Origin of the sequence: Pseudanabaena yagii GIHE-NHR1 (assembly GCF_012863495.1) — a bacterium.
Lineage (GTDB): Bacteria > Cyanobacteriota > Cyanobacteriia > Pseudanabaenales > Pseudanabaenaceae > Pseudanabaena > Pseudanabaena yagii.
In genome coordinates this window covers 3,193,060-3,654,432 of sequence record NZ_JAAVJL010000001.1, presented here as the reverse complement: position 1 = coordinate 3,654,432, position 461,373 = coordinate 3,193,060, and the positions used below count along the sequence as shown (strand labels likewise).

The following is a 461,373-nucleotide window of genomic DNA, read 5'->3' as shown; positions in this document are numbered from 1 at the left end:
TAAAAATAATAGTTTCTATTTTATAGTCAATGTGGGTAAAGAAGCTCACGCTAATGACAAAGTTATTGAAAAATAGGATCGGTGATGCCATCGATAATGAAGTCGGTAATTAGCTTTGCTGTAATCGGTGCAAAGAGAATGCCATTGCGATAATGTCCTGTTGCCAAAACTAAGTTTTCATAATTACTAGCTCCTAAAATAGGAATCTCATTGGGGACATGGGGACGGAATCCCCACCATGTTTCAGTGATGGGCATATTGGCGATCGCAGGATAGACAGCGATCGCTCTATTTAATAACTGTGCAATACCTGCGGCAGTAATACCCTGCTCAAAGCCATTATCTTCGACCGTTGCACCGATCACGATCTTGCCATCTTGTCGCGGCACGATATAGCAACTGGGTGCATAGATAACGCGCTGCAATTGCCGATCGCGATCAAATACCGATAGCATCTGTCCCTTGATGGGCTTAACTGGTAAAGGCAAAAGCGATCGCGTCCATGCACCCGTTGCCAAAACATAGCGATCGCTTTGCAAGTTACCAACACTGGTATCAAGATGGGTAACTCTTTGCTGATCGCGGACAATTTGATATACGGTGACACCTTCGAGGATTTTGATCGATAGCGATCGCGCCGCAGTTAATAGAGCCTGTGTGAGTTTGCGATTATTCACCTGCCCATCCTCTGGTAGCCAGAGAGAACCTAAAACCGCTTCACCTAATCCTGATTGACGTTTATGGGATTCCTCTCGGCTGATGTATTGAGGGTGTTTAGCAATTATTTGGTGATCGCTTTCTTCAAGGCTGGGGGCAATCATGCCACAGCACCAATAGCCACAATCTAGCCCTGATAAGCGCATCAGATTAGCAATCCATTGCGGATACATATCGCGGCTACGAATCCCAAATTCTAAGAGTGCTCCTTCAAGGCGCTCGGCTTCAGGAGCGAGCATTCCCGCCGCCGCCCATGTTGCGCCCTGCCCACAAATATCGCGCTCAACAACAGTGACACTGGCTCCCTTTTGTGAAAGGGCGATCGCTGTTGCCAAGCCAATAATGCCACCACCAATTATTAAAACGTCAGTCATTCCATTCATCCTTTTAAACCAATTCACGAAGGTGTGACCACACTTTTGTGAATTAAAAACCAAACCCAGTAAGCGGTTTCAAGACTAAAAATGGTTTAGCCATTTTTAGTCTTTACCTAGATATACAGGGCATACGAAGCTTGCGATATATATCAACTACAACGAGTTGCTACTACAGCATAAAACGGATCGCTGCTTGCCATCCCTAGCATTGCTAAAAACGGTGAACTAGGCGGTACGTTTGCTACTAATTCAGGCTTGGCAAAACCCTTGGGAACTGAGGCAAAGTATTTGTAGACCAGCTTGGTGCGATCGCTTTCAGAGCCATCACGCCATGCCTGAATTGCTTTTTGATAAAACATCCGATTCGAGAAACTAATAATCGCAATTCCACCGACTTTCAGAATGCGATAAATCTCAGCAAATACGGCTTCAGGATATTGCAAATATTGCACCGAGACAGTGTTTAATACGGCATCAAAGGACTGATCCGCAAAGGGCAATAGTTGTTGCTTGTTCAAATCTTGGACAAAGTAGTGATTTAAACGCGGGTTACGGGCTAACTCCTCCGCATTTAAGCCATGACCTTCTACATGGGCAAATTCTATTTCTGTCGGCAAATGCGATACCCAGCTACTCATCAGGTCAAGAATGCGCGTATTTGGCTGTAACCTCTGACGATATAGATCGGTAAGATGATCGATAAAGCGATCATCTACATGGGTGACAAAACGTGGATATTCATAAAACAATGCGTCATCGGAGTTGTCAAGCTTAGTACGTTGGGTAGAAGCAAGTTGCATGGTTATTTAGCGCAAAAGATACCAACTTCATAATACTTAACGATATTGTGGTCATGGTGACGATTTTTCGCTAGTTGCAATCTCGCTCTATTGTCGGTAGCATAGGTGATAATAAAATCTGTAATAAAACGCAACAATAAAATATATTTTTTGAATATATTTGAGTTTGGGCTCTAGCAAAACCAAACCGCATACATACTAAATAAAGATAGGAAATTGAGGAAGGAGTGACACCAATGCAGCAGCAGGGCAACGCCCTAACTGTTCCAATCGGTCTGATGGGTGCAGCGCAGGGATTTAATCCAACAGTACTACTGCTACTCGGTTCGATTGTTTTAGCAACCGCATCGACTACAGGGTATTGGGTATGGGGCTGGGATCACTGGCTCGTATTTGTTTGTAATTTTTCGTCGCTCTATGTACTGGGAACCGTAATCCATGATGCTTGTCATGGTGTGGCTCATCCCAATCGGATTGTTAATGCAGCGATCGGACATATTTCGGCAATCTTACAAGGCTTTGTGTTTCCTGTATTTACCCGAGTTCACATGCAACACCATGCCCATGTGAATGATGAAGAGGATGATCCTGACCATTTCGTATCTACAGGTGGTCCCCTATGGTTGATTGCTGCCCGCTTTTTCTATCATGAAATTTTCTTTTTCCAACGTCGTCTCTGGCGTAATTACGAATTGTTGGAATGGGCAATCAGTCGCGCAATCGTTGTGGCAATGATCATCTTTGGCTATTACCACGGATTCTTGGGCTATATGATGAACTTCTGGTTTGTACCCGCCGCAGTGATGGGACTCTTGTTAGGCTTATTTTTTGATTATCTGCCCCATCGTCCTTTCGTTGAGCGATCGCGCTGGAAGAATGCCAGAGTTTACCCTGGTAGATTTCTAAATATCCTCTTGCTGGGTCAAAACTATCACCTCGTACATCACCTCTGGCCAAATGTACCTTGGTATTACTACGAGAGTGCCTATTACCAAATGAAGCCACTACTCGATGCCAATGGTTCTCCGCAAACTCTCGGACTGTTCAAGATGCCTGATTTAGCTGGTTTTATCTACGACATCTTCCTAGGCATCCGTTTTCACCACAAGCATAAATAAAAAAGCGGCGCATAGCGCCGCTTTTTTATTCGATAGATGCTAGTGATTGATCTAGCTGCATTCTTGTTTCCATTTGGCGGATGAAGTAACCTGTCATCATCGCTGAACCAATTAAGCCTGCTAGGTTTTCGCGATCGGTAGTAATGCTGACATTGAAATTTGATGGTGGCAGGATACCTAGCAAATTTTGAATGTTTTGGCTAATAATTTGTTGAGCTTCAGGACTGACAGACTGGGCAACTGTGGCTAATGTTTCGGGCGATTGATTTTTGAGGTAATCAAGCAAAAGGTTGTTGCTGGAGTTGAGTTCACCAATGTTAAACATAATCGGATTCCTTGCATCTGTAATTCTCTAAATATATTTTTACTGATGTGCTCAAAGATTTTCGAGTAGGAAAACCGTATTTAACCGTATAAAAACCAAATACAGCCTGTAGTACATAGAAAACTTTGAAAGCGTGGCTAAGCCGAGTTTTCAAAGTTTTCTATGGGTTTCAAAGCAGCGCAAAGCAATGTAACTTGTTATGCAAAGTCTTTAGATTTAAAAGTCATCATCGTAGCCACTGCCACCACCACTTGCCGCTTCATTATCTTTGCGGGAACCCAGTAGCTCAAGGCGATCGACGCGAATAACGGGCTTTTGGCGTTCGTCCCCTGTGTTGCGATCTGTCCAGCGATCGAACTTCAATGCTCCTGATACGCCAATTAAGCTACCTTTTTTGACATAGTTAGCTGCAATTTCAGCGGTTTTGTCCCATACCTCTAAGTCAAACCAATCAGGTGGTTCATCACGGTTACTGGTGTTGCGATTGACAGCTAGTGTAAAGTTGCAAACCACTTTACCAGATTCAAAATATTTGACTTCAGGATCGCGTCCTGCACGTCCCACTAGATGAACTTTGTTTAGGGTCATAGGACAAGTATCAAAAGAAGTTTATAAATGTATAAGCCTTTATCAGGCTAGTGAAGTAAGGTTTTGTTTTCCCATCAAAGATGGGAAAACAAAACCTTACTTCACTTGATTGAAAAGCATATGTATTTTATCTGGTTTTCCTTATTTACAACATATCATCAGTATAAATTCGTATTAAGTAACGTCAGTTTGGGTTAAGCTATGCAAACCATCTCTCAAAGCTCATTTCAAATTATCCCGAACTCACGTTAAGTAGTTAAACTTAAAACCCAGACTACTGTGCGGCACAGTAGTCTGGGTTTGTTTTTTTATCATGTCTGAAAAGGAAGGGCGAGAATACCTAAAATCAAATCGAGTTGATTGATAAAATATTCGGTTAAATCTATGTGAACAGTTTGCTGATCGAGTTTCAGGAATCGCCAATAGGAATGATTAGCAACTCAGAACGTGCTTTTTCAGTGCTCGTAGCGATCGCAAGATCTAGCCCTTCATCAATAATTTCTTTAAGGCGATCGCTGGGCGTAATTGGTGGTGTCTGACTAAACAGGTGAGCAGTATATTCAACATTAAGGTCAAAGCTAGAGACAACTGATTCCAAGGTTTTGAACTGAATGTATGGCATAACAATTTCAGTTTAAAGTCAATAGATTTGCTACGAAGTGGCAAATCTATTGGTTAAGTCTATTTGTTTAGGTTACTACGCGGATTACTCTTTCCGATCGCACTAGGTCACTTTCACCCGCAAATATTGAGCGTCCTTGACTATTGGGCACTTCTAGAGGAATTGCACCTAAAGGCATTTGCACGGTGCGTAAACCAAGGTCATTATCTTGACCAATCAAGAATGTTACAGGTAAATCTAATCGAGGCTTCGCGATCGCTACCATACTGACTAATTTATCGGTGCGCGATTGGAATTTAAAACATTGAGCACCGATCGCACCACGCACGGCAGCCCTGATATTTGCTGCTGCAATACGTTTAGCGAAACCTTCGGCAGTGATGAGGATAAGTTCTGAACTGGGGTTATTGGCTAGGTCTAATACAGATACCCCAATTTGGGTTTCCGTACTACCTAAGCGTAAAGCAATGTTCCCTGCGGCGGCGCGTCCGACCGTGGGGATTTGGGTTTCATCGGCTTTGAGTCGGAGGATACGACCTGCGGAAGTAGCGATCGCCAGTTCCTGTTCTAAACTCACCACATCAGCCCAGAATAGAGAATCATCTTCTTTGAATTTAGCGGCAATTAATCCGCGAGCGGTCATATCAGCAAACTCCGCAAGAGGCGATCGCTTGATTTTGCCTTGGCTAGATAGGAGAACTAAACCTTCCGTTGATTCAGGATTCTTTTCCCAGACAAATTGCGAAACAAGGCTCTCACTACTATCAGGCAAGAGTGTAATTAGTGGTGTGCCCCTTCCTTTGCCTTTGACAATGGGAATGTTGGCTAGGTTTAGGGGGAAGGCTTTGCCCGAATTGGTTAATACCACCATTTCGCGATCGCTACGGGTGTCGTAGGATGCGATCGTTACATCATCATTCAAATCCACCAATTGAGCAGCTTTGCTATTATTCTCAAAGCTCTTGATATAGCCCTTGTGGGTGAGTTGGACAGTGATATCTTGCGGCTCAGCAATGGGAATATTTAGTTCCGTAGTTAAGGAGATGAGCGGAACTTCAACGGGTTGAGGTTGTTTGGTATTAGTGACGCGAGATTTTTTCTCAGGAGCTTTTTCAGTAACTTGCTCAGTTTCTATGGTTTGCTGAATAGCGCGATCGCCTTTTTTGCCTTTGGGCTTAGAAGAAGGTTCGGTTGTTTCAACAGTCACCTCAAGCTCAACTGCATTTTGAGTTGCATTGTGATGATTTTCTAATAGTTGCCATGCTAGATGGGTTCTGCGGGGATCGCTATGGCGTTTTTTATGATCGCGCAATTCTTTTTTGAGGAATTTCATTAACTCGCGGCGATCGCTTAGCAATTTCTCTAACTTAGCAATCTGCTGCTGCAATGCGTCTAAATCTTCGCGGATCTTTTGTTGCTCAATGGCAGTGATACGACGCAAAGGCATCGAGAGAATAGCTTCTGCTTGGGTTTCAGAAAGGGCAAATTCCGTTTGCAGATCCGTTTTAGCTAGGGCGCTATTATTGGCAAATCGGAGAATTCTAATTAGGCGATCGAGATCTTGCAGAACTAGCACTAATCCTTCGAGTAAATGGGACTTTTCCTGAGCCTTCTTGAGTTCATAACGAAACCGTTTCGATAAAGTCTCTTCGCGAAATTCCAGAAATTCCTGCAATAATTCCCGCAAAGTCATTTGCTTTGGTTGAGAACCTTTCAATGCCAGCAGAATCACGCCAAAGTTAGATTGCAGAGCCGTTTGGCGATAAAGCTGATCGATGATTACGGCGGGAACAATATCCTTTTTAAGTTCAATAACAACCCGCATTCCACGGCGATCGCTTTCATCGCGAATATCAGAAATGCCATCAATTTTATTGTTATTCACCAATTCGGCAATTTTCTCGATCCATGCCGATTTATTCACTTGATAGGGCAACTCGGTGACGATAATCGCTTGTTTTTGGCGCTTGCCTGTACCTTTACCTCCTAGCTGCTCCACAGATGCGACACCGCGAATGGTCACACTACCTTTGCCTGTCAGATATGCCTCACGTACACCATCCGCATTCATAATGATTCCGCCTGTGGGAAAGTCAGGAGCAGGAATGAGTTTGAGTAAATCATCATCGGGCAAATTGGGATTGTCGATCAGAGCGATCGCGCCATCGACAATTTCATTCAAATTATGGGGTGGGATATTCGTTGCCATGCCCACAGCGATTCCCGTAGCACCATTAAGCAATAGCATCGGTAACTGGGCAGGTAATACCGCAGGTTCCTGCTCGGAGCCATCAAAGTTATCGACAAAATCAACAACTTCTTCCTCAATTTCCCCTAGCAGAGCCTCGTTACCGATCGCGGCTAAGCGACATTCGGTATAACGCATCGCCGCCGCAGGGTCATTGTCCACCGAGCCGAAGTTGCCATGTCCCGCTAGCAAGGGGTAACGGCTAGAAAAGTCCTGTACTAAACGCACAAGGGCATCGTAAACCGATTGATCGCCATGGGGATGATATTTACCTAATACATCCCCAACTACACGGGCGCACTTCCGAAAAGGGCGATCGGGCAAGAGTCCTAGCTCATGCATTGCATAGATAATGCGACGATGCACAGGCTTGAGTCCATCACGGGCATCAGGTAAAGCACGACCGACGATCACACTCATGGCGTACTCTAGGTAAGATCGCTGCATTTCCGTGTGTAATGAAGTCGGAATGATCTTCCCCCCATCCGACTCCGACCAAAAATCTAGCTGTTGCTGCCCTTGCTTTGCCATAAAATCTACGAACGCTGTACATGAAAACCACGATAACAAAAACAATGTAACAGCAAAATCAAGCTATAAGTAGCTCTGCATAGTTATAAATTGCCATGCTGCCCACTACGTGGGCAGCATGGCAATCTGGTTTTTAAGTTTACTTATGCTTAACTACTTAGCAATTTTCAAATGAGTAAGTAGCTGGATGCGATTAAACATTAAAAACCAAAACCTTTGGCGCACGCGCAGCGTGCACCAAAGGTTTTGGTTCTAGCTACTTATCGCTAGAATACATACAGCTATCTCTCCAAATAAAACCATGATCCTTTCAGTCCTAAAATCCTTATAGCGCTTAGGTCGGTTGATATTTCCTGTAACTACTGTGACTTCTGCTAAGTTTTTTGCAATTATTTTCTCTGCGGTCGTCAGCGCGATCGCGGTGGCGATCCTCATTTATCCATTGTGGGTGCAATGGCAACGCGATCGCATCAGGACAAAGCCTTGCCCTAGACAGTGGTTACATATTATCGAAAGCAATTTAGCAATTTATCGCGATCTCGATCTTGCCCAGCAAAAACAACTGCAAGGCTACATTCAAGTATTTCTAAGGGAAAAGCAGTTCATCGGTTGTTTGGGCTTGCAAGTCACTGAAGAAATGAGGGTCACAATTGCGGCGATCGCTTGTTTGTTACTATTTGGCGATCACAAAACCTATTTCCCAAATCTACGTTCTATTCTGATTTATCCTCATGCCTATATTGTTAATGAGATGGTCATGAGCGATCGCTATATTGTCGAAGAAAGGCGAGTCGCAAGGTTGGGAGAGTCATGGACGCAGGATCAACTAATTCTGTCATGGGAACAGATCCAACAGGATTTACGCAATTGGCAAGATGGACATAACGTCATATTGCACGAATTTGCTCACCAACTTGATCAAGAAGATGGACGTGCGGAAGGTGTGCCGATTTTGCCAAGGACATTAGATTATGCATTATGGGCAAAGGTCATGTCCTCTGATTATCTGCAACTATGCGATCAAGTGGAACATCAGCAAAAGACTATAATTGATAGTTATGGGGCAACAAATCCTGCGGAATTTTTTGCCGTCGCCACGGAAACTTTTTTTGAGAAGCCAAGACAGCTATATCAAAAGCATTCTTGCCTTTACGAACTCTTACAAAGATACTATCGACTTGATCCTCGACAATGGCATCAATTCAAGGAATAAAAATTTTGAAAGCGCTGCCTTGCAGCGCTTTCAAAATTTTTATTTAAAAAGATCTATCAGCAGTTTTCGATCAAAAGAACCACGAGAAATTTTTTAAAAGCGTTGCAAAGCAACGCTTTTAAAAAATTTCTTGGTGCGGGATTGAATGCAAAGCGCTGTATGTAGTGCTTTGCATTCAATCGAGATAAAAAATAATGAATCTTGGCAAAAATTTTAAGTTTTCATTTTGTCTTTGGCAAAATGAAAACCTCTATAGACTGGGAAACGCTATATTGTAAAATTGTGAGGGTGATCGCCGCCTTTATCGAAATTCTCATCAAATTTAGCAGATTAACTAGTTAAATAGATTGGCTCTACCGAATTCTCGACTGAAAGCATTTTTCTTAATCATGGCTACGATTGCGACATTTGCGGCGATCGCAGCCATGTATTTCGAGCAGAATGAACTGGTATATATCAGTCTTGGCGCGATTTTTGCGATCGTTTTACCAATTCTCTTACCGCCATTACTGAATACGATCGCTAATTCACCCTTGGGAAAGCATTGGGACATCACTGTATCTAGTGTCATCGCAGGAGTTGCAGTACTAGTTTTTGCCCATGTCACCCAGTTTGATATCGCTTTTATTCGATGGTTTGATAGCCTCAAATGGGAAGCTTTAGGAGCCGTAGGACAAATTTTAATTGCGATTTTGGCAGTGTGGGTGGCATGGAGACAAAATCAAATCTCCGAAGAACTCACAGGGCAGCAAAATGTCATTACCCAACAGCAAACCATTGATGCTTATTTTCAAGGCATTTCCGATCTAGTTCTCGACCCACAAGGACAATTGGAGGACTGGCCCTTAGAAAGAGCGATCGCTCAAGCAAGGACAGCAGCTCTACTTGGTGGCTGTGATGCCGATGGACGTGCCAAAATTGTCCGTTTTCTATCCAGTGCCAATTTACTCACTCCACTCAAACGTGATGGATTGCTAGGTCGTCCGATTCTAGATGGAACTGGTGGCTATGTAGTTGATCTAGCTAATGGAGTGCGCGTAGTCAATTTAGGAATGATGTTGGCAGGTCGTGATATTGGTAATACCGATTTACGCAATGCTGATTTAAGTGGAGCGAATTTAATCAAGACAAATTTCAACAATTGCGACCTCACGGGTGCAAACTTTGGTGGAGCTATTTTGGTTAAGGCAAATCTGCGCGGTACAGATCTCAGCCGTGTCAAAATGTTTTACGGCAAGCTAGAGACTGCGACACCTCGCGATCGCCTCCATTTACCAAATTTTGAGACAGGAGAATATACAGGTGCAGTTGTAGAAGATGCTGATTTTAGCAAAGCGATCGATCTTTCCGAAGAAACTCGCCAATATCTATGCGCTTGGTGTGGCAAAAAATCTCGTAAAACTATCCCTGGAGGCTGCGAAGATGTACCAAATCGATTGGGACGTTAAAGATATTTATAGTTCACGGAATCAACTACTTCCTATTAGAATTCCTATCAGGAAGAGAAACTTAGCGATCGCTACTGTTATCAGTTTCCAGATGGTAAACCTATCATTTCCCAATCAAATATTTGCAGAGAACAAGCCATATTCTCTCCAAGAAGATACTCCCGAAGAAGTTTTACGCGCAGAAATCTATACCGATGCGCGATCGCCAATTGATGGAAAACAACTATCCGCCGCCGAATATACCGAACTCATGGAAAAAATGCGATCGCTAGACAGTATCCCCCCCGAAGATTTAGTTTCACCCAAAGTGAGAGAAGTAATAGATTTATTAAAACTTCGCAAATTCCTCCGTCAGTTTATTCCCTTTATTCCTTAATCATTGCTGAAATTATTGCTGAAAATTAAAGGCGAATACGGAACAATTTATGGTTAATTTTGTCCATTGTTTTTGTCAAACAAGTGTAAGAGATAAAATATGAAAACTAAAGTTGCTTTGATTGGCTTAATTTCTGCGATCGCCGCATTAGGAATCTCACTCCCCGCCCAAGCTGATAGTCGTAGAGCATATTGTAAATACTTTGAAAATGGGGTAAGCCAAGCTAAAGTATCAATGCCTTGCACCTTCTCAATGCGTCAAGGATTTGTCACAATTACATGGGAAGACGGTGTAAGTGATTATTTTCGACCAATTCCTAATCGTCCATTTGTCTATACTGATGAACGTGGTGGGCTTGTCTATCAACAACGGGGCGAAGAAGATGCTAATGGAGAAAGTGCCAGAATTTTTAAAATGGAAAATGGCTCTATTTATATTTGGGGCAGCTAAACATCTTAATGCAACAGGTTGAAAAATCTCTCTGGTTTTTCTGATACTGAAAAGTGATGCAAATAAATTTTTGAGTCCTTTCCAATTATTAATGAAAACTAAGTTTATACCCTCATAGGGTATATCTTTTTTTATTTGACATATGAATTTTTTAAGTTATTATATAAATAATTAAGCGATAACATCAAAATTTAAGAACGTTTAGCACAGTTATTTGTGTAATGGGGGGCGTTCTCAGATATATGTTTTCAGCCGAAAATCGGGGTTAAACCATTACACCAATAGGGAATAAATATTATGTCTGTCAACCAGAATGCAGGCTCGACCTTTGGTTTGGGCAGTGGGGGCGATGCTTCAATTTTTGCAAATCAAATTCCAGATATCTTGGGCATAGTCAGGGAAAGACTTCAACAAGCCGCCTCTAATCCCGATCTATTTGTTGAAGTTTTTGGTAACAAGGCTAATACATCTGAATTACAAACCGTGCGATCGCAGTGGTCTGTAGGTGACTTTAGCCAGTTGCCATCCGTACAAATTCTTTCAGCAGCCAACACTAATGGCGCTTTTGGCGCATATGCCAGTTCTACACAAACAATGTATCTTTCGGATGCACTATTTCAAGCTAGTGCTGCACCAACTAACTCAGTACTAGGCGCAGCAGGCGTTTTAGTTGAAGAAACTTTTCATTGGCTCGATGATCGTGTAGGGACTGACACTCAAGGCGATGAGGGAGAACTAGCAAAAGATTTGATATTTGGGGTATCCCTAAGTGCATCTGAATTGACGCGGATTAGAGCAGAAGACGATCGCGGCTTCATTAACTTAAACGGTCATTTGACTGCAGTAGAAATGGCTGCTGACTATGCAGGTAATACAATAGGAACAGCACGTAATATTACCGTCGGTTCATCTAATAGCACTTTCCAAGATTGGGTAGGTAGCACAGATACAAATGACTACTATCGCTTTACCATTGGCAATACTAGCAACTTCAATTTGAGCCTCAACGGATTAACATCTGATGCTGATGTACAACTACTAAATAGTAGTGGCAGTTTAATTCAAAGTTCTGCAAACGGTGGAACTAATGCAGAAAGTATTGTGCGCCAGTTAAATGCTGGAACCTATTACATTCGTGTATCGCCCTACAGTGGTTCCACTTACTATAACCTTAACTTATCTGCAACTGTTATACCACCTGATTATGCAGGCAATACTCTCGGAACAGCACGTAACGTCACTTTAAGTTCATCTACTACTACTTTCCAAGATTGGGTAGGTAGTGCAGATACCAATGATTACTATCGTTTCACAGTTGCTAATACTAGTAACTTGAACTTGAATCTGAATGGAATGACATCTGATGCCGATGTGCAACTTCTAGATACCAGTGGCAACACAATTCAAAGCTCTACAAATGCTGGCACTAGTGCTGAAAGTATTGTGCGACAAGTCAATGCTGGAACCTATTACATTCGCGTATTACCCTACAGTGGTTCCACTTATTACAACCTCAATGCCTCTGCCACAACAGTTATACCACCTGCTCCAGTTGATTGGTTTGGACAAAATCTACGCGATGCAGGCATTATTGCTTTAACCCGTTCTCTAGCATCTGACGGCAATTTAAGTCGTAATGACATGATATCCATTTTCCGCAATGCAGAAGATGGTGGCACTATTGATGCTAGTGAATTAATGGATTTTCGGACTATTCTGACTAATGCTAGCCGTTTTGGTATGGCTGACTACGTCAGGGTGCTATCCAACAAGATTGCTAACAGTGATCCTGCTAACGCGCGTTCTGGTTTCGGTAACTTGTTTGCGGGTAGTAGTTCCACCCAAATGGAAAATCTGATTGGCAAATGGTTCTTAGGAACTGACCGTCCTGATACTACAAGCTCAGCCTATACCTATCGTTATATCAGTGGTTCCCTATTCCAAAATGGCATTAGCGCTGATGATATTAAACAGCAAGCATTAGGCGATTGCTACTATTTAGCGACCTTATCTTCTATTGCCCAAGAGAAACCCTCTTCTATCCAAAATATGTTCATTGACAATGGTGACAATACCTTCACTGTTCGTTTTTATAACAATGGCGTAGCTGATTATGTAACTGTAGATCGCTATTTACCAACCACATCATGGGGAACTGCTGTTTATGCAGGTTGGGGTGGAGGCTCCTATACTTCTTCTAATAATGAGCTTTGGGTCGCTTTAGCCGAAAAAGCCTATGCTCAACTTGCGGAATCTGGTTGGAGTCGCTCTAGCACTTCCAATAATGCCTATGCTGACATTGCAGGTGGATGGATGGATGTGGTAACTCGTCAGGTGACAGGACTAAGTACTTCATCCCAAATTTCTACCAATATGACACAGACTCAATTAATTAATATGGTCAATTCTAATCAGGTCTTAACGGTTGGCTTTGTGTATGGTGCAGGCTATAGCGTAGTCAATGGTCATGCCTATACGATTACTTCCTATAATCCTGCAAATGGAACTTTCCACTTGCGTAATCCTTGGGGAACTAGCCATGCTGATGTAACTTGGGCACAACTATTGTCATTGCGTGGCATTGTGCAATGGTCTAATACTTAACAAAAAGAATTTCTGAGGTGCTCCGTAGAGCACCTCAGGACACCGACATATTCTTCTTTCAATCAGGTATATGAATGAAAATCCTTTTACCTTTTTTAGGGTTCTTAAGTTGGCAAATTAATATAGCAGACTGTAGCTTTGTACCTATGTATGTTAATAGTCAACCTTTACTTCAACGGGAAAATAAACTTCCCGTTATCAAAATTATGCTCAAAACCTCTTTAATGGCTAGAGAAGAAAATCTCCCTTCTATCGGTGTTCGTCCTGATACTAATCGAGATATTGGATTTGCCACTGTGTTGCTAACTTTGGAAAATCATCAAGAAAAAAATCAAAAGATAATTATTCAAAATATTGAGATTTACAGTGTTGCTGATAATCAGTTACAACCTTTTGCATTTACATCAAAGCAAATTGAACTGAGACCCTTAGAGAATGCCATGATTGATATGCACTTGACCAATAAAACTGGCTATTTGGGACAAGGGCGAGTTAAAGCAGTTGTTACTTATCAAATTGACGATCAGCTTGATAAGGTTGAATCAGAATCTGTTAATGTTGAGCGGCATTAGTTCTGTCCTCATATACTAAGTACAGGGCATGTAGTAAAAAATGGACATCGATATGGTAAACAGTGCTATTGATGTAAGCAATGCAATCGTCAGTTTGCCGAATTCTACAGTAAACGAGGATATTCTGAGAATACCCGACAAAGACAATGTGAAGAGGTTATTTGAGTTTGTCACTCATCTTCAAGTCTTTAGTTTTGAGAAGATTTTTAATTATGGCTTTTTTCCACAAATCATTTAGGATTGCTATAGAGATTTAGAGAAGACTGCTTATGTAGTGGAATTATTGATGGTTGAGGCGATCGCTTTAGCAAAAAAATGGAGTGATATTGCGATCGCAATTTCTCAATCTATCACTACACTTCCTTCGGATATAGCTTCATCAAGGCTTGTACCTGCTCAGCATGATAGGAACTGCGCGTAAGCGGCGAAGAAACCACTTGCAAAAATCCCATTTCTTCACCAGCAATCCGCCATGCCTCAAACTGCTCAGGTGTGACAAACTCATGCAAAGTCAAATGTTTAGCAGAAGGTTGGAGATATTGCCCAATGGTAATGATGTCACAATCTACAGCTCGTAAATCACGCATGACGGCTCTAACTTCCTCATCAGTCTCACTCATCCCCACCATAATTCCCGACTTGGTATAGACCCAAGGCGCAATTTCACGGGCGCGACGCAATAGTTCCAGACTACGCTGATAGTCTCCCTGTGGACGAACACGGCGATAAAGTCTTGGTACAGTTTCCGTATTATGATTCAGCACATGGGGACGGGCAGAGAGAATTGTTTCTAAAGCTTCCCAATTAGCGCAGAGGTCAGGAATGAGCAGTTCGATTGTGGTCTGAGGCATCAATTTGCGAATCTCTTCGATACAGCACACAAATTGTGAAGCACCACCATCTGGCAAGTCATCACGATTAACGGAAGTCACCACGACATGCTTCAGATTCATCCGCCGTACTGCTTCACCGAGGTTAATCGGTTCCATCGGATCGAGGGCTTGCGGCTTCTTTTCAAAATCAATATCGCAGTAAGGACAAGCACGGGTGCAAGCAGGTCCCATAATTAAAAATGTGGCAGTACCTTGGTTGAAGCATTCGCCAATATTTGGGCAAGAGGCTTCTTCGCACACAGTATTTAACCCCAAGTCGCGCAGGACTTCTTTGACATTGCCAACGCGCTCCCACTGTGGGGCTTTTACTCGCAACCAATCTGGTTTGACTGCCATATTTGTAACTACCTAGATCTAGCTAATGCTATTCATATACTTTTGTAACATCTTATATATTACCACTGGGCGCTTATCAAGCTGATATTGCTGCCTCTATTTGCTCGTATCATGAAATGAAAGCGATCGCATTTTTATTCAGTGGCAGACATAGGATGATTAGCCGCAATTTCATGAGCCAGCATTTCTTCTAAACGTTGAATAGTCTGATTCTGTATACTGAGCATTTGTCGGAGTTCAGCAATTTCTCTATCCCTTAAACTATCGATTTTTTGATGGAGAGATTCAATTTCTTGCTCAGCTCTTGTGTCCACATCGAGATCTTGCTTTGCTTTACTGCGATCAATATCAGACTGACGATTTTGGCTCATCAAAATGAATGGAGTAGCATAGGCAGCTTGGAAACTTAGGGCAAGATTGAGGAGAATGAAAGGATATTCGTCCCAATGTTTAACCCAGCTAATAATATTTAAGACAATCCATATACCCAGTAAACAGCTCTGAATCAGGATAAATCGCCAAGAACCAACAGTTGCTGTCACCCGATCAGCAATGCGTTCTCCCCTTGAAGATTGAGAATTTTTGGGCTTAGCTGACTTGTCCATAGATGAAAGCGCGATCCTGTGCAAAATCGCACTGAAGTTAGATATAGCTTAACACCTCAAAATTTGGTAGTGCCAAATAGTTAAGGATGGACGGCACGAAGCGCTTTCCCACCTTAGGAGGAATTTATTTGTTCAAAAAGATCTAGACTCTTGGCGCAGCAATTCTCATTATGACTTTTGATTAGCCTAAGCCGTCAAATTTTCAACGAAGACATCGGCTTTTCAAGGACAGCTATTACGACTATTCTCAATAGCTAACGCTGGATCAAGGTAATTTTTCCATAATGAGAATTGCTGCTCTTGGCGGGCTTAGCCCCTAGATTTAATTGATAATGCTAAAGTTGATACGGTCAGCCGAAAGCGCCGCCTGTTCCAGAGCAGTTGGTATTTTGCCATAGGCAAAACTCAAAGCTCTTACTGGAATTGATTTTCGTTTGTAAATGAGTACATACTTGTTTGCAAACCGCTATATGTAGATCTAAGGTTTGTAGGGTTTATCAAAGGTTTATTAACAATGTTGCAAGAGATTCAGTTACCTGTCGTTGCCGATGCCAAAAAGTGGACGATTCAAGATAGTGAAACCCTTTATCGCATCAATGGCTGGGGTGAACCTTATTTTAGTATTAACGAGGCTGGTCACGTAACTGTCTCTCCCAAAGGCGATCGCGGTGGCTGTATTGACCTGTTTGAACTGGTGAATGATCTCAAGCAGAGGGGATTGCGATCGCCGATCCTAGTCAGATTTTCGGATATTCTCGCTGATCGCATTGAGCGCTTAAACTCCACCTTTGCCAAGGCGATCGCCCGTTATAACTACAATGGCGTTTATCGTGGCGTTTTTCCTGTCAAAGTCAATCAGCAACGACAACTGGTAGAAGAAATTGCTAAATATGGGAAACCCTTCCAATTTGGTTTGGAAGCAGGTTCTAAACCTGAATTACTGATTGCCCTTGCCACCCTCCGCACCCCTGGTTCACTGCTGATTTGTAATGGTTACAAGGATGCGGAATATATTGAGACTGCCCTGCTAGCGCGGAAACTGGGACAAAATACGATCATTGTGATCGAACAGCTAGAAGAAGTAGAGATGATCATCCGTGCGGCTACGAAATTAGGCATTGCGCCTGTGGTCGGTGTCCGCGCTAAACTCAGCACCAAAGGTCTAGGGCATTGGGAAGACTCAACAGGCGATCGCGCTAAGTTTGGATTGCGGATGTGGGAAATCCTCGAAACCGTCGAACAGTTGGAAGCCGCAAATATGCTAGATTCCCTCAAATTACTGCACTTCCACATTGGTTCGCAAATCAGTAATATCAGCGCGATTAAAGACGCATTGCGGGAAGCAGGACAAATCTATGTACAACTGACGACCCTAGGCGCACCAATGGGACATCTCGATGTCGGTGGTGGTTTGGGCGTAGATTACGACGGTTCTAAAACCAATTTCTATGCTTCCAAAAACTACAGTATGCAGAACTATGCCTATGACATCGTCGCGGCAATTAAGGATGCCTGTACGGAAAAGGGAATTCCTGTTCCCACTTTAACGAGCGAAAGTGGTCGGGCGATCGCTTCTCATCAATCGGTCTTAATCTTTGACGTAGTGGGCATTAGCGGCACACCTTCTCAAGCGATCGAGCCATTAAAGGAAGATGAGCATCTCATTGTCCGTAATCTCTTTGAAGCATTGGAAAATATCAATGAGAACAACTATCAAGAGATTTATCACGATGCGGTGCAGTTCAATCAAGAAGCCATTAGCCTATTTGCCTTTGGTTATCTCAGCCTAAAACAACGCGCCAGAGTTGAGCGACTGTTCTGGGAATGTTGCGATCGCATTCGGAAGGTGACGCGCAAATTAAACTATGTGCCTGACGATCTCGAAGACTTGGAACGCTCGATGGCACTGACTTACTATTGCAATTTTTCCGTCTTCCAGTCTGCTCCCGATAGTTGGGCGATCGATCAACTCTTCCCGATCATGCCGATCCATCGCCTCAATGAAGAACCCACCTGTCGCGGCACGATCGCCGATCTCACCTGTGATAGCGACGGCAAAATCGATCGCTTTATCGATCTGCGTGATGTGAAATCCGTTCTCGAATTACATCCCTTTATTCCCGAAGAACCTTACTTCCTCGCCCTATTCCTTGGCGGAGCCTACCAAGAAATCCTTGGCGATTTGCATAACCTCTTTGGTGATACCGATGCGGTGCATATTCACGCAACTCCTACGGGTTATAAGGTTGAGCATGTAATTAAGGGCGACTCCATGACTGAAGTTCTTGAATATGTGCAGTACAATCGTGATGCGATGCTAGAGAATATTCGCCAAGAAACGGAACGCGCTCTTCAAGAGAAGCAAATTACCCTTGATGAAGCTAGATTATTCTTACAAAAATATGAGCATTGCTTAAACGGATATACTTATCTCAGTTAATCGATAAAAGAGAAGACGCACAAAGTGCATCTTCTCTTTTAGGACTTACGCAAAGCGACGCATCGTAAGGGCAATTCATGAATTGCCCTTACGATGAAATGCGGGTTTAAAGTTATTTTTGCGTAAGTCCTATCTTTTATGAATCGTGATGAGAATTCATTGCTTGATTCATCGTCTTTAATTCTTGCAAAATTTCTCGCAAAAGCCGATTAGTCTCATTCTGAGTTGGCTCCTGCACCTGAATCGTTACCTGCTTCATTTTCAAGACATCCCTTGCAAATCTGGAAACTTCGGTAGGGTGAAATAACAAGGGTTCGCGATCGCTTTGGCGCAACTCTGGATTAAGTTTTTGAGGATCATAGGGTAGATTTAGCTCATTTTGATTTGGGTCAGTGTTAGCATATCGATATACCGAAGCCCGCGATCGCCCCAAAGCCTTTTGAATTGCTTCCACATCCATTAGTTCATAATTATTATCAGATTTCAGGTCAAACGCAGGTAAAGGAAGACTCATAACTAATTTCTGATTGATTTCTGATTGAGCAAATTGCTATCACTAGTATAGTCGCATTTAGAGTCTAGTAATCTCATTCCAAAACGAGAACCCACTTTTTTGTGAAGTGGCAAAGACTCACTACAAAAAAGCGGGTTCATATTTTCTTTTGCTTTCCTACAGCAATTACCAATCAAATAAACCCCAAGAAGAATTTTGAAAGCTTTGCTTAGCGACATTTTCAAAATTCTTCTTGGTTTTGGTTTGGGCGCAAAGTGCTGTAAGTGACAGTTAAGCCTGAATTTCTCAAGATACTACCGTCGATAATTTTTCAGCAATAAATGCCTCAACAGATTGTATGTGGAGAAACATCTCCTCAATCAGATCCGCAGCTTTCATACCATCTTGCTCTAGATTTAGCTCTTCAAGCTTCACAGCTAAATCACGTATTTGTAAAGCCCCCACATTACTACTCGACCCCTTGATGTGATGAGCCTCCTTCATAACCTGCAAGTGATCACTACTAGCGATCGCCCCACGCATTATTTCTAGTCTTTGATGAACATCTTCTACATAGACCTGCAAAACCTCAATCTCAAACTCGATATCTCCCTCCGATATTTGATTAAGTTGCTCTAAATCTATAGGAGAGCTTGGTGTCTGATTCATATAGGTTAACGCCTTACAGCACTTAACTAATCAATATACATAACTACTACACGTCGCTAAGCTAACACATATATAGCCATAAAAGCTAGAAAACTAAAGAATAGTCTTCATAATCCCTTAAGTTTTTCGCATTGGTGATCTCCAGATCGATGTTAGAATGAATAGCAAATGTAAAGATTTGCAAAGCCATCTATTTATTCAAAATTTACTAGGACTAGTCACGCTAAGCGAGGCTAATTCTGGATTCTAAGATAATTAAAAATTAAACAAGACGAGTCATATCGACCATGCGTATCATTTTAATGACAGGAAAAGGCGGAGTTGGTAAAACTTCCGTAGCAGCAGCCACAGGTTTACGCTGTGCTGAATTGGGTTATAAAACGCTAGTTTTGAGTACCGATCCTGCTCACTCCCTTGCTGATAGCTTTATGGTCGAGTTAGGTCATGATCCTAAAGAAGTACGTCCAAACCTCTGGGGAGCAGAACTAGATGCCTTAAGGGAACTAGAAGGCAACTGGGGTGCAGTTAAGCGTTACATTAGCGAAGTTTTACAGGCAAGAGGTCTAGAAGGCGTACAGGCTGAAGAGTTGGCAATCCTCCCGGGGATGGATGAAATTTTTGGCTTGGTGCGAGTCAAACGCCACTATGACGAAAAGGATTTTGATGTATTGGTAATTGACTCTGCACCAACAGGAACAGCCTTGCGCTTACTATCTCTTCCAGAAGTCGCAGGCTGGTATATGCGGAAGTTTTATAAGCCCTTGCAAGGCATGGCTCAAGTCTTGAGTCCTGTTTTTGAGCCAATTTTTAAGCGTGTCACAGGTTTCTCTTTACCTAATAAAGAAGTGATGGATGCTCCCTACGAGTTCTATGAAGAACTGGAAGCCCTTGAAAAAATCCTCACCGATAACACAATTACTACCGTTCGATTGGTGACAAATCCCGAAAAGATGGTCATCAATGAATCACTCAGGGCACATTCCTATCTCAGTCTCTACAATGTGGCGACGGATTTGGTAATTGCTAATCGGATCATTCCAGAGGAAGTCCAAGATCCCTTCTTTAAGGCATGGAAAGAAAATCAAAAACAATACTGCGAACAGATTTATCGTGACTTCCATCCACTCCCAATCAAACAGATTCCTCTGTATGCGGAGGAAATGTGCGGTATTGAAGCCTTAGAGAGACTCAAGGTGACTTTATTTGGGGAAGAAGATCCTGCACAGGTCTATTACAAAGAGAATACGATGCGTGTGGTCGAAGAGAACAAGCAGTATCGTTTGGAATTATATTTACCTGGTGTGGCGAAGGAGAAGATTGAGTTAACAAAAACTGGTGATGAGCTAAATATCCGTATTGGTAATCATCGTCGTAATCTAGTATTACCTCAAGCTCTATCAGTTCTCCAAACATCTGGCGCAAAAATGGAAGATGATTATCTAAAAATCCGCTTCTCTACCCCTGTTTAAAGCCTAAACTTTAGGCGATCGCCCCCAATGTAATCTCTAAAATCAGCGATCGCCTAAAATAAAACCCATCAAAGCCAAAAACATAATTATCTTTTAACTGATATTATGTGGAAGGAACAGTCTAATTTTAAAGAAGGGAGAAACTAGCCCTAATAGCCTTGAAGTAGAGTCTAGCCTTGAGAGCAAAATGATTGAGTTTGGTTTTAAGATGGAGACACTTAGACAAAAGCACAAAAGCAAGCAAAGTTATGATTTTGCTGAGTATGAGCAATCCCAGTTGGAGACTTAGCAAGAGCGAGATTAGATTTCAAAGACCTGTGAAATTCTTCAACTTTCCAAAGTTTTTGATAAATTGTGTGGATGTCAGCTGCGTTTAAGTCGAGATTACTGCAAGCTAAATACAAGATTCCTGTAGATTGATTTTTGTTTCTAAAAACTTGCGCGGCAATGTTTCAGATTTGTTGGAAAGTATGATGGGATGGGATAGAAAATTCGTATCTATTGATGAATAGTCCAATGACAATATCGTGCATCAAAATAGATTTAGAAAAGCAAATCGTCTTTCTGGCTAAACGCTATAATCCGATTTCGCAAAGTTAAATGCTTACGTTCAATTTTTTGAGTATTTTTCTTGCCGATAAGATGAGTGTCAGGGTCAAGAATTCTCTCGTATGCGCCCCAAGCATCCGTAAAGAATCGCTTGATGCCAAATGGTTTTAGGAGATTAACCAGTTTAACTAAAGCTTGATCTTGATGTGGCGCTAATACATATGCTAAAACGACTCCACTTGCATGATCAATTGCGTGCCATAACTATCTTTGCTGTTTTTTACTGCCAACAAAACTCCACATTTCATCCATCTCTGCGGATTCAACTTGATAAAGATCCACATCTATTGTCTCTACATCCAGTTGCTCTAGTAATGGATAGTTCACAGTTTCTATATCTTCCTGCTTTTTTTTAATTCGTTAATCACTGTGGTGGGGCTAATACCTAACACTCTGCTTGTATCTCTGATACCACTGCCATTGATTGCCATCTCTGTGATTTGTTGTTTGACTGTTGCTAGATGCCCTTTGTAGATACTGTCTTGAGCAACAAAAAGTCAAGAGGGAATTTGAACAAAATTGGGATCGAAAGAACGCTGAGACTTGAGAACGCCAAAGACCTGTCGTAACAGCTTGTGCATGACCGCGCCAATGACAGACATTTTGGACTTACCCTTAGCCGTAAGGCGATCGCAGAAAGTAGTAATCGGTGAATTATAACGACGAGCAACAATCGCAGGCATAAACAGAGCTTTACGCAAACGCGCATTACCAATTTTAGATAAACGAGGCTTACCATGAATTGAAGAACCAGAAGAAAACTCGCGGGGAGTTAAACCCGCAAAAGCGGCTAATTGATCAGCAGTATCAAAAGCCGAAATATCCCGAATTTCCGCCAGTAATACAGTTGCAGTTAGTTCAGCAATACCTGGAATAGAAGTCAACAGATCCCGTTGAGATTTTAAATGAGGATGTTGATCAAAGTGCTGACGAATCAATTTCTTGGTCATCTCAATTTGCTCTTTGAGAAAATCAATGTGAGCAATAATTGCCTCCACCAAAATTGGATCAGCCGTAGCAAGCCGATTCAGCTCTTGCTGCTGCATGGCAGTTAAGCTATCTAAACGATGCACCAATGCTTGGAGTTGTTCAATTTCTAATGGTGGTGGTGTCCATGGTGCAGGCTTTAAAGCCGCACAAAATCTAGCAATCACTTTGGCATCAGCACGGTCTGTTTTTGTACGACTTAATTCACTCTTACCAAAGGCTTTGGGACGTGATGGATTAACGATACTTACTTTGTATCCTGCCTCTACTAAGAATCTAGCTAACCCATTGCCGTAAGTGCTGGTGGCTTCCATACAGCTATGTAAATTTGTGACACCTTGAGTATTTAGCCATTCTTGTAATTCAGCAAATCCTTCAGGATTGTTGCCAAATACTTTGCTCTTGATTTTGGCGTTGCCTTGGATGAGTGCAACATCAAATTTGGCTTTGCTGATATCTATTCCTAAAACATCACATACTTCATTGCTATTGTTCATAGTGTTTTCCTTGCTTCTTGCTAGAGTTTCGAGTAAAGCAATTAGTGGAGTTTAACTATCCTTGTGAATGCAGGTTTACCCATGGGGCGACCTCTGATACTGTCCAGTCTTTACTGTTTCCACTGTTTAAGCAGAGACGACTCTATCTACAAAACGGGCTTAGTGTCCCTAGGGGCTGTTCGAGTTTATCTCTGCTTTTGCTTTTTCGGATTTGAGTAAAGATTTTATCCTTTAACTTTCCTCCTAGATACAAGGTGTAATCGAGGATAAATGTCTTGCGAGTACAGTCTTCGTTACAACAAATGTATCTTTTCTTGCCTGTGGCACTTTGTCCATGTCTATGGATATCTATTCCTCCACAGGTTGGACATTCGACTGCTTCTAATACCATGCTTTTTCCTTAGCCTATTGCGTATTTCAGTCAGATACTTTACAACAAATCTGACACACTACCTTATTTCCCACTCTTCATTGGATAAATCGGTATTATAGGGCTGGCGCATTTTGGCTGGCTGATACTAGACTTCATCAGTATTCATACCTGTTTTGGTGCGCTCTTGCTTTCTTAAATGCTTTCTAAAACACCAACCTTTCACTATTTGGGGGTTAAAGTACTTTGCCGATTAGCGATCGCCCGATGTAACTACTATTTTTTGATGGCGAGGCGATCGCTTTTGCATCAACTAGCCATTCCAAGTTTGGATCGAATAGAGTTGCGAGTTGAGGTTGAGTGAGTCCAAGAATTTTGGCAGGATTAATACTTAGAGCTTTCCATAATTCGCTTGCCGTTAATAATCCTGTAGTCACTAGGTTTTGCCAAAGTACAGGAATCGCAAATTCCAAGCCGATCGCACCGACGGGAGCTACCTCAAAGGGAACCACTTTTTCCTCATAGGCGCAGGGGGTATGATCGATCGCGATCGCATCGATGGCTCCAGAACGAATGCCTGCAATGAGCGCAAGGCGATCGCCTTCGCTACCAAGGGGAGGCATCAAGCGCAAATTTGGGTCGTAACTTTCTAAATCGCGATCGCAGTGGCAGAGATGTAGCCAAGTTGTACTAGCGGTTACGGGTAATCCACTGTTTTTGGCTTGGGCGATTAGTTCTACGCTCTGTGCTGTAGAAATTCGCATGAAATGAGTCGGGGCTTTAGTGAGTCGGACTAGTTCGATGAGTGCCGCAAGGGATGAGGTTTCGGCGGCGGCGGGATAGCCTGTCATCCCATATTGCAAAGACCATTTGCCCTCGCGGATTACCCCACTACCAGCAAGATCAGGATTTTGCGGAAAGAGGGCGATTGGCTTGCCCAATGGTTTGAGATATTCCATCGCTCGGCGCACTAACAGGAGATTAGCGATCGGTTTGCTATCGGTAAAGCCAATCACGGATTCTGCAAGTTCCGCCATGTCCGTCAGTTGTTTGCCCTCTAAACCTTTGGTAATTGCCCCCCAAGGTTGCAGGCGATCGCCATATTTCTGCTGCACATTGCGCCAAAATTCGAGTGCTGCAATATCATCGATCGCTGGTTGGGTATTGGGCAAAATTCCTACAGTGCTAAACCCACCATTTTGGGCGGCTTGGACTAATTCGGCAATGGTTTCTCGCGATTCATGCCCCGGTTCACCACTAGTACTGTACAGATCGATCACCCCAGTTCCTAAAATTAGCCCCGATCGCTCATCAACATTGGTATTTTCAGGAATTTGGTTAGCATCAACGTTTAGATGAATTTGGCGATCGCCATCTATGAATACATCAGCAAATTTCTCAGTGGTTACGGAAGCTGCATCAAGAATGCGTACCTGTTTGAAGAGGGTGGGGTACGCAAGGGAATTTTCTAAAGGCATAACAAAACGATTTTCTTTTTACTGTATAGCGCGATGGGCTTAACTCAATAAGAAAAACAGCACAAAGTGCTGTTTTTCTTATTGCACAATATTTAGTGATTTTTGATTTTGGTAATAACTACGCCATTGCCATTTACCCTGTGCATCAATATTAGGTGTGAGTACGCGCACATCAAGGGAATTTAAGCCAATTTCTTGGACAACAAGCTCAGGATAGCGATCGCCATTAATTTCCTGAATACCATAGAGCGCATAACTACTCACACTGTCATTAATATAGGAGAGCGCCCGCGTATGGGTCAAAATTGGTTCCGCATTCCAATCATTGCCTGATTTTCGGAGCATCACTAACATGCTGTACTCTTGGCGCTCAAGGGCAGGGCGCGATAAAAAATCTTTCCAAACTTGGGGATCAAAGCCTGTTGGACGTTGTGAGTTATCGAGGCGCAAACCTGCAATGATTTCAGGTTGATTATCGCCGTCAATATCCACACATACGAGGGAAGCGATCGCCACCTGCGAAGTTGCCGCTTGATTTGCTCCCAGTTTTAAAAATAAATTGCGAGACTTATCTAATACAAGGGGTTGAATTTTGCTGGGGCAGTTAAAGAAATAAGTGCGATCTTCTTTCGTAACGAGGCGATCGCTTGCCACAATCGTTAAATTTGACTGCTTTAATACAGTGGGATCAAAGCCCTTAGCTGGTTGATTTTTATCATTAGGATTCGGCTCCTGCACTTTAAAACTAGCGATCGCGCCAAAGGCATCGGAACCACGCACCGCACTAACTTGAAACATCCCTAGAGGCTTACCAAACTGCACCAAAGAAAACTTGCTACCGACTGGGATCGATTGAATTACCCGATCTAAACTGCCTAGCTGTTCTACGAGATCCGACGGTACAATTCCCTCAATTGTCTTGCCATCAGGAGAAGCCTGAATGAACAAAAACATCGGTACGGGGGACTTAGTTTCTTCAGGCTTTTTGTCGTTATTCGGACTCACGCAAGCATTAATACCAATCGCAATTCCTAAAGTAATCAGAGATCCAAGTGCCGCATGGCGAAATTTATACGTGAATTGTCTAAATGGCATAATGGGCGATCAGTCTAGAAAGATATTTCCAAATAGAATGTAGGTGATTGCTGAGCAACCACCTAACATTCTATTTGGATTCCATCACTTCCGCTAAGCGTTCAACCGCTAAAGTCAAACGTTCTTGGGGATCAGGCTTGATTTCAGGTGCAGCAGCCTCTTCTCGTTGTTCTTTACGCTTTGCGGCTTCAAAGGAGCGGATGATCAAGAAGATCACAAAGGCAATGACGAGAAAATTGATCACAGCGGCAATAAATACACCATATTTGATGCCATTGATTTGCAACTTGGCTAAATCCTGAACATTGGCAGCTTTGAGGGCTGGATTTAAAAGCAGAGGGGTGATGATGTCCTCAATTAAAGAGGTAACAATTTTGCCAAAAGCACCACCGATAATCACGGCAACTGCCAAGTCAATCACATTACCTTTCAAAATAAATGCTTGAAAGTCTTTAATAAAGCCACCAGCAGCTCGTTTCCCATTTTGCAAAGCCATAGCATGTTTCTCCTAAATTTGATGTAATCAGCAATCTCCAAAGTTGACTTTGCCAACTTTGGAGATTGCGTCAAGGACGATGAAAACAGGTTTTAATTATCATGCTTTTGAGCACGTTTTGCTGATCGCACTTCATTACTCTTATTCCAAGGTAAGGCGATTACTTGATGCCGATATAGCCGATACATCAAATACATACAAGCCGCAAAATATCCTGAGCTTAAGGTTGCTTTGAGTAATTCCGTTGTCACTTGAATTGACTGCCCATCACTGGGTACACCACCCATCGCACTATAGGCGATCGCCCAAGTTACCATCAAAGCGATCGCTACTTGGCTGACATCACGCACCTTGCGACTAGTCCTCTGCCGCACCAAAGCGATCGCTGAGGGGATCAGCCCAAATACAGGCATCAAGCAAAAAAACATCTCAATTCTTTCCTTAGTAGAATCACGAGATATTTGCTCTGGAGTTTCAATTTGGCGATCGCGCTTAGGATAACGACTCATAGATGTACCCTTACTCAGATTGTTTGTAGAGTGGCAAAGCCACTCTACAAACTTATTTTACTGCGCGTTCTTAACATCTCTCTGATGGGTATTTTAAGGCTAAAAAATATGGCACACGCTGCACGTGTGCCATATTTTTTAGCCTAGCTACTTGATAGATATTAATAAACTCATAAACTCTGTATCATTTTTCCAAGCATCGTTCAAAATCTATAGATGTCGATGTCAGTGAATATTGACATCTATGTTTCTCATTAGTTTTATTAAGCTACCTTGGCAGTTTGAATTTGATTTTAAGGTTAGGCTGAGCAGTCCCAAGTGATGCTTAGCCTAACCTTTAAAATCATGCCATCGTTAGTAATGCTAATACCAAAGCAAAAAACAGCTTAGCTGTTTTTTGCTTTATAACCCTTGCTGGGTCTGATTTCTGATTCACAAAAGAGTGATCACTCTTTTGTGAATCGGTATAACTATCTCAATCAACAGGAGTATTTCTTTACCGTAATGGATCCAACGACACTTCAAAATGTTCTCTCCACAAATTTAAACCTGCTGGCTGGTGCAGCATTTAAAGTCATTGCCGCGATCATCCTCTGGTTTATTGGGCGCAAACTCATTGATATTTCGATCAACATCACCTCACGCACCCTTAAAACTCAGAGGATCGATCCCACATTGATCAGCTACCTCAACTCCAGTCTTGCGGTGCTGTTAAATATCATTTTAGTAGTTGCCATTCTTGGTTACTTCGGTGTTGAAACCACCTCCTTTGCCGCACTGTTAGCGGCAGCTGGTGTAGCGATCGGAGCCGCATGGAGTGGATTGCTCGCTAATTTTGCCGCAGGTGCATTCCTGATTATCCTTCGCCCCTTCCAAGTTGGCGATTTCATTTCCGCCGCAGGTATCACAGGCACTGTTGTCGAGATTGGTCTATTTGTTACTATCATCAACACTTCCGATAATGTCCGCACGATCATCGGCAACAACAAACTTTTCTCTGAAAATATTCAAAACTTTTCGGCTAATGACTACCGCCGCGTCGATATCAAGGTACAGCTAGATCACTCAGTTAATCCTAGTGAAGCGATACGTGTTATCCAAGAAAGAATTGTCAATATTCCTAACGTAATTAGCAATCCTGCCCCTGTAATTGAGATCCTCAACTTCACTGCGATGGGTCCCGAATTAGCAGTACGTCCATTCTGCAACAACACCCACTATTGGCAAGTTTACTATGACACCAATCGTGTCATCCGCGAAAGCTTTAGTGAGTCAGGCTTCCCCACTCCTAAACAACATTTCCAAATCCGCCAATCTTAAGAAACCTCAGTTCGGGTTAAGCTGTCAAATTTTAAAAGCCCAAAAGTAAAAGCCTTGCTACGCAAGGCTTTTACTTTTGGGCTTTGAGAGAGGATTTGCAACGCAAATCCTCTCTCAAAGCCCATTTCAAATTATCCCGAACTCGCGTTAAGAACCAAAAAGCCCCGCAATGCGGGGCTTTTTTAGCAGCGATCCTAAAGGAAAACATACGATATCTCTCGAACACTAGATGTATTGGCTAGAATCTAGCTAGCGTTCAACAACCGAGCCTGTGGTACAAATACTCGAAAATCCCTTACGGGTTGGTTTACAGCAAGAAAGAACCCCTGAACCATTGATCCTTGTGATCTTCGGCGCGTCAGGCGATTTAACCATCCGAAAGCTTGTTCCAGCAATCTACCATCTCAAACAGCAGCGTCGGCTGCCACCTGAACTGACCATCGTTGGCGTGGCACGAAGACCTTGGAGTCATGATTATTTTCGTGAGCAAATGCGCGAGGGTATAGAAAAGTTCTCAGTAGGCGTTGGGGCAGAAGCCATTTGGCAAGATTTTGCTGAAGGCTTGTACTATCAATCGCTGGATATGAGCAATCTTGATGATTATCGTAAGCTCGATGAATTGTTGGGAGAGATTGATAAAGAAAGAGGCACTCGCGGTAATCGAGTCTTTTATTTAGCAGTTTCGCCTAATTACTTCACCGATGCGATCGAGAAGTTAGGGCAAGCGGGAATGATCAAAAATGCCCAGAAAACTCGCGTGGTCATTGAGAAGCCTTTTGGCAGAGATTTATCTTCCTGTCAAGATCTCAACCGCGTTGTGCAGAAAGCTTGTGATGAAAAGCAGATCTATCGAATTGACCATTATCTAGGCAAAGAAACGGTTCAGAATCTTTTGGTTTTGCGCTTTGCCAATGCCATTTTTGAGCCATTGTGGAATCGACAATTTATCGATCATGTGCAAATTACAGTTGCCGAGACTGTTGGTGTGGAAGATCGGGCGGGCTATTACGAAAACTCTGGGGCACTCAGAGATATGCTGCAAAACCATTTAATGCAGCTTTTCTGTTTAACTGCGATGGAGCCGCCTAACTCGATGGATGCCGATTCATTGCGAAATGAAAAGGTAAAGGTGATTCAAGCAACTCGTCTCGCCGATACTCGCAAATTAGAGCGATCGTGTGTACGCGCCCAATATAGTGCAGGCTGGATGAAAGGAAAGCAGGTACAGGGCTATCGCGATGAACCGAATGTTAATCCTGAATCCCTTGTGCCCACCTATGTTGCCATGAAATTTGAAGTCAATAATTGGCGCTGGCAAGGTGTGCCTTTCTATTTGCGAACTGGTAAACGGATGCCGAAAAAAGTCAGTGAAATTGCGATTCAGTTTCGTGATGTCCCCTATTTACTATTTCAGTCAGCAGCTAAGCAGGTTTCTCCCAATGTACTAACGCTGAGGATTCAACCTAATGAGGGGATCGCCTTAAAATTTGAGGCTAAGATGCCGGGGGCTGATCTGCGATCGCGTTCCGTAGAAATGGACTTCGGCTATGGCAAGACCTTTGGTATCGAAGGCTCCGATGCTTACGATCGCCTGTTGCTAGACTGTATGTTAGGCGATCAAACCCTATTTACACGCGGCGACGAAGTTGAAGCTGCTTGGAAAGTAGTAACACCTGCGCTTACCGCTTGGGAGCAACCTAGTGATCCCAGCTTAGTTCCCCAATATGAGGCAGGTACTTGGGGACCAACAGAATCGGAACAGCTAATCGAGCGTGATGGGCGACAGTGGCGACGGCTATAAAACATTAAATAAATTGGCTGAGCCAATTTATTTAATGACAAATAAAGTTTTAGAGATTTGGAATACGCCCGAATCTCTAAAACTCAAGGTAAACGGTGTTGATTTAGATTTAACTTTTCCCTATGAATACTCAAGCAACTCCCGTCGTATCTTTGCAAGCTCCCAAAGATGTCTCGGTATCCCAAGTCGAAGCAGAGCTAAGCAAAATCTGGCAGTCCTATGGTGAGAACTCTGCGGCTCGTGCCACCACCTTTAACCTATTGGTATATGAACCAGAAACTATTGGTGCAGCATCACGGATTGCTTCGGTAGAATCGATCGCTTCTCAAAGTCCCTGTCGAGTCATTGATCTGGTCACCCTTGAGGGTGAGGATCAAGGTATATCTGCACAGGTAGCAGCTTACTGCCCAATTCAAAAAAGCCGTAGCTCCTTAATTTGTGGAGAATACATCACACTCTCTGGAGCAAAGACTTCCTTTGAGCGGGTACATAGTATTCTTCCAGAATTGCTGATCCCCGATTTGCCTGTATTTCTCTGGTGGAAAGATAGCCCTGCTCCCAATACCAGAATGTTTGAGAAGCTGGTCAATTTAAGCGATCGCTTAATTATGGACTCGGCAACTTTTAGTAATTCTGAAGCAGACTTGCTAAAGGTCAAAGCAATGATCCAAGCTAGCACCCAAATTGCCGATCTCAACTGGCAAAGGCTAGCTCCTTGGCAAGAACTCACGGCTCAGGCCTTTGACCAACCCGATCGCCGTGCTGCCGTTTGGGAAATCGATGGAATTACCATTGACTATGAACGCGGTAATAGTACCCAAGCCCTGATGTTTTTAGGCTGGATCGCTAGCCGTTTGGAATGGGAACCAGTCGAACGCACCAGTGAAGGTGGCGATTATGACATTCAGCATATTATTTTTGAGGGACGACACGATCTCCGAATCAAAGCTGAACTCGCAGCGATCCCCGTTGGTGATCCCGGAGAAGTAATTGGTGATTTGATTGGTTTGCGCTTAACTGCTTCTAATCAAAATACTGATGCTTGTAATGTTTTCTGCTCTGAGTCCACAGGCTGTATGCGGATGGAAGCTGGTGGTGGCGCACAGAACTATCGTGTGCATCAGGTATCACCTTTATCCGATCAAAGTGCTGATACCCTGCTCGGTCAACAGTTACAGCGCTGGGGGCGAGAGGTGCTTTTTGAGGAAAGTCTGGCACTGGTAGCCAAAATATTGGCTCTATAAAGAAAGGCTCGCTAAGCGAGCCTTTCTTGTCTAAATCAAAAGGGGATGCATTGCATCCCCTTTTGATTAACAAGAGTTCGGGATAATTTGAAACGGTCTTTGAGAGAGGATTTGCGTTGCAAACCCTCTCTCAAAGACTAAAAGTAAAAGCCTTGCTTAGCAAGGCTTTTACTTTTAGTCTTTTAAAATTTGCCAGCTTAACCTGAACTGACGTTTTGGTTAAAATTCTTCGATTTCTAGCTGTCCGACGATAAAGGCGACACAGCCAAATGCACAGGTAATGGGTAGGGGATTTTTAAAGATAAAACTAAATATTGATGCAATACAGGAAATTGCGATCGCGGCTAATGTCCAAAACTTTTCATCATCACTCATCCCCTTAGCAGCTTTGATCTCTCGAAGGGTATCGTTAGGGATTGGCAAGGGCATGACAGAGCTGGGCGGAAATGCCCAATAATTACAGCATCGCTCTACGAATAGGTCAGTCCAACCATTTTCTTGACACCATTCGTCAATCCATTCATCCCGAAAACGCTTCATATGCACAAGTTGTCAGTTGGTCTATAAAAAGAGAAACATGAGTAGCATTTGCGCTGCTCATGTTTATTTTATTTAGATTAACAGAGTATCTATTGATTGGGTTATAAGTTACAAAAACTTAAAGTAATCCAAGGGGTTTGCCCATAGCTCTCTTTACTTTAGTAACACTTCAGTATTTGCGTCGGCTATTACCTCAACCTCCTTAGTTATTGGTGGCTTAACACCACGAATTGTGTCAAAAGTGCCTTTGATAAAACCTGCGATCGGTACGGCAACTAACAAACCTAAAACCCCATTGAGCTTAAAGCCAATATCTAGGGAAATTAACATCCAAACAGGGTTCAGTCCTGTTAATTCACCGACAATGCGAGGGCCTAATACATTTTCTACGACCTGAATAACAGCTACAGCTACCAATAAAACCTTTACTCCTAACCAAAAGTTTTGTAGGGCAAGCAATAGACTGATCGTAATAATTGATGTGGAGCCACCAAGGGGAATCAGACTCGCAATCCCAATACCAAATCCAAACAGTTGAGCCAAGGGGACACCTAAAATCAACAGGGCTGTGGTTTGGCATACGCCGAGGATAGTTGCTAAAGTTACTTGCCCGACAATAAAGCGTTCAAAATTGCGGGGTAGCAAATTCCGCACTTGATCATTCCATTTTTGGGGCAACCAACTAAGTAAGCCATTCCAAAGATCTTGCCCACGCAGAACTAGAAAAATAGAAAATACTAAAGTTAAAAAGACATTGACAATACTACCGATCGCTCCAAAAACGATGCTAAAAAGTTGACTGGTTAGCGATCGCAGCACACCTGTCAATTTTTCAATTAGTTGATTAAAGGTACTACTAATATCAATCGGTAATTGCTGCGCGAGCGCCCAAGTCTCAATGGTTTGTAGTTGCTGCTGACCTGACTTAATCCAATCAGGCAGACGCACAAGTAATTCATTTGCCTGTGCCAAAATTAGCGGCACGAGAAAAATAGCTAAAGTGCCAAGCAGCATGAAAAAGATGAGGATCACTAATCCTGCGGCAATACCACGCTTCACTTTCAATTTAATTAGAAAGCGAATGGGATAATCTAGCAAAAAGGAAATCACTGTTGCCGTAATGAGAATGCTGACTAATGGTTGTAATTCTCGGCATAGCAATAGCAATAACCAACCATTGAGAAAAATCAACGGAAAAGTTAAGCCAAGCGAAAACCAACGAGGCAGCTTATTCAGGGTCTCAATCATACGAAACAATATGGTGCGCTAGGTATCTACTTAAAATTGTGCGTTAAAAGTGTTGGTTAAAACAGAAAATCCGAAAAAGTTTTTGACTAAGAGCGAGTATTGCCCCACTATCCTAAGTACGCTTGACGCACTCTTTCGTCAATTAATAAATCAGAAGCTTGTCCTTCAATTGTAATTATTCCTGATTCCATCACGTAGCCACGGTTTGCATTTTGTAGAGCCAAGGTGGCATTTTGCTCAACTAAGAGAATAGTTACACCAGATTTATTCAGTTCCACAATCGTTTTAAAAATTTCCCTTACAATTTGCGGTGCTAAGCCTAAGCTCGGTTCATCGAGCAGTAATAACTTCGGGCGACTCATCACCGCACGGGCGATCGCTAACATTTGTTGTTCACCACCACTTAGGGTTCCAGCGAGTTGATCGCGCCGCTCACCGAGGCGTGGAAATATCTGAAATTGCTTTTCGATATCGGCTTTAATCCCCCAGCGATCGCTCCGCAAAAAAGCACCGAGTTCCAAATTATCTAATACTGTTTGTCGAGCCAATACTCTGCGACCTTCGGGACTATGGGCAATGCCAGCTTGCACCACTTGATCGGGTCTTAAGCTCGTAATATTTTTGCCGTTGTAGAGGATCTGTCCCGATCGCGGTGATACCAAGCGCGAAATAGTGCGTAAAGTTGTTGTTTTACCCGCACCATTTGCCCCGATTAAAGTGACAACTTCGCCCTCATTGACAGTCAAGCTCACATCTTGCAAAGCCTGAATTCCGCCATAGTTAACACTAAGGTTGTTGATTTCTAACATTGGATCATTTTATCTTGCCATCTAAAATTATCACTCTAAAAATGAGACTTAGAGATTTAGATAGACTAATCTCATAAATAGGTAAAGATGGGCGGCGCTTCGCGCCGCCCATCTTTACCTATTTAGCACTACCAATCTCATAATTTTGTTAATGGCTCAATTGGAAGATCTTGATCAATTTCAAGCACTGTGATTATGGCATTTTCAACTACAGTGTTTCCTATAATTGTGTTATGCAATGCTTCAAACTTTGACTCTACTTCAATAATGTCTTCGTAGTGAAGAATTACATGGTAAAAACTATCAATAACTTCTCCCGTTTCTGATTTTTTTGTTTCTTCCCAAGCGATGTTTTGTTGTTGATCCTCAGCAATCTGTCGATAGCTTGCTGCTAGCTTTTCCAGCGCATTAGCGATCGCATGTTCTCTTGTCTGCAATAGCAGCGAATAGTATTAGTGGAGAGGTCTAACAGTTCGCAGATATACCACCCATTATTTTGTGGATACACATTAATTGCAAAATTTTCAGTGATGGAATTGCTGATTTCTGTCATAAGCCTGAACATTGAAATCTTTTGGACATTATATTTTTCTAATATAGCAATGTAAGTTTTGCTTAGAACATAAAACCCAAATATAGTGAAGGCGGCACGAAGTGCCGCCTTCACTATATTTGGGTTTTGATTTGTTTTCTTACATTGCTATAAAAAAGCACCTCTTACGAGGTGCTTTTTTATTAACCTTGCCAGTTAACCCAGTCTTGGGGTTTTAGGAAGGTTGTGTGCAATTCCGCTTCAGGGGTATTGGGTTCAGGATGATAATCATAATCCCAACGTACTAGAGGAGGAAGTGACATCAAAATTGACTCGGTGCGTCCATTGGTTTGCAGACCGAAAATTGTGCCGCGATCATAGACAAGGTTGAATTCAACATAACGTCCACGACGGTAGAGTTGCCATTGCTTTTCGCGATCGCCAAATTCCATATTGCGACGACGATTGGCGATCGGGGTATAGGCAGGCAAGAACGCATTACCACAATCCTGAACAAAGGCGAAAATTTCTTCCCAAGTACGAGGTACATCACCGATCTCGTCACTCATGACCTGAGCAGTTGTCGAGTCATTACTGTTTTTATAAAGTCCTTCTTCACCATTTTGGTAGTCAAAGAAAATACCACCGACCCCACGAGTCTCACCACGGTGCTTGAGGAAAAAGTAATCATCACACCATTGCTTGAAAACAGGATAGTAATTGGGATTGTGGCGATCGCAAGCAGCTTTGAGTGTAGTGTGCAAATGCTTAGCATCTTCGCCAAAGCCATAGTAAGGGGTGAGGTCGAGTCCGCCACCAAACCACCAGATTGGACCTGCTTCAAAATAACGATAGTTTAGGTGAACTGTTGGTGCGTAAGGATTTTTAGGATGCAGCACCATCGAAGTCCCCGTTGCATAAAATGTTTCGCCTGCAACTTCTGGATGATGGCGCAAAATGGTTGGGGGCAATTGGGAGCCAAAGACCTCAGAGAAATTTACGCCACCCTTATCAAAATAGTCACCATCGGTAATTACACGAGATCTGCCGCCGCCGCCTTCAGGTCGTTCCCACTGATCTTGTTTAAATTTAGCTTTGCCGTCTAATTCCTCTAAACCTTGGCAAATGCTGTCTTGTAAGTTCTGCATGAATTGTTTCACGCGAGTCTTAGAATCAACAGGAACTTTTGGTAAAACCTTACTAGGAGCAACAGGAGCGATAGTCATAATCGTTTCTTTGTAATTACTAAATATTTCAGGGATTGGACTTAGGATTTGTTATAAGCGTTTATCACTAAATAAATACTTTACATTTAGTCTGTGATGCTAGGTGAAATGTAAAGCATTGTGTAGAAAATTTATAGACCTATCACCATGCGAGATCTGCCAGAACAATTTCTAACTTTACAAACACCAAGACTGATTCTTCGTAAAATAACCATTGAAGATGCCGAGGATATCTTTGCCTATGCTAGCGATCCTCAAGTCACAACTTACACATTATGGGATGCACATCAGTCAATAAAGGATACCTACGAATATTTAAATAACGTTGCCTTTGCGATCTATCGTTCTGGGAAAGGAATGAAGTGGGGAATCGTTGAGAAAGAAAGTGGCAAATTAATTGGGACTTGCAGTTTGCACAACACGCCAATCCATCGCCGTGCGGAATTGGGCTATGTCATCGCAAGGGAATATTGGGGACAGGGATTAATGACAGAAGCCGCACAAGCGGCGATCACTTTCGGTTTTCATGTGATGCATTTGCTCAGGATTCAGGCATATTGCGCTGTTGATAATATTGGCTCAGCCAGAGTTTTAGAAAAATCTGGAATGCAGTTTGAAGGAATTCTACATAATTATGTATTCACAAAAAATCGTCCTTGGGATGTCAAGATGTATGCAATTACGCGATCGCCTGATTTTTTACTCTAATCAAAAAGAGAGAACTGCGAAGCAGTTCTCTCTTTTTTAACTAACTTTAGGAGCAGCCATGAGCAAGATCTTTTCCATTAGGAATGGAAAGAGCCGATGACACCAAACTGCGAGATGACTCTGCCAGCCGACCAGAATTTCGGGTGCTTCGCGCTCTAATCCAGAGATGAGAGCCTTAGCAACTTGCTTAGGAGTCATTAGGGAAACCCAACGAAACCACTCTAAATCCTGCGCCATATCTGTATCTGTGAGAGAGGGAAGTAAAGCCGATACTTTGATGTTGTAAGCAGCTAACTCTCCACGCAGAGCTTGAGTAAAACCAACGATCGCAAACTTAGTCGCCGAATAGGTTGCCATCGTTGGTGCAGCAACTTTACCCATCAGGCTAGACACATTGACGATGCTGCCTCGACGCTGCACCGCCATTCGTCGTGCCACCATGCGGGTGATTGCATACATACCCAGTAGATTAATTTCGATTTCCGACTGCACATCTTGAAAGCGCGATCGCAAAAATGAGGATTGATGCGCCACACCCGCACAGTTAATCAAAATATCAATAGGACCAACATCTCTCCATACTTGGGCGATCGCAATGTTCACTTCAATCGTTTGTGATAGGTCTAAAGGTAGACTTACAGCTTCTATCCCTAAATCTTCTATTTCAGAAGCTAGAGAATTTAAACGGTCTTGATCGCGGGCAACCAGAATCAAGCACTTTACACCGTGGTGAGCTAATTCTAAGGCGATCGCTCGACCAATACCCCTCGAAGCTCCTGTAATCAGAGCCGTTTTTCCGCGTACATTCATAAAACCTCCGATGTTGAGGTCTCACTATTTTTTACTGTTTGGGGTTGATATGGATTCTCTAACCTATGCCGTTAGCACGAAACCATACAACGTAAATTTTGTGAGACAAAAAGTAATCCCGTTGCGAGTTTTGTTGCCAGCAGATGACCAAACTTTTATATATGTTGACTTCTAAAAGGTTTGTTTAGTCATTTGTGACAACAAAGTGCTTCGTAAAAGCACGATGAAGCCTTCATCAGTCTTGCAATTGCATACCTAGTTCTGTCATGACATTACCTCCATTAGTAATCATGATCTGTACAGTAGCCAAAAGGAAATTTATACCAACTTTTAACATGGCGCTAACATTACAACTATTTTACAATTATGTAAAGTATTGTTAAATACATTTGCAATGTGCTTCGTTTATAGCGATTAAAAAATGATACTAAAGAATTATTTCTAAAGATATATAGCGATCGCCACGATCACAATAGTATTTTGCCTTCTATAAAATGATTATTTTATAAAATCTTGATATTCAATGAATCGCGAAGCTCCGTTAGAGGCTTCTCCCACAGAAGTTTCCAATCTATCCCAAATAGAGGTTGAGCATGTTTTGCCAAAAGCCATCCCTGTGCGATCGCATCCATATACTCTGTAGAACGTTCAATATCATAGACCACAGTTTTTAAGAGATTTTTGGTAATTAAAGCTAACCAGAATCGGCTGAAACGCATTTGGGATACATAGAAAGCTTCTAACTGAATCTCGCCAATAATATTGGTCTCAAATCCCGTAATCACATGCCAAATATCATGGGTTTCGGTAATATGTGCACCTAAAAACTCATAGTCATTGTTACTAGGCTTCATTTGCAATGGCTTGAGGTTGTTTTTGATCATATGCTGAGCATAGGTATAACCAAGAGTATGACTTGGCAAAAGGGCAAGCTGTTCTAAATCAACTACACCAACACGGGGATAGGTCGCAAAAGCAAGTTTCCCTTGAGGATGGCGAGATAAAGACTGAATCATTAATTGTAAGCTTTCTAAATCTGCACTCGCCGCCGCAAGGCGATCAATTACACCAAAATCTCCATCAGGCGATCGCACCATTTCTAGAAATGCCGATAACAGAGCTTCTTCTCTTTTTTGTTTAGCATCCAATGACTCAGTCATAGTTTTCAGTAATAACAAGTAAATTGATGAATCCGTAGGATGGGTTAGCGACAGCGTAACCCATATTTACTAGTTATTAAATGCGTTACGTTTAACTAGCACATCCTACGGTTTGGTATATGTAGGACTTACTTTGTATCAGTAGTAGTTAACTCGGCAATGGGGGCGATCGCTTTTAATCTCAACTTAGGGTGATCAGCTTCCACTTGATTTAAGTTCCATTGGTTTTTAAATAACAAAACAGGACGATTCCAGCTATCTTTGACCACCATTGTATTAAATAGTCTACCCACAGCTTCGAGCGCTTCCCAGCCATCCTCAACCCATCTCGCTACGGAATAAGGCATCGATTCGAGAATGGTTTCGACACTGTATTCGCTTTGGAGTCGATACTGAGCGACTTCAAACTGTAACTGTCCGACGGCAGCTAGAATTGGATCGCGCTTCGATTCATCAACGGAATACATAATTTGAATTGCACCTTCCTCCTGTAGTTCAGAAATCCCTTTACGGAATTGCTTGAACTTAGAAGGATTAGGATTACGGAGTGTACAGAATAGTTCTGGAGAAAAGCAGGGAATTCCCGCATATTGACGCTTTTTACCAAGATAAATCGTGTCACCGATCGCAAACATTCCGGGATTATTCAAGCCGATGACATCACCTGCATAGGCAACATCGATCGCCTCACGATCCTGACCAAATAATTTTTGGGCATGGGACAGCCGAATGCTCTTACCACTGCGTAAATGTGTCACACTCATGTCTTTCTCAAACTTGCCAGAGCAAACCCGCACAAAGGCAATGCGATCGCGATGGCGTGGATCCATATTCGCTTGCAGCTTGAAGACAAAGGCGGAGAAATCTTCATCCGTTGGCGAGACTTCACCACTTGAGCTTTCGTGGACAGTGGGAGTCATGCCAAATTCTAGAAAAGATTTCAAGAATAGTTCCACACCAAAATTGGTCATGGCACTACCAAAGAAAATTGGGGTGAGTTTACCCCGATGTAAATCCTGCGTATTCCATTCTGCACCGAGGGAATCGAGAACTTCTAAGTCTTCGAGCAGTTGGTTATAGAGATTATTGCCAATAAATTTAATGGCTTGGGGATCATCATAGGGATAGATATCAACGGTTGCTTCGCGTTGTCCGTGAGCGCTTCGTTGAAACAAATGCACGGTTTTCGTAGCGCGATCGTACACACCTTTAAACTGATCGCCCGTACCAATCGCCCAATTCATCACATAGGGAGTGATCCCTAACTCTTTTTCGATTTCATCTAACAGTTCCAATGGCTCACGGGTGGGGCGATCCATTTTATTGATGAAGGTAAAAATTGGCAGCGATCGCATCCGACAAACTTCAAATAACTTCCGAGTTTGTGGCTCTAAGCCCTTTGCCCCATCAACCAGCATCACCGCATTGTCCGCCGCCGCGAGGGTGCGATAGGTGTCTTCACTAAAATCTTTGTGGCCGGGGGTATCGAGCAAATTAATGCAATAGCCCATATAGTCAAATTGCAACACCGTCGAGGTAATCGAAATCCCGCGTTGTTTCTCTAATTCCATCCAGTCTGATGTAGCATGACGCTGAGCGGCTCTAGCTTTGACCGCACCCGCAAGGTGGATCGCACCTCCGTACAGCAATAGTTTTTCAGTAAGGGTAGTTTTCCCCGCATCGGGGTGGGAAATAATTGCAAAGGTGCGCCGCCTTTCGACTTCGCGCTCTAACTCTTGCCACAGTTGACTCATGGAAATTTTAACGAACTAATTTTTAGGGTGGTGCTCAATAAAGATGGCAGTATGCATGAGCAGAGCTAAGCTCTAATCATTAAACTATTTTTAGCCGAATCGAGATTTCGCGATACTGCATCTATTATGCTTACTTTTTAGCGCAAATTAACTTAATAAAAACACAATGCAAGAAAATTTTCAGGAAACCTTTGAACTAGCAGGTGAATATATTACTTTGTGCAATTTATTAAAGGTTTGTGGGGTTGCGGATACGGGTGGTGCTGCCAAGTTAATGATTATTGACGGTGAGGTGGAGGTAGATGGTCAGACTGAATTACGCAAAGGTTGTAAAGTCCGCGCTGGACAAAGAGTAAGTGGCTATGGCTTTACAATTCATGTAGTTACTCCTCAATAAATTTTAAGTACAGCTTAGAGAAATTTTTAAAGCGTCGCTTTACCACGCTTTAAAAATTCCTCTAAGGGACTTGCTATTAATTAAAGTACCTATGGCTTCGACTTCGCTCAGCCAAAGTTAGCTGAGCGAAGTCGAAGCTAGATAACTTTAATGGAACATTTTTTATCCGCAAGAGCCTAAGCTGCCTCATACAACCACTCATATTTATAGAAGTTAAATACTGCAAAAATTTGAGGTCAGCAATTGTGCGAATTGACCATCATGAGCGATCGAGCTAGCATAATCCTAGTTATTTGTCAGTATTTGTATTTTGCAAGTCTAGAACTCTGATTACTCCTCACCTTACCAATCTGTTTAGCAATGTTCCCCCTGTTGGCAATACTGCCGAGTCGATATTGTTTACGTTATTGGGTTGGGGAATACTTGCGACTGCGCTGATAAGCATGGTTGCCACTAGGCGATCGCTCAACTTAAAGCTCCAAAATTTACAAAAAGCAAATCAGGATCTAGATCTTCTAGTCAAGCAAAGAACTAACGAACTCGAAGCCGCAAAATCTTCACTACAACGCACTAATTTTTTGTTAGATCGGCGCGAGCAGCAACTTAGAAAACAGCAAAATGTTTTATTTGCCTTAACTAAAGACAAAGCAATTAATCAGGGTGACTTTATTATTGCTGTACAAAATATTACGCGGACAGGTAGCTATGCACTCAACGTCGAGCGGGTTAGTATTTGGCTATTCAATAAAAATAAGACCGTTTTACATTGCCTTGATCTCTATCAAAAAAGCCTCAAGTCACATACTGAAGCTGATATTTTAACCGCCGAGAAATATCCTAGTTTATTTAAGGCTATCCTCAAAGATCGGGCGATCGCGGTTGAAGATATCCAAGAAGATGAAATTTTTCAGGAATTGTTCCTATCCTATTACCTCCCTCTAGATATTGTCTCTGCATTAATATCTAGGTTTGAAGTCGGTGGCGAAATCATGGGGATCCTTGCTTTTGAGCATACTGATATTCAACACCTATGGCTAGAAGAAGAGATCAGCTTCGCAAATTCTCTATCTGATTTACTAGCACTAGGAATGGAAGCTCAGGAGCGGAGAAGAGTTGAAGAGAGTTTGCGAGTTGAGCAGAAAAAATCAGAACGGCTCTTGCTGAATGTATTACCACCAGAGATTGCAGAACGTTTGAAGTCTCTGCAATTTAAGACCCATAAGAATCCATTACATTTAAAAACTAGTGGCACAATTGTTGCGGATTCCTTTGATGAAGTGACTGTTCTATTTGCAGATATTGTCAACTTTACAGAATATGCAGCAGCGATTTCGGCGAGCGCGTTGGTGAATATCTTGAATGAGATATTTTCAGAGTTTGATTACTTCGTCGAGCAATATGATCTCGAAAAGATCAAGACGGTTGGTGATTCCTATATGGTGGTTGGAGGTTTGCCTGTGCCTAGTAACGATCATGCGGAAGCGATCGCCGAAATGGCTTTGCAAATGCAATCTTCAATCAAAAAATTTAAGCGAGAAGATGGTAGTCAGTTCTCCCTTCGTATTGGCATCCACACGGGACAGGCGATCGCAGGGGTAATCGGCACCAAAAAATTCATCTATGACCTATGGGGAGATACAGTTAATGTCGCAAGTCGTATGGAATCCTATGGCATCGCTGATTGTATCCAAGTAACTGAAGCAACTTATCAACTTTTAAAAGATAAATATCACTTTGAACAGCGCGGCATGATCAATATCAAAGGCAAAGGAGAAATGACGACTTATCTACTAAAAGGACGTGTTTAGGTACGGGTCACTAGGGAGAGACAATAATTCTTCCGTTAGTAGCTCTCTTAAAATAATGAGTATTTAGTATGTAGTCTAGCAACAAATTTTAATCGCTGTAATATTGTCTCATCAAGAAAAATCAAACAGCGATCGCTCCTCTCAACACCTCAACATCACGATCGCCTCTCGCAAAAATCAAACAGCGATCGCCCCATCACTCCCAAAACATCACGATCGCCTCTCCACTAAAAAACAAACAGCGATCGCCCCCTCAACATCACGATCGCCACTCCCAAAAAATCAAACAGCGATCGCCCCCCCAACACCTCAAAACCACGGTCGCCTCTCCAAAAAAACAAGCAGCGATCGCCCCCTCAACATACAAAATCAAGATCGCCTCAACCCCAAAAACAAACAGCGATCGCCCCCTCAATACCCAAACACCACGATCGCCTCCCCAAAAAAATCAAACAGCAATGCCAACTAGTTTTTTAGATCGAATTGAGAATATTTTTTTGGATCTAGGGAGCCAAGTGGAGAACGGTTTGTATTATTAATATATCTTTCTAAATCTTGTTTTAAATTTTTATTGCTCACCAAGTTAGACATGGCATTCTCTACAGATTCACGCAAGTTTGTATCAGGATTTTTAAAAACAACACCTATTATGATAATACTTCTTTGATCCCGTGTTTCATTTGGAGATTTCTGAGGACATTCATCATCTTTATGTTGTCCTAGTAGCAATAATAAAGTTTCACCTTTTGTAGTTTTAGCAATTTGTTTCACATATTTGCGTATTGATTTAGCTCGCATGAAAGATCTATCTTCTTCTTGTTTTGTATTAGAGCCTTCACAGGAAGCAGTTCCTACAGATATAACATCCAAAGCGTTTGTGATTCTTTCCCTGATTCCTTCTTGCCTAAATTTTTCATTGAAGAAACGATCTACTCTTATTTTTTGGTTCGTAGATATGTCCTCAATCCAATCCCAACTTCCATATTCCCATACATAATCATCATTAACACCAAATAAAGTATAGAAATCAAAAATTGCCTCATTACCTTTCTTGTCTTTTCCTTGTACCGATTGAATGATAATCCAATCATTACTCTTATTAGGTAAAACTATTGGCGGTGAAGGATCTCCAGTAATTCCAATTCTCATACCATAGGGTAAAATTACATCAAGTGTTTTAGGGTTCATTTTAAAAAAAGCAAATATAAAACTTGCAAAAGTCAAGAAAACCATAAATGTCAACACATATGAAATCTCTCTATTTGTCATTTCTTTACTTAAGTTTTTAAATGGCTAATGTTTTATAAATCATCTCAATAGAAACAAATTTACAAGTTTTCCCTAACTAGAATAAGCGACAATCATCAGATTTCTACCAAAGGCTCATCAAATTCATCTGACATCACAATCAGCCCTGCCATCGTTCCCGCTTGTCTATATTTTTTCTTGGGTATGCCATCACTTGAGATCGCCGCACTAGAAGATTTTTCAGTTCCCTTATTCAATAAATATTCAGCATAATGTAGAACCTCAATCTTAAGGGCATCTGGCATTTTCGCAAAAATTTTCAGCACCTCATCATCTAAGGAAATATTGGTGCTAGATTCTTGATTTTTGGTAATAGTTTGTTGCATTGACTTTCACTCTGGCGCGATCGCAGATAGAAATATTGACAATTATACAACTTAATATACTCGCTAAATTTCTGGATAAAACCGATACGAATCAGTTTAACTAACCCATGTATCATCTAAGCTATATATTGATCCGCAAGAAATCCGCCCAATCGCTATGAGCAATCAAACCTCAAAAATCACCTATACCTTTACCGATGAAGCTCCAGCCCTAGCCACATACTCCCTACTACCCATAGTCCAAGCTTTTACAAAAGCTGCTGACATCGAGGTTGAACTCAAAGATATTTCTCTGGCTGGGCGGATTATTGCGAATTTCCCTGAATACTTAACCGAATCGCAGCGTCAACCCGATGACCTTACGGAACTGGGCGCATTGGCGCAAACTCCTGAAGCCTATATCATCAAGCTCCCGAATATTAGCGCCTCTCTGCCACAGTTAACGGCAGCGATCGCTGAGTTACAAGCCAAGGGTTACAACATCCCCAACTATCCTGCTGATCCGCAAACTGAAGAAGAGAAGGTGATTAAGGCAAAATATTCTAAGGTGCTGGGCAGTGCAGTTAATCCTGTGTTGCGTGAAGGCAATAGCGATCGCCGTGTGGCTTTAGCGGTTAAAGAATTTGCTCAAAAGCATCCTCACTCCGTTGGCGCATGGTCAAAGGATTCTAAATCCCATGTGGCGCATATGACTGAGGGGGATTTCTACGGTAGCGAGAAATCGGTGGTAATTCCCAAGGCAGGCGTAGTTAAGATTGAATTAATCACAGCCGATGGTTCCACTCAAGTTCTCAAGGAGAAAACCTCTGTATTAGAAGGCGAAGTAATTGATGCTTCGGTGATGAGTGTCAAGGCTTTGCGGGAGTTTTATGCTCAGGAAATTGCGAAGGCGAAGGCAGAAGATATTTTGCTGTCTCTCCATGTCAAGGCGACAATGATGAAGATCTCTGATCCGATTCTTTTTGGTCATGCTGTGACGGTCTATTATCAAGATGTATTTGAGAAGTATGCTGACACCTTCAAGCAATTGGGTATCAATCCGAATAATGGATTGGGGGATGTTTACGCGAAGATTCAATCTTTACCTGATGAACAAAAAGAAGCGGAAGCGATCGCCGCAGATTTGCAAGCGGTTTACGAGAAGCAACCACGTCTAGCGATGGTTAATTCCGATAAGGGAATTACTAATCTGCATGTTCCTAGCGATGTGATTATAGACGCATCAATGGCGGCGACCATCCGCACCTCTGGCAAGATGTGGGGCGCGGATGGCAAGGCTTACGACACTAAAGCGATGATTCCCGATCGCTGTTATGCCACCATTTATCAAGCCTGTATTGAATTCTGTCAGGAAAACGGAGCCTTTGATGTCACCACAATGGGGAATGTTGCCAATGTGGGCTTGATGGCACAGAAGGCGGAGGAATACGGCTCCCATGATAAAACCTTTGAGATTCCTGCGGATGGAATTGTGCGCGTCAGTGATGAAACGGGGACAGTTCTAATTGAGCATTCTGTTGCTAAGGGGGACATCTGGCGGATGTGTCAAACTAAGGATTTACCCATCCAAGATTGGGTCAAGCTTGCCGTCAATCGGGCGAGAGCAACAGGAAATCCTACTATCTTTTGGCTAGATGAGCATCGCGCCCATGATGCGAATTTGATTACGAAGGTCAAGACCTATTTGCAAGACCATGACACTACGGGGCTAGATATTCAGATCATGTCACCTGTGGCGGCGATGAAATTTACCTGCGAACAGATTAAAGTGGGTAAAAATGTGATTTCTGTAACGGGTAACGTTTTGCGGGACTATCTCACGGATCTATTCCCCATCCTTGAACTTGGTACTAGTGCCAAAATGCTCTCGATTGTGCCATTGCTGGCAGGTGGTGGACTATTTGAAACGGGTGCAGGTGGTTCTGCTCCTAAGCACGTTCAGCAGTTTCTCGAAGAGGGGCATTTGCGTTGGGATTCCCTCGGAGAATTTTTAGCGATCGCGGTTACGCTCGAAGACCTCGGACGCAAAACTAATAACGAGAACGCGATGATTTTGGCAAAGGCTCTCGATCAAGCGAACAGTCTCTATCTCAATAACGACAAATCTCCCTCTCGCAAGATTGGTGGGATTGATAATCGTGGTAGTCATTTCTATATCGCGCTTTACTGGGCACAGGCTCTAGCAGAACAGAATCTGAATTTGGAACTGAAGTCAAAATTTGCTGAGTTGGCGCAGATCTTGGCGAATAAGGAAAGCCAAATTATTCAAGAATTGAGTGCTGTCCAAGGTCAATCTGTCGATATTGGCGGGTATTATTTCGCTAATCCTGATAAGGCTAGTCAAGCGATGCGTCCTAGTCAAACTCTAAATGAGGCAATTAATTCACTCCATTAATATCAAGTTCTATCTCCCAATTAGAAAGAACAAAGGTACGACTCTGTGAAAAACAACTTTTGATTAATAGGGTTGCAGATGCTTTGTGTCAGCAACCCTATTAATTTGTATGGGATGGACATAAATGGCACAGTGATTAGTCTGTTTGAAGATGGGTTTAGTCATGAGGAAATAGACTTTTTTGTTAAAAGTTTTGGGAAACGCGATCGCGACGGTAAATTTCAGCCTTTTTGCTTTGCGATTACATATTTTTTAAAAAGTTACATTTAGTGGCTTCTAAAATTTAAACCCATAAATTAGAGAAGGAAATTACTACCATTTCTAATTTATGAGTTTAAGCAAGATACTAATACTAGTAATTGAAGCGCTACACAACTACAAAATTCACCAACTTGCTGGGAACTGCAATCACCTTCTTAATCTCCTTACCTTCGAGATACTTCTGGGCAGCACTTGAACTGCGAGCATATTCTTCCAATGCTTGCTTATCATTGCTGGCGCTAGATGGCACTTGGAGACTGCCGCGCACTTTACCATTGATTTGAATGACGAGCGTAATCTCATCAACGGTAAGTGCATCAGGATCATGGGTGAGCCAAGGCTGTAAATGGATTGAGTCAGTATGCCCAATCAATGACCAAAGTTCCTCAGCAAGGTGGGGCGTAAAGGGAGCAAGCAAATTAAGTAATGTATTAATACCGTCACTGTAAGTATTAGAAATTTTAATTGACAAGCTGCCAGATATTGCATTACTCAACTTCATCATCTCAGAGATAGCTGTGTTTAGCAGATAACCGCATTCCATATCTTCCGTTATATCTTTAATTGCAGTATGAATTGGTCGACGCAATTCTCTCTCTGCTTTATCAAAAGATTCAGTGGTTTCATTGAAATGCTGTGAAGCTACAATTGTTCTCTCTTCTTTCAAAACAAACCGAACATCCAATTTTCTGCCTTGAAGAATATTATTAAAACGACTTTCATCTTGTGCCTTAAAACCTTGCCACTCCTCTTGTGTTACTAATGGTAAAAAGAGTAAAAAGCATAGTCTCAGTTGTTGAGAATTGCGTTCTTCTAAGTGTTGTTCTAATGAATCTCCAGTCAGTCTAAAGTATTCATCTCTAATTTTGCGTTCTTTCTCTATAATTTGTGAACACCAATTTTCTAAGAGATCAAAACTTACACTGTCAATTGTTACATCTTTTCTAAGAAGATTTGTTGCAGCGCCCTTAAATTGACCAGTATTAGATTGGTCAGCAAGCCATTTGTCATTATTGATTTCACACCATGGTTCTAAAATCCTGTTTTCATAGTCAACATTTCGGATTGCTTGCCACAAAATTGATTGTATTACCAAACGCCACACACGATTTAAGAAGCGTTGCTGACCTTCGACATCGGCATCTTCCCATTCCAAATCTTTTTCAGGAGGAGCTTTGAAGAGCGTGAACATCCGCAAAGTATCAGCTCCATATTTAGCGATCGCATCTACAGGCGATACCCCATTACCCTTAGATTTAGACATCGTGGCAAAGAGCGCTTGCAACGGTTCACCAGTTTTCGGATCTTTAGGATCTTTGGGATCGACTAAAGCCGAAGGAACCCATTTGTCCTTTCCACCTTTGTTGGGGTTCATGTAGGTCAAGCCCTGTACCATGCCCTGAGTGAGCAATCTCGTAAAGGGTTCATCAAAATTGAGTAAGCCGCGATCGCGCAAAACCTTAGTCACAAAGCGGGAATAGAGTAAGTGCAAAATCGCATGTTCGACACCGCCCACATATTGATCGACGGGTAGCCAATTATTTACCGCAGTGCGATCGCAAATTTCCTGATCATTCCGCGCATCACTGAAACGGAGGAAATACCAAGAAGAATCAATAAAGGTGTCCATCGTGTCTGTTTCGCGCTTGGCTGCTGTACCACATTTAGGACAGGGAACATTGATCCAAGAATCTTTTTGGGCGAGAGGCGATGCGCCGCGTCCTGTAAGTTCCACATCTTCAGGCAAAATTACGGGCAAATCTGCATGGGGAACGGGAACGATGCCACAACTTGGACAATGAATTACGGGAATCGGACAGCCCCAATATCTTTGGCGAGAAATCAACCAATCACGCAAGCGATAGGTGGTTTTGGCTGTTCCCCATTGGTTCTTCTCTGCAAGTTCAACAATCTTAGTTTTCGCAGTTACGGAATCCAATCCGTCAAACTCGCCCGAATTGACCATAATCCCTGCTTCGGTATAAGCAGCTTTCAGTGCTTCATCAGTTGCATTAGAGGTATTAATTACCGTCTGAATGGGAAGATTATACTGCTTCGCAAAGGCGAAATCGCGGACATCGTGGGCAGGAACGCCCATGACTGCGCCTGTTCCATATTCAAAGAGAACATAATCGGCAATCCAAATGGGAACTTCTTTCCCTGTGAAGGGATTAACCACACTTGTGCCGATCGCTACTCCACGTTTGGGGCGATCGTCAGAAGTGCGATCAATTTCGCTAAGATTTTTGACTTCTTCGATGAATTTGCAGACAGCTTCTTTTTGAGCAGCAGTAGTCAAAGTCTCGACTAGAGGATGCTCAGGGGCAAGCACGACATAGCTCACACCGTAAACGGTATCAGGACGGGTGGTGAAAACTGTGATTTTTTCGTCACTGCCAACAATTGGGAAACTTAGCTCTGCGCCTGTGGACTTGCCAATCCAGTTGGCTTGCATGATCTTGACGCTAGAGGGCCAGTCGTTGAGCTTATCCAAATCTTGCAAAAGCTGCTCGGCATAATCAGTGATTTTCAAGAACCATTGACGCAATTTGCGCTTTTCCACCAATGCCCCTGATCGCCAAGATCTCCCTTCACTATCCACCTGTTCATTGGCAATTACGGTTTGGTCAATCGGATCCCAGTTAACCTTGGCTTCCTTTTGGTAAGCCAAACCTGCTTCCAAAAATTGCAAAAAGATCCATTGCGTCCATTTGTAATAGTCAGGCGAACAGGTTGCTAACTCGCGATCCCAGTCGTAGGACAAGCCCACTTGCTGAAGCTGCAATCGCATATTGTCGATATTGGCGTAAGTCCATTTGGCGGGGTGAGTATTGCGATCGATCGCCGCATTCTCCGCAGGCAATCCAAAGGCATCCCAGCCCATCGGGTGCAACACTTGATAACCCTGCATTCTTTTGTATCGTGCAATTACATCAGTGATTGTGTAGTTACGGACATGCCCCATATGCAGATCTCCCGATGGATAGGGAAACATTGACAGTGCGTAAAATTTCTTGTTGTCTGCACTAATTGCATCGTTGCTTACTTTGTCAAGTTGTTTCTCTGCCCAAACTTGTTGCCACTTGGGTTCGATCTGCTGGGGATTATATCTAGTGTCCATTACTTATCAATCAATATGCGAATAAGAAAGCAAGCGATCTTTTGGATCGCTAGTCTTGAATCTTAATAATACTAAACATTTAGCATGAAAGCTCTAACCTACCTGAATTGAGGTGAAATACGATCCAACTAGTTACAACCAGTTTTACGAGCAATATTCATAGGTTTACGGTGCAGCAATACCATCTCATGCACGAGGCGGGGGTGTTTGCGGAAGGCGATCGCTATGAGTTAATTAATGGAGAAATCAGAGAAATGTCCCCAATCGGCATTAAGCACACGCTTTGTGTGGCGAAAACAGCAAGATTGTTGCAAATCAAATTAGGAGATCAGGTATTTGTCTGGGTACAAAATCCCATTATTCTTAGAAATCATTCAGAGCCTCAGCCTGATCTTGCAATCCTCAAATGGCGTGATGATTTTTATGCTAGTGCTTTGCCAACACCTGATTATCAGTATATTAAACAGATAAAAATGGCTAAAAAATCCCTACTATTCAGAGAATTACTCGATCAACTAGCTATTATTCAGCAATCAAATCCTATTGAACTCGAAGAAATAAAACGTAGCGATCGCCATAATCCATTTTTTGAACCAGTAAACTTAAATATGCAACTACAGCAACTCCAAGCAAGCAGAGAAAATATCTTAGCGATCGCTGCCAAACATGGAGCGTTTAATGTACGAGTTTTTGGCTCAGTCGCTCGTGGTGAAGCGGATACAAAACCCGCCGCCAAAGAACCTTGGACAAAGGAAGTCTGGATTTATGACTACCGTACCAATGTCCAACATACCCTCAAGAAAAATCCCCTCAAACTTGAAGATCTCCAGCCTTTTATCGATTGTTACAAATCAGGCGATCGCTACCACCACACAGAAACATGGTCAGAAGCAACACCTGAAGGACGCTGGCGCAAATTTAGCTATGACGAAATCATGGCGCGAGACAAAACCAACCTCGATATTTTCTGGCTCAAGGACAAAAGCCTCGCCGATCTCGATAATCTCCCCGATCCCGACATTCTGGCTAATGAAATCATCGAAAATATCGAAGCAGGCTTAGACAGCTTCCGCGAAATTATGGAAAATCTCAATGTGATCGCAATATAGCGCTTTTCAAGTAAGCGAAGTAAAGAGGGTTGTGTCCCCGCCTTCGGCGGGGACACAACCCTCTTTACTAGATTGAAATAAAAGAGAGAGACACGAAGTGAAGTGCCTCTCTCTTTTAATAGAAAGGTCTTAGTGCTTGTAAGATCACTGCCGAGGCGCGTTTCGCATCCTCTGGCTGATCAAGGGTTTGACTGACTTGAGTAAGTTGTTGTTCTAAAGCATCAAAAGTCTCATAGGTTTGAAAGACAAGCTGCATCAAATCATCGAGGTCATAGGTATAGAGTGCAGACCAATCCCGTTCCTGTGGACTAAATCGATAATGCAGACTAGAAAATAGCAGGATCTTGGCGTGGAGGGGACTAATATTGCGTGAAATATCAGCCCGTAGATCAAATAAGTTAGTTAAGTATTTAAGATTATGCCGATGGGGAATAGTTGACTGGCTATCAAATCCACTATTGTCATTTACAGGCTCAGAAGTATTTTCAGCAACTTCTTCCGCATTTAAAAATTTATGGGGCAGTTTCCCTTCATCGCGCAAAGTATAGAGAAACCCGATCGCATCGATAATATTATCGGCTGCAAGGAGATAGTCTGACTGTTTGCTAAGTTGCTTGACGTGACTATTTAACTTTTGCTTGAGCACATTGATATCAGGAAACCTGAGCATCAAGCCCCGCACAAGCTGGTACATCTGCAACGCTTTGACTTCGTTGACATCATTTGACCAAGTGTCATTACAAGTAAAGAGGATAAGTCGTTTGATGCGAAGTACATTGCTGTCTTGCTCCAAGCTATCTATAACTTCCTCTAGAAGATTGAAATCTTCCATAGATTTTTAGGTGATATGGCTAGAGATAGTATGAGTTACGCGATGTTCAGTTGTCATCTTGGTTGATGAAGGCTATCTGCGTCAAGGAGAGAAGGCATAAATTTTAGGAATGGATTTTACCATCGGGCATAGTTGCGTCATGGAAAATTGTACCGACAGTACTTGCGCCACTTAGCTCTGCTCTCGTGAGGACAGCACTGGTCAGATCCGCACCATCAAGATTTGCTCTTACTAAATAAGCATCTACGAGACTCGCTTGGCTAAGGTTGGCTTTGTCCAGTAGCGATCGCGAAAAATCGGTTCCTGTGAGAATTGCCTGAATTAATGAGGCACTGCTAAGGGTCGCCATACTGACATTAGCCTTGCTCAAATTCGCACCAAATAAATTTGCCAGACGGAGATTGGCATTTTTGAGATCTGTCTTGATAAAGTTAGCATTTTTGAGATTAGCTTCAGTCAAATTGGCATTACTGAGATTGGCTTCGGCAAAATTAGTACCATTAGCAATTACACCACTCAGATTTGCACCATGTAAGTTAACCCTCGCAAGGGTAGCTTCACTCAGGTTTGCTTCGGATAAATCGACACTAGTCAGATCAGCTCCGCTCAGATTTGCCCCGCGTAAATCAGCCTTGCGTAAATTTGCCCCATTCATGGTAGTTGGTGGATAGCCGCGCTCCTCTCGCATCAGCGTTGCACTTAAGATCGCACAACGTAAATTTGCCCCCCGCAAATTTGCACTGCGTAAGTCCGCTTCCCCTAGATTTGCATCCATCAAGTTGGCGAGCGATAAATTAGCCCCAAAGAGGTTGACCCGTTGCAACATTGCTCCATGCAGGTCTGCCTCAGCAAGATTAGCGCTCATCATGATTGCTTGGTTCAGGGTAGCCCCACCTAATCTTGCTCCAGTTAAGTTGGCATGGTTAAAAGTAACTTTATTCAGATAAGCAAAGACTAAATTAGTCCGTCGAAGATCGGCTTTGGTTAAGTTTGCGCCGATCAAATCACTGTTAAAGAGATTGGCATTAGCTAGATTGATACTGGCAAAGTCACGCCGACCAGCAGCATATTCTTTCAGAAGTTTTTCTGCACTCATGATACCTGTTTATTTACAAAGCTTTATTTACGAAGCGGCTGAGAGGTTTGCAAGTTTTCTGATGTCGTAGGGTTCTGATATGGTAGCGCGATTGTAATCCATGCTCCCCCTGTCTCAGGATGATTTCTGGCTGTAATTGTACCTTTATGCAATAGGACGATTTGATAGGCGATCGCTAATCCGAGACCACTACCGCCATGATCTAGCCCCGATCTAGTGCGTGACGACTCAACCCGATAAAATCGCTCAAAAATATGTGATAGGGCATCTTCAGGAAATCCATCACCAGCATCAATGGTTTCAATATGGACTTTGCTATCCACAATGCTCGCCTTGATCGTAATGCACTGAAGTGCGGGGCTATGCTTGATGCTATTGTCCAATAAATTTAGCAACAGTCGATAAATACGAGATTCATCAATTCGTAAAGTAATTGTTTCGTCACCAATATATTGCAGGCTAACTTTTTTGCGGTTGGCTAATGGCTCTAGGGTCGTCCATACCGATCGCACGAGGTCTGCTAAATTTACTTCACTAATTTGCAAATGCGGTTCAATCCCCACATCCATCTGCCCTAAATCGAGCAGATCCTTGACGAGATTAGTGAGGCGCTCAATTTCACTGAGCAGTCGCTCTACCCAAATTCTGGCGGATGGCTCGACACGAGGCTCAAGGGTTTCGGCGACTAGTCGAATTGAAGTTAAGGGGGTTTTTAGCTCATGGGCGACATCGGATGTCCAGCGATCGCGCTGCTGGGCAATGGCGATCGCTTCTTGGCGATCTTCCAAAAAAATGCCTACCTGACCATGCTCTAAATAAATGCTGTAAGCCCGAATTGGCCTACCTTGCTGCGGTACAGGATCAACAGGATCGGGAATAGCAGGATGAAATACCCAATCAACTTGAAATCCCATACTTTGCGATCGGGTTTGCTCGATTAAATGATCCAACTCATAGGAGCGGATTACTTGCAACAAAAAGGGTTTGCGAAGTAGTCCCTGCTGAGGATTCATAATCCCCAGCATCGTTGCGGCTCTTTGATTAAAGATATTTAAGTGGTTATCTTGATCGACTTGAATGTAACCAATGGGAGCAGATTCAATGATGTTTTCCCACAATAGTCGCTCAGAGTCATGCTCAATGAAACCATTACCATTTTGATCGCGATACTTGGGTTGCAGATCTTGTTGTAGGTTTTGTTGAATATTTTTTGCCCAAGACTTCAGGCTATGGATTGACCTAACTTTAAACACATGTTGCGATCGCTTCCGCAATTTGCGATTCCATTTTTTCTTGGCATAGTGCCAACTCAGCCAGCAAGAACTAGTAGCGATCGCTCCAATTACAATTCCTACAAGCAGCCAGAGTAATTCCAGTTTCATGCCGCAACAGGTATAGTTACCTAAATTATATACAAATCAATTTGTCTAAACATAAAAAGAGAGGGGTGCAAAGCACCCCTCTCTTTTTATGAGAACTTAGTAAGTCTCAACGTGCCAGCGACCGTCTTTCTTCAGTTGCTTCTCGAAATCTTTCCAAACCACACCACTCTTTTCTGCGGTTGCAGTCATGAATTCGGCGATACCATCTTCCATACCACGCAAACCACACATATAAGTATGGGTGCTAGGCTTTTGGAGTAGTTCCCAGAACTCATCGGCATATTCAGCCATGCGGTTTTGGATATACATCTTTTCGCCTTTGTCGTTTTTCTGCTCACGGCTAATGGCAACATCGTAACGGAAGTTACGCTTGTTTCTATAGGCAAGCCATTCCAGATCAGGCTTGTACAAAACTGCACTGTCAGTAGGGACACCAAAGAAGAGCCAAGCTAAGCCATTGAATTTATAATCGGGGTGCTTTTCTTTGAACATCCGCCACAAGAACGCACGGAAAGGTGCAATACCAGTACCTGTCGCAATCATAATAATCGTGGCATTAGGATCGTCAGGCAAGAGCATTTCTTTACCGACAGGACCTGTTAGCTTGACATCATCACCGGGTTTGAGGTCGGTCAAGAAGTTAGAGCATACACCTTTAACAGTTTCGCCTGCTTCGTTTTTGTACTCAAGGCGTTTGACACTCAAGGATAGAGTTTTGCCATCAAGGTCATCACCAAGGCGGGTAGAAGCGATCGAATAAAGGCGAAGTTTATGGGGTTTGCCGTTTTTGTCTTCTCCAGGAGGGACAACACCAATACTTTGACCTTCTAAGTAGCGAAGATCGCCTCCCGAAATATCAAATTTGACATGGCGGGTATCACCAGCAGCACCGGGTCTAACCAGTACTTCATTGGAGATACATTTTGCCGTAAATGGATTAGCGGGGCGGTAGATATTAACGGGAATATCTTTGTCTGAATTTGCACTCATGAGACGTTATGTGGACGATATATGACAGAAGAACACGCAGTTATTATATTTTCAAATGCGACTTGTCGGTATTCTGTAGCAGAAAGATCTCTTTGATGGGGCAAAGATTACATGTTTATTAATATTTTGACGCTATTTGTATTGAGTTTATGACACCCCTTAAAAACGTTATTTCTAAAGATAAATAGCAGTTTTTACACTTTAGCTTGAGTTTAACTCTGTAATGCGCTCGATGTTTGCATGAAATACCATGGAAACGTCACATAAATTAAAAATGCAATCACATATCTTATTTTAAAATTATATTTTAGCCTCGATATATAGCACCAAGTTACAGAGTTTTGTTTACCCGCCTTCGGCGGGGCAATAAAACCGTAATCCACTGAAAGCTATATACAGCAATAACTGAACGTTAGGTCTTAGAGGGGTCTTGAATCATGCAAATGGGCATCACGTTACGGAAAGCGATCGCTAATGGCACTCTCGGTTTGGGACTCAGTCTAGTAGTACCTGCTGCGAGCTATGCCTTTACATTCCAGTTTGACTACACCTACGACACCAATAGCTTTTTCTCCAATCAAACAAGAAAAGATCGCCTTGCTGAGGCTGCTTCCTACTACAACAGTTTCACAGATAACTTAGCTGCTATATGTGTTCCTGATTGTGGAGGTACAAATACTTGGACTCCTAATTTTTTAAATCCTGCAACAGGACTAGCAATTGATGGCACAACGAATCTAGCCATTAGTGCAAATACTCTATTAATTTATGTTGGTGCAAGAGATATAGGCTCAGGAACTCTCGGAGTGGGTGGCTTTGGCGCTATTTCCTCTGGTAGCGGAACACAGTCGTTTGTCAATAATTTACAATCCCGAGGGCAAGATGGTGCGATTGCTACTACTCCAACAGACTATTCTCCTTGGGGTGGCTCGATCTCTTTTACGACTAATTCATCTGTTGTTTGGAATTTTGGTGATGTATCTTCACCCCCATTAACTGGTCAAAGTGACTTTCTCTCAGTTGCTATCCATGAACTTGGTCACATTATGGGGATTATCTCAGGAAACCCATCTTGGGATAATAAAATTTCTAGTGGATCATTTACAGGTTCAAACTCGGTTGCGTTATATGGCAGCAATATTCCTCTATCAAGTGGTAATTCACACTGGGCTGACGGAACGATGAGTACTTTACCAGTGACTAATACAGCCCAAGAAGCCGCAATGGATCCCACTCTTACTCAAGGTACAAGAAAGCTATTAACTAAGCTGGATTATGCGGGTTTTAAAGATGTTGGCTGGGAAGTACCCGATAGTTTGACCTCAATTCCCTTTGAGTTTAAACCTGATATAGCGATCGCAATGTTAGCAACTTGTGTATTTGGAAACAAAATTTGGCGACTTGTACGTAAAACTAGCAAATAGTCACGCAATCCCAAGAATAACTATTTAAGTAGCTGGGTGCAATTAAATATAAACCCCAAAAACCTGTGGCGCACGCGTAGCGTGCGCCACAGGTTTTCTAGCTATTTACTAATTATTATTTGAATTATTGGATTAAAATTGCCTTTTTAGCTTGTTACCTAGCAGCTTTGTGTCAGCTTGTCTATGTTATTATCGATACAATTGCTACAAATTATAAACTTAAGGTACTTGCTACAAACTACTTGTTCGTAGTATGGAGCGCCAAGGGTATCTGCCGAGGCTTCAGCAGTAGGTTGATTGGATCGCGAACAATTTTAAGTATAAGAGTCTAGAGGAGGCTACTTTGCGAACAACGGGTGCATTTGCTCTCATCGACAGTGTGAGAAGACAGGGTGTAAAACATATTTTCGGCTACCCCGGTGGAGCAATTCTGCCAGTGTATGACGAAATTTATAAGGCAGAGGCAAGAGGTGAAATTAAACATTATCTTGTGCGTCATGAGCAGGGAGCCGTCCATGCTGCCGATGGATATGCCCGCGCAACTGGACAGGTGGGAGTATGTGTGGCAACTTCAGGACCTGGAGCAACCAACCTCGTAACAGGTATCGCCACCGCGCAAATGGACTCCATCCCCATGGTAGTAATTACGGGGCAAGTCCCTTCCTATGCGATCGGTACAGATGCTTTCCAAGAGACTGATATTTGGGGCATTACTTTGCCAATCGTTAAGCATTCCTACGTGATTCGCCGACCTGAAGATATTGCTCGCATCGTTGCTGAAGCTTTTCATATTGCAGGTACTGGTCGCCCCGGTCCTGTATTGGTGGATATTCCTAAGGACATTGGTCAGCAAGAGTTTGACTACAATCCTGAAGAAGTCAAAATTGATCTCCCCGGATACCAAGCTAGAGTTAAGGGCTATCTACATCAAATTGCCGCTGCGATCGCTTTAATTCGTCAATCTAAACGCCCATTACTCTACGCAGGTGGTGGAGCTGTAATTTCCGATGCCCATACCGAAATTGCAGAACTGGCGAAGAGATTCCAATTGCCTGTGACCACAACCCTCATGGGTAAAGGTGCTTACAATGAAAATAACGATCTTTCCCTTGGTATGTTGGGAATGCATGGTACTGCCTATGCAAACTTTGCGGTACAGGGTTGTGATTTGTTGATTGCGGTTGGGGCAAGATTTGACGATCGCGTTACAGGTCGTTTGGACAAATTTGCTCCCGATGCGAAAGTCATTCACATTGATATCGATCCTGCGGAAGTTGGCAAAAATCGCAAGCCTGATGTTCCCATAGTTGGGGATGTTAAGGAAGTATTACAAGCGATCCTCGAAGCTACCAGCTATGAGGAAACCATTCAAACTAAGGATTGGTTGAAACAGCTTGATGAGTGGAAAGCAGATTATCCCCTTGAAGTACCTGCTTATGAGGGTGTGCTCTCACCGCAGCAGGTAATTCACGAGTTTGGCAAACAGGCTCCTGACGCTTATTTTGCAACTGATGTGGGACAACACCAAATGTGGGCAGCACAGTTAATCAAGACTGGTCCCCGTAAATGGATTTCTAGTGCAGGGCTTGGCACGATGGGCTATGGAATGCCTGCGGCAATGGGCGCAAAAGTTGCTCTACCAAATGATCCCGTCATTTGTATTAGTGGTGATGCCAGTATTCAGATGAATATTCAGGAGCTTGGCACATTGGCGCAGTATGGCATCAACATCAAGGTGATTGTTGTTAACAATGGCTGGCAAGGCATGGTGCGTCAGTGGCAAGAGAGCTTCTACAATGAGCGCTACTCTTCTTCCAATATGGAAGTAGGGATGCCTGATTTCGTCAAACTTGCTGAAGCCTTTGGTATTAAAGGTGTCAAGGTAATTGATCCCAGTGACTTGCAATCCGCAGTTGCCGAAATTCTGGCTTATGATGGTCCCGTTTTTGCAGACTTCCGCGTTAAGCGTGATGAAAACTGTTATCCGATGGTTCCTCCTGGGGCAAGTAATGATCAGATGGTCGGTTTGCAAACACCTCAGCGATCGCAGTTAAGCAAAGAAGCCCAAGACATTGCCTCTGAATTAGAACGTACCGCTCAACTTGTTTAAAAAAACAAAAACTGTGGCGCACGCGCAGCGTGCGCCACAGTTTTTAGCTCAATTGAGGGTGTTGTTTTAAAATGCTCTTAACAAGATATTAAAGAATGCTGTACGTTATGCGTGCAGCATTCTTTTTTGATGATAATTAGCGACGGTGCTATGCTTTGGATTTGTTAAATTAAAAAGTATGAAACCTGAAAAATCTTACCGCCCAAATGTCGGGCTGATCGTTTTTAATCGCAAGGGAGAAGTGCTAGTTGGTGAGCGTCTGGGCGTACCTGATTCATGGCAATTCCCACAAGGCGGCATTGATGAGGGAGAAGATCCACAGGTAGCAGCTCTACGGGAGCTTTATGAAGAAGTTGGCATTGATAATGCTGAGCTTGCATATGTCCATCCTGAATGGCTGTACTATGACTTTCCACCTTCGCTAAAGTTGACAGGCAAATGGGCAAATTATTGCGGACAAAGACAGCGTTGGTATGCTTTTTATTGGGATCATCCTGCCTCTGATTGCAAGCTAGATATCCACGATCGCGAGTTTCGGGTAGTGCAGTTTATGGCGATCGAGCAAACTCTTGACTCGATTGTCAGGTTTAAAAGAGAAGTTTATCAACAGGTAGTCAAGATTTTTACACCCGTTATTCGTGATTATATTGGTAAATTACAATGAGATTTACGTTAAATCAAGCTTACATAAAACATTAATTCATTTTATGTAATTCTGCTTGTCCCTTGGTACAAATTGCTTAATTATTGGTTTAAGAATTAAGAAATTTAAAGTTCCAAGATTAACTAGCTCGACATTCCTATAGGCTTACGATATTGCTAAAAGCATCGCGCCCTATCTTGAAAATGTCTTAGGAGTGTCATCAGTGAATTTGTTGAAATATTTACCTTTGCAGTATCTGAGTGTAACTTGGCGTAGAGTTGCTCTATTTTTGATTACTTTATTTGCGGTTGTGAGTTTACAGCATCTCATAGCTGCTCCTACCCCTGCGGCGAGTTCGCTATCTAACAACTCCACATCTAGTGCGATCGCTGTAGCTTCTGTTCAAAATGGCGATCAACTTATCGCTCAAAGTTCTGATTCAACTACTGTTAATCTTGATTCGCTAACCGAAGAGCAAAAAGCCCAGCTTAATCAAATCATACTTTTTGCAGGGACATTTGGTCTTCTTGCCTATGTTTTCACCAGTTTCTGCTTGATGAAAATAGCCGACAAGCTGGATATTCCTAATAGTTGGCTATCATGGGTTCCCATCGCTCAAATTTGGGTTATGGTACGTGCTGCGGGTAAACCCGGTTGGTGGCTAATTTTATTCTTTATTCCGCTTGTTAACTTTGTGATTGGCTTAATTGTCTTCTTTTCAATACCAACGAGCCTGAATAAATCATCTCTCTATGGTCTATTACTTTTTGTGCCGATATTAGGTGTATTTCTCTACTTTGGTTTGTTAGCCTTTACCTAAAAAGAAAGGGACGCGATGCGTCCCTTTCTTTTTAGGGGCTAGTAAAGATTTCAGGCATTGCCGACCAATTGCCAGAGGGGATAAAGGCTGCCCAATAGTAGGGAAACTGATATTTTTTGAGGAGATCTAGCTGAATCGTTTTTAGGGATTGACTACGCCCTTGATTTGCCTTGAGGTTTTGGTAATAGCTCTCGACTAACTCTCTTGTGGTTTGGTCGTTGACTTTCCAGAGGCTCATCACTTGGCTTTCGGCTCCTGCGAGGGTAAAGGCGCGACGCAAGCCATATACGCCTTCGCCATTGGTGACTTTGCCTAGCCCAGTTTCACAGGCGGAGAGAAATACGAGTTTGGTTCCGCGTAGGTCGATGGTGGTGACATCTTGGGCGGTGAGTAAGCCATTGCAATTGGAGTCTGAGTCGCTGCAAGATTGACGCTGATTGAAGTTAGCGAGAACTAGGGCGGATCGCGAGAGGGGATTTTGACGGATCGGTGTGTCGGGATTGGTGTTGGGTGGATCGGGTAGGAAGAATCCGTGGGTGGCAAAGTGGAGAATGCTAGGGTTGCGAAGCTTTTTGGCGGCGGATTTGGTGGCTTGGGATTGGCTCAATAATTGCGATCGTGGCAAGAGATTCTGAATGGCGCTGGTTTCGGCGGCGACGTTGGGGAGTTGACAGAATATTTGGTTAGCAAGGGAGTTTATTTCTTCACCTCTAGCAGCTATTTGGGTTGAACAAGGGTTGCGACCGTTGCTGGCGATTAATTTGTCTGAGGGTTTGCCATAGTCAGGATCGGAGAAGAGAACGGGATTTGTGAGATTGATGCCCTTGCGGTTTGGGCGGAGCAAGTCGCGTCCTGATGAGAGATAGGTGATGTCGTAGGTTTCGAGAAGGAAGCGTTTTTGCTGGTCAACGAGGGCGGCGAAGGGGATAAGGTTGAGATCGCTATCGGGGGAAATCAATAAATGACGGGCGTTGCCTAGCAATGGGCGGATCGGTTGCATCAGCTTTTGGTCAAGGTCACGGGCAGTTTGTTTGACTTCGGCTACGGTTAATTGCGGATCGACTTCGCGATCGGGGTTTGTGGGTGGGCGACTGATGGCTTGGCGAAATGTTTGAATTGCTGGCTCTAGGGTTGCGGCTTCGCCGAGGTCTACCCATTTGGGTTCGCCTTGGTTCTGGAGGATATAGGCAACGTAGCGAGGTTTGCCCCATCTATCTTTTTGGGATGCTTTGGGATTCAAAGTATCGTAGCGAAAGAATTCAATTAGGACTGCCTCGGTAGGGATTTGTTTTTGGACTGCTGCGATCGTGACGGCTTCGTTGATTGCTTGCAGTTCGGCACTGCGGCGATTGAGGTTGGATTCTATTTCTTCAACTTGTTGCTGGAGGGTGCGATATTGATCGATGGGGGTATTTTTGAGGGCAAGGTTGGCGAGTTGGCTTTTGAGGGTGATCCATTGATCAAATTGTGGCTGGATGTCGGGGGTGAGGTATTGGCGGAGGGTTTGGAGGTTGGTTGATAGGATATCAAGGAGACGACCTTTGCGTTGTAAAATTGCGGTTAGGGCTAGGCGTGTGGCGGCGTTGTTTGTGGGGGCGGCTTGGACGTGCAGGGAAATAGTACCATCTGTTGTTCCAGAAACGGTTTGCATATAAGCCTGTTTTTGGGTTTCAGTGCCAGATGCCAGATTAAGCTTTAAGTTATGTTCTTGAACTTCAAGTCCCTTTTGTCGAAATGTAATTGCGCGATCGATATCCCCCTGTGCCTGATACAACAATGAAAGATTATTGAGGCTAGTGGCGACATTGGGATGCTCAGATCCTAATGCTCTGTCAGCGATCGCGAGGGAACGCTTATAAAGTGGCTCGGCTGCTGAGGCGTTCCCCAGTGACTGATACAACACTGCGAGATTATTGAGGCTCGTGCCGACATCGGGATGCTCAGATCCTAATACTTTTTCTCGAATTGCGAGGGAACGTTTATAAAGTGTTTCAGCGGCAGAGTAGTTCCCCTGTGACTGATACAACATTGAGAGATTATTGAGGCTAGAGGCGACATCGGGATGATTGTATCCTAATGCTTTCTCTCGAATCGCGAGGGAACGTTTATAGAGTGGTTCGGCGGTTGGATAGTTCCCCTGTGAATCATACAACAATGCTAGATTATTGAGGCTAGAGGCGACATCGGGATGATTGGCTCCTAATGCTTTTTCTCGAATCGCGAGGGAACGTTTATAGAGTGGTTCAGCGGCTAGGTAGTTCCCCTGTGAATCATACGATGCTGCGAGATTATTGAGGATAGTAGCGACATCGGGATGCTCGGCTCCTAATACTTTTTCTAGAATCGCGAGGGAACGTTTAAGGAGTGGCTCGGCGGCGGGGTAGTTCCCCTGTGCAACATACAACCCTGCGAGATTATTGAGACTAGTGGCGACAAGGGGATGCTCGGCTCCTAATGCTTTTTCTCGAATTGCGAGGGAATGTTTATAAAGTGATTCGGCGGCGGGGTAGTTCCCCTGTGAATCATACAACCTTGCGAGACCATTGAGGCTGGAGGCGACATCGGGATGATTAGCTCCTGATGCTTTTTCTCGAATCGAGAGGGAACGTTTATAAAGTGGTTCGGCTGCTGCGTAGTTCCCCTGTGAATTATATAATGCTGCAAGATTATTGAGGCTGGAGGCGACATCGGGATGCTCGGCTCCTAATGCTTTTTCTAGAATCGCGAGAGAACGTTTAAGGAGTGGCTCGGCGGCGGGGTAGTTCCCCTGTGACTTATACAACTCTGCGAGATTATTGAGGCTAGAGGCGACATCGGGATGCTCGGCTCCTAATGCTTTTTCTAGAATCGCGAGGGAACGTTTAAGGAGTGGCTCGGCGGCTGTATAGTTCCCCTGTGACTTATACAACTGGGCAAGATTATTGAGGCTGGCGGCGACATCAGGATGCTCGGCTCCTAATGTTTTTTCTCGAATCGCGAGGGAAAGTTGTGCTATGGCAATTGCCTCTCGATATTTCCCCTGTTTGTAGAGTTGAATCACCTGCCGATTGAGTTCCTCTGCTTCCTTCAAAGCTGCTGATCGCGCTGAAGCAGAATTTGATTGACTAAAACTCGGCGCAACAAAAGGAACTCCAAACATTCCCAACATCAAAATCAATCCAACCCGACTCACCACCACACCAACCTTACGCATCATTTCATCATCTCCTTTACATTCGGGTGTTTCTAATAAAAACTTTCTCACATTTCTGAGTATACATATCCCCGATTTTTTGCTTCGCTATCAAATTTTAGCTAGAATGTCTGTACGCAATAGTTCATTAGCGATCGCGCAATTTGCCCATAGAAAACACTATGCTACAGACAATTCAAGGAATATATAAAAACGGCAAAATCGAATTAGCTGAAGTCCCTCAAGATATTTCTGAGAGTCAGGTTTTTGTAACTTTTTTTAAACCGCAGTTAGCTACTATATCCAGCCAAATTATGTCCTTTGGGATGTTTTTAGGCTCTCAGCAATCTACTGAATCTGATTTTAAAGATGCTGAATTTAACGGCGATCCTGATGATGGTCTTAGTTGGTCATAGTTATAGGGCTATGAAATATATCATTGATACCCATGCCCTAATTTGGTTCTTAGAAGGAAATTCTCGTTTAGGTGCGATCGCCAAAGAAATCCTTTCTGATGCGAGTAGTGAATTAATTTTACCTGCGATCGCTTTAGCCGAATCAGCATGGATAGTTAGTCGTGGTAAAACTTCGATTCCTTCTGTCGAGGCATTATTAAAGGTAGTCAAGGATGATGAACGGGTCTCTATCTATCCACTAGATTTTGATGTAATTGAGAGAAGTATCAAGCTGATTTCTATCAACGAAATGCATGATCGGCAAATTGTATCAACAGCTTTAGTCATAGAGAGTCAAGGAAACCAAGTGGCTATTTTGACTTGTGATCAGAATATTTGTGAGGCAAAGGCGATCGCAACTGTTTGGTAGAGCGATCGCTTAAAACTCAACCTCCCGACCCTCAGAGCGATCGCGTAGATCGGCAAAATCTTCGTCGGCGAACACAATATTTTCCTGCTGCATCCTCTGTCTAAACCTTAAAGTCTTATACCAAAAACCATCTTGACCATTATCTAAGGCAGAAAAAGTCCTCTATTCTTGTGGCAAAGGCGTAACAGCATTTTCTAAAATTAAAACAATCTGCTCCTCCAAAGTTCGCTGATACTTTTGGGCAAGACTTCTCAGCTTTTCAATGACCACAGGCTGACCAATTTCTAAAATAATTTGCGTCATAATTAACTCCTCTAAAATACACAGATGATCTATATAGGAGCAAAGCATTCCCACAGAAATCTATAATTTTTCAGATAACTTTAATTGGGGAATGCTTTGCCCTAACCTCTCAACGCAGGGACAAGCGATCGGTGAAAGCATGGAGGGTTTAGCATTTGCGCCAAGATTTTTATACTCCCCACCACAATCTTGAAACGCAAATGCTAAACCCCTACGAATTTGTGTTTATAGGGACAACGCGAATAATTTATGTTTTTAACGCGGCGATTTCTTTGGGGACTTTGAGGCTTTTGGTGGTTTAGTGCTAGTTTTTTGCAACTTTTGCACTTGTTTGAGGCTTAGCCCAGTAATTTGCACAACCAAATCTACAGCTATATTAGAGCGCAACATATTTAAGGCAAGCTGCTTAGTAGTTTCAGCCTTGCCTTCAGCAATACCTTCAGCCATGCCTTCCTGCAAGATGGCTTGATAGATAACAGATTCTTTCATGATTTCGCTCCTTAGTAATCTTTGGATGATTTCTTGACTCAGGGCTATACCCGATATTATAGCGGTCGAGGCAGCTACGTTACTTTTGCGATTTTAATACGATCGCTGGCAATCCTTTCAAATCGCCGAACTTGTGACGCACTAACCACGACTCCCACTCAGACTGAATTAATTGATCTCTAGGATTAGTTCGGCGCAACAAATCTAAGACCATCAAAGCATCGTACTCAAACGCTCTATATCGCTCCCATAAAGTCAACTGAGATGGAGACTTAGCATCAGGCAGAGTAACCTTTTGCAACTCACCCACCACAAAATCATCAATGCCGCGATTATCAGGATCGCAAATGATATTAAATTCCCATTTATAGATTTGTCCCCCATCAAGCTTTTTGATGTTAGCTTCATTCGGTAACACCACCCGCAAAATTCCCGACTGACCTGACAAACTAAAGGTCTGTCGATAAATTGACTTGCGATCGCGATCGCGAATTGAAAACTTTGCCTGACGAGCTGTTGTGGTTGGCACAACTAACAAAAATGTTGGATAGTCAGCCGTGGTGAACACCTTCTTCGACACAGGAGACAATAATTCAGGCGTAACTGTAGAGCAATTATTGCCGCGTATCGTTGGATCGGTTGGTGGTGGTGGATCGTAAATGGGAATAGTTTGTGCTGTGAGTAACTGGCTTGGCATTGCACCAATTACAAAAGCCATTAGTGCCATTGTCCTAAGAAACCTATTCTGACGAAGAATTTTCATGAATTTATGGGGTGGCATCCAGCACAAACAAACGATGTAAATTTGATGTCATCAAATTTACATGATCTGATGATGAAATATAATTTTCTTGCCACAAATTCTACCGATGTCCAATTAAGCGATAAACCTGCACTGCCTGCACCCTACCCTTTAAAAATACTGCTCCCCAACTTTCCACATCATAGAGATCTTCTAAATAATCCAGTGTTTCCTGTGCAATTAAAATGCGACAGTCTTCCTCTTGACGCTCCTTCTCACAGGACTCTAGCCGTGACGCAATATTTACCGTATCGCCAATAACCCCATATTCCAAACGACTCTTACCGCCCAAACTGCCCACCATCACCGCTCCCGTAAAAATTCCCACCCGCATCTCAATTTTGGACAATCCCTGCTGCTCAAAACGCTGATTTAATTCCATTAGCGCCGATCGCATTGCCAAGGCACAAGCCACCGATCGCCGCGCATCCGTGGCAATTTCCGCCTGTTGTTGAAGGGCGATCGGCACACCAAACACCGCCATCACACTATCGCCAATAAACTTATTCACCACGCCCTGATGCGACTGCACCACATCCGCCATCACTGTCAGATATTCATTGAGCCAGCCCATCACCCGTTCTGGCGATTCTCCTTCCACGATCGTACTGAAGCTCTTAATATCCGTAAACAGAACTGTTGCGGTCACATTTTGCCAAGGTAATCGACCAGACTGCAACAGGCGATCGCGTCCTTCCCAAAGTGCATTGGCAATCGCTGGTGAAGTCTGTTGACCCAATAGCCGCATCATCATTTGTTGCTGTTGTTGAAGCTGATATTGGCGATCAATCAAGGTGGTAAGGCTCGCTAGCCCAAACGCCAATGCAGGAGCAACCACAGGAATCCAACCCTGTTGCAAAAATAGAACATAGCTAAATCCCAATAAGATTAATAGAAATAGAAGTTCGCTGAGGATTAAAATAAGCGGTTTGCGAATACTCCAAGTTAAGCTAATCCCTGCGATCGCCCAAATCAACATCCATAAAAGCTCTTGCCACTCCGCCCAAAACCAAAACAGGCGATCGCCATCTAGCACTGCACCAAGCAAATGACTGGTAATATGCGCTTGAACTTCCACTCCTGCCATTCTCACAGTTCCCTCAGTTGCGGAACTATAAGGAGTTAAAAAAATATCCTTGAGACTAGGCGCACTTACACCAATCAGCACGATTTTTCCTTTAATCAAATCAGGATTTACTTCTTTTTGCAGGACTTGGGAGAGCGTGACGCGCTGCAAAGATTGGGATGAACCGCGATAGTTAATCAGAATTTGATAACCGCCACTATTAATCGTTTGATAAGCTCCAGAATCTGACTTTAAAAGAGGAAATACCACTCCTCCCAATTCATATTCTTTTTTGGAATTAAACGAGGGCTTGAGATTTTGACAAACTAAATCCTGACGCTGTGGGCGATCGCGGGGACAGTCTGCTCGCAAATAAGCATTGAGCAATTGAATCGATAAAGAAGCGCGATTGGTAAATAGCAACACCCGCCGCATAAAACCATCAGGATCGGCAGGCAGATCAACTAGACCAACCTGTTCTTTGGGTAGCTCAATGGGCGGATCGATGCGATCATTTTGATTATTGCCATTGCTAACTGCGGCAATCACATTGGGGCGACGCAATTGGGCAATTAGTTCACTGCGATCTGGCTCAATGGGAATATTACGCTGAAGATTGAGATCTACGGCAATCGCGGCGGGTTGATACCGATTTAGTTCTGTTAAGGTCTGCGCGACAAGGCGATCGGTTAGGGGCCATTTGTATTGTTTGATGTCGCTTTCGGTGATCGTGACCAGTAACAATCGCGGATCGGTTACTTTGTCTGGACGCGATCGTATCATCTGATCAAAAACCACTAGCTCTAATTGTTGCAGTCCCCCTAGCTGCCTGACTCCGTAGAGCATCCCCAAAATAATTGCGCTACTGACAAATGTAGATCGGAATCTTGGCAATTTTAATTCTGTCAATTGCTGCAAGAGATATTTAGGAAATAGCGGTTTTAGCCATTGAAAATTTTTTAGCATTAGTTATTGGTAACAGGCTCAATTTCAATTAGAGTCAGGATTCGTTAAGCCTAACTCTAATAGTTTTATCGTATCTATAGCGATCACCATGATGCTGAGAGTAAATTAAACCCATAAACTCATAGAACAAAAATCTGTAAATACTAAACAATCATGTCTTTGGCTAATTTATTAGCGATCGCTTCACCTTGCAAAATCTCTACTAATTTGAGGGCAAATGCCATAGCTGTTCCTGCACCACGACTAGTGACCACATTGCCATCAACTACCACAGGTACTTCCAGATATTCGCCTACTTCTAGTTGTTCTTTGACTGCGGGGAAGGATGTTGCTTGTTTACCGCGCAGTAATCCCGCATTAGAGAGGACAGTGGGAGCCGCACAAATTGCTGCAACGAGTTTATTTGCTGATGCTTGTGTTTTAAGTATTGATGCAATGCGATGGTCTTCGCGCAAGCGGAAAGTGCCTGCACCACCAGCAAGGACGATCGCATCAAATTGGCTAGCATCAACTTCATCGAGAAGTTTGTCGGCAATAATAGCGATCGCATGAGCGCCCATCACTATCTGCTCGGAGAGGCTGGCTGTCACTACTTCAATATTGCCGCGTCGCAATACATCAATAATCGTAATCGCCTCGATTTCTTCAAAGCCTTCAAATAGGGGAACAAGTACAGTTTTCATAGTTTAGTTTCCTAACCCAGTAAAGTGGGCAGTTTCGCTGACCATTTTATAGCTGCCGTCACTTATGTTAGGACAAAATCAAAACCCAAGAAGAGAAAGGCGGCGCTTCGCGCCGCCTTTCTCTTCTTGGGTTTTATGTCCTGATACACTTGGCGACAGCTATATTGAGATTCCTCCTGACATTGACTACACATACCGAAAAATTCCTCATCTAATAAAGTGGGCAGTTTCGCTGACCACTTTATTGAGATTCCTCCTGACATTGACTACACATACCGAAAAATTCGAGGGTGTGATAATAAATCTGAAAGCTATGTTTTTTGGCGAGTTGATTGCCTAGATCGTGAATGGGACAGCTATCAATCGGCAGGGATTTACCACAGTTTAGGCAATTAAGATGATGGCGATCGGCACGGGTGACACTGTAAACCGTTTCGCCATTGGGTAAGGTGAGAGCTTTGATTAAGCCTTGCAATTTGAGCGTTTCTAGCGATCGATAAACCGTCGCCAACCCCACACTTTTTTCACTATTGCGTAATTCCGAATGAAGATCTTGCGCGGATACCGCGTGATCGTGATGTTGGAGGAGATGTAGCACTCGTTCTTGACTGCGAGTGAGTTTTTCTTTCATGCTTTTATAAGGGACTTGCTATTAATTAAAGTACCTGTGGCTTCGACTCCGCTCAGCCAACGTTAGCTGAGCGAAGTCGAAGCTAGATAACTTTGGTGGGACATTTTTTATCCGCAAGAGCCTTAAGGTGTTGCAGCAACTGAGCCACATGCTCATGCAACGAAGGTCAGAACTTAAAAGGATTATAAATCACGCATGGGGTAAAGGCATTTTCTAATAACTCGTAAGTAACTGGATTTAGATTAGTAATCCATTGTTTATGAACGAGTTCAGCGATCGCACAAGTGCCATAGATCAGAGCAGATATACCTGCAATTGTGGCGTGAAAGTCGATCGCCATATTTTGCACATCACCGTTATAGCGTTTGACTGTGAGACTACCGCAATCGCCATCTACTCTAAAAATACTCTCATTCCAACTGCATTGAGGATCGCTAAGGGCAAAGGTAAATGGCTCACAGGCGATCGGCAAACCATTCAAAGCCCCAACAATATCTACAATCCTTACCATCCAAGGCTCTGTTATTGATGATTGCAACTTTCCTGCATCGCTGAGCCATGAATTTACATTTGCATTGATTGGGATTGGCATTTTCAGGCTATGGGTTTGATCTCGATGGCTAGCAAAAAATGAGAATAGGCGATCGCGGGATTCTAAATCTGTCCAAAATATTGATGAAATTTCGATCTGGCGATCGCTCATGGGTAAATTGCCACTGCTATCAATTCCATAAATGGCTAGGGCTACGGGCTGGCGATCGCGCTTTATCACCACACAGAGCTTTTGCCGATGTAAATGCCACCATTGGTCATAGGTGAAATTTGTAATTGCTAAGCCGTGACTATGGGGCATTATTGTGTGCGATCGCAGATTTTCGTAGAGGAAATTGGACAAAATATCTCTGACTTCAGTCGCAGGAAAGCGATCACATGACCCGTGATTCTGATTTGGTAATTTTAAATAATTAGTTAAAGACGCGATCGGAATCGTAATTTCATTGGTAGCATTGGCGATCGCATAGCCCAGTGATTCATAAAAACTCTCTTTAAAAGGCGTAAGCATACTCACACAAATCCCCTGCATCCGCATTTCTAAAAAAGCACTTTTCATTAATGCCTTCACACAGCCACGATTGCGATATTCAGGATATGTCCAGACTCCACCAATTCCCCCCATCGACTTAATTACGCCCCGTACAGACTGCTGAAATCGAAAACATTGCAGCGCCGCCACAATTTTGCCATCGATTTCGGCTGCCAATACATCATCAGGATTGATGGCTGTTAGGTGCGATCGCGGTAAATCCTGATTAGTCCAGCGCGAATAGGCATACAAATCTCCCTTGAGTATTTCAATACGTTCATTCTTATCAATCTTGCGGATTTTCATGATCAACTTACGGCATACTCCGTAAATTTACGCATGAAAGGAGAATGAAAACCGATGACAATATCCTGTTTGGGTACACCTTGCTTCACTAACTCTTCGGCAAAATCTATTTCTGTACCGTTGTATTGCAACCAGATTTTACCTTGTTTAATATCGAAGTGCAGGATGCAACCATAAATACGGTGATCATTCTCCCAGCCCACATTAATAATTTGGTAATGATCATTCTCTAAATCAAACACTAGTTCGCGGTCTACACCATTTCTTCTATAGTCATCATGGGCATATTCTTTGATTAATCGTTTCACAATTTCTCGATATTGGTTTAATTTATCCATTGTGCTATCTCCTCTCTGTTTGGGTTGTAAATAATCAATTTTATGTTTTGAATTTTAATGATTATTTGGATTAATTCCAGTTTAAAAAATGTTTCATAAATAGTGTTGGGAACAGCTAAATACATTATGCGATCTGGCTCTTTTTGGCTCAGTGCTGTGCGATAGTTAATAAATTGCCCTAGTGCTTTGTGAAATTCAGAAATTGCTGAGCCACTAATAAAGCTCTTAACTTCAACTGCAATTTTTTCCCCTTTTCTTTCTGCTGCAATTAATTTTTCTGCCCCTAAGTCAATATATATTTCAACTCCACCAAAGTCTAAATACATGGGATCGTGGGTAATTTCCCAACCTTCTTTCTCTAACCCTATTTTGACCGTATTATGAAAAATATCTTTGGCTGGCATATAGATAGAGAAACAGTAATTTTTTCTGGAAATGGCTAGAGGTTTTCTCGCGGTTCAACGACTAATACTGAATTATTTGTGATTTCAGCCTGTGGGCAGGGTATTGTTTTAGCTCTGCGATCGCAACTTGGTACAATAGTAAATTATTATTTAAAATAAAGATTTTAGACATTACACATTTAGAGGACTGTTATGGCAGGTACTACTGGAGAGCGCCCATTTTCCGACATTATTACCAGCGTTCGTTATTGGCTAATCCATAGCCTCACCATTCCTGCACTGTTTTTGGCAGGTTGGTTGTTTGTAAGCACAGGCTTAGCCTATGACGTATTTGGCACACCACGCCCTAACGAGTACTACTCTCAAGATCGCCAAACTGCGCCCATTGTAATCGAGCGCTACAATGTTGACGCTGAGATTTCCGCAACTGGGAAATAACTCCGAACTATTTCTCTGCTAAATATTGCAAGACTCAGTTCATTCTGTTTATCGCGTTAAACCACTGCAAAACTTTACTCATTCACTATGGCAAGCAACAATCCTAACCAACCCGTTCAATATCCTGTATTTACCTTCCGTTGGCTAGCAGTTCACGGCTTAGGCGTTCCTACCGTGTTTTTTATTGGCGCGATCGCAGCAATGCAATTCATTAGCCGCTAGTTCTTATTCATTCCAGACGTAATCTAGAAACAAAATACAAGAAAACTATTTACTTATGGCTCCTAAAAATCCAAATAGCCAACCTGTAGAGTTGAATCGTACTTCTCTCTTCTTGGGACTATTACTCATTTTCGTAACTGTTTTGCTATTTTCCAGCTACTTCTTCAACTAAGTACTAAATTTTTGTAGATGGAGAAAGCTCTTGCTTAGACAGATGCTCAGCATCCACGCAATTTTTTAATTCTTTTCATAAAATTATTTTCTTTGGAGGTCTCAATTCATGTTTAAAGATGGACGCATTCCACTTTGGTTAGTAGCCACTGTTGCTGGTACTGGTGTACTAGTTGTTGTTGGTCTATTCTTTTATGGTTCCTACGTTGGTCTAGGTTCTGCAACCTAAATTTCCATAAAAAAAGAGGGGGCGCGATGCGCCCCCTCTTTTTTATTTGTGTTGCAATTGTGTAAGTAACCATGATGTTACATAGCCATGATCATTTTCTCTAGACAAGCGCAACACTTCTTGCAAAAGTGCAGTTTCTAAACCTGTAATTACTTGCGATCGCGTAATGCGATAACTACCTTTAACCCCTTCTAAATCGGTAATTGCAAAGGCTAAAATCTCTACATTTTTAACATCAATTACCCAATATTCTTTAACACCCAAATCTTCATACATCAAGCGTTTTTTACCGATATCGTCAGCCCAAGAGCTATTGGCGATCTCGATCGCCAAATCAGGTGCAGGATAAGTCTCAAGATCAATAACTCCTGTCCCCCAAGGAATTAACTGAGCGCGCTCGCCCACGTAATAGGAAATATCAGGCTGTACTTCTTTATTGCCAACTTTGCGATAAGAGCAATTGTCTTTGCTATTTAGGGCTAATCCATTAACAGCAACAAATAAGCCAATCGCCATGACGATTAGGGCATGATCAGCCGAATGATCGGAGCCTGTGGACATAGGTTCGACCCTTGCTTCCCCATTGAAATAATAAAACTTGTTTTTTTGATATTGAGGATTATCGGCAACTTGGATAAATTCAGCCCAAGAGACTTTTACCCAAGTATTTAGGTACTGGTCTATGAAGTTTTTAAATGGGTGCTCAGGAGTTTTATTGATGCCTAATACCGCAACCATAGCTACACCTCATTAGCCTAATAATAAGGAGATTAGCGCTTTGCGCTATCTCCGATTTTAATACAACCGATCTAAAACGTAGTTAGTTAAGCCAATGAGGGACTGTTTGGGGGCAGAGGATGGCAGCCATTCGATCGCAGTTAAAGCAGACTTCACATGACTCTTGGCTAATTCACGCGATCGCGAAATGCCTTCACTGCTATAGACAAGCTCTAAAGCTTTATCGAGATCGCCCACTTCGCTAAACTCACGCTCGATCAAGCCACGCAATTGCGGATACTCCTCTAGGGCAAATAGGACTGGTGCGGTCAAATTACCCTGCTTGAGATCGGAGCCTGCGGGTTTGCCCAAAGTCTCAGTGGAACTGGTGAAATCGAGGATGTCATCGACCACTTGGAAGGCGATGCCAAAATGCTTACCAAAGTTAAATAATTGCTCAGCCTGTACTTGACTAACACCACTTAAGACACCTGCCGCCTTAGCGCTACCTGCCATGAGTGAAGCAGTCTTATAAAAACTCTTTTCTAAATAATCCTCAAGGGTCAAACTGCTATCAAAAGCTGTCAGGCTCTGACGAATTTCACCTTCGGCAAAATCGGTGATCACTTTGGACAAGAGCTTAACGACTTCGAGGTGATCTAAATTTGCTAAGTACCAAGATGCTTGGGCGAAGAGAAAATCCCCTGCGAGTACGGCAATGCGATTGCCGAAGCTATTGTTTACCGTTGGCATCCCGCGTCTGAGTTCGGCGGAGTCAATCACATCGTCATGCACCAAACTCGCTGTATGGATCATTTCGGTGATTTCGGCGAGTCGGCGATGGCGTGAGGTAATATCGCGATCGCTCATCGTTGCCCGTGAAGCTAGTAGCACTAATGCAGGGCGCATACTCTTGCCCTTAGCTTCAAATAGATGTTCCGCAGCAGCGTAGAGAATAGGATGTCTTGCGCCTACCAACTGCTTCAGGTTATCCGTGAGCGTACGCAAGTCATCCTTGACTGGTGCAAAAAGTTCGGTGACAGAAGTAGTTGGAAGGCTCATGCGAATAAACCAGTTTTATATCAATTTTTACATATCTTCATATATTGTATGAGTAATGTTGTAAGAGTTGAAGACAGACTCAGGGTGTTTTATTAATGATTGTGGTAGAGATGCCTGTAAATAGCTGATAATCTGTACCTACTATTCCTTTAGCCAGAAATTTTTTTAGCGATCGCCATAAATTCAAGATAGGGGTGATAGCACCGAGCTTTACTCCTAATATCTGATGTTTAAGGGCTAGCTTTACTGAGAATTGGTATAGGATATATTATTTAACAAATCGTATTAATCCAATCGTATAGATGGAACTTTGACTAATGATGCCTAGGCTGCTCTTGATCGATGATGATCCCATAATCTCTGAAATGGTCACGCTCAACCTCGAAAATGCTGGATATCAAGTCACTCAAGCTAGTGATGGCATTAAAGGGCAAGCACTTGCCATTCAGTTGATGCCAGACATGATCATCCTTGACTTGATGTTACCAAGGGTTGATGGTTTTACTGTTTGTCAGAGATTGCGGCGTGACGAACGTACTAGAGAAATTCCTGTGATGATGCTCACGGCTATGGGGCAAACTCAAGATAAGGTTGAGGGATTTAATGCAGGGGCTGACGACTATCTCACCAAGCCATTTGAACTTGAGGAAATGTTGGCAAGAGTGCGAGCTTTATTGCGGCGTACTAATCGAATTATTGATACGGCAAAACATGGCGAAATTTTAATTTTTGGTTCTTTAACCCTTGTACCTGAGCGGTTTGAAGCGATTTGGTTTAATAAAACTGTTAAGCTGACGCATTTGGAGTTTGAGCTATTGCATTGTTTGTTGCAACGTCATGGACAGACAGTCTCGCCTAGTGAGATCCTCAAAGAAGTATGGGGCTATGAGCCTGATGATGACATTGAGACGATCCGTGTGCATATTCGCCATTTGCGTACCAAACTTGAACCTGATCCCCGTCATCCGAAATATATCAAAACTGTCTATGGTGCGGGTTACTGCTTAGAGTTACCCAATGACAACGACAACGACAACGACAACGATAATAAACAAGAAGAAGTCGCGATCGCTGAATAGTAAAAAAGAAACCCGCAAAGCGGGTTTCTTTTTTATTGGGAGTGAGTTTGTTGAACTTGAGGCACTTGTAAAAAATTACTGCTGTAGCGATCGCGCTATGCTTCCTCAAAAAAGGAAATCGCAAAGCGATGTCTTTTCTCAAATCAAGAGGCACTTGTAAAAATTACTGCTGTAGCGATCGCGCTATGCTTCCTCAAAAAAAGGAAACCCGCTTTGCGGGTTTCCTTTTTTATCAGGCCCTTGCAAAAATTACTGCTGTAGCGATCGCGCTATGCCTGAAAATAATTTAGATAGCCTGAAATACGAGTAATGATCAACGAATGAAAATTTTATTTGCGGCGGCTGAAGTTGCTCCTCTCGCCAAAGTTGGCGGCATGGCAGATGTAGTGGGCGCACTCCCCCCAATTCTCAAAAAGATGGGACATGATGTGCGGATTATCATGCCCTACTACGGTGTGATTCCAGACAAGCTCAAGGAAAATCCTGAATGGATCTGGAAAGGCTATGCCATGTTTCAGGAATTTGATATTTTTCAGACAGTTCTACCAGGGACTGATGTTCCGCTTTATTTAGTGGGGCATGGCTCCTTTATTCCCGCTCGTATTTATGGTGGTGAAGACGAAGATTGGCGGTTCACCATGTTTGCCAATGCCGTTGCTGAGTTTTCTTGGAACTATTGGAAACCTAACCTCATTCACTGCCATGATTGGCATACAGGTATGATTCCTGTGTGGATGCACCAAATCTCAGATATCGGTACGGTCTTCACAATTCATAACTTGGCTTATCAAGGGCCTTGGCGTTGGTTCTTAGATCGGATTACATGGACTCCTTGGTATATGGATGCCCATAACACCATGGCTGCTGGAATTAAATATGCCGATCGCGTGAATACTGTTTCCCCGACCTATGCTCAGCAAATTTGTACGCCGACTTATGGGGAAGGACTCGAAGGAATACTCTCATTCCTCAAACCTTGGGGCATTTTAAATGGTGTTGATACTGAGCTAGAAAATCCTGCTACTGATCCTGCCCTAGCTCAAAACTATTCTGTAGATACCCTTGACGATCGCCTTGCTAACAAAATTGCTTTGCAAAAGGAATTAGGACTAGTCGTTAATCCTAGTACTTTCTTAATTGGGATGGTCGGGCGTTTGGTGGAGCAGAAGGGTATTGATCTATTGCTGCAAATTCTTGAGCGGTTTATGGCTTACACTGACGCACAGTTTGTCGTCTTAGGTACAGGCGATCGCTATTATGAATCGCAACTCTGGCAAATTGCTGCTCGCTACCCTGGCCGTATGTCCGCGCAAATTTTATTTAACTCGGCGCTATCCCATCGCGTTTATGCAGGTTCCGATGCTTTCCTGATGCCGAGCCGTTTTGAACCCTGTGGTATTAGTCAACTAGTAGCCCTGCGTTATGGTTCTGTGCCAATTGTGCGCCGTACAGGTGGTTTAGTCGATACTGTATCTTTCCATGATCCTATTGGACAGACAGGTACTGGTTTTAGCTTCGATCGCTATGAGCCACTCGATATGTATACCTGCATGGTACGCGCTTGGGAAAGCTATCGCTACACCGATGCTTGGCGCTTGTTACAACAACGCGGGATGAATAGTAACTTCAGTTGGGAAACCTCAGCCGAAAAATACATCCAGTTGTATCGTTCAATCCCTGGTTTAGAAAACGCTTAAAGCTTATAAACAAAAGGGGTGCTCTGCGCCCCTTTTGTTTATAAACTTGCCAAAATCCTCAAAGCACTGTAAAAATCACATCTAATCGACTATTCAGTACCTATTGATGATGCGCCAGTTTCCCATTATTCTAATTCCGCCAGAAGTACAGCGCATTGCTCAGTCTAAGCCTCAAGCTCCTGAGTTTAATATTGAGATTCCTAGCGTGCCTGCTTTTCGTCAGCCTAAGCCAATTCATATTCAAGAGGCTTTGGGGCTGACTTGCGGATTGGTAGTGGTAGTTGCGATTGTGACTCTCATTTCCAAGATATTAGGACTGGTCTTGCTGATCGTGGGAACGGTGGTAATTATCCTGCGGATTCGGTATCAATTTCAGACTTATAAAAAGCGCTATAAAAAGCATCAAGATACTCTCCAGCATTACTTAGCTAAGTTTGAAGCCTATTCCCATCAAGAAATTAAGTATCAAAGGGAATTGGCGATCGCCCATGCTCCAGATCGAATTATGCAGTTTCGCCATCAGCAATATCGTGATTATTTTGCCAAGGTATCGACGAGTGGGGATGCGATCGCGATTAAGGAAAGCACTAATCCCTTTGGCAAAAATCAACCAACGGATGAGCAAGCGATCGAGGGTGTAATTTACTATTTTGGGATTACCCTTCAGCAATATGTAACGGGAACCCTCTATCAAGGCGTAAAGTTGTTTATTCCGAGTATTGATTATGATTGGTCGCCTGCCTTGGTATATATCGATCCTGTCCTGAATTTACACATTGCGATCGAAATTAGTGTCCCCTCAGACAATGCTGCGATTATCATGCGCGATGATTTAGCAGAGAGGTTTTTAGTGGATTCAGGTTGGATTATTATCAAGTTCGCTCAGGAGCAAATTTTGCAAAGCTCGACGGAATGTTGTAAGGAATTTGCTAAGTTACTTGACCGTCTGAGCTTTGATGACAATGTATTACCCAAGTTTGCCGATACTCCCGATTTATTAGTTGTTAAACGCTAATACAACCCAGAAATATTTTTGAGAGTGGCGCTTCGCGCCACTCTCAAAAATATTTCTGGGTTTCAAGTAAGTACAAAGCGCTGTAATTTAATGTAACCATTTGCATACAGCGTATTCCCCATATTTGAAAGAGTGGCGAAGCTACTCTTTCAAATATGGGGAATGATAACAATCGCTACAGCGATCGCGGGATGAGTCGATTTATGGTATGCAAATGCTAAAATCAGCTACCAAAGGCTGGTAAAGCTTTGTTTTGTAGGTGTTATGTGAGGATTTCGCCCATGAATGCTGCTGAACAAGCTAGAAATGTTGACATCGCGACTAAAATCGCTACCGTTGTTAATTTGTTTAAAACCATTTACCCTGCGGCTCGTTCAGACCTAAAACCTTGGGTTAACAATTCGGATACTCGCAGATTGCTTGATCCTGATTCGATTGATCTAGGCTTTCATTTTCCGGGGGTAAGTTGGCGGCTCAGAGTGCGGAGCATTCTCTTTCAAATTCGTCTCTATGAAGATCCTGTGGAAGGTGATTTACGGGCGATCGGTATTGAGGCAAGTGGGCATGACTACAAGGGCGAGCGTTGGCGCTTCTCAACGGTTGAGAATTGGCAATTTTTGGGAGATACTTTGCCTAAGGATGATGGAGCCGAAAATCTACGCGAGTTCTGTCGCCAAACCTTAGAAGTTTTCAATCGTCAATAATCTGCAAATTATCTGTTTACAAACCATTACCGATCGCAAAAAAAGCTGACCAGTAGCTAGGGTGACTATAGTTTGCTGATTTAATCAGCGCAACTTGCGCTCTATGTAATGCCTCGGTAGGTGTAACATCGCCTTTTTTGAGTTCACTATAAAATGCTTCCATTAATGCTTGAGTACCTTCATCATTGACAGACCAGAGAGAAGCGATCGCCTGTTTTGCACCTGCCTTTTGGACTTGATAACCAAAACCCAAAATTTCGATCCCATCACTATATCCCGCTAAACCTGTTTGGCAGGCACTCAATACGATTAGGTTAATATTTTGCAGGGATAGGTCAGAGATTTCGCGCAACTTGAGGATATCGCCATTACCAAAGAAGATCCGTGAGTTGTCGGGACTACCTGTATTAAATTCGGCATGGGTCGCAAGGTGGAGGATGCTGTGCTGTTTTAAGTCTCTTTCTGTGGCTTGACGACTAAAGGCATTTTCTTCGAGGGTGTTGGAGTTTGGTAATGTTTTAGCAATCATACGAACTTCGGCAATTGTCGCAGGTAATGGTTCCTGTCCAAATTTTCTCTCGCCTGCTTTACCACCAAAGGCTCCCGCGAGAATGCTTGGCTCTATTTGGGGCTGAGGACTAAAATCACTAAGGCTATAGGCGATGAGATTACTAATCCGATATTTCTCTACTAGCCATTGTTTACCGTCATAGAGGGCAGCAAGGGGGATATATCGCAAAATACCATCAGGAGCATAACGAATAGTGGTGGTTTTATTATTGATAAGTTCGCTTTCAATGGGTTTAATCAGCAATTTATAGAGTTTCTGCGATGGTTCTCTAAAGTCTTCCGAATATTGATCTGGCAGTACTGAGCGGAGTTCTGTAATTAAAGCAGTTAGCTCATCTTGTTTGATAACAACTGTGCGATGAATTGGTAATGTATTGGGTGCAAAGAGAATGAGTTCTAGTCTGTCGCCTAAGATGAAGGGATAGAGTAGGACGTTGCCCTGTGGGATTTGGTTGAGATATTGAGGAACTTGGTTAATTTCGGATTTAGGAAGTTGTTGAATTTGATTTGCAAGTTGAGTATTGATTTCTTGGCTATTATCCAAGCTAACAGCTAAAAGCTTATCGCTGAGGGATTGCTCTGGTGCTAAAGGTTTCACCCCCTGTGCTGAGCGATCACTACCTTTAATATTTTTGAAATAGTCTTCGAGTTCTTGGACTTTGAGAAGGTCGAGGATTTGTAGCGCCTCCATGATGCGGTCTTGTTTGAGGAGGAGGTCAGCGAGACTGCGATAGGTATCTTCGACAGTGGAAAGATAGGATTTTTGGATGCTTTTATCAAGTTTTTTGATGTCTTTGCGGATCGCTTCGCGGACGTTGATCGATTGTTTGTAAAAGAGAATCGCCAGTTCGGGGCGTTTTGCTTTGGAGAGTAAATCTCCTAGATTGGCGAGAGCATAACCTTTGACATTTCGATCTCCAATTTCTATAGCAATGGTCAAAGCTTGCTGATAAGAAATCATTGCTTCTCGATATCGATTTAGTTTTTCGTAGGCAACGGCTAAATTATTCAGACCAATCATTTCGCCGCTTCGGTCTTCAAGTTCCCGCGCGATTGCTAAACTTTGCAAATGGAACTCGATCGCTTTTTCATACTTGCCAAGAAAATAGTATGCGAGTCCCAGATTTCCTATAGACGTTCTTTCACCGAGACGGTCTTTGATTTCCCGTGCTATCTCTAAGTGTTGTAGTTGGTACTCTATCGCTTTATCATATTTGCCAAGGTCTCGGTAAGCATTTCCCAAATTTCCCAATGACTGTCCCTCACCGAGACGATCTTTAGTTTCCCGCGTGATCGCTAAGACTTGCTGTAGGTAATCGATCGCTTTGTCATATTTGCCGAGGAAATAGTAAGCATTTCCAAGATTTCCCAGCGCCTGTCCCTCACCGAGACGGTCTTTGAGTTCCCGCGCAATCATTAACCTTTGCAATTGGTACTCTATCGCTTTGTCATATTTACCGAGGTTTCGGTAAGCATTTCCCAAATTCCCCAGTGACTGTCCCTCGCCGAGACGGTCTTTGAGTTCCCGTGCAATTGCTAAGTCTTGCAGATAGAACTCGATCGCTTTGTCATATTTGCCAAGGGAAAGGTAAGCGTTTCCCAGATTTCCCAGCGCATTTCCCTCACCGAGACGGTCTTTGAGTTCCCGCGCGATCGCTAAGCTTTGCAGTTGGTACTCGATCGCTTTGTCATATTTACCGAGGGAACGGTAAGCAACTCCCAGATTTCCCAGTGCATTTCCCTCACCGAAGCGGTCTTTGATTTCCCGATAGATTGTTAAAGCTTGCCGCCATGACTGAAATGCTGACTCAAACTGGCTGATTTGATATTGCTGAATTCCTTGTTGTAAAAGTCGATATGCTTCTGCTTTGAGGTCTTGTGTTGTTTGGGATTGGATGCTTTCGCTCATCATTATCTGCACTTGCCCACAAGCCAAAAAAGTCAACATCGCAATACCAACAACCTTATTCATCACCTATATCCTCACATTTACATCAAAACCCTCAGTTACATACCAGCCAGCATAAAGCGATATTCCCCAAAACAGGCGATACAAAAAACATAGCCAAAATCCACCAATTCCCCGTAGGGGCGAAGCATTACCGCCACCATCTACGCATATCATCGAGATCATCAAACGGTAATGCTTCGCCCAAACCTCACAACGCAGCCACAATTTATCGGCGAGAGCAAAGAGGGTTAAGCATTTGCGGATCGAGATTTTTTGTGAGGAGTTTAAACATTGTGGCGCAAATGCTTGACCCCTACCTAACGATGGATTTTTCCTTTTTACTTGCCAACCACGCCTCCAAATCCGCCACCTTCTCAAAATCCAACACCGCCTCCGCCAACTCCTCCAACTGCTCAGCCGATAGCTTGTCTAGACGCTTAACCGTCTTCAGCGCCACCTTACCAAACTTCCGCGTCAACAACTTTACAGCAAACTGCCTTAGCCCCAAAACCTGACCGCGCTGCGTCCCAATCTTTTCACCCTCAAGCTTGCCCTCAAGTTTGCCCTCAAGCTTGCCTTCAAGTTTACCCTCAAGCTTGCCCTCAAGCTTTGCTTCACGATAAACCCTTGTTTTCTTGAGATCACCTAACGTAAACATCGCTTCAACCTCCTCTCGACTCATTTTGGGAAACTTGTACAGCAAAACTGTCTCAATAAATTCTATCATCCTCTCGCGATCGCCTTGCCCCACGCGATTAGCCAACTGATGTGCTAAGGCGATGGTTTCCTTCTATTGAGATCGCTCGTAGCAAAAAAAGTTATCTAGCTTCGACTCCGCTCAGCTAACGTTGGCTGAGCGGAGTCGAAGCCACAGAAGCCCAAAAAGTAATCGCGATCGCATACTGTCTACAACCCATTCCCGATCGCAAAAAATGCCGACCAATAATTAGGATGTTTATATTTTGCAGAGTGAATGAGAGTAACCTGTGCTTTGCGTAATGCCTCAGCCACAGGAACATCGCCTTTTTTGAGTTCACCATAAAATGCTTCCATTAAAGCCTGCGTCCCCGCATCATCAACCTTCCAGAGTGAAGCGATCGCCACTCTCGCACCTGCCGATTGCATCTGATAGCCCAAGCCGAGAATCTCTACACCATTCCCTAACTTTTTACCGATTCCAGTTTGACAAGCACTGAGAACCACCAAATCAACATTACTCAGTGACCATTCCTTAATTTCGCTAATAGTAGCCTTGTCGCCATTGCCAAAGAGAATAAAAGAATCCTCAGGTGTGCCTACCGATAGCTCGCCATGTGTGGCTAAATGGAGGATTGTATGGGAGTTGGCTCTAGTTTCCGTAGCGGTTTTGCTAAACGCATCTTCCGTAAGCGTAGTTGTATTTGGGAAACGGCTAGCGATTTTTTGCACCTCAGTAATCGTGGCGGGTAGTCCCTCAAATCCTGCCCTCTTGCGATCGCCAGCTTGTCCACCAAATGCGCCAGCGAAGATTTTCGGTTGAGCAAGAGGTTTGGGGATAAAGGAAGTCAGAGATTCTGCGGTAATGTTATTAACTCGATATTTCTCGGCTACCCATTGTCTACCATCATAGAGAGCCGACAGGGGAATATAGCGCAATTGCCCATCGGGAGCATAGATAATCGTATCGATTTTGAGTTGTTCTAATTCTGTCTCAAAGGGCTTGATCAGCCATCCATAAAACTTTTGGGCTGGCTCTTTAACGTCATCGGCACTAGCATCTCTCAGTCCAGACAAAAAATTGCTAATCTCTTGGTTGAGCAATTCCCGACTGATTTTGACCGTGCGGTGCAGTGGTGGAGTCTTGGCATTGATCAGGACTAACTCAAGGCGATCGCCAAGGATCATGGGATAGAGCATCACAGCATTAGGCATTTGCGTGAGTACATCTTTTTGGAGCTTGCGATAATTGGCGAGATTAATATTTTGTTGTTGCTCGGTACGGCGTAGTTCCGTAATCAGTTTTTGTACTTCGGGACTATTTAGAAAGGCATTAAATTGTTTGTTTTGATCGCGTTCCAATTGTACAAGTTGAGTAAGGCGTTGCTGCTCAGTCTCATTGAGTTTACCTTCCCGATCTTTTCTTTGCAGGATATTCAACTCATTAGCAAGAGCGATGAGATTTTGTTCGGGATTTTGGAGATCAATCCCTTGGGCGGTTTGAGAGTTACCCCGCACATTCTGAAGGTAATCACTAAGTTCTTGAACTTTCAGTAAGTCGAGAACTTGCTGAGCTTCGAGGATGCGGTCTTGTCGTAAGAGCAAATCAGCAAGGTTGCGATAGGAACCTGCAATCGTATCTAAATAGGATTTTTGTTCTTCCTTCCCAAGTCCACGAATATCTTTGCGAATGGATTCCCTCACATTCACCGATTGCTTGTAAAAGAGAATGGCAAGTTCGGGCTGTTTGAGTTTGTTGAATATTGCGCCCAAATTATTGAGTGCAATTCCTTGTCCATTGCGATCGCCAATTTGCCGAAAGATACCTAAGGACTTTTGGTAAAAAGCAATTGCTTGCTCATATTGTCCTTGATTGCTAGATACAAGTCCCAGATTATTGAGCGAGTTACCTTCACCATTGCGATCGCCTGTTTGATGAAAGATAGTCAAAGCCTGTTGAAAAAATACGCTAGCTTGTTGGTACTGCCCGATACTGTTGTAAACATTGCCCAATCCAATCAGAGAATAGCCTTGACTATCTAGATCGCCTGTTTGTCTGGCTATTGCTAAGGACTGCTGGAAAAAGTCGCTAGCTTGTTGGTACTGTCCCAATGTGTAAGCTGCAAGTCCGAGATTATTGAGCGAACTTCCTTCACCATCGCGATCGCCAATTTGCTTTTTGATTGCTAAAGACTGCTGAAAAAATTCGATTGCTTTTTGATGCTGTCCCAGACTGTTATAGGCATTCCCCAAATTACCCAGTGAGGTTCCTTCACCTTTGCGATCGCCAATTTGCTTTTTGATAACTAAAGACTGCTGGTAAAGGTCTATCGCTTTCTGAAATTGTCCGAGCATTCTGTAGGCTTCACCGAGATTATTGAGAGCCGTTCCTTCACCTTGGCGATCGCCAGTTTGTTGCAAGATGGCTAAGGACTGCTGATAAAAATCCAGTGCTTTTTGATATTGTCCGAGGCTGTAATAGACATTGCCCAAGTTATTAAGGGTGCTACCTTCGTTATTACTATCTTTGAGAGTGCGGTATATTTCTAAGGCGGATTGGTATGACTGAATGGATTCTTGATAGTAGCTCTTGTTATATTGCTGATTGCCTAAGTCCAGCAATCTGTCGGCTTCTGATTTCCGATCTTGTGCTGATTGGGCTTGGGCAAACTCGCTGATCTGCGCCTGTATGGGTAAACTAACTAATAACGTCGCAATTACAATACTTAAACCCTTATTCATTGTCCTTGTTTCGCCATCTCAACAAATCATCTGCCGTTATCCTCACAGATATTTGGGTGCGATCGCTCGATATTTACAAACCATTACCGATCGCAAAGAATGCTGACCAATAATTAGGATGATTATATTTCGGCGATTTAATCAGAGCAACTTGCGCTCTGCGTAAAGCTTCCGTAACCGTGACATTGCCTTTTTGCAGTTCACTATAAAAAGCAGTCATCAATGCTTGTGTACCCTCATCATTGACTAACCAGAGCGATGCGATCGCTACCCTCGCACCTGCGGCTTGCATCTGATAGCCCAATCCCAAGATCTCGACACCTGAACCTAGCTTGCCTCCTAGTCCAGACTGACAGGCGCTCAATACCACTAAGTCCACATTGGTTAAAGCCCATTTGCGAATATCAGAAATTGTCGCTTTTTCGCCATCACCAAAGATTATGAAGGAATTTTTTGGGTCGCCAATTGCGAGTTTGCCGTGGGTGGCGAGATGGAGAATGGTGTAGGAATTGGAGTTGGTGGTAGTTATTTCTTTGGTGAAGGCTGTTTCGACAAAGGTGCTGGTATTGGGAAAGCGTTCAGCGATTTTTTTGACTTCTGTTAGAGTGGCGGGCAATCCTGAAAATCCTTGCTGCTTGACGTTGCCAAATGCTCCTGCAAAGATCTTGGGTGTAGCGATCGGTGGCTTATTGAACTTAGTCAGAGATGCGGCGGTGATGTTATTGACGCGATATTTTTCAACTAGCCATTGTTTGCCGTCATTGAGAGCCGTGAGAGGAATATAGCGCAACTGTCCATCGGGGGCGTAGATGATCGTGTCGATTTTTAGTTCGGCTAGTTCTGTTTCAAAGGGTTTGATTAGCCATGTATGTAATTGCTGAGCAGGTTGTTTGACATCTTCAGAGCCTGAGTCTCTGAGTCCTGCTAGAAAATCGGCAATTTCTTGATTGAGTTTTTCGCGTTTGATGTTGATGGTGCGGCGGATCGGGGTGGTTTTGGCGGTAACTAGAATTAGTTCGAGGCGATCTTCGAGGATGAGGGGATAGAGGAGAACGGCATTGGGATATTTGCTGAGAATATCGGTGCGGAGATTTTGAAAGTTGTTGGTAATATCGACGTTTTGTTGTCTTTCCTTGAGGCGCAGTTCTTCGACCAGTTTTTGAACAGGATCACTATCGAGAAAGGCGATGAATTGATTTTGTTGCTCTTGTTCGGATTTGACGAGTTTATTCAGCCTTTCTTGTTCGGCGGCGGTGATGTTATTGGCGAGTTTGCGCTTTTGCAGTTCGTCGAGTTCGAGGGCAAGAGCGATAAATTGTTTTTCTTGATTTCGCAGTTCGGTTCCTTGCTCGGTTTGGCTGCTGCGAGTGGGGGTGCGGAGATATTCGTTGAGTTCTTCGACTTTGAGCAGGTCGAGGACTTGTTGGGCTTCGAGGATACGGTCTTGTTTGAGTAGGAGATCGGCGAGGTTGCGATAGGTATCTTCGACAGTTGCTAAATAGGATTTTTGGATGTCTTTATCGAGTTTGCTGATGTCTTTGCGGATCGCTTCGCGGATGTTGATCGATTGTTTGTAAAAGAGAATCGCAAGTTCGGAGCGTTTTGCTTTGGAGAGTACATTTCCTAGATTTGCGAGTGCATAACCTTCGATACTTCGATCTCCAATCTCTCTAGCAATGGTCAATGCCTGTTGAAAAGAAATCATTGCTTCGCGATCTCGATCTAGCGATCTATAGGCATAACCTAAACTATGCAAACCATACATTTCGCCACTACGGTATTTGATTTCCCGCGCGATCGCTAATCTTTGCAGTTGGAACTCGATCGCTTTGTCATATTTGCCGAGCGAATAGTAAGCGAGTCCCAGATTTCCCAGCGCATTTCCCTCACCGCTACGGTCTTTGATTTCCCGCGCGATTTCTATGCTTTGCAGATGGAACTCGATCGCTTTGTCATATTTGCCGAGGTTTCGGTAAGCGAGTCCCAGATTTCCCAGCGACTGTCCCTCGCCGAGACGGTCTTTGATTTCCCGCGCGATCGCTAGGGTTTGTTCTAGGAACTCGATCGCTTTGTCATATTTGCCGAGAGCTTGGTAAACGATTCCTGTACTTCCTAATGCCCACAGTTCTCCTTGTCTAAATTTAATTTCGCGATAGATATTCAGTGCTTGTTGATATGACTGAAATGCTTGCTCAAACTGGCTAATTTGATATTGCTGATTTCCTTGATTAAGTAGCCGATCTGCTTCTGCTTTGCGGTCTTGAGTAGTTTGCGCCTGAACCGTCATCAAACCTAAATCGGGCGGCGACACCATACCCAAAATCCCAGTCAAAGCCACAAACATCAACCCATAAAACCGAGAAGCCTTAACACCACCTTTGCGAGAATCTAGATTCATAGCCATATTACTGATCTGCGTGCTGACAATCTTATCTACATTTCCAGATGTTGACCATATGCAGTTTTTTCAAGGAAAATCTCGTAGGGGCGCAGCATTACCGCCACCATTCACGCATATCACCACAATCATCAAAAGGTAATGCTACGCCCAAACCTCACAACGCAGCCACAATTTATCGGCGGAAGCAAAGAGAGCGAATCATTACCGCCAGCATTTACGCATATCGCCGCGATCGCCAAACGGTAATGCGATCGCCAAACGGTAATGCGATCGCCTAAGCCTCACAACGCAGAGACAAGCGATCGGTGAGAGCAAAGAGGGTCAAGCATTTGCTTACAGAGATTTCTTGAGAAGTTTAATAACTGTGACGCAAATGCTTGACCCCTACAAGTTATTGGTGCTGTTGATGCGCTCTCATGCAATTGTTGCTATCCCCGAATAATTCAAGATCTTTGTATCCGCAGTAACCAACGGACATCCTAAAACCTTAGCCGTTGCAGTGATAATTTGATCCGCAGGATCTCGATGAAATCCAACTAACTGAGTTGAAACAATAGAAATCTGCGGTGTGAGATCTAATAATTGAATCGCTGGATAAGACAGAGCCTTTTCAAACCATTCCGCAAGCTCACAGGGAAGAGTCAAGCGATTATACTCAACCAACTTGGCAATCTCCCAGCAGGATATAACACTAACCCCGATCGCTGAAGACTCTTGACTCTGAATAGCTGCCGCCGCAGTTTGACTAAGCTTGGAGTCTCCATGTACCCACCAAATCCAAATATGCGTATCTAACACAATCATCCCAACACATCCCAATCAGAAATTGCCACAGGTTCTAGGGGATCGATATACTCAATTGGTAAACCACGCAATGAATAACTTTTACTTTGAGAAGATTTACGATGATCAGCTAAGCCAAAAATCTGTAATAGCTTGAGTACCTTTTCCAATTCATTCTCAGACATCAAATCAAGTTTATTAATTAGTAGTTCTTTCACAGACATTTAGTACTTACCTCACTATTCAACATATTGCAAAATTCTTCTCGCTCATCTTCAGTTAGAAAATCTCAATCTAACCCGCGATCGCTAGCTGCCCGCCTTGCTCCAGCCTGTCCAATATTAGATAACTCAATCCAGCGATCGCGCCGTTTTTTAATCAATACCTGATATAACCGCAATTGCTTCTCATTAGAAAGCTGATTTACGAGTTCTATTACTTGCTCATCATCAAGCTGTAAAACAACCATTTTTTCTGAGGATTTGATAGCGATGATTCTATGTCAGCATTATATCATTTCTTTTACAGTCGAGCTATCTCCACAAGAAACCCCAAAATCTTGTAGAGGCACAGCATTCAAACCATATCACCGCGATCATCAAACGGTAATGCGATCGCCTTTACCCCCTTGCTCTAGATATTCTGCTATGGATAAACTTTCCCTTTTCCCAACCGAAGATGGTTCCATTACCTTCTGGTCAGAAACCTTTCAAGAAACCTTTCATAGCTCTCATGGCGCAAAGCACGAAGCTGAAGCAAAATTTGTGATTCCTGCCAAGATTGCTGAAAAAGCCCAAACTCAAACTAAACTCAACATTCTCGATGTTTGCTATGGCTTAGGTTACAACTCGGCAGCCGCGATCGCCTGCATCTCTGATTTAAAACAATCCAATCAAACTCCCATCGCCAATATCCACATCATTGCACTGGAAAATAATCTCGAAGTCCCACAAAAAGCGATCGCCACAGGATTAGTAAATATCTGGCAACCAGCGATCGCCCAAGTCCTTATAACTGCTGCGGCAACTCAAATTGTCGAAACTGAAGATTTAACCTTACAACTACTCATTGGTGATGCCCGTCAAACCATTAGCCAAGTCCCTCACAAATGGGCAGATGCCATCTTTCTCGATCCCTTCTCGCCGCCCCATTGTCCCCAACTCTGGACGGTCGAGTTTATCCAACTTTTAGCCAACTGCCTCAAACCCGATGGCTATCTTGTCACATACTCCTCATCCGCCGCCGTTCGTACTGCCATGCTAATGGCTGGCTTACAAGTTGGTGCGATCGCCCCCATCGGACGCAAATCTCCCAGTACGATCGCCGCCTTTGCCCCCACAGCGCTACCGCCCATCTCCGATACCGAAGCCGCTTTTCTCAAGACTCGTGCTGCCATCCCCTATCGCGATCGCACTTTACAAAGCACAGCTTCAGAAATTATTGAAAGGCGTAAATCTGAACAAAGTACAAGCGACCTTCCCGCAAGCTCTAGCCTCCGTAAGACACAGTCATCAAAATAATTTTGGTGGCGCGGCAACCAAAATCCAAACCCCTAAGGGACTTACGGATAAACAATGTCCCTCCAATATCTAGCTTCGACTTCGCTCAGCTAACGTTCGACTTCGTTCAGCTAACGTTCAACTTCGCTCAGCTAACGTTGGCTGAGCGGAGTCGAAGCCACAGGTACTTTAATTAATAGCAAGTCCCTAAACATGGTACATTGCCCGATCTTTACTTTTTTTACAAAAAATATAGACATTGTCGCAATCATCCTCTAACATAGATGATCGCGACTTTTTTGGCATTCCTCATGAACGCTGTTGAAATCATACGCTCAATTGAAGCGGAATACATCAAAACAGATCTCCCTCAGCTTTATGTGGGAGACACTGTGAAGGTTGGAGTAAGGATCAAAGAGGGCGGCAAAGAACGTACTCAGCCTTACGAAGGCGTGATTATCTCAAGACGTGGTTCTGGCATTAACTCTGTCATTACCGTTCGTCGTGTATTTCAAGGAGTAGGAGTTGAGCGAGCCTTCTTGCTACATTCTCCACAAGTTGAAAGCATTAAAGTAATCCGTCGTGGCAAAGTGCGTCGTGCTAAGCTCTACTACTTACGCGACCTCGTTGGTAAAGCAACTCGTCTTAAACAAAGATTTGATCGTCCACTATAGAACCATTTATGGTTATACTAGGTGTCAAATACTATTTTGATATAGCAATTGATACCTGAGATATAGCTGGTAACGTATCAAAATTTTGTTTTCATAACGTGCGTCCTTAGTTCAGTTGGTAGAACGCAGGTCTCCAAAACCTGATGTCGGGGGTTCGAGTCCCTCAGGGCGCGCTTCACCATCTTCACAAGCCCGAAATTAATTTAAGTTTGCTCAAGACTGTAGTTAAATACATCGCATTTTCAAAGATTGCAAAAGGATCGCACGAGTTGCCGCTATGACTAAAAACGAAGTAAAAGAGCAACCTAAGGAAACGTCAAAAGCAACATCAGAGAATTCTGATAATGCTAATGTGACTAACTTTTTTGCAGAGACTAAGGCTGAATTTGGCAAGATTGTTTGGCCGACCCGTCAACAATTAATTAGTGAATCTGCATCTGTGCTTTTGATGATCGTTGCGGTTGCAACTTTTGTGTATTTAATTGATGCTTTGTTTAGAGCGATCGCATTGCAGGTGTTTCAATAATGTTTACCGAAGACATCGACCATTCATCTAGCCGAGAAGAATCAGACGTACTATTCCAATGGTACGCCGTACAGATCGCTTCGGGTTGCGAAAAAAAGGTCAAGTCAAGCCTAGAGCAGCGCATCAAGACCCTTGATGTTGAAGATCGGATCAAGCAAATTGAAATTCCGCAGACACCGACCGTCAAACTTAGAAAAGATGGCACTAGACTTACATCTGAGGAAAAGATTTTCCCCGGATATGTGCTGATCCAGATTAAAACTGTCAGAAATGAAATCGGACAGCTAGAAGTTGATGATGATGCATGGCTTGCTGTCAAAAGCACCCCCCATGTAATTAACTTTGTCGGCACAGAACAAAAACGTCACTATGGTCGTGGTCGTGGGCATGTTAAGCCTCGCCCATTGACTGAGAAAGAAGTCGAAAGAATCTTCCGTGTCACAGTCGAACAAGAGCCAGTCCTCAAAATTGATATGGCTCAAGGCGACAAGATTAAAGTGCTCAATGGACCTTTCAAAGACTTTGAAGGTGAAGTGGTCGAGGTTAGCCCAGAACGCAGTAAACTCAAAGCACTTCTCTCAATCTTTGGAAGAGACACTCCTGTAGAACTAGAGTTCAATCAGGTACAAAAGCAAAACTAAATCATAAACAAAGCTAGTTACCCCAAACATCGGTTTGCGGATTTTCTAGCGGATTTTTAACGGCTATTATTAAAGTGGCTCAGAAAGCAAATGGCTAAAAAAGTTACAGCAATTATTAAGCTAGCACTCAATGCTGGCAAGGCAAGTCCAACACCACCAGTTGGTCCTGCTTTGGGTCAACATGGTGTTAACATCATGATGTTTTGTAAGGAATATAACGCCCGTACTGCTGACCAAGCAGGTATGGTTATTCCTGTAGAAATATCTGTTTACGAAGATAGAAGTTTTACCTTCATTCTCAAAACACCTCCTGCATCAGTTTTAATCCAAAAAGCTGCGGGTATTTCCTCTGGATCTGCTGAGCCTAACCGTAAGAAAGTTGGTTCCATTACCAGAGATCAACTACGTCAAATCGCAGAAACCAAAATGCCTGATATCAATGCAAATGATATCGATGCAGCAATGAAGATTATTGAAGGTACTGCCAAGAACATGGGCGTTACCATTACTGGCTAGTATTCTCTCTATTTCAATATCTCATTTCTTTCTCTATACAAATTTTCTGAATTGGGGGAGGAAACAAGGTTTTCCACTCGCACCCCAAAGGAGTAACAATGACTAAAAAAGTATCAAAGCGTCTCAAGGAAGCTCGAAGCAAAGTAGAAGAGCGTCCTTACGCACCTATCGAAGCCTTGGAACTTGTCAAGGCAACCGCAACTGCAAAGTTTCCTGAGTCCGTAGAAGCTCACGTAAGACTTGGTATTGATCCTAAGTACGCCGACCAACAATTGCGTACCACGGTGACATTGCCCAAGGGTACAGGACAAACAATCCGTGTAGCAGTTATTGCTCGTGGCGAAAAGGTTGCTGAAGCAACTGCTGCTGGTGCAGATATCGCGGGATCTGAAGAACTAATCGATGAAATCAGCAAGGGTAGAATGGACTTCGACCTGCTGATTGCAACACCTGATATGATGCCTCAGGTAGCTAAGCTTGGTAAATTGCTTGGTCCTAGAGGCTTGATGCCTTCGCCTAAAGGTGGTACGGTAACTACTGACCTCGGTGGTGCAATTAATGAGTTCAAAGCTGGTAAGCTAGAATTCCGTGCCGACCGTACAGGGATCGTTCATATTCAGTTTGGCAAAGCTGCTTTTACCGCAGAAGATCTATTGCTAAACCTGAAGGCTCTACAAGAAACGATTGATCGTAATCGTCCTTCTGGTGCAAAGGGTCGCTACTGGCGATCGCTCTATGTATCCGCAACAATGGGACCTTCAATCGAAGTTGATGTCACAGCATTGCGCGATCTCAAGCTTGCCGAAGCATAATAAAGCCTTTCAAAGTCATTCAAAATAAACTTCTTTTCCTACGGAAAAGAAGTTTATAAAAAACTAAGTCTAATCGTTGTAATCAGCCTAGAAAGAAATTTCGACAACTAAATAGCTCCATAGACAGCAGGTGCTAATGGCTTAATTTCCTGCCGAGGTGATTTGAAAGAAATTCCAAACTGGAATCGCTTTTTAGCCTCGGTCTGCGAAAAGACGAGGCTTTTTTAATGACTTTAAAGATTCAAGGCTAATCACAACGGGGCAAAGCCCCGTTGTGATTAGCTCCAAACACAAGGAGGTGCAAAATACATGGGTAAGACCCTAGAACAAAAAAAGGCGCTAGTTAACGAAATCAGCCAAGAGTTTGACGGAACTAAGCTGGTACTCGTAATTGACTATGCAACATTGTCGGTAGCTGAAATTACTAAGCTCCGCCGCTCACTCCGTCCAACTGGTACGGTGTGCAGAACAACTAAGAACACTCTGCTCAAGCAAGCGATTTCAGGTACTCCTGAATGGCAACCTCTAGAAAAGTTTCTAGTTGGTCCCTCTGCTTGTCTATTTGTGAAGGATGACATTGGTGGTGCTGTTAAGGCATACCAAGCTTTCCTTAAGGAATCTAAGAAAACCGAACTTCGTGGCGGTGTCTTAGAAGGTCGCGCTTTAAGTGCTAAAGACTTACAAGCGATCGCTGATCTACCTTCCAAGGAAGTACTCATCTCGCAAATCGCTGGCGCAATCAATGCCGTCACTGCCAAGATTGCGATCGGTATCAAAGAAGTTCCCCAATCTTTGGGACGCGCTATCAAAGCTGTTTCCGAAAAAGAAGCTGCTTAATGAGGCAATTAGCTATTAGCGCTTAGCTATTAGCTCAATTTCTAGAAAAAGCTAAAGGCTAACAGCTAACAGCTAACAGCCCCAAGCAACCAAAACTAAAACCTAATCTAATTAACTAAAGAGAAAACCTATGTCCGCAAAAATCGACAGCATTATTGAAGAACTAAAGACTTTAAGCCTTCTTGAAGCTTCTGAATTGGTTAAAGCGATCGAAGAAACCTTTGGCGTTTCGGCTGCTGCTCCTGTTGGTGGTGTAGTAGTTGCTGCTGCTGGCGGTGGCGCTGCTGCTGCTGAAGAAGTTGAAGAGAAGACTGCTTTTGACTTGGTACTTGACGAAGTTCCTGCTGATAAGAAGATCGCTGTTCTGAAGATCGTTCGTGAAATCACTGGCTTGGGTCTTAAGGATGCTAAGGACTTGGTTGAGTCTACTCCTAAGACCATCAAGGAAGGTCTACCTAAGGCTGATGCTGAAGCTGCTAAAAAGCAAATCGAAGAAGCTGGTGGTAAGGTTTCCATCAAGTAATTGTTGGCAAAACTTAGTTTTTTTGAATGTCTTGCTTGGCAAGACATTCAAAACCAATAAAGGCACGCATAGCGTGCCTTTATTATTTAAGATTGTGAGGTGCGAAGTGCTTCACAATTATTTTGTATAAGTATTTTGATTTTATGAATGATCCTCTATCAGAATTATTTACGGTAATTGTCGATCGCCGTGAGCATCCTCAAGAAAGCTCCTATACTTGCAAACTATTTGCGGGAGGAGATAACAAGATTTTGAAAAAAATTGGCGAAGAATCAGCAGAAGTGGTGATGGCTTGTAAGGACGATGATCCTGATGCGATCGCTGGTGAAGTTGCTGATTTGTTTTACCACACCCTTGTGGCACTAGCTCATCATCGCGTTGATCTGCAATTGGTTTATGACAAGCTAGCGCAACGTCGCTAAATCTGAGTAAAAAAACTACTAGGTAGTTTTTTTACTCAAGCGCTCGAAATACTTCTTAATGCAGTAAGATTACTCATGAGTTACAAAGGGTAGATTGCTGTGGCATCGAATAGTGTAGAGCGTTCTGGTTCTCTGACTGGCAGTATTTTAAAAGGCACTCTCAAAGCTGTTGGTGGCACATTGCTGGGCATTATCATGATTGGTGGTGCAGCAATGGCAGGTGGACTTGTGGGCTTAGCCCTCAGCTTTCGCGATTTGCCTGATGTCAGAGTTCTCAAGGGCTATGTCCCCGTTGAAACTACCTATATTTATGATATTAATGGCGAGTTGATCGCTCGTTTGCATGGGGATGTTAACCGCGAAGTCGTTACCCTCGATCGCATTTCACCACATTTAAAGCGATCGGTTCTTGCCATGGAAGATGCCTATTTCTACACCCACAAAGGCATTGATCCCAGTGGTATTGGTCGCGCCATTTTAGCTAACTTTAGTGCAGGTGGAACCGTTGAGGGTGGTTCGACATTGACACAACAGCTAGTCAAGAATTTATTTTTATCGAATGAGCGTAGTCTGAACCGCAAAGTTGCCGAAGCTGTCTTAGCCATGCGGGTAGAGCAGGTTTTTACTAAGGAACAAATCCTTGAGATGTATCTCAACCAAGTATTTTGGGGGAAAAATACTAATGGGGCGGAAACCGCTTCTCAAAACTATTTTGGTAAATCGGCTGCTGATCTAACCCTTGGTGAAGCCGCGATGCTCGCAGGGACAATTCAAGCGCCTTCGGTATTCAATCCTGTCGATAATTTTGCAGAAGCGAAAAAGCGCCAAGGTTTAGTACTCGATCGCCTTGCAGAACTTAATTGGGCAACGCCTGCGGAAATTAAAGCCGCCAAAGCTCAGAAAATAACTATTCGCAAACAGGGGATTTCCTACGAGGCTAGTCGTGTACCCTATGTGTCGCAGGCTGTGACTGCCGAGTTAGAAGAAAAATTTGGCAAGGATGTCGTTTTACAAGGTGGTTTGCGCGTTCAGACAACAATTGACCTAAAGCTACAGCGCATTGCCGAAGAGGTTGCTACCGAAGGACATAATGATTTGGTAAATCGTGGAGCCTATGCCGATCAGTTAGCCTTAGTTGCCGTTGATCCCCGTACTGGGTTCGTCAAAGCTTTGGTCGGCGGCGTGGGTGATTTTGATAAAAATCAATATAACCGTGCGGTCTTGGCAAGACGACAGTTAGGTTCATCATTTAAACCCTTTGTCTACTATGCTGCCTTTGCGACGGGCAACTACACCCCAGACTCAGTGATCGATGATAGCCCGATGACTATTCCTGATGGGGATGAACCCTATGTGCCTCGTAACTATGACAATAAGTTCTCAGGTCCGATTAGCATTCGTCAGGCGATCGCAGTTTCTCGAAATATTCCTGCATTGAAGTTAGGGATAGAGGTTGGCAATGAAAATGTAATTGCTATCTGTCGCAAACTGGGCATTAATAGCCCCATGAAACCCGTAGTTTCTTTGCCTCTTGGTGCAGCCGATGTCACACCAATGGAAGTCGCAGGAGCCTATGCCGTATTTGCTAGTGGTGGCTATAAGTCCAAAACCACCTTAATTGCTCGCGTGACCGATCGCAACGGCAATTTGATTCTGGACAATACCCCTAAGCCTGAGCTAATTCTCGATCCGATCGCTGTTTCTTATTTGACCGATGCGTTACGGGGAGTCGTTACTAATGGCACGGCAACAGAAGCCCAAATGAGTGATGGTCGTCCTGTTGCAGGTAAAACTGGAACAACTTCCGATTTCCGTGATGCTTGGTTTGTGGGCTATGTCCCTCAGTTAGCTGTTGCTATTTGGATTGGCAATGATGACTATTCACCAATGGCAAATGGGGTAACGGGTGGTGTTTACGTCACGCCGATTTGGCGTAAATTTATGGAAAAAGCCTTGGCTGGTCAACCCATTGAGCAATTCCCTGTCCCTGCGGAAATCCAAGAAAAAGAAGGCGGTAAAAAGAAAAACTAGCCATTAGAAACTTGTTCACAATTCCGCTATATGCCCTTACCAATTTTTTCTCAATTTCTATTTGTTTTGCGATTGCTGGCTTATTCAGCGATCGCTTCATCTTTTATTAAATATATTGTGCCTCAGTGGTCTGTCTTACAGGGATTAAGTGTCGATGTGATGAATATAGCTGCCTTGACCGCAATTACTATACCTGTAGCAGTATTTGCAGTGGTTTTGTGGTTAAAGCGTTAATCTAACGCAACCCCTCTATCAAAAAACAACTATAAAAGCCTTGCGTAGCAAGGCTTTTATAGTTGTTTTAAATAACTTGTAGACGGGCTTCGACTTCGCTCAGCCCTCGGTGTAAGCTAGCTGAGCGAAGTCGAAGCTGTAGTTTTTATTTGAATTATCTATACTTTTGAAATTTTAAAATTTGCCAGCTTAACCCGAACTGACGTTGTTTTACTTTGACTCAAATCTTTTAGTCATTACAAAGCAATTGCGCCCATCAGACGTACTTTCATAGTGAATATTGTCAGCGATCGTTTTTGCGATGATCAGACCTCTGCCACCTGTAGGAATATCATCGATATTCTCAAAATCCTTATTCTTTTGAGCTTCTTTAGACAGCCTTTCGACTTCAGCTAGTAGGTCAAATGGTCGTCCATAGTCCCAAATTTTCAACTCTAAAAATTTCTCGTCTGTATTAATATCTAACTCGATATCAATAGGTGTTTCCTCATCCAGCCCCTCATGGGCATAGGAAACCACGTTAGTAAATACCTCAACTAAGACCAGATTGCATTGCATCCAAACTGTTTTGGGCAAGAAATTTTGGAATTGCTGAAACCACTCCTGCAAGTTTGCAAGAGCATAAATATCACTGTTAACTCGGATGTTGTAATGCTGTAACACTGATGGTTTTATCTAGCAGTTTGAGCTTAAATTTTATAGTAGTTTTTAATTTGCCTAGCCAAACTAGAAACTATAAAACCTTTATCTAAAGAAGTTTTTAGCTTTTATATCAGCATAGGGCTAAGTTAAATCTAAAAATTATTGTCGGTTGTACCAACGCATTAATACACCTGCAAGTTTATCTGAATCATGGCATACTGTCCCGTTTGCTTTTTCCCGCATAACATTGGCAATTAACACTGGACACCCCATCGCCGCAAGATTTTCGCGATCTAGATATGTTAAGTGAGACCCAAATGAGGCGTAGTGTTGTAGCGATCGCTCAGAAGGCGGGTGCTTTTGAACCAAAACTACATCAAATAATCTTACCCCTGCTAACTCGTCTAAAACTCGCACATAATTAGACACAGTATAGCCATCAGTTTCACCTACCTGACTCATGATATTACAAAGATAGATCGATGGCACATTGCGATTGATTAATGCTTGAAGAATTTCAGGCACAAGTAGGTTGGGAATAATGCTGGTATATAGACTCCCTGGTCCGATCACAATTAAATCAGCTTCGTTAATATCCTCAATTGCCTGTGGTAAGCCCTTGGGATTACTAGGTTTACAGCCAATATGCTTAATTTTACCCTTTGCTTCAGGAATATTTGACTCTCCCTCCACATAGCGTCCGTCTTCAAGTTCTGCCCACAACACCATATGCTCAAGGGTGGCTGGTAATACTCGTCCACGCACTGCTAGTACCTGAGAACTTGCCGCGATCGCCTTTTCGAGATCCCCCGTAACTTCACTCATCGCTGTAAGAAATAAATTGCCGAAACTATGACCGACTAGTCCTTCCCCAGTTTTAAAGCGATATTGAAATAGCTCAGTGACTAATTTTTCTTCATCGGCTAGAGCTGCGAGGCAGTTACGAATATCCCCTGGGGGTAAAACCCCATGCTCGCGCCGTAAGCGACCAGAGGAGCCACCGTCATCAGCAACCGTGACGATCGCTGTAATATTGGCGCTATATTGCTTGAGTCCACGCAACAAATTTGACATGCCTGTGCCACCACCAACGGTGACAATTTTGGGTCCGCGATTGAGCTTGCGGTGTGAAACCAGTAACTCTAATAACTCCTTATCTTGATCGGGCATCAAAACCTGAGTAATCGAACCAAGGGCACGTTTTTGTCCCAACCAGAGCAAACCCAGACCAATGGCTAGGGCGATCGGTCCACTGACATTACGGGGCAAGATCGCCACTAGTGTATCGATCGTTGTCCCGATTAGGCGTGAGATAAATAAAATGGGTGTTAATCTTGCCGAGATGGCAATGCCCAAAACGATCAACACAATACCGATAATGCTAACTAGGAGCCATCTTTTGACTAATAGCCCTGGTAAAAACCACTGAAATCCCCGCAGCCACTTTCTCTGTTTAGTAGCTGGACGATATCGACTTGCTGGTGGCTTTTTTGCGGACTTCATCTAGGCTCCTGTTTTAATATCCTGATTTAGCACCCTGTTCTAACAACCTGTAATATGTACCAACACTTCACGGGTATGCCCCAAATTGCGATGCTCCCAAACAAAGATTCCCTGCCAAGTACCGAGGGCAAGTTTACCATTAGCGATCGGAATTGTTTCTGATGTTTTTGTAAGGGCGCTGCGAATATGGGATGGCATATCGTCTACCCCCTCAGAAATATGGCGATATTGACTGGCATCTTCGGGAATGAGTTTTCTAAAAAATGTTTCTAAATCTGCCAATACATCGGGGTCGGCATTTTCTTGAATAATCAAACTTGCAGATGTATGTCGCAAAAAGACGTTACATAGTCCCATTTTTATACCCGATTGCAAGAGAATGGCTTCTACTTGGCGGGTGATATTGTGCAGCTTTTTACCATTGGTGCGGATGGCAATAGTTTGCTGGACCATAGATTGCACTGTTTGCTGTTGGTTGGCGATCATAAATTGTCTCTATTTCCAAGGATTAAAAATAAGATTCTCTCTTTTGCTAAGAACCTTATTTAGTATCTAAAAATGCACTAACTATGGACAATGCTACCACTGGGGCTGTGACGGCGGACAATACCCGATCACCTAGAGATACAGGTATAAATCCCGATGCGATCGCTATTTCTTCTTCTCTGGCAGTCCATCCTCCCTCGCAACCCGTAGCAACCATAATTTGAGCAAGATGCTCTCCCGCAGGTAAAGCATCATAGGCACTTTGCAAGCTAGGCAGCAAATGGGTAGCCTCAGGATGGGTAACACATATATATTTCAGAATTTGTGCAGATGCTGAGGAGCGATCGCCTAGCCATGTCTTGAAGGATTGCGGCGCATTAATTTCAGGGACATAGGTACGCAGGGAAAGCTCGGCGGCTTCTTCGGCGATGCGTTGCCAGCGATCGCGCTTTTGATTGCCGATTTCTGTGCCTGATTTGATAATTGTGCGATCGCTAAATAATGGCACTATTTGACGCACGCCTAATTCCGTAGATTGGCGAATTACCGATTCGATATTGCTACCTTTGGGCATCGCCACACCAAGGGTGATCTGGGTATCTAACTCAGAATTATTTTCTAATTTGTCGATGATTTGGACATTATCCGCCTCACTAGATAACTTTGCTAGCCACCAGCCGCCTTGACGATCAAGGGCAATAAATTCTGCGCCTATTTCTAAACGCAACACATTACATAAATAATGTCTTTGCTCAGATGTTAAGGCGATCGCACTATTAACTTCTAAAGTTTGCTCAACTTGGTGTGGCTGTAATGTCACCCGTTGCAGTCTACGTTTTTGAGGTTGAGGAAGTAACACAATATTTTCATTAATAACTATGAATCTACGCTTCGCGCCGATTCATAGTTATTTTGGACTAAATAGCCAGCCTTTTTTCCAAAAGTAAAATAACAAACCACCAGAAATAGAAAGCATCAATAACCAACAGAGCGGATAACCTAAGGGCATTTTTAACTCAGGCATATTCCCAGCCACGCTGGTATCAAAATTCATGCCATAGACACCAGCAACGAAGGTAAGGGGAATAAATACTGTGGAAATCACGGTTAAAAAGCGCATGATTTCATTGGTGCTGTTGCTTAATGACGAGAGATAAATATCCATTAAGTTGGCAGCAAGTTCGCGATAGGTTTCCACCATATCGATGACCTGTACGGTGTGGTCATAGCAATCTCGCAGAAACACCCTAACTTCGCGATCAATTAACGGACTTTCCTCACGAATCAGAGAATTAATGGCATCTCGCTGTGGCCAAATAGCACGGCGAAGTAATAATAATTCGCGTTTGATTTTATGAATTTTATCTAGGGTCTGACGGGTGGGTTTTTCTACTACTTCATCTTGGAGATCTTCGAGACGCTCTCCATAGTCCTCTAACACAGGGAAAAATCCATCGACGATCGCATCGATCAGAGCATAGGCAAGATAGTCAGCTCTTTGCGATCGGATTACGCCACGATTTCGATGAATCCTTTGACGAATTGGCTCAAATACATCATTTTCAGGCTCTTCTTGCACTGTCAGCACATAGTTTTTTCCTAAGATCAAACTTACCTGCTCATCATAAAAACCCCGACCATCTTCACGACTCGTCACCATATGTAAGATGATTAGTTCTTGATCCTCAAAGCTCTCAACCTTCGGTCTTTGGGGAATATTGACGATATCTTCAAGTACTAGCTCATGGAGGCTAAACACTTTGCCAAGGCGTTTTAAGACATCTTCAGAACCTAGCCCCTGCACATCTACCCATGAGACCGATTGACTATCGAGGTAGGGGAAACATTCTTCAGGAGTTGCTAGTTGCACGCCGATCGCTTCTTCGGCATGGTAATCAATCAGAAAAATATTAGGAATGCTAGCATCTTCATCAATGATTAACGTCCCCGGTGGACTCCCCGGTTCAGGTTCATTAAAATCGTAAAATTCTAATTCTTCTTCATTTTCTGAATCATTTTCGATAGAACTAGGCTTAAATCTGGCAGGGTTGTGCAGCATGGAGAAGCAAGTCATGAAATACACTTGTCAGTGTGCCACATTGTTACGGCTAGTTCGTCAGGGAAATTGCTTCTATCAAGATCAAAATTTTAGGGTTAGGGTGCGCGGTGCTCCTGACCGCAAGATCAACGACCCAAGGTAAATATCAAGGTATTTTTGTATTTTTATGAAATTGATCAAATCCTCGACATCTCGAAAAAAGTTACATCAACCAAAATTCGGATTGCTTGCTTCTGGGGCTTGTCTGAGCTTAGCAACAATATTTTCAAATAATGCAATCGCGGGGCCTTTACCCGACAGAATTTTGTGGGGCAATCCGACCTGTGATGTGAGTGCAGCGGAAATTTTGCGTAAACATGAATTACGAAAAGCGGCTCTGATCAATACTAAGGATCAAAAATCACAGACCCAATATCGGGAAATTATTCAAAAACATAAAACGGCTTTACAAGCCTGTCGCGATCGCACTGCGCCCCAAACCCAAGCAACTTGGATCAGGCTCTATCCTAATGATGTCAAGGCAGGGGTGCTAGAGGATGTCTTTGATCGGATGGCAAATCGGGGCTATAACCAAGTTTTTGTTGAAGTTTTTTATGATGGGCGCGTACTCCTACCCGTTGCTGATAATCCGACACCTTGGAAATCAGTCATGGAGGAAGCAGTCAAGGCGGGCGAAGTACCTGCGGACTATGATCTTTGGAAACAGGCGATCGCGATCGGTAAAGAACGGGGCATCAAGGTTTATGGTTGGTCTTTTGCGATGAATTTTGGCTATGGCTATAGCGAGGTCAAGGGGCGATCGGGGACATTTGCCATTAATGGCAATGGGGAAAATAGTATTGCGAATACCAATTTTGATCGTAAGCAGGTCGCTGATGGTAAAGCTTTTTATGAAGATGCCTATGAAGCCGATCACCTATTTGTCGATCCCTATAGTCGGACTGCTAAAGATGATTTAATCACAGCAGTTAAAGCTCTAATGCAACGCCAGCCTGATGGCATGGTATTTGATTACGTGCGCTATCCGACTAATATCACGGGGGAATTAATCAATAACGTCAAGCAACTGTGGATTTACGGCAAATCATCACGGACAGCATTACTCAATAGTATTGATAATCGCAATGTGCGAGAGTTGATGGCGCTTTATCTCCAAAATGGTAATCTCACCGCCAATGATGTTGTGGAGACCGAGAAGCAACTTGCTAACACCGCTAAAGTCAAGCCCACAAATATTAAAAATCCTAGGGAAACGGCAGCGATCGCGGAAGGTTTACTGTGGAATATTGCCACAAATCATGCCTATCAAGGGGTCATTAATTTTGTGACCACAATTTCGGCTCCCCTCAAGCAAAATAATCTTCCCATTGGTACGGTGTTCTTTCCCAATGGTAATCGCACAGAATCAGGTAGATATGAGGCAAGGATGCAGCCTTGGGATCGGTTCCCGAAATATATGGAACGTCACCCCATGACCTATGCCCTTTGTAATGATGGGAGTTGTGTCGCGGAGCAGGTTTCCGAAGTAGTGCGCCAATCATCGCCTGAAACCTTAGTCTGTCCAGTTTTAGCAGGAACTTGGGGACAGGGTTTTGATGGACATCCTAGCTTTGAGAAGCAAATGCAAGCGATTCGAGCCAGAGAACCACAGATTAATTGCTTCAGTCATTTTGTCTATTCATGGATGGAACCCGAAAGCGATCGCCTCCGCAAAGCAGGCAAAGCAACAGGTTTAGAAGCAGCAACTATCCCAAATTAAAATCAGAAAGCCGCACAATGTGCGGCTTTCTGATTTATTTGATTTCTGCAAGAGCTTTTCGAGCTTGGGCTAAACCATCGATGTTACCCTGTTGATTGAATAGACGCTCAGCAGTTTCGAGGGTTTTGCGAGCTTCAGTTACCCGTTGCTGTGTGACTAATAACTTACCTAAGGCGAGATAAGTCTCGGCTTCCTCAGGTTCTACTTCGATGATTTCGCGATAGGCAACGATCGCACCTGATAGAGAACCTTGTTGGATATAGAGGTTGGCAATCTCTCGTTGCAAGGCAATCAAATTACTAGGAGTGATATTCTTTGCGGTGGCGGCTCTACGCAGAGAAGTAATAGCTTCGGCATAATTACCTTGACTTTGTAAAACTCCAGCGATTGCCAAATTCGCTTGAGGATGACGCGGATTAACTTCTAAGGCGCGTTTATATTTGGCGATCGCCTCTTCATTTTGATTTTGTTCAGCGAATAACCCACCGAGCGCTACTAATACATCTGCATCAAAGGGGGCGATTTTATCGGCTTGGTTATACATAGCTACAGCACCCTTGCGATCGCCTGATAGCTTTAACACATAGCCCAAATTGAGATAGCTTTTGACCTCATTTGGTGAAGCAGCAATTGCTTGACGATAGATCTTGACAGCTTCAGCATAGTTTTTTTGTTCGGTCAGCAAAAAGCCAACACTGTTATAGGCATCTATATTTTGACGATCCAGAGAGATGGCTCGCCGATAGGCATTGATCGCATTGGGATAGTCTTTAATCTTGACATAGACAAAACCTAGGGCATTAAATGCCTTAGCATTCGTATTGTCTAACCGCGTTGCCCGCTCTAAGGTCGAGATTGCCCCCGAATAATTATTTTGTTGTGTGAGGAGGAAGCCAAGACTTGTCAGAATTTTAGAATTTTTCGGTTCTAACTGGGCGGCTTGCTGATAGGCAGCGATCGCTCCAGAAATGTCATTTCTTTGCCAAAGTTGTCGCCCCTGCTTGATCCATTCCACGGCATCCTTTTGGGCTTGAGCATGGGCATTGTTATTAATTGGTAGAGCGATCGCCCCTGCGATCGTCATGATTAAAGCGAGATTAGAGATTCTGTAGGCAAAAGTTTTAGTGTGGCTAGATACGGAACGAAACAAGGGCATAAGATTTTAAGTTAGATGAATGAATCATGATAGTTAGGAGACTCATACTAACTATCAAATTCCTATTGAGTTGGGTTTACCTCTTCCATATTAACAAGCTCGACCGAGTTCGGAGCATTACGTGCATCCGTAAAATCAGTGCCCTCAATACTTTTTAGAGTCGATAGATAGGTTCCTGTCAAATCCGCCCCAATTAACTTAGCATTGGCAAGATTTGCCCAATTTAGTTTGGCATTCGTCAGATTAGCACGACTGAGATCTGCGCCTGCGAGATTTGCCCCCGTCAGATTAGAGCGACTGAGATCTGCTCCTGTGAGATTTGCCCCACGAAGATCTGCTCCATTCAGATAAGCACCTGTCAAAAAAGCGTTAGCAAGGTTGGCTCGACATAATCGCGATCGCGTCAAATTCGCACTAGTTAGAAAAGCGTTAGTAAAATTTGCTTCTACTAAGACAGCATCACTTAAATCTGCTTCGATTAAGAAAGCTTCCGAAAGATTTGCCCCGATTAGTGAAGCCTGTTCTAAGATTGTGCCATTAAGATTAGCTTGGATCAAAATCGAACCACTCAAATTTGCTCTGACCAAATTCGCGAGATTTAGCTCTACATCCTCTAAGTTGGCAATGTCGAGTGTAATTTCTTCGAGATCTGATTCGATAAAGTTTGACCCAGATAGGTTTGCCCCAGTCAAGATCAAGCCAATGAGCGATCGCTTACTAAAATCGCGATCGCCCTGAGCATAACTTTCGAGAAGTTCTTTTGCGTTCATTGAGTTAATGGCACAGTAAATATTTCTACATCAAAGGAGTCAGGGCTTTGCCTTGACTCCCTTGGAGATTTAAGGACGATAACCCGCAGCTAAAAGCTGCGCCACCGACTTGGCATGGTAGGTCAAAATCAGATCGGCTCCTGCTCTCTTCATGCTGAGCAGTGTTTCAAACATGACCTTCTTCTCGTCGATCCAACCTAGTTGCGCGGCAGCCTTAATCATCGCGTATTCGCCACTGACGTTATAGGCAGCTACAGGCACATTGGTAGCATCTTTGACTTTGGCAATTATATCCAAGTAAGCCAAAGCAGGCTTCACCATCACGATATCCGCACCTTCCGCAATATCTAAATAAACTTCCTTAATCGCTTCACGGGAATTAGCAGGGTCCATTTGATAGGTCTTCTTATCACCAGACTTAGGTGCAGAACCGAGGGCATCACGGAAAGGACCATAGTAAGCAGAGGCATATTTAGCGGAATAGGCAAGGATACCGACATTCTCAAAACCAGCAGCATCTAAACCTTGACGAATTGCCCCAATGCGTCCATCCATCATGTCCGAGGGAGAAACAAAATCTGTACCTGCGGCAGCTTGGGAAACTGCCATTTTTACTAATACTTCAACGGTCTCATCATTGAGAATTACGCCATTGTCATCAATGATGCCATCATGTCCGTGCGTGGTGAAAGGATCAAGGGCAACATCAGTAAAGATAATCACATCGGGAACAGCTGCCTTAATCGCTCTGACCGCACGCTGAGCCAATCCTTCAGGATTAAAACTTTCCGTACCAGTGAGATCCTTTTTCTCTTCAGGAACCGCAGGAAAAAGTGCGATCGCCTTAATTCCTAACGCATAGTTCTCTTCTACTTCTTTGACCAATAGATCGAGGGTAAAGCGATAGGCTTCGGGCATTGAAGGAACTTCAACACGGTTGTTCTCTCCTTCCATCACAAACATTGGATAGATAAAATCATCTACGGATAAATGATTCTCTTTAACAAGGCTACGAATAGAAGGATTGCGGCGGAGGCGGCGAGGGCGATGTGTGAGTTGCATTTGATGTTTCTTAACTTTTCTTAATGGATTTGTTTGAAAAACATATATTTTTATTTGTGGATTATATCAGAGTAGTTCACCTGAAATGAGCGCACTGAATTAGGATAGGCAGGACTTCGCGCCGCTTATACTAGGGTAAATAGTTGAGAAGCAATTCAGATATGAAAGCATTTGTAGCTGGAGCCACAGGACAAACAGGACGACATATCGTCGCCGAATTAATCAAACGTAATATTCCTGTCAGAGCTTTGGTTCGTAACTTAGAACTAGCGAAGCAGGTTTTGCCATCTGAAGTAGAGTTAGTCCAAGGAAATGTGCTTTTCGCGGATACTTTGTCAGAGGCGATCGCGGATTGTGATGTGTTGGTATGCGCTACGGGTGCAAAGCCCAGCTTCAATGCCCTTGAGCCATATCTAGTCGATTACATTGGTACAAAGAATTTAGTCAAGGCAGCTAAATCAAAAAATATCAAACATTTTGCGATCGTCTCATCCCTTTGCGTCTCGAAATTTTTGCATCCCCTAAATTTATTTTGGCTAGTACTGTTTTGGAAAAAGCAAGCCGAAAGATATCTGCAAGATAGCGGCTTAACCTACACCATCGTCCGCCCGGGGGGACTACTCAACCGCGAAAAAGAAGGTGGTTTAGTCCTATCTGGTGCTGACACCCTCTTTGAAGGCAGTATTCCCCGTACTAAGGTAGCCCAAGTGACGGTAGATGCTCTATTTGAAGATAATGCCAAGAATAAACTTGTTGAGATTGTGGTTAACGCCGATACACCCGATCGCCCAATTGCTGAATTATTTGCAACTGTATAACCACTTAGGATGTCACGCGGTGACATCCTAAAAATCAGGAAAAAATATGACTAAAACTGTATTGATCACTGGTGCTTCCTCTGGCATTGGCAGGGCAACGGCTCTATATTTCCAAAAACGTGGCTGGAATGTGGCGGCGACGATGCGATCGCCTGAGCAAGTAATCAGCAAAGAAGCAGGTAGAGCGAATAGCTTAACCAATCTTGATCGCCTAGCTTTCCTCAAGCTCGATGTGACTGATAGCGACAGCATTAAGGCTGCTGTTGCCGAAGCAATTGCAAAATTTGGGGTGATCGATGTTTTGGTGAATAATGCAGGCTACGGTATGTTAGGAGCATTTGAAACCTCGACCCCTGAACAAATCCAACGCCAATTTAACACCAATGTCTTTGGTTTGATGGAAACTACTCGCGCTGTACTTCCCCATTTTCGCGATCGCCAAAGCGGTGTGATTGTAAATGTCGCTTCGGTTGGTGGACGTGTTGCTTTCCCGCTCTATAGCCTCTATCACTCGACAAAGTGGGCAGTAGAAGGCTTTTCCGAATCCTTGCAGCATGAATTATTAGCTTTTAATATTCGCGTCAAAATTATTGAGCCTGGCCCCATTAAAACCGATTTTTACGATCGCTCTGCCGAACGCACTAGTAATCCTGATTTTCCTGAATATGATGATCTTAGCGATCGGGTATTGGCTAAACTTAATCAAATTGGCACCACGGGAGCATCTCCTAATGTTGTGGCAAAAACGATCTATACAGCTAGTACTGATAACTCATGGAAATTGCGCTATCCCGCCGATCCATTGGCTAAGCAGCTATTACTTGCTCGTAAGCTATTGCCAGATTTCCTATTTACAAAGCTTATTCGCCAAACCACGAATATTTAACGCGAGTTTCCTAGAATCAGAAAAAGGCAAGAATCGCTTTGCGATTCTTGCCTTTTTCTGATTCTAGGAAATGATGAAAATTGCTTTGCAATTTTCATCATTTTTTCTTTAGCGTTGGTTACTTGATGTCGCTTTAACAGGTTTAAGAGGAATGTTATTGGCTTGTAGCCAGTCTTTACCTACACGCACCGTGATGTCTGACTCGATATCACCTGTAGACTCAACTAAAACCTCACCAATTCCCAGCGCATCGCGTAATTTTTCAGCACTTGCACGATCGCCATTTTGAGCAATGATCTGAGTCTTCGCAATTGGCTTCGTCCAGCGATCGCTAGCAGCAAATACTTGAGCATATCCCGCCTTAGAAAGTAGAGTGGTAGCCTTTTTCGTGCCTTCAGGCTGAGACATACTATCTTGAATAGCCACCCTCAAGGACTGAGAGCTATTATCCGTGCTCGCATCAGCAGACTTCATTACCCCAAAGTTTTGAGACATTAGCTTGGCAAGCAGTCGATTATCCAAAATCCAATAGCTGAGATTGTCAAATTCTCCAGGGTTGCTAAAGCGGCCAGGAGCCATATGCATCTGGATACTCTTGCGATCAATTTTTGAGGTGTAGCTAGCAAGGGCAAGGACTTCTTCGACCGAGAGGTTCGTATCGATATTGTCCTTAATAATGCCGAGAATCTCAGAAAACTTGGTAATCGATTCAGGCTTGAGCTTTTGATCGATAAAAGCACGGAAAAATGCTTGCTGGCGCTGTACCCGACCAATATCGCCCAAATCATCATGGCGGTAGCGCATATATTGAATGGCTTTACTACCATTTAATTTCTGCTGACCTGCATTGAGGTTGATATATAGATGTTGACTATCATCTTGATATTTCAGCTTTTTCGGCACATAGATATCAATACCGCCAAGGGCATCGACTAATTTACCAAATCCGTTCACGTTGAAGCGAATATAGCGATCAATGGGGATATCGCCTAAAACTTGGCTCACGGTTTGGGCGGACAGTGACGCACCACCTGCATAGTTGGCAAAGTTAATCTTGGTGGTTCCTACACCTTGGATATTGACACGACTGTCGCGAGGAATTGAGAGGACGGCAACTTTTTGAGTAGCTGGGTCAAAACGAATGAGCAACATCGCATCACTCATCCCATTGAGGTTGTTATCGACCTCAGCGAGATACTTACCCTTAGGCTTTGACTGGGCATCAGGTAAATCAGAGGTGAGCATGATCGTGCCCAAGACCAAAATATTTACAGGTCGGGTTAGGGTCGGGACACCAGCGATCGCTGAAGTCATGCTATCGGCATTACGGTTAAACACAGCAGCTTCATCTGCTGATAGCTGTCGCTGCTGAAAAGGGCGACTACTTAATACAAATGCTAATCCTGCGCCTAGTCCCCCAGAGATCAGCGCTACAAACAACACTACAAATAGTGTCCACTTGTGACTTAAGAAATTCTTCTTGGCTTTGGGCTTACGTGCCAAATCAGTTTTTTGTCCTAGATTGATGGGATTTGTTGCCACAGGTAGGAAATACTCCTCACGACTGAATATTTGCTTCAGCGATCGCCCAGCCATGAGCAAGGATGGGGCTCAACACACTTTATTAATTATGATCTTTGGCGATCTTTTACGATCTATCTCAGGAATTTTACACAGGGTTCCTAAGACTTTTAGACTAATTTGAATTTAACTTTAGCACTGTATCGTAATTTATCGTTACAAATCACTAAATAGCTTATAGCGCAAAATCTTCAAAATCAAATTATTTTGACGGATGATACTACATTTTTGCAAATATAGAGCAATTCGTAATTGGCTTTAAGATAGAGTCATGAGTCCTTAACCATAGAGGTAACACCATTGAAAGGTCAACCATCTTCCAATAGATCTCTAAAGGTCTTGAGTATGCTGACAGCGATCGCCTTAGCAAGTTGTGCGTCCTCGTTATCAAATAAAGCCTCTGCTCCAGCAAATCTCGCCGCCTTGCCTGAACAAGCTCCCAATGCTGACTCCGCAACACCTGCCAAAGCTGCTATACCGCGTCCGCAACTGATTAAATCGGCTGACATCTCGATACAGGTTAAATCAATCGAAGAAACGACTAAAGCTGTCTCAGATTTGGTCAAACAGCAACAGGGCGACATTTTAGAACTACAGGACTTTCGCACTGGCAGCTATGGCATTGCTCAGTCAGTGTCTCTCAAAGTCAGAATTCCCCAAGAACGTCTTGATTCGGTATTAGAGACGATCGCACAGTTAGGTATTGTCAAGGGGCGATCGCTTAAGGCTGAGGATGTCTCCAATCAATTAGTCGATTTGCAAGCCCGCCTCAAAAATTTGCGCCAAACTGAGTTGCAGTTACAGGAAATTCTCAAGCAAACTGGCTCCGTCGGTGATGTCCTCAAGGTGACGCAAGAGCTTAGCCGTGTACGGGAAATGATCGAGCAAATTGATGCTCAGTTAACCAATTTAAAAAATCAGGTTGCCTATTCCACAATTCAAGTCACTCTTTCCTCTGCGATCGCTACAATTCCACCTCAATCCGATCTTGGTACGCAAATTCAAAACACTTGGAATAGTGCAACTAGTTCCTTAGTAGGTGTCAGTATTGGGTTATTAAAACTAGCAATTTGGTTACTAGTCTATTGTCCCTATTGGTTAATCCCCCTAGCCATTTATCTATTCCTACGCCGTCGCCGCCGTCAACTCCCCCAGATCCAAAAGCCTGACTCTGAAGCAAATTCAGATTAAGTAAGTGATAGGATAATCAAAACCGTGGGGAACAAAGAAAAATGGCGATAAATATTAAACATCTTGATCAAGAAAATGATGTTATTGAAATATTTCCTGCTGGAAGTGACACTATTTTTTTAGAAAATAAGTATATTCGCTTACCTAAAGATCTACTAGCTCTCATCTATCAATGCGTAGTTAAAGGTTCAGTTGGCACGCTATTTAGTACAGGTTTACCTGCCCGTTTAATGAAGGTTGATCAACCAAAATGGCAAAAAGGAAGGGTGGAAATCACAATCGAATTTATTCCAGATGAAACACTTGAAGAAGAAATGCCTCAAGACGAATTGAGTAGTCTTAGAAATTTAAATATTGACTAAATGAAAATATTGATTTTAATCAGTGAATCAATTCTGGGTTATTCGTTGAAATCAATATTTTCATAAAGGATTGATAAGGGAAATTTTAAATCGAGGCTAGCGATGTGAATTAGTGGATCGTTAGTCGCAAAATCTATACTATCGATCGCAATGGATATATATTCCCAAGCTAGATCATCACGTCGTTGGTAGATTTCGATTCTGGGGCGCTCTGGCGTAATCAGGATATAGGTTTTTAATGTATCGAGAAGCATGTAATTTTGCTGCTTGATACCGCGATCGCGTGCTTCGGTAGCAGGAGATAGGACTTCAGCGATCAGACAGGGATATTGCAAAAAATCATGGGCAAAGCGATCGCGTTCATCGCAAGTAACCACCAAGTCTGGATAGTAGTATTTCCCAGATTTAGTCAGCACTTTGGCATCACTGATGGCAACCTTACAACCTTTACCGCGCAAGTGAGGAATCAGTAATGCTGCAAAATTGGCGGCAATTTGACTATGGGGAACAGTTCCTCCCGTCATTGCGATGATTTTCCCATTTTCATATTCATACTTAAGCTCTTGCTCTGATTCCCATTCGAGATATTCAGATGCTGACAAAATCGGAAAATCGGTTAATTGCTCGCTTTGCCGATTAATTTGGGGTTGGGCAATCATACTGTAAGCCTCGCCATCTTCAATTTGTCTGAGCTAATACCAAGACTAAAAATGGCTACACCATTTTCAATCTTGAAAACTCTTACTGGGTTTGTTTTTCACTTCACAAAATTGTTGTTACATACACTTTTGTGAAGTGGTATAGATCCAGAACGATTGGTAATCGCTATAGACTAAAATTAACCTGATTAGTGTATCTTATCGAGATTTTTGAAAGATCTGCAAGTTGGTTATGGAAGTTAGATTTCGAGAATGTGATTGGTTTGACTTATGGATCTGGATAAAATTTAATGAAGCGCCTTCCCAGCAAGAAAAACAACTGCTAGACGAAGTATTTAATTCTTGGTTTTTACTTGGTAAATTGGGCGGCTTCAATGCTTGCAATATGCAGGTTTTGGAATCTGGTGTCGATGTGAGCTACTTTGACTATGACAACCAAGCTGCCGACGACGAGATGATGTCAGTGATGCATAACATGACTGACCTAGAGTACGAAAACGACTGGGCAAGGTGTTGGGTTGACTTAGGAACTGCCGATGCGATCGCGATCGATACCCTAGTTAATGCTTTGCGTCAGTTTGATAAAGAATATGTAGCGATCGAAGAGGTTATTATCGGCGGACAAAACTCTGACTGGTTGGTTGACCCCAAGAGTCTCGATGATGAGGATTATGATCAATAAATAGTTTACAGAAGCGTACCCCCTGAGGGGATACGCTTCTGTAAACTTCTTTGAAATACAAAACTTAGAGGAAATGCAAATGCGCGTCTTACATACAATGGTTCGGGTTGGTAACTTAGAGCGATCGCTAGATTTTTATACGAATGTCCTTGGCATGAAGGAATTGCGTCGCAAAGATTATCCAGATGGACGCTTTACCCTTGCCTTTGTGGGCTATGGCGATGAATCGAGCAATGCCGTCATCGAGTTAACCCATAACTGGGATACCGATGCCTATGAAATTGGTACTGGCTATGGTCATATTGCACTAGGCATGGAAAATATCTATACAGCCTGTGACGCAATTCGTGAAAAAGGTGGCAAAATCACCCGCGAACCTGGACCGATGAAACATGGCACAACTGAGATTGCCTTCGTCGAAGATCCCGATGGTTACAAAATTGAATTAATTCAACTTAAGTAAAATAAGAGGGGGCACAAAGCGCCCCCTCTTATTTTTGGTAGAAATTGTTATAAGCTAAAAAGCTGCACACCAGTAGCCTCGTCATGCGTAGTAGAACCCGATATACCCCCTCTTGGCATACCAAGCGCAAATCATCTTGGTTGCGAAATACCTTGCTCCTTATTTTTATTGGTTTGCCATTGCTATTAATTTTGGCAGAACTGATTGCGCGAGGAGCACTTTTGGCTACAGGTAGTACGAATCAACTTGCTCCGAACAAGACAGTCTCGATCGCCCAATCCTACGCTTTCAAGTTACAGGATGCCAATGGCAATAGCTATCCCGGATTACCAGATTCAGGTCGTCTCCAAGTGCGCCGTAGCCCGCTATTGGGATATGAATTAATTCCTAGCCAAAGTAGTGATTATTGGCAAATTAATGATCAAGGGTTCCGTCAAGATTCTTCCGTACCGATTGAGAAACCTGCTGGTGAGATCCGCGTATTTTTAGTTGGCGGGTCTACTGCTTTTAGCAACATGGCGGATAAAAACCAAAAGGCTCTAGCGTTTAAAGTAGAGAAATTGCTCAACGATCGCGTCCGTGCTCAAAATAGCAGTCCTGAAAAATTTAAGCCGAAGGAAACTCCCTATTTTGCCGATCAAATCGAGGCAATGCGCGCCTTACCTCCACGCATTCGTGATGGTAGCTATCGGGTAATTGCGGCAGCAGTCCCCGGGTATACCTCTGGTAATGAGCTGGCTTTACTTGCTCATAAGGTTAGTGCTTATAGTCCCAATGCCTTAATTATTCTCGATGGCTATGAAGACTTGCGATCGCCTAGCAATCAACCTGCCCATGAGATTGGTAACGTTGATCAAATGTTGCGCGATCCTGTTGCACAATATCGCCAACATCAAAGCCAACAATTTAATAACTGGTTAAATTCGCTGTATTTAGTCAAGGCATGGCAAAAGTGGGTAGTTCCTGCTGATATCGCGACATTTAGTTCCGATTATCAAATTTTTGGTGCAGAACAATTTAGCAAAGATCCCAAAGAGCTACAAAAAAGGATTGATCGCTATGTTTACAATACGCAGCAAATGATCAAATTAGCTGGTGATATTCCTACGCTGATCGTGCTTCAGCCAGAGATTACAGGTAAACAAAAGGCTTTGACTAAAGAAGAAGAGGGCATCATCAAATCCTTGGGGAATGACTATAGCGATCGCGTAACTAATGCCTATAATGTTGCGGAAAAAGCTCTCAGTAGTAAATTTCCTAATACCAAATTCGTTAGTTTCTATCAGCTATTTCAGTCGAATAACCAACAAGCCTTTAGTGATCCCATTCACCTCACTGAGGCAGCTAATGATAAGGTGGCGCAAAAGTTGTATGACAGTATCGAGCAGCTATTTTCAGTACTGCCTGCCTCAAATTCGCTAAATAGTGATATTACTCCCCAACCATCACCTACACCTCAGCCAACACCCACCCCTGAACCACCCAAATCAACATCTGCGCCTGCTAGTCTGTCGGAAACACTTCAGCGAGTGCAAGGACAGTAGCAAAAGTAAAGTTCCTCACCTAGGTGAGGAACTTTACTTTTTAAAAGGTTTTCAGAATGAGAGTCACTGAAGTAAACTATTGAAGTTAGTGAGTTTAATAAATCTTTATGGTAGAACCAATTTTGTCGGGCATTTGCCTCGGTCTTATTTTCATTACCCTTGGTGGACTATTTTTCGCTGCTTATCAGCAATACCGTAGAGTCTAGCAACACAAAGAAAAAGAGGCGCAATGCGCCTCTTTTTCTTTAGGAGTCAGATTCTTCAGGCTGTTCTAGATATCGACAGATTTCATTAATTTTCATCCGATAAATATGTGGCCAGCCACCATTAGTCTCAATGTCGCGTAAGAGATTAAATAGCTCATGCCGACTAATTGGTAATGCAGGTTGAAATAAATCATCCCGAATCCGTTTATGAAGTGATTCTAAGATCCGCAAAATTTGTAAAAGACTCTCGGCATTGCCTTGTTGAGCTTGAGAAATTTGCCAAATGCGATCGCTGAGCGCTTCCAGCTCAGACAAATCAGCAGTTTGCCCCTGTTGTGATTGGTTCTGTGATTGGATTTCTGTTTGTGCCAAGCTAAGTACCCTCGTGCGCGATAATATGGTGATTGGAATTTTACAAATTAAGTCTTTAGTTAGCTAACCTCTATGGCTAGTCTAAAGCACCAACAACTCCTTAACGATCTCAATTTAAAATCCCAAACTTAGATCGTATTTTTTAACAGATTCTAGAATATGCGGTATAAAACGCTGCATATCCGAAGTCTAAAATGTTACCCGTTAAATTAAAAAGAGGTTATTTATGAAATTTCGTAGTTTTACGAAAGCAATTTTTACATTGTGTATCAGTTTATGCATGTTAGTAGCTAGTGGTGTATTTGCTAGCACTACTTTTGCTGCTGTCCCCCCTGGTTTGACCTATGACCAAATTGTAAATACTGGTTTAGCAAACAAATGTGGTGACATTTTGGGTGCTTCTCGCGGTGGTCGTAACTTTATTCCCGTTGGTGCAGGTCAGTCTGTCGAAATTACCGACCTTTGCTTAGAGCCAACCTCCTTCTATGTCAAAGAAGAATCGAACAACAAGCGCAAAAAGCCTGAGTTCGTAGCTAGTAAGTTAATGACTCGCTCTACTTCTAGTCTTGACTTCGTAAAGGCAACTGTTACTGGTAATAGCGATGGTAGCTTGAGCCTAGTAGAAACCGATGGGCTAGATTATCAACCGATCACTGTCAAAATGCCCGGTGGTGAATTGGTAGCGATTTTGTTCACCATCAAGGGTTATAAGGCAACCACAAACCCCGGTGTAAATGGTCTGACTACATCCGTTGACTTTGTTGGTTCAACCGATGTTCCTACCTATCGTGGTTCTGGCTTTATCGATCCTAAGGGTCGTGGTCTAGCGATCGGTTATGACGCTGCTGAAGCTTTACCTGCAAAGCGTAACTCTTTCGATAACCGCAGCGTTAAGGATGACTCGACCTCTAAGGGTACTCTATCCTTGCAAATTGCTAAGTTGAATGCTGATACTGGCGAAATCGCTGGTACTTTCGAGACCGAGCAAACCTCTGACAATGACCTCGGTGGTGTTGAGCCTAAGGAAGTAATCATTCGCGGCGTATTCTACGGCAAAGTTAACGCTTAATTTTTAATCAAATTTAAAAAAAGAGAGTTCCTAATAGGAACTCTCTTTTTTTACGGATTTTACTGCAAATGCTTTTTAAAGAAGTCTAGGGTATAGCCAATTTCTAAGACTTGATTACTGCGCTTGCTGGAGCCATGACCTTCATCGGGGAAGATGACTAGTTGCGAGGGGATTTTTTTCTGTTCGAGGATTTGTTGAATTTGAATCGCTTCACCTACGGGAACACGCGGATCGTTTGCGCCTTGAATGATTAGTAATGGGGCTTTGATGCGATCGCTATAGGTCACAGGAGATAGTTCAATTAAAGCATCCCGATCCTTAACAGGATCGCCATATTCACTAATTCGTAAAATGCGGCGATAGGGAGCAGTGTTATTTAAAAATGTGAGTAAATTGCTAATGCCGACAATAGACACACCTGCATCATAACTACCCGCAAATTTTGACATCCCGATTAGTGCCGAATAGCCGCCATAGCTACCACCGACAATACCGATTTTGGGAGTTATTCCGTTAGCTTGCCAGTTTTTGCGGATATAGATTGATGCGTCTTCGATGTCGGTGATTACCTTAAGGCGATCGCGTCCATTATCAGCATTGAGCCAAGTTTTGCCATAGCCCTCACTACCGCGCACATTCGGCTCAGCAAATACAAAGCCTGCATTCACAAATAACTGGGCATAGCGATTAAAACCTGCGATACTTTGTCCCTCTGGTCCCCCATGAAAATGCACAATTACAGGGCAAGGCTTTTCCAGAGGATTTTGGGGAGTATTTTCACATTGGGGCGATCGATAGACAAACATGGGGATTTTTGTCCCATCTCGCGTTGTGTAGGTTTCTAGCTTAGCAGCCGTAAATTTACTGGTGTCGATTTCGGGGGTGCTAGGCAAGACCCATTGCGTGAGTTTTTTAGTCTGCCAATCGTATACATAGCTAAGTCTCGGGGCTTTAGCAGTTTCTACACCAATGGTGGTGAAGCGACCATTACGGGTAGTGTTGCCTGTATAGATATGATCCGCATTCGCAAATTCAGGCAGATCGATCGCCTCATAGTTATTGGTAGCGATCGCCTTAACCCTTGTGTAACCGCCATCATTAATCGAGTAGAGAATGCGTTGGCGTTGATCATCGATATCAAAGCTAGCAACATCCGCCTTTAGCTCTGGGGTAATGGGCGTAAATTGCTTATTTTTATAACTATAAAGACGACGAAACTCACTAAATTTGGGAGTTAGCACCAAATATTCGCCAGCGTTTACGCCATATTGAATGCCATATTCTTCCTTCTCGTTTTGACCAATGAGAGGGGTAGTGGTTCTCGTTTTGACATCGTATTCGTAATATTCCTGCGATTGGCTACCCGTTGCCTTGGCAAAGAGAAACTTTTCGCGATCGCCTGTTTTCGGATTCACATACACATCGGCAATCCACCAAATCCCATCGCCGCCAGAGATTGGCACTTTCTTTTTGGTTTGCAAATCGTAGCGATAAATTGTATTGGAGTCGGGCTTAACATCATTGGCACTGAAATAGATTGTGCGGGAGTCATTGCCAATATATTGCAGTGAGGTACGCACACCTGCTAGGTGCTGAATGACTTCTAACTCTCCGCCATTGGTCGATTGCAAATATAGTCCGGGGTTTTCCTCGCCTTGGCGATCGCGAGATAGGATCAGGTATTTACCGTCAGGAGTCATCCCTGCGATCGTCGTGGCATCCTGTCCTCCCGTCACTTGCACAGGAAATTTTTGTACGCCATCAAGCCGCCACACCTGTACTGTCCCTGTAATTCCCCAAGTAAAAAACATCCGCTTGCCATCGGGTGTCACCATCCCTAACCCTGGCGATCGCACATCGAGAATGGACTCAATCGGTCGGGTGACACTAGGCGATAGTGCCGTTGGCGCATAGCGTTTCAGAATTGCAGGATCGAGGCTATCTTTACCTAATCCTGAATATTGCGCCTGTATAGGTAAGACAAAAATTGCTAAATTCGTAATAAAGGTAGAGATAATTAAAAATCTCTTTTTCATAATCTAGTATCTAATAAATTTCAGATTTAACAGCTTTTTCATAAAGCTCCACATCTTCTAGGATAAGCGATATAGAGTTTTAGGAGCTAGTGAAGCACTTCAGTGAAGAAGGAGAAACAAACCTTTGTACTTTAGTTAAAAATCACTACGTTGTACTAAATGACATAAAAGAAACTTTTGTCGTAAATTCTAAAACTGTATGTATTTATGTAAATTAAAGGAACTTTTATAAAACATTTATTTCATGAGTACGAATCATATCTATTGCATCTCAAACCTAGGATACAGGGAAATAAAAAGCTATGCATAAACTGTCAATTACTACTGCATTGATTATGGTTTCATCTGTTTTCGGAATTAGTAGTAATGTTCAGGCAGCTACTATATCTGATCTAACAGGCTTTTCAACTAATGGCGGACAATCTGCTGGAATGGAAGTAAAAGTAACTTTTACTGACAACACAACTAGCTCGGCTGTATGGTCAACTTCAGGTATCTCTGGTTCTGCTTCATCTGATGGTTGGACTCTATCTCAATCAGGTAACACATTTAGTTCTCCTTGGTTATTTAGTAATAATTCTACAAAATCAGTTTCTTCTTTATTCATTAACGCAATTACAGGTTCTACTGTTTTTGATCGCATCGCAGTTATTGAGGTGACTCCCGGCTCTGCTGATGGTTGGGAATTTAGCGTAGTTGGTGGAGTAGCTCCTAGTTCTTTTAATTACAGCAATATTGTTAATCTTGTTGGTCAACCCGCTTTAGGAGATCTCTATGCAGCGCTAACTATTAATTGGTCTAGTGGCTTGGCTAATAATAGCTTACTCCGTTTTAGGGCAGACACAGATAGCGCGATCGCCGTTATAGATCCAACAGATCCAAAACCTGTACCTGTACCTACTGCCTTTATCGGAATTGGAGTGGCTGGAGCATTATTGGGTAAAAAAGCAATCAGCCGTAAACAAAAATCTCAATAAATATATATATCAAGCAGTAGCCAGTTACGTTATAGCAATGTAACGCTTGCTTAGAACATAAAAAACAAATAAGTGAAGGCGGCACATGTGCCGCCTTCACTTATTTGTTTTTTGATTTGCCCTAGCTATCTCTTACATTGCTATAGGACATAACAAAAGACCAGAAGAGAGTTGCTTGCTTTGCGCCGCAACTCTCTTCTGGTCTTTTGTTTTTTAATTTACTGGGCTATAAGCATGTTGCAATGAATTAAAAAATAGATAAATTTTTGAAAGTGCGGCTTCGCCATGATTTCAAAAATTTATCTATAATACTGCAAACTTCCAACAGAGTGAATGCAAAAGAAGAGTGAAAATCATCCTCCTTTTGCATATTAATTAATAGTTAATACCTACCCTTGCCCATTTAGATTGCATCCAAAGATAGACAAGAAATAGACCAGATAGAGTTGCTGCGATCGCCCATTTAATAGAGTCTTTCCATAGCGCATTACTAATGCGTCTTTTTACTTCTTCTGATTGAGATTGAGTTTGATTAATAGATGTTGTAATCTCAGTGAGCAATTTTTTCTTGACTTCCTGAGGTTTGGGAATACGTGCTACTAGGGCTTGCTGTTGAGGCGTAATCAATTTCAAAACATCCTTAACTTCACTATCAGTTTTAGCTTTCTCTAAACGTTCTGCGATCGCCTGTAGCGGACTATTTTGTTGAGCAACTTTAGCGATGACCTCACCTTTACGAAGGTTTTGGACACGAAAAGAGTTGACAATATCTAAGGGAACACCCAGCAAGAAAAATATTGCCATTATTAATGCTAGCCAAGAAATAATTTTGGTGGCAAGCTGTTCCCATTTTAGACGTGCGCTATATTCCCCAAAAAATACTAGGGGAAAAGATAAAAGTAAAAGAGGAACTCTTTCAACAATTTGACCATAAGTATTTAGCTCCCAAACTGCATCTGTAAACTTTGCAGGAATTATAATCGTGAAGAAATCTAAAAAGAATAAAGCCAGTAGAAAATAGCCAATACCTCTTAAAGTACTAAATGTTTGTCTTCCCATAGCTGGGACTTGAATATCCTGCATATATACCTCTAGCTTTATTTGAGCGAACTAAATTTTTTATTGGATAAATTTAATCTAGTTGATGGGGAAATTATTTTTCCAGTTTTGATGCCAAGCAATCCATACTTTTTCTAAGGTTTGAGCATTTTTACTCATATAAATTGTCTGGGGATTGACCATATTATTTTTGTCCAGTGGAATTGATAAGGTTGTGAATAAGCAGTGGCTATTAAATAAATCACGAGTCCCCATCAAATAAGCACTGATGTGACGAAAATTCAAGTCAAGAGGACGATGGTAAATAAATTGCTCTTCAGTCACAGTTGTGAATCCACGTGAGTTAATACATGATGATAAATAAAGCCTTTCTTGCTCAAAGAATAAAGCATAATATCCTACTTCTTCTAAATAACCAATTCTTAATTTGTTACTAGGATATTTTAATCCTATGATTTCTAAAGATTTAGGTATTGATATAACTCCATTAATATATAGTGCATCAACTTTTAAATCAGATTGTGTCGATGAACTGTATGAGTATTGTTTAGCGGAGAGTGCACCATTTTGTAAAGCTTGTTGTAGATTATTGCTAGAATTCAACTGCCATTCATTCAGTGATACTTGATTAGGAAATTGGAATTTTGATTTGTTTTTAGTTAAGGGAAGCAATAGTGAAATACTGATAGCGATACTGCTTGCAGTAAAAACAGTCATCAAACAAAATATTTTGATTTTTTTTAGAGATATAAGCCTTAATTTTTTATTCTCATATGTTTGACTTAAATATGTTTGAGTCATAAAGTTTATATACTTATGATGGATTTTATACTTTGTTTTTTACAGCTAAAATTTCTATTTTTGATTCATAGGAATTGTTTAACACTTTATAAGATATGCCACCAATTAGAAAAACAATTATATTTGAAAAAATACCTGCACCTCCGCCTGTATGCCAATAATTAAAGCTATCAATATCACCTCTATTTAAAAGGATTGCAAGTAAAGATAGTCGAATACAGTTGATTAAAACAATTGAAGTGATCGAACTTATATAAATGAAAATTGTTTGTGCTTTACTCGTAGGATAAATACTTAGTAAAACGACAAGAAATGGCAGCATGGTTAATATAGGACCAACACTAGAACAACTCGCCATGACTTCGACTGACCCATTCGCCAAAGATACAACTGCTCCCTGTCTAGTAGTTTGAAATCCTAGATAATGCAGCATGAAATTTAGTAGTTGGGCATCAAGGTTGATAACTGGTTTCAAGAGATGATATAGAGAAGCATAGGGTAATGAAATTAGGGCTGCAATGAGAAGTTCATTCTTATAGGTGATTAACCTTCTAAATCCTGAAGTTATCAGTAAAAGCCCAATACAAGTAATGACAGGAAAGCAGCCGTATAATACATCAATTTTCGACAGATAATATTGACCTAATATATGTCGAAGTACCATCCATAAAATTAAAACTAGACCAATAACTGATGCGGCAATACTTCCGCGAAACTTAAGACTATATTTACGTTTCCATAGAAGGAAACCAATACTAAGCCATCCTAAAGCATCAATCAATGAGGGGATTTTATCTGAGGTGCGCCAAACAAAATAGAGATGCAATGTTGCTAAACAACTAAGAGTTGCAAATATCCAAAAAGAGCGATGGTGGAAAATTCTTTTTAGCTGTTGTAATAGCAATTCCATTGGCTATGCATCTTTAAATCAAATCGGAAATCAAATTGGCGATCGCGAATCTTGCTGATCACGCAGGGTGTGAAAATCTTTGTCAGGATTCCATTGGATGGAACCATCGCGACCTGTCCAAAAAATGCGGACTTTAGATTCATAAAGTTGATTCACCATTTCTTCGCCAACACTAGTTGCCGAAGCGATCGCAATTTTAGGGGCGATCGCGTCCAAAATTTTGCGATCAATTTGTCCACCTGTCCACCAAAGAATATTAGCGGATAATTTTGGGAGTAGGTCTTTTTGAGAGATAAGTACCTGTTGCGCTTTTTGATCAATATTGGCGAGTAGCAACCAAGATAGCTCACCAGTTTTGATTTTGATGATATCGGGAGATTGATTAACTAGTTGCACCTCCACTTGATTATTAATTGTGATAGTTTCCCCTGCCTTGATCGAAGCTAAAGGGGTTTTGGCATTTGCAAGGGCTTGTTGCAGATTTTGATAGGGCTTGGGTGTTACACCGAGGCTGATATCTCGAAACTGGGCGATTGCCATTGAGTTAGAAATTAGAGCATTCCAGCCATCACTGACATCAGGTTGGGTATCCGTAGAAATTGCCCAATCGATGCGATTTACCCCTAGTTTTTGTAATAGTGGCTGCAAGGTGAAAGTGGCAAATTGCTGATCGCCGCTATTAATTAGTACCGTTTGATTTTGATTTCTAATAAACATAATCGGCACGTCATTAAATGCTGGTAATGTCACTTGAAAGCTGGTGGATTGGGCGATCGCATTGGGGACAAATAGGACTACACAGGCAAGTACAAAGGCAATCGTCCAGCGTTGCATTTTGCCAAACCAAGGCAAAAGCCAAATCGCCATAAATAAAGCATAGGCAAGCAACATTTGCCAGAGATGGATTGCACCAACATTTGTACTGGCGTTAGGTAGGGTGTTAATCCATTGAGCAAGGTCAATTGTCCAGTGCAGTAAAGGATAGAGCAACCATGCGATCGCCGCACCAATAGGCACAAAGATAATACCCAATAGTCCACTAATGATGCCGCCATAGGTTGATATGGATACTAGGGGCGTGGTAATGACATTAGCCAGCAGGCTATAGGGGGTGAGTTTACCAAATACCAATAGTTGTAATGGTAATGTCCAGATATAAGCAGCGATCGGGACAGAAAGTAATTCGGCGATCGCAGGTGGTAGCCATTCTAAACGCTCAGAAATCGACCGTGAGGTAGTGAGCAGTCCAAAGGTTGCCAAAAAACTAAACTGAAAGCCTAAATCCCAAATCCAGAGAGGTTGATAGAGTAATAACAATACCGCCGTAATTACTAAACCAATTACGGGACGACTACGGCGTTGGACTACCAAGCCGATCAGGCTGCCAAAGCCCATCACCACGGCACGTAAAATAGACGGACTAGCCCCTGTCAGTAATAAATATCCGCCTAAGCAAAGGCTCCCAATCAAAAATTGCATTTTCAGTGAGCTATTGCGACTGATCGCGATCGCAGCTCCTAGTACTAATGTCACCTGAAAACCTGAAGCTGCTAATACTGCTGCTAATCCCGCTTGGATAAAGGCATCTTTTAAATCACTAGGTAAATCTACTGCTCGACTACCCAAGACTAAGGAGCTAAGTAGCGAACCTTCGGGGACACCTGCCCCCATGACATGGGCGCGGACAATCTTGCTGATAAACCACCATTCTCCAAAACTTGGTGGATCGCCTTGCAAAACTAGCGATCGCCCACTCAAACCCGCAAATACACCTTGACGTGCTAAATAGGATTTAAAATCAAAGGCTCCAAAATTATCGGCACGACTGGGCAAATACAATCTTCCTGAAAGTTCGATCGCTTGTCCTGACCGTAAACCCGTCACCTCAATCAATGGCACAGTGATATATAACTTACCTGACGCTGCCACAAACTTATTTGCTTCATCAGGCTTCACATTTGCGGCATTAGGCTGATTCTCGGTATTTTGCCTAGAATCTTTCACACTTAACTTGCCAGAGGTGTTAATTTCTTTAACTTCTAACAAAAACTTGGCTCTCTCACTACGAGTCAAACTAGGTGCTTCCACCACATTTCCTCGCACGATCACATTAGAGAGAGGTGCATATTTAGAAATGTCATTTGCTTGGGGCTGGGGCGTGCGAAGTTTGACATAGAAACAAGCAAAAATTGCAATCAAGGTTGCTAATAGATATACCCAACGCTTAGGTCCTAATCTCCAGACAGCAGGAACCACCAGCGACAAGCCAAAGCCGATGCCAAATACCGTATAAAAGCCTGTCCAATCTGGCAAAAAGCTAGCATATGCCCCTGCCACAAAAAACAAAGCTAAAACTAAGACAACTTGCGATCTCCTCATTTACTCAATTCAAATTGTCATCATAGTTGTTCCGCAGAGCGCGATCGCTAAATTCTGATGGTGGGCGATCGTTGCTCCAAGCCCACCAAGCCGATTGGCACTCACATTGATAAAATTCTTGCCACTTGCGTTGATGGTTTTCCGTATAAACAGGCGATCGACGGTTAATCCACACAGCCTCAGCTTTACTTGGTGGCTGCCCACATTTAGGACAACAAAAACTATGGGCATGTGTAGCCTTTTCGACCCACTCTGGAGGAATCGGATTGAAAGCTTCCATAAAAATGACAGGTAACGCGCCTACGCGATAGTTGTTTCTAAAGATTCCAAGATCTTGCTTTAAGTTAACGCAAGATTAGCAATAAATGTCCTGCGGTGCTCATTTCAGTACAAATAAATCCATAAAAAATCTATAAACCTATGTCAAAACCTGAGTATGAACAATTTTTGTGCATACTTTACTGCAAGCAATCCCTATGCAGCAATGACGTTTTGGTAGTCCTAAAGAGGATAGGCGGCGCGGCGCGCCGCCTATCCTCTTTAGGACTACTTGGCATTTTCTATTCTGTTGCAGGTATTTTTCATTTTGCCGTAGGCAAAGTGAAATCTCGAAACTTTTATGGGAATTGATGTTTTGTTTTCAAATGAGTACGCACTCATTTGAAAAATGCTGTAGTGAAAGTGCGATCGCCATAAGTAAGGCGCAATTAAATATAAAACCCAAAAGCTGTGGCGCACGCGCAGCGTGCGCCACAGCTTTTGACTCTGGTTTTTAATTATGCCCAGCTACTTATTTGTATTTTTTGGCAGGTCGTGCCGTAAAATTAAGAACCCTGCGCCTTCAAAAATTACTCTGGAGTTTAAGCGCGTTGCGCTATATAGCACTCCTAAATCATTTGTAGATTTTTAGGTTTGTTGAAGCGCACCCATTCGAGGCGTGCTTCAAAAAACCATTTAGGATTTCTATATTGGCGAGAAAAATAGTTTTTGGGGGTTATTGATTAGAGCAAAATTCTATTTTTGTGACATGCTAGAAGACCTTTATACCTATTAGCCAAGTACTAATCAAACATCTATCAACTATTAATAAACATATAACTTAGTAATAACTTTTAGAGATTGTTAAAACCTGTAAGCTCCTGTATATTCATATGGTTGAAGCGATTTAATTGTTTTAAAGAATCAAACAAAAAAGTTATATGACTGTTATATGACTATTTGATTTGATCTTGAATTTAGTCGAAACCAAGCATATAAATCTAATTAGATTTTTAGCTAATTTGAGGAATATGAGTATAAGCTGAGGCTAAAAACAACTGTTGAATGGGGGAGATACGTTTAATTTTTCGGGGTGAATTAAGTAATGCAATTTAACTTTAGCTATTCTCAAGGAGTATCACAAACTCAAATTACTGCATTTGAGTTTGCAGGAAAAATTTGGTCTTCGTACTTGACAGATAACATTACAGTTAATCTTGCTGTTGACCTACAAGCCAGTTTTCCGATCGCTAATGTTATTGCAGGTTCGGTGGCTCGCGCCAATCAAAGCCTATACACAACATTTAATAACGCGCTCAAAGCTGACACTAAATCTAGCATTGACAGCTCGGCAATTGGCTCTAAAGCAAATAGAGGTGGCAACTTTGCGGCTGACCTTCAGGCAGTAAACTACCAAACTGGGGCACTCATCAATAGCACACAGATGGGTAATTACATGGAGTTAAACAGTGCCAATGCCAAAGCCCTGAATCTCAATCCTACTAATGGTGCAAGTGTACTTGATGGCTATATCGTCATGCGCGACCTAACTGGTACGGGTACGTCTTGGGATTACAACTTCGGTCGTACAAGTGGCAGCTCTACAACTACTGTTGACTTTATCGGCGTTGCTCTGCATGAAATCGGTCATATTTTAGGCTTTCAAAGTAGTGTCGATCAACCTTGGATTGATCCGACAGTCAATCGCGATTTATATACTCAAAGCATTGGTAATCGTGCCAATATTGCTACTCCTCTCGATTTGTTCCGTTATTCCTCCCGTGGCGGCAATAGTCAAGTGGATCTATCTCCTGGGGCAAATCCTTTCTTCTCTTTAGATGGTAATACCGTTTTAGGTAATCTACAAACAGGCTCTAATACTGTCTTAGGTGGCAATGGCTTACAGGGTAGCCACTGGACTACGGGTGGCATCATGAATGCAGAGATTAAGAAAGGAACGGTTGCTAAGATTTCTCAATTGGATTTGAATTCCTTTGATGCGATCGGCTGGGATGTGAATCCCCAAGGTGTTAATACGGCAATTAACTACGGTCAGTTATATACACAAGCTCAACAAATTGCTAGCACTAAAACCAAAGGAAGTCTCTCTAGTGCAGTGGGATTGATGCTTGATAGTAGTGATGTTTATCTTCAACTTACAGGAGCCGAAACTTTAGGAACAACTTCTGCAAGGTCAGGTACATGGTGGCAAGAATACTTTGCCCGTACTACTAATTGGTGGCAAACATTTAGTCAAACCCTCTCAGCTCAGTCCGTTTTTGAAACTTTAGATGATGGACTAGATAGCCAAAATCCTTCTCCAAATCAGGATATTTCAAATATAGCTACCAATCCTCTAACTGGTAAAGAAGATGGGAAATCCTTAGTGGGAGAAGAATTGGGTAAATATCAGCTCTCTATGAGCAATATTTCTCAATCTGGCAATTTAGATTTCTTCTCAGTATCTTCCAATTCACAGAATAACGACTCTCTAGTGATCGCTCAGCAAATTTTCAATAATGACTTTGATATTAATGCGATCGCGCCAATCAGCTCGGCTCTTTCTAATATCAGCTTAGGAAATAAAGACAACTTACAAGGGACTTCTAGCACATTAGATAAATTTAATCTAACAGATGACTCAAATTCACTGGCTCCTTGGTGGCTCAGAGAAGTATCTTGGTGGACTGTCCGTTAGTTATTGATAAAAAGATATAGCAATCCTAAATGATTTGTGAAAGCGCACCCCTTCGGTCTGCGCTTCCACAAATCCAAAAATCTACAAATGATTTAGGACTGTATATAACTTACTAATAACTTTTAGGAATAGTTAAAAGATTGAAATCCTGTTATATCTAATTTATTGAATTATTTAGTCAACAGATTTAAAGAATTCAACATAATAATTATGTGATCGTTATATGACTATCTTGTTTGATTGAGATTAGATATCTAAATCTTCTAAATCTAATAATATTTTTAGACAGTTTAAATCTGACTTTATGAAATCAAAGTAAGAAAAAATAGCTTGTGGGGGATATATGTAATTTTTTAGGGTGAACAAGCAATGCAATTTAACTTTAGCTATTCTCAAGGGGTATCACAGACTCAAATGACCGCATTTGAGTTTGCAGGAAAAATTTGGTCTTCGTACTTAACTGATAATGTTACTGTCAATATTGGTGTTGATATTCAATCTGTTTTCCCTAATGACAACATTATTGCTGGTTCGGTTGCTCGTGCCAATGAAAATCAATACTATATTTTTAAACAAGCGCTTGGTTATGATGTCTCATCTAGCATTGACAGTTCGGCGATAAAATCCAATGCTGATATATTTAGTAGCTACTTTAATGCTGACGTTCAGAATATCGATATATTCAATCCGAATAAGCTTGTTGATAGCTCGCAAATTGGAACGATGGTGGAGTTAAATAGTGCGAATGTCAAGGCTCTCAATCTCTATCCCATAAATGGGCAGAGCGTACTAGATGGCTATGTAGTCATGCGCGATTTGACAGGACAAAAGACTACTTGGGATTACAACTTCAGCCGTACAAATACGACACCAAACAATACCATCGACTTTATTGGCGTTGCACTGCATGAAATCGGTCATATATTAGGCTTTCAAAGCAGTGTCGATCAACCTTGGGATGATCCAAGCTCCTATTTGTACTCATCAAAGGCGATGATGCGTCCAGATATTGCTACTCCCCTAGATCTTTTCCGTTATTCCTATCGTAGTGGTAAGTATCAAGTTGATTTATCCCCCGGTTCAAACCCTTTCTTTTCTTTAGATGGAACTAATTCGTTAGGTAGTTTTCAGAAAGGTTCTAATGCCAAACTAGGAGGAAATGGCTTGCAAGCAAGCCATTGGGTTTCGGGTGGAATCATGAATGCCGAGATAAAAAAAGGAGCAGTTGCGGTAGTTTCTCAACAAGACTTGAATGCTTTTAATGTCATTGGTTGGGACATTAACTCTCAAGCTACTAGCGCCCTTAACTATAGTCAGTTATATACCTGATTGACTGACAAAAGTGGTAAGAGAAGTTGCGAGAAAGTATACAGAGATTGAATTTGAGTAAAAAAGAGGCGTATGCTGTTTTTTGAAGAAAAAGGAGCATAGGACAAATGACCCAAAACGCCTCACGTATCTATAATGAACTAATAAAATTCGGGAGTCAATACAGCCAGTGGTCAGATGTGCGCCATTTGGGAGTAATGGCGTGGATGATGGTGGGAATGATCGCCACAGGGAGTGTGAATTTAACGAAGTGGTTAAGCCATATCAACACAAAAGCATTGATCGCCCAAAGCACGCAAAGACAACTATCAAGATGGCTGAACAATCCGCGCATAAATCCAGCTAAGCTATACAGTCCAGTAATCAAAGAGTTAATCGCTAAATGGAAAGAGCCAGAAATATATCTGAGTTTTGATACCAGTCAACTGTGGGAAGAATACAGCATGATCCGATTGTGTGTAGTTCATCAGGGAAGAGCTTTACCGTTATGTTGGCGTGTAATCAAACATCGCAGTAGTAGTGTGGAGATGAGTAGCTATCAAGACATGCTCAAACGCGCATCGAAACTGTTGCCCGTGAATGTCAAAGTAGTTTTATTAGCAGACCGAGCATTTGCTAATCCAGAACTGGTGCGCTATGTGTGGGAATTAAAATGGCAATGTCGGATTCGGATCAAGGGTAATTTCTGGATATATGCCCCAAGCATGGCTGGCAAACAGTCAAACAATTACATCTTCGTCTTGGTGAAGCTAAGTTGATCCACAATGTTAAAGTTCACAAAACTGAGTCCAAGCGTCTTACCGATGTGCATATTGCGGCGGCTTGGGAATCTGGGAGCCGAGAGTATTGGTATATTCTCAGTACTGAACCTACCACACTCCAAACTTTTTGGGAGTATGGTCTGAGATTCGATATTGAGGAGAATTTCTTGGATGATAAATCTAATGGCTTTGATTTAGAATCTTCGCGTTTACGTTCGGCTCCTGCCATTTCTCGCCTTTGTTTTGTGATAGCACTGACCACCTTGTTTTTAACGGCTCAAGGACTGGCGGTTGCTGATTCTGGCTATCGTCGTTTGGTTGATCCTCATTGGTTTCGTGGGCTTAGTTATCTCAAGATTGGCTGGAACTGGATTCACACCGCTATCACTAAAAACTGGGCTTTCTTGCCTTTCTACTCTTTTACTTCTTATCTTGACTCTCACCCTGCTATTGCTTCTCGTCGAAAACATCTTCAGAAATTATTCCGCATTGAGTTCTATGCTTCTACTCTCGACTATGCTTCATAGACTTTTGTCAGTCAATCAGGTTATATACACAAGCTCAACAATCTGCAAATACTAAGACAAAACAAGATATCTCCAGCGCGTTAGGATTGATGCTTGATAGTAGCGATATTTATCTCCCATTCAATACATTTACTCCTTCTACTACTAATGCTAGAACAGGTAGTTGGTGGCAAGAGAGCTTTGCACGTAGTACTAATTGGTGGCAACAGTTTAGCCAAGTCGTTTCAGAGCAGTCCGTTTTTGAAACTTTAGATGATGGACTAGATAGCCAAAATCTTTCTCCAAATCAGGATATTTCAAATATAGCTACCAATCCTCTAACTGGTAAAGAAGATGGAAAATCCTTAGTGGGAGAAGAATTGGGTAAATATCAGCTCTCTATGAGCAATACTTCTCAATCTGGCAATTTAGATTTCTTCTCAGTATCTTCCAATTCACAGAATAACGACTCTCTGGCGATCTCTCAGCAAATTTTTAATAATGACTTTGATATTAATGCGATCGCCCCAATCAGCTCGGCTCTTTCTAATACTGTGAGTTTTGGTAATAAAGACAATTTGCAATTAACTGCTAGCACATCCAACAATTTTAAGTTAGATGACTCTAGATCCTTTGGACTTTGGTGGTTGAGTGAAGGAGCTTTGTGGTCTTTCCACTAGTTGTTTCTCAGGAAGAATAAATAATATGTGGTAATAGGATCAAAATTATGTGTAACAAAAATATTGATACTAATTCACCAGTTAAGAGTCAAATGGATAAATCAAATAATTCAGTTCATTCTAATCTTGATAAGAAATTCTCACATTTACCAGAGTATATGGAGCAAAAGACTATAAATTTGTCCATTGCAGAGTTAATTGATGAGTCTAAATATTTAGTTTATCAAGCTGATCAGTTATTAGCTATTCATAAAAATAGTATCTCAACTTAATATAAAAGATCGATTTAAGTACTCTCTTTAGCAAGATTCTTTAGAGAGATGTTTAGCCATCAAATATGATCTTGCATAATCTAGTGAAATTTATCACTTATATATAACTTTTTACTGCTGACAAAAAATTCAAACGGCTATATGATTCCATTATTGAGTTATTAGATAATACTTAATCTAATAATTATGTGTGGCTAAATTTTTCACAAAATTATTATAATATAGACCGATTTCAAGGGAGGGAAACCCAATTAAATACTTTAGTAAAGATTTAGAGAATTAATCGATTATGTCTGACTTCATCAGTAGTATGACTCCCTGTCAATGTTGCTCTAGAACTTAATTACTTAACTGATTTGAAATTTTACTTGAACTCAAACCTTATACTTTTAGGAGTTAATTATGAAACCTTCATCTATCGGCTTTGTTGTTGCGATCGCTGCTTCTAATTTAAGCGCCATTGCTTTAGCCTTTTCTCAACCGTCTAATATTGCTACTAACTTAGAATCTCAACCTTCTCAAATATCTACACCTTCTAGTTCAAAAATTGCAGGCAGAGATTGTAATGTGAAAAATCCGCTCTGTGGATGGTGGAGTATTATTGAAGACTTTTTGGCGAGTTTATCTTAAAACAAATTTGATAAATATCAAAGGGATATTCAAATAGACTTGAATATCCCTTTGATATTTATAATACTTAGGGACTTGATGAGAAAAAAGGTACCACCGATTTTGTATGGCTTCGACTTCGCTCAACCAACGTTGGTTGAGCGAAGTCGAAGCCGTAGGTACTTTAATTAAAAAAATACTGTAATAACTTTTCTATAACTTGCTAGTATAGACATTAACTCTCGAAATAGAATATAGTAATTTTGTAGTTAATTACTACGAAGTTTTTCTCAATTACACTGGTTTATATATCCATAAAAATGGATATTGAGACAAGTTTTTCTGATTTTTTATCTATGTGCATGGGGTGGGAGAATCAAGACAATTTGTTAACTTGATTCTAAAATTAGTTCCCTTGAAATCAAATTGTAAAACACTTGGGGTTAGCCATGAAAATCTCTTCTTTCTTTTCTGCTTCCGCGATCGCTGCATCTAGCCTAATTACTTTAAGTACTGTGACCTTGGCACTTTCTCAGCCTAAAAATATAGCTTCAAATTTAGAATCTCAGTCTCCTAAGGTATCCGCACAATCTACACAAAAGATTGCGGCGTTATCAGATGAAGAAGACCCATCGGGAAGAGTTTGTACTATTCCTTTTTGTGGATGGTGGTAAAGCATCTTCAAGTTTTAAGTGGATGCAAAACGTTTTATATCAATGCAAAGTTCTGTAATTGTATTAAAACAGTCCATAGGAAAGCGAGAAATAAATACCATTTTCCTGCCATGAGTTACGGCTTCCTTTAATGGGAATTAGCGGAAATCCGTAGTCAAATCTAGCAATTAGGCGATCGCCCATTTGCCAACGTAATCCTAAACCCGTTCCTATTAGCCAAGTGTTGGAGGAAGTATCTGAACTATTTTGGTTCTGCACTGTACCAACATCAATAAAGGGGGCAATCTGCAATAAGCCGCGAATTTCTTGAAAGCTCACAACAGGTAGACGGGCTTCAATGGAAACGTTCATACCGTTATCTCCAACTAGTGCATCTTGGCGATATCCTCGTCCAGTTAGGCTCCCGCCTACACTAAACTGTTCTATCGCAGGCAAGGGACGATCTGCAAATTGTAAGCCACCGCTCACAATTAGTAAGGCATCATCGTCTAGCTGTCTAATATATTGAGCTTGTCCCCGCCAAGCAACAAAACGGCTATCGGGGAAATTGGCGTTGATTGTAGAATTGAGTACCCCACCTAAGCCAAAACTAATCTGCGATCGCAAGGCGAGAATATCCTGACTACTCCTCTGTGTGTAGTCTTGAAAAAAGCGAAAGGTGGTCAGCTTAGTTCTGCCAAAATCGTCAGACCCAGATGAGATTGGAATTGGTAGCTTAAGTAGAGTGGTGAAGCTTTCGCTATGGGAAAGTGTCGCTCCCAGTGCAAATTCTTGGGCAGGTGTTTGCACCAGAGGTTGACGGAAGGTTAGATCATAAACCGTTGAGTTGGAAAATATATCAAGGCTCTTAAATTCTGGAGTGATAATGTTGCTATTGGCATTATTGAAACTCAGGCTGAGAGAGCCATTGTAAGGATTAATAGGAATGGTATAGCTGAGATTATACTGACTACGCCCATCGGTATTACCGTAAATGAGGGCAAGCCGATCGCCTACACCACTGACATTTCGCTCATTGACTTCCACTTGGCGTTGTAATTGACCAACACTTGCGGGAGCGGAATTATCTAGATTTGCCCTTACGCTAAATGATTTTGCTTCAGTAACTTTAATCGCCAATACATTTGTCCCTAATTTCTGTCCAGCCTTTAGTTCGGCTGAGACGGATTCTAATAGAGGATCGATTTGCAGTAGTTGCAAGGCATTAAGTAGGCGATCGCGATTTAATGGTGCTCCAGTTGCCACTTCTAGCCGCGATCTGATATAGCTGGGATCAAGTCGATTAGTACCTGTAATCTGAATATCTTCTAATTTGCCTTCAATTACTTGAATTGTGACTATGCCATTATTTGTTTCTTGGGGAGGGATAAAAGCGCCTGAGGTGATGTAGCCATTACGAATATACAAATCAGCGATCGCAACTCTAGCTTGTAATAGGTCTGCAAATCTAATCGGACGATTTGTAAAAGGCTTCACAGCAGCAGCCAACTCATCGGCAGAAAACACCGTGCTATCGATTACGCGAAACTCTCGGACAACAAAAGTTTTGCTAGGATCGGGCGATTCTAGAGACGGATTAGTTTGTTGGTTATTTGGTTTTAATAGATTGTCAACAGGCGGCAGAAATTGTGGGGGAACTTCTGGGGCGGTAGGTGTCGTTGGTACTAAATCGGATGGCTTCAGCGATTGGGCGAGAATGGGAGTTATGGCAACCCACCAAGCTGATAAGGCGATTGTGCCAAAAACAATAGGTTTCATAACAATAGATATAAAAGGTAACCGCATCTATGAAATATCTCCATTCATATAGCTTGACTTACGTTCACAGAATCAATTCCCCAATAATTTATAACCTTAGGAAATTAAAGAATTAATGATTTTAGTGTGATGATTTGTCTCGCATAGTGAGGCAAATCATCACTTCTTTAATTAAGATGAATCACTGAATCTCAAATTTGGACTTTAAGCGCTGTATCATAGCGACAAAAAGTGACATTTACTAGTAGTTATTTTGTAAGTATGTGAGGAAGACATGAAAACTTTGCAATGGAATCGGCTAAGAGGTGCGATCGCCGCCTTTGTCTTTGCTAGTAGCCCTGCTGTTTTTATTCCTCAGTCAACATTTGCTCAAATTACGCCAGATGCCACATTACCAAATCCTTCCGTGGTCACAGGCAATCCCTTGTTTACAATTACAGGAGGGACAACGGCTAACAATAATTTATTTCATAGCTTTAGCCAGTTTTCTGTCCCTACTGGGTCTACTGCCTTTTTCAACAATGCTCTCTCTATCCAAAATATTCTCGTTCGGGTAACTGGGAGTTCTATTTCCAATATCGATGGAACTATTCAAGCTAGTGGCTCTGCTAACTTATTTTTGCTTAATCCCAATGGAATTATTTTTGGTCAAAATGCCAGCTTAAATATTGGGGGATCATTCTTAGGGACTACAGCAAATAGTGTGCGGTTTCTTGATGGTACTGAATTTAGAGCCAATGCTAGTACACAAATTACTTCGCCCCTGCTGCTCGTCAGCGTGCCCTCAGGGCTGCAATTCTCAGGATTAACGAATGGCGCGATCACTGCACAGGGCAATGGCAATGGCTTAGATTTTGCTCCTCCTACCTTTTTAGAGATTTTGCGCTCTGGCAATCCATCTTTAAATGTGTCGAGTGGTCGTACTTTGGCGATTGTTGGTGGAGATGTAACGTTGACAGGTGCGAATTTGACTGCTGATAGTGGACGCATCGAACTGGGGAGTGTGCAGGGCAATGGGTTTGTAGGAATTACTCAAACTGCTAGTGGCTGGCTATTGAACTACGACAATGCACCAAACCTTGGAAATATTCGCCTAGAACAAGCGGCGATGGCGGATACGAGTGGTAATGCTGGGGGTAGCATTCAGGTACAGGGCAGACAAGTAACTTTGAATGATGGCTCCGTGCTTCTATCATCTACCTTAGGTAGTGGAAATGGCGGTGAAATATTTGTCCGTGCGATCGAACTTCTCGCGGCAACAGGAGAATCCACGGTTCCTTTTCCCGGTGGGATATTTACGGATACAGGGTCGAGTTCTACAGGCAATGGCAGCAATATCACAATCGCTACCAACAGGTTAGAGTTAACAAATGGGGCGCAGATTTCGGCTGGGGTACTAGGAACTGGTAATGCAGGCAATATCAAAATTAATGCTAATGATATTTCCCTATCTGGGATATCCAATTCAAATTTTTATGTTAGCGGTGTGTTTTCTCAAGTTCTTGATACAGGTGTGACAGGAAATAGTGGCGACATCCAAATCAATACTAATAATTTGCAAATCTCTAACGGTGCTCAACTGACAAATCTTACCTTTGGGATAGGTAATACAGGCAAAATTGACATTGCCGCCAAAAATATTAATCTCATCGGGACATCAACTAAGCCAACAGGAATTGCCAATGCCGTCCAGTTTGGTGCTACAGGAAATGGCAATATTCTAAATATTGCAACGGATAATTTATCAATCTTGAATGGGGCGCAGATTTCAGTTGGTACTGCTGGTAGTGGCAATGCAGGTCTATTATTGGTCACTGCTAAGACGATTGATATTGCGGGACAGGTAACTCGCGGACGTAGTGGCTTATTTGCTAACGCCATCTTTGACACTGGCAATGGAGGCAATATTGTCGTCAATAGCGATCGCCTTAGTGTTCGTGATGGAGGCATTATCAGTGCCAGTAACTTTCCTAGTGTTGCTGGTGCTCCTGCGGGAACTGGGTTAGTGGGGAATATCACCATTAATACACCATCAATTCTGCTTGATAATGGGCGCATCAATATTGATTCCGCAGGTGGCAATCGTGGCAATATCAACTTGAATTCGCAACTTATCGTTCTACGCAATGGCAGTCTCATTTCTACTAACGCCTTGGGATCTGCGATCGGCGGTAACATTGCGATTAATACTAATTTTCTGGTTGCCGTGCCTACGGAAAACAGCGATATCACTGCAAATGCTGCCAATAGTTTTGGAGGACAGATTATTATCACTGCCCAAGGTGTGATTGGATTTCAGACAAGTAATGTCCTAACACCACTAAGTGATATTACGGCGACTTCGGCTCTAGGTTCGCAATTTAATGGCACTGTGGAAATTCTCTCACCTGAGAATAATTTGAGTCGAGGCTTAGTTAAGCTGCCTACTGACCTAACATCCGACAAGCAAATTGCGGCATCCTGTGAAAGGTTTCGAGGTAATGAATTTATTGTGACTGGACGTGGAGGTGTTCCTAATGATGCGACGCAACCTCTAGCTAGTAATTCCATTTGGCGAGATTTGCGATGGTCAAGGCTACAAGCTCATCAATCATCTAACATTACGAAAACAGCGAATATTCCTTCAGAAAGTCCTGCTGTTAATTCACCGTCAATCTCCAATGCCGTCGCTCCCTTTCCACAAATCGAGGCTCAGGGATGGGAAAGCGATCGCAACGGACATTTAAAGCTGCTAGCAAGTGCGACAACATCATCAATTCCCGCTTGGCGGCTCCCTGTTGTATGTCCCACCAAATAAAGCTCAAGGATAGCCATTCTCACAATCATTTCTCAAATTTTTCCATCAAACAATCTATCTAAAAGTTTATGAAACCGACGATCGCTACTTCTCAAAATCTCTGGCGGAGAATAAGAAAAAAATATAAGCTAGGTTTGGGCTTGCTTGCGGCGATCGCAGTTTGCTTAGTAATCGCCATCGGGCAACCTGCGATCGCTACAAATCAGCAGCGTCAGGATAATCCAGCAAAAGTGATGATAGCTCCATTAGCCCAGTCTGCTGACACATTAATGGAGGATGGCAATCGCTTCTATGCTGAAGGTCAACTGGTGCAGGCGGTGGCAGCATGGAAAGAGGCGCTCCAAATCTATCGAGATCGCCAACGTACCGATTCCAGTTCCCAAAATCAGTTAAATGAAGTTGCTTGTCTTAGCTATCTCTCGATTGCGTATCAGGATTTAGGATCATGGCAAGAAGCGGAAATAGCGATCGCCCAAAGTTTAGATTTACTCAACAAGCAGTCATCAACTACAAAAGATGGCATAGAGCTAGCGGCAAGGATTAGTAACAATAAAGGTAGCTTGCAACTTGCTAAGGGGCAGCCCCAAGCGGCTCTCGAAAGTTGGAAGATGGCTGTAGAGCAATATACTCAAATTGGTGATGAGATTGGTCAATTAGGTAGCCTCACCAATCAGGCTCAAGCCCTGCAAGCTTTAGGTTTATTTCGTCAAGCAAGTGAACAGTTAGAGGCGATCGCCCTGCGCCTGCAAAAACAACCTGACTCCATCCTCAAAGCGGTTGTATTGCGTAGCTTAGGCACAACTTTGCAGACCCTTGGGGATCTGCCGCAGTCGCAAAAGATTTTGGAAAAGAGTTTAGAAATCTCTCAGCAGCTCAATAACTCTTTAGAAAGTAGTTCTACTCTGCTCAACTTAGGCAATAATTTCCGACTAACTAAAGATTATGAATCGGCATTAAAAAACTATGAACAAGCGGCAAAGCTGGCTCCTAGTAATATCTTGCGACTAGAAGCTCAAGCAGTACAGATCAGTCTGCTCATCGAAAGCGATCGCCTTGCCGAAGTACAAACTTTGTGGCAACAGATCGAGCCGCAACTCGTGAATCTTCAACCTAGTCGGCGCAGCATTTATCTACGGGTCAATCTTGCCGATAGTTTAATTAAATTAACCAAATTGGTTCAAAACAATACTCAAACTCCACAATTTATTAGTTCATCCAAAATTGCGGATTCTCTAACCATTGCGATCCGTCAAGCACAGGAATTACAAGATCGCCGATCCGAATCCTTTGCGATCGGTCAGCTAGGTATACTTTATGAACAAAATCGCCAATTAGCTGATGCGAATAAGCTTGCCCAACGTGCATTGGTACTAGCTCAAGAGTCAAATGCCGATGATCTCATTTATCGTTGGCAATGGCTTTCGGGCAGGGTCTTAAAGCAACAGGGTGAATACGATCGCGCGATCGCCTCCTATGTGCAAGCTGTACAGAGTATCCAAACCCTAAGGCGAGAACTGATCACCACAGCCCCAGAAGTTCAGTTTGCCTTTCGCGATCGCATCGAACCGATCTATCGCGAACTCGTTTCTTTACTATTACGCAGCGAACATCCAACCCAAGAGAATCTCAAACAAGCTCGTCAGACACTAGAATCCTTGCAAGTTGTGGAATTGGAAAATTACTTTCGAGCAGCTTGCTTGAATGTTATACCTCAGCAGATCGATGCCATTGACTTGAGTTCCGCAGTTCTATATTCCACGGTTTTGAGCGATCGCTTAGCGATTATTACCTCTTTTCCGAATGCCCCATTGAGGTATCACGCCATAGAAGTATCTCAGGCAGACTTAGAAAAAACTGCCAACGAATATCTCCAATCCCTTAACCCCGCATTTTCGGATCGCGAACGTTTAAAGGTTTCTCAAAAACTTTACGATTGGATTATTCGTCCTGTGGAGCCAGTCCTAGTAGAGAAGCAAATCAAAAATCTGGTCTTCGTGCTCGATAGCTCCTTGCGAAATCTGCCGATGGCAGCCCTGCATGATGGCAAACAATATGCGATCGAGAAATATCGTATGGCTTTAACTCCGGGCTTACAATTGTTGGGAGCAAAGCCTTTAGATCGTAATCAACTGAGTGTCTGGTTAGGTGGCTTGACTGAAAGTCGCCAAGGCTTTGTCGGTCTTGAAGGAGTCAAGTTAGAAGCCGCACAAATTGCTCTCAAAATTCCGACGAAAACAGAGCTAGATGTTAATTTCACTAAATCGAAGATCCAACAAGGGCTAACCAAGCAAGATACCTCCATCGTACATTTGGCAACACATGGTCAATTCAGCTCCAATCCAGACTCAACATTTATATTGGCTTGGGATGATCGCTTAACCATTCCTGATTTCTATAACTTTTTGCGCGATCGCACCAACAATCGGAGCCATCCCTTAGAACTGCTCATTCTCAGTGCTTGTAAAACTGCCGAAGGTGATGCCAATGCGACTTTAGGACTAGCAGGATTAGCTTTGCGATCGGGTGCAAGGAGTACTATTGGCAGCCTATGGGCTGTGAATGATCTTTCAACCAGTATGTTAATGTCCAACTTTTATGACATTCTCCTCAAACAAGCAAATATCTCCAGAGCTGAAGCATTACAAGAAGCACAAATCTCTATCCTCAAAGATCGTCAATACCAACATCCCTACTATTGGGCAGCTTTTGTATTAATTGGTAGTTGGCTATAGCAATCCTACAGCAATTTTCGATCAAACGAACCCCAAGATATTTTCTAAAAAGCTTGCTTCGCAAGCTTTTTAGAAAATATCTTGGTTTGGCTTTGAGCGCAAAGCGCTGTAAATGAGATGTGAGTGGCTTCGACTTCGCTCAGCCAAACCATACGATGGCTGAGCGAAGTCGAAGCCAATGATTCTTAAAACTGATTTAGGACTGTTATATAGCAATCCTAAATGGTTTGTGGAAGCGCACCCCTTCGGGATGCGCTTCCACAAACTCAAAAATCTACAAATGATTTAGGACTGCTATATAAATAAAATAATTCTGATTTGCAATATATTTTTCCGACAATTTCATTCCTATCATGGACTAGGATGGCTATGCAAAGATAATGACGCTATTAATATGAGAAAATAGTGATAGCTGGCATCATTTAGGAGTTATTTATAAAACATTTTAAAGATTTAATTAGGAATTTCCTTGACAAAAACTGCTGTGTGTAAATATATAAACAAATTGGGTAAGATGATCTTCTGTATTTCCTGCAATGAGTCAGAAATACTATTAGATTTGGGATTAAAGAAATATTCAATATAACCAAACTATACTTTTTGTATAACTTTACGATGTATCCAATCTATTTTAAATAGCTATAATTGTATTTATAAAAGGCGAATGTAATTTTTAATTAATTTAAACGCTAAAGCCTCATAAATTATTCAATCATTTTTCGCGTTTCGTTCGTTAGGCAAACTATTGAAAATGATTTATGATGCTTAGACCATGTTGAATAAACAATTTCCAGAAGCCTTTTAAGAAGCTAGTAAAAATACAAGACTTTAGAGCTAGTGAAAGTTCTTAAATAGCTAAAAATCTTAATCTTTAGATTGATATTAAAGCTAAAAATATAATTTTGAATACGTTACATCTGTCTTATGAACCATAAAATATGTCTGACATGCCTCACACTTGTTTTACTACCACTTTCGGTAGTCTCAATCCCTAACTTAGACCCGAATAGTTTCGCCAGACCTACATCAGAGAGCATTTCTTTTAAGCCACCTAAGCAAGGTACACCTAAAACAACAACTGGTGCTGCCACTCGTGACGGGAAAACCTGTTTAAATGATCTCTCAAAATCCGATGTCCAAACTGGAGCGATCTTGCCACAGTCAAGTTTTGGCTTAACAGTCTCTAGCCATCCCGAATTCCTGATATATAAAGCGCAAACTTCAGCTAAGCAAATGCTATTTAGCTTAAAAAGTGATGATGGTGAGCTAGTTTATCAAACCTTCTTACCTTTTCCATCAGATACAGGAATTGTGGCTATTAAAATGCCTAGTGATGCACCAGAATTAGTTGCAAATAAAACATATAAGTGGACAATGGTAGTTATCTGTGGAAAATCTCTCAGACCAGATAGCCCTGCCATTGAAGGCTGGATTCAACGGACTACTAAATCACCAACTCTTGCTTCTAAGCTGCAATCATCTTCACCTCTGGAGAAAGTTGCCTTATATGGCGAAAATGGTATTTGGTATGACATGGTCAGTGATCTCAATAGATTGCGTCGAGAGAAATCTCCTGATACCCAAGTAATAACGAAAGCTTGGGAAAAATTGCTAAAAGATCAAGGACTTCAATCAGTTGAACCTATTGCGCGTCTTAAATAAGTTTGTCAGTGCTGCTAATAGATTTAGAAGTAGTATATTTGCACTAGCTATACTGATCGCCATCATTATCTTTACAGCACAGACAACGGGCATATTTGAATTACTAGAATCTAATTTATTAGATAAATTCTTTCAAATTCGCGCTTCTGAGGGAATGGAAGCGCGAATTGTTATGATTACCTTTGATGATGTGGATATTTCTAAAATTGGGAAATGGCCATTTTCTGATGCGGTAGTAGCAAAGATGATTACTAAGGTGCGGAATGGCAAACCTAGGGTCATTGGATTGGATGTATACCGTAATATACCTGTAGATTCAGGCTTTGAGGAGCTAAAAAGTGTTTTGCAATCTACTCCAAATCTGATTGTTGCCGAAAAAATTGTTCAACCCAGTGTGTCGCCACCTAATTACATTAGTTACGATCAGCAAGTTGGGTTTGTGGATGTGATGGTTGATGAGGATGGGATAGTAAGACGGGGCTTGCTATCAGTGGAAAAGGACGGCGGGGAAATAGTTTACAGTTTTGCAATCAAGATCGCCTTGCAATATCTACGGGCTGAAAATATATCCCCTCAGATTAGTACAGGTAGCGATCGCGCAGTTACTCTTGGTAAAGCCAAAATCTTACCTTACCAATCGGGGTATGAATTTACTGATGATGGCGGCTATCAAACTCTGATGAATTATCGTTGTCGGACGGATTGTTTTCAGTCAATTTCGATGACCGATGTTTTAGCTGGTAAATATCCTCAAAATTTGTTTGAAAATCGCATCGTTTTGATTGGTTCTACTGCTGAAAGTCTACGCGACTTCTTTCTCTCACCCTATGGCAAGATTCCTGGGGTTTATATTCATGCCAACTTGATATCGCAAATTGTGAATGGAGCAATTAATGGACGACCATTCTTGCAAACTAGCCCCAAATGGATAGAAGGCATACTAGTACTCTTGAGTTCTTTCGTAGGTGTTAATGGGATTTCCAGCTTTCTGCGACTAGGTAGTCTGGGTAAAAGCCAATTCATTATTGGGATCATCACTTTTCTTTCAATATCAGTTTTTGGACTGTTAGTAATTAGCTACCTATCCTTTTTACTGAGCCTATGGCTGCCCATAGTTCCCACTGTCTTCTCCTTTCTATTCAGTAGCGTTATTTCCATCATTTATTTAAGTGAAAAATTTCGCTATGCCTCAAATATCGATGAACTCACCCAAATTGCTAATCGTCGCTATTTCGATCGCTTTCTCCATAAAAACTTCAATACCAAAAAAGATTTGTCGGTAATTCTCTGTGATATCGACCATTTCAAGCTTTACAACGATAGCTATGGACACCAATCGGGGGATTTGTGCTTAAAACAGGTTGCTAGTGCTATTGCTAAATCGGTGCGAAGTGGTGAGTTAGCGGGAAGATATGGGGGGGAAGAGTTTGCTGTTGTGCTTCCTGATGCTGATTTTGAGGCAGCCTTATCTGTTGCTGAGAGAATTGTCATGAATGTGCGGTCATTAAATATTCCTCACAAAAGCTCGAAGACCAGTAACATTGTGACCTTGAGCTGTGGAATTGCAACAATGACCGTTGAAGATGGTTCTAGCTTAGATTTGTTGATCAGGGCTGATCGGGCACTCTATAAAGCGAAAGAACTGGGACGCGATCGCGCTGTCGGATCTGACCAAGTTTAGTTACAGCGCTTTGTGCTCAAAACCAAACCAAGATATTTTTTGAAAGGCTTGCTTCGCAAGCCTTTCAAAAAATATCTTGTGGTTCGTTTGATCGAAAATTGCTGTAAGGCATCATCCATCGAGAGAGTTTGTGCTTTTGGGGGCAAACTCTCTCGATGGATATACACTTATTTTCTAATATTAAAATGTGTAAATATTCGGGTTAAGATGTAAAGGTTTGTTACAAGTTTTAGCAGTCCTTCCATCGTTAGTGAGCCGTGTCAGCTTTATCTTCTGAACCCAATTATCGCTGGAGTCGTGACAACTACTCTGAACTCGCCCGCACCATAGACATCTGGCGCACTGTTCTTACCTTTTCTTGGATGATCTGGATTGACGGTAAAAAATGGAGCTATGTCGGGGGCAAGACTGAAGCCAAGGTTAAAAAACGCACTCGTCAACGGGCGATCTGGCTACGCGAATCAATGCTGCAACTTGGTCCCACATTTATTAAAGTTGGGCAATTGCTTTCTACCCGTGCTGATATTTTGCCAACGGAGTCTGTCGAGGAACTATCAAAGTTACAGGATAAGGTTCCTGCCTTTACTGCTGAAAAAGCCAAGCAAATTATTGAGTCAGACTTAGGTAAACCAGTCGAGCAAATGTTTGCTTACTTTGATCCCATTCCCCTCGCCGCCGCAAGCCTAGGACAAGTACATAAGGCGCAATTGCATTCGGGTGAAGAAATCGTTGTCAAGGTACAACGTCCGGGATTATTAAAATTATTTGCGATCGATTTAGGGATTCTCAAAAAAATTGCGGAATATTTCCAAAATCATCCTAAATATGGTCGGGGGCGTGATTGGGTTGGTATCTATGAAGAGTGTCGCAAAATTCTCTACGAGGAAGCTGATTATCTCAATGAAGGTCGTAATGCTGACACCTTTCGCCGCAATTTTCGAGGCGATCGCCGCATTATGGTTCCCCGCGTTTATTGGCGCTATGCCTCTAGACGAGTGCTCACGCTGGAATATATGCCGGGGATCAAGGTGAGTAACTACGATGCTCTCGAAGCCGCAGGGATCGATCGCAAAATCATCGCTCGGATTGGCGCGGAATCATATCTTGAACAATTGCTCAATCATGGCTTTTTCCATGCTGATCCCCATCCTGGGAATTTAGCAGTCACTGGTAAAGGAGAGTTGATTTTCTATGATTTCGGGATGATGGGGCAAATCCAAACGATTACTCGTGACAAGTTGCTCCGCACATTCTTCGGGATCGCCCAAAAAGATGCGGAGGCAGTAGTGAACTCGCTGATCGATCTAGGAGCCTTAGAAGTTAAGGGTGATATTGGACCAATTCGGCGATCGGTGCAGTATATGCTCGACAACTTTATGGGGCAACCTATGGATAAGCAATCCGTAGCTGCTATTAGTGATGATTTGTACGATATTGCTTATGACCAACCATTTCGTTTCCCTGCTACCTTTACCTTTGTGATGAGAGCGCTCTCAACCCTTGAAGGTCTAGGTAAAGGACTCGATCCTAGTTTTAACTTTATGGAAGTCGCAAAACCCTACGCAACAAATCTTATGGAAAATGGTAGTGCTAAGGAATCAGGTAATTTATCCACCGCTTTTTTCGGTGAACTAGGCAGACAGGCAGCACAGGTAAGTAATACCGCGATCGCTTTACCTCGACGCATTGATGACACCCTTGCTAAGCTTGATCGTGGTGATATTCGCGTCAGAATTAAATCTCAAGAAACCGATCGCCTCCTGCGTCGCCTTAGTAATGTAGGTATTGGTGCAATTTATGCACTCTTGGGAGCAACTTGTTTACTATGTGCCACCCTTTTATTGGTCAATGGCTGGTTTGTTCCCGCGATTGTGGCAACACTCTTTGCCATAGTTTTTGTATTAGTTTTATTACGATTACTATCGCGAATTGATCGTCCTGAACGATGATTTCCTTATAAATCAAATTTAGTATTTGCAATACTTTAAGCATTGCAAATACTAAATTTGATTTTGATGATAGTTTATGAATATTACTGTAGTTTTTGCCTGTGAAGGTTAAACTAAAGATTGCGGTAGAAGAACTGGTCAATTAAATACGTCGAGTCGAACCACCTAACATGAAGCGTCTATTTGCGGGAGCAACCGATACGGGCTGTGTGAGATCAGCCAACCAAGATTCTTACTATATCGATCCAGATGGGCGATTTTTTGTAGTTGCCGATGGCATGGGAGGACACGCAGGGGGGGAAGTAGCAAGTAAGATTGCTGTAGATTCCATTCGAGCTTGTCTAGAATCTCTCTGGGATGCTGAGACAGATCCCCAAAAGCTGATGCAGGATGCGATCGACAAGGCAAATCAAGCCATTATTAATGATCAAATGGCTAATCCTGTGCGATCGGATATGGGGACAACGGTTGTTTTACTCCTCTTTCGCGATGATCAGCCTTGGTTTTGTCATATTGGTGACTCGCGCTTGTATCGCTTACGTGGTGCAAAGCTGGAACAAATTAGCGATGACCATACATGGATTGCGCGTGCGATTCAAACGGGGGTGGTAAATGCTGATGATGCCAAAAGCCACCCTTGGCGACATATGCTCTTGCAATGCTTGGGACGTGAAGATCTCAAATCGATTACTGCCCGTGAAATTGAGTGGCAACCAGGCGATCGCTTTTTGATTTGTAGTGATGGCTTGACCGAGGAACTGAGCGACGATCGCATTACCCATCAACTCAAAAGCATTCGTAATTGTCAGCAAGCTGCTGAAGCCTTGATTGATTCAGCCAAGACACGCGGCGGACGTGACAACATTACTGTAGTAATTGTTTCTAACGAATTAAATCCAAATTCATAAAATTCATAATAGGTAGAGGTTTCGCTTTGCGTCGCCTCTATTTGTCTAGTTATCTAGAAACCTATGAATAGTCTGCGGAGAATTAGCTTTTTAATTTTGTTAACCCTATCAGTAGTAGCGCTGATAGGGCTTTCGGATGTGAGTTTTTTCGCTAATTCCGAGGCAAAATCTACCCTAGCCGAGGAGGCTTGGGGACAGGCAGGCTCGATCGCTTATCAAGCGGCGGCAAGAACGATGCGCTCTAAAAATGGTGAAGGCAAACCTTTAGATAATGTACAAAAACGTTATCTACGTCGGTACTTCATTGATTATCTTGATCGGGTGACAGTAATTTATGACGCGCAAATGATGGATCGCTGGATCTTAGGCAATGTTGCAGTTCATTTTGGCAAAGTAGAGACGATCGCCCAAACCTATTGCGATCGCATTTATTTACGCGATCCCTATCAACCCGAAGATCTAAAACAATTAGGAATCATTGCCCATGAAATGGTACATGTGCGCCAATGCGCTCAGAATGGTGGCTTAGATCAATTCGGCTATCAATATTTTGTGGAATATAAACGCGCTAAGCAAAAGTACGAAAATAATCTCATGGAGCGCGAAGCCTATGATTTACAAAGTCGCTTTGTCAAAACCAACCAATAAAGTGTTTTGAAAGCGTGGCTTTGCCGCGCTTTCAAAAATCTCTCTGTGATTCAAGTCGGAGCAAAGCGCTGTAACGTTAAAATTAGTAACGTTACCTTATGTCTTCGCTGTTTTGTATACTCGACCTCTCGCTAATCTCATCGAACAATTGCAGCGTCTCCCCGGAGTGGGGGCAAAAACTGCTCAACGCTTATCCCTTCATATCATCAAGCGTCCCACTGAAGAGATCGAAGCCCTTGCTCAAGCATTAATTCAAGCCAAGCAACAGGTGGGTAGTTGCACCGTATGTGGACATTTATCGGCGGAACCCATCTGCGAGATTTGCGCCCATCCTAGTCGCGATAATTCGATTATTTGTGTAGTCGCTGATTCCCGTGACCTCATTGCTCTAGAGAAAACTCGCGAATATCGAGGTAAATACCATGTGCTCGGTGGTCTCATTTCACCAATGGATGGCATTAGTCCCGATCAACTCAATATCCAAAGCCTTGTCCGTCGCGTTAGTGGCAATAAAGTCACTGAGGTAATTATGGCGATCGCGCCTAGTGTCGAAGGAGAAACCACTACTTTATATGTCGGTGGCTTATTAAAACCATTTACAAAAGTTACGCGAATTGCCTTTGGTATTCCTATGGGCGGTGATTTAGAATATGCAGATGAGGTAACACTCGCCAAAGCGATCGAGGGCAGACGTGAACTAGATTTTTGATAGCTACACCCTTCGGGTGTAGCTATCAAAAATCTAGAAATATCTTGTTGCATATTGTTCCATCATGCAGATAATATTTTGCTGGTTTGCAACACAAGAATGATGATGATTAACCCATTCCATAGTAGAAGTTCTATGACAGCCTTATCTGGGTTAATTGGGTCTGGGTGCATGATCTTTGGTTTGCCATGCTTACCCCCAATCATTGCCAGTGCATCTACAAGAGAGCCACAGGCGATCTTAGTATTAGGCGGTTCTCCTACCCGCGAAAAGTTTGCTGCTCAATTTGCTTTACAACATCCTAAATTGCCAATCTTTGTATCATCAGGCAGTCCAGAGGAATATGCTCAGTATGTGTTTGATAGCGCAGGGGTAGATCGTAGTCGTATCCATTTGGATTATCGGGCTGTGGATACTGTTTCTAACTTTACGATTATGGTATCGGAGCTTCAGAAACGTAATATTACGGATGTATATGTGATTACATCGGATTTTCATATGCCCCGTGCTCTAGTGATTGGCAAAATTGTGTTAGGTAGTCGCGGTATTGAAATGTACCCCGTCACCATTCCCTCAACGATTAAGTCAGAAAACCCTACAAAATCGTTGCGCGATGGATTGCGATCAGTGTTTTGGCTAGTTACAGGTTCATAAACAAGAAGCCAGACCTGAGGTCTGGCTTCTTGTTTGGGGAAATGCTCCAAATTTCTAGACAATTTTAAAAAAACTATTGCTTGAAAATCCTAAATAGTGTTATCTTAATCAAGCGCTAAAAAAAGCGCCGAGCCGGGATAGCTCAGTTGGTAGAGCAGTGGACTGAAAATCCACGTGTCACGAGTTCAAATCTCGTTCCTGGCATAGTTATAAAAAGAGTTCGCTTCGCGAACTCTTTTTTGTTATGAGCTATTTGTTGATTTTTCGAGAACTAAGTAAAGTCAGTTCTGGTTAATCTTTTAAGTTTTATAAGCCCATAATCGAAAGACTTGCGAAGTAAGTCTTTCGATTATGGGCGTTGAGAGAGGGTTTGCTACGCAAACCCTCTCTCAACGCCTTTTTAAATTATGCTGAACTCGCATTACATAAAATCGCAATAAATTTTTTGAAAGTGTTACTTTGTAACACTTTCAAAAAATTTATTGGTTCTGGTTTCAGCGCAAAGCACTGTAATTGTTATAAGATGCCAAAAGCGAAGTCATCACGTAATTGATTGGAGATATAGCCTTGAAAGGAATTTTGATTAGCTTTGGCATTATGGCAGTCGCTGTATTGGTCATTGTATTTGCCCAAATTACGGGCGCACAGACCGCAGTTGCTAGTGTGTCTACAGGTGTACCCTCCACAGGCGTACCAAATCAAACAGAAGTAAAAATAGCAGAAGCACCTTTAATTAATATGAGTGATTCCGAAATCAAAGAAACTGGCACTGGGCTTAAATATCAAGTAATCACTGCTGGTACAGGTGCAACACCTAAGAAGGGCGATACCGTCGTTGTGCATTACACAGGTACTCTCGAAGATGGAACTAAGTTCGATAGTTCCCGCGATCGCAATAGTCCTTTTTCCTTTAAGCTTGGCGTTGGTCAGGTAATTAAGGGCTGGGATGAAGGTTTGGCAGATATGCGCGTTGGCGATCGCCGTACCTTGATTATTCCTCCAGACCTTGGTTATGGCGCTCGTGGCGCAGGTGGAGTTATTCCTCCTAATGCCACCTTGATTTTTGATGTGGAACTACTACGTATTTCATAATCAAAAAAGCACCACCTAAAGGTGGTGCTTTTTTGATTATTGCAGGGATTTATGCTGCAAATTTCGAGTAAGAGAGCAAAAAACTGAGATTGAGAAACGGTATAAACTTTATCTAAATGTAAAGTCCGGGAAATCGGGAAATGAGATATTCCAAGTGTTCATGCTGTACAGCTGTTTTAGTTCTATTCCTGTTACCTCACTCAGTATCTCTTTCACTTCTTCGTCAGTCTCTGCAAGCTCAATTAGTTTGTGAGAAAATTCTTGAGCAAACTTTTGAGGATCAGGAGTATCGAAAGGCTGTGACATCATGTAATTCCCCCTTGATTTGTGTTTACCTCCCATTAAATGTAAATAATCAGGAAGACACTTTAAAATATCACTTGATTTATCAAGCTTAGAGCATATCCATGATGGTTCACTTTTCATATGTTCGTTTTGAACTAGAAAAAATAAATAATAACCCATAAAACCTCATAAATATATTGAAAATGATCTAAATTCTTGATGAGAAGACATACAATTAGGGTATGTTCTTTCAAAAGGACAGTACTTACAAATAGAGATAATAGATAAACAGATGTAATAGATATAAGAAATTAAAAATTTTCACCTCTACATATCTATAAAATCGCTGATTAGTCATACGAAATTATCTTCCCAACAAAGTTAAAAAGGTGCTCCTTCGGATTACTAAAATTATTAAATGCTATTTTTTACCATCCTATTCCTATGGGAATTTTAGTATAAGGTTTTTACTTTTGCAATCTTTAATTTCTAATACTTTTTGTTGGGCATTACTTATCTTAAAAATTCGCCACTTTATTATTTTTTTCTTCCTCTATCAGCAGAATGTAAGATTGAAAATGCTCTTCTACTAGATTAGAACCGTAAAAATTTCTCTCTTTTTTATAGCTATTTATGCCATGCCTCGCACGGCACAAAGTTGTACATTACACTGGTTCTCTCTAATACGGGACTAAGTTCGATAGTTCTCGCGATCGCAATAGTCCTTTTTCCTTCAAGCTTGGCGTTGGTCAGGTAATTAAGGGCTGGGATGAAGGTTTGGCAGATATGCGCGTTGGCGATCGCCGTACCTTGATTATTCCTCCAGACCTTGGTTATGGCGCTCGTGGCGCAGGTGGAGTTATTCCTCCTAATGCCACCTTGATTTTTGATGTGGAACTACTACGTATTTCATAATCAAAAAAGCACCACCTAAAGGTGGTGCTTTTTTGATTATTGCAGGGATTTATGCTGCAAATTTCGAGTAAGAGAGCAAAAAACTGAGATTGAGAAACGGTATAAACTTTATCTAAATGTAAAGTCCGGGAAATCGGGAAATGAGATATTCCAAGTGTTCATGCTGTACTGCTGTTGTAGTTCTATTCCTGTTACCTGAAAACCCAGTATCTCTTTCACTTTTTCGTCAGTCTCTGCAAGCTCAAATAGTTTGTGAGAAAATTCTTGAGCAAACCCTTGAGGATCAGGAGTAACGAAAGGTTTTGACATCATGTAACGCCCCCTTGAGTTCTTGCCTGGGCTGAAATATAATTTATCAGGAAGATACTTTAAAATATCACTTGATTTATGAAGCTTAGAGCATATGCTTGATAGGTAAGGCATAATACGTTCGTGTTCAACTAGAAAAAATAAATAATACTCGGCCATAAATACCTCATAAATGTATTGAAAATGATCTAAATTCTTGATGAGAAGACATACAATTAGGGTATGTTCTTTCAAAAGGACAGTACTTATAAATAGAGATAATAGATAAACAGATGTAATAGATATAAGAAATTAAAAATTTTCACCTCTACATATCTATAAAATCGCTGATTAGTCATACGAAATTATCTTCCCAACAAAGTTAGAAAGGTACTAATTTAACTTACTAAAATCATTAAATGCTGTTTTTTACCATCCTATTCCTATGGGAATTTTAGTATAGGGTTTTTACTTTTGCAACCTTTAATTTCTAATACTTTTTGTTGGGTATTACTTATCTTAAAAATTCGCCACTTTATTATTTTTTCTCCCTCTATCAGCCTATCAGCAGAATGTAAGATTGAAAATGCTCTTCTACTAGATTAGAACCGTAAAAATTTCTCTCTTTTTTATAGCTATTTATGCCATGCCTCGCACGGCACAAAGTTGTACATTACACTGGTTCTCTCTAATACGGGACTAAGTTCGATAGTTCTCGCGATCGCAATAGTCCTTTTTCCTTCAAGCTTGGCGTTGGTCAGGTAATTAAGGGCTGGGATGAAGGTTTGGCAGATATGCGCGTTGGCGATCGCTACACCTTGATTATTCCTCCCGATCTCGGTTATGGCGCTCGTGGCGCAGGTGGAGTTATTCCTCCTAATGCCACCTTGATTTTTGATGTGGAACTATTACGTATTTCATAATCAAAAAAGCACCACCTAAAGGTGGTGCTTTTTTGATTATTGCAGGGATTTATGCTGCAAATTTTTTAATCATCTTAATTTGATGTATGTGATCTCGAACTAGCAACTTTCGAGTAAGAGAGCAAAAAAACTGAGATTGAGAAACGGTATAAGCTTTGTCATGTACGCCCACGAAGCAAATAATCAGTCCTCCGATCCAAATCAAAAGTCCTCCGATCCAAATCTAAATTTGGGAAATGAGATATTCCAAGTGTTCATGCTGTACCGCTGTTGTAGTTCTATTCCTGTTACCTCAAAACTCAGTATCTTTTTCACTTGTTTGTCAGTCTCTGCAAGCGCAATTAGTTTGTGAGAAAATTCTTGAGCAAACCCTTGAGGATCAGGAGTAACGAAAGGTTCTGACATCATGTAATGCCCCCTTGAGTGCTCGCCTGCGTTGAAATATAATTCATCAGGAAGACACTTTAAAATATCACTTGATTTATCAAGCTTAGAGCATATGCTTGATGGGTCACCCATATGTTGGTGTCGAACTAGAAAAAATAAATAATACTCGGGCATAAATACCTCATAAATGTATTGAAAATGATCTAAATTCTTGATGAGAAGACATACAATTAGGGTATGTTCTTTAAAAAGGACAGTACTTATAAATAGAGATAATAGATAAACAGATGTAATAGATATAAGAAATTAAAAATTTTCATCTCTACATATCTATAAAATCGCTGATTAGTCATACGAAATTATCTTTCCAACAAAGTTAAAAAGGTGCTCCTTCGGATTACTAAAATTATTAAATGCTATTTTTTACCATCCTATTCCTATGGGAATTTTAGTATAAGGTTTTTACTTTTGCAATCTTTAATTTCTAATACTTTTTGTTGGGCATTACTTACCTTAAAAATTCGCCACTTTATTATTTTTTCTTCCTCTATCAGCAGAATGTAAGATTGAAAATGCTCTTCTACTAGATTAGAACCGTAAAAATTTCTCTCTTTTTTATAGCTATTTATGCCATGCCTCGCACGGCGCAAAGTTGTACATTACACAGGTACGCTCGAAGATGGAACTAAGTTCGATAGTTCTCGCGATCGCAATAGTCCTTTTTCCTTCAAGCTTGGCGTTGGTCAGGTAATTAAGGGCTGGGATGAAGGTTTGGCAGATATGCGCGTTGGCGATCGCCGTACCTTGATTATTCCTCCAGACCTTGGTTATGGCGCTCGTGGAGCAGGTGGAGTTATTCCTCCTAATGCCACCTTGATTTTTGATGTGGAACTATTGCGTATTTCATAATAAAAAAAGCACCACCTTTAGGTGGTGCTTTTTTTATGAAACTCAGCCTAAAAATAGCTTATAGACAGGATTTTGGCTTTCATCCCAATAGCGATAGCCAAGGGTATCGAGAAATGCTTGCCATTCTTGCATTTCTGTAGGGGGAACCTGCACACCCACAACGATTCTGCCGTAGTCAGCGCCATTATTTCGATAATGGAACAAGCTAATATTCCAATGAGGACTCATCGAGCCGACAAACTTCATTAAGGCTCCCGGACGCTCAGGAAACTCAAAGCGATAGAGTAGTTCATTATGGGCAAGAGGCGATCGCCCTCCGACCATATGCCGCAAATGCAGTTTCGTTAATTCATCATCTGTAATTTCAATTGCCGTAAATCCATTTTCCGCAAAATTCTTAGCTAGATTGGCAGCATCAGCGCGATTGACAATTTGAATACCTGTGAAAATATGGGCAATTTCTTGATCGGCGATGCGATAACTAAACTCGGTTAAGTTGCGCTTACCTAAAAGTCCACAGAACTTTCGTAAGCTGCCTGCCTGTTCAGGAATTGTCACCGCAAAAATGGCTTCTCGATGCTCACCAAGTTCCGCCCGTTCCGCAACAAAGCGTAAACGATCGAAGTTCATGTTTGCACCACAGGCGATCGCTACGAGAGTTTGCCCCTCGATTCCTTCACGTTCGACATAAGCCTTTGCACCAGCGATCGCTAAAGCGCCAGCAGGTTCTAAAATCGAGCGTGTATCTTCAAAAACATCCTTAATCGCAGCACAGGTGTTATCCGTATCGACTAATAAAATCTCATCAACATATTGCTGACAAAGGCGAAAGGTTTCTTGCCCAACTTCACGCACTGCCACACCATCGGCGAATAGTCCTACTTGATCGAGGCGAACTCGATGTCCTGCCTCTAGCGATCGGGACATCGCATCAGAATCTTTCGGTTCTACCCCAATAATTTTAATTTCAGGGCGTAAGCGTTTGACATAGGCTGCCACCCCTGAAATTAAGCCACCACCACCGATCGCTACAAAAATTGCATGAATTGGCTTCTGACATTGGCGCAAAATCTCCATCCCAATCGTTCCCTGTCCTGCAATGACATCAGGATCATCAAAGGGATGGATAAAGGTTAAATGCTTTTCTGCTTCTAGTTGACGGGCATGGGCATAGGCATCATCGTAGGTATCACCATGCAAGACTACTTCCCCACCCCGCATTTTTACCGCATTCACTTTTACTAGTGGTGTAGTCACAGGCATGACAATAATTGCTTTAGTGCCAAGTTCGCGAGCGCTGAGGGCAACTCCCTGTGCATGATTTCCTGCGGAAGCGGCAATCACTCCATTAGCCAATAAATCGGGCGGTAATTGTGCCATCTTGTTATAAGCACCACGCAATTTAAAAGAGAATACTGATTGCATATCTTCTCTTTTTAGCAACAGACGATTATTTAACCTTGCTGATAAATTGGGAGCATATTCTAAGGGAGATTCTTGCGCGACATCATACACGCGAGCTTTGAGGATTCGTTCTAAATAGTCAGATTGCATACAGATCGCACAGCGCCGTCAGCTTGTTCATCAATTTGGCAAGCTACAATTTTACTCTCTTTTTTCTTATAGCAGTCCTAAATCATTTGTAGATTTTTGTTTTTTGTAGAAGCGCACCCCTTTGGGGTGCACTTCTACAAAACATTTAGGATTGCCATAAATTCTGGGTTCTTAATGGGAATTCACGATAAACTTTAGCTAGAAGAAATTTTAAAAGGCTTATGCAAGGCAAATTCCCATTGTATCCCCCCATACGCTTTGGCACTGACGGTTGGAGAGGTATCATTGCTGATGACTTTACCTTCGATCGCTTAGCAGCAGTTGCCCCGATCGCCGCCCATATTTTGCGTGAAACCTTTGGTGAATCAGGCAGCAATACGATCATTGTTGGGTACGATCGCCGATTCATGTCTGATACTTTTGCCAAACGTACTGCCGAGGTCGTAGCTGCGATCGGATTTGACGTACTTCTTGCCGATGATTTTGCGCCTACTCCTGCTTTTAGTTGGGCAGCTTATGATCGCAAGGCTTTAGGAGCTTTAGTCATTACCGCCAGTCATAATCCAGCGAATTATTCAGGATTAAAAATCAAAGGTGCATTTGGTGGATCGGTTTCGCCAGATATCACGGCAAAGGTTGAAGAAATTTTGGAACGTGGCGACTTTGTTTATGAAACTCCTCAGAAGGGCAAAATTGAGACTTTTGATGCATGGGAAAGTTATTGCCAAGCCTTGCGTGAAAAGGTAAATATTGAGGCGATTAAAGAGGCGATTTCGCTGGGAAAGTTGACGGTATTTGCAGACGTGATGCATGGAGCCGCCGCAAGTGGTTTAGCAAGAATTTTAGAATTGCCAGCCGATGTCCAAACTAATTTGATTGAAATCAATAGTGATAGTGACCCCCTCTTTGGTGGTGGCGCACCTGAGCCATTACCAAAATATATCGCCGATCTCTTCCGTCAGGTTAAAACCTATCATTATGAGCAACCTGAAAAAACTTTGGTAGGTTTTGTCTTTGATGGTGATGCCGATCGCATTGCGGCGACTGATAGCGAAGGAAATTTCTTGAGTTCGCAAATTCTGATTCCGATTCTCTTAGAACATCTCGCCAAAAATCGTGGCTTTAAAGGCGAATTGATTAAAACCATTAGCGGTTCCGATTTGATGCCTAAAGTCGCGGCTCTCTTTGATTTGCCTGTTTACGAAACTCCTGTTGGCTACAAATATATTGCTGAGAGAATGCTGTCGGGAGTCCCTTGTCTATTAGGTGGCGAAGAATCTGGCGGCGTTGGCTATGGCAATCACATTCCAGAACGTGATGCCTTGCTTTCGGCTCTATATGTATTGGAAGCGATCGCCCAATCAGGCAAAGATTTGAGCGTTTTGTATAGCGACTTGCAAAAGCAAACGAATTTCTTCTCCCATTACGATCGCATCGATAAGAAGCTTTCAGGGATGGCAGCCCGTGAGAAGTTAGTGGCTACGCTTCAACAGTTCTCTTTAACAGAAATTGCAGGACGAAAAGTAATCGATGCTCAGGCTCCCGATGGCTTTAAGTTCCGTTTAGAAGATGGCAGTTGGCTATTAGTGCGCTTTAGTGGTACTGAGCCTTTGCTGCGTCTCTATTGCGAAGCCGAAACTCCCGAACTCGTGCATAAAACCCTCAATTGGATTTCCAATTGGGCAGAACAATTCAACTAAAAGAGAAGGGGCGCAAAGCGCCCCTTCTCTTTTAGCAAGCTTCAGCTTCTAATACACAGCGTAAAGTTGATAAGCCTTTTTTGAGTTGACGGGAAATTGTGACAGCACTTACCCCCAACATCTTTGCCACATCCCTTTGAGGCATATCTTCGATAAAGACAAACTCGACAATCTCTCTAGTACGTTGCTCTAAAAGTGATAGAGCTTGATGTAAACGGAATTTCTCATCCTGTTGCGATTGCAAATTGCTCTTAGGATCAGCGACAAGATCGCCAATGGAAGCTGCATCTTCTTCTTCGGAACGGATAGGAGCATCAAGACTTAAAGGAGCGCGATTTTGACAAGCAAGTTTTGCTTCTTGCCATTCAATCAATGTGATTCCTAGTGCATTAGCAACTTCCTGTGCAGAAGGTTCTCTTTGTAAGGTATTGCGTAACTTTTGCATCACACGTATTGATTGCTGTTGCAAGTCTAGCCAACGGCGAGGGATGCGAACTGAGGAGCTTTTGTCACGTAGATAATGTTGAATTTCACCGCGAATGTAGCGAACGGCAAAGGAGCTAAAAGCATAACCGCGATTGAGTTCAAAGCGATCAACTGCGCCGATTAAACCTAATGCCCCCACTTGTAATAAATCGTCATATAGCTCCGAGTGACGATCTGCCCAAAAATGTACTTCTTTTTTGACGAGACCAATATTTAAGCGCACGATGCGATCGCGTAGGTATGCTGATGGTGCTTTGCGATATTGCTTGAGTAATTCGAGGGTTGTGGTTTTGTCTGCCGCCGAAAACTCACGTACCTTATGCGTGGTGATGCTCGACTGAGTGGGAATGTCGGATTCGATAGTGAGTGCTGCGGTAGTCATAGTTTTGCCCTGAACTAATCAAGCTTTTTAATTAAGTCATGAATAACTTGTTTGTTTCGATGTACTTAGATTAGGTGCTTAAAGAGCGATCGTCACCTTGCAGGCTGTTAGGGATTTTTGAATTTTGAAAATGCCTAATACCTAACAGATTGTTAGGTGCTATAAAAAAGCGGCGCAATGCGCCGCTTTTTTATACTTTTGGTAACTGGTACTGAGCAATAATTCGCTTGGCAAATTCGGGGACGTGGGCTTCTAGCTTTTTGGGATAGTTGCGGCGCACGTAGAGATAATTGCGGACAAAGTGGGAATCGATGGAAAAACGTCCATATTCCAAACCCTTAGGACCAATCTTATTCACGACAAAACTAATGAGCCAAGCTAACCAAATTGGCAAAGTTACGGCTTGATCGTATGCCGAGATGCCTTGCTGCACTGCGGCGCGGCGATCGCCATTAGAGATGACTGGCTGAGTTTGTAATTGATCCTTGATTAACTCCAGCATCTCTTTGCCAGTCTCATTTCGCACTACGATCCATTGCCAGCCAAAGGTTGCACCCATATAGCCAACGACAATATCCGCGAGGGCATTGGTGTAGTCAAAGCAAGTCATGCAGGATGGGGCAAATACATCCTTGAGTTCCTTAGTATTTAACCCAAAAAATGGCACTAACTCCGTCGAACCGTCGGAATGTTTGAAATGCACATTAAAGTCCTGCATGAATTCATAATGCACTACGGTTTCAGGCGATCGGCTAGTGGTATCCAGAAATTTCTGTAATCCTTCTCGCGTGACGTTATCGGTGCAGGGTGTCCCTAGTACATAGAGCTTTTCTAAGCCTAATTCTTTCTCGACCGTTCTCAGGGCTTGGATTTGGCAGCCGACACCGATCGCTAAAAGCCTCTTGATCCCTGAATGCTCGATCTGCTCTAACACCGAGAGATTGGGCGAAAGCGTCGGTTTATTGACCCGCGCCGCCAAAATTTCTTCACGGGTACGGGCAATCACAGGCTGGGGCTTAAAGCGATCGCTAGCACTAGACTGCACACAGACCACGCCTTCGACTAAACCTTTTTCGAGCATCTCGATCGCCAAAGTAGACACAATGCCTGTCCATTGCGCCCCTTCGATCGGTTCAGTTTTACGTGCAGCGATCATTTCTTGATGCACACCGAAATAAAGCTCTTTTTCATTATCGAGATCACGCGATCGCCCATGGGATTGCGTCTCTAGTTCATCAATATGCTGAGTGATAAACGCGCAAGCCTCTTTGACGTAATGAATGTAATAGGTATCACAGAGACCACATTCACTGCACAATTCTTTGGCGGGGCGACGCTGGACATCTGCGAGACCCTTTGCCTTGCGATGGGATGGGACAACCGACATTTTGCTATTTCTGACTATATGGATCTAACGTAGATCATATCAGTCAAGAGATTGGAGTCACGATGCGACTCCAATCTCTTACTTTTAACCTTAAGGGACTTGCTATTAGTTAAAGTATCTATGGCTTCGACTACGCTCAGCCAACGTTAGCTGAGCGCAGTCGAAGCTAGACAACTTTGGTGGGACATTTTTTATCCGCAAGAGCCTTACAGCAATTTTCGATCAAACGAACCACAAGATATTTTCTAAAAAGCTTGCTTCGCAAGCTTTTTAGAAAATATCTTGGTTTGGTTTTGAGAGCAAAGCGCTGTAGAACTTACGCAATATTGTGGTAAGAATGGACGACACTTCGTGCCGCCTATTCTTACCTATTTAGCATGAGTAATTTACTAAGTTTTGAGTGTATGTGGCACAGGCGAAGCCCTCACCATCGTATTTTAAAGGTATTCATATACTTGACACACCAAAGAACTCTTTGCCCTCACCCACTTCGACAGGCTCAGTGCATCGCCTAGCCCCTCTCCCGCAGGAGAGGAAAACAAGAAAAATATCTTACTCCCCTTCTCCTGCGGGAGAAGGGGTTGGGGGATGAGGGGGTGCGTCAGGTATATTAACGCCATTTTAAAGAGGTATGGCAATGCAGATGCTGGTTCCTAAGGCTTCTTCGCTGTGAATATTGATATTACCGCCATAAAACTCTACTAAAGTTTTCGCTAAGACCAAACCTAATCCCATCCCCTGTTGTTCGTAAAATCGGCGTTCAAACTGGATATATGCACCAATATTCGCAATTTGCGCTTTTGTCATCCCCCGTCCATGATCTTTGATTGTCAATACCCAATGTGCATCAGTGACATAACTGCTTAAGCAGACCTTAGTGCCTTGGGAGGAATATTTAAACGCATTGTCAATTAATTCATCGGCAATTTTAATTAAATCTTCGGATGACATTCTTAAATCAACTTCAGTAATGTCTAGCTCCAAATCCTCTAGGCGCTCATATTCTCTAGCCTTGCGATCGCCAATATTGCTAAAGACGACAAAACTATTGCAGGGATACTGAGCAGTGAATCTGGGCTGACCTTGCGATCGCAACAGCAATAACTTGCTATAGAGCAAATAGTTTTGGATCAGACGATAGAGACGCTCGGCAGAACGATGAATACCGTTAGCATATTCATAAACCTCCGAGGCAGTGACTTCTTCACTTTGCATCATCAGGAGTTCGGATAGTCCCATAATTCCTGAAAGTGGAGTCTGTAACTCATGGGGTAAAGATAACGTAATGCTGCTACGCAAGGCATTCATCTTTTCCTCAATGCGTTCCTCGATCACTTTTTGTTTCCCCAAACGAACAGCGATCGCCGCTAGCAATTCATCCTTTGTGCAAGGCTTTTCGAGATAATCATCAGCTCCCAGTGACATACCCTTACGATTGCTATGGCGATCTACCATAGAGGTCAAAAACAAAAAGGGAACTGTACTAAGCTCCTTATCTTGACGCACCTGCTCTAGAACTTCATAGCCATTGAGTATGGGCATCATGACATCACATAAAATTAAGTCAGGTTGTTTTTGACTTGCTAGATATACGCCTTTTTCCCCATTTTCGGCGGTAATCACTTCAAAACCTTCAACTAAGAGTAAATCTTCAAGAGAATCTCGAATTAAGTCTTCATCTTCGATGACTAATATTCGTGCCATAAATTTTGCAACTATTTTTATACTTATGTTACCCAGATACAGCGATCAATCAGCCTCGAAAAGTACTGTTATTGTAATTCTAAATAATTTAAGAGAGTAAGCACCTAGAGACACATATAGGACTTACGCAATGCTAACGAATTTACTGGGTTTTGAGTGGATATATAGCGGGCTTCGCCCGCTATATATCCACTCGATGCGTAAGTCCTAACATAATCTCAACAGATTTTAATTATTAATCTATTCATCAGGTTCTGCACGGTTAAGCAAAATTGTAAATGTTGCACCTTTGGATTGATTGTTAGTTGCTGAAATCTCTCCCTGATGTGCTTCCACAGTCATTTTACAAAATGAAAGTCCTAGCCCAATTTGAGCGACTCCCGTCACAATATTACCCACTTCATACTTTTCAAAAATAACTTGTTTTTGCTCTGGGCTAATACCAATGCCACTATCAATTACTTGGATTTTAATTAGATCTGGACGATCAGGATTTTTCGGTAAACAATCGATTTGCAGAATAATAAAACTTTGCTGAGGAGAAAATTTGATCGCATTATCCATCAAATTATCTAATACTCGACGAATTAAATTCTTATCGGCGGAAATATAAGCTGGTTCCTGAGGGAATTTACCTAAAACGGTGATTTGCTTACTTAAGGTCAATGGTTCAAAATCATCAATTACTGATTTTGCCATTGCGATGATATCGACCTTGCTGAGATTGAGAAAAAGTTTCTTCGATTCGATCCGTCCAATCGTCAAAATATCATCAATGAGGAGGCGCATTTGCTCAATGGTTTTGCCAATTTGATCGAGTCTTTTTTGGGCGCGATCAGGCATGTCTAACGACTTGAGGGAGTCACATCCCAGCATGATCCCAATTAAGGGATTACGAAGATCATGCACTATGGTTTGCACCATTTCTTCGCGCAAGTGCATGGTGTCTTGAATGCGATCGTATTGGCTTTTGATCCTTAACATTGATCGCACGCGGGCGCGTAGTTCCATGCTGTTAATGGGCTTGCTGATAAAATCATCGGCTCCAGCATCGAGACAACGGGCAAGGTCTTCTTTATCCGATAGGGCTGTGACGATAATGATCGGAATATGCTGAAATTTTGGATTTTTTTTAAGATGCTGACATACTTCAATCCCGTCCATATCAGGCATCATGACATCTAGCAAAATAATGTCGGGTTTGATTTCTAAAATACTGTCGAGTGCTTCTGCACCGTTGTCTTTATAGTAAAGCTCGTATCCTTCTTTAAACAGCAAAATTTCAATTACATCAAAATTTGCTGGTTCATCATCTATAACTAAAACTACTGGTTGGTTGCCCATGTTGCTTGTACTCAAAGTTAGGAGGCACGAAATGTCTAACTTCTACTAGAGACTGACTTAACTGACTTAATGTAAGTCTAGAGGATTGTATCTAAATATAAGGATAAAGATTTGGCTATGTGACTAATTCACTTTATGAAATTTTTGAAAGCATGGCAAAGTGTTAGTTTCATAAATTTTGCTGGACTTTCATGTTAGTGCAAAGTGCTGTACCTAAATTAACTTTCTACAATCCTAGAAATTAACTGACTGCTTTTATTCTTACAGATTTTCATTTACCATGACTTGAGATATTTCGCGGAAACAGATCATGACCTCAGATGTCAAAACTCTAGCAGCGATCGATGTGGGTACAAATTCCATTCATATGGTAATTGTACAAATTAAGACTTCGATTCCTAGTTTTACTGTGATTGAGTCGGAAAAAGCAACCGTCAGACTAGGAGAACGTTGTGCTCAAACGGGAAATTTGACTGAAGATGCTATGCAGCGATCGCTAGAAGCTTTGAGGCGATGTCAAGAGATCTGTCGTACTCAAAAAGTGGAAGAAATTGTGGCGGTGGCAACCAGTGCCACTCGCGAGGCTCCAAATGGGGCAGAGTTTATTCGCCGCATTCACGAAGAATTAGGACTATATATTGAAGTAATTTCTGGACAAGAGGAAGCCCGCCGCATTTATTTGGGTGTAATTTCGGCAATGGAACTCAGGGATGAGCCACATTTATTAATTGATATCGGTGGCGGTTCTACAGAAATGATTTTGGGGGATGGAAGAGATCCAAAATATCTGAGTAGTACTAAGATTGGGGCAGTAAGGCTAACGGATTTATTTATTAGTACCGATCCAGTTTCCCAAACGGAATATGATCGCCTATTGGGATATATTCTCGGTTCGATTGAGCGACCTACGGATGATTTGCGATCGCTGTTGCAGGAAAAAAATATCAAATCAATCAATGCGATCGGCACATCGGGAACCATTGAAACGCTAGCGATTTTGCATTCTAAGGAAAAGACGGGCTTAGTTCCTAGTCCTTTACAAGGTTATGAAATTCCCTTTGCTGATTTAGAAAATATTGTTTGGCGGTTACGTCGGGCGAATTTGGATGAACGTACAGCGATGGTACGCCAAAAGAGAGCAGAAATTATTTTGGCGGGAGCCTTAATTTTATTAGAAACAATGCGGTTAATGGGAATTCCCAAAATTACCCTTTGCCAAAGTGCTTTACGCGAAGGTTTAGTCGTCGATTGGATGATTCGGCATGGCTATATCGAAGATGGCTGGCGCTATCAAAGTACTGTTCGCGATCGCAGCATTCTCAAACTTGCCGATAAATATGGCATTGACACTAAATATGCTAAACAGGTTGCCGATCATGCTCTGAGCATTTTCGATCAAACTAAAGGTATATTCCACGAATGGAGTGACAATGAGCGACATTTGCTCTGGGCGGCGGCGATGTTGCATAATTCGGGACATCACATCAGCCATGACGCTCACCACAAGCATTCCTATTACCTAATTCGCAATGGGGAATTATTGGGCTATACCGAGTCAGAAATTGAAGTAATTGCCAATCTTGCTCGCTATCATCGTAAGAGTGAACCCAAGAAGAAACATGATAATTTCCAACGTTTAGGAAGTGAACGCTTGAAGTTATTTATTCGCCAAGCTAGTACCTTTTTGCGATTGGCAACAGCTTTAGATCGTCGTCAAATTGGAGCGATCACCTCCATTCGTGTGGTTTGTAGTCCTCGAACCCGTGCTTGCTCATTGCAACTCACCCCCAAACAACATCATGATCCCTGTACTCTAGAACTTTGGAGTCTCGATTATAAAAAACAACCCTTTGAAACGCAGTTTAACGTTACGCTGTCAGTATCATTAGATTAGATCGAGTTAGAACTTCGTAAGGGACCGGATAAAAAATATCCCACCAAAGTTATCTAGCTTCGACTTCGCTCAGCTAACGTTGGCTGAGCGGAGTCGAAGCCACAGGTACTTTAATTAATAGCAAGTCCCTAATCAGCTAATCTACTATAGCGGCTGTCAAATGGGTGCGTAATCATTTGAAAACCAAAAATCAATCCCAGTAAGAGTTTTTAGTTTGCATTTTGCCTACGACAAAACGCAAACTGCTATAAGAGCTAGGTCATGGAAGGTTCTCTTTCTTTAATCATTATTATCGCGATCACCGCAGGGATTTCTGCTCGTGTCATTGCGAACTTTTTCCGTGTGCCCAGTATTGTCTTTTTATTACTGTTTGGGGTGGCTCTGGGGGGGAATGGCTTTAATTTAGTACAGCCAAGGCTATTAGGTGATGGTTTAGAAGCGATCGTTTCAATTTCTGTTGCCCTGATTCTCTTTGATGGTGGACTAAATCTCAAACTTCAAGAACTGGGTAAGGTTTCCGCAAGTTTACGCAATTTGATTACCATTGGTACGCTAATTACCTTGATTGGTGGTGGTATTGCCGCCTATTGGTTGAGCGAATTTCCTTGGACGATCGCTTTCTTATATGCTGCCCTCGTCGTCGTTACTGGTCCCACGGTAATTAATCCCATTGTTGAAGAAGTGGGACTCGATCGCCGCCTTGCCACAATTCTTGAGGGAGAGGGAGTACTGATTGATGCGATCGGCTCAGTGTTAGCAGTTGTAGTTTTAGATGTTGCCTTAAATCCTGCGGCAGGAGCCTTTGAGGTGGTTAGCGATCTGGGATTGCGGCTAGGTGTGGGCGGTGCAGTCGGTGCGATCGCAGGATGGCTACTCGGTAAGTTTTTGCAACGGGCAACATTTTTGGCGGAAGACACCAAAAGTGCTGTAGTTGTAGCCGCAGTCCTCGCACTCTTTGGTCTTGCCCAAGAAATTCAGAGTGAGTCTGGTCTAACGGCAGTCGTGGTCATGGGCATCATTCTCCGAGCTTCAGAAATTCCGAATAGTCGCGCTTTGCTGAAGTTCAAAAGTCAGTTAGTAGCACTGATTGTGTCAGTGCTATTTATTCTCCTTTCCGCTAACCTATCTATTCCGAGTATCTTTGCACTCGGCTGGGGCGGCGTGCAGACGGTGCTCTTTATGATGTTGATTGTACGCCCAATTAATGTCATCGTCAGCACATGGAATAGTAGTTTCACATGGCGACAAAAGGCATTCTTGGCATGGTGTGCGCCGAGGGGAATTGTGGCGGCTTCCGTTGCTTCGCTATTTTCGATTTTATTAACGGAACGAGGAGTCAATGGTGGGGAATCAATTAAAGCACTGGTCTTTCTGACGATCGCAATGACCGTATTTTTGCAGGGATTGTCTGCCAAATTAGTAGCAAAGTTATTGGGGCTTACTCAAGGTGATATCTCAGGCTTAGTAATTGTCGGAAGTAATCCCATTGGCATTCTGGTAGCGCGTCTCTTTCAAGCCAATGGTCAGAGGGTCGCGCTGATTGATACCAATGCTGAACTTTGTAAACAAGCTGCCGAATATGATATTCCTGCCTTTGTCAGTAATGGACTAGATGCGAAATCCCTCGCCGAAGCAGGGCTTGATTCTGTAGGAACCTTTGTGGCTCTGACGATTAATACTGATGTTAATATCGTGATTGCTCAGCTAGCCATTAAAGAATTTAATCCACCGAAGGTATTTGCTATTTATGTCAAAGAAGTGGAAAGCGATCGCAGTCAGCCTGAAGTCCAGCAAGCTTTTAGCGCACGTGTACCAATTAAAACTTGGAATCAATATATTCTGCAACGGGAAGTGAGAGTGGGAGAATTTCTATTGATATCTGAAGAAATTGAAGAGCAATTAAATCGCTTTAACACTCTATTTAATGCAGGAATGTTGTTGCCATTGCTATTCGAGCGTAAAGGACAATTACAAATCGTCTCGGCGGATATGAATTGGGAAAAAGGCGATCGCATTGTCTATTTGCTATATACACCCAAAACTTTACCCCCCGCTCAATTTGAAGTATTGCCGCCCAATACCCTTGATATCACGCCAGTAGTGCTTTCTGATCTCGACATTGCTCAAAAGACCAGTGATTCCACTTCCTCTAGTTTACAGAAGGGGAAAAATGGTGCAGTTTCCTCTAATTCCGATTATTTCTTGAATATGGCAAAGGATATCCTCAAAAGGCGCTCTTAATTATGTAGCGTTTACTAGTCTAATTAGTTTCTCCACCTTCGGTGGAGAAACTAACCTCTGTAATTAGCTTGTTTGAAAAGTGTTATGGAAGTATTGCTAAGCAAAAATTACAACTCACACAAAATAAGGATGGCTGTGATGTTGTCATGTCCATTCATATTATTACCCAGATCAATGAGATAGTCTAAGCCAGTCTCAAGGTCAATTTCTTTATTTAAGATTGGTAATAAGTAATTTTGCCAGTGTTGCTCGATCGCATTGTTATCACACAAACCATCAGAACATAATAAAAATAGAGTTGGCTCAGTTAAGCTGAAGAATTGAATAGCAGGCTCAAGGCGATCGCTAGGATTGGGACCTAAGGCTTGAGTTAATTGATGGGCATCAGGTCGCGCCATAGCCGATTCGCGATCCATACCGAGATCCATTAATTGATTGCAGACTTCATGATCGCGTGTTAGTTGGACTAATTGGGAATTCGATACTTGATAAATCCGACTGTCACCTACATGGGAAATTACGAAGTTTAAGTCATGTAATGCCAGCATTACTAGAGTAGTTCCCATTCTTCCTAGGGCAAGCCTTTGCTCATCTTCATTCTTAGTGAAAATGGCTTGATTGGCATTTGTAATAATCTCATTTAATTTCTTTTCCCCAGGTAAAGTATCTACCCAAAATGGAAGGAACTGATCAATAATGGAATTTACTGCCATCTTACTTGCTTCGGCTCCCCCTTCATGTCCACCCATCCCATCGCATAACACAAATAAACCGCGATGACTGCGATCTCTTATTTGACTTTTGCCTTGGATACTACGAGTTTGAAAGATTGTAGCGAAATCATCCTCATTGCGATTGCGGTCTCTACCGACATCAGTTTTGCCAGCATAGTAGACATTTTGTAAATGTTTGCTTGGTATGATGAGCGTACTTTGTAAAGATGGGTCTACATTTATTGCATTATCAGATACATCATCGGATAAAGAAGATAAGGAGTTATTTACAGAATCTGTTTCCAGTAGTCTAATCTCCTCTTTTTCAAGAATCTCTTCGGGGATTTTGACTGGAATAGTAATGGCGATCGCATTATCTATAAATTCATCGAATTCGTTGTCTATTCCTTGACGCTGAAGATCCACATCATCCAGATGATTATCTATGGGGGATTCATTTACTTCCGATACTTCAGAGTCAAGATCTATGGATAGCGGTGGAGCGATTTCAAAATCCTCCAATGCCTGACTGACAAATTCATGAGTAAGCTTAGAGCCACAAAATTGACAAAATTGATAATTATCGGGATTGATGGCGTTGCAACTAGGACAGGTACTCATAAGTTATGTCTAGATTGGCACAATAGTTAAAAATTGGCTTCATAATGGGGGAGAAGCATTAAAGTAATCGCCCCCATGACCGATTCTACCAGACTCAACCCTGCTCAAGAGATTACTCTTGGTCGTGACTTTATGACACTCTCGCAACATGTCCTTTCCCAGTGTGGCACATTTTCCCCTGAGTCATATGATCTGAGTGCATTGATGGGGCGAATTGGCTTAGCAGGTAAAACGATCGCTCGCCATCTTAGCCGTGCAGGTTTAATGGAAAATGTATTGGGATTTACAGGGGAGGTAAATGTCCAAGGTGAAGCGGTCAAGAATATGGATCGTTATGCCAATCGAGTATTTTTGAGGGCATTTGAGCAAAGTGGCTTAGTTTGTCGGCTTGCCTCGGAGGAAATGGAAAAGCCTTACTATATTCCTGAAAATTGTCCCATTGGTCGCTATACCTTGCTCTATGACCCTATTGATGGTTCGAGCAATATTGACGTAAATTTAGCGATCGGCTCAATCTTTTCGATCCGCCAACAGGAAGGTAATGACGAATCGGGAGAAGCTTTAGATCTGCTTCAGTCAGGGCGCAAACAAATTGGTGCAGGTTATATTCTCTATGGCACAAGCACAATGTTAGTTTATTCCCTTGGTATTGGTGTCCATGCGTTTACTCTTGACCCTAGTATTGGAGAATTTATTCTATCTCAAGAGAATATTCATATTCCTGCACAGGGTTGCACTTATAGTGTGAATGAAGGAAATTTTTGGCAGTGGGAACCACCTATGCGGGAATATGTCAAGTATATTCACCGTCAAGAGGGATATTCGGCACGTTATTCAGGGGCGCTAGTAGCAGATATCCATCGGATTCTCTTTCAAGGTGGTGTGTTTCTCTACCCTGGTACAGTCGGTCATCCCGATGGAAAGTTGCGCCTACTTTATGAGTCTGCACCGTTAGCATTTTTGGTTGAGCAAGCAGGTGGAAGAGCTACTACGGGTACTCAAGAGATTTTGGATGTAATCCCCAAAAAATTGCATAGTCGCACACCATTAATTATCGGAAGTTCAGAAAATGTCAAACTAGTAGAGTCTTTTTTACATCAAAAAACCTGAGTAGCAGCGCTTCGCAATGCTACTCAGGTTGGAGAAAATTAGCCGTTTAAAACTTCGATCGCCGCTTTGACACCAACACCATAGGTGAAATTGGTGTAACCAAGGGCAGCAATAGATGCTTCGAGGGCAGCAATAGCGGTGAGAACATCGCGATCGCTAACAAAGCCCAAGTGCCCAATGCGGAAAATCTTGCCATTGAGGTGATCTTGTCCACCAGCCATGACAATATCAAACTTCTTCTTGATCGTGGCGCGAATCTTTTCTGCTTCTAGCCCTTCGGGAGGCACAACAGAGGTAATCGAGGCACTAGCGGCATCGTCGGGAGCCAACAAGCCCAGATTTAGAGCCTTAACTGCGGCACGGGTTGCATCACGATGGCGGAGGTGACGCGCAAAGATATTTTCTAAACCTTCACGCTGCATGATTTCTAAGGAAGCTTGCAAGGCAATCACCATATTTACCGAGGTGGTGAAAGGAGTGGAATTTTTGGCAGCATCTTTGCGAGCTTTGCCCAAATCGAGATAGTACTTCGGTAAATCTGCGGTTTTGTAAGCTTCCCATGCTTTTGGACTAACAGACACAAATCCTAATCCGGGGGGGATCATATAGCCCTTTTGCGAACCAGAACCAACCACATCTAGTCCTAATTCATCGATAGGAACATTCATTGCGCCCAAACTGGTGACAGCATCAACAATGATCAGTGCCTTTTCATGGGCTTTCACATATTTGTTAATTGCGACAAGATCATTGAGAACGCCTGTAGAAGTTTCGCTATGGGTAATAACTACAGCTTTGATTTCTTTATTGGTATCTGCTTCTAGCTTGACGCGGAAATCTTCAGGATTTAGAGGTTTGCCCCATTCCGCTTTGATTACTTCAACATTTAGTCCATAGGCTTGAGCAACTTCGACCCAGCGTTCGCCAAACTTGCCATTATCACCAACAAGGACGCGATCGCCTTTGCTTAGAAAATTAATGATGCCAGCTTCGATTGCCCCAGTTCCGCTTGTGGTGAGAATCAATACATCATTGGTGGTTTGGTGCAGCCATTTGAGCTTAGCAGTCACATCTGCCATGATCTTGCTAAAATCGCCGCTACGGTGTCCGATCGGAGCTTTTGCCAGAGCCAACAGTGCCTGTTCAGGCACAGGTGTTGGACCTGGGATCATTAACATCAACTTATCTTCCATGAGTCGAAATCTTTTAATGCTTGGTTAAATACTAGATCTAGTATTGTACGCATTAAATAGACACTACAGCGCGTTACGCCGAATTAAAAACCAGAGAAATTTTTGAAAGCACTACTTCGTAACGCTTTCAAAAAATACTTCAAGCTTCAACAATCTCTAGAATCTAGATTTAATCAAGAACCAAATTTTTTGTTTTCGCCACGCTACCAAACATCGGTTTCTTATTTGACTGTGCGACTCTTACAGGAAAATACTTAAATCAGCTTGCCAAACCTTGAACTATCTTGAACTATGATGAAATCTAGATATTTGTTACTGTTAATATTTCGTAATATAAAAACACCATAATTAATTGAGTCACTATGAACCAAGAATAACCACAGGATATCCTAAGTATCTATCTCCATCTATCTCCAAGAATTAATGATCGCAACTTTCTCTAATCACAATACAAACTTTTAGATATGCCTGATTTCCAAGTTGATTCTGCCAAACTCTACGAGACCTTAACATCTCTGTATCATAAATTGTCAGCGTTAGAGCAACAGATCATCCGCACTTGTGCGATCGCCTATGAACCACTGAATCGTACTGTAATTCTGGACTGCTTGATCTACCTTGGAGTTAAGGATAAGGATAAGCCTCTATCACCCATTGCTTTAAAAGGATATATTGATCGCTTCTTAAAGTTAAACCTACTCAATCAAGATCGTTCTCAAGGAGTGCAATGCAATTCGTTGTTGGTCGATATTGCTGTCCGCGATGCCATTCAGAAAGGAAAATTTGAAGCAATTGTTGAAGTAATCGAAGCAAAAATCCCAGTACCATCCTACGGCAAGATGGGTTCACGTACTTTCAGGAGTGAATCACAGTTTATTCGCGAAGTCAGAATTGGGATTTATCGGCAGGATGTGGATTTTGTTGCTAAGCAATTTGATGATTTCTATCGATTTGGATATTCTCAACAGAAAATCACCTTAGATACAATTCTATTTCAAATCTGTAATAATCCCTTCGATCCAGACTGGTTTCAAACCCTAGATTCAACATTTTATGAGGTCGGCTTAAGCACCATTCTTAGCAATGGAATGCTTAAGCTAAAAAATACCGATCAGGCTTTAGCCCTATTGCAAAGAAGTTTTCAAGAAAATAGCGATCGCTGCACTGATCCCTTGCTATTGGTATTAATCGAACAAAGCCTATTGCGTGCAGATTTAAAAACTACTCAAGCTGCCTATGATCGCCTGTCCAGTGACTACAAAGAGGCAGGCAATGCCTTACTCTCTTGGCTACATTTTCTGAAAGGCGATCGCGCTTTAGCGATCGCACAATTTCGCCTATCCCTCAAATCGATCCGAAAAGCCACAGGTAAACGTCAAATCTACTTCAGTGGCGAACCGGGATTGTTTTTTATTCTAGCGCTGATTCAAGAGGGAACAGCCGAGAGTATGCGTGAAGCTGAAGGTTATGCCGCACTGATGGTAAAGCAAACTCACCATTGGTTGCAAACCACCTATAGCAGACTGCAAAGGGTTTTGAAGTTTCAACTGGGGGATATTCCTCAAAAGGATCTACTCAGTAATGAATATCTCCATGATCATACTCAAAGCCATTGTTTAGAAGTGTTTTTTAGTGCGCTTTGTCTCTATTGGGTCAATCCTGAAAAAGCGCGAGTGGATTTATCAAGGGTTCTGCAACCATTACTCAAACAGTCAGTAACGGCTGGCTACCATTGGCTCTCAATGGAAACTGCTGAACTTTTAGGAGAACTGTCCCCTAATTCCATCCATCAAAAACACGCTCAAAAGTTACGCCAAGAGACTCAAATCCCTACAATTGTAAACCTCATCCGTCCAAGAGAAACTTGGGAACTTAGCCTTAATGCGTTGCTCAATCTCACCAAATCGCCACAGGAGACAAGCAAGGCAGCCAATAATTCACCCCAGCGTCTAGTATGGCTGATTAGCTTTGTTAAGGGTGGCTATAGCGTGCAGCCGAAGGAACAGAAGATTAATGCCAAAGGGGTCTGGAGTACGGGACGGAATATTGCTCTCAAACGCCTCAAAGAAAATAGTCATGAGTTTCCCTATTTAACACCACAGGATATTATTGCCTGTTCCCATATCCAAGCCTATTCCTCCTATGGCTATTATGGACAGTCGCAATATGAATTTGATGAAGAGACAATCTGCGCTTTAATTGGACATCCACTTGTGTTTTGGGAAGACTCGCCTACAACTCGTGTGGATATTGTTAAGGGTGAACCAGAACTATTGGTCAAGGCGGGAAAAGGCGATCGCCTATTTTTAGAGTTTTCGCCAGAGTTAAAGGATGGTCAGAGTTTTGTCGTCACCAAGGAAAGCCCTACCCGCCTCAAAGTTACACAGGTGAATGAATCCCACCGTCGCATCACCGAAATTATTGGGCGCAAAAATCGTCTCGAAATTCCTGTTGCCGCAAAAGATAAAGTTTTAGAAGCAATTCATTCGATCTCTTCGATTGTGACGGTGCATTCTGATATTGGTGGTGGTGTGAGTGATGCTGAGGAAGTTCCATCGGACAGCAAGCCCCATGTGCATATTTTGCCATCAGGCGATGGGCTAAAGATTGCCATACTAGCGCGTCCCTTTGCTAATGCTGGCTCTTATTATCGTCCGGGGACTGGTGGTGCGACCGTACTTGCCGAAATCGATGGTAAACGTTTACAAGCGACAAGGAATTTAAAAGAAGAGAAAAAACTTGCCAATGAAGCGATCGCTGCCTGTCCCACCCTCAGCAACTTTGAAGAAGAAGAAAGTGAATGGGTCATTGATGATCCTGAGTTTTGCTTAGAACTCCTGCTAGAATTGCAAGCCTTAGGCGATCGCATTGTTTTGGAATGGCCAGAAGGCGAAAAGATGCGAATCAGTCATCGTGCTGGTTTTGGCGATTTCCGCATGTCGATCAATCAAAGCCGTGATTGGTTTGCTGCCGAAGGCGAGTTACGCCTCGGTGATGACCAAGTTATTGATATGCAGCGACTATTGGAATTGCTGGACAAAACGCCTAGCCGCTTCATTCCCATTGGTGATGGTCAGTTTATCGCCTTAACCCAACAGTTCCGCAAACGCTTAGATGAATTCCGTCGCCTATCGGAGAAGCATGGCAAAGGCACAAGATTCCATCCCTTAGCCGCTTTAGCCCTTGAAGATTTTGTTGATGAAATTGATGATCTCAAAGTCGATAAGCATTGGAAAGCCCATGTTAAGAGAATCAAGGAAATGAGGAACTTTGAGCCGCAGTTGCCATCAACACTCCAAGCCGATCTCCGCGATTATCAGATCGAAGGTTTTCAATGGTTAGCGAGATTAGCCCATTGGGGTGTGGGGGCTTGCCTTGCTGATGATATGGGCTTAGGCAAAACCCTACAATCTTTAGCGCTAATCCTCACCCGCGCCCCGCATGGAGCCACTCTGATTGTTGCACCTACTTCCGTCTGTATGAACTGGATCTCTGAAGCTGCCAAATTTGCGCCAACTCTGAATGTGATTGTATTTGGTACAGGAGATCGCCAAAAGGTGCTTGATAATCTCCAACCCTTTGACATGGTGATCTGTAGCTATGGCTTGATGCAGCAAGAGGAAGTCGGTGAAATGCTGGCAAAAGTAGAATGGCAAACCGTTGTTCTCGATGAAGCACAGGCAATTAAAAATACAGCAACTAAGCGATCGCAAGCGGCGATGAATTTGCAAAGTGGCTTCAAGTTAATCACCACAGGTACACCCATTGAAAACCATCTTGGCGAACTCTGGAATCTGTTCCGCTTTATTAACCCCGGACTACTTGGCTCCCTTGATAATTTCAATACTAACTATGCCAACCCGATCGAGCGATCGCAGGATCGAGAAGCGCGTAATCAATTGAAAAAGCTGATTCAGCCCTTTATTCTCCGTCGTACGAAGAACCAAGTATTGCAAGAGTTGCCATCGCGCACTGAGGTTACATTACAAGTGGAACTCAGCAAAGAAGAACTTGCCTTTTATGAAGCGCTACGTCGTGAGGCGATCGCTAAACTTGCCGATACCCCAGCCAACGCAGGACAAAAGCATTTACAGGTTCTCGCAGAAATCATGAAATTGCGTCGCGCTTGCTGCAATACCAAACTAGTACGCCCCGATATTCCCTTACCCAGTTCTAAATTGCAACTTTTTGGTGAAGTCGTTAGCGAATTGCTAGATAACAAACATAAGGCGCTAGTCTTCAGTCAATTTGTCGATCATCTGCATATCATCCGCGATTATCTCGATTCCCAAAAAATTAGCTATCAATACCTCGATGGCAGTACTCCCGCCAAAGATCGCAAAAAGCGTGTGGAAGCATTCCAAGCAGGTGAAGGTGATGTCTTCCTGATCAGTCTCAAGGCTGGAGGTACAGGGCTAAATCTCACGGCTGCCGATTATGTGATCCATATGGACCCTTGGTGGAATCCTGCGGTGGAAGATCAAGCAAGCGATCGCGCCCATCGCATCGGACAAAAGCGCCCTGTCACAATTTATCGTCTTGTGGCTAAGGGAACGATCGAGGAGAAAATCGTCGATCTGCATCACCATAAGCGAGATCTTGCCGATAGCCTATTGGAAGGTACAGATATGAGTGGCAAGGTTTCGACTGATGCGTTGCTACAATTGATTAATGAGATCTAGAAGTCGCTTATGGCAATCACAGAGGCTAAAACCAAATAAGAGCGGAATGTCGGAGATCTTTATCCTTTAAACCAAGCCCAGATCTCCGACTTTTTCTTGAATATCGCAGGCAACCTTTAAAGTTACCCAAAAAGTCGGAGATCTTCATCCTCTAACCCAAGTCCAGATCTCCGACTTTTTCTCGAATATCACAGATAACCTTTAAAATCACCCAAAAAGTCGGAGATTTTCATCTCTTACAATACCTACTCGTCTATCATCAAAGCCTGAACTTGAGGTGAATGGAGTAGTGTATCTCCTTCCAAAAAGGATTGATATTCTAGTTCCGAATTAAGCAGAGAGCGAATGAATCCTAATTGTGGTAAAGTGCCTTGCCTTAAACCTGCATATTCACTGATAATGATTTGGCATTAGACAGTAGGCTAAAATCACAATTTTCTGAGAAACTAAATATTGACGAATTAACCTCAAGAAATGTAAATAATTTTCTCTTTCAAAAAATATTGCTTGGTAGTTGTTCCCTCGATTATAAACATGGTAGTAATTCTCTTGCATATAGCTTTGTGGAAAGAAACAGCATATATAGATTATAAATCTTCACCCTCAAGCCAAGATCTCCGACTTTTGGGGTGATTTTGAAAGTTGCTTCTAATAGTGAAGAAAAAGTCGGAGATCTAAACTTTCTATTTCTTGAAGTTTTTGCAACAGAGAAAGACAAAAATAAAATCGCAGTGGAAGTTAAAACTTTTTACGGCATTTTACAGAGTTTGCAGTAGTTTAAGACACTGAAGTTTTAAACCGCTAAATTACTGATACTTGTTTAGGCGATCGCCAACTTTCATAATCAAGCGATCGCCATATCTATACAACTTCCCTTGTCTGCAACTTCAGCATTTCCGTTTGCACATTCATCCCAATCACTAGCGCATCATTGAGTAGAGAACTATATTGGTCAGCCTGATTTTGCACATCTAAGGACTTTAACGCGATGAGGTTCTGCTCGATATTATGAAAAAGCTCACGATGACCACTGAGAAAACGACGATGCTCTCGTAGGATTTTTTCTGTAGTCAGACCACAAATGAGACTATCTCTAGTTAACTCCAGCGCTTGTAATATATCCTCACGATGATTAAGATTTGCTGATTGATTGCCGACAGACTTCAGGCGATCGCACAGATCTACCGCCGCAATCACCTGATTATATTTATCGACCTCATCTAACAGATGGGACAAACAAGACATCTTTTTTGCACGAATCCAAGCAACAAAATTCCAACCTGCAAACAGAATTAACATAAGCAGAAACACAAAAATAGCAAACCCAATCTGCTCTTGCCGAGTATCGATGGACTTGCCAAGAGATTGAAATAGGAGAATGCTAATTGGCAGACTAAAGATCGCAATCAAAAATAAAGCGATCGCCTCACTTGTCAAAAAAGGAACTAAATATTTAGGATTATTTAATAGAGAAATTCGATATACGCTACCTATAAATAAACGAGTGATTTCTCTACCTGTAACCCTCTCTAGATCCTGTTCCGTAATCTGCAAATTCCTAATATCTGTTTGCATAGTTGTTAGGTAGTCTCAGATTTATGTAAAAAATAAGCTCTTAAGCGCATTCCATACAGCCAGATAAAAATTGCCTTCGCGGGGACGAAAAATATCAAATTTAGAGCCAAAGGAACCGAAAAATGGTCTCAATGTCCAAGCCATCTGACTACCAACAAAAGCATAGAGTCCTAGCCAGAACTTAAGAATAGAGATGCGGATTTTGCGGTTCTTATCAATGGCTGTATCGTCAATTGCCAAATCTTTGTCGGCAATAATAGTTTCAGTTTTTGGTAGTAAAACCTGATAGAGAAAGTAAACCCCAATAACGCCTGTCAGAGTAAATATGGCGACATTTAATAGCAGGAAAAACGAATAATTATCGGCTGTAATTAAGAAAAACAAAGTAACTGGAGCAAAACCAAATAGTAATGTACTAGTAATTGTGACCGCACAAAGCAAAATTGCTGCATATTGGCTTAGAGTAGTTTTTGAGCCAAAATAAACATTAAAGAAATAGAGTGCTGGTAAACAAATTGCTAAGGTAATTAAAAATAGAAATGGTAGCTTTGCGGCGGAAGAGATGATCTGCATCCAAGAGCTAATCGCCCCAATTAAACCACCATAAATCGCTAAAAATATAGAACTACATATTAATAAGCCAACTATTTTGGTGTTAATTTTAACGTCATCATAAATTTCTTTGATGAACTGATCGCGATCGCTCAGTAAGGCAAGAAGAACTGAGAAAAATGGCATATAGATTTTGGATAAATTTCAAGATTGAGCTGGTAGTAATTTAGCGCAAAAATATTTTATCTACGGGATTTTGTGAAATTGTAATAGCAATTTACATAATTTTTGCTCCACAGATGTAGACTAACCAAATGAGCATTGTGTTCCTATATAGTTTTTGTAGTAGAACTCATCCAAATCTATGACTAATCCTTTTAACGCTGAGACAGAGCCCCCTACTCTAGACACTAGTAAACCTGTGATGGGTGGAGGATGGCAAGTCATTAGCTACTGGGCAGAAAAGACCTTAGATGTCAAAGGAGGAATGCTCTGGAAAACGTTGCTGCATAAGAGTGCCTGTCTATCCTGTGCATGGGGAACAGGTGGACAAAAGGGAGGATTTCAGAATGAGGATGAGGAAAATTTGCAGCGCTGTGCCAAGAGTGTGGAAGCGATCGCCTCAGAGTTAATGGAACCGATTCCGCAACATTTCTTTGAGCAATATTCTATTCCTGAACTGCAAAAATTAAATTCGATGCAAGCCGATAGCTTGGGGCGGTTGAGCTTTCCAGTAATTAAACGTGCTAATAGCGATCGCTACGAACGGATCACATGGGATGAGGTCTATGCAATCGTCACCAAAGCCTTTCAAAAAGCACCAGAGCGTCTCGGATCCTACAGTTCAGGGCGTTCATCTAATGAGGCAGCGTACCTTTTGCAATTGCTCATGCGATCGCTTGGTTCTAATAATCTTGCGGACTGCTCCGATCTCTGTCATTCAGCTTCAACGGTAGGATTGAAGCGAGTATTTGGTTCTGGAACCTCAATGGTCAGCCTTGCGGATTTGAAACAGAGCGATTGCATCGTCTTGATTGGTTCTAATGCACCTGCTAACCATCCGCGCTTGATGAATGAACTAATTAAACTACGCGATCGCGGAGGAAAAGTCATTGTGATTAATCCCTTGATTGAAGTGGGTTTGGTCAAATTCGCTTCACCAGCCTATCCCATCAAATCCTTTCTCAAAGGTTCAGAAATATCTTCCCATTACATTCAGCCGATTTCAGGTAGTGATACTGCGGTTTTGCTAGGTATTCAAAAATCTTTGCTGGAGAATAATTGGATTAATTATGAATTCCTTCAGCAGCATACAGAAGGTTGGGAAGCAGTCATTGAGCAGTTGCGATCGCTAGATTGGGCAGATATTCTCAATACCTGTGGAGTCTCTCGCGAAGAGTTGGAAATTGCCGCCGAGATGATTGGCACTTCGCAACGGGTGGTCTTTGCTTGGGCGATGGGCATCACGCAGCATTCTAATGCAGTAGACAATATTTTTAGTATTGCTAATACCGCGTTATTAACAGGAAATGCAGGTAAAGAAGGCGCAGGAACGATGCCAATTCGCGGACATTCTAATGTGCAGGGTTTTGGCTCGATGGGGGTGACAATTCGCCTCAAGGAAGAGATCATGCAGGCTTTAGAGCAATTATTGCAGCGATCGCTGAGTCGGGTACAGGGCTATGACACTCGTGCTCTGATCGAGGCAAGCGATCGCCATGAAATTGATACTTTGCTCTGTCTGGGTGGCAATATCTATGCGGCAAATCCTGATCTCACCCAAGCTAAACGCGCTCTCGGTAATATCGAAACGATTATTTATATTTCCACCAAGCCCAATCTCGGACATTTTTATGGACTCGCAAAAGAGAATACTTTAATCCTGCCTGTATTTGCCCGCTTTGAGAATCCTCATAAAACTACAACCGAGTCTGGCAATAACTTTGTACGTCTCAATGATGAAGGGACATCGCATCTCCATCAACGCGAAGGTACAGATTTAATTTCTGAAGTAGAGTTTCTCTCCGAACTTGCCGATCGCCTGCATGGTCACGATGTCATTAATTGGCGATCGCTACAAGATCCCAAATATATCCGCCAACTCATTGCTAAAACCATTCCCGACTATGCCAAAATCGGCGAAATCGACGATACCAATCAAGAATTTACGATCGCTAATCGCATCTTCCATACGCCCAACTTCCCGACGCGATCGGGCAAAGCCAAGATGTTTGTCACGCCTTTACCCAAGCTAGAAATACCAACGCTTGCCAGTTTTAATCTACCTGAATATACAAAAGCGATCGCACTCATTCTTGGCACAGGGCGCAGCTATTCGCAGCATAATACGGTTGTGTATAAGGATGGTGACTACTATCGCGGTATGCCTCACCGCAACTGCATTTTAATGAGTAAAGCCGATGGCGATCGCGCAGGTTTTCAGGAACATCAGCGCGTAACGGTCAGGGGGAATGCAGGTGAAATGGCAAATGTAGAAATCATCTATGGACAGATTCGCGAAGGTTCAGCTTTAATGTTTTATCCCGAAGTCAATGCGATTTTTAGCGCTCCCATTGACGAACATTGCGGCACACCTGCCTTTAAGCGTGTTCCCATTGCGGTTTATATTTAAGGAAGCATTGCTTCGCAATGCTTCCTTAAATTATTTCAACCATTCTTCGAGGCTAGTCGTTAATTTGCCTGTAATTTGAGCAGTTAAGCGATCGCGTTTTTGTTTTTGCATCCATTTTTGAAATTGTTTTTCATATTCTTCACTATCGGTTTGATAGGTCACCCATGCGTCTAGTGCTACGCCTAAGCCCCAAAATACAAGTAGATAAACTTCCCACCCAATTTGACCAGAGGTAAATAAGTTTAACGCCACTAAAAAAGAATTGACGATCGCAAATTTCAACAAATTCGATTTAAAAGACTTCTTTTTATATTTATCGAATTCCACTTGCTCCTTGCGTACAAATTGCTTAGATTGCCATTCCTGTACTGCGGCGAGGAAATCAGCTTCACTCACACCCATATCTGAGGCAATCTCGTATATCTGCTGTTTGGTGAGGTTTTGACCATTAGTTCTCTTGGCGAGAGCATAGCGGAGAATCTGATCAACCTGTTCTTCGGAATAAGTATCCATAATTTTCCTCCATAGTCAGTTGGTGCAGGTAAACTTAGAATGTGGCTTGCTTTATGCGTTACATTAACGCATTCTACAGTTATAGCGGTTTTCAAATAAGTACATACTCGTTTGAAAGCCGAAAATCAATCACAGTAAGGTTTTGGAGTTTTCATTTTGCCGATGGCAAAATGAAAACTGCTATAGGGCAGCAATGAAGCGATCGCAGCAATCGCGTAGCCAATAGGTATAGGCTTCGGAATGTTCGCGAATATCTGTTTGTAAAACCTGTAAATCTATCCATTTCCAATCATCGGCTTCATCAGGGTTGAGAATTGGCTCGCGATCGCTATAACCGACAAACACATGATCAAACTCATACTCAATCAAATCATTATCTAACTCAGCACGATAGACAAAACTAAACAACTCCTTCAAGTCACAATCAAAGCCCATTTCCTCTTGCAGACGACGATGGGCGGCAAGCAAAGTTGTTTCCTCATTGCGAGGATGACTACAACAGGTATTTGTCCAGAGTCCACCTGAATGATATTTATGCTTGGCGCGTCTTTGTAGCAAAAGCTGTCCTTGGGAATTCAACACGAAAATCGAAAAGGCACGATGCAACAGTCCGTCACGGTGTACCTGTAATTTCTCAGCAGTCCCAATCTGGCGATCGCTAGTATCGACTAAAATAATTTTTTCTTCTAATTGCTGATCTAATTGAGCAGTTGAACTCATGGTGTTCATAAAAATAATAGGTGGTCCTTATATTGGGTAAGGATATACGCCGCATATCCTTCTTCTAGATATATTAAAAACCTTATAAATCAAGGCTTGTAACATATTATCTGGTTTTGATTCAGATTGAGATTTGTGGTTCAATCATCCATATTCAAAGAAAAGCTAGAATGTCTACTAAATAAATTTGGTGTTTTTTACGAAATGTTAATCAATCAGCAAAGATATATCAGTTCGACTCTGGCAGGATTAGCCACCATTGCGCCACTAATCGTTCTGAGTTGCGATGTCGCATCTGCACAAACGACTAGCTTGACTACTTTTCGCAGTACTGCATTGTCGAAGCACAATACTTATCGGGGTATCCATCGTAGTCCTGCCATGGTTATCAATAATTCCACCAATAGCACAGCCCAAAATTGGGCAAATCAGCTAGCTACAACGGGGACATTTACCCATAGCTCGTCTTCTCAACGCAATGGTGCTGGGGAAAATCTATATGTTTACTACACAACCGCATCTGTGATCGCTCCAGATGCTCTTGCTAAGAATGCCGTAGATTCTTGGTATAACGAGGTGAAGCAATACAATTATTCTGCCCCCGGATTTTCTTCCGCGACAGGACATTTCACACAGGTGGTGTGGAAGTCTAGTAACCAGTTAGGCTGTGGTACGGCAAAAGGAACGAAAACGCTTAATGGTACAAGATTTAACGCTTTCTACGTGGTCTGTCATTACAGCCCTGCGGGAAATGTACAGGGTCAGTTTCCAGCCAATGTTTTAAAGCCTTAAATTCAAAGTGCTTTGCAAAGCAAAGCACTTTGAACGAACTTCTAAAATATCGATTAGAATATATTACAAAACTACACATTTGCAGGAGTTTTATGGATACCATCGACTTAGAAAAGCTTTTGCAAAGGGGCTACTACGTCACACTAGGTGCAACATCATCATTAATTGAGGTAATCCAAGATCCCATCAAACGCGAAGAAAATTTGAGATTGTTGGGGCGTAATTTTGATGAAGTTACCCAAGCACTTGCAGAGAAAGGTGTGACAACAGAGGCAGAAGCACGTAGCTATGTGGATAGCTTTATTGCTCAGCAGGTTAGCGGCAAGTCTCCCAATGATTCGGAATCAACAGGTTTGACCACAGTAACTACTACTGCGAAAACCGTTGATGACAACGGAGTTGATCAGTCTACGGAAAAGGTTGAGCAAAAGGTAAAAGCGAGTATGCGTGATGAGATTGCAGAACTCACACAGCAGCTAGCAAGTTTGCGTTCTGAATTAGAACAATTACGCTCAAATTAACCCGAAAGAGACGAAAAGCTTCTCTTTCGGCTAGTATGCAAAATTGAAAATATACCTGTCGACATAAAACCCAAATAGTGTAGGGTGGCGCGAAGCGCCGCCCTACACTATTTGGGTTTTGAATTTCACTAAACTAACATCAGTTCGGGTTAATTTTCAAAGACCGTTTCAAATTATCCCGAACTCGTGTTAACTAAAGTCAGTTCGACTAAAGCAAAAAACGGGAAGAATTGCTAGCAATTCTTCCCGTTTTTTGTTATCTGTGACTTGCATAGCAAGGCACGGATAACCATATTATTTTACTTCCGTTAAAACTTAAACTTCTATACCTTTGTGATTTGGAATACAGAAATTGATCTCAAATCTAAAGTTTAATCGCAACAGTCTGGATACTGTATACAGCATCCAGACTGTTGCGATTTTTAGTCTGTCGCTCATATCACTGGTTTGAGGAGTTATGTCAAAGGCTTTCAATAGTTCGCTTTCATGTCTGGCGATGTTTGTCGCGCTGTCTATTTTTTCTGATGCATCTGCACAAGCTGCACCTCAAGCTTCTAATATTTCACCCAAAGATTCTTCTGTTAATCTATCAACAGCAAATTTATCAAGCAATCCATCAACATTGGCTCCCACCTCGATTAGTAATCTAATTGATCGCCAAGAAGCCGCAGTCACGCTCCAACAAAATTTGTCATCGGCATCATCTTCCATCACAAATTTAGAAGTAGATAAACTGGTTGAGCCGACGGAAGTTTCCGCAGTTACTTCTGTTTCGCAATTATCGGATGTACGACCTACTGACTGGGCATTCACGGCTCTCCAATCTCTAGTAGAACGTTATGGATGTATTGCTGGTTATCCAAATAGTACTTTCCGTGGTGGTAAAGCTCTAGCCCGCTATGAATTTGCGGCTGGCTTAAACGCTTGTTTAGATAAAATCAATGAAATTATCTCCGCAGGTCTAGCCGATAAAGTATCTAAAGAAGATCTCGCAACATTGAGAAAACTCCAAGAGGAGTTTGCCGCTGAGCTTGCAACTCTCCGTGGACGCATTGATACCCTTGACAAAAAAGTTGCCACTCTCGAAGCACAGCAGTTTTCTCCAACCACTAAATTGAGCGGTTTAGCATTCTTTAACCTCACTGGCGCTGCTGCTTCAGGCGATGTAATTGCTGAGCGTGTTAGTGCAACTAATATACTCGCTACACCAACTCGTGATCCAGTTACTAGACAGCCTTCACGAGTTGTCACTCAACGTCCCAATATTACTTTTGGATATTATCTATTTCTAAATTTAACAACTTCCTTCACGGGCAAAGACGCGCTGGTTACCCAATTAGTCACAGGCAATGGGAACTCTCCCGCTAACAACTTTGCATCGGCGGGATATACCAATTCTTGGGGAACGCCATTCCTTGATCAAACAGGTGTACCAACAGCCAATGTATTTAACATTCGGGAACTATTCTATAGTTTCCCTGTAGCTAGCAATGTCAATATAGCGATTGGTCCGCGTTTGAACTTCTATCGTTATTTTGATGGTAATCGCTTTACTAACTTTTTGACAGGAGCCACTAGTTTTAACTCCAATGGCAGTACTCTTTCCAATGCTGTTGATCGCGGTTCAGGAGCGGTAGTAACTTGGACAATCGATTCTCAATTTAAGTTAACTGCTGCCTATTTAGGCGAAAATACAGAGTTTCTATCTGCCGCTAACCCTAACTTCAACACTTCAAGTAATCCTCAACAAGGCTTATTTGGTGGCACAAATACTCTAACGGCGGAGTTAGTATATTCACCCAGCCGCGATGCCAATATCCGCTTTTTGTATACTCGCTCCAATATCAAGACTAACAACAATCGCATTGGTGGTGCAACGGCTGAGCCTTTGCCCTATGGGATTGCTGATGATGGTCAAGGTGGAGGAATTAACAATGCAACAGCCGACACAATTATCTTGAACTTTGATTGGTTAATTTCTAAAGGTTTTGGTATATTTGGTCGTTACTCCTACGGTAGTACAAATATTGCACCAATCAATCCTGCGATTGCTGGTGGAAGTATTAATGTGAATGCTTTCCAATTTGGACTGGGATTCCCAGATTTATTTAAGGAAGGGGCTTTAGGTGTTCTTTCCTTTGTCGTGCCCTACAGCTACTCTAGTGGACGTAATTTTCTTGTATCTGGCGGTGGCGATGGCGCAACTCAATATGATTTGGAGATGTCTTACTACTATCCAATCAGTAAAAACATTGCGATTGTCCCTGCTTTTTATGCCATCTTTAACCCCAATAGTTTTTCAACAAATCCAACGGTATTTGTTGGTAACCTCCGCACTCAGTTTAGCTTCTAATCAAACGAGAGTTTAGTCGGACATGAATAAAGATTTTACTATAAAACCTTTATTCATGTCCCACATGACGTAAAAGCAAAAGAGAGTTGCAGTGCAAAGCACTGCAACTCTCTTTTGCTTTTATGTCTGTCACCATTCTTGTTAGGACATAAAAACCAAATATTGTCTTCGCGCCGCCTTACAATATTTGGTTTTTAATTTGTCCTGATACAGGTGACTATGGCTATATGTCATCGAATACAAACATATTCTTGGCATTGCTACAACATTTGTAGTTTATAATACAAATATAAAGCTTAAGTTGTGAAATTAAAAAAGATGAAGACTCTTCGTGAAACTCAAAAACAGCAACGGAATAGCGAGTATCGCGATCGCCAAAGATTTGAAGATGAACTGAAAGGTAATGAACCCCAAGAACACCTCCATCAAAACTATCGCCATTGGGCATGGTTGCCTGCGCCTAAATCTAAATAAAAAAAGGCTCGCTAAGCGAGCCTTTTTTTATTTAGATTTATCTCTATCTTGCCCAATAGATTACTTTCTTTTCTATGGCTACGAATAATGAATAGAGCATTACTCCTAAAATAGCCAGAGTAATTAGTGCTGCAAAGGCTAGTGGTACATTAAAGTCTGATGCGGCTTGTACAATCAAATAACCTAAACCTGCATTAGAGGCGATCGATTCAGCGATTACAGCTCCGATAAAGGAAAACGAAACGGCAATCTTGAGAGAAGCAAATACATAGGGTAAGGTATGCGGCCATCCCACTTTCTGGAAAATCTCAAAATCTGATGCCCCTAAAGCATATAAAACATCTTTCATTTCTGGCTCAATGGTCTCTAAGCCTAAAGCCACATTAACTGCGATCGGGAAAAAGGCTAGTAAAAAAGCAGTGACGATCGCAGGAATGGCATTTGCTCCGAACCAAACTGCTAGCAATGGTACTAGCGCTGACTTAGGAATGGTATTGAAGGCAACTAGTAATGGATAGAACGTCAGATAAATAAATCGGGAGTAACCGATCAAAAAACCTAACACTACTCCGATAACACTAGCAATAATAAATCCTGCGAAAGTTGTCCAAACCGTTCGCCAAGAATTTTCCATTAGTTGCGGTGCAAATTTAACATAAGCTTTTAAAATATCGCTAGGAGCTGGTAAGTTAAAGGGCTTAATTTGAAAAATCCATACTGCTGCTTCCCAAACTATAAATAATACAACTGTAGCGATCGCTGGCAAAATGACAGTCGCAGCTTTGGTATTTAAAAAAGCATCAAAATCAAATTTTTTAGGTGCTCGCCTCACATTATCTACAGTCCCTTGCATATCTAACCCTCATCAACATAAACAATACTAATTATCAAAAGTCTTTGAAATGGAATGAGCAACTTAACGAGTTAAGTTGCTCATGGAATGAGTGATTAATTCTTATGAATATGGCGACGGAGCTCTGCTGCTAGATGAGCAAATTCATCACTGAGACACATTTCTAGCGTTCTCGGACGAGGCAGATCAATTTTTAGTTCAAAGGCGATTTCGCTCGGACGTGGACTCATAACATAGACTGTATCTGACAAAAAGACGGCTTCTCGCAAATCATGGGTAATCAAGATACCAACGCATTTTGCTTGCATCCACAAATCTTGCAGCATCACCCACATTTCTTCGCGAGTAAAAGCATCCAAAGCACCAAAAGGCTCATCTAGCAACAATATCTCAGGCTGATGGATTAAAGAACGACAAAGTGAAGCTCTCTGACGCATTCCTCCCGACAATTGCCAAGGAAATTGTTGCTGAAAATCTTTTAAACCTACAGCTTGTAACAACTTTTGAGCCATGTCCACATAATGAGCATGATTAACTTTAAAATCGCGCTTATAGGGATGCACTACCTCTAATGGCAGCAATACATTATCTATAGTGCGTCGCCAAGGAAGGAGCACAGGATTTTGGAATGCAATGCCTACATTTTTGAGAGGTTTAGTTACAGGTTGACCATGACACCGTAATTCACCAATTTTGGTAGGACTCAATCCTGAAACCATTCGCAAAATCGAAGTCTTACCACATCCGCTTGGACCAACGAATGAAACAAACTCACCTGGTTTGATACTGAGAGTAATTTCTTGAATAATTCGACGAATCGAATCACCAAATGGATATTCTAAACCGATCTTGTCAAATTCCAGCAAGGGCATAGAAGGCGAAATGCTTTCGGTAGAACTAGATGTTAGAGGCTGTACCATTTTATCGTTGGGGAGCAAAGGAATTTAGAGCAATGGTTTGCGATCGCTAGCCGAAGGAACCAATCTTTTGTCTTTAGGTGGTAGAAATTTATCGGTAAAAATATCTGCAACTGTTACAGGCTTCAACTTAAATCCTTCAACAGTCTGGGTGATGCTCTTTTCTAAACGCTTCATGTCAGCACCTCCAAAACCAGCAGCTTCTACTTCTGGGGTAACATACATCCTCTCGATTGCTAGCTTCAAACGCAGCTTTTCTGCTTCGCGATCCATCAGCTTGCTCTGATCTGTAGAAACAACTAAATCCAATGCAGCAGTAGGATCTTTAATAACTTCCTGCATTCCACGGAAGTATGCTTTTAGAAATGACTTAATTGCTTCAGGGTTTTTATCAGCAAAGTCTTTCTTCGCTAAAATACCATTGCCATAGAAATCCAAACCAAACTCGTCGTAGAAGAAGATCTGAATATCATCCATCGTTTTTCCTCCCTTAATTAAAGAAGGCACAACAGAAGTATAAAATCCGCTCACCGCATCCACTTTACCTTGAAGTAAAAAAGTTTCACGCAGTTTTGGTTCCATTGTTTCCCAAGTTACCGAATCGGGTGCAATTTTTACTTCCTTAGCAAAAAGAGGAAAGAGTTTGCGAGGACCATCTCCAGCAGGAGCACCTAGTTTCTTACCTACTAACTCCGCAGGACTTTTAATACCATTTGCTTTAAAAGTAACAATTGAGAAGGGAGCTTTGTTTTGATAGATGGCAACGGCAATAATTTTGTCATTAGGATTTTTGTCGTTGAACTCCATCGCGTTATACATATCGCTAAACGCTAAATCATACTTACCAGTCCCGAGTTTGCTAATTGTGTCAGCATTCCCAAACCCACGTTCGTAACTAACATCTAAACCTTCTTCCGCAAAGTATCCCTTTTCAATCGCTACAATTAGCGGTGCATCAAGGCTTTGTTTCAAAAAAGGCAATTGTACTCGAATGGCTTGCTTCCCTTTCTTGTCAGGGCTAGTAGCTGCTTGAGATGTAGCTGGTGCTGAAGTCTTGTCTCCAGAAACTGTATTAGTGCTTGTGTTGCTAGGAGGAGCAGAATTACAAGCTACAAGAATCGTAGTCGAGGCGGCAATAAGTAAAATTCTGTTTAGTTGCTTCTGAAAAATATGACGCATTATTGCTTTGCAAGGATAAATATGTATACTGTATACAAGACTAACCTCTATTTAAGGTTAGTGAAAAGGAAGTTTCTGTATATATAAATACAAAGAAATATAGCGTTCCTAAAATAAACGTCAGTTCAACGAAAACATGAAGGGATGCGAAGCATCTCGCAAATAGCACTATCGTACTCACATTAAATAATTCAAGCTAGTAAACGCTAGTTCGGGATAATTTGAAGCGATCTTTGAGAGAGGGTTTGCTAAGCAAACCCTCTCTCAAATGTCAAAAGTAAAAGCGTTGCTAAGCAACGCTTTTACTTTTGACATTTTAAAAGCTACATGGGAAGCAAGTGATGAAGCTTTCTGGTTGAACTGTTTTGCAAGGTGCAGTCGAAATTACATCACTTAACTTACTCAAAAGATAGATCATTCTTTTGAGCATTGCTCCTATAAATTATAAATTTAGATGGCGTTGTTGCATAAAAAGGGGAAGAGAAGGTAAATTAGATAAAAATCAGGAGATGGAGTCCCAGCAAATGACACAGAAACATGAGATCCGCAACTGGACAGAGTATAACGCAGGGCTAAAACAAAGAGGAAGCCTGACTTTTTGGATGAGCGAAGAAGTAATTGAAGGATGGTTAAATCAAACATTAAGTGGCAAACGGGGAGCTTCCAAAGATTACAGTGATATAGCAATAGCGACATTTATCACGGTCAAAGCGGTATATCAGCAAGCAGGAAGACAAACGCAAGGACTGTTAGAGTCAATATTTGCCTTGATGGGAATAGATTTACCAGTACCAGACCACAGCACCGTGTCAAGACGGACAGCAAGTTTAAGTGTGACCTTACCAGTAATCCCGAAACAGGGAGCAGTGCATGTAGTAGTTGATTCGACAGGGATCAAAGTATACGGCGAAGGGGAATGGAAAACACGGCAGCATGGAATTAGTAAGAGACGGACATGGCGCAAATTACACCTAGGAGCCGATGAATCAACAGGAGAAATACTGGCTGCGGTCGTCACCACGAATGATTGCCACGATGGAGAAGTACTCGCCGATATTCTCGATGCGATTGATGCTGAAATTGCTCAAGTTTCCGCAGATGGAGCTTATGACCATCGTCATTGTTATGACGAGATTGCCCAACATGGTGCTAAAGCCGTGATTCCTCCGCGCAAAGATGCCAAAATCTGGCAGCATGGCAATACCAATGCTCCACCACATCCGCGTGACCAAAATCTCCGTTATATCCGTAAACATGGGCGTAAAAAATGGAAACGTGACTCAGGTTATCATCGGCGCTCTTTGGCAGAAACTACGATGTTTCGTTTCAAAAAAATCTTTGGTGCTACTTTATGTTCTCGTAAATTTGACAATCAGGCGGTTGAGTTGTTCATCAAATGTGCTGCTCTTAATCGCATGATTCAACTGGCTAAACCTCTCTCCTCTCCTGTTGTTCGTTAATTTTCTAAGATCCTCCATCTTTTGGCTTCTTTTTATTCATGCAACAAAGCCAATTTAGATACAAGACGCTACAGGCTCTACCAACAATCCTAATAAGACATTATGTAAAAGGTTAGTCTGCTCCAGCATTGCCATATGCCCGCAATTAGGAAGTTCAAAAACATTCTCTCCATATCCGTTAAAGGAAGGATGAAAACTGGCAAGATGCCTCACATATTTAGGTTCCATAATTGTGTCATCTGCACCAGCCACAAAATAGACAGGTTGCCTTAGCTGCGAAACGATTTGAGGCAATTTATGAACCTCTTCCTCGCTAGTGGAGTCGAGTAATGTTCCTCTTGCCGCCTCATATTTTGCCGATACAAAATCGATCGCTCTTTGTTTTCCCCAATAAATATCTAAGGGATTTTGCACACTATCCTTAGCAAATTGAGCATGAACCAAGGGGAGGTTCTGTAACCATTGGGGGCGGAGCTTGAGGATGATTTTGCCTGCGGTACGAAACTTCTCAAATTCTTCTTTGATATAAATGCCTCCACCTGCGTTAAGACATACCACGCCTAAAATCCGATCGCTAAGTAATTTGGCTGCCCAAAGCGAGATCGCTCCACCCAGAGAATGTCCCACTAGCCAAACTTGTTTAATCTCTAAATGATCGAGTAATGCTTCTAAATCTTTGGCATAGCTTACGAGTGAATAATCATCGCGATCGCCAATTTCTGAGTTACCAAAACCGCGTAAATCGTAAGACAAACACTGAAAACTTGACTGCAACTGATTAATCAAGGGCTGCCAATAGTTTTTGCTCAGCATCCAACCATGCAAAAATACGATGGGAAAAGATGCGTCGTCTCCTGATTGTGGAGGGGGGGTAAGACTATAGCTGTGTTTTGCTCCTTGGATGATGACACTAGACATATAGAGAAAAGCCTATGGTTAGAAACACAATGCGATCACTATCTCGATCATATCGTAAGACCGTAAAGGGCTGTACTTAACTATAGAGACTTTATAGAGTTTCCCAGTCTAATTGCCCACCAATGTAAGAAATAGCTAGGACAAACCAAAACCCAAATAAGTGAATGCGTCACGAAGTGACGCATTCACTTATTTGGGTTTTATGTCCTAACCAAAACTTACATTGCTATAAGTCCCAAAAAACTTTAGAGATTGTCAAAGTAGCTATAGTCACCTATATCAGTACAAATCAAAACCCAAATAGTGTAAGGCGGCGCTTCGCGCCGCCTTACACTATTTGGGTTTCAAGCATGGCGAGCACTAAAGATAACTATACGATCCAGCTTTTAACAAAAAAGTAGATTGTCATCGCAGTGCCAACGCCAATGACAAAGCGCCGTACCAAAATCGGGGCAATTTTTTGAGCATAGTAGGCACTGATATAACCACCAATCGAAGCCCCGATCGCTGCAATAAAACCCTGTTGCCAGAGAATTGCTCCTGCAATTACAAAGGGGATCACCGTGATTGCATTAATACAACTAGTCAGCATCACCTTATAGGCATTCATGCGATTGATATTGGTCATTCCCATCAAGGCAAAGGAGGCAAGAAATAAAATTCCCATGCCACCGCCAAAAAAGCCACCGTATATAGCAACGATTAACTGCAACAGTGTGATTGAGACAGATCTTAATAATTTGAGATTTGCAAATTGGGACTGTTTGCTTTCAACCCAACTGGTCAAATTTTTACTGTAGGCAAAGGCAAGAGTAGCAATCAGTAATAAGTAAGGCAAAATCCGCAAAAAAACTGTCGGTGGTGTCTTTAAGAGCAAAATTGCACCTACCAATCCCCCGATCGCACCCAAAATACATATCTGAATCAGCGATCGCTTGTCTTGAGTGAATTCATGGCGATAGGCTCCTGCACTGGCTAATGTCCCTGGTAAAAGGGCGATCGAGTTAGTCGCATTTGCAGGAATAGGGGGTATGCCTGCAAACATCAATGCGGGAAATAAAATAAAACTTCCTCCCCCAGCAATTCCATTTAGCCCACCAGCTAACAAAGCTGCCACAAAAATTAGTAAGTACTGCTCAATCATCATTAAGTAAAGCTCTAGTTTTGTCAGCTACTCTCATTATGAAACCAATTTTGGTGAATCCAGCCCCCAAGGCTCTGGAATCACCAAAATTGCTATAGCTACCACCCCTCTCTCCTTGGTTTCACTTGACGATAGTTATAGTCTTTAGGGAAGACGAGTGGCGGCGCTGAGCACCGCCACTCGTCTTCTGGGGTAATGAGAATTGCTATGGTTTTGTAGATGCTTTTGTAGATGACTTATTTTGCCCTAAGATTAATGATGTAAGCAATTATTGTGGTCTTAGTGTGTCTAGGTTACGCCAAACCTTGCGTTTCTTAAGTGCGTTTAAAGCTTAAAACGTAGTCGCAACCCTTCCGCTATAGGCACTGGTACATATTTTAATAGTTATGCCCAAAGTTCTCGTTTCTGACCCCATCGATCAAGTTGGTATCGATATTCTTTCTCAAGTTGCCACCGTTGACGTAAAAACTACTCTCAGCCCTGAGGAACTAATCCAAGTTCTTCCAGAATATGATGCGATTATGATTCGCTCTGGTACAAAACTCACCAAGGATGCGATCGAAGCTGGCAAAAACCTCAAAATTATTGGTCGCGCTGGTGTTGGGGTCGATAACGTAGACGTTCCCACCGCTACTCGCATGGGTATTGTGGTTGTTAACTCGCCCGAAGGCAACACGATCGCTGCTGCTGAGCATACCTTAGCAATGATGATGTCTCTATCGCGGTTTATTCCTGCGGCTAACGCATCACTCAAGGGTGGCAAGTGGGATCGCAAGAGCTTTACTGGGGTTGAAGTTTATAAGAAAACCCTTGGTATTCTTGGCTTAGGTAAAATTGGTTCCCATGTGGCTACAGTCGCCAAATCCTTGGGAATGCGAATTCTTGCATATGATCCATTCTTAACAACGGAACGTGCAGAAAAACTAGGCGTACATCTTGTAGAACTCGAAATTTTGTTACGTGAAGCTGATTACATTACGCTGCACTTGCCTAAAACTAAAGATACAGCTCATTTGATCAATGCTGAGCGCATTGGCATCATGAAAGATGGTGTCAGAATCATCAACTGTGCTAGAGGTGGGATCATTGATGAAGTTGCCGTTGCCGAAGCCATCAAGAGCGGCAAAATTGCAGGGATCGCCCTTGATGTATTTGAAAATGAACCCCTAGAAGCTGATTCTGGTTTGCGTGAACTCGGAGCAAATGTCATCTTGACTCCTCACCTCGGTGCATCTACAGAAGAAGCGCAAACCAACGTTGCTGTTGATGTTGCCGAACAAATTCGTGATGTATTGCTGGGTCTACCTGCGCGATCGGCAGTAAATATTCCTGGCCTTCGTCCCGATGTATGGCAAAAACTCAAGCCTTACCTCCAACTTGCCGAAATGTTGGGCAACTTGGTTGGTCAATTGGCAGGTGGTCGGGTGGATAACCTAGATGTCAAACTTCAAGGTGAAATCGCTAACAGTGAAAGTCAACCCATCGTTGTAGCAGCTCTCAAGGGCTTGCTATCTCCTGCATTGCGTGAGCGCGTTAACTTTGTCAACGCCAGCATTGAAGCTAAGGAGCGTGGTATCCGCGTCACTGAAACCCGTGATCCTTCGGTTGAAGATTACAGTGGCTCAATCCATTTGACTGCCCATGGTAGCCAAGGTCAACAGTCGGTAACAGGAGCATTGCTCGGTAAGTCGGAAATCCGTATCACCAGCATTAATGAATTCCCGATTAACGTTGCACCTACCCACTATATGTTGCTGACCCTCCACCGCGATATGCCTGGTATCATCGGTCGCATTGGTACATTACTTGGCAACTTTAATGTCAATATTGCCAGTATGCAGGTGGGTCGTCGTATGGTACGAGGTGAGGCTGTAATGGTTCTCAGCATTGATGATCCATTGCCTAGTGGTCTACTTGATGAAATCGTGCATATTCAAGGCGTAACCGATGCCTTTGTCGTCAAACTATAAACCCCGCAAACAAGGGGCTTAAGCCCCTTGTTCTTTGAAAAGCGTTTGATTTAATCTAAATAAGATAGATCTAGCGGGTATGTATTATGTCAACTTCAAAATTTATTCCATCGGAAAAATATCGCCAAATGTTGGTACGTGATGGCGATCGCCGTTTTCAAGAATGGCATAATCGCTTTCTGAGTTACCAACAGGCTTATCTCGAAGAAATGAACAAGCGCAAAAAATAAACAAAAGGCTCGCAATGCGAGCCTTTTGCTTGGGAAGATGAATTATGAATTTCTGGGAATGGTACGATCGCCAAATTAGTGCGGCAAAGAAGCATGACGTACCCATATATGAATTAGATTGGTTAGTCTTACGTTTGACTTGTTTAGATAAATTAGACCTGAGATTGCGATCGCCAAATATCGCTCAGAAAATTACGCCTGAATTATTAACTAAGCTGGATCAACTCTGGCAAAAAAGATTAAGCGATCGCCTACCTGTGCAGTATTTAGCAGGCTCAGTCACATGGCGTGATTTAGAATTACAAGTTACTCCCGCCGTTTTAATCCCCCGTCCTGAAACGGAATTAATCATTGATATTATTGCCGAGCATTGCCAAGATGCGATTTATCAAAATGGGATCTGGGTGGATTTAGGAACTGGTAGTGGCGCGATCGCGATCGCCTTAGCTCAGCATTTCCCAAAAGCACAAATTCATGCGGTTGATTTTAGTGAATCTGCTTTAGAAATTGCCAAAATTAATGCCAATGCCAATATAAATAACCAGATAAATAACCAGATAATTCAATTTCATCATGGTAGTTGGTTTGAGCCATTAGCGAAATTAGATCTCCAAAACCAATTAGTAGGAATTGTTTCTAATCCTCCCTACATTCCTAGTAATGAAGTTTTAAATTTACAGCCAGAAGTGACCAATCATGAGCCACACTCAGCCCTTGATGGTGGCAAAGATGGACTTGATGACATTCGGGAATTAGTAAATACTGCACCAGCATATTTGATTGCTGGTGGATTTTGGATGATTGAGATGATGCAAGGTCAAGCGGAAACTGTGCGATCGCTTTTACAAACAAATGGCAAATATAAAAACATTCAAATCCATCGAGATTACTCAGGTATTGAAAGATTTATATCGGCTCAGATTAATTAGCGTATTTGCGAATAGCCAACATCAGAAATCACAGGAATTTTATCAGCGTACTTACCGCGAATACATTCAAAGATGCCATATACAGATGCGGCTGTGATCCCTAAGAAAGTAACACTAGCAATTATCTGAAGCATGAATGGGAAAAAGGCTAGCTTTCCTAAGATCAGTGCTAAAAGTTCAGTGAATGCCCCTACAAGAGCAACAATAATATCTAGCAGTAACGCTTGCATCGCATTGAAACGAATAAAATGATTTACTCTATAGCTTCTAACTACAAAAATAAATACACAAAACCAAGCAACAAAGCGAATTGAAATAAAATCAATAATTGAAATTGCTAGAATTCTATATAGATAGAAAATAGGGGTAAAAATTGTTGCTAATGGGGGAAACTGCTCAAACAAAAATGCCCCAAACAATACTACAGCAGTAATCGGTAATATATAAGGCAAACTGGCATAAAGCCTATCTAAATAATCGACTGAACTACGTCGTACCATTTTTACACCTCGCACTGAAATGATGCAGCTTGTGAAAGTGTAGGAATATCAGAGTATTCACCTTTAATACTTTGATAAACTGCATATCCAGTTAATAGCATCACTCCAATGAACATTGTGTTAGCAAATATCGCGCTAATTACCGATGGCAATGCAGCATTGGATAATTGCTCAAGGAATTGGAAGAGAATTTGACCGATAAACAAGACGATTTGCATTAACAATGCTTGCATCGTATTAAAGCGAATAAATCGAGGAATACGGGCATCTCTGACTACCAAAAAATATAAGCCCATAAATAAGAAAAACTCGCCTGTTAATCCCAGAAAAGGCACTAGTGGGAATGACAGCACATTGCTGTAGATCCAGATGAAAGGAATAAAGGGAAGGATAAGCAAGGGGAACTGTTGAAATAAAACGGCTCCATAAATCACCCCCGCCGACATGGGCAAGAGATAGGGCAAGCAACTATAAAAGCGATGTAAGGGTGTTGCAGCTTGCTGCCAATTCATAAAGATTTCCTTTGAGTTCAGGGCATTTACTGGCATTATAGCGATCACAGACTCACAAATGAGAGCCCGCAACATATAAGATATTTAAGAAATGTTTACATTTTGCCGTCATTAAGCTTAAGAAATGTAACAAAATGTAAACAAATCAATTTCAAATTATTGCATTTATTGCCCAAAATCAACCACTGCAATGGTTGTCTGGTATTAAATAGTGAATAGGTATAAATCTTTAATTGCAAATTGTTGCACTATGTAACAGTTTGAGCAACACATAACCAAACGCAATATATAAAATCCCCAAAAAATCAGGACAGTAATTTAAGGAGACTGCATGTTCACTTCTGTGCCACCGATCGCAACATTATCTAGTAGACGTATCATTCCCGAAAATCTACAGGGTCGGGTCTTAATGAAGTTGGTCTATGTAGTGCTTGAACCTCAATATCAGAGCGCTATGTCGGCGGCTGTAAAGTCCATTAATAAAAACAACCCCAACCTAGCGATCGAGGTAAGTGGTTATTTAATTGAGGAACTTCGTAGTCCAGAAAATTACGAGGTTTTTAAAGAAGATATTGCTGAGGCGGATATTTTTATCGCGTCTTTGATTTTTATTGATGATCTTGCTACGAAAATTGCTCAAGCAGTCGCACCCCATCGCGATCGCCTATCCGCTTGCGTCGTATTCCCATCAATGCCAGAGGTCATGCGACTCAATAAAATGGGCAGCTTTAGTATGGAAAACCTAGGGCAATCTAAGAGTGCGATCGCCCAGTTTATGCGGAAGCGTAAGGAGAAATCGGGCAGTTCTTTCCAAGACAGTATGCTCAAGGTCGTGCAAACTCTGCCGAAGATTCTCAAATATATGCCTATTGATAAGGCGCAGGATGCTCGTAACTTCATGTTGAGCTTCCAATATTGGTTAGGAGGTTCGACAGAAAATATTGAAAACTTCCTATTGATGCTTGCTCAAAATTATTTGCCTAGCGTGAAGGCAAGAGCAAAAGAAAATGGTGCGGCTCCTCTAATTATCAAAGACCCTGTTACCTATTTAGACATGGGGCTATGGCATCCTCTCGCACCGAAAATGTTCGAGAATACAGCCGAATATCTGGATTGGTATAATGCCCGTACCGATATTCCCGATGACATGAAAGATCCCCTCGCGCCTTGCGTAGGGTTGCTGATGGCACGTACTCACCTCGTTACTGGCGACGACGCGCATTATGTGGCAATGGTACAGGAATTGGAATCCCTCGGCGCTAGAGTAATTTCCGTATTCAATGGGGGCTTAGATTTCTCGAAAGCGGTTGAAGAATATTTCTACGATCCTAAGCAAAAGGATCGGGCGATCGTTGATAGCGTCGTTTCATTGACTGGTTTTGCTCTCGTTGGGGGACCCGCTAAGCAAGATCACCCCAAGGCGATCGAAGCTCTCGAAAAGTTGAACCGTCCCTACATGGTAGCCTTGCCGCTCGTTTTCCAAACTACAGAAGAATGGCAAGATAGCGATCTGGGTTTACATCCTGTGCAAGTTGCGCTTCAAGTTGCTTTGCCAGAACTTGATGGTGGACTTGATCCGATTGTGCTTTCGGGTCGCGATAGCATGACTGGTCGTTCCCATGCTTTAGGCGATCGCCTTGAAACCATCGCCAACCGTGCGATCAAGTGGGCAAACCTCCGCCGCAAGCCTCGCCATGAGAAGAAACTGGCGATTACAATCTTCAGCTTCCCTCCTGATAAAGGCAATATCGGAACTGCCGCCTATTTAGATGTATTCTCTTCCATTCATAAGGTCGTAGAAGCTCTTGGTAATAATGGCTATGATGTTCAGAACTTACCCAAGACATCCCACGACATGATGTCCGAGATTCTGCACAACCCTGAAGCAATGGTTGGCAGTCCTGAACTGAATGTTGCCTATAAGATGTCTGTGCCTGAGTATGAAGCCCATACTCCCTACGTCGATCGCATTATCGAGCAATGGGGGCCTGCTCCCGGACATCTCAATTCCGATGGTCAGAACTTGATCATTTACGGGAAGCAATATGGCAACATCTTCGTAGGCGTACAGCCCACCTTCGGTTATGAAGGCGACCCCATGCGCTTGCTCTTTAGCAAATCCGCTTCACCCCATCACGGTTTCGTAGCTTATTACACCTATCTCAACCATATCTGGGGAGCCGATGCCGTCCTCCACTTCGGGACTCACGGCTCGATGGAATTCATGCCCGGAAAGCAAGTGGGTATGTCTGGCGATTGCTATCCCGATAGCTTGATCGGAGCGCTACCCAACATCTATTACTACGCTGTAAACAATCCCTCAGAAGCCACGATCGCTAAGCGTCGCGGTTATGCCACCATCATCAGCTACATTACCCCTGCGCCCGAAAATGCAGGCTTAAGCCGTAACCTGCAAGAACTGAGCGAATTGATTGCGTCCTACAAGGATCTGCGTCTCGGTGGTCGTGGTGTCCAAATCACCAATACGATCATGGACAAGGTGCGCCTAGTCAATCTGGATAAGGATGTTGAACTTCCTGACCAAGATGCCAAGGATATGTCCCTTGAGGAACGCGATAACATCATCGGTCAGGTTTACAACAAGCTGATGGAAATTGAGTCCCGCGTTCTCCCTTGTGGTCTGCACGTTGTTGGCGAACCGCCCAAAGTCGAAGATGTCACCGACGTGTTGACCAGCATCGCCAGCTTCGATCGCCCCGAAGACAACATGAAATCGTTACTACGGATCATGTGTGAAAGCATCGGACGCGATATCGAGCAGCTTTACAAATCCAGCGACAAGGGTATTTACGCCGATGTGGAACTTTTGGCAAACATTCGGGCGATCGCCAATAAAGCTGTAGGCGCATTGGTCAAAGCAAAAGCTGATGACGATGGCAGAGTTTCCAAGCTCTCCGTTCTCAACTTCTTTAGAATGGGTAAAACTGAGCCTTGGATTGAAGTTTTCCAAGAGAATGGCTATCCCAATGTTAATAAAGATGATATCAAGCCTCTGTTTGAATTCCTAGAGTTCTGTCTCAAGCAAATTGTCGCGGACAACGAACTCGGCGGCTTGATCAAAGCTCTCGAAGGTGATTACATTACCCCTAGCCCCGGTGGTGACCCAATCCGTAATCCCTTGGTGCTGCCTACTGGCAAGAATATGCACGCCCTCGATCCTAACTCGATTCCGACGAGTGCGGCAGTGCAAGCAGCTAAAACTGTGGTTGATCGCCTCTTAGAGCGTCAACGTCAAGACAACAATGGAGTCTATCCCGAAACGATCGCGGTCGTCCTCTGGGGAACTGACAACATCAAGACCTACGGCGAATCCCTCGCTCAAGTCCTTTGCATGATCGGCGTGAAGCCTATGCCCGATGCCCTCGGTCGTGTCAACCGTTTGGAATTGATTCCCCTCGAAGAGTTGGGTCGTCCTCGCGTTGATGTGGTCGTCAACTGCTCTGGCGTATTCCGCGATTTATTCGTTAACCAAATGGACTTGATTGATCGCGCCGTGAGAATGGCAGCCGAAGCTGATGAGCCTTTGGAAATGAACTTTGTCCGCAAACACGCGATCGCCCAAGCAGAAGAGTTTGGCTTAACCATCAATCAAGCCGCAACTCGCGTATTCAGCAACTCATCGGGTTCTTACTCTTCTAACGTTAACCTCGCTGTCGAAAACAGCACATGGGAAAACGAAGAAGAATTGCAACAGATGTATCTATCGCGCAAGTCCTTCGCCTTTGGTGGTTCGGTCAGCAACACTCAACAGCGTCAGCTTTATGAAGCCTCACTGAAGACCGTTGACATGACCTTCCAAAACTTGGACTCTTCCGAAATCAGTCTCACCGATGTATCCCACTACTTCGACTCTGACCCTACCAAACTCGTTGGCAGTCTCCGCAAAGATGGCAAAAAACCCGCCTCCTTCATCGCTGACACTACCACCGCTAATGCTCAAGTTCGCACCCTGACTGAGACTGTCCGCCTCGATACCCGCACGAAGATTCTCAATCCCAAGTGGTATGAGGGAATGCTCAAGAGTGGTTACGAAGGTGTGCGCGAAATCTCGAAGCGCCTTGTGAACACGATGGGCTGGTCAGCTACGGCTGGAGCAGTGGATAACTGGGTTTACGAAGATGTCAATGATGTCTATGTGAATGATAAAGAGATGTGCGATCGCCTCAAAAATCTCAACCCCAACTCGTTCCGTAAGATTGTTGGTACGCTTCTAGAAGTCAATGGTCGCGGCTATTGGGAAACCAGTGAAGAGAATCTGGATAGATTGCGTGAGCTATATCAAGAACTCGAAGACCGAATTGAAGGTGTAGAGTAAAATAAAAAAGGGGCGGCTTATGCCGCCCTATTCTTTAGGCTACAAATATGAATTACCGAAATTACATCACGATTGAGCCAAATAAACGAGGCGGCAAACCTTGTGTGCGTGGTTTGCGAATTACGGTTTATGAAGTGCTTGAATACTTAGCTTCTGATATGACCGAAGCAGAAATACTTGAAGATTTTCCTGATCTAACGCAGGAAGATTTTAAGGCTTGTATTGAATATGTTGCAGCAAGAGAATTAGTTCATGGGAAATAGCGATAAATTTCTTTGCGATGCAGTACTCTACAAAATGTAACGGTTTCGTTTTCAAAGATTACTCCAATTCGATAATCTCCTACTTTGATTCGATAGGCATTTTCATACCCCTGTAGCTTTTTGACATTTTTGATATCTGCTAACCCAGCAAGTTTGGGAATCTCCTCAAATACAAGGCTGTTTATGGGTTTGAAGTAAGGAGTACTTTTGAGAGCTTTAAGTTCTTTAAGAAAGCTAGGAAGATAATTAACGTTCATTCTCTTTCCATTTCGGCAAGTGCTTCTTGGAGACTAAGAGGTTTTTCATCCTTAACTTCTAGCATGGCATTGACAAGCCCTAAATCTTCAATGGCTTCGACAATTGCAGGATATTGAGAATGACTTTCTGATTCTGGTGTAACGCTTTCACGAAATAAACGAATAATCTGCAAAAGGTTTGACCAGTATTGTTCAGGGATTTTGTCTAGCTCGTTGGCTAATTCTTCTGCAAATATTGTTGGGCTATTGGTTGACATTTTTATCATGCCTGAATGCAAGGTATTTTTAGGTTAGCATAATCAAATTAAGATCATAAAGGATAAGGCGGGAAAAGCTTTCAGCACTTTCAGTATTCCCATCACTTAAGTTTGAAAGCATGAATACTCTGTAGACCAAGCAAAAAATATGATTATTGTCTTGAAATGATTATAATCATCATAAATATGAGATAATAATGCGATATTTGCAAAGATATTTCTAAAATCAATGATTAGAACTGGGGATGTACGCATACTAGCAAGAGCTTTTATGCAAGATTTGACAAACACGCTTATAGCAGAAAATCGGGATAGGGTTCAGGCACAATTTTCTCTAGATGAATCTCAAGAGCAGGTTGTTGAATCTCAAGCAAAGTTTATGCGTGTTGTCGCTCCTGCTGGTTCTGGCAAAACACAAACATTAACTGCTAAGGCGGTAAATGTTTTAGCAAATAATCCAAATGCAAGAATTTTATGTTTGACCTTCACAAATGCAGCAGCTAAAGAGATTCAAGACCGTATCGCTAAAAAAATTCCATCCTCTTCTAATCTTTCTATCAAGGTTTCAACATTAAATGCTTTTGGTTATGATCTCCTAAAATCCATAGATCAATCTTTACAAATAGCTGCTCCCAATGGAAAAGGTCTTGGCAGAGCTATGAATTTGATAAAAATAATAATGGAACAAAGTAATATTTGGAGGGATAAAGTTAATCCAAAGCTTTGTTCTCCTATCCTAGAACTTACAAACATGATGAAGAGTCTTGGATTTAATCATCAACATGAAGTTGAAGACCTTCAGAGCCATTATGATTTAGTTAGAGCGTTGGGTATGTCGCAACTCATTGAAAAACTAGTAGAGGATATTGGAATCAATGGTGATTTCAAAAATGTTTTTGTCAATTTATGGATGCCATTTTGGAAAAACCTCAGTGATAAATTATGGGAATCTAAATTGATCACACTTGAAGATCAAAAATACTGGGCAATGACTCAACTTGCTAATAGTCCTCAGGCTCAAGGCTGGTTGAGAATAAAGCAATTTTCTCATGTTTTTGTGGATGAGTTTCAAGATATTAATCTTCTCGATCTTTTTCTTATTTCTCAAATAGTCCATCTTTCAAATGCCAGTTTAGTAATTGTTGGAGATGATGATCAGTGTATCTATGAGTGGCGAGGATGCACGTCTGTTTTTATCCAAAAACCTGAAATGAGTTTTGGACAGATTTTACATGGAAATACTTTTGAGACTATCACATTAGAGAAGAACTACAGATGTCCTCAAAATATAGTTACGCACTCGGAGAAACTCATCAACCACAACACTAGCCGCATTCCTAAAAGAATGATTCCTGTCAGTGCAGAGAGTGCAAACATTCGCGTTGTATCAGTGCCAGCCGCTTACATAACTTTGAATATTGTTGATGAGTTAATTGCAGATATTGTAGAAAAATATCCTAAGCATACAGTTGCTATTGTAGGACGGAAAAAATGTCAGCTAATCCCAATTCAAATTCTACTCACAAAAAGAGAAATCAAATTTTCAATTGATACCGATCTCAACGTATTTGCAGGAGAAGCATTCAAAGATTTTCGTCGTTTTTTGTCTTTGCCAAGTGTTTATACAAAATCTAGATCTATTAGAGAAAACGTTGGGGACATGATGGCTTTATTGAAGCGAGTCCAGAGAACTCCTTTGAGTAAGGTAGAAAAGCAAGAAATTGAAGAATGGTTAATGCAACATCAACCAGAATCTCTTCAATCCGCAGTAGATATGTTTGGAGACTATTTAGGGAAATTCAAAAAAGGTTATGTTAATCCTAGAGATGTTTCAATACGTTTAAAATCTTTCCTTGAAAAGTTTTCAGTCGTTGCGTGTGTAAAAGTAGCAAGTGATGTCTTTATTGGTTTTCAAAAAGATTTTGTGAGATCAAAAGATGATATTTTCTACTCTGATCCACCTTTTAGCCATCTTGCTGATTTAGCTGTTAACTATGAAAAAGATTTTCAGCTATTTTTACAGGATATAGACAGGGCAATTGAAAGATCTACCGCTAATGATTCACGCGAAGCTAAAGTTGAATTAATGACAGCATTGCGTACTAAAGGGAGAGAATTTGATACAGTTATTGTCCTTGATGTTAATGATGGAATCTTTCCTAATAAGATGGCTAAAGATGCTGGACGGATTGAAGAAGAAAGAAGGCTTTTTTATGTGACAGTTACACGGACGAAAAACAATTTATTACTTTTCGACAGTGGTCGTATACAAGGTCAAAGGCTTAACATTTCTCCATTCATTGATGAAATGGATTTGCCAAATAGTTCTCGTTTATCTCATCCACAAGTAGATCGCATTTCTAGAGAATTACTAGATCAGCTACGAGTTTGATGAATTAGGGGCGATCGCTGTCTGATGTGGAGATTTAGGCGATCGGGTTGGTGGGTGATGAGGGTGCGATCGCTGTTTGATTGGAAAATAGGCGATCAGGGTTGTTGATTGAGGGTGCGATCACTTTTTGATGTGAGGGAAAAGGCGATCGGGTTTGTGGGTGGTGAAGGGAGCGATCACTGCTTGATGTGGAGATTTAGGCGATCGGGTTGGTGGGTGATGAGGGTGCGATCGCTGTTTGATTTGAGGGAAAAGGCGATCGGGTTTTATGGATGGTTAGGGGTGATCGCTATTTGTTGTTTAGGGAATAGGCGATCATTTTTTGTGTTGAGGAGCAATCGCTGTTTGATGTGGAGAATAGGCGATCAGGTTTGTGAGTGGTGAGGGGCGATCGCTGTTTGATTTTTGAGAATTGGCGATCGGGTTTTATGGGTGATGAGGGGCGATCGCTCCTTGATGCAGGAAATAGGCTATTAAGATTGCTTAAAGTCAACATTTTCATAGATAAGTGACAGTGAAAGAATAAGATCTATGCTAGTTAGTTGAACTTCGGGATCGTTAACAGTTAAATCAGAACTATTGATTGTTAGATATTCCCAAACTTCTGTACGATCGCTACGACGATAGAACTCAATACTTAGAGAATCTGAATTGATGAGCATATATTCTTGTAATGAGTCTATTTTTAGATAGTTACGTAACTTAATGCCGCGATCGCGACTTTCTGTAGCAGGGGATAGGACTTCAGCAATTAAACAAGGATATTGTAAAAATTCCCTAGCATTGCGATCGCGCGAATCGCAACTAACAACTACATCAGGAAAGTAATAAACATTGCTCGGAATAGTCATGAGTTTCGCATCCCCCCCAAGGATACGACAACCTTTACCACGTAAATGATTTCGGATTAGTACAATTAAATTAAGAGCAATTTCATTATTTTCAAGCTTTCCACCTGTCACCTCAATAACCTCCCCATACTCATACTCATATCTACCTTCTTGTGTTACTTCCCACTCTAGATATTCCGTAGGTGATAGGCTAGGCGATAAAGTGGTGGAAATCATACGTTTTGTCCACAATTTTTATATTCATTATAATCAGAAATAGTATTTGACGATCTCTGTTTGATTTTGAGATTTAGCCGATCAGGTTTTGTAGGTGGTGAGGAAATAGGCGATCGCATTTATGAGTAGTGAGGTGCGATCAATGTTTGGTGATAGGGAATAAGCGATCTGTTTTATGGGTAACGAAATGAACTATTGATTTAAGACCTTTAAGTCATATTGTTTGCCCAACATAGAGCCGATTCAACAGAATCTAAACTCAAGTAGGGAAATTATTACTGGTGTTACGTGGAACTCAGGGCATGAATTTCTTGCTGCTAGCTAAGCAGGGCAACCACGGGGGGGTTGCCCCTACCTGAATAATTTAAATTTTTTGTAGGGGCTGTGCCCCCGTGCCAGCCCCGATCCTTCAATATTGTAGGAATTCCTTCCACGTAACATCAGTTATTAGATAAAAAAGAGGCGCTAAGCGCCTCTTTTTTATCTACATTTTGGCAAGTTCTAGCATTGTCTTCAAGACAGAATCGGGATTGAGACTGATTGAGTCAATGCCCTGCTCGACAAGGAACTTGGCAAACTCAGGATAATCGCTAGGAGCCTGACCACAAATGCCGATCTTGCGATGGTTTGCCTTAGCCTTTTGAATGACCGTGCGAACCATTGACTTAACCGCTTCATTGCGTTCATCAAAGATATGAGCAACGAGGGAAGAATCACGATCTAATCCAAGAGTTAACTGGGTGAGGTCATTGGAGCCAATCGAGAAGCCATCAAAGACTTGCGAGAAGTCATCCGCCAAGATCACATTACTGGGGATTTCGCACATCACATAGACTTCTAATCCATTTTCGCCACGCTTCAAGCCATGTTTTTCCATTTCTGCAAGTACCTTACGACCTTCTTCAGGAGTGCGACAGAAAGGAATCATCGGAATCACGTTGGTTAAGCCCATGTCATCGCGGACACGCTTGAGGGCTTGACATTCCAAACCGTAGGCTTCGCGATATTTAGGATCGTAGTAGCGGGATGCCCCACGCCAGCCAATCATTGGGTTTTCTTCAGTAGGTTCAAAGGCACGACCACCGAGCAGATTGGCATACTCGTTGCTCTTGAAGTCGGACATTCTTACTACGACAGGCTTGGGATAAAATGCTGCGGCGATCGTGCCGATACCGTGAGCCAGCTTGTCTACAAAGAAATCAGCCTTGTTTTCATAGCGGGCTGTCAGTTGCGAGATTTCCCATTTCGCCGCCTTGTCTTCGAGGGTGTCGAAGTTCATCAGGGCAAGAGGATGTGCCTTGATGTGGTTAGCGATGATGAACTCCATACGGGCTAAGCCAACACCATCGCAGGGAATGGAAGATAAACCAAAGGCTTCTTCGGGGTTGCCCACATTCATCAAGATCTTGGTAGAGAGTTTAGGCAAATTGTCGAGGGAAGTCTCGATCACTTCAAAGGGAACTAGCCCTTCATAAACCTTGCCTTCTTCACCTTCAGCACAGGAAATCGTGACCTCCTGACCAGTTTTGAGAACGCCTGTGGCGTTGCCGCAACCAACGATCGCAGGAATACCCATTTCTCGCGCAATGATGGCGGCGTGGCAGGTGCGTCCACCTTGGTTGGTGACGATCGCACTAGCCTTTTTCATGATTGGTTCCCAGTCAGGGTCAGTCTTGTTGGTGACTAGCACTTGTCCTGCTTGGAAATCTTCGATGTTATGGACTTCCAAAATCACATTTGCTTTACCTTGACCGATCATCTCGCCCACAGCACGACCTGTAATCAAGACATTGCTAGAACCATTCAGTTTGTAGTTCCTAAGAATGTTGCCTGACTTTTGCGACTGCACGGTTTCAGGTCTTGCCTGAACGATGAACAGTTCTCCTGTGCGTCCATCTTTTGCCCATTCAATATCCATCGGTGACAACTTGCCGCGTACTTCTGAATAGTGATCTTCGATGATGCAAGCCCATTCTGCGAGTTTGAGAATCTCGTCATCGGTAATCGCGAACTTGACTCGTTCGGAAACGGGAACAGGAATATTCTTGGTCAGCTTACCGCCGCCAATGTCATAGACCATCTTGATTTCTTTTGTACCGAGGCGTTTTTCGAGAATGGGACGGAAGCCTTGTTTGAGAGTTGGTTTGAAAACGAAATACTCATCGGGATTGACTGCACCCTGCACGACATTTTCACCTAAACCATAGGCAGCGGTGATTAACGCTGCATTTTTAAAGCCTGTCTCGGTGTCGATGGAGAACATCACACCAGAGGAGGCGAGATCGGAACGTACCATCTTCTGCACGCCGACGGAGAGGGCAATATCGAAATGATCGAAACCATTGATGGTGCGGTAGGAAATGGCGCGATCCGTAAATAGTGAAGCAAAGCAGCGATGGCAAGCATCGACAACTTCATTCGCACCATAGACATTGAGATAGGTTTCCTGTTGTCCTGCAAAACTGGCATCGGGCAAGTCTTCGGCAGTGGCGCTAGAACGGACGGCTACATCGGATTCCTTGCCGCATTCATAGCAATCACATAGTTTCTGATAGGACATGGCGATCGCCATTTGCAGATCGTCGGGGAATGGCGTGCTGAGGACTAAAGCGCGTGCCATACGACCGCGATCGCGCAGGTTATTCATGTCCTCAATGTCTAGATCGGCAAAGAGTTCACGCAATTTTGCTTCGAGTCCAGCTTTCTCAATGAAATGACGGAAAGCATAGGCAGTGGTCGCAAACCCATTGGGAACATTTACCCCCTTAGGCTGAAGTTGACGAATCATTTCGCCAAGAGAAGCATTTTTCCCACCCACAAGCGGAATATCAGCAATTCCCACTTCTTCAAACCAAAGGACTAATGCTTGTTCTTTGGGAACATTTCTAGATGTTTCTGAGGCAAAAGTCGAGCTAGTCATAATGATTTAACTCCCTAACCAAATTAATGATTAGATCAATTCTTGTATCAATAGGGATTAAGTTTGAAGCCTTAAATATTGATTAAGAAACTTAATCAAGAAACTTTTGATTAACAACTCATTGGTTAAGTTCTATAATCAAGACCTTATACCTTGGTATAGACTATATTGAAGCCTTCGATACCTTTTAATTATATCTACTACGGAAGCATCAAATTTACTCGGCATTACATTTGTTCATCAAGCTTTGCAAAGATTGACATTAGTTAGTAGATCTAGAATAAGTAGAGATTAATGATTGATTCTTCTAGGCTTTTTAATAAATTAGCTCGTATGTTTAACTAATATTTTGAACCGAAGAGAATGGCAATATTTATAGATAATTCTCATTGTAGGATCTTTAATCTTTATGGACTATAAGAAATTTTTTAAAAGTGTTGCTTTGCAACACTTTTAAAAAATTTCTTGTTTTTTGAGAAAGTGCAAAGCACTGTATAGCTGCGGTCACTTATGTTAGGACAAAAGCAAAACCCAAGAAGAGAAAGGCGGCGCGATGCGCCGCCTTTCTCTTCTTGGGTTTTATGTCCTGATACACTTGGCGACAGCTATAGTTTTAATTAGTTGCGAAATCCATATTCGAGGACAAAAAATTGAGCATTAAAAGGAGCTAATGGTTCTCGGAGCTTGGCTAACTCTGATTCGCATCCATGAATTTCCAAACGAAAAAGCTCGGCAACTTGAAGAGCTTCCTGCAAAATGCTATCTACATTTTGCAGATGAAACAATAGAGCCTCAGCATCTACATAGGCTTCACGGCAATGGGCAATATTTTCATAAAAGCTAAAACCGTAATACAGACATTTGGGTTCGGTTTTGGTCTGAGCCGTAAAGCGATCGCAGATTGACTTAAACTCTTCTAGCTTACCTTCAGGAATTTTGAAATAGGGCGCAATGGAGCAACCTGTATCTTGAGTTGACATGGTTGATTTTTCCTAAGCAGTTTTGATGGATTTTAGAAGTAGATCTTGCCTGATCTGGAGACCAAAGACTGTAACGATTTATGGCAAAGACTTATGGCAGTGATGATTAGGGACAGCCAAATGTTTTGTGGCGTGGCTTCGCCACGCCACAAAACATTTCATCAATAAGGTTTATTGAAACAATTGGGTTTTGTAATGCTTGGTAGTTCCCAACTGTCAGTACACTAGAAACAACAGTCTAGAATTTTGGAGACCGCGATCGTGACTACAACTAAACCCCGCGATGTACAGGTAATTTACATTGCTGATGAAACCTATGCGCTGCGATCGCGCAGTTGGAATCGCCTGAGATTTGAAATCGAATATGCGCTAGAAAAAGGAACTACTGCCAACTCATTCTTAATTCAAGGGAATTTGCAAGCGCTAATCGATCCGCCCGGAGGCACATTTACGGAAATTTATCTAGATGAGTTGCGGAAGCGAATTAATATTCTCGATATCAGTTATGTAGTTCTCGGTCACGTTAACCAAAACCGCATTGAAACCCTTAAGGCTTTACTAGCAATTAATAACCGCCTCACCTTTGTCTGTACAAATCCGGGGGCGATCGCCTTGCGTCAGAGTCTAGAGGAAACCTATGGAGACAAGCTCAAAATTCAAGTTGTGCGTGGTGAAGAAGTCCTCGATCTTGGTAAAGGGCATGTTCTGAAATTTATTCCCACCTCCACCCCACGCCACCCTGATGAGCTTTGCACCTACGACACCAAAACGCAGATTTTATATACTGACAAGTTTTTTGGCGCTCATGTCTGTGGCGATCAGGTCTTTGATGAAGGTTGGAGTCAACTCTTAGGCGATCGCCGCTATTACTTTGATAGCACGATGGCGAACCAAGTCCGTCAGGTGGAATCTGCCCTCGATAAGCTCACTGATATACCCGTTAGTTTTTATGCCCCCGGTCATGGTCCCATGCTACGTTACGGATTACATGAGCTGGTCAATCTCTATCGTCAATGGAGCGAAAATCAAAAGCAACAAAATATTTCTGTAGCCCTTCTCTTTGCCTCCGCCTATGGCAACACCACAACGATCGCTAATGCTCTGGCAAGGGGTATTACCAAGGCAGGGGTTTCCGTTGAGTTGATTAACTGCGAAAGTGCAGAACCAGAGGAAATTAAAGCGGCGATCGAAAAATCATCGGGCTTCCTGATTGGTTCACCGACCTTAGGCGGACATTTGCCCACCCAAGTCCAAACCGCCCTCGGTATCGTTCTCTCGACAGCTACTAAAAGCTATCAAGCAGGTGTGTTTGGTTCCTATGGTTGGAGTGGTGAAGCGGTAGATATTATTGCTGGCAAACTTAAGGACGCAGGCTATACCCTTGCTTTTGAACCAATTCGGATCAAGTTCACCCCTACCGAAGCTACTTTACAAGTTTGCGAAGAAACAGGTACGGATTTTGCTCAAGTCCTAAAGCGATCCAAAAAAGTTCGCACTACCTTAAACCCCGGAAGTACGGTTGAGCAAGCGGTTGGTCGCATTGTCGGTTCCCTCTGTGTATTGACGGTCAAGCGTGGGGAAATTTCCACGGCTATGCTTGCTTCATGGGTATCTCAGGCAACCTTTAATCCCCCCGGAATTACCGTTGCTGTAGCGAAGGATCGGGCGATCGAGTCATATATGTACGAAGGCGATCGCTTTGTCTTGAATATCCTTGAGCAGGGTAAACAACTTCGTAAACACTTCATGAAAAAATTTGCCCCCGGCGAAGATCGTTTTGCGGATGTGCAAGTGGAAGCAACGGAAGGTGGTCTGATTCTGCCCGATGGTTTGGCATATTTGGAATGCCGTGTCGCGCAAAGAATGGAATGTGGCGATCACTGGCTAGTCTATGCGATCGTTGAAAATGGCAAGTTGTTGCAATCTAACGGCTTAACAGCAATCCATCACCGCAAGACAGCTAGTAATTACTAAAAAAACGTGAGTTCAAAGGCTTTCCGCCAAGATGGTAATACGGTCAATATAGCAAATATCAGTCTAGTGACTGGAGTTTAGAAAGCATTTAAGAATGTAAGGGCGCATCAAAACAGGTATGAATACTAGACTTCATCTGTATTCATACCTGTTTTGATGCGCCAAGCCTATAATACCGATTTATCAAATGAAGAGTGGGAAATAATTGCACCAATGTTGCCAAAACCATCAAAATTGGGGAGACCACCAAAAACAGATTTTCGGGAAGTGCTGAATGGAATTTTCTACATAACCAAGAATGGTTGTACATGACAAAATCTGCCTCATGATTTGCCACCATATTCGACAGTTTACTTCCAATTCCAAAGATGGACAAGAACAGGATTTATAGCTCAAATCAATCGCCAGATCAGCGAACAAGTACGTTTATTGGAGGCTATGTTGGTTGGCGGATCGGAAAGATGTGGGACAAGATTCCCCAAATTTTTTGGGGATTGGCTGTTGGAGTAAGCATTGCGATCACTGTAATTCTATTTTGGGAATATATCTATACATCAGCTATTAGTTACGGCGATAGTTAGATTATGTTTAGGCAACAGAGAAAATTGATCCTATGGAAAACACAGAACGGATTCGTTGCCGAGTGGCAGCTTGCCGAGAAAGGATAAACGATGAAAATAATTGGAGCTTCTATTTGATAAACGATTCGGAAGTTACCTTCGATGTTGTGTTAGAGGAGATCTCTTATGAGTGGGGCGACATACCTAGCAGTCAGAAACTGGATGTATGCTTTAGCAATCTAAGTAAGCCCCAACGCACAAGCTCTGATCTGGCGTGATGACGGAGAGCTTCGCATGGATCTACTATTGCTAGTACGACTGAGCGATCGCCAAGAGCGTTTGCGGTTTGAATTTCCAAAGCTTTATCGCAAGAGCAACTTAAGTAGCTAGGCATAAGAAAACTCAAAATAAGAAGTATCAAAGCCAAGAGAATCGTAACGGGAAAGCAGAGCATCTTCGATACCCCACATTAAATAATCCTCAGAGTCAAACATTTGTCCAGAAAGATGGTCACGCTTTAAATGTAACCATTCCAATTCAATGGGATTCATCTCAGAGCAGTAAGGAGGTAACTGAAATAAAAATAAGCCCTTACGCTGCCACTCAGGAATTTTGAGTTGTACCGCCTTAGAGGTATGGGTAGAGCTATTATCTTGACCAATGACAGTAATCACACGATGACGCAGGAATAAATCCGCAGCTAAATCAGCCTGTCGATCCATGATTTCAATATATTCTTTGCTGGTGATACTACCGATGCGATAAGCAGCATCAAAACTTACTTCAGGCTCCAACACACCAATTAAACTGACGCGCTTACCTCGCAATGCTGTTTGCTCAAGACGTTTACTCTGCCCTTGCCGAATCCAACCATACGGCACAGGTGACCAACAACTAAATCCCGTCTCATCTAGATATTTCAAACAAATCTCGCCTGCTGCTGCCGCTAACTTTAAGAAATCTAAATCGGCTTGTTTTATGGCTTTAGTTTCTTGATCCTGTTTGTCTTGGTGGGAAATTCGCGCTCGTTTCCATACCCATCCCTTTTTTTTAGTAGTTTCCTAATTCGGTCGCTACTTAGGCTTACTTGTCTTTCTTCTCGTAGCTTGGTGGATAATTGCTGACTGTTGTATACCTGACCATCTTCTTCCAGACAGGTTTCTATATATTTCAGGTCTTCTTCCTGCCATTGTTTCGGTCTTCCTGTTTTGGGCAAGTCATACAACCCTTGTTCGCCATTTTGTTTCCATCTTTGGATGATTTCTCGCACTGTTTGTTCATGCCACTCGAAATAGGCGGCTATTTGGGCGACTTTCCACCCATGGCTGCTTAGTCGTATCGCTTCGGCTCTGTGTTTTACTCGTTTTCCTGTGGCTTCTTTTTGGCTAATTTCCAGCAGTCTTTTGTCTTCTTCTATACTCAGTTTTACTTTGAGGGCGGCTGGCATTTTTTTGGACGTTACTTAACTTTTTTATCTTAACTTTTCTTTGGTTTACCTACTTACCATTAGTGAAAGGGCTGGGAAAATTGGGATGGCAGGAATTTGCAGATTGCTGAGTCATATTCTATAGATACATCTATACAAGAGCCAGTAGTTATGGTGTGCGACAAATACTAGAAATGAGTATCAAAGTCGCAAACAGATGGTTGTTTCAAAGGACATCCTTTGGGCGAAATTGGTTTGTTATAGAGGTATAACCAATGCAAAAACTTTTTGCTTTTTGGCTCTGCTCTAGCTGATTGACTGACAAAAGTGGTAAGAGAAGTTGCGAGAAAGTATACAGAGATTGAATTTGAGTAAAAAAGAGGCGTATGCTGTTTTTTGAAGAAAAAGGAGCATAGGACAAATGACCCAAAACGCCTCACGTATCTATAATGAACTAATAAAATTCGGGAGTCAATACAGCCAGTGGTCAGATGTGCGCCATTTGGGAGTAATGGCGTGGATGATGGTGGGAATGATCGCCACAGGGAGTGTGAATTTAACGAAGTGGTTAAGCCATATCAACACAAAAGCATTGATCGCCCAAAGCACGCAAAGACAACTATCAAGATGGCTGAACAATCCGCGCATAAATCCAGCTAAGCTATACAGTCCAGTAATCAAAGAGTTAATCGCTAAATGGAAAGAGCCAGAAATATATCTGAGTTTTGATACCAGTCAACTGTGGGAAGAATACAGCATGATCCGATTGTGTGTAGTTCATCAGGGAAGAGCTTTACCGTTATGTTGGCGTGTAATCAAACATCGCAGTAGTAGTGTGGAGATGAGTAGCTATCAAGACATGCTCAAACGCGCATCGAAACTGTTGCCCGTGAATGTCAAAGTAGTTTTATTAGCAGACCGAGCATTTGCTAATCCAGAACTGGTGCGCTATGTGTGGGAATTAAAATGGCAATGTCGGATTCGGATCAAGGGTAATTTCTGGATATATGCCCCCAAGCATGGCTGGCAAACAGTCAAACAATTACATCTTCGTCTTGGTGAAGCTAAGTTGATCCACAATGTTAAAGTTCACAAAACTGAGTCCAAGCGTCTTACCGATGTGCATATTGCGGCGGCTTGGGAATCTGGGAGCCGAGAGTATTGGTATATTCTCAGTACTGAACCTACCACACTCCAAACTTTTTGGGAGTATGGTCTGAGATTCGATATTGAGGAGAATTTCTTGGATGATAAATCTAATGGCTTTGATTTAGAATCTTCGCGTTTACGTTCGGCTCCTGCCATTTCTCGCCTTTGTTTTGTGATAGCACTGACCACCTTGTTTTTAACGGCTCAAGGACTGGCGGTTGCTGATTCTGGCTATCGTCGTTTGGTTGATCCTCATTGGTTTCGTGGGCTTAGTTATCTCAAGATTGGCTGGAACTGGATTCACACCGCTATCACTAAAAACTGGGCTTTCTTGCCTTTCTACTCTTTTACTTCTTATCTTGACTCTCACCCTGCTATTGCTTCTCGTCGAAAACATCTTCAGAAATTATTCCGCATTGAGTTCTATGCTTCTACTCTCGACTATGCTTCATAGACTTTTGTCAGTCAATCAGCTGCTCTAGTCACTTGTGCAGTCACTAGAGCAGGTAGATAAGCTTTTAATGCTAAAACCGTAGTAATCCATAATATGTTTTTCATAACTTGGCTCTGATCGCCATCAACTAGCTATCAATATACTCATTGCCAAAAATTAGGGCAGTGATACTAAGCCCTTTTCTATGCGATCGCTTGTTCAACAAGGCAAATAGCAATTACCTAGTCTGTGCAACTCATCATGAGGGATTTGTGTCCGCAATATCACTCTGCATATCCTCGCGATCGTCTCACACCGATATGTGAATGGCAAAGTAACTAATTTCTAAACAAAAAACTGACGACGCATTTTGCGATACTCCACCTGTAAAGCATCTGATTGAACATGTAATTCGGCATTAAGGTCATAGGGGACAATCTGGGGACGTTGAGATTCCACAATCGCTTTATCTTGATTAAAAACCTTCAAGACCCGTTTACGCGCATCTGCATCCGCCCAGTTACCATTAAAAAAGCTCCGCAGATTAATCCATTTACTTACGGTTGTCTGGTCATCAATGGGAACATGAGCGTTGTAAACGAGCAATCTCCCAAATACTAAATGTACCTCTAGCACCGTAATATTAGGAAGAAAGAAAGCTGTCCGAGTTTTTACTACTGAAGGTTGCTTCGATGCCAAAAATCCCCAAATTCCTTTAGGTGGTGACGCATTGACCATTACAGTTGCGCCCGCACCAGTCGGATAATTTTCCACTGTAAACTCGGCAATTTGTGGACGCTCTTTATCGCCAAATGCACCAGCATGAACAAAAGGGACATGGGCAACATCTAAAAGATTCTCAATTACACGGCTGTAGTGGGTATGCCAAAGAAAATCTCCATGAATAGATTTGAGCTTAGCATCATCAAAGTTAGGCAATTCTGGAATTGGGATACGCTCTGATTCAGGTCTATCACCCATGAATAACCAGACCCATCCATACTTTTCTTGAGCGTCATAAACCTTAACCTTCGCTCTATAGGGTATAGGTGTATCAGGTGAATTTGCAGGAATATTTACACAGGTTCCATCTGCTTGATATTCCCAACCATGATAAGGACAAACAATACATTCACCTTTAGTCCGCCCGCCAGATAAAGCTGCGCCACGATGAGTGCATAGATCCTGCATCGCAACTATCTGCTGAGTGTCCGTGCGATAGATCACCAAATCTTGATCCAGCACTTTAATACGCTTAGGCGTAGATGTAATTTCATCTGAGAACTCAACGGCATACCAAAAATTTGTCAGCATAGATTAATCTTAGCTACTTTATTCCATAAATAACTCAGATTTAAGTATAAATCTCGAAAGTAATACTAGTATTAGAGAGTGTTTGAGAAGTTAAGCAAGACGTTTAAGGAGAAGTTGATTGACTGTCAATACATCCTCCACTGGGTGTTGCTTCTCTTCCTTCACTGACTCGATACCACTGTTGTAGTTTAGCGTTGATCTCTTGCCATGTGTTGGTAATGCGCCAATAACGAAAGTAATGATAGACAGTTTGCCATACAGGTAAGTCATGGGGCATCATTCGCCATGCACAGCCTGCGGCGTTGATGTAGAAAATGCCATTGAGTACGGCTCTAATATCTACTGTTCTTTTGCGACCTCCTGTTCCTGCGGCGGGTATCAAGTCTTTTAACAGTTCCCATTGGCTATCGGTTAAGTCTGTGGGGTATGATTTCTTTGTTGCTTCCATAGGTCTGTCTTTGTTTTTCTATATTGACAGGCTATACCTTTGGGAGCTTTTTTACACCATTTTTTATCACCAAAAACCTCTCAAACACTCTCTAATCAGATGATGCACGAGTTTTTGAATGAGAGATGATAAGATTCGCCTCAAGTTGTTAAATTTTCTGGAAGGTCATGGGCGTATGGTTCAAGAAATTGTGTTTGAGTGCTTTATTAGTCTAGATTCAGATGAAAAAGCTTTATGAGCAGGTGAAAAAACAAGTAAAACTACAGGAAGATAATGTGCGTTTTTATTGGATACCGTCTAATGTTTTGTCAAAGGCTTTAGCGATCAGTAGTGAGTTGCCAAATCTTGTAGCAATCCCTAGCTGAAACTATGCACTGGAACTTCATAGTTTCAGTTTCCCTCATCTTTTATGAAATAAGTCTACGGATTAGATAAAGCCTTAGTCTACTAGAAGCAGCAGTATGTCATAAAAATACTGCTAAAACTGCAAAAGTAAAAAATGTAGCAGAACATATTTGGAACCCCCTCTAATATCTTTGCAATCTGGTGATTGTACCTGAGTTCATGCGTGGTTCTGGCGTAGAACAACAGTCATAGGAAAGAATTACAGAGCAGTGCGATTATAATTCCCTACCACAGCACCACCTTAACAATGGTCTGCTTGAGCTAACCTTTCCATTTCTATCCACCTTTCTAATTTTATTTGTGAGATTCAAATGACTACTCAAACCTATGGTTCAATCCAACAAAAAGTTGCCAGCCGCATCCTCTCAGTACCAGTGCAGTCAGGGCTTTATGTTTCTCTGATAGCCTTGACTCTGTGGACAGTTTACTTCACTACCCATCCTGCCATTCATGACAAAGTACATTCACTTCGCCACCACACAGCGTTGGTGAATTGCCACTAGGGTAAGATTCCGCTCAGTTGTTTAGCAGTTGCAGGATAAGGCGATGTCAAAATTTAAGCGCTCAGCGCTGCTTGGTTTAATTTGTTTGTTTGGTGTGGTTTTGTGGGGATGGATAGGGTTCGCCCAAGCCCCACAACCTTCAATTCGCTTAACGACTAGCCCGATCGCCAGCCAGATGCGCCCTTTTGAAGCTGAAGCTATTCATCCCCAAAATCCTGTGCAGTTGTCCCTGCAAGCTCTGGATAGCGCAGGGCAGGCACTCAAGAACACTCAGATCCACTTGCAACTGCTAACCCCTCCTGCCACCCCTTGGTTTACGACAGATTTCCCGATCGTCGAAGGCACGACGTTGCTCGACATGACGGCTGTAGCACCTGTCGGAAAGTTGGAATGGCAACAAATGCTACCGATTCGCGGCAACTATCAACTCCAGGTGGAGGTTACACCGACTATCCCCAACTCTTTTGCCCCGATTCAGCAAACGCTAACGCTAACAGTGCCAGAAAGCTGGGTGAAATATCGTAACCTCGGTATCTTGGTGACCATTCTACTAGCTGCAGGACTGGTCGGTGGGTGGATAATTGGCAGTGGTCAACCGTTAAAACCTGGAGAAATTGCCCCGCAACGGGTGCGCTTATTACTAAATAGCGCGATTGTGGTCGCGATCGCGGCACTCCTCTGGGTCAATATCAGTGCAGAATTGCCGCCCTCGCAGGGGGCAATCGTCGCGTCTGCCCAGACAGAACATGTTCATGCCGATCACACTCATACTGAACACTCCCACACAACTTCTGAGCCGTCTGCTAAGCAGTCCGCCCAATGGGAATCCCAAGGGTTGGAAATGAAACTTTCGGGCACTAAAACGACCATGGTTGGTCAACTTACTAACCTCCAAGTAGATTTGATCGATACCAAAACCCAGCAACCTGTAACCGATGTAAATTTGCGGATCAAAGCTAAGCCGAAAGAGGATGAATGGGTGGCGTTTGCCTATCAAGGTATGCCCAACAGTGCCGGAAAATTTACTTGGCAGGAACAGTTCTTTGATGGTGCCCCCCATATTGTAGAAGTTGAGGTGACCCCTCAAGTTGGTTCTAAACGGCAGTTCCAATCCTTCCAAGTAACCCAAACTATTGATGTTGAAGGGGTTGCCCCACCTCTGTGGATTCGGTTGATTTCGCTCGCTTACCTGACCATCTGTGTCGTGGTTGGTTTGCTACTCGGGCTGTGGTTGCAGTGGCGACGGCAAGCAAACAAACGAGATTGGCAACGTCGCTTTTCCTAGAGTACTCAAAGCAAGAAATAGTCTAATGGATTAATCGGAAGAGGGGCAAGGCTCTTTGCCCGTCATATGTAAGCTGGTTCGTGTTTGGTTTGAGATACTCCTAGCAAGGGTGATTTGGGATTGCAGGCAAATCATTACAAACTCCAAAACACATGAATGATCGACATATTCTATTTGTTTGTACGAGATGTGGTAGCAGCCATAAAACCAAACAATATATGGCTAAGAGCGAGGGTGAGTGGCTGTTAGAGAAACTCCAAACTCTATATGATGACTGGGCATTGCATGATGATTTCGCGATTCAGCCAGTTGAATGTATGGGCGTTTGCGACCAAGCCTGCGCGATCGCTTTCGTTTCCCCCAAAAAGCAAACCTATCTGTTTGGAGGGTTAATAGCTGACTTAGCCAATGTTGAAGCGACTGCCAAAGCTGTGTTGACCTGTGCTGGTCAGTATCACGCTAAGCCAGATGGTCTGTTAATCTACGCCAATCGCCCCGAGCAATTAAGATCTGGGGCGATCGCCCGAATCCCGCCATACCCAAATACTACCAATTCACCGAGGTGTTGCGATAATTTGGTGAATTAAAAAACAAACCCAGTGAGGGTTTTAAAATGACAAAATGGCTGCGCCATTTTGTCATTTGGCATGAAATTTTAGGAAGGGATTAAACAAATTCTTTTCAGTGTTTATGAATCACATCACCGAAGACCAAAGCACTTAGGAACTTGCAACAAAAATATCCCACACTTGTGATATTTTGCTACATAGGACAGTGCATCATCGGAGACTTTCTAGCATCTTATTTGAACTGAGTTTTTGCAGAGTTAATTTGTTAGGGATATAGTTAGCAGATCTCGAGCCGTAGCTTGGAGAAATCGCAAGTACAAATATTTATGATCTAAGTTTTTGAGACTAAGAATTGCTCCAGCACAATGCTTAATTATCTGATATCTAGAACTTTAAATTTTCAGCCAATACTGCCTATTAATCTCTCTTTGAAATGTTGAAATGTATTTCATAGAGACAAATAGTGTATAAATTGACATTGTAAAATTCTTTAAATATTCTATTAAGTCACCATACTATAACTTCGCAATAATTGATGTGAAATAGTAGCTTTCAAGACATAATACTTTTTTGTTTCTACTATGATAACCATATGACTTTTTAGATACATAAAACGCTTCCAGAAAATAATTAATTGATTCTTATCTTAATAAGATTTGGGTTTATATCAGCATTAATTAAGAGTATTTCCTATTAGTGTAATGCTTTTGATTTGATTTTCATTGATCGTAAGTTTTTCTGACCATTTCATCATCTAAAGAGATTGGAGATAGCTCATCGTGAAAAGACGACGGTTAATTCAATATGCCAGTTTGAGTGGTTTGGGCTTGGTCTGTAGCTTAGCGCCTCAGGGCTTAGCAACCACGTTAGGTCGGTCGGAGAGCCATTCCAAAAGCACGAAGGATCTCCTAAGCTCTTTTGAGTTTGAAGTGCCGATCGTTGACCGTCGTGGTCAGGAAGTTGATCGGCAAACTCGGCAAGCCCACTTTTTTAGCACTGAGTTAGGGGAAACATCCAGCCTAACCATGGTGGCGATTCCTGAAGGAAGATTTGTGATGGGGGAAACCTCAAATGGTCAAAAATCAGCTCAGGAGTTACCTGCTCACTGGGTCGCACTGAAACCCTTTTTTATGTCTAGGTATCCAATCACCCAAGCGCAATGGCAGGCAGTCGCTCAACTGCCCCAAATCAATCGACCGTTGCTAGCCCAGCCTGCTCATTTTGTTGGGGCTGATCGCCCTGTCGAGTCCGTTTCTTGGCTAGAGGCAGTGGAGTTTTGTGATCGGCTGTCACATTACACCAGTAAGACCTACCGCCTACCTAGCGAATCCGAATGGGAATATGCCTGCCGAGCGGGTATGAGCACCCCTTTTGCAACAGGTCTTACGCTCACCTCTGAGTTAGCCAACTACAATACCCAATTTGCCTATGCGGCAGAACCCGCCGCAGCCTATCTACCCGAAACAACACCAGTTGGGAATTTCGGTTCTAATGCCTTTGGATTAAACGACATGCACGGCAATGTATGGGAATGGTGCGCCGACCATTGGCATAACGACTATAAAGGTGCTCCCACCCAAGGTCAGGTATGGATCAAGGACGGACAGTCGGCTTTGCGATCTCTTCGGGGCGGTAGTTGGGCTGATACTCCTTCGCAGGTTCGATCAGCTAGTCGATCTGGCTATCCTGCGGATGGTTTAAATCGCATGATTGGATTTCGAGTTGTGCATGTGTAGTCTAAAGGAAGTTTGACATGTCAGGATTACGTAAAATTCCCATAACGGTATTGACGGGATATCTTGGGGCTGGAAAAACCACTCTACTGAATCATATTTTGACAGCTGATCATGGTCAGAAAGTTGCTGTAATTGTGAATGAATTTGGCGAAGTCGGAATTGATCACCAACTTGTGATTGGAACCGATGAGGAAATCTTTGAGATGAATAACGGATGCATTTGTTGCACCGTCAGAGGCGACTTAATCCGAATGATTGGCAAGCTGCTAGAACGTCGTGATCAGTTTGATGTTCTAGTAATCGAAACAACTGGATTAGCCGATCCCGCTCCCGTTATTCAGTCTTTCTTTGTCGATGAGGTGCTTTATGCAGAAACAGTCCTAGATGCGGTAGTTACAGTAGTCGATGCTAAGCACATCTGGGATCACTGGGAAAGTAGTGAAGCTCAGGAGCAAATTGCATTTGCTGATGTCGTGATTTTAAATAAGATTGATTTGGTATCGCCAACCATTCTGGAAGAACTAGAAAAACGCGTGCGTGGTATGAATGCGATTGCCAAACTATATAGAACTCTGAATTGTGACATTGACCTCGATCAATTACTCGGTTTAAATGCCTTTGACCTCAAACAAGCACTGAGTATCGATCCACAGTTTTTGACAGAGGATACCCATGTACATGATTCGTCAATATCGTCCGTCTCCATTACTACTACTGGTAGTTACAGCAGTACCGAAGTTAACCGTTGGCTTTACCAACTCGTCCAAGAACAAGGTGCAGATATCTTCCGCATGAAGGGCATTTTGAATTTGGATGACGCAGATCGGCGTTTTGTCTTTCAAGGTGTCCACATGACTCTCGACGGTAGACCCGGTAAGCCGTGGAGATCTGAGGAAGTACGCCAAAACGAACTGGTGTTCATTGGTCGTAATTTGGATGAACAGATCTTAAAAGCGGATTTTCAGGCTTGTCGCCTAGAAGTCCCAGTTGAAGTCGGTGGCTAGGATCTAACTAAATCTCAATAAGTAGAGGAGGATAACTGAATGAAATTGCAGCATTATTTAGGAGGTATCGAGAATCTCGGTCCTGTGAGTGTTGAGAAGAAAGTATTTGTGGAGGAGTGGGAAAAGCGTATTTTTGGCATTCACGTCGCTATGATGGCGCTGAGTAATCACTTGGATCAGGCGATTCCCAAGTATCCAATTAAGCAGGTACCCACCAAATTCAAGGACTTTTGGACTTGGGGTCACCTACGTACAGGAGCCGAAGGCATGCAACCTTTTGACTACTTTCGGCTACGCTATTACGAAAAATGGTTAGGTGGAATCTCTGGATTTTTTATCGAGAAGGGTTATGTCACCGAGGCCGAACTCGACGCTGCTACTGCTAGTTATCTATCTAGCCCAAAGCCTACTAGCTTCACCCCACCTGCTGGGGGTAATCCAGCGATCGACACCCAAGTGATTCGCTACCTGCGGGAAGGTGATTCACCCAAGCGAGAATTGACTACCAAACCTAAATTTGCCGTTGGCAGCAAAGTTAAGGTCAAAGATCCGATTGTCGTGGATCACACTCGCCTACCGGGCCATCTCCGAGGCAAAACGGGCACCGTTTACTTAGTCTATCCAGATGCCTACACCTATTTCTTTTCTACTGGTCCAGATGGAATCGGCGAACCGATGCCTGTCTATCTTGTTGCCTTTAGTCCAGCAGATATTTGGGGAACTGCCAAGAGTGATCCAAATTCAACCTATTACGACGATCTGTTTGAAACCTATCTTGAATCCGTTTGAGGTTATCATTTTATGAGTGGATACGAGCATTTTAAGTACAGTACCGATCGAGAAGCCTACAGTGCGGCACGCGTTCACGCCTTAGAGGCGCTGCTGGTGAAGAAAGGAGTGATTACAGGTTCCACCGTCGATCAGGTTTTGAAGTACTTCAAAACAGAGATGGGACCGTTTAATGGAGCCAAGATTGTGGCGCGGGCTTGGGTTGATCCGAGCTTTAAAATGCGCTTGTTAAAAGACGCTAATGCCGCGATCGCTGAGATGAAATTCCCCCCTGGCATGTCTGGAGCCGAGGGTGAACACCTCAAGATTGTTGAAAATACGCCTACAGTCCATAACTTGATTGTCTGTACCCTATGTTCTTGCTACCCTTGGCCTACTTTGGGATTACCACCCTACTGGTTCAAAGATCCAACCTTCCGAGCCAGAGCCGTGCGCGAACCTCGTGCCGTCCTGAAAGAATTTGGCTTAGTGATCGATCCCGCCGTCGAAATTAAAGTCTGGGATAGTAGCGCCCAAATTCGTTGGTCGGTATTGCCAGAGAGACCAGAAGGCACAGCAGGCATGAGCGAAAGCCAGTTAGCGGCAATAGTTACGCCCGAATCAATGATGGGAGTTGGCAAAATTAAGGTAGCGTAACTATCGCCTAATACCTATTAGCTCGCTTTTTATCCCACCCACAACACTTATCCTCCACAAGTCATTCACTTCCATTAAAAAGTAAGCGGATGACTTGTGGAATATGGCTAAGCCGATCAACGAAAGATCAACAGTTCATCTTTCAAGCCCTCAATTGCTTAAAGGAGCAACCAATGCAAACTCAATTTGAGCATTTTGCCGCGACTAGTATGCTAGGCAGAAAGGACTCACCACCCCGATGTGATGGCGAACTGTTTTTTGAAGATTCTTGGGAAGGTCGCGCTTTTGGAATCGCGATCGCCCTCTCCAAAAAAGGTCATTACGAATGGGAAGACTTTCGACAGCAATTGATTACGTCAATTGGAGAGTGGGAGTCCTCACATGCCCTCGATGACCCAAGCTGGAACTATTATCAGCGTTGGCTTTTGGCACTAGAGCGCGTGATGCTAGAAATCAACCTGATTGATTCAGTAGAACTCGAACAACAACTGGCAGAGTTGATAACACAAGATACTTTTTATTGAGATTCATATCATCTAGCTACGAATTTCGGGAGGGAAAGCAAAGGGGGGCGACCTCAATCTGATGACGTTAGCTACTAGACTTAATCGGAAATAACTGGAAGCTTTATGTAGCAAGGCTTTTAGGAACGCTCAAAAAATAGATAAAATGCTTGTTGGGTAAAGGTTTGATAGCATTTTAGCCATTTTATTTCCGATTAAGTCTATTTTCTATGCAAATCCTATTTAAGGAAGCATGTAGAATCAGGCATTTCTAGCTTTCGTAAGACTAAATTACAGCTATTCAGATTGAGCCCCTAATCCCACTATATACTAGGATTTAGATCTTTCATTGATTTTGATTTGGATGGCAGATCCAGGGAAAACAATCATAGAACTCTTTCCCAATAGATATGATCAGCCTCATTGTAAACTTCAATTTTAAGCGATCGCAACATCTTCAGAAAGATAGAGAGATAGCCACAGGATAATTTGTTGTTAAATTTATACGAACCAGTATAAATACTCATTACTGCTCAACGTAAATTCAAGGTTTGAGGGCTTTACTTTGATTGTTGCGATATATTGAAGGGGTATCTCTGCCCGTTAGTTTAGTTGTCGTCATGCCCAAATGGTTTAATACTGCTGGTCCTTGTAAGCCTGACATTCACTACATGTTGTCAGCTACTGACCGCTTACCTGAAATCAAACAACTAATTGCTCAGGAAAACTATTTTGTGATCCATGCACCAAGGCAGGTGGGTAAGACTACAGCTATGTTGGCACTTGCTCAAGAGTTAACGGCTAGCGGTCAATATACGGCGGTTATGTTATCACTGGAAGTAGGGGCTGTATTTTCCCATGACCCAAAATTAGCAGGTCGAGCAATTTTGGATGAGTGGCAGGATGCAATTAAGTTTTATTTACCGCCAGAGTTGCACCCCAGTCATAGAATTTTAGGAGAATCAGGTCGTCACATTGGTGCTTTTTTGGCAGCATGGACACAGGAGTCGTCACGACCATTAGTGGTGTTTCTCGATGAAATTGATGCTTTGAGTGATGAGACTCTAGTTTCTGTACTTCGGCAAATTAGATCTGGATTTCCACGCCGTCCCAAGGGATTTCCGCAGTCAGTTGCATTAGTGGGGATGCGCGATGTACGGGATTATAAGTATGCATCAGGAGGAAGCGACCGCCTAAATACTTCTAGTCCTTTTAATATCAAAGTGCGTTCTTTTACTCTGAGTAACTTTACGCTTGAAGATGTGAGAAATCTTTATCAGCAGCATACGGATGCCACAGGACAGATATTTACTCCTGAAGCTGTTGATTTAGCTTTTCATTTGACTCAGGGTCAGCCTTGGTTGGTGAATGCGATCGCTAAGGAAATTGTGGAATATATCACGAAAGATCCTGCAATTCCGATTACGGCTGATTTGGTAAATGAGGCTAAGGAGATTCTGATTAAGAGACAGGATACTCATTTGGATAGTCTTGCTGAAAGATTGAGAGAAGATAGAGTCAGAGCGATCATCCAACCAATTTTATCTGGCTTAGAGTTAGGAGATACCCCAGATGACGACCGCCGCTATTTGTTAGACTTGGGGTTAGTGGTGCGGAGTCAGGAAGGTGGTTTGAAGATTGCGAATCCCATCTATCAAGAAGTGATTCCTAGGGGTTTATCTCAAGGGGTGCAGGATAGTCTACCGATGATTCAACCTAGTTGGTTAAATCCTGATGGAAGTCTCAATGCTCAAGTCCTGCTTGAAGCTTTTCTCAAGTTCTGGAGACAACATGGTGAGCCATTGTTCAAGAGTGCTAATTATCCAGAAATTGCGCCTCATCTGGTGATGATGGCATTTTTGCATCGGGTGGTTAATGTTAACGGCTCGTTGGAAAGGGAATATGCGATCGGTTCGGGTAAGATGGATATTTGTTTGCGCTATGGTAAACAAACTTTGGCAATGGAGTTGAAGGTTTGGGCGGATAAAAGACCTGATCCGCTTAAGGAAGGTTTGCCGCAGATCGATAAGTATTTGTCGGGGTTGAGTTTGGATACGGGTTGGTTGGTGATCTTTGATCGCCGTTCTGGTTTGCCGCCTCTAAGTGATCGCACTACCACTGAAAATGTCATTAGTCCCGCAGGTCGAGAGATTATCGTCATTCGGGGATAGATGAATTGATACTTTCCTATGATTTCTATAGTCAACTTCCACTAAAGTTTTTGCATGAGTTGAATTGATTGGATCTTGCATATGCTGCAAGGGTGATATATCTATGTATAAGCAAGTTGTTGCTTGAGTGAGGGTGATTGGATGCGCTTTCGTCATGATTAATGCCATCGTTTGCGTGTGGCTTGTTAGCGTTGTTATTGGGGTTGTCCCCGATCTCTACTATTAGTCTGGCTTTGTCTGAGGGTAGTTTGGCTCAGGAGTTGGTAAGTCCAAAAAGTGAGGCGATCGCTTTAAGTTTGTAGAAGTCGATCGCTAGAGAGTTAAAGGGTGGTGAGACTCATGTCAAACACTCTCTTACTGAAAGGTAATATTAGCGATTTTCCCGTACAGTAAAATTTTCTTTGTAGTTCCACATTAAAATTCATCAAAAGTAACCCCAACATTATTAGAATCCTTTTGACAACAATTACCCAAACAATTACGCGAACTACGAATACACCCAGACTCAGCAAACCTCCGCCCATGTTTCTCCACCGTTGGGTTAGCTAACCAAAACAGAGGAATACCCGTTAACTTCCAAGTTAAGCGGCCAAAGGAATGTAAAACATCCCAAGCCTCATCCTGCGAAGGTTCCGCATAGAACTCATCCAATTCAGAGCGAAACGCATCCCAAAGCGATCGCACAGTTTGTGGATGACATTGATCGTAAGCCCGCATCCCTTGTTTGTAAGCCTCAATTAGATTGCTAGGCATGGGTAAAACTTGGTAAACGATATCAGTAAATCTAACACAGTTATTTGATCACAGTATTGGAACTAATCTTCAATACTCGACCTGTATCTGACCATACTAGTAACCGTAGTGTCAAAGGCATAAATATCCTCAACTGCATCTATCACAACGAAGCTATCAGCTTACCTGTCGCCTTTGAAATTGTGCAAAAACTACAAGAGGTGACTGATGCAAAAACAGGTAAAGCAAAATTCGTATCTGAGGAAAGCAAAAATGAGATGATGCGAAAGATGCTCCATGTCTGCTGTCAGAATCGCTTGAAGTTTAGCTATGTGTTGACAGATAGTTGGTTCAGCAGCAAGGAAAATATGGAATACATTAAACAACGAGTCAAAAAAGACTTCATTATGGCTGTGAAGGGTAATCGTTTAGCCATCTGTGCGGACGACAAAAGTCAGGGACATTTCGTTAATCTTGAGTCAATTGAGTTAAACCCAGATTCCTGTTGCAAGGTGTTTTTGAAGGGACTGGATTTTCCTATCTCGATCACCAAGCAAGTTTTTAAAAACAAAAATCAATCCACAGGGATTTTGTATTTAGCTTGCAGTAATCTCGACATAACCGCACCTGATATCAACACAATCTATCAAAAACGATGGAAAGTTGAAGAATTTCACAAGTCTTTGAAATCTAATCTAGCTCTTGCTAAGTCTCCCACTGGCATTGCTCATACTCAGAAAAATCACATCTTTGCTTGCTTTTTTGCCTTTGTTAAGCTAGAGCGCCTTCGGATCAAAACTAAACTCAATCACTTTGCTCTCAAGTCTAAACTCTACTTCAATGCCATTAGGGCTAGTTTCTCTCTTCTTCAAAAACTGGCTCTTCCTTCCACGTAACATCAGTTAATAATGCAGGTGTCAATCCCACTATGCAGCAAGAGGAAGCAAGTCTGCTCACAGTAGATATAGAAACGATGCTGACGACTTTCAACACTAATGTATTAGCAGTAGTAAGAATTACCAAAGCATTAATTCCATTGATGAGAGCCAATAATTATGGGCGGATCGTGAATGTATCTACAGAAATGGCTTCTCTCAATTCGATGAGCAGCGACTATTATCCCTTGGCTCCTTCCTATCGTTTATCCAAAGTTGGATTAAATGGATTGACCACCATCTTTGCGAAGGAACTACAGGGCAGTAACATTTTGATCAATGCCTATTCTCCTGGTTGGATGAAAACAGATATGGGCGGCTCGGATGCGCCATTTACCGCCGATGAAGGCGCAGAAACTGCGGTGTATTTGGCAACTTTACCAGATGGTGGCGCTCAAGGTGGTTTCTTTGCAGAAATGCGGAAGTTTGGTGGTGCGATCGCTTTACCTTGGTAAATGGACTAAATCTTTTTTCTCAGCTTCTAAAAATGTTAGGGTAGGACATTAACGGGTAGTTCCACTGAATTTGGTCGATCGCTTGCCGAAGAATCTTTTGTAAGTTATCTTTGTTAACGAAACTAAACCTCAGTTGCGTTATGAATTCTAATCAGTTAGATATGAGCGAGTTCGATCTGCCATTAGCAACTGTTAGTATGGAGCATACTGTACGAGAGATGATGTCGTGCGGTCTCTCATCTGATGAATATGCTGCGCGGGAGGCGCATCTCATTCTTTGCTTCTCATTAGATCAATATAGATATCGCGATGTTGTTCTTCAAGCGTGGATTCATTCGCTCGGTGCTATTCTTTCCCAGAAGACAGGTGCGCCTAATCTAAACGATCTCCGAGCAAAATTTCTTACTGCTGAAGAAATCCAAGAGATTCAAGAATCGGAACGAGAATTTGAAGAAATGTTGTTAATGGAAAGTATTGAAGATCCTACAAACTAAGGTCAAATTGATGTTCTTTAGCATTTGCTTTTCCCCATTCGCACATGAGTTCCATAATTGGCTTTAAGGTTGCACCATGAGCCGATAACGAATATTCCACTCGCGGCGGTGATTCTGCAAAAACTTGTCGCTCGATCAGTCCATCAGATTCTAATTCTCGCAATTGTGAAGTCAATACTTTTTGACTGATCTCTGGCATTAAATGCATTAGCTCGCCAAATCTTTTACTACCACCTCTCAGCCACCATAGGATTACTACCTTCCATTTACCTCCAATGCGATCAAGCGTCAACTCTACGGGACAGCTATATTTTTTTGCAGCCATAACTTTCAGATCTAAACGGCTTTGTTGCATGAATAAAAAGAAGCCAAAAGATGGAGGATCTTAGAAAATTAACGAACAACAGGAGAGGAGAGAGGTTTAGCCAGTTGAATCATGCGATTAAGAGCAGCACATTTGATGAACAACTCAACCGCCTGATTGTCAAATTTACGAGAACATAAAGTAGCACCAAAGATTTTTTTGAAACGAAACATCGTAGTTTCTGCCAAAGAGCGCCGATGATAACCTGAGTCACGTTTCCATTTTTTACGCCCATGTTTACGGATATAACGGAGATTTTGGTCACGCGGATGTGGTGGAGCATTGGTATTGCCATGCTGCCAGATTTTGGCATCTTTGCGCGGAGGAATCACGGCTTTAGCACCATGTTGGGCAATCTCGTCATAACAATGACGATGGTCATAAGCTCCATCTGCGGAAACTTGAGCAATTTCAGCATCAATCGCATCGAGAATATCGGCGAGTACTTCTCCATCGTGGCAATCATTCGTGGTGACGACCGCAGCCAGTATTTCTCCTGTTGATTCATCGGCTCCTAGGTGTAATTTGCGCCATGTCCGTCTCTTACTAATTCCATGCTGCCGTGTTTTCCATTCCCCTTCGCCGTATACTTTGATCCCTGTCGAATCAACTACTACATGCACTGCTCCCTGTTTCGGGATTACTGGTAAGGTCACACTTAAACTTGCTGTCCGTCTTGACACGGTGCTGTGGTCTGGTACTGGTAAATCTATTCCCATCAAGGCAAATATTGACTCTAACAGTCCTTGCGTTTGTCTTCCTGCTTGCTGATATACCGCTTTGACCGTGATAAATGTCGCTATTGCTATATCACTGTAATCTTTGGAAGCTCCCCGTTTGCCACTTAATGTTTGATTTAACCATCCTTCAATTACTTCTTCGCTCATCCAAAAAGTCAGGCTTCCTCTTTGTTTTAGCCCTGCGTTATACTCTGTCCAGTTGCGGATCTCATGTTTCTGTGTCATTTGCTGGGACTCCATCTCCTGATTTTTATCTAATTTACCTTCTCTTCCCCTTTTTATGCAACAACGCCGATCTAAACTCAAAAATAATCGTACTAGTATCCATTTGGTAACTAATAACCTTTGATGTTATTGCTTATTAAGAATAATGTATATCCCAATTATTAGAAAAATAATGATTAAAAAATGACCAACTCTATATCTGCAATCGCTGGATTTGGAACAGATGTTAGCATGGGCTTAGCCAGAGCTTTTGTGAAGGACGGCTACTGATTTTGAAACTAATTAGCCTACAGAATAGGACAAGCCAATGAAATTTGGATATACGATCGTTTATGTTTCCGATGTATCTAGTTCGATCGCTTTTTTTGAAAATGCCTTCGGATTTCACAAGAAATTTGTAGATGATTCGGGAACCTACGGCGAACTCGATACTGGCGCAACAACTTTATCTTTTGCCGCCCATTCCTTGGGAGAATCCAATCTTCCTGATGGTTATGTTGCCACAGATTCCTCAGAAAAGCCTTTAGGCATGGAAATTGCCTTGATAACCGATGAAATTGAAACTGCCCATCAAAAAGCAATCGCCGCAGGTGCGATCGAAATAGCAGCCCCTAAAGCCAAACCTTGGGGACAGATTGTTTCCTATGTTCGCTGCCCAGATGGAACTCTTGTCGAACTATGTACTCCTATCTCTTAAAGGTGAAAAATCATGATTGAAACCCTAACTGACCTATTACCTGCCCAAGCGATCGCCGAATTTCCTGTTAATACATTTCTAGAGAGCATTGTTGTCGATGCGGACAACACTTTATTTATCACCAGTCATTACGAAGGCAAGGTCTTTCGTATCAGTACTGATGGAGTTGTCGCAACCCATGCAACAATCGCAGGCAAAGCGACTGGCTTAGCATTGACACCAAATGGAGAACTTCTGCTGTCAGGTTGGGATGAGAAGGAAACTTCTGTAGTATGGCTCATTGCTAGCGATGGAACGGTCGAACTTTTGACGGAATTGCCCGAAGCCATATTTTTGAATGGATTGACTGGATTAGATGGCGATAATTACTTGATTGCTGATTCCTATCGTGGTGCGATATGGCAGTTGAACGTGCCAACGAAAACGGTTAGCATTTGGCTCGAACACGCCGATATTGCGCGTACTTCACCTGAAGAAGTCTTTCCAGCAGTAAACGGACTAAAAATCTACGATAACTTTCTTTATGCTTCCAATACACAAAAGCAGCAGATTGTGAAAATTCCCATTCTCGCCGATCGCTTGGCAGGAGAACCAGAGATCTTTCTCTCTGGAATTAATATTGACGACTTTGCCTTTGATATCGAAGGGAATCTCTATGGTACGACTCACGTTTTTAACAGTGTGGTGAAGATCGCTCCAGATGGCACTGTCACTACTATTGCTCAACTAGAGCAGGGCATGGCAGGCAGCACGGCTTTAGCTTTCGGCACATCTGAAGGCGATCGCACTAGCATCTATGTCACAACTAACGGCGGCATGTCTTTCCCTCCTGCTACTGGGGTTGAATCGGGAAAAGTGGTAAGACTTGAGGTTGGCATTGCTGGACTGCCATTGGTTTAAATCTTGCTAATCACTAATGACGAAACAAATGAACCAAAGCGATCGCATGGAATCAGATGATACTCCCGTAACCATTGACATAATCCTCAACGTGAAGCCATCTTGTCGGGAAGAATTTGAAAGAGTTGCTGCTGAAACGATCGCTGCCGCCGAAATGTTTGAGGGTCATCTGGGAGTGAATGTCTTTCGCCCCGATGACTCATCAAGTCTTCAGTATCGGATTGTATTTAAATTCGACCGCCTCAGCAATTATCGACTGTGGGAAAGTTCGGAAATTCGCAAAGGTTATCTGGCTCAGCTCAATCGCTTGATTGTAGATGAAGGCAAGTTTCAGGTTCTCACTGGCTTGGAAACTTGGTTTACTCTATCCACCAATAAAGCGATTTTACCGCCGCCGCGCTATAAGATGTTCCTTCTCACTTGGGGAATTATCTTTATCTTAATAAATTTCATGAATAGATTGGTAATCCCAAACCTCTCTTTTTTGCCACCACCTCTAGCGACTTTGCTGGTTTCAGGACTGATGGTATTTGCGATGACGTACATTATCATGCCAAGAGTTACTAAGCTTTTTGCTAAATGGCTCTATCCAAGAAATCACGATGCACAGCAATAGCGATCGCCTACACAAAACCTTTAGCAAATAGATAGATCCTTGATGAGATCGTAAGATCTCTCAAAGCTATAATGTGATGTAGTAAAAGATCTTCAGGTTAGGGGTATGACTACAGTATCAATCTTGCCAATATCTAGTGTTAGCGGTGAAAAATCCTATCGGGCGATCGCAGGAGATAAGGAGTGGGTTGGTAAAACTGCGGGGCAAGCTCTAGATGGATTAACTGCTCAGTTAGGTGAAGCTGATTTCAGTGCGCTGATTGTTATCAAAAGTTTTCATCCAGATCTATTTTTTAGCGCCGATCAACAAAAACGGTTATCGGAGTTAATGAATTTATGGCGAGTAGCACGCGATCGGGGAGAAACATTGCTACTGGAACAACAAGCAGAGCTAGATAATTTAGTTGATGCTGAACTAAGGGCAGCAACTGCACGAACAACCGCCTTAATGCAGTAACTAAGGATATGAATCCCTATTACAGTGCGATCGCAGAACGCGCTAATCATCGTTGCGAATACTGCCATGCCCCAGAATTGGTTTTTAACTTCCCTTTTGAGGTTGAACATATCATCCCTCTCTCTCAGCAAGGGACAAATGACGAGTCGAATCTAGCTCTTGCCTGTCGATCCTGCAATCTTCGTAAAGGAACTCGTATTAGCGGTATTGACAATGACTCAAACGGTGAAGTTCAATTTTTTCATCCAAGACAGAATTTATGGGATGAACATTTTCAGATCGATACGGAGACTGGCATGGTTATGGAAATTACTGCCGTTGGAAAGGTGACTGTGGAAAATTTAAAGATGAATAGCGCGGCTCAAGTAGCTGCTCGAAAACTATGGATTCGTTTGGGTTTGTTTCCATAATTATTTCTACATTTGTCTAATTGATCACAATCAGCAAACCTTTAGCAGATAGATAATAGAGGCGATCACCTAAAAATTATGACTCACAGAAATTGCGATCACCAATTTACAAAAATCAAACAGCGATTGCCCCCTCAACACCCAAAATCGCGATCACAACTTCATCAAAAATCAAATTGTGATCACCCTCAGTGCCTCAACATCACGATCGACTACTTATGCTATAACGTAGAAGATTATTGAAAAATAAAACGACAGCTTTTGCAGTGCGAGGAGGGTTTTGGAGTATGCGATGTATTTTTTGCAAAAACGACTCAAGCAAATCCAAGAGTGTCGAGCATATTATTCCAGAATCTCTCGGTAACACAACAAAAGTGCTTCCAAAAGGAATTGTGTGCGATACATGCAATAACTATTTTGCGCGTAAAGTAGAGCAACCTTTTCTTGAATCTCCAGCTTTGAAAGCTCTTCGCTTTCATCAAGTTGTTCCTAATAAAAGGCGAAGAGTACCACCATTAGAAGGAATATTCTCATCCGAATTTGCAGTAACTGCATATCGCTATTCAGAAAGTCCATTATTGGGATTAGTTGATATGCCACCTGAAGCCATCAAAGTTCTTTTTGAAAAAAATGGTGGAGAAATAGTCTTTTCTGGACATGATGAGCCTCCGCCAGACAGAATCGTCTCAAGATTTTTGGCTAAAGTAGCTCTCGAATTGATGGCTTTAAGTATCTTAGAAAGTTGTAAAGAGAGTGACGACTCAAATGCTGCTGCTGGAATCGACTACTTAGTCAATGAATCGCAGCTAGATCTTCTTAGGAACCACGCTCGTCGGGGAGATACAACTTATTGGCCATATCACTTACGTCGTATCTATGAGTCTAATAAGAAATGGATCGATGAATTTGGCTCGGAAGTCCAAATTGTTCATGAATCCGTTATTCTTCAGACAAGTTGGGGCGAATGGTTTTGCGTTTTGGCTATTTTCGGTTTAGAGCTTGTAATCAACTGCGGTGGTGCTGAGATTGAGGGCTATCAACGTTGGTTATCAGAAAATAATGGTGATAGTCCTTTATACTCTGACAAAAATAAGATATCCTCTAAGCTGAGGTAAATCTCCATCTTACAATGGCAATGCTTCAGAACTTTCAAGTATGCTGGGTGCAAGCGAAAGTTTGCGTCCGATAATTGATAACGTTATACCTCTCTAAGAAGGTTACCCAGTGGGACAACACGACACTCAGCAAGTATGTTTAAACGGACACCAGATTACTGACAATTATCATCGTTCGCCAGAGTTTCGCAGAAAGTTTTGTTCTAAATGCGGGGCAGAAACGATATACAAGTGTCCTAACTGCAACCATGAGATACTGGGTGATTACCACGTCGAGAATGTCGTATCCATAGGCTTTCCCACTCCAATTCCTACCCATTGCGAGAACTGTGGTTCTTCATTTCCGTGGACAGCAGCCAAGGCTAAATTGGCATCAAAGCTTGCTGAAAGCATAAAAATTGACTACTTCCATCATGTAGAACAGATTTGTTCGCGCTTTCACCTTGTTGCAAAACAGATAAAAGCGAGGCATGACGATAGAGAAACCTTGCACATTAACGACGAGTACGATGTTCAAGATCTGCTGCACTCTCTTTTGCATATCTACTTCGACGATATCAGACCAGAAGAATGGACTCCAAGTTATGCGGGGGGATGCTCCCGAGTGGACTTTCTACTCAAGGATGAAAGAATCATCATTGAGGTTAAGAAGACGAGGCAAAAATTGAAAGCTAAGGATATTGGTGAGGAATTGATCATTGATTCACAGCGCTACAGAGTTCATCCAGACTGTGAGAAACTCTTGTGTTTTGTATATGACCCAGAGGGTTGGATTTCAAATCCTCGCGGACTTGAGAACGACTTAAACAAGAAAGAAGATGATTTTGAGATCAAGGTTCTAATTGTTCCAAAGTGGCACTAGGCATAAAAATTCGATCACCTATAAATCAAGACTCATAGTAATAGCGATCGCCTTTAGCTGATTGATAACTGGGCGATCGCAGCCAAAGCCCAAGTGTAAAATAATCTCTTTAATTCAGTTAGGTATCAAATTTAAAAACTTGCCAGTTTGTGGCTCAACCTGCATATTTTCGTATAAGTGATTCAGATCTATATAGCTAAATAATGTATGATTGCTACTAGTGCTTAGCATTAGATCCCTAAATAACTAGCTTTTTAAGGAAATAGAGATGACAGCAAATAGAAACCCAAAGAAGACTTTCTTTTGTTTAATAACTACAATGATCGCGTTCTTGGGAGTAGGAGTTTGGTCAAGTAAGACAGAAGCTCAAAGTCAAACAATTCCACAAGGCGTGTTTAAGCTTTCAAGTAGACCTGCCGTCTACTACTCCAATGGAGAAGGGGCATACTGTTGGTATAACTCATGGTCTGAGCTAGTGAGGCTCACTGGAACAAGTAGACCTGAAATCACTCAGTACGCAATTTCGCAGCAGGGGGTAATAGATACTCTCCGTAAGATGCAGTACGACGGAATATGTACTGGGGGAGAAAGTATTCCAGCAGCACATCCAGATCCTAATATATTCAAATAATTGCAATAGCACTGCTAAACCTTCTTAAATACTAGCTATTGTAGAAAAATATTGATTGAGCGATCACTTAGAATTTCCAGTAATAGCGATCGCCTACACCAAGCCCTTTAGCAGATCAATAATTGAGGCGATCGCCTAATTAGTTAAGAAATTAAGATCTAAATCTTCAAGATTGCGACCATCTCAGCTCTTGCAGAGACATCTAACTTGCGAAACATTCGTTTTAGAGACTGTTTTACTCCTTCCCTTGATATCCCAATGCGATCGCCGATTTCGCGATTGTTAAGACCTTTTGCCACCAGTTCCGCAACTTCCCGTTCACGCATAGTGAGACAATTCAACTTCTCTGAATAGGCATTTCTCAATTCTGCCATCCTTACCGAAAGATGTAAGGAGAGTGTACCGATACGCAGTAAATCTTGATCGGCAAAAGGTGACAAGCCTTGCTCGCGCAAGAAATAGATACCGCCTACAAGGTTTCCATTACCAACTAGAACCGATGCCATACCATTCTCAATTCCTGCGGGGCGAAAAACTTTTTGGTAAATATCAGTTCGCTGCCAACTTTCTTGGGTTTGGATGGATAGGTTATGTATAGGAGTCTTTTCTTGGATGACAATCAAACTAATCCGATCGCCCTGACGACCAAGTTGATGATAGCAATCGCAGAAGGATTGAGATAATCCTCGGAAATCCGCAGAAATAACTTCCAAATTTGCACCGAGGCGATCGAAGCCCCAAGCCTTTGCCATGAAAAATTTTCCCGCATCCTCGATAAAGCGATCGCGCAGTTCTACTTCGCTTCGAGCCGTGGCAATTTGCCGTAAAAAATCTTGCCAATCCGACATTTTGTACTCAGATGGGGACTTCCCTAAAACTCTTTAGAAGCTTATTGTAAAACCAAATATTGGCAATTTAGATCGATCTTGCGATGAACTCGGATTTAACATCATTAACAATCCTCGCCCTCTGGGGGATCGTTCTCAATCACACCCCTGCGATCGCCCGTGTCCTTCGTTCCAACGTAGCATGGGGAATGGGAAATCGCGAAACCTCTCCCGATGTGCCTGCATGGGTAGAAAGAGCCGATCGCGCACAACGAAATCATCACGATAACCTAGCAGCGATCGCCATCATCATTCTCAGCGCTCAAGTTATGGGAAAGACAGATGCGATAACTGGGATAGCGGCAATAGTCATCGTAACCAGTCGGATTCTGCATAGCTTGACTTATATCTTCGGGATTGTCGGTTTAAGATCGCTGGCTTATTTTGTTGCGTTGGGAGCTTTGCTAGTTATAGTTTGGCGATCGTTTATCTAGTCTCAAAACAGAATTTATTATGACTTACGCAGTGAACAAAAAGAAGTAAACAAGAAGAGTTATCTGCTGAGTAGCCAGATCAACTATACAATCACCAACTTAGCCGAACATATAGAGGGGTACAGTCACGACCAAATCAACCGATATATGAGAGGAGAAAAACTGACTCCAAGAATAGTCTGGCAAAACGAGAAACCAACCATCATTACCGATGAAGCCAAGTACATGTACGTGCTGTTTGACGACACAGTGCTAGACAAACGACATGCCAAAATTGAGATGGCACAAAGACAATACAATCGCTATTACTGTGAGTCGTGATTTCTAGGCGATCGCATTCATAATTATTTCTGTTTTCACCAATTTTACTTTGTTATGAAGTGGATTAAAATTTACATCATTAAGGCTTGAACTTCATGGTTAAGCAACTAGGTTCGACTCACAACTGTTGGATTTGGAAATTCGTTTCAAATGTAAATGCTTGCTAGATAACATCATGTTCAATTTGTGATTTGGATAATTGCAATGCTTGATACATGTAATTGCGCCATAGTAAGTTGGTAATCAACCAAAGTATTGGAAAAGCTAAAAAAGATCGTGCATTGAACGTATAACGCCACTTGATATTGGTCTGCCCCGATGAGCCACCACTAAACCACCACTCACCATTAGCGGAAGTTGCAAGAAATCGAAGCGAACCAGTAAAGGAGCTAACTGTGTAACTGAAATAATGTGGATGCTCGTATTTTGTAAGCATTTCTTGTACAGAGCTATTATCTGATAAATGCACAGTGCGTGTTTGACCTTCTGTATCCCAAGAGCCAATCTGATTTTGAGTACCGATGACAGAGGGTAGCAATCCATAGCCTTTAAATATTGAGGTGAGATCTATTGGCGCGATATGTTCAAAGACTTCAACTTGACTAGCTCGAACCGTAGTTTTAATTGTTGCTGAAAGTAAACTCATGCAAAATGCTCCTTTTTAAGGAAATAGATACTACTTTAGGTCAAACGAGTTTGCATCGACAATCTAGCTTCTCAATGATTGCTGAAGGCGATCGCTTCAACAATCTATCTCCTAAAGGCGATCGCTGTTACTATGAGTCGTGATTTCTGGGCGATCAGATTAACAATCTATCTTCTAAAGGCAATCGCTATTACTGTGAGTCGTGATAGGCGATCTCCAAGCCGAGGATTTGATTCTTAATTCATAAAAGTATCGTCACATTTTTAAGCTTTGGGAACAAGCTGGCTTAGGATGGGAAGCATTTTCCGAATTTGAGTAGTAAACGAATATCGCCTTTGATGAGGATTTTGCCAGTCAGAATTGCCAAAACAATATTTTGATATTTTCGCAAAAAAGCGATCCAAGTTTTACTATCTGCTTTGACGATCAGATCGGGTTTACCCACCAATCCATCATGAACTTCACAAACTTGATTAGAGATGTTGACCGTAAACTGGGAAAATTCCTGACCAGTAAATAGGAAATGGTAGGTCGCGTTGAGACCTTTGGATTGATTTGGTTGAAAGGTTAATGACAATCCATTCCTAAAGCCTGCGATAGAAATGGGAGTTAGGCTATTGCGAACTAACTTGATCTGCTTGTGGGGAAAACGTTTAGCTGCGTGAGCTTCCGCATCGGAACCAGAAACGACATACACTGTCTCGACTTTATCTTGCAGTGGTTTGACAACCTCTTGAATAAATTCTTTACGGTTATGCAAAAAGGGAGCCATCACATCTTCACCCGCAGGGCAAGAAGCAAGACAATAGGCGGCTTTATAATTAGCTCCAAAGGATAAACTTTGCCACATACTTGCCGAATCCGCATCACCGACTTTGCGATCGTAGTCTTTCGCCGTTTTACTTTCGGCAACGTTCTTCGCCCAATCAGTAAAGCCGCCTAAAAATTCACGATAGTTGTGGGTATAGCAAGCTGAGAAATTGAAGTTCCCATCCGTAGCGATCGCCCCCACAGGACAGGCAGCTACACAGAGTTTACACTCCACGCAGGGATTGTAATCAATCGGGCGATCGTATTCCGTCACCTCAGCATCCAACAGCACTGTACCCAAGAGAATGAAGTTGCCAAATTTGGGATGAATCACATTGCGATGAATGCCCATATGTCCCAATCCTGCGGCGACAGCGATCGGTTTGTGAGAAACCATCCAGACATTTTTGCCGACATTGAGAAAGTCTTGGGCTTCCATCGGAAATCCCATCGCTGGATTGATAGCCCTAATCCCCCGATCTTCTAATTCTCTGACAATTTTGCGAGCGATCGCATTGATTTCCTCCCCCGTGTGGTGAAATTCCACATTGGCGACAGAGCGGGCAGGATTGCGAATATTATCTCGATTCATGCGACAGACAAAACTAATCAAACTTTTTGTCTGCGGAAAAGCCTGTAATAGCTTAGCCCGTTGATCGTCCATTTCGGGTTGATTGATACTCACAAAACCCACATCATCAAATCCTAAATCTAAGCAGAATGAACGTAACCAATCATGTTCGAGCGGCGATGTAATCTTATTTTGAGAATTCTGCTCTTGAGATTTTTGTTGCGATCGCAAAAGCTTCACGGTGGGATGGTCATCAAATTTTGTCATGGGAACTTCCTTAAAATTTAGTGTTTACATAGCTTTGTTTTGAGGCAGAACCTTACGGAAAACAATTTTGTCAATGCCAGATGCATAAAACTCTCGAATCCGTGCTTCCTCCTCGAATCCGTTATTGCGATAAAACCTGCGAACGTATTCAAAGTCTTCGGTTCCAGACGTTTCCACTAATAAAATACGTTCACCTCGATCGCCTAGAGTTTTCTCTACATGCTGTAGCAGGGTCTTCCCGTATCCTTTCTTCTGGTGATTCGGATGCACCGCAATCAAATATAAATTCCATGTTCCTTCGGTCATTCGCTCAGGTGCGACGTAAGCAACTCCGACAGGTTTGTCGCTGTAGTAGGTCAACCACAAGCCTCTAGATTCTGTTGTGCAGTTGAAATATTGATGTATCATTTGGGCGAGAGATTCGATTTGCTCTGGCTCAAACAAACCCGTTGCTTCTGCTAAAGCAATCACCTCGGCGATCTCATCAGGGGTAGTCAATCTAATCATAAAAGGAACATTCATTTATGGGAGAGTCGTTAGTCTTCGATTATAACCAGCGACGTACTTTGGCTTTATAGCGTAGATACTCATCGCCAAATTTCCGCTCTAGGTAAACCTCCTCTCGCTGAATCACTCCAATTTGAACTACTGCTAAAAGTGGCAATAATAGCGGGAACGCCCAGACCGCATTGAGCAGTAAACTGATACCGATGTAGAGCAATGTTAGAGACAGATAGAGCGGATTGCGACTGAAGCGAAAAACTCCATCCGAGACAATCGCTGTAGCAGGTTTTGCAGGATCGATCGCTGTTTGGGCGCGAGTCATCGTCTGAAATGCGGAGGTCGAGAACCATCCCGCACTAATCATCGCTATCACTGCCAAAGGCAGAGATATTGAAAGCGGCAAAAAGCTTACTGGGAAAAAGAAACTGAGTCCAACTCCGATCGCTAATGTAACTCCATAGAGAGCGGGTGGAAAGGCGATGACTCTAGGGTTGTCTGCAATTTGTTCGTTCATGGTTAGTTGCCTCTTTCTAGAGATTTTGGAAACTGTGCTCAGCCTGCCAGCGATCGCTACTCATCACGAACTGCGGATCGGACAGGACGGGAAGGAAATGCTGCCGATCAAACCCATTCAGGTTATACCCAGGGGTAAAGGGAACGAGATTAAATTGCATAAAAGCGCGTAACCGATTCGCAAGGGTCTTACGAGCAAATGGCATCGCCGCATAGCGACGAACGATTGTTTCAAAATCCTCTGGTGGCTTGCCAGTGACTTCCTCGACAACATGATTTGGCGCACCAAACTCAAACGCTCCTTGCTTATGGTCTTCAACGTAGTAACGCAAACTGCCCACTTCAAACGCCGTAACACCCTGTAAGCGTGCCGCACGTTCAAACATCCACCAAGGCAAATCAAAGGCAAAAACAGGACTGCCCAGCACCTTGCGAATGACCCCAGCCATATCGTAGGCAGACATGAGTTTGGGACCAGTTGGACGAAAGCGCTTGCCTGCGTAGCGATCGGGATTCATCAATAGCGCAACGGCAACGCGAGCGATATCTTCGTTAGATGGAGGGGCATTACGGCTATGTCCAGTCAAGATGGGAAAAAGCCCCATTAAAGATGCGAAGTCAATCAACCGCAGATAGTTATCGACAAAGTATCCAGGATTGAGATTCACATAGGCGATATCGGGTATCGCCGCCAACATCTTTTCTACCAGCCATACTTGGCGCGTATGCAGGGAAGGATGGTTGGCACTTGCCGTCCATTGGCTGAGTCCCACGATCGCTTCCAGTTTTAATGCTTTTGCCACAGTGACAAACACCGCTGCACTCTGGATCATTAAGGGATGCATCGGTGGGCAATAATAAGCGCGCACTGTTCCTTGCATTGCTGCCGCCATCTGATCCACATCGTACATATCGGCAACGACGGTTTCTGCACCGAGGCGATCGAGTCGTTGACTCCTTGCATCACGAGAGCGGACGATCGCTCGCACGGGAAAACCTTTCTCCAACAGTTGAGCTACCACAGCCCTGCCTGTTTTGCCCGTTGCCCCCGTGACTAAGATTTTAGGGCGATGACTGACCTGAACCATTAAAACCTCCACAGTTATGAACTACTGCTATGTGTTTTTTGACGGTGACTGAAAAAACCGACCATACAAGCTATTTCAGCTTCTTTGATTCAAAGTTTTTACCTCCGACAAGAGGGATAGCAAATCTTGCCACTTCTGTTCTCCAAGGTGCTGTCTTACATCGGTTTGAGCTTGTTCCCATAAAGGCAGGGCTTTCTCCAGAACCGATTGTCCGTCAATCGTCAAAGATGCTAGCTTGATCCGCCGATCTTCACCTAGATTGAAGGCGACCAATCCCCTCTGCTCTAACAACTTGATGTTGCGAGTGATGGTGGTTTGATCCGTAAACAACTCTTGAGCCAATTGAGTAATCGCTACAGGCTCTAACAGGTGAATCGCAACTAATAAGGTAAATTGCGTTTGCACTAAGCCAACTGGGCGAAATGCCGCATCATATAGTTGCGACATAATCCGTGACGCTCTGCGAACATGAAGCCCCATACAGGTTATGGGCACTTGATTCGCGATCGCAAGTTTAGTCTTTGCAGTTGAATTAGTCATATTATATGTATATACATATAACGAAATGTTGTCAAGCAAATTTTTTTGTTTTCAGCCTTATCTTTACCGCTATGTAGAGGGGTGGGGAAGAGGTTATTCGCAAATTTAGCAAAATATTATTTTCTATTGCCTAAAGAATAACGGCACATCTTTGTCGAGCTTTTAGGTTTGACATAACGTTGCCCATCGCCCGTCGTAGATATCCTCTTCATCACAGGCGATCAACTCTTACCACTCTATCCCTTCTTCCTTGAGGAGTTTATCGATCCAATTCTCCTTTTCAATTTTCAACTTATGAATCTTTTGGGTCTCTTTAGAAATCCATTCTTCATGCTCACGAATATCTTGCTCATGGTTTTCGTCAGATTTATTGAGATAAGATTGGATTTTAGCCTGATGTTTAATCACTCCTGACTCTGCATAATCAATTGCCATTATGCAGTCTAAGATTCGCTCTTCAATATATAGAGCCCATTCTTCAATTGACTTCAATTCCGCAAATAATTTATCTAACTGTTCTTCACTATCAAGTTGTTCGATCTTATATCCATAGGGAATTCTCTCTTCAGGATTGACAAACAAGTATTCATATTTGATTTCTCTTTGGATATACCAATGATCGCTTTTTTTGAAATAGTGATTAAATTTTGTATCCCAATCATCACCCAAGCCTTTTTCAATAGACCACTGACGATCAGCCTCTAAAATTTCTTTGTCGCCATTTTGACATTCACGAATTCTGTACCATTTTTTTGAAAAGTCTTTTGATTTTGACCATGACATATACTGATTGCCCTGCATCTTCGGGAGTTAAAGCTAATGCTAAACTTTATCGTCAGCATAACGCCCCAGTTCACCTGCTGCCAATAACTTTGGATTATTTCAAGAAGTTTAACCTATGGTCGGGTACAGTGACTTATTATGCTAATCAGATCATCGACAGATAGACGCACATGCATTGATGGTCTGTATAACTGATTGAGATAGACTGTTTAGTTCATAGCCTCCTTCCAAACCAAAAACAATCTTCGGCGTTATTTCCAAACAAAGTTTTGTAAATACTCCGTAATCTTCAGGTTGAAGTTTTATCCAGCCCAGAGAATCCGCTTCATTAGCATCATAACCTGCACTGACTATAAGTAAGTTAGGTTGAAAGCTAGACAAAAATGGTATTACTCTTTCTTCAAAAATCGGTTTGTATTCTTTTATAGAAGACCCTTGCTTGACTCGAATATTTAAAACGTTATTACAAACTCCTCTTTCTTCCTCTCTGCCTGTAAAGGGGAAAAATGGAGATTGATGAATTGAGCAAAAAGCAATTTGAGGATTATTTTCTACCATCTCTTGAGTCCCATTCCCATGATGAACATCCCAATCCAAGATCGCTACTCTTTCAACTTTAGGTTGTTCCAATGCATAATGGGCAGCGATCGCAGCATTGGCAAATAAGCAAAAGCCCATTCCAGTATCTTTTAAGGCATGATGTCCAGGAGGACGTGTTAAAGCAAAAGAAGGGCAACCAGTTTTCAAAGTTAGATCGACTCCATCCATCCAAGCACTAACAGCCAACATAGCCACATCAAAACTATCGGGTGAGACAAACGTATCTTCATAGAAGTTGCCTCCTCCTTGATTTGCCATATCTTCTACTTTTTGGAGATAGATACTGCTATGAAAACGGCTTAAATACTGACGTAAATCTCGATAAGTTGGCTCAACCCATTGTATGAGTAGATTATCCACTTGTTCCTGTAGTGCTTGTGTGACTGCCTGCAATCTCTCTGGTCTTTCTGGATGACGATCGCAAGTCTTATGTAAGAGGAACCTATCGCTGTAAATCACTGAAATCATACACAATAAATGATGATACTTTTAGCATATTGATATTTCAGCATAACTATCTACTGTCTAGCAGGTTACAGTACAAATACTTACACAATGTAAATATTTCATAAATTGACAGATAAAACAACCAAGTAAGTGTAATAACAAGGTTTTTGCAGGATCAAATCCCTGAATTAGAGTTTTATTTGGCAAATGCGACCTTGTAGCATGTCATATAGGAGTGTAACTCACAAAAAATTAGCATTAAGTGATGTTTGGGCGCTTTACCACCTTGTATTAACAAACCCTGCGATCTAATGGATTACGATCGCTATTACTGTGAGTCGTAATTTTTAGGTGATCGCCCGACAATATTGGCGATCACTTATTTTGATAGACTAGGCTCAACGACATTGGGGAAACTGGCAAAATTCCTCTTTACCCAATCCATGCCCACTTCATTATTGAGCTTCACTTTCTGCGGTGAATTGGGATAAATCTTACCGAGAATATCAGCATCCTGATCAACTACGACTTTAGCAAAATTCAAAAAAGTGCTACCAAAAATCTTGAACATTGGATGTTTAGGAATACCAAACATCAAAATATAGGTGCGAGTGCGATTTACAGCTTCTGGCACAAAAAAATGACATTGGGCAACTTTACCTAGAGCAGTTTCACCATGAAAGATTACTAGCGATGGAAAATGATTCTCTAAATGCGCCTTTAAAGTAGTCGGCAAAAGAAATAAATCGGGCTTTCTGATTTTTTCGATCAAGCTATAGGGCGCTGTGGGCATCTCGTAAAAGGCATGAGATAAATGTCCTTGATCAATAAATTGATGGAATTGAACTTCTGTAATCCGAAACAATTCTCGATGTGTTCCATTTTGGTGATTGTAGTCATGCATATTCATTAGCATTGTCAACAAATCTGTCTCGACACTGCGATCGCCAGTATGACCGATAAACTGATAGTTTGACGCAATTTCATTCAAGACGTTGGGAATCTCTACCTTTGGTTCACATCCTCCATAAGTCCAAATGAAATCACCCTGCACTATTAGCTCTAATGGTTTCAAAAGTGGCAAAGTTTTTTTATGAGTATCAGGCAGTACAGTGCAACCCGATGCATCAAAACGCAAGGCATGAAACGGACAAGCGATCGCGCTTTCACCATTACTTTCTATTTCACACCATCCCTCAGACAACATCGCGCCCATATGCGGACAAGCATTCGGCAAAGCATGAATACTGCCTTTGGAATCTTTCCACATTACATAATCATTACCATATACAGAGATTTTGCGAGGCTGATTAGTTGCTAACATAGAGATATGGGCAATCAACCAAGGCGCTCCTTGTAGCATAGAAGCCATGACTATCTCCTCTCGATATAGTTAAATATTTATAAAATCATGAACAATCCGTCGCTTTTGAATATATGACGAATGATTCGTATTTGTCAACAAATAAATCTACTGATGGGTTACGCCGCCAACCGCGCCAAAAACGTGGTAAAGATCGTGTTGAAAAAATCCTAGAAGCCGCTGCTGCTGTATTTGATGAGGTGGGTTACGAAGCCGCAACTACACATCAGATCGCCGCCAAAGCAGGCACAGCCGTTGGTTCCCTGTACCAATTCTTTCCCGACAAGGCAAGTATTTTCAACACAATGGAATTACGTCATACGGAGAGGGTCAAAGCGATGTGGGCGCAGACGGATGTAGAGGCAATAGTCTCACTACCGCTACGGCAGATGATCGATTTGCTGGTCAAAGCTATTTCGCAACTATTTGAGAATCCTGTATCGCGAGTAATGTTTATCCAGTTTTATACGAACCGTCAAGTCTTTCAGTCCATTGATGAAAGCATGACTCAGGAAGCCATCAACTTTCTGGCAGATATTTTGCAGCATAGAAATCCGTTATTAAATGACTTGCAGTTAAGCCTAATATCTGAGGTTTGTGTCCATAGCAGCAATGCTGTAATTTTGTCAGCACTCCGCAACTCAGATTTACAACGCCGACAAATGCTAGCTCAGGAAATTGAAGATTTGCTTGTAGCTTATCTAGAGCCTTATGTTGGCGATACAGTTGGGAATAAACTTCACGATGTAATGAAAGTAATGATATGTCCCCATTGTTACTCTAAGCAAGTGTCAAAAAATGGACTGAGGCGAGGTAAGCAATGTTATCTATGTAAGGATTGCCGCAAACAGTTTGTAACATAGATTCTTGCTCTAAATTATTTATTGTGATCGCCCCAATTATCTATCTACAAAAAGGTTTGAGATATTGCAATCGCTATATTTGACAACCAAACAAATAAGGATTGGCGATCGCAGTTTAGCATTTAGATGTACAATTAGATGTACAGATGAATTTTAAAACAATGCTGTCCAATATTCCTATTACTGAAGCAAGACATGAGCTAACCTCATTGCCTGAAAAGCTGACACAGCAAGGCGGTACACTGGCAATTACCCGCAGAGGCAAGCCAGTCTTAGCGGTGATGACTTGGCAACATTACGAAGCAATCCTCGAAACTTTAGAAATACTTAGTGACGCAAACCTCATGGCTAACTTGCGTCAAGGCATTACCGAAGCGAAATCAGAACAGGGAGTAGATTGGGAATCAGCTAAACGAGAATTGGATTTGTAATGTATCGCATCGTCATTCAGCCTATAGCTTTAAAATTATTAAAGGAAATCAGCGATCGCCGTATCCGTCAAAAAATTAGAGATCGCATCGATAAGATCAAAGAATCTCCAGAAACACAAGGCAAACCATTACTCGGTGAACTAGATGGTTATTACAGTGTGCGGGCAGTCGGACAAAGATATCGCATCATTTACGCGATCGAGCAAGCTCAAGTCACTGTGATGATTTTAGCTTTGGGAATTCGGAAGGATGGCAGTAAACAGGATGTATATGCTCTTGCTAAAAAATTATTGAGATTAGGACTGCTAGACGAGTCAGATAATGATACAGATGATGATTAAATTTCAGAATTGAAAAGCGCTAGCAAAGGCGATCGCTATTACCGTGAGTCGTGATTTCTAGGCAATCATAATTAATGGAGCGGGCATTGGTCAGTTAAGCAGGGATAGGGTCTGAAACGACCATTTCATGGCGACCGAATTGACGCAAATACGCCAATCACGCTTTAACTAACCAGTGCCAAGTAGCGATCTTAGATTGGGATGTTCATCATGGGAATGGGACTCAAGAGATGGTAGAAAATAATCCTCAAATTGCTTTTTTTGCTCAATTCATCAATCTCCATTTTCCCCTTTACAGGCAGAGAGGAAGAAAGAGGAGTTTGTAATAACGTTTTAAATATTCGAGTCAAGCAAGGGTCTTCTATAAAAGAATACAAACCGATTTTTGAAGAGAAAGTAATACCGTTTTTATCTGACTTTCAACCCAATTTACTTATTATAGTCAGTGCAGGTTATGATGCTAATGAAGCGGATTCTCTGGGCTGGATAAAACTTCAACCTGAAGATTACGGAGTATTTACAAAACTTTGTTTGGAAATAACGCCGAAGATTGTTTTTGGTTTGGAAGGAGGCTATGAACTAAACAGTCTATCTCAATCAGTTATACAGACCATCAATGCGTGTACCTCTATCAATTAATCAATAGTGATGAATGCATAACAAATCACTGCAACTGACTGTGGGTTAAACTATCTGTATCATCTGATGTCATTGACAGTAGGTGAGTTCAACTGTTAGCTTGCAAGCTTGCTAGCATCGACTTTATTGATGATTAGCCCGCAAAAGATTAGATCATTTAGGCACTAATTTCTTCTACTACTGCACACATGAATCTTAAGCTTTTGAGAGTTCCGTTTTTCCTAGTCGCAACTTTTCTTTTTATATTGCTGTTATTCAGAGGTTGTGGTTATTGTTTTTGGAGTGAACAGGATATTGATCGTAATGTCGATGTTTTTATTAAAAATAGAAACTCTTTTAACTCACTAGTTGCTTGGGATGATAAAAAATCAAGGAGTTGTTTAAAGACAAATAATTATCGATCTTGCTTACCTAATGAATTGAATGAAATTACCAAGGATGGTTTTTGTGTGTCTTACGATCCATTCATAGTTGAGGCTTCTCCAGTTAATTTTTACTATGTACTTGTCTATACAAAACAGCCTGAAGATACAAAAAAGGCTGATGCTTATAGAGATGAGGGAAAAATCGTGAAAGAAGTCGATCGAAATTGGACTCTTGTAAGGCGTGGATTTGTGTAAATTGTAAGGTGTATATCAAGTAAAGTAGTCCAATCAACTGTGAGTCACAATCCTGATTGACTGACAAAAGTGGTAAGAGAAGTTGCGAGAAAGTATACAGAGATTGAATTTGAGTAAAAAAGAGGCGTATGCTGTTTTTTGAAGAAAAAGGAGCATAGGACAAATGACCCAAAACGCCTCACGTATCTATAATGAACTAATAAAATTCGGGAGTCAATACAGCCAGTGGTCAGATGTGCGCCATTTGGGAGTAATGGCGTGGATGATGGTGGGAATGATCGCCACAGGGAGTGTGAATTTAACGAAGTGGTTAAGCCATATCAACACAAAAGCATTGATCGCCCAAAGCACGCAAAGACAACTATCAAGATGGCTGAACAATCCGCGCATAAATCCAGCTAAGCTATACAGTCCAGTAATCAAAGAGTTAATCGCTAAATGGAAAGAGCCAGAAATATATCTGAGTTTTGATACCAGTCAACTGTGGGAAGAATACAGCATGATCCGATTGTGTGTAGTTCATCAGGGAAGAGCTTTACCGTTATGTTGGCGTGTAATCAAACATCGCAGTAGTAGTGTGGAGATGAGTAGCTATCAAGACATGCTCAAACGCGCATCGAAACTGTTGCCCGTGAATGTCAAAGTAGTTTTATTAGCAGACCGAGCATTTGCTAATCCAGAACTGGTGCGCTATGTGTGGGAATTAAAATGGCAATGTCGGATTCGGATCAAGGGTAATTTCTGGATATATGCCCCCAAGCATGGCTGGCAAACAGTCAAACAATTACATCTTCGTCTTGGTGAAGCTAAGTTGATCCACAATGTTAAAGTTCACAAAACTGAGTCCAAGCGTCTTACCGATGTGCATATTGCGGCGGCTTGGGAATCTGGGAGCCGAGAGTATTGGTATATTCTCAGTACTGAACCTACCACACTCCAAACTTTTTGGGAGTATGGTCTGAGATTCGATATTGAGGAGAATTTCTTGGATGATAAATCTAATGGCTTTGATTTAGAATCTTCGCGTTTACGTTCGGCTCCTGCCATTTCTCGCCTTTGTTTTGTGATAGCACTGACCACCTTGTTTTTAACGGCTCAAGGACTGGCGGTTGCTGATTCTGGCTATCGTCGTTTGGTTGATCCTCATTGGTTTCGTGGGCTTAGTTATCTCAAGATTGGCTGGAACTGGATTCACACCGCTATCACTAAAAACTGGGCTTTCTTGCCTTTCTACTCTTTTACTTCTTATCTTGACTCTCACCCTGCTATTGCTTCTCGTCGAAAACATCTTCAGAAATTATTCCGCATTGAGTTCTATGCTTCTACTCTCGACTATGCTTCATAGACTTTTGTCAGTCAATCAGGTCACAATCTAACATGGCATTGGAGTGGACAAAATTGTGATATTTTGGTTGAGAGAGAAAGCTTTCTTATCGCTCAATTAAGTCGTTATAACGAAGCGAAACGACCGTTAAGGCTGTCTGTTTCTAGTCGAGATTGTGACATCAAAAATTGTTGATTTCGTTGTTGAAGTTATTGGAGATCGCAAAGACAAACAATTATTAAGCGATCGCCTATAACTCACAACTCATAGTAATAGCGATCGCCTTTAGAAGATAGATTGTTGATGCGATTACCATAAAAATTAAGACTCATGGGAGTAGCAATCACAAAATGTGAGAAATTGATAGATGATCGTGGTTGGGTAAATCATATGATTACAACGCTAACGGAAACTCAAGAGAAGCTGCTTAACGCTTATCGGCAGAAATGGCGATCGCTCAGTCTTTCTACAGAACGCATAGATAGAACAAAAGCCAAAGCAGCAGTTCGCGATCTATACAAACTTAAACAAAAAGCGCAACCAGAAACTCTTTTTTTCGCTAGTCCTCGTAGTGCCATGCGGTATCTTCTCTTTCGCCGAGGGAAAATCATAAAAGAGAAACTTAAAGATCATTTTCTTCCAGATCAGCGTTGCCAATTACTGACTTCACTCTGTGAGAATCTTCAAAAGATTTTGTGGGAGCAAAGTGTTCTCGCAATGCAGGATACTATCTGGGCAGATCTATGGTTACAAATTGCCAATCAGATTTTGCCTGAAGAAGAGTTACTTCAAAGGATTTGTGAAGCTAATTTCGGAAACGTTCCAATCGATCCAGAAATGAAAGCGAATTTTTTGACAGGTATTATTCGAGATCGAACGCTTATTTCCTATAGTTTACTTCATCCCACTTCAGATATATTGGGAAACTGTAGTTGGAGTCAAATTTATACAGTTTCGGAAAACAAGTACAGTAGCTTTTTGTGGAATCAAGTCGCAAGTCAGCTTGTTTACCAAATTCGTGAAGAGCTAGAGACAATACTATGGAAAGCACTAGAGAAACAAACAGATACACAAGTTAGTCCAGAATTCAAGCAGCAAAAAAAGTTTGATTTTGCAGGAAGTATTCTTCAGAATCTAACTCAAAATTTTAGCTGTTCTCATCCACCTTTATTTCAATCTATGCGCCCAGAATTATGGGATCGTGATGGGGTAACTATTGACTTTTGCATTTCTGAATTAAATTGTGATTACGATCACCAAACTTGGGAAGTTTTCCAAGCGTTAACACAAAATTGTGGGTTTATCTTTCCCCACGAAGACGTTTGTTTAGTGTGCGATCGCCCAACCAAGCTATCTTTAGACAATCAAGATCGGCTACATGGAGAAGGAGAACCTGCTTTGCTGTTTGCCGATGGATATAGTATCTACGCTAATCATGGAACTATTTTGCCAGAGAAGTATGGTAGGGTATTACCTCAAAATTGGCAGATAGATTGGTTGCATCAAGAACCTAATCTCGTTATAAAAGAATCTCTCATATTGATACATACTACTTATACAAAATCAGACCAACCTATCTCGCAATTAACAACTACGCAAGAAACTGAGATTTCTAGATATCAAAAAAAGTGGTATCGTATAGCTTTGTCTACCGAACGCATCGATCACCTGAAAGCCTCAAAGGCAATCAAAACCTTATATCAATATAGCAATCAACCCGAACCAAATATTATCTTTTGTGACAGTCCCCACGCAGCATGGAGCAGCGATTTATTTAAGCAGCAAAGACCTTGGATATCTTGGGCAGGAATCATAACTTCGTTAGAGGAGCAAATAAAAAAACAATTAGAACCTGAATTCTTGTTTCGGCTTCGGATGAAATTCAGAGATCGAGATAGAAAATTTAAAGATATCGATATATCCTTAGCAATAGAAGCCTATAGTGAGGGTGTATTAATAACATTGGACAGTGAGTTTGGTCAAAACTCATTTCGTTGGCGAAGATGGGCTGGAGATGATCGCTTATTGATGGTTCATAATCATCCTGAATTATGGGCAATCGAAGGGATGTATTTAGATTTCTGTTTTTCTGTTTTAGGTTGTAGTTACGATCGGTCAACATGGAGTATGTTTCAGGAAGTCGTTCAGCATTGTGGCTGGATTTATCCTTATAAGAATGCATGTATTGTTTGCGATCGTCCTACAAATATCTCTCTGATAAAAGCTTCAAAATCACTCGTAGATAAAGATGAACTCATTATTCAATATTCAGATGGATATTGTTTGAATACGCTAAATCGGTGAAAGAAATAAGAGTAATCACTCACAAATCACGACTCACAGTACTAGCGATCGCCTTCAGCAAATCTATAGAAAACATATCGTTAAAGCGATCGCCTAGAAATCACGACTTACAGTGCTAGCGATTGCTTAACTCCTCAAATCACCAATATAAGACCCAATTTGTTTAAGCCCCTGCAAAACTTGGATACGTTCTGCTGTATTTTCAAGTAACCTATAAGTAGGCGATCTCGTATATTGAGGGGCATTTTGGTGGTGATCGCATTTTAAAAACAATACTTCTCTTCCATTTGTAACCATTCCATAGCAACTTGGCTGTAAATTGGGAGCGCTCAGCAAATAAGTAAGTGCTTGGGGAATTCCTGCCGTAACATCTATCCTTGCAGGTTTTGATTCGATTACCAAAATCCAAAAACTATCTTGGATTACCAAAATATCAATTCTGCCTTGAACCGCCATAGCATTAGCTTCGTCCGCAACTTCGATATTAGTACTTACTTCTGCTTTTACCAAAAATGGAAACTGATAGAACCCAGCCAAATCTAGCAATGGAGATACTACGACAAGCTTAACAATTTCTTCGAGAGGTGGTTCTTCTTGACTGAGATAGGTATAGTTGCGGGTGAGGCGCTCTAATACTTGTAGTTCCGCTTCGGTTAGAGTCGGTGCATTATTTAACCATTCATCAAAAAAGCGATCGCTAGAGTCAAATCTCAAACCAAAGGTTTGACGGAGAGAGCTAAGAGTAAAGCTACTAAGTAGCTAGGCATAAGAAAACTCAAAATAAGAAGTATCAAAGCCAAGAGAATCGTAACGGGAAAGCAGAGCATCTTCGATACCCCACATTAAATAATCCTCAGAGTCAAACATTTGTCCAGAAAGATGGTCACGCTTTAAATGTAACCATTCCAATTCAATGGGATTCATCTCAGAGCAGTAAGGAGGTAACTGAAATAAAAATAAGCCCTTACGCTGCCACTCAGGAATTTTGAGTTGTACCGCCTTAGAGGTATGGGTAGAGCTATTATCTTGACCAATGACAGTAATCACACGATGACGCAGGAATAAATCCGCAGCTAAATCAGCCTGTCGATCCATGATTTCAATATATTCTTTGCTGGTGATACTACCGATGCGATAAGCAGCATCAAAACTTACTTCAGGCTCCAACACACCAATTAAACTGACGCGCTTACCTCGCAATGCTGTTTGCTCAAGACGTTTACTCTGCCCTTGCCGAATCCAACCATACGGCACAGGTGACCAACAACTAAATCCCGTCTCATCTAGATATTTCAAACAAATCTCGCCTGCTGCTGCCGCTAACTTTAAGAAATCTAAATCGGCTTGTTTTATGGCTTTAGTTTCTTGATCCTGTTTGTCTTGGTGGGAAATTCGCGCTCGTTTCCATACCCATCCCTTTTTTTTAGTAGTTTCCTAATTCGGTCGCTACTTAGGCTTACTTGTCTTTCTTCTCGTAGCTTGGTGGATAATTGCTGACTGTTGTATACCTGACCATCTTCTTCCAGACAGGTTTCTATATATTTCAGGTCTTCTTCCTGCCATTGTTTCGGTCTTCCTGTTTGGGCAAGTCATACAACCCTTGTTCGCCATTTTGTTTCCATCTTTGGATGATTTCTCGCACTGTTTGTTCATGCCACTCGAAATAGGCGGCTATTTGGGCGACTTTCCACCCATGGCTGCTTAGTCGTATCGCTTCGGCTCTGTGTTTTACTCGTTTTCCTGTGGCTTCTTTTTGGCTAATTTCCAGCAGTCTTTTGTCTTCTTCTATACTCAGTTTTACTTTGAGGGCGGCTGGCATTTTTTTGGACGTTACTTAACTTTTTTATCTTAACTTTTCTTTGGTTTACCTACTTACCATTTGTAATCACAGTTAAATCCTTGTAGTAATTACATGAAGTTTAGAAGTCTAGACATTTGCTCTAGGTTCCAATACCTAATATACAATATATGAAGAGAAACAACATTAGCCCAATACAGATATACCTTGACAGGGGGTAGACTTTATTTTTCATAAGAGTAAAGATGGAAGAAACGTTAACTTTTCTCCAAGATGCTCCGAATAACATTTACCAAAGAAGAAATAGATGCGCTACATTACGAAAGATTCCATCACCCGCATCCACGAGTGCAGAGAAAAATGGAAGCACTATACCTAAAAAGCCAGAAATACCCACACAAGGAAATTACGAAACTACTAAGAATCACTGAACCGACACTGTTGAGCTATTTACGAGATTATAAAGAAGGTGGGATAAGCCAACTCAAAGAACTGACCTTTAATCGCCCCAGAGTGAACTAAAACAGCATCAAGAAAGTTTAGAGATATATTTTCGAGAACATCCACCTAAAACGCTGGCTCATGCAGCAGCAACAATTACCGAGTTGACAGGGATTGTCCGTAGTCGAGAACAGGTGCGTCATTTCCTGAAATCGATGGGAATGAGTTGTCGTCGAGTGGGGCTAATACCTGCAAAGGCTGACCCAGCAGCACAAGAGGAATTTCTTAAAAAAACTAGAACCGCGCTTAGAGGAAGCTAAATCTGGACAAAGAGCCGTTTTCTTTGTTGATGCTGCTCACTTTGTCCTTGGAGCCTATTTAGGCTTTTTGTGGTGTTTTGAACGCTTGTTTCTTAAATCTGGGTCGGGAAGGCAGCGTTTTAATGTCCTCGGTGCACTTAATGCTGTTACTCATGAGTTGATTACTGTGACTAATGATTCTGGAGTTTAGACTAAAAAAGGAAAAAAGGCAGAGTAAAAGAGATACAAACTGCCTAAAGTAGATGAAAAAGAAAAAGCACATCTACAGCCATGATTATTGAGAAACTACAGGAATTTCGTCAACAGGTATATAGATTTTTAGGGAACGGACGAGATGCAATATTTGACCTAATGGATGCAGTATTGACCAGTCCAAGTGTAAAGTCATTTGCAGAATTATCATTATCAGCAGTGTATCGACGGAAATGGTCAAGCTTGTATGAATCGTTAAAAGATAGCCGTCCGAGACGAGGGAGACTCAGAGGACTGTGCGTCGAACAAATACCCAAAGATATACGACCCTTGCTAGCAGGAGACCATACAGGATGGGAAAGACCCCATGACCAAACTCTAAAAGATAGGAGTTTTGTGCATCAACCGAATTTGGTTGAAGGGAACAAACCGATCATGTTAGGGCATGACTACAGCACCTTGGCATGGATACCAGAAATGACAGGGAGTTGGGCAATTCCGTTATGTCATGAACGCATCAGTAGTTTTGAGACAGCCGCACAAAGAGCTACATTTCAACTGAGGCAAGTATGTCGAGATTTAACGGTAAGACCGATCGCTACCTATGACAGTGAATATGGCAGTGCCGCCTTTATGAATTTGACAGAGGATATCCCCGCAGACTTACTGCTGCGTCTACGTCCTAACCGATGCTTATACAAAGTCCCTGCTCCCTATAGTGGCTGTGGTCGTCCCCGTAAGCATGGGGATAAATTCCAACTTGCCAAGTCTGATAGTTGGGGAGAGCCATCAGCAACTTTTAGCTTAGAGGATGAGACGGTTGGACAAGTGCAAATCCAGCAATGGTCTGATTTACACTTTAAAAAAGCATCCCAACGACATTTCCAAGTTATGCGAGTTACCCATCCCCATTGCTCTGGTTTGTGGTTAGCTTGGGTGGGTGAGCAAATGCCATCTTTAGAGCAAATTTGGCGCTTGTACTTACGTCGTTTTGCCATCGACCATTGGTATCGCTTTGCCAAACAGCGTTTACATTGGACTCTGCCACAATTACTGACTCCTCAACAAGCTTTGCGCTGGAGTGACCTCATGCCTTTACTCTCTTGGCAATTGTGGCTCGCTCGAAAACTGGTCATTGATAATCCTTTACCTTGGCAGAAGCCTCAAACTAATCTCACCTTTGGTCGGGTCGCTCAGGGCTTTGCGACACTTTTAGTTAGGATTGGCTCTCCTGCTTGTTCTCCGAAACCTCGCGGTAAGTCTCTTGGTTGGCAATCTGGGCGTAAGCGCTCTCCTTTTCCTCGCTTTCCCATCATCAAAAAACGTCCTTCTCGTCCAAAAAAGACCAACAAAGACAACCCTAATTCCTAATCCTCAATATTCTCGTTTTCTTTCTCTTGGTTTTGCTCAGTTCTTCATTCTCTGAGTTGTTTTTTCCTGCTCTTTTTCTGATTATCTCAATCAACTTAGTCTAAACTCCAGTAATGATTCTTACATCAATGCTCAAAGTGTTTGTGACTTACTCCACAAACTTGCGGCTTTGGGTTTGACTATACCCATTACTCTTGTCTTGGATAATGCTCGTTATCAAAAGTGTGTTTTAGTTTTTGAGTTGGCTCAGTCATTAAATATCGAGCTTCTTTATTTGACTACTTACTCTCCAAACTTAAACTTGATTGAGCGTCTTTGGAAATTTGTGAAGAAACAGTGTCTCTACTCCGTCTATTACCCTGATTTTGATTCTTTCAAGTTTGCTATTGCTTCTTGCCTTGAGAATTCCCGCACTACTCATAAAGCAGCTTTGGATTCTTTATTGACTTTGCGCTTTCAGTCTTTTGATAATGTTAAGTCTATTCCCTGTTAAGGTATATTCAGGGCAACCGCATAAAAAAGTCAAAGGTTAAGGAGATGAATTAGATAAGCCAGATCCCAAGCCGCCTTATTACGTTTCGCCCGCATACTGAACTTAGAAGACTTATCGCGACTTAAGAGATTAAGAGCAAAGTGACGCAGCATCGCCATATTTTCAGGAGAATTATCTTTGCGAATACGGGAAGCATCTTCGTGAAAAGAGACATCTAAAACCCAATGTAAAGAATTTTCAATCGACCAATGAGTACGAACAGCATTGGCAATAAGAGCAGCATTAGAAGGCAAGCTAGAAATGTAGTAGCGATTTTCAGTGGAGACTTTCCCATTGATTCTGCGTTCACTTTGAACTAAGGCAATAGTCTGTAAACCAGCCCATAGAGGCAATTGAGTCAGGTAATCCAAGTTAGATAAAGTCCAACAACGTCGAATTTCTAAACGCCCATGTCCTTTATCTATGGACTGGCAAAAGTCATGGTCTACATCCACAAAATCAGTGTTTATAGCTTGCTCAAATAACCACTGCACATCTTCAAATAGTCCTCCCTGATTACCTTTGAGCGCTAAGACATAATCGGCTCCTTGTTGCACGATTTGGCTAGCTATTTCTTTCTGGCAGCCCATTGCGTCAATCGTCACAATACAACCTTTAATTTCCAGCAGTTTTAATAACTCTGGTATGGCGGTGATTTCGTTGGATTTTTCATCGACTTTGCATTGACCTAATATCAACCGATTTGCGCTTGCCCATGCACTCACCATGTGAATTGCGCCTTTGTCTGCTCCTCGGTCGTAGGATTGTCTCAAGGTTTTGCCATCAATGGCTACTACCTCTCCCTGCAGCGCTTGACTTACTGATTTCACCCAACTGATGAAGCTATTTTGCATCTGTTGCGGGTTCACTCGTGCAAACACTCTTGCAAATGTGTCATCACAGGGTATCCCATTCGGTAATTGCAGAAATGTCCCCAGCCATTCTTGTTTTGATGCTCCAAATAGCGCTATATCTTCCCAGTTTTCTCCCCCACTTATCACCGCGCAAATTGCGATTACGATTATGTCTAGCAAGTTATGCTCTTTCCCTCGATTATCTCGCGGGTCTTCTACTCCTTCAAAGTGTCTTAGTAAACTGACTTCGATAGGGTTATTCATTGCTGTTTTACTTTTGTTATTTTCTCCTAATTTTATTCACTTTTTTATGCGGTTGCCCTGTACAGATATTCGCTAACCTAAACTTAAATATTGATTTTCAGGTAGTGTTAAAGAGGTAAGGATGAGTTGTAATGGTGAGCAAAGAAGAAAATAGCACCAATATGATTTTCTAATTTTTTAGAAAACGAAAGGGTCTTTCTTACTAGCCGTCCAACTCTCTGCCTCAAAGTGCAGTTAAGTCTCTCAATCCTTTTCTAAAAAGTTGGAAAACCACATTGGTGCGATTTGGAATTTTATTCATTACTACAACGCTTCTTTGCCTGCTCGTTCATCCTTTCCTTTTTAGGACTACCGGGTAAAAGAAGTAGCAAAGCAATTACCAAAACATCCCCCCATAGAAACTATTCCTGAGATGGGTGAATTAGATGGACCCCAGACCTTTGTTGGGTCAAAAAAACTTGATTTGGCTATGGACTGAGGTGAATCATTTTAGTCAAGGCATATTGGCTTGGGTCTTAGGGGATAGGATTAGTACTTCGACAGGCTCAGTAACCATCAAACCTTTGAAAACTTGTGGACATTGATTAAAGTTTGGCAATGCTATTTCTGGGTTACTGATGGCTACTGCGTCTACAAAATGTTTGTCAACTCGGAAGATCAAATTATTAGCAAAACCTACATGACCAGAGTTGAGGGTGAGAATACGAGACTGAGTCATTATTTATCCCGATTGCCTTAGTACAGGACAAAAAGTTGCAAAAGTAGGCAGGGAGGGGTTTTATAAAAGATAACCACATCGTAAATAAAACCCCTATGAAAGAGATTAACCTATTCCGAGAAAAGTTGCAGCAACATCTGCAATGGAATAGAGCAAGACTAGCCTTTGTGTCCATGTTCTTGATCGCGCTAATGCGAGTAAAGACAGTAAACCTAGCTGAAATTGCCACAGGATTTAGTGGTTATGCCAAAGTCGAATCACACTATAAGAGGTTACAGAGATTTTTTCGAGACTTTGAAGTGGACTATGAAAAGATCGCACTCATGGTCGTCAAAGTCATGCAAATCCCCGAACCTTGGGTAATTTCTATCGACCGCACCGATTGGGAATTCGGTAAAACCGTGTTTAATGTGCTGACATTGGGAATAGTGCATTACGGTATTGCATTCCCGTTGGTATGGATGATGCTGGACAAAAAAGGTAACTCAAACACCCGTGAGCGCTGTGAATTGTGTAATCGATTTCTGGAAATATTTGGAGACCGCAAAATCGACTTTTTGAGTGCAGACCGAGAGTTTGTCGGTGAGGATTGGTTAGATTACTTGTTGTGTGAACCATGTAACCGTTTTCGTATCCGCATTCGTAAAAATACTTTGCTCAATGACGGGCAGAAAAAACTGCGTGCCGACATTTGTTTTCAAGACCTCCAAGTTGGTCAGTCCAAAGTATTGTCCAAGCCCAGAAAGGTTTGGAACCATTGGCTTCGTATAGCCGCTATGCGTCTTGATGATGGCGATTTATTAATTGTCGCGACGACTCATGACCCTGATACGGCTATTGCTGACTATGCTAAGCGTTGGGCTATTGAGACTTTATTCGGGTGCTTTAAAACCCGTGGCTTTTGTTTGGAGTCCACTCATCTTCAAGATCCTGAACGTCTTTCCAAACTAATTGCTTTGCTTACTCTGGCTTTATGTTGGGCTTTTTCTTCTGGGCTTTGGTTGGCTCAACTAAATCCCCTCAAGCCTAAAAAACACGGTCGTCTTCCTAAAAGCATTTTTCGCCTTGGTTTTGATTTCCTTCGTCACATCATCTTTGACTTACATCTCAATTCTCAAGCCTTCTTTAACTCCATTAAATTTTTGTCCTGTACTTAGCCCGATTGCATAGAACAACTTTATCGGAACACATGTTGAGACATTCAATTCGTCTGTTAATTCATTATCTCAAGTACAAATTGATTCCTTCATTGTCTTGATTATTCTTTCATCTGTGAAACGCCAATTTGTTTTTTTGTGTTTTATATTCTTTACAAGGCTTACATTGCTAAAAACAAAAAAATGCATACAGTACAAAGTACTGTATGCATTTTTTGAAATATTAAGGTATATCTTAAGATTTAGAGAGCAGCAGCTAACTTCAACTCATTGGTTTCTAAGATTTGTTGAAGTTCTTCTGCATCAACGGTTTCACGTTCAACGAGATCCTTCGCAATCTTATCGAGAACGTGACGGTTATCAACGAGCAGTTGCTTAGCACGGCGATAAGCATCAGCTACGAGAATGCCAACTTCCTCATCAATAGTTGCCGCAGTTTCCTCAGAGAAGTCACGCTCAGCAGCAATGTCACGACCGAGGAACATATTGCCATTAGAACGACCAAGGGCAACGGGTCCCAGCTTCTCACTCATACCGAAACGCATCACCATTTGACGAGCGATCGCCGCGACTTGTTGTAAGTCACTGGATGCACCTGTGGTAACTTCTTCTTCACCGAAGACGATTTCTTCAGCGATACGTCCACCGAGGGCAACAGCCATTTGGTTTTGTAGGTAAGCACGGCTTTGCATTCTTTCTTCCGTAGGCAAGAACCATGTCAAACCACCAGCACGACCGCGAGGAATGATAGTCACCTTTTGGATCGCATCATAGTCGGGCATCAAAGCACCAACGAGGGCATGACCTGCTTCATGGTAAGCAACTAATTCTTTGCGCTTTTCGCTCATGACGCGATCTTTCTTTTCGGGACCCACCAAGACGCGATCGACAGCATCATTGATTTCGTCCATGGAGATTTCGGTCAAGTTGCGACGTGCTGCGAGGATGGCAGCTTCGTTCAAGAGGTTAGACAGATCCGCACCTGTAAATCCGGGGGTACGACGGGCAATCTTTTCCAGATCAACATCCTTAGATAGGGTCTTGCCACGGGCATGGACTCCGAGAATTTCCAGACGACCTGCGAAGTCGGGACGATCAACAACTACTTGGCGATCGAAACGACCAGGACGTAATAACGCTGCATCCAATACATCAGGACGGTTGGTTGCAGCCACGATGATGATGCCTGTGTTACCTTCAAAGCCATCCATTTCGGTGAGCAATTGGTTCAAGGTTTGTTCACGCTCATCGTTACCACCACCGAGACCAGCGCCACGCTGGCGACCGACAGCATCAATTTCATCGATAAATACGATGCAAGGTGCATTCGCCTTGGCTTGCTCGAACAGGTCACGGACACGGGATGCTCCGACACCAACGAACATTTCCACGAATTCTGAACCAGAGATGCTGAAGAAAGGTACGCCAGCTTCACCAGCAACCGCACGGGCTAGTAGGGTTTTACCTGTTCCGGGAGGTCCAACGAGGAGTACGCCTTTAGGAATTTTTGCACCGACGGCGGTAAAGCGATCGGGATTTTTGAGGAAGTCTACGACTTCGGTAAGTTCAAATTTGGCTTGCTCAATACCCGCGACATCGGTGAAGGTGACTTGGGTTTGAGGCTCCATCTGGACACGGGCGCGGGACTTACCAAAGTTCATGGCTTGGTTGCCAGGACCTGCTTGGGCACGACGTAGTAGGAAAAATAAGCCGACTAAAAGCAAAATTGGCAAAATCAAGCTGCTCAAGGTTTGAATCAATGCGCCATCGGTACGACGGGGGGCTACATCTAATTCAACATTGTTTTCTCTGAGGGTTTTGATGAATTCAGGGTCGTTGGGCAAGTTGACGCGAACTTTGCGCTTACCTTCAGGACCTCCTGGTACAGTTGCTTCGGCAAAGGTGCGATCGGGACTGAGAGTAACTCTAGAAACGCCTGCGGGTTTCTTTCTAACTTCTTCGATCAGTTTGCTATAGCGCCATTCCCCTTGAGTGGCGGGCTGACTATCGAGCAGCGTTGTCCCTAAGGTAATGACGACAATGCCAAGCAGTGCGTATAAACCAAAATTTTTCCACTTTTTATTATTATTGTCGTTTTTATTATTGCTTTTCACTACTACTGCTCCATCAATAGAGATGTTCTTAGTTGATTTTGCCAAGAACGAATGATTTTATTAACTAATCTTAACGCAAGCAGTCTAGAATCTGTCTAACTGACCTCAGAATCCCTCTTTAGATCGATCGCATTGTCTACTGATAGGGCTAGCGATCGCGCTAAATGAGCATCATTAAAACATCGTTAATTTTTGAACTTGTGAACTGAAAAACCATGAATGCAAATCAATGGCAATGGCGAGACGGTGTATTAACTTGTGAATTATTGTCTGACTGGCAACATGGTTTTTTTACGCGATCGCACGCTCCTAAATTACCTAATGATCTCCATAATCATCTGGCTGAATCAGGTAAAGCCTATCGGGCTAAGCAAGTACATGGTAATCGCTTGATTCATGCTAATGAAATTGAAACTATTCCCGATTCCGTCTTGCCTGAAGCCGATGGCGTATGGGCAACCCCCGATCGCCACAATACTAATAGCAATCGCTCGGTATGGGTATGTACAGCTGATTGCGTACCTGTATTGATTGGCGATCGCAAATTAGGCTCGGTCGCTGCCGTTCATGCAGGTTGGCGCGGCACAGCTTCGGGAATTGTAACTAAGGCGATCGCTACATTATGCGAACAAGGTAGCGAATTAAAGGATTTACGAATTGCTCTTGGCCCCGCGATTTCAGGACAGGTTTACCAAGTTTCGCAGGATGTTGCCCAGCAGGTGACAGCGACAATTAATCAATCAGTTGGTATCCATCCTGATGAACATCCCGAACGAGTGAAGCTAGATTTGCGCCAAGTGCAAGTGCAACAGCTTAAAGAATTGGGAATGCCCTCAGAAAATGTGGCGATCGCACCTTACTGCACGTTACAACATGAGGAAATTTTCTTTTCCTATCGTCGATATTTCCTGAATAATCCGAATCCCCAACCAAGAGCGCCACAAGTGCAATGGTCAGGGATTGCGATCGCCTAATACCGAAGATCTCCCTCTATTCAGGATTATCAGATAATGGCTTTCTATTGAGAAGTGCTTCAAGATCAGCAAACTCATCTAGTACAGGATTAGACGACTTATTAGGATTACTATCAAAGGTGATTTCTGGAGTTATCTCCGTATTTTCAGTATTGGTCTTATTTGCCTTATCAGCATTATTTAGCTCTTCTAGCTTGGCTAAAAACTTATCTACGAGAAACTCTTGCACTAGATATTTAGGATCTTTATACTCTGGATTACTTTCTGGTGTGTTTTCCTGTGCATCTTGGGCGATCGCTTCTGTTGTCTCAAGTGTTGCTGGAGGCTCAATCGATTCAGGAATAGCTGTTTCCAAAATCTCCTCAGCAATTAAGACCTCTTCGGCGATCTCAGTAGCTTGTTCTGAGACCGAGGATATTTCTATAATATCCTCAACTTCTTGAGTTTCATTATCAGCATCTTCACTAGAGTCGCCTAGATATTCTTGTAGAATATTCTCTACATAGGCATTGAAGGCAATCAGCTCATCCAGTTCTTCATCAAAATCCGAGGTTACATTCTCTGAAGTTTCTACTTGCTCAATTGTGAGCTCCGCATGCACATCTGTTTCCATGTCTGAAATTAGTGCATTAGTTGGTTCTTCTACAATCTCTTCTAGTTCTAGATTAGTATCAGCAATATCAAATCTAGACTCCACAGATTCTTCAGCAACAATGTCAGTGACTTCTAGCTCATCATCTTCAACGCTGGCTTCTAGTTGATCAGTATCAGATTCTTTGGTAGTAATGGTCTTTGCTGATTTACCAAACCCATAATTTTTCTGTGAGAAACCCTTTTTTCGAGACTTTCTAAAGAGGTCTATAGACTTTTTTGATTTTTGGGACTTTGCCTCCGTAGCTAAATCAGTCTCAACGGAATTATTAATTTCAGTCTCTTTGATAGCATCATCGACTGTCTCTTCTATTAACGCATCGATCTGTCTATCTTCAGATTCGGAACTTTCAGCAATTTCTGAATCTACAGGATTATCTACAAAATCTATAATCTCCTCGCTTTCAGATTCTTGACTAGATTCATTAATCTCTAGAGCATTGGTTTCTTCAGAAATCTGATCTTCTATGCTTTGTGTATCTGGCAGATTAGCGTTAATTTCTAAGTTTGTCCCAATTGCACTTTCGGCAGAAACATCGTCAGATAATTCAGTAGTAAAACCTCCAATCTCATTGATTGCCAACTCTTCAGTATTTTCAACTGAGCCATCTGTAGCAACATCAACAGACTCTAAATCTATTGCATGATCAGATTCCTCCGTAATCTCACTAATAGATGATTCTTCAACAATTTCCGAGGTTTCTGCATTGGGTTCGTCAGTAACTGAAGCGATCGCCTCAATCTCAGGCTCCACAATTTCTAATTCTGAATCTGAAGAATCAGTGATCTCTTCATGGGTATCTTCATCAAAATTATCAGATGCTAATTCTTCAGTGATATCTGCGAATGGGTTATCCAGATTTACATCAATTTCTTCATCTGTGGAATCTGAGGATTCATCAATTTCTAGTTCAGCAGCAGTATCATTAACAGTCAAATCTAGACTATCTTCAGTGCAATCGTTAGCAGTTTCTTGAGTGTCTAACTTAATGTCAGAAATATTAGAGCTAGTATCAAAAGTATCTTCTACAACCTCATGCGATTCAGAAGTTGGGATATCTTCAGTAATGTTTAGAATTGAATTAGGTTCAGGTTCGTTAAACTCTGCTTGTGCAACCTTTTCGGCAGAAGGCTCTATCAAATCATTACTGTCCAAATCTTCAGATATTTCTAATTCAGACTCGGCAACTACTTCATTAATATCTGAAGTTTCAATAGTATCTAAAGTATCTTCATTAATCTCTAATTCTTCAGATGCTTCTGTAACCTCCTCAACAAGGTTATTAGCCACTTCTTGAGATGCAAAAGTTTCTGGTAATTCCTCTAAACTTAAATCAGCATTATTATCAATGACATCTGAGATTACTGGGCTCTCATCTATAGATTCATTAAATTCTGAGGTTGCCTCTAGTTGATCTAGAGATTCATCATTTACTAATTCTTCGGGCGCTTCATCAACAATTGCTTCGGTTAATTCTCCGAGAGTATCATCATGAAATTCTGCAACTACTTCAGACTCAGTTTGTGTAGGTTCTTCAATCGCTACATCTTCGCCAAGATTTACTTCAACTTCTGTAGTTACTTCTACAAGAGATTCGACTTCAAATTCTGCGATATTTAATTCTTCCTGAACAGCGATCGCATCATCTTCAGACACCAATTCCTCAGAAATAGGCTCAGAAATTTCTAAGCTTAACTCAGGGGCGGATTCTTCTTGGAGATCTGATTCTGTTTGGGAGGTCTCAACTTCCTCAGAAACTACTTCTTCAGTAAAGTTGTTAACCTCAAAATCTTCATCTAAAGACTCAACGACTTCAACAACTTCTGGACTTGCTTCAGTTATAGATTCTTCAGCAGCATCACTAATTTCTGTATCTTGAGATTCCTCCATAACATCTTGAGTTTGTTCAGATGTTGTTTCTTGAGGCGCATCTTTTTCCTCGACAGTTTCAGGAATTAGAGCTTCTTCAAAAAACTTTAATAGCTGAGGTACTTGCCAGCCGATATTGGTAAAGTTATTTCTGATTTTCTCAACTGCAAAGGGTTGCAGGCTGGTTATTTCTGACTCAGCCGTGAGCTTAATTCGTAGTGCTGAAACCCCTGATTGCAATAAAACGTTACTTAATAAAAAGCAAATCTCAGCCCAGATAATCCCAAATAAACGCAGCCCCGCAGGAAATGGCGCGATCGCTTGAGCAAGTGGTGCTTCTATGTAGAGTTTACAAAAAATCGCACTGATCACAAAGGCAACTGCGATCGCCACCCAGCCTGTGACATACCAACCATTGCGTTGCTGCTTAACTAGAGTTAGTACACGACGTTCAGCTTCGCTCAAGCTCTCGGATGGCTTCACTAAAAACCAGAGGCTAAAAGGCGAAAAAGGTTGTTGCCACTGTAGCCATACAACTGCGGTGATCGCAGGAAACCCCAGTAAAAATATCTCTAACCATGTGGGAAATACAGGATCGCCCACCGCTAAACCTGCCATGCTTAGCGTCAATAACCACGGCACACCAGCGAGAAAAGCGATATTTCCCCAAATAAATGGATGGCTACTGATTGAGGTCTTGCCACTTAAGGCACTGGGATTTGGTGATGTCATAGGGCATTCAGAAATAATTTATATGTTTTTTAAACTTTTGAGATGCGTCTCCTGTACCTAGTTTTTTATCCTAAACCAGTAGTTAAACGAGTCCAAAAACCTTCATAAATCTGCAACACTTCAGGATCAAGTTTGGTAATGCGATCGCTCAACTTAATCATGCCTTCTGTCGGTTCTAAGGCTTTAATTGCTTTGAGATCATCAGGGATCATAGATTTAGCAATTTTATTAGTTGTCCCAAAACTATTAGCATCACTGATTTTTGCCGCAACTTCTGGCTTCATCACATAATTGATCCAAGCATGAGCACCTTCGATATTAGACGCACCCCTAGGGATCGCCATCGTATCTGTCCAGATCGATGTCCCACTATTGGGCAAGATATATTTGATATTAGGATCTTGCCTTGCTAAGCTAATCGCATCTCCTGAGAAAGCCATACAAATCATCAAATCCCCTGAAGATAATGGATCTCTCCAAGCATCGGTAGTAAAATTGGCGATCGCAGGCATGAGTTCACGTAATTTTTGAAAAGCTTTTTCGATCTTGTCGGGCTCTTTGGTGTTGTAGGAATGCCCCAAAATATGTAACGCCATGCCCATTACTTCGCGAGGATCGTTAACCAAGGTAATTCGTAACTTACTCTTGTGCTCCCATAGATAACTCCAATCGGTTGGTTCTTCTCCAATGATCGAGTTAACTGCCTTGACGTTATAGGCAAGCCCTGTTGTCCCTAAACTGACGGGGATACTAAATACTGCGCCGCGATCGTGGGGCAAATCTAAATAATTACTGGCAATATTACTAATATTAGGCAGTAATTTTTTATTAAGTGGGGCAAGCAATTTCTTGTCCCGCATCTGCGTAACCATATAGTCACTGGGATAGATGATGCTGTAGCCCGATCGCCCACCTGAAGCTTCTAGCTTGGCTAACATCACCTCGTTAGAATCATAGGCATCACCCACAACTTTTATGCCTGTCTCTTTGGTGAATCCCTCTAAAACCTCTTGGTTATTGATGTAGGTAGACCAACCATAAATATATAAAGTTTGTTTGTCTTGAGTAACTGGACGTGGGGCATCTTCTTTGGCTGATTCATTTCCTTGCGGATCTTTATCAAAAATGCCACAAGCGGAGAGACTAGATGCACCAGCTAAAGCAGATGTGACGTAGGCAGTCTGTCTAAGAAATTTACGCCGAGAGATACTCATAGAGTTTGACATTACTGATCAGGAAATGATGTTAGTTTCATAGACGACATTTCAGATGTCATTTACTTAATTGCTATTAGGTTGCAACGGTAGTTTTGGGAAGTGCAACACAATCTTCGGGCATCCATGAAACATAGACTTGACTGTTAAAAGGAGGAGTCTTTTCGCCTTGATGATTAGAACGCACGAGGGTGACTCGGACGGGTGGTACATTTTCACTTGCATGGAGATCAACTACAAACTGAGAGTGATCGCCCAAATAAAGCACATTATTGAGAATGCCGCGATAGGTGTTGTAGGGTTGATTGGGATATTCAGTAGAGAGTTTAATTTTTTCAGGACGGACGCTCACTACGGCTTCAGGAATAGGCAGCCAATGTCTAGGCTTGGCGGCGACGATCGCTAAACCAGTAGACGATCGCAACTCTACAAATGCCCCATCCTGCTCAATTACCCGACATTCAAATAAATTGGTTTCGCCGACAAAATCAGCAACAAAGGCTGAGGATGGGCGATCATAAACCTCCGCAGGTGTGCCGATCTGCTCAATCCTGCCTTGATTCATCACCGCAATTCTAGAGGAGATCGCAAGGGCTTCACCTTGATCGTGAGTAACCATGATGAAGGAAATGCCCAAGTCATATTGCAAATTTGACAGCTCTACCTGCATTTCCTTACGCAGCTTGAAGTCTAGCGCGGCGAGTGGTTCATCCAGCAAAATTACCTTAGGACGATTAACTAGCGCCCTTGCTAGTGCTACCCGTTGTTGCTGCCCACCTGAGATTTGGTTCGGATAGCGATCGCTCAAATGATCAAGCCGAACTTGCTTAAGAGCCTCTTTAACCCGCTGTTGAATTTCTGGCTTTGCCACACCCTTGACCGATAGCCCAAAGGCGACATTATTAAAAATGGTCATGTGCCCAAAAAGAGCATAGCTTTGAAATACGGTATTTACAGGTCGTTGATAAGCAGGAATGTAGGTCATCGGATTGCCTTGAATCAGCACTTCTCCTGCTGATGGTTCCTCAAAACCTGCAACTAGCCTGAGTAGCGTTGTTTTACCACAACCTGAGGGACCGAGGATACTAAAAAGTTCGCCTCTCTGGACTTGCAGATCGACACCCTGCACCACGGTATTGGCTCCAAACATTTTAAAAACCCGTTGAAGTTCGACATCGGGAACTGTACCTGTGGAAGTGGCGAACTGTTTAGCAGTGGTTGACTGTGCCATGTTGTTGCTCAAGCGTCTACTAAATTAATCAAAATTCCAGTCACTAAGTCTCTCGCATTTTAGCGCGTTGTAGCTGATAAATGAGTTGTAATGACAAGGCAATTATTACGAAAATTTGTCCTCCGAAGGCAAGAATGATATCAGAAAGTTTGATATTTGCGACCACAACCCAAGGGAATCCAAAAAACAACCAGACTCCTGCATAGCGTTCGGGGGTGATCGACAGACTAAGCATGATCAATACTGGTAGAAAAATCAATGCTGAAACTGTACCTGTTGCCCATGCTGAAGGGTTACGGTTTTTGAGTAATAAAATCAACTGGGTGACTAAAGATAGGATCAAGATCGAGATCGCAAAGGAAGCAATAACTATCAACGCCCTACTCCGCATTTCGGCATTATTCCACGAATTTACCCAAACTAAAATTGGTAACTGGGTAATTAAGAGGTTAATGGCGATCGCGATCGGGGCGGGACTTTTATCTGACCAAATCAAATCCCGCAAAATATAGCCAAAACCCGATGGATGCTCCTCAGTGGTGGACAATGCTCCAAATCTTACCCAATCCAGCAAGGATTGTCTTTGGGGCGTGAGAGCGGTAATCGCGGCTAAAAACACAAAGAAGTTAGCAATGTAAATAAACAACATCAGCAGGAACTGGAATTCTCCGTAAAATCCCTTATCGGCAAAACCAGATTGGATACAAAATCCTAACATCAAGATTTCTAGATACAGAGTTACCAGATAGCTCTGCCCTTTGCTGACTATAGTTGCGGTGGGATTGTGAAAGCGTCTTTCTAAAATGCGCCAGATCGCTAAGCTTAAAATCACTAGATTTACAACTGTAAAAATATGTGAAGTCCAGATGTTGGAAGTAATTGGTAAATACCACCATTCTGCTTGGATAGCGTTGATGCGTCCGCCTACTAAAACCTTACTGAAACTGCTCCATGCAGTGAAGATATTCCACCACATAAATGCAGGCACAATCCAAACAAAGGTAACAAACGAAAATACTAAGGCTCCTGCGGTTACTTGTCCACCAAACTTGGCTTGCCAACCACTAAGCAAAGCCAACAAAATTGCCCCACTAAACAAAAGAAAGGCAGTGCCTATCAGTAATACATAAAAACTTAATAAAAAAGCGATCGGGACATTGGCATTAATGGCGGCTAGCAAGTGATAGGGGATAACTAAGCCAAGCCCAATATAGGCAAGCAATGGTACACCCATGATTTTGCCCATGAGAATGCTAATGCTCGATCGCGGACTGATCCGAATAAAGTTGAGCGTACCCTTATAGTCTTCAAGGGAAATATCTGAGATGAGACTATAAACTCCCGCTAGAAATAAAACAAAAGGCTCAGTCCAAGTAATAAATCGAAATTGCTCTAACCACCAATCTGCCCAAGATTTTGCACAGCCAAATCCACGTACTTGGGCATAGCACTCTTCGCTAGGTATGCGTTGGCTATAGAACAGAAGTAATATGATTTGGAATAGTAGTGATATGCTAATCGCGACTATCAGATTCCTTAATTTGAGCTTGCCACGAATCTCTCGTAATAATTGAGGATTCCAATTACCAACGCGATCAAGCCAAGATATTGCTGCTGGAGAATTCATTGGCGAATTGTTCATAGGTCATTTTAGGCGATCGCTAATCGATCAGGTGCGATTAGATTTTATGATAGTCAGAACAAAACTCTATGAGTAGTTATCCCGTTAAATAGTTAAAAAATAGTTACAAAATCACTTTAAGAACTACAAAATCCAAGCATTATCAAGAATTCTATGGAAAACGCAGAGGATCAATCAGACTCCCAAAAAGTAAATCCAATTGATGCAGTTAATCCTGAACAACCAAAGATTACTTCTGTTGATGACACTATTCATAAGATGAATGAAGTAGAGCAAGCTGACGGAATTAAGCCAGTAGATAAACCGAAAGATTCTATTAATGATGTAACCAATTATCAGCCTAATTACAATTATAAGAATCAAAAATTACGCTTTGGATTACTTGCTATCTTAGTTGCTGGTAGCTTGTTAATTTTCCTACGCTCTCTTGTAGATGGTAATATTGGTAAACCTACACCTGCTATGTTTCCTGAACGGCTTGAGCTAACTGAAGCGAAGTTGACACAATCAGAACCTCTCATCGATACAAAAGATTTCTATTTTAAACCCAAATATTTATCGGGACACCGTTACAAATTTTTGGTAGATAATCAGCCTATAGATATTGCTTTGCGTTATGGCGTAGGAACGGAAGGGGATATTCCCATTTTCCTGAAAGAACTAGCCAATATTGATATGAATGAAGATGAGATCCGCCAAAAAATTGTGCGTAAAGACCCCATCGGCTACTATGCAATGTTTACTTATCAAAATCAAGCTTATTTAACTGCCTGCATTAATCCAAGGGGAATATCGACAGTCACCAAAGAACAGTTTGATGATAATGCTAGCGATCGCGCTATGGATCGGGATGTGATCATTAGTTGGTTATTAGGACAGAAAGATCTACGAGATCGGCGTTGTCTATGGACATTAATGTCTACACCATTAACAGCAGATAAGGATAGGGCTGCTACTAATCAAAAATTAGAGAAAATTTGGATTTCGTGGTATGAATGGTGGAAAACAAACTTTCCCCAGCCTTAACATCACTATATCAATTTGCATTTTGCTATAGGCGTAATCAAAATATCCAAGCTTTTGCTGTGATTGATTAATGTAACTTTTAATTTACAAAACATGAGTAATTCAAATTCAAATTCCACTGAGGTAATTACCGCTAACCTACTTCGTCTCGCAGGTTATGGACTTTTATTACTAGCACTTTCTAACTTTGCGGATGCACTATTACCTCCCAAGTTTGTCCAAGATCCCACATGGGAATTTACTACATTAGGCAAGCTAGTTGGTACTTCTCCTGTTCCGATTATTGGCTTAGTTTTAGTATTTTATGGTGAATCAACAGCGCGTTCTGCTTTTGGTAAAAATATCCTCAAGTTTTTGTCATGGCTATCACTATTATTAAGCATTTTCTTTGTGATCATGCTATTTATCGGTATTAGTGCAGCAATTCGGATCAATGGCGACAATAACACTCAAGCTAGCGCTGTTGCATCCCAACAAATTGCTCAATTTAATGCCATCAAAGAAAATATCAAAAATACTAATGATGCTAATTTAAAGAAAGCCGCAGAATTTATTGAGAAGCGATCGCCAAATATCAAATTGGATAAAAATAATCCTGCGGAGTTGAGAAATCAATTAGAGGCAGAAATTACCAAGAATGAGAAGGCGATTAAGCAAAACATTGAGGAAGGCAAAAATAAGACATTTCGTCAGCTCGTTAAGCAAGCACTTAAATGGTATTTTGAAGCGATAGTTTCGGCGTTCGTCCTATTTGGCATTTGGAATCAAACGAAGTGGACAAGAACTAATCAACGTCGCAAGAAAAAAGGCTCTAAGTCCGCAACTAGTTTGGCTGATGTTGCCAGTACACCTACCTTTGAAAATGATTCTTTAGATTCCGAAGATCAATAAGAGAGATGGGAAAACGTCCTATCTCTCTTATTGATCTTTTGTGGAAGCCTACGCCTTCGAGGCGCACTTCTACAAACCCCAAAATCTACTAATGATTTGGGACTACTACACAGACTTTCTAAACATTTCGATTAAGGGTTTAGTTAGCCAATGAGTGCCAATCTTCCATTGATGTTGGAGGGTTGGCATTCTTAGTAAGTAGGCTAATCTTCGCATGGCGCTGGCGGGCAGTCCATCAATGCTAAATTTACCAAAAATAGAAGCAGTTGCCCCATCAACTCCTAAACTAATAAATTCACCGAGAGGAATGTAGTTAAAGTTGACTAGGGATTTTTGATTGAGGCTTGCCCAGATATTCCATGCACAATATTGTGACTGCTGGAAGGCAACCTGTGCTGTGGCTGGCAAAGGCTCACCATTGACATCTAGTCCTGCTAAATCACCGATCGCAAAGACATCGGCATACCCCTTAACCTGTAAAGTTGGCTCAGTAGCGATCGCACCTTGCCGATTATGACCAATTGGGAGATTTTGAATTACTTTAGAGAAGGTGCTTCCCACTGTCCAAAGCACAATATCAACTGGCAAGGTATCACTGCCGTCGGCATAGTCTAGAGTAACTTCATCTTCAGTTACTTGGGAAACTCTGGTATTTAGATCTGTCCATACACCACGTTGGGACAGGGCAAGTTCGGCGATCGCCCGATTTGCCTCTGTGGAGTTAGCTAAAATTTTGGCATTGCGATCAACTAGGCGGACTCGACCACGATCTTTGAGGCGATCAGCGATTTTACAAGCAAGCTCAACCCCGCTACTACCACCACCTGCGATACATACACGAATCTTGTCGCGATTGGAAGCTTCTAACAATTCCAGTTTGCTATTAAGTCGATAAAAATCATTGAGATTCCGAAAAGGAATGGCATATTCCGAAGCTCCTGCGACATAATGCATCGGTGTTTCGCCACCGATCGCTAAAACTAGGCGATCGTATGACAATACATTCGGTTGACCGATATTAACTTCTACTTGCTTCGCTTCAAAATTAATATTAGTTATGAGACCTTGAATAAACTGAATCCCTGTATCAGCGAGTAATTCCGTAAATGTGGGCGCGATTTCCCATTCTTGCATTTCGGCTGTGACTAGCTCATAGAGAAATGGTGTAAATAAGAAGCGATCGCTTTTATCAATCAGGATAATTTCAGGCATGACCGCCCAAGGTAGCCGTGCGAGATTAAGCGCAGTATACAAACCGCCAAAACCACCACCAAGAATACAAATTCGTGTCATGAAAAAATCCAATTCAGTTTTTTTATTCTATACGATCGCTGAGATATAGCTTTTCCAGTTAGTACAGAGGTTTGAGTCATCACATTCAGTAATGACTCAAACCTCTGTACATCGTTATGATTGCAGCAAAGTACTATAAAAGTCTTACCGCTGTCTGACAAAAAGCGTCATATAGCAGTCCTAAATCATTGGTAGATTTTTGGGTTTGTGGAAGACCAACACTTTGGGGTGCGTTTCCACAAACCATTTAGGATGGCTATATATCCTTAAAAAATTAACTTCGGGTTAAGTTTAGGTTATCTTTTTTGGCTTGTGTATACACATTGTCAGACTTTACTATCAATTAGGCACTTTGTTAGTTGGGGACTGTGTGGTTAAATCTGTCTTACTTGCTCAATTGTCAGAAGAGCAAGCGATGATTTGGCATAAAGCTTTATCATCGCATCAACTTGAAGTTTGGGCAGCCCCTGAATCCCAAGATTTACTAAAACTGCTCACTCAAAAATTAAAAGCTAATCAATCCTTACCTGAGCTAATAATTGCCGATATTGGTGTTAGGCATGAGGGTGGAACATCATTATTGGCGACGGAACTTTGTAAGTGGTGTACAGATAATGCTCCTCAAGTAAAAATTCTGCTTATTAATCCAAGACAGACTCAAATTAAAGAAGTAGAAAAGCGTTGGGCAATTCGTCGTGGCGCGATCGATCTCTTACCTAAGGTCTCTATCCATAACCTCAGTTCATCATTGGTGATTGCCGCAAAATCTATAGGGATAGAAGTTAAGCCAGAGGTTTTGAAAGCATCGATTAGTGCACTGAAGTTGAGACAGAATCAGCCTGATCGCGGTACATTGCAGGGTAAAAACATTCGACAAACGGCAACTGAGGAGTTAGCCAGAAAAATGGCAATGATTCCTCTGATGGTCATGGCAAGTGAGCCTGAAGTCAAATCAATCAGTAATTCCTTACCTAGTTCTCAAAGGCAAATAGCACTAGATGCAACTATCTCAGAATTAAAGCTATATAGGGTCAAAATTGATTTAGATGAAGTTGGTGGTGCTGCCCAAAAACTATTTCAGGATGATCCCCTTTTGCCAGGACTGATCATTTATGAGAAAGAATTTTTTGTGGGGATGCTATCTCGGCGTAAATTTTTAGAATGTTTGAGTCGTCCCTATGCCCTTGAATTATTTTTAAAAAGACCTTTACGAGTTCTCTACGAACAAGCAGAAACTCAGATTCTCCGATTGCAGGGAAATATCTCGATTGTCATGGCATCGCAAAAGGCTCTTAGTCGTGCTAGTGGAGATATTTATGAACCCGTAGTTGTGCATCAAGAGGATGAAGTTTATTCCGTACTAGATATTCACGATTTGTTACAAGCACAGTCCCATATTCACGAACTAGCGACTAAGTTATTACGCGAACAGACACAGGCAACGATGTTTCAAACGGAAAAGATGGCAAGTTTGGGGCAGATTGTTGCTGAGGTATCCCATGATATTCGTAATCCTGTATCAGCGATTTATGGAAATACGGAATGTCTCTTGACCTATATCGAAGGTGTAATGCAGATTTTAAAGGCTTATGAGGCAGAATATGGGACCTCATCGCCAATGATCAGTAAAACTCTAGAACAAGTAGATTGGGATTTTGTTCGTTCTGATTTACCCCAAGTTGTGCGAAGTATTCAATCTGGTTCAAAATATCTGCGTCGCTTGGTGGATACATTACAAAGTCTTTCACATATGGAAGATCAGGCTAGCCCAGAACCGATTGATTTACTGGAATGTGTAGATAGTAGCCTAACGATTCTCAGTGGCAGAACTAGAAATGTGCAGATTATCAAAAACTACATTAATCTTCCCAAAATTAATGGATATACCGATCGCTTAATCCAAGTGTTTATGAATTTGCTCAGTAATGCCATTGATGCTTTGATGGATTTGCGATCGCAACCTGATTTAATCCAGAAGCGCAATCAAGCTTTACATAAAGAGGAAAATGAGGACAGTCGTCGGTTAGGTCAAGTTCAGACTATATCTGATATTGCATGGCAACCATTAGTTGTGATTTCTGCGGCGATTGCTGAACTCGATAATCGTAAATGGATATCAGTCAAGATTGCGGATAATGGAATGGGTATTCCCCATGAGATTCAAGATCGCATCTTTGATAATTTCTTTACAACTAAAGGTCAAAGTAAAGGTACTGGCTTGGGGCTAGCTATCTGCCATCAAATCATTACCCAACAGCATCATGGCAAAATCGTGTTGCGATCGCCCTATCTCAATCACCAAGGTGATGTCACTATAGGCACTGAGTTTGAAGTGTTGTTACCAATTAGCTAAAAAAATAATGAAGTGCCTTGCAAAGCACGGTACTTCATTATTTTTTTGGTTCAATAGGCGAATCTAGGAAGTCCAACATGACAAAGGGCTCAATGCTTTTAATGACGGGTGTTTCAGATATCGAAGACCTCCGAGGCTAAAACTATTGCACATCAAGCATTTCAGCTCTTTAAGATAAAATACCTCCCCGCCTCCCCCGAAACATCTATTGAGCTAACCTGCTTTGGCGCTTCAGGTCAAAGGCTTACCTACTCTCCCTCCTGCTTACTTTTAGTTCGTCGAACTAACGTTAAGACAACTTCAGAAAACAGCGGAAAGTTAGGTTTCATAATATTTACTCCCGATCGCCAAGAGGTCGTGATTATTTTCTAAAAACTCATTGTCTGATGATCGCTGTAGGTGATCATTTTTTCATGAGAAGAGTAACAATTTCTTTTTTGTGGGTTTTCCATTTGAGCGCAGTCTTGAGATCGCTTCTAAAGGTTCTTTTTTTAGCCATTCTTGATAGTGTTGTTCCTATGACTGTTCTAGGCGAAAAAACATATACTCATCAATTTGAGCGCGATTAGCTCAATAATAGGTAATTGCAGCATAGATTTTTTCTAGGTTTAAGCTTGTTAGTTATTCTGAAATTTCTTCAGGACTATAGCCGCTTAAGATACTTTCAGCTGATCGCTACTTTCTTCGCTTAATAGTTTCTCGATGTATGACTCTAAATGAACTAGTTTTACTACACTTAATCGATGCAGTTTTTCTAGGATTTCCATCTCTTTTTGCCATTGTTCGACAGAAATAATTTGTGATTCTGCGACTTCGACGGTCACATTTGGAATATCAAAACCTTCGAGACTATAGCCATCTTGTCCTAATTCGTTTATGTTGTAATGCTCTACAACCGTAGCAACTGAACCACGCTTGAGATTATATGTGGGGATATCTTGCAGTAAGACCACTTCAGAGAATAAAGGAAATTTAGGTTTCATATATTTACTCGCGATCGCTCAAACGTTTAGGAATTAGGGTAACAAACTTTGCTTGTTGATTTGTTAACATCCAGATGGTAGTAACTTCAAGCTCTACTCCGTTAACTCCTCTTAGGATTGCATCAATTCTATACTTACTCCCATAGATTGTCGTCTCTACAAATTTGGCAGGTTGTGTCAAAATTTGCTCTCTCAGGTCAATTTCTAGCTGCTGCCAGTTTTCTAGTATATATCCTGCTTTCTGAAGAAATTGCGATTTGTCATCTTTAGGCAAAAGCACCAAAAGGTATTTTGTCAATTTTTCTTTGGCAATTACTGCGTTTGTGGGCAGAAGCATAATTTGATTTGCAAATCATTACTGATTATAGCTTTTGGCAATGAAACTGTGTTAACGCCTAATGCGATCGCTAAGTCAAAAATATATTTTTATGAGATGAGTAAAAGTTCTTTTTTAACCTGCTCTCTATGCGATCGCAAGTTTGCTATTACTTAAGATGATTTTTAATCTTTTTTAAGACGCGGAACACTTCAACTAAATCTTGACTGCCAGTAGGAAAAAATATTGAATATGATCGCGAAGCACTGTATAGAGGCGTTGGCTGAGCGATCGCCTTCAGAAAAATAAACTCATCACCATTTGTGATCATTCCAAACGATGGAATATCAGGTTGTGGGTTACACATCATATATGACAGAGCTTGTGGCATTGCTAACGAAGCCATAATCGTGCGTTTTGCCTCAATCACTAATACCCATAGCTTTTCATGCACAATTAAAGTATCAATTCTACCGCGCAAAATTTCTTCATCACCTTCTAAAGCAAATTCAACTGATTCTTCTGTACGCACTTCATATTCAGGCTCATAGAATCCGACTAAATCTAGTAATGGCGAGATCATGAGCTTGTCAACAGCACCTTCGGCTAAGATTCTACGCCTTCTATGTGCTGCAAATCTTACTAATAGGCGATCAAGTACGGCTTTTTCAATCTCTGTTAGTTCTGGTAAATTATCCTGCCACTCTCTAAAAAATGTCGGCGCGGTGCATGGCAACAGTTGAAATTTGTCTTCAACATCCGCTATGGACAAAATTGTTTTAGAGATAGGTAGGGTGACAGCCATAAGAGTGTTTTCGGATCTGTAGTGATATCTTAGCTCAGCTATGCGATCGCCTTAAAAATTAGTTCTCTATGCGATCGCACCCTAACGATCCCTTTTAACAGTTCTTTCTTTAACCATTCTTGAAAATAGTTTTAGAACACCTTCAGACTTTCTGTCTTTGAGAAATTTGGATGAGTAATCGCAGGGCTTCGTTAACTGAGTCACTTGTGGGGAATGCTTGTGCAACATCAGGATCGAGTAATACTACATTTGTCCCTGTTTTGTAGCGCTCAACATATTTTCCTCTAACGCCACCTTTCATTTTGCTAAAGTCATATTCAGGAAGCATTTCGTCCTCTAATTCGTGATTATTCTCCATCTGCATAAAACCTCCGCTCATTTCGGGTTGCTTCTCGTGCGCTAATAATCCGAACCCGATCTGCTCGATCTGTGTGTGGGACTACTAGGATTCGATTGGTGCTGGATAAACCAATGATAACGTAACGTTCTTCACCATAAGAGTGATCGGGATCGGGGAATGTAATAGATAAGGGATCATTAAATACCGTAGATGCCTCGATGAATGACACGCCATGTTTTTTTAGATTTAAATTTGCTTTATCTGGATTCCATTCAAATTGCATTTAACAAGTTTTTAGTCTGATTAGCTAAATAATAAGTAATTACGGCATAGATTTTTTCTAGGTTTAAGCTTGGCAATTCTTCTAAAATTTCTTCGGGGTATAGCCGCTTAAATAGTATTTAATGACATCTTGAATGCCAATACGATGACCATTAATACGAATGTCATCAGGGCTTAGAAAATCGAAATAGTCTTCTAAAAGCCTAGGTATTGCATCTTCTCTGTGAGTACTATCTTAACTCAGCTATGCGATTGCTCAAAAGTTCATTGTCAGAGTTCGCTGTAAGCGATGATCACTATTTTAAATATTCCAATACAAAAGCCCACCCCTGAGAGTGAGCTTTTGAGATATTCGTTTCGCTAAGAGGGGAGGCTTGCACCCGCAACCTCAAGGCATCTATAAACCTAATATTAGTATGCAAACGCTAAAAAAGCAACTATACTCTTAAAAAAAACAAAGATGACCTTTCCGCAATGCATTTTTCTAATGAGCAACTGTCAAATATTCCCCACATAATTTCCGCTCCACGCTTTGCGACCTATCTCCAATACTGTTGTAATGACAGGACAAAAGCACTTAAACTTTATCAATGGAACTTACAGCTATCCTCTGCTTTTGTTATTCCAATACATCTATTGGAAGTCAGTATCCGTAATGCAGTGGTTGAGGCATTAGAGAATATACATACATCAAACTGGCCGTGGACTCAAGGTTTCATAAGGAGCTTACCAAATCCAACCTCTACATATAGTCCTAGAAAAGATCTTATGTCAGTAGCACGAAGAGAGCCAACAATGGGAAAGGTCGTCGCTGAACTAAAGTTTGTGTTTTGGGAAAAGATGTTTACTACGCGTCATGATGCAAGGATTTGGAATGATCATCTCAAAGTTATACTTCCATATTCTCCAACTGCAATGACTGTTAGTCAAATAAGATCATGTATCTATAATGATATTGGTCAGATACGAGAATTAAGAAATAGAATTGCTCATCATGAACCAATATTTTCACGCAATACAATAGATGACTACAACAAGATTCTTAAGATGATATCTTGGAGGAATAAGGTGACATCTGAATGGATGGATAGCTTTCAGTTAGTAACAAAATTGATAGCAGAAAAACCAATTACCTAACAGACGCAGAATTAAAAATTCCACAAACTTCATAAAAAAGGGGCGCGATGCGCCCCCTTTTTTTATTGTGCAGTAGTTGGTAAGACTGCTACTGATTTTGCATTTGGAGCTTTAGCTTGGAGAAACTGGGTTTCTTTTACGGCTTGATTGGATAGGGAGAAGAGAGGGTTAGAAGCAATACCAGCGATCGCTGTGAAGATCAGCGTAAAGACGATCGCCGCTTGGAGAGGCTTCATACCAACTTGAGTCCATGTAATTGCTGGATAATTCTTGACAGAAGCAGACATTTCTTGAGGTTCTTTAACTACCATCATCTTAACGACGCGGATGTAGTAGTAGAGAGAAACCACACTCATTACTAGAGCTAGTAAGACCAAGCCATAGGCTTGAGCTTGCCAACCTGCCCAGAAAATATAGAGCTTACCAAAGAAACCTGCGAGGGGAGGAATACCACCAAGGGAGAGGAGACATACACTCAAAGCTAGGGTCAGCAAAGGATCTTTTTGGTATAAGCCACTGTATTCACTGATTTGATCGGTTCCTGTGCGCGAGGCAAACAGAATCATACAGGCGAATGCCCCCATGTTCATGAACAGATACAATATCAAGTAAAACACCATGCTGGCGTAACCTGCTTCGGAGTCGATCGCCATACCGAGCATCACAAAACCTGCTTGACCGATGGAGGAGTAAGCCAACATCCGTTTCATGCTGGTTTGCGCGATCGCTACCACGTTGCCCAAGACCATACTTAAAACGGTCAATACGACAAACACGTAATGCCATTGGAGAGAAGCCAGAGGGAATGCGGTAATCAAAAATCTGAGTGCCAAGCCGAAACCAGCTACCTTAGAGCCAATTGACAAAAAGGCAACTACAGGCGTTGGTGAACCTTCGTAAACGTCAGGAGTCCATTGGTGGAAAGGTACTGCGGAGAGCTTAAAGGAAACCCCAGCAATTACAAATACCATCGCAATAATTAAAGCCGTGTTGCTAACGGTAATCTTTGAGGCGATCGCGGATAGAGAGGTTTCGCCGCCCGAAAGTCCGTAGAGTAAGGACATCCCATAAAGGAAAATCGCCGAGCTTGCTGCACCGACTAATAAATATTTGAGTGCCGCTTCATTGGAGCGTGGATCGCGTTTGGTGTAACCCGACAGCAAGTAAGACGAAATACTCAGGGTTTCAAGGGAGACAAATACCATCACCATTTCGTCGGAGCCAGTGAGGAACATGCCGCCGAGGGTAGCACTGAGCAAAATGACTAGATACTCGCCAACTACTACGCCTGACTGCTCTAGATAACGGATCGAAACGAGGATCGTAAATAGAGCCGATAGGGCAATAATGGCGCGAAAAATAATGCTGAGTTTGTCACTATTAAAACTGCCCAAAAAGGCGATCGGATTTTCTAAGCCTGTCCATTGCCACACAAGGGCGGCTGTGGATGCGACTAAACCTGCGATCGCAATATTAGGAAGAACATTTGCCGACTTGCGCCCTGATGCAATCAGATCGACGACTAGCACGAGTACCAATGTCCCAATGACAATGAGTTCTGGCAAGATCGCGCCACTATTGAGTAGAGCATTGAGACTTGCTGTATCCATACTTAATTTATGTGTTGTTTCTATGGCAATTGTATAGCAAAACTTGAAGCCCCTCTAATTTCTTATTTTCTCTCTCTGTAGCAAAGAAATCGAACTAGAATCAGGGTTTTACAGCTTCTAAGAAGCTCTCAATGAGCTATTGAGTTTGTTATTAGTTTATACAAGCCATATTATAGATTGAATACTATGATTTTTTTAAAAATAATAGTCATTACACTATAAAAACTGATTGTGATGGCATAGCGTAGCTACGCCATCACAATCAGTTTTTGAGAAGCAGTTAGGGTTCTGCAAAAAAAATAAGGAACCAAATTTTTTGTTGCGCGGCTTTGCCGCGCAACAAAAAATCGGTTCTTTATTTTTTGTATGCGCCTTAGCGATGTTGCAATACCTAAATTTCTAGATTTGTGGAGATGAGGATCATGGCGCGATCACATATTTCCTGACGGTTGACTAATTGCGCTAACTCTTTAGGCTCATATCGACCTTCCTCAACCTCTACGGATGCACGATCAACAGCTTCGGGATAAGCCTCGGCAATTGCTAGGCGTAATTCCTCAGTATTAAGGTATGTCCCGCCAGCTTTACGGCGTTGATTTTTCGTTTGGATACCACGTATAGAATTACGAATTGATAGCTCCCAAGATCTGGTGGTGCGATTCTCAACTTTTTGCTTGATTAGATGCATGAGCAGAATTACGGCATAGCTACGAATATTGTTGATTTTGTCATCTCGGCTCATTTCTTCTAATTCATCAACAATTCCCAAAGCTCCATCTATATCGCCTTTAAGCAGAAATTCTTTCAATGCTAAAAGTTCTTCCATATTTTTATCCCATATTTTTATTTATATGAGGCTTGCGTAATATCGCAATATACTCTCTTACCCCAAGAATTAGTAGTGCGGCGCAAAGCGCCGCACTACTAATTCTTGGCTATCTTTAGTCTGGGAAGAGTAATAACAATAATTATAGCGATCGCATCTTTCAGACTAATTTTATTGTTATACCGCCTTTGGCGGTATAACAAACTATGCTTGGCGATCGCGTTGAGTTTTTGAAGAGACATTCGCAGAGCATTTCGCCGAGGTGTTAGCTGAATTATTTGCAAAGGGTTGCAAATTCCAACCAAACACCGTAAAGCTTTTGTGCTTGCGTTGCATCTGACGCAGGATCTTGACCACTTCCATCAAATCTTCGCGGTTGTCTGGAGGTTTCTTGGTGCGTAGTCTTGCAAAGGGCAACAGCACCCCAAATTGAGCAGCAGCATTGCAAAAGGAATTAAGCATTGCGCGTTCGGGCGCATGGACTCCGATGGTTGCCTCGCCTACTTGAATCAAACAGCCTTTATCACTGCCCGTCGCCTCACGGGTAACGCGATCAATTGTCAATGAACAACGCATCGTGATGTAGTCCGACACCGCCACAGGATCGGAGAAACTCACATTCCAATCATGGCTCAGAGCATCAAGCCTTGAGCAGAGCATCAACCAAACGGTAAAAAATTCGGAATAATTTTGGCGATCGCCTTCACTGCAAGAACTACTCTGGGTGGCAATACCAAACGAGCGAGCCTTAGATGCTGACAGCAACAAAATGGGATCGGAAGCATCAGAAACATGAGTCATAGTCAAAACCAAAAAACTCTTTGAATAATGTACATTTATCAAAGAGATCTGTCACCTGTCATTTATGACTAGAAATAGGCAAAATCTAGCAAAAAATTGTTTTCTTTGATTTAGGCTAGCTTTCTGATGGAATTACTTGCAAAACTGACTTTGGTAACAGCTTGTCTTTAAACCAAACTGTTAATGCAGGAGTATCGCTTACCTTCACACCCGCTTTTTCGAGATTTAGCCGTTCGGAAATAGCCAAAATTAAATTTTCACAATTAGCCTGTCGTACCTGCGAAAACTTTTTGCGTAAATATTCAGGTCGCCAATAGCCCACTATCTCTAATAAATAACTGCGTCCGTCAGGATGCACTAAGCGAAAATCAGGAATCATCACACTTCCGGGAATAGGAATTAAATCCACTTCTCTTTCTAATTTCCATTCCGTTTTTAAATCAGCCCATTTCTCCGCAAAGGAAGCTTCAAGCGCACTATCATACATTTTGCCCACAGGATAATGGCTGACTAACCCACATTCCGAATCAAGGGTAAATAAACCCTTACGCTTTTGTTTAGAATAGGTATCCTTTTCAACGAGCGTGGCTTGCAGACTCCATTTCGTGACATGGAGTAAAGCAGGGAGAAGCTTAGCGATCGCTAGTCCATAGCGTGTACTTGTGCCAAATAAACTAGTTGCGCCATCAACGGTAATCGTAAAGCCATAATCCACATCTCCTTCGATATAAGACATTAATTGAAAGAGCTTGAGATAGCGAAAGAGCAGCTTATATTCCCCCGGATCATTGCGATGCACATTCAGTGTCATGTGACTAGCGCGATAAAAAATTCCTTGTACTTGCGAGAGATTATAGCGATGGATGAGGTCTTCAGTAGTTGGTGTATCAAATTGGGTCAGAATTTGATTCTCCATGAGATCTGCATACAGCCCCTGCTTAATTTGAGAGGGAATCACTTCACGATTGAGTTCTTGAGTGAGTTTTTCCGCAAGCTTTTCTAACGTTTCGCTAGTAGCTTGTTGACTAGGAATAACTTGAGCCGAAAGTTCAAAGACGCGGCGGCGCAATTCCTGCGGTTCTAATGGACTAATAATTTCAAAGGTGCTAAAGCTAGATTTGAGAATATGCGCTAATCCCCGCTTTACGCGATAATCTGGCGTATCACCTTCTAGTTCTTGCAATTGGCGATCGAGTTCGCTCTGGGGTTGTCCCTTGCAACTTTCAAAAATAGTGATTAATTCCGTAGCGATCGCCTGATGCGGATCATCCAATTTCAGTCTTTTGGGAATGACAGTTTCGCCATTCAGTCGGTGCATCAAGAGATCGCTAGGTAGCATAAATATTTTGCAGCAGTACTAATTTCCCTTTATTCTTGCTCAATTCTTACTCAGATGATGGTTTGCTTATTTCCGCTAGACCATATCCAATTAAAATCCCAAGACAACTTGCAGCCAAATCTCCAATATCAAAGGTTCGATTTGGTGAAAGTGATTGGCATAATTCTTCTATAAAAGTGAAGATACTAAACACTAATGGGAACAGTGGCAATGTCCAAGCTGCAAACTTGAAAGTACGATGATTGCCAGCCATCTGTCCTAAGAAAGTTGATAACCCATACAGAAATATATGCCCAACTTTATCATTTTGGGTCAGATATTCGGGTAAGGCACGGTTATAGGCAAGGACAATGATCAGCGTAAATACGCTCAAATAGATTAAAGCCAAAACCTTCCAGACTAAATTGTTAGGTTTCATCACAACAATACGGACATATTTAAGTAGTTAAACATAAGTAAACTTAAAACCCAGATTGTCATGCCGATCTCTACGTTAACGGCACGGCAATCTGGGTTTTATTTATAACTATGCTGAACTACTTAAATAATACAATATGGCGTTTACAATGGGTTTTACCATGTTGTTTTATGTCTGAAATTTAATGGCTGAATTAGTTCTGTCCTCGACTCAAATCAATCGCGCTGCCCTCACACCGATGATGCTGCACTATATCGAAATGAAGGAGCAGTATCCCCATGCGGTCATGCTGTATCGATTAGGGGATTTTTTTGAGGCTTTTTTTGAGGATGCAGAACTAATTTCACGGGAGTTAGAATTAGTCCTGACGGGGCGCGATGGTGGTAAGGTGATCGGGCGGATTGCGATGGCAGGGATTCCCCACCATGCCCTCGATCGCTATGCTAATCAATTAGTTGAAAAGGGCTACTCGATCGCTGTTTGTGATCAAATGGAGGCAGCTTCCGAAGCACAGGGGCTAGTTCGTCGTGAAGTCACGCGAGTAATTACCCCCGGAACTGTGATCGAGGAGGGGATGCTGGCGGCGAAGAAAAACAATTTTTTAGTCGCGATCGCTAATGGTGGCGATAACTGGGGCTTAGCCTATACCGATATTTCTACAGGTGAGTTTGCAGTCACACAGCTAAATAGTACTGAGCATTTAATTCAAGAACTCTTGCGCTTGCAACCTGCGGAAGTTCTCATTCCCATTGATGTCCCAAATCCGCAATTATTTCGTGGTTCCAAATCGGAAAAAGCTGCCGATTTTTGGGAAGGCATCGCCCAGAAAAAGCAATCATCTTTGCCCGAACCCTTTAGCGCTTTACCTGAGAGCTTTTGTTATACGCCGCGATCGCAATCCTCTTTTGCGCTTGCCGAAGCCAAGCAACGAATTCTTGAAACATTTCGGGTGCGATCGCTAGAGGGATTTGGCTGTCAGTCTTTGCCCTTAGCTATCCGCGCCGCAGGGGGGATTTTAGAATATTTAGAATCGACTCAAAAAAGTGTGAAGATGCCCTTGCAAGGGATTTCTACCTATGCGATCGCGGATTATTTGATTCTCGATAACCAAACGCGCCGCAATTTAGAAATTACCCAAACCGTGCGCGATGGCACATATTTTAGTTCGCTACTTTGGGCATTGGATAAAACGACAACGGGCATGGGTAGTCGGGCTTTGCGGCGTTGGCTATTGCAACCTCTTAAGGATATTGCCGCGATTAACGAACGTCTTGATACCATTTCCGAATTATATAAACAACATTCTCTCCGTAAGAATCTCAGAAGTTGTTTGAGTCAAATTTATGATATTGAGAGGTTATGTAGTCGCATTGGTGCAGGCACGGCAAATGGACGGGATCTCATCGCTGTAGCCGTATCCTTAGATCGAATGCGTGATGTTGCCGATGTTGTGGCGAAGTCCAATTCTCGTTATTTAAAAGCTCTGCAATCCGTGCCATCAGAACTGCTTCAATTGGGCGCACAGTTGCAAAAAACACTAGTGGAAGAGCCGCCAATTTATATTACGGAAGGAAATATTATTCGTTCGGGAGTGAATGAACAGTTAGATCATCTGCGCCAACAGAGTCGCGATGATGTGGAATGGTTGGCAGCCTTTGAGAAACAGGAAAAGGAACGCACGGGTATTAATACGCTCAAAGTTGGCTTTAACAAAGCTTTTGGCTATTACATTAGTATTTCTCGCGGCAAGAGCGAACAGGCTCCCGCCGACTATATTCGTAAGCAAACTCTTACTAATGAGGAACGTTACATTACCCCTGAATTGAAGGAACGGGAAACGCGGATTCTCAATGCGGATAATGAATTGAAGCAATTGGAATATGATATTTTTGTAGAACTGCGATCGCTTGCCGCCAAATATATCGAGCCAATGCGAACCCTCGCTACAGCCCTTGCCGCCGCCGATGTGCTATGTAGCCTTGCAGAAGTTGCTGTCACCTATAACTATTGCCGTCCTGAAATCAGGAGCGATCGCTCTATTGCTATTCATAATGGTCGTCATCCTGTCGTTGAGCAGTCATTACCCGCAGGCTTTTTTGTTCCTAATTCCACCTATCTTGGTCATGATGAAAAATCTCCTGATTGCCCCGATCTGATTGTCCTAACGGGACCCAATATGAGTGGCAAAAGTATCTATTTGCGGCAAGTGGGGCTGATTCAATTAATGGCTCAAGTCGGGAGTTTTGTGCCTGCGGAGTCGGCAACCTTGGGCATCTGCGATCGCATCTTTACCCGTGTCGGCGCAGTGGATGACCTCGCTACAGGGCAATCAACCTTTATGGTGGAAATGAATGAAACCGCGAATATTCTCAACCATGCCAAAGAGAATTCCTTAGTACTTCTTGATGAAATTGGGCGTGGTACTTCCACCTTTGATGGCATGGCGATCGCATGGTCAGTCGCCGAATATATAGCCAACAAAATTAAGGCTAGGGGCATATTTGCTACCCACTATCACGAACTGAATGAACTCGCAAGTCTGCTCCCTAATGTGGCAAATTTCCAAGTCACGGTGAAGGAATTGGAAGATGAAATTATTTTCTTGCACCAAGTTCAAGAGGGCGGTGCAGATCGCTCCTATGGTATTGAGGTGGGGCGCTTGGCAGGTTTGCCGCCTAGTGTGATTAGTCGAGCTAAGCAAGTATTAGAACAAATTGCTAAAAATAGTCATATTGCCACAGGGTTGCGATCAGGCGGTTCGGAGAAAACAGCAAATAAATCTGGTGATAAATCCCCTAAGACCTCATCAAAATCTAGGAGAGATTTAACTCAAGAGTCACAGATGACCATTGATGATTTACTTACCGCCAAAGATGGATTCAAAAAAATCTGAGATCACTTCCCATGCATGACGATCTTTGAAAAGATCGATCCCCATGAGGCTCTTGAAAATGTATAACAAAATTAACAGTGCGATCGCACTGGCAACAATTCTAGAGATCAGTAAGCCAATCGAGCCAAAGGTTTTGGGATTATCTTGCGGTTGACTGAGGGAATAGCCCTGCACACCCTTTACCCCCAGATCGTTAGCAAATTTCAAAGAGTATTTATCATCAATACCTTTGATAATGCAAGGTTTTTGAAAGACTTTGCTGATGTAGGCGATCGCCTTAGCTCGTTTATGCTGTTCTGGATCTAAAGGCTGTCGAGCAAAGCTACGATCTAACTTAATCATCGAGATCGGTAGCTCTTGAAGTTGTAACAAGGAAAAATATTTGCCAGTAAAGTCATCAATTACAATCGAGCAACCGATCATTTTTAGTTCTGTGATAAAAGCGATCGCCTGTGGTTGCGTTTGACAAAGTATTGATTCCCCAACTTCAAAACTAATGCGTTTAGCGGCAACACTGTATTTACTCAGCCATTGGTGAAGTTGATACGGAAATTTCTGATCGGCAAAAATTTCGTCAGATAAATTGATCGAAACCGTTACTTTAGGCTGTTGGGCTAAGACTTGAATGGATTTTTCAACCACAATCCGATCTAACTGGTAGAGCAACTGAGTGTCTTGGAGCGCCATTAACAATTCTTGCGGTTGACGGAGATTTCCTTGAGCGTCCCGCCAGCGTACTAGCACCTCATTATGTAAAACCTTCCCCGTTGCTAGTTCATAGACAGGTTGAAACCATAACTCAAACTTATCTGCTTGCAACCGTATCTCTGGAAATACTTCTTCTAGCTGAAGATCGACATGAGCGGTCGCGGAGGGATCAAATTCATTTTCCATAGCAATAATGCTTATTTGCTTTTAAAGTATGCGATCGCATCTTCAGTATTATTTAGCAGACTTCTATAATCCTTTTCTTGGAACAAATCGCTTATCTCTAAGGCTTGCTTGCGATCGTAGATCAGAAATAATGGCTCTGGTTTCTTAATAAAGACAACCCCCTTAACATCATGGAGATTAAAATGATGAACTTCTTTAGCCTTAACCGTAGTCATAATCGGTAATCGCAATTTATTGACAATTCCCTTGAGTTGGTGCTTGTCAATGTAAATATGTTTGGATTGGCTAATTTGAGCGCCTCGAATAATAATTAAGGCGATCGCGCTCATAATTCCCAGCCAGTCATTCACCGATAATTGGGGATTTGTAAAAACACCTAAAATGCCATTAAAATTCAAATAAATTACTTGCTCTGCCTTGTAATAAGCAATCATCGTATCGAGCATTTCCCCAAAACGCGACATAAATCTAGAGATGATGAGCACAAATAATAAAAAACCAGAATCATGGAGTACTTTGCCAAAAAATTTCCATGAATTATTAATTGTCCAGTAGAAATATATATGCCAATTTTTTGCTGTCTTCGTTAATTTAATACTATTACTACCTACAATTTTTCTTGATAATTTATCAGGACTATTGATAATAGTATGAATATCTTGGTCAGTATAATTAGTATACCCTTCACTATCATCAAATTTTAGATAAATATTAAAGTGATCGGCAAGTTCGAGTGCATGATTAATGGCATCAATGGAACTAAACTCTTCATACATCAATAGCTTTTGATCATCATTCAAACAAATTGCCACTTGCCATGCATTAGCAATAGGTTCTTTGAATGCTCCTCCCACAAAAACAATAGACTTAATGTGAATATAATTAATATTATTCTCATGAAATTTTAGCTGTCTGGTTTCACCCTGTGATGATGTCATGCTCCAAGCTACATTGCCATCCTTGGTATGAACAAGCGAAGTAATCGTTTTCTTTTTGGAATTAAAATATCTTTGTTGGGTGAAAATCTTATCTAGATACCAGATAATGCTACAGATAAAAATAATTTGGATATGGTAATGCTGAAATCGATAGGTTGCGATCGATAAAAGGCAAAACACAATAAAAAGAATGAAATTTAAAAAGTCATTATCTAATGTTTCCCCCGCAATTAGTTCTGACCAAATTACATTATTAATATATTTTTGAATAGATTCTAATCCCCTTTTTAACCAGACAATTGGCAAAAGAAAGTTAGTATAAAATGCTTCGTCATGATTGGGGATTTGACCTTGAAACTTCATCTATTTGAGTAAGTTGTGATGATTTTGCTAATCCATACATACTGCCGAGTAATAACCACAGCAATATACTAATGCGGGGTTCATAAAATACTATGTCTAACCAGCCCGATAGTAAACATAAAATAATGCTGATGGCAACAATGACTATCGTTCCTTCAGTCTGTTGAGCAAGTACTGATCTCAGCGATGTCCAGATTGTCCAGATAATAATCGTAACAAACCCTAATAATGCTGGAATCCCAGAACCCACGGCGATCGCCATGAAAAAATTATGCTCATGGGGCAAGCCGCGCAAATCATAACCTATAGACTGCGCGATTAATGGAAAATTTCGTAAACCCCAACCTTGAATCGGATGCTGAGAAATTAATGAGAGCGCAAATTGCCAAGCATTCAGGCGATCGGCTGTCGATGCGTAGTCTCCTAATTTCGGATCGACGGTACTAGTCAAACGATTGACAAATCCTTCTGGTAAAAGCGATCGCAACCATTCCCCGCCCAACCCAAATTTCTGACCAAATACCGCCCAAGCAATTAACAACATCGCTAAGCCAAATCCCCCCACGAGTTTCCACTGGCGATAATATAACGAGATCGCCACAAATCCCAAGATCGCTAAGACCCAAGCATTACGGGAACTCGTGAGAATGAGAACACAGATCGCCAAAGAAAGCGCAATTAAGGCAATCCACTTTTGAGCTTTAGAAATACTTTTTACTTTACCAACAGCAAAATGAAAAGTGATCGGAATAATTGTTAATAAATAAACGGCGGCTTCATTAAAATGTCCAAAAATAGATTGAATGCGGCGATCGGGACTAAAGCCCATAGGGATCGGATAACTATCAAAAAACACCTTAGGAAAGATCCAATCTGGTCGATTAATAATTGCTTGCAAAATCCCAAATCCACTCACAAAAATGGAGCTGAATACTAACAGCCACAAAATCTGCACAAATTGAGTAGGTGTACGGATGATAAAACTAGTAGTAGCTGCTAATAGAAAATAGGGTAAAAAGTTCGCTAGACCACCCGCAGCAGTACCAAAATTAAAAGCAATAATCGTCGTCAAGATCATCCATACTGACAAACCAAAATATGCACGAGTGACAGGTGTGGCGATCGCTTTCCAGCCATAACGAAATGAAACGAGTAAAGCCAATAATGCTGCAAAAAATGGCATAAATACATTACTAACTGGCAGGAAAATCGCAATACTTTGTAGCCATTTCCACTCCAACTGCAATTTTTGTTCTTCCGTCGGTTTCCAAAACATCTATTACCCCCACACTTTATGATACAAACCCGAAAAGAGAGTTGTGGAGCTTTGCTCCACAACTCTCTTTTCAGTTTTAATTTTTCTTAGTTTTATATGCACAATTATGCACAATGAAGATCTACTTTGACATGAAATACTAACCCAAAAAAGTAAAGGGAGCGCGTTGCGCTCCCTTTACTTTTACAAAGATTGATGATTAGTAGTCGAAGTCGCCGCCAGCGCCCATTGCGCCACCAGCACCAGCGCCCTTATCTTCAGGCTTGTCAACGATGATACACTCGGTGGTGAGGATCATGCCAGCGATCGATGCTGCGTTTTGTAGCGCAGAACGAGTCACCTTCGCAGGGTCAACAATACCAGCCTCAAACATATCTTCAAATTCGCCAGTAGCAGCATTGAAGCCAATATTGAACGACTTTTCACGTACATTTTCAGCAATTACCGCGCCGTTAAAGCCTGCGTTTTGAGCGATGCGCTTAACAGGAGCCGCTAAAGACTTAGAAACAATAATTGCACCAGTCAACTCTTCGCCAGTCAAGTTAGCATTTGCCCAAGTGAAGAGTTCAGGAGAGAGGTGAGCCAAGGTTGTACCACCACCGGGGACAATACCTTCTTCTACAGCAGCCTTGGTTGCGTTGATTGCATCTTCGAGACGGAGCTTACGATCCTTCATTTCGGTTTCAGTTGCAGCACCAACCTTGATCACTGCTACACCACCAGAGAGCTTAGCCAAACGCTCTTGGAGTTTTTCCTTGTCGTAGGAAGATTCAGTTTCTTCGATTTGACGACGGATTTGCTCAACACGGGTCTTAACTGCGGCTTCGTTACCGTCAGCAACAATGGTGGTGCTGTCCTTGGTGATGATTACGCGGCGAGACTTACCGAGTTGATCAATCTTGACGGAATCAAGACGGAGACCAGCATCTTCAGTGATGACTTGAGCGCCTGTGAGGATTGCCAAGTCTTCGAGCATTGCCTTGCGGCGATCACCAAATCCAGGAGCCTTGATGGCAGCAACGTTGAGAACGCCACGGAGACGGTTGACGACGAGGGTTGCTAGAGCTTCTTTCTCGATATCTTCAGCAATGATGATCAAAGGACGGCCAGCACGGGCAACTTGCTCAAGTACAGGTACTAGTTCTTGCACGAGGGCAATCTTCTTGTCGGTGATCAAGAGCAAGGGTTCTTCAAAGGAAGCTTCCATACGCTCAGCATCGGTAACGAAGTAAGGAGAGATATAGCCCTTATCAAAGCGCATACCTTCGGTAACTTCGAGTTCAGTTACCATAGACTTGCCTTCTTCAAGGGAAATCACGCCTTCCTTACCAACCTTGTCCATCGCTTGGGCGATCATTGCGCCGACTTCTTCGTCATTACCAGCAGAGATGGTTCCAACTTGAGCGATCGCCTTAGAATCTTCGATGGGCTTAGCATGTTCTTTGATCTTGCCAACCAAGAAGGCAGTTGCCTTATCGATACCGCGCTTAAGAGCGATCGAGTTAGCACCAGCCGCTACGTTACGCAGACCTTCCTTAACAATGGCATGAGCCAATACGGTTGCGGTTGTGGTTCCATCACCAGCAGCATCGTTAGTCTTAGAAGCAGCTTGACGAATCAAAGCTACACCAGTATTTTCAACGTTATCTTCTAGTTCAATTTCCTTAGCAATGGTGACACCATCATTAACGATTTGAGGAGAACCAAACTTCTTCTCAAGAACTACGTTACGACCCTTAGGACCAAGAGTCACAGCAACGGACTCCGCCAAAATATCCATACCACGCTCAAGGGCGCGACGTGCATCTTCGTTGTAAATGATTTTCTTAGACATATTTTCTGCTTTTGGTAATTGATAATTGGTAAATATTTTGTAGAGCGCTGTGCGCTCTACAGAGAAACTATGAAACGATCGCTAAAATATCTTTTTCAGCTAGCAATACATACTCATCAGAGCCGAGTTTGATGTCAGTGCCAGCATATTTGGAGTAAAGAACTTTGTCTCCAACTTTAACTTCGAGGGCTTGGCGAACACCTTTGTCATCAAGTTTGCCAGGACCTACTGCTGCAATTTCGCCAACTTGGGGCTTTTCTTTTGCGGTCTCAGGTAGGAAAATACCACCTGCAGTCTTTTCTTCTTTAGCGCTTACTTTGATAAACACGCGATCGGCTAAAGGCTTTACAGTTGTTACGTTTAATGTGGTTGTTGCCATAGGTATTCACTCATTGGACTAGCGTTTTGAGGCTTTGTCTAGAGTGTTTTAGCACTCTAGGTGACTGAGTGCTAATTTAACCGAAAGGGTTGCAATGTCTATAGTGTGGTTTACCGAACTGAATCTAGACAAATTGATTTAGTTAGGGATTCACAGCAAAATAAAGTACTAATCAATGAGGGAGAATCGTAATATCCCATGTGAGCAATAATTTGGAAGGAAGCCAGAAATCTTGATACTGCTGCAAATCATCAGGGGCAAATTTCCTTTTCTCCTCATAGGTTTGAGAAACCAGATGAATAATTTGTTTAATCCTCTTCTAAGTCATGTTGGCTGACCAGCGTATCAACTATTGGACGGAATCTAAAATAGCCCCACGCCAGTAATTCTCTAAAGCCACTCAGCCTCTCTCAATGGGATTATACTTGCTGTGATAAGGAGGATAGTAAAATATATTGATAGTTGATGCGTCTGTAAATTAACGTGAGTTCGGGATAAGCGCTAAGGACAAAAAAGGAGAAACCGATAAGCTGAAAATAAGAGAAACAAGTCTAGCAAAGCAACTCCCATGATTAATAGTTTAGAAGCCCTATTCTGTCACGTCGATGATTTTTGACAAATATTGGAGCCAAAAATGGCGACAACTATTGCTGGGCAAAGGTTTACAGCAAAAGCAAAGGACAAGGTATCTGAGTATGAGTGAAATCATGACGCTCCTGATCGCCTTTCAGCAAAACCACTACCGAGACTTCAATCATTTCTATCAAAAACATATGTGTCAGTATTGGCACAAGGAATTTCCAAAACCCAAGCTAAAACAGGTTTGTCGAGTTTATGGGAGCAGCAATGATGCCACTTTGCATATACCTGAAACATTGTTTTGGAGAATGTACAGGTATTAGTTGTGTAGATTCAACGAGACTGTAATTTTTTTAGTGTTTCATTGGCAAATTTAACGAATAATCAATAATTTCAGCCTGAGTTTACAAAAAATTTTTTACAGTCTCGATTCAACCTCATTGGATGTCTGACACAATTGACCGATCACGATCAATCTGCATAAGCTCTTCCAAAGCATAGTGGCTCGTGGCAAGACATCAATAGATTGGTTATTTGGCGGGCTATATCATTGACTACCTTCTATAACTGGGATTGCTATTATTGCAAGGTTTTCGTTTTTTGTCGTCTTAACTGACCAGTGTCACATTCAGCAATAATACTAAGTATTAAGACTCAACCAACCGAATACAACTTAAGTTATGTCACCCGATTATATAAAAGCTCAATTAATCCTACTTATTTCCATTGTTGCTGGAATTGCCTTTGTGGGCTGCATTTACGAAATCTCTTATGGCGCACCAGATTTGGGCTTTGCAGCAACTTGGGCAATTTTATTACTCAGCGTACCTGTAGGAGTCTATAGTTTTGTCAAAGCCGTGAGCCTCGCCCGAAAATCTATGCAATAAGATCATAAGTTAGATATCGGGGCGCTAAGCGCTATTTCTAGGGCAGGAACTAATAAATAATGGCGCGGCTTCGCCGCGCCATTATTTATTTAGCAAATGGGCGATCGCCTCAATCAAAAAAGGGACAGCACCCTCATCCCAAAGACCTTCCGAGCGTCGCCCTGTTAATAACTGAAAATGTAAATTAAAAGCATGAGGATAGCCATTTACCTCAAGGCAAATATCCTCAGTCTCTAGCGTGCAACAAACCTTTTCCCCATCCGATAGCTCAGTAGCCATATATTGCATCGTCTCCGCGAGTTGCGATGCTAATTTACAAAAATCTTTAAATTCAACTTCAGTTAGCTCGATCGCCCAACTGTCTGCCCCAATCAGACCCTTATATATATCTACATCTGAGCGAAAGCCAATCCGCCAGCCTTCACCACAAAGTAGCTGTTTTGGTGCTTTTTGATCCGTGAAATTTAACATATTCCTTTAAGAATTTATAGTTTGTCACGCTTCGCGCAACAAACTACAAATTCAAGCCTTTCAGTCGCTTAGAATTTCAGGCTGGGAAATTTCGTCAGACATTTCCATAATGGCGCGGAGGATCGGCTTCATCATGCGATCGTCATAATCATCATCTTCATAGCGTCTGAGCTTGGCACGATTAGCGACTTGGACAGTAATGCGATAACGGTTAGACGAAGCGTTGATCAATTCTTCGACACGACGAATAATTTGCGATGAGTCAATAGTGTAGCGTTTTGCCATACATCCGAAAGAAAATGAGTGTTTTAAGTCTAACGCGATCGCGCCCCTCTTGCACAGCCATAGCCAATCAGCATAGAAAAAGCTATGCAATTACGCAGAAACTATTTCAACCAATCGAGTTTTGTGATGTAATATGATGGTCTCGCATAGCTATTTGGGGCGGATTCTTCAAATCCATGACTGCAAAGAAAGTACTGGTAATTGACGACAGCATCATGATCCGCAAAATGGTCAAAAGCATTTTGGCGGGTAAATATGATGTTTTAGAAGCAAGTGACGGTAAATCAGGCTTAGATGCTGCTCGCCGAGCTTTTCCTGACTTGATTTTGCTTGACTTCGTGATGCCCAAATATAATGGCTATCAAACTTTACAAGCAATTCGTCGCGTCGAAGGGTTACAGAAAGTTCCTGTAATCATGATTTCAGGTCTCAAGGAACAAGTTACTGAGCATGTCCCTGAGCCATTTACAGAGTTTGATTTTCTGGAGAAGCCATTTGAAGCCGATGTATTGGTTTCACGAATCCAAAACTTCTTAAATACAGAGCCTGAACAGGCAGCATCGACTGCAACTTCGAGAAGCTCTTCTTCATCTGCTACACCTGTAATTAGAGATGTGCCGCCTGTTAGGGAAGAGCCTAGTCTACAAATGATTCTCAATCGACTCACATCAACGGAAACGTTGTTAGTACAAGGAATCGAGAACTTGATTCAGCGTGAGGTAGTAGCGCGAATCAATGAGTTAAATACAAGGGTCGATCATCAGGATCAGGCGATTAAGATGTTAAATCAACGCATGGATAAAATTTCTGAGCAAATTGATCATCAAAACAAAGGCTTGATGCTGATTCTAAGAGAGCTGAAAAGCTTGCAAGGCAAATAAAAAAGGGAGGCACTAAGTGCCTCCCTTTTTTATTTGATGGAAATCTAACGAGTAGCAATCGTTTCTACTGGAGCAGCATCCACTGTGACTACAGGAATGTTGATCGAAGGATTAGCGATCGCTGCATCTTCATCTCCCTTAGGTGTGGTGAAATAAAGTACAGCTAGGGGCAATGCTCCAACTAAAATGCCTAGTAATGCTGGTACATAGAATCCTGCATTAAAGCTAAGGATCAGTGCAAAGGCAAAGTTACCTGCATAGATAATGGTAGGAAATAGGATTTGCTGACGATTAAGGATTGCTTGATTTGTCTTGCCCCAAATGAGCGAAGCAACTGTCATAAACAATGTCCCAGTACCAAACCAGCCAAAGAAATTTTGGTAAGGCATTCCATAAAATTCACCTGCTTGATGCCATTCCCAGAAAGGATATGGAGTTTGGCTCATCGCGGGATCAAGCACAAAGTCCCATGATGTAAGCATTAATGCGCCAAGGGCGATCGCGCCAATTCTGTAACCCCATCCTGTACCAAAGCGCATAATTGTTGCGGCAATCAGGAAGGCAGAAAACCCCATGTAAAACCAAGAGAGGGGAATCGTAAATGGAACTAATCCTGCAATTTTGTAGCCTAAACCACTGAGGTAAGAATAAGCACCAAAGGGAAAACCTGTGCTAGTGCCAAGTAATTCGCTACTGACAGAAATCCCGATCGCAGGGATGCAGAATGCAAGGGTACGCTTTAGACCGATAGTTTGCTTACCGTACAGAAAGGCGGCGATCGCCCCAAAAATCATGTAGGATGCGCCGCCATTTTGCATTCCCCATGAAAAGACCTGCAAACCAGCCTCAGATAAGCTTTCAATAAAGGAGCTATTGGGCAGTACAAAAACTAGACCAAATAGCCCAAATAACATCGAAACTAGGTGCATCCCTAAATTAAACCATTGTGCGGAGATCGCTCGCCTCATCACGCCATGTACTCCCAGAAATAGTTGAAATTTACTTGTTAGTAATCTCAGGGTTATTAGGCATGGCACTTTGCTCTGCCCCAAAATAATCCCTAGAGTTTAAACTTTGCTTTAATTAACTTAACAAAAGTATAGGCTAGCATACCATTCATTTTTGAGTTTGATGTTTGAGGCACTGAAACCGAGAAAGGATCACTGCTAAGTTTTTTGTTATTTCAATGCCCAGAACAATAAAAACGCTACAGTAACAGTGATCGCAAACCATAAAAAGCTATCGTCATTACTAGTATTAGGTCTTTCTAGGGGAACCTCACGGAATGGCTTTTGATTAGCACCACCTAGCCCTTTGCTTCTCGCGGGTTTAGATTGATAGCTATCAGGAGATTCCAAGATCGGAACTTCGGAGACAACACCTTTCAGTTTACTCAAGGGGATCGCGGTGAAAATTCCCAACATATAGCGAGCTGATTTGCGAATGCTATTAATGGGATGTTTTTTTAAACTACGACATATGGCGATCGCCTCTTCAGTACGACCATTCGCATCATAGGCATTGGCTAGCCAGATTAGAATGTCACCACCTAAATTAGTTTCTACAATTGCTAGCGCACGGGCACGCTCTAGCAGGGCGATCGATTGTTGGTAGTTGCCCCTCTCAAAGCTATTTACCCCTTTTTGGTATAGTTCTGATGCTAGTTGATCGGCACTGATTTCTTCCATCAGTAAATTTTTGCCTCCATATTTTCGAGATTTACCATATCTTCCCTATCCTAAAGAAACATCTCAAAAGTTACAACAATTTCAGGTCTGGTTAAGACTCTTGCGGATAAAAAATGTCCCATCAAAGTTATCTAGCTTCGACTTCGCTCAGCTAACGTTGGCTGAGCGGAGTCGAAGCTAGCGGATTCAAAGCTACAGGTACTTTAATTAATAGCAAGTCCCCAAGCTTGTAATTTTTATGATCCCAGAGACAAAAGCCTTGCATAGCAAGGCTTTTGTCTCTGGGATTTGATATAGGGTTTGCTACGCAAACCCTATATCAAATCTTGTTCCTTAAAGCTTGAACAATTTGGTAGTTAGCGGCGGGTAATTGGTAGCTATCTAAATCATCAACTGTTACCCATAGAATTTCAGAACAGGCGATCGCTTGTGGTTCACCTGAGATATGTCGGCAATGATGCACGATTAAACTAACTTTCAAGGTTTCGTATTCGTGATCGATAGTAATTAAGTGATCGCCAACCTCCACCTCGATCGCTAGCTCCTCTTGTACCTCTCGCTTAATGCAGGCTGCCACATCCTCATCTGGCTCAATCTTACCTCCAGGAAATTCCCAATATCCCGCTAGTTCACCCTCAGGTAAACGGCGATCAATTAGAATACGCTGGCGATCGCGATCCCAGACCACACCAACTCCAATGCGTCGATACTTTTTGGGCGGTATAGCAACATTAGTCATCAATAAACTCCAAGCCCTTAGCCACAGGGGTTAAACCTTTTTCTGCTAACCATTCAGGGTTATACATTCGGCTTTGATATCTGCCACCACCATCACAGAGAATGGTGGCGATCGTATGCCCTTTGCCTAATTTCCGAGCCAGTTTAACCGCACCAACCACATTCAGGGCTGCCGAGCTACCAACAAATAAACCATCATGTTTGAGCAAATACTGCGCCATCTCAATTACCTGCTGATCAGTTCCTTGAAAAGCACCATCTAATCTAGCGCGATTAAAATTAGCCGTCGCTCGATTAATGCCAATTCCTTCAGTAATTGAATTACCCTCAGCCTTAAATTCACCTGTGGTGAGATAGCTATACAAACCCGAACCTGTAGGGTCAATCAGATAGGTCGAGATCTGCGGATTTTGTTCTTTGAGATAAGCCGTAACACCACCAATAGTGCCACCAGTACCAGACGACATCACAATGCCATCAAGTTCTCCATCCGTTTGTTTCCAAATTTCAGGGGCGGTTGTGTGATAGTGAGCATCAGAGTTAGATATATTTTCAAACTGATTTGCCCAAAAAGCATTTTCAATTTCTTCAGCTCGTCTTCGAGCCACATGATAGTAATTATCAGAACTGGTAAAAGGTGCAGGTGTAGCTAGTTCCACCTCCGCACCCAGAGTTCTCAGCAAATCAATTTTTTCCTGTGATTGATTGCTAGGCATAACGATCACACTGCGATATCCACGGGCATTCGCAACTAGAGATAGCCCAATACCAGTATTACCTGCTGTACCTTCTACAATCGTGCCACCTGCCTTCAGAAGCCCTGCTTTTTCAGCTTCTAACACCATAAACAAAGCTGCCCGATCCTTAACACTCCCACCAGGGTTGAGAAATTCTGCCTTACCTAAAATCGTGCAGCCAGTTGCTGCTGATAGAGACTCAATTTCAATCAGGGGAGTATTACCCACAGAATTTGCAAAGCCAATCCGAATATCTCTTGTCATGGAATATTAAAAGAAATGAACTACAGCAAAGATTTACAACTTGTTGATCAATATCAGTATATTTGGGTCTGTAATTAGTTATATAGATATTCGCAAATTTGCATTTTCTCAGTTTATTTCGACTAACCGTCATTTATTGCCAATAAACGAACGAAACTAACTGAATCCAGAAAAAGTGCATTACAGACAAATATCATCTCTAACATCAAAATAAACATATGAAATTCTTAGTCGCCATTGATGGCTCTCAAGCTGGCGAACATGCTCTTGACAAAGCCCTAGCTCTCGCCGCACCGCTCAAAGCCGAAATTGTTTTGTTGACTGTCGTTGAGCCTCTCAGCAGCTATGTCCCTGAAGTGATGTTACCTACAGGCGATTGGGTTGGCTGGCGAGGACTACCTGATGTGGAGCTTGAGCGCAAAATCTTGAGTGCAGGACAAGCCTTATTACAAAAGGCTCAGGATACCTGTCAGTCCGCACAACTAGAAAGTCGTACTAGACTAGAAACAGGTCAGCCCCGTGACGTAATCTGTTACGTGGCAAAAGAGGAAAGCCCAGATTTATTAGTACTTGGATCAAGGGGATTGGGTTCAATTGAACGGTTGATGCTGGGTAGTGTCAGTGACTATGTAGTGCATCATTGTGTCTCTCCTGTTCTCATCGTGCGCTAGGATCTAGTGAAAAATTGCGATCGTGGATAGTCCACCTAAACGTCAAGTACTTGTATGCCAATACCGCACCTGCTTGAAAGATGGTGCTCAAAAGGTCTTGGCAACATTTCAACAAGAGCCAATTCCTAATGTAACCATCAAAGCTTCTGGGTGTTTAGGTCTATGTGGATCTGGACCAATGGTTGTTGTTTTACCAGACAATGTATATTACTGGCACATTAACCCCAAAAAAGCACAGGCAATTATCACCACACATTTACTTGGCAATACGCAAATACAATCAATCATGCATCCAAGATTGCATCCAAACAAATAGAGGCAGCGCTAAGCGCTGCCTCTATTTGTTTGATTAGAGAAAAGCCTATGCATATACATAGGCAAACCTTTGACTGACGAATGACGAATACAAACTTAGGAATAAGCTTCCTGAATTACTAAGAAGCTAGATATCACCAAATCCTAAAAAGCGCCAAATCCAGATAATACTTTGGGTACGGTCATCAACAAAATCTTTAAGTCTGACCATAGACTCCAGTTGCGAAGATAGCTGAGATCACATTCGGTAACTGCATCTAGGTCAAGCATGGTAGAACGAGCGCTTACTTGCCAAGCCCCTGTTACGCCAGGTAAAGATTGCAATCTTCTCTTACCATTACCATTAATGCGTAAAGCGTCATACAAAGCCCAAGGACGAGGACCAACTAGACTCATTTCACCACGTAAAACATTAAAAAGTTGAGGTAGTTCATCAAGGCTATATTTACGCATCCAGCGACCGACGGGAGTAATACGAGGATCATCTTCGCATTTATGCAAGCCTGTCTGACCTGTCATGACTAAATGATGCAATTTGTCAGCATCTGTAATCATGGTGCGGAATTTAATGATCCGAAATAGTCTTCCTTGCTCACCCACACGCCATTGATGAAAGAACACAGAACCGCTAGAGGTGCTAGCGATAATTGCTCCTAGTGATAGCATGACTGGGCTAAGAATCATCAGAATTACCAAAGCCGCAAGCCAGTCAATGATTCGCTTCACATTCCATGCGATCGCCTTATTGTTTTGGGGCAATTCATCTGCGTGAGGAAGTGCTAGTAATACAGTCTTATCAGATCTTTGGCAAACATCAGCCAAGTTTCGCAGTCTTGCTTCGCCAATTTCAGGCTTGGCATAAACCAAATTCACATCACGCTTGTTTGTATTTTGGGCAACGAGATTAAATTGAGTAATTGGTAAGACAAGCTTCTTGAGGTTGTTATTAAAAACTGAATTCATGAAAGCTCTTCCTTCCTTAACTCGAATTTTTAAGTTAGCCAGCAAAGTAGTTTCTTTCACACCTTCTGAAACTTGAAATACCTGAAGCTTATTTGTAACAAGACCAATCATGTCCTTCCTCTCAATTAACCTTATGTCTCGTAAATGCAGATATTGATTTGAATTGTCTTGACAACGAAATAAACTTAAAAACTTAATCCATAAACTTGTGATTTAAATGAAGTAGAGTTCCAGTAATTTAGTAGGAGTCATACAGGAACTCTATATCAATTGCACTTTACAAGTAGGAACTCACTAGATAGGGCTAAGTAAGGTTCTTGCTTGACAAAAGTGCAACTATACATAATCAAAATGAACTTAACTTAGGTGTAGTACGTTTTGACTTAAGTATTAGCTTTTACTGAATATACTTATCTCTCGATTCCCCGCGCATAGCAACCACTATAAGTTACTAAAAGGTCATACCTAAAGTTATAGAAAAGTTATATAGAAAAGTTATATTTACTCTCAAGGAGCAATGTAAGTAGCTAGGTGTAATCCGTCAAAAGCTTACTTTGCTTCCATTACAGGATTTTGGGCTAGTTTTTAACTTCAGTTCGAGCTAAACTTGCAAATTTTACTATTCCAGAAACAAAAGCCCTGCTAAGCAGGGCTTTTGTTTCTGGAATTTGAGAGAGGGTGTGCTACGCACGCCCTCTCTCAAAGAACGTTTTAAATTATCCTAATTGCATTATTCCTCTTCGTCGTCATCTTCATCTATCTCTTCATCATCAACTGCTACAGATTTATAGCTATGGGGCAGTTCCTTGACTCCATTAGCAATTACTCCAATCAGGTTAAGTTTTTGGAGGATTGAGATAGCTTGAGAAAATTCACCACGAGTAATGCGATCGATTCGAGCAACGGCAACGACTCCGCCACAGCAAGAAGCAATTTGCATCGTATCAACAGTTCCTAGGATTGGCGGTGAGTCAATAATTACAAGGTCATAGTCTTGCTCAAAACTCTCCATCAACTTATGCATCCATTCAGAACTTAATAGAGTCACAGAGTCACTAGGAATGGGACCAGATGTGAGAATGTCGATAGTAGTGCTAGAAGATTGAATCACATCGCGGCTAACTACATTACCCTTACTAGCTAATAACGTCGATAGTCCTCTTTCGTTGGGCAGGTTTAGTTTTTTATGTAGAGTTGGCGATCGCATATCAGCATCAATAAGTAATACCCGTTGATGTAGTCTTGCCGCACTGGTTGCAATGCCAAGGGCGATCGTTGATTTACCTTCATTCGGTAATGCTGAGGTAATCACTAGCGATCGCACAGCATTTTCCTGAGAATAAATATTTAACTGAATATTTTTATAAATTAGATCCAAAGACTCTCGAAAGGGCAACCACTGAATAATCTCAATTGCCAGTGGAGAAACTGATTGTCCTTTGAGAAATTGAGGTAGAAAGTTAGAGCTTGATGCATCCTGTAGGTACTGCGGAGTCATACCTAGGAGAAACAGAGAAGATATTTGTTGCTCCAGTTCATCATAAGTATGGACAGTATCATCTTGCATATCTCTAACGAAGGCGGCTACACCACCAATAAATAAACCCGCGACTATCCCTAGTAATAAATTTCTGCGTAAAGTCTCCGTGGCATCTGTAAATCCTAGAGTAGGTTCCTCGACAACTTGCCAATCAAAACCACCACGAGCAATTTCTAGACTGAGTTCTTGCCGATTTTTAAGTAATGTTTGTAAAGTATCCTGTTGAATTTGGAGCTTTGGCTTTAATGACTCATATTCACCTAGTAACTTAGGTAATCGATTCATTTCAGCACGCAACAACTTTTCCTGATTTGCTAGAGAATTAAGGCGTGATTGTAAGAGTGTAAGTTGAGTCTGCGTTTCAACGATTTGTGATGCTAGGGTTAGATCAATTCCGCTAAGTTGATCCCCATTCCATTTAGAAGAAGAGGCTAAATTTGCATTCCCTAAGATACTTTTGCGCTCTTCTTCAAGGCTTGCTTGCTGTTGATTAAATCTTAATTTTAGAGCTTCAACAATGGGATTATCATCTTTAAATCTTGCTTTTTCACGATTAAGTGCAACTTCCGTATTTTGCATTTCCGACACTAGGGATTGATAGCGCTGTGACTGATTGAGACGGGTGAGTAATACAGCATCTTGTGGTGATAAATTTAGCTTTTGTTGCAGAGATGCTAATCGAGTATTTGCTTGTTCATATTCTAATTTAGTATTGCGCTGCTGTTGTTCAATGCCACTTAAAGCTGATGTGATTTCGGTTACTCTTTGGTTAGCATCAAATAAATTATTTCTACGACGAAATTCTTGGAGTGATTCAGTTACATCAGCAATACTTTTGCGTACTTTCTCAACTTGATCATCAATACCCGCCAACCCCTTTTGTAATCGTTTTTCCTGTTGTTCACGGTTGTAATCCGTATAAACTTTTTGAAAAGCTCTTAAAACTTGGCGAGTTTTAACTGGATCTTTAGATGTATATTGCACTTCGACAATCTTTGTTGGGGCTTCTTTCCCACCTAACATTCCAATTTTTAATGACTGCAAATCATTAACACTAATATCGGGATATTCCGTAGCTAATAAATTTGCTGCTTTCTGAAACATTGAAGAGCTTTGTAGCAAATTTAGTTGGGTTGCATAGTCAATTTGGACATTAGAGTCAATAAATGCCGATGATGACGATGAGTTGGATTTATAGGTTGATTCAACTAATAATCGCATTGAGCTAGTGTACTTAGGCTTAGCAACAATATTTACAACGACAGCAATTACTAATCCTAGAGTTAAGCCACCTAAAAGCCAAAAACGCCTACGCACCAGAACCGCAAAAATCTTTCCATATCCTGGATCTTGTTCAACGATAACTGGCTTATTTGACTGAACAGTGGCTATATTCATTGTTGTAACCTCAAGATGTTTATGATAATAGCTGATTCACATTAGCTTCAGATTAGTTGACCTATTTAGACTGATTTATTAGCTGTTTGATTAATCTCTTTGATGATTTCTGTGCTACCAAAGATTTCCCCTATTTTCTGTTCTACTTTTTGGAAGAAAACGGATTCGGAGAAATTAGCGATCGCATGGTCACGGATTTTCGCATAATTCCAATCCATTTCTTTGGCTTTAATGACCGCATTGATTAAGGACTCAGCATTTTGCTGCTCAAATAGAAACCCTGTTAGTCCATGAATTTGGGTATCCATTACTCCCCCAGCACCATAGGCAATCACAGGTGTTCCACTAGCATTAGCTTCGATGGGCACAAGTCCATAATCTTCTAAAGCTGCTACGATCACAAACCTTGCCTTTGTCATCAAATTACAGCGTTCTAAATCACTAACTTGTCCCAAGAATTTAATATTGTCATGGGCTTGAGCTTGTAACTGCTTCATTTTGGGACCATCACCTGTAATCAGTAAAGGTAAGCCTAAAAAGTTAAAGGCTTCAACAATGATATCGAGTCGCTTGTAGCTGATATGTCGTGAACAGACTAGAGAATAATCACTTTTTTGATCTGAGAAGGTAAAACGGTGATCGGCGATCGGATAGTTAATAACAATAGCTTCTTTTTTATATACGTCACGGATACGTTGAGCAACCGTTGTGGAATTAGCAATGTAATAGTCAGGAGATTGAGCATAAACAAAATCCTGACGACGCATGATTTTAAAAACCAGTTCAATTAACGGTTGTAGCAGGCTATAGGCTCCATATTCCCTCAAGTAAGTGTTGGTGTCCCATAAAAATCTAGTGATGTTATGACAAAAGCAAATGTGAATTGCATCGGCTCGTTTTTGCACCCCCTTAGCAAAACTCGAACTGCTACTGATAATTAAGTCATATTCCTTAAGATTTAATGATCGAAAGGCTGCATAATAAAAAGGTGCAAATAAACGGAAGTATTTTCGAGTTGCAGGAATATTTTGTAAAAATGTAGTATTGACTTGGCGATCGCCTAAATCAATTGTGGTTTTGGGGTCATATATGGATGTATAGACATCAGCAGTTGGAAAATAATTGCATAATTGTTCAAATACCCTTTCAGCGCCACCTCGTTGCGTAAGATAATCGTGAACTAAAGCAATTTTCATAATTTCCAACTAAAAAACGGTATCAATATAACCATGCATATCTCTAACAAAATCAAATTTTTTTATAAAAGTATTACCAGCTAATGCTTTTATAAAATTTGGATTATCCTCGGTTAAAGGACTTCTTTGTTTGATTTTTGTTGCCAATTTGCAAGAAGTACGGAAGTTGAGAGTAAAAACACGCTGGTTTAGGAAGTATACATATGTACGTGGATGGAGCAACTCCTACAGATAGTTAGAATAAGTATTAAACTAATATATTTATTCTAGTTTCAGTAAATTGTTGCTTTTTGACGAAAAACCATAGATATAGAGCTTACTTGATTCTGATAGGGCTGACTAGAGGCAAAAATAACAAAAATCAAAACTCACAACAAAATACCACGAAGCGTAAAACATCTTAGAATGACAAGAGTAAGGTTATATAAAAGTTATATTTACATAATTAAGGCGTATACATGACGGCTGATGAAGCGGTAACATTTATAGAGTTGTCGTTAGAAGAGCGCAGTCTAACTCGTGTTGAGCAGGCTGTTTTTCTGGGAGTATGGCAAGGTTTATCCTATTCAGAGATTGCGAAACAAACTGGATATGATGCGGGCTATATCAAGTTAGTAAGCCATAAGCTTTGGCACTTGTTAACGGAAACCTTTGGCGAAAAAGTGACTAAAAGCACGGTACAAAACGTCATTCGTCGCCAGATGCAAGGTAAAAAGTCCGATGTAAATACAACTATCCCTAACTTAAATAATCAGACAGGTAGCCACCAAGACTGGGGTGAAGTAGTTGATGTAACTTTTTTCTACGGTCGATCGCCTGAGCTAAATACTTTAGAACAGTGGGTCGATCGTGATCGTTGTCGGTTAGTTGCCATTTTAGGGATGGGGGGATTAGGTAAAACGACTTTATCGGTCAAGCTTGCCCAACAATTGCAGGATAAGTTTGACTTTGTAGTTTGGCGATCGCTTAATAATGCCAAAACGCCCAGCGAAATGCTGGCGACAATTATTCATTTCCTCTCCCAACAGCGCGAGACCCCTGAAACCAGCGATCCCAATGCGCTCATCTCTCGACTATTGGAATATTTACAGCGCTATCGCTGCTTATTAGTACTAGATAACTTTGAGTCAGTTTTAAAGGACGAAGCCCAAACTGGCGCATATCGTAAGGATTATGAAGGTTACGGTTCTCTATTACGCAGGGTGGGAGAGGTCTCGCATCGTAGTTGTCTGGTAATTACTAGCCGTGAAATGCCTGAGGAGGTCGCGACCCTGGAAGGAGACATCCTACCTGTACGGGCTTTGCAGCTCTATGGGCTAGATGAATCCGCAGCCGAGCGTGTTCTTGAGGCGAAGGGTATCAAAGCTATGTCCAGTGATCTGCATCGTTTGGTGCAATGGTATCGTGGTAATCCACTAGCTCTTAAAATTGCTGCTACGTCAATTAAGGATCTTTATTCAGGCAGCATTAATCGGTTTTTAGAACAAAAAAGCATTATTTTTAGTGGCATTAGTAATCTCATTGAGCAGCAGTATCAGAGACTCACTGCCTATGAAAAACAAATTATGCTGTGGCTCGCCATTAATCGTGAACCAGTCCAGCCTAGTGAATTACGTTCGGATATTGTGCCAACAATTGAACAGAACTACTTGATGATGTCTTTGCGATCGCTCAAGCGGCGATCATTAGTTGAGCATACAGCAGCAGGCTTTACACAGCAGCCTGTGGTCATGGAATTTGTTACCAACCTATTAATTGAGCAAATTTACCAAGAAATTACCCAAGAGCATCCCCTCGGAATTTTGCCTAGTATCCAATCAAAGCTCAATCGTCAGCTTTTCTATTTACGCCACTATGCATTGATCAAGGCAACATCCAAAGATTATGTCCGCCAAAGTCAGATTCGCCTCATTTTAGAACCCTTGGTCACAAGACTATTGGGGAGACTGGGTAGCAAGCAAATGGTTGCAAAAGAACTATTTCAAACCCTTTCTGAGTTAAGGCGACGCGAACTGCGCCCCGAAGGTGAACTCAAGTCAACCTTTGGCTATGGTGGGGGCAATATTATTAATTTGTTATGCAATCTTGGCGTTGATCTCACGGGTACTGATTTTTCCTATCTCGCGATTCGTCAAGCTTACCTATCAGAAATCAAATTACATCGAGTTAACTTTGCCAAAACTGCACTGATTAAATCGGTGTTTGCCGAAGTAATTGGTGGGGTATTATCGGTAGCCTTTAGTGCTGATGGCAAATTATTAGCGATCGGCGACACCAAAGGTGATATCCATTTATGGCGAGTTAGTGATGGCAAGCCATTGCTGACCTATAAAGGTCATAAGGGCTGGGTAGTTTCTGTATCATTTAATCCTGCGGGAACTATATTAGCCAGCAGCAGCATTGATCAGTCCATCAAACTATGGGATGTATCAACAGGAGATTGTTTAAATACACTCCAAGGTTACATTGGTGCTGTGATGTCGGCTGCTTTTAGTCCTGACGGGACAATTTTGGCTAGTGGTCATGCCGATCGCACTGTGCGACTATGGAATTCGGGCAGATGCATTAAGGTTTTGCAGGGGCACGAGGACATTGTTGAGGCTGTTACTTTTAGTCCCAAGGGAAATTTACTAGCGAGTGGCAGTGATGATGGCACTGTGCGCCTATGGGATCCTGATACAGGAGCATGTTTGCATACTTTAGAAGGACATACAGACATCATTTGGTCGATCGCCTTTAGCCATAATGGCAATGTCTTAGCCAGTGGTAGTGAGGATAAAACGACGCGTCTATGGAATGTCGAAACAGGTGGTTGCGTTAAAACCTTTACAGGGCATACCCATACTGTTTTTGCGGTTAGCTTTAGTCACGATGGTTCGACCTTGGCAACAGGCAGTGGCGATCGCACCATTCGTCTATGGGATCTCAAAACTGCACAATGCTTTAAGACCTTAACTGGACATAATCACTGGGTACGCTCCGTAGCTTTCCATCCTGAACGCCTAGTATTAGCCAGCAGCAGTGGTGATGAGATGGTAAAGCTATGGGAGATTGATACAGGCTTTTGCATCCGTACTTTCCAAGGTCATACTGGGCGATCTTGGTCAGAACTTAGTGATAACCAAGTTTCAGACAATGTTTCTAATGAACATCTCCTCAACCTCTGGGAAGTTTCATCAGGGCAACAGTTTCGAATCTTGCAGGGATATACCAATGCCGTGCGTTCCGTTACTTTCAATCTCGAACAAACGATCCTCGCTAGTGGAGGTGATGACTCAATTGTGCGTCTCTGGGACATCCAATCAGGCACCTGTATTCGTGCGCTCCATGGTCATGCAGGGCATGTTTGGCAAGTTAAGTTTAGCCCTAGTGGTACTCTCCTTGCTAGTTGCGCTGAGGATTGCTCGATTAAACTATGGGATGTTAGCAGTGGTAATTGTTTAGCCACAATCAGTGAGCACCCCGATTTAGCAAGAACCCTAGTATTTAGTCATGATGGGAAATTGCTAGCAACAGGTGAAACGAGCAAGGTAATTAAGCTCAGAGATATTGTCACAGGTGAATGCTTTAAAGTACTCCAAGGACATACATCTGCGATTTTGGCGATCGCCTTTAGTCCCGATGATCGCTATATCGTTAGCAGCAGTCGTGACAAGACTGTCAAAATCTGGGATACCAAGACAGGAGAATGTGTAAAAACTTTTGGCGAACTTCCAGCAAGCGTTTCTAATGTGATCTTCATGCCTTCACAGCCTCAAATCATAGTTGGCTGTGGTGGCACAAGTATTTATCATTGGCATACTGAACAGGAAGATCAAACCATTGAACCAATGGAGCACAACAGTAATGTATTGACCATTGCTGGTTCTCCCAACGGGATGTTTCTCGCAAGTGGGGGAGAAGACTCCCAAATCAGCATCTGGAATCGCGAAAAGGGTGAAGCAATCAATACTTTGGTTGGGCATACTGACACAGTTTATGATGTGACTTTCTCGGCTGATGGCAATCTACTTGCCAGTAGCAGTCGAGATGAAACTGTGAAACTATGGGATATCAAGACAGGTCAATGTATCAGAACCTATCGCGATCCCCGTCCCTACGAAGGGTTAAATATTTACGAAGCTACAGGTTTGACCCCAGCCCAAAAAGCAAAGCTGATTGCCCTAGGTGCGATCGAAGAAAATTAAAAGCCTTGCTAAGCAAGACTTTTAATTTTCGATCAAGCAAACCAGAGGCAAGAAATTTTTTAAAAGTTTGGCAAAGCCAAACTTTTAAAAAATTTCTTGCCTCTGGTTTAGGCGGGAAGCGCAGTGAATTATGATTGAATAACTTGCTCATAAACTGATTTCATTTGTTGAGCAATTACCTGCCAATCGTAGTTTTGCTTGATATAGGTTTGGCAAGCTGCTGCTGTAGGAATTTGCCTTTGTCCTGACAATGCTTCGATAATGCCTTGGGCTAATTGCTCAGAACTACTACCTTCTAAAATCAAGTTGCGATTTAAGGGCTGTAAGATTTCAGGAATACCGCCGATAGGGGTTCCGAGAACAGGTGTTCCCGTTGCCAAAGATTCAATTACAGTTAATCCAAATCCTTCCAACGTGACTGTTGGCACAATGCTCAACTCTGCTGCACGATAGGCGATCGCTAAATCCTGATCACTCACAAACCCCAATAACTGCACATGATCTTCCAGTTGTAATTCCTGAATTTGCGATCGCAATGTTTCTGAGATCGCCCCTTTACCAGCAATCAATAGCAACACATCAGGAAATTGCTGGCGTACTATAGCGATCGCTACGATCAAATTCTCTAACCCCATCCGCTTCACTAATCGCCTGACACAAAGCAGAATCCGCCGATCCTGTCGCCATCCTAATTTTTCCCTAGCTTGGGCGATCGATAAATCCAGATCAAATTCCGTCGTATTGATGCCACCCCCCACAATAAAAATTTTATCTAGCGGCACATGATAAGTTTGATGCAAAATCTGCCGAAATGACTCCGACAAAACAATAAATCCATTTGCCCTTTGATAAACAAGCTTCTCAATTGCCCATTTCCCCCAAACCGATAACCTGCCTGCACCCTCAGCTTGACTTTCTAAAGCCCAAGGTCCATGAAAGTGCATCACTAAAGGTAAATCGCCTAAACAATCTAGGGCAGGAAAAGTATATAGAGCAAAATGTGAGGCAACCAAATCAAATTTAGCGCTTGCTAATGTCTGATGAACAGCTTTACGGAGATTTAGCGATCGCCTCCAAGTCGAACTATCAGGCGGAGCAAATGACCTCACTTTTTGTCCTGAACTAAACCAAACACGCTCAGAACCGACCACTAAACCACTTACTTCAACCCCAACCTGTGGTAAATAGTTCATACAGCCATAATAAACGCGAGCTAAGCCACCTGCTTCTTCTGGGAACCAGCTTGTACCTATCTGTAATGATTGCATATAACTTTATGATATCTATGCAAGAAAGCCGAGGATAGCATAACGTCATCCTCGGCTTTAGTATATTTTTTAGGAGCTTAGAGCAATTCTCTTGTTTGAATTTGTACTAGAACTAAGCAACTGATTGGCTAGCTTCATCAACTTTCTTCTTGTTGCGAAGCGACTTGACTCCGAAGAAAGCACTAGCTAGAGCAATACCAGGAACAATTGCTGGCACTGGCACAGGCTTAGCAAGAACAATAAAGTCATTATGATCAGTATCACCTAGACCAGGACCTCTATCTTCTACGCCAATAGCATAGGTATAACCCGAAGCCCCAAGACTACTAATAGCTTCCTGAAACTTGTGAGAATACTCATCAGGGTCATAGCTAAATAGGAAACCAGTATATGGATTAGTAGCAGAACCAACCCAGAAATGAATATTGTTACCAGATAGGATGTTACTTTCGCCAGGAAACGTTAATCCAAATTGGGCAGTAGGTTGAGTAAAGCTATAATATGAATTCAGTGTTGTAGCAGTAGTAACCACACCTGGACCATTCTCAGAAATCATGGTAGTGGTACTTGAACCTTCTTTGATGAAGAAGTCAGACTGAGCATTACCATAAGAACCAAAGTACTTAAATTCCCATAGTCCACTAAAATCAAAAGTCCCATTAGCTACTTGAATGCTTGCAGCATTAGCAGGTTGTACTAGAGAAGCGACACCTAATAAGCTAGAAGCAACAGCTAAACCAATACCGAACGTAGATAGTTTCATAATTTTGCCATCAATTTAGATAGAGTTAACAAGTGTGCCTTACTTAGCGTAAGAGCTTGAGATGATCTAATTGACGCTGTAGTAATTAGCATGGTTTTACCCAGTACCATCACCACTTAACTTCGTCAAAGTTAAGTTACGTAATTACTAGACAGATAAAGATTTATAGATGCATTTGGACTCAACTAGTAAAAAGTATGGATTTTATCGACTCCATCACCGCTTGAATTCGCCCGATATCAAGCTACATTAATACTAGGCTGACTAGCTAGTAGTAAGCATGGTCTTGTCTGAACCATCACCACTTAGTTTTGTCTTAACTAAGTTGCTTATTGCTAGAGATTGCATATTTCTTTCTCTAAGTAGACCAACTTGCCCTATCTGAGTCACACTTAGAAAACTAACTAACTAAATTTTTTTCATCAATATTTGTTTGGTTTATTTTAAAAAAGATGAAAATATAGTTAGATTAATCGCAGTTGACTTCCTACGGTCTGTCTGCAATGTATGTATAATACACGAAAAAATTTAATACACAACTACTAAATCGCATCTTTCTTCGCCAAAAAGTTATGTTTAGGTTATATCTTGGTTATATACAACCATCTCAAACACCATTTCAAACAATCTAATAATGATTTTGGGCAGAAATCTCTAAACTACTGAAGCGATCGCTATAATTCATTACAGTTTTTGTAAAATTCAGATTGAATATGGCTTATACGATCGCATCAAACATATGTGAAGGTGTAGCAGATTGTGTACCTGCTTGTCCCGTAGCTTGTATCGAACAGGGACAGGGCGCAAATAGTAAAGGCACAATTTGGTTTAAGATTGATGCCTCAATCTGTATCGATTGTGGGGTTTGCTTAGAGGTATGCCCCATCCAAGGAGCAATCTTGCCTGAGGAGCGACCAGAATTAGTGATCTAGGCAGAATGTCGTTTTATGTCGTTTATTTTTCTCGATCTGGGATGGTCGTGATAGTATAAATCTCAGGACTAGTAGGCAAGTAGTCAAAAGTAAGCACTGAATAGTTTAGATATACTTAAAATCTGTTTAAGTATTTTTTCGTCTTTTAGTGTTGTACCTACGGTACGCAAGCTCCGATAGAGAGGAACTCAAATTTTACTTGTTGCATGTTTTACAAGTAGCATCTGAGTCTATATCAGCTAAGACATCGCAATTGTGATGTGCTTAACTGTGATCGGTTATTAGATAAAAGCACTCAAAGAGTGGGCAATTGTCCCACTTTTTTGTTTTTAAGCTAGTTTTCAAGCCTGTTTTTAAGCAGCGCTTTTAAAAGCTTGACGCAAAAACTCTCAACTATATAACTCGCGAAGCCCACACGCTAAGAAGCTCAAATTGTAAATCTATGAGTCATCCTCTAATTCCGCAAATTTTTCAAATTGCTGAAGAAGTTGCCTCTCCCCTTGGGTTGGAGGTTGTTGATGTCGTGCTACATACCAATAAAAACCCTGTAGTGTTGCGGGTCGATATTCGTAATCCTGAGCAAAATACAGGGCTAGACGACTGCGAACGCATGAGCCGTGCACTAGAACCAACCCTTGATGCAATTGATATCATTCCCCATGCCTACGTGTTGGAAATTTCTAGCCCTGGTGCCGAACGTCAGTTACAGGGTGATCGCGAGTTTATTGCTTTCAAGGGCTTTATGGTGACAGTCAGCACGAAAGTTCCCCATGAAGGTAAACAAAGTTGGGTTGGGCATCTGGTCTCTCGAAATGAAACGCAAGTCACGATCAGCATCAAAGGTCGCCTGATCAATATTCCCCGCGAACTTGTTGATCGGGTGGAATTAGCAAAAACAGAATAAAAACTAAATAGAATAAAAGCGAGAAAAATTATGTCATTGTTGAATTTGCCTGGTTTGGGACAGATGGTAGAAGTGATTAGCAAAGAGCGTAATCTCCCCAAACACGCCGTCCAAAATGCCTTACGTGAAGCTTTACTAAAGGGATATGAGCGTTTTCGTAAGACTTATCGCTCCGAGGGAATCACCTTTGAAGAAGAGTATTTTAATAACTTTGATGTAGAGCTGGATATCGAAGGAGAAGGTTTTCGCGTCTTAGCCACGAAGATGATCGTCGATGAAGTTAAAGACGCAGATCATGAAATTGGCTTGTCGGAAGTACGTGAAGTTGCGCCTGAAGCGCAAGCAGGTGGCACGGTGGTCGTTGATGTGACCCCTGAGCAGGGGGACTTTGGACGAATGGCTGCCATCCAAACCAAGCAAGTACTCGCTCAAAAACTACGAGATCAACAACGCAAAATCATTCAAGAGGAATTTCAAGATGTTGAAGGTACTGTCTTGCAAGGTCGAGTCCTTCGTTTTGAAAATACCTCTGTGATCGTTGCTGTCAGTAGCGGATTTGGTCAACCTGAAGTAGAGGCAGAGTTACCTAAGCGTGAGCAACTAGCGGGAGAAAGACCCTATCGTCCGAATATGACGCTGAAGGTTTATCTCAAGAAAGTATTTGAAGGGTCACGTCGTGGTCCTCAACTTTTGGTTTCACGAGCAGATGCAGGCTTAGTAGTCTATTTATTTGCTAATGAAGTACCTGAAATTGAGGAAGAAATTGTACGGATCGTTGCTGTTGCTAGAGAAGCTAACCCCCCATCTCCTGCGGTAGGTCCCCGCACGAAAATTGCTGTAGATACCCTTGAGCGAGATGTTGATCCTGTTGGTGCTTGCATCGGTGCTAGAGGTGCGCGCATTCAAGCTGTTGTATCAGAGTTACGTGGGGAAAAGATTGATGTGATCCGTTGGTCGCCAGATCCTTCAACCTATATCGCTAATTCTCTTAGCCCTGCCCGCATTCATGAAGTGCGTTTGATTAATGCCAATGAAAGAATTGCTCATGTTCTGGTTCCTGAGGATCAGCTTAGTTTGGCGATCGGTAAGGAAGGTCAAAATGTACGTTTGGCTGCGCGATTGACTGGTTGGAAGATTGATATTAAAAATTTGGCAAAATACGATTACGAGGAAGAGGATCGGAAGATTCAAGAAAGTAGTGCAAGGTTTACCGAAAATCTTGAGCCATCTGATCAGGATGAGGAGGAGAATGATTATGCAGATGATCAGGAATAGATAATCAGGAATAACAGAGGTAAACTCGTTTGGCTTTGAAGCTCCACCGCCGTTGTGTTAGTTGCCAATGTATCGCTATGCGAGACAATTTTTGGCGAGTGGTACGTGTACCGATCGCTCAAGCTGACATTCATAGAACAGATGGTAATCCCCAGCAATTTCAAATCCAACTTGATGATGGAATGGGGCGATCAGCCTATTTGTGTAAAAAACTGGAGTGTTTACAAATAGCTCAGAAAAAAAATCGCTTAGGGCGATCGCTCCGTACCCAGATTCCCTCTGAAATTTTCGACATTCTCAAATCACGCTTAAGTTCTACCAATTCACAAAAATATGACAACATTTTTGTGAATTAAAAAACAAGTCTTAGATCTATAGACATATAGGTAATTCAAATAAAAACTAAAGCTTCGACTTCGCTCAGCTAGCTTACACCGACGAGGGCTGAGCGAAGTCGAAGCCCATCTGCAAGTTATTTAAAACAACTATATATAGCCAAGTTATGAGTAAGCAAACAGTCCTCGTTACAGGTGGCGCTGGTTATATCGGCTCCCATGCAGTAAAAGCGCTACAGCAGGAGGGCTATCAGGTTTTGATTTTAGACAATCTTGTCTATGGTCACCAAGATGTCGCCGAAACCCTAGGAGCAGAATTGATTGTTGGTGATACTAATGATCGCGCTTTACTCGACCAGTTATTTCGCGATCGCCAAATTAGCGCAGTTATGCACTTTGCGGCTTATGCCTATGTGGGTGAATCCGTCACTCAACCTGACAAGTATTACCGCAACAATGTAGTTGGGACTTTGACCCTATTGGAAGCAATGGTTGCCGCTAATATCAAAGCTTTTGTGTTTTCTTCCACCTGCGCCACGTACGGCATACCGCAGCAAATACCGATGACTGAAGATCATCCCCAAGCACCGATTAATCCCTATGGGGCAACTAAGTTGATGGTCGAGCGAATTTTGCAGGATTTTGATGTTGCCTATGGCTTAAAGTCAGTAATCTTTCGATATTTTAATGCCGCAGGAGCTGATCCAGATGGCGCGATCGGCGAAGATCACAACCCTGAAACCCACTTGATCCCCTTAGTTTTACAAACGGCTTTGGGCAAGCGTGAGGCAATTACCGTTTATGGGACTGACTATCCCACCGCCGATGGAACCTGCATCCGTGACTATATCCATGTAAATGATCTTGCTGATGCCCATGTGTTGGGCTTGCAATATTTACTCCAAGGCAATAAGAGTGAGATTTTTAACCTTGGTAATGGTAATGGCTTCTCAGTAAAGGAAGTGATCGATACGGCTCAGGAAATTACAGGTAAGTCGATCAATGTAATATTTGGCGATCGCCGTGCAGGTGATCCACCAGCTTTAGTCGGTAGTAGTGAGAAAGCGAGAAATATCTTAAATTGGCAGCCTAAATATGCTGATATTAAGTTGATTTTGCAGCACGCATGGCAATGGCATCAAAAACGCCATGCCTAAATTAAACAAGGCTCGCGTAAAGCGCGAGCCTTGTTTAGAGGAGCTTATCAATTTTTTGGGCTAGTTCAAAATCAAGGGCGCTTATACCATCAGCATCATGGGTTGTGAGATCGATTCTGACCTTGTTATACACATTGAATAGTTCAGGATGATGTCCCATTTTTTCGGCAACGATCGCCACTTTGCTGATAAAGCCAAAAGCTTCAACAAAATTACTAAATTTAAAGTTTTTTTGGAGTTTTTGATCGACCACTGCCCAACCTGCTAATTGAGCGATCGCTGAAGAAATTTCCACTTCAGATAATTTTTGAATAGCCATAGGTTTCACTAGATACAAGAATAAACCTATATTTACACAAAACTAAAAAATAAAGGCGGTACTAAGTACCGCCTTTATTTTTTAGTTTTTGACGGGTTGATCCCGATACCACCAAGCCAAAATTTGCATCCAATTCCAGCCCTTTTGTGCCATTTGCTGAGTCATTTCCTGATCGAGGTGCTGACCATCGGAAACGGGCATATAGCCACCACCCCAGCTAATCCAGTTGCGAGGTAGGCGGGCACGATAATAACCATTAAAACCGGGTTTAAGCATATAGCCTGCGGTTGAGGCAACGGCTTGATCACTGCGGCTATGAATTAGAGCGATCGCTTGCCCAGTCTGAGGATCGTAGCGATAAAAACCTTTGTATACCTGATCACGAGTATCACTGACTAGATCGTAGGGAGCCTCGCCCCATTTACGCTGACGCTGAGTATTGACAGCATAACTACGAGCAGCAACTGCTTGCGCCATTAATGCGTCCATATGCCAACTGGCGGGCATTTCGCTAGGAACAACGCTGCGCAGATATTCCTCAAGGGACAAAACGTTAACGGCGATCGCCTTGTTATTCCAAGCGCGTAATTCGATTTCACCGGGGTAGAGATTGCTGCCGACTTGCACCAATCCATTATTACTAGGAGTAATACGATAAGCAGATGTCAGGGGTAATGTGTACCACTTACCAGGATCAAGACGGCGGCTCGCCTGTCCTGCAATTTGTAAAGTAGCAGGTTGTGTCACTGCGACAGACATCTTAGAGCTATTTTCCTCTCTAACCAAAACCCTCAAGAGGTTTGCTGCTGCTGCTTGAGATACGCCAGCAACAAGTACTAAGACTAAGGACAAAAATAGCGTATACATCCCTTTGGAGAAGTGTTTCATCATTTAGTTAGTCACTCACACCTATGAGCCAAGAATGTAAAAAATTATTTAATCCGTTTTGAGACATTTGGGGGATGCCTCGAATAACCAGATAGTTTAGCAAAACAATTCAATTTTGATAAACATTATTTTTTCTTTTACTTACAGACATTTTTATCGCAAGTACATCAAATTGTCACTAAATTGGTAAAAATCATTATGTGATGGGGAATATCAAGTTGTACCCATCACATGGCGATCACCATATAAACATAGTTGGATGCAATTAAATATCAAACCTCAAAACCTGTAATGCATGCTGTACATGCATTACAGGTTTTGAGGTTTGATTGTGCTTAGCTACTTAGTTCATAATAGAAATAAGGAAGAGTAAGCGTGCGGTTGCGAAATTTATCTCAAAACTTGTTTTGAGTATAGATTTTGAGGAAAGTCCGGGCTTCCATGAAGATCAGGCTGCTGGATAATGCCCAGTGCGAGCGATCGTGAGGATAGTGCCACAGAAAGATACCGCTAATTATGTAAATATCGCAAAGCGATATTTACATAATTAGTAAGGGTGCAAAGGTGTGTTAAGAGCGCACCAGCAGAGTCGTGAGGCTCTGGCTCGGTAAACCCCAGTTGGAAGCAAGGCGAGAGGATTTATGAGTATCGATCTTCAAATTGCTCTTAAATCCGTTGCTTAAGGTGATTGTTGGGCGAACGCTAAGCGATTGCATTTAAGTGTGTGCCGCATGAGGTATTTGGTAACAAATATCCCAGATAGATAACCGCTAAGGCAGTTGATAAAACTCCTGAAACAGAACCCGGCTTATGTCTTGCTCTTCCTATAAAAATTTCTATAAATTTATGCCCTACACCCTTATCACCTAATCAATAGACACTGTAAAGTCAAGCATTGTTTTTAGCCAGTAACACAAATTCTTGACTGGAGTTAAGTAGAATTTATAACTCATGGATTTTTTAAGCGCCATACCATTGTTTTTGATAGAGGGTTTGCTGAGCAAACCCTCTATCAAAGTCTAGAAGCAAAAAATTGGTTGAAATGCTAACAAAATAAGTTCGTCGGGCAATTGGCTACTTTGCCTGTGTTAGCTTAGAAATCCCCAATTAGTCGTGATTTTTTGGGATTTGTTAATGGATGTTCTCTTTAAGGTACGTCTATTACAAAATCATTTAGGATAGTTATAGCCACCTCAAAGAAACTAAAAGCAGATTTTTTGTTTTTTTGATGGAAATCTGGTAAATCTAGATCTGGTCTCTGCATTTCCTGAACTTGCCAACCTCAGATTGTAAACATTGCTGCATTTGTTGACTTTGTTTTTAGCAAATCACCTTTTACTAGAGTAATTAAACTATGGGAATTATTCCCAATCAACTATCATCGCTCCCTGAAACTAATCGTCCATCTCGCAAGTGGTCTGGTAGAGCGATTATCGGAATTACCTTTGTTTGTATCGTTTCTACCCTGAGTATTCGTTTTTATGCGGAGCCGCGCTTAACAATTGGTACATTTGTTGACCAAGATTTGCGTTCGCCTAAGACATTTACTGCTACTGATATTGAGGCAACTAAGCAGGCTCAGGAACAAGCTAAACAGCAGGTAGTACCAATTTATCGCAGTAATCCTGAGATGGACAATAATGCGGTCAAACATCTAGAGGAATTGTTACGAGTTGGTGATGATTTACGCATATCTTCTGGCAATCTGCCCTATGTCGATCGCAAAATCTTAAGTGATGAGGTACAGCGATATTTACGCCGATTGTCCGATCCAGAATGGGCGCAATTGCAGGATAAAGCCTATAGGCTAGCAAATAATTCTAATAATCAGAACTCTATATCTTCCGTTAACAAAGAACAAGATATAGCCGCCTTAGCAATTATTGAACTATCTCTCTATAAAATCAGTGCGCCAGCCTCAGACTACCAAAGTCTCATTAACAGGATTACAGATATTCGGCGTGCCTATGCGATGACCCAAGAGAAAGTTGCTAAGGGTCCAGCTATGTTTCGCGATCGCCTCTTAGAAATGACTAATGAGGATTGGGAAAATAACAAGAAATTAATTCGACAGGGTTTGCTCGATCTTCAAGCCTCAGGAATCGTGATCGGATTACCCGATAGTATGTTGCGACAAAGGATTGTCAACCTCAGGAATCTACCCACTAATGAAGAACATCGGGCTATGGCGATCTCGATTCTAAGTGCTACTGTACAGCCGAATCTGACCATTGATTATGTGGGGACAACCGAAAGAGCAATCAAAGCCTCAGAATCTGTTCAGACTCAGAAAATTTTCCTCAGAGCAGGAGATCTCATCGTTAAAGGAGGCGAAAAAATTACGGAGCGACAGTTTGTCATTTTGGACGAACTAAAATTGACTCAAAGGCAAGTCAATCTGATGGGCGTATCCTTGATGGTTGGCTCTACAGCGATCGCCTTTGCCATTCTTGGCTATGCCCATCGACGATGGCAATATTTCCTCAAAGTTAAATTACATACTAAAGATTTTTTAAACCTTGGCATCGTTTGCGCTGGCAATGCACTTGCCGCAGTGTTGATGGCTCCCCATATGTTTTTCTTTGTGCCATTGGCAAGTATGGGGCTAATCATTGGCAGTTTTTATAGTTCTCGGCTAGCACTACTAATTACCTCCTTAACCTCAATATTGATAGGAATTGCTATTAGTAGCGATCTGCTAGCTCTATCGCCTGTATTAATTGGTGCGATTATTGCCGCAGCCATTACTGATCGCCCTTTAACTCGCTCACACCTCGCCGCAACAGGCTTACTAGTTGCGGTTGTCCAAGCAGCAGTATATACAGCGATCGCTATTTTAGGAGGTGCAACGCCACCTGTACTAATTTTAATTACAGCCCTGAAATATGCATCAGGCGGACTCATTTCAGCGATCGCAGCTTTGGGTGCGATCCCTTACCTAGAGCATCTCTCCTATGCTTTGACCCCATTCCGACTCGCAGAACTTGCTAACCTTGACCGTCCCCTACTGCGCCGTTTAGTCACGGAAACCCCCGGTACTTTTCAGCACACCCTATTTGTTGCCAACCTCGCAGAAGCGGCTGCCCGTGAACTAGGTGCTGATACAACTTTGGTACGAACAGGGACGCTCTATCACGACATTGGTAAGACCCTCAAGCCTGAGTATTTCATCGAAAATCAAATGGGACAGCCCAATCCCCACGATATTCTGAACGATCCTTGGCTCAGTGCTCAAATTGTTAAAGAGCATGTGTCAGGTGGTATCAAGTTAGCTCAAAAATATCATCTTCCTAAAATGCTGCAGGCTTTCATCCCCGAACATCAGGGCACGATCACCATTTCCTATTTTTATTGTCAAGCCCAAAAGCGATCGAACTATGCCATTGAGTCAGAGTTTCGCTATGCAGGACCCATTCCCCAATCCCGTGAGACTGGCATTGTGATGTTGGCAGATGCCTGTGAGGCGGCTCTGCGATCGCTCGGAACAGAAACCACTTTAGAAGCAGCTAAAACTTTGCTTATGCGGATCTTTAAAGCAAGATGGGATGACGGACAACTCAAAGATTGCTCCTTAAGTTGGGAAGACTTAGATCGGATTGCACCTGTGTTCATTAAAGTATGGCAGGAGCGGAACCACGGCAGAATTAAATATCCCCATCTTGCCGAAAAGCTTGATCCCTCTGGTTCAGCCTTGCCCGATCATCTCTGCAAAACTGATAAATGCAAACCAAGTAAATCTGCGGAACCATTAGCAGAACAAACCGTAGCATCAAAAGAGATTGCCTTGAAATAGAAATTTGGCGATCGCGCTAAATAGCTCGGCAAAAAGAAACAAGTTTTTTATAGAGCGGCTTTGCTGTTCCACAAAAAACTTGTTTCTTTATTAATCCAAACCTTATTGCCCAAACTCTTAAGCAACAGAAATTACCAAGTCAAGAAATGGTAACGAAAGTCCAATGTCAGTACATCTGTGCTTTATCGCCGCTTACCTTACCCTTGGTGATATGTATTACAGAAAAAGCGATCACACCTTCAAAATGTATCGCTCCACCATAGATATTTTAAAAGCCTTACCCAGCAGCGAAATTGTCAAAGAAACAGATCTTACTGCTGCGGAACTAATTCTCCAAGTCGAATAAAGAATGCGTTGGAGTGGTAGGGGTTTTCACTTTAAATAAACAACATATTGCTATATTTTTTGAGATTCAAAGTAGAAATACTCAGTCAAATTCACTGTTGAAAATATCTATATATTTTCTTAATGATTGATTTTCGCGATTTTTATCAGCAAAATCTTCAAGAAGATTGTTATAGAAGCATTACAGGAATCAGTTAAGACATTGTTAAGTTAATATTTTATTCGGGATCGCTATAACTCTTTCCCTGCTTAATGTATAAGCTAATTTACTTCAAAAAGCTACCCTTGATAATTGAAGTAATTAATAAATTGCTTTTAGTAATTTTGGCAAAGCCAAATAAGATATATGGACTCTTCAGGTAACTCCATTACAGCTTGTAAATTGTGTCAGCATTACAATCCTGAAGGAAGAAGGGGTGGTTTTTGTGGAAGATTAGCTGTTCCCGTCAGTGCTACATGGGAGGCATGTAGTTTAGCAGCTCATCCTTTTGAGCCATCTTGGCAACCTAATGACGACTTTAGCTCACTTTTACATGACGCTCTCAATGACACTCTGGCAATTAGCCATCATGCAGAAATGCCAGAAATGCAGGAGATGTCTATGCGATCGCTTAGCTTTTCAGAATATTAATTGAGTACATATTATTATTTATTAAGTTGTTTCTAAGGATTTAGATTAGGTATTAGTACGTATTACTAGTACATAGTTTTAGCCACATCTAAACTATGTATACCTATAATATTGAATAAATAATGCTTGCTGTAAATATTTATTCCAGCCATTTTTACTAGTTCTAATGGCTATATTTGTATTACAAACTGTTGAAGTTTGAAGAAAAGTTTGAGAGTGTGGCTTTGCCACACTCTCAAACTTTTCTCTGTTTTTTAATTCAGTGCAACATGTTGTAGTTATCGCTCTTAGCTAGCTATCACAATTTGTACGGTGCATAAATTCAGGAAGGATAAGGTTTTACTAGTCGGACAAAGCTCTGTATGTTACGCTAAATCAATAATATTTTATAAAAATTAGTTTTATAGGACAAAGTGCTAGCAAGGGTTTGGAGCGCAACAATTTTAGGCATTGACGCGATTCAGGTAGGGGTAGAGGTAGATGTATCTGGAGGACTGCCCGGAATCACCTTAGTAGGATTACCTGATACTGCTGTTCAAGAAAGTCGAGAACGGGTGAAAGCTGCTATCAAAAACGCAGGATACGCTTTCCCAATGCGAAAAATCGTGATTAATCTCACCCCTGCCGATCTCCGCAAAGAGGGACCAATTTTCGATTTACCTATTAGCATTGGTATTTTGGCTGCCTCCGAGCAAGTTGATCCACAGTTATTAGGTGATCACTTATTCTTAGGCGAAGTCTCCCTTGATGGTTCCCTACGACCTGTGTCAGGTGTACTACCGATCACAGCGGCGGCTAAACGATTAGGCATGGTTGGGATCGTTGTGCCTAAGGAAAATGCCCAAGAAGCAGCACTTGTCAAAGATTTAGCAGTGTATGGATTGCAAAGTATTACTGAGGTTGGTGATTTTCTGGCGCATCCCGAAAAATATCAACCCGTAGTCGCTAACCCTGAAATGAAATGGAATGACAGCGAATTTAAGCTAGATCTAAAAGATGTCAAAGGTCAACAACATGCTCGCCGCGCCCTAGAAATCGCTGCCGCAGGTGGACACAACCTGATTTTTGTTGGTCCCCCTGGTTCTGGCAAAACTCTATTAGCAAGACGCTTGCCTAGCATTTTGCCCAATATGAATTTCGACGAGGCTCTAGAAGTAACCAGAATCCATTCAGTCGCAGGATTATTAAAAGGTAAGGGCTTAGTTAGCGATCGCCCTTTTCGTAGCCCCCACCATTCCGCCTCAGGTCCCTCACTTGTAGGTGGTGGCAGCTTTCCCCGCCCAGGAGAAATAACACTTGCAACAAATGGGGTGCTTTTTTTGGATGAGCTGACTGAGTTTAAAAGGGACGTATTGGAATTTTTGCGCCAACCCCTCGAAGATGGATTTGTGAGCATTTCCCGTACCCGTCAATCTGTTACCTTCCCAGCACAGTTCACGTTAGTCGCGAGTACAAACCCATGTCAATGTGGTTACTATGGCGATGCTGTCCAACCCTGTACCTGCACACCACGTCAGCGTGAGCAATATTGGGCAAAGCTATCAGGACCTTTAATGGATCGTATTGATCTCCAAGTAACTGTCGCCCGCTTAAAGCCCGATGAAATGACGCGATCAACTGAGGGAGAAGACTCTAGTGCAGTCAAAAAAAGAGTACAGGCATCTCGCAAAATCCAACAAAACCGCTTTCAAAGCGAGGCTAGGGTTAACTGTAATGCTCAGATGCAATCAAGGCACTTGCGCCAATGGTGCAAATTAGATGATCCTTCTCGGGAACTCTTAGAAGCAGCCATTAAACGACTAGGCTTATCGGCTCGTGCCACTGATCGCATTCTTAAGGTATCGCGCACGATCGCTGATTTAGCGAATACTGAAAATATTCAAGTAGTGCATGTGGCAGAAGCAGTGCAATACCGCACGCTAGATCGAGCTACCTAAATCGTAGCGTCCAAGTCCAATCCTGATGTTATGGTTAGGCTGGCTTTTAAAACTATAGGAGAGGGTTTGCGTAGCAAACCCTCTCCTATAGTTTTAAATTATTCTGAGCCTGTGTTTTTATGGTATTTTCAGTAAATTATTTGTTTTTCATGCAAGCACATAGCACCATACATGCTATTTTGTGTCTTGACTTTCAGCTCTAAATGAATTGTCTTTATCAAATGAGACTAAAATATGAGCAGTTTAATGAATAATTAAACGTTAACTTAATAAATAGTAATCTAGAAGCTATGGTAGGTAGATCTTTGTACTGCCTGACATAAGCCTAACTAATATGTTGTTGAGTGAGTTGCTAGTGGAAGAATCCTATCGGGGCATTCATGTATGAGTACAGTTCTGGTGGTTGAAGATAGTGTCACACAGAGAGAAATGATTGAAGACTTACTTAAGGGTAGTGGTTTAATCGTCAAAACAGCAGGTGACGGCATAGAAGCACTAGAGCAAATGCAAGGCAGTTGCCCAGATATCGTAGTTATGGACATTGTCATGCCCCGCATGAATGGCTATGAACTATGCCGTCGCATCAAAACCGATCCTAAAACTGAGCGCGTTCCCGTCGTAATGTGCTCATCTAAAGGTGAAGAATTTGATCGCTACTGGGGAATGAAGCAAGGCGCTGATGCCTATATTGCCAAGCCATTTCAGCCTCAAGAGTTAGTTGGGACTGTCAAACAGTTACTTAGAAAAGCTTAAGAATTTCAGTACAAGTGCTAAAACCTTGAACAATTCTTGAATCAATTCTTGATTATTCAGGGATGGTTCATTAACATCAATACTTTAAGATTTTCTAAAGCTTAAAACTTATAAAATTCAAGACATCAAAAGTTGCAATTTTGCAAGGTAGAGCTTCCCAAATTATGGTTGGAAACCAAGATTTCTTCCCCGGCATCGGACAAGATCAGGCGACTGACTTTGACCAAGGTATCGAAGCACCAGAAGGTGAGCTGCATTTAAGGTTTTTTGTAGCTTCTGGGATTGAATTTGCCTTGCCTGCAATTGGAGTTAGTCAAGTTTTAGAATTTGCTCCAGATCGAATTAACCCTATGCCAAATGTCTCCCCCCTACTGCTAGGTACAGTTAATATTCGGGGTAGAGTTATCTGGGTAGGTGATCTCGGGCAGTTTTTGGGAGAAGTGCCTCCTGTCAATACAGATCGGGCAGAAATTTCTATCATTGCGATCGAGGATCAAGGCATGATGTTAGGTTTAGCAGTAGAACAAATTGGTGTCATGGCTTGGCTTGACCCTTCCCAGCTAACCGTTTCTAGAAACAGCACTGACAGTATGGCTCCATTTATCAAAGGTGAATGGATAATGGAAGGCAGTGAGCCTCTAAAGTTGCTAGATCAAGTCAATATTTTGCGATCGGCACGGTGGGCATCATAGATGATTTCAAGATAGTTTCGGGCAAATGGCAGAGATTTTAGGGATTTTAGGAGAAGGCACATGGCATCAAGTACACAGCACCAAAAAGAATACGAAAAGGCTTCCTTAGCCTACATGCAAGGAGATTACAATCAAGCTGCAAAATTAACACAGGAGCTTGTCCAAGCATGTCCTAGTGAGCCTATGTATCGGTTACTTCATGCTCATATTAATCTCGCCCTAGAACGCTATCAAGATTCAATCGGTGAATATGAAACCGTTTTACAACTAACTGATGACAATTCAATTCTTGAATATGCTCATAGTGGCATTGCTGCTGCCAAGGAAAGATTAGATATCGATGATAGTTATAGTGACAATAACTTAGCGGATATGGTTAGCTCGTCAAACGACGAGTTTAGAAATAAGCAATATGCTTATGACAATGACAATAGCTATAACGCTCAATCAACTTATATGCAGGGGTCTTGGTCTTCAGGTGATAGTGGTGGACATAGCCATACCACCAACGATTTTGATTTTGATGATTTTAATTCTGATGTTTCAATGAATGGCTCTAGTGATTATGGCTATAGTGCCGAGACACAAATCACAGGTTCAGGGAGCTTTAATTCCAACTATAAATCTTCTAGCAACAATACATCTGGGAACTTGAACTCAGATACTGATGTTGTGTTCATGGATGAGTTTGATGATTTTGAAGACATTAGTGAATCATCTTTTTCTAATTCGTTCAGTGATTCCGACGCAACCCAAATGGCTTCGGATCGCTCCATATCTGATTTTGGTAGTCAAGACTTTGCTACCTCAGTCAGGTCTACTAATACGACAGCAGTCGTTGGCTCAGATATCTCAGCAGGACGATTTAATCAAACTGGCAATGAAGCAGAGCTATTTGGGTTGGGAGCAATTAATTCCCCCGTAGGCACAAAGCGTGGTGTGGATGTCACCGCCGAAGCCTCCGAGCAAGGTGGGCTATTTTCTCCCTTTGACAATATGCCTTTGAAAACCAAGACCCTGATCACAGCGATCGCTTCAGGCGTAGTGGCAATGGTAGCGGCAGGTATAGTAACTAACTTTGCGATCGGCTCAATCAAAGATAATTCAACCCGTGAACAGGTAAGAAATACGGGTTGGATGATGGCAGGGGCGGCAGCGATCGCTAGTGGCTCGATGGCATGGGGATTGGGCAAACGCTCATCGAGACTGATCGAACAATCAACCGAAAACTTACAATCTCAGTTTGAGTCAGTCATCCGTGGTGATATGACTCCAAGGGCTTCTATTTATAGCGAAGATGAATTTGGTAGACTCGCCGCAAGTTTTAACCAGATGATTCAGTCAATCGTATCTAACACCAACGAAGCACAGCGTAAAGCCGCCGAACAAGAACAGGCAAAAGAGGATCTCCAACGTCAGGTAATCCGCTTACTCGACGACGTAGAAGGTGCGGCGCGTGGTGACTTGACGGTACAGGCAGAGGTAACAGCCGATGTCCTCGGTGCGGTTGCTGACTCCTTTAACCTCACCATTCAAAACCTGCGCGAAATTGTTAACCAAGTAAAAATCGCGGCGCGTCAGGTAAACGAAAGCTCTCGCGAAAATGAAGCATTTGCCCGCAGCTTGTCATCAGACGCATTACGCCAAGCAGAAGAGCTAAGCGTTACCTTAAATTCAGTGCAAATGATGACGGAATCGATTCAGCGTGTAGCTGAAAGCGCCCGTGAAGCGGATCAGGTGGCAAAACTTGCGTCGGAAACCGCGATTAAGGGTGGTGAAGCCGTAGAACGCACCGTAGCTGGTATTCTCGACATTCGCGAAACGGTTGCGGAAACCACTCGTAAGGTAAAACGACTAGGTGAGTCGTCCCAAGAAATTTCTAAGATCGTTGGTTTGATTTCCCAGATTGCTTCGCGTACTAACTTACTCGCACTTAACGCTAGTATTGAAGCAGCAAGAGCGGGTGATGCAGGTCGTGGTTTTGCGATCGTTGCTGATGAAGTTCGCCAGCTAGCCGATCGCGCTGCCAAAGCATCGAAGGAAATCGAACAAATCGTATTGCAAATTCAGAGTGAAACCAGTAATGTGCAACAAGCGATGGAAGTCGGCACACAACAGGTTATCGATGGTACTAAACGCGCTGAACAAGCTCGCCAGTCCCTAACCGATATTATCCAAGTGTCCCACCGCATTGAAACTCTAGTACTATCCATTACCGAAGATACCGTTAAACAAACCGAGACTTCACGCACCGTATCACAGGTTATGCAGTCAGTTGAGTTAACCGCCCAAGAAACATCCCAAGAATCTCAAAGAGTGTCTGCTTCACTACAAAACCTTGTAGGTGTTGCCCGTAGCCTCCAAGATTCTGTGGAACGATTCCGCGTTGACTCAGGTGATAAAACGGGAGGTCGTTAGTCCTATTGCCTTTAGCTAGCTACTCATACCCTAATCTTTGAGAGGATTCTGTCATGAACTCGGAACAACAACAGCAGCGCATCATGGGTTATTTCATTGAAGAAGCCCGTGAACATCTCCAGACAATCGAGCAAGGTGTATTAAACTTGCAGGACATCTTAGATGAACCTGAGTCAATTAATGAGCTTTTTCGTGCGGCTCACTCGATTAAAGGTGGGGCGGCGATGCTAGGTGTGGGGAGTATTCAGCATGTTGCTCACCGATTAGAAGACTTTTTTAAAATCCTCAAAGAGAATCCCAAAATAAACGTTGATGAGCGGCTAAAAAGCCTGCTATTAGCTGGATTTGATCCCCTAGCTGAATTGCTTGATGAATTACAGATTGGGTTTCGTATATCTGACGAATTAACACTAGAAACCAGTAACCGTGTTAAGCCTGTCTTTGCAGAATTGGAATCCTATCTTAATCAATTAACTTCTAATTCTAATGAAGAATTAGTTACCCCTGTTCTTGTTGAACAAAGATCAGAACAGCGCATTGTCGAATCTAAACCAGTTACTTCTCAAAAGACGATCTTTCAAGAAGAAGTTACTAATAAAATGCGCGACATGCTGCAATTATTTCGCGGCACAGATTCACAGGATAGTCGATCGCAGTTACAGGAAATTTGCAATTACTTCCAAGAAGTTGGTGACAGATTTGAACTCAGCAATTGGACGAATTTAGCTACTCAGATCAAAAATGCGATCGCATATCCCATTAACTCATACCGTACTCTTGCGCCTATTGTAATTCGCGAACTAAAGGATGCTCAGGACTTAGTTTTGGCAAATCGAGAAGCTGAGATTGCCATATCACCTCAAATTCAAAACCTCTTACCCTATCGTTTTTCTGAATCAGAAGATGATGATGTCAGCACAATCTTTACCACCGCACCTGATATATCTCCAAAAGCGATAGATATCGAAGAAGACTTACAACTTGATGCCTTAGGAACTGAAGAATATGAAGCCTTAGATTTGGCTTCTATGAATCCAGTTGATCAACAGTCTTCCAGCGCACATGAGATTGATCTATTTAGTGATCAAAATGAACAAGAAGAAGCCTTTGATCTATTAGAAATACCTCAAGAACAAATCGATCAAATGGATTGGATGGACAGTGAGTATGAAATCACTGAAAATCAACATATTGATGGTCCCAAGGTTGGAGCATCAGAGTTAAAGTCCCTAGCCACTTTATTTGAGAATGATGATATTGACTTTGATTCTGCTTGGGAAGACATCGAATCTAACGAGAGTAATCTAGCAAAGCATGGCAATGAACAGAACTTCAACAACAATCATGATGAATTTGCTGATTTACTCGACAACACCTCTACAGACCTCAATAATCCTGCTAGCAATCGTGGATTAGAGGATTCTAATCTGGCGGAATTATTCGGTGAGGTTCCTACTAGCGAGCAGGCTAGCACCATAAGTAAAGATTCTCAAGGTTTATTTCCAAAGGATCAAGATTCTCAAGGTTTATTCCCAGATGATATGGATATTACATCCAATCCAACGGATCAATTAATCACACAAAATACTCCAGATATTCTAGAAGATTTAGCGATCGATGATTTGGTTAAAGAGGAATCCATAGATACAGAATTTGACGACTTTGACTTAGGGATCGATATCATTGATCAAATCAGTGATATTAATACTGAAAATGCCGAAGGCATTAATATTGATGACCTTGATTTCTCTGAAGGTAGCCCACAGGAATCTTCTGAATTATTCTCAGAAAGCATATTGAGTGATGCTCAAGATGATAACTCTCTATCTAGTGAGGAATATTTCGCTGAATTAGCAAGACAAGAGAATGCTATCAATAGTTTGCATGAAGATGAAGAAGCTCCAGATACTAACAACCATGAACCATTTGCCTTAACGATCTCAGAGGAAGACATGCCATTGTTAGAGGAAGATCCTTTTGCTATTAATGACAACATTGATGCCGATTTACTAGAAACACCATTAAACATTAGCAATGAAGATCAAAATGATTTTGACCTTTCTGATATAGAAGATTTTGCAAACACCCCATCTCCCAAAAAAGATGTTATAGAGAGCTATACTCTGCCCATAGAAAGTAGCGAAGACTTTGATACCAATGATACTTCGGGACTAAATATATTTGATGAGCTAGGCTTTGATAATGATGACTTTGAACAGGAAGCAGCATCACCAGTAATTGATCACCCAGTAACTGATCAAAATGATCATCAGGGTGAAGAGCCAGCATTTCCAGATAACAATGAATTTGATGAAATTGCTAACTCTATTAGTAGTGATGACATAATCAATATTAATGAGCAACCTATTAATGAGCAGACTGATGAGATTGATGATTTGTTTGCTGATGCTCCAGAGACAAGTAGCCCCTCTGAAATAATTGACAGTGCCGAAGATCTACAATTTTTCGGCGAAGATAGTTCTAATACAACCAGTATTGAACAAGAACTAAGTACCACTGATGATTTAGGCGATTTCTTTGGTGATGAGGAAAGCGTTGAGCAGGAACTAAGTAGCACTGATGATTTAGGTGATTTCTTTGGTAATGAGGAAAGCGTTGAGCAGGAACTAAGTACTACTGATGATTTAGGTGATTTCTTTGGTAATGAGGAAGAGATTAGTCAAGAAATTAATACTAGCGATGATGAGTTAGGCGGTTTCTTTGATGATGTAGAGGCATCAGATTTTAGCTTGTCTAACGATATTTCTAATAGCGCTGTTAGTGATATCACTGATAATGACAATTCAATTCAAAATATTGGTACTCATGATATTAGTAACACTGATGAATTAGGAGATTTCTTTGCGGATGTGGAAGAACCTAATCTTGATTCTGTTTACAGTAAAAATGAATCAAATAATTTAAGTACTACTGATGATATTGATGGATTAGGTGATTTCTTTAATGCATCTGAATCGCCCGAAGATCTAGCCGAGAAATTGATTGATGATAATTGGAGTGATTTAGGCATTAGCGACGATGTAAATATCAATGGTGATGTCGCAGATGAGACTATTGATTCATTTACTGAGGAAAATCTTAATTCCGCTTTTGCAGATATATCTGCTGCATCGAATTCTCTAGAAAGCTCTCTAGAAAACATCAATGACGAATTGTTTAATCAAATTGAAGAGCCTGAACCTGCAAACAAATCTGATAATTTAGTCAATTTATTTGCTAATGCGAATGAAGATGATCTGACTATATTAGAGAATAACTTTAATGATTTTGGTAATGATCTAGACAATGAATTTGACTTTAATGAAGAGCGATCGCTTACACAAAGTGACGCGAGTAGTCTAGCAGATGATTTTGAGGAGAATAATTTTTTCAATGCTATTGATGATTTGAGATCGGATTCTCTGCAATCAAATGATGAACCTCTAACGAGTATCCAACAAGATCAACAAGATGATATAAACTTTGACGACGATCATGAAGATATTACATCTGGTAGTACGATCGACAGCCTAGTGGACTTTTTTCAAGGTGATGATTCCGATATTACTGACTTAACTACATCTGAGTCATTAACTAATATTAATAACGATAGCTTTGATGACAACCAAAATTTAGATTTTGGTGGGTTTGATGAGATGTCTGATCTAAATGGTTCCAGCCTACAAGACTCTATAAATTCTGAGACAGATTATGTGGAAATGCAAAATTTGGCAATTGATAATCAATCAGTAGTAGAGGAGTTAAATGGGATTGATGATAATTTTGATTTTGATGATTTAGAAGCCATGATTGGCGATGCTAGTAGCTTATCAGATAATTTCATTACCTCTAATAACGACGAAGTTGCCAGCCCTAATCATCATAGTAATCATGACAATGGACAGCAGTCTATTAATTCTGATGATATGAATTTTGACGAATTAGAAGCTCTATTAGGTGATACTGGAAGTTTTGAGACAAATGTAGCTGCAAAACCAAAAGAACGTGAGGTTACTACTCTCCCATCTACCTCAACGACCAAACCGAAGGATGACTTTGACGAATTGGAAAGTATGCTTCAGTCAAGATTTGCTCCAGATGTTGGACCGATCAAGACTAAAACACCTGTGCGTCCTCCTGTCACTACCCGTAAGCCTAAGTTGTCCGATTCAACGATGCGTGTAGATGTCAAATACCTTGATAGTTTAAATAACTTAGTTGGGGAACTTGTTGTTAACCGCAACTTGTTAGAACAGGAGCAGGAAAGGCTACAACAGTTTATTACTAATCTATTGCATCAAGTGCAGCTACTTAGTGATGTATCCCAAAGGATGCGCGATCAGTACGATCGCTCTTTGCTAGAGGCATCTCTAACCGCAGGTCGCGGGCGTTCATATAATAATTTTGAATCTGGTTATTCTAGTGATGGGGCAAGTACGAGTAGTGCTGTTAGTAGCGAATTTGAAGGGATTGAATTTGACCGATACAATACCTTCCACGTTCTGTCACAGGAAATCATCGAGCTAATTGTCAAAGTTCGTGAGTCAGCTTCGGATATTGAGTTTGTGGTGGGTGAAACCGATCAGGTAACTCGTCAGTTGGGAACGATTACTACTCAAGTGCAGGATGACTTGAAACAATCACGCATGGTTCCCTTTGCTCAGATTGCCGATCGCTTGCCTAGAGGTATTCGCGATCGCGCACTGAAGAGTGGCAAGCAGGCTGACTTGGAGGTGTTTGGTCGCGAGACTCTCATCGACAAAGCTATTTTGGAATCTCTCACCGATCCACTCACACACCTTGTCAACAACGCGATCGATCACGGCTTAGAAGATCCTGCAACCCGCCAAGCAGCGGGTAAATCTGCGGCAGGTAAACTCACAGTGCGGGCATATCACCAAGGTAACCAGACCGTCATCTCAATCAGTGATGATGGTGCAGGTATTAGCACTGAAAAAGTGAAGAAAAGTGCAGTCGCCAAAGGTGTACGTTCGCAATCGGAAGTTGATCGCCTTAATGATACCGAGGTTTACTCGCTATTATTTGAAGCAGGATTTAGCACGGCAGCAGAGGCTGATGAGTTTAAAGGACGTGGCGTTGGTCTGGATGTGGTCAAAACCTGTCTCGATGAAATTCGCGGCGTAATTATTGTGGAATCGTTAGTTGGTAAAGGAACCACCTTTACAATCCGCTTACCACTTACGCTCAGTATTTCTAAGGCGATGTTCTGCATTAGCGATCGCGCTCGTATTGCCTTCCCCGTTGACGGCTTTGAAGACATGGTAGAGGTTCCTCAAAGTCAAATCGTGCTTAACGAAAAAGGTCAGCCATGCTTACCTTGGCGCGATACGGTGTTGCCATTCCAACATCTCTCCAATTTACTTTCCTATAGCCGCCATCTCAGCCGTAGCAATATCTATGGTAAGCAGGATAACGATGAACTCTGCATCATTATTCTGCGTAACGATACTAGTTACCTTGCCCTACAGGTTGATCAGTTCCTCGGCGAGTACGAAATTGTAATCAAGCAGTTAGAAGGACCAATCCCTCAGCCTGCGGGTATTGCGGGAGCAACGGTGCTAGGGGATGGTCGCGTCATGGCGATCGCTAACGTTTTAGAACTGTTTGACATCGCTAGTGGTAGACTCCGTCCTTCTACTTCTGGAGTCACGCTGCAACCACCTATTGAAGAAGATATTGCTGTCGATCCAACGGTGCTGATTGTGGACGACTCGATTACGGTACGTGAACTATTGTCATTGACCTTTGCCAAAGTGGGATACCGCGTCGAGCAAGCAAAGGATGGACAGGATGCATGGGAAAAACTCCGTGCAGGACTGCCTTGCGATATGATCTTCTGCGATATTGAAATGCCACGGATGGATGGATTAGATCTCTTATCGAGATTACAAAAGGATTCTCGACTCAAAGAAATTCCTGTGGCGATGTTAACTTCTCGTGGAGCTGATCGCCATCGTCAAACCGCAATTCAACTGGGAGCAAAAGGCTATTTCACTAAGCCCTATCTTGAAGAAGAATTGCTGAGCGCCTCGAAGCGTCTCCTCAATGGAGAAACCTTGCCGATTTAACAATTCAGGAATGTGTAGTGCACATTCCTGAATCTAGAAAAAACTATGCTGCTGAGTCTTAAAATTGAAAATTTTGCACTGATCGATCGCTTAGAACTAGATCTTTATGCAGGGCTAAATATTCTGACAGGCGAAACTGGAGCAGGCAAATCGATTGTATTAGATGCTCTTGATGCAGCACTTGGAGGTAAAGTATCTGCGCGAGTAATTCGTAATGGCGCAGAGCGTGCCAATATTGAGGCAACTTTTTCCACAAATCAGGCGATCGCTCAATGGTTAGAATCTCAAGAAATTGATGCCATTGACGCGGAAACTTTAATTTGCAGTCGGGAGATTACCATCAAGAGCAATCGCACCCGTGTTAACGGTGTGGTAGTTAATAAACAACAAATTCAAGAATTACGCGATCGCCTTGTTGAGATTACGGCTCAAGGTCAGACAATTTTACTGAGTCAATCCGCTCAGCAGAGGGAACTGCTCGATAGTTTTGGTGACCAAGCCTTTAATCAGGCAATCTCATTACAACGTCAAAAGGTCGCAAAATTATTTGAGACAAAGGAGCGATCACGCAAGGCACTGTTTGAGCGTCAACAAAATGAGCGTAACCGTTTGCAGCATTTGGATATGTTGCGCTATCAACTCAAGGAACTTGCCGCCGCAAACCTTGAAGATCCCGATGAATTGGAACAACTCGAAAGCGATCGCAATCGCCTAGCCCATAGCGTCGAATTGCAAAAGCAAGGCTATGCAGTGTATGAAGCGCTCTATCAGAATGATAGTGGTAATGCCTGTGCTGATCTCCTAGGGCAAGCAGAATCGATTCTCACAGAGATGGTATTGCTTGATCGCGAAGCAGAAGGAATTCTAGAATTAGTATCTAGTGCCCTTGCCCAAGTAGAAGAAGCAGGGCGACAGATTAATAATTACGCTAATCGTCTTGATTCTGATCCAGAACAGTTGGAAACCATTGAGCAGAGAATTAATCAAATCAAGCAAATTTGCCGTAAATATGGCACGCTCCCCGAAGCGATCGCCTATATGGAAAAACTGCAAAATGAATTGGCAGAATTGACCGATCAAAGTATTTCTATTGAAGACTTAGAGCGCAAAGCCGAGTCGGATTTACAGAGCTTACTCAAGGCTTGCAAAAAACTGACAGAATTGCGGCGGCAAACTGCGATCGCCCTTGAGAAAGCCCAAATCGAGGCACTAAAAATGTTAGCTATGGAAAAAGTCCGCTTTCAAGTTGGTCTTTATCCAGTTGAGCCAACTGCTTTAGGTAGCGATCACATTGTGTTTGAATTTAGTCCTAACCTTGGTGAACCATTACAGCCACTGGCGGAAACAGCCTCAGGTGGGGAAATGAGCCGCTTTTTGCTAGCATTAAAAACTTGTTTTGTGCAACAGAAAACTAGGCAGGAGAGCCAAGCCGATGCAGAATCTAGCCATGCCAAGGTTGGGACAATGGTATTTGATGAAATTGATACAGGTGTATCAGGTCGAGTTGCTCAAGCGATCGCCACGCAACTCTGGCAATTGAGCCGTAGTTCACAAATCCTCTGTGTGACGCACCAACCCCTAATTGCGGCGATCGCGGATCGTCATTTTCATGTCAGCAAGGAAGTAGTTGGCGATCGCACAAAAGTGCAAATTCGTTTATTAGAACTAGAAGATCGCAAACAGGAGTTGGCTCAAATCGCTTCAGGGAAAAGTGCTGAGCAAGGAAAAAGGAAAAAGGAAAAAGGAAAAGCTGTACTTCAACAAGGTACGGATGATCCTGCTCTAAGTCAGGCGATCGCCTTTGCCGAGTCTTTACTAGAGCAAGCAGCAGCTATTAAAAACCAAAAATAGTCGGCGCTTTGCGCCGACTATTTTTGGTTTTTTTAGTACATACAGAATCTGGAAATGATCGCGCTGGCTATATCCAAAGCTCGACCAAATCGCTAGAATCAAAGGAATATTATTAAATTATATTAAGTTATATAAATATGAGTTTTATAGCCAGCAATTTTTCAATCAACAATTTTCCGATCAGGAAACAATGGCGATCGCTAGTCAATATTTTTTTGATCTGCGTCATTTGTTTGGCAATTACCTTTGCTAATTCCCTGAGCAATAATGTCTCCGCCGCAAGAGAACCCGACTCTAGCCAAATCATTGATCGTTTTGAAATTATCAAAAACAAAATGGCAAAACTGAGATTTTGCTACAACGAGAGTTGTTTCTATCGCAACGTCACCAGTAAAATTATTCCTCCCAGCGACAAAAATCCCCATTACACTGCCGAAATCTCTGCTGCTGTTGAGCGCCCATCCGCAAGCCCTGACTTAGCCGATTACCACTTTGTCTATGCTGATGATCATTGGCAACTGGTCAAGGGTGAAGAGTTTACCGATGTTGCGGACTATGTATTTATTGGCGATCGCTATGAAATTTACAGTGTTCATAATAGTCATACCCTCAGTGGCAATTTGGACAAAGCCAAGGAAGATGGCGGCATTAAATCAGGATATTTGCCCCTTTACTATGAAGTGCTAGATCGCGGCATTGAGCGAGTCAAATAAGAGTTTTGTGGTGAGGCAAAGCCTCCCACAAAACTCTGTTTATTAGGAACAAATATCGCCAGAAGACCGTCTAAATCTCTGCCCCCCATCTTAATTATTTATAGCGGTTTTCAAATGAGTGCTTACAGCGCTTTGCGCGGACTTGAAACCCAGAGAAATTTTTGAAAGCGCGGCTTCGCCGCGCTTTCAAAAATTTCTCTGTACTACTCCAGTGAAATCGAACCCTCTCTCGAATCATTGATGATTGCTATATAATCAGGTGAATGCTGAAGATCGTATTATTGAGGTTCAGGATGGTTGCCAAACCAGTTATCAATCACATTCTCTTAGGACTTGCAGTTAGCGCGATCGCCCCGATCGCGATCGCTAGTTCCTCAGCATCCGCAGAAGAGAATATTAATATTCCACAGCAGCTAGTCGAACCCAGTCTCTGGTGGAAAACCCAACGGTTAGAAGAAGGTTGGGTCGAGAAAATTACAATTGATCCTGAAACCAAAAAAGCGATCGTCACCGTTAATACGACCAGATGGGCAGCTTCTGATTATTTAACAAGATTTAGTTTTCTATTTAAGTTAGGAACAGAAGCCCAAAAACAAAATTTTAATGTGTTACTACACAATCGACGCGATCAGAAGCTTGCAGAATATAGCACTCAGGAAGAACGTTGGCGGATCGATCCTACATCTTTAGGTGCAGAGCCATTTCGTGTCAATGCTCCCACAATTTTCCAGCAACAGTTCTAACAAGAACCAGATTTTCTAGGGCATGGCAAAATAGCGCTACAAAAAATTACGTCACATTTCTAAGCGACATTTTTGCCCAAGCTAATCCCGAAAATAGCATTGAGGCGATCGCGTACCCATGATAGGGCAGCATATTGCGATCTCTGCAATTCCTCTTCATTTAGCAGCCCAAGGCTAACAAGAACCTGCTGACGTTCCGATAGTTTAACTGCTATTTGCTCTCCTAATTCCTTATGTTCGCTAAGGAGCTTTTGCAACTGCTGACGCTCAACTACAAAGAGAACTGTATCCGCAGTCAGAGCACGCACAGTTGCCGTCCGAGGTGTACCAATTAGCAGAGAAATCTCACCAAAAAACTCTCCCTCTCTTAATGTCGCGATCGCTTGATTATTCCGTTCCGAAAAAACCTCTACAGCCCCAGACAAAATAATATAGAACTCTTCGCTGGGTTCATTCTCTTGGCAAATTACTTCGCAAATATCAAAATGCTTACGATATCCCCTTGCAATTAAGGCAAAGAGTTCTACTTCTGTACATCTTTCAAAGTAGGATATTTTTCGCAATAAATCACGGAGATTGCCAGAACTGAAATCACTAGGAGTAGAAAAAGAATTAACAGCACTTGATTTTGCTAGATTTGGGAGTTGCAAATTCTCACTTTGCGACTGTAAGGCATTCATCACATAGGGAACAGATTCAGGATTACGAAGAATAATATCGCGTGTAGGTAATGGAACTTTGATTCCTCTTTCCTTAAATTCATAGGCAATCCGAAAGTTCAAAGAGCTACGAATGGTTTCATTTTCATTGGGATCATTAATCCAAACTAGTAATTCAAACTCAAGGGCATCGCGATTAAATTTTTGGAATCTAACTTCTGATGATGGATTTTGTAATACATAGGGTTCATGACGTGCTGCCGTCAGCAAAGCTTCTGTCAAGACTAGTAAATCAGTATCTGGAGCCACTGTAATTGGAATATGAATTCGGCAGGTATGTCCTCTATAACTCCAATTGACAGTATTGTGTTCAATGAGACGCTGATTAGGAACAATTACAAAGAGATCATCATCGGTACGCAGGATAGTGGAACGAATGGAAATTTTTTCAATAACTCCCTTTAGTTCACCGATTTCAATATAATCGCCAACTTTGAGGGTCTGCTCAAATAGTAGGACAACACCACTAATAAAATTGCTCGAAAGATTTTGTAAGCCAAAGCCAATACCAATACCGATTACCCCTGCAACTACTGCTAAAGAACTGAGGTTAACTCCTGCTGTTTGCAAGATAATTGTGCAGCTCAGGGTAATCAAAAAGTATTTTATAAATACAGTAATTGCTTCCTGTAATCCTCGATTGATGCGAAATCGAGATAGGAAGGCACGTCTGATAGTTTCACTAATTAATTTGGATAGGAAAAAAGCTAAGATCAGCAGTCCTAGCAACAGTGAGATCGAGGCGATCGAAAATTTAGTTCCACCAATATCTAAAATCTGAGCCGTGAAGATGTCATAAAACTTGGCTAACCAAACATCCATTTTGTTTCTCTCTCCACAACCCTATAGCAATTAACAGCCTCTAACAAAGTCAAACAAATTGGATGCAAAGAATTGATTTTTTGTAGAGCAGCGAAGCCACTCCACAAAAAATCAATTCCTTATTTTACTGTGCGTCCCTATATAGCAATTTTCTAATGTGTACAAGAAAATCGCTACAACAAATTAATCTGACATTGACAATCTGGCAAAATGCTTTAGCTTAGTATCTACTTCTGTATTGTATAAATTACTGTCGCAGTTGCGTTTGGAATTTCTGATTTTTTCAGTTTTGCATTGATTTTGCCCAATCCCCCCATCGTGCCAATCCATAATTGGTGCTCGCTAATGAGCAAATTGACAACAGAACTATGGGGGAGGTTACTGATGAATGATGTAATTTCGCCATTGTAAGTATTGGCAAGTACCAAACCATCCCTCATGCCAATCCATAACTCTCCACTTTTGTCGCTAGCTAGGGCAACAATATCGCGTCCTGTGACAGTGTTAATTCTGGCGATCGCTTTATTCGTTTTGGGATTAATTTCGATCACATTGCGTGGCGTACCTGCCCAAACTGTTCCCGATGGATCAACAGTCAGAGCCTGTACAATTTGTCCCGAGACAAAGGGAATTCGTGCAGTAATTTTCGCTGTCCCCGGATTAATCTTAAACAGTCCATTTAATGTACCGACCCAAATATTACCAGCATTGTCAATTTGCATCACATTAGCGGCTGTCCCTGGAATATTAGGCAACCGAGCATAGGTCTCAGCATTATAGGGACTGATGCGAGTAATGCCTTGATCGGTTCCCACCCAAATAAAGCCTGCCCGATCCATAGCTAGACTCAAAATGCGGCTAGAGGATAGTTGGATCGCAATATTTTCAATTTTGCCTGAACTAGGGCTGATTTGATACAGCCCTGAAGTTGTGCCAACCCAAAAGAAGCCCCTATTGTCTTCAAGTAAGGCAGTGACGGTGGAGTTGGGTAAGGATATTGAAGAGATCGCTTTACCCGTGAGTTGATCAATTTGAATTAAGCCTTGCCAAGTACCTAGCCACAGGCGATCGCGGCTGTCCAATAATGTGGCACTAATCCGACTATCAAAATTGGATGATGGTCTGACGGTAACTAGTGCCTTGCTACCTCCTGTAGTTGTCTCCTGCTGAGGTGTTGGGTTGTTAATATTGATAGCTTCGGCATTATTGAGTCCATAGCTAACCACAAATAAGCTGGCTATGTTAGCAGTTATTGCTAATGCAGTTTTAGCGATCGCTTTTGAAGCATTTAATTGTGGCATTTTGTTAGCTGCAAACATCTTGACCATCATCCCTAGACGCGGTGTAAAACTCTTTTAAGCGTCAGATGTTAACACAAGAAATTGCGATCGATGCATCAAAATTACTAGAAATTGCAAGAAATTGTCATTTTAAATTTAAAGCAGCAATATACCTATTAAAACCATTGTCTAGACTCAATAGGTTGTAAGCTCCAAAAACTAAAGAGAAGGCGCAATGCGCCTTCTCTTTAGTTTTTGGGCTTGGGAGTAGTTGGTGGTGGCTCAGGGGCGGGGATTTCAGGTTGCACAGGCTGTGGTGGTGGCTCTAAAGGTGCTGGTTGTGGGGCAGGTTCTATAGGTTTGGGGGAAGGATTCGTAGTGATGGGTGTTGGTTGAGGCGTAGTTGGTGTTGACGTAGGTGCATTATTGGGTGCGGAAGAAGGCTCTGAGGTTGGTTTACTTGTATTTACAGGCTCAGGGGGTTTATTAGTGGAAGGATCGTCGCGCTTGCGGTCAACTGGTTCATCGCGGCGATCGCTATTGGCTGTACCTGAGGTATAGGTAACTTTAGACTTATTAGCATCAGGCTTATTCGGCAAATCCGAACGACGGAATTGGATCGTACTTGCCTCTTTGACTGTTGCGGTAACACCAAATTCTGATGTGATTTGAGGCAAACTGGCGAGCTGGGTACTAAATCCAAAAATCAAAGAATTATTGGCAATTTTTTTATCAATACTCTCCTTGTCGATCCGTTTGGGCGCAGTAGCTTTGCCATCAGCTTTAATTCTAATTTCTTCACCTTTACCTAGGGTGACAATTTCCGATGTGCTTTTTAGTAAGACGGTAACAGTTCCATCTAGGGAAATGATCCGCCGTTCTTCAGCCGCTTTCGCAGGAATTTCTAGATATAACGTCCCATCATTGCTAGATATTTCGCCAAAAGAGGTCTTAATTTGAGCAGGTGATTTACTATCCTTTGCCGCCCATGCGACCAATTTGCCCGACTCGATTTCTACTTGGTTTTGGGGTCTGAGGATGAGATTGGCAGTACCACCAATGCGAAAAATTGTCCCCGTTCTCAGCGTGATTTGAGCAGTTGAAGATTCGTCAGTGCTTACGCTTTCATTTACTTTTAGAGGCACACCAACGGTAGCAGGTCTGGCGGTGGTGGAGTTAATATATTTAACTCGGACTGGATAGCTACGAATTTCGCTAATTTCGGCGATCGCTTCAGTCGGTAAAGCCTCAGAGCTAAAAGGTTTAGCGGGCTGACTGATCGTACAACTAGGCAGCGTTGTGGCTGTTAGGAATAAGACCAGAAGAGGCACATAATGCTTGCAAAAGTGCCTAGAAATTTTTAGTAACTGCCAACGCTGCATCGTAAATTTTTTGTAGAGTCTACAAAGCCAGTTTTTTCGCTATACTAGGAAGTCTGGTTAAAACCGTAAATCCTAATGTATCTATATTAGGTCTAACATTGTTGTTTGACCATAGTTAGCCGCAATTCTCATTATTATCTATGAGGGATTGTACCTAAGGGTGCATGCCCCTGTAGATGTAAATCTATCTTTAAACGAGTAAGAGTCAAAAGCACATGGCAAAGAGTAATTTGCAGGTCATGCTGACCAAAAATGTTACAAAATTAGGTAAACTTGGCGATTTAGTAGCTGTAAAGCCTGGTTATGCTCAAAATTTCCTCATACCTCAAGGTTTAGCTATTCGTGCAACCGCAGGTGTTGTTAAAGAAGTTGAAAGACGCAAAGAAGTTGAGCGTCAACGTTTAATCGCTATTCGTCAGGAAGCTGAAAGCCGTAAGACCGCTCTCGCAACTATTGGCGGCTTTATTATTAAGAAAAAAGTTGGCGAAGGTAATGCAATTTTCGGTACTGTCACCGATCGCGAAGTTGCTCAATTGATTACCGCAAAGTCGATGTTAGAAATCGATCACCGCGATATTACAATTCCTGAAATTAATCAAACAGGTACTTACGAGGTTTCGATTAAGCTTCATGCTGAAGTCACTGCAACAATCAAAATCCAAGTCGTTCCTGAATAATTACAAAAAAGCGGCGCGTTGCGCCGCTTTTTTTGTACTAAAGTTAAGTTCGATAGATAAGATGGCTTCAATTTGCGATCTCGCTTCGAGTGAGTCCCTTATATCGGCTGGTAAGGTTAGAGTGATATGTAACAAAATTTCAAAAGTACTGAAAAGCCTATTGTGTTGTAGAAATAGGTTTGTAAAGATTTCTTGATATTTAGACTGTAATCTTTATCTGCTAAAGTTCTCAAGTCTCTGAGCGAGCGAAGAGGAAATCAAAAAACATCAAAAATCCCCAAACATCATCACTAAACATCCAAACCACCCAAAAAGAACACACAGTATACGGAAGGCTTGCTGGAAGTGAGTTTGGGGAATCATTCATAAATTCAGTATATGTCCTCCAACGATCATTTTGTGGACAATACCAACCAACTTTTGTCGCAAATTTTTCCCACACTTTATCATCATATTTACCAAGCTCGCCGCCGCAGTCTAACCAAAGCTTTTTCTGAATGCTAAAGCCAAACTTGTTATTACTGTAATGCACCCACAACTGATCGATCGTCCGCAAATCTTCATCGGGAAAATCTGGAATATGTTCATAATATGGCCAACCCTCTTTTTCTTGATTGGCAAACTGACTTATCAGTTTAGTCGTCAGTCCATCCGCCTTTTGCCATTCCTGATTCTTTAGAAATTTCTCCAACTCTCGATAATTAATCCCTTTGGCGCTTGGTAGTTTTTCTAGCACTTCTAACCTCACTTTTTCCTTTATATCTTCTTGTTTGCAGCCTTTTCTTTCTTCTGTCTCTCTAACCTCTTGTTTACGGTGTTTGTTGCTTTTCTTCCCGAATAGCTAAAATTGGTGTGATTTTGTACTGAATGTAGGTTTGGATATTGTCTAAACAATCAACTAGAGATAGGCTTGGTGAAGCCTATTTAAGGCGTTGATCGAAATCGACTTGACTATTGTAAATTCTTGTCTTGTTCTAAAGCATTGATTAAACGATCCTTTTTCAAATCCCTAGCCACAAGAAAATCAAGAATTTTTTGAGAAGCGCGATCATTAATTGTTGGGGTAACAAACTGCTGGACTCATCGTCATTTAGGCAATCTGTTTAATCTCCTGTACGGCTCCAGAAAATTCCTTGTCCACATTGACAATGCTAACTAACAAGGTTTGAAAAGAACCCATAAACTTTTTCATGTAGTCTTCAAAGTTGACGGCTATAATTAGCTAGATCATTTGTCTCATGTTGCAAGCAATTAATTTTCAAATGCACTTCATAGGCTATTTTCTGTTCTGACAGCTTTTTAACCATATTCTCTAGGACTTCTTTTTGAGTCTGCTGATCGTTAGGAATTTTATTTAAACTAAGACTCAACATAATCTGGGAACAAGTTTTTTACTCATACTCCAAAAGCCACCTTTCTGCTCCACCATAACTTCTTGACGCACTTTTGTTAGTGATGTAATCGCGCTGCAATACTATTGATCTCATTTTTTTGAGTCATTGTGCTTAGGGCAATCTCATTTTCAGCATAATAAACCTATAGATTAGGTATATAAAAATATTGTAATTTAATCAGTTATTCATTCTGACTTATCAGCAATAGGAACTTGTAGATCTTCGTCATAATTCATAATGCAAATGAATTATGACGTTTCTTGCCTGATTTGGACAAGCTCTACGGCTAATTTGATCGCCTCAATCGTACTTGCGGGATCAGCGATCCCCTTGCCTGCAATATCAAAGGCAGTACCGTGATCGGGTGATGTTCGCACAAAGGGTAGTCCAATTGTCGTATTCACTGCTCGATCAAAGGCTAAGAGCTTAACTGGTATTAAACCTTGATCGTGATACATGGCAAGATAAGCATCATAGCCAAGAAATATCCGATCTCTATCTTTCCAAGCTTTGGCAGGATTGACCCACATGGTGTCTGGTGGGATTGGATTAGTAATCTGGACGTTGGGGTGTTGCTGGCGATAGCGATCAATTAATGGTTGAAGCCAGTCGCGTTCCTCGATCCCCAATTGTCCTTGTTCACCGCTATGGGGATTGATCCCCGCGATCGCAATTCGTGGATGGGTGATCCCAAAGTCCTGTAATAGCGATCGGCGCAATAATTCTAATTTTTGCTCGATCAGTTCAGGTGTAAGCTGTCTAGTAACTTCGCTCAAAGGAATATGCACCGTTGCTAGCAAAGCTCGCAAAATCCAGTCCGTATATGGCGATTTGCCGACAAATAGCATCCCAAAATCATCGATGTGACTACGCTCAGCCAATAACTCAGTTTGCCCTGCATAGTCATGTCCTGCTTGTTTCCATGCTGATTTGGCAATAGGTGCAGTGACGATCCCATCGAATTTACCCGCTAGAGTTTGGGCGATCGCCTGATCTAAATAGGCAAAACTCGCGGCTCCACTTCCGCGGTTGCCAACTCCTAGCGTAATTTCCCCATCAATGCGAATATCAAATATCCCTAAACTCGCAGGATCGGCAATTTGGATATTGGTAGTTTTTAAATTTTTTAATAATTGATAATTTGACTCAAGATACCGCCGATCACCAAATATGGTGAACTCAGCATCTAGAGTTCGTAAATCGCGATCGGCAAGAGATTTTAGAATGATTTCCGTTCCAATTCCTGCGGGATCGCCTATAGTGAGAGCTATTCGAGGTTTAGATTGCCAAGATGAATGCCGCAGAATGTTCATTTAAGTAATTCTCCAAAAATTTAGTACACACGATAAGATCGTAATTCGCTGTTAGCCCTCTTGACCACCACCAACAATGTCTGTTGATATTTCCTTAGAAACCCTCTGGAATCAAGTCCTTGAACTTCTTGAAAGCCAACTGAGCCGCCCTACATACGAAGGATGGATTAAGACTGTTGTGGCTGACGAGCTTACAGCCGATCGCTTGACGATTCGCACCCCATCACTTTTTGCCAAGAATTGGCTACATAAATATTATTTTCAAAACATTACGGATGCTGTCACTGAAATTTTAGGTTATCCCGTCGAAGTGTATATTGTGGCGGCTCCCAGTGGTGAACCTCCCAGTGGACAACCCGATGAGGATGTTACTGAGGACGAAGGTGGTCAAGAGGGACTTTTAGAAACAGCGATCGCCAATGAGGCAGTACAGGCGATGGCAGCTTCGCTCCCTGCTACGAATATACAGAGTGACCCACAGGTTGAGAATAGCCATAGTTCACCAAGGCACAATAATCTCAATCCTAAATACAATTTCAACCGCTTTGTGGTTGGAGCAACCAATCGGATGGCTCATGCTGCTGCCTTAGCCGTATCTGAGTCCCCCGGACGCGAATTTAATCCCTTATTTCTTTGCGGTGGTGTGGGCTTAGGCAAAACTCACCTTATGCAAGCGATCGCCCATTATCATCTGGAAATCGAACCGAGGGCACGCATTGCCTATGTGTCCACAGAGCAATTCACTAATGATCTGATTGCCGCAATTCGCAAAGATAGTATGCAGAGATTTCGGGAGTTATACCGCGAGATCGATATGCTGATCGTCGATGATATTCAATTCATTGAGGGCAAGGAATATACCCAAGAGGAGTTTTTTCACACCTTTAACACCCTCTATGAAGCGGGTAAACAAATTGTGCTGGCAAGCGATCGCCCACCTGCTCAAATACCTCGTTTACAAGAGCGTCTATGTTCGCGCTTCTCGATGGGTTTAATTGCCGATATTCAGGTTCCCGATTTAGAAACCCGCATGGCAATTTTGCAGAAAAAAGCCGAATACGACAATCTCAAAATTCCTGCCGATGTGCTGCATTACATTGCTGCTAGCTATACCTCCAACATTCGTGAATTAGAGGGAGCTTTAGTAAGAACCGTTGCCTATATTTCCATCTCAGGCTTACCGATGACGGTAGAAAATGTCGCGCCCGTTCTCAATCCTCCCAAGGAACCTGTAGAAGTCTCCGCCGAAATGGTTTTGAGTGTGGTGACGGAAATGCTAAATATTGATTTAGCCGATCTCTTAGGTAATTCCCGCCGCCGCGAAATTAGCCAAGCGCGTCAATATGTAATGTACTTAATGCGCCAACATACCAATCTCAGCCTTCCCAAAATTGGTGAAGCTGTGGGAGGTAAAGACCATACAACGGTGATGTATAGCTGCGAAAAGGTCGCACAACTACAATCCACTGATGGTGATGTTGCTCAGTTATTAAGACAGTTAAGCGATCGCATTTACTTCATAGCCCAATCAAAAAATTAATATGTCTTCTCTACCCGTCGGCTTTCCCGCCCCCACACCTCACGGCATCATCGAAGTAAAGCAATATCCTGCCTATCGCTCAGGGACATATACCTATGAGGGCAATTTGCGTGAAGCAACTGGTTATGCTTTCAATCCACTATTTCGGCATATTAGTAGTAACAATATTGCGATGACAACACCTGTAGAAGCTCGCTATCCCATTGAGACCATCGATCAGCCAGTGCAAAGCGGCAAAGCAAAGGTATCTTTTTTGTACAACAATAGTGGCATTAGTCCCCAGCAAATATCGCCAGATATTCAAGTGGAAGATCATCCACCAATGTTAGTTGTGAGTTTGGGTTTGCAGGGAGCCTATGGCTATGAAAGCTATCAAGGACATATCGCCAAGTTGAAGGAATGGCTAGCCAACCATCCCGAATATGCGATCGCAGGGCAACCAAGGGAATTTCTCTATGATTCTCCCTATACGCCAGCACCACTCAAGCGGCGCGAAGTCCAAATTCCCATTCGTTCTATTTAACATTTAGGTTATGCGGTACATACAAAAGAAAAGAGTTGCAATGCAACTCTTTTCTTTTAGCGGACATATTTTAGGCTTTCTGTATTCTTGAAGAAGAAATCAGTAAAGAGGCTAATAACCGTGCGATCGCGAATTTTGATATTGGCACTCAGTGACATTCCAGACTGCAAATTAATGGGACGATTGTTCACCTGAATAGCTTGCTTCTCGATTTTGACCTTGGCAGGAAAGCGATAGGTGGGGTTAGCTTGATCAGGCGGTATGGCATCAGAACCAATCCAAACTAATGTTCCTTTGATATCACCAAATTCACTGAAAGGGAAAGAATCTAAGCGGACATCAACGGGCATTCCCTCTCTGACAAAACCGATATCTTGGTTCGTGATAAATATCTTCGCAACCAATTGATCGTCAGGCACAATCTTCAACACACTTTCAGGTGCATTCGTGTTAGCCACATAACCTAAACCTGCCTTCAGTTCAAAGACTGTACCTGCTATGGGAGCACGTAACTCTTGATACTTCAAGGTAACTTCAGCTTGACTGATTTGCCCTTCTATTTCCGAAAGCCTTTTGCTGTTATCAACAAGTGCCTTTGTAAATTGGCTATCGATTTCGGCAATCCGCTTTGTGTTATCGGCGATTTGGGATGTTAACTCTTTGCGCGTGGTGTCAAAGGTGTTATTAAGACGCGATCGCGCTTCAGCGATCGCCGCCTGAAGACGCAATTCCTCCTGTTGCAATTGTCGAATTTCTGACTCAGTATTTTTGACTTCTTCCTGTTGTTTGAGATATTGCACCCTTGCAATGGCTCCCTCCTTAACAGCTTCTTTTATACCATCCAGAATCTGCTTATTAATCACCAAAGATTCTTGCCGTCCAATCCGCTTCAACCGAGTTTGATTAAGTTGTTCGATCGTTTGCGCGATGTTTGCCTCTGCTGCTTGCGATCGCGAACCTAGTTCCGCTTGATTTGCTCTAAGTCGATCCTGTTGATCGCTAGAGAGATCTGCACCCCCACCATTAATCTGAATGCGATAGAGTTGTGACTCTGACATCAGTGCCTCACGATTACGGGCAAGTGCCATTAGCTCCGCAGGAATAGCGATCGCTTTCTTAGGGTTGATTGTGGGACGATTACCATTGAGAACAGATCGATAAAACTGATTTTCTTCTTGCAGATTTTGACGTAATTTTTTCAGTGAATCAAGCTGTGCTTTTGCCGCAGTCGCATCAATCCGCAGCAATACTTGATCCTTGGCTACCCGATCCCCATCTTTGACCAAAATTTCCTTAAGTACACCACTAGCAGGTGCTTTCACCTCTTTAACCGTACCCTGTGGTTCTAATTTGCCTTGGGCAGGTACGGACTCTTCGATTTTGGCAAATGAAGCCCAAATTAGTCCAAAGGTAACAGAACCTAGCAGAGTCCATAAAATTGCCTGAGTCCATTTTGGTGATTGACGTAATACTAATGGTTGATCAAAGGTCTGCGTTACCTCAGGAATTTTCTCTTCAGGAGCATCGGCGTTAGGCTTACCATTCAGATTTGGAGATGCTTCTTTCTCAGATGGGATTAACTTAGTTTCTGAAGTTGATTCATTATTGAGAGGCTTTACATTAGCATCGGTCATATCATTCACCTGTGTCTAAAAAATGTAATTAATGTAGCTAAGGAATTCTTAAAAGTAGGCATCTATTATGATTCTCCTGCTGCTTCCTGTTGGCGATATAGCGTGTAATACCTTTCACGTTTTGCCATCAAGTCAACATGTGTCCCTTGCTCGCCAACCCTGCCACTATCCATTACCAAGATCAAGTCAGCGTTGTGAATTGTAGCAAGACGATGGGTGATAAAAAAGACAGTACGACCACGAAATTCTTCGGCAAGATTTAGACAGACTTGACGCTCGGTATTGTAGTCTAAAGCGCTCGTCGCTTCATCTAAGATTAGTAATTGTGGCTTTTGCAATACTGTGCGGGCGATCGCAATTCTCTGTCTCTGACCTCCAGAGAGTGCTGAACCCCTCTCGCCAACCCGTGACTCATAACCTTGAGGCAATTGCATGATGAAATCATGGGCACAAGCAATCCTTGCTGCTTCTGTAATTTCTTCGGGTGTCGCATCAGGATTAGTGAGGGCAATATTTTCCTGAACCGTGCCATCGAATAGCAAAGTATCTTGCAATACCACGCCAATCTGACGACGGAGCGAATAAAGTTCCACTTTACTTACATCATAGTCATCAATGAGAATGCGCCCTGATTCTGGCTCATAGAGACGTGAGAGTAGCTTGGTGAGTGTACTCTTACCTGCACCACTGGCTCCCACCACACCCACAAATTGCCCCGCAGGAACTTCTAAACTGACATTATTTAGTTGCAAATTACCATTAGGCACAAAGCGAAAATGTACATTTTCATATCTGACAGCCCCGACAATAGCAGGCATGGGAATATTGCGCCGACCTGCTTCTTCTTGTTCCTGTGGATGATTGATAATATCGCTCAGACGCTCAAGGGAGAGTGCTGTCTCTTGGAAGTTTTGCCAAAGCTGAATTAATCGTAATAGGGGAGTAGTTGTGTATCCTGCAATAATCCGAAAGGCAATTAACTGTCCAAGGCTCAAATGATTACCAAGTACTAAATATGCGCCCACCCAAAGTAACAATAAGTTTGATAATTGATTTAAAAATTGACTAGTTGATCCTGCGGTAGTGGAAGTGACAACGGTTTTAAATCCTTCAGAAACATAGCGTGCATAGCGACGTTGCCATTCCCACCGCGACTTTAATTCAATATTTTGTGCTTTTACGGTCTGAATTCCTGACACAACTTCCACGAGATAGGATTGCGTGGTGGCGTTGCGCTCAGCTTTAGTCCGTAACTGTCCGCGAATAATCGGAGCAACAATAAATGTGAGCAAGGCAAATAAGGGAACTGTGCCAAGGGCAACTAAGGTCAGTAGCCAGCTATAGCAGATCATCACAATGATATAAATCAATGAGAAAACCGCATCTAGCACTACGGTCAGGGCAGTTCCTGTTAGGAATTGACGAATGTTTTCTAATTCACCAATGCGGCTAGATAATTCTCCAACCGATCGCTTTTCAAAATAGCGTAAAGGTAGGCGCACAAGGTGGTCGATTGTTTCCGAGCCAAGGGTCAAATCAATGCGATTGGTGGTATTAACAAATAAATAAGTGCGTAAAGCACTAATCACTGCTTCAAAAATGGAAATCGTCACCAAGAGAATGCCCAGCGTATTCAGCGTCGCAGGTGCATTTTGAATGATCACCTTGTCAATAATTACCTGTGTGATTAAAGGATTTGCTAGTCCTAACAATTGCACAAAGAAAGAGGCAATCAGTACCGTAATTAAAGTATTTTGATAGCGTTTGAGGGATGGCAAAAACCACGATAAACCGAACTTTTGTTTGGGCGTATCCTTAGTTGGTTTTACTAGTAAAATCTGACCCGACTCACCCCAGAGATCAGCGAATTGAGCTGTTTTTTTAGTAACGATGCCCTGTTCTGGAATTCCTAAAACTAATTCGCGATCGCTAGCCTTATATAGCACTACAAAAGTATCCTGCCAATTTAACAAAGCAGGAGTCGGCACTTGGGCGATCGCGCTAGCGGGAATCGATAGTAACTGTCCATTTAGACCCATCAGCTCCGCGATCGCCCCACAGAGTTGTAATGACAATTTAGGCGATCGGGCAAATTGGTTATCGATTGCCCGCTTGACTACATGGCGATAAAAAGGCATCTGCCAATATCTGGCTAACATTTGGAAACAAGCAAGGGAAGCATCCACAGGTCCCCTACCATAAAAATGTGGATAATCAGTTCCTTTCCGTTCAGAACGCTCTCCTACCATAGGCAATTCAGGCGCATAGGGAATATCTAATGCAGTTAATACTGGTGCTTCCTCCACTACTTCGGCTTTGATTGCAAAGTTATCTCGCAAACCGATTAGACGGGCCTGACCATCTGGTAGAACTTCAATGATATCGCTCTCATTGATAGCCTCAATTCGACTACCAACGGGAGCCGCAAAATTTTCACCCCCACTCACTAGCCATACAAAATCGCGATCGAGCTTAGATAAGGGCAATTTACCTGCACCTAAATTCATGACTAGTGCACCAGACATCATCTCACGTGCCAACTGCGCTAAATTGGCGGGAGCTTGCGCTCGCCGATCCATTTCCGCCGCCAATAGATCAAATACTTCAATCAAGCCAACCTTGTTTGTAAAAACTTCCTTTAAAGTAGGATTGCGATCGCACAATTGCCAAAAATCAGATGCTTCCAAGGCAAGACAAGTACTCTCTACCGAAGCAATTACCGTTTCACAAGGTACATTACGAATTAGACTCACCCAACCCATTACGGCATTAGGCTTGAGAATGTCTACAGTCACTGGCGCTGTTGCCCTAGGAATCTGCCCCAATAGTCGCGCTTGCCCCTCCATCAAAAATAAAATCTGCGCTGGCATCGTTTCTCGGCGCAAAATTACTTGACCCATCCGATAGCGCAAGGGTTGTACTCTTTCGCTTATTTCTTTTAAAGTGACAAGATCAATATTCTGTAACTCTGGAACAAGTGAGAGAAACTCTTGAATAGCTGGGATTGTAGAGATCATACAAACCTTGGTGAAACGATTTTGAGGTAATTCTCAACCTTTCTAAGAGAAGGTTGAGAATTACGCCCTAATCCTGCCATATTTTGGCGTAAATTATTGTTAAATAAGTATGACCCATGAATGAATTTATCCCCTCACAAATGTTGCCATCTGTTGCGCCACATTTTCTTCTAACCATTTAGCGAAGCTCTCATCAATTAAACGCCGTTGGATACCTTCATCAAGACTTACTGGCAGAAATTTTTCTAGTCTGACTACTACAATCCAGTCGCCAATTACAGTTGGCGTTTGTACCTGCCCAACATCACTAGCTATTAACATTTTGGCTAAATCAGGATGAATTGAACCAACTTCTACAGGACCAATTAATCCTCCTGTTTGAGACTCTGGTCCTTGAGAATATTCCCTTGCTAATTCATCAAATGATTGTTCCCCTTCTTTAATCCGAAAATATAGTTCTTGAGCAATACAAAAATCTTTAGTACAAATCAAGGAATAAATAACACGATCTAATTGTTTTTTGCGTTCCAAAAAAACAGAATTAACTTTTGATCCCCATGTTGCCTGTTTAAATTTTGCCAGCTTTAGTGATTTTTCAGCACGTTTCTCTAAATCTGCGCTCGTCATTCCCTGCTGTTTTAGCCATGCACGCAATTTTTCCTCTGAGTCAATTCCTAACTGTTGCAAAGCCTGTTGATTGGCAGTTTTTTGTTCTTCAGGAGTCAGGGATATATCCGATGTCACGCGATCGAGAGTCATTTCCCTGACCAGCTGCGGCATCATACCATAGGAAACCAATTTCTCAACTAATATTTCTGCCCGAAATTTCCCACCATTCAGTTCTAATGCCTGCATATTTATCTGAAGTCTTGATACTTTCAGTCATATTATCAGCTTTTATTAATTCAGACTTTTGTTTGACAATACTCCAGACAAAATTAGTAAGCAATAGAGACGTAAGTAACAAAGGTATGGGAATATAGGATGAGATTTAAAGTGGAATCCAAGTCTAATAAGGAAATAAATTGCTCTAGTAAATGGTGATTTAGAGCCAGACGTTTATAACTAGCAATAGATAAAACAAAAGGTTGAGGAGATTGATTGAGTTGAATCGCGCCAAACTTAGCAAGATTTAAAGCTTTGAGACAAGCATTAAAATGGAAATCGAGTTGAGACTGTCAAGACTCTCTCTTTGTCTTATCGTGAACCGTCATCTTCGTTTTGGCTTGCGTTGTAATTTGATTACTGGTATTTCTAACTTTGGGGGTCGTCTTTCTTCCACCAATTCATCTATCTCTCTTAACTTGACCTCAGTTCTGCAAGAGGTCTATTAACAGCCAGCCTACATTTGCTTTGCAAAAGTGACATGCTCCCGCCCCTTCCCCTTTATTTTACATCTCACGCTTAACTTAACTAATGCCTAACAAAAGGACGCAAAGCGTCCTTTTGTTATAAGCCTAACCTAATACCTCTTGCCATCATTGAAGCTAAAAGTGGAATTAAACTAAAACCCAATAGCTCTAAATGAATGATCGTTCTAAGGGTTTTAATTTTCTCTGGACTGACTTCTGGTGGCTTCTCAGCACGTAGATTTTTAATCCACATCAGAAATGAAAAGGTAGGATACAAAGACAATAGACCAACGACAATAAATACCGATATTTTCATCCAGAAAACAGGCTGATGTGTATAGTAATCGGCTCCTTTCTCAAAATATAAAACCCTTAAAATTCCTGTTGTTAAGATAGTAATTCCTGCAATTCCATAAATACTATCAGCAATCAAAATTCGCCATCCCTCTTTATTGGTTAAGTCCTGTTTTAGCGTAAACAATTCTGTAGATAAGGATGCAAAGATTAGCCCCAAACTTAAATAATGCAAATAGGCAGCGATCGCATTAGCCCACATTAAGATTTTCCTCTAGTCAACAGTCTCAAGATTATCATTACAATTGAGCATTATCACGATTGATGCCAGATTATGATGATAACCTGTGATGTTGGCGAAAATCTGTAGAATTTTGATTTTATTTATAATATAATCACTCAATTACAACTTTAAGCCTAATTAATGGTTTGATATGCCTCCTCGGAAAAAATCTATAACGCCTAAGTATTTTGGTCAGGGGGGAGTTTCTGACAAAATTCCTAGAATTGCATACACAGCTAATGCTCTGCGGTTTCAATCAGAGGAAGATCTAGAGATTTATATTGAAAATCACTTTGATGAGCTTTTTCCTGATTTAGAGTTATTGCAACGTCAATTTCGATTAAAAACTAATCGTTATGATTTGCTATGTCGTCATAAACATACTCATCAAGCAGTCATTTTAGAATTAAAAAATGAAGAAGATCGCAGTATTATTTGGCAACTAGTTAGATATAGGAAACTAATTATTACTGAGCGTCCATTCTCAGATCAAATAAATTATTCACTTCCTATTGAGTTAATTGCGATCGCACCTTCTTTTCATGAGGATAGTCTGGTAGACCAAGAAGCCTGTAAGTTTGAAGAAAATATCAAACTACTGAAATTTAATTTCCTAGTTGAAACGAAAACTTTTCAAATTGAAAAACGAAACCATGTAATTCCATACTCTATAGCTGGCTTGTCTAATGAGCTTGTGTGTGATTCTGTTCCAAAATGGAGTGTAATGCGTGAAACAGTACCCAACCTAGCAGCTTTAACCTACAATATCTCTGACAAAAACAGAGAAGGTTTTTGGAACTTACGAAAACTCTTTTTAGCTCAACCTAAAGTCAAAGAAATAGTTAACTCTTTGGGTACTCGTGCTTTTTACGCCACAAGTGACAGGAAAGGTAGTAAAAATCTGGCTGAGATTTGTATTTCAGATAAACAGATCTCTTTCTTCTTGTACCTTCCAAGTAAACATACTTCTATGAGTTTCAACTACACAACAGGTAATCCTGTAAAGTTGAAGAGATTTGAGATTATTTTTTCTGAATTAGAAGATCTGTTTAAACTTGAAAGTGTTGTTCAATATGTAGCATTAAGTTCGACTCGTGGCATAAGTTCAAAAGAACGAGAAAATTTATCTGCAAACTTTGAAAAAAACAGCTTAATTCATGGTAGAGACTGTATGCCTAAATGGTGTACGGGTAAAGGGTATTTTGCACAGCTAAGTTTTGCTTACAATAACCAATCTGTTTTTGAAGAACTTTATCCCGAATTAGTCTCTAAAAACCCTCAAGGCTGGTGGGAAGAATTTCAAAAACAAGAAACTGATAAGTTAGGCTGGTTTGTAGATTTAGCAATTCGAGCTTGGCGCTATAGAATTTAGATTTATCCTATTTTTCACAAAGTTAGGCTCTTACGGATAAAAAATGTCCCACCAAAGTTATCTAGCTTCGACTTCGCTCAGCTAACGTTGGCTGAGCGGAGTCGAAGCCATAGGTACTTTAATAAATAGCAAGTCCCTTAAGTGTACTTATTTTTAAAAGGCGATCGCCAGTGACCACATCAATGACTAATATTCTTGACATCATTAAGGCGGATTACGCCAAATTTCCCGAAGCGCAAACCTATAGCATCTATAGCGAAGATGTCTATTTTAAAGATCCTGTCTATAACTTTCGCGGGATTAAGCAATATCAAAAGATGATTGGGTTTATTACCTTTTGGTTTAAAAATCTCAAGCTCGACCTCCATGACATTGCCCGCACTGACAACCTGATCACCGCAAATTGGACAATGAGTTGGGATGCCCCATTCCCTTGGAAACCACGCATTAGTGTGACGGGATGGAGTGATCTAACCCTTGGCAATTTTGCCGATCAAGCCGATCAATCTGGCGATCGCGAATTAATCATTTCCCACATCGATTATTGGAAATGCAGCAAATTAGATGTAATCAAGCAACATTTCGTCTTTAAAGGGCATGATTAAAAGCCTGTAGCGCACGCTTTGCGTGTACCACAGGCTTTTAACTTTAAGTAAAGGGTTTATCTTATGTACTTCTCACTTTGCATAAATTCTGTACACTGAATCTAGCTACCAGCGATTAAAATCTAATAAATAGCGAGAAAAGCAATGTTTGCAGAAACGAGAGAATTTTCGGCTACGCAGTTTGCTAAAACCAGATGTACGACCGATGGTACAGCCTCATATTTAGCTTGGAGTGGCCACCTCTATTCATTTATGCCCGATGAGCCAAAGCGCAAGCTATTTAAAATCCTTGGCATGAGCGTGGGGCGCTGTATTGATAAAGGCGAGGGGGCTTGGGATTTTACATCGCGGGAAGTATTGCTATATCTTGATCCTGAAACTGGCGAGATGCTACGTCATTGGCAAAATCCTTGGACAGGGGAAATGTTGCCAGTGATGCATGTGGCAAACAGTCCCATTCAAGGCACATTTCGCCGCAATATTCCTGCTGAGGTTGATGGGGATACGACTACCTTTATTTTCGATCTCTTTGCTCAATATCCTAATCCCCTTGCGGACGAGCCTCAATTTGCCGAATATTGCGATCGCCCGATCTATAGCGCTGTGGAATTGTTCAAACTCTCAGTCCCCACTGCCGATCTTGAAGATCCTAGTACTACCACTGTTTCCAAATTAACTCTCTCTTGGAATCGTGTTGGGCCTTGGCTACCTTGGATGAAAATGGGACAACGCAGTGGCAATTTGATTTATAGCGCTCATGGTAAAAAGGTCAAGGACTTTAATGCCTTACCTCCAATTTTAAAGAAGGAAATTGAAACTCGTATTCCACTGTTTAAAGATGCTCCAGCAGAAAAAATTGAAGGTGCAGAAATGACCTCATGGGAATACTTTAAACAGCATTTTGAAGCTTATTCTCAGGGTGCTACTTTCCCAATACCATCACAACTGTAAATACCATTAAAGACTGGTATTGAGGTAACTTTTTCTAATTCACTTATTTATGTATAGATAATTCAAATAAGAACTACAGCTTCGACTTCGCTCAGCTAGCTTACACCGATGGCTGAGCGGAGTCGAAGCCCCTCTGCAAATTATTTAAAACAACTATATTTATGTCTAAGCCCACCAAATCAAACTACGATCCAATCAGAAAGTTAAAAGTTATATTTTCAGGGCTTCATTTTGCAGTATCTGATTTTAGTGTTGCTTATAAACTTGTTTTATCAGTTCCAGTCTTTATTTTGTCGTTTATTGTTCAGCAATGGGTTGATGTTACTTTAATTTTGCTAGCAACAGGAATGATGTTAGTTTCGGAGTTATTTAACAGCGCGATCGAAATTTTGTGCGACTTTGTACAACCAAGAGAGGATATGCGAATTGGCATTATTAAGGATATTGCGGCAGCAGCGGCTGGTGTCAGTATCTTTGTATGGGCTTCAGCACTTATCCTTGAGTCTTATCATCTTTGGAAATTATATAAAAACTGACTTGACTATACACAGGTTGTAATTTCAAGAATCTCATCAAAATTAGGTGGAGTGATTTCTGAAGATTGCTCACTGAGCCAGAGCCAATATTCATAATTACCCGTGCGACCTTGAATTGGTGAAGGTATTAAACCTTGAAATTGCCATCCTAAACCTTGGGCAGTGGCTAAAACATTGGCGATAGCCTCAGCCCTAATTTTGGGTTCGCGCACAATGCCATTTTTGCCCACTTGTCCTTTACCTGCCTCAAATTGTGGTTTGACAAGCAGTAAAGTTTCGCGGGGCGATCGCAACAAATTCCACAACGCAGGCAAAATTTTAGTTAGAGAAATAAACGACAAGTCCAAAACAGCAAAGTCAGGAACAATATCACTATCACCATACAAATCATCGGGGGTGAGATGCCGCAAATTAGTCCGCTCGCGCAATACTACCCTCTCATCACTACGGATTTCCCAAGCTACCTGACCATAGCCCACATCAATGCCATAAACCTTTGCCGCACCCTGCTTGAGCATACAGTCCGTAAATCCACCCGTTGAGATCCCACCATCAAAGCAGGTGCGATCACGTAAGTCCATGCCAAACTTAGCCAAGGCTCCCGCTAGCTTCTCACCACCACGGGACACAAAAGGCGATTGTTGCTTCACCAAAATTGCCGCATCTTCCTTAACTTCCGTTCCCGGTTTATCAATCACCTGTTGATTGACCTGTACCCAGCCAGCCCGAATAAACTTTTGAGCCTGCTCCCGTGATGGTGCAAGCTCTAGGTCAACTAATAAAACATCTAAACGCTTTTTCAAACCTGATCAAACTCACTTAACATATCTAACTACTTTATAGCGTTTCCCAGACGAGTTACAGAAGTTTGTTTTCCCGCCGAAGGCGTTTCCCAAACTTCTGTAACTCAATTTTGACGAAAACGCAATATTGCAACTTACAAGACCAAAGTAGAGAGCAACATAAAGCTCCCCATTCCACTCTCTCAAGTCTAGACTCCTTGAAAATAGGCAGTTATACCAAAAATGATAAATAAAACGCCCCCGATCGCTGTAATCACTCGTTCAGAAATTCTGCCTGCAATTAAGCGACCACCTATCACCGCGATCGCAGTGCAAATAGCATGACCTAAAATCGCGCCGAGGGTTACAAAAAATGGATTATAGGCTGCCGCTAAAGCGATCGTACTAATTTGAGTGCGATCACCCCATTCCGCTACAAAGGTCATCACAAAGGCTTGAGTCCATACTCCTAGCCAAGGATAGCGCGAGGCAATGCTACTCAAAAATTTACCGATAATAGGTAATTTAGAAATGGAGTGATGGGAATTTTGAGTATCTACAGCTTCTTCGGCTTCGTTGACTACTGCCTCCTCCGATTTTGCTGGCATCTTGGAAGCGTCGTAAATTAATTTGATACCAAAGATCAGGAATAAGGCGATCGCTCCATAGTGCGTATAGACTTTTGGTAACAAAGCAACGGCTTGTCCCAATAAAACTGATAGTACGGTCATCAAAGCAAGGGCTGCCAACACCGATGAAAATACTGTGCGGTGAGAATGACGCATTGCCAAAATCACAGCGATAAAAAAAGTTTTATCGCCTAATTCAGAAATCGTAATTAATAATAAACTTGCTGTAAAAGCGGTTAGCACTCTGGCAAACTCCTTCAGGTTTTGAAAAGTCCTGAGCGAGCTTGAAGAGATGTGCAAAGACCTCACCAAGCTCACATCAGGTGTGAACTCAGTGAAAGTCTCGCTGCCAAGATTTTAGAAATTTCTAAATAAAACTTGTCACTTGAACCAGTCGGCTAAGACAGTATGTTGACTCAAGTGGACTGACTATTGACTAATTTAAGCTCTAACTTATTTAGATTTTAGTTAGATTTAGAATTAGCTGTCAGTAGCTACTCCCTTTCATATAGTCTCTATTTTACTACACAAAAGCCACTTTATCATCCGAGCATATAGTAATCCTAAAGCGTTTGTGGAAGCGCACCTCTTCGGGGTGCGCTTCCACAAACCCAAAAATCTACAAAGAATTTCTTTGAGAAATACTAAGTAGCTAGGCGTAATTAAAAAACAGAACCAAAACCTGTGGCGCACGCTGCGCGTGTGCCACAGGTTTTGGGATTTTATATTTAGTTGCACCCAGATACTTATAGAACCCATTCGTGATCTAATGCTATTCCCCCTATTGCTTTAGTTTGCTGTAGATTATAGGCTGTAGATATTCTAGCATTTTACTCACGGCTTACTGATCAATGAATTTTGAAGCTGAATTAAATCTGACCCTGCGTGCCCGTTATCCCTTGATTTATATACCTTCAGCCGAAGAGGAACGGGTCGAAGCCGTGATTACCAATGTGGCAAAATCCCTCGGTCGTAGCGTATTTATTTGGGATTTTGTCGATGGATATCAGTCCAATCCCACCGATGCGGGTGCTGGTAAACGCAATCCTCTCCAAGCTTTAGAATTTGTGGATAAAATCCCTAAGGGTGCAGTGTTTGTGTTACGAGATTTTGATCGCTTTCTCGATGATGTGGCGATCGCCCGTAAGCTCAAAAATCTTTCCCGTAAACTCAAAAGCGAAGCGCAAAACATCATTGTGCTTGCTTCACAGATTAGTATTCCCGATAGCCTCAGTGAATTTTTCTCAATTCTTGAATTTCCACTTCCCAATCCTAGCGAACTGAAAATAGAAATTGAACAAATTGCTAATTCCACGAACTCAGGCAATGATCTGCAATTAAATAAACAGGCGATCGATGATTTAGTCCGTGCGAGCCAAGGTTTATCTCTAGAGAGAATCCGACGAGTCCTAGCTAAAGCGATCGCTGAAAATAACTGCTTGCGTCCCGAAGATGTCGAACTAATTCTCGAAGAAAAACGTCAAAGTATTCGCCAAACCCAGATTCTAGAATTCTATCCATCAACTACAGAAATTAGTGATATCGGTGGTTTGGATAATCTCAAGGAATGGTTATTAAGGAGAGGTGGAGCCTTTAGCGATCGCGCCCGTAAGTATGGCTTACCCCATCCCAGAGGCTTGCTATTAGCAGGAATTCAGGGTACAGGCAAATCCCTCACTGCAAAGGCAATTTCTCACCATTGGCATTTGCCCCTATTACGTCTCGATGTCGGTCGTCTATTTGCAGGACTAGTTGGCGAGAGTGAATCCCGCACAAGGCAAATGATTCAGCTAGCAGAAGCGCTCTCTCCCTGCGTATTATGGATTGATGAAATCGATAAAGCCTTCTCAGGTATTGAAGGTCGAGGTGATTCAGGAACGACTAACCGTGTTTTTGGAACCTTCTTAACATGGATGGCGGAAAAGACTTCGCCCGTATTTGTAGTAGCTACGGCAAATAATATTCGTGCATTGCCCCCTGAACTTTTGCGTAAAGGTCGATTCGATGAAGTTTTCTTTGTGGGTTTGCCCAACCAAGAAGAGCGATCGCAGATATTTGCTGTGCATCTAGGCAAATACCGTCCTCACAATACTCGTGCCTACGATATCGATCGCCTTGCCTATGAAACACCCGATTTTTCAGGTGCAGAAATCGAGCAGGGCATAATCGAAGCGATGCACATTGGCTTCAGTCAAAATCGTGACTTCACCACCGATGACATTCTCGAAGCGGCTAGCCAAATTGTGCCATTAGCGCAAACGGCTCAGCAGGAAATTCAAGTCCTCCAAGAATGGGCTGCATCAGGTAAGGCAAGATTAGCTTCACGGCAAAATGTATTTAGATAGTTATGTAGCGATTGTCATTTTGCTATAGGCAAAATGACAATCCAAAACTCTTATGGAGAATGATTTATCGCGATTTTCAAATGAGTATATAAGTAGCTAGGCATAATTAAAAAGCAGAACCAAAACCTATGGCGCACGCTGCGCGTGCGCCATAGGTTTTGGTTTTTTATACTTAATTGCACCCAGTTACTTATTCATTTGAAAATCGTACAAATAAAGGCTTGGAGCATTGCTCCGAGCCTTTATTTATGTGGTTAAGAATTGTTATGTTAGGAAATCTAGGCAATGCTAAGGGAAGTTCACAAATATTCAAAAATCCAAACCATATCTTGTTGCGATAAGTCGTGATAATAGATAGGCTTACGCAATTCATGAATTGTCCCTACATTTGGTGATTGATACGTAAGTCCTAAAGAGGTCATTTTGGAAATTGAGAATCTGAAGATTTATGACAAAGCCTAAGCGTGTTGGTATTTTGACCAGTGGTGGAGACTGTGGTGGACTCAATGCTGTCATTCGGGCTGTTGTGCGCCGCGCTCGCGACTATGATATAGAAATTTATGGAATTAAAGGTGCAACTCAAGGATTGCTGAATCGTCCCGTAGAAGCGGAATTACTTGATATGAAAAGGGTCTCAGGGATTTTACGCTATGGCGGTACGATTTTGGGAACAGTAAATAAAGGGAATCCCTTCTCCTATCCGATGCCTGATGGAACTTTAGTCGATCGCTCTGAGGAAGTGATTGATGGCTACCATAAACTGGGTCTGGATGCCCTAATTGGAATTGGCGGCGATGGCAGTTTAGCCATTTTGAGACGGCTAGCGCAGCAGGGCAATATGAATCTAGTCGCAGTTCCGAAAACTATTGATAACGATTTGGGGGCAACGGAGAATTCGATTGGCTTTAATACGGCAGTGAGTGTGGCTGTAGAAGCGCTCGATCGCCTAACTTATACTGCCATCAGCCATAGTCGCGTGATGATCTTAGAAGTGATGGGTCGTGATGCAGGACATATTGCAGTGAGTGCAGGGATTGCAGGGGGCGCTCATGTGGTATTGATCCCAGAGATTCCCTATGATTTGGATGAAGTATGCGATCGCTTAATGAATCGCGCCCTGCGAGGATTCCCTTTTAGTACCATGGTCGTTGCTGAAGCTGTGAAAACGCCAACGGGTGAACCTGTGAAATATACCAATAGCCTTGGACAAACCCTCTATGGAGGTATTGGGCAGTATTTAGGCGATCAGATCAGTACCCGCACAGGGTTAGAAAGCCGCGTCACGATCTTGGGTCATGTGCAGAGAGGAAGTACACCATCACCACTCGATCGCATTTTGGGGGCAGCCTTTGGTGTAGCGGCTGTGGATTTGATTGCAGAGAAGAAATACGATCGCATGGTGGCATGGGTAAACCGCGAAGTGATCGATGTACCCATTGCCGATGCGATCGCCAAATATAGCGCCGTTGATGTACATGGAACATTGGTTCGCACGGCAGTCGGTTTAGGAACTTATGTGGGCGAAATTGAACAACTTCTTTAAAGAATCAAATTTTTTGTGGCACGGCTTCGCCGTGCCACAAAAAATTTAGTTCCGCAAAACTCTTAGGCAAAATGAATATCTCTAGAAGATGGCGCAAAGCGCTATAGTTAAGAAATTTGTTTAGTCCAGTAAGAACCTAGTAAACCTGTCTATGTCTAGTCGCCTCAAAGCACTGTTCTACTACATTACGGCGCGATTACTGCTTGCACCGATTATGCTATGGGCGATCGCCTCAGTCGTATTTCTGTTAATGCGGGCAACCCCTGGTGATCCTATCGACGCAATTTTAGGTCCTCGTGCTCCTGAAGAGGTCAAGGTTGCCTTGCGTGAGCAAGTAGGACTGACAGGTTCTCTCTTTTCGCAATATTGGGGCTATATGCAGGATTTGCTGCATTTTAACCTTGGCAAATCGATCAGCACCCGTGAGCAAACCGTTTGGCAAATTATTAAAAACTTTTTCCCCGCAACCGCAGAATTGGCAATTTATGCCCTGATTGTGGCTTTAGTAGTGGGGCTGACTGTGGGAATTATTGCGGCTCTGCGTCCAAACACCAAATGGGATGTGGGTGGTCGATTGTTTGGCATTATTACTTATTCCTTACCACTTTTTTGGGTTGGGATGATCCTGCAATTAGTGTTCTCGGTGCAACTAGGTTGGTTGCCCATTGGTACAAGATTTCCTGCTAGCGTCGATCCGCCTGTTCAAGTGTTTGGGCTATACACAATTGATGCTTTGCTCAAATCTGATTGGAAAAACTTTTGGACAAGCATTCAATATCTGATCTTGCCAGCTACCAGTTTAGGAATTGTCATTAGTGGGATTTTTGAGCGAATTGTGCGCGTCAATTTGCGTCAAACCTTGCAGTCTGACTATGTGGAAGCAGCTAAGGCAAGAGGGATTAAACCAAGTGCGATTTTGTTTAACCATGCGTTAAAAAATGCCATGATTCCTGTAGTTACGATCCTTGGTTTGACCCTTGCTTCGATGCTTGGTGGTGCGGTGCTAACGGAAGTGACATTTTCTTGGCCAGGGCTAGCCAATCGTTTATTTGAAGCGATCGTTGGGCGAGACTATCCCGTAGTTCAAGGCATTGTCGTATTTTTCGCAATAATCGTCACGATCGCCAGTATTCTCGTAGATATTGTAAATGCTTGGATTGATCCGAGGATTCGTTATTAGCTTTTGGCTATTAGTTTTTAGCTATTAGCCAAAAGCTAGTAGCTTTTAGCTTGTGGTAATTGGTAATTGGTGATTGGTAATTATTTTTTCCCTTTTCCTTTTTCCTTTTTCCTTTGATATAGTCGTCACATGATAGACAAGCGGCAACCAAAGCGATCGCCATTTTTTAACATCTCTTTGCAATGGGTGGTGGTAGTGCCGTTTGTGGTTCAAACCTTTGGGATTGTGGGACTAGTAGGCTATTTGTCCTATAAAAGTGGACAGCAGGCTGTAGAAAATTTAGCCAGTCAATTACTGAGACAAACTTCAGGAAGGGTTAGCGATCAACTCAATAATTACTTACAGCGATCTCAACAGATTGTAGGAGCTAATCATTTGGCGGTGCAGCAAGGAACCCTCAATCTTGATGATAAAGAACAATTGCGACAACAACTTTGGCAACAGCTCGTATTAGATCCAGCGCTTCCTGCCAATGGGTTTTGGAGTGATGATGGCAACTCAATTGGATACTTGCGAGTTAACTCAAAGGAAATGCAACAGCTCGCGGAAAAAGCAACAGGTAAAAGCCTTCCCATTGGCACTATTTTCTTTCAAGAGATTATTCCCAATCAGCGTCGATACTATAGGGTTGATGATCAAGGCAAGCCGAATCAATTGTTTATCCAAGTAAATGATGACTTCCGCACAATTGATTGGTATAGACAAGCGAAAAATCTGGGAAAACAAGCATGGACATCAATATCTTTAGGCAGAATTCTTCCCTTGTTGCAAACAGTGGCGATCGCTCCTGTATATGATGCGAATGGAAAATTTTCTGCTTTATTTACGGCTAATTATTTCCTCTCAGACATTAGTTTGTTGCTCACGCAGTTAAAATTTACGCCTACTGGAAAGATATTTGTGATTGAGAAGTCGGGGGAGATGGTCGCGACATCTGTAGCTGCAGAATCAGCAGGATTGAAAAGGATAAATGGAAAGTTTTCTCGCCTATATGCTACAGATAGCCAAAATGAGATTATAAGGCAAGTTTCTCAACAATTAATTCAGCAATTTGGCAATTTTGAGAATCTGAAGGAGCCACAACAACTAGATGTAATGGTTGCTGGTCAAAGGAAATTTGTGCAGATCACTCCCTATCAGGACAAATATGGTTTGGATTGGCAAGTGGTCACGATAATTCCTGAGTCCGATTTTATCGGAGAGATTCAGGCGAACTTACGGCATACATTTTTGTTATGTGGACTAGCGCTGTTAACTTCAATCTGTCTCGGGATTTGGACATCTCGCCGTATTGGGCGATCGCTATCGCATCTCACTCAAGCTACCAAGTCTTTCTCAGAGAATCGCCTTGAGCAAACCATCCCTGATACGCGCATTACAGAAGTTCAGGTTTTGAAAGAATCTCTACATCAGATGATGATTGATCTCCATGATGCCGATCAAATGCGTTTAAATTACGAACGTGATTTAGAACAACAGGTTGCTCAGAAAACCGCAGATCTTAGAGAAGCTCAACGCATTGCAAGGATCGGTAGTTGGGAGTTTGAAGTAGCAACAGGTGTTAGTACTTGGTCAGAGCAGCAATTTCTCATTCTCGGATTTGATCCTCATGTACCCTTACCAAGCTATGCCAACTTTTTCGATATACTGCCTCTTGAGGATCAGCCCAAACTACGTGCAGCAGTAGAAGAGGCGATCGCAAATGGTACACCCTACATGGTCGAACATGGCATCATTCGACCTGATGGCTCGATTTGTCATATCATCAGCCGAGGCGAAGCGGTCTATAACGAACAGGGGCAGGTAACCAAATTAGTTGGCACGATTACCGATATTAGCGATCGCAAGCAGGCTGAAATAGCACTGCAAGAAAGTGAAACGCAACTTCGTAATCTCTTCTCTGGGATGAAGGATTATATTTTTGTGCTAAATGGTGAGGGTAGATATCTTAAGGTTGCTCCGACTCAAGCCAATATTGAAAGTAATGCTAACGTTAAATTAAATCAGACTATCCATCAACACTTACCGCAGCAAACTGCTGAGCGCTTTTTAGAAGCCATTCAACAGGTTCTCACAACTCAAAAGAGCATCGATCTAGAATATAGTTTGGAAATCATGGGTAAAGAACGTTGGTTCTCAACCATCGTGTCACCGTTAGATCGAGAATCAGTATTATGGGTTGCTCGTAATATTACCGATCGCAAGCAAGCAGAAATCGCATTACAGGAAAGTGAAGACCGTAGACAGCTAGCCCTTAGTTTGACTAATACAGGAAGTTGGGAATTTGATGTTGCCACGGGTGAAGCGATTTGGAGTGGTACTCACTATCGGTTGATGGGACTGAATCCCTATGAACTATCTAGCAATTACCAAACATGGCGCGATCGCGTTCATCCCGAAGATCTTGAATGGGTTGAAGCAGCATTCAATCATGCTTTAGAGACGCATTCCTTACTAGATGTCGAATATCGGCTTCTATATCCTGACGGCACTTTGCGATGGGTACTCACCAAGGGGCAGGGTATTTATAACCAAGATGGTCAAGCAGAGAAAATGATTGGCGTGATGCTTGATATTAGCGATCGCAAAGCATTAGAAATTGCCTTAAAAGATTCCGAAACAAATCTGAGCGATATTTTAAATAGCGCTACGGCAATAATTACAAGGGTGGAGATTAAGAGAGATGGCACATGGAATATTAAGTATGTTTCTAGAGCCTGTGAAGCAATCTCTGGCTATAGTCCTCAGGAATTAATTGACGATCAATCACTTTGGTTCAGTTCAATTTACCCTGAAGATTGGCAAAGTCTGGGAGATCAAATTTACGCAGATATTTTTAATGAGCTTGGTGGGACTTATACCTATAGATTTCGACATAAAGATGGCTCTCTCCGTTGGATTTCGCAAACCAACAATTCTCGCTGGGATCCATCCCTAAATGTCTATGTTGTTACGATGCTAACTTCAGATGTGAGCGATCGCAAACAACTAGAACAGGAGCTAACCTACAGCCACGATTTACGAGAACTACTTTTTAATGAATCCACTGATGCACTGTTCCTAGTCGATAGCCATACTTCACTAATATTTGACTGCAATCAGCAAGCCATAAAACTATTTGAAGTCGATAGTAAAAATCAGTTACTGAATATCGTGGGTCGCATTCTTCACAAAAATGATCTGACCGCTCAGGAACTTGCTTGGATTAATCAAGAAATAGCTGAAAAAGGCTTCTGTAACCTAGAGGTGGAATATGTCACTTTCAAAGGGAATTACTTTTGGGGAGATCTTTTGCTTAAGAGAATTGAGTTTGGCGAACGATATTTTAGTTTGGCACGCATCGCAGATATTACCATTCGCAAGCAAACAGAATTTGCCTTGGCTGAAGCAAAGGCAGCCGCAGAAGAAGCGACAAGAGCTAAAAGTGCATTTCTCGCAAATATGAGCCATGAAATCCGCACCCCCATGAATGGCGTGATTGGCATGACACAACTGCTAGAAACTACTGAACTGACGGAAGAACAACAGGATTTTGTGAAAACTATTGCTGATAGCGGTGAAGCGCTTTTGGCGGTAATCAATGATATTCTCGACTTCTCAAAAATTGAATCAGGGATGCTCACTATTGAAGCAAGGGAATTTGTGCTGCAAGATTTGGTCAAAGCAGTTTGTGACATCCTTCGTAATCAAGCGATCGCTAAAAATATTGATCTCACATACATCATTGCTCCTGATGTTCCCACTAATGTCGTCGGAGATCGAGATCGGTTGCGTCAAGTCCTGCTCAATCTAGTGGGTAATGCGGTGAAATTTACACCACAGGGACAGGTATCAATTGCTGTCGAGGGTCATGTGATAGCCAATAAATATGAGTTAAGTTTCGCGGTCTCAGATACGGGCATTGGTATTAAAAGCGATCGCATTGATCAACTATTTCAACCCTTTACCCAAGTGGATACATCGATTAGTCGTCAATATGGTGGTACTGGTTTAGGACTGGCTATTAGTAAGCGCCTCGTCGAGTTGATGGGGGGAACAATCTGGTTTGATAGTTGTGGTTCCATTGGTGGCAGACCTCCCTCAGGCTGGCAGCCCATCCTCAGCACTCAAGGCTCAACTTTCTATTTCACCATAGGCATATCAACAAATTTAGAGAGCCGTAAACCTCCCGAAGCATTGATCAACAAAATTAGTAAGACCCTAATTGACAAATCCATAGCTCAAAAATTTCCTTTACACATTTTGCTAGCCGAAGATAATCTCGTAAATCAAATGGTAGCGGGGGCTTTGCTCAAAAAACTTGGCTATCAGATCAATGTGGTTAACAATGGATTAGAAGCATTACAGGCAGTTCAACAACAGGACTATGACTTAATCCTCATGGATGTACAGATGCCTGAGATGAATGGATTGACTGCAACTAGGTTAATTCGGGAATATCTCAATAATCAGCAAAATGCGAAGCAAGTCAGAATTGTGGCGATGACTGCGAATGCGATGGTTGAAGATCGGCAATCTTGTTTAGAGGCGGGCATGGATGATTACATTAGCAAACCCATTAATGTGCAAGAAATTATTCGCATTATCTCCAATGTATAAATCTGCTCCTACATTTATTGGTATGATCAAATGGTAATCCTTGATGGTAATACCAATGGTTAAGATTACAATTTCCTTAGAAGAAGAAATTCTTCAGTTTCTAGATCAGTTGGCGCAGGGAAACCGTAGTGCCTACATAAATTCCTTACTTGCACAGCAACGCCGTCAAGCGATCAAAGCAGAAATGATCGCGGCTTTACTAAAAGATGCAGAAGATCAAGAGTATTTAGCAGAAATTGAGCTGTGGGATCATGTTGCTGGAGATGGGATAGATGCCTCAAAGTAAACTTACTTATCAAAGAGGTGAGATTCGATGGGTAAAACTTGATCCAACCGTAGGTGCTGAGGCACAAAAAACAAGATCCTGTCTAATTCTTCAGAATGACATCATGAATCAGTACGGATTGCTAACTATTGTTATGCCCTTTCGCCCAGGACAAAAACAAGCCCCCTATGTGGTAAATGTTAAAGCCTCACAGATTAATGGTTTAGACCAAGACCGTTATATTGATGTGGGGCAGATTCGTTCTGTTGATCATCAAAGAATCTTGGGTTTAGTAGGAATTTTAGAACCAGAATATTGGAAATCAATTCAGATATCTTTAAATATAGTTCTAGGATTTCTAGATTGAAAAAACTAATAGCGAATTTAGAGCTTTTATGAAAATCAAACCTGTTTTTGCGGGAATTGCTGTACTTGGTGCTTTGCTCTTGGTTTTAAGTTTGACGACGATCGCTAAGGTATTTGCAGCAAATCCAAGGGATCTATTAGCAGGAGTCAAAACTCAGCCTCAAGCGGTACAACTATTGCCCAAGCGATCGCCTTTATTTGTCTCATTTTTGGCTAATCCAGAGAAATTAGGATTATTCACACAGTTAGCGGCAAAACCTAGCGATCGCGGCGATGTGCGTCATGAATTAGCAAACCTCAAGCAGCAATTACAACAAAACTGGTTATTGGACTATGAACGCGATATTCAGCCTTGGCTGGATCAAGAGATCACCCTAGCCGTTACCGATGTTGATCTCGATCATCAGTCTGCTAATGGTTTACAAATAGGATATCTGCTTGCTTTGAAAGCCAAAGATGTTGATTTGGCGAAGACGACAATTGATGCTTTTTGGCAAGAGTTGGCGGTGAATGGTTCCGATCTAGGATTTGAGCAATATCAGGGTGTATCGATTTTAAATACGAGTTTTGCGGAAAATCGACCTGCGATCGCGGGGACAATTTTAGACAAATTTGTACTATTTGCGAATGATGTGCGGGTATTACGCCAAGCGATCGATGACTTGAAAGATCCTAGTTTAGCGTTGCCCAGTCTTGAGCATTATCGCGATCGCCTTGCCCAAATCAATAAGGGTAAAATTGCCGTTGCTTATGCCAATTTAGGAGAGCTAGGTGAAGATTTGCCACAGGCAAGTTTGTTAATGAGCCTCGGTTTAGACAAGGCAGGTATCAGAGCCAAAACTCTATGGCATGAAGAGCGATCGCCTCAGTCTGTGGCAGATGTTACCGAGCCTAATGCCTCTGCACCATCATCCCTCTCCAAACCAGCGACAAAGCCCTCCTCTAAATCTAGTACTAATATCGCGACCGCCCTACCTTCGGGAAATGCGGTGATTATTGGTAAAAATCTAGGTGAAACTTTGAAAGGATTCCAAACGTCCCTTCCTCCAGAATGGCTCAAGGTAATTACCAAAGCGATCGCTCCTATTCCATTAAATCAAGATGCTGTGGCATGGGCACAGGATGACTTTGCGATTACTTTATTCCCTCAGCGTAATGCTCAGCCTACTATTACCCCAGACTGGTTACTAGTGGCTAAGGTGAATGATGCCAAAGCCTCCGCAACAGCGATCGCTTCTCTCGATGATCTGGCAAGAAAGCAACTCACTGTGGGTGAAATCACCCTCAAAAATCAGCCAGTTACTGTCTGGACAAAGCTGAGTGCTAGTCTCAATACTTCTTCAGGTTCTCCTAACAATGCCGATGTGTCAGGACAGGTAGTGGCAGTCCATGCTCAAACTTCCAATTATATTTATCTATCTAATTCACTTCCATCATTGGAATTAGCATTAACTCTCAAAAACAACCAAGCGATCGCTTCGTCTCAGAACTTTAAAACTATCACAGCAAAATTACCACGCGATTATAAAGCCTACGGATATCTTGCTCAGAAGGTTAATTTGGATTGGTTAGAGACTATTTCTTCTGATATAAAAATTCAAGAAATTTCTTCAAAGATCAGCCATTCTCCGCTTGCATCAATTTTTAAACATATAGAAATGGTAGGCTTTGCGAGCAATAGTATTCCAAATAATATAGAGAATAGTGAACTTTTTGTTAATCTTAATTAATTTTCAAATAATTATGGGTAAATTTAAATAAATAGGCTAGATTTGCATTAATCTAATTTTAAATTTATCTTTAAACTAAATTTTAGATAAGGCTCTTGCGGATAAAAAATGTCCCACCAAAGTTATCTAGCTTCGACTTCGCTCAGCTAACGTTGGCTGAGCGGAGTCGAAGCCGCAGGTACTTTAATTAATAGCAAGTCCCTAAATGCAATATTAAAATCTAACCTCAAATAATGCTTGAGAATCGGGCGATCTGCTTATTTAATAAGGCTTTCATGTATGGCAGTCAAACGACAAGAAAGGCAATCGCGTGATTGTAAGATTCCTCTGCAATGGATCCTGTTACTTCCATTTGCGATGCAATTGATTGGGACAATTGCCTTACTCACAACGCTAGGAAATTATTACTGGACATTTCTAATCTGTGGCGTAATGCTCCTGCTATCTATGGCTTTTGGTGTTTTCGCCAACCGATGGATTAGGCAAGAGATTGAGCATATTGAGATTTCTCTGAAGGCATCACACAAAAAATATAAGACGCTCTTTGAGCTTTTACCCATAGGAATTTCTATTACCGATCCTGAAGGAAACCTCATAGCAGGTAATCTTGCATCGGAGAAGATTTTAAAAGTTCCTAATCAAGAGCTAACATCACGTACCTATGATTCTCCTGAATGGCAGATTGTGAGGTTTGATGGCTCACCTATGCCTAGTAATGAATATGCTAGTGTTAGAGCCTTAGCGGAAAATCGCGAAATCGACAATGTTCGGATGGGACTGTTCGATGATCATGGTAATGTGCGTTGGTTAAGTGTGAGTGCAGCTCCAATTCATCTAGAGGGCTATGGAGTAGCGATCGCCTATGTGGATATCAGCGTGCTCAAACATACTGAAGAAGCGCTGCGCCAAAGTGAAGCAAGATTACAGGCTTTTTTAGATAATGCTCCAACCCCAATTGCGATCAAGGATTTGGAGGGAACCTACTTATCGGTTAACCAAGAATTTACCTATTGGATGCAGACTTCCTATGAAGCGGTCATTGGTAAAAAGGACTACGATATCTTTTCCCACGACTCAGTAAAAAGAGTTCGCGATATGGAACTGCAAGCGATTTTTGAGGGTATTGCGGTTAGTTTTGAAGAAACTGTGCATTTGCCTAATGGTCAACGCACTTTCATCATCACCAAGTTCCCGCTTATGGATGTTCATGATAAGCCGTATGCAGTAGCGGGGATTTATCTCGATATTAGCGATCGCAAACAAGGAGAAATGGAACTTGCCTATAGTCGCGATCTGCAAGCTGCTATTTACAACGGTTCTGCCGATGCTATTTTTTTAGTCGATCCCTTGAGTTTACTGGTGTTTGATTGCAATCAACAAGCAATCATCATGTTTGAAGCCGATAGTAAACAAGAACTAATAGGCATTGAAGGAAGAACCTTACAAAAGCGTGAATTTACTGATGCCGAAATCGATGCCATTACAGATGATGTCGAGACATTCGGTGTATGGAGTCGCGAAGTTGAATACATCACGAAAAAAGGGAGATATTTTTGGGGAAATCTCGCGGTTACAAGAATTACAGTTGCCTCTCAAGAAATCAACCTAGTTCGTGTCACAGATATTAGCGATCGCAAATATGCAGAAACTGTTCTGAAAGAAAGTGAAGCTTTATTCCAGAGGATTACGACGATCTCTCCTGAAGTCATCTACATAGTTGTGCGACATGGTGACGGTAGTATCAATTTTGAATATGTGAATGCCGCGATCGAGGAACTATTGGGAATGAGCATTGAAGACTTCATGTCTATGCCCAATATCCATAGATTCATTTTTCACCCTGATGATTTCGAGTCGTTTGAGAGAGAACTAAACCATAGTATGCAAACCATGGATATTTTTCGCCATGAGTGGCGCATTATCACATCCCAAAAACAAGTTAAATGGGTCAAGTCTCAAGCTCGTCCAGAACGTCGTGAAAATGGTGATATTGCTTGGTATGGTTTTGCGATCGATGTAAGTGAGCGCAAACAAACAGAAATTGCCCTTGCATCGGCTGAATCCAATCTGCGAAATATCAATCAAGAACTAGAAAGATTAATTAATCTTGATGGTCTCACCCAAATTGCGAATCGTCGCTGTTTTAACGATCGCATACTTCTTGAATGGCAAAGATTGCATCGTGATCACCAGCCACTGTCTCTATTGATGTTTGATGTGGATTATTTCAAGCTCTATAACGATCGCTATGGGCATCAAATGGGGGATGAATGTCTAATTAAAATTGCTCAAACCGTTGATGATTTAATGCGCCGTCCCGCTGACTTGGTAGCTCGCTATGGTGGCGAAGAATTTATCATAATTTTGCCTAATACCAAAGCTGAGGGAGCGATCGTTGTTGCTGAGCTTGTTCATCAGGCAATTCAAAAACTGCAAATCCCTCATCAAGATTCTACGGTGAGTGATATTGTGACAATTAGTATGGGAATTGCTTGCGATCTTCCGAAATTAGAGCGATCGCCTTATGTATTGATTAGTCAAGCTGATCACGCCCTTTATGAAGCGAAACAGCAAGGAAGGAATCGATCAGTTCTATTTGTGGAATAGCGATACCAATTCACGAAAGTAAGGAAAGGATTTATTTTAGTAACTGATGTTACGTGGAACTAGGCTCGCCCCTCATCCCCAACCCCTTCTCCCGCAGGAGAAGGGGCGCAAAACCTAAATTATTTTCTTGTTCCCCTCTCCTGCGGGAGAGGGGCTAGGGGTGAGGGCTTTAGAAGACTTCCACGTAACATCAGTTAGTAAGGATGGGCGGCGCTTCGCGCCGCCCATCCTTACTAATTTAGCACTGCCTGAAAACCAAGCCCAGTAAGGTTTTGCAAAGCTAAAAATGACTATGCCATTTTTAGCTTTGGTATAAAATATTACTATGCTGATATGGTAGAAGTCTGCCGCTAGTCTCAATGAGCATTTCCCACAAACAATCGTTTTTCCGAAATATTCCATTACGCTGGATCTTAATAGTTCCTTTTGTGATGCAAATTGTTGTTGCCGTGGGTTTGGTAAGTTACCTATCCTATCGCAGTGGACATAATGCAGTGAATAGCCTCGCCAATAGGCTCCAAACAGAAATTAGTACCCGTGTAGTTGAAAAAACAACAACCTATCTTCAGGCAATTGATCAAGTTAATAAAAACAATATCAGTGCTCTTCGCCTTGGTAAATGGAGCTTTAATGATTTTCCTAGCCAAGAGCGACAGGCATGGGAACAAATGCAACTTAGCGCCTTCGCCAAAATTACGATCATTGGATTTGGCACACCTTTAGGTGGACATCGATCAGTTGAGCTTTTGCAAAATGGAACCTTGGTAATGCGGGCGGCTCCTAATGGAGGAGGTGACTATATTAGCTCTACCACTAATCCCGATGGTTCATTAGCCCAATCTACACAAACGAATACTTACTTTGATTCTCGTCAGCGTCCTTGGTTCCAAGTAGCAGTCAAAGCCAAGAAAGCTGCATGGACAATTGTATATCCACACATCTATACAGGAGAATTGTTAGTTGCGCTTGCGGAGCCGATCTATGACCTAAAAAGTGGTGATTTGTTAGGTGTTACCTATGGCATACGCTCCCTTGAAGATATGAGTCGTTTTTTGCGAACCATTAACATCAAATCAGGGGCAGTGTTTATGATGGAACGGGATGGAACCTTAGTCGCCACCTCGGCAGAAAAGCCATACCAAGTTATTCCAAACATCAAAGCACAAAAGCTCCTCAAAGCTTTTAATAGTCCCAGTTTTTTGATCAGTGATACGGCTAAATTTTTACGCGATCGCTTTGGTGATTTGGCAAATATTCATAAACCAGAAAGACTTGATTTTTCTAGTAATAACGAACATTATTTTGTCAGTATTACTCCTTATCAGGATGGGCAAGGCTTGAATTGGCTGATTGTGACGGTTGTGCCCGAATCAGAGTTTATGGCGGAAATGCGAGCGAGTACCAATCAATCAATTAACTTGATTGTGATCACATTATTAATCGCTACAGGGATTGGACTTATTACGACTCAGTGGATTACAGCGCCGATTGTGCGGATGCGTCAATCTAGTAAAGCAATGGCAGATGGCGTATGGATAGAATCTTTACCTGAAGATGGTTTAATCGCGGAGATAAATTCTTTATCTGCCTCCTTTAATCAAATGGCTGAACAATTGAGACAGGCGCTAGCTATCAAAACTGTGGAATTGCAAGATAAAGCTTATTGGCTAAATACTCTAGTGGAAGCTGTTCCCGATGCGATTTTCATGAAGGATGGTGAAGGTAAATATTTAATCGTTAATCGTCAAGGTCTAAATCTGTTTGAGCTTCCAGATGATTATTTTGGCAAAACCGATGGGGATATGGCAAGGTTAGATCCGTTCTATCATGATGCTTTAATTTACTGTGCGCTCACTGATGAAATTATTTGGCAACAGAAAGAGATCGCTTATGTGGAAGAGCAAGTTCCTCAACGTGATGGCACATTTCGCATTTTTGATGTCGTCAAATTACCCATTTTTAATCCCGATGGTAGCCGTAAAGGGCTAGTTGTTATTGGTAGAGATATTAGCGAAAAGGCACGGATTGAGGCTAAACGCAAACAAGCAGAAGTTGATCTTAAGAACAAGACGGAAGAGTTAGATCGCTTCTTTTCAGTTGCCCTAGATTTGCTCTGTATTGCCAATACTGATGGTTATTTTCTCCGCCTCAATCGTCAATGGGAACACACGCTCGGCTATCGCCTAGAAGATCTTGAAGGGCGTAGATTCCTTGATTATGTACATCCAGACGATCTCAACGATACGATTAAAGAACTCACTAAATTATCTCATCAGGAAAACACTTTAAACTTTATTAATCGTTATCGTTGTTTTGATGGTTCCTATCGCTGGATTGAATGGCGCTCTTTTCCTGTGGGCAACCTTGTTTATTCAGCCGCCAGAGATATTACCGATCGCAAACAGGTAGAAATGTCATTGGCAAAGGCGGCTATTGCTGCTGACAATGCCAATAAGGCTAAGAGTGCATTCCTTGCCAATATGAGTCATGAAATTCGTACACCGATGAATGGTGTGATTGGCATGGCACAGATTCTCGAAACCACTGAACTTACGGAAGAACAAGCGGATTTTGTCAAAACTATCAAAGAAAGTGGGGATGCGCTCTTGGTTGTGCTCAATGACATCCTTGACTTCTCCAAAATTGAGTCAGGACAGTTAGAAATAGAAGCGAAGTCTTTTGATTTGGAAGATGTGGTCAGTTCTATATGCAAGTTACTAGAAAGCCAAGCATCTACTAAACAAATTGCACTGAATTATGCGATCGCCACAGATGTTCCGAAGATGGTCATCGGCGATCCTAATCGACTCCGTCAAATTCTCTTAAATCTGGTTGGCAATGCCGTTAAATTTACGAAACAGGGGCATATTTCGTTATCAGTGACTGGTCAGATTTTCGCCATAGCTGGTAAACCTGTATTAAATAAATATCAGTTAAATTTTGCGATCGCTGATACAGGCATCGGCATCCCTAGCGATCGCATTGATAAGTTATTTCAACCATTCACCCAAGCCGATGCTTCCATTAGTCGTAAATATGGCGGTACTGGTTTGGGACTTGCCATTAGCAAACGGCTAATCGAAATGATGGATGGTACAGTTTGGGTCGAAAGTTTTGGACAAGTAGGGGGCAATCCACCCTTAGAGTGGCAATCTGGACGCAATCATCAAGGCGCGATCTTTCACTTTACGATCGTTGTAGCACTCACTGATATTCTGTCTCAACCCCAGTTATTTGCCCCAGCCAAGAAAGTCCTTGATGTCCAGATGGCGGCAAAATCCCCCTTAAATATTTTGCTGGTGGAGGACAATCCCATTAATCAGATGATCGCCAACTTAATGCTGAAAAAACTGGGCTATCAAGTTGACTTCGCCAACAATGGCTTAGAGGCTTTGCAAGCCGCTACTGAATGCCGCTATGATCTGATCCTCATGGATATCCAAATGCCTGAAATGGATGGATTTACAGCGACTAAGCACATTCGTGAAAACCCTCAGATTGCTGATGTGAAGATTGTTGCTATGACCGCTAATGCAATGGCTGAGGATCGCCAAGCTTGTTTGGATGCAGGCATGGATGACTACATCAGTAAACCCATTACCATCGAAAGTATGACGCAACTGATTAGCAAGATTCAGGGATAAAATTATCTGGATGCGGCGAAACCGCCAACAATACATATTATTTTTATTTTTTACCTTTTTTATAAACTATGACAGTTGTAACTAATCCCACTGATGTTTATGTCCTTGCTCAATGGCTAGCAGGCGATCATAGTAATTGGGAGCAGGCGATCGAAAACCCTCCATTTTTTGCCCATATTCGTGTGGGTGTCCGCGCCTTGCCCAATCCGATTACCGAGGATGGTGTGTGGCTATACCTTGAGCAAGCCTATGACTATGAGATCAATCATCCCTATCGCACAGCCGTTTTACATTTGACCTATGCCAACGATCGCATTGAAATCCTCAACTATCGCCTGAAAAATGCAGAAACCTTTTTTGGGGCAAGTCGCGATCGCGATCGCTTAGCGGCAATTGATGCTGAGGCGATCGATCAACTCCATGGCTGCACGCAATGGGTACATCGTGCCGATGACAAGACCTTTAAGGGCACTGTCGAACCAGGCAAAAAATGTTGTCTTACCCGCAAAGGTGTCAATACCTACCTAACGATTGACTTTGAAGTTACGGAAAACAGCTACAGTAGCCTTGATCGCGGCTATAGCGTAGAAACCGATGAGCATATTTGGGGTTCGGTCGCTGGTGCTTTTGAGTTCAGCAAGAAGGCAAGCTTTAGTGATGAAATTACTATGAAATTCGCATAGGATCTATTCCTTAGGTATAATAAGTTCCTGTCAAATTAGATTTTTTGAACTTCTGATGCTGCTCGAACAGTTAAATCGAGTAGCTAGTCATTGCAAATAATCTGATCAACCAGAGCTTTCTGAAGTTGCAAATTGCATGAAAGTTATGGTGTGCAGTGCAAAGTGCTACATGCCATAACCCCCAAGAAAGCATAACTAGTGTGAGCATTAAAGGTGTAATTTGAAAGTCCTCGTAGTTGGCAGTGGCGGTAGAGAACACGCCTTAGCTTGGAAACTGCTGCAATCTCCAAATATCGATCGCGTCTTTTGCATACCAGGAAATGGTGGTACGGCAACTATGCCCAACTGTCAAAACGTTTCTCTGAGTATCGATGACTTTGAGGGAATGTTGCGTTTTGCTCAGGTGCAGGGGGTAGGTTTCACGATTGTGGGACCTGAACTGCCGTTAGCGCTTGGTATTGTTGATTATTTCCAAGCTGCGGAAGCATTAATTTTTGGTCCCACTAAAGAAGGTGCTCAGATCGAGGCAAGTAAGTCTTGGGCAAAGCAACTCATGCTGGAAGCGAATATTCCTACAGCAGCTAGTGCCACCTTCAACAATCTTGAATCTGCCCAAGCCTATGTGCATGAACAGGGAGCACCAATCGTCATTAAGGCTGATGGCTTAGCCAGTGGTAAGGGTGTAACCGTGGCGATGGAGATTGATGAAGCGATCGCTGCTCTAGACCGCATCTTTTCGGGACAATTTGGCTCCGCAGGCGAAACGGTGGTCATTGAAGAGTTTATGACAGGTCAGGAAGTATCTGTCCTCGCGATTACCGATGGCAAAACCATTCGCCCCCTAATTCCTGCTCAAGATCACAAACGTCTCGGTGATGGTGATACGGGTCCCAACACGGGTGGGATGGGAGCCTATGCCCCTGCGCCGATCGCGACACCTGAGTTAATGGCAAAGGTACAGACGCAAGTTTTAGAACCTGCGATCGCGGCTTTGAGTGCGAGAGGTATTGACTATCGTGGCTGTCTCTATGCAGGTTTAATGGTCACGCCTGAGGGTGAACCCAAAGTGGTGGAGTTTAATTGTCGATTTGGTGATCCTGAAACACAGGCGGTACTGCCCTTACTTGATGACAATCTCGATGATTTGCTCTTAGCTTGTGTCGAGGGACGACTCGATAGCTTTGCACCATTGCAATGGAAAAATCAGGCTTCAGTCTGTGTCGTTACCGCCGCCGATGGCTATCCTGACAAGGTAGAAGTTGGTCAATTTGTCACAGGTATCGGCAAGGCTGAAGACATTGGTGCTTTTGTCTTTCAATCGGGTACTAAGCTCAAGAATAATGCGTTAGTCACTAATGGGGGCAGAGTTCTGGGTGTGACCGCCCTAGGTGATGACATTCGCAAGGCAATTACGAATGTTTATAGTGCTGTTAATTTTATTGCTTACGACGGCATATATTACCGTAAGGATATTGCTAGCAAAGCTATTAACTAAAAAAATCCCGCGCAATGCGCGGGATTTTTTTATTCTGCTGCCATGCTGAGATTTACTGTAATCGTCAATTTCAAAGCTGAGTCCGTACTTGCGTCATGCATCTGCTGCAAATATTGATTAACGTGGCGATCGCCAATCGGTTCAGTCAAAAGTCTCGATAGCAATTGCAAGAGCTTTGCCGCGCCATTACTAATTTCTTGACTGAAGGACTCCGTGGCGATCGGTAAATTAACGGGAGCCGTGGGGTAATTCATGTTAATGGGAATAGCATTACTAACCTGTAGCGATCGCTCCTGCATCGTGCGATTGCTATAGCGGCGCAATACCACCTGCAAATTATTTTTAGTCACGCGATCGCCAAAGGCTTCTGATAGTAACTGCCATAGTTTGTAACCCACATCACGAATATAAGCCGCATCATAACCAGCCTGCTCTGCGATTTCGGAATAGGTCTTGCCCTCCCAAGTTTGGCGAAAAATAGCCTCTTGGATTGTGCTAAGGCTCTTGTTTCCCAAAACGGAATCCACAATATTGAGTGCGTCATCAATAGTCATCGTTTTCCTCACAATCCACTAAATTGTTATTAATTACTCTTGCCTAGATGCCCTCTATCAAAAACTAACGAGTCAGAAAAATATTATTTGCTTTGTATACAGGTTTTAATTCTAATTACTAGTTTTAGGTTGGAACTTCCTAACTAAATCTCCATCTAGTTAGATAAACAAACTATAAATAATCTAATAGTTTGTACTCAACACATCAAAATACTATTGCCAACACAATTGCTAAAATAATAATTAGAATCTCTTAATCAAATTGGTAATTGCTCAACACCCATCCGTTAGACTCGTCAGAAAAATTTAGATTGCAAACTAGAGAATAAAGTAGAGAACTAAAGGTTTTCTATGGCTTTTAAGTTAGCACAGTTTATTTAAACTTGTTATGCAAGGTAATTGTATAGATGTAAACCTCAAAAACATCTATTAGCAAGGTTTTCGGGGTTTAACAATATTTTTGGGCTTACTCAAACTTGTTTTTAACGATAAAATTTCTGATATTTCATGACAACAATCAAGACATTAACAAGCAAGTTATGGGAACAGAAAAAGCCAGATCATTTTTTCTAGCTTTTTCTGACAAATTCTGAACTAGACAAACCTAATCATAAGTAGTTCCTTGCAAATCGCTATAGCATTTCCCAGAGAGGTTTGTTTTCCCGCCTTCGGCGGGAAAACAAACCTCTAACTCGCTTGCTGGAAAAGCGCTATATAATCACTGAACGGCATTTCGTGCAGACAGTTATGGCAAACAATAAGAAAGAACTAGTGGTGTTGGGTATAACTTTAGCCATCTTTGGTGGACTAGCTGGTGGCGGTTTTTTATTTTTTGGTCAAGGTAAAACAAACCCTAATGCCTCTTCATCGATTAGTAACGCTAACTTTGACTTGACTACACGCAAAAGTGAAGGCGAAAAATTGCTGATTACTGCTGAGTCCAATGCTGACAAAGAGGCGGCGATCGCTGCCATTGCGAAAAAGGACTATGCCACCGCTACAGCTAAGTTGGAAGCCTCACTCAGTAAACAACGTAACGATCCTGAAGCTTTAATTTATTTAAATAATGCCAAAATTGGCGATCGCCCATCCTTAAAAGTTGCCGTGAGTGTACCTATTGGTGGCAACTTGAATGTAGCGAAGGAAATTTTACGGGGAGTTTCCCAAGCCCAAACTGAAGTAAATAATCAGGGTGGCATTAATGGAATGCCGCTTAAAATTGCGATCGTTAATGATGATAATAAAACCGAAATAGGTGTAAAAGTATCGCAGTCTCTAGTCCAAGACCAAACTATCCTTGCTGTGATTGGACATAACTCTAGCGAAGTTTCCATTGCGACAGTGCCGATCTATCAAGCGGGAGGACTGGTGATGATGTCTTCTACAAGTACCGCCAAGGAACTCTCAGGCATAGGTAGCTATATTTTTCGGACAGTACCTAGCGTAAGATTTCAAGCCGATTCGCTATCCCATTACACAGTCAAGAAACTAAACAAGAAAAATATTGGAATTTGCTTTAATTCAGAGGCTAAGGCTAGTCAATCGATTAAGGAGGAATTTACGGCTGCCATATTTACGGATGGAGCCAAAGTTAGTCGCATTAATTGTGATGTCGCTAGTCCAAGCTTTAGCGCTGATAAGGTAGTTGAGGATATGCTAGGCGATCGCGTTGATGCTCTGTTGTTATCACCGGGGGTCGAAAAGATTGAAAAGGGGACAGAAATCGCCATTATTGCCAGAAATCGTCTTTTATTGCTGGGTGACTCTACTATGTATACCTTCAAAACTTTGCAACTAGGGCAAAGTGCGATCGCTGACATGGTGTTAAGCGTGCCTTGGCATCCTGATTTTTTGGCAAATAATCCCTTTTCCGCTAATGCTGTAAAGTTGTGGGGCGGCGATGTCAACTGGCGGTCAGCCACAAGCTACGATGCGACCTTAGCAATTATTGGTGGTTTGAAAAAAAGTTCTAGTCGTGAAGGGCTACAACAGGCACTATCTAATCCCAGCTTTGAGCTTGACGGTGCAGCAGGCAAAATCACCTTTCAACCATCAGGCGATCGGGCTAATGCTTCAATTTTAGTCAAAGTTAGCAAAGGCGATCGCTCAGGCGTTGGCTATGACTTTGTGCCATTGCGTTAAGTTAAAACTTTAAGAATGACACTTAGTGTCATTCTTAAAAATCTCTATTCATATATGTTTCAGCCATCCATTTGCGGACAGCACGGACAATACTAGTGCTATTTTCCGTTGATGACATCTGGAGAAAATTTCCAAGTATTTCCCCAGATATCATCACGAAAATTGCACTAAACTCACATTCAAGGTAATCACCATCTCGCAATTGCAAGATTTTTACATTGTCTTTTGTGTAGCGCCATATTTCTGGAATTCCTAGTTGCTGATAGACTGCCAAGCTTCGCTCACTAGAATTAGTAATGTCAACTTCGATAATCAAGTCTGGTGGCGGCTCTACAGAAATATCAATCCTATTACCGCTTATGTGATCGGCATTTTGAATGTAAAAACTAGAGTCTGGCTCTGCTCCTTTTTTGATGTCACTCCGATTTAGTGTGACTGAGCCAAATTCTTTTAATGGTAAATCTAGCTCCTCCGCTAAAACTCCAACGATGCGGGCTAATAAGCGATTAATTGCCTCATGAAAATCTGACGGCATCCTAATTTCTAAAACTCCTCGGTCATAAACTAAACGAACAGAACTGCGATCGCCAATATCAGTAAGCATTGCTTGATAGGTTTGCCAGCTAATATTTGACAACACGACATTGGCAATAATATTGCTAGTAATGTCTGTTGCAATATTGCCAATTTGTTCGTTTGGATAAGCTTCGAGAGCGATCGTCATAAAAACAATTTTTCTTGCACTCTAGATAGTTTACTGCAAATCCAAAAAGAGAGGCAGCGCATTGCGCCACCTCTCTTTTTATAACGTTTTGAGAAGGAGGATATCCTCCTTCTCAAAACAAAAAACAATTACAGTAAGGGTTTTGAATTTTCATTTTGTCTTGTAGCGTTTTTCAAGCAAGCGATGTACATAGATTTGTTTCCCCGCCTTTGGCGGGGAAACAAATCTGTACTTCACTAGACTGGTAAACGCTATAGGCAAAATGAGAATAAGTTATGCGTGATTATGCTTGGTATTTTTTGAAAACTAGAGTTACGTTATGACCACCAAATCCAAAGGAGTTAGAAGTCGCTACATTGATTGTCATCGGACGGGACTTGTTAGGTACATAATCGAGATCGCATTCAGGATCGGGATTTTCTAAATTCATGGTTGGCGGCGCAATGTCATTCTTAACTGCTAGAACTGTTGCCACTGCCTCGATACCACCCGAGCCGCCGAGCAAGTGGCCTGTCATTGACTTAGTAGAACTAACCGCAGTCTTATAGGCATGATCACCTAAAACTTTCTTGATTGCCTTCGTTTCCGTCTTATCATTCGCGGCAGTGCTTGTCCCGTGAGCATTGATATAGTCCACCATTTCAGGAGTGACATCAGCATTCTTGAGGGCAAGAGACATCGCACGGATAGCTCCCTCACCATCGGGCGAAGGGGAAGTCATGTGATAGGCATCGCAAGTACAGCCGTAGCCAACAATCTCGGCATAGATTTTTGCCCCACGCGCTAGAGCATGTTCGAGATTTTCGAGGATTAAAATACCTGCGCCTTCACCCATTACAAAGCCATCGCGATCCTTATCAAAGGGGCGTGACGCATGAGCAGGGTCATCATTACGTCGTGACATGGCTCTAGCAGAAGCAAAACCTGCAAAGCCTAGAGGAGTAATCGCCGCCTCCGTACCACCGCAAATCATGGCCTGAGCAAAACCACTTTGTACCAAACGAAATGCGTCGCCGATCGCATTGGAACCTGCCGCGCAAGCAGTCACCGTGCAGGAGTTGGGTCCCTGTGCGCCCGTGTGAATTGCCGTCAAACCTGCTGCCATATTGCCGATCATCATCGGAATCATAAATGGGCTACAGCGAGAGGGTCCCTTAGTGCGGATAATTTCATGCTGATCTTCGAGTACTTGCAAGCCACCAATCCCAGTACCTAGCAATACACCGATTTGAGCAGCATTGACTGGCGTAATTTCGAGATTAGCATCGCGCAATGCTTGAATACTGGCACTTACACCAAATTGAGCAAAGCGATCCATCCGTCGTGCTTCTTTGGCAGGGATATAGGTAAGTGGATCAAAATCCTTAACTTCGCCGCCCACACGACATTCATGATCAGTTGTATCGAAGCGAGTAATTTCTGTAATCCCGTTTTTGCCATCAACTAGACCTTGCCAATATTCTTCGACCGTGTTACCGATCGGTGTGATTGCACCTAGTCCAGTGACAACGACGCGAGAGAGGGGCTGAGGGTTTTGCATTTCGTTTGGAATCAGTTATGTCAAAATTTTATGGTTTTAAGGTGCGGCTAGGGTGATTTTCTATTAGGACATGCACGCATATCCTAATAGAAAATAAAAGCCTTGTTGCTGAGCAACAAAGCCTCCATTGAAAACAATTGCTTAAGCAGCTTGTTTGCTGTCAATGTAATCAACAGCGTCTTTAACAGTGGCGATTTTTTCTGCGTCTTCGTCTGGGATTTCAACGCCGAATTTTTCTTCCAGAGCCATAACTAGTTCGACAGTATCGAGAGAGTCAGCGCCAAGGTCGTTCGCAAAGCTAGCTTCAGGCTTAACTTCGGCTTTATCAACGCCTAATTGGGATGCAACGATCTCTTGAACTTGCTCAAAGGTACTACTCATTTACTTATTCTCTGTTTACAACCAAAAACTTTTTAGCGTTTTTCATTTTATCGGATAAAGGTAGCTGTATATACATGATCGTGAAGAACCTATCTAAAAATTTCGATACAGCTTAGGACGTGTCATCTTTTGGATTGTTGTATCCATATATAACTTTTAAATTGCAAGTTAAAATGTAGATTAGCAGGTATAGCTTGTAAAATGCAAGTAATTGAGTCAATTTAAATAAATTTGATTTTAGCTATGTCCCAACCAAGACGATCTCCTTGCCCTGTCTCCTGTACTTTGGATTTGATTGGCGATCGCTGGACGTTACTTGTCATCAGAGACATGATGTTCTTCGGAAAGCAACGTTTTGAAGAGTTTCTAGAATCTCCTGAAGGTATCTCTACGAATATCTTGGCAAACCGTCTTAAATTACTTGAGGACTTAGGTTTGGTAGCGAAACAACCTTACAGTAATCACTCCCGCCGCATGAATTATCACCTCACCGATCAGGGAAGAAGTCTGCGTCCTGTTTTAAAAGTAATAATTGCTTGGGGCTTGAAGCATATTCCTGACACACAGATTCTGCTTGATCGTCCGTCAGATGCTGGTGTCTCAGCAAGTTTCGCGGTAGAGTCAATTCACAATAAGTAAGATTTGATATTTTTTAGCAAGAATATACCTGCAACTGAGTTGCCGATCGCATCAAGGGCTGGACTATAACAAGCGATCGCAGCTCGCTCAGGAATTATTGATAGTAAAGCGCCACTGACACTCGATTTTGAGGGCAACCCAATATCTTGAGCAAATTCGGCAGAAGCTCCATACATGCCGCACTGGGTCATAATTTCTAACACAATCTCAATATTTGGCGATTTATTTGTATTTATATTTGTATTTAAAAGCAAAGTCCCAATTTTTGCCAGATCCTGCACATTGCCTCGCAAACAACAAATTTCTTCATAAACATTAAGGGCATGGTTAGGATTGGGAATTATCCCTAAAGACTGCAATTGAGAGGCGATCGCTAAATTGCGGCGATTAGCAACCGATCGCACCGAAGCTAACATTTCACGATCGAGGCTAAGATTTGCTCCCGATTGCTGATTGAGCCAGATTTGTAAGGCTTCGTAGGATGGCAATAGGGAGGAGATAGCGATCGCCCCACTATTAATCATCGGATTTGCAGGTTTTCCTTCAGGAATTGCGTTAAATGCTACCGATGTTGATTGGCGATCGACTATGCCAAAAATTTCATTAATACCCTTTATTTCTAACAAATACAACAATAAAAATGGCTTGATCACGCTCATCAAAGGAAAAGTTAGTTGAGTATTACCCGCTACAGTCATATCAAACTTCCCATCGCTGTTTAGTTGATTGATCGCGATACTAATTGCCTGAGGATTAACTTGAGCGAGTAAAGGAATGTAGTTAGGCAATTTACCGCTAAATATCTCTTTTTTGGCAGAATCTAGTAATTTTTGAAGATGATAGTCCAGCATGGAATTTTACTTAGATTAAATTCAATACTCATTAAATGATTTGGGTGTTGATTGGGCGATTTTATAAAATATCAGCCAAATATTCTTTTGACATCCAAGGCTAACAAGTTTAACCTTATAAGCTAGGTGTATGAAGAGGGTAATTTTAGAATGCTTAAAGTTAGAAAATCCGTTGTCAGTATAGGTTGTTTGTCTTTCTTGACAACCTTATCCATGGTTCCTAGTCTGGCTCATGCAGAAACAAATACAACATCTTTGTTTGCAAATAATGATCCTTACAAGTCTATTCAACTAGATACTGCAAGTACTGAACCAGCAACAACAGCTCAAAATGTTACGTCAGTCTCACAACTTAGTGATATCAAACCAACTGATTGGGCATTTACTGCTTTGCAATCTTTGGTTGAGCGTTATGGTTGTATTGCTGGTTATCCCGATCGCACTTTTCGCGGCAAACAAGCCACCAGTCGTTACGAATTTGCCGCAGGCTTAAATGCTTGTCTCGATAAAATCAATGAAATCATTTCCGCAGGTCTCGCTGACAAAGTTAGCAAAGAAGATCTCGCTACATTAAAAAAACTACAGGAAGAATTTGCTGCCGAACTTGCTACTCTGCGTGGTCGCGTTGATGCCCTCGATGCCAAAGTCACCAAGCTAGAAGCACAACAATTCTCAACTACTACTAAACTCACGGGCGAAGTTATTGTTTCTGCAACAGCAGGTACTGCTGGTTCTAAAAACTCTAACGTTACCTTAAGCAATCGTACTCGCTTGGTTCTCAATACTAGCTTTACAGGTAAAGACCTTCTCAGAACTCGTCTAGAAACCAGTAATAATCTTGTTGCTGCAAGTAGTTCTACTACTGGTAGTCTCGCTAACCTTTTAGGTACAAATACAGTCCGTATTGGACCTGGTGCAGTTGTAACAGACAACTCATTTGCTCTTAGCCTTCTTGATTACAAATTCCCCGCATTTGACAATAAGGTAAACTTCTACATTGCACCTCGTAGCTTCCCTGACGAATTCTTCACAGTGCTTTCTCCTGTGGCAAGCAATGGGCAAGGATCTATCTCTAGATTTGGGCGCTTCGATCCCTTAATGCGGATTGCTGGTACATCTTCTTTATTTGGTTTTGATTGGTCAATTACAGATAAAGTCAGACTACAGGCAGGCTATGGTTCATCAGATCCTGCGAGTGCTTCTCCTGGTGGATCTACAGGGTTGTTCGGTGGATCAACAATTGCTCTTGTGCAGCTTTTATTTAAACCTGCTGACAATCTAGACACTTCAATCACCTACGCAAATACTTACCATCAGTCTGGAGCTACTACAGGTACTAGTTCTTTGGGGACTGGACTCACTAGTAATGAATCCATCAGTGGCGTTACGGGTTCTATTCGTGCTAACTCGATCGCAGGTAACTTGGCTTGGAAAATCACTCCAAAACTGACATTCCATACTTGGGGAACGGTGATTTTCGCTGATGCCGTAAGTGCTTCTGCATCGACTACCTTTACCAGTTGGATTACTGGTTTGACCCTCAATGACTTGTTTAGCGAAGGAAGTGCAGGTAGCATTCTTTTTGGTCAGCCTATTAATCGCACATCTGTAAGTGGCGCAGCAACTTTAGGGGCAGTTAATTCGACTCCTTACCATTTAGAACTTTTCTATCGCTATCGCATCAGTAAAAACATCAGTATTACTCCTGGGGTTTTCTGGGTCTTCAATCCTGAAGGTGTGAGTACTAATCCGACCGCAACTGTTGGTGTAATTCGGACAACGTTCACTTTCTAACTAATCAAAAAGCACCCCGATGGGGTGCTTTTTTTTGCAAAATCTATTTCCAAGCAGTGTTTTTAGCAAATTAACTGACCTTAATTTTGTGATCAGTATCATAGGTTGATTGTAATTATCTAACTATGTACCAAGTCTAAGGTCATGTTATCTTTAGATTCATGATTTTGTTTCAGACAAAGCTTGATGGAGTAATGACCTATGACCGCGATCGTGACACAAGACAAAGACCTCGCTAGCGTTATGAAAAATGATGGAGTTGCCAAGGCGAATACCCACGGCAGCATCAATCGCATCTTCAATCGCTTAGAAGATATCAAAAAAGAGATGGGCGAACCATCTTGGTCAGTGCGGCTCATTTACACCGATATGATGAGTGCCGTGATGATTTGCCAAAAACCTGGTGAAAGCAATCGCACTCACTATCATGCCAATGAGGATGAATGGTGGGTAATCATGGAAGGTGAACTAGAGTGGGATGTGGATGGTTATGGAACCTATCGCGCCAAAAAGGATGACATCGTTTTTGTACCACGCAAGGTCATTCACAATATTCGGGTTGTAGGCGATCAGCCATCGATTCGTTTAGCGATCGGTAAACCTGATGTCAATCACATTTTTGTGGAAGATCACGTTTTTGCAAAGAATTAGTTGATGTAGCAATCATGACCAAATTCCATGAATTTCCTCAAGATTTCAAGGGGAAAGTAGCGATCATTACTGGTGCAAGTAGTGGTATTGGTCAAGCCGTGGCAGAGGCGATCGCGAATTATGGCGCACATACCATATTTATTTCTCGTAGTGGTGCAGAGGCAATCACTTCACAACTGAATGCAGCAGGTAAATCTGCCCTATCGCTACCCTGCGATGTTACTGACGAGACTCAAGTTAAACAGGCGATCGCTTCAGTTTTTGAGAGATATGGGCGAATTGATATCTTGATCAACAATGCTGCAATCAATCAAATTGCTAAAATTGAAGATATTTCCCTTGAGGATTGGAACAGAGTCATAGCAACCAATCTCACAAGTCTTTTCCTTTGCTGTAAATATGCAGTACCGATCATGAAGCAACAACGAAGTGGCAACATTATCAATGTTTCTTCGATCGCAGGGCATTTTAGAAGCAAAATATCAGGAATTCACTATGTTGCCTCCAAGGCTGGAGTCGTGGGCTTTACGAGACAGCTTGCTTACGAGCTAGCCCCCTTTCAAATTAATGTTAATGCAATTTGCCCCAGTCAAACCTATACCCCAATGCTAGCAGCAACTTTGCCACCAGAAGCAGAACAAAAACTGATTGATTCCATCCCTTTGGGAAGAATTGCCTCTATGGAAGAACAGGTAAATGTAATTCTATTTCTCGCATCACATTTATCCAGCTACATGACGGGTGCGATCGTTGATGTCAATGGTGGACAATTCTAGTAGTCCAGTTTTTAGGCTTTGATTTTGCTTAAGAGGAAATGAAAACCGCTATAGTATGCTTGGCAACTCTCACACTTAGTTTGTACGTTTAATTCTATGTTTACACTAGAAAACCCCCTCGTCATGCTGTACGTGAGATTAATTGGATGGACTCTATTGGGATATGTATTAGGAAAACTCCTACCCAGAGTCTACACCACCTATCTCGGCAAAGCTTTACTATTTGTGGGAGTTCCCATTGGGATTGTTTCCTTTTTGCGCCAAGCCGATTTATCAGGATGGATTGTGATTGCGCCAACTACCGCTTGGGTGGCAATTTTTGTTGGCGCAGGTTTGGCATGGATCTGGATCGATCTAGGTGTGAGTGATGAAAGATTTCGGTCTTTGTCAAGAGGCATCACATCCCGCGAAAATACTGTTGAAGTAACATCAGGGACAAACGCAACTATCCAACAAGAAAGTGCATGGTCAGGACCAACTCAAGGCAGTTTTTTGCTTGCCATGACCCTAGGGAATACCGCTTTTATGGGATATCCCGTGAGCCTTGCCCTAGTGGGACCACAATATTTTGCATGGTCGCTATTTTATGACCTGATTGGTTCTACGATCGCTGCCTATTCCGTAGGTATTGCTTTGGCAAGTCGTTTTGGTAGCACGGCTAACAACCAGCCCAGACCAAATCCATTTGTATCTATGGCGAAGACTCCTGCTTTATGGAGTTTACCAATCGGTGTTGGTATGCGATTTGTTCCCTTGCCAACGGTAATTACTTCAGGGATGAATGCGATCGCATGGACAACTGTTACCCTCTCGCTGGTCATGATTGGGATGCAGCTTAGTCAACTACAGACTCTCAAAAACATCAAAAAAGCTCTCACTTGTTTATCGATCAAAATGCTGCTCACCCCATTAGTGGTGGGTACAGGATTGATGTTTTTTGGAGTTACAGGAGAACCTCGGCTAGCGATGGTTTTGCAGATGGCAATGCCTCCAGCCTTTTCGACCCTTGTTATTGCTCAAGCCTACAACCTTGATCGTGATTTGACCGTTACAACCTTAGCCTTTGGCGTAGTACTTCTATTGTTTACCATACCTATTTGGCTATGGCTATTTTCATAAACACAAAGAAGATGTATTGAACTTAAATTTAATTACATCTTAAATGGGCTAACGAATTCATTGAAAATATAAGAAATTTTCTATCTAATGTATTTAAGACATATTTAAAAATATTTGCTTATATTGTCTATAATCTTGAACTTGCAGTCATGGTTTCAGTATTTTTTGTGTGCAAAAAAATTGGTTAAAAAATAGGCAAGTAAACCATGAAATTATTAATTAGTACTTCTTCTTTCGATCTGCAAAACAATCAAATTTTACAAAATCTGCAACAACAAGGATTTGAAATTGTTTTGAATCCCTATGGGAGAAAGCTCAAAGAATCAGAGCTTTTAGAATTTCTCAATGATGATGTTGTAGGTATGATTGCGGGGGTCGAACCAATCACACGCAATGTTCTCTCCTCTGCTAAGTCTCTCAAAATTATTTCACGATGTGGGATCGGAACTGATAGCGTCGATCTAGTAGCGGCTGAAGAAATGGGTATCCCTGTTCACATAACGCCTACAGCCCCAGTAATTGCGGTTGCTGAACTAGCAGTGAGTTTAATTCTTGCGACATTAAGACGGATTTCAGAAGCTGATCGCCAATTGCGTGAGGGAACATGGAAGCCATTAATGGGAAGACTCCTAGCATCTCAAGTTGTAGGCTTATTAGGCTATGGAAGGGTTGGCAATCGAGTGGGGCAACTCCTGAAAACTTTTGGAGCAAAAAGAATTGCCTATGATATTGCTGGTAATTCCCTATTTGCCGATACAGTTTGTATTCAATCTTTAGATGAATTTCTGGCTATGTCAACTGTAGTGACAATTCACATTCCCTACAGTAAAGAAAATGATCATTTGGTCGATCGCGACTTCATCAATAAGATGCAGGCGGGTAGCATTTTAATCAATACTTCGAGAGGCGGGATCGTTGATGAAGAAGCTTTATATGATGCATTAGTATCAGGACACTTGGCAGGAGCCGCCCTTGATGTCTTTGAAGAGGAACCCTACTCTGGCAAGTTGGCGAGCCTGCCTCAAGTCATTTTGACTCCCCATATGGGTTCCTATGCCAAGGAAGCAAGAACGCAAATGGAAGAAGAAGCTGCTCAAAATCTGTTTGATAGCCTCGTAAATCTTGGTTTAGCAAAATAAAAAAGGAGAGTGCTAAGCACTCTCCTTTTTTGCGTGAAAATTTTTGCATGACAAATTTTGTGGGAAATGTAATGAAAAAATATGATGCAATTGTGTTTGATTTTGATGGAGTCATCGTTGAATCAGTAGATGTCAAAACTAAAGCCTTTGCTGCCCTATATCAAGAATATGGAGAGCAAATAGTGCAGCAGGTGATGGACTATCATCTTTTGCATAATGGCATATCGCGCTTTGAAAAATTTCGCTATTATCAAGAAGTTTTGCTAGGAAAATCCTTAACGAAAGAAGTGGAAATACAACTCGGCGATCGCTTCTCACAATATGTTGAAGATGCAGTAATAGCATCGCCCTATGTATTAGGAGCCGATGATTTTCTCGAAAAGTATTATCAATCAATTCCTCTATTTGTTGCCTCTGGCACTCCTGATGAAGAATTGAAACGGATTGTGTCACGCCGTAACATGAACCATTATTTTGTCTCTGTACATGGTTCTCCTGCTAAAAAAAGCGCTATTATTCAAGAGATTTTAACAAATCATGGGTTTAATCCCGATCGCGTGTTAATGGTTGGCGATGCGATCGCTGATTATGAAGGTGCGATCGTTGCAGGTGTAAAATTTATAGGCAGGGTGTTGCAATATCCTCAAACCTATCCTTTTGACACAGAAACTGTTGTTTTGCCAGACTTAACTCATCTCGGAACTGCTATAAGTGGTGCTTAGTTCTGCCTATATCAATTTCTATTAAATTACTATTTTGATTAATTCCTTAATCTTAAAAATCTATGCGTCGTCGTCAGTTTAACCAACTATCACTATCTCTAGCAGGCTTGGGGCTGGCGGCTTGTAGTGATTCCACAGTCTTAAATTATCGACCTCAACCCAAAAATTCTAAATTTCGTGTCTGGTGGATTCAGAGCTTTTATCCTGCGGAAACTGAAGCACTTTCGCAGATTGTTGCTGAGTGGGAGAGGAACAATAATACCAAAGTAGAAATCACTTTTTATAATGATGGGTCAATTAATCGTGATGCAGACAATGCTCTAAACAACGGCAATCCTCCTGACATCCTATTTAGTAATACTGCTGAATTTGCTCTCTATCCCAAGTTAGCATGGCAGAACAACTTGGTGGATGTAACTGATGTTGTAGAACCTGTCAAAGATTTATTTAGCCCGATCGCTCTCAAAGCGGTGTCCTATAAAAATGGAGTCACCAATAAACGTAGTTATCACGCAGTCCCAATCGCTCAGCTTGCGGCAGGACTACATTATTGGCGAGATTTACTATCTGATATGGGGCTAAGTGATACGAGTATTCCAAGGGATTGGGATGGCTTTTGGCAATTTTGGGAAACAGCGCAGGATCGCGCCAGAAGTAAGGGGAAAAAAGATATTTATGGGATTGGCTTACCTATGTCTCCAGATCCCACCAACACCGACACCATTTTCATGTTTGAGCAATTTCTGGAAGCCTATGGTGTGGATTTACTAGACGATAATGGTCAACTCCAAATTGACGATCCTAAAAACCGTCAAGGTATTATTGCTGCATTAACTAAGTATGCTGGATTCTATAAGAATGGGTATGTTCCTCCTAAAGCGACTCAATGGACTGATGCGGACAACAATCAGGTTTTCCTAAGCAAGAATTCATTTATGACCGCAAATCCGGGGTTGTCGATCCCTGCATCTCAACAGTTTGACTCTGTGGTTTACAACAAAAAATTAGTAACGACCGAATGGCCGCTTGCCCCTAGTGGTAAGCCCCTGAACTATCTAGTTGCGGTGAAACAGGCAGTTATTTTTGCAAGCTCTAGCAATCAAGCTATGGCGAAGAGTTTGTTGTCTCATATCATTCAACCTAATAATTTGTTGACATATTTGAAAGGGGCAGGTGGGCGATATTTCCCAACTATGCCAAAATTATTGGAAGATCCCTATTACAAAGACTCACAAGATCCGCACATCTTAACAGCAACGAAACAATTCCAAAACACTACCTCGTTTTATACAGCGCAGAATCCTGCCTATGCAGGTGTTGGTGCAGACAAAATATGGGGAAAAGCTATCAAATCTGTGGCTCAGGGCAATGCTACACCCGAACAGGCGGCGGACACAGCGATCGCGCAAATTAAAGATATTTTTGCTAAGTGGAAATGAGGATAGAAAATGTTTAACCTATTTAAGAAACGTTTGCTGCTCCAACTTGTGGGCTATTTCTCGATTCTATCGATCGTGACCGTTTTACTCGTAGCTGTCAGTGCCAATGTCCGCAGTCGTGATGCCCTCAGGCGCTCAGCAATTGATCGTCTCGATGTTGCCACATCACTTAAGGAATCTCAGGTTACTCAATGGGTTGACAATCAGCGTCGTGATGTAATCTTGATGACCCAGTTGCCAGATTTCTTAGTGAACGCGGAAATTACTTTTACTAAAGATCGTGAATCCCCAGAATTTAAAACTGCTATTGAATCACTACGCAAGTTTATGACAGATGTCTCATCTGTCAAGCCGAACATTCGCCAAATTTCTATTCTCACGAATAACGGGATTACAATCGTCTCTACGGATAAACAAAAGGAAGGAAAATATCAGCCCTTAGGTAATACAACCACCTACTTTACCCGTGACCAATCGCGTGTGATCGTTCCCAACTTCTATATTTCCCCAATTTCAGGCAAGGGGGCAATGACCTTTGCTGCACCTTTATCGAACAAAGCTGGTGATCGCATTGGGGTGGTAGCAGTTGACCTTGATCTCCAAGGTGTTGATGACATTATTCGCCAAAATACAGGTTTAGGAAATAGTGGTGAAACCTATGTCGTAGGTAGATTAGCTGCCAAAAATATTCTGCTTTCGGGGGCAGGTGCCGATAATCAGGAAGTTGCTAAAGATATTAAGAGCGAAGGAATTAATGCCGCCGCCCAAGGTAAGGATGGCGAAGGTCTGTATCGAAACTATAAAAATGTACCTGTATTGGGAAGCTTCGTGTGGATTGATAATCTCAATCTCGCTTTGCTAGCGGAAATATCGCAGTCAGAAGCTTTCGAGCCTGCGGATCGCCTTGCACGGGATATCTTACTGATTGGATTAAGTTCCGCTGGTATTTTATTGACGGCAGTATACTTGATTGCCCGTCGGATTTCTCAACCAATTCTAGCGATCGCTGATGCCGCAAACCAAGTTTCGGGTGGTAATTTGAATTCGCAAGCACCAGTTCTGACTGAGGATGAAATTGGCATTTTGGCGATCGCGTTTAATCAAATGACATCGCAACTAAAAAATTCGGGGGAACAGCTTGCGGACTATAGCCGTACCCTAGAGCAGAAGGTCGAGCAACGAACTAGTGAAATCAAAGCGATTATCGATAACATGGTCGATGGTCTTGTGGTAGTTGATGGTGAGGATCGGATTACTCAATTTAACCCCGCGATCGCTGGCATGATTGGGGTAAGCAGTAAAGCGATCGCTAATGCAGAAACTTATAAAGAAATCTTTAGAGCGGAAGAAATTTCCTCAATTATTAATAGTACTAGGGAAAATCCACGACAAGTCTTTAGTGCTGAGTTCGCTTTGCCTGATCGTCGTACAGGAAAAGCCGTGGCAACTTCAATTTTTAGGGAAATTGATAGAGTATCTGGTAGTAGTGACGTTGTCCAGCATGATCATGGATCGTCTAATGTGGCAGTCGAAAGCTCGGCGGTATCTACATTAGGAGTAGCTTATCTCGGTACGGTCATCCTAATTCGTGATATTACAGCCGAGAAAGAAGTAGACCGCATGAAAACAGACTTCATCTCGACCGTATCCCATGAATTACGCACACCACTCACTTCTGTACTAGGCTTTGCCAAATTAATTCAGAAAAAACTAGATGAATCCATTTTCCCATTAATTCAAACCGATGATAAGAAAGTAAAGAGAAGTGTTCGTCAAGTTTCGGAAAATATTGAAATTATTGTTTCAGAAGGAACCCGACTCACTAAGTTAATTAATGAAGTCCTCGATGTTGCCAAAATCGAAGCAGGGAAGATGCAATGGAACATGGATACCTTGTCCATTACTGAAGTAATTGATCGTGCTTTTTCCGCAACTTCAGCATTGTTTGAGCAAAAGGGGTTAGCCCCAATCCGAGAAATTGCGACCGATTTACCCAATATCTATGGTGATAAGGATCGATTGATTCAAGTAGTCATCAACTTAATCTCCAATGCAGTGAAATTTACTGAAAAAGGCAGTATCACCTGTCGCGTGAAGCATGATCACCAATCGATTACAGTTAGTGTTGTCGATCAGGGTGTGGGCATTTCTGAATCCGATCAACCTAAGGTATTTGAGAAGTTTAAGCAGGTTGGCGACACCTTGACTGATAAGCCCCAAGGTACTGGTTTGGGATTACCAATTTCGCGGGAAATCATTGAACATCATGGCGGCAGAATTTGGGTTGAAAGTGAGTTGGGTAAAGGTAGTACCTTCTCATTTACATTGCCAATTCAGAAAACGACAGAAGGGGATGGCAAAGCTCCAATTCCTTCAATAAACTTTGAGGTTCTTGTCGAGCAGCTCAAAAAGAGAGTAACGTTTGATCGGCAATCTGAAGAGCCGAATACTGAGGGAGTATCGAAAAAAATCTTAGTGATTGATGATGATTCTAGTATTCGCAGTCTCCTAAGACAGGAACTAGAAGCTAAAGGATATACTGTCTATGAGGCTGATAATGGACAAACTGCCCTTTCTAAAGTTCGTGAAGTTCGTCCAGATTTGATTACTCTCGACATTATCATGCAGGGGATTAATGGTTATGATGTGGCTTCCATTCTAAAATCCGATCCCGTAACCCTAGATATTCCTATTATTATTGTGTCGGTGCTGGATGATAAGAATCAAGGCTTCCATTTAGGAATTGATAGTTATGTAACGAAGCCCGTTGACATGGTAATTCTATTGCGAGAAGTTGATTTGTTATTGACTAACAAATCCGCTACGGGCAAAAGGATTCTCATCGTTGATGATAACTTTGTCTCGATTAGCCTATTAGTAGAAATGCTGCAAAATCAGGGCTTTGTCCCTACTACCATTTCTCCTCAAGATGATTTACGGGCAAATGTCATCGCATCTCAGCCCGATATCATCATTGCTAGTACTAAACTAGCGCAGCAAGTACAGTCTCTACGTGCTGAACAGAGTATGAAACATATTCGCTTTTTGTTAATTTCTGAAGGATAATATGCTCAAAACTTGGGTGAATCAGCCACAGAATCTGTTCCGAATGGTCGCTGCGATCGCCATATTTGCTTATAGTCCTGTTCTGCCGAATGCGGTCAAGGCGGAAACCTATATCAATAATCGGGTTTGTCCTGCGGATTTCCCTAGTTTAAGTAAATCCTTGGCTAAGGACTTGCCAGACTATCTCAATCGTACCTACATTCGCCTCAGACTGAAGCGGGAAGTGATGACAATTAGTCAGCCAGAGCTTGAGCCTTTGCCGCTTGCACCAGACCAATCACGCGATCGCTTACCGCAGCAGATTTTTCTCTCGATGCTGGAAAGGCAAACGGGCAAAGTTGAAACTTCACAACGAGCTTATTGGTTATTTGTCGTGCCTACTTCTAACGGATGGCGTTTAGCAATGGCATTTATGCGAATCGGACAGGCTCCACCTGTGGATGTAAGTGATGCCGCGATCGCTGATGCCACGAATAAATGGTTACGCGACTATTGTGATCCTCGATATCAGCGTTAGTATGGTGTAGGAGCTTTGCCAACTTTGACAATTGGGAGCAATATGTCTTTATTTGAAACTGTGCGATCGCAAATGCCTTTAGAAATCCCAGCGCAACTAGAGCGGATGGACAGCTTTTGGTTTAACTATCGACAGTTTAATCAACCAATTCCCCAAGTAGTTGATACTTCCCAAGAGAAACTTAAAGATAAAGATTTTGATGTCATTGTTGGCGGGGGGACATTGGGAATATTTATTGCATCTGCGTTACAGCGACGGGGATGGAATGTGGCAATTATTGAGCAGGGAATATTGCAGGGTAGGGTACAGGAATGGAATATTTCTCGTAAAGAGCTAAATGCTTTTCTGGAACTAGATTTGCTGACGGAAAAAGAACTAGAACAAGCGATCTCGACTATCTATAACCCTGCTAGAGTTGGTTTTCAGGGTGGTAAGGATTTATGGGTGCGAGATATCCTCAATATTGGAGTTGATCCTGTCTATTTGTTAGAGGTTCTCAAACAAAAATTTCTCGATGCTGGTGGTAAATTATTCGAGCAAACTGCATTTCAAGGTGCTAGCACTCATCCTGACGGGATATCCGTAGAAATCATTCCTAAACGTGATCATGCCATCATAGAAAGGATTACAGGGCGATTATTGCTAGATGTAATGGGTCATTTCTCACCAATTGCGAAGCAAGCGCGATCGCAGTTATATGGCAATATCAAACCTGATGGTGTCTGTATGGTGGTAGGAAGTTGTGCTAAAGGAATGCCTGAAAAGTCCTATGGTGACTTGATTTATAGCTTTACTCCCATTCAAAATCAATGCCAGTATTTTTGGGAAGCTTTTCCTGCTAGGGAGGGGCGAACTACCTATATGTTTACCTACGTTGATGCTGATCCACAACGTCCTAGTTTTACTCAGTTGATGGAAGACTATCTATTTTGGCTGCCTAAATATCAAGAAATCGAACTTCAGCAACTTCAATTTGAGCGTGTTCTCTTTGGCTTTTTTCCTTCCTATAAAAATAATCCTCTGCAAACTCCTTGGGATCGGATTTTACAAGTTGGCGATAGTTCAGGAATGCAGTCACCACTTAGTTTTGGTGGATTTGGTTCTATGGTGCGTCACTTGTCACGCTTAACCGATGGGCTTAATGCTGCATTGCATGGTGATTGGCTATCACAATCGGATTTGCGATCACTGCAACCCTATCAACCAAACCTCTCAGTTACTTGGCTATTCCAAAAATCAATGAGTGTTGCTGTTAATCAATCTATTGAAAGAGATCGCATTAATTACTTGCTAGGAGTCACATTTATGGCGATGGAGAAATTAGGCGATCGGGTGCTCTATCCATTTTTGCAAGATGTCGTGCAGTTTGTGCCATTAGCACAGACAATGCTTGCCATGTCCATTGCTGACCCAGTACTCGTTCTTAAAATTATGCAGCAGGTTGGTATTGTCACTTTAATAGACTGGCTGAAACATTATCTTAGTTTGGGAGCCTATAGTTTCTTGAATCAGGTCAGTCAACAAGTTGAGCCAGCGATCGCTAATCTATTACCCGAACAGCAATATCAACTACAGCGCCAAATCGAAGCTTGGGAATATGGTTCTGGAGGAGACTATCAGCCCTAGTTGTTCAAAATGGCTTTGCTATTTTAAACAGCTATTCTTCGCTACCATCACTCATAAATAGACGCATTGCCATAATCGCAAATAAACCTGCGGCGATCGCCTTAAGTAACTTGGTTGGCAAAAATACAGAGATACTATCACCGAGAAACACGCCAACGGCACTGGCGAGTAATAATGCTGCTGCTGAACCGATAAATACATATCTGGGGGCTGTGGAGCTACCACTTAAGCTCATCGTTGCTAATTGGCTTTTGTCACCTAGCTCGGATAAAAAAATTGTCCCGAAACTCAGAAATAATAATTGCCAGTCCATATCTTTAAAATAATCACTAGAGAATTTTTGGTAGTCCTAAAAAGGAAAGGATTTATTGTGTGTGGTAAGGATGAGCGGCGTTTCGCGCCGCCCATCCTTACCTATTTATCTTGATGCTTGAGGAGAAACATGGTTGCGCTATCTAGAGGATGGCATCCCACAATAAACTAATCGAAAGAATCAGAAAACTTAATCCTGCTAGGGTATTCAACAATTTTGGTGAAAAGGTTTTGGCAAGCCATTTGCCAGCAAGTACGCCTAATAAACTGGTTGAGACTAAAGCGATCGCTGCTCCTGCAAAGACAATCCAAGGTTGATGAGATTGGGCTGCAATCATCAAGGTTGTTAGCTGCGTTTTGTCACCAATTTCTGCTAAAAAAACTGTGATAAAGGTAGTAATAGCAATTTGCCAATGCTCTGCTTTGATCTGATTTTTGGTTTGTGATACAGATGGCAATTGGCTTGCAGCTAGAGTCTCAGGTCTAGGTTCAGATTTTAGTGACATCATTTGTTGGTTGCTTATTAAGCAATGTTGCAGCTTTTCATAATCGTTTCATAGTTTATACCATAACTCTAATTTTTGCTAAATAAAAAAGGGCTTCAGCCCTTTTTTATTTAGCGCAACGTGCTAACAATTGATTTAAAACACTTTGCGCGATCGCAAAACTTGCAAACTCCCGCCAGCATAGAGTTGGCGGGACTCGACTGTCAGCCCCGATGTATTTAACATCTGATGCAGATCGGTTTTGAGCAATTGCCATGCGGTTTCAGTTTCAAATAGCCACAAAAAAGTGGCGATCGGTAGCCAATACAAAGGATTAGTGGGGCGATGAAAATCAATGATGATGAATTGTCCCTCAGGAGTTAAAACTCGCTGCACTTCTTGGATAATTTCCTGTAACTGTTCAGATTCCATTTCATGCAGCGCCGTACTTGTAATCACCAGATCGAAACTGCGATCGCTAAAGGGCATATTTTCAGCGAAAGCCTCGACATATTGAGCTTGGGGGACATTCTGCTTAGCGCGTTTAATAGCGATCGGGGAGGCATCTAAACCAGTGACATCCTTGAAATGTTTGACCAATTCCTGCGTTGCCTGTCCTGCTCCACAGCAAAGATCGAGAACTTTTGCTTCAGGATTAACCTGTAAATCTTTGAGGAATAGCTTCCGAAATCGAGCCTCACCACCAACGCTCAAGGCTGCCATTGCGGACACAGTGTCATAAAACCATTGATAGCGATAACTCCAGTCACGTAAAATCGTCGTCATTGCGTAAGTTTAATCCATTGCAAAAGTTCTTCAGAAAGATTGCACCGCTTTCTGGTGCTGGTGTCAATACAGGTATGTTTAGTTAGAGCCTTTGCGATCGCCTTTTGACGCTCCTCTTCACCATTAAAATAAAGCTGATATTCAATTTGAAAGGATTCAGCGCTTAGCTGAGTAGCAGTCAGAGAAATGGCGACGCGATCGCCACAAAACATGGGCTTAAAAAAATCAATGCTCGCATGAGTAATCGGCGAAGCGATCGCTTCGCCGCGAAAAAAAGATTTCAGATTTATTCCTGAAGCGGCTAGTGATGCTTCATAGGCTTCATGGCAAAGGGCTAATCCATTCGCAAAGTAAACTACTCCAGCAGCGTCAGTATCACGAAAATTAATCGTGCGATCGTAAATAAAAGCTTGATTCATCGTTTTTTCAACAAAAGAAACTCCTTAGGGACTTGCTATTAATTAAAGTACCTGTCGTTTCGACTCTGCTCAGCCAACGTTAGCTGAGCGAAGTCGAAGCTGGATCACTTTAGTGGGACATTTTTTATCCGCAAGAGCCTTATGCTTCTAAGGAGCTTCTTTTGATTATGCTTTTCCCATTACTTGAGCCATGCGATTAACTTGAACCATTAACTTATCAAAAGCATCAAAAGTCAGGGACTGTGGCCCATCGGATAGAGCCTTCTTGGGATTGGGATGAACTTCGATCATCAGGGAATCTACACCCGCAGCGATCGAGGCGAGACTCATGGATGGCACATAATCCGACCAGCCAGTACCATGACTAGGATCGATCATGATCGGTAAATGGGTTAACTTACGCAATACAGGAATTGCCGCTAAGTCTAAAGTGTTGCGTGTATATTCGCGATCGAAAGTTCTAATTCCGCGTTCGCAAAGAATAACATTGGGATTCCCTTCAGCGAGGATATATTCCGCTGCCATCAGCCAATCGTCAATTGTTGCTGCCAAGCCCCGTTTGAGCAAAATTGGTTTATTCTGTTTACCCACCTGCTTTAATAAGGAGAAATTCTGCATATTTCTTGCACCAATTTGCAGAACATCAGCAACTTCGGCAATCTTCTCAATATCAGCAGTATCCATTACTTCCGTAATAATCCCTAAACCACTAGCATCCCTTGCCGCCGCCAAAAGGGATAGAGCGCTCTCACCATGGCCCTGAAAAGCATAGGGAGAAGTACGTGGCTTATAGGCTCCACCTCTCAAGAACTGTGCACCCGAAGCCTTGACCCGCATTGCTGTTTCGACGATCATTTCTTCATTCTCAACGGAGCAGGGACCTGCGACAACGGCTAAGGGACAATTCTCGCCGATCGCTACATCACCATTTGGTGTAGGTACGATCACCACGCTTGATTCATTCTGGCGATATTCGCGACTAGCGCGTTTAAACGGACGTTCTACTCGCAACACTGTCTCTATCCAAGGGCTTAATTCTTCGATGCGATGGCGATCAAGGTCGGCGGTTTCACCCACTAACCCTAAAACAACTTTATGCTTTCCAACAATTTTTTCTGGTGACAACCCCCAACTAGATAGTTCATCGCAGATCCGCGCAACTTCCTCTGCGGGTGTCCCAATCTTGGTTACTACGATCACGGCTAGTCTCCTTTATTTATATGCTATTGCTATTTTATACATTAAGCATTGATAGAGATGGGATTTCTCATGTTCCTCTAGGTAGATTCAAGTTTATGGACTTGATCATTAGGTTTCTACGATTTAATCAGGAACTTTTGTTTAGTGTGGCAAAGCCACGCTACATAAAAGTTCCTGATTTTCCTGTATGGAACTTGACGAGAAAAAAGTATCACCGAGTTTGTATGGCTTCGACTTCGCTCAGCCAACGTTGGCTGAGCGAAGTCGAAGCCGTAGTTACTTTAATTAATCGCAAATCCCTATGCCCCTCAGCTTCCTTCGGGAAAATGCCGATCGCAGTTTTCAATTACCTGATTCCAAATAGAGAAATGTAGCTCTTTATTGCGTTGGCGATCACTTTTGATTTCTAGGACTTGAGTGCCTTTAGTTTCTAGAGAACTCGTTAGTGCTGTGTGGAAATGCTGCCAATCCTGAATGAGGATATGTTCACAGTCATAAGCCTGAATAATTGGCGCAAAATCGAGATTATGGGCTGTACCGAAAAATTCCTCGAATGTATTCTCAAATTTGGAAATTGGTAAGAGATTAAAGATTCCGCCGCCATCATTATTTAAGAGAATAATTGTGAGTGAGATATTGTATTTTTTGGTGGCAAGTAAGCCATTCAAATCATGATAGAAGGCTAGATCACCACAAATGAGCACCATTGGGTGATCGCATCCCCATGCTGCACCCAACGCACTCGATATAGTTCCATCAATGCCATTTGCACCACGATTTGAGAGAACCGTAATTGGGCGATCACTATGAAAAAATGTATCTAAATCACGAATGGGCGTACTGCTAGCCACATAGATATAACTATCCGCAGGAAGAATTTGAGCTAGCTCTGCATAGACCTTACCATCGAATAATTCATCAATTTTTGTGAGCGATTCCGTAATCGTATGCTCAGCAATACTTTCGGCTAGTTCAAAATCTAATCGCCATTGCTTATCTTGCCACACAGGTTGAGCATAGTTCTCTAAATAATTGGCTAACTGGTCACAAAAACTGACGGGATAGACATTTAGAGCCTGTGTGATGCCGTGGGTAGGATCGCTATTGGTACTACCAACAACAATTTGCTGACAACCAATATGTCGCTCCAGCCATAGCATATAGCTCTTGGAGGTGGGCATTGCCCCAAACCGAATTATGATTTCGGGAGCATGGGTTTTACAGAAGTTGGGCGATCGCAAAAAGCTGTCATAATGACCAATCTCCCCCCGACGATGCGCCCCTGTAGCTTCAATCAGTAATGGATAGCCTGTGGCTCTGGCTAATCTCTGGACTGAGGTTAAAAAATTAGGTGGTGCATCGTAGACCCCGACGACAATCACACCTTTGGGATGGCTGATGATTTGATTCGCAATGGCGGCGATCGCATTCGTATCTAGAGATCGCATTCCTGCCAAGATTTGACTATAGGCTCCTCCCGATGGATTGCCAAACATTGCCTCTGGACTACTGAGCGCTAAGTCCTCTGGCACATCCGTGGGAACGGGAAGCGGTGGCATGGGGTCAGCAAAGGGAAAGTTGAGATGTACTGCTCCTGCGGGTGTATCCCCTTTACCGACAGCAATACTGACCGTGCGACTGATAAGCGATCGCAAGTAGCGCAGTCGGAATCCAATGATTTCGGGAGTTCCCACTTCAAAGAAGTAGCGCACATGTTTTCCATAAATATTGATCTGATCGATCGTTTGACCTGAGCCACAATCACGCATCTCTGGTGGGCGATCGGCGGTCAAGACGATCAAGGGAATTCGACTATAATAGGCTTCGATAATCGCAGGATAATAATTGGCAGCGGCAGTTCCTGAAGTGCAAAGCAGCGCCACAGGAGCCATTTGCACCTTCGCAACTCCAAGGGCGAAAAAGCTGCTAGAACGCTCATCAATATGTACCAAAATCTGGAAGTCTGGATAGCGATCGCGTAGTTCCGCAAAAGCGATCACAAGGGGAGTTGAGCGTGAACCGGGGGAAATACAAACGGTACGCACACCAGAGCGATAGAGTTCTTCAGCAACAATGCTTGCCCAGAGAGTATTGCGATTGGCGGTATTCATTTGATCGTAGTTCCATTGGCACTAAATTGGATGCTGTAGCCAAGTTCTGTGAGCATTTGTCGCAGGATTGGCAAACTCAATCCTAAAACATTAGTATGGCAGCCTTCGATCTTATCAATTAGTAATCCGCCGAGCTTCTCTAATGTAAAGCAACCAGCACAGCAGAGAGGTTCTCCTGAAGCGACATAGCTTTCAATTTCTGCATCCGTTGCCTCAGAAAAATATACTTTTGTGACACCATGACGCATGACTGTCCGTTGATTTTGGATATCAATCAAACAATGTCCTGTATAGAGTTCGCAATAGTTACCACGCATCTTTTGCCATGTGGCGATCGCAATTTCCTTAGTGTCAGGCTTTCCATAAATCATGCCATTGAGATACATAATGGAATCACATCCCATCACGAGAGCATTTTGTCCACCTAGCTCCTGCGTTAAATCAGACAGAATTGCTTTTGCTTTACACTGAGCAAGGGTTAACACTAAAGAAGTGGGATCACTAACCTGAATCGCATCTTCATCAAAGTAACTGACCCGAACAATCGGTGTAATCCCTGCATTCTCAAGGATTTTTTTGCGGGTTGGAGAGGCTGAGGCAAGGACGAAAACAGGATGCGACATACAACACAATTATTCTGATTAATAAAGAACCAGATTTTTTGTGACTTCACCACAAAAAATCTGGTTCTTTATTTTACTGCACATCCCTTAGCTATATTTGCATACAGAGATTTATGCTTTCTTATAGCAATTTCCGATCAAACGAACCACAAGAAAAATTTTGAAAACGTTGCTTCGCAACGTTTTCAAAATTTTTCTTGGTTTGGTTTTGAGCGCAAAGCGCTGTATTTTTTAAGATTTAATTAGCTCGATCGCTGACTCAGCCGCCGCAATTCCTGAATGATAGGCAGCTTCAATATTTTTGCCAGCGCACCAGTCACCTGCACAGACAAGCGCTAAAGGAATGGCAGTTGATAAACAGGAAACGCCTAACGACTCCTCGACAATGGCATAGCGCCAACGATGAACTTGCCACCATTCAGGACTAGCTAACCATTTCGCTAAGAGTTTGCCCGTTTGATGTAGCAATGGCTTACCCACTATTTCCAGATCAGGCTCTTCCATGGATTGCTTTGCAAATTCAGCATTACTTTGAAGCACAAACACAGGTTGGGAGGACTTGTCAGGATGCTTACTGCTGTCATAGCTAATCCAGTCAAGAATGGGATCGTTAATACATTTAATCGCTTGCCATTCTATAGGTACTTCATTACTGGCACTGTAACCAGCCATAATGGTCACGCTGGGTGAAAATTTGACGGATTGGAGCGCCTGTACAAAGCTAGGTGCTGGCGCGAGGACTTCTTCAAATAGCGGCAGAAACTGAGGTGCAGGAATCGTGGACACGATCGCTTTGGTTTCGAGGGTTTCTTGTCGCTCGGTCAATAACTGCCATTTATCATCATTGTGACTAACGCCAATGATGCGTGTATTGTTAATGATTGCTAGATCTGCACTTAGATATTTAGCGATCGCGGTCATGCCTAGAGGACAGCAATAACGGGTGTGACGTTGATCGGCTTCGGGAGGAAACAGCCCTGAAGAGGAAAGTTGATAAACATTGCGAGTCCATTCCTGCACAATCCGTTTCTCTTGCAGCTTACGGACAAATCGACCAAAGCTATCACTTTTTACGGCAATGAGCTGTGCACCGTGATCGACCCAAGTACCTTGCAAGCGCCTAGTTGCCATCCGACCGCCTAAACCTGCGGATTTTTCGACAATGGTGACATCTAGTCCTGCTTGCTTTAATTGTTGAGCGCAGATTAAACCTGCCATCCCTGCGCCGATCACGATTACATCTTTCATAAAGTTTTAGTTCATGTCTCTTGAAGAGCTTAGCTCATCTTGATCGCGATTTTAAAGTTAAGGTGAGCTATGCCCACCCTAACTTTAAAGTGTATCTTGCATCTTTTCGCCGTCATGATATGCAGCGAACAATACGGGACAAGTTTTACCCCATGCGATCGCCCCAGTAGCATCAAGGCATATTGCACCAAAATCGCGATCGCGATTTTTCGCCTCATTAATTGATTTTTCGACCGCCTGTTGAAGGGTCATGCCATCGGTAACGCGCACCACCACTCTAGTAGCAAAGCCTTCATCGAGAATGTCTTCACCGACACCCGTACAGCTTACGCCTGCAAATTTAGTGGCATAGTTACCCGCAGGGGTCGCCGAGTCGCTAACTCTGCCGATGCGCTCAAAGCCACGTCCGCCTGTGGATGTGCCCGCACAAATGCTGCCATATTGATCGAGAACTACCGCACCGATTGTTCCCATCGCCACATCTGCCATTTTGCGAGTGAAGTTAGTTTTGCGCTCCTCCACCCATTCCGCAAGGCGTTCATCGGTGAGGGGATTGTAAATCGGGATGCCCAATTCGCGAGTAAGTTCCGCCGAGCCGTAATCAGAGAGAACGCGATCGTCGTTAGTCTGCAAATGCTTAGCCAGATCAATCGGATTCTTAACCCTTGCCGTATTGATCACACCACTAAAACTTTGGCGATCGCCATCCATAATCGAAGCACTCATGCGGATTTGCCCATCGGACTGCAATACTGAGCCAGTCCCCGCATTAAAGCGCGGATCGTCTTCGAGCATTTGACAAGCCTTGACCACCGCATCGATCGCCTTCGCGCCATCGAGCAGCATCGGATAAACAGTTTCTAAAACAGCAAATAATGACTTACGAACTGGCTCGTAACCACCTTTGCTCTCAACAGTGCTACCTGCACCGCCATGAATGATGATTTTGGGTTGCATTTTTTGTTGGTAATTGGGGATGGGTAATTGGTAATTGGGGATGGGTAATTGGGGGATTAGGTTTTAGGCGATTAGGTTTTAGCTTTTTGGAATGAGAAGTTGGGTTTCATTCTTAGATGTGACTTTTTATTCTCAATCACCAATTCCCAATTCCCAATTCCCAAAAAGCCAAAAGCTAATCGCTAAAAGCCAAAAGCTAAAACCCCTACAATTCTCCAAATCCCTTTTTCTTTTTCTTCTTCTTGCCATAAACAGGATTGCCCGCAGGAGATTGGTTGCCCATACCGCCCATTCCAGGGAAGCCGCCGCCGCCCATATTTGGCATTCCGGGGAAATTCGGCATCTTGCCCTGTCCCATTTGCTGCATCAGCGATCGCATCTTCTGGAAATCTGCAACGAGCTTCGTCACATCCTGAAGCTTGTAACCCGAACCATTAGCGATCCGTTGTTTGCGGCTAGGACTCTTGGCAATGAGGTCAGGATCTTTGCGCTCTTGCTTAGTCATCGAGGAGATCATCGACTCACAACGCTTGAGTTGCTTTTCCGCCTCTTGAATTTGCGCGTCGTTAATCTTCATCCCCGGCAGCATCTTCAACATTCCACCAAAGGAACCCATGTTTTTCATCATGCGGGTGTTCTTCAGGAAGTCGTCAAAGTCGAACTTGGCGCTCAGAATCTTTTCTTGGAGCTTCGCAGCATCGGTAATGTCAATTTCTTCCTGCGCCTTCTCCACCAGCGTCAGCACATCGCCCATGCCCAAAATCCGTGAAGCCATGCGCTCAGGATAGAAGGGTTGCAAAGCCTCCACCTTTTCGCCCACACCGATAAACTTTATCGGCTGTCCCGAAATCTGCCGCACCGATAACGCCGCACCACCACGAGTATCGCCATCCATTTTGGTTAAGATCGCGCCCGTAATCCCAATCTCCTCATGGAAAGTACGAGTCAAAGTCGCCGCCTCTTGCCCTGTCATTGCATCGACAACCAGCAGTACTTCATCGGGCTTGATCGCATCCTTAACGCGACTTAGCTCATCCATCATGTCGCGATCAATCTGCAAGCGTCCAGCCGTATCCACGATCACGGTATTAACGCCCAATTCCTTCGCCTTTGCCAAACCTTGACGGGCAATCTCCACGGGATCAGCATCAGCCCCCATTTCAAAGACTGGCACATTAATTTGCTTACCAAGGGTGATCAACTGATCGATCGCCGCAGGACGATATACGTCAGTAGCAACCAGTAAAGCTGTGCGCTCTAGTTTGCGTAAATGTAAAGCTAGTTTGGCAGTAGCCGTCGTTTTACCCGTACCCTGCAAACCTGCCATCAAAATCACCGTCGGCGCATTGGCTGCTTCAGCGAGTGGCACATTTGCCTCGCCCATCGTCTTTACCAATTCGTCATAGACGATCTTGATAAACTGCTGATCGGGGCGCACACCTGCGATTACATCAGCCCCTTGAGCCTGTTTGGAGATTTCTTCGACAAATTCTTTGACAACCTGTAAGTTGACATCTGCCTCTAATAGCGCCCTGCGTACTTCACGGATCGCGCCCTGTATATTGGAGTCAGAGATTTTGTCCTGTCCGCGTAACTTTTTCCAAGCCGCCTCAAATTTATCGGCGATTTCATCAAACATATCTAGTTTTGCTTTTGCTGTTTTTGGTTCTAACTACTAATTTACCGTTACCACCGTGACATTGATCGCGATCTATGAAAATTGTGGTGGCGATCGCTTTTGGCAAACATAGCATTTTCATCAAATTTCTTCTGAAACTCTCCGCCTAACCAGCTTATTGTCAATATACTTTAATAAATTTGCTCCTAGTAGATAAGCGTAAAGACTAGAGGGGCAAAATTCAAACTCTACTCCTTTATAGTGGATGTCTTTATCTGAAATAGTTTGACTAGTTATCAAAATTGGTTGAGAAATATCAGGATGCTTGTTCACAAATTCAACACAATTATCAAGCTCTGCAAGTGTTCTATAAGGGCGATCGCTCCACTTAACTTCCACAATCCAAGAAGGTAATTGATTAACCTTATCTAAATGTACGATATCGACCTCTCCAGACTTCCATCTTGCATAATAAAGTTCAGTAATTTTGCTGTGCTGCCATTGACTAAAAATTGCAGTTTCCGTCATCGCTCCTATAGATTCGGAACTTTCATCAATCTGTCCAAATAATGCGGCTCTCATGGATGGATTGGTTAAGTAAACCTTGAAACACATCGCTCTCTTAAATCTCTTTGCATTGTTGTCTATTCGCTCAACACGTCGAATTAGGAACGCAGCCTCAAGATATTCGAGATAACGCTTGATCGTATTTTTAGCAACACCAGAGGATTTAGATAATCCATCCAAGCTCACCTCATTCCCAGAGTTGTAAGCTAGGGTCGTAAATAGTCTATTTAATTCTTGAATGTCGTTAATACCGTAAAGACTTGGAAGATCTCGAAGTAATACCTTATCGATAATGTCACTTTTGATGTATTGTCTAGGGTCTTGTCTGATGGTTTCTGAAAAAACTGCCTCTGGATATCCACCAAAGTTTAAGTAATTTATAAACTCTTCATTGAGTGCTTTGATATCTGTAACAGAGTATTCATTTTTCTCCAAATCAAAATCTTCAATTGGCGTTAACTTTATAAGTTCAGATTCTCGTCCAATGAACATCAAGTATTCAGCAAAAGTTAGTGGCGGCAAAACATAATCGCTAAAGCGACCAGCACCAGACTCATTGCTCTTTAGTCTTAATGCTGCCGCCGCAGAACCCGTAGCAATAAAGCGATAGTCTGCATAGGAGTCAACTAGAGATTTGAGATGTACTTCCCAATCACGCAAATACTGAATTTCATCGAAAAAAATAAACAGTTTTGCATTGCGTTTATGTTCAAAAAGTTTCTGAAAATAATTAAGTATCCTTTCTAAATATAGTCCCGTGTAGATTGGAGTTTCAAGGGAAATATATAAAATATTTTTTGCTTCTACACCAGAGTCTAGGAGTGCGCGGATGGTGTGATAAACCATAACAGTTTTACCAACGCGCCTTGGTCCCATTAAAACGATCGCTCGACGAACATTTGAATCTAAAATATTTTCATAAAAAGTCTCGAAGTACTTACGTCGAGGTGTATCTTCGTAAGTTAATTCCCCTTCTTTACCCTGTTCCCACCAAGGGTTATCAAACCGAAGTCGGGACAAAATATCTGATTCTGAGATTTCAAGCATAAATTTCAAATAAGATTAGCCGACTAATCTTATTTTATCTTGTTTTTGTATTTAAGGTCAATCAACTAATCTTATTTTTGCCTTGTAAGTGTAGAGATAGCTGTTTTTAGAGATTGAGTGGCGAGCGATCGCTTCTATCAGGCAATAGCATGACACATTACTAACGACTTGCTACACTCTATAGTCATTGGAGATCAGGGCAACCGCATAAAAAAGTCAAAGGTTAAGGAGATGAATTAGATAAGCCAGATCCCAAGCCGCCTTATTACGTTTCGCCCGCATACTGAACTTAGAAGACTTATCGCGACTTAAGAGATTAAGAGCAAAGTGACGCAGCATCGCCATATTTTCAGGAGAATTATCTTTGCGAATACGGGAAGCATCTTCGTGAAAAGAGACATCTAAAACCCAATGCAAGGAATTTTCAATCGACCAATGAGTACGAACAGCATTGGCAATAAGAGCAGCATTAGAAGGCAAGCTAGAAATGTAGTAGCGATTTTCAGTGGAGACTTTCCCATTGATTCTGCGTTCACTTTGAACTAAGGCAATAGTCTGTAAACCAGCCCATAGAGGCAATTGAGTCAGGTAATCCAAGTTAGATAAAGTCCAACAACGTCGAATTTCTAAACGCCCATGTCCTTTATCTATGGACTGGCAAAAGTCATGGTCTACATCCACAAAATCAGTGTTTATAGCTTGCTCAAATAACCACTGCACATCTTCAAATAGTCCTCCCTGATTACCTTTGAGCGCTAAGACATAATCGGCTCCTTGTTGCACGATTTGGCTAGCTATTTCTTTCTGGCAGCCCATTGCGTCAATCGTCACAATACAACCTTTAATTTCCAGCAGTTTTAATAACTCTGGTATGGCGGTGATTTCGTTGGATTTTTCATCGACTTTGCATTGACCTAATATCAACCGATTTGCGCTTGCCCATGCACTCACCATGTGAATTGCGCCTTTGTCTGCTCCTCGGTCGTAGGATTGTCTCAAGGTTTTGCCATCAATGGCTACTACCTCTCCCTGCAGCGCTTGACTTACTGATTTCACCCAACTGATGAAGCTATTTTGCATCTGTTGCGGGTTCACTCGTGCAAACACTCTTGCAAATGTGTCATCACAGGGTATCCCATTCGGTAGTTCAAGAAATGTCCCCAGCCATTCTTGTTTTGATGCTCCAAATAGCGCTATATCTTCCCAGTTTTCTCCCCACTTATCACCGCGCAAATTGCGATTACGATTATGTCTAGCAAGTTATGCTCTTTCCCTCGATTATCTCGCGGGTCTTCTACTCCTTCAAAGTGTCTTAGTAAACTGACTTCGATAGGGTTATTCATTGCTGTTTTACTTTTGTTATTTTCTCCTAATTTTATTCACTTTTTTATGCGGTTGCCCTGCATTGGAGATGACAAATATGCGAACAAGTTCAGTAAAACTTCTAGATGTGTTGTAGCTCTAACTATCTATCTTCCCCAAGATAATTTATGGCGTGGACAGGTTGGCACAATCGTTGAAATACTAGCCAATGGTCAAGCCTTTGAAGTTGAATTTAGTGATCGCAATGGTCGCACATATGAATCTCTAGGATTAACTCCAGAAGAATTTATGATCCTACGTTTCGAGCCAATATTACCTAATCCAAAAGCTCAATTAGTCACAGCATAATCTCAGCAGGAATTGCTAGTATTTAAGGCGATCGCAATTTGTTGAGATTGAGTTGATGGCGATCGCTTTTTACAATGAAAAGGTTGCTGAACAAACAGAGGTATCAGTGACCACAGGTAGCATGTATCGTTTTTTGCAAATGCATAAGCTCATCCTAAAAAAAGACCTATCGCAGCAAAAATGCTCCAGAATTTTATCAATATCTGCCCGTTCCTGTTACAACTTCAAAAATTGGTTTACTAAGTGTTGTTATTGTGATGCTTGATCCCTCAATAGACTGTATCTAGCCGTAAGTAACTCTCAGCAAAACATTTCAGGTTGCTATATGATGGTTTCATGAATCAATATTTTGCGACTGTGGCGAGAGGATTAGAAGCCCTCGCAGCACAGGAATTAGAACAACTAGGTGCTCATTCCGTTGAGGCGGGATTCTGTGGTGTTAGCTTTGAAGGCGATCGCACTTTACTTTATCGCGTCAATCTCTGGGCAAGATTACCATTCCGCATCTTAATGCACCTCGATCAATTTGATTGCCTTGATGCGGATGATCTCTATCAAGGAATTAAAGCGATCGACTGGTCAGAATTTTTAACCCCTGAAATGACCTTGTCGGTAAATGCTACTGGCAAAAACGACCAGCTTAATCACACGCATTTCACAGCGCTCAAAGTCAAAAATGCGATCGTCGATCAGCAAATGGATCGATTTGGTGAGCGCTCGGATGTAGATACCCACGAAGCAGATTTGCGAATCGGTGTGCATATTGATGACAATGGCTGCACCGTCAGCCTCGATAGCTCTGGCAATAGTCTCCACCGCCGAGGTTATCGCCCTGCGGTAGGAGCCGCACCTTTAAAGGAATCCCTTGCGGCTGCCCTCATCCAGATGTCAGGTTGGCAACCCAATCAAATGTTTTACGATCCCCTCTGCGGTTCAGGAACTTTGCCTCTAGAAGCAAGCTTAAAAGCTCTAAATATTGCCCCCGGAATGTTTCGCGAACATTTTGGCTTTGAGACTTGGCTAGATTTTGATCAAGAACTTTTAGCTAAATTAATTCAAGAAGCTGATGATAATCGTTTAGATGCCTTACCTGCACCTATCTGGGGTAGCGATCGCAATCCTGAGGTGGTCGATCAAGCAATTATCAATGCCAAAAATTGTGGCTTAGCCAATCATGTCTATTTCTCAGCGTTAGATCTGGCGGAAGTCGTTGCGCCTGCGGATAGTGGTGTTGTTTTCTGCAATCCTCCCTATGGTGAGAGACTAGGACGTGATAGTGATTTGGGCGCTTTTTATAAGCAATTAGGAAATGTTCTCAAGCAGCAATTTAAGGGCTGGACTGCGTTTGTCCTGAGTGGTAATAAGCAGTTATCGCAGACGATTGGATTGAAGTGTGCGGAACGAACGGCAGTACTCAATGGAGCCTTGCCCTGTCAGTTGATGAAGTACGAGCTATATTAGAATTGACATCCAAAGTGTCAGGAATTAGACACAATGACGAAAACTGTTGAGAACAAGCAATTATCCTCTTTACTAACGGAGCTAAAAGCTAGTTTAGTAAATCTTTATGGCGATCGCTTATTTTCCATGATTCTATTTGGCTCTCAAGCAAGGGGAGAAGCAACTCCTGACTCAGATATTGACGTGATGACAGTCCTTGATGATCCTGTAAATGTAGCTGAGGAAATATATCGAACATCTGATATTCGCTGGAATTTTATGATGGAGTATGAAGAGTTAATTTCCATTATCCCCACTACAAAATCATCTTTTCTAAGTTCTGCAACTTCTTTGATTAGAGTAGTCAAACGTGAAGGTATTGAGCTATGAGTGAAATATCCAAGTTATTAAATCTAGCCTCTGAAGATCTAGAAACAGCAGAGCTTTTACATAATTCCCAGCGTTATCGTTCTTGTATATCCCGTGCTTATTATGCGATGTACTATATAGCCCAAGCATTGCTATTGTCAGAAGGGATCGAAACTTCAACGCATAGAGGAGTGATCAAATTGATAAATCTTCATTTTGTCAAAACAGGAAAAATATCTCCGAATATTTCTAAATTGTTGAGTGATGTTTACGATCTGCGACAGTCGGGTGATTATAGTACCAATTTTGTAGCTGATGAGATAATTGCTAATAGGGCGATCGCTGATGCAAAAACCTTTGTTTCTGAGATAAAAATGATTATGCTAGATAGAGATTGAACCCAAGCATAGACATAATGTGCCAGACTCAATCAATATCAGCAAGGTCTTCAAGCTTTCACCTTGTCTAGGGTGAAGCAAAAAGAACTATAAATGAAGTTGGAGGAAAATCAATGATTCTAGAAAGTCAAGCTTTAGCTTTCGCTGAAGATTGGATTCGGACATGGAATTCCCATGATTTAGATGCAATTCTATCTCATTACAGTGAGGATATCGTTCTGATATCACCGATCGCTACTAGAATACTTAATGAACCATCTGGTAAAGTGTCAGGAAAGACGGCTTTACGTGCATATTTCCAAAAAGGACTAGCGTTCTATCCTGAGCTGAAATTTGAGCTAATCGATATCATCTGGGGAATCTCTAGCATTGTCCTGTATTACATCAATCAAAATGGAGTGAAAGCAGCCGAGTTCATGGAAATAGATGCTGAGGGTAAAGTTGTTAATGTAATTGCAAACTATAATTAATAGTTCTAGGACTTATGCAAGTAAGCTAAGAACTTGAGTAAATAGCTTTCATTGTTGATGTTCAAGCGATTTACTCAAGTTCTTACAGCTAAGTTAATAAACTAAGAATTGCCTTAAATATGTTACGAATTACTGAGATTAAACTACCCTTAGATCATCCTGAAGATGCGCTGAAATTAGCAATTCTCAAAAAGCTGCAAATTAAGCCAGAAGAATTAACCAATTATTCTATTTTTAAGCGTAGTTATGATGCGCGCAAGAAAACAGATATTTACTTGGTTTATATTGTTGATGTGGAGACATCTGTAGAGAAGCAGTTATTAGCAAAATTTCAAGCAGATCCTCATGTCTCAATTACGCCAGATATGAGCTATCACCATGTAGCCAAGGCCCCTAGTAATTTAAAAACTCGTCCTATTGTCATCGGTCTGGGACCCGCAGGGATGTTTGCAGGGCTAATGCTGGCGCAAATGGGATTTCGCCCGATTATTTTAGAACGGGGTAAGGCAGTACGCGATCGCACGGCAGACACCTTTAACTTCTGGAAAAAAAGAGCAGCTTTTAATCCTGAATCTAATGCTCAATTTGGTGAAGGTGGCGCAGGCACTTTCTCCGATGGAAAGCTCTATAGCCAAGTAAAAGACCCTCAACATTATGGGCGCAAAGTTCTCACCGAATTTGTGAATGCAGGAGCTTCACCTGAAATTCTCTATATCAATAAGCCGCATATTGGGACATTTAAGCTTGTTGGCATCGTCCAGAATTTCCGTGCCAGAATTGAAGAACTTGGTGGCGAAATCCATTTTCAAAGTCGAGTAGAAGATATTGATATTCAAAATGGCAAAGCGAAGGGAGTGACCCTTGCTAGTGGCGAATATATTGCTAGCAATCATATAGTTTTGGCTGTCGGTCATAGCGCCCGTGACACCTTCCAAATGCTTTACGATCACGGTGTATATATCGAAGCAAAACCTTTTTCGATTGGTTTCAGAATCGAGCATCCACAAACGCTAATTGATCGCGCTAGATTTGGTGACTATGCAGGACATAAAACCTTAGGTGCTGCTGATTACAAACTAGTGCATCATTGCAAAAACGGTCGCTCGGTTTATAGCTTCTGTATGTGTCCGGGGGGATTAGTCGTGGCGGCAACTTCGGAGGTTGGGCGTGTGGTGACTAATGGTATGAGTCAATATTCGCGCAATGAACGCAATGCCAATAGTGGCATCGTTGTAGGCATTACTCCCGAAGATTATCCAGAGCATCCCCTTGCAGGTATCGATTTTCAGCGCCGTTTAGAATCCCGTGCCTTTGAGCTTGGTGGCGGAACCTATGCAGCTCCTGCTCAGCTAGTGGGAGATTTTCTAGCGAATCGCCCTTCTCAGGCTCTCGGCACTGTACATCCATCTTATTCACCAGATGTGCTTTTGGGAGATCTCAGTGAGAGTTTGCCTGACTATGCGATCGCTGCCATCCGCGAAGCGATTCCCGAATTTAATAAAAAAATCAAGGGGTTTGCGATGGATGATGCCATGCTTACAGGCGTGGAAACACGCACTTCTTCGCCAATTAGAATTAAGCGCAATGAGAACTATCAAAGTCTAAATACTGAAGGGCTTTTTCCTGCGGGGGAAGGTGCAGGCTATGCAGGCGGAATTCTCTCGGCGGGAATTGATGGGATTAAGGTAGCGGAGGCTGTGGCTCTGAGTCTTTTAGAGGCAAGTCCCTAATACTTTCCCAATAAAAAATAGGTGGTCATGTCTCCCTTACCTTTGACTGTGATTACACCTCTTTCTTCAAACTTATAGAGATGTTTAAGGTGCTCATAAGCAGAGGCACTGACTTGGATTTTGCCTGCAACTCCATGAGATTCCATGCGTGAGGCTGTATTAACCGTATCTCCCCAAAGGTCATAAGCAAATTTTTTCAGTCCGATGACACCTGCAACTACGGGACCTGTGTGAATGCCAATACGAATATTCAGGTTTTTCCCTGTTTCTTGATTGAATTTATGCATCGCTATTTGCATATCGATCGCCATATCAGCGATCGCCTCAGTATGATCAGGTCGTGGATAGGGAAGTCCCGATACTACCAAATAGGCATCACCAATGGTTTTAATCTTTTCTAATTGGTGGATTTCGACTAAGCGATCAAATTGCGAAAAAATTTGATTGAGAAATTCCACAACTTGGTTGGGTGGTAAATGACTAGAAAGTTGTGTAAATCCGACAATATCCGCAAATAAGACTGTCACATCGGTAAAGCTATCGGCAATAGTGTTCTCATCATCTTTAAGCCTCATTGCGATTGATTCAGGTAAGATATTTAGTAACAGTTTCTCAGAAGTATTGCGAGCGTAAAATTCTGACTTAGCTAATTTCTCATAGAGATAAACAGAAATATTGCTAATAAAACAAGTCCAAAATATATTAATAAACCAAGAGATTGTAGGTATATTATTAGGAATCACATCAATACCTACAGCAGTATTTACTATAAAATAATAGGCTAATCCTCCTAATTGTGAGATGAGATGAAATCGCCAACGGACTGGTACTAAAGTGGCTTGAGAGAAAAATGTCACCATCCACCAAATTAACATCATCTCTGGCTTGACTCGCCTACTTATGGTGTCAATAAGTTGGATTAGTATTGTAATTGTCCAAGAAATACTTAAGAAAATAAGTGAGGTTTGTAATGGTGAGCGTAGTCTTTTGAGATGGTTTGTGCCATAGATAATTGCTGCTAAAATTATCAGAATGGTAATAAGCCAAATTTGCGAAAAGTGAGTGGAACCCCGTAATAAATATATAAATTGCTCACCTAGTAATGTGACAAAGTAAAAGAATGCAATTCGCATTCCTAAACTAAGTCTCTTTTGCATAAACTGCTGTCGCCATAGTTGATATTCAGGTGTTTCCAAATCACGGTTTCTTTTTAGAAAGCTAAACATCATGTTTTGCGATCGCGCAGGTAATATATTAACTGGGGATTTTATCTTATAAATTAAGGCGATCGCTTATCTCTATTGATATTCAGCGAGATTGCCTATAACTACCACCATAAGCCGATTAGAGCGAGATTAACTTCGGTGTAACTTGTTCCTTCTGTTGGTTTCGTATGTTGATGACTAGCAAGTAACTCTCTTAGGGAATCTAGCTCAATATTGTTTTTGGCGATCGCTTTATTTAGTTTGTCTTTAATTGGTTTCAGAACAAGCCGAATCTGCATCGCCCGAATCGAGTCGGGGGCGCGATCTTCGACTAAAACGTGACTTTGCAATAAATTAATGGATTTAAGATTTTGCTGCATAGCGATCGCCGTAATCTCTTTATTTACCTCTTCCACAAATTGACGACTGACGTACTTTAAGACCACAGGCTCTAGCAAAAACATGACTTCTCCCTGTTCGCTGATTTTCTCGATTAGCGATCGCCACCGTAATGACTCAAGGGCATCAATTAGTTCTGAACCAGAGGCTTGTAAATTCATCTCTGAGCGCAAGGTAGAGAGAGAGACTGGACGATGCTTGATCGCTAGCCAATACAACACATCTTTTTCTAATTTTGAGAGGCGCTCAAACTGTTGATAAAGCAATGTGCGTAACACATCACCGAGCGCCAGAGCAGTCTGTTTGAGAAATTCTGAAACATTCCCATTAAAGAGTTCCTGAATTGTACCTGCCACAATTCGTAGTGCCGAAGGATTGCCGCGATATTGTTGAATCAGCGCATCTAATCCATTCTCAGAACCTTTAAAGCCTCTGGCTCTTAGCAACTCAAAGGCTCCTTGGCGCTGTAATCCATTCACTTTGTAATAGCGAATTGGTTGATCTTCCCCTTGGTGCATCGAGATTTCTTTGGGTTGTTCGCGCCCAATCAGGATTAAAGAACTTTGATGGCGTTCCGCCCCCACACGCTGCAACAATTCAGCATATAATTCACAACCTTGACGATAGGCTCCTACTAGTTCCCCATCTTGGAGGGTTGCCTCAAAGTCATCCAGCACAATTAAACAACGCTTCTGACGTAAAATCTCTAATAAATCGGAAATGCTACTACCTGTTTGCTGAGAATGATTGAGAAATTGCAGCAGATCAGAAATTAACTGAGCAGTGGGCTGTGCGCCTCGTAGCGATCGCCAAATTAGGCAATCAAACTGTGATTGAATATTTTCAACTAACTTCACCGCTAGGGCAGTCTTGCCAATGCCACCCATGCCACAAATTGCCAAGAGATGACAGCGATCGCGCACAAGCCACTGTTCTAATTTGGCAAGATCTTCAGTGCGTCCATAGAAAGTTGGTAGATTAGGCGCTTCACCCCAATCTGCTGAATTTTTGCCATTGACTGCTGGATCTTTTCCTAGATGCTCGTGAGATCCTTGATCAAGCTGCAAACTGCTAGTAGTACTATGCAGAGTTTGACGTTGAGTTTTATAACCTTTTGCCTCTAGCCATTCAGGGACTTTTTCCCAACGTAAAGTATTAATAGGCTGATCGGCGATCGCTTCTAGTGATCTATATAACCCCTTATTTAACTCCACCCGTAAAGCCCCCGAAGTCCATGCCAATTTAAAGGCAAGCTGCCCTGGGCGATAGCGACAGAGTAACCCCCGCAAACAAGCTTTTTCAAATGGTTTAATTTCCTTACCACTAGCAGCTTGTAAATCGGCATAGAGTCGATTTAGGTCCCAGTTTTGTGCCGCTTCTGGGAATAGCCCTTCAATGTGTTCGTTGTCAGATAACATGACAGGATATTGCGGCGAACGATCGCATAGATGTTTATCAATTTATCTGGATCGTAACAAAAAATCTGCGATCGCTAGACATAATGCTTAAAGTGGCGGATTGTTTCAAACTATTAGGCATATAAACTATACATAGCACTTTCTGGTTTTGGTCAAGATAAAGTTTTTCTTGCTGTGTGACGCAAACTAACTGGACGCGATCGCCTTAAACGTGCTATTTCACTCAATAAGCAAACATCACAAAAAGTATCGTTGAGCTATGTTAAGCAAACTGCAACAACTAGGAATAAACTCTGATGGACGCTATGCTAGCGATGATGAATTGCAGTTTATGGATACCTATATCAACTCTTTTGACGACAGAGTTAATGCTTATCACAGTATCAAAATGGTAGAGTCTCAGATCGTCGAAGCTGTGTTTACTAAGCTGCAAACATCTCATCCTCAATTGCTGGTACTTAAGGGCGAGGATATGAAAGTTAAATGGAAACAGGATACCTTAAGAGTATTGCGCCATTCAGCGATGACAGTTTTATTAGATGACCCTGATCTTTTGCGACAACAGTTTTTATATTGGTTTCAGACAATCATGCAGGCTTTTGGTGCTCAAGAAGCTTGTAATGTGACTTATTTAATTATGCAGGATGTGGTCAGACAGATTTTGCCGAAGCATATCGCTGATTTGCTATGCCCCATCTTGGAAATGAATCGCAGTTTATTAGGTCCTCAAACCAAAGAAACCTAATAAAAAACTTGTAGGCTGTGCGTATAACAGAGTTTTGTGGGTGTTGTATTTAATTGCATCAAGCTACTTATTCATTTCCCAAAAAGTAATGAATATACCCACTCTGTAAGTCACTTTATTATTGGCAAAATTAGCAAATTGCTTAACTATCAGCGCTTTGCACTTCTTTAAAACCCAGAGAAAATTTTGGAAATCTTGCTTTGCAAGATTTCCAAAATTTTCTCTGCACTACATAAAAACTAAACAGGCTATGTATAGATATGAACTAATTATCATCATAGAATTACAGTGAATTAAGAATTTTTGAAAGCGTGGCAAAGCCACGCTTTCAAAAATTCTATACAAACTTCAACAGATTTTATAGTAATGCTTGAGTTAGTTAGAACATGGAACTCAAAATATGAGTGCCTGCATAAATTCCACCACTCATATTTTGAGTTTGCTTACAATAGCGATACAAAGCTATACAATTATAATTGCAAAAGATTGAAGCCTAAATGTGAGGAGTTAGAGCTTACCTAGCTCATTTGTTATGGGGAAAATTAATTTTGTATTTTGGCGATCGCGATTACGCTTTCTGATTTTGACATTCTTAGGATTAGCGATCGCGTTAATGCTCAATTTTCCTTTTTGGGCGATCGCTCAAACTCCTGTTAGTAGTAACGCTCCTGCGAGTGATGCTGCGATTAACACAATTGAGCAACCAACAATTACTCCAATTCGACCCACCAATAACAACGAGTTGCGTGGCATCTGGCTCACTAATGTTGATAGTGATGTTTTATTTTCCAGACAACGCATTCAACAGGCAATTAACAGATTAAAGCGCTTAAAATTTAATACCCTTTATCCCACCGTTTGGAATGGGGGACATACCCTCTATCCTAGCAAGGTTGCAGAAAAAACCTTTGGCGTAGAGATTGATCCTAACCCTGACCTGCAAAACCGCGATATGCTCGCCGAGGTGATCGAATTGGGGCATGAGCAAAATTTTGCAGTCATTCCTTGGTTTGAATATGGATTAATGACTGAGGAAGGTTCGGAGTTGATGCGTCAACATCCTGACTGGGTTAGCAACCGCAAAGATGGCTCTCAAGTTTTCGTTCATGGCGAAAATAACGAGCATCGACTGGTTTGGCTTACCCCTGCCCATCCTGAAGTCCAAAAATTTCTGACAGATCTCATTGTGGAAGTCGTCAAAAAATATGACTTAGATGGTATTCAACTAGACGATCATTTTGGTATGCCATCAGAGCTTGGCTACGATCCTTATACGGTCGCTTTATATAAAAAAGAGCATTTCGGTAGGTTGCCATCTGATGATTTTCAAGATCCTGAATGGATGAAATGGCGGGCTAGTAAGCTCAGCAACTTAATGCAAAAGATCGCTAAAGCTGTGAGAGCAGTCAAGCCTAACTGTCTAATTTCTTTATCTCCTAATCCTAAGGATTTTTCCTATAAAAAGTACCTCCAAGATTGGTATAGCTGGGTTTATTTAGGATTGGTGGATGAGTTAGTTGTCCAGCTATATCGAGATAATATCGAAAACTTTACGAGGGAGTTAGAACGTCCTGAATGGCAGGAAATCCGCCAAAAAGTTCCTGTTGCTGTGGGAATTTTGACAGGTTTAAGAATTCAAAATGTCGATATGCGTCAAATTAAGGGACAGGTCAAGGTTGCTCGTGAGATGTCCTTTGATGGGTTTTCCTTTTTCTTCTATGAAACACTAGGCAATCGTGACGCATCTTTTGAATCACTCTTTTTTGCACCTGCAACTCGTCCAGACATAAAAAGTATCGCTTCTGCAAGAAGCTAACTCAAAATAAAGGCGGCGCAATGCGCCGCCTTTATTTTGAGAAAAAAGCTTGAATCTTTTCGACAAACAATTCGGTATTCTCAAAATGGATATTGTGTCCGCAGTTAGGCACAATTTCTAACTGGGAACCTTTGGTTAGTTGTTCCATTTGTTGATTGATTTTGACAAACTTAGGATCTAACTCTCCTGCTAGCAAAAGTAAGGGAATTTCGATTTTAGGCAGATCCTCCCATAATGATGGTTGCATCCCTGTACTAAGATTGCGTAGAGATTTAGATAATTGAGACGGTGAGTTATTGAGCCGTTGTTCTAATAATTCGGGAAAATGGGGATGCGATCGCAGCGAGGCAAAAATAGGCTGTTGATACCAATATTCTAGAAATTGCCTAAAATCACCACTTTCTAATTTAGCGGCGAGTTGCTGATCTTTAGCTAAGCGATCGCTCCTTTCAGTATCCGTGCTTAAACCTGCGGAGGCTGATTCTAAAACTACTTTATGAAAATATTGCGGAAAATGAATGGTTAGATATAAAGCCAACCTGCCGCCCATCGAGTAACCTATTAAGAAACAGCAATCTAAGCGAAGAAAATCCAAAAATTCAATGACAAGATAAGCGCTGGCTTGTATTGTGTAGTAATGCTCTTGTTTGGTAACGATAACTGCATCTTGAGGGGCTTGATCGATTAAGTGTGTCTGTCCATGTCCCATTAGATCGATCGCCACACAATAAAACTGTTTAGACAACCCCGCGATCGCTTGTTTAAACTCATGGCAATCACCCATAAATCCATGCAAAAACAAAATTGCTGGATGTCTGGGATCTCCCTCTGCGTAGTATGTAACCCCACAGTTACCAATTTGTACTCTGCGTACCATAATCCCACAATGAACGAACAGGTTATCCTTGAGACAATTGAGATGGCTAGAGTTGCAGAATCCAACTCTCTCTACCTTAGTGAACTGCAAATGACCGCAGTTCCCGAAGCAATTGGGAAATTAGCCGACTTGGTTTGGCTTTATTTGAGCGAAAATCAATTGACAACGCTTCCCGATGCGATCGCGAATTTACATCATCTAACTTGGCTACATTTGGAATGCAATCAGTTGACTAAAATTCCTGATGCGGTCATGTATCTCAAAAATTTGACGGTACTCAATCTAGCAGAAAATCGCATCTCGCAATTACCGCCCGAAATCAAATATTTATCTAATCTTGTAAGACTAGATATTAGTAATAATGCACTCACGGATTTGCCATCAGAGATGGGAATGCTGAAGTTCTTAACATGGCTCGATCTCTGTGAAAACCAACTCGCTAGTTTGCCTATAGAAATTGGTAATCTCAAGAGCTTAACGGAACTTGATTTACGCAAAAACCAACTCACCAGTTTACCCGAAGAAATTGGTAATCTCACCAATTTGACCGATCTCTATCTTGGGAATAATCAACTAACTTCTATTCCTGCGGAAATTGGGAATCTCACGAATATAACCGAACTCGATTTGTCCTACAATCAGCTTACGAGTTTGCCCCCAGAAATTGCGAACCTCCAGAATTTAGTAAGACTGGATATTCGAGGTAATGCCATTGATGTGACTTCTTTAAGCAATTTGCAATATGGCATGATTTTGCTCTAAGGGACTTGCTATTAATTAAAGTAACTGTGGCTTCGACTCCGCTCAGCCAACGTTAGCTGAGCGAAGTCGAAGCTAGATAACTTTGGTGGGACATTTTTTATCCGCAAGTCCCTAATTGTAGGCATTGGTCAGCTAAATCGCGATCGCCATGTTTGCATCTTTTTTATTAGCATGAAATATGCATTTCAGAACTCATCCCAACATTAGCTAACCAATGCCCAAAATCATTCTTTTCAATCATCATTTTCTGCTAGATCGAGCATCTGTTAGTATAACAATATCTAGATAGTTAGCTCGCGCATCGGGTTTCTCGCCCCAAAGTTATGACTAATCAGCCCAAGAAAGCTACAACCAGACGTAAATCTACGGCATCAAAAAATGAAGATCCTCCAGTATATTTACTTTCCATGGAAGTAGAAGATCTCCTGTGCTTCAAGGAACGACAAACGTTAAATTTATCGAATAAAGATGGTCATCCCGCACAGTGGACAGTAATTTTAGGAAATAATGGAGTTGGGAAAACGACGCTATTACGTTGCTTAGCTGGTATGGAAATGAGACCAGAATCATATGAGCATTCAATTGCAATAGATGGAGTAGAAAAATTTAAACAAGTAGAAATAGACTTTGAGCCTATGCTTTGGCAGTCTTATAACTTTGAAGAAATCTGGGAAGAGATAGGAATTGCCATACATGAATCATATAGAGGTGCAACAATTCCTGCAATTAATGTTAGTTATGCTAGCAATATCACTCTTAATTCTTTTAAGATAGTTAAAAATCTTGAATTCCAAAAAGATTATGTTTCAGTTATTGTTGATTCTGAATGTGAAAAATCTAGAGGGGAATTCAAAGGTGCAATCTGCTATGGCTATGGAGCAACAAGGAAAATGGGAGGGACTTCTCTAAGCGATAGTAATAACTCTGACAATTCAGCTAGTCTTTTTTCTGATGATGCTTTACTTATTAATGCAGAAGAATGGTTACTAAAAACTGATTATGCGGTTAAATCATCTTCTTCTGGCAAAAGAAAAACTCATCTAAAAAAGCGACTTAAACAGATTGTCGAAATTCTAAAACAAATTTTGCCAGATATACAAGACATCCGTATTGAGATAGATGAATATCAAGATATTCCTACAGCAAAATTTTTAACACCTTTTGGATGGGTACGTTTATCTAGTTTAGGCTTAGGCTATCGCACGACAATCTCTTGGATGGTTGATCTAGCCGTAAGACTATTTGAGCGTTATCCTGATAGCGAAGATCCACTTGCCGAACCAGCAATTGTTTTGGTTGATGAGATTGACTTGCATATGCATCCAAAATGGCAAAGGGATATCATGCAATTTCTGACCGATCGCTTCCCAAATACGCAATTTATTGTTACCGCCCATAGTCCACTAGTAGTTCAAGCTGCACAGGATGCCAATATTGTTTTGTTAAGACGAGAAGGCGATCAAGTTAAAATAATCAATAATCCAGAAATTATCGACAATTGGCGAGTTGATCAAGTGCTGACCAGTGTTTTTGAAATGCCATCAGCAAGACCTGCGAAAATTGAGCCTTTACTACAACGCCGCAAAGAACTCCTCACCAAAGCAAAACTGACTGCAAGCGATCGCGCTGAATTAAAAGAATTAGAAGCACAAATCGGAACTTTGCCCACTGCTGAAACTTCCGAAGACATCAAAGCTATGGACATCATCCGTCGTGCTGCCAAATTATTAGACAAACCTGTGACGGAGGCAGTTGAGTGATTCGGATTCACAAACCCAAAACAGCACCTAAGAAACTAACCACAGACGGCAAACAAAAATGTAAATCTCATTGTGATGCATATTCTCTCAATCCATCCGCCTATGAAACCAACCAAGAAAAATTTAATTTTGCCAGTTCCATCTATGCCCATGAAAGCGTCAAAGAAGCCCTAATCAAAGCACAGCATCAGAAATGTTGCTTCTGCGAAAGGATCATTGGTAAAAATGGCGATGTAGAGCATTTTCGCCCTAAAGGAGCATATCGACAGGCACAAGGCGAACCCTTAAAGTATCCAGCTTACTACTGGTTAGCCTATCAATGGGAAAACCTTTATCTCTCCTGTTCATACTGCAATTCAAGACACAAGAAGAATCTATTTCCTCTACAAGACCCCAATAAACGGGCAACCAATCATAACCAACGGATTACCAAAGAAATCCCCTTATTTATCGATTGTGGGAAAGAGAATCCTGAAGAATTTATCGGTTTTCGGGCTGAGTATGCCTATGCAATTGACGGAAATAAAAGGGGACAAATTACGATTGATTATTTAGATCTTAACTCGGAAGATCTAGTTGAATCTAGGCGACAGAAGCTGAATGATTTACGTGAACTAAACAAAATTTTAGTTTCAGCTATTGAAAATCCCCATAATCAAAAACTACAAGAGCTAGCCGATGAAATAAAAGTCCATCTAGAGTCATCTCTTGCAGATAGTGCATTGTTTGCGGCGGCGGCTCGTTGTGCAATTAATGCGAAATTTCAGGAATCAGATCTAATTTAAGCCTCTAATGCAATAAAAAAGCTAAGATGTTAGACTCTAAGTAAAATTTTTGTAACTCTTGTAATCAATAAAGGTCACGACATCAAGTTATGGATGCAGTTGCAGTAAAGCCCAGCGAAAGCAAACCTAGTGATATTAAACCTAGTGATATCCTGCGGCAAGCCGATACCGAAAAACTAGCGCGGATTCGCCACACTTGCTCCCATGTGATGGCAATGGCAGTCCAGAAGTTATATCCCGATGCGAAGGTGACGATCGGTCCTGCAACTGAAAATGGCTTTTATTACGACTTCGATCGCAAAGAGCCTTTTGCTCCTAGTGACTTAAAAGCGATCGCTAAGGAAATGAAACGGATCATCAAGTGGAATCAACCCCTTGTGCGTCAGGAATTGCCTCGTCCTGAGATGCTAGCGGAAATCGAAAAACTCAATGAGCCTTACAAAATTGAGTTGCTAGCTGCGATTCCCGAAGGGCAAAATATTAGCCGCTATTTCATCGGTGATCCAGAGAAATTTGAAAAGCAACCTTGGTGGGACTTGTGCGCGGGTCCTCACCTCGAAAGTACTGGCGATATTCATCCCGATGCTTTTGCACTCGAAAGCATTGCAGGTGCATATTGGCGTGGAGATGAAAAGAATCCGATGCTGCAACGGATCTACGGCACGGCATGGGAAAACCCTGAGCAACTTCAGGCTTACCATGCCATGCTCGAAGAAGCAAAACGTCGCGATCACCGCACCATCGGTAAAGATTTGCAACTATTCAGCATTCAAGAAGATGCTGGTGGTGGTTTGGTGTTCTGGCATCCTAAAGGCGCGATTATCCGTAACACCATCGAAACCTTCTGGAAAGAGACCCATGCTCAGAATGGCTATGAGGCGGTAACTACGCCCCATATGGCAAACTTGGATTTATGGAAAATCTCAGGACATAACGACTTCTATCGCGAAAGTATGTTTCAGCCGATGGAAGTGGAACATCAGGTTTATCAGCTAAAGCCGATGAACTGTCCTTTCCATGTGCTGATTTACAAAGATACGCTCCATTCCTATAAAGAGTTCCCCATTCGCTACGCCGAGCTTGGAACGGTCTATCGTTACGAGCGCTCTGGAACGATGCACGGATTGATGCGCGTGCGCGGCTTTACCCAAGATGATGCTCACATTTTCTGCACCGAAGAACAAATTGAATCGGAAATCCTCGGTGTTCTCAATCTTGCGGAATTGATTCTCTCCACCTTTGGTTTTGAGAACTATGAGATCAATCTTTCCACCCGTCCTGAAAAATATGTCGGTTCCGATGCAATCTGGGAAAAATCTACGGAAGCTCTCAAACAAGCGCTCAATCATAAGGGTTGGAACTATGTCGTTGATGAAGGTGGCGGCGCATTTTACGGTCCAAAAATTGATATCAAGATCGAAGATGCGATCGGTCGCCGTTGGCAATGTTCAACGATTCAGCTAGATTTCAATTTGCCCGATCGCTTCAAGATGGAGTATGTCGGTGAAGATGGTGTGCGCCATCAACCAATCATGATTCACCGTGCTTTGTTTGGTTCCGTTGAGCGCTTCATAGGTGTCTTGATTGAGAACTATGCAGGGGATTTCCCCCTCTGGTTAGCACCTGTCCAAGCTAAGCTCATTGCCGTCTCCGACAGTCAAATGGCATATGCTGAGGAAGTTGCAACCAAGATGAAAGCCGCAGGTTTGCGTGTCCAGCTAGACTATAGCGGCGATCGCATGGCTAAGCAAATCCGTAAAGCCGAACTGGAGAAAGTGCCTGTAATGGCAGTGATCGGTGCAAAGGAAGTTGAAGCAGGAACCTTGAGTATCCGTAGCCGTAAAAATGGTGAGCTTGGTGCAATCTCTGTCAATGAAGCCATTAGCAAGATGAAATCTGCCATTAGCGATCGTACTTGGTTCTAGGTTTTACCCCTCCCTAGCCCTCAAGAAAAAATCTTTACCTCCCCCTTTCAAGGGGGGACAGAGGGGGGGAAATCTGGATCAAAATTCTCAAAAAGGGGCTTATGCCCCTTTTTCAATATTCAAAAACTTGAACTTCTAACATAATGACGAAACCTTTATTGATTGTTGGTAGTGATACGGGTGTGGGTAAGACTGTGTTAACCGCAGCCCTAGCCGCCTATTGGTTAACCTATCGCGATCGCAATTTTTCCCAGAATACCCCCAGTACATCCCTCGGAATTTATAAGCCTTTGCAATCGGGAGAAGGCGATCGCGAATTTTATAATCAAACTTTTTCCCTATCGCAAACCCTTGCGGAGATTACACCCCTATATTTTGAGACTCCCATTGCCCCTGCGATCGCTGCTTATAAGGAAGGGAAAGCGATCGATTTAGGACTAATTTGGCAACAGTTCCAGAAATTGCAACAGCAAAAGGAATGTTTGCTAGTGGAAGCAATGGGTGGATTAGGTTCGCCAATTACTGATGAGTATATTGTGGCGGATTTGGCGCGAGATTGGCATCTGGATGCGATCTTAGTTGTGCCTGTGCGATTGGGTGCAATTTCTCAAGCGATCGCAAATGTTGCTCTAGCAACTTTGCAGAAGGTGAAGTTGCGCGGAATTGTTCTGAGTTGCTCACAAACCTACACAGAGGAAGAAATCGAGCAACTTGCGCCACCCCAGATGATTTCCCGACTGACTTCAGTTCCTGTATTGGGGATACTGCCCTATATTGAGAATCTCAGCGATATTTCCCAACTTGCCCATGCTGCTTCCGATTTAGATATAGAAAGAATTCTAATTTAGTGCTTATGTGAACCTCGCGAAGCGAGGTTCACATTTAGTAAGGGTATCCTGTGGCGATGACCTGCACTAATGATATAAATGAAGCTATGTATGATCGCCTTACCTCAATCGCCTTTCTCAAAGAAATTTCAGCCGATCGCCAAGGCTTTGATCGGGCTGAAATCGTGGCGACTTTAGGCGATCGCATCATTACCCTAGGGCGCGATCCTAATTGTGACATCGCGATCAATATCAATCTTTATGGAGCAGTTTCCCGTCGCCATGCGGAGATTCGCCCCATAGCTAATAAAAATTTTCAGGGTTGGGAAATTTGCGATCTCGATAGCGCCAATGGCACATTTATCAACGATCGCCGCCTATATGGCTGTTACGCTCTGCAACATGGCGATCGCATCCAGTTAACCAAAGATGGTCCCCAATTTATCTTTGAGCTAGAGTCTAGCCCTGATACCACGGTGGGTACAGACTATAGTCGTCGTCCGCGATCGCAAATTACGAGCATTACGCTGACAAAACTATTGCCAATTTTCTCAACAGGGAACGATCTATGGAAAAAAGCCTATCTCCTTCCGGGGATGGCAACGGTCGGATTTGTGGTGATGATGTTTGCTTTTTTGGGGCAGCCGCAATTATTTAATCTCACAATTTCTGTCTATATCAGCCTCGCCGCCTATTATTTTGTCTATCAACTTTGCGGCAAGAATAAGCCTTGGTGGATAATTTTAGGCGCAGCGATATTTACCGCAATAATTCTCAGAAGCCCCATTTTAAATCTGTTTCTCTGGTTCTTCTATAAAGTCCTCCCCGGAACTGCGCCGACGGGACAGGTGAGTTTTGTCAGTGTTTTGATTTCCATGTTTTTTGGGGCAGGGATGATGGAGGAATTGCTCAAGGCATTACCTGTGTTTTCGCTCTGGTTTATGGGTTTGCGATTGGGCAAGAAATGGCGATCACGTATTGGTATTAGCGAACCTTTGGATGGCATCTTAATTGGCGCAGCTTCCGCAGTTGGCTTTACCTTAACCGAAACTCTCGGTTTATATGTTCCCAGTATTGTCCAGAGTGTAGCGAATCAAGCGCTTAGCCCTGAGATTGCCGAACTGACGGGTTTACAGCTATTAATTCCCCGCGTGCTTGGTTCCGTAGCAGGACATATGGCATATAGCGGCTATTTCGGCTATTTCATCGGTTTAAGCGTAATGAAACCTTCGCTCCGTTGGCAAATTCTCACAATTGGATATCTCAGTTCCGCTTTGCTTCATGCCCTATGGAATACCAGTGCCTTAGTCAGTTTTTGGCTATTGGCGATCGTCGGCGGTGTTTCCTATGCCTTTCTCGTTGCGGCGATCCTCAAAGCCCATAGTTTTTCTTCTAGAGTTTAAAAATAGGCTTCGACTGCGCTCAGCCAACTTGCTTGATGTGAGGTTGTGCTATAGTTTCACTTATATTTGCGATAGTCACTATTATCCTTACAATATCGTGATTGCTCAAGAATCAACGAAACCTATAGAAATAGATCAGCCCAAAACGGAAGCTCAACACTTTGTTTTTCCGAATAGATACTCATGGAAAGAATTTAAGACACTTTCGGCTTTAATCGGTGATTCACGTAATATCCATCTCAACTATCTTGATGGTACTATCGAGATTATGACCACATCTGCTGCCCATGAAATCATCGTGCATTTACTCTCGATGTTGTTGGGAATTTACTTTGCAGAAATGGATATCGATTTTATTCCTACGGGTAGCGCTACGTTGGAATCAGAAGCTAAAGGCGCAAGTGTAGAGCCAGATTTGTCTTTTTGCTTTGGTAATAAAGTGAGCGATCGCGATTTGGCAATTGAAGTGATTTTTACCAGTGGTAATGTCGCCAAATTAGAGCGTTACCGTCGCTTTAACACCAAGGAAGTATGGTTTTGGGAAGATGGCAAATTTTCTCTCTATCGGTTACGTGACAATGGCTATGAGGCGATTGCCCAAAGTGAATGTTTACCCCAGCTTGATTTGGAATTACTTGCCCGTTGTTTACTGATGGCAGAACCAAAATCAGCACTCAAAGCATTTCGGCAAGGGCTATAGTCGATATTGGCGATAAACATCACTGGCGGCGCGATGTAGAAGAGAATGTCGATAAACTAGCGATCGCATATCTTCGCAGTAACCACCACCAATCACACAGGCAACAGGGAAACCTTGGGACACACAGGTACTTAAAACCTGCATATCGCGCCGATAGAGTCCCGAATCCGTAAGTGCTAATTTGCCTAAGCGATCGCCTATATGTGGATCTACTCCTGCATCATAGAGAACCAGATCAGGCTGAATTTCACTCAGTAAATCGGGTAAATGATTGGCAAGGGTGCGTAAATAAGCATCATCTTCCATCCCTTCAGGTAAGGGAACATCGCGATCGCTAATTTGTTTAACGGAAGGGAAGTTAATCTGGCAATGCATAGAAAAAGTGAATACATTCGGCTCATCCTGAAAAATGAGCGCCGTGCCATCACCTTGATGCACATCCAAATCGACAATTAATATCTTTTTGACTAGCCCCTCATTGAGCAATACTCGCGAAGCGATCGCCAGATCATTAAAGATACAAAAGCCTGAACCATAATTCGCAAATGCGTGATGAGTTCCCCCTGCGGTGTTGCAGGCTAAACCATGAGCTAATGCTAATCTGGCAGTTAATAATGTGCCACCAACAGCAATCCTCGTCCGATAGGCAAGTTCATAACTCCAAGGTAAACCGATACGGCGTTGGGCTTTGTGGTCGAGTGTGCCTTGCCAGTATGCCTCGACATATTGGCGATCGTGGACTGAGGCGATGATTTCTAAATCTGGTAATTCTGGTCGAAAAAAGTGCTCGGGTCGGGCGACTCCATCAGCAATGAGCATCTCGTAAAGCAAGCGAAATTTCTCCATCGGGAAGCGATGGGTATTAGCGATCGGTGCGACGTAGTTGGGATGATAGACAAAAGGTAAATCCATTGATTTTGTATTTATTTGGTCTCTAGAATCCCTATCAAACTGCTTACTCCAGCAATTACCGATCAAACAAACCAAGAAGAATTTTGAAAGCGTTGCAAAGCAACGCTTTCAAAATTCTTCTTGGTTTAGGTTTGAGAACAAAGCACTGTAAATCGGCAAGGGCTGCACTCGATATCCGCGATCACTATAAACGCTATAAAATATTGCTGCAAGTAGATATTTTATTTCCTATGGCAATCAAACGGCGGCAGTTATTGATATTAGGTGGATTAGCAATTGGTGGTGGCGTTGGTGGTGCGGCAGTTTCAGGAATCTTGAGTCGTAAACCTGAAGCGATCACCCCCGCAGATCCTAAAGCAACTACAGCCAATAATCCTAAACCCGCCAAATCAACTGTAGCGCGATCGCCAAATCCTGCACCTAAAGGACTATATGCCCCTGCGCGAGGCGATGTGCGAATCGTCCTGATTAGCGATCTTAATAGTGCCTATGGCTCTACTGACTATATTGATCAGGTCAAACAGGCGATCGTCTTTGTGCCAGCTTGGGAACCAGACTTAGTATTATGTGGCGGCGATATGGTGGCAGGGCAAGACAATAGTCTCAAACCTTCGGAAATAGAAGCTATGTGGCAAGGCTTTGATAAACATATTGCTGCGCCAATTCGTAAAGCGAAACTTCCCTTTGGATTTACGATTGGGAATCATGACGCATCGGGTTCATCCTTTGGAGGGAAGTCAACCTTTGAGAACGATCGCAATGCTGTGCTTAAATATTGGCAAGATCCCAAGCATGATGCGAATTTGAACTTTGTCGATCGCGCAGGATTTCCCTTCTACTATACATTTACCCAAAATGATATTTTCTTTTTAACTTGGGATGCCTCCACCTCAGAGATTCCATCGGATCAGTTGAAATGGGCAGAAAAAAGTCTCGCGAGTGAAGCTGCTCAAAAAGCGAAGTTACGCATTGCGATCGGGCATTTACCCCTCTATGCGGTTGCTAAGGGACGTGAGACACCAGGTAATTATCTAGATGATGCCGATCGCTTAAGAGCTTTGTTTGAGAAATACAACGTTCACACCTACATTAGTGGACATGATCACGCCTATTATCCTGCCCATAAAGGGAAATTGGAGCTTCTGAATGCAGGTGTTTTAGGCGATGGACCTCGCCGCCTTTTGAGTGGTGACATTACCCCAAATCGGACTGTTTCCGTCATCGATATTAAGCTAGAAACTGCGGAAACGATCTATACAACCTACGATATGGATACGCTCAAGGTTATCGATCAGAGTACTTTACCTCGCTACATTGATGCGCCTAACGGTCGCATTACCCGCCGTGATATCAAGATCTAACAAAATAAGCACTTCGTGCTTATTTTGTTAAAAAAGGGAACCTTGTATATTGTTGTTTCCGAAAGTGCAACCAGATGAACTCTCTATTATTTGAGTGATATCGTAAAGACAGTAGAAATGAAAATATCAAAAAATAAAAGAGAGTTAATCCTATGCGTCACTTAACTACATTCGTTCTTAGTCTTGCCTTTTGCGTTCCCTCGATCGCAATCATTGCCCCTTCCGCAAAAGCCCAAGAAAATTCGGCAAGCATTCAAGCCATTAAAAATGAGCGCGTTATCACTGTCACAGGTCGAGGTGAAAGATCCGTCAAAACCACCAAAGCGAGAATTCAACTAGGAGTAACTGCCGAGGGTAAAACCGCGATCGCTGTTCAAGAGGAAATTGGTCGTCAAGCAAATAGCATTGTTTCGCGCCTACAACAACTAGGCGTAGAGAAGCTCCAAACTACGAGCATTCAACTTAATCCTAAATATGTCTATGAAAACAATCGCCAACGTCAAGATGGATTTACGGGACAAACTACAGTCAGCTTTGTCGTAGACATTGATAAAGCAGGTTCTACCCTTGATGCGGCGGTTAACTCAGGTGCAAATCAAATTGAGCAAATCACCTTTATCGCTACGGATGCGGAGTTAAATGCTGCCAAGCAACTAGCACTTCAGGATGCGGTGAAAGATGCTCAAACTCAGTCCAATACGGTTTTGGGTGCTTTAGGTTTTACAGCCAAAACTATCAAGACAATTAATGTTGGTGAATCAGCGATCGCTTATCCAGTTGCACAATCACGTTTACAAGCATTTGCAAAGGATGCTAATTCCGTACCGATTTTAGGTGGTGAGCAGAAAGTTGATGCTTCTGTCACTTTGCAAATCACCTACTAAGTAGCTAAAAAACTATGACGCACGCTGCGCGTACGCCATAGTTTTTCACTGATGCTTAATGCTGATGTTTCCCCTAACTATCTATAAACCAAATAAGGAAAGACGGAGCAAGGCTCCACCTTTCCTTATTGAGCTTTTCTCAGCTAAATAACTATTGTTTTTTAGGACAAAATCAATAAATATTTTGTAGGAATCAAGATGCAAATTTTTCAGAGTAAGCAATGGAATTGAAGTTGACAAATATACCTGTAGCATTAAGTGATTTTGGCGCATATTTAAAAGCTAGCGGTAGAAAATTTCAATGGATTGCCCCCAAGAGAGATACCAAATTTCGGACGATCGCATGGTCAAGTGGCACGATCTTACTTTTGCGTGTGCTACTACCAAACCGCAAGTATGCAATAGCTAGAATCTATTGTGCCAATTCAGAAATCTTAAAAAAGACTCGCCAACATTTACTAAATGGCGATCGCCTCTCGGTAAAACTCGGCTTTCAATTAACGCGATCAATGTGGTGTACGATTCCTCAAGTTTAAAATTTGAGAAGTCCTACTCTTTTCCCAGTCAAGAAACAGCGGTGCGGGGCTTCGCCCCGCACCGCTGTTTCTTGGTTTTATATGTCTATTTCTTCGGTGGGAAGGGAGTATTTGGTTAGACTTTACAAATTATCGACTTGGTTTTAGTGAGAGCGCAAAGCGCTATAAACTAAATAACAATAAGCAAGCAATAAATTGCTGCATCCTGAGTCAACACTGGTATATGAGAAAGCTACTAAAGGGTTTACATAAGTTTCAATCGTCCTACTTCCCTGCCAACCAAGAAATTTTTGAACAACTCGCCGAAGGACAAAAACCGCGAGTATTGTTTATTACTTGCTCCGATTCGCGGATCGTGCCACATCTAATTACCCAGTCAGGTGTCGGTGAGCTATTTGTAATCCGCAATGCAGGAAACTTAGTACCGCCCTTTGGTGCTGCCAATGGTGGCGAAGGTGCAGCGATCGAATATGCCATTCATGCCCTCGGTATTGAGCAGGTCATTATCTGTGGACATTCTAACTGTGGCGCGATGAAGGGTTTATTGAAGCTGGAAAAACTCAGAACTGAGATGCCTCTAGTCTATGAATGGCTACAACATGCTGAGTCAACCCGTCGCCTAATTCAAGAAAACTACGCTGATACCAAGGGTGAGGAATTGCTGGCTATTACAATGGCGGAGAATGTAGTTACACAGATTGAGAATCTGAAAACTTATCCTGTTATTCGCTCAAAGTTGCATCAAAACAAGATGGCAATTTATGGCTGGATCTATGACATTGAAACAGGAGAAGTGCTTGCCTATAATCCTGAAACCGATGATTTTGAAGTGCCACAAACTCTGCTAGCTAATTCTAGTAGTGACAACAATGGACATTTTGTGCATACCGATGCGCCGCCAATTCCATCGGCATACCAAAAGACTGCACCTCAAACACCAACCAACAACCCGGGTGATTTACCCTCATGGATGCCTCGCGAACAAGCCGATCGCATCTATCGTGGTTCCGCCAGATAAATTAAAAGCAGTGCTAAGCACTGCTTTTAATTTATGCCATTCAACACAGCATCTAATAAGTTGGGAAAACGCGCATCTAAATCTTCGCGACGGAGGGAATTGTAATGCTGGGTTCCTTCTAGGCGTGTATACATAATTCCCATATCGCGCAATACCTTGAAATGATGGGACTGCGTAGATTTGCTCATTTCCAAACAGAATTCTCCGCAGGTAATCTCTTCCTGTGTTGCTAGCATTTTCACAATTTGGAGGCGTGTGGGATCGCTGAGGGCATAGAACACTCCAGTGAGAGAAATATTTTCGCGATCGGGATGTTGATATTGACGCATCACAGACAACTTTAAACAAATCTATCCAAATCATTTTGATAACGAACTAAGCTTGGTGCAGTGCATCATGCTTAGTATCTCAAAAGAAATAAATTTTAGAAAGGATACCATTACATTATTGCATAAAGTTTTATTGTTCGCCTATAATCGAACATCAGAAATCCAAACCTTCTTACATAACAATTAAACCCATGAGCGCACCTCTTCTCTCTTCAGTTAAGCTAGGTCGTTATACATTGCCTAATCGGATCGTGATGGCTCCCTTAACGCGCAATCGGGCTGCTGCTGGTAACGTGCCGACAGCATTAAACGCATTACATTACGAACAGCGTGCTTCAGCAGGATTATTAATTACTGAAGCTACACAGATTTCTCCCGAAGGCTTAGGCTATCCCAATACCCCCGGCATTCATTCTCCTGAGCAGGTTGCAGGTTGGAAACTAGTCACGGATGCGGTCCATGCCAAGGGCGGCAAAATCTTCTTACAACTTTGGCACGTAGGTAGAATCTCGCATCCAGATTTACAGCCCGATGGCAAATTGCCCGTTGCACCATCAGCGATCGCCCCAGAAGGTGAAGCCGCTACCTATACGGGGATGAAGCCCTTTGTCACACCTCGCGCTTTGGAACTAGAGGAAATTCCCCAAATCATCGAGCAATATCGCATTGGTGCAAAGAATGCTCTAGAAGCAGGATTTGATGGTGTAGAGATTCACAGTGCTAATGGCTATCTCCTCGATCAATTCTTGCAAGACAACACCAATCTTCGTACCGATATCTATGGCGGCTCAGTAGAGAATCGCACTCGTCTATTATTGGAAGTCACCGAGGCAGTAGTAGATGTATGGGGTAGCGATCGCGTTGGGGTGAGAATCTCTCCTAGTGGCACATTCAACAGTATGTATGATTCCAATCGTGCCGCGATCTTTGGCTATGCTGTGAAGAAACTAAATCGCTTTAATCTTGCCTATTTGCATTTGGTCGCACCCAGAGTCGAAGGGTTTGGCTCTGCTGAAGATCAACCCGATCTCGGTGCAGAGTTCTTCAGACCTATTTATAACGGCACGATTATTACCGCAGGTGGTTATAGCTTTGAAACTGGTAATCAAGCGATCGCCTCAGATTCTGCCGATCTCGTTGCCTTTGGTCGTCTCTACATCGCTAATCCCGATCTCGTAGAACGTTTCGCAGCAAATGCGCCATTGAATAAGCCAGATCGCAATACCTTCTACGGTGGTGATGAAAAAGGCTATACCGACTATCCCACTTGGCAAGGCTAATATCCATAAAGGGGCTTAAGCCCCTTTATGGATGCACCAACCAAGCTCTTTGAATTGGATGCACGATCGCTTGCACTAATGGCGAAAGTCGGGCTATATCCTGCAAGCCCTGTTCCGTTTGAATATTAATGCCTTGGCGATAAATGCTATAGCCCTTAGTCCTCGATACACGGATACCACAATAGTATTTTGGCTCTAGTCCCTGAGCTTGCAATTTTGCGTACCAAATATCCAGTTGTTCCTGTTGCTGAATGTCATCGAGGTGTGAGATTTCAGTGGCGTGGAATAGCTCGCGATCTAGAAAGCGTCGGCATAAATCCGCGAGAATTGCATCCTCACTATCGAGCCAGCGATGGATGTGATAGGCAAAAACTATATCATCGGAGGCAAGATATTCCTCACAGGTAAGAGTTTGCGGATCTTGGGTGAGCCAAGCGGTAATGGTGCGATCGGCAAATATTTGATTTGGAGAAAGATTTGCAGAAATTAAGGCTTTGGCTCTATGAAAAATCTTTTCTAAAACAAATCTGGCGGCTAAGTTTTTCGCATGGTTATAAACCTGTAAATACATAAAATAGCGCACCGTTAAATAATGCTCGATCGCCACGATTCCCTTGCGACCAATCACTAAATTTTGGGAAATCGGATCAAACCTTAGTGCTAACAAAATGCGATCTAAATCTAACTGTCCATACTTTGCTCCCGTGAAATAACTATCACGCTCTAAATAATCAAGGCGATCGCAATCAATTTGACTAGAAATTAATTGATAAATAAATGGGACTGGATATTTTTTCGTAAATACTTTTGCTAAATCATTTATTAAATTCGGGGAGAACCTGTCGAGAACCTCGGCAATTTTGCCAAACTTAATTAATCGCAAAGTCCAGATTTCATGGTTACTCCCAAAAACTTCTTCAGACGCATGACTATAAGCCCCATGTCCGAGATCGTGCAGCAGGGCAGCCACTAAAACCACGGTGCGATGGATTTCCAGATAAGGATATTTGATCACGATCGTCTCAAAAGCGCGACGAGTTAACGCCATGACTCCCAAAGAATGCGTAAACCTCGACCCCTCTGCCCCATGAAAGGTAAAGTAGGCAATATCTAATTGATGAATGCGTCTTAAGCGTTGAAACTCAGGTGTATCAATTAGTTGAATCAATAACGCCTCAGTGCGATCGCTACCATTCAGCGTAATCGCTCCATGAATTGGGTCATGATAAGTACGAGACTTGCCTAAAAGCATAGTATTCATAGCTTTTTGCTAGGTTTTAATTAGCTTTTAATCAGTTAAGGTTGTGATACAAATCACATCGCATCGGTTACAGCTATCATAAGTTAGGGACATGCAAGAAAATAAGGAATCAATTTTTTGTGGCGCGGCGAAGCCGCGCCACAAAAAATTTGGTTCTTTATTAAATCGCAGAACCCTTAATAGACAGATTTAAGCTTTTTGACAATATTTCTACAAATATTTATTAAGCTAAAAATAGGACAAAATCTTACCATTCAATGGGCTGAGTGGTTGTTATTTTTCTATCATTAAAAAGTAGAAATCCTCGGAACATATAGTTGCTACTAAAGCTTATTTGTACAGGCATAGGTAGTATGAAAGGCGTAATAAATTACGGTAGTTTTGTTTCCATCGCACAGTTAACCGATATCCATCTATTTGCGGATATTAATCGTTCTTTAGTGGGTATTAAAACTGAATTCTCTTTTCAAGAAGTTCTCAAACAAATAAAAAGAACTTTACCTCAGATTGATTTACTCTTATTAACAGGCGACCTCACCCAAGATGGCAGCATCGAATCCTATGAACGATTGCGTCAATCTCTAGATGATTTCGGAGTTCATGCTTACTGCTTAGCAGGGAATCATGATGACATCCCACTAATGAAAGCCCATTTACCCAGTGAATATGTGCATCTTAGCCATTCTCTAGATGTTGGTAAATGGAGAATTTTGCTACTTAGTTCTGTTGTCGTTGATGCCGTACATGGATACCTCTCAGGTGAGGAATTATCATATCTAGAGAATAGTCTCAATACCTACCCTGATCGTCCTACCATCATTGCCTTTCATCACCCTGCTGTCCCTCTCGGTTCGCAATGGATCGATGGTATTTGTTTAGAAAATCAAGATGAGTTTTGGGCAATATGCGATCGCCATCCTCAGATCGAAATAGTTTTAAATGGTCATGCCCATCAAGCCTTTGATCAAATCTATGAAACTCCTCATAATTCCGTTCGCTGCCTCGTAACTCCATCGACATGTATTCAGTTTGAACCTCAAAATGATAAGTTCCAAATTGATAGTCAGCCCCCTGGATTTCGGCACTTGTGCCTTTATCCTAATAGCACAATGGAAACGGAAGTGCATCGCCTCAAAGTAGGTAGTTTCCATCCTGATCTCGCAGCAGTAGGCTATTAAAAATGATAGGATAAAAAACCGCTTAGCGATTTTTATCCCCACCTTTAGAGCAAATGCCACCGCAGATCCCGCCCCAGATTCCACCGCAGATCGTTGTCATCAAAATTGGTACTTCTAGTCTTAGTCATCCTGAATCAGGGGATCTCCAGCTAGCGACGATCGCCAAACTCGTAGAAGCGATCGTGCATTTGCGGCGAGAAGGTCATAGTGTCGTTTTAGTCTCTTCGGGTGCAGTGGGGATTGGCTGCGGCAGACTAGGACTGAAGCAACGTCCGCGCAAAATCTCAAAAAAACAAGCGGTTGCAGCCGTTGGTCAAGGTCGTTTGATCAGGATTTATGATGACTTTTTTGGTTCGCTTCAACAACCTGTAGCTCAAGTTTTATTAACACGTGGCAATCTCATCCAACGTCAGCATTACATGAATGTTCATGCTACCTTCCATGAGTTGCTAGAACTAGGCGTTGTGCCAATTGTGAATGAGAATGATACGGTCGCTGTCGATGAATTGAAGTTTGGCGATAATGACACGCTTTCAGCTCTCGTCGCCAGTTTAATCGAAGCAGATTGGCTATTTCTTTTAACCGATGTCGATCGCCTTTATTCCGACGATCCACGACAAAATCCCGATGCTCAGCCCATTGAGTTTGTGGAATATGAGCAGCTTCAGGGACTCCGCGAAGCGATCGGCGAAAAGCAAGCCTTAGGTGCTCAAGGTGGTGGTACACAATGGGGAACTGGTGGTATGACTACCAAACTCGATGCGGCGAGAATTGCTTCGGCAGCAGGAGTGCGTACAGTGATTACGCGAGGAGCTTTCCCCGATCGCATTGCGGCGATTCTCAATGGTGAGAACTTCGGGACACAGTTTGCCGCTCAACCGAAAACTGTCAATGCCCGTAAACGCTGGATTGCCTATGGGATGGTTCCCTTAGGGAAACTCTTTCTCGATGATGGAGCTGTAAATGCAGTGATCAATAAAGGGCGATCGCTCTTACCTGCGGGAATTACGCAAGTGGAAGGGAAATTTGAGGCAAATGAATCAGTGAGTCTATGCGATCACGATGGTAAAGAAATCGCCAGAGGCATCTCAAATTACAGTAGCAGTGATATTGTTCGCATCCTCGGTTCCCAATCGGAAGACATTCCCAAATTGCTAGGCTTTGATGGCGAAGAGACAGTAATTCATCGCGATAATTTGGTGAGCTTGTAAAATTCGAGCCGAATTACTTTAAAAATGCAGCGATTTTATCTGCTTCTTGAAGACCGCGCTTAATGCAATCACCAAGCGAAACACCACCAATAAAATTTGCACTGACATACAAACCTTGTGATTTTTGCAATTCGGCTTCTATCGTCGCCAGACGATCTAAATGTCCAATTTCATACTGAGGAATTGCCTTGTCCCACACATGCACCGCGATCGCTTTAGGTTCAGCTTTCGTATCAGGACGCAGAATCGTTTTCTTGAGATCTTGATGCACCGTTTGAACGATCTCAGCTTCTGAGAGTTTTGCCAATTGAGGATCGAGAGTGCCGCCAATAAAGTTAAGTAGTAATTGCCAACCTTCAGGAGCACGTCCTGCAAATAGACTAGATGACCAGATTGTACCGAGGGTTCTTACGCCTTGCGTGCGCGGAATCAAGTTGCCGAATCCCTTCATGTCATAGGCAAATTCGCTTTTGGGATAGGCAAGTACGACACAGGCAACGGTTGGATAGAAAATCTCGCTCAGGGCTTGGCTCGCCGCAGGTAAGTAGTCTTGCAATAACTTAGCGCTCACATAGGCAGGAGTGGTCAGAACCACCGATCGCGAAGTGATTGTTTCTGCACCCGTAGGCGTATCAAACTGAGAAATGTAGATTTCGCCTTGCTTTTCTAGCGATCGCAAAGTCCATTGTTGTTTGACAGCCGTACCTTGATCTCTAAGTTTGGTAGCGATCGCTTCGGGCAGCATTTTAATACCTTGGCGGAAAGAACCCAGTTCGCCCGACTTCACCTTGGGAATATTAGGATCGTTCAGCTTTTGGGCTTTGCGTTCTTTTGCCGTCAGGATTGCCCCTGAGAGCAAACCTCCATAGCCATTTTCTAGACGGAAAATTTTAGAAAATGCGGCTCTAGCACTGAGGCGTTTAGGATCACCCGCATAGACTCCAGAGATAAAAGGCGCAACTAATCGCTCAACAGCTTGCTTACCTAGTAGGCGCGAAAAGAATTGATCAACGGATTCTTCACCACTCATTGCAGGACGCGCAAAACCTAATGCACCTAGGGCTAGACGGATTTTGCCGCCCCAAGTCAAGATTTTGGAGGCGATCGCTGTTGGAGGACTCATCGGCAAAGCATTTAACTTGCCATTGAGAAATACAAATCTTGGTAATTTACCGTCGGCAAGCACCAGTTCATCCTTGAGACCCACCTGTACGGCTAGACGTAATAACTCTGGTGCTGGTTGAAAGCTATTGGGTCCCTCTTCCCAGAGATAGCCTTCATCATTACGATTACTGGTAATTGCACCACCCACGCGATCTTGAGCTTCTGCCACTAATACACGGTAATTTTTGGCGATCGCTAGTTCATGGGCGATCGCTAAACCAGAAATTCCTGCACCAACGACAAGAACATCTAAGGGTTGATTAACTTCGGTGGGTTGAGCAGAAGTCATAGCGGGGGAGTTTTAAGTCAATTGAGCAACTCTCAGTCTAATACACTAAGCTCTTCTTGTTGAGGCTTATAGATTGGTATAAGTTCTAAAAGTTTGGATATCTAAATAGCAGTTCGCTAAATAAGGGGGATAAAGCACCCTTATTTAGCAAGCCTAAACTGAGTGATGAAATAAGGCATTCAAATAGACTTTAGCGGTGCTGCGATAGCTATGGGATGCACCACCAAGGCGATCGCTACCACCATTTTGCAATAGGAACAAAGACAAAGCAGCAGCAAATACGCGATCCTGATCCCAATCGGGGTGGGATTCTAGATAATTTTTGAGGGTTTCGTGCAGTTCTTCAGGAATTTCGGCAAGGATGCTGACAGTTGTATTCATGCTGAAACCTCAACTTTTAAACAAGTTTGATAGGAATGCCGCAACCATTTTTCAGAGGTCGGGACTTAATTGTGCGTTCAACTAGCAGATCTTGTCAACGTAACGAAAAGAGCAATACTAGTGATAAATAAACGAATCAAATTTAAAAGAATGAGCATTTTAGACCATTTTTCTTTACCTTTCTTCATATGGCTCAGGTTTCAAAAAGTTTTCCCAAGTGATGTCATCCGCCTATTAATGAATCCTTAACCAGTAAGGCAAAGACATCACCATCGATAAAATCACCTGTGGAAAACTCCCCGATATCTGTGGAAAAAGCCTCGATATCTGTGGAAAACTCTGTGGAAAACTTTTGATTTAGTAATTTTAAAATTATTTAAAATTATTTTTTTTTAATATTTGTAGGGCTTTTACATGAATATAACGACATAGTTTTAAACGACATTTTCTGGCTATTCCTGTACTATTGCAGCCAATTTTCAGGTACAACAATCAGGGTTGTGCCTTCTCTGCGTAAAACAATTACTTTTTGTTGAGCAGCGATCTCAATTCGGGGATCATCACATCTAGCTTTCCATGAAACTCCCTCATGGCGCACTCGTCCCGTTACCCCTGCGGGAATTGCCGTAATGGTGATCCCCTCACGCGCTTCTTGCAGTTGATGGGAATCTCTGGGAATAAATCGTCGTGAAACCATGACCAAAAGCCCTGAGATCAGCATCCAAGCTAATACTTGCAGGGCAGGCAAGGAAATAATTAAGGCGATCGCGGCGACACATAAAGCGGCAATCCCCATCGCGCCCGCAATCAAAAAAGTTGGCAAAGGCACTAGCAACTCGATCGCGCATAGTGCCATCCCAATAATTAGCCAAACTTGACTAGGTGGTAAGTTCATTGATCGCTTGAGCTATCAAAATTAGAACCCTCTGTTAAGGAGCTAGCTCCAGATTTAGTTGTTTTACTAATGGTTGTACTGGGGGTAGGGCTATTAATTTTGACCTTCTCTTTGTCCAAAGACTTTTCGCGCCTTTCGCGATCATCGGTAGCAGGCTTAATCACTTTACTGCGCGCAACTTCGACATTAGTTGGTAATTTCTCGGTCGCAGTTTCACTAGGACGCGAATTGCTGGCTGTCGGTAAGTTATCAAGATTAGGAGCCGTAGATAATAAACCTCCTAAACCATTAATCAAATTACGAATATTGCTCCGCAGCTTGGGATCTCCCGTTAGTTCATCCAAATCCGCCGTAATCTTCTTGGCATTAGCAAAGGTTGCCCGCGCTGAATCTAGGGTTTCTCGCAGGGAGGCAATGGTTGCAGGATCGCTCAATTCTCCTGTGACCTTCCGTAGGTTTGCCGATGTTTCCGCCGCATTGTCTGCGAGTTTTTGCAAATTAGCGATCAGTTTACCGTCATTGAGGAGGGGTTTCGCACTAGCCAAGAGCGATCGTGCCTCTCGCGAAGCTGCCGCAATCCCATCTAGAGTTTGCGCTAATTTCTCGCGATTGACCTCGATTAAATCTTGAGCACTATTGGCAACACTGCCCACCTTATTCGCCGCACCACTAATCGCATCAGCCGTATCGCCAAACTTCACGATCTGGTTTTCAAACGTACCGACTACGCGGTTAGCCGAATCAGTCAATTTTTGGATACTTTTTGCGGTCGCTTTTGCCGAAATTAAAGTGTCATTGAGATTGTCGATCAGACTTTGGTCATTGATTTTACGGAGGGTGGCGCTCATATCCTTGAGAAGCGCCGTAAAGCTCACGCCCCTTGAGCCTTCAATTTGTCCGCCTTGGCAAATGATCAGATCATTGTTGCAGTCCTTGGCTAAGGGATTAAGGTTTGGCTCAAGTGTCACCTTATCCTTAGGTGGAAAAATATCAATATTGGTATTTCCCAAAAAACCACTCTGGTTAGTCTCGGCTACGGACTGTTTCGGGATAATTAATTTGGAGTTTTCAACGCTTACCAGTACATCAACGCCTTCAGCTTGAGCAGTTAAGGATGCGACCCTTCCGATTTCGACACCACGAAACCTCACTACGGAGCCAGTATTTAACCCACTAGCATCAGGCAATTTAATCGTAAATGTAAACTTAGAACTATTTAGTTGCAGCCCGCGCAACCATAACAATGCACCGCCAAGAGCAACTACTCCACCGATGATAAATAAGCCAAGCGCACCGTCGCGTAATGTTTTTCGCTGCACAAGCCTTATACCTCCTTAGTCAAAAGTTGAATTGGTCCTTCAGTACTGCCACTAAAGAATTGTCTAACATACGGGTTATCTGCCGTATCAATTGTACTCACGTTTCCTGCATAGCGTACCGATCCGCGATATAAAACCATCAGGCGATCGGCGGTACGACGGATCGTACTGTCTTGGTGTGTCACCACAATGTAACTATCACATACCTGTTGCTCCCTGAGCGATCGCATCAAGTCCTCGATAATTGTCGAAGCCACAGGATCAAGTCCTGCGGTCGGTTCATCGTAGAGCAGTACTTTTTTCGCTTGATTCTTGGCAGTGGGATCGTCCATAATCGCACGGGCAAAACTCACCCGTTTTCGCATCCCTCCCGATAGTTGGCTCGGATAGCGATCGCTAATATTTTCTAGTCCCACCAAAGCTAATTTTTGTTCAACCAGTCGATAAATTTCACGGCGGGATAATCGTGAATGCTCAAATAAGGAAAAGCCTACATTTTCAGCCACCGTCAGCGAGTCAAATAACGCTGCATTCTGAAATACCATGCCAATGTTGAGACCATAGTTACCTTCTTGAATATCTTCCTCAGACTCAACAAGGTTGCCATTGATATAAACTTCACCAGCATCGGCAGTCAGCAATCCACAAATTACCCGCAAAATTGTTGATTTACCTGTACCAGAAGGACCAATAATGGCGATCGCTTCTCCAGAATGTACAGCCAGATCAACACCGTTAAGGACAGGGTTTTGCCCAAAGCTCTTATGAATCCCACGCAGTTCTAGCAAGGGTGTAACCACATTGCTACTGTTTTTGGTCAGAGATCTAACTGGCTCCATCGGTATTTATTGCTGATTAAGAAAGATAGCTCTACAAAAAACTAACATTTTTTCAGAAACATTTCCTAAAAAAGCCAAAAAGAAAAGGACGCAAAGCGTCCTTTTCTTTGTTGAAGTACAGAGACAATTGTTTGTAGTACGGCTTTGCCGTAACACAAACAATTGTCTCTGTATCAAATTGCAAAATTCTAACCAAATCTACCGCTAATGTACTCTTCGGTAGCGACTTGCTTGGGACTGCTAAAAATTACGGAAGTGCGATCGATTTCCACCAATTTACCAGTACGCTTACCAGTTTCGCTGAGTTCAGTATTAAAGAACGCAGTCATATCTGCCGATCGCGAAGCTTGTTGCATATTGTGAGTCACAATTACCAGTGTATACTTCTGCTTTAGCTCTTGCATCAATTCTTCAATGCGAAGGGTTGAGATTGGATCAAGAGCCGAGCAAGGCTCATCCATTAAGATTACCTGTGGCTCGACGGCGATTGCTCTAGCAATACATAGCCGTTGTTGCTGTCCACCAGAAAGAGCTAAACCACTTTCATTTAGTTTGTCCTTTACCTCATCCCAAATCGCGGCTGATCGCAAAGATTTTTCAACCAAATCAGCCATATCGTTTTTAGAACCCTTAAATCCATTAATTCGAGGGCCAAAGGCAATATTTTCATAGATAGACTTTGGGAAAGGATTAGGACGTTGGAATACCATCCCAATATGACGACGAACTGCTACGGGATCGATTTTAGGATCGTAAAGGTTATGTCCATTAAAGGTAATTTTCCCCCTAACTTTTGCCCCCTCGATTAAATCATTGAGACGATTAAAACATCTCAGGATTGTACTCTTACCACATCCCGAAGGTCCAATAAATGCGGTAATTTGATTTTTGGCGATTTCTAAGTTAACACCCGCTACTGCTGGTGAGTTGGAGCTATAGAAAACATTAACGTCTTCAACCTTTAAAACTGCCTGATTGTCGGAAATGCTGTTGCTTAAGTTCATTGTAAAAAACCAAATTCGTTAGATTTATCTTTCATCAAATACTCTGAATTACTTTGCCCGACTGCGTAGAAAGATTGCGATCAAATTCATACCTAAAACCAAAACCAAAAGCACTACAATCCCAGCCGAAGCTAGTATCTGAAATTCTGCCTTAGGATCACCCACCCATTCATAGATTTGGTAAGGCAGCACTGAGAAGAAGTTATCGTTTGACCACAATGTATCAGTAAATACATCTCCTATCTTACCACTGAACAAAGCTCCAAAGTTGATGGGGGAAGCTTTGGGATCGAATAGAACCGTACCAGCACCAAGAACAACAATCGGTGCAGTCTCACCGATACCTCTAGAAGTAGAGATAATCACCGCAGTCAAAATGCCTGGTAATGCCGCAGGTAAAACATGATGGCGAATCGTCTGCCACTTAGTTGCGCCCACTCCGTAGGAAGCTTGCCGTATTGATTGAGGCACTGCCCTAATAGCCTCTCTGGAAATCACGATTACGGGCGGTAAAATTAGTAAGGTAATCGTTAGAATACCTGTAACCAATACTGCTCGACCGCTATACAAGCCACGAACAAATAGACCTAATCCCAATAGTCCATAGATAATTGAGGGAATACCAGCTAAGTTATAAATATTCAACTCGATTAACTCGGTGAACCAATTTTTCTTAGCATACTCTTCTAAATAAATTGCTGAGCAAACGCCAAGGGGAATTACTAAGAGCAATACATAGGAAAGCATCGCAATAGATCCCAAAATCGCAGCCCTATACCCAGACTCTGAAGGTCGGCGCGATGGGTATAGCTGAAACAATTCCGTATTGAGACGACTAGAACCGTCATTAACTACATTGAAGATTAATACGGCGAGGACAAGTAAACCAAGTAAAGTTGCAAAGATACAAAATCCTGCAAAAATTTTGCCCCATAGCTGTCTAGATTCTAACTTTGGGTCAAATTTCGATTCGCCTGATTGTCCATCAAATGTATCTAATATGTCTGAACCGTTACTCATAGGTTTCTTGGAAACGTTTGCTAATTTGCTTACTGATAATATTTAGAAGGAGCGTAATCAGAAATAGGGTCATGCCAACCGCAAAAAGGGCTTCGTATTCCACACTCCCAACTCGTGAGTCACCCTTGGCAACTTGAGCGATATATGCGGTCATCGTACCAACTGTTTGCCTAGGATCGAGGGTCAAGATCGGTCTTTGTCCTGCCGCGATCGCGACAATCATCGTTTCCCCAACTGCACGGGATATGCCCAGAATGATCGCCGCACAAATACCTGATAAGGCGGCAGGCAGCACAACATTTGTCGATACTTCCTTTTTAGTTGATCCAAGTCCATAGGCGGCTTCCCGTAGGGATCTAGGAACCGCGATCATTGCATCAGTACTAATTGAAGCGATTGTCGGGATAATCATTACCCCCATAATCAAACCCGCACTGAGAGCGTTGAAACCTTGAAGTCCGGGAATAATTTTGTTTAACAGTGGCGTAATAAATGTAAGGGCAAAGTAGCCATAGACTACTGTTGGTACACCTGCAAGTAGCTCAATCACTGGGCGCAAAAATTTCCCTAACTTGGGGGTCGCGTATTCCGACAAGTAAATGGCTGTAGCCAGCCCTAGAGGGGTTGCGACAATCATGGCGATCAGCGCCACCATCATTGTGCCGTTAACAGTCGGCCATACACAAAAACTTTTTTCGGCAAATTGAGGTGTCCAGCTACAGCTATAACTCCCATTTTCTAGGGTCTTACCAAATAAAAATTCGGTGATACTTGCCTTACTAAAAAAGCTGATGGTTTCTGAGGCAAGTACATAAACAATCGCTAGAGTTGTTAGTACAGAAATAAAAGCGCAAAAAAGCAATGCATAGCCAATTGCATTTTCACGAATATTGCGATCGGATCTTTGATAGATATCTAATGAATCTGGTTCAGGACTATTCACAGAATTTGACATTTAAAGTTTCCTAACCATACAAATAAACAATTAAAGCCCCCCTCGTCTAGTTGTGTATTCTAAGTTAGAGATAAGGATTGCTAATCACCAACTTAGAATTTAGAGAGAAGGGCTAATTTATCTAAAAGACTACTTCAAGTCTTTAGCCAACAATTCAGCTACAGAAACCCCAGCAGGAGCATCCATAAAGGTTGAACCTACAGCAGCTTTGGTGAAGCGCTCTTTTACCTTGGTTAGAGCATCACCGGGAAGGGGAACGTAACCTACTTCCTTGACGAGCTTTTCATCCTTGTTCAAGTAAAACTCAATGAAAGCCTTAACTTCAGGACGTGCGATCGCTTTCTTGCTGACATAGATAAACAGTGGACGAGACAGTGGAGCATATTTGCCAGAGTTAATATTTTCAGCAGTTGGAGATACACAACCCTTACCACCATCAACTTCAACAGCATTTAGCTTCTTAGCGTTTTCTTCATAGTAAGAAACTCCAAAGAATCCAATCGCACCCTTGCCGCCTTGAACACCTTTAACGATGATGTTGTCATCTTCACTAGGCTGGTAGTCCTTACGAATCACTTTTGACTTACCATTAATAGCTTCGGTAAAGTAGTCAAAGGTTCCAGAGTCAGCACCAGCGCCAAAGAGGGCAATTGTTTCTTTGGGGAAATCAGGACGAATTTGATCCCAAGAGGTGATCTTGCCTTCTGCGTCAGGTTCCCACATCTTCTTAAGCTCGGCAACTGTCAAACACTTTGCCCAAGTATTTTCTTTGTTGACAACTACAGTCAATCCGTCAACAGCAATAGGTAGTTCGATAAACTCTACGCCAGCCTTTTGACAATCTTCAGCTTCTTTCTTCTTAATTGGACGAGATGCATTAGAAATGTCGGTATCTCCAGAACAGAATTTCTTAAATCCGCCACCAGTACCGCTTGTACCGACAGGAACTTTAACACCAGGATTTGATTTTGCAAAGTCTTCGGCAACTGCTTTGCTGATCGGTGCAACTGTGCTAGAACCATCAACGGTGATGTTGCCAGATAGGTTGGAAGGAGCTTTAGCTGGTTCCTTAGCTGGTTCCTTAGCCGCCGTTGTGGTGGTTGCTGCGGGGCTAGTTGCACTAGGAGTACTAGGTTTGGTGTCGCTTCCGCTACAGGATGCAAGTGTTGCGGCTAGTGTAACGCCTGCTACAAAAGTTGCGACACTACGATTGATATTCTTTTTGGACATCATAGAAATCTTACTGCGATTATATCTGTTACGGTTGACTGGGCATTTAAATCTAGACAAATTTGATACTAAACTGCATCCGTCAACCAAAGGTTAAGGACTGTTAAAGTTGAGGTTAAGTTTAGTGAGCTAAAAAGTTTCGCGTTAAGATTTGGTTGCAAAATAAGATTTTTTTCTTAAATACTTGTCTTGCATTATTTAAGCATCTTAAAATAATGTCAGTTCGGGTTAAGCTAGCTAGGCATAATTAAAAAATAGAGCCAAAAACTGTAGCGCACGCTGCGCGCTACAGTTTTTGGGATTTCATATTTAATTGCGCCCAACTACTTATTTGCACGTAAAGCACATAATAAACACATAAATAGGGGAGTATGTCTTAATGCAAATGGCTTATATAGCAATGTGAATTCAAGCAGGTAGTGACAATGAATTGCCACTACCTGCGTTCTTAAAGATTGGCTAAATTGAAATGAAAAGTATCGTACATTTTCCTATGGCTTGATCACTAGCCATTGAGTGACTGGTCGCATTGGTTTCCAACCTAAAAAAGAACTGATCGCTTCGGCACGACTGATCGAGATCTGCGTAAACGTGCCACCATATTCTTGTTGCCATTGAAATAATTTCTGCTCCCCCTCAAGGGTGACAACGTTAGCAACTAAGCGCCCCTGCGATCGCAAATTTTCCCAGCAAGTCTCGAATAAATCAGGAACAGTTGCACCACCACCGATAAAGATCGCGTCAGGTGTGGGTAAACCCTGCAAAACTTCGGGAGCTTTACCCTCAATAATTTTGAGATTGGGCGTACCAAGAGCGATCGCATTTTCAGCGATGAAATGGGTGCGGGACTTTTCGATGGCGATTGCTTGACAACGGGGATGACTTCGCATCCATTCAATGCCAATCGAACCGCAACCCGCCCCGACATCCCAAAGTAATTCGCCAGCATTGGGGGCAAGGGTAGATAGGGTAATTGCTCTGACCTCGCGTTTAGTTAGCTGTCCATCATGACAAAAAGCATCATCGGGAAGTCCTACCATCCGCGATAGAATTTTTGCTTCAAGATTGGGAATACATTCCACAGCGATCGCATTGAGGTCGGCAAATTCAGGAAAGTTTTGAAATTGATTAGCGACATTAGAAATAATGCGTTCTTTCGTGCCGTTGAGATGTTCTAAGACTGTAATTTTGCTATTACTGAAATGGCGATCGCAGAGCATATTTGCCACAATCTGCGGTGTTTCTTTTCCCGAACTTAGGATTAGCAGTTTAGCATTTGGATAGATATAGGACTGTAAAAGCGAAGATGGACGACCGCATAGGCTCAGGGTTTCCACTTCATTCAATGACCAACCTAATCGCGCACAAATCAAACTAAAAGTAGAAGGTGAGGGAATAATCGCTATTTCCTCAATGGGAATTCTCTTTAATAAAGTTGTTCCAATCCCAAACCAAAGGGGATCGCCACTGGCTAAAATACATACCGATTTACCCCGTAAATTAATGATTTGCTGAATGGTTGACTCAATCGGCGATGCCCAAACTATGCGCGATCGCCGATCTTCTGGAAATTCTGGCAACATCGCTAAATGGCGATCGCCACCTACTAATATCTCGGCATGATCAATTAGCGATCGGGCGGCTGGGCTTAGTCCCCCTAAACCATCCTCACCGATACCAATAATCTTTAGCCATTTTTCACTGGTCATCGACACAATTTATAAATCTATTAAGTATTTTTTCGCAAGGCAGTCAAATTATTGTAAAGTCAAAGACTGTTCTAGTTTTAACGGGGAACAGCCGTTAACAGATGTAATTGTTTCTATGACTTGATTCTAAGCTTCTTAGCCCAAAATTATTCTCAAAGATACAAAATTGCAAATGGGGAAAGTTTGGTGAAAGTCCAACGCTGTACCGCAACTGTAAAGGATGCCTCAGTAATATCGTTTTCCGAAGGAAAATGATATTACTATTCCCAAAGTCAGGATGCCCGCTAGAACTAGTTTAATTTGTCCATATCTGCGAGTTACAGAGTATGAATTTGTCTAAAATTTTCGCTTCGGTTCAATCTAAAGCATTAGCGATCGCTTTTGCTTTTAGCTTTTTGGTATTTGCTAGCCCCGCATCGGCACACCACGCGATGGGGGGCAAAACACCAAGCAACTTTTTTGAAGGCTTCCTATCAGGCTTGGCGCACCCTGTGATTGGTGTCGATCACCTTGCTTTCATTGTGGTCGTTGGTTTGTTTGCCGCACTTAAGCCTCAAGGTATTTTTATTCCCCTATCCTTTGTTTTGTCGGCAATGCTCGGCACGGGAATACATTTGTTAGGTGTCTCGCTTCCAGTGGTTGAACTGATTGTTTCAGGCTCGATTTTGCTATTTGGAATTTTGTTGGCAGCTAAGAATAGCCCCAACCTATTAGTCATGGTTGCTCTGTCGGCAGTAGCTGGACTATTTCATGGTTATGCTTACGGTGAAGCAATTTTTGGCGCACAAACTACGGCTTTAGTGGCTTATTTAGTGGGCTTTACCACAATTCAGTTAGTGATTTCCAGTGCTGCTTTCTTTGTTGGGCAGAAAGTCCTCCAAGGTGATTTTTCTCAAGTATCGCCTAGCCTCAAGTCAGCAGGTTTAGTAATTTGCGGAATCGGTGCAGCATTTTTTGCATCAAATCTTTCTTCTTTGATTCTCCCAGTGCCTAAGGGTTAAATCATTTTTCAAAGGTAGGGGCAATTCATGAATTGCCCCTACCTTTGAAATTTTTGCAATATGGGCTTTTAAAGTTTTTTAGAGAGAATTATGGCAGCGAAAATACCTGTAACTGTGATTACTGGTTTTTTGGGTAGTGGTAAAACTACCCTCATTCGAGAGCAGTTACAAAATAACCAAGGTCGGCGCATTGCTGTACTGGTGAATGAATTTGGCGAGATCGGCATAGATGGCGATTTGCTGCGTTCTTGTCGCGTTTGCGATGAAGATGGCACAGAGGTTACGCCCAATATTGTGGAATTGACCAATGGCTGTCTTTGCTGCACGGTGCAAGAGGAATTTTTGCCAACGATGCAGGAGTTGCTAAAAAGGCGCGATCGCATTGATTGCATTCTCATCGAAACCTCTGGCTTAGCATTGCCCAAACCCTTAATCCAAGCCTTCCGTTGGCAAGAAATTCGCAATGGGGCGACGGTTGACGGTGTGATTGCAGTAGTCGATTGTGAAGCAGTGGCTAGCGGCAAATTGGTAGGCGATTTGGACGTGCTCAATGCTCAGCGTCAAGAAGATCCCAATCTCGATCATGAAACTCCCATTGAAGAGCTATTTGAAGATCAGTTAGCCTGTGCGGATCTGGTTTTATTGACTAAAACGGATTTGGTGGATGTTGAAGCTCAAAACAAAGTCCATTCATGGCTTAAGCAGGAATTGCGCGATGGCGTTAAGGTGATTGCTTGCGATGAAGGCAAAATTAGCTCGGAGATTCTCTTAGGCTTTAATGAGGCGGTTGAGGATAATTTAGATTCGCGTCCAAGCCATCACGACCATGAAGAAGAACATGAGCATGATGATGATATTAATTCGATTAATATCGTGACCGATCGCGCCTTTGAGCCGACGCAGTTATTAACATCGCTAAAACAAGCGATCGCCGATCAAGAGATCTATCGGATTAAGGGCTTTGTCAATGTCCCGAACAAGCCAATGCGAATGGTGCTACAAGGCGTAGGCGATCGCCTCGAAACATCTTATGATCGCCTATGGTCTAGTGATGAACCTCGCCAAACTCGGTTGGTATTTATCGGTCAAGGTCTAGAGCGATCGCAAATTGAAGCGGCGCTAAGTTTATAAAAATTTTGCAGGCACGTTGCGCCTGCAAAATAAGTTATTTTTGGAATTTTCTCAATTGCAATCTACTACAGCTATTTGTCCCAGTCTCTTTAATGCCACCACTGCTCAAGATGGCATTCTTTCGCGTATCCGTTTACCTGCGGGATTAATTACCTCTACTCAATGTGAAGTTCTCGTACAGGTTGTCAATCAATTTGGTAATGGTGAAATCCAAATTACCAATCGCGCAAATCTGCAAATCCGCACTAGTCGAGCTTTGCCTGAAGAAGTGCTGCTAGATTTTCAAGACTATGGACTTGCATCTAGTGCTGAAAGTACTGATGGTTTGCGGAATATGATGGCTAGTCCCAGTGCGGGGATCGATACCCATGCCAAAATAAATATAATTCCATTGGTTAAAGCATGGAATTTCTATCTATTACAGCATCCTGAATTAGCGATTCTTTCTAATAAATTTAGCATTTGTTTTGATGGCGGCGAAGCGATTAGAGTAAGCGATCGCCCCAATGATATTTGTTTGGTAGCTGTTGAAATTAATGGCGAGATTTATTTTGATTTGCATTTAGGCTTAGGCGATCGCGGCGATTCGCCAGCACTAGTTGGTGTTTTAATCCCTCACAACCAAGTCTTGGAAGTTCTTGCGGCGCTAGCAGAAGTTTATCGACAATATACCCAGCAACAGCTAGAGCAGAAAATCCATTTGCGATCGCGTCCACCTAGATTGAGAGATTTGCTTCATGATTGGGGCGTGAAAAAGTATTTAGAGCTAGTTGCAGAGAAACTAGGTTACACATTAAAACCCTCACCCCTAGCCCCTCTCCCATTAAGGGAGAGGGGAACAAGAGCGTTTGAGGTTTATGAGCATTTAGGAATTCATGCACAAAAGCAATCGGGACTTTTCTATATTGGTGTTGTCATTCCATTAGGAAGATTAACTTCCCGTCAATTACAAGGATTAGCAAAGCTTGCTAAACAATATGGTGGTGGGGCTTTGCGATTAACACCTTGGCAAAATTTATTGATTACGGATATTGCGGAAGCTGATCTTGAGCAGGTAACGCAAGAGATTTTGAACTTGGGATTGTATATTTCAGCTCATCATCCCTATGCCGCGATCGCAGCTTGTTCTGGCTATAAAGGATGCAAGTCAGCCTTTACGGATACACAAGCTGATGCCAAAGCGATCGCCTCCCACCTAGAGAAATGTATTCAACTGGATTATCCAATTAATTTGCATGTTTCAGGATGCGATAAATCTTGCGCTCAGCATCATGTAAGCGATATTGCGATTGTAGGACAAGCCTCTGCAACTTACAAAGTTTATGTTGGTGATGGCGAAATTAATTTCGGAAGAGAACTCTATGCAGAATATGCGGCTGATGAGCTACCGCAACTAATGGAACGGTTGATCAATATCTATCAAAACCAACGCCAGAATCCTGATCAGAGTTTTCGTGAATTTGTGAATCAGTGTAATTTGCAAGAATTAAGGGAAGTGATCAGCCATGCTTGATTACATTCGTGATGGTAATGAAATCTATCGTAAATCCTTTGCTACAATTCGCTCTGAGGCAAATCTATCAATCTTGCCACAGGATTTAGAAGTGGTGGCGGTGCGCCTCATTCATTCCTGTGGGATGACCGATATTGTTAACGATCTCGCCTATTCTGAAGATGTGGTTAAAATCAGTAGAGAAGCATTGAAAAATGGCGCAAATATTCTCTGTGACGCACAAATGGTGGCTAATGGAGTTACTCGTAAGCGTTTACCAGCGAATAATGCGGTAATTTGCACTCTCAATGAACCTGAAGTTCCCGACCTTGCCAAACAAATTGGTAATACGCGATCGGCAGCAGCGATGGAACTTTGGCGATCGCATATTGAAGGATCGATTATAGCGATCGGTAATGCGCCTACAGCACTATTTCGACTCTTAGAATTGCTTGATGACGGTTTTCCGAAGCCAGCCGTTATACTAGGATTCCCCGTTGGTTTTGTCGGTGCGATCGAGTCAAAAGCAGCTTTAGCGGAAAATAGTCGTGGTGTCCCCTTTTTGACCATTCACGGTCGGCGTGGGGGAAGTGCGATGTGCGCCGCCGCCTTGAATGCTTTAGCTATGGAGAATGAGCTATGAAACCCGTTGAACCAGTTGAGAATGAAGTCAAAAAAGGAAATTTATATGGGCTAGGCATTGGACCTGGCGATCCAGAGCTATTGACCATTAAGGCACATCGCATCTTAACCTCAGTTCCCGTAATCGCCTATCCGACGATGGAAAGCGGCAAGGTTTTTGCGAGGGCGATCGTTGCTGACTTTATCCGTCCTGATCAGATCGAAGTACCGATGCCTCTTCCCTTTAGCGTAGAAAGATCTTCACAACCTTATTACGATATCGGCGCTGAGAAAATCGCCGAACATTTAGAAGCTGGGCGCGATGTTGCTGTGCTGTGCGAAGGCGAGCCAATGCTTTACGGCTCATTTATGTATATTTTTAATCGTCTTTCTAAGCGCTTTCATACCGAAGTCATCCCCGGCATATCTTCCACCTTTGCCAGTGCTGCCATGCTCGGTGCGCCTCTCACTTTTCGCAATGACGTATTGAGCATTATGCCTGCGACTTTGGAAGCAGAGACTTTACGCGATCGCCTAGCGGTTGCTGATGCGGCTGTAATTATTAAACTTGGCAGACATTTTGCAAAAATCAAAACGATTTTGCAAGAATTAAATCTCTTTGAAAGGGCTTTGTATATCGAACGGGCAACTTTGCCCAATCAAGTAATTAAGCCAATCGCTGAAGTTGATCCCGATAACGTTCCCTATTGGGCAATCGTGATGATTCCCAGCCAAACTAATCCTCAATAAAAAAGTGGTCGCTAAGCGACCACTTTTTTAGACTTTGACTTCAGGAAATACTAATGGCTCATTGAGCGTTTGACTCATGTTGCCAATAATCGCCTGTAAGTAGACTCGTAATTGCTGGAATTTAGTCACATTTGGCTGATAGGTTCCATCGGTCTCTAGCTCAAACAACCGACCTGCGAATAGATCACTGCTAAGGGTTGGATCTTCTAAGACGGCTCCATGTTCAGGCTCTTGCCAAGGGAAAATTCCTTCTGGCAAATCACCTTGCAAAATACTGAGGATGCGATCGCGACAAGCCTTAATATTGACACCCCGCATTTGTAACTGCTTCAGCAATTGGTTAGGATTGACAGATTGGGTGAGGTTGAGGCGGCAAATCTCTTGCAATAGGAAATAATCGGAATATTGCTGGCGTGCCACATCATGTAAGTTTGCATATAGGGGAGCAACTGCTAAACCATTGGCGACAACCGATGCACCCAAGGGATCGATCTTGGCATTAGGCAGTTTTTGGGCTAACCAACGGGACAGCAATGGAATATTCATAGTATTGCCAAGGAGCAGCACTTGGCGCACATCTTCTCCTAAAATACCCGCATTGCTAATAATGGCATTAAGTTCACGATTAATGCGTTGGATAAATGGTTGCAAAATCAAGTTTTCCACTTCACGGCGTAACACCACAATCGGCTGCCCCAGCAAATCCTCATTCCAACTATCAACACTAATGTCTTGCCCAAAGGTGACCTTAAGGCGATCGGCTAATTCCAACATCTGTTGACCAACATTAGAACCTAGTAAGTACTGTTGTAGGGGAATCCGTTGTTGTGGTGACTCTGTGGCGACTTCTGGCAAAGTGAGATGATCAAACTTGCAAAGATGACGATTGGGGTTAGTAATTAATTGCCAATGGGGATAGAACAACTGCACGATAATATCTTGGCTCAAGCTATTACCTGCATAGTCCAGACTGCGGATATGTAATTTTGAGCGATCGCTCGTTTTCCGATCCAGACTGCCTTTGATTAAACATAGACTGGTTGTGACTGCCCCTGCATCTATGAGGAGCGTAATTTCTTGGGAAGTTTTCTGCTCATGGATCAAAGCCAACACTGGAGCGATCGCTTGATCAACTGCCATTACCTGCTCTGGTTGTGCAACTAGTCCTGATTTGAGAATTGATTCGCGTATATTCAGTACATAGGTATCTGACCAACTCGCTGGATATCCAAATACCACACCACTGAGCTTTAATAAAATCAAGCCTAGATCAGGCAGTTTCGGATGATTGGCACGGGTTTGAATTTGTTCAATCAGATTTTTAAGTGCAGCGATCAACCAGCGCAAATTTGCCTGATGACTATCCGACCATTGAATAATTGGCTGCCAAGTACTAACTCCACGATAGGGTAATCCCAGTTTCAAGAACTGCTTAAAATGGGTGATTGCCACTTCCCCATTTTCTAAATCCGATATCTGGGATTTCTTAAGAAGCACCCGAATATCCTTAGTTATCGGATCATCCAGACTGTGATCTTCAGTCCAGACTAGCCGACAGGGAAGTTCATCAACATCATCTAAATACAAAGAATAAACCTTACCTGTATTAGCATTCAGTAAGCTAGTACGCAGTGCGGTACTACCAAAATCTATACCAATAACCCAAGTATCATCTAGGCTATATACTTCCTTCTCAGATGGAGGAGGTATGAGTGCGGCACTGCGAGATTCTACGACTAGTGAATCAATATCTAAAACATTGTCAAGACTGTCCGTAATCGGTGCGACTGATGATAGTCCAAGCTGCTCGCGGCGATCATCTAGCAAAGGCTCACGAAAATTAAAAGCATTTAAATCGTGGAGGAGATTGTCCCAATCATTTTCAACGACTTGATCTTGAGTATCCGCAAACTCATTGAGCAATAAGTCATCTGAGTCATCCTCAGCATCGCTGACTAAATCTTCTAAACTTGCTCCTGTAGATGATGTTGAGTCCCAATCAGGAGATAACGGAGATTCCTCTATCTCATTAGCAAATACATTGAGCTTACTATTTTCGAGGGATGCAAAAAACTCATCGGCGGATAGTTCTCCAACTTCAGGCTTACGGTCATAAGCGATCGGTTGAGTTAATTTTGCCTCCAAAGCCTCTAGAGCTGCACTCCACTCATCATCTTGGGTCACATTGCCAATCGGATCTTCTAAAACCGTTGCCATATCCTCAATCGGCGCAAAGTTAGTTTCCTCTGAAGAACCTGTGAGATCAGAGGTTTCTGTCCCCGCAAAACCTTGCAAAATTGTATCGAGTTCTTCAACAACCTCAATAGGCTCAGCAAAGTCGAAAGATCCTTGCATGGTAACAGCACCAACATCTATTTCAGCATACTCATCACGCTGCCACTCTTGCATGACTGTATCAATTTCATTTAGCTCTTGAATACGCGCATCATTTTTATTGGTAGGAGGCTGAGAGCCAGATGAGATATCTGAGCGCTCAAATTGATTAATAAAAACATGCTCTATCTCAGTATCAGGATCGAATCCAAATAAAAGCGTATCAAGTCTACTTTCATCTAATTTGTCTCTATTGCGATCAACAAATCCTTGAGAACTAGTGGAAACATCAGTTTCAGAATGAACATTACTAGATGATTCAGTTTGATTAGCCTGTCCAGTTGCTTGAAACAAGGCATCAATTTCATCATTGCTCTCAAATGGAGTCGGTGGGGCATACTTTGCAGCAGTTTCCGCAATTATGTCAGCAAAAATCGCATCCATATCTTCATCATTAGCAGAAGATTTTTCTCCTTGAGATTGGTCTTCTTCAGATGTCTGGGAAAATAGAGATTCAGGATCATCGAAAATTTCAGGAATTTCACTAGAGTCATTACTAAAAGGAGATGACTGCAATGCTGGATCAATAACTATTTCTGACTTCTCACTGAGTCGGTTAAATGGCAAATTATCTTGAGTATTGCCTAAGGCTTCAGCAGCAAATAAATCATCGGGATTATCAATGATGTCAGGAATTTCTGATACATCAGTTAACGACTGCTGTGTGGGTGATGATGATGCTTTAGCGGAGACATCAATAATTGTGGGATAAGCATGTGACTCGTCAGTCTGCCAGTTCGTTGCTGAATAGGGAGTATTCCGAATAAATTGATCTAGACTATTTGCAATATTGAGATCCGCACCTAAACCCGCATCAAGACGCTCTAGATCAGAACTCAATTCATTAACTAAGGAATCCTCCCATTCAGGAAATTCAACATTACTGACAGTTTTGTTAGTCAATAATATTAGGGATTCTTCTGAATCAGAGGCTTGATCACTAAAGGAATTATGAAAAAACTGATCAATTCCATTTTCTATACCATGATCTAGAATGTCATTTTCTGGCATCTCATGGGGGACACCTTGGCTATCTAGGGAATCAATAGCGCTATCATTTAGGATTGCTAAATCCGATATTGAGTTAGTAGGAATAGATGGCTGAGTTGGCGGCGGTTGCATTGGCAATTTTGCCATGTCGAGGGCATCATTCCCCAACCACGATAACAAATCCTGATCAGCAGAAACCTCAGCGATGTTTGTTGCTGAATTAGGACGATTGCTAGTTTCATCTAGCCATTGCAAAAGTTCAGCAGGTTCATCAATTGTTTGTCCTGCTTCACTGGCTAATGCGGAGGAAGTATTTAATGCTTGCAAATCAATTTCATCAATTTCTGTGCCTCTATTGCCTTGCTGATCAAAGGTTTCAACTAATTGGGTCTCAGCTTCTACATCAAAGTCGGGATTGAGATGAAGAGCATTAAGAGCACTTTGGTGATCGGAGATCGCACTCGTATCTAGGTCTAAATTTTCTATGTCACCTAGAGCTTCGGATAATGATTCAGAGGTTGTACTGACATCAGGAATCTCGAATAGAGTATCGGAGGGTGCACCTAAGACAACCTCTATTTCCGTAATTTCTGAGTCATCGTCATCAGAGCTATTAATGCTGCTATCATTGGCTATTTCATTTTCAGCAGAATCTTCTTGCTCCAACAGAGAATCTAATGCTTCTATATTGCTATCTTCATGATTAATATCTTCATGAACTACTTCATCTTGAGAAAGGACAATATCGAGAGGAGACACCTCAATAACTTGTGCTTCAACTGGCTCGACAATTGGCTCTCCAAATTCATTACCAGCTAACAAGGCATTGATAAGATTTTCGTCAGCAGGTTCAGCAGCAGTTTCTAGATATTGGGGTGGAATATCATCTGGTAATTCAGGCAATATGGTTTCTGGTGCAATCTGCTCAACTGGATTCTCTTTCTGTTGGCTAATCCGATCAACTAAGGCATTAATTAAAGCTTCTCCTTTTTGCTCTAGGGTCTCTATGTGACCGAGTTTCGCTTCGATTGAGTTTTGGTACTCTTGGATATCCTGCTCTAGCGATCGAAAAGTAGAGCTAAACATTTGATCTAGATGCAGTAAAAAACGATCTGTTTGCTCTTGCACCTTATCCGCAAATTCTTGCTCACGTTGGGAGTCAATATCTGGATTTGTAGCAGATGGTAAGCTACCTAAATTATCCTGTAGCGTCTCTTGCAGCGTTTGTGCTACGGTTTGGTTAACAGTTCCTGTAACAGTCTGCTGGACAGTATCAGTAATTTGATCGCGAATTTGATCCTGTAGGTAGGTCTTTACCGATCGCAAAGAATGGTCTAACGATTCCTGTTGTGAGGCTTGAAATTCTTGAAACTGTTGCATCCAAGCCGCACGATCAGATTCTAACTGCGAGATTTCAGCGCTTAACTTTTGCTTTTGTTGATTTAAGGTTATTAATTCCTGACTTATTTGAGATCGCTGTTGCGATTCGACCAGTTTATTTATGCTTGCCGAAATTTCACCCACCATGAGGGCACGTTCTACGGCAAAGGTTTGGCTAACAACTTGTTGCACAGATAGCTGAACTGACTCTTTGACCACCTGCTGCAATGTTTGTTGAATTGCTTGCTGGAGTGCGGCAATCATGCGATCGTTGACAAATGAATTGGATTCAGGTGTACCATTCGTCATTGTGCTAGTCTCCTGTATCAAGTCAGATTCAGCACCAAATGAGTTGCTAACTACTGGGCTGACTAATAGGGTTGGCAATGTTTCTAGTTTATCTGTTCTAGCCGATTGAGGGTTAGATGTGGGGCTATCAATATCTGTATGGCTTTTTTGCAAGCGCGTGACCAATGCTTGGCATTGTTTGTCTAAGTTCCCTAGCTGTGAGTCATCGGTTAGACCCTCAAGATGCGATCGCAATTGCTTTAGCTGCTCTCTTTGATGAATTGTATCTGGAGATGCTTTCCTAGATACTGATCCAACAGGGCGGCTCAGCAATGTATTAATTTCATCGATCAAACTACTAATCAGAACTTTTGACATAACGCCCCCTAGATGACCTCCATGACGACACAAATAAACAATGTTTAATAACAATGGAAAAGTGAAAGGCGAGTGAAAGAAATAAATTGGCAGTTAAATTTGCTCTCGAATGAGCTAAACTTTAAAGCCAAATTTGTTAGCAGACAATAGCACACATCTTTCCCAGTTTTTTGCTAATATCTTGGCGATTTTTCTATAAATTTTTTTGTGAGTTTCTGGCGAAGATAACTATGAAAAACAACTCGCATGTTTCTCCGATTTTTCCCGTGGTAAAGCACTTGCGTAGATTTACTAACTACTTGTTGGTCTCAGCGATCGCAACTTTATCAACGCTGGCGATCGCTAGCAGTGCTGTGGCTGAACGTCGTGAGGTCGATATTCGGATGCTCGTCAATCAAGATGAAGGTTTTGAGGTTATGACTCGTAAGGCTGAGACACTTGCGCGATCGGCGGCTCAACGCGCCTTTGATCGCGAAGTTCTAGTATCTGATGTATCTGTGAAAGTGACAGCCCAAAATCCATATCAAGATCAAGCCGCTATTATTTTGCAGCTGATTGTTTCCCGCAATGAGTGGTCAAGTCGTCCTGATCCCAAAGTATGGGCAACTTATTTCCCAATGGCAAAGACCCTAATTGGGATCAGATAATCAAATGAAAATAGGGGTAGTGCTATGCACCACCCCTAGAATTAAAAAGGGACGCTTTGCGTCCCTTTTTAGATTAGAACGAGAATACAGTTCTCAAAGTACCAACGAAAATGGTGCTTCCAGATACGTTATTAGGGTTAAAGACAAACTGAACATCAGGAGTAATACGAATATTGCTCGATACTGGGAAGTTGTAGAACAATTCCAAGTTAGTTTGAGTTGCATTGCCGATAGCGCTTGTGATCAATGGTTGACCAACAGCAATACCTGCCAAAGCGCCTTCTTTAAATAGATCTGGGAAAGCAAAACCAAACATCCAAGTTTGAGGACTCAAGCTTGTATCTGTAGAGGTAGCTCCACCAGTAAAGAGACCAGAAGTAAAGCTAGGGACAGTACTAATAGCAACACCACGATTGTCAATCGTACCGAAGCCATAGCGACCGAACAAAGCTGCACCTTTAGCAAACTTCCACTCAACGTTTACACCGCCACTGTTAATAGTTGCATTGTTTACTGCACCATTGGTGTAAAGCAGTTTGATCGCAAATGGCTTATCACCGTCAGCATTTTTAGGTGCAAACTCTAACTCAGCAGTTGCTTGGTAAGGATCTCCAAACAAACCACGATTGACACCCGTAGCTGCGGCTGGTTGGTTACCGTTACCAGCTAGGTAGAGACCGCGCAATGTGAAAGCACTCTTTGCAATATTCCAATCAAATGCAGCACCAGCACCACCATTTTGACCATTGATCAAAACATGGAGAGGGTTATTGATGAAGAATGTAGAGCTAAAGTCGTAAGCTTCATTATTGGCATAGGTGTTTACGTCAATGTGATCATATGCATGCATCACAGGACCAATAGATACACGGGCATCATTGCCAATATTGAAGTCATAGCGCAGTTTGGCGAGAGTGAAGGTTGAACCAGCAGTTAATCCTGCGTAGTCTTGACCATAGGTTCCAAAGCCAATGTTGCTGGAGTTATTAACACTGGAAGCATTCTGAATCGTAGAACCTGCACCAAATGCTGTTGGGATGCTAGTACCACCATTACCAACTTCTAGTCTTGTTAGTAACAAGTCGCTACCTGTAAAGCTGGTGTTGAGGTTGAGACGAACACGGCTAGTTACAAAAACATTAGTATTTGTTGGCGCAAGGGCATTACCACTTGCACCTGTTACCGCCATGATTGCTTCACCAGTCAGTTTGGTGGTGGTGGAGAACTGTTGAGCTTCAAGTTTGGTGACTTTGGCATCAAGAGCATCAACACGACCACGAAGGGTTGCTAGTTCAGCAGCAAACTCTTCTTGGAGCTTTTTCAAAGTGGCGAGGTCTTCTTTGCTAACCTTGTCAGCTAGACCTGCGGAAATAATTTCGTTGATTTTGTCTAAACAAGCATTCAAACCAGCTGCAAACTCGTAACGGCTAGTTGCTTGCTTACCACGGAAAGTGCGATCGGGATAGCCAGCGATACAACCGTAGCGCTCTACCAAGGATTGCAATGCGGTAAAAGCCCAATCAGTAGGCTTAACATCGCTGAGTTGAGATACAGAAGTTACATTCTGAGCAACTGGATCATTGCTCA

General features: G+C 42.3%; 402 protein-coding genes, 2 tRNA genes, 1 other RNA gene, 25 pseudogenes, 1 riboswitch and 1 other annotated feature (1 of these 432 only partly in view). Of the genes and pseudogenes, 228 read left to right on the top strand and 202 right to left on the bottom strand.

Translation table 11 applies throughout. The features are described from left to right. Positions 1-62 precede the first annotated feature (62 nt). Together thiO and HC246_RS16755 are read right to left on the bottom strand one after the other, a co-directional pair. Positions 63-1,091, bottom strand: a complete 1,029-nt coding sequence (thiO, locus tag HC246_RS16760; RefSeq protein WP_169364375.1) for a glycine oxidase ThiO — start codon at positions 1,089-1,091, stop codon at positions 63-65. A 152-nt stretch (positions 1,092-1,243) separates the two neighbouring features. Then, on the bottom strand, positions 1,244-1,894 hold the full coding sequence (locus HC246_RS16755) for a class I SAM-dependent methyltransferase (RefSeq protein WP_169364374.1): 651 nt from the start codon (positions 1,892-1,894) through the stop codon (positions 1,244-1,246). 236 nt (positions 1,895-2,130) lie between these two features. Here HC246_RS16755 and crtR point away from each other — a divergent pair, with 236 nt between their 5' ends. Beyond that, complete coding sequence (gene crtR, locus HC246_RS16750; protein ID WP_169364373.1) at positions 2,131-3,012, top strand: beta-carotene hydroxylase; 882 nt, start codon at positions 2,131-2,133, stop codon at positions 3,010-3,012. Positions 3,013-3,037: 25 nt separating this feature from the next. On the opposite strand, the gene HC246_RS16745 is transcribed toward crtR, so the two are convergent. The 4 genes from HC246_RS16745 to HC246_RS16730 form a co-directional block, all read right to left on the bottom strand. Continuing rightward, a complete protein-coding gene (locus tag HC246_RS16745; protein WP_169364372.1) occupies positions 3,038-3,337 on the bottom strand; it encodes a DUF760 domain-containing protein in 300 nt (99 codons plus the stop codon). Positions 3,338-3,553: 216 nt separating this feature from the next. Then, positions 3,554-3,925 carry a single-stranded DNA-binding protein gene (locus tag HC246_RS16740; protein ID WP_169364371.1) on the bottom strand — a complete coding sequence of 124 codons (372 nt, stop codon included), beginning with the start codon at positions 3,923-3,925 and terminating at the stop codon, positions 3,554-3,556. Positions 3,926-4,334: 409 nt separating this feature from the next. Beyond that, positions 4,335-4,547, bottom strand: coding sequence for a hypothetical protein (locus HC246_RS16735; protein ID WP_211167732.1), 213 nt, complete (start codon positions 4,545-4,547; stop codon positions 4,335-4,337). Positions 4,548-4,614: 67 nt separating this feature from the next. Beyond that, entirely contained in the window at positions 4,615-7,326 is a 2,712-nt protein-coding gene (locus tag HC246_RS16730; RefSeq protein ID WP_169364370.1) for a DNA gyrase/topoisomerase IV subunit A, read from the bottom strand. Between the two features lie 364 nt (positions 7,327-7,690). Here HC246_RS16730 and HC246_RS16725 point away from each other — a divergent pair, with 364 nt between their 5' ends. The 7 genes from HC246_RS16725 to HC246_RS16695 all read left to right on the top strand — a co-directional run bounded on the left by HC246_RS16725 (position 7,691) and on the right by HC246_RS16695 (position 14,227). Beyond that, complete coding sequence (locus HC246_RS16725) at positions 7,691-8,539, top strand: M90 family metallopeptidase (protein WP_318655951.1); 849 nt, start codon at positions 7,691-7,693, stop codon at positions 8,537-8,539. A gap of 389 nt (positions 8,540-8,928) precedes the next feature. Continuing rightward, complete coding sequence (locus tag HC246_RS16720; RefSeq protein WP_225902971.1) at positions 8,929-9,987, top strand: pentapeptide repeat-containing protein; 1,059 nt, start codon at positions 8,929-8,931, stop codon at positions 9,985-9,987. After that, a complete protein-coding gene (locus HC246_RS16715; protein WP_211167730.1) occupies positions 9,962-10,363 on the top strand; it encodes a hypothetical protein in 402 nt (133 codons plus the stop codon). The genes HC246_RS16720 and HC246_RS16715 overlap by 26 nt, the downstream gene beginning before the upstream one ends. Before the next feature lie 99 nt (positions 10,364-10,462). Further along, positions 10,463-10,813, top strand: a complete 351-nt coding sequence (locus HC246_RS16710) for a hypothetical protein (RefSeq protein WP_169364369.1) — start codon at positions 10,463-10,465, stop codon at positions 10,811-10,813. A gap of 297 nt (positions 10,814-11,110) precedes the next feature. After that, positions 11,111-13,417, top strand: coding sequence for a C2 family cysteine protease (locus HC246_RS16705; RefSeq protein WP_169364368.1), 2,307 nt, complete (start codon positions 11,111-11,113; stop codon positions 13,415-13,417). Positions 13,418-13,491: 74 nt separating this feature from the next. Beyond that, entirely contained in the window at positions 13,492-13,989 is a 498-nt protein-coding gene (locus HC246_RS16700; RefSeq protein WP_169364367.1) for a hypothetical protein, read from the top strand. Between the two features lie 40 nt (positions 13,990-14,029). Further along, complete coding sequence (locus HC246_RS16695) at positions 14,030-14,227, top strand: hypothetical protein (RefSeq protein WP_169364366.1); 198 nt, start codon at positions 14,030-14,032, stop codon at positions 14,225-14,227. 115 nt (positions 14,228-14,342) lie between these two features. Here the strand turns inward: HC246_RS16695 and lipA are convergent, their stop codons facing one another. Continuing rightward, positions 14,343-15,218 (bottom strand): lipoyl synthase, encoded by an 876-nt coding sequence (lipA, locus tag HC246_RS16690; RefSeq protein WP_169364365.1) that lies wholly within the window; start codon positions 15,216-15,218, stop codon positions 14,343-14,345. A 134-nt stretch (positions 15,219-15,352) separates the two neighbouring features. Next, positions 15,353-15,823: a DUF1003 domain-containing protein gene (locus HC246_RS16685; RefSeq protein ID WP_169364364.1), complete on the bottom strand. Its 471-nt coding sequence runs from the start codon at positions 15,821-15,823 to the stop codon at positions 15,353-15,355. 514 nt (positions 15,824-16,337) lie between these two features. Between HC246_RS16685 and speA the strand changes: the two genes are divergently transcribed. Beyond that, positions 16,338-18,263 carry a biosynthetic arginine decarboxylase gene (gene speA, locus HC246_RS16680; protein WP_169364363.1) on the top strand — a complete coding sequence of 642 codons (1,926 nt, stop codon included), beginning with the start codon at positions 16,338-16,340 and terminating at the stop codon, positions 18,261-18,263. Positions 18,264-18,399: 136 nt separating this feature from the next. Here the strand turns inward: speA and HC246_RS16675 are convergent, their stop codons facing one another. Together HC246_RS16675 and HC246_RS16670 are read right to left on the bottom strand one after the other, a co-directional pair. Continuing rightward, positions 18,400-18,777 carry a resolvase gene (locus HC246_RS16675; protein ID WP_169364362.1) on the bottom strand — a complete coding sequence of 126 codons (378 nt, stop codon included), beginning with the start codon at positions 18,775-18,777 and terminating at the stop codon, positions 18,400-18,402. Positions 18,778-19,062: 285 nt separating this feature from the next. Further along, complete coding sequence (locus tag HC246_RS16670) at positions 19,063-19,425, bottom strand: Hpt domain-containing protein (RefSeq protein ID WP_169364361.1); 363 nt, start codon at positions 19,423-19,425, stop codon at positions 19,063-19,065. Between the two features lie 287 nt (positions 19,426-19,712). Here HC246_RS16670 and HC246_RS16665 point away from each other — a divergent pair, with 287 nt between their 5' ends. Further along, positions 19,713-20,894: a TRC40/GET3/ArsA family transport-energizing ATPase gene (locus HC246_RS16665; RefSeq protein ID WP_169364360.1), complete on the top strand. Its 1,182-nt coding sequence runs from the start codon at positions 19,713-19,715 to the stop codon at positions 20,892-20,894. Between the two features lie 452 nt (positions 20,895-21,346). Here the strand turns inward: HC246_RS16665 and HC246_RS27145 are convergent. The 7 genes and pseudogenes from HC246_RS27145 to HC246_RS16620 all read right to left on the bottom strand — a co-directional run. After that, a pseudogene (locus tag HC246_RS27145) lies at positions 21,347-21,973 on the bottom strand (IS1 family transposase); the annotation flags it as partial. A 27-nt stretch (positions 21,974-22,000) separates the two neighbouring features. Further along, entirely contained in the window at positions 22,001-22,987 is a 987-nt protein-coding gene (locus HC246_RS16645; protein WP_169364358.1) for a transposase, read from the bottom strand. Positions 22,988-23,240: 253 nt separating this feature from the next. Further along, positions 23,241-23,378 (bottom strand): annotated as a pseudogene (locus HC246_RS27140) (IS1/IS1595 family N-terminal zinc-binding domain-containing protein); the annotation flags it as partial. Between the two features lie 215 nt (positions 23,379-23,593). Next, positions 23,594-24,835, bottom strand: a complete 1,242-nt coding sequence (locus tag HC246_RS16635; protein ID WP_169364356.1) for a dihydroorotase — start codon at positions 24,833-24,835, stop codon at positions 23,594-23,596. A 78-nt stretch (positions 24,836-24,913) separates the two neighbouring features. Beyond that, on the bottom strand, positions 24,914-25,930 hold the full coding sequence (locus HC246_RS16630; RefSeq protein ID WP_169364355.1) for a hypothetical protein: 1,017 nt from the start codon (positions 25,928-25,930) through the stop codon (positions 24,914-24,916). A 70-nt stretch (positions 25,931-26,000) separates the two neighbouring features. Further along, the gene (mscL, locus tag HC246_RS16625; RefSeq protein WP_169364354.1) at positions 26,001-26,426 is read right to left on the bottom strand and encodes a large conductance mechanosensitive channel protein MscL; all 426 of its coding nucleotides are present in this window, start codon (positions 26,424-26,426) and stop codon (positions 26,001-26,003) included. A 92-nt stretch (positions 26,427-26,518) separates the two neighbouring features. After that, positions 26,519-26,935, bottom strand: coding sequence for a hypothetical protein (locus HC246_RS16620; RefSeq protein WP_169364353.1), 417 nt, complete (start codon positions 26,933-26,935; stop codon positions 26,519-26,521). Positions 26,936-27,439: 504 nt separating this feature from the next. On the opposite strand from HC246_RS16620, the gene HC246_RS16615 reads away from it, so the two are divergent. The 3 genes from HC246_RS16615 to opcA all read left to right on the top strand — a co-directional run bounded on the left by HC246_RS16615 (position 27,440) and on the right by opcA (position 31,300). Then, a complete protein-coding gene (locus HC246_RS16615; RefSeq protein ID WP_169364352.1) occupies positions 27,440-28,255 on the top strand; it encodes a mechanosensitive ion channel family protein in 816 nt (271 codons plus the stop codon). Between the two features lie 271 nt (positions 28,256-28,526). Continuing rightward, positions 28,527-30,056 (top strand): glucose-6-phosphate dehydrogenase, encoded by a 1,530-nt coding sequence (zwf, locus tag HC246_RS16610; RefSeq protein ID WP_169364351.1) that lies wholly within the window; start codon positions 28,527-28,529, stop codon positions 30,054-30,056. Positions 30,057-30,178: 122 nt separating this feature from the next. Beyond that, entirely contained in the window at positions 30,179-31,300 is a 1,122-nt protein-coding gene (gene opcA / locus HC246_RS16605) for a glucose-6-phosphate dehydrogenase assembly protein OpcA (protein WP_169364350.1), read from the top strand. A 219-nt stretch (positions 31,301-31,519) separates the two neighbouring features. On the opposite strand, the gene HC246_RS16600 is transcribed toward opcA, so the two are convergent. From HC246_RS16600 to hemF, 5 genes are all read right to left on the bottom strand, one after another. Continuing rightward, positions 31,520-31,840, bottom strand: a complete 321-nt coding sequence (locus HC246_RS16600; RefSeq protein ID WP_169364349.1) for a slr1957 family protein — start codon at positions 31,838-31,840, stop codon at positions 31,520-31,522. A gap of 153 nt (positions 31,841-31,993) precedes the next feature. After that, on the bottom strand, positions 31,994-33,088 hold the full coding sequence (locus HC246_RS16595; RefSeq protein ID WP_169364348.1) for an AI-2E family transporter: 1,095 nt from the start codon (positions 33,086-33,088) through the stop codon (positions 31,994-31,996). A 107-nt stretch (positions 33,089-33,195) separates the two neighbouring features. Beyond that, a complete protein-coding gene (locus tag HC246_RS16590) occupies positions 33,196-33,897 on the bottom strand; it encodes an ABC transporter ATP-binding protein (RefSeq protein ID WP_169364347.1) in 702 nt (233 codons plus the stop codon). Positions 33,898-34,034: 137 nt separating this feature from the next. Continuing rightward, positions 34,035-34,334, bottom strand: a complete 300-nt coding sequence (locus HC246_RS16585) for a hypothetical protein (RefSeq protein WP_211167729.1) — start codon at positions 34,332-34,334, stop codon at positions 34,035-34,037. A gap of 298 nt (positions 34,335-34,632) precedes the next feature. Then, positions 34,633-35,655 carry an oxygen-dependent coproporphyrinogen oxidase gene (hemF, locus tag HC246_RS16580; protein WP_169364346.1) on the bottom strand — a complete coding sequence of 341 codons (1,023 nt, stop codon included), beginning with the start codon at positions 35,653-35,655 and terminating at the stop codon, positions 34,633-34,635. Between the two features lie 147 nt (positions 35,656-35,802). On the opposite strand from hemF, the gene HC246_RS16575 reads away from it, so the two are divergent. Beyond that, a complete protein-coding gene (locus tag HC246_RS16575) occupies positions 35,803-36,363 on the top strand; it encodes a GNAT family N-acetyltransferase (RefSeq protein ID WP_169364345.1) in 561 nt (186 codons plus the stop codon). 36 nt (positions 36,364-36,399) lie between these two features. Here HC246_RS16575 and HC246_RS16570 read toward each other — a convergent pair whose 3' ends face one another. The 3 genes from HC246_RS16570 to HC246_RS16560 form a co-directional block, all read right to left on the bottom strand. Then, positions 36,400-37,173: an SDR family NAD(P)-dependent oxidoreductase gene (locus HC246_RS16570; RefSeq protein ID WP_169364344.1), complete on the bottom strand. Its 774-nt coding sequence runs from the start codon at positions 37,171-37,173 to the stop codon at positions 36,400-36,402. 503 nt (positions 37,174-37,676) lie between these two features. Continuing rightward, positions 37,677-38,333 carry a Coq4 family protein gene (locus HC246_RS16565; protein ID WP_169364343.1) on the bottom strand — a complete coding sequence of 219 codons (657 nt, stop codon included), beginning with the start codon at positions 38,331-38,333 and terminating at the stop codon, positions 37,677-37,679. Between the two features lie 128 nt (positions 38,334-38,461). Further along, positions 38,462-40,087: a peptide chain release factor 3 gene (locus tag HC246_RS16560; protein WP_169364342.1), complete on the bottom strand. Its 1,626-nt coding sequence runs from the start codon at positions 40,085-40,087 to the stop codon at positions 38,462-38,464. Between the two features lie 166 nt (positions 40,088-40,253). Between HC246_RS16560 and HC246_RS16555 the strand changes: the two genes are divergently transcribed. The 3 genes from HC246_RS16555 (at position 40,254) to HC246_RS16545 (ending at position 42,761) form a co-directional block, all read left to right on the top strand. Continuing rightward, positions 40,254-40,484: an RNA-binding S4 domain-containing protein gene (locus HC246_RS16555; RefSeq protein ID WP_169364341.1), complete on the top strand. Its 231-nt coding sequence runs from the start codon at positions 40,254-40,256 to the stop codon at positions 40,482-40,484. A gap of 293 nt (positions 40,485-40,777) precedes the next feature. Then, positions 40,778-42,292 carry an adenylate/guanylate cyclase domain-containing protein gene (locus tag HC246_RS25975; protein ID WP_225902970.1) on the top strand — a complete coding sequence of 505 codons (1,515 nt, stop codon included), beginning with the start codon at positions 40,778-40,780 and terminating at the stop codon, positions 42,290-42,292. 103 nt (positions 42,293-42,395) lie between these two features. After that, the gene (locus HC246_RS16545; RefSeq protein WP_169364340.1) at positions 42,396-42,761 is read left to right on the top strand and encodes a hypothetical protein; all 366 of its coding nucleotides are present in this window, start codon (positions 42,396-42,398) and stop codon (positions 42,759-42,761) included. Here the strand turns inward: HC246_RS16545 and HC246_RS16540 are convergent. Continuing rightward, the gene (locus tag HC246_RS16540; protein WP_169364339.1) at positions 42,758-43,561 is read right to left on the bottom strand and encodes a hypothetical protein; all 804 of its coding nucleotides are present in this window, start codon (positions 43,559-43,561) and stop codon (positions 42,758-42,760) included. The genes HC246_RS16545 and HC246_RS16540 overlap by 4 nt on opposite strands. Positions 43,562-43,656: 95 nt before the next feature. Beyond that, positions 43,657-43,926, bottom strand: a complete 270-nt coding sequence (vapB, locus tag HC246_RS16535; RefSeq protein ID WP_169364338.1) for a type II toxin-antitoxin system VapB family antitoxin — start codon at positions 43,924-43,926, stop codon at positions 43,657-43,659. Between the two features lie 157 nt (positions 43,927-44,083). On the opposite strand from vapB, the gene HC246_RS16530 reads away from it, so the two are divergent. Next, positions 44,084-46,321, top strand: a complete 2,238-nt coding sequence (locus HC246_RS16530; RefSeq protein WP_169364337.1) for an NADP-dependent isocitrate dehydrogenase — start codon at positions 44,084-44,086, stop codon at positions 46,319-46,321. A gap of 367 nt (positions 46,322-46,688) precedes the next feature. Here HC246_RS16530 and leuS read toward each other — a convergent pair whose 3' ends face one another. Next, positions 46,689-49,703, bottom strand: coding sequence for a leucine--tRNA ligase (gene leuS / locus HC246_RS16520; protein ID WP_225902969.1), 3,015 nt, complete (start codon positions 49,701-49,703; stop codon positions 46,689-46,691). Positions 49,704-49,873: 170 nt separating this feature from the next. Here leuS and HC246_RS26965 point away from each other — a divergent pair. Both HC246_RS26965 and HC246_RS26960 read left to right on the top strand, forming a co-directional pair. Further along, positions 49,874-50,110 (top strand): annotated as a pseudogene (locus tag HC246_RS26965) (Uma2 family endonuclease); the annotation flags it as partial. 309 nt (positions 50,111-50,419) lie between these two features. Beyond that, positions 50,420-50,812: pseudogene (locus HC246_RS26960) on the top strand (SAM-dependent DNA methyltransferase); the annotation flags it as partial. A gap of 115 nt (positions 50,813-50,927) precedes the next feature. On the opposite strand, the gene HC246_RS16505 reads toward HC246_RS26960, so the two are convergent. The 4 genes from HC246_RS16505 to HC246_RS16490 form a co-directional block, all read right to left on the bottom strand. Then, a complete protein-coding gene (locus HC246_RS16505) occupies positions 50,928-51,644 on the bottom strand; it encodes a hypothetical protein (RefSeq protein WP_169364336.1) in 717 nt (238 codons plus the stop codon). Positions 51,645-51,747: 103 nt separating this feature from the next. After that, positions 51,748-52,740 (bottom strand): pentapeptide repeat-containing protein, encoded by a 993-nt coding sequence (locus HC246_RS16500; protein WP_169364335.1) that lies wholly within the window; start codon positions 52,738-52,740, stop codon positions 51,748-51,750. 23 nt (positions 52,741-52,763) lie between these two features. Next, positions 52,764-54,122: a sensor histidine kinase gene (locus tag HC246_RS16495; RefSeq protein ID WP_169364334.1), complete on the bottom strand. Its 1,359-nt coding sequence runs from the start codon at positions 54,120-54,122 to the stop codon at positions 52,764-52,766. 96 nt (positions 54,123-54,218) lie between these two features. After that, a complete protein-coding gene (locus tag HC246_RS16490) occupies positions 54,219-55,112 on the bottom strand; it encodes an FAD-binding oxidoreductase (protein ID WP_169364333.1) in 894 nt (297 codons plus the stop codon). Between the two features lie 437 nt (positions 55,113-55,549). Between HC246_RS16490 and HC246_RS16485 the strand changes: the two genes are divergently transcribed. The 4 genes from HC246_RS16485 to HC246_RS16470 all read left to right on the top strand — a co-directional run bounded on the left by HC246_RS16485 (position 55,550) and on the right by HC246_RS16470 (position 60,109). Further along, a complete protein-coding gene (locus HC246_RS16485; RefSeq protein ID WP_169364332.1) occupies positions 55,550-56,536 on the top strand; it encodes a hypothetical protein in 987 nt (328 codons plus the stop codon). A gap of 343 nt (positions 56,537-56,879) precedes the next feature. Beyond that, entirely contained in the window at positions 56,880-58,646 is a 1,767-nt protein-coding gene (gene ilvB, locus HC246_RS16480; RefSeq protein WP_211167728.1) for a biosynthetic-type acetolactate synthase large subunit, read from the top strand. 178 nt (positions 58,647-58,824) lie between these two features. Then, on the top strand, positions 58,825-59,310 hold the full coding sequence (locus HC246_RS16475; RefSeq protein WP_169364331.1) for an RNA pyrophosphohydrolase: 486 nt from the start codon (positions 58,825-58,827) through the stop codon (positions 59,308-59,310). Between the two features lie 202 nt (positions 59,311-59,512). Beyond that, positions 59,513-60,109, top strand: a complete 597-nt coding sequence (locus HC246_RS16470) for a DUF5684 domain-containing protein (RefSeq protein WP_169364330.1) — start codon at positions 59,513-59,515, stop codon at positions 60,107-60,109. Positions 60,110-60,140: 31 nt separating this feature from the next. Here the strand turns inward: HC246_RS16470 and HC246_RS16465 are convergent, their stop codons facing one another. Continuing rightward, the gene (locus tag HC246_RS16465) at positions 60,141-63,248 is read right to left on the bottom strand and encodes a tetratricopeptide repeat protein (protein ID WP_225903038.1); all 3,108 of its coding nucleotides are present in this window, start codon (positions 63,246-63,248) and stop codon (positions 60,141-60,143) included. Between the two features lie 215 nt (positions 63,249-63,463). Between HC246_RS16465 and HC246_RS16460 the strand changes: the two genes are divergently transcribed. Together HC246_RS16460 and HC246_RS16455 are read left to right on the top strand one after the other, a co-directional pair. Next, entirely contained in the window at positions 63,464-63,697 is a 234-nt protein-coding gene (locus tag HC246_RS16460; RefSeq protein WP_169364329.1) for an RNA-binding protein, read from the top strand. Continuing rightward, the gene (locus HC246_RS16455; RefSeq protein WP_211167726.1) at positions 63,651-64,106 is read left to right on the top strand and encodes a type II toxin-antitoxin system VapC family toxin; all 456 of its coding nucleotides are present in this window, start codon (positions 63,651-63,653) and stop codon (positions 64,104-64,106) included. The genes HC246_RS16460 and HC246_RS16455 overlap by 47 nt, the downstream gene beginning before the upstream one ends. Positions 64,107-64,268: 162 nt before the next feature. Here the strand turns inward: HC246_RS16455 and HC246_RS16450 are convergent, their stop codons facing one another. The 9 genes from HC246_RS16450 to HC246_RS16410 all read right to left on the bottom strand — a co-directional run bounded on the left by HC246_RS16450 (position 64,269) and on the right by HC246_RS16410 (position 71,178). Continuing rightward, a complete protein-coding gene (locus HC246_RS16450) occupies positions 64,269-64,409 on the bottom strand; it encodes a hypothetical protein (RefSeq protein WP_169364328.1) in 141 nt (46 codons plus the stop codon). A gap of 255 nt (positions 64,410-64,664) precedes the next feature. Next, positions 64,665-64,898 (bottom strand): hypothetical protein, encoded by a 234-nt coding sequence (locus HC246_RS16445; RefSeq protein ID WP_169364327.1) that lies wholly within the window; start codon positions 64,896-64,898, stop codon positions 64,665-64,667. Positions 64,899-64,977: 79 nt separating this feature from the next. Next, positions 64,978-65,616: a DUF928 domain-containing protein gene (locus HC246_RS16440; protein ID WP_169364326.1), complete on the bottom strand. Its 639-nt coding sequence runs from the start codon at positions 65,614-65,616 to the stop codon at positions 64,978-64,980. A gap of 145 nt (positions 65,617-65,761) precedes the next feature. Beyond that, positions 65,762-67,732 carry a CHASE2 domain-containing protein gene (locus HC246_RS16435; RefSeq protein ID WP_169364325.1) on the bottom strand — a complete coding sequence of 657 codons (1,971 nt, stop codon included), beginning with the start codon at positions 67,730-67,732 and terminating at the stop codon, positions 65,762-65,764. Between the two features lie 143 nt (positions 67,733-67,875). Further along, entirely contained in the window at positions 67,876-68,415 is a 540-nt protein-coding gene (locus HC246_RS16430) for a DJ-1 family glyoxalase III (protein ID WP_169364324.1), read from the bottom strand. 241 nt (positions 68,416-68,656) lie between these two features. After that, positions 68,657-69,046: a Fur family transcriptional regulator gene (locus HC246_RS16425; protein WP_169364323.1), complete on the bottom strand. Its 390-nt coding sequence runs from the start codon at positions 69,044-69,046 to the stop codon at positions 68,657-68,659. Between the two features lie 166 nt (positions 69,047-69,212). Beyond that, positions 69,213-70,436 carry a GNAT family N-acetyltransferase gene (locus tag HC246_RS16420; RefSeq protein WP_169364322.1) on the bottom strand — a complete coding sequence of 408 codons (1,224 nt, stop codon included), beginning with the start codon at positions 70,434-70,436 and terminating at the stop codon, positions 69,213-69,215. Positions 70,437-70,438: 2 nt separating this feature from the next. Next, on the bottom strand, positions 70,439-70,774 hold the full coding sequence (locus HC246_RS16415; RefSeq protein ID WP_169364321.1) for a XisI protein: 336 nt from the start codon (positions 70,772-70,774) through the stop codon (positions 70,439-70,441). Then, positions 70,762-71,178 (bottom strand): XisH family protein, encoded by a 417-nt coding sequence (locus HC246_RS16410; protein WP_169364320.1) that lies wholly within the window; start codon positions 71,176-71,178, stop codon positions 70,762-70,764. The genes HC246_RS16415 and HC246_RS16410 overlap by 13 nt, the downstream gene beginning before the upstream one ends. A 192-nt stretch (positions 71,179-71,370) precedes the next feature. Here HC246_RS16410 and psbE point away from each other — a divergent pair, with 192 nt between their 5' ends. From psbE to HC246_RS16390, 4 genes are all read left to right on the top strand, one after another. After that, on the top strand, positions 71,371-71,616 hold the full coding sequence (gene psbE / locus HC246_RS16405; RefSeq protein WP_126387908.1) for a cytochrome b559 subunit alpha: 246 nt from the start codon (positions 71,371-71,373) through the stop codon (positions 71,614-71,616). Positions 71,617-71,703: 87 nt separating this feature from the next. Further along, on the top strand, positions 71,704-71,838 hold the full coding sequence (psbF, locus tag HC246_RS16400) for a cytochrome b559 subunit beta (protein ID WP_126387910.1): 135 nt from the start codon (positions 71,704-71,706) through the stop codon (positions 71,836-71,838). Positions 71,839-71,893: 55 nt separating this feature from the next. Beyond that, positions 71,894-72,010, top strand: a complete 117-nt coding sequence (locus tag HC246_RS16395; RefSeq protein ID WP_071590099.1) for a photosystem II reaction center protein L — start codon at positions 71,894-71,896, stop codon at positions 72,008-72,010. 108 nt (positions 72,011-72,118) lie between these two features. Then, complete coding sequence (locus HC246_RS16390; RefSeq protein ID WP_126387912.1) at positions 72,119-72,238, top strand: photosystem II reaction center protein J; 120 nt, start codon at positions 72,119-72,121, stop codon at positions 72,236-72,238. Positions 72,239-72,280: 42 nt separating this feature from the next. On the opposite strand, the gene HC246_RS16385 is transcribed toward HC246_RS16390, so the two are convergent. Beyond that, positions 72,281-72,976: a Uma2 family endonuclease gene (locus HC246_RS16385; RefSeq protein ID WP_169364319.1), complete on the bottom strand. Its 696-nt coding sequence runs from the start codon at positions 72,974-72,976 to the stop codon at positions 72,281-72,283. 57 nt (positions 72,977-73,033) lie between these two features. Beyond that, positions 73,034-74,017, bottom strand: a complete 984-nt coding sequence (gene sds / locus HC246_RS16380) for a solanesyl diphosphate synthase (RefSeq protein ID WP_169364318.1) — start codon at positions 74,015-74,017, stop codon at positions 73,034-73,036. Positions 74,018-74,337: 320 nt separating this feature from the next. Between sds and HC246_RS16375 the strand changes: the two genes are divergently transcribed. The 4 genes from HC246_RS16375 to HC246_RS16360 all read left to right on the top strand — a co-directional run bounded on the left by HC246_RS16375 (position 74,338) and on the right by HC246_RS16360 (position 78,512). Continuing rightward, positions 74,338-75,096 (top strand): response regulator transcription factor, encoded by a 759-nt coding sequence (locus tag HC246_RS16375; RefSeq protein WP_169364629.1) that lies wholly within the window; start codon positions 74,338-74,340, stop codon positions 75,094-75,096. Positions 75,097-75,416: 320 nt separating this feature from the next. Further along, entirely contained in the window at positions 75,417-76,793 is a 1,377-nt protein-coding gene (glgA, locus tag HC246_RS16370; protein WP_169364317.1) for a glycogen synthase GlgA, read from the top strand. Positions 76,794-76,899: 106 nt separating this feature from the next. Next, complete coding sequence (locus HC246_RS16365; protein ID WP_169364316.1) at positions 76,900-77,808, top strand: hypothetical protein; 909 nt, start codon at positions 76,900-76,902, stop codon at positions 77,806-77,808. Between the two features lie 281 nt (positions 77,809-78,089). Continuing rightward, positions 78,090-78,512 (top strand): hypothetical protein, encoded by a 423-nt coding sequence (locus HC246_RS16360; protein WP_169364315.1) that lies wholly within the window; start codon positions 78,090-78,092, stop codon positions 78,510-78,512. A 16-nt stretch (positions 78,513-78,528) separates the two neighbouring features. On the opposite strand, the gene HC246_RS16355 is transcribed toward HC246_RS16360, so the two are convergent. From HC246_RS16355 to HC246_RS16335, 5 genes are all read right to left on the bottom strand, one after another. Beyond that, complete coding sequence (locus tag HC246_RS16355; protein ID WP_211167724.1) at positions 78,529-81,054, bottom strand: tetratricopeptide repeat protein; 2,526 nt, start codon at positions 81,052-81,054, stop codon at positions 78,529-78,531. 3 nt (positions 81,055-81,057) lie between these two features. After that, on the bottom strand, positions 81,058-81,216 hold the full coding sequence (locus tag HC246_RS16350) for a hypothetical protein (RefSeq protein ID WP_169364313.1): 159 nt from the start codon (positions 81,214-81,216) through the stop codon (positions 81,058-81,060). Positions 81,217-81,346: 130 nt separating this feature from the next. Beyond that, the gene (locus HC246_RS16345) at positions 81,347-81,814 is read right to left on the bottom strand and encodes a DUF4351 domain-containing protein (protein WP_318655965.1); all 468 of its coding nucleotides are present in this window, start codon (positions 81,812-81,814) and stop codon (positions 81,347-81,349) included. 125 nt (positions 81,815-81,939) lie between these two features. Further along, positions 81,940-84,471 (bottom strand): CHAT domain-containing protein, encoded by a 2,532-nt coding sequence (locus HC246_RS16340; RefSeq protein ID WP_169364311.1) that lies wholly within the window; start codon positions 84,469-84,471, stop codon positions 81,940-81,942. 73 nt (positions 84,472-84,544) lie between these two features. Further along, positions 84,545-86,875 carry a CHAT domain-containing protein gene (locus HC246_RS16335; protein WP_169364310.1) on the bottom strand — a complete coding sequence of 777 codons (2,331 nt, stop codon included), beginning with the start codon at positions 86,873-86,875 and terminating at the stop codon, positions 84,545-84,547. A 41-nt stretch (positions 86,876-86,916) separates the two neighbouring features. Between HC246_RS16335 and HC246_RS16330 the strand changes: the two genes are divergently transcribed. Then, entirely contained in the window at positions 86,917-87,150 is a 234-nt protein-coding gene (locus tag HC246_RS16330; RefSeq protein ID WP_169364309.1) for a hypothetical protein, read from the top strand. 136 nt (positions 87,151-87,286) lie between these two features. Here the strand turns inward: HC246_RS16330 and HC246_RS16325 are convergent, their stop codons facing one another. The 3 genes from HC246_RS16325 to HC246_RS16315 form a co-directional block, all read right to left on the bottom strand. Further along, a complete protein-coding gene (locus HC246_RS16325) occupies positions 87,287-87,676 on the bottom strand; it encodes a type II toxin-antitoxin system VapC family toxin (protein WP_169364308.1) in 390 nt (129 codons plus the stop codon). Further along, the gene (locus HC246_RS16320) at positions 87,673-87,879 is read right to left on the bottom strand and encodes a hypothetical protein (RefSeq protein WP_169364307.1); all 207 of its coding nucleotides are present in this window, start codon (positions 87,877-87,879) and stop codon (positions 87,673-87,675) included. Before HC246_RS16320 ends, HC246_RS16325 begins: the two co-directional genes overlap by 4 nt. A 65-nt stretch (positions 87,880-87,944) precedes the next feature. Further along, positions 87,945-88,124, bottom strand: coding sequence for a hypothetical protein (locus tag HC246_RS16315; protein WP_169364306.1), 180 nt, complete (start codon positions 88,122-88,124; stop codon positions 87,945-87,947). Between the two features lie 178 nt (positions 88,125-88,302). On the opposite strand from HC246_RS16315, the gene HC246_RS16310 reads away from it, so the two are divergent. From HC246_RS16310 to HC246_RS16255, 12 genes and pseudogenes are all read left to right on the top strand, one after another. Further along, positions 88,303-89,175, top strand: a complete 873-nt coding sequence (locus HC246_RS16310; protein ID WP_169364628.1) for a tRNA (5-methylaminomethyl-2-thiouridine)(34)-methyltransferase MnmD — start codon at positions 88,303-88,305, stop codon at positions 89,173-89,175. Between the two features lie 290 nt (positions 89,176-89,465). After that, complete coding sequence (gene rplS / locus HC246_RS16305; RefSeq protein ID WP_169364627.1) at positions 89,466-89,828, top strand: 50S ribosomal protein L19; 363 nt, start codon at positions 89,466-89,468, stop codon at positions 89,826-89,828. Positions 89,829-89,928: 100 nt separating this feature from the next. Beyond that, positions 89,929-90,001, top strand: a tRNA-Trp gene (locus HC246_RS16300). 104 nt (positions 90,002-90,105) lie between these two features. Beyond that, the gene (gene secE, locus HC246_RS16295; protein WP_169364305.1) at positions 90,106-90,354 is read left to right on the top strand and encodes a preprotein translocase subunit SecE; all 249 of its coding nucleotides are present in this window, start codon (positions 90,106-90,108) and stop codon (positions 90,352-90,354) included. Continuing rightward, positions 90,354-90,995: a transcription termination/antitermination protein NusG gene (nusG, locus tag HC246_RS16290; RefSeq protein ID WP_169364304.1), complete on the top strand. Its 642-nt coding sequence runs from the start codon at positions 90,354-90,356 to the stop codon at positions 90,993-90,995. Before secE ends, nusG begins: the two co-directional genes overlap by 1 nt. Positions 90,996-91,085: 90 nt before the next feature. Beyond that, positions 91,086-91,511, top strand: coding sequence for a 50S ribosomal protein L11 (gene rplK, locus HC246_RS16285; protein ID WP_169364303.1), 426 nt, complete (start codon positions 91,086-91,088; stop codon positions 91,509-91,511). Positions 91,512-91,609: 98 nt separating this feature from the next. Continuing rightward, a complete protein-coding gene (gene rplA / locus HC246_RS16280; RefSeq protein WP_169364302.1) occupies positions 91,610-92,323 on the top strand; it encodes a 50S ribosomal protein L1 in 714 nt (237 codons plus the stop codon). 99 nt (positions 92,324-92,422) lie between these two features. Further along, positions 92,423-92,558, top strand: a sequence feature (ribosomal protein L10 leader region). Positions 92,559-92,632: 74 nt separating this feature from the next. Further along, entirely contained in the window at positions 92,633-93,160 is a 528-nt protein-coding gene (rplJ, locus tag HC246_RS16275) for a 50S ribosomal protein L10 (RefSeq protein ID WP_169364301.1), read from the top strand. Between the two features lie 130 nt (positions 93,161-93,290). Then, a complete protein-coding gene (gene rplL, locus HC246_RS16270) occupies positions 93,291-93,683 on the top strand; it encodes a 50S ribosomal protein L7/L12 (protein ID WP_169364300.1) in 393 nt (130 codons plus the stop codon). Positions 93,684-93,832: 149 nt separating this feature from the next. After that, positions 93,833-94,105 (top strand): annotated as a pseudogene (gene hisE / locus HC246_RS16265) (phosphoribosyl-ATP diphosphatase); the annotation flags it as partial. Positions 94,106-94,204: 99 nt separating this feature from the next. Then, on the top strand, positions 94,205-96,136 hold the full coding sequence (locus HC246_RS16260) for a transglycosylase domain-containing protein (protein ID WP_169364298.1): 1,932 nt from the start codon (positions 94,205-94,207) through the stop codon (positions 96,134-96,136). A gap of 30 nt (positions 96,137-96,166) precedes the next feature. Then, positions 96,167-96,370: a hypothetical protein gene (locus HC246_RS16255; protein WP_169364297.1), complete on the top strand. Its 204-nt coding sequence runs from the start codon at positions 96,167-96,169 to the stop codon at positions 96,368-96,370. Positions 96,371-96,580: 210 nt separating this feature from the next. Here HC246_RS16255 and HC246_RS16250 read toward each other — a convergent pair whose 3' ends face one another. From HC246_RS16250 to corA, 5 genes are all read right to left on the bottom strand, one after another. Then, entirely contained in the window at positions 96,581-97,033 is a 453-nt protein-coding gene (locus HC246_RS16250) for an ATP-binding protein (protein WP_169364296.1), read from the bottom strand. A gap of 138 nt (positions 97,034-97,171) precedes the next feature. After that, on the bottom strand, positions 97,172-98,515 hold the full coding sequence (locus tag HC246_RS16245; RefSeq protein WP_169364295.1) for a gluconeogenesis factor YvcK family protein: 1,344 nt from the start codon (positions 98,513-98,515) through the stop codon (positions 97,172-97,174). 39 nt (positions 98,516-98,554) lie between these two features. Next, positions 98,555-98,968, bottom strand: a complete 414-nt coding sequence (locus tag HC246_RS16240) for a secondary thiamine-phosphate synthase enzyme YjbQ (RefSeq protein WP_169364294.1) — start codon at positions 98,966-98,968, stop codon at positions 98,555-98,557. An 88-nt stretch (positions 98,969-99,056) separates the two neighbouring features. Beyond that, positions 99,057-99,860: an RsmE family RNA methyltransferase gene (locus tag HC246_RS16235; protein WP_169364293.1), complete on the bottom strand. Its 804-nt coding sequence runs from the start codon at positions 99,858-99,860 to the stop codon at positions 99,057-99,059. 48 nt (positions 99,861-99,908) lie between these two features. After that, complete coding sequence (gene corA / locus HC246_RS16230) at positions 99,909-101,075, bottom strand: magnesium/cobalt transporter CorA (RefSeq protein WP_169364292.1); 1,167 nt, start codon at positions 101,073-101,075, stop codon at positions 99,909-99,911. 151 nt (positions 101,076-101,226) lie between these two features. Between corA and HC246_RS16225 the strand changes: the two genes are divergently transcribed. After that, positions 101,227-102,819 (top strand): glycoside hydrolase family 10 protein, encoded by a 1,593-nt coding sequence (locus HC246_RS16225; RefSeq protein WP_225902968.1) that lies wholly within the window; start codon positions 101,227-101,229, stop codon positions 102,817-102,819. A gap of 34 nt (positions 102,820-102,853) precedes the next feature. On the opposite strand, the gene HC246_RS16220 is transcribed toward HC246_RS16225, so the two are convergent. From HC246_RS16220 to hemB, 3 genes are all read right to left on the bottom strand, one after another. Next, entirely contained in the window at positions 102,854-103,975 is a 1,122-nt protein-coding gene (locus HC246_RS16220; RefSeq protein ID WP_169364291.1) for a tetratricopeptide repeat protein, read from the bottom strand. 62 nt (positions 103,976-104,037) lie between these two features. Then, positions 104,038-104,745, bottom strand: a complete 708-nt coding sequence (locus tag HC246_RS16215; RefSeq protein WP_169364290.1) for a pentapeptide repeat-containing protein — start codon at positions 104,743-104,745, stop codon at positions 104,038-104,040. 69 nt (positions 104,746-104,814) lie between these two features. Next, positions 104,815-105,807 (bottom strand): porphobilinogen synthase, encoded by a 993-nt coding sequence (gene hemB / locus HC246_RS16210; protein WP_169364289.1) that lies wholly within the window; start codon positions 105,805-105,807, stop codon positions 104,815-104,817. A 161-nt stretch (positions 105,808-105,968) separates the two neighbouring features. Between hemB and HC246_RS16205 the strand changes: the two genes are divergently transcribed. Then, positions 105,969-106,625, top strand: a complete 657-nt coding sequence (locus HC246_RS16205; RefSeq protein ID WP_169364288.1) for an SDR family oxidoreductase — start codon at positions 105,969-105,971, stop codon at positions 106,623-106,625. 46 nt (positions 106,626-106,671) lie between these two features. Beyond that, positions 106,672-107,511 carry an SDR family oxidoreductase gene (locus HC246_RS16200; RefSeq protein WP_169364287.1) on the top strand — a complete coding sequence of 280 codons (840 nt, stop codon included), beginning with the start codon at positions 106,672-106,674 and terminating at the stop codon, positions 107,509-107,511. A gap of 108 nt (positions 107,512-107,619) precedes the next feature. On the opposite strand, the gene HC246_RS16195 is transcribed toward HC246_RS16200, so the two are convergent. Then, positions 107,620-109,107: an LCP family protein gene (locus HC246_RS16195; RefSeq protein ID WP_169364286.1), complete on the bottom strand. Its 1,488-nt coding sequence runs from the start codon at positions 109,105-109,107 to the stop codon at positions 107,620-107,622. Positions 109,108-109,392: 285 nt separating this feature from the next. Between HC246_RS16195 and HC246_RS16190 the strand changes: the two genes are divergently transcribed. Together HC246_RS16190 and HC246_RS16185 are read left to right on the top strand one after the other, a co-directional pair. After that, positions 109,393-110,283, top strand: a complete 891-nt coding sequence (locus HC246_RS16190) for a DUF4349 domain-containing protein (protein ID WP_169364285.1) — start codon at positions 109,393-109,395, stop codon at positions 110,281-110,283. A 41-nt stretch (positions 110,284-110,324) separates the two neighbouring features. Beyond that, on the top strand, positions 110,325-110,645 hold the full coding sequence (locus tag HC246_RS16185) for a KGK domain-containing protein (RefSeq protein WP_169364284.1): 321 nt from the start codon (positions 110,325-110,327) through the stop codon (positions 110,643-110,645). Between the two features lie 38 nt (positions 110,646-110,683). Here HC246_RS16185 and HC246_RS16180 read toward each other — a convergent pair whose 3' ends face one another. Then, positions 110,684-111,304: a Uma2 family endonuclease gene (locus HC246_RS16180; RefSeq protein WP_169364283.1), complete on the bottom strand. Its 621-nt coding sequence runs from the start codon at positions 111,302-111,304 to the stop codon at positions 110,684-110,686. 232 nt (positions 111,305-111,536) lie between these two features. Here HC246_RS16180 and HC246_RS16175 point away from each other — a divergent pair, with 232 nt between their 5' ends. The 4 genes from HC246_RS16175 to petG all read left to right on the top strand — a co-directional run bounded on the left by HC246_RS16175 (position 111,537) and on the right by petG (position 114,199). Then, complete coding sequence (locus HC246_RS16175; RefSeq protein ID WP_169364282.1) at positions 111,537-111,986, top strand: DUF3531 family protein; 450 nt, start codon at positions 111,537-111,539, stop codon at positions 111,984-111,986. 79 nt (positions 111,987-112,065) lie between these two features. Next, positions 112,066-112,449, top strand: coding sequence for a lactoylglutathione lyase (gloA, locus tag HC246_RS16170; RefSeq protein WP_169364281.1), 384 nt, complete (start codon positions 112,066-112,068; stop codon positions 112,447-112,449). Positions 112,450-112,532: 83 nt separating this feature from the next. Next, positions 112,533-113,993 (top strand): SGNH/GDSL hydrolase family protein, encoded by a 1,461-nt coding sequence (locus HC246_RS16165; RefSeq protein ID WP_169364280.1) that lies wholly within the window; start codon positions 112,533-112,535, stop codon positions 113,991-113,993. Positions 113,994-114,100: 107 nt separating this feature from the next. Beyond that, positions 114,101-114,199: a cytochrome b6-f complex subunit V gene (petG, locus tag HC246_RS16160; RefSeq protein WP_071590170.1), complete on the top strand. Its 99-nt coding sequence runs from the start codon at positions 114,101-114,103 to the stop codon at positions 114,197-114,199. Positions 114,200-114,238: 39 nt separating this feature from the next. On the opposite strand, the gene HC246_RS16155 is transcribed toward petG, so the two are convergent. Then, on the bottom strand, positions 114,239-114,571 hold the full coding sequence (locus HC246_RS16155) for a hypothetical protein (protein ID WP_169364279.1): 333 nt from the start codon (positions 114,569-114,571) through the stop codon (positions 114,239-114,241). Positions 114,572-114,797: 226 nt separating this feature from the next. Here HC246_RS16155 and psbO point away from each other — a divergent pair, with 226 nt between their 5' ends. Next, a complete protein-coding gene (gene psbO, locus HC246_RS16150; protein ID WP_169364278.1) occupies positions 114,798-115,640 on the top strand; it encodes a photosystem II manganese-stabilizing polypeptide in 843 nt (280 codons plus the stop codon). Between the two features lie 59 nt (positions 115,641-115,699). Here the strand turns inward: psbO and HC246_RS16145 are convergent, their stop codons facing one another. Next, positions 115,700-117,676, bottom strand: coding sequence for a S9 family peptidase (locus HC246_RS16145; protein WP_169364277.1), 1,977 nt, complete (start codon positions 117,674-117,676; stop codon positions 115,700-115,702). Positions 117,677-117,978: 302 nt separating this feature from the next. On the opposite strand from HC246_RS16145, the gene HC246_RS16140 reads away from it, so the two are divergent. Then, positions 117,979-118,653 (top strand): hypothetical protein, encoded by a 675-nt coding sequence (locus HC246_RS16140; RefSeq protein ID WP_169364276.1) that lies wholly within the window; start codon positions 117,979-117,981, stop codon positions 118,651-118,653. Positions 118,654-119,028: 375 nt separating this feature from the next. Here HC246_RS16140 and hpsJ-A (HC246_RS16135) read toward each other — a convergent pair whose 3' ends face one another. Genes hpsJ-A (HC246_RS16135) through HC246_RS16115 form a run of 5 tightly spaced genes read right to left on the bottom strand, consistent with a single transcriptional unit; the run spans position 119,029 to position 124,082 of the window. Beyond that, on the bottom strand, positions 119,029-119,736 hold the full coding sequence (gene hpsJ-A / locus HC246_RS16135) for an HpsJ-like protein, cyanoexosortase A-associated (protein ID WP_169364275.1): 708 nt from the start codon (positions 119,734-119,736) through the stop codon (positions 119,029-119,031). A 54-nt stretch (positions 119,737-119,790) separates the two neighbouring features. Then, complete coding sequence (locus HC246_RS16130) at positions 119,791-120,513, bottom strand: cyanoexosortase A system-associated protein (RefSeq protein WP_169364274.1); 723 nt, start codon at positions 120,511-120,513, stop codon at positions 119,791-119,793. A 25-nt stretch (positions 120,514-120,538) separates the two neighbouring features. Then, positions 120,539-121,423, bottom strand: coding sequence for an archaeosortase/exosortase family protein (locus HC246_RS16125; protein WP_169364273.1), 885 nt, complete (start codon positions 121,421-121,423; stop codon positions 120,539-120,541). Between the two features lie 30 nt (positions 121,424-121,453). Beyond that, positions 121,454-123,802, bottom strand: coding sequence for a ComEC/Rec2 family competence protein (locus HC246_RS16120; protein WP_169364272.1), 2,349 nt, complete (start codon positions 123,800-123,802; stop codon positions 121,454-121,456). 4 nt (positions 123,803-123,806) lie between these two features. Then, on the bottom strand, positions 123,807-124,082 hold the full coding sequence (locus tag HC246_RS16115; protein WP_169364271.1) for a hypothetical protein: 276 nt from the start codon (positions 124,080-124,082) through the stop codon (positions 123,807-123,809). Between the two features lie 1,083 nt (positions 124,083-125,165). Here HC246_RS16115 and HC246_RS16110 point away from each other — a divergent pair. The 8 genes from HC246_RS16110 to HC246_RS16075 all read left to right on the top strand — a co-directional run bounded on the left by HC246_RS16110 (position 125,166) and on the right by HC246_RS16075 (position 131,589). Further along, on the top strand, positions 125,166-126,758 hold the full coding sequence (locus tag HC246_RS16110; protein WP_169364270.1) for an NF038122 family metalloprotease: 1,593 nt from the start codon (positions 125,166-125,168) through the stop codon (positions 126,756-126,758). A gap of 369 nt (positions 126,759-127,127) precedes the next feature. Further along, on the top strand, positions 127,128-128,087 hold the full coding sequence (locus tag HC246_RS16105) for an NF038122 family metalloprotease (protein WP_169364269.1): 960 nt from the start codon (positions 127,128-127,130) through the stop codon (positions 128,085-128,087). 107 nt (positions 128,088-128,194) lie between these two features. After that, a complete protein-coding gene (locus HC246_RS16100; RefSeq protein WP_169364268.1) occupies positions 128,195-128,845 on the top strand; it encodes a hypothetical protein in 651 nt (216 codons plus the stop codon). After that, positions 128,842-129,375 carry a hypothetical protein gene (locus tag HC246_RS25965; RefSeq protein ID WP_225902967.1) on the top strand — a complete coding sequence of 178 codons (534 nt, stop codon included), beginning with the start codon at positions 128,842-128,844 and terminating at the stop codon, positions 129,373-129,375. Before HC246_RS16100 ends, HC246_RS25965 begins: the two co-directional genes overlap by 4 nt. 89 nt (positions 129,376-129,464) lie before the next feature. Continuing rightward, positions 129,465-130,034 (top strand): hypothetical protein, encoded by a 570-nt coding sequence (locus HC246_RS16090; protein WP_169364267.1) that lies wholly within the window; start codon positions 129,465-129,467, stop codon positions 130,032-130,034. Between the two features lie 47 nt (positions 130,035-130,081). Further along, positions 130,082-130,306 carry a hypothetical protein gene (locus HC246_RS16085; RefSeq protein ID WP_169364266.1) on the top strand — a complete coding sequence of 75 codons (225 nt, stop codon included), beginning with the start codon at positions 130,082-130,084 and terminating at the stop codon, positions 130,304-130,306. A 402-nt stretch (positions 130,307-130,708) separates the two neighbouring features. Continuing rightward, positions 130,709-130,936 carry a hypothetical protein gene (locus HC246_RS16080; protein WP_169364265.1) on the top strand — a complete coding sequence of 76 codons (228 nt, stop codon included), beginning with the start codon at positions 130,709-130,711 and terminating at the stop codon, positions 130,934-130,936. Positions 130,937-131,364: 428 nt separating this feature from the next. Next, positions 131,365-131,589 (top strand): hypothetical protein, encoded by a 225-nt coding sequence (locus HC246_RS16075; protein ID WP_169364264.1) that lies wholly within the window; start codon positions 131,365-131,367, stop codon positions 131,587-131,589. 63 nt (positions 131,590-131,652) lie between these two features. Here HC246_RS16075 and HC246_RS16070 read toward each other — a convergent pair whose 3' ends face one another. Then, the gene (locus HC246_RS16070; RefSeq protein WP_169364263.1) at positions 131,653-133,347 is read right to left on the bottom strand and encodes a ShlB/FhaC/HecB family hemolysin secretion/activation protein; all 1,695 of its coding nucleotides are present in this window, start codon (positions 133,345-133,347) and stop codon (positions 131,653-131,655) included. Between the two features lie 274 nt (positions 133,348-133,621). Between HC246_RS16070 and HC246_RS16065 the strand changes: the two genes are divergently transcribed. The 11 genes from HC246_RS16065 to HC246_RS16015 all read left to right on the top strand — a co-directional run bounded on the left by HC246_RS16065 (position 133,622) and on the right by HC246_RS16015 (position 148,179). Continuing rightward, positions 133,622-136,144: a two-partner secretion domain-containing protein gene (locus tag HC246_RS16065; protein ID WP_169364262.1), complete on the top strand. Its 2,523-nt coding sequence runs from the start codon at positions 133,622-133,624 to the stop codon at positions 136,142-136,144. Between the two features lie 68 nt (positions 136,145-136,212). Then, positions 136,213-138,876 (top strand): CHAT domain-containing protein, encoded by a 2,664-nt coding sequence (locus HC246_RS16060; RefSeq protein WP_169364261.1) that lies wholly within the window; start codon positions 136,213-136,215, stop codon positions 138,874-138,876. A 924-nt stretch (positions 138,877-139,800) separates the two neighbouring features. After that, positions 139,801-140,538 carry a DUF928 domain-containing protein gene (locus tag HC246_RS16055; protein WP_169364260.1) on the top strand — a complete coding sequence of 246 codons (738 nt, stop codon included), beginning with the start codon at positions 139,801-139,803 and terminating at the stop codon, positions 140,536-140,538. Further along, positions 140,513-142,219: a CHASE2 domain-containing protein gene (locus HC246_RS16050; protein ID WP_169364259.1), complete on the top strand. Its 1,707-nt coding sequence runs from the start codon at positions 140,513-140,515 to the stop codon at positions 142,217-142,219. The genes HC246_RS16055 and HC246_RS16050 overlap by 26 nt, the downstream gene beginning before the upstream one ends. A 257-nt stretch (positions 142,220-142,476) precedes the next feature. Next, positions 142,477-144,168, top strand: coding sequence for an ABC1 kinase family protein (locus HC246_RS16045; RefSeq protein WP_169364258.1), 1,692 nt, complete (start codon positions 142,477-142,479; stop codon positions 144,166-144,168). 170 nt (positions 144,169-144,338) lie between these two features. After that, positions 144,339-145,076 carry a Stp1/IreP family PP2C-type Ser/Thr phosphatase gene (locus HC246_RS16040; RefSeq protein WP_169364257.1) on the top strand — a complete coding sequence of 246 codons (738 nt, stop codon included), beginning with the start codon at positions 144,339-144,341 and terminating at the stop codon, positions 145,074-145,076. Between the two features lie 63 nt (positions 145,077-145,139). After that, positions 145,140-145,724 carry a DUF4157 domain-containing protein gene (locus HC246_RS16035; RefSeq protein ID WP_169364256.1) on the top strand — a complete coding sequence of 195 codons (585 nt, stop codon included), beginning with the start codon at positions 145,140-145,142 and terminating at the stop codon, positions 145,722-145,724. Positions 145,725-145,836: 112 nt separating this feature from the next. Next, positions 145,837-146,433, top strand: coding sequence for a recombination mediator RecR (gene recR, locus HC246_RS16030; protein WP_169364255.1), 597 nt, complete (start codon positions 145,837-145,839; stop codon positions 146,431-146,433). 135 nt (positions 146,434-146,568) lie between these two features. Further along, on the top strand, positions 146,569-147,087 hold the full coding sequence (locus tag HC246_RS16025) for a YdcF family protein (protein ID WP_225902966.1): 519 nt from the start codon (positions 146,569-146,571) through the stop codon (positions 147,085-147,087). Between the two features lie 131 nt (positions 147,088-147,218). Further along, a tRNA-Phe gene (locus HC246_RS16020) sits at positions 147,219-147,291 on the top strand. Positions 147,292-147,654: 363 nt separating this feature from the next. Then, positions 147,655-148,179, top strand: coding sequence for an FKBP-type peptidyl-prolyl cis-trans isomerase (locus HC246_RS16015; protein ID WP_169364253.1), 525 nt, complete (start codon positions 147,655-147,657; stop codon positions 148,177-148,179). A gap of 108 nt (positions 148,180-148,287) precedes the next feature. On the opposite strand, the gene HC246_RS16010 is transcribed toward HC246_RS16015, so the two are convergent. Next, positions 148,288-148,605 (bottom strand): hypothetical protein, encoded by a 318-nt coding sequence (locus HC246_RS16010; RefSeq protein ID WP_169364252.1) that lies wholly within the window; start codon positions 148,603-148,605, stop codon positions 148,288-148,290. 516 nt (positions 148,606-149,121) lie between these two features. Between HC246_RS16010 and HC246_RS16005 the strand changes: the two are divergent. Beyond that, positions 149,122-149,379: pseudogene (locus HC246_RS16005) on the top strand (FKBP-type peptidyl-prolyl cis-trans isomerase); the annotation flags it as partial. A gap of 108 nt (positions 149,380-149,487) precedes the next feature. On the opposite strand, the gene HC246_RS16000 reads toward HC246_RS16005, so the two are convergent. Then, positions 149,488-149,847: a hypothetical protein gene (locus HC246_RS16000; RefSeq protein WP_169364251.1), complete on the bottom strand. Its 360-nt coding sequence runs from the start codon at positions 149,845-149,847 to the stop codon at positions 149,488-149,490. A gap of 485 nt (positions 149,848-150,332) precedes the next feature. Here HC246_RS16000 and HC246_RS15995 point away from each other — a divergent pair. Further along, a pseudogene (locus HC246_RS15995) lies at positions 150,333-150,590 on the top strand (FKBP-type peptidyl-prolyl cis-trans isomerase); the annotation flags it as partial. Between the two features lie 201 nt (positions 150,591-150,791). On the opposite strand, the gene HC246_RS15990 reads toward HC246_RS15995, so the two are convergent. Then, positions 150,792-151,151: a hypothetical protein gene (locus HC246_RS15990; protein ID WP_169364250.1), complete on the bottom strand. Its 360-nt coding sequence runs from the start codon at positions 151,149-151,151 to the stop codon at positions 150,792-150,794. Between the two features lie 477 nt (positions 151,152-151,628). On the opposite strand from HC246_RS15990, the pseudogene HC246_RS15985 reads away from it, so the two are divergent. Then, positions 151,629-151,886 (top strand): annotated as a pseudogene (locus HC246_RS15985) (FKBP-type peptidyl-prolyl cis-trans isomerase); the annotation flags it as partial. 42 nt (positions 151,887-151,928) lie between these two features. On the opposite strand, the gene ilvA reads toward HC246_RS15985, so the two are convergent. Beyond that, the gene (gene ilvA / locus HC246_RS15980) at positions 151,929-153,440 is read right to left on the bottom strand and encodes a threonine ammonia-lyase, biosynthetic (RefSeq protein ID WP_169364249.1); all 1,512 of its coding nucleotides are present in this window, start codon (positions 153,438-153,440) and stop codon (positions 151,929-151,931) included. Between the two features lie 221 nt (positions 153,441-153,661). On the opposite strand from ilvA, the gene HC246_RS15975 reads away from it, so the two are divergent. Next, positions 153,662-155,140, top strand: a complete 1,479-nt coding sequence (locus tag HC246_RS15975) for a phosphoglucomutase/phosphomannomutase family protein (RefSeq protein WP_211167723.1) — start codon at positions 153,662-153,664, stop codon at positions 155,138-155,140. 31 nt (positions 155,141-155,171) lie between these two features. Here HC246_RS15975 and HC246_RS15970 read toward each other — a convergent pair whose 3' ends face one another. The 4 genes from HC246_RS15970 to HC246_RS15955 all read right to left on the bottom strand — a co-directional run bounded on the left by HC246_RS15970 (position 155,172) and on the right by HC246_RS15955 (position 160,458). Continuing rightward, entirely contained in the window at positions 155,172-156,008 is an 837-nt protein-coding gene (locus HC246_RS15970; RefSeq protein WP_169364248.1) for a sigma-70 family RNA polymerase sigma factor, read from the bottom strand. A gap of 190 nt (positions 156,009-156,198) precedes the next feature. Continuing rightward, complete coding sequence (locus tag HC246_RS15965; protein WP_169364247.1) at positions 156,199-157,395, bottom strand: Coenzyme F420 hydrogenase/dehydrogenase, beta subunit C-terminal domain; 1,197 nt, start codon at positions 157,393-157,395, stop codon at positions 156,199-156,201. Positions 157,396-158,016: 621 nt separating this feature from the next. Continuing rightward, on the bottom strand, positions 158,017-159,099 hold the full coding sequence (locus tag HC246_RS15960; protein ID WP_169364246.1) for a hybrid sensor histidine kinase/response regulator: 1,083 nt from the start codon (positions 159,097-159,099) through the stop codon (positions 158,017-158,019). Between the two features lie 240 nt (positions 159,100-159,339). Beyond that, on the bottom strand, positions 159,340-160,458 hold the full coding sequence (locus tag HC246_RS15955; RefSeq protein WP_263972490.1) for an ATP-binding response regulator: 1,119 nt from the start codon (positions 160,456-160,458) through the stop codon (positions 159,340-159,342). Between the two features lie 295 nt (positions 160,459-160,753). Between HC246_RS15955 and HC246_RS15950 the strand changes: the two genes are divergently transcribed. Both HC246_RS15950 and HC246_RS15945 read left to right on the top strand, forming a co-directional pair. Continuing rightward, entirely contained in the window at positions 160,754-162,337 is a 1,584-nt protein-coding gene (locus HC246_RS15950) for a Ppx/GppA phosphatase family protein (RefSeq protein WP_169364245.1), read from the top strand. 261 nt (positions 162,338-162,598) lie between these two features. Further along, positions 162,599-164,578 carry a cation:proton antiporter gene (locus tag HC246_RS15945; RefSeq protein WP_169364244.1) on the top strand — a complete coding sequence of 660 codons (1,980 nt, stop codon included), beginning with the start codon at positions 162,599-162,601 and terminating at the stop codon, positions 164,576-164,578. A gap of 107 nt (positions 164,579-164,685) precedes the next feature. Here the strand turns inward: HC246_RS15945 and HC246_RS15940 are convergent, their stop codons facing one another. Next, positions 164,686-165,912: a protein phosphatase 2C domain-containing protein gene (locus HC246_RS15940; protein WP_169364243.1), complete on the bottom strand. Its 1,227-nt coding sequence runs from the start codon at positions 165,910-165,912 to the stop codon at positions 164,686-164,688. 75 nt (positions 165,913-165,987) lie between these two features. Here HC246_RS15940 and fbp point away from each other — a divergent pair, with 75 nt between their 5' ends. Beyond that, positions 165,988-167,022, top strand: a complete 1,035-nt coding sequence (fbp, locus tag HC246_RS15935) for a class 1 fructose-bisphosphatase (protein ID WP_169364242.1) — start codon at positions 165,988-165,990, stop codon at positions 167,020-167,022. A gap of 38 nt (positions 167,023-167,060) precedes the next feature. Here the strand turns inward: fbp and HC246_RS15930 are convergent, their stop codons facing one another. Continuing rightward, a complete protein-coding gene (locus HC246_RS15930; protein WP_169364241.1) occupies positions 167,061-168,215 on the bottom strand; it encodes a pyridoxal-phosphate-dependent aminotransferase family protein in 1,155 nt (384 codons plus the stop codon). Between the two features lie 464 nt (positions 168,216-168,679). Between HC246_RS15930 and HC246_RS15925 the strand changes: the two genes are divergently transcribed. Beyond that, on the top strand, positions 168,680-172,897 hold the full coding sequence (locus tag HC246_RS15925; protein ID WP_169364240.1) for a DEAD/DEAH box helicase: 4,218 nt from the start codon (positions 168,680-168,682) through the stop codon (positions 172,895-172,897). Between the two features lie 396 nt (positions 172,898-173,293). Here HC246_RS15925 and HC246_RS26955 read toward each other — a convergent pair. The 3 genes and pseudogenes from HC246_RS26955 to HC246_RS15910 all read right to left on the bottom strand — a co-directional run. Further along, positions 173,294-173,452, bottom strand: a pseudogene (locus tag HC246_RS26955) (transposase); the annotation flags it as partial. A gap of 306 nt (positions 173,453-173,758) precedes the next feature. Continuing rightward, positions 173,759-174,472 (bottom strand): hypothetical protein, encoded by a 714-nt coding sequence (locus HC246_RS15915; protein ID WP_169364239.1) that lies wholly within the window; start codon positions 174,470-174,472, stop codon positions 173,759-173,761. Between the two features lie 21 nt (positions 174,473-174,493). Next, positions 174,494-175,210, bottom strand: coding sequence for an actin-binding WH2 domain-containing protein (locus tag HC246_RS15910; protein WP_169364238.1), 717 nt, complete (start codon positions 175,208-175,210; stop codon positions 174,494-174,496). Positions 175,211-175,388: 178 nt separating this feature from the next. Here HC246_RS15910 and HC246_RS15905 point away from each other — a divergent pair, with 178 nt between their 5' ends. Next, positions 175,389-177,656 (top strand): FdhF/YdeP family oxidoreductase, encoded by a 2,268-nt coding sequence (locus HC246_RS15905; protein WP_169364237.1) that lies wholly within the window; start codon positions 175,389-175,391, stop codon positions 177,654-177,656. 30 nt (positions 177,657-177,686) lie between these two features. Here HC246_RS15905 and HC246_RS15900 read toward each other — a convergent pair whose 3' ends face one another. Both HC246_RS15900 and idi read right to left on the bottom strand, forming a co-directional pair. Continuing rightward, positions 177,687-178,169 (bottom strand): 2TM domain-containing protein, encoded by a 483-nt coding sequence (locus HC246_RS15900; RefSeq protein WP_169364236.1) that lies wholly within the window; start codon positions 178,167-178,169, stop codon positions 177,687-177,689. A gap of 180 nt (positions 178,170-178,349) precedes the next feature. After that, positions 178,350-178,889, bottom strand: a complete 540-nt coding sequence (idi, locus tag HC246_RS15895) for an isopentenyl-diphosphate Delta-isomerase (protein ID WP_169364235.1) — start codon at positions 178,887-178,889, stop codon at positions 178,350-178,352. 135 nt (positions 178,890-179,024) lie between these two features. Here idi and HC246_RS15890 point away from each other — a divergent pair, with 135 nt between their 5' ends. The 4 genes from HC246_RS15890 (at position 179,025) to HC246_RS15875 (ending at position 183,029) form a co-directional block, all read left to right on the top strand. Next, positions 179,025-179,681 (top strand): CAP family protein, encoded by a 657-nt coding sequence (locus HC246_RS15890; RefSeq protein WP_318655947.1) that lies wholly within the window; start codon positions 179,025-179,027, stop codon positions 179,679-179,681. Between the two features lie 92 nt (positions 179,682-179,773). Beyond that, the gene (locus HC246_RS15885) at positions 179,774-180,202 is read left to right on the top strand and encodes a hypothetical protein (protein ID WP_169364234.1); all 429 of its coding nucleotides are present in this window, start codon (positions 179,774-179,776) and stop codon (positions 180,200-180,202) included. 457 nt (positions 180,203-180,659) lie between these two features. Next, positions 180,660-182,555, top strand: a complete 1,896-nt coding sequence (locus tag HC246_RS15880) for an iron uptake porin (protein ID WP_225902965.1) — start codon at positions 180,660-180,662, stop codon at positions 182,553-182,555. 318 nt (positions 182,556-182,873) lie between these two features. After that, positions 182,874-183,029, top strand: coding sequence for a hypothetical protein (locus HC246_RS15875; protein WP_169364233.1), 156 nt, complete (start codon positions 182,874-182,876; stop codon positions 183,027-183,029). Positions 183,030-183,072: 43 nt separating this feature from the next. Here HC246_RS15875 and HC246_RS15870 read toward each other — a convergent pair whose 3' ends face one another. From HC246_RS15870 to HC246_RS15860, 3 genes are all read right to left on the bottom strand, one after another. Next, positions 183,073-183,882, bottom strand: a complete 810-nt coding sequence (locus tag HC246_RS15870) for an ABC transporter permease (RefSeq protein ID WP_169364232.1) — start codon at positions 183,880-183,882, stop codon at positions 183,073-183,075. Between the two features lie 95 nt (positions 183,883-183,977). Continuing rightward, positions 183,978-184,802 carry an ABC transporter ATP-binding protein gene (locus HC246_RS15865; RefSeq protein ID WP_169364231.1) on the bottom strand — a complete coding sequence of 275 codons (825 nt, stop codon included), beginning with the start codon at positions 184,800-184,802 and terminating at the stop codon, positions 183,978-183,980. A gap of 24 nt (positions 184,803-184,826) precedes the next feature. Continuing rightward, positions 184,827-185,978: an ABC transporter substrate-binding protein gene (locus HC246_RS15860; protein WP_169364230.1), complete on the bottom strand. Its 1,152-nt coding sequence runs from the start codon at positions 185,976-185,978 to the stop codon at positions 184,827-184,829. A 524-nt stretch (positions 185,979-186,502) separates the two neighbouring features. On the opposite strand from HC246_RS15860, the gene HC246_RS15855 reads away from it, so the two are divergent. Then, entirely contained in the window at positions 186,503-187,438 is a 936-nt protein-coding gene (locus HC246_RS15855) for an IS5 family transposase (RefSeq protein ID WP_169364403.1), read from the top strand. Positions 187,439-187,492: 54 nt separating this feature from the next. On the opposite strand, the gene HC246_RS15850 is transcribed toward HC246_RS15855, so the two are convergent. Next, a complete protein-coding gene (locus tag HC246_RS15850) occupies positions 187,493-188,356 on the bottom strand; it encodes an alpha/beta fold hydrolase (RefSeq protein WP_169364229.1) in 864 nt (287 codons plus the stop codon). 370 nt (positions 188,357-188,726) lie between these two features. Continuing rightward, a complete protein-coding gene (locus HC246_RS15845; protein WP_169364228.1) occupies positions 188,727-189,503 on the bottom strand; it encodes a sulfite exporter TauE/SafE family protein in 777 nt (258 codons plus the stop codon). Positions 189,504-189,886: 383 nt separating this feature from the next. Between HC246_RS15845 and serA the strand changes: the two genes are divergently transcribed. From serA to prmC, 3 genes are all read left to right on the top strand, one after another. Continuing rightward, complete coding sequence (gene serA / locus HC246_RS15840) at positions 189,887-191,470, top strand: phosphoglycerate dehydrogenase (protein WP_169364227.1); 1,584 nt, start codon at positions 189,887-189,889, stop codon at positions 191,468-191,470. Between the two features lie 86 nt (positions 191,471-191,556). Then, positions 191,557-191,700: a hypothetical protein gene (locus HC246_RS15835; protein ID WP_169364226.1), complete on the top strand. Its 144-nt coding sequence runs from the start codon at positions 191,557-191,559 to the stop codon at positions 191,698-191,700. A gap of 44 nt (positions 191,701-191,744) precedes the next feature. Further along, positions 191,745-192,629 (top strand): peptide chain release factor N(5)-glutamine methyltransferase, encoded by an 885-nt coding sequence (gene prmC, locus HC246_RS15830; protein WP_169364225.1) that lies wholly within the window; start codon positions 191,745-191,747, stop codon positions 192,627-192,629. On the opposite strand, the gene HC246_RS15825 is transcribed toward prmC, so the two are convergent. Both HC246_RS15825 and HC246_RS15820 read right to left on the bottom strand, forming a co-directional pair. Beyond that, entirely contained in the window at positions 192,626-193,129 is a 504-nt protein-coding gene (locus tag HC246_RS15825; RefSeq protein WP_169364224.1) for a Tic20 family protein, read from the bottom strand. The genes prmC and HC246_RS15825 overlap by 4 nt on opposite strands. A 2-nt stretch (positions 193,130-193,131) precedes the next feature. Continuing rightward, the gene (locus HC246_RS15820; RefSeq protein ID WP_169364223.1) at positions 193,132-193,641 is read right to left on the bottom strand and encodes a Tic20 family protein; all 510 of its coding nucleotides are present in this window, start codon (positions 193,639-193,641) and stop codon (positions 193,132-193,134) included. A 331-nt stretch (positions 193,642-193,972) separates the two neighbouring features. On the opposite strand from HC246_RS15820, the gene HC246_RS15815 reads away from it, so the two are divergent. Continuing rightward, complete coding sequence (locus tag HC246_RS15815; RefSeq protein ID WP_169364222.1) at positions 193,973-197,977, top strand: magnesium chelatase subunit H; 4,005 nt, start codon at positions 193,973-193,975, stop codon at positions 197,975-197,977. Between the two features lie 47 nt (positions 197,978-198,024). Beyond that, positions 198,025-198,240, top strand: a complete 216-nt coding sequence (locus tag HC246_RS15810) for a DUF433 domain-containing protein (protein ID WP_169364221.1) — start codon at positions 198,025-198,027, stop codon at positions 198,238-198,240. On the opposite strand, the gene HC246_RS15805 is transcribed toward HC246_RS15810, so the two are convergent. Both HC246_RS15805 and HC246_RS15800 read right to left on the bottom strand, forming a co-directional pair. Beyond that, positions 198,228-198,497: a type II toxin-antitoxin system RelE family toxin gene (locus tag HC246_RS15805; protein ID WP_169364220.1), complete on the bottom strand. Its 270-nt coding sequence runs from the start codon at positions 198,495-198,497 to the stop codon at positions 198,228-198,230. The two genes, HC246_RS15810 and HC246_RS15805, sit on opposite strands and share 13 nt — an antisense overlap. Beyond that, positions 198,494-198,754 (bottom strand): hypothetical protein, encoded by a 261-nt coding sequence (locus HC246_RS15800; protein WP_211167722.1) that lies wholly within the window; start codon positions 198,752-198,754, stop codon positions 198,494-198,496. Before HC246_RS15800 ends, HC246_RS15805 begins: the two co-directional genes overlap by 4 nt. A 229-nt stretch (positions 198,755-198,983) precedes the next feature. Between HC246_RS15800 and HC246_RS15795 the strand changes: the two genes are divergently transcribed. Both HC246_RS15795 and HC246_RS15790 read left to right on the top strand, forming a co-directional pair. Then, positions 198,984-201,146 carry an ATP-dependent helicase gene (locus HC246_RS15795; protein ID WP_169364219.1) on the top strand — a complete coding sequence of 721 codons (2,163 nt, stop codon included), beginning with the start codon at positions 198,984-198,986 and terminating at the stop codon, positions 201,144-201,146. A gap of 114 nt (positions 201,147-201,260) precedes the next feature. Further along, positions 201,261-201,530 (top strand): hypothetical protein, encoded by a 270-nt coding sequence (locus HC246_RS15790; protein ID WP_169364218.1) that lies wholly within the window; start codon positions 201,261-201,263, stop codon positions 201,528-201,530. A gap of 89 nt (positions 201,531-201,619) precedes the next feature. Here the strand turns inward: HC246_RS15790 and HC246_RS15785 are convergent, their stop codons facing one another. From HC246_RS15785 to HC246_RS15775, 3 genes are all read right to left on the bottom strand, one after another. After that, entirely contained in the window at positions 201,620-202,213 is a 594-nt protein-coding gene (locus HC246_RS15785) for a Uma2 family endonuclease (RefSeq protein ID WP_169364217.1), read from the bottom strand. Positions 202,214-202,697: 484 nt separating this feature from the next. Next, complete coding sequence (ppsA, locus tag HC246_RS15780; RefSeq protein ID WP_169364216.1) at positions 202,698-205,133, bottom strand: phosphoenolpyruvate synthase; 2,436 nt, start codon at positions 205,131-205,133, stop codon at positions 202,698-202,700. A 617-nt stretch (positions 205,134-205,750) separates the two neighbouring features. After that, entirely contained in the window at positions 205,751-206,113 is a 363-nt protein-coding gene (locus tag HC246_RS15775) for a putative quinol monooxygenase (protein ID WP_169364215.1), read from the bottom strand. A 261-nt stretch (positions 206,114-206,374) separates the two neighbouring features. Between HC246_RS15775 and HC246_RS15770 the strand changes: the two genes are divergently transcribed. The 3 genes from HC246_RS15770 to HC246_RS15760 all read left to right on the top strand — a co-directional run bounded on the left by HC246_RS15770 (position 206,375) and on the right by HC246_RS15760 (position 208,668). Continuing rightward, positions 206,375-208,087: a diflavin flavoprotein gene (locus HC246_RS15770; RefSeq protein WP_169364214.1), complete on the top strand. Its 1,713-nt coding sequence runs from the start codon at positions 206,375-206,377 to the stop codon at positions 208,085-208,087. Between the two features lie 156 nt (positions 208,088-208,243). Next, positions 208,244-208,399 carry a transposase gene (locus HC246_RS26950; RefSeq protein WP_225903035.1) on the top strand — a complete coding sequence of 52 codons (156 nt, stop codon included), beginning with the start codon at positions 208,244-208,246 and terminating at the stop codon, positions 208,397-208,399. Between the two features lie 56 nt (positions 208,400-208,455). Then, a complete protein-coding gene (locus HC246_RS15760) occupies positions 208,456-208,668 on the top strand; it encodes a hypothetical protein (RefSeq protein ID WP_169364212.1) in 213 nt (70 codons plus the stop codon). A gap of 365 nt (positions 208,669-209,033) precedes the next feature. Here the strand turns inward: HC246_RS15760 and HC246_RS15755 are convergent, their stop codons facing one another. Together HC246_RS15755 and HC246_RS15750 are read right to left on the bottom strand one after the other, a co-directional pair. After that, on the bottom strand, positions 209,034-209,666 hold the full coding sequence (locus HC246_RS15755; protein ID WP_169364617.1) for a transposase: 633 nt from the start codon (positions 209,664-209,666) through the stop codon (positions 209,034-209,036). Then, positions 209,624-210,094, bottom strand: a complete 471-nt coding sequence (locus HC246_RS15750; RefSeq protein WP_169364211.1) for a helix-turn-helix domain-containing protein — start codon at positions 210,092-210,094, stop codon at positions 209,624-209,626. The genes HC246_RS15755 and HC246_RS15750 overlap by 43 nt, the downstream gene beginning before the upstream one ends. Before the next feature lie 400 nt (positions 210,095-210,494). Between HC246_RS15750 and HC246_RS25960 the strand changes: the two genes are divergently transcribed. After that, complete coding sequence (locus tag HC246_RS25960) at positions 210,495-211,676, top strand: transposase (RefSeq protein ID WP_169361634.1); 1,182 nt, start codon at positions 210,495-210,497, stop codon at positions 211,674-211,676. A 324-nt stretch (positions 211,677-212,000) separates the two neighbouring features. Here HC246_RS25960 and HC246_RS15740 read toward each other — a convergent pair whose 3' ends face one another. Next, positions 212,001-212,969 carry an aromatic ring-hydroxylating dioxygenase subunit alpha gene (locus HC246_RS15740; RefSeq protein ID WP_169364210.1) on the bottom strand — a complete coding sequence of 323 codons (969 nt, stop codon included), beginning with the start codon at positions 212,967-212,969 and terminating at the stop codon, positions 212,001-212,003. Between the two features lie 103 nt (positions 212,970-213,072). Next, positions 213,073-213,417: a transposase gene (locus tag HC246_RS15735; protein WP_169364209.1), complete on the bottom strand. Its 345-nt coding sequence runs from the start codon at positions 213,415-213,417 to the stop codon at positions 213,073-213,075. Positions 213,418-213,638: 221 nt separating this feature from the next. Here HC246_RS15735 and HC246_RS26445 point away from each other — a divergent pair, with 221 nt between their 5' ends. The 10 genes from HC246_RS26445 (at position 213,639) to HC246_RS15685 (ending at position 223,018) form a co-directional block, all read left to right on the top strand. Next, positions 213,639-213,782: a hypothetical protein gene (locus HC246_RS26445; RefSeq protein ID WP_263972489.1), complete on the top strand. Its 144-nt coding sequence runs from the start codon at positions 213,639-213,641 to the stop codon at positions 213,780-213,782. Between the two features lie 351 nt (positions 213,783-214,133). Continuing rightward, positions 214,134-214,325 carry a CbtB-domain containing protein gene (locus tag HC246_RS15725; RefSeq protein ID WP_126387992.1) on the top strand — a complete coding sequence of 64 codons (192 nt, stop codon included), beginning with the start codon at positions 214,134-214,136 and terminating at the stop codon, positions 214,323-214,325. Between the two features lie 43 nt (positions 214,326-214,368). Continuing rightward, positions 214,369-215,610, top strand: coding sequence for a hypothetical protein (locus tag HC246_RS15720; protein WP_169364208.1), 1,242 nt, complete (start codon positions 214,369-214,371; stop codon positions 215,608-215,610). Positions 215,611-215,762: 152 nt separating this feature from the next. Then, complete coding sequence (locus HC246_RS15715) at positions 215,763-216,197, top strand: DUF1636 domain-containing protein (RefSeq protein ID WP_169364207.1); 435 nt, start codon at positions 215,763-215,765, stop codon at positions 216,195-216,197. 761 nt (positions 216,198-216,958) lie between these two features. Next, positions 216,959-217,915, top strand: coding sequence for a formylglycine-generating enzyme family protein (locus HC246_RS15710; RefSeq protein ID WP_169364206.1), 957 nt, complete (start codon positions 216,959-216,961; stop codon positions 217,913-217,915). Between the two features lie 17 nt (positions 217,916-217,932). Continuing rightward, a complete protein-coding gene (locus tag HC246_RS15705) occupies positions 217,933-218,919 on the top strand; it encodes a CobW family GTP-binding protein (RefSeq protein ID WP_169364205.1) in 987 nt (328 codons plus the stop codon). 39 nt (positions 218,920-218,958) lie between these two features. Further along, positions 218,959-219,708: a nitrile hydratase subunit beta gene (gene nthB / locus HC246_RS15700; protein ID WP_169364204.1), complete on the top strand. Its 750-nt coding sequence runs from the start codon at positions 218,959-218,961 to the stop codon at positions 219,706-219,708. 12 nt (positions 219,709-219,720) lie between these two features. Further along, a complete protein-coding gene (gene nthA, locus HC246_RS15695) occupies positions 219,721-220,344 on the top strand; it encodes a nitrile hydratase subunit alpha (protein WP_169364203.1) in 624 nt (207 codons plus the stop codon). A 173-nt stretch (positions 220,345-220,517) separates the two neighbouring features. After that, on the top strand, positions 220,518-220,868 hold the full coding sequence (locus HC246_RS15690; protein ID WP_169364202.1) for a nitrile hydratase accessory protein: 351 nt from the start codon (positions 220,518-220,520) through the stop codon (positions 220,866-220,868). A gap of 599 nt (positions 220,869-221,467) precedes the next feature. Next, positions 221,468-223,018, top strand: a complete 1,551-nt coding sequence (locus HC246_RS15685) for an AAA family ATPase (RefSeq protein WP_169364619.1) — start codon at positions 221,468-221,470, stop codon at positions 223,016-223,018. 414 nt (positions 223,019-223,432) lie between these two features. On the opposite strand, the gene HC246_RS15680 is transcribed toward HC246_RS15685, so the two are convergent. Continuing rightward, entirely contained in the window at positions 223,433-223,771 is a 339-nt protein-coding gene (locus HC246_RS15680) for a hypothetical protein (RefSeq protein ID WP_169364201.1), read from the bottom strand. Positions 223,772-223,827: 56 nt separating this feature from the next. On the opposite strand from HC246_RS15680, the gene HC246_RS15675 reads away from it, so the two are divergent. The 3 genes and pseudogenes from HC246_RS15675 to HC246_RS15665 all read left to right on the top strand — a co-directional run bounded on the left by HC246_RS15675 (position 223,828) and on the right by HC246_RS15665 (position 225,634). Further along, entirely contained in the window at positions 223,828-224,646 is an 819-nt protein-coding gene (locus tag HC246_RS15675; RefSeq protein WP_169364200.1) for a transposase, read from the top strand. A gap of 5 nt (positions 224,647-224,651) precedes the next feature. After that, a pseudogene (locus tag HC246_RS15670) lies at positions 224,652-225,140 on the top strand (SDR family NAD(P)-dependent oxidoreductase); the annotation flags it as partial. A 110-nt stretch (positions 225,141-225,250) separates the two neighbouring features. Continuing rightward, the gene (locus HC246_RS15665; protein ID WP_169364198.1) at positions 225,251-225,634 is read left to right on the top strand and encodes a hypothetical protein; all 384 of its coding nucleotides are present in this window, start codon (positions 225,251-225,253) and stop codon (positions 225,632-225,634) included. On the opposite strand, the gene HC246_RS15660 is transcribed toward HC246_RS15665, so the two are convergent. Continuing rightward, positions 225,624-225,959, bottom strand: coding sequence for a winged helix-turn-helix transcriptional regulator (locus HC246_RS15660; RefSeq protein ID WP_169364197.1), 336 nt, complete (start codon positions 225,957-225,959; stop codon positions 225,624-225,626). The two genes, HC246_RS15665 and HC246_RS15660, sit on opposite strands and share 11 nt — an antisense overlap. Positions 225,960-226,027: 68 nt before the next feature. Then, positions 226,028-226,963, bottom strand: a complete 936-nt coding sequence (locus HC246_RS15655) for an IS5 family transposase (protein ID WP_169364403.1) — start codon at positions 226,961-226,963, stop codon at positions 226,028-226,030. A 307-nt stretch (positions 226,964-227,270) separates the two neighbouring features. On the opposite strand from HC246_RS15655, the gene HC246_RS15650 reads away from it, so the two are divergent. The 8 genes from HC246_RS15650 to HC246_RS15615 all read left to right on the top strand — a co-directional run bounded on the left by HC246_RS15650 (position 227,271) and on the right by HC246_RS15615 (position 232,650). Beyond that, positions 227,271-227,660, top strand: coding sequence for a VOC family protein (locus HC246_RS15650; RefSeq protein WP_169364196.1), 390 nt, complete (start codon positions 227,271-227,273; stop codon positions 227,658-227,660). 12 nt (positions 227,661-227,672) lie between these two features. Beyond that, entirely contained in the window at positions 227,673-228,560 is an 888-nt protein-coding gene (locus HC246_RS15645) for an SMP-30/gluconolactonase/LRE family protein (protein ID WP_169364195.1), read from the top strand. Between the two features lie 16 nt (positions 228,561-228,576). Continuing rightward, positions 228,577-229,176 carry a hypothetical protein gene (locus tag HC246_RS15640; protein ID WP_169364194.1) on the top strand — a complete coding sequence of 200 codons (600 nt, stop codon included), beginning with the start codon at positions 228,577-228,579 and terminating at the stop codon, positions 229,174-229,176. A 105-nt stretch (positions 229,177-229,281) separates the two neighbouring features. Continuing rightward, positions 229,282-229,632 (top strand): hypothetical protein, encoded by a 351-nt coding sequence (locus tag HC246_RS15635; protein ID WP_169361595.1) that lies wholly within the window; start codon positions 229,282-229,284, stop codon positions 229,630-229,632. Between the two features lie 8 nt (positions 229,633-229,640). Then, the gene (locus HC246_RS15630) at positions 229,641-230,042 is read left to right on the top strand and encodes an HNH endonuclease (RefSeq protein WP_169364193.1); all 402 of its coding nucleotides are present in this window, start codon (positions 229,641-229,643) and stop codon (positions 230,040-230,042) included. A 239-nt stretch (positions 230,043-230,281) separates the two neighbouring features. Continuing rightward, positions 230,282-231,157, top strand: a complete 876-nt coding sequence (locus HC246_RS15625) for an HNH endonuclease (RefSeq protein WP_169364192.1) — start codon at positions 230,282-230,284, stop codon at positions 231,155-231,157. Between the two features lie 109 nt (positions 231,158-231,266). Continuing rightward, a complete protein-coding gene (locus HC246_RS15620; RefSeq protein ID WP_169364191.1) occupies positions 231,267-232,019 on the top strand; it encodes a DUF2321 domain-containing protein in 753 nt (250 codons plus the stop codon). 319 nt (positions 232,020-232,338) lie between these two features. Continuing rightward, on the top strand, positions 232,339-232,650 hold the full coding sequence (locus HC246_RS15615) for a hypothetical protein (protein ID WP_169364190.1): 312 nt from the start codon (positions 232,339-232,341) through the stop codon (positions 232,648-232,650). A gap of 158 nt (positions 232,651-232,808) precedes the next feature. On the opposite strand, the gene HC246_RS15610 is transcribed toward HC246_RS15615, so the two are convergent. Continuing rightward, entirely contained in the window at positions 232,809-233,498 is a 690-nt protein-coding gene (locus HC246_RS15610; protein WP_169364189.1) for a helix-turn-helix domain-containing protein, read from the bottom strand. Positions 233,499-233,581: 83 nt separating this feature from the next. Between HC246_RS15610 and HC246_RS15605 the strand changes: the two genes are divergently transcribed. Together HC246_RS15605 and HC246_RS27135 are read left to right on the top strand one after the other, a co-directional pair. Continuing rightward, positions 233,582-233,971, top strand: a complete 390-nt coding sequence (locus tag HC246_RS15605) for an MAPEG family protein (protein ID WP_169364188.1) — start codon at positions 233,582-233,584, stop codon at positions 233,969-233,971. 12 nt (positions 233,972-233,983) lie between these two features. After that, positions 233,984-234,271, top strand: a pseudogene (locus tag HC246_RS27135) (hypothetical protein); the annotation flags it as partial. 184 nt (positions 234,272-234,455) lie between these two features. Here the strand turns inward: HC246_RS27135 and HC246_RS15595 are convergent. Next, complete coding sequence (locus HC246_RS15595) at positions 234,456-234,938, bottom strand: SRPBCC family protein (RefSeq protein WP_169364187.1); 483 nt, start codon at positions 234,936-234,938, stop codon at positions 234,456-234,458. A gap of 5 nt (positions 234,939-234,943) precedes the next feature. On the opposite strand from HC246_RS15595, the gene HC246_RS15590 reads away from it, so the two are divergent. Next, positions 234,944-235,081 (top strand): hypothetical protein, encoded by a 138-nt coding sequence (locus tag HC246_RS15590; RefSeq protein ID WP_169364186.1) that lies wholly within the window; start codon positions 234,944-234,946, stop codon positions 235,079-235,081. A gap of 143 nt (positions 235,082-235,224) precedes the next feature. Here HC246_RS15590 and HC246_RS15585 read toward each other — a convergent pair whose 3' ends face one another. The 8 genes from HC246_RS15585 to HC246_RS15550 form a co-directional block, all read right to left on the bottom strand. Next, positions 235,225-236,586, bottom strand: a complete 1,362-nt coding sequence (locus HC246_RS15585; protein WP_169364185.1) for an SCP2 sterol-binding domain-containing protein — start codon at positions 236,584-236,586, stop codon at positions 235,225-235,227. A gap of 24 nt (positions 236,587-236,610) precedes the next feature. Further along, positions 236,611-237,093 (bottom strand): GNAT family N-acetyltransferase, encoded by a 483-nt coding sequence (locus tag HC246_RS15580; RefSeq protein WP_169364184.1) that lies wholly within the window; start codon positions 237,091-237,093, stop codon positions 236,611-236,613. Between the two features lie 40 nt (positions 237,094-237,133). Beyond that, complete coding sequence (locus HC246_RS15575) at positions 237,134-237,604, bottom strand: methyltransferase family protein (protein WP_169364183.1); 471 nt, start codon at positions 237,602-237,604, stop codon at positions 237,134-237,136. A gap of 16 nt (positions 237,605-237,620) precedes the next feature. Beyond that, positions 237,621-238,691: an NmrA family NAD(P)-binding protein gene (locus tag HC246_RS15570; RefSeq protein ID WP_169364182.1), complete on the bottom strand. Its 1,071-nt coding sequence runs from the start codon at positions 238,689-238,691 to the stop codon at positions 237,621-237,623. Positions 238,692-238,766: 75 nt separating this feature from the next. Next, a complete protein-coding gene (locus tag HC246_RS15565; protein WP_169364181.1) occupies positions 238,767-239,231 on the bottom strand; it encodes a MarR family winged helix-turn-helix transcriptional regulator in 465 nt (154 codons plus the stop codon). A 228-nt stretch (positions 239,232-239,459) separates the two neighbouring features. Beyond that, complete coding sequence (locus tag HC246_RS15560; RefSeq protein ID WP_169364180.1) at positions 239,460-240,014, bottom strand: hypothetical protein; 555 nt, start codon at positions 240,012-240,014, stop codon at positions 239,460-239,462. A 150-nt stretch (positions 240,015-240,164) separates the two neighbouring features. After that, positions 240,165-241,082, bottom strand: a complete 918-nt coding sequence (locus HC246_RS15555) for a histone deacetylase family protein (protein WP_169364179.1) — start codon at positions 241,080-241,082, stop codon at positions 240,165-240,167. Positions 241,083-241,440: 358 nt separating this feature from the next. Further along, positions 241,441-242,433, bottom strand: coding sequence for a Rieske 2Fe-2S domain-containing protein (locus HC246_RS15550; protein ID WP_169364178.1), 993 nt, complete (start codon positions 242,431-242,433; stop codon positions 241,441-241,443). Positions 242,434-242,498: 65 nt separating this feature from the next. On the opposite strand from HC246_RS15550, the gene HC246_RS15545 reads away from it, so the two are divergent. The 7 genes and pseudogenes from HC246_RS15545 to HC246_RS15515 all read left to right on the top strand — a co-directional run bounded on the left by HC246_RS15545 (position 242,499) and on the right by HC246_RS15515 (position 248,946). Further along, entirely contained in the window at positions 242,499-243,287 is a 789-nt protein-coding gene (locus HC246_RS15545) for a TetR/AcrR family transcriptional regulator (RefSeq protein ID WP_169364177.1), read from the top strand. A 146-nt stretch (positions 243,288-243,433) separates the two neighbouring features. Next, positions 243,434-243,718 carry a type II toxin-antitoxin system Phd/YefM family antitoxin gene (locus HC246_RS15540; RefSeq protein WP_225902963.1) on the top strand — a complete coding sequence of 95 codons (285 nt, stop codon included), beginning with the start codon at positions 243,434-243,436 and terminating at the stop codon, positions 243,716-243,718. Further along, positions 243,718-244,059, top strand: a complete 342-nt coding sequence (locus tag HC246_RS15535; protein WP_169364176.1) for a type II toxin-antitoxin system RelE family toxin — start codon at positions 243,718-243,720, stop codon at positions 244,057-244,059. Before HC246_RS15540 ends, HC246_RS15535 begins: the two co-directional genes overlap by 1 nt. Positions 244,060-244,211: 152 nt before the next feature. Further along, a pseudogene (locus HC246_RS15530) lies at positions 244,212-244,698 on the top strand (histone deacetylase); the annotation flags it as partial. Between the two features lie 188 nt (positions 244,699-244,886). Then, the gene (locus tag HC246_RS15525; RefSeq protein ID WP_169364175.1) at positions 244,887-245,318 is read left to right on the top strand and encodes a hypothetical protein; all 432 of its coding nucleotides are present in this window, start codon (positions 244,887-244,889) and stop codon (positions 245,316-245,318) included. Between the two features lie 163 nt (positions 245,319-245,481). Further along, on the top strand, positions 245,482-246,663 hold the full coding sequence (locus tag HC246_RS25950; RefSeq protein ID WP_169361634.1) for a transposase: 1,182 nt from the start codon (positions 245,482-245,484) through the stop codon (positions 246,661-246,663). 369 nt (positions 246,664-247,032) lie between these two features. Next, on the top strand, positions 247,033-248,946 hold the full coding sequence (locus tag HC246_RS15515) for a DUF6745 domain-containing protein (protein ID WP_169364174.1): 1,914 nt from the start codon (positions 247,033-247,035) through the stop codon (positions 248,944-248,946). A 126-nt stretch (positions 248,947-249,072) separates the two neighbouring features. Here the strand turns inward: HC246_RS15515 and HC246_RS15510 are convergent, their stop codons facing one another. From HC246_RS15510 to HC246_RS15500, 3 genes and pseudogenes are all read right to left on the bottom strand, one after another. Further along, complete coding sequence (locus HC246_RS15510) at positions 249,073-249,660, bottom strand: type I restriction enzyme HsdR N-terminal domain-containing protein (RefSeq protein WP_169364173.1); 588 nt, start codon at positions 249,658-249,660, stop codon at positions 249,073-249,075. Positions 249,661-249,705: 45 nt separating this feature from the next. After that, a pseudogene (locus HC246_RS15505) lies at positions 249,706-250,362 on the bottom strand (IS630 family transposase); the annotation flags it as partial. Between the two features lie 127 nt (positions 250,363-250,489). Beyond that, on the bottom strand, positions 250,490-250,765 hold the full coding sequence (locus HC246_RS15500; RefSeq protein ID WP_169364172.1) for a helix-turn-helix domain-containing protein: 276 nt from the start codon (positions 250,763-250,765) through the stop codon (positions 250,490-250,492). A 252-nt stretch (positions 250,766-251,017) separates the two neighbouring features. On the opposite strand from HC246_RS15500, the pseudogene HC246_RS25945 reads away from it, so the two are divergent. The 3 genes and pseudogenes from HC246_RS25945 to HC246_RS15480 form a co-directional block, all read left to right on the top strand. Continuing rightward, positions 251,018-251,686, top strand: a pseudogene (locus tag HC246_RS25945) (helix-turn-helix domain-containing protein); the annotation flags it as partial. A gap of 89 nt (positions 251,687-251,775) precedes the next feature. Beyond that, a complete protein-coding gene (locus HC246_RS15485; protein ID WP_169364169.1) occupies positions 251,776-253,068 on the top strand; it encodes an NF041680 family putative transposase in 1,293 nt (430 codons plus the stop codon). A 109-nt stretch (positions 253,069-253,177) separates the two neighbouring features. After that, a pseudogene (locus tag HC246_RS15480) lies at positions 253,178-253,561 on the top strand (transposase); the annotation flags it as partial. Positions 253,562-253,590: 29 nt separating this feature from the next. Here HC246_RS15480 and HC246_RS15475 read toward each other — a convergent pair. Both HC246_RS15475 and HC246_RS15470 read right to left on the bottom strand, forming a co-directional pair. Next, positions 253,591-254,718, bottom strand: a complete 1,128-nt coding sequence (locus HC246_RS15475) for an ISAs1 family transposase (protein ID WP_169364168.1) — start codon at positions 254,716-254,718, stop codon at positions 253,591-253,593. A 107-nt stretch (positions 254,719-254,825) separates the two neighbouring features. After that, positions 254,826-254,966, bottom strand: a pseudogene (locus HC246_RS15470) (IS1 family transposase); the annotation flags it as partial. Here HC246_RS15470 and HC246_RS27130 point away from each other — a divergent pair. The 4 genes and pseudogenes from HC246_RS27130 to HC246_RS15455 all read left to right on the top strand — a co-directional run. Further along, positions 254,966-255,064, top strand: a pseudogene (locus HC246_RS27130) (IS1 family transposase); the annotation flags it as partial. The pseudogenes HC246_RS15470 and HC246_RS27130 overlap by 1 nt on opposite strands. 9 nt (positions 255,065-255,073) lie before the next feature. After that, positions 255,074-255,451: pseudogene (locus HC246_RS25940) on the top strand (IS1 family transposase); the annotation flags it as partial. A gap of 80 nt (positions 255,452-255,531) precedes the next feature. Then, positions 255,532-256,593, top strand: a complete 1,062-nt coding sequence (locus HC246_RS15460; RefSeq protein ID WP_169362074.1) for an IS4 family transposase — start codon at positions 255,532-255,534, stop codon at positions 256,591-256,593. Further along, a pseudogene (locus tag HC246_RS15455) lies at positions 256,587-256,694 on the top strand (IS1 family transposase); the annotation flags it as partial. The gene HC246_RS15460 and the pseudogene HC246_RS15455, both read left to right, overlap by 7 nt. 141 nt (positions 256,695-256,835) lie before the next feature. Here HC246_RS15455 and ftsH3 read toward each other — a convergent pair. Then, positions 256,836-258,707 (bottom strand): ATP-dependent zinc metalloprotease FtsH3, encoded by a 1,872-nt coding sequence (gene ftsH3, locus HC246_RS15450; RefSeq protein ID WP_169364166.1) that lies wholly within the window; start codon positions 258,705-258,707, stop codon positions 256,836-256,838. Between the two features lie 215 nt (positions 258,708-258,922). Between ftsH3 and pgeF the strand changes: the two genes are divergently transcribed. Further along, on the top strand, positions 258,923-259,681 hold the full coding sequence (gene pgeF / locus HC246_RS15445) for a peptidoglycan editing factor PgeF (RefSeq protein WP_169364165.1): 759 nt from the start codon (positions 258,923-258,925) through the stop codon (positions 259,679-259,681). A 16-nt stretch (positions 259,682-259,697) separates the two neighbouring features. On the opposite strand, the gene HC246_RS15440 is transcribed toward pgeF, so the two are convergent. The 4 genes from HC246_RS15440 to HC246_RS15425 all read right to left on the bottom strand — a co-directional run bounded on the left by HC246_RS15440 (position 259,698) and on the right by HC246_RS15425 (position 267,021). After that, the gene (locus HC246_RS15440) at positions 259,698-262,934 is read right to left on the bottom strand and encodes a low-complexity tail membrane protein (RefSeq protein WP_169364164.1); all 3,237 of its coding nucleotides are present in this window, start codon (positions 262,932-262,934) and stop codon (positions 259,698-259,700) included. Positions 262,935-262,999: 65 nt separating this feature from the next. Further along, positions 263,000-264,148: an ABC transporter substrate-binding protein gene (locus HC246_RS15435; protein WP_169364163.1), complete on the bottom strand. Its 1,149-nt coding sequence runs from the start codon at positions 264,146-264,148 to the stop codon at positions 263,000-263,002. A 76-nt stretch (positions 264,149-264,224) separates the two neighbouring features. Further along, positions 264,225-265,379, bottom strand: coding sequence for an ABC transporter ATP-binding protein (locus tag HC246_RS15430; protein WP_169364162.1), 1,155 nt, complete (start codon positions 265,377-265,379; stop codon positions 264,225-264,227). Between the two features lie 43 nt (positions 265,380-265,422). Beyond that, positions 265,423-267,021, bottom strand: coding sequence for a hypothetical protein (locus HC246_RS15425; protein ID WP_169364161.1), 1,599 nt, complete (start codon positions 267,019-267,021; stop codon positions 265,423-265,425). Positions 267,022-267,174: 153 nt separating this feature from the next. On the opposite strand from HC246_RS15425, the gene HC246_RS15420 reads away from it, so the two are divergent. Then, positions 267,175-268,047, top strand: coding sequence for a cyanoexosortase A system-associated protein (locus HC246_RS15420; RefSeq protein ID WP_169364160.1), 873 nt, complete (start codon positions 267,175-267,177; stop codon positions 268,045-268,047). A 93-nt stretch (positions 268,048-268,140) separates the two neighbouring features. Continuing rightward, a complete protein-coding gene (gene hpsJ-A / locus HC246_RS15415) occupies positions 268,141-268,938 on the top strand; it encodes an HpsJ-like protein, cyanoexosortase A-associated (RefSeq protein WP_169364159.1) in 798 nt (265 codons plus the stop codon). Between the two features lie 105 nt (positions 268,939-269,043). On the opposite strand, the gene HC246_RS15410 is transcribed toward hpsJ-A (HC246_RS15415), so the two are convergent. Then, positions 269,044-270,231, bottom strand: a complete 1,188-nt coding sequence (locus HC246_RS15410) for an NAD(P)/FAD-dependent oxidoreductase (RefSeq protein WP_169364158.1) — start codon at positions 270,229-270,231, stop codon at positions 269,044-269,046. A gap of 352 nt (positions 270,232-270,583) precedes the next feature. On the opposite strand from HC246_RS15410, the gene HC246_RS15405 reads away from it, so the two are divergent. Continuing rightward, positions 270,584-272,584, top strand: coding sequence for a sensor histidine kinase (locus HC246_RS15405; protein WP_169364157.1), 2,001 nt, complete (start codon positions 270,584-270,586; stop codon positions 272,582-272,584). 653 nt (positions 272,585-273,237) lie between these two features. Here the strand turns inward: HC246_RS15405 and HC246_RS15400 are convergent. From HC246_RS15400 to HC246_RS26945, 6 genes and pseudogenes are all read right to left on the bottom strand, one after another. Next, complete coding sequence (locus HC246_RS15400; RefSeq protein WP_169364156.1) at positions 273,238-273,567, bottom strand: DUF4926 domain-containing protein; 330 nt, start codon at positions 273,565-273,567, stop codon at positions 273,238-273,240. A gap of 4 nt (positions 273,568-273,571) precedes the next feature. Then, positions 273,572-273,904 (bottom strand): DUF6883 domain-containing protein, encoded by a 333-nt coding sequence (locus tag HC246_RS15395; RefSeq protein WP_169364155.1) that lies wholly within the window; start codon positions 273,902-273,904, stop codon positions 273,572-273,574. A 148-nt stretch (positions 273,905-274,052) separates the two neighbouring features. Next, complete coding sequence (locus HC246_RS15390) at positions 274,053-274,688, bottom strand: type I restriction enzyme HsdR N-terminal domain-containing protein (protein WP_169364154.1); 636 nt, start codon at positions 274,686-274,688, stop codon at positions 274,053-274,055. A gap of 142 nt (positions 274,689-274,830) precedes the next feature. Beyond that, a complete protein-coding gene (locus HC246_RS15385; RefSeq protein WP_169364153.1) occupies positions 274,831-275,067 on the bottom strand; it encodes a hypothetical protein in 237 nt (78 codons plus the stop codon). Continuing rightward, positions 275,036-275,311, bottom strand: coding sequence for a BrnT family toxin (locus tag HC246_RS15380; protein WP_169364152.1), 276 nt, complete (start codon positions 275,309-275,311; stop codon positions 275,036-275,038). The genes HC246_RS15385 and HC246_RS15380 overlap by 32 nt, the downstream gene beginning before the upstream one ends. 10 nt (positions 275,312-275,321) lie before the next feature. Then, positions 275,322-275,521 (bottom strand): annotated as a pseudogene (locus HC246_RS26945) (DUF433 domain-containing protein); the annotation flags it as partial. Between the two features lie 425 nt (positions 275,522-275,946). On the opposite strand from HC246_RS26945, the gene HC246_RS15370 reads away from it, so the two are divergent. Further along, the gene (locus HC246_RS15370; RefSeq protein ID WP_211167719.1) at positions 275,947-276,447 is read left to right on the top strand and encodes a hypothetical protein; all 501 of its coding nucleotides are present in this window, start codon (positions 275,947-275,949) and stop codon (positions 276,445-276,447) included. A gap of 62 nt (positions 276,448-276,509) precedes the next feature. Here HC246_RS15370 and HC246_RS15365 read toward each other — a convergent pair whose 3' ends face one another. The 5 genes from HC246_RS15365 to HC246_RS15345 form a co-directional block, all read right to left on the bottom strand. Further along, on the bottom strand, positions 276,510-278,057 hold the full coding sequence (locus HC246_RS15365) for an NAD(P)H-quinone oxidoreductase subunit N (RefSeq protein WP_169364151.1): 1,548 nt from the start codon (positions 278,055-278,057) through the stop codon (positions 276,510-276,512). Positions 278,058-278,448: 391 nt separating this feature from the next. Next, the gene (locus HC246_RS15360) at positions 278,449-278,883 is read right to left on the bottom strand and encodes a DUF29 family protein (RefSeq protein WP_169364150.1); all 435 of its coding nucleotides are present in this window, start codon (positions 278,881-278,883) and stop codon (positions 278,449-278,451) included. A 204-nt stretch (positions 278,884-279,087) separates the two neighbouring features. Continuing rightward, entirely contained in the window at positions 279,088-279,684 is a 597-nt protein-coding gene (locus HC246_RS15355; RefSeq protein ID WP_169364149.1) for a hypothetical protein, read from the bottom strand. A 115-nt stretch (positions 279,685-279,799) separates the two neighbouring features. After that, on the bottom strand, positions 279,800-281,023 hold the full coding sequence (locus HC246_RS15350) for a DUF790 family protein (protein WP_169364148.1): 1,224 nt from the start codon (positions 281,021-281,023) through the stop codon (positions 279,800-279,802). A gap of 46 nt (positions 281,024-281,069) precedes the next feature. Continuing rightward, positions 281,070-281,441, bottom strand: a complete 372-nt coding sequence (locus HC246_RS15345; protein WP_169364147.1) for a VanZ family protein — start codon at positions 281,439-281,441, stop codon at positions 281,070-281,072. 184 nt (positions 281,442-281,625) lie between these two features. On the opposite strand from HC246_RS15345, the gene mutS reads away from it, so the two are divergent. Continuing rightward, a complete protein-coding gene (gene mutS / locus HC246_RS15340) occupies positions 281,626-284,334 on the top strand; it encodes a DNA mismatch repair protein MutS (protein WP_169364146.1) in 2,709 nt (902 codons plus the stop codon). On the opposite strand, the gene HC246_RS15335 is transcribed toward mutS, so the two are convergent. The 6 genes and pseudogenes from HC246_RS15335 to HC246_RS26940 all read right to left on the bottom strand — a co-directional run. Then, a complete protein-coding gene (locus HC246_RS15335; protein WP_169364145.1) occupies positions 284,299-285,228 on the bottom strand; it encodes an EAL domain-containing protein in 930 nt (309 codons plus the stop codon). The genes mutS and HC246_RS15335 overlap by 36 nt on opposite strands. 11 nt (positions 285,229-285,239) lie before the next feature. After that, a complete protein-coding gene (locus HC246_RS15330) occupies positions 285,240-286,529 on the bottom strand; it encodes a hypothetical protein (RefSeq protein WP_169364144.1) in 1,290 nt (429 codons plus the stop codon). Next, on the bottom strand, positions 286,498-287,805 hold the full coding sequence (locus tag HC246_RS15325) for an O-antigen ligase family protein (protein WP_169364143.1): 1,308 nt from the start codon (positions 287,803-287,805) through the stop codon (positions 286,498-286,500). Before HC246_RS15325 ends, HC246_RS15330 begins: the two co-directional genes overlap by 32 nt. A 199-nt stretch (positions 287,806-288,004) precedes the next feature. Beyond that, positions 288,005-289,639 carry a chaperonin GroEL gene (groL, locus tag HC246_RS15320; RefSeq protein ID WP_169364142.1) on the bottom strand — a complete coding sequence of 545 codons (1,635 nt, stop codon included), beginning with the start codon at positions 289,637-289,639 and terminating at the stop codon, positions 288,005-288,007. Between the two features lie 67 nt (positions 289,640-289,706). After that, positions 289,707-290,018 carry a co-chaperone GroES gene (groES, locus tag HC246_RS15315; RefSeq protein ID WP_126386633.1) on the bottom strand — a complete coding sequence of 104 codons (312 nt, stop codon included), beginning with the start codon at positions 290,016-290,018 and terminating at the stop codon, positions 289,707-289,709. Between the two features lie 403 nt (positions 290,019-290,421). Continuing rightward, positions 290,422-290,481 (bottom strand): annotated as a pseudogene (locus HC246_RS26940) (hypothetical protein); the annotation flags it as partial. Positions 290,482-290,637: 156 nt separating this feature from the next. On the opposite strand from HC246_RS26940, the pseudogene HC246_RS15305 reads away from it, so the two are divergent. Continuing rightward, positions 290,638-290,942: pseudogene (locus HC246_RS15305) on the top strand (IS982 family transposase); the annotation flags it as partial. Between the two features lie 335 nt (positions 290,943-291,277). Beyond that, positions 291,278-291,484, top strand: coding sequence for a hypothetical protein (locus tag HC246_RS15300; protein WP_169364140.1), 207 nt, complete (start codon positions 291,278-291,280; stop codon positions 291,482-291,484). Positions 291,485-291,565: 81 nt separating this feature from the next. Here HC246_RS15300 and HC246_RS15295 read toward each other — a convergent pair whose 3' ends face one another. Further along, positions 291,566-291,955, bottom strand: coding sequence for a DUF1818 family protein (locus HC246_RS15295; protein WP_169364139.1), 390 nt, complete (start codon positions 291,953-291,955; stop codon positions 291,566-291,568). Between the two features lie 60 nt (positions 291,956-292,015). Beyond that, positions 292,016-292,240, bottom strand: coding sequence for a DNA-directed RNA polymerase subunit omega (locus HC246_RS15290; protein ID WP_040689404.1), 225 nt, complete (start codon positions 292,238-292,240; stop codon positions 292,016-292,018). Positions 292,241-292,416: 176 nt separating this feature from the next. On the opposite strand from HC246_RS15290, the gene HC246_RS15285 reads away from it, so the two are divergent. Beyond that, the gene (locus HC246_RS15285; protein ID WP_169364138.1) at positions 292,417-293,121 is read left to right on the top strand and encodes a response regulator; all 705 of its coding nucleotides are present in this window, start codon (positions 292,417-292,419) and stop codon (positions 293,119-293,121) included. A gap of 44 nt (positions 293,122-293,165) precedes the next feature. Here HC246_RS15285 and cruF read toward each other — a convergent pair whose 3' ends face one another. The 4 genes from cruF to HC246_RS15265 form a co-directional block, all read right to left on the bottom strand. Continuing rightward, positions 293,166-294,158, bottom strand: a complete 993-nt coding sequence (gene cruF, locus HC246_RS15280) for a gamma-carotene 1'-hydroxylase CruF (RefSeq protein WP_318655945.1) — start codon at positions 294,156-294,158, stop codon at positions 293,166-293,168. A 141-nt stretch (positions 294,159-294,299) separates the two neighbouring features. Next, a complete protein-coding gene (locus HC246_RS15275; protein WP_169364137.1) occupies positions 294,300-294,809 on the bottom strand; it encodes a tetratricopeptide repeat protein in 510 nt (169 codons plus the stop codon). A gap of 319 nt (positions 294,810-295,128) precedes the next feature. Next, on the bottom strand, positions 295,129-295,548 hold the full coding sequence (gene mutT, locus HC246_RS15270; RefSeq protein WP_169364136.1) for an 8-oxo-dGTP diphosphatase MutT: 420 nt from the start codon (positions 295,546-295,548) through the stop codon (positions 295,129-295,131). Beyond that, the gene (locus HC246_RS15265) at positions 295,541-296,548 is read right to left on the bottom strand and encodes a cysteine synthase A (RefSeq protein WP_169364135.1); all 1,008 of its coding nucleotides are present in this window, start codon (positions 296,546-296,548) and stop codon (positions 295,541-295,543) included. Before HC246_RS15265 ends, mutT begins: the two co-directional genes overlap by 8 nt. A gap of 218 nt (positions 296,549-296,766) precedes the next feature. Here HC246_RS15265 and HC246_RS15260 point away from each other — a divergent pair, with 218 nt between their 5' ends. Together HC246_RS15260 and HC246_RS15255 are read left to right on the top strand one after the other, a co-directional pair. Beyond that, positions 296,767-297,219, top strand: coding sequence for a universal stress protein (locus HC246_RS15260; RefSeq protein WP_169364134.1), 453 nt, complete (start codon positions 296,767-296,769; stop codon positions 297,217-297,219). A 22-nt stretch (positions 297,220-297,241) separates the two neighbouring features. After that, complete coding sequence (locus HC246_RS15255) at positions 297,242-297,535, top strand: (2Fe-2S) ferredoxin domain-containing protein (protein ID WP_169364133.1); 294 nt, start codon at positions 297,242-297,244, stop codon at positions 297,533-297,535. A gap of 143 nt (positions 297,536-297,678) precedes the next feature. Here HC246_RS15255 and hepC read toward each other — a convergent pair whose 3' ends face one another. The 3 genes from hepC to HC246_RS15240 all read right to left on the bottom strand — a co-directional run bounded on the left by hepC (position 297,679) and on the right by HC246_RS15240 (position 302,631). Beyond that, a complete protein-coding gene (gene hepC / locus HC246_RS15250; protein ID WP_169364132.1) occupies positions 297,679-298,608 on the bottom strand; it encodes a heterocyst development glycosyltransferase HepC in 930 nt (309 codons plus the stop codon). A gap of 619 nt (positions 298,609-299,227) precedes the next feature. Next, positions 299,228-301,435, bottom strand: a complete 2,208-nt coding sequence (locus HC246_RS15245; protein ID WP_169364131.1) for a GumC family protein — start codon at positions 301,433-301,435, stop codon at positions 299,228-299,230. A 65-nt stretch (positions 301,436-301,500) separates the two neighbouring features. Further along, positions 301,501-302,631 carry a glycosyltransferase gene (locus HC246_RS15240; protein ID WP_169364130.1) on the bottom strand — a complete coding sequence of 377 codons (1,131 nt, stop codon included), beginning with the start codon at positions 302,629-302,631 and terminating at the stop codon, positions 301,501-301,503. 458 nt (positions 302,632-303,089) lie between these two features. Here HC246_RS15240 and HC246_RS15235 point away from each other — a divergent pair, with 458 nt between their 5' ends. Then, positions 303,090-306,818, top strand: a complete 3,729-nt coding sequence (locus tag HC246_RS15235; protein WP_169364129.1) for a WD40 repeat domain-containing protein — start codon at positions 303,090-303,092, stop codon at positions 306,816-306,818. A gap of 128 nt (positions 306,819-306,946) precedes the next feature. Here HC246_RS15235 and HC246_RS15230 read toward each other — a convergent pair whose 3' ends face one another. Together HC246_RS15230 and HC246_RS15225 are read right to left on the bottom strand one after the other, a co-directional pair. Continuing rightward, on the bottom strand, positions 306,947-308,086 hold the full coding sequence (locus HC246_RS15230; protein ID WP_169364128.1) for a glycosyltransferase family 4 protein: 1,140 nt from the start codon (positions 308,084-308,086) through the stop codon (positions 306,947-306,949). 112 nt (positions 308,087-308,198) lie between these two features. Then, positions 308,199-308,849, bottom strand: a complete 651-nt coding sequence (locus HC246_RS15225) for a hypothetical protein (RefSeq protein ID WP_169364127.1) — start codon at positions 308,847-308,849, stop codon at positions 308,199-308,201. A 713-nt stretch (positions 308,850-309,562) separates the two neighbouring features. Between HC246_RS15225 and HC246_RS15220 the strand changes: the two genes are divergently transcribed. The 5 genes from HC246_RS15220 to galE all read left to right on the top strand — a co-directional run bounded on the left by HC246_RS15220 (position 309,563) and on the right by galE (position 313,452). Continuing rightward, a complete protein-coding gene (locus HC246_RS15220) occupies positions 309,563-309,781 on the top strand; it encodes an indolepyruvate ferredoxin oxidoreductase subunit alpha (protein WP_169364126.1) in 219 nt (72 codons plus the stop codon). A 442-nt stretch (positions 309,782-310,223) separates the two neighbouring features. Further along, positions 310,224-310,685 (top strand): ribosome maturation factor RimP, encoded by a 462-nt coding sequence (rimP, locus tag HC246_RS15215; RefSeq protein ID WP_169364125.1) that lies wholly within the window; start codon positions 310,224-310,226, stop codon positions 310,683-310,685. Between the two features lie 30 nt (positions 310,686-310,715). Then, on the top strand, positions 310,716-311,960 hold the full coding sequence (gene nusA, locus HC246_RS15210) for a transcription termination factor NusA (RefSeq protein ID WP_169364124.1): 1,245 nt from the start codon (positions 310,716-310,718) through the stop codon (positions 311,958-311,960). Positions 311,961-311,989: 29 nt separating this feature from the next. Continuing rightward, complete coding sequence (locus HC246_RS15205; protein ID WP_211167718.1) at positions 311,990-312,316, top strand: YlxR family protein; 327 nt, start codon at positions 311,990-311,992, stop codon at positions 312,314-312,316. A 146-nt stretch (positions 312,317-312,462) separates the two neighbouring features. Beyond that, positions 312,463-313,452, top strand: a complete 990-nt coding sequence (gene galE, locus HC246_RS15200; protein ID WP_169364123.1) for a UDP-glucose 4-epimerase GalE — start codon at positions 312,463-312,465, stop codon at positions 313,450-313,452. A 34-nt stretch (positions 313,453-313,486) separates the two neighbouring features. Here galE and HC246_RS15195 read toward each other — a convergent pair whose 3' ends face one another. Both HC246_RS15195 and HC246_RS15190 read right to left on the bottom strand, forming a co-directional pair. Further along, positions 313,487-313,771 carry a 4a-hydroxytetrahydrobiopterin dehydratase gene (locus HC246_RS15195; protein WP_169364122.1) on the bottom strand — a complete coding sequence of 95 codons (285 nt, stop codon included), beginning with the start codon at positions 313,769-313,771 and terminating at the stop codon, positions 313,487-313,489. A gap of 81 nt (positions 313,772-313,852) precedes the next feature. Beyond that, entirely contained in the window at positions 313,853-314,662 is an 810-nt protein-coding gene (locus HC246_RS15190; RefSeq protein WP_169364121.1) for a SpoIID/LytB domain-containing protein, read from the bottom strand. Positions 314,663-315,024: 362 nt separating this feature from the next. Between HC246_RS15190 and rnpB the strand changes: the two genes are divergently transcribed. From rnpB to HC246_RS15130, 12 genes are all read left to right on the top strand, one after another. Further along, positions 315,025-315,486, top strand: an RNA gene (gene rnpB / locus HC246_RS15185) — RNase P RNA component class A. Between the two features lie 527 nt (positions 315,487-316,013). Beyond that, positions 316,014-318,452, top strand: coding sequence for an HD family phosphohydrolase (locus tag HC246_RS15180; protein ID WP_169364120.1), 2,439 nt, complete (start codon positions 316,014-316,016; stop codon positions 318,450-318,452). Positions 318,453-318,615: 163 nt separating this feature from the next. Further along, entirely contained in the window at positions 318,616-318,798 is a 183-nt protein-coding gene (locus HC246_RS15175; RefSeq protein ID WP_169364119.1) for a hypothetical protein, read from the top strand. Positions 318,799-319,143: 345 nt separating this feature from the next. Then, positions 319,144-319,428 carry a hypothetical protein gene (locus HC246_RS15170; protein WP_169364118.1) on the top strand — a complete coding sequence of 95 codons (285 nt, stop codon included), beginning with the start codon at positions 319,144-319,146 and terminating at the stop codon, positions 319,426-319,428. 413 nt (positions 319,429-319,841) lie between these two features. Beyond that, positions 319,842-321,365, top strand: coding sequence for a YifB family Mg chelatase-like AAA ATPase (locus HC246_RS15165; RefSeq protein ID WP_169364117.1), 1,524 nt, complete (start codon positions 319,842-319,844; stop codon positions 321,363-321,365). Between the two features lie 384 nt (positions 321,366-321,749). After that, positions 321,750-322,118 (top strand): response regulator transcription factor, encoded by a 369-nt coding sequence (locus HC246_RS15160; protein WP_169364116.1) that lies wholly within the window; start codon positions 321,750-321,752, stop codon positions 322,116-322,118. 164 nt (positions 322,119-322,282) lie between these two features. Further along, positions 322,283-322,810, top strand: a complete 528-nt coding sequence (locus HC246_RS15155; protein ID WP_169364115.1) for a chemotaxis protein CheW — start codon at positions 322,283-322,285, stop codon at positions 322,808-322,810. Positions 322,811-322,870: 60 nt separating this feature from the next. Beyond that, positions 322,871-325,228 (top strand): methyl-accepting chemotaxis protein, encoded by a 2,358-nt coding sequence (locus HC246_RS15150; protein ID WP_169364114.1) that lies wholly within the window; start codon positions 322,871-322,873, stop codon positions 325,226-325,228. Between the two features lie 53 nt (positions 325,229-325,281). Then, on the top strand, positions 325,282-331,317 hold the full coding sequence (locus HC246_RS15145) for a hybrid sensor histidine kinase/response regulator (protein ID WP_169364113.1): 6,036 nt from the start codon (positions 325,282-325,284) through the stop codon (positions 331,315-331,317). A gap of 45 nt (positions 331,318-331,362) precedes the next feature. Then, the gene (recN, locus tag HC246_RS15140; protein ID WP_169364112.1) at positions 331,363-333,168 is read left to right on the top strand and encodes a DNA repair protein RecN; all 1,806 of its coding nucleotides are present in this window, start codon (positions 331,363-331,365) and stop codon (positions 333,166-333,168) included. A gap of 137 nt (positions 333,169-333,305) precedes the next feature. Continuing rightward, a complete protein-coding gene (locus HC246_RS15135) occupies positions 333,306-333,881 on the top strand; it encodes a hypothetical protein (protein ID WP_169364111.1) in 576 nt (191 codons plus the stop codon). Between the two features lie 293 nt (positions 333,882-334,174). Next, on the top strand, positions 334,175-334,624 hold the full coding sequence (locus HC246_RS15130; RefSeq protein ID WP_169364110.1) for a hypothetical protein: 450 nt from the start codon (positions 334,175-334,177) through the stop codon (positions 334,622-334,624). Positions 334,625-334,683: 59 nt separating this feature from the next. Here the strand turns inward: HC246_RS15130 and HC246_RS15125 are convergent, their stop codons facing one another. From HC246_RS15125 to HC246_RS15115, 3 genes are all read right to left on the bottom strand, one after another. After that, complete coding sequence (locus HC246_RS15125) at positions 334,684-336,165, bottom strand: cyclic nucleotide-binding domain-containing protein (RefSeq protein ID WP_169364109.1); 1,482 nt, start codon at positions 336,163-336,165, stop codon at positions 334,684-334,686. Between the two features lie 227 nt (positions 336,166-336,392). Beyond that, positions 336,393-337,466, bottom strand: coding sequence for a ligand-binding sensor domain-containing protein (locus HC246_RS15120; protein WP_225902962.1), 1,074 nt, complete (start codon positions 337,464-337,466; stop codon positions 336,393-336,395). Positions 337,467-337,693: 227 nt separating this feature from the next. Further along, positions 337,694-338,776: a FecR domain-containing protein gene (locus tag HC246_RS15115; protein WP_169364107.1), complete on the bottom strand. Its 1,083-nt coding sequence runs from the start codon at positions 338,774-338,776 to the stop codon at positions 337,694-337,696. A 266-nt stretch (positions 338,777-339,042) separates the two neighbouring features. On the opposite strand from HC246_RS15115, the gene rplI reads away from it, so the two are divergent. Continuing rightward, a complete protein-coding gene (rplI, locus tag HC246_RS15110) occupies positions 339,043-339,504 on the top strand; it encodes a 50S ribosomal protein L9 (RefSeq protein ID WP_169364106.1) in 462 nt (153 codons plus the stop codon). A gap of 229 nt (positions 339,505-339,733) precedes the next feature. On the opposite strand, the gene HC246_RS15105 is transcribed toward rplI, so the two are convergent. Together HC246_RS15105 and pdxA are read right to left on the bottom strand one after the other, a co-directional pair. After that, complete coding sequence (locus HC246_RS15105; protein WP_169364105.1) at positions 339,734-340,240, bottom strand: GUN4 domain-containing protein; 507 nt, start codon at positions 340,238-340,240, stop codon at positions 339,734-339,736. Positions 340,241-341,146: 906 nt separating this feature from the next. After that, positions 341,147-342,211 carry a 4-hydroxythreonine-4-phosphate dehydrogenase PdxA gene (gene pdxA, locus HC246_RS15100; RefSeq protein ID WP_169364104.1) on the bottom strand — a complete coding sequence of 355 codons (1,065 nt, stop codon included), beginning with the start codon at positions 342,209-342,211 and terminating at the stop codon, positions 341,147-341,149. Between the two features lie 76 nt (positions 342,212-342,287). Between pdxA and dnaA the strand changes: the two genes are divergently transcribed. Both dnaA and HC246_RS15090 read left to right on the top strand, forming a co-directional pair. Then, positions 342,288-343,751 (top strand): chromosomal replication initiator protein DnaA, encoded by a 1,464-nt coding sequence (gene dnaA, locus HC246_RS15095; protein ID WP_169364103.1) that lies wholly within the window; start codon positions 342,288-342,290, stop codon positions 343,749-343,751. A 1-nt stretch (position 343,752) separates the two neighbouring features. Further along, on the top strand, positions 343,753-344,274 hold the full coding sequence (locus tag HC246_RS15090; protein ID WP_169364102.1) for a heme-binding protein: 522 nt from the start codon (positions 343,753-343,755) through the stop codon (positions 344,272-344,274). A 56-nt stretch (positions 344,275-344,330) separates the two neighbouring features. Here the strand turns inward: HC246_RS15090 and HC246_RS15085 are convergent, their stop codons facing one another. The 4 genes from HC246_RS15085 to HC246_RS15070 all read right to left on the bottom strand — a co-directional run bounded on the left by HC246_RS15085 (position 344,331) and on the right by HC246_RS15070 (position 350,833). Continuing rightward, entirely contained in the window at positions 344,331-345,908 is a 1,578-nt protein-coding gene (locus HC246_RS15085) for an HlyD family efflux transporter periplasmic adaptor subunit (RefSeq protein WP_169364101.1), read from the bottom strand. 65 nt (positions 345,909-345,973) lie between these two features. Then, positions 345,974-348,925 (bottom strand): peptidase domain-containing ABC transporter, encoded by a 2,952-nt coding sequence (locus tag HC246_RS15080; protein ID WP_169364100.1) that lies wholly within the window; start codon positions 348,923-348,925, stop codon positions 345,974-345,976. A 126-nt stretch (positions 348,926-349,051) separates the two neighbouring features. Beyond that, positions 349,052-349,780 carry a peptidylprolyl isomerase gene (locus HC246_RS15075; RefSeq protein ID WP_169364099.1) on the bottom strand — a complete coding sequence of 243 codons (729 nt, stop codon included), beginning with the start codon at positions 349,778-349,780 and terminating at the stop codon, positions 349,052-349,054. 594 nt (positions 349,781-350,374) lie between these two features. Continuing rightward, positions 350,375-350,833 carry a DUF2214 family protein gene (locus tag HC246_RS15070; RefSeq protein WP_169364098.1) on the bottom strand — a complete coding sequence of 153 codons (459 nt, stop codon included), beginning with the start codon at positions 350,831-350,833 and terminating at the stop codon, positions 350,375-350,377. A gap of 172 nt (positions 350,834-351,005) precedes the next feature. Here HC246_RS15070 and HC246_RS15065 point away from each other — a divergent pair, with 172 nt between their 5' ends. The 4 genes from HC246_RS15065 (at position 351,006) to HC246_RS15050 (ending at position 354,318) form a co-directional block, all read left to right on the top strand. Beyond that, positions 351,006-352,226, top strand: a complete 1,221-nt coding sequence (locus HC246_RS15065) for a PDDEXK family nuclease (protein ID WP_169364097.1) — start codon at positions 351,006-351,008, stop codon at positions 352,224-352,226. A 182-nt stretch (positions 352,227-352,408) separates the two neighbouring features. Beyond that, positions 352,409-352,831: a DUF2358 domain-containing protein gene (locus HC246_RS15060; protein ID WP_169364096.1), complete on the top strand. Its 423-nt coding sequence runs from the start codon at positions 352,409-352,411 to the stop codon at positions 352,829-352,831. A 144-nt stretch (positions 352,832-352,975) separates the two neighbouring features. After that, on the top strand, positions 352,976-353,782 hold the full coding sequence (locus tag HC246_RS15055; RefSeq protein ID WP_169364095.1) for a DUF1838 domain-containing protein: 807 nt from the start codon (positions 352,976-352,978) through the stop codon (positions 353,780-353,782). A gap of 161 nt (positions 353,783-353,943) precedes the next feature. Next, complete coding sequence (locus tag HC246_RS15050) at positions 353,944-354,318, top strand: diacylglycerol kinase (protein ID WP_169364094.1); 375 nt, start codon at positions 353,944-353,946, stop codon at positions 354,316-354,318. A gap of 5 nt (positions 354,319-354,323) precedes the next feature. Here the strand turns inward: HC246_RS15050 and HC246_RS15045 are convergent, their stop codons facing one another. Together HC246_RS15045 and HC246_RS15040 are read right to left on the bottom strand one after the other, a co-directional pair. Then, positions 354,324-355,121, bottom strand: coding sequence for a TlyA family RNA methyltransferase (locus tag HC246_RS15045; protein ID WP_169364093.1), 798 nt, complete (start codon positions 355,119-355,121; stop codon positions 354,324-354,326). 188 nt (positions 355,122-355,309) lie between these two features. Beyond that, complete coding sequence (locus HC246_RS15040) at positions 355,310-355,972, bottom strand: TMEM165/GDT1 family protein (RefSeq protein WP_169364092.1); 663 nt, start codon at positions 355,970-355,972, stop codon at positions 355,310-355,312. A gap of 608 nt (positions 355,973-356,580) precedes the next feature. Between HC246_RS15040 and HC246_RS15035 the strand changes: the two genes are divergently transcribed. The 11 genes from HC246_RS15035 (at position 356,581) to purD (ending at position 376,186) form a co-directional block, all read left to right on the top strand. Continuing rightward, positions 356,581-358,074 (top strand): AAA family ATPase, encoded by a 1,494-nt coding sequence (locus tag HC246_RS15035; protein ID WP_169364091.1) that lies wholly within the window; start codon positions 356,581-356,583, stop codon positions 358,072-358,074. A gap of 448 nt (positions 358,075-358,522) precedes the next feature. After that, a complete protein-coding gene (locus HC246_RS15030) occupies positions 358,523-359,617 on the top strand; it encodes an ATP-dependent 6-phosphofructokinase (protein WP_169364090.1) in 1,095 nt (364 codons plus the stop codon). 151 nt (positions 359,618-359,768) lie between these two features. Then, positions 359,769-360,797, top strand: coding sequence for an ABC transporter permease (locus HC246_RS15025; protein WP_169364089.1), 1,029 nt, complete (start codon positions 359,769-359,771; stop codon positions 360,795-360,797). A 129-nt stretch (positions 360,798-360,926) separates the two neighbouring features. Further along, positions 360,927-365,396: a PAS domain-containing protein gene (locus tag HC246_RS15020; RefSeq protein WP_169364088.1), complete on the top strand. Its 4,470-nt coding sequence runs from the start codon at positions 360,927-360,929 to the stop codon at positions 365,394-365,396. 55 nt (positions 365,397-365,451) lie between these two features. Further along, positions 365,452-365,682, top strand: coding sequence for a type II toxin-antitoxin system MazE family antitoxin (gene mazE, locus HC246_RS15015; protein ID WP_169364087.1), 231 nt, complete (start codon positions 365,452-365,454; stop codon positions 365,680-365,682). Next, entirely contained in the window at positions 365,669-366,028 is a 360-nt protein-coding gene (locus HC246_RS15010) for a type II toxin-antitoxin system PemK/MazF family toxin (protein WP_169364086.1), read from the top strand. Before mazE ends, HC246_RS15010 begins: the two co-directional genes overlap by 14 nt. Before the next feature lie 28 nt (positions 366,029-366,056). After that, complete coding sequence (locus HC246_RS15005) at positions 366,057-367,757, top strand: DUF3352 domain-containing protein (protein ID WP_169364085.1); 1,701 nt, start codon at positions 366,057-366,059, stop codon at positions 367,755-367,757. A 279-nt stretch (positions 367,758-368,036) separates the two neighbouring features. Beyond that, positions 368,037-370,364, top strand: coding sequence for a sensor domain-containing diguanylate cyclase (locus tag HC246_RS15000; RefSeq protein ID WP_169364084.1), 2,328 nt, complete (start codon positions 368,037-368,039; stop codon positions 370,362-370,364). 359 nt (positions 370,365-370,723) lie between these two features. Then, positions 370,724-374,008, top strand: a complete 3,285-nt coding sequence (locus tag HC246_RS14995) for a response regulator (protein WP_169364083.1) — start codon at positions 370,724-370,726, stop codon at positions 374,006-374,008. A gap of 68 nt (positions 374,009-374,076) precedes the next feature. Next, a complete protein-coding gene (locus HC246_RS14990; RefSeq protein ID WP_169364082.1) occupies positions 374,077-374,691 on the top strand; it encodes a chromophore lyase CpcT/CpeT in 615 nt (204 codons plus the stop codon). A 220-nt stretch (positions 374,692-374,911) separates the two neighbouring features. Then, positions 374,912-376,186 (top strand): phosphoribosylamine--glycine ligase, encoded by a 1,275-nt coding sequence (purD, locus tag HC246_RS14985; protein ID WP_169364081.1) that lies wholly within the window; start codon positions 374,912-374,914, stop codon positions 376,184-376,186. 29 nt (positions 376,187-376,215) lie between these two features. Here purD and HC246_RS14980 read toward each other — a convergent pair whose 3' ends face one another. Continuing rightward, positions 376,216-376,740: a hypothetical protein gene (locus tag HC246_RS14980; RefSeq protein ID WP_169364080.1), complete on the bottom strand. Its 525-nt coding sequence runs from the start codon at positions 376,738-376,740 to the stop codon at positions 376,216-376,218. 747 nt (positions 376,741-377,487) lie between these two features. Between HC246_RS14980 and HC246_RS14975 the strand changes: the two genes are divergently transcribed. Beyond that, a complete protein-coding gene (locus HC246_RS14975; RefSeq protein ID WP_169364079.1) occupies positions 377,488-378,882 on the top strand; it encodes an ABC transporter substrate-binding protein in 1,395 nt (464 codons plus the stop codon). Positions 378,883-378,916: 34 nt separating this feature from the next. Here HC246_RS14975 and HC246_RS14970 read toward each other — a convergent pair whose 3' ends face one another. From HC246_RS14970 to acpP, 3 genes are all read right to left on the bottom strand, one after another. Continuing rightward, on the bottom strand, positions 378,917-379,606 hold the full coding sequence (locus HC246_RS14970; protein WP_169364078.1) for a Uma2 family endonuclease: 690 nt from the start codon (positions 379,604-379,606) through the stop codon (positions 378,917-378,919). 283 nt (positions 379,607-379,889) lie between these two features. After that, entirely contained in the window at positions 379,890-381,146 is a 1,257-nt protein-coding gene (fabF, locus tag HC246_RS14965) for a beta-ketoacyl-ACP synthase II (RefSeq protein WP_169364077.1), read from the bottom strand. Between the two features lie 141 nt (positions 381,147-381,287). Further along, positions 381,288-381,527 (bottom strand): acyl carrier protein, encoded by a 240-nt coding sequence (acpP, locus tag HC246_RS14960; RefSeq protein WP_126386184.1) that lies wholly within the window; start codon positions 381,525-381,527, stop codon positions 381,288-381,290. A 243-nt stretch (positions 381,528-381,770) separates the two neighbouring features. On the opposite strand from acpP, the gene HC246_RS14955 reads away from it, so the two are divergent. Next, positions 381,771-382,166 (top strand): winged helix-turn-helix transcriptional regulator, encoded by a 396-nt coding sequence (locus HC246_RS14955; protein WP_169364076.1) that lies wholly within the window; start codon positions 381,771-381,773, stop codon positions 382,164-382,166. Here the strand turns inward: HC246_RS14955 and HC246_RS14950 are convergent. Then, positions 382,154-383,017 carry a glutaminase gene (locus HC246_RS14950; RefSeq protein ID WP_169364075.1) on the bottom strand — a complete coding sequence of 288 codons (864 nt, stop codon included), beginning with the start codon at positions 383,015-383,017 and terminating at the stop codon, positions 382,154-382,156. The two genes, HC246_RS14955 and HC246_RS14950, sit on opposite strands and share 13 nt — an antisense overlap. 150 nt (positions 383,018-383,167) lie before the next feature. On the opposite strand from HC246_RS14950, the gene HC246_RS14945 reads away from it, so the two are divergent. From HC246_RS14945 to HC246_RS14900, 10 genes are all read left to right on the top strand, one after another. Continuing rightward, positions 383,168-384,811, top strand: a complete 1,644-nt coding sequence (locus tag HC246_RS14945; protein ID WP_169364074.1) for an iron uptake porin — start codon at positions 383,168-383,170, stop codon at positions 384,809-384,811. Between the two features lie 201 nt (positions 384,812-385,012). Next, the gene (locus HC246_RS14940) at positions 385,013-385,462 is read left to right on the top strand and encodes a cupin domain-containing protein (RefSeq protein WP_169364073.1); all 450 of its coding nucleotides are present in this window, start codon (positions 385,013-385,015) and stop codon (positions 385,460-385,462) included. 14 nt (positions 385,463-385,476) lie between these two features. Continuing rightward, on the top strand, positions 385,477-386,238 hold the full coding sequence (locus HC246_RS14935; protein WP_169364072.1) for an SDR family NAD(P)-dependent oxidoreductase: 762 nt from the start codon (positions 385,477-385,479) through the stop codon (positions 386,236-386,238). A gap of 96 nt (positions 386,239-386,334) precedes the next feature. Beyond that, the gene (locus HC246_RS14930; protein WP_169364071.1) at positions 386,335-387,357 is read left to right on the top strand and encodes an AEC family transporter; all 1,023 of its coding nucleotides are present in this window, start codon (positions 386,335-386,337) and stop codon (positions 387,355-387,357) included. A 206-nt stretch (positions 387,358-387,563) separates the two neighbouring features. Then, positions 387,564-388,496 carry a phosphoglycerate dehydrogenase gene (locus HC246_RS14925; RefSeq protein WP_169364070.1) on the top strand — a complete coding sequence of 311 codons (933 nt, stop codon included), beginning with the start codon at positions 387,564-387,566 and terminating at the stop codon, positions 388,494-388,496. 71 nt (positions 388,497-388,567) lie between these two features. Further along, complete coding sequence (locus tag HC246_RS14920) at positions 388,568-389,218, top strand: HAD family hydrolase (RefSeq protein ID WP_169364069.1); 651 nt, start codon at positions 388,568-388,570, stop codon at positions 389,216-389,218. A gap of 62 nt (positions 389,219-389,280) precedes the next feature. Continuing rightward, on the top strand, positions 389,281-390,657 hold the full coding sequence (locus tag HC246_RS14915; protein ID WP_169364068.1) for an ABC transporter substrate-binding protein: 1,377 nt from the start codon (positions 389,281-389,283) through the stop codon (positions 390,655-390,657). A gap of 9 nt (positions 390,658-390,666) precedes the next feature. Next, entirely contained in the window at positions 390,667-393,723 is a 3,057-nt protein-coding gene (locus HC246_RS14910) for an ATP-binding protein (RefSeq protein ID WP_169364067.1), read from the top strand. 1 nt (position 393,724) lies between these two features. Beyond that, positions 393,725-394,240 carry a hypothetical protein gene (locus HC246_RS14905; protein WP_169364066.1) on the top strand — a complete coding sequence of 172 codons (516 nt, stop codon included), beginning with the start codon at positions 393,725-393,727 and terminating at the stop codon, positions 394,238-394,240. 42 nt (positions 394,241-394,282) lie between these two features. Next, positions 394,283-395,866 carry an FAD-dependent monooxygenase family protein gene (locus HC246_RS14900; protein ID WP_169364065.1) on the top strand — a complete coding sequence of 528 codons (1,584 nt, stop codon included), beginning with the start codon at positions 394,283-394,285 and terminating at the stop codon, positions 395,864-395,866. A 31-nt stretch (positions 395,867-395,897) separates the two neighbouring features. On the opposite strand, the gene HC246_RS14895 is transcribed toward HC246_RS14900, so the two are convergent. The 5 genes from HC246_RS14895 to aroF all read right to left on the bottom strand — a co-directional run bounded on the left by HC246_RS14895 (position 395,898) and on the right by aroF (position 399,068). Then, positions 395,898-396,179: a TMEM165/GDT1 family protein gene (locus tag HC246_RS14895; protein WP_169364064.1), complete on the bottom strand. Its 282-nt coding sequence runs from the start codon at positions 396,177-396,179 to the stop codon at positions 395,898-395,900. A 142-nt stretch (positions 396,180-396,321) separates the two neighbouring features. After that, positions 396,322-396,687 carry a TMEM165/GDT1 family protein gene (locus HC246_RS14890; protein ID WP_169364063.1) on the bottom strand — a complete coding sequence of 122 codons (366 nt, stop codon included), beginning with the start codon at positions 396,685-396,687 and terminating at the stop codon, positions 396,322-396,324. Between the two features lie 132 nt (positions 396,688-396,819). Further along, complete coding sequence (locus HC246_RS14885) at positions 396,820-397,449, bottom strand: class I SAM-dependent methyltransferase (protein WP_169364062.1); 630 nt, start codon at positions 397,447-397,449, stop codon at positions 396,820-396,822. Next, a complete protein-coding gene (locus tag HC246_RS14880) occupies positions 397,446-397,868 on the bottom strand; it encodes an acyl-CoA thioesterase (protein ID WP_169364061.1) in 423 nt (140 codons plus the stop codon). Before HC246_RS14880 ends, HC246_RS14885 begins: the two co-directional genes overlap by 4 nt. Positions 397,869-398,033: 165 nt before the next feature. After that, positions 398,034-399,068 (bottom strand): 3-deoxy-7-phosphoheptulonate synthase, encoded by a 1,035-nt coding sequence (gene aroF / locus HC246_RS14875; RefSeq protein WP_169364060.1) that lies wholly within the window; start codon positions 399,066-399,068, stop codon positions 398,034-398,036. A gap of 95 nt (positions 399,069-399,163) precedes the next feature. Here aroF and HC246_RS14870 point away from each other — a divergent pair, with 95 nt between their 5' ends. Then, positions 399,164-399,442, top strand: a complete 279-nt coding sequence (locus HC246_RS14870) for a hypothetical protein (protein WP_169364059.1) — start codon at positions 399,164-399,166, stop codon at positions 399,440-399,442. Here HC246_RS14870 and menD read toward each other — a convergent pair. From menD to HC246_RS14835, 8 genes and pseudogenes are all read right to left on the bottom strand, one after another. Continuing rightward, the gene (gene menD, locus HC246_RS14865) at positions 399,377-401,179 is read right to left on the bottom strand and encodes a 2-succinyl-5-enolpyruvyl-6-hydroxy-3-cyclohexene-1-carboxylic-acid synthase (protein ID WP_169364058.1); all 1,803 of its coding nucleotides are present in this window, start codon (positions 401,177-401,179) and stop codon (positions 399,377-399,379) included. The two genes, HC246_RS14870 and menD, sit on opposite strands and share 66 nt — an antisense overlap. Continuing rightward, entirely contained in the window at positions 401,176-401,802 is a 627-nt protein-coding gene (locus HC246_RS14860; protein WP_169364057.1) for a nucleoside triphosphate pyrophosphatase, read from the bottom strand. Before HC246_RS14860 ends, menD begins: the two co-directional genes overlap by 4 nt. Before the next feature lie 231 nt (positions 401,803-402,033). Continuing rightward, the gene (locus HC246_RS14855; protein WP_169364056.1) at positions 402,034-403,050 is read right to left on the bottom strand and encodes an NAD(P)/FAD-dependent oxidoreductase; all 1,017 of its coding nucleotides are present in this window, start codon (positions 403,048-403,050) and stop codon (positions 402,034-402,036) included. A gap of 84 nt (positions 403,051-403,134) precedes the next feature. After that, positions 403,135-404,007: an isoaspartyl peptidase/L-asparaginase gene (locus tag HC246_RS14850; protein ID WP_169364055.1), complete on the bottom strand. Its 873-nt coding sequence runs from the start codon at positions 404,005-404,007 to the stop codon at positions 403,135-403,137. 205 nt (positions 404,008-404,212) lie between these two features. Then, positions 404,213-405,646, bottom strand: a complete 1,434-nt coding sequence (ffh, locus tag HC246_RS14845; RefSeq protein ID WP_169364054.1) for a signal recognition particle protein — start codon at positions 405,644-405,646, stop codon at positions 404,213-404,215. Next, positions 405,639-405,767, bottom strand: coding sequence for a hypothetical protein (locus HC246_RS26435; RefSeq protein WP_263972487.1), 129 nt, complete (start codon positions 405,765-405,767; stop codon positions 405,639-405,641). Before HC246_RS26435 ends, ffh begins: the two co-directional genes overlap by 8 nt. Then, positions 405,767-407,239 (bottom strand): ATP-binding protein, encoded by a 1,473-nt coding sequence (locus HC246_RS14840; RefSeq protein WP_169364053.1) that lies wholly within the window; start codon positions 407,237-407,239, stop codon positions 405,767-405,769. The genes HC246_RS26435 and HC246_RS14840 overlap by 1 nt, the downstream gene beginning before the upstream one ends. Before the next feature lie 216 nt (positions 407,240-407,455). Then, positions 407,456-408,582 (bottom strand): annotated as a pseudogene (locus HC246_RS14835) (ISAs1 family transposase). 77 nt (positions 408,583-408,659) lie between these two features. Between HC246_RS14835 and HC246_RS14830 the strand changes: the two are divergent. From HC246_RS14830 to HC246_RS14805, 6 genes and pseudogenes are all read left to right on the top strand, one after another. Beyond that, positions 408,660-408,910: pseudogene (locus HC246_RS14830) on the top strand (DUF4926 domain-containing protein). Between the two features lie 336 nt (positions 408,911-409,246). Beyond that, complete coding sequence (locus tag HC246_RS14825; RefSeq protein ID WP_169364052.1) at positions 409,247-410,371, top strand: THUMP domain-containing class I SAM-dependent RNA methyltransferase; 1,125 nt, start codon at positions 409,247-409,249, stop codon at positions 410,369-410,371. A 30-nt stretch (positions 410,372-410,401) separates the two neighbouring features. Beyond that, a pseudogene (locus HC246_RS14820) lies at positions 410,402-410,740 on the top strand (nucleotidyltransferase domain-containing protein); the annotation flags it as partial. After that, positions 410,737-411,117, top strand: coding sequence for a HEPN domain-containing protein (locus HC246_RS14815; protein ID WP_169364050.1), 381 nt, complete (start codon positions 410,737-410,739; stop codon positions 411,115-411,117). The pseudogene HC246_RS14820 and the gene HC246_RS14815, both read left to right, overlap by 4 nt. Before the next feature lie 113 nt (positions 411,118-411,230). Next, complete coding sequence (locus HC246_RS14810; RefSeq protein ID WP_169364049.1) at positions 411,231-411,587, top strand: nuclear transport factor 2 family protein; 357 nt, start codon at positions 411,231-411,233, stop codon at positions 411,585-411,587. 119 nt (positions 411,588-411,706) lie between these two features. Continuing rightward, on the top strand, positions 411,707-413,317 hold the full coding sequence (locus HC246_RS14805; RefSeq protein WP_169364048.1) for an NAD(P)/FAD-dependent oxidoreductase: 1,611 nt from the start codon (positions 411,707-411,709) through the stop codon (positions 413,315-413,317). Here HC246_RS14805 and HC246_RS14800 read toward each other — a convergent pair. Further along, positions 413,314-414,513, bottom strand: a complete 1,200-nt coding sequence (locus tag HC246_RS14800; protein ID WP_169364047.1) for an adenylate/guanylate cyclase domain-containing protein — start codon at positions 414,511-414,513, stop codon at positions 413,314-413,316. The genes HC246_RS14805 and HC246_RS14800 overlap by 4 nt on opposite strands. Before the next feature lie 131 nt (positions 414,514-414,644). After that, positions 414,645-416,339, bottom strand: a complete 1,695-nt coding sequence (locus HC246_RS14795; protein WP_169364046.1) for an NB-ARC domain-containing protein — start codon at positions 416,337-416,339, stop codon at positions 414,645-414,647. A gap of 259 nt (positions 416,340-416,598) precedes the next feature. On the opposite strand from HC246_RS14795, the gene HC246_RS14790 reads away from it, so the two are divergent. Both HC246_RS14790 and HC246_RS14785 read left to right on the top strand, forming a co-directional pair. Then, on the top strand, positions 416,599-417,084 hold the full coding sequence (locus HC246_RS14790; protein WP_169364045.1) for a globin family protein: 486 nt from the start codon (positions 416,599-416,601) through the stop codon (positions 417,082-417,084). A gap of 532 nt (positions 417,085-417,616) precedes the next feature. After that, a complete protein-coding gene (locus HC246_RS14785) occupies positions 417,617-418,900 on the top strand; it encodes a glycoside hydrolase family 10 protein (RefSeq protein WP_169364044.1) in 1,284 nt (427 codons plus the stop codon). 31 nt (positions 418,901-418,931) lie between these two features. On the opposite strand, the gene menH is transcribed toward HC246_RS14785, so the two are convergent. Beyond that, positions 418,932-419,777: a 2-succinyl-6-hydroxy-2,4-cyclohexadiene-1-carboxylate synthase gene (gene menH / locus HC246_RS14780; protein ID WP_169364043.1), complete on the bottom strand. Its 846-nt coding sequence runs from the start codon at positions 419,775-419,777 to the stop codon at positions 418,932-418,934. 9 nt (positions 419,778-419,786) lie between these two features. Between menH and HC246_RS14775 the strand changes: the two genes are divergently transcribed. From HC246_RS14775 to HC246_RS14745, 7 genes are all read left to right on the top strand, one after another. Further along, on the top strand, positions 419,787-420,539 hold the full coding sequence (locus HC246_RS14775; RefSeq protein WP_169364042.1) for a leucine-rich repeat domain-containing protein: 753 nt from the start codon (positions 419,787-419,789) through the stop codon (positions 420,537-420,539). 323 nt (positions 420,540-420,862) lie between these two features. Further along, a complete protein-coding gene (locus tag HC246_RS14770; protein WP_169364041.1) occupies positions 420,863-422,299 on the top strand; it encodes an AAA family ATPase in 1,437 nt (478 codons plus the stop codon). Beyond that, the gene (locus tag HC246_RS14765) at positions 422,296-423,084 is read left to right on the top strand and encodes an HNH endonuclease family protein (protein WP_169364040.1); all 789 of its coding nucleotides are present in this window, start codon (positions 422,296-422,298) and stop codon (positions 423,082-423,084) included. The genes HC246_RS14770 and HC246_RS14765 overlap by 4 nt, the downstream gene beginning before the upstream one ends. A gap of 89 nt (positions 423,085-423,173) precedes the next feature. Beyond that, positions 423,174-425,009, top strand: a complete 1,836-nt coding sequence (gene thrS, locus HC246_RS14760) for a threonine--tRNA ligase (RefSeq protein ID WP_169364039.1) — start codon at positions 423,174-423,176, stop codon at positions 425,007-425,009. Positions 425,010-425,152: 143 nt separating this feature from the next. Beyond that, complete coding sequence (gene bioD / locus HC246_RS14755; protein ID WP_169364038.1) at positions 425,153-425,857, top strand: dethiobiotin synthase; 705 nt, start codon at positions 425,153-425,155, stop codon at positions 425,855-425,857. A gap of 56 nt (positions 425,858-425,913) precedes the next feature. Next, positions 425,914-427,239, top strand: a complete 1,326-nt coding sequence (locus tag HC246_RS14750) for a PrsW family glutamic-type intramembrane protease (protein ID WP_225902961.1) — start codon at positions 425,914-425,916, stop codon at positions 427,237-427,239. A gap of 97 nt (positions 427,240-427,336) precedes the next feature. Continuing rightward, complete coding sequence (locus tag HC246_RS14745; protein ID WP_211167716.1) at positions 427,337-427,939, top strand: Uma2 family endonuclease; 603 nt, start codon at positions 427,337-427,339, stop codon at positions 427,937-427,939. Here the strand turns inward: HC246_RS14745 and HC246_RS14740 are convergent. Next, positions 427,934-428,851, bottom strand: a complete 918-nt coding sequence (locus HC246_RS14740; RefSeq protein ID WP_169364036.1) for a histone deacetylase family protein — start codon at positions 428,849-428,851, stop codon at positions 427,934-427,936. The two genes, HC246_RS14745 and HC246_RS14740, sit on opposite strands and share 6 nt — an antisense overlap. 131 nt (positions 428,852-428,982) lie before the next feature. Here HC246_RS14740 and HC246_RS14735 point away from each other — a divergent pair, with 131 nt between their 5' ends. The 4 genes from HC246_RS14735 to HC246_RS14720 all read left to right on the top strand — a co-directional run bounded on the left by HC246_RS14735 (position 428,983) and on the right by HC246_RS14720 (position 432,650). After that, positions 428,983-430,212, top strand: coding sequence for a metallophosphoesterase family protein (locus tag HC246_RS14735; RefSeq protein WP_263972485.1), 1,230 nt, complete (start codon positions 428,983-428,985; stop codon positions 430,210-430,212). A 152-nt stretch (positions 430,213-430,364) separates the two neighbouring features. Further along, a complete protein-coding gene (locus HC246_RS14730) occupies positions 430,365-431,096 on the top strand; it encodes an SIMPL domain-containing protein (protein ID WP_169364035.1) in 732 nt (243 codons plus the stop codon). A gap of 221 nt (positions 431,097-431,317) precedes the next feature. Next, the gene (locus HC246_RS14725; protein WP_169364034.1) at positions 431,318-431,632 is read left to right on the top strand and encodes a hypothetical protein; all 315 of its coding nucleotides are present in this window, start codon (positions 431,318-431,320) and stop codon (positions 431,630-431,632) included. Positions 431,633-431,855: 223 nt separating this feature from the next. After that, positions 431,856-432,650, top strand: a complete 795-nt coding sequence (locus HC246_RS14720; RefSeq protein WP_126386155.1) for a carbonic anhydrase — start codon at positions 431,856-431,858, stop codon at positions 432,648-432,650. 26 nt (positions 432,651-432,676) lie between these two features. On the opposite strand, the gene HC246_RS14715 is transcribed toward HC246_RS14720, so the two are convergent. After that, positions 432,677-432,979, bottom strand: coding sequence for an ArsR/SmtB family transcription factor (locus tag HC246_RS14715; protein ID WP_169364609.1), 303 nt, complete (start codon positions 432,977-432,979; stop codon positions 432,677-432,679). A gap of 191 nt (positions 432,980-433,170) precedes the next feature. Between HC246_RS14715 and HC246_RS14710 the strand changes: the two genes are divergently transcribed. Further along, on the top strand, positions 433,171-434,259 hold the full coding sequence (locus tag HC246_RS14710; RefSeq protein ID WP_169364033.1) for an alkene reductase: 1,089 nt from the start codon (positions 433,171-433,173) through the stop codon (positions 434,257-434,259). Between the two features lie 25 nt (positions 434,260-434,284). Here the strand turns inward: HC246_RS14710 and HC246_RS14705 are convergent, their stop codons facing one another. Further along, a complete protein-coding gene (locus HC246_RS14705; protein ID WP_318655944.1) occupies positions 434,285-435,520 on the bottom strand; it encodes an HD domain-containing protein in 1,236 nt (411 codons plus the stop codon). A gap of 353 nt (positions 435,521-435,873) precedes the next feature. Here HC246_RS14705 and cpdA point away from each other — a divergent pair, with 353 nt between their 5' ends. Both cpdA and proB read left to right on the top strand, forming a co-directional pair. Further along, positions 435,874-436,698, top strand: coding sequence for a 3',5'-cyclic-AMP phosphodiesterase (cpdA, locus tag HC246_RS14700; protein WP_169364032.1), 825 nt, complete (start codon positions 435,874-435,876; stop codon positions 436,696-436,698). A gap of 53 nt (positions 436,699-436,751) precedes the next feature. Beyond that, entirely contained in the window at positions 436,752-437,909 is a 1,158-nt protein-coding gene (gene proB / locus HC246_RS14695; RefSeq protein WP_169364031.1) for a glutamate 5-kinase, read from the top strand. 13 nt (positions 437,910-437,922) lie between these two features. Here proB and hemG read toward each other — a convergent pair whose 3' ends face one another. From hemG to cbiE, 10 genes are all read right to left on the bottom strand, one after another. Beyond that, a complete protein-coding gene (hemG, locus tag HC246_RS14690) occupies positions 437,923-439,362 on the bottom strand; it encodes a protoporphyrinogen oxidase (RefSeq protein ID WP_169364030.1) in 1,440 nt (479 codons plus the stop codon). Positions 439,363-439,515: 153 nt separating this feature from the next. After that, complete coding sequence (locus HC246_RS14685; RefSeq protein WP_169364029.1) at positions 439,516-439,743, bottom strand: DUF2811 domain-containing protein; 228 nt, start codon at positions 439,741-439,743, stop codon at positions 439,516-439,518. Between the two features lie 463 nt (positions 439,744-440,206). Further along, the gene (locus HC246_RS14680; RefSeq protein ID WP_169364028.1) at positions 440,207-440,638 is read right to left on the bottom strand and encodes an NfeD family protein; all 432 of its coding nucleotides are present in this window, start codon (positions 440,636-440,638) and stop codon (positions 440,207-440,209) included. After that, entirely contained in the window at positions 440,635-441,957 is a 1,323-nt protein-coding gene (locus HC246_RS14675) for an MlaD family protein (RefSeq protein WP_169364027.1), read from the bottom strand. Before HC246_RS14675 ends, HC246_RS14680 begins: the two co-directional genes overlap by 4 nt. A 5-nt stretch (positions 441,958-441,962) precedes the next feature. Beyond that, the gene (locus tag HC246_RS14670; protein ID WP_211167715.1) at positions 441,963-442,796 is read right to left on the bottom strand and encodes an ABC transporter ATP-binding protein; all 834 of its coding nucleotides are present in this window, start codon (positions 442,794-442,796) and stop codon (positions 441,963-441,965) included. 188 nt (positions 442,797-442,984) lie between these two features. Next, positions 442,985-443,800, bottom strand: a complete 816-nt coding sequence (pstB, locus tag HC246_RS14665; RefSeq protein ID WP_169364026.1) for a phosphate ABC transporter ATP-binding protein PstB — start codon at positions 443,798-443,800, stop codon at positions 442,985-442,987. 48 nt (positions 443,801-443,848) lie between these two features. Further along, the gene (gene pstA / locus HC246_RS14660) at positions 443,849-444,820 is read right to left on the bottom strand and encodes a phosphate ABC transporter permease PstA (protein WP_169364025.1); all 972 of its coding nucleotides are present in this window, start codon (positions 444,818-444,820) and stop codon (positions 443,849-443,851) included. Continuing rightward, entirely contained in the window at positions 444,813-445,775 is a 963-nt protein-coding gene (pstC, locus tag HC246_RS14655) for a phosphate ABC transporter permease subunit PstC (protein ID WP_169364024.1), read from the bottom strand. Before pstC ends, pstA begins: the two co-directional genes overlap by 8 nt. Before the next feature lie 129 nt (positions 445,776-445,904). Next, a complete protein-coding gene (locus tag HC246_RS14650; RefSeq protein ID WP_211167822.1) occupies positions 445,905-447,005 on the bottom strand; it encodes a PstS family phosphate ABC transporter substrate-binding protein in 1,101 nt (366 codons plus the stop codon). Between the two features lie 491 nt (positions 447,006-447,496). Next, complete coding sequence (cbiE, locus tag HC246_RS14645) at positions 447,497-448,714, bottom strand: precorrin-6y C5,15-methyltransferase (decarboxylating) subunit CbiE (protein ID WP_169364022.1); 1,218 nt, start codon at positions 448,712-448,714, stop codon at positions 447,497-447,499. Positions 448,715-448,833: 119 nt separating this feature from the next. Then, a riboswitch (cobalamin riboswitch) is annotated at positions 448,834-449,017 on the top strand. 23 nt (positions 449,018-449,040) lie between these two features. Between cbiE and HC246_RS14640 the strand changes: the two genes are divergently transcribed. The 5 genes from HC246_RS14640 to cobI all read left to right on the top strand — a co-directional run bounded on the left by HC246_RS14640 (position 449,041) and on the right by cobI (position 453,709). After that, positions 449,041-449,715 (top strand): HupE/UreJ family protein, encoded by a 675-nt coding sequence (locus tag HC246_RS14640; protein WP_169364021.1) that lies wholly within the window; start codon positions 449,041-449,043, stop codon positions 449,713-449,715. A 90-nt stretch (positions 449,716-449,805) separates the two neighbouring features. Next, positions 449,806-450,846, top strand: coding sequence for a cobalamin biosynthesis protein CobW (cobW, locus tag HC246_RS14635; RefSeq protein ID WP_169364020.1), 1,041 nt, complete (start codon positions 449,806-449,808; stop codon positions 450,844-450,846). Positions 450,847-450,886: 40 nt separating this feature from the next. Then, positions 450,887-452,359, top strand: coding sequence for a precorrin-3B synthase (cobG, locus tag HC246_RS14630; protein WP_169364019.1), 1,473 nt, complete (start codon positions 450,887-450,889; stop codon positions 452,357-452,359). After that, positions 452,352-452,981 (top strand): precorrin-8X methylmutase, encoded by a 630-nt coding sequence (locus HC246_RS14625; RefSeq protein ID WP_169364018.1) that lies wholly within the window; start codon positions 452,352-452,354, stop codon positions 452,979-452,981. The genes cobG and HC246_RS14625 overlap by 8 nt, the downstream gene beginning before the upstream one ends. Then, on the top strand, positions 452,978-453,709 hold the full coding sequence (gene cobI, locus HC246_RS14620) for a precorrin-2 C(20)-methyltransferase (RefSeq protein ID WP_169364017.1): 732 nt from the start codon (positions 452,978-452,980) through the stop codon (positions 453,707-453,709). The genes HC246_RS14625 and cobI overlap by 4 nt, the downstream gene beginning before the upstream one ends. Positions 453,710-453,736: 27 nt before the next feature. Here cobI and HC246_RS14615 read toward each other — a convergent pair whose 3' ends face one another. Beyond that, entirely contained in the window at positions 453,737-459,139 is a 5,403-nt protein-coding gene (locus tag HC246_RS14615; RefSeq protein ID WP_169364016.1) for a hypothetical protein, read from the bottom strand. Between the two features lie 230 nt (positions 459,140-459,369). Between HC246_RS14615 and HC246_RS14610 the strand changes: the two genes are divergently transcribed. Beyond that, entirely contained in the window at positions 459,370-459,786 is a 417-nt protein-coding gene (locus HC246_RS14610) for a hypothetical protein (RefSeq protein ID WP_169364015.1), read from the top strand. Between the two features lie 73 nt (positions 459,787-459,859). On the opposite strand, the gene HC246_RS14605 is transcribed toward HC246_RS14610, so the two are convergent. Continuing rightward, positions 459,860-461,373, bottom strand: partial view of an iron uptake porin gene (locus HC246_RS14605; protein ID WP_169364014.1) — the 3' portion only. The gene runs 118 nt beyond the window's last position; the window shows 1,514 of its 1,632 coding nt (coding positions 119-1,632); the start codon falls outside the window, past its right edge; it ends in the stop codon at positions 459,860-459,862.

Coding starts and splice junctions, on each gene's coding strand:
- thiO (WP_169364375.1), bottom strand. CDS start 1,091: ATGACTGACGTTTTAATAATTGGTGGTGGCATTATTGGCTTGGCAACA.
- HC246_RS16755 (WP_169364374.1), bottom strand. CDS start 1,894: ATGCAACTTGCTTCTACCCAACGTACTAAGCTTGACAACTCCGATGAC.
- crtR (WP_169364373.1), top strand. CDS start 2,131: ATGCAGCAGCAGGGCAACGCCCTAACTGTTCCAATCGGTCTGATGGGT.
- HC246_RS16745 (WP_169364372.1), bottom strand. CDS start 3,337: ATGTTTAACATTGGTGAACTCAACTCCAGCAACAACCTTTTGCTTGAT.
- HC246_RS16740 (WP_169364371.1), bottom strand. CDS start 3,925: ATGACCCTAAACAAAGTTCATCTAGTGGGACGTGCAGGACGCGATCCT.
- HC246_RS16735 (WP_211167732.1), bottom strand. CDS start 4,547: ATGCCATACATTCAGTTCAAAACCTTGGAATCAGTTGTCTCTAGCTTT.
- HC246_RS16730 (WP_169364370.1), bottom strand. CDS start 7,326: ATGGCAAAGCAAGGGCAGCAACAGCTAGATTTTTGGTCGGAGTCGGAT.
- HC246_RS16720 (WP_225902971.1), top strand. CDS start 8,929: ATGGCTACGATTGCGACATTTGCGGCGATCGCAGCCATGTATTTCGAG.
- HC246_RS16715 (WP_211167730.1), top strand. CDS start 9,962: ATGTACCAAATCGATTGGGACGTTAAAGATATTTATAGTTCACGGAAT.
- HC246_RS16710 (WP_169364369.1), top strand. CDS start 10,463: ATGAAAACTAAAGTTGCTTTGATTGGCTTAATTTCTGCGATCGCCGCA.
- HC246_RS16705 (WP_169364368.1), top strand. CDS start 11,111: ATGTCTGTCAACCAGAATGCAGGCTCGACCTTTGGTTTGGGCAGTGGG.
- HC246_RS16700 (WP_169364367.1), top strand. CDS start 13,492: ATGAAAATCCTTTTACCTTTTTTAGGGTTCTTAAGTTGGCAAATTAAT.
- HC246_RS16695 (WP_169364366.1), top strand. CDS start 14,030: ATGGACATCGATATGGTAAACAGTGCTATTGATGTAAGCAATGCAATC.
- lipA (WP_169364365.1), bottom strand. CDS start 15,218: ATGGCAGTCAAACCAGATTGGTTGCGAGTAAAAGCCCCACAGTGGGAG.
- HC246_RS16685 (WP_169364364.1), bottom strand. CDS start 15,823: ATGGACAAGTCAGCTAAGCCCAAAAATTCTCAATCTTCAAGGGGAGAA.
- speA (WP_169364363.1), top strand. CDS start 16,338: ATGTTGCAAGAGATTCAGTTACCTGTCGTTGCCGATGCCAAAAAGTGG.
- HC246_RS16675 (WP_169364362.1), bottom strand. CDS start 18,777: ATGAGTCTTCCTTTACCTGCGTTTGACCTGAAATCTGATAATAATTAT.
- HC246_RS16670 (WP_169364361.1), bottom strand. CDS start 19,425: ATGAATCAGACACCAAGCTCTCCTATAGATTTAGAGCAACTTAATCAA.
- HC246_RS16665 (WP_169364360.1), top strand. CDS start 19,713: ATGCGTATCATTTTAATGACAGGAAAAGGCGGAGTTGGTAAAACTTCC.
- HC246_RS16645 (WP_169364358.1), bottom strand. CDS start 22,987: ATGAACAATAGCAATGAAGTATGTGATGTTTTAGGAATAGATATCAGC.
- HC246_RS16635 (WP_169364356.1), bottom strand. CDS start 24,835: ATGCCTTTAGAAAATTCCCTTGCGTACCCCACCCTCTTCAAACAGGTA.
- HC246_RS16630 (WP_169364355.1), bottom strand. CDS start 25,930: ATGCCATTTAGACAATTCACGTATAAATTTCGCCATGCGGCACTTGGA.
- mscL (WP_169364354.1), bottom strand. CDS start 26,426: ATGGCTTTGCAAAATGGGAAACGAGCTGCTGGTGGCTTTATTAAAGAC.
- HC246_RS16620 (WP_169364353.1), bottom strand. CDS start 26,935: ATGAGTCGTTATCCTAAGCGCGATCGCCAAATTGAAACTCCAGAGCAA.
- HC246_RS16615 (WP_169364352.1), top strand. CDS start 27,440: ATGGATCCAACGACACTTCAAAATGTTCTCTCCACAAATTTAAACCTG.
- opcA (WP_169364350.1), top strand. CDS start 30,179: ATGAATACTCAAGCAACTCCCGTCGTATCTTTGCAAGCTCCCAAAGAT.
- HC246_RS16600 (WP_169364349.1), bottom strand. CDS start 31,840: ATGAAGCGTTTTCGGGATGAATGGATTGACGAATGGTGTCAAGAAAAT.
- HC246_RS16595 (WP_169364348.1), bottom strand. CDS start 33,088: ATGATTGAGACCCTGAATAAGCTGCCTCGTTGGTTTTCGCTTGGCTTA.
- HC246_RS16590 (WP_169364347.1), bottom strand. CDS start 33,897: ATGTTAGAAATCAACAACCTTAGTGTTAACTATGGCGGAATTCAGGCT.
- hemF (WP_169364346.1), bottom strand. CDS start 35,655: ATGACTATCGCTCCTGTTGCTCCTAGTAAGGTTTTACCAAAAGTTCCT.
- HC246_RS16575 (WP_169364345.1), top strand. CDS start 35,803: ATGCGAGATCTGCCAGAACAATTTCTAACTTTACAAACACCAAGACTG.
- HC246_RS16570 (WP_169364344.1), bottom strand. CDS start 37,173: ATGAATGTACGCGGAAAAACGGCTCTGATTACAGGAGCTTCGAGGGGT.
- HC246_RS16565 (WP_169364343.1), bottom strand. CDS start 38,333: ATGACTGAGTCATTGGATGCTAAACAAAAAAGAGAAGAAGCTCTGTTA.
- HC246_RS16560 (WP_169364342.1), bottom strand. CDS start 40,087: ATGAGTCAACTGTGGCAAGAGTTAGAGCGCGAAGTCGAAAGGCGGCGC.
- HC246_RS16555 (WP_169364341.1), top strand. CDS start 40,254: ATGCAAGAAAATTTTCAGGAAACCTTTGAACTAGCAGGTGAATATATT.
- HC246_RS16540 (WP_169364339.1), bottom strand. CDS start 43,561: ATGACAAATAGAGAGATTTCATATGTGTTGACATTTATGGTTTTCTTG.
- vapB (WP_169364338.1), bottom strand. CDS start 43,926: ATGCAACAAACTATTACCAAAAATCAAGAATCTAGCACCAATATTTCC.
- HC246_RS16530 (WP_169364337.1), top strand. CDS start 44,084: ATGAGCAATCAAACCTCAAAAATCACCTATACCTTTACCGATGAAGCT.
- leuS (WP_225902969.1), bottom strand. CDS start 49,703: ATGGACACTAGATATAATCCCCAGCAGATCGAACCCAAGTGGCAACAA.
- HC246_RS16505 (WP_169364336.1), bottom strand. CDS start 51,644: ATGGAAGATTTCAATCTTCTAGAGGAAGTTATAGATAGCTTGGAGCAA.
- HC246_RS16500 (WP_169364335.1), bottom strand. CDS start 52,740: ATGAGTGCAGAAAAACTTCTGAAAGAATATGCTGCTGGTCGGCGTGAC.
- HC246_RS16495 (WP_169364334.1), bottom strand. CDS start 54,122: ATGAAACTGGAATTACTCTGGCTGCTTGTAGGAATTGTAATTGGAGCG.
- HC246_RS16490 (WP_169364333.1), bottom strand. CDS start 55,112: ATGAGTGCAAATTCAGACAAAGATATTCCCGTTAATATCTACCGCCCC.
- HC246_RS16485 (WP_169364332.1), top strand. CDS start 55,550: ATGCAAATGGGCATCACGTTACGGAAAGCGATCGCTAATGGCACTCTC.
- HC246_RS16475 (WP_169364331.1), top strand. CDS start 58,825: ATGAAACCTGAAAAATCTTACCGCCCAAATGTCGGGCTGATCGTTTTT.
- HC246_RS16465 (WP_225903038.1), bottom strand. CDS start 63,248: ATGTTTGGAGTTCCTTTTGTTGCGCCGAGTTTTAGTCAATCAAATTCT.
- HC246_RS16460 (WP_169364329.1), top strand. CDS start 63,464: ATGCTACAGACAATTCAAGGAATATATAAAAACGGCAAAATCGAATTA.
- HC246_RS16455 (WP_211167726.1), top strand. CDS start 63,651: ATGCTGAATTTAACGGCGATCCTGATGATGGTCTTAGTTGGTCATAGT.
- HC246_RS16450 (WP_169364328.1), bottom strand. CDS start 64,409: ATGACGCAAATTATTTTAGAAATTGGTCAGCCTGTGGTCATTGAAAAG.
- HC246_RS16445 (WP_169364327.1), bottom strand. CDS start 64,898: ATGAAAGAATCTGTTATCTATCAAGCCATCTTGCAGGAAGGCATGGCT.
- HC246_RS16440 (WP_169364326.1), bottom strand. CDS start 65,616: ATGGCTTTTGTAATTGGTGCAATGCCAAGCCAGTTACTCACAGCACAA.
- HC246_RS16435 (WP_169364325.1), bottom strand. CDS start 67,732: ATGCTAAAAAATTTTCAATGGCTAAAACCGCTATTTCCTAAATATCTC.
- HC246_RS16430 (WP_169364324.1), bottom strand. CDS start 68,415: ATGAAAACTGTACTTGTTCCCCTATTTGAAGGCTTTGAAGAAATCGAG.
- HC246_RS16425 (WP_169364323.1), bottom strand. CDS start 69,046: ATGAAAGAAAAACTCACTCGCAGTCAAGAACGAGTGCTACATCTCCTC.
- HC246_RS16420 (WP_169364322.1), bottom strand. CDS start 70,436: ATGAAAATCCGCAAGATTGATAAGAATGAACGTATTGAAATACTCAAG.
- HC246_RS16415 (WP_169364321.1), bottom strand. CDS start 70,774: ATGGATAAATTAAACCAATATCGAGAAATTGTGAAACGATTAATCAAA.
- HC246_RS16410 (WP_169364320.1), bottom strand. CDS start 71,178: ATGCCAGCCAAAGATATTTTTCATAATACGGTCAAAATAGGGTTAGAG.
- psbE (WP_126387908.1), top strand. CDS start 71,371: ATGGCAGGTACTACTGGAGAGCGCCCATTTTCCGACATTATTACCAGC.
- psbF (WP_126387910.1), top strand. CDS start 71,704: ATGGCAAGCAACAATCCTAACCAACCCGTTCAATATCCTGTATTTACC.
- HC246_RS16395 (WP_071590099.1), top strand. CDS start 71,894: ATGGCTCCTAAAAATCCAAATAGCCAACCTGTAGAGTTGAATCGTACT.
- HC246_RS16390 (WP_126387912.1), top strand. CDS start 72,119: ATGTTTAAAGATGGACGCATTCCACTTTGGTTAGTAGCCACTGTTGCT.
- HC246_RS16385 (WP_169364319.1), bottom strand. CDS start 72,976: ATGGTTGCGGTATTAGGCATCAATAAAACTCCTGAGCACCCATTTAAA.
- sds (WP_169364318.1), bottom strand. CDS start 74,017: ATGAGCCTTCCAACTACTTCTGTCACCGAACTTTTTGCACCAGTCAAG.
- HC246_RS16375 (WP_169364629.1), top strand. CDS start 74,338: ATGCCTAGGCTGCTCTTGATCGATGATGATCCCATAATCTCTGAAATG.
- glgA (WP_169364317.1), top strand. CDS start 75,417: ATGAAAATTTTATTTGCGGCGGCTGAAGTTGCTCCTCTCGCCAAAGTT.
- HC246_RS16365 (WP_169364316.1), top strand. CDS start 76,900: ATGATGCGCCAGTTTCCCATTATTCTAATTCCGCCAGAAGTACAGCGC.
- HC246_RS16360 (WP_169364315.1), top strand. CDS start 78,090: ATGAATGCTGCTGAACAAGCTAGAAATGTTGACATCGCGACTAAAATC.
- HC246_RS16355 (WP_211167724.1), bottom strand. CDS start 81,054: ATGAATAAGGTTGTTGGTATTGCGATGTTGACTTTTTTGGCTTGTGGG.
- HC246_RS16350 (WP_169364313.1), bottom strand. CDS start 81,216: ATGATCTCGATGATATGCGTAGATGGTGGCGGTAATGCTTCGCCCCTA.
- HC246_RS16340 (WP_169364311.1), bottom strand. CDS start 84,471: ATGAATAAGGGTTTAAGTATTGTAATTGCGACGTTATTAGTTAGTTTA.
- HC246_RS16335 (WP_169364310.1), bottom strand. CDS start 86,875: ATGGCTATGAATCTAGATTCTCGCAAAGGTGGTGTTAAGGCTTCTCGG.
- HC246_RS16330 (WP_169364309.1), top strand. CDS start 86,917: ATGTTGACCATATGCAGTTTTTTCAAGGAAAATCTCGTAGGGGCGCAG.
- HC246_RS16325 (WP_169364308.1), bottom strand. CDS start 87,676: ATGATTGTGTTAGATACGCATATTTGGATTTGGTGGGTACATGGAGAC.
- HC246_RS16320 (WP_169364307.1), bottom strand. CDS start 87,879: ATGTCTGTGAAAGAACTACTAATTAATAAACTTGATTTGATGTCTGAG.
- HC246_RS16315 (WP_169364306.1), bottom strand. CDS start 88,124: ATGGTTGTTTTACAGCTTGATGATGAGCAAGTAATAGAACTCGTAAAT.
- HC246_RS16310 (WP_169364628.1), top strand. CDS start 88,303: ATGGATAAACTTTCCCTTTTCCCAACCGAAGATGGTTCCATTACCTTC.
- rplS (WP_169364627.1), top strand. CDS start 89,466: ATGAACGCTGTTGAAATCATACGCTCAATTGAAGCGGAATACATCAAA.
- secE (WP_169364305.1), top strand. CDS start 90,106: ATGACTAAAAACGAAGTAAAAGAGCAACCTAAGGAAACGTCAAAAGCA.
- nusG (WP_169364304.1), top strand. CDS start 90,354: ATGTTTACCGAAGACATCGACCATTCATCTAGCCGAGAAGAATCAGAC.
- rplK (WP_169364303.1), top strand. CDS start 91,086: ATGGCTAAAAAAGTTACAGCAATTATTAAGCTAGCACTCAATGCTGGC.
- rplA (WP_169364302.1), top strand. CDS start 91,610: ATGACTAAAAAAGTATCAAAGCGTCTCAAGGAAGCTCGAAGCAAAGTA.
- rplJ (WP_169364301.1), top strand. CDS start 92,633: ATGGGTAAGACCCTAGAACAAAAAAAGGCGCTAGTTAACGAAATCAGC.
- rplL (WP_169364300.1), top strand. CDS start 93,291: ATGTCCGCAAAAATCGACAGCATTATTGAAGAACTAAAGACTTTAAGC.
- HC246_RS16255 (WP_169364297.1), top strand. CDS start 96,167: ATGCCCTTACCAATTTTTTCTCAATTTCTATTTGTTTTGCGATTGCTG.
- HC246_RS16245 (WP_169364295.1), bottom strand. CDS start 98,515: ATGAAGTCCGCAAAAAAGCCACCAGCAAGTCGATATCGTCCAGCTACT.
- HC246_RS16240 (WP_169364294.1), bottom strand. CDS start 98,968: ATGGTCCAGCAAACTATTGCCATCCGCACCAATGGTAAAAAGCTGCAC.
- corA (WP_169364292.1), bottom strand. CDS start 101,075: ATGACTTGCTTCTCCATGCTGCACAACCCTGCCAGATTTAAGCCTAGT.
- HC246_RS16225 (WP_225902968.1), top strand. CDS start 101,227: ATGAAATTGATCAAATCCTCGACATCTCGAAAAAAGTTACATCAACCA.
- HC246_RS16220 (WP_169364291.1), bottom strand. CDS start 103,975: ATGCCCTTGTTTCGTTCCGTATCTAGCCACACTAAAACTTTTGCCTAC.
- HC246_RS16215 (WP_169364290.1), bottom strand. CDS start 104,745: ATGAACGCAAAAGAACTTCTCGAAAGTTATGCTCAGGGCGATCGCGAT.
- hemB (WP_169364289.1), bottom strand. CDS start 105,807: ATGCAACTCACACATCGCCCTCGCCGCCTCCGCCGCAATCCTTCTATT.
- HC246_RS16205 (WP_169364288.1), top strand. CDS start 105,969: ATGAAAGCATTTGTAGCTGGAGCCACAGGACAAACAGGACGACATATC.
- HC246_RS16200 (WP_169364287.1), top strand. CDS start 106,672: ATGACTAAAACTGTATTGATCACTGGTGCTTCCTCTGGCATTGGCAGG.
- HC246_RS16195 (WP_169364286.1), bottom strand. CDS start 109,107: ATGGCTGGGCGATCGCTGAAGCAAATATTCAGTCGTGAGGAGTATTTC.
- HC246_RS16185 (WP_169364284.1), top strand. CDS start 110,325: ATGGCGATAAATATTAAACATCTTGATCAAGAAAATGATGTTATTGAA.
- HC246_RS16180 (WP_169364283.1), bottom strand. CDS start 111,304: ATGATTGCCCAACCCCAAATTAATCGGCAAAGCGAGCAATTAACCGAT.
- HC246_RS16175 (WP_169364282.1), top strand. CDS start 111,537: ATGGAAGTTAGATTTCGAGAATGTGATTGGTTTGACTTATGGATCTGG.
- gloA (WP_169364281.1), top strand. CDS start 112,066: ATGCGCGTCTTACATACAATGGTTCGGGTTGGTAACTTAGAGCGATCG.
- HC246_RS16165 (WP_169364280.1), top strand. CDS start 112,533: ATGCGTAGTAGAACCCGATATACCCCCTCTTGGCATACCAAGCGCAAA.
- petG (WP_071590170.1), top strand. CDS start 114,101: ATGGTAGAACCAATTTTGTCGGGCATTTGCCTCGGTCTTATTTTCATT.
- psbO (WP_169364278.1), top strand. CDS start 114,798: ATGAAATTTCGTAGTTTTACGAAAGCAATTTTTACATTGTGTATCAGT.
- HC246_RS16145 (WP_169364277.1), bottom strand. CDS start 117,676: ATGAAAAAGAGATTTTTAATTATCTCTACCTTTATTACGAATTTAGCA.
- HC246_RS16140 (WP_169364276.1), top strand. CDS start 117,979: ATGCATAAACTGTCAATTACTACTGCATTGATTATGGTTTCATCTGTT.
- hpsJ-A (WP_169364275.1), bottom strand. CDS start 119,736: ATGCAGGATATTCAAGTCCCAGCTATGGGAAGACAAACATTTAGTACT.
- HC246_RS16130 (WP_169364274.1), bottom strand. CDS start 120,513: ATGACTCAAACATATTTAAGTCAAACATATGAGAATAAAAAATTAAGG.
- HC246_RS16125 (WP_169364273.1), bottom strand. CDS start 121,423: ATGGAATTGCTATTACAACAGCTAAAAAGAATTTTCCACCATCGCTCT.
- HC246_RS16120 (WP_169364272.1), bottom strand. CDS start 123,802: ATGAGGAGATCGCAAGTTGTCTTAGTTTTAGCTTTGTTTTTTGTGGCA.
- HC246_RS16115 (WP_169364271.1), bottom strand. CDS start 124,082: ATGGAAGCTTTCAATCCGATTCCTCCAGAGTGGGTCGAAAAGGCTACA.
- HC246_RS16110 (WP_169364270.1), top strand. CDS start 125,166: ATGCAATTTAACTTTAGCTATTCTCAAGGAGTATCACAAACTCAAATT.
- HC246_RS16105 (WP_169364269.1), top strand. CDS start 127,128: ATGCAATTTAACTTTAGCTATTCTCAAGGGGTATCACAGACTCAAATG.
- HC246_RS16100 (WP_169364268.1), top strand. CDS start 128,195: ATGACCCAAAACGCCTCACGTATCTATAATGAACTAATAAAATTCGGG.
- HC246_RS16090 (WP_169364267.1), top strand. CDS start 129,465: ATGCTTGATAGTAGCGATATTTATCTCCCATTCAATACATTTACTCCT.
- HC246_RS16085 (WP_169364266.1), top strand. CDS start 130,082: ATGTGTAACAAAAATATTGATACTAATTCACCAGTTAAGAGTCAAATG.
- HC246_RS16080 (WP_169364265.1), top strand. CDS start 130,709: ATGAAACCTTCATCTATCGGCTTTGTTGTTGCGATCGCTGCTTCTAAT.
- HC246_RS16075 (WP_169364264.1), top strand. CDS start 131,365: ATGAAAATCTCTTCTTTCTTTTCTGCTTCCGCGATCGCTGCATCTAGC.
- HC246_RS16070 (WP_169364263.1), bottom strand. CDS start 133,347: ATGAAACCTATTGTTTTTGGCACAATCGCCTTATCAGCTTGGTGGGTT.
- HC246_RS16065 (WP_169364262.1), top strand. CDS start 133,622: ATGAAAACTTTGCAATGGAATCGGCTAAGAGGTGCGATCGCCGCCTTT.
- HC246_RS16060 (WP_169364261.1), top strand. CDS start 136,213: ATGAAACCGACGATCGCTACTTCTCAAAATCTCTGGCGGAGAATAAGA.
- HC246_RS16055 (WP_169364260.1), top strand. CDS start 139,801: ATGAACCATAAAATATGTCTGACATGCCTCACACTTGTTTTACTACCA.
- HC246_RS16040 (WP_169364257.1), top strand. CDS start 144,339: ATGAAGCGTCTATTTGCGGGAGCAACCGATACGGGCTGTGTGAGATCA.
- HC246_RS16035 (WP_169364256.1), top strand. CDS start 145,140: ATGAATAGTCTGCGGAGAATTAGCTTTTTAATTTTGTTAACCCTATCA.
- HC246_RS16025 (WP_225902966.1), top strand. CDS start 146,569: ATGACAGCCTTATCTGGGTTAATTGGGTCTGGGTGCATGATCTTTGGT.
- HC246_RS16010 (WP_169364252.1), bottom strand. CDS start 148,605: ATGAAAAGTGAACCATCATGGATATGCTCTAAGCTTGATAAATCAAGT.
- HC246_RS16000 (WP_169364251.1), bottom strand. CDS start 149,847: ATGGCCGAGTATTATTTATTTTTTCTAGTTGAACACGAACGTATTATG.
- HC246_RS15990 (WP_169364250.1), bottom strand. CDS start 151,151: ATGCCCGAGTATTATTTATTTTTTCTAGTTCGACACCAACATATGGGT.
- ilvA (WP_169364249.1), bottom strand. CDS start 153,440: ATGCAATCTGACTATTTAGAACGAATCCTCAAAGCTCGCGTGTATGAT.
- HC246_RS15975 (WP_211167723.1), top strand. CDS start 153,662: ATGCAAGGCAAATTCCCATTGTATCCCCCCATACGCTTTGGCACTGAC.
- HC246_RS15970 (WP_169364248.1), bottom strand. CDS start 156,008: ATGACTACCGCAGCACTCACTATCGAATCCGACATTCCCACTCAGTCG.
- HC246_RS15965 (WP_169364247.1), bottom strand. CDS start 157,395: ATGTCGGTTGTCCCATCCCATCGCAAGGCAAAGGGTCTCGCAGATGTC.
- HC246_RS15960 (WP_169364246.1), bottom strand. CDS start 159,099: ATGGCACGAATATTAGTCATCGAAGATGAAGACTTAATTCGAGATTCT.
- HC246_RS15950 (WP_169364245.1), top strand. CDS start 160,754: ATGACCTCAGATGTCAAAACTCTAGCAGCGATCGATGTGGGTACAAAT.
- HC246_RS15945 (WP_169364244.1), top strand. CDS start 162,599: ATGGAAGGTTCTCTTTCTTTAATCATTATTATCGCGATCACCGCAGGG.
- HC246_RS15940 (WP_169364243.1), bottom strand. CDS start 165,912: ATGAGTACCTGTCCTAGTTGCAACGCCATCAATCCCGATAATTATCAA.
- fbp (WP_169364242.1), top strand. CDS start 165,988: ATGACCGATTCTACCAGACTCAACCCTGCTCAAGAGATTACTCTTGGT.
- HC246_RS15930 (WP_169364241.1), bottom strand. CDS start 168,215: ATGGAAGATAAGTTGATGTTAATGATCCCAGGTCCAACACCTGTGCCT.
- HC246_RS15925 (WP_169364240.1), top strand. CDS start 168,680: ATGCCTGATTTCCAAGTTGATTCTGCCAAACTCTACGAGACCTTAACA.
- HC246_RS15915 (WP_169364239.1), bottom strand. CDS start 174,472: ATGCAAACAGATATTAGGAATTTGCAGATTACGGAACAGGATCTAGAG.
- HC246_RS15910 (WP_169364238.1), bottom strand. CDS start 175,210: ATGCCATTTTTCTCAGTTCTTCTTGCCTTACTGAGCGATCGCGATCAG.
- HC246_RS15905 (WP_169364237.1), top strand. CDS start 175,389: ATGACTAATCCTTTTAACGCTGAGACAGAGCCCCCTACTCTAGACACT.
- HC246_RS15900 (WP_169364236.1), bottom strand. CDS start 178,169: ATGGATACTTATTCCGAAGAACAGGTTGATCAGATTCTCCGCTATGCT.
- idi (WP_169364235.1), bottom strand. CDS start 178,889: ATGAGTTCAACTGCTCAATTAGATCAGCAATTAGAAGAAAAAATTATT.
- HC246_RS15885 (WP_169364234.1), top strand. CDS start 179,774: ATGGATACCATCGACTTAGAAAAGCTTTTGCAAAGGGGCTACTACGTC.
- HC246_RS15880 (WP_225902965.1), top strand. CDS start 180,660: ATGTCAAAGGCTTTCAATAGTTCGCTTTCATGTCTGGCGATGTTTGTC.
- HC246_RS15875 (WP_169364233.1), top strand. CDS start 182,874: ATGAAGACTCTTCGTGAAACTCAAAAACAGCAACGGAATAGCGAGTAT.
- HC246_RS15870 (WP_169364232.1), bottom strand. CDS start 183,882: ATGCAAGGGACTGTAGATAATGTGAGGCGAGCACCTAAAAAATTTGAT.
- HC246_RS15865 (WP_169364231.1), bottom strand. CDS start 184,802: ATGGTACAGCCTCTAACATCTAGTTCTACCGAAAGCATTTCGCCTTCT.
- HC246_RS15860 (WP_169364230.1), bottom strand. CDS start 185,978: ATGCGTCATATTTTTCAGAAGCAACTAAACAGAATTTTACTTATTGCC.
- HC246_RS15855 (WP_169364403.1), top strand. CDS start 186,503: ATGACACAGAAACATGAGATCCGCAACTGGACAGAGTATAACGCAGGG.
- HC246_RS15850 (WP_169364229.1), bottom strand. CDS start 188,356: ATGTCTAGTGTCATCATCCAAGGAGCAAAACACAGCTATAGTCTTACC.
- HC246_RS15845 (WP_169364228.1), bottom strand. CDS start 189,503: ATGATGATTGAGCAGTACTTACTAATTTTTGTGGCAGCTTTGTTAGCT.
- serA (WP_169364227.1), top strand. CDS start 189,887: ATGCCCAAAGTTCTCGTTTCTGACCCCATCGATCAAGTTGGTATCGAT.
- HC246_RS15835 (WP_169364226.1), top strand. CDS start 191,557: ATGTCAACTTCAAAATTTATTCCATCGGAAAAATATCGCCAAATGTTG.
- prmC (WP_169364225.1), top strand. CDS start 191,745: ATGAATTTCTGGGAATGGTACGATCGCCAAATTAGTGCGGCAAAGAAG.
- HC246_RS15825 (WP_169364224.1), bottom strand. CDS start 193,129: ATGGTACGACGTAGTTCAGTCGATTATTTAGATAGGCTTTATGCCAGT.
- HC246_RS15820 (WP_169364223.1), bottom strand. CDS start 193,641: ATGAATTGGCAGCAAGCTGCAACACCCTTACATCGCTTTTATAGTTGC.
- HC246_RS15815 (WP_169364222.1), top strand. CDS start 193,973: ATGTTCACTTCTGTGCCACCGATCGCAACATTATCTAGTAGACGTATC.
- HC246_RS15810 (WP_169364221.1), top strand. CDS start 198,025: ATGAATTACCGAAATTACATCACGATTGAGCCAAATAAACGAGGCGGC.
- HC246_RS15805 (WP_169364220.1), bottom strand. CDS start 198,497: ATGAACGTTAATTATCTTCCTAGCTTTCTTAAAGAACTTAAAGCTCTC.
- HC246_RS15800 (WP_211167722.1), bottom strand. CDS start 198,754: ATGTCAACCAATAGCCCAACAATATTTGCAGAAGAATTAGCCAACGAG.
- HC246_RS15795 (WP_169364219.1), top strand. CDS start 198,984: ATGATTAGAACTGGGGATGTACGCATACTAGCAAGAGCTTTTATGCAA.
- HC246_RS15785 (WP_169364217.1), bottom strand. CDS start 202,213: ATGATTTCCACCACTTTATCGCCTAGCCTATCACCTACGGAATATCTA.
- ppsA (WP_169364216.1), bottom strand. CDS start 205,133: ATGACTAGCTCGACTTTTGCCTCAGAAACATCTAGAAATGTTCCCAAA.
- HC246_RS15775 (WP_169364215.1), bottom strand. CDS start 206,113: ATGTCAACTCAAGATACAGGTTGCTCCATTGCGCCCTATTTCAAAATT.
- HC246_RS26950 (WP_225903035.1), top strand. CDS start 208,244: ATGCGCCAAGCCTATAATACCGATTTATCAAATGAAGAGTGGGAAATA.
- HC246_RS15760 (WP_169364212.1), top strand. CDS start 208,456: ATGGACAAGAACAGGATTTATAGCTCAAATCAATCGCCAGATCAGCGA.
- HC246_RS15750 (WP_169364211.1), bottom strand. CDS start 210,094: ATGCCAGCCGCCCTCAAAGTAAAACTGAGTATAGAAGAAGACAAAAGA.
- HC246_RS25960 (WP_169361634.1), top strand. CDS start 210,495: ATGACCCAAAACGCCTCACGTATCTATAATGAACTAATAAAATTCGGG.
- HC246_RS15740 (WP_169364210.1), bottom strand. CDS start 212,969: ATGCTGACAAATTTTTGGTATGCCGTTGAGTTCTCAGATGAAATTACA.
- HC246_RS15735 (WP_169364209.1), bottom strand. CDS start 213,417: ATGGAAGCAACAAAGAAATCATACCCCACAGACTTAACCGATAGCCAA.
- HC246_RS26445 (WP_263972489.1), top strand. CDS start 213,639: ATGAAAAAGCTTTATGAGCAGGTGAAAAAACAAGTAAAACTACAGGAA.
- HC246_RS15725 (WP_126387992.1), top strand. CDS start 214,134: ATGACTACTCAAACCTATGGTTCAATCCAACAAAAAGTTGCCAGCCGC.
- HC246_RS15720 (WP_169364208.1), top strand. CDS start 214,369: ATGTCAAAATTTAAGCGCTCAGCGCTGCTTGGTTTAATTTGTTTGTTT.
- HC246_RS15715 (WP_169364207.1), top strand. CDS start 215,763: ATGAATGATCGACATATTCTATTTGTTTGTACGAGATGTGGTAGCAGC.
- HC246_RS15705 (WP_169364205.1), top strand. CDS start 217,933: ATGTCAGGATTACGTAAAATTCCCATAACGGTATTGACGGGATATCTT.
- nthB (WP_169364204.1), top strand. CDS start 218,959: ATGAAATTGCAGCATTATTTAGGAGGTATCGAGAATCTCGGTCCTGTG.
- nthA (WP_169364203.1), top strand. CDS start 219,721: ATGAGTGGATACGAGCATTTTAAGTACAGTACCGATCGAGAAGCCTAC.
- HC246_RS15690 (WP_169364202.1), top strand. CDS start 220,518: ATGCAAACTCAATTTGAGCATTTTGCCGCGACTAGTATGCTAGGCAGA.
- HC246_RS15685 (WP_169364619.1), top strand. CDS start 221,468: ATGCCCAAATGGTTTAATACTGCTGGTCCTTGTAAGCCTGACATTCAC.
- HC246_RS15680 (WP_169364201.1), bottom strand. CDS start 223,771: ATGCCTAGCAATCTAATTGAGGCTTACAAACAAGGGATGCGGGCTTAC.
- HC246_RS15660 (WP_169364197.1), bottom strand. CDS start 225,959: ATGGCTGCAAAAAAATATAGCTGTCCCGTAGAGTTGACGCTTGATCGC.
- HC246_RS15655 (WP_169364403.1), bottom strand. CDS start 226,963: ATGACACAGAAACATGAGATCCGCAACTGGACAGAGTATAACGCAGGG.
- HC246_RS15650 (WP_169364196.1), top strand. CDS start 227,271: ATGAAATTTGGATATACGATCGTTTATGTTTCCGATGTATCTAGTTCG.
- HC246_RS15645 (WP_169364195.1), top strand. CDS start 227,673: ATGATTGAAACCCTAACTGACCTATTACCTGCCCAAGCGATCGCCGAA.
- HC246_RS15640 (WP_169364194.1), top strand. CDS start 228,577: ATGACGAAACAAATGAACCAAAGCGATCGCATGGAATCAGATGATACT.
- HC246_RS15635 (WP_169361595.1), top strand. CDS start 229,282: ATGACTACAGTATCAATCTTGCCAATATCTAGTGTTAGCGGTGAAAAA.
- HC246_RS15630 (WP_169364193.1), top strand. CDS start 229,641: ATGAATCCCTATTACAGTGCGATCGCAGAACGCGCTAATCATCGTTGC.
- HC246_RS15615 (WP_169364190.1), top strand. CDS start 232,339: ATGATCGCGTTCTTGGGAGTAGGAGTTTGGTCAAGTAAGACAGAAGCT.
- HC246_RS15610 (WP_169364189.1), bottom strand. CDS start 233,498: ATGTCGGATTGGCAAGATTTTTTACGGCAAATTGCCACGGCTCGAAGC.
- HC246_RS15605 (WP_169364188.1), top strand. CDS start 233,582: ATGAACTCGGATTTAACATCATTAACAATCCTCGCCCTCTGGGGGATC.
- HC246_RS15595 (WP_169364187.1), bottom strand. CDS start 234,938: ATGAGTTTACTTTCAGCAACAATTAAAACTACGGTTCGAGCTAGTCAA.
- HC246_RS15590 (WP_169364186.1), top strand. CDS start 234,944: ATGCTCCTTTTTAAGGAAATAGATACTACTTTAGGTCAAACGAGTTTG.
- HC246_RS15585 (WP_169364185.1), bottom strand. CDS start 236,586: ATGACAAAATTTGATGACCATCCCACCGTGAAGCTTTTGCGATCGCAA.
- HC246_RS15580 (WP_169364184.1), bottom strand. CDS start 237,093: ATGATTAGATTGACTACCCCTGATGAGATCGCCGAGGTGATTGCTTTA.
- HC246_RS15575 (WP_169364183.1), bottom strand. CDS start 237,604: ATGAACGAACAAATTGCAGACAACCCTAGAGTCATCGCCTTTCCACCC.
- HC246_RS15570 (WP_169364182.1), bottom strand. CDS start 238,691: ATGGTTCAGGTCAGTCATCGCCCTAAAATCTTAGTCACGGGGGCAACG.
- HC246_RS15565 (WP_169364181.1), bottom strand. CDS start 239,231: ATGACTAATTCAACTGCAAAGACTAAACTTGCGATCGCGAATCAAGTG.
- HC246_RS15560 (WP_169364180.1), bottom strand. CDS start 240,014: ATGTCATGGTCAAAATCAAAAGACTTTTCAAAAAAATGGTACAGAATT.
- HC246_RS15555 (WP_169364179.1), bottom strand. CDS start 241,082: ATGATTTCAGTGATTTACAGCGATAGGTTCCTCTTACATAAGACTTGC.
- HC246_RS15550 (WP_169364178.1), bottom strand. CDS start 242,433: ATGGCTTCTATGCTACAAGGAGCGCCTTGGTTGATTGCCCATATCTCT.
- HC246_RS15545 (WP_169364177.1), top strand. CDS start 242,499: ATGACGAATGATTCGTATTTGTCAACAAATAAATCTACTGATGGGTTA.
- HC246_RS15540 (WP_225902963.1), top strand. CDS start 243,434: ATGAATTTTAAAACAATGCTGTCCAATATTCCTATTACTGAAGCAAGA.
- HC246_RS15535 (WP_169364176.1), top strand. CDS start 243,718: ATGTATCGCATCGTCATTCAGCCTATAGCTTTAAAATTATTAAAGGAA.
- HC246_RS15525 (WP_169364175.1), top strand. CDS start 244,887: ATGAATCTTAAGCTTTTGAGAGTTCCGTTTTTCCTAGTCGCAACTTTT.
- HC246_RS25950 (WP_169361634.1), top strand. CDS start 245,482: ATGACCCAAAACGCCTCACGTATCTATAATGAACTAATAAAATTCGGG.
- HC246_RS15515 (WP_169364174.1), top strand. CDS start 247,033: ATGATTACAACGCTAACGGAAACTCAAGAGAAGCTGCTTAACGCTTAT.
- HC246_RS15500 (WP_169364172.1), bottom strand. CDS start 250,765: ATGCCAGCCGCCCTCAAAGTAAAACTGAGTATAGAAGAAGACAAAAGA.
- HC246_RS15485 (WP_169364169.1), top strand. CDS start 251,776: ATGATTATTGAGAAACTACAGGAATTTCGTCAACAGGTATATAGATTT.
- HC246_RS15475 (WP_169364168.1), bottom strand. CDS start 254,718: ATGAATAACCCTATCGAAGTCAGTTTACTAAGACACTTTGAAGGAGTA.
- HC246_RS15460 (WP_169362074.1), top strand. CDS start 255,532: ATGAAAGAGATTAACCTATTCCGAGAAAAGTTGCAGCAACATCTGCAA.
- pgeF (WP_169364165.1), top strand. CDS start 258,923: ATGAATGCAAATCAATGGCAATGGCGAGACGGTGTATTAACTTGTGAA.
- HC246_RS15440 (WP_169364164.1), bottom strand. CDS start 262,934: ATGACATCACCAAATCCCAGTGCCTTAAGTGGCAAGACCTCAATCAGT.
- HC246_RS15435 (WP_169364163.1), bottom strand. CDS start 264,148: ATGAGTATCTCTCGGCGTAAATTTCTTAGACAGACTGCCTACGTCACA.
- HC246_RS15430 (WP_169364162.1), bottom strand. CDS start 265,379: ATGGCACAGTCAACCACTGCTAAACAGTTCGCCACTTCCACAGGTACA.
- HC246_RS15425 (WP_169364161.1), bottom strand. CDS start 267,021: ATGAACAATTCGCCAATGAATTCTCCAGCAGCAATATCTTGGCTTGAT.
- HC246_RS15420 (WP_169364160.1), top strand. CDS start 267,175: ATGGAAAACGCAGAGGATCAATCAGACTCCCAAAAAGTAAATCCAATT.
- hpsJ-A (WP_169364159.1), top strand. CDS start 268,141: ATGAGTAATTCAAATTCAAATTCCACTGAGGTAATTACCGCTAACCTA.
- HC246_RS15410 (WP_169364158.1), bottom strand. CDS start 270,231: ATGACACGAATTTGTATTCTTGGTGGTGGTTTTGGCGGTTTGTATACT.
- HC246_RS15400 (WP_169364156.1), bottom strand. CDS start 273,567: ATGAAACCTAAATTTCCTTTATTCTCTGAAGTGGTCTTACTGCAAGAT.
- HC246_RS15395 (WP_169364155.1), bottom strand. CDS start 273,904: ATGCTTCTGCCCACAAACGCAGTAATTGCCAAAGAAAAATTGACAAAA.
- HC246_RS15390 (WP_169364154.1), bottom strand. CDS start 274,688: ATGGCTGTCACCCTACCTATCTCTAAAACAATTTTGTCCATAGCGGAT.
- HC246_RS15385 (WP_169364153.1), bottom strand. CDS start 275,067: ATGAGCGGAGGTTTTATGCAGATGGAGAATAATCACGAATTAGAGGAC.
- HC246_RS15380 (WP_169364152.1), bottom strand. CDS start 275,311: ATGCAATTTGAATGGAATCCAGATAAAGCAAATTTAAATCTAAAAAAA.
- HC246_RS15365 (WP_169364151.1), bottom strand. CDS start 278,057: ATGGATACAGCAAGTCTCAATGCTCTACTCAATAGTGGCGCGATCTTG.
- HC246_RS15360 (WP_169364150.1), bottom strand. CDS start 278,883: ATGGAAGAACTTTTAGCATTGAAAGAATTTCTGCTTAAAGGCGATATA.
- HC246_RS15355 (WP_169364149.1), bottom strand. CDS start 279,684: ATGACTCATGTTTCTGATGCTTCCGATCCCATTTTGTTGCTGTCAGCA.
- HC246_RS15350 (WP_169364148.1), bottom strand. CDS start 281,023: ATGCTACCTAGCGATCTCTTGATGCACCGACTGAATGGCGAAACTGTC.
- HC246_RS15345 (WP_169364147.1), bottom strand. CDS start 281,441: ATGAAACCTAACAATTTAGTCTGGAAGGTTTTGGCTTTAATCTATTTG.
- mutS (WP_169364146.1), top strand. CDS start 281,626: ATGGCTGAATTAGTTCTGTCCTCGACTCAAATCAATCGCGCTGCCCTC.
- HC246_RS15335 (WP_169364145.1), bottom strand. CDS start 285,228: ATGGAAAATGAATTTGATCCCTCCGCGACCGCTCATGTCGATCTTCAG.
- HC246_RS15330 (WP_169364144.1), bottom strand. CDS start 286,529: ATGAAGTTTCAAGGTCAAATCCCCAATCATGACGAAGCATTTTATACT.
- HC246_RS15325 (WP_169364143.1), bottom strand. CDS start 287,805: ATGTTTTGGAAACCGACGGAAGAACAAAAATTGCAGTTGGAGTGGAAA.
- groL (WP_169364142.1), bottom strand. CDS start 289,639: ATGTCTAAGAAAATCATTTACAACGAAGATGCACGTCGCGCCCTTGAG.
- groES (WP_126386633.1), bottom strand. CDS start 290,018: ATGGCAACAACCACATTAAACGTAACAACTGTAAAGCCTTTAGCCGAT.
- HC246_RS15300 (WP_169364140.1), top strand. CDS start 291,278: ATGTCACCCGATTATATAAAAGCTCAATTAATCCTACTTATTTCCATT.
- HC246_RS15295 (WP_169364139.1), bottom strand. CDS start 291,955: ATGTTAAATTTCACGGATCAAAAAGCACCAAAACAGCTACTTTGTGGT.
- HC246_RS15290 (WP_040689404.1), bottom strand. CDS start 292,240: ATGGCAAAACGCTACACTATTGACTCATCGCAAATTATTCGTCGTGTC.
- HC246_RS15285 (WP_169364138.1), top strand. CDS start 292,417: ATGACTGCAAAGAAAGTACTGGTAATTGACGACAGCATCATGATCCGC.
- HC246_RS15275 (WP_169364137.1), bottom strand. CDS start 294,809: ATGGAAGAAATCAGTGCCGATCAACTAGCATCAGAACTATACCAAAAA.
- mutT (WP_169364136.1), bottom strand. CDS start 295,548: ATGACTAATGTTGCTATACCGCCCAAAAAGTATCGACGCATTGGAGTT.
- HC246_RS15265 (WP_169364135.1), bottom strand. CDS start 296,548: ATGACAAGAGATATTCGGATTGGCTTTGCAAATTCTGTGGGTAATACT.
- HC246_RS15260 (WP_169364134.1), top strand. CDS start 296,767: ATGAAATTCTTAGTCGCCATTGATGGCTCTCAAGCTGGCGAACATGCT.
- hepC (WP_169364132.1), bottom strand. CDS start 298,608: ATGATTGGTCTTGTTACAAATAAGCTTCAGGTATTTCAAGTTTCAGAA.
- HC246_RS15245 (WP_169364131.1), bottom strand. CDS start 301,435: ATGAATATAGCCACTGTTCAGTCAAATAAGCCAGTTATCGTTGAACAA.
- HC246_RS15240 (WP_169364130.1), bottom strand. CDS start 302,631: ATGAAAATTGCTTTAGTTCACGATTATCTTACGCAACGAGGTGGCGCT.
- HC246_RS15235 (WP_169364129.1), top strand. CDS start 303,090: ATGACGGCTGATGAAGCGGTAACATTTATAGAGTTGTCGTTAGAAGAG.
- HC246_RS15230 (WP_169364128.1), bottom strand. CDS start 308,086: ATGCAATCATTACAGATAGGTACAAGCTGGTTCCCAGAAGAAGCAGGT.
- HC246_RS15225 (WP_169364127.1), bottom strand. CDS start 308,849: ATGAAACTATCTACGTTCGGTATTGGTTTAGCTGTTGCTTCTAGCTTA.
- HC246_RS15220 (WP_169364126.1), top strand. CDS start 309,563: ATGGCTTATACGATCGCATCAAACATATGTGAAGGTGTAGCAGATTGT.
- rimP (WP_169364125.1), top strand. CDS start 310,224: ATGAGTCATCCTCTAATTCCGCAAATTTTTCAAATTGCTGAAGAAGTT.
- nusA (WP_169364124.1), top strand. CDS start 310,716: ATGTCATTGTTGAATTTGCCTGGTTTGGGACAGATGGTAGAAGTGATT.
- galE (WP_169364123.1), top strand. CDS start 312,463: ATGAGTAAGCAAACAGTCCTCGTTACAGGTGGCGCTGGTTATATCGGC.
- HC246_RS15195 (WP_169364122.1), bottom strand. CDS start 313,771: ATGGCTATTCAAAAATTATCTGAAGTGGAAATTTCTTCAGCGATCGCT.
- HC246_RS15190 (WP_169364121.1), bottom strand. CDS start 314,662: ATGATGAAACACTTCTCCAAAGGGATGTATACGCTATTTTTGTCCTTA.
- HC246_RS15180 (WP_169364120.1), top strand. CDS start 316,014: ATGGGAATTATTCCCAATCAACTATCATCGCTCCCTGAAACTAATCGT.
- HC246_RS15175 (WP_169364119.1), top strand. CDS start 318,616: ATGTCAGTACATCTGTGCTTTATCGCCGCTTACCTTACCCTTGGTGAT.
- HC246_RS15170 (WP_169364118.1), top strand. CDS start 319,144: ATGGACTCTTCAGGTAACTCCATTACAGCTTGTAAATTGTGTCAGCAT.
- HC246_RS15160 (WP_169364116.1), top strand. CDS start 321,750: ATGAGTACAGTTCTGGTGGTTGAAGATAGTGTCACACAGAGAGAAATG.
- HC246_RS15155 (WP_169364115.1), top strand. CDS start 322,283: ATGGTTGGAAACCAAGATTTCTTCCCCGGCATCGGACAAGATCAGGCG.
- HC246_RS15150 (WP_169364114.1), top strand. CDS start 322,871: ATGGCATCAAGTACACAGCACCAAAAAGAATACGAAAAGGCTTCCTTA.
- HC246_RS15145 (WP_169364113.1), top strand. CDS start 325,282: ATGAACTCGGAACAACAACAGCAGCGCATCATGGGTTATTTCATTGAA.
- recN (WP_169364112.1), top strand. CDS start 331,363: ATGCTGCTGAGTCTTAAAATTGAAAATTTTGCACTGATCGATCGCTTA.
- HC246_RS15135 (WP_169364111.1), top strand. CDS start 333,306: ATGAGTTTTATAGCCAGCAATTTTTCAATCAACAATTTTCCGATCAGG.
- HC246_RS15130 (WP_169364110.1), top strand. CDS start 334,175: ATGGTTGCCAAACCAGTTATCAATCACATTCTCTTAGGACTTGCAGTT.
- HC246_RS15125 (WP_169364109.1), bottom strand. CDS start 336,165: ATGGATGTTTGGTTAGCCAAGTTTTATGACATCTTCACGGCTCAGATT.
- HC246_RS15120 (WP_225902962.1), bottom strand. CDS start 337,466: ATGCCACAATTAAATGCTTCAAAAGCGATCGCTAAAACTGCATTAGCA.
- rplI (WP_169364106.1), top strand. CDS start 339,043: ATGGCAAAGAGTAATTTGCAGGTCATGCTGACCAAAAATGTTACAAAA.
- pdxA (WP_169364104.1), bottom strand. CDS start 342,211: ATGAACATTCTGCGGCATTCATCTTGGCAATCTAAACCTCGAATAGCT.
- dnaA (WP_169364103.1), top strand. CDS start 342,288: ATGTCTGTTGATATTTCCTTAGAAACCCTCTGGAATCAAGTCCTTGAA.
- HC246_RS15090 (WP_169364102.1), top strand. CDS start 343,753: ATGTCTTCTCTACCCGTCGGCTTTCCCGCCCCCACACCTCACGGCATC.
- HC246_RS15085 (WP_169364101.1), bottom strand. CDS start 345,908: ATGACCGATGCTAATGTAAAGCCTCTCAATAATGAATCAACTTCAGAA.
- HC246_RS15080 (WP_169364100.1), bottom strand. CDS start 348,925: ATGATCTCTACAATCCCAGCTATTCAAGAGTTTCTCTCACTTGTTCCA.
- HC246_RS15075 (WP_169364099.1), bottom strand. CDS start 349,780: ATGCAGGCATTAGAACTGAATGGTGGGAAATTTCGGGCAGAAATATTA.
- HC246_RS15070 (WP_169364098.1), bottom strand. CDS start 350,833: ATGTGGGCTAATGCGATCGCTGCCTATTTGCATTATTTAAGTTTGGGG.
- HC246_RS15065 (WP_169364097.1), top strand. CDS start 351,006: ATGCCTCCTCGGAAAAAATCTATAACGCCTAAGTATTTTGGTCAGGGG.
- HC246_RS15060 (WP_169364096.1), top strand. CDS start 352,409: ATGACTAATATTCTTGACATCATTAAGGCGGATTACGCCAAATTTCCC.
- HC246_RS15055 (WP_169364095.1), top strand. CDS start 352,976: ATGTTTGCAGAAACGAGAGAATTTTCGGCTACGCAGTTTGCTAAAACC.
- HC246_RS15050 (WP_169364094.1), top strand. CDS start 353,944: ATGTCTAAGCCCACCAAATCAAACTACGATCCAATCAGAAAGTTAAAA.
- HC246_RS15035 (WP_169364091.1), top strand. CDS start 356,581: ATGAATTTTGAAGCTGAATTAAATCTGACCCTGCGTGCCCGTTATCCC.
- HC246_RS15030 (WP_169364090.1), top strand. CDS start 358,523: ATGACAAAGCCTAAGCGTGTTGGTATTTTGACCAGTGGTGGAGACTGT.
- HC246_RS15025 (WP_169364089.1), top strand. CDS start 359,769: ATGTCTAGTCGCCTCAAAGCACTGTTCTACTACATTACGGCGCGATTA.
- HC246_RS15020 (WP_169364088.1), top strand. CDS start 360,927: ATGATAGACAAGCGGCAACCAAAGCGATCGCCATTTTTTAACATCTCT.
- mazE (WP_169364087.1), top strand. CDS start 365,452: ATGGTTAAGATTACAATTTCCTTAGAAGAAGAAATTCTTCAGTTTCTA.
- HC246_RS15010 (WP_169364086.1), top strand. CDS start 365,669: ATGCCTCAAAGTAAACTTACTTATCAAAGAGGTGAGATTCGATGGGTA.
- HC246_RS15005 (WP_169364085.1), top strand. CDS start 366,057: ATGAAAATCAAACCTGTTTTTGCGGGAATTGCTGTACTTGGTGCTTTG.
- HC246_RS15000 (WP_169364084.1), top strand. CDS start 368,037: ATGGCAGTCAAACGACAAGAAAGGCAATCGCGTGATTGTAAGATTCCT.
- HC246_RS14995 (WP_169364083.1), top strand. CDS start 370,724: ATGAGCATTTCCCACAAACAATCGTTTTTCCGAAATATTCCATTACGC.
- HC246_RS14990 (WP_169364082.1), top strand. CDS start 374,077: ATGACAGTTGTAACTAATCCCACTGATGTTTATGTCCTTGCTCAATGG.
- HC246_RS14980 (WP_169364080.1), bottom strand. CDS start 376,740: ATGACTATTGATGACGCACTCAATATTGTGGATTCCGTTTTGGGAAAC.
- HC246_RS14975 (WP_169364079.1), top strand. CDS start 377,488: ATGGCAAACAATAAGAAAGAACTAGTGGTGTTGGGTATAACTTTAGCC.
- HC246_RS14970 (WP_169364078.1), bottom strand. CDS start 379,606: ATGACGATCGCTCTCGAAGCTTATCCAAACGAACAAATTGGCAATATT.
- fabF (WP_169364077.1), bottom strand. CDS start 381,146: ATGCAAAACCCTCAGCCCCTCTCTCGCGTCGTTGTCACTGGACTAGGT.
- acpP (WP_126386184.1), bottom strand. CDS start 381,527: ATGAGTAGTACCTTTGAGCAAGTTCAAGAGATCGTTGCATCCCAATTA.
- HC246_RS14955 (WP_169364076.1), top strand. CDS start 381,771: ATGTCCCAACCAAGACGATCTCCTTGCCCTGTCTCCTGTACTTTGGAT.
- HC246_RS14950 (WP_169364075.1), bottom strand. CDS start 383,017: ATGCTGGACTATCATCTTCAAAAATTACTAGATTCTGCCAAAAAAGAG.
- HC246_RS14945 (WP_169364074.1), top strand. CDS start 383,168: ATGCTTAAAGTTAGAAAATCCGTTGTCAGTATAGGTTGTTTGTCTTTC.
- HC246_RS14940 (WP_169364073.1), top strand. CDS start 385,013: ATGACCGCGATCGTGACACAAGACAAAGACCTCGCTAGCGTTATGAAA.
- HC246_RS14935 (WP_169364072.1), top strand. CDS start 385,477: ATGACCAAATTCCATGAATTTCCTCAAGATTTCAAGGGGAAAGTAGCG.
- HC246_RS14930 (WP_169364071.1), top strand. CDS start 386,335: ATGTTTACACTAGAAAACCCCCTCGTCATGCTGTACGTGAGATTAATT.
- HC246_RS14925 (WP_169364070.1), top strand. CDS start 387,564: ATGAAATTATTAATTAGTACTTCTTCTTTCGATCTGCAAAACAATCAA.
- HC246_RS14920 (WP_169364069.1), top strand. CDS start 388,568: ATGAAAAAATATGATGCAATTGTGTTTGATTTTGATGGAGTCATCGTT.
- HC246_RS14915 (WP_169364068.1), top strand. CDS start 389,281: ATGCGTCGTCGTCAGTTTAACCAACTATCACTATCTCTAGCAGGCTTG.
- HC246_RS14910 (WP_169364067.1), top strand. CDS start 390,667: ATGTTTAACCTATTTAAGAAACGTTTGCTGCTCCAACTTGTGGGCTAT.
- HC246_RS14905 (WP_169364066.1), top strand. CDS start 393,725: ATGCTCAAAACTTGGGTGAATCAGCCACAGAATCTGTTCCGAATGGTC.
- HC246_RS14900 (WP_169364065.1), top strand. CDS start 394,283: ATGTCTTTATTTGAAACTGTGCGATCGCAAATGCCTTTAGAAATCCCA.
- HC246_RS14895 (WP_169364064.1), bottom strand. CDS start 396,179: ATGGACTGGCAATTATTATTTCTGAGTTTCGGGACAATTTTTTTATCC.
- HC246_RS14890 (WP_169364063.1), bottom strand. CDS start 396,687: ATGATGTCACTAAAATCTGAACCTAGACCTGAGACTCTAGCTGCAAGC.
- HC246_RS14885 (WP_169364062.1), bottom strand. CDS start 397,449: ATGACGACGATTTTACGTGACTGGAGTTATCGCTATCAATGGTTTTAT.
- HC246_RS14880 (WP_169364061.1), bottom strand. CDS start 397,868: ATGAATCAAGCTTTTATTTACGATCGCACGATTAATTTTCGTGATACT.
- HC246_RS14870 (WP_169364059.1), top strand. CDS start 399,164: ATGGACTTGATCATTAGGTTTCTACGATTTAATCAGGAACTTTTGTTT.
- menD (WP_169364058.1), bottom strand. CDS start 401,179: ATGAATACCGCCAATCGCAATACTCTCTGGGCAAGCATTGTTGCTGAA.
- HC246_RS14860 (WP_169364057.1), bottom strand. CDS start 401,802: ATGTCGCATCCTGTTTTCGTCCTTGCCTCAGCCTCTCCAACCCGCAAA.
- HC246_RS14855 (WP_169364056.1), bottom strand. CDS start 403,050: ATGAAAGATGTAATCGTGATCGGCGCAGGGATGGCAGGTTTAATCTGC.
- HC246_RS14850 (WP_169364055.1), bottom strand. CDS start 404,007: ATGCAACCCAAAATCATCATTCATGGCGGTGCAGGTAGCACTGTTGAG.
- ffh (WP_169364054.1), bottom strand. CDS start 405,646: ATGTTTGATGAAATCGCCGATAAATTTGAGGCGGCTTGGAAAAAGTTA.
- HC246_RS26435 (WP_263972487.1), bottom strand. CDS start 405,767: ATGAAAATGCTATGTTTGCCAAAAGCGATCGCCACCACAATTTTCATA.
- HC246_RS14840 (WP_169364053.1), bottom strand. CDS start 407,239: ATGCTTGAAATCTCAGAATCAGATATTTTGTCCCGACTTCGGTTTGAT.
- HC246_RS14825 (WP_169364052.1), top strand. CDS start 409,247: ATGAATCAATATTTTGCGACTGTGGCGAGAGGATTAGAAGCCCTCGCA.
- HC246_RS14815 (WP_169364050.1), top strand. CDS start 410,737: ATGAGTGAAATATCCAAGTTATTAAATCTAGCCTCTGAAGATCTAGAA.
- HC246_RS14810 (WP_169364049.1), top strand. CDS start 411,231: ATGATTCTAGAAAGTCAAGCTTTAGCTTTCGCTGAAGATTGGATTCGG.
- HC246_RS14805 (WP_169364048.1), top strand. CDS start 411,707: ATGTTACGAATTACTGAGATTAAACTACCCTTAGATCATCCTGAAGAT.
- HC246_RS14795 (WP_169364046.1), bottom strand. CDS start 416,339: ATGTTATCTGACAACGAACACATTGAAGGGCTATTCCCAGAAGCGGCA.
- HC246_RS14790 (WP_169364045.1), top strand. CDS start 416,599: ATGTTAAGCAAACTGCAACAACTAGGAATAAACTCTGATGGACGCTAT.
- HC246_RS14785 (WP_169364044.1), top strand. CDS start 417,617: ATGGGGAAAATTAATTTTGTATTTTGGCGATCGCGATTACGCTTTCTG.
- menH (WP_169364043.1), bottom strand. CDS start 419,777: ATGGTACGCAGAGTACAAATTGGTAACTGTGGGGTTACATACTACGCA.
- HC246_RS14775 (WP_169364042.1), top strand. CDS start 419,787: ATGAACGAACAGGTTATCCTTGAGACAATTGAGATGGCTAGAGTTGCA.
- HC246_RS14770 (WP_169364041.1), top strand. CDS start 420,863: ATGACTAATCAGCCCAAGAAAGCTACAACCAGACGTAAATCTACGGCA.
- thrS (WP_169364039.1), top strand. CDS start 423,174: ATGGATGCAGTTGCAGTAAAGCCCAGCGAAAGCAAACCTAGTGATATT.
- bioD (WP_169364038.1), top strand. CDS start 425,153: ATGACGAAACCTTTATTGATTGTTGGTAGTGATACGGGTGTGGGTAAG.
- HC246_RS14750 (WP_225902961.1), top strand. CDS start 425,914: ATGACCTGCACTAATGATATAAATGAAGCTATGTATGATCGCCTTACC.
- HC246_RS14740 (WP_169364036.1), bottom strand. CDS start 428,851: ATGGATTTACCTTTTGTCTATCATCCCAACTACGTCGCACCGATCGCT.
- HC246_RS14730 (WP_169364035.1), top strand. CDS start 430,365: ATGCGTCACTTAACTACATTCGTTCTTAGTCTTGCCTTTTGCGTTCCC.
- HC246_RS14725 (WP_169364034.1), top strand. CDS start 431,318: ATGGAATTGAAGTTGACAAATATACCTGTAGCATTAAGTGATTTTGGC.
- HC246_RS14720 (WP_126386155.1), top strand. CDS start 431,856: ATGAGAAAGCTACTAAAGGGTTTACATAAGTTTCAATCGTCCTACTTC.
- HC246_RS14715 (WP_169364609.1), bottom strand. CDS start 432,979: ATGCGTCAATATCAACATCCCGATCGCGAAAATATTTCTCTCACTGGA.
- HC246_RS14710 (WP_169364033.1), top strand. CDS start 433,171: ATGAGCGCACCTCTTCTCTCTTCAGTTAAGCTAGGTCGTTATACATTG.
- HC246_RS14705 (WP_318655944.1), bottom strand. CDS start 435,520: ATGAATACTATGCTTTTAGGCAAGTCTCGTACTTATCATGACCCAATT.
- cpdA (WP_169364032.1), top strand. CDS start 435,874: ATGAAAGGCGTAATAAATTACGGTAGTTTTGTTTCCATCGCACAGTTA.
- proB (WP_169364031.1), top strand. CDS start 436,752: ATGCCACCGCAGATCCCGCCCCAGATTCCACCGCAGATCGTTGTCATC.
- hemG (WP_169364030.1), bottom strand. CDS start 439,362: ATGACTTCTGCTCAACCCACCGAAGTTAATCAACCCTTAGATGTTCTT.
- HC246_RS14685 (WP_169364029.1), bottom strand. CDS start 439,743: ATGAATACAACTGTCAGCATCCTTGCCGAAATTCCTGAAGAACTGCAC.
- HC246_RS14680 (WP_169364028.1), bottom strand. CDS start 440,638: ATGAACTTACCACCTAGTCAAGTTTGGCTAATTATTGGGATGGCACTA.
- HC246_RS14670 (WP_211167715.1), bottom strand. CDS start 442,796: ATGGAGCCAGTTAGATCTCTGACCAAAAACAGTAGCAATGTGGTTACA.
- pstB (WP_169364026.1), bottom strand. CDS start 443,800: ATGAACTTAAGCAACAGCATTTCCGACAATCAGGCAGTTTTAAAGGTT.
- pstA (WP_169364025.1), bottom strand. CDS start 444,820: ATGAGTAACGGTTCAGACATATTAGATACATTTGATGGACAATCAGGC.
- pstC (WP_169364024.1), bottom strand. CDS start 445,775: ATGTCAAATTCTGTGAATAGTCCTGAACCAGATTCATTAGATATCTAT.
- HC246_RS14650 (WP_211167822.1), bottom strand. CDS start 447,005: ATGTCCAAAAAGAATATCAATCGTAGTGTCGCAACTTTTGTAGCAGGC.
- cbiE (WP_169364022.1), bottom strand. CDS start 448,714: ATGACCAGTGAAAAATGGCTAAAGATTATTGGTATCGGTGAGGATGGT.
- HC246_RS14640 (WP_169364021.1), top strand. CDS start 449,041: ATGAATTTGTCTAAAATTTTCGCTTCGGTTCAATCTAAAGCATTAGCG.
- cobW (WP_169364020.1), top strand. CDS start 449,806: ATGGCAGCGAAAATACCTGTAACTGTGATTACTGGTTTTTTGGGTAGT.
- HC246_RS14625 (WP_169364018.1), top strand. CDS start 452,352: ATGCTTGATTACATTCGTGATGGTAATGAAATCTATCGTAAATCCTTT.
- cobI (WP_169364017.1), top strand. CDS start 452,978: ATGAAACCCGTTGAACCAGTTGAGAATGAAGTCAAAAAAGGAAATTTA.
- HC246_RS14615 (WP_169364016.1), bottom strand. CDS start 459,139: ATGTCAAAAGTTCTGATTAGTAGTTTGATCGATGAAATTAATACATTG.
- HC246_RS14610 (WP_169364015.1), top strand. CDS start 459,370: ATGAAAAACAACTCGCATGTTTCTCCGATTTTTCCCGTGGTAAAGCAC.